The sequence below is a fragment of the Bacillus cereus group sp. MYBK108-1 genome, assembly GCF_051917185.1.
GTDB classification, from domain to species: domain Bacteria; phylum Bacillota; class Bacilli; order Bacillales; family Bacillaceae_G; genus Bacillus_A; species Bacillus_A cereus.
Window position 1 is genome coordinate 229,689 of the sequence record NZ_JBQAHZ010000001.1, and the last position, 461,373, is coordinate 691,061.

Sequence of the window (461,373 nt, forward strand, 5' to 3'; positions counted from 1 at the left end):
AATGACTAATGTTAGGATGTTTCGGCAATTGATCCCACTTTTCAACTCGCTCACGAACCATTTGTCTTGAATATGCTCCTTTAGGACGATCTCCCTCTAATCCATCAAAAATAGTGCGTGGCTGAAACCCAATAACGAGAGAATTCCCTAAATGTCTAGTTTTTCGTTGTTTATAAGCTGGCGCATTTCCAAATGCGAATATTGGCTCACCACCAAATGAAAATTCCCATAAATAATGGTCTGGATCTTCAGGAATTTGCTTTGGCCATGCTTGATTATCGTTTTCATGTAAATACTGTAACACTTTCCAAAAGGAATAACGGTAATATTCGAGTGGCTGTTCTTCACATTCCGGTTCTACAAAAAGGAAAAAGCCCCTTCTTACAATCGGCCTCTCTTTCATTAACTCTAAAAAAGATAACATTGTATGTGGTAAATGACTCCAATCATTATGAGAAAGAAATGAATAACGAAGTTCATTCTTTTTCAAAGCTGTTAAACCGAAATAACATGGAAAAGTTGGTTCTAACACAACATTTGAAAAAATCTCAAATTCTTTTGCAACCCAATCCGGTATGTCGGTTCTCGTTCTCATTCCTTCATTATCTAATAAGTAAGACTTATTCATTCTTTCACCTCATTATGTATAGCATTCAATTAAGAATATTACATACTCGGCCTGTCCTATACCTATTTAAAAATTTGACTGAAAAATTATTTAAAAATACAAAAAAATAAAATCGCTTACTTGACTAAATTCTCCCAATTCGTGTATATTTAAATTAATCATTTAGCAGAATATTCAAGAATATAGCATTTTTAGTTTATATTATTTTTTTAAAATGAATTTCACTAAATGAAAATAGTAAACGCTTTTAGGAGGAATTGTAACATGCAAGGAAAAGTAAAATGGTTTAACAACGAAAAAGGTTTTGGATTTATCGAAATGGAAGGCGCTGACGATGTATTCGTACATTTCTCTGCTATTCAAGGCGACGGCTACAAAGCTTTAGAAGAAGGTCAAGAAGTATCTTTCGACATTACTGAAGGTAACCGCGGACCTCAAGCTGCTAACGTAGTAAAACTTTAATCCAACATATAACAGGAGGTTACCTTACTTGGTAACCTCCTTTGTTATTCCTTTGTATATTTCCGTTTTACAGAGCAAAAACTATGTGAAATGCGCACTATACAAAGGAGGAATTATTAATGGGATCAGAAGTAAATGATTTTGAAGAAGTGAAATTCCGTGTAGAAACAGCACAAAAAATGGTAGGATCAGCAACAATTTCAATGGATCCAGATACATTAGAGCATGCTACTACTGCTGTAGAAGCAGCTCGCTCTCAGCTTGAAATTATGAAATCTGTTGCAACTGATTTAGATGAACCATTTTTAATGAATGAGGAAAAGAAATTAAATAAATGTGAGCATCAACTAAACGAAGCAAGACACTAAAAAACATCCAGAGAATTTTCTCTGGATGTTTTTCATGACAACTGGTCCCCATACTTTTTCAATGTTTCTCCAACTGTACATTGCCTTATACAAAATGAATGAGCATAATATTTACTATTTGTCTTTCGATTATGTTCTCGCAAAAAACAGCCTTCACAATACGTTTCTAATAAGTCATTTACCTCTGTAATGAGTTGCTTTTTATCCACCTTTGCACCTCTCTATTCAGTTATTTCTTTATGACTATCAATAACTGTTCCTTCCAATGCTTGCGTAGCTAATTGATGTGCTTCTTTATTTTGTTTTCTAGATATCGGCTCACATATAAGTTTTAATTTCATTTGCTTCGCCTTTTGCTCAATTTGGTCTAAATAATGATTTAAATGTTCATCATAACAAGGCCATTCTCCGGCTAATTGCTGCAGTACCACTTGTGAGTCTCCGCGAAGTGTAACTGCTTCATACTTAATCCCTAGTTCCTCGAGTATATTCATACCGTATAATAATGATGCATATTCCGCTTCATTATTATCATATATACCTTCTATATATGCATTGCGGCGAATGCGGTAGTTTGTATTTCCTTTTTTATAATACACACATATACCAATGCCAGCTTCTTTCGTTTGCACATCATACCCACCATCAAAATAAACGAGTATTTCTTGGGGCTCTTCCTCTACTTGCTTACTTAACTTTTTCATCTCTTTTAATGACCATTCTGCGTCCATTTCATCATAAAATGAAAATTCTTTTACTCTTCCTGTTTTCTCAAAATCCTCTGCAAATTGAAGTACTTCTTCTATGTTCATATACCCTGTCGTTAATTCCGTCTGCAATCCGCGCTTCGTTTTATACAACCAATGAATTTTATATTTCATACTACATTCCCCTTATGTAAGACTTCTTATTTATCCGGCTAATTGAAGCCTCACTTTATTTTATTATATTTTATCAAGAGTCACAGTATTATATTCAATATAATCACATACAAAAAGAGCCATCCTATATAAGGAATGGCTCTTTCATCTATTACATAAATCTTTCAAATTGTACTCGCTTATTAATCCAGTACATTACAGGCATACCAATCGCCATTACTACGAATTCACCTGCTGCACATGTTAACCAAGTCCACATAAATGGTAGATCAAATGCAAGATGAAGTTCAATTGCAATCATAAACATTGTAATCGTAAAGATAACTGTATTAAAAATCATACGAGCCCAAACACCTTTAATAAACCGCATAGAAATAATCGTTGCAACTAATGCAAGAATAGATTGACCTACTCCAAATACTAAATCATAAGCGATCATAGGTGAGAAAAAGAGATTCGTTAAAAATACACCTAATACAATTCCGTAAATTGCTTTCTTGTTAAATACAACGAGATGATTAAACATCTCTGAAATACGAAACTGTACATTCGTAAAGCCAAATGGCTGAATAAGCATAGAAACAGCAATATATAATGCCGCTAAAATACCATTACCGACTAATGTTCTAATATTCATGACAAAATCTCCTTAGTTTTTTTACGTGGGATGGTTTCGAACCACGTTATTCGTTTTTTAAGCAACAAGATTATATTTTACGTGGTAGCCCCTCTTTCGTCAATAGATTCCTATCGTGAACTACCTTTTTTCTTTTAGACAACGTATAATAAAGCATATGAAAGATTTAGGAGGTTTCACTTCATGACAGCAACAATTCAAAATAAAAAAGTGATCGTTTCCATTTCTGACAAAGGTGCAGAATTACAGAGCGTTCGCTTAAAAGAAGACAACATAGAATATTTATGGCAAGGTGATTCTACTTATTGGGGACGCCGTGCACCAATTTTGTTCCCAATTGTCGGTCGATTAGTAGATAATACATACTACGTAGACGGTAAACCATATTCATTAACACAACACGGTTTCGCTCGTGATCTTACTTTCTCCGTGAAAGAACAAAGCGAAACAAAGATCACTTATATCGTTACTAGTAATGAAGAAACATTAAAAAAATACCCATACGAATTCGAATTACTCGTTTCTTATGAGCTAGATGGACAAAGTGTTCATGTAACATATGAAGTAAACAATCCTACTTCTAAAGAAATGTTCTTCTCAATCGGAGCACATCCTGGATTCAACTTCCCTTTATTGGACGGTGAATCATTTACAGATTATCACTTATCGTTTAATGGTTCGGAACGCTTAGAAACAAGCGTATTAGAAGGACCTTATCTTTCAAACAAAAAGCAATTAATCGCTGAAAATACGACTGAATTGCCACTTACATATGATTTATTCAAAAATGATGCACTTATTTTTGAACATATGAATACGAATGAAATTTCGATTCGTTCTCATAAACATAATAAATTTGTAAAAGTGGAATTTGATGGATTCCCATTTGTTGGCGTATGGACACCAGGGGATAACGCACCTTTCTTATGTATTGAACCTTGGTATGGAATCGCTGATGAAGTAAATCCAGCAAAAGATTTCAAGGACAAAAAGGGAATTCAATCTTTACAAGCGAATGAAACATTTACATGTCGTTACAGCATCACAATCGGATAACTACTCTATCCCCTACTTCAAAAAGCATTTAAGTAGGGGATAATCTTATAATTTGGAGGTTTCTCATTTTGATTGAAGTATATATTGATGGTGCATCAAAAGGAAATCCTGGTCCTTCTGGTGCAGGAGTGTTTATTAAAGGCGTTCAGCCGCCTGTACAATTATCAGTACCACTTGGAACAATGTCCAATCATGAAGCAGAATACCGCGCTTTACTTCTAGCATTAAAATATTGCATCGAGCATAATTATAGCACTGTCTCTTTTCGTACAGATTCCCAGCTTGTCGAACGGGCTGTTGAAAAGGAATACGCAAAAAATAAAATATTTGCACCTCTTTTAGATGAAGCGCTGCAGTACATAAAAAACTTCGATCTCTTTTTTATTAAGTGGATTCCAAGTAGTCAAAATAAAGTAGCTGATGAATTAGCTAGAAAAGCTATCTTACAAAATTAACGGGGGTATGAGTGTGAAAAAAGAGTGGATTGCTCCTCTTGCTTTATTATTTGTCTCTTTCATTTGGGGAGCTACGTTTGTTGTCGTTCAAAACGCTATGTCTTTCGTTGGTCCATTTACGTTTAATGGTATTCGCTTTTTATTCGCTGGAATTATTTTATTATTCGTTCAAATTATTTTCTCACAGAAAACTTCAAAACAAGAATTAAAACATAGTAGTTTAGCTGGATTAATGGTTGGGTTCTTCTTATTTGTCGGCTATTTATTACAAACATTTGGCTTACTCTATACAACTTCTTCAAAAGCAGGTTTCTTAACTGGGCTAAGCATTGTTATGGTCCCAATCTTATCATTTATCTTTTTAAAACAAAAAGCCACCATTTTCATCATACTTGGTATTGCTGTAGCTACAACAGGTTTGTACTTATTAACAGCTGCTGATTCTTTCCAATTAAATATAGGAGATATACTTGTTCTTGGTTGTGCAGTCGCTTTCGCTGCCCATATTCTTATTAACGGCTTCTTTTCTAAAAAAATATCACCTTTATTATTAAGCACATCTCAAGTATTAGCTGTTGGTATATTTTCTTCTATTTGCGCTTTCTTGTTTGAAGATTGGGAAAAGTTATTTTCAGTATCACTATGGACGAATCAATCCTTTTTATTCGCACTCTTTCTAACTGCCCTGTTTGCAACATCTATTGCTTTTTTCATTCAAACATCGGCACAAAAACACACTTCTCCAACGAGAGTAGCAATTATTTTCGCAATGGAGCCCGTTTTTGCTGCATTAACAGGCGTTCTCGTTGCAAATGAACAACTTTCTATTTCTGCTATTATCGGATGTCTATGTATTTTTCTAGGCATGATTTTTGTTGAATTACCTTCCAAAACAAAAAAAGAAGCGCAGGCTGCGTGAAGTTACGCTTGTAACTTCCGCATAAAAGCCTTAGCGCTTTTTTTATCTGTAATTTCTTCCTCTTTCAATCGTTCTAATAACGCAACGAAATAACTACCATCAAACTGCAATTGATGTTTAATTGTGGCTTCTATTGCTGCGTTCACAATCCCATCAGACGCACCAGTATATCCTTGTCCAAACATAATAAACCCTTGTGCTTCCTCTGATAATTTAAATCCTTTCGTATGTAAGAATGAAAGATAATCTTCTACTGTTTGCATGTTATTCCCACCTACTCAAAAATTCTCCATCTCCTATCATACATGTTTTTACACGCTATGAGAATGAAATTTCTTTGACAACTTTGTAAATCAATCTTCTACTTCGCTTACAATGGAGGATTTTCTAACAATCTGAAGGAATATGTACAGTGGAACTTATTTCATATTAAAGGGGAGACACGATGAAACAAGCACTATTAATTATCGACGCTCAGCAAGAATTAATTGATGGAAATGAGCAAGAAAATGAAGTTTTTCGTAAAACTGAGCTATTATCTACACTAAATATAGCCCTGCAGAAAGCAATAGATTCAAATGCTCTTATTGTTTTCATAAGAGATATCGATGTTGCTTCTGGTAGTGGCGAAGGATTTGAAGTACATAATCAAATTCAAGTACCCCAGTCTGCAATCTTTATTAATAAAGCAGCAACCAATTCATTCTACGGCACTTCTTTACTTGAACTTTTAAAAGAAGAAAACATTAATCATATTGTTATAGGCGGATGTAAAACAGAACATTGCATTGACACTGCAGTTAGAGCAGCAACTGTACAAGGATTTGACGTTACATTAATTAAAAACGGTCATTCAACAACTGATTCTAACGTATTGTCTGCAGAACAAATTATTGGTCATCACAATAAAACTTTACACGGTCATTATAACGTTGATCATTTTTCTATGGTGAGAGATATCGAGGAAGACCTCTTTCAGCCGACTCATGATCAATATCGTGATTAGCGAAAAAGAATCCTTCATTCAGAAGGATTCTTTTTCACCCAAAAATTTGTGCTGCAATGCTATATAACTCATTATTCCTTTTTAATAATTGACCGCTATTTTTCATCATAATTGGTGGTGTATTCACCTTTTTAAAACCAGCAATCTCTAATTCTTTCGTGAAATCTTTCTTTCCTTCTGGTACATCCATTCTTAATCTCCCATTATGCCCTCTTGCTAAATTATGTACTATTCTCATTGCCATCGCATTATTTTTAGCAACGACTGGTCCTATTATTTTATTTTCTGGCGTTTGTATGCTTAAACCGTAACCTAATACATTTTGTTCCTTGTCCTTTACAACGATACACTGTTCACTTTGCATAATTCTTTTCTTTAAAAACTCTTTTCTATTTGTTCCAAACGCATATTCATCTATTTTTATTATTTTTTCTAAATCACCCTCTTCATAATTCATCACATAATCTTCATTTCTTACACAATAATGTTTCGCATTGTATGAGTTACATATGTATTTAGAAACATAACTTACTGCCCTAAATCCTAACTTTTCATATAAAGGTTTCCCTTCATCCGTAGCAATAAGCATAATTGGAGTATGAGCTGATACGCTTTTAACGCACGCTTCCGTTATTATCTTTCCAATCCCTCTCCCCTTATAATCTGGATGTACAATCACCATTCCGATAGATGCTAATTTCTCCCCATATAATATTATTGCCGCGCTAGCAATTAGTTCCTCTTTCTCATTCCAAACACCGTATACAATCCCTGCGTTAAAAATAGTCTCAATTTCTTCTCTGTTATAATCCCAACCAATATAAGAAGATAATGATACAATATCGCCTATTTGTTCTTCCCTAAGACGCTCCAACCTAATTTCTAATTCACTCATACTCCATCCCCTTATCTAGACATTTAAATCATTATTACGAAATCAACTTGTACATGTTTCCCTTTATTTGTCACACACATATGTTATTTTGACCAAGACTATATTGTAAATGAGGTGACAACATGCCCATTACGAATCGATTTTCTACCACCACTAACGGCGCACTCGCTATTACAGGTAATACTTTAGGCTTAAGTAAAATCAGCAATCAAAACCGTGCTGGTACAATCGGGGCAATTGGTGCATTCGCAACTACGAATACTGCTTTACAAGTAACTACTTTTCCTGCTGGTACAACATTAAACTATACACAAAATAGTTCTACCGCTATTTTAAATATCCCTGCTGGTAGTGCTATTCTTTACGCAGAACTCGTTTGGGGTGGAAACTATTTATCTCGTGATCAAAACATTACGAGTGTATTAGGAAACCCAGTTTCTTTTACAACACCTATTTCAACATACTCGATTACTCCTTCAGCTGTTACGGCTTCAAATCAAACTTTCGTTTCAAACTCTATTACATTTGGCTTTTACACTCGTTCAGCAGACGTAACAACTCTTATTCAAGCGGGAGGTGCTGGTTCCTATACTACAGGAGCGGTTCCTGGACTTGTAGATCCTATAGATGCTTCTAATGGAACAATTAATTCGGCTGGATGGACACTTATCGTCGCTTATCAAAACGGGACATTGCCAGCAAGAAACTTAACCATTTATGTAGCTGGTAACCGTGTTTCTGCTGATACTGGTAGTGCAGATGTAGCTGTTTCTGGATTTTTAACACCTTCAGGAGGACCTGTAAGTGGACGATTATTTTTAAGTTCTATTGAAGGAGATGCAGATATAACAGGGGATCAAGCATTATTTGGACCAAATTTCAGTTCATTAAATGCTTTATCTGGGCCAAATAATGCTGGAAATAATTTCTTCGGTTCTCAAGTTAACAATGCTGCTGGAAATTTAGATACAACTGGAACATTTGGAACGCGAAATCAAAGTGCTTCTACAGGCACAAACATCTCCGCTGGAAGACAGGGCTGGGACATTACTTCCATTGATATTTCTCCTTATTTAACAAATTCTCAAGTGTCCGCCGCAATCCGTTTAACGACTAACGGAGACGCTTATATGTTGAATACAGTCGGTTTACAAATCAACATAAATTCACCTAATATTCAAGCAACGAAAAGCGTAAATAAAAGTGTTGCGGCAATTGGAGACGTTCTCACTTATACAGTTACTATCCCTAACACCGGACTTCTTCCTGCCAATAACGTTATTTTTACAGACATCCTCCCTAACGGTACTTCCTTTATACCTGGCACTGTAACAATAGATAATGTCCCACAAACGAACGCAAATCCGGCCGCTGGTATATCTCTCGGAACCATTAATAATGGTGCTTCTCGTACAGTAACTTTCCAAGCTACCGTCGTTTCTCTTCCAAGTCAAAATCCTATCTCTAACACTGCTAATATTACATTTCAATATACACCAATTGCCGGAGGAACAACCTTTAACGGTCTTGCAACAAGCAACTCTGCTGGAACACAAGTTAACCTTGCAGATATTAATGGCACAAAATCAGTTAACAAACTTTTTACAGATATTGGTGAAACGTTAACATACAGTATTGCCTTAGCTAATATAGGAAATATCGTTGCAACGAATGTGATATATACGGATCCGATTCCTAGCGGGACTACTTTCATTCCAGGAAGTGTAACTGTGAACGGAGTTACTCAAGCTGGCGCAAATCCCGCTAATGGTATACCAATTGGTTCAATTGCCGCAAATTCCATTACTACTATTTCATTCCAAGTGCTCGTTCCTTCTATCCCTCAAACAAACCCAATATTAAATAGTGGAACAACAACATATCAATACATTCCTGTACCTAATCAACCTGCAGTAAGCGGGACTGATACGACGAATATTGTCTCCACTCAAGTGAATAACGCCACTGTAACAATGGCAAAAGCAGTAGATAAAAATTTCGCAGATATTGGTGATACACTAACGTACACCGTTTCCTTTACAGGTACAGGTAATACAAATGCGAACAATGTTATTTTTACAGATATCATTCCTACTGGTACAACTTTTGTTCTCAACAGTTTAACAATAGATGGCACGACACAAGTTGGAGCAAATCCCGCTACTGGTGTGAATATAGGATCTATTCCAACTGGTACAACAAAAAATGTTGCATTTCAAGTAGTTGTAAATACAATACCCGCGTCAAATATCGTATCTAATAGTTCAAGCGCTTCTTATCAATATACCGTCAACCCTAGTCAATCACCCGTTACCAAAAACATTTCTTCTAATCTCGTTTCCACTCAAATTAACAATGCGAATGTAACATTAACAAAATCAACAAATAAACAATTTGCTACAATTGGCGAAACAATCAGTTATACAATTCTTATTACAAACAGTGGAAATACAGCTGCTACTAACGTGCAACTAACAGATCCACTTCCAAACGGAACGATATTGACTCCTGGTTCTGTAACACTAAACGGAGTTTTACAAAATGTAGATTCTCTCGTTGCTTTACCTATCGGCACAATTCCTGGTGGGGCTACTGTTACCCTTTCTTTCCAAGTAACAGTCATCAATATTACGACCCAAAATCCTATCATTAATAATGCTTTCGCCTCTTATCTATATACTGTAAATCCAAATTTGCCACCAACTTCAAAAACAGCAAATTCTAATTCTGTTACATCAACAATTAGACTAGCAAACCTTCAAGCTACTAAATCTGTAGATAAAACGTTCGCAGAAGTTGGCGATGTATTAACTTATACCTTCGCTCTTACAAACAATGGAAATGTTACGGCGAACAATGTATTACTATTCGATTCAATAGCAAACGGTACTTCCTTTGTATCGAACAGTGTTATAGTTAACGGCGTTACTCAGCCGGGCGCAACACCAGCTAGCATTAATATTGGTAGCATTAATGCTAATACTACGATTACAGCTTCATTCCAAGTAGTAATAACTAGCATTCCAAACCCAAATCCTATTTCAAATAGCGCTTCTATTTCTTATAACTTTATCGTTGATCCAAACGCTCCCCCTATAAGTAAGAACACAACTTCAACCACTACATTTACTCAAGTAAATGACGCAAATGTCATTTCAGCAAAAACAGTGGATCGAGCGTTCGCTACTGTTGGGGATGTATTAACTTATACCATTCTTTTAACAAATGCAGGAAGCGTTACTGCTGATAACCCAACTTTCGTAGATACAAATCCAGATGGCACTACCTTTATCCCAAACACTTTCCTTATTAATGGTGTACTCCAAAATAACGCAGATCCGAACATTGGTGTTCCATTGCCTTCCATTCCTGCTAACGGTGAAATTACTGTTTCTTACCAAGTAACTATCACCTCTTTACCAGCTCAAAATCCAACAATAAATTCATCTAGTACACAATATAGCTTTACTTTAAATCCGGACGATCCACCAACTATAGAAACATCTGTAAGTAATACCGTAAGTACACAAATTAATTTAGCAAATGTAGTGATTGTCAAAGAAGTAGATTTGACTATCGCCGATGTCCGGCAACCAATCACATATACAATTTCTTTAGCTAATCTTGGCAATACTACAGCAAATAATGTTATTGTTACTGATATAATCCCAAATGGCACCACTATCGTACCAAATAGTATTTTTATAGGTGGTGCTTTACAACTAGGTGCAGACCCTAGTACCGGTCTTCAAGTAGGCTCCATTCCTTCAGGTGGTTTTACAACGATTGTTTTTCAAATAAGTGCAAATGGGCTACCTTCACCAAACCCAATTCAAAACAGCGCTTCACTGCAATATAGCTTTATCGCTGATCCAAATTTACCTGCTCTTGTTAGAAACGCTGCTAGCAATATAGTAACTACACAAATTAATACTGCTAATATCGTTGCTACAAAACTAACGAGTACAAACTTCGCTGATGTCGGTGATGTCATACTATATGCAACCATTTTAACAAATAACGGGAATACCCCTGCTGCTAATGTAACGTTTACAGATATCATTCCAGCGGGTACCCTCTTCATTCCTAATACTGTAACGATTAATAATTTCCCTATAGCTAATGCAAATCCTGCTAACGGCATTTCGATTGGTACGATAGGAGCGAATTCATCACGCACCGTTGCATTCCAAGTTTTTGTACCAACTATCCCTGCTGTAAACCCAATTACAAATCAATCAAGCACAACATTCCAATATACGTATGATCCATCCAAACCTGCTGTGATGCAGATGGTTGCTTCTAACACTGTACAGACAACTATTAATAACGCCTCAATTGCCGCTACTAAATCTGCAGATAAACAGTTTGCTAACGTAAATGATATTATTACGTACACGACTACTTTAACGAATAACGGGAACACACTTGCATCAAATGTAATATTTACAGATGTAATTCCAAACGGAACATCGTTTATTCCTAATAGTGTTACTGTAAACGGGAATACACTGCCTAATGTCAATCCAGCAAGCGGAATTGCAATCGACCCAATAAATCCGAATGCAAATACAATCATCTCATTCCAAGTACAAGTAAATTCTATCCCGAATCCAAATCCAATCCCGAACCAAAACAATACAACGTACCAGTATGTCGTAGATCCTAACTTACCTCCAGCATCCGCCAATGCATTAAGTAACGTAATAACAACTCAAATTAATAACGCTACGATTGTCGCTACAAAATCAGTAAATACGCCAACAGCTGCAATCGGAGACATTGTCACCTATACAATTACGTTGACAAATACAGGTAACATCCCTGCTAGTGCAACTCTTTTAACAGATGGACTTGGACCAGGTGCATCCTTTATTCCAAATTCCATTACGATAAATAACGTATCCCAGCCTGGATTAGATCCTTCATTAGGTATTCATTTAGAAGATATTTCACCCGGCGGCATTACTTTCATTACATTCCAAGTGAAAATCCTCGCCATTCCACCGAGTGGAACTTTAACAAATAATGCTCTTGTAAACTACGAATATGCGGTGAATCCAACTGAAACACCAGCTGTTGGCAGTACTGTTACAAACACGACAGTTACACCAATTGTTGACGCTACTTTAGTAATAAATAAAAATGCTAGTACAACTTTCGCTACAATAGGAGATACGATTACATTCACCTCAGTTGTTACAAACACAGGAAATACTACTGCGAACAACATTATTTTTACAGATTCAATTCCAAGTGGTACTACCTTTGTTCCAAATAGTTTTAAAATAAACGGTGTAACGGTCCCGAATACAAATCCACAAAACAGTATCCATATTGGTAACTTAAATGCAAATGCATCGGTTACACTTAGTTTTCAAGTAAACATTACAACTCTTCCAAACCCTAATCCAATTCCGAACCAATCATCGCTTCAATATAGCTTTATTGTTGATATAAATGAACCGCCTGTTTCACGAACCGTTCAATCCAATAAAACTTTTACACAAGTAAACTCTGCTTCCGTTATCGCCACAAAAACTGCTAGCAATGCATTTGCTGCTGTTGGAGATACAATTACGTATACAACTACTCTCACTAATAGCGGAAATACTACTGCAAACACACCTGTTTTTATCGATATATTACCAGCTGAACTCTCATTCGTTCCTGATAGCGTACAAATTAATACCATCCCACAACTTGGATTTAGGCCTGATAATGGTGTTCCTTTAGATTCAATTCCAGTTGGAGGAACGACAACAATTAGCTTTCAAGCTATCGTTGGTTCAATACCAGCTACAAATCCAACATTGAACCAATCTAGCACAACATACTCTATCATCGTTAATCCTACCCAGCCGCCGGTGACAGAAACAGCTACAAGCAATCCAACTTTAGTTCAAATTAACGAAGCAATTATTCAAGCAACGAAAAGTGTGGATCGACTATTCTCTGACATCGCACCTGGAAATTCATTTTTAACGTATACTGTTTTATTGGAAAATATAGGGAATGTAACTGCTACGAATATCCTTTTTACAGATTCGATTCCAAATAATACAGTATTTATAGAAGATAGCGTTCGAGTAGGCGGGGTTTTATTATCTGGAGTAAATCCAGCAAATGGAATACCAATTGGGGATATTATTGCAGGAGATTTTATAAACGTTACCTTCCGCGTGCAAGTAGTTAGCATTCCAAATCCAATTTTCACAATTGGACCTGGGGGGCCAAACTCACCGGTTGTAAATGGAGCTTCCATTGATTATCAATTTATGACAGGACCTAATTTACCACTCGTTTCAAGAAGTACGACATCCAATCCTGTTTCGACACAAATAAATTCTGGGGAAATCGCACTTGTTAAATCTGTAGATAAAGCTTTCGCTACGATTGGGGATACACTTTCTTATACAATTACATTAAGTAATCCTGGAAATGTTACTTCACAAAATATAATTTTCACGGATGTTTTACCTGAAGGAACAACTTTTATTTCCGGATCACTTACAAACGATTCTGGTACACAGCAAATTGGAAATCCAGCTACTGGGATTCAAATTGGAAATATAAATCCCGGTAGTACGGCTAATATTACGATAAATGCGCTTGTAACAAACATTCCAAGTATAAATCCTATTTCTAATTTTAGTTCCACACAATTTGAACATGTAGTTGATCCTAGTCAACCTTCTGCGTTACAAACAACGATATCAAATACAGTTTCAACGACCATTAATAGTGTAATATTAACTACAACAAAAACTGTTGATAAATCTATTATTTCTATCGGTGATACCATTACGTATACAACGACTATTACGAATACAGGAAATACACCAGCTACAAATGTAACTTTTACGAGCACCATTCCAGCTAGTACTACATTTATACCAAATTCAGTCACAATAAATGGAATTCAGCAGCCTAGTGTGCAACCAGCACTTGGAGTAAACATACCAAATATCGCTCCTGGTGAAACAGTAACCGTTACTTTCCAAGTAAATGTTCTTTCTGTTCCCCCTTCAAGTTCAATTATGGGGAATGATACCATTTTATATTCTTATACTGTCGATCCAAACGGAACTCCTGTTACAACTTCTACTTCAACGAATATCGTTACAACCCCTGTATTAGATGCTATCATTACGATGGTGAAATCCGTCGATCAAACACTTGTAACGCTAGGTGATACCATTACCTATACGACCATTTTAACGAATAGTGGTAATACAAACGCTACAGATATTGCTTTCATTGACCTTATACCAGATGGAACAACGTTTATTACTGATAGCGTTACAATAGATGACATCACACAAATTGGACTCAATCCTAATACCGGTATAACGATTGGATCAATTGCTCCTAACAGCTCAATATCTATAGCATTTCAAGTTACCGTTACTTCTACACCAGCCCAAAATCCTATTGCCAATTCCGCTACTGCTTCTTACACATTTATCGCTGAACCAAATGCACCGATTGTTTCAAGGACCGTTACTTCAAACACAGTGTTCACTACGATTAATACAGCTACCATTCTTTCATTAAAACAAGTCGATAAGTCTTTTAGTCGTATCGGAGACACACTCACTTATACTGTCGCTTTAACAAACAATGGAAACTCATCCGCACAAAATGTTATATTCACAGATACCGTGCCAAGTGGAACTACATTTATTGCAAACACATTTTCTATTAATGGTGTTCTTCAAAGTGGGGCGGACCCATCAAACGGTGTGAATATTGGGATAATAACAGCCGGGACTACAGTAACAGTTTCGTTCCAAGTTACTGTAACATCATTACCAACCCAAAACCCAATTGTAAATTTCTCATCAACATCGTATCAATTAGTCTCACCGCCTGATGCAGAAACTTCAATTAGTAATCCTGTTTCAACCCAAATTAACGAAGCCATATTGTCTATGACGAAAAATGAAAGTGTATCCTTTGCAGATATCGGGCAAACTGCTTTTTATACTACTTCTATTACCAATGTAGGCAATACCGATGCAACTAATATTGTATTCACAGATGCATTACCAAGTGGACTCACATTTGTTCCTAACACATTAACTGTCGATGGCGTTTTACAACCTAACGCGGATCCAAATACAGGTGTATTACTTGCAACACTTCCACCAAATGAAATATATAGTATCGTCTTTCAAGTTACAGTAAACAATATTCCCCCTAGTAACCCAGCACCAAATACAGCATCAACGACGTATGAATTTACTGTTGATTCTGTTAATCCTCCCGTTTCAAGTGCAACTACTTCCAACACTACACTCCTTCAAATAAACAACGCAACTATTATTAGTACCAAAACAGCAGATCTTACTTTTGCGGATGTTGGTACTACAATAACATTTACACTTAACCTTCCTAATACCGGAAATGTGACCGCAACTGATGTAACTATTATCGATATTCTTGATAGCAATTTAAGTTTCGTTCCAAATAGTTTCACAGCTAATGGGCAAACCATTCCAAACGCCGATTTATCAACTGGTGTAAATATTGGTTCCATTAATGGTGGTAATACGGCAATCGTTACATTCCAAGCAACTGTTATTACACTTCCAACACTTAATCCCATTTCTAACTCTGCTTCTACCACATATCATTATGTCGTTGATCCTAGCCAGCCACTTATTACAACTTCCAATCAATCTAATACAACGACAACACAAATTAATAGCGCTATCCTTACTGCACAAAAAAATTCAAATGTATCTACGGTAGATATCGGGCAGGATATTACCTACACCGTTACAATTACAAATAGCGGAAATGTGAGTGCAACGAATGTTATTTTTACCGACCTTATTCCAGACGGAACTTCCTTTGAACCGAATAGCTTTACACTGAACGGAACTAGCATCCCAAATGCAGATATCATTACAGGCGTTCCAATCGGTGATATCGCGCCAAACGAATCTGTCATCGTAGCATTTAACATTATCGCCAATGAAATTCCGCCTATAAATCCAATTACTAATCAAGCTAGCGTTAGCTTTCAACATATCGTTAATCCAGCTAATCCCCCAGTTTCAAAAAATATTATTTCTAACAACGTTACAACAAAAATTGAAAGTGCTATTTTAAATACTATTAAAATAGGAGATAAAACTTTTGCAACGATTGGTGATACGATTACGTATACAACGACTATTACGAACACAGGCAATATTCCTGCTAACAACGCTATATTCTCAGACCCTTTACCATCGTGGACACAATTTGTTGCAGGATCAGTTATTGTTGATGGCACTCCATTACCATCCGCTTCGATTATTAACGGTGTTGGCATAAATACAATCAATCCAAATCAAACTGTTACAATCATATTCCAAGTACAAATCGTAAGTAATCCAACAACGTTCACACCTGAACTCCAAAACTTAGGATTTGTTAACTTCCAATATAACGTAGGCAATGCATTACTGGCTCAACCTGGCAATGTGGAAACGAATGTCTTGGTTACTTCTATTAATACAGCAATACTTTCAGCTGTAAAAACTGCTAATACAGCCTTTGCAAATATTGGAGATACGATCACTTATACAGTTTTGATTCAAAATAGCGGCAATACAAACGCTACGAATGTAAATTTCTCAGACCCAGTTCCAGCAGGAACAACCTTTGTTGAAAATAGTTTTGCTGTAAATGGAAGTACAATTCCAGGTGCAAATCCAAATAACGGAGTGAATATCGGAACAATTAGCTCGGATAGTTCCTTAACCGTTACTTTCCAAGTCATAGTTACATCAACTCCACCTTCAAATCCGATTACAAACGTAGCATCTATTCAATACACATTCATCGTTGATCCGGCCTCTCCTCCTGTTACAGGCACGATAAATTCTAATAGCGCTTCAACACAAATTAATAACGCGACTGTTACAACTGTTTTACAAGCAAATCGTTCAATTGTGTCTATCGGGGATGTAATTACGTATACAGCAACATTAACGAATACTGGAAACTTCCCTGCAAACTCTGTATTACTCATTAACGGAGTTCCTGAAGGAGCATTATTTGTTCCAAATAGTGTTACGCTCAACGGGATTTCACTTCCAGATGCAAGTCCAACTCTCGGTATTCCCGTTGGTATTATCGCACCAAGTGATTCCGCTACTATTACGTTCCAATTTCTTGCAAGTTCTATTCCACCACAAGGAGCAATTATAAATCAAGCGCTTACAAGTTACACGTATATTGTCGATCCAAGTCAACCTCCTGTTACAGCAACATCCTCGTCTAATACGGTTAATACAGCTGTTGTTGATGCATCGTTATCCGTAATTAAAAGTACAGATTCTCTCGTACAATCTACTGACGGTACAATCACTTACACAGTAGTCGTTCAAAATAACGGAAATACTACTGCAAATACAGTTACTTTAACAGATTTGGTCCCCGAAGGAACTGCCTTTATTCCGAATAGCGTAACTATTAATAGCGTTTCCGTTCCAGATGCTGATCCTAACGTAGGAATACCATTAAACTCCATCACACCGTCAGAAATCGTCACTGTAGCATTCCAGGTTATCGTTCAAGCTATTCCAAGCGTAAACCCAATTTCTAATACAGCCCGTATTGACTATACTTTTATCGCCGATCCAACTGCTCCTATCATCTCTCGAACAATTACGTCTAATCCTGCTTTCACACAAATTTCGGATGCGACTATCCTTTCTTTAAAAGCAGTCAATGCACCGCAAGCAACAACAGGTGATATTTTGACTTACACAATAACACTAGAAAATACCGGAAATATTCCAGCTACTAATCTCATATTTTCAGATACGATCCCCCAAGATACTACATTCGTAGAAAATAGTTTTACACTTAACGGAACAACTATACTTGATGCCAATCCAAATGTAGGTGTTACTTTACCTACTTTAGCAGCAAACGATACTCACCTTATTTCGTTCCAAATTCTTATTAACGATTCATTCTCCCAAGAATCGATTACAAATCAATCCAATACAACATATACAATCCAACCAGACCCAGGGCAACCGCCTATTACTGAAACATCTACTAGTAATATCGTTATTACAAATTTCGTGCAAGCACAATTGACAATTACAAAAACATCCAATCCAACAACTGTAGATATCGGTGGAACTATACTTTATATTTCTGAAGTGAAAAATATCAGTAATGTTGACGCAATAAATATTAATTTTACAGATTCTATCCCTGCTGGGACTACATTCGTTCCCGATAGTGTCACAATTAATGGTGTCCTTCAGCCAGGTGTAAATCCTGAAAACGGAATACCGATTGGAACAATTCCGGCAAACAGTTCCAAAACGATACTATTTCAAGTGCAAACAAATAATCCACCGAATGAAACTGAAATTGTAAATCAATCTTCAGCAACTTACCAATATGTAAGTATTCCTACAGCCCCACCAGTAAATCGCTCTGCAAATTCTAACATTGTTACAACATCACTTCAAAATGCAAATATTATTTCTGTTAAAAGCGCGGATGTAAATTTCGTATCAATCGGGCAAATGATTACCTACACAAATACACTTCAAAATATAGGAACCGTTCCGGCTAACAATATCGTGTTCATTGATAACATTCCAGAAGGTACTATATTCATTGAAGATAGCTTAGCAATAAATAATGTAATTCAGCCTGGCGTGAATCCTGAAAACGGAGTAACTCTCGGCACGATACAACCAAATGAAACAGTCACTATTTCATTCCAAGTACAACTTACAAATATACCAGAGGGCAATACAGTCATTAATATTTCAGACGCTTCGTACGAATACCAAATTGACCCTAGTTCTCCAATTATTCAGCGTAGATCGTTATCAAATGCAGTAAATACTGAAGTGCGAACGGCAAATGTTAGCGCAATTAAATCCGCTAACAGATCCATTACACGTATCGGTCAAATCATCACATATACAGTCGCAGTTACAAACGCCGGTACAATACCTATTACAAATACTCTCCTACTTGACGCAATTGCTTCTGGCACCACATTCGTTCCAAATAGCATTCTTGTAGATGGCGTACCAAGACCTAACGAAAATCCAATTACCGGTATCAATCTTGATATAATTCTTCCAAATAATACGATTATTGTTACGTTCCAAGTAAGCGTAGTTTCTATACCGCCACAAAATAACATTAATAATATCGCCGTCATTCACTATGAGTATCGACCAGACCCAAGCACACCACCAATTTCAGAAACGACCTCTTCCAATGCTACAAACATACAATTTATTGATGCTATTCTTATTGCTACAAAATCTGCTAATACTGTATTAGCTACTATTGATGAAACCATTGAATATACAGTATTCATTCAAAATAATGGATCGGCTACAACTAACTCCATCTTTTTTACAGATACTATAGCAGATGGAACAGTATTTATTCCAGGAAGTGTAATAGTTAATAATACTGTACTTCCTGCAGCAGATCCGAATATCGGCTTTTCCATTCCTAATGTCGCAGCAGGTCAAATGGCTACAATAACATTCCAAGTTTCCGTTACGAATTTACCTACTGTAAATCCAACACCTAATACTGCAAACATCGCCTACGACTTTATTTTCAATCCTGACTTTGCACCAATTCAAAAATCTACTACTTCCAATACTACTTTCGTTCAAATTAATGATGCTGATATCGTTTCACTTAAAACCGTTGATTTAACCTCTGTAACGATTGGTGACATTTTAACTTATACAACAACTTTAACGAATACAGGGAATACGGATGCCACTGCTGTTGTATTTACAGACAATATACCTGATGGAACAACCTTTATTGACGGTAGCGTTTTAGTAAATAACATTCCTCAGCTTAACGCCAATCCAAGTGTAGGTATACTTGTAGGAACGATTGCTCCTAACATTTCTATCCCAGTCACATTTTCTGTTACCGTCGTAGCTCTTCCTGCTAGCGGTCATGTTCAAAATCAATCAACTTCTCGTTATACAATTAACGTGGAAGAACAAATATCGACTAGCAATATTACCTTCACTGAAGTTATTTCCGCTAATGTAATTGCGACAAAAACAACACCTATCCAATATGCTGACTTACAAACTATCATCCCTTATACAATTTCCATCATAAATAACGGAAATATACAAGTCGAAAACATTATTGTTACAGATATTATCCCGGCAAATACGAGCTTTATAGAGAATAGTGTTATCGTGAACGGCAACGCTCGGCCAAATGACAACCCTCTTAACGGTATACAAATTGATACCATTCCACCTAATACGACAGCAACTATTCTATTCCAAGTACGGGTTACTTCGATTCCACAAACAAATCCAATCTCTAACACGAGTACAATTGAATATGAATACACGGTACCAGATCGACCACCTATTACCGAAACTATTATTTCATCAGCTGCCGCAACAGAAATTAATCACGCGAATTTGAATAGTAATAAAGCTGTTGATCTTGCATTTGCAACGGTTGGTGATACGTTAACGTATACGATTACACTAAATCAAACCGGTAATGTTGCAGTAAATGATGTAATCATTCAAGATATTATTCCTCAAGGTACTACGTTTATAGAAAATAGCGTCATTGTAAACGGAGAAACTCTTCCAGGAGTGAATCCAGTAAGCGGCATACCAATTGGTACTATAACTATTGGTGAAGATGCTATCGTTTCATTCCAAGTAACTGTGACTTCTATTCCAACACCAAATGAACTAAACAACAACGCAATTACTACTTTTAACTATATAGTCAACCCAAATAACGTACCTGTTACAAATACGACTACAACAAACACCGTCACAACTACTGTCCAAAATGATAATGTCATTGCAATAAAAGCTGTTGATTTCACAAGTGCCTTACCCGGTCAAACTTTAACGTATACCATCACGATTACTAATAATGGTAATATCATTATCGAAGACCTTCTTTTAGTAGACACAGCACCAGCAGATACGACATTTGTTATTGGTAGTGTTACGATTAACGGAATCAATCAACCTAATGCGAATCCGGAAAATGGTATTACGTTAGGAAATCTTGCTCCAAATGAATCTGTTATTATTACATTCCAAGTGACAATTTCTTCTTCTACTCTTCAATCTACAATCAATAACGATGCTACTATTTCCTATACGCCTATTGTCGGTCCAATCCAACCACCTATTACGATTACAAAGCAAATAAATACAGTTACAAAACAAACAAATACCGTTACAACGACAGTCATTGATCCAATGGTTCGTATTGAAAAAACAACTGACAAATCTATTGTCGTTATAGGAGATATCATTACATTCACATTAGCGGTATTTAATCACTCCCCAATTCCGACAATCAGTACTTCTGTTATAGACAGCATTCCAGCTGGTACAACATTTATAGAAAACAGCGTAACAATTAACGGTACTCCCGTTCCAAATGTTCGTCCAGACACTGGTATTAATATCGGCTCTTTACCTGCAGATTCAGTAGCAACTATAACATTTCAAGTTCTCGTAACTTCTATTCCTTCAAACAGTACAATTATAAATTCTGCAACAGTTACCGCTGCCTTTCAATTGACACCACAGGATCCAATTATTACTTTCATTGTTAATTCAAATATCGTTCGTATACCAATTCAATTTATAACTGTAACAGTCACGAAAAATGCTTCCGTCAGCTCAGCTTATTTAAATCAATATTTTGATTACACGGTACGCATTACAAATACTTCCAAAATTTCACTCTCAAATATTTCTTTACAAGATACCATTCCAGCAGGTTTACAATTTATAAACGGCACTGTCTTTATTAACGGTGAACGCTCTCCACTAGCGAATCCGAATATCGGTTTCCTAGTTGCCACTAATTTGGAACCAAACGAAACAATTATCGTATTATTCACAGTACAAGTAATAAGTCCACCTGTTAATAATGAATTTAAAAATACGGCCAATATTTCGTTACAACTTCAAGTCTCGCCTACCGACCCACCAATTACAGTAACCGTTACAAGTAACGAAAACATCGTCACTTTTGTTCCAGAAAATCCAGATGAAACACTTCCAAATTTAAATTGCTTCTTTGACGGTGAACGCTTCATTCGCATTACTCCTCGAAATGTACGAAATTACCTTTGGACTTGGATTTGGTGGAAGTAATTGAAACAAAAAAGAGATTGTAGTTTGGTTGAAACCAAATTACAATCTCTTTTTCATTACCTATATCCCACTACGTTGTAACTCGTCCAAGGATATACAATTAAACAACATCTCAAGTTATCTTAGTCGTAATAAGTTGGCCAGCTTCATTAATAGTAACTTTCCATTTCACTCCACTAGCAGTCTTCATGATTATACCTTTACTTGCCTCTATTTCAATATCTCCAAACATTCTTCCGCCAGTTGTCGCTAACCAAGCGTTCCCGTTTTCCATAGAAGACCTTGCAAAAATACGATTAATTCGAAAACGCTTATGATCTTGAGAATAACCACTTAATGTAATTCTAACTTTATATAACTGACTCGCCTTCATATTCGATATAATTGTATCGCCAACATTTAATGGAACATCCAACGCGATAACCCAACTTCCAGTTGCGCTTAATGCATATTCAATTTTAATTTTCTTTGGGCTCTCTCCCCACCCAAAATACATTCCAAAACAATTTAACATTTGTATTGGTTTTTTCGTAAAATCCAGTTCAATTACAACTGGATTACTATCTGGAACGTCAATATAGTTTACACTTTGTTCATCTATTAAATTAAAGCAATTTGCGAGATTCCCCCCGTAAGGCACTTTCCCACTTACTTGCTTAATCGTATACTTCTGCTGAGCATTTACTAAAATATCATCTTGATTCCCTATTAAATGTGGTTTATTTAACGTAATCGGTAACTGAATTCGAAGAGATTCTTCATAGGTAGACTTACAAACATTGTATTGTCCTTTATCTACAATAGTTGTAGAAAGTAAATTTGAAAAAAGGTAGTTACGATGCGAATTAGAAGAAAATTCAATGACAATTTGTTCACTACTCATCCGGTACGTATCCCAAATCATACAATCAAATGTATTATACGCACCTGAGCAACGAATTGCTTTTTTCGTTTGTTGTCTACATTGCACTTGAATATCATGAAACGTATTTCCTGAACTTTCATTTGGCAAATCACTATTTCCATCTACTTCAATCCCATACACACATCCATCAATAAATATTGATTGAAATACATTGGCATTAATCCAGCAAGGTGTATTGATATCATCTATATACTCTGTTTTCAAATATATTGCAGTTTGAAAGTTTTTAATTTGAATAAATTTGACTTGAAAGAAACTAATATAATCCCATGCCTTTTGACAATAAAAATGTATAGCTTTTCCTTTATACGATGGAGTTGTATTTATTATATTTATATTTGATATAACAGATTGATTAGGTACTTCGATTTGTTGTGAACCAGAAACATAAATGACAGCCGATTGAAACAACGGATTTATAACTTGAATAGTACCACCAACTATCGAAGCGTTACTTTGTAGCTCAAATGCATTAAAATCCCCATCAATTTGCAGCGTTACGGTAGGATCTAACTCTAATCTTACGTTTGATTTAATAACAATCGGCTTTACAATTTTGTACGTATTTACCCCTGTAATTCTAACCGTCGAAATTCGATTCGCTACACAATAATCAATAGCTTGCTGAATTGCTAATGAGCTATCATTTCCCGAGTTTGGAACTGCGCCAAAACAATCAATGTGAACGCTACTTTCTGGCGCACAATCTTCTTGGGAAGAAATATATTCTGACAAAATAAATTCACTCCTCATATTACCTTTTTTCATATAATATGTGAGTTCTCTCTTAAAAGTTTCTATAATAAAAAAAACAAACGACCTACCCGGTCATTTGTTTAACTCATATATATTTTTCGTTTCTTCTATCATTTTAGCTAACGAGAAATACCTCACTGCTTTCTCTCGTGCTTTCAATCTAATATCATTTACCCTTTGTTCATCCCCTTGTAGTTCTTCAAGTGCACTTGCGAATTCAGATTCGCAATATTCAGATATTAAAACACCTGATTCTCCATCTATTACCGCTTCATGTATTCCACCAACATCTATTGAAACAATTGGTGTCCCTGTAGCCATCGCTTCAATTACTACCATTGGAAACACTTCACGAAAAGATAATAAAAGTAAAGCATCCATATTCCCTATAAACTCATGCGGCTCTGAAATATTCCCTAGCATCTTCACCCTTTGCTGTAATCCATATTTTTCTATTTCTTTCATAATCGATTCTTTCTCTGGTCCATCACCAGCAATATAAAACATAAAATCATTTCTCTTTTTCAACACATTTGCAATTTTGACAAATAGTTGATGGTTTTTCTCTTTGGATAATCTAGCTAATATCCCTATTTTATATGTAGATTCTTTCTTTTTCTGCTGGAATAAAAACTTTTCAATATCGACACCGTTATAAATTGTATTTATTTTTTCTTCTGCTACATGAATTGAAATTAAATTATTCTTCTCAAACTCACTTACTGTAATAATATTGTTCACATATTTATTCATGAAATAACGAAAAAGCGTTGGCATTTTCTTTTCTAATATCGTTACATTATGTTTCGTATAAACAATTTTCATCTTTTTTTTAATAAACTTTTGAATTAGAAAAGCATATAATACCATTCGCAAACTATTTGCATGAATAAGCTCTATCTTTCGTTTACAAATTTCGTTTCGTAAATAATAAATATTTCTCAAATGATTCCATCGACTAAGTAATATAAAATTTTCTTTTCTAGTAAGAGATTCATATAGTTCTCCATCACCTGCAGCTGTATAAATCTTAAAATCCTCATAACGCAAATTACTTTCCAATTTACAAAAATAGCTCTCGGCTCCGCCAGTTATCAATTTATCTGTCATCAACAGTATATTCATAATTGCGTCTTCCCAACTACATTGATTTTATTTTTTTTATAAGCATGATAAGCATACTTACTAAAATAGTAAAAAATTTGCACCGAATTCAGTCGTTCTTGTTCCCTTAACAATTTCCAATACCGGAAAGCTGCTCTAATTTTATTTCTAGAAACAGAATTTGTAACAATTCTATATTTTGCTAACACTTGCTGTATCCCTTTTGCTTCATACCCTTCATGTAATAAGTTCAGCCATAACGCTGTATCTTCCGGCTGTATACTAGGCATTTCGACATATGGAATTTTTTCACGATCAATCATCACTGTTAAACAACCGATAATTGTATTTCCTACTAAATAATGATAGTCAACAGATTTTGGTGCACTCACTTCACGATTTAATTCATTACCGTTTTCATCAATTAAACTATACGACGCATATGAAAAAGCAATATTCATTTCTTCCATAAATAACAATTGTGTCTTCAATTTATGCGGCAACCATATATCATCGCTATCTAAAAAGGCAATGTACCTTCCTCTCGCCTCTTGGATCGCTAAATTCCGAGCTTTAGCAGCACCAACATTTTGTTTTAATGATAATAACCTAATACGGGAGTCTCCTTCTATTATATCTTTAATTTTTGTGGCAGATTGGTCGGTTGAACCGTCATCAACGATAAGCATTTCCCAGTTTTCATACGATTGATTCTGTACAGATAAAATTGTCTCACCTATAAATCGTATACTATTATAAGAAGGTGTTATTACAGAAACATAAGGCGGCTCGTTATGTGCTGATAGACATTTTACCATCTATCTTTCCCCTTCCTTCATATATTGAAATATACTTCACAACAACTGCTAAAAATAAAAAGAATGCTTCGTTAATAATGAGTGACAATGACATCATCTGAAATATAAATGCAATCATAGTCAATAGAAGATATGGTTTTTCACGAAACAAAGTATGCTGCGCTAGCTTGAACATTAATATGAATAAAAACGCGCTATATAGAAGAAAACCAATTGTACCCGATTCAGACAAGATTTCTAAAAATGTATTGTGTACATATAATTTTTCATTAAATTGATACTCATAATAATTCGAAAAGTTAAAAGCACCGATTCCGATATATGGATTGGATAAATAATATTTAAAAGCAGCTTCCCATAATGTAAATCTACCACTTCCATTATCATGGGAAAAATCAGAAATTCGTTTATTTAATATGTCATCTAATTGCCCCCCCATTACACTATTCGATAAACTAAAAATAACTACACTAAACAATACTAAACTTATAATTATTTTTATTTTTTTAGCGAAACTAGACATACATATATATACAAAAACGACAAGCACAAGCGCTAGTATACCACCCCTTGAAAAAGTTAATAAACTCGTCGTAACACATAAAATTAACCCTAGAATGTTAGTGATATTTTGTAAATTCGTCATATAGTACATAAAAAATATTGTATTATAGAAAATAAAGATGTTAGGATCATCTAGCAATCCAATTAACCGTGGATATCCTCTATCCACTAATAAACCAGCAAAAATTTCTCTCTCTTCTCCACCGTATAAACTAAAGTATTGTAAACCGATTATATAGAGTATTAGACTTACAACATTAAATACTACTCCTACATAAGCAATAGATGATTCAAGTACCACTATTTCAGTATTCCCCAATAAATTCCTCATTATAAAATAGCATCCTAAAACGAGTAGCACGCCAAAAATCATACGAATACTAGCATTTAAATACATAGAAAGAATTCCACTTAAACAATAAATGAAATAAAACAGTAAAAATATAACTTCATGAAAATATAATTTTTGAATATGAAAGTCTTTAATTGTTAAACAAAAATATATGACTAAAAAAATCATATATATCTTCAATGAAAATCCAATATATAAATTGTATTTACTTAACATAACAAATAATATTAGAAGAATAATCCATCCCATCGATACTTTCATATTATTTTCCATAGGCTATATCCCCTGTTTCGTAATATAATCCTTTTTGCGTATTTTTCTTATAAAAGAAAGAAGAAGTTTTTTTAGCTCATAATCATATAGGAATATGGCAGCTAGTACAATTAATATATTAAGAACAAGCGCAATTAAATGATATGTATGCAATATATATTGCACTCCAATAAAGGTTACACCAAAATAAATTGTATACGGTATTACAATTTGGAATACAATTTTTTTCTTCACTACACTCACTGCTATATATCCCACTAAAGCGACTATTTCAAATAAAACCATAGCGTATGCTGCTCCTATCACTCCACCAAGACTACTAAAGCTATACAGCATAACCCCACCTATCACCAATGCTACACACTGCACAACAGTTCTCTTATTTTGACATCCACTCGTCGTTAAACCGTCAGCAATAGCAATATTTAAACTTTGTAGCACAATAAGAAATGATAATATTCGGAGTGGTTCTACTGCATTGCTCCATTCCTCATGAAAAAATATAGAAATAAAGTATGGTGCTAAATGATATAAACCGATCGTCATACATATTCCTACAATCGCCATTGATTTAATTTGAAGCAAATTTAATTTCGTATGCTCTTCTAAATTATTCTGGTTATAATGCTTAAAGAGCACCGGAAAAAACGCACCTGCAATTACCCCTGGTACTTGATATAAAGCTGCCGGCATCCGGTACGCCACTGCAAAAACACCTACCATACTTAATGGCAATGTATAGTTAAGTAAGATAGGTGCTAATTGTGGCGTACTCATTATTAAAAAACCGCTAATAATAAAGGGAGTTAATTGCCAGAATAACGCTTTATGAATTACGACTTTCATATTCATTTTCGTCTTTCTTCTCATGATATATATACTAAATAAACCACCGATCATATACCCAAAAGCATATAAACGAGCCGTTACATACACCGGTAACTCTCCGAAAATACAAAAACATGTAATTATAATGACAACTGATGCTGATACAACTTTTATGAGCGCTATATACTTCATACGTTCCGTCAGTTGAAAATAGGCAATCCCTATGTTTTGCCAAGTTAATCCTATTAACATGAAAAACATTACGTTTATCATCATATAAATTAAATTTTTATCCGCATACATATAATGAATAGCAATATAACCGATGATAGAAATAAAAATAAGTAGAATCATCCTTATTTTTATATACGATGATAAAATCTGCTCTAAATCTGCTCCATCCTTTGCCCCTTCTCGAAGAAACGTATTACTAAGTCCTAAGTCTGTAAAGAATAACATAACAAACGTCACTGCTATGGCAACACTAAACATCCCATAATGTTGTGCGTTAAAAAAGTTTGCTAAAACAATTAAACTGACGGCCTGAAGAAGGTTAGCTAAAATTGTACTATAAAATAGATGGATAATATTGTTTAGAATAGATCTACCCATACAAGTTCTCCTTTGCAAGTAACCTACTTACATATGTTGTTTGTTTACATATTTATCTTGCACCATTACCGTTCAATACAATTAAAACGGTTTTACATAAAATACGGATGTCCATCCGAAATGTTTTCATTTCAATATACTCCATGTCAAGCCTCAACTTTTCCTTTGGATCAAGATTATACCCTCCATTTATTTGTGCCCATCCTGTTAATCCTGGTTTTACTATTAAACGTTCCTTAAATTCTGGAATATACGCATCAAATTCATTATAAAAAAACTCTCTCTCTGGTCTAGGACCTACAAAAGACATATCTCCTCTTAAAATATTTAAAAGTTGTGGTAATTCATCAATTCTCGTTTTTCGTATAAACAATCCAACTTTTGTAATTCTTGAATCATGTTCTTTTGCCCATTGTGGGCCATTTATTTCAGCATCCTTTACCATTGATCTTAATTTAAATACATTAAACTTCTTCCCGTTTATACCTAAACGTTCTTGAAAGTAAATTGGAGCCCCTGATGTTTCTAAAGTAATCATAATACAAAAGAACAACATAATTGGTATCGTTAATAGTAACAATATGAGTGAAAATATAATATCAAACAAGCGTTTTACACTTCGATTCAATATGCTAGGCTTTTCTTGAGCCGGAATCGTATACAACTTGGCTTGATTGGTTTCACGAATCATGGATCGTTACCCCCACATTCAAGAATATAAAATTATACCTATTAATTCACATTCTTTCCTATTTATATCCGCTATTACTTTTTGCACTGTACGTAGTGAATCTTTTCGCTTTTTAACTGCTAAGACCACTCCATCGCATTTCTCTGCAATAATGTGCGTAGCAGGAAGATCAAATACTTCAGAAGAATAAAAGAAAATGTAATCAAAATCTTCTTTCCACTTAGCAATCGCATTATCAAATTCATCCATAGCAACTAAGGGCGTCCCTGTGTGTACTGTTTTTTTTGCAGGAATACAATATAAGTATTTAGACAAATTACTAGAAAAAGATTCATAATTGTAGGGGGAAGAGCTTATTATATCGTTTACTGTTATCATGTGATCACTTTGTAATAATACATGTAATTTAGGGTCAGAAAAATTCACATCAATAAGTAACACCTTTTTCTTCATTTCCGCAAACACTAGACCCATATTTACTATAAGCGAGGCAACAACCCCTCTGTCCTTCGTTGAACTAACTGTGAACAGTTGTTTTCCAGTTTTTTTCAGATCGTGATACACCGTATAAAACTGCTCCTTCATCAGATCATCATGCAGATCGAATGGCAGCTGTTTCTTTGTCCTAAACATCGACATGTTCACCTCGATATATAGATGATTGTTTATCAACCTCTGTAGGTTTCTTTTTTCTATTCGATTTCATATTTATGTGACCAATAACAGAGACTGTTGTTATTTTCTCTAAATCTTGTTCCGTGTATATACGTTCATCAAAATAATCTCGAAATACAGCTAAACCTATCCCAACAAAAAAACTAACAATTAAGGAAATAGGAATGATCAGTTGAAATTTTGGAAACAATTTTTCAGCCTGTTCCTGTAACTCAGGATCCGTCAACACTTTCACACCTTGTACATTTGTGTACTGTTGAAAACTTTGTTGTGATTGCTCTGCCAATGTCTTTACAATGTCTTTCACGACTTTCGGATTGGAATCTTTTACTGTAACAGTTACAATTTGTGAGTTGTCCATATTCACCACCGAAATTTTTTGTGCTAATTCATAACTTGATTGCTCTAATCCCAAAGTTTTTTTGACTGTTGAAATAATTAATGGGCTTTTTAAAATATCAACATACGATGTTACTAGCTGCTTATTTTCTTGTGTTTTATTTGTTGAATTTTCCTTATTAAACTCATCTAAATTCCCAACAAGAATTTGCATTGAATATTGATATGACGGCTTTAAAACATACATAGAGATAAGAACTAAAGAAGCGGTTAAACAACACATCGTTAAAATAATCGTTACGAATCTTCTTTTCAATAATTGTTGAAAATCTTTTATACTCATTTCTTGCTTCAATTATTTCACCGCCCTTTTCTGAATAACATCCTGCAAGTCACCCTTTACAGATAACCCTCTCTTCTTTCTATCCACTTGTTTTGTTACATAGTTTCCGACTCTGAATGCAAATTTTTCTACATATATATACGAAAGTATTGCAAGTATAAACGAAAAAATAAGGGAAAAAATTAAAATAATAGGCAACGGTAATATTTCATGGAGCATGTATATAAGGGAAAACAACGATATAATATGGTATAAATAAAGACTGTAAGAAATCTTCCCTAAATATAACAAGTATTTATTGCGTAGCAAGGACGACAAAGTTGATATTGACAAGCTTAATATGACAAATAGACTTGCACTTATCGCCACTACGTAGTCTCGAAATATAAAATTATTGAGCACTTTTATTTCTCCAATAAGCCCTTCATACATAAAAAGTAAAATCGCAAATAAAAACCATGCAATTTTCGTGTTTTTAGTACAATTACTATAAAAAACTATTAATTTATTTTTATACTTCGCAATTAGTGCCCCTAGTAAAAACAGCACCGTATAATGCAACGTTAATGCATAGCTTGTTAATGTTAAGCCCGAGCGAAACAAAAATAATATTACGACAGAACATATACTAAAACTAAACAATAATAGTAATGAACACCTCAACGTTTTTCGTAAGCAAATCATCAAAATTAGCGGAAAAATTATTGATATTCGCATTTCATGGACAAGTGACCAAATCACACCGTTATATGCATCTGTATTATATTTCCCAACCAATAAAATATGTTGCGCTATTAAACTTGAAGAACTTTCAATCGTCCACGAGCGATTAAACCATTCACTTAAATAAGAAATACCATATCCACTAATTGTAGTCTGGCATATAATAGCTATAATTAGTGCTACAATATAGGGAATGTATATTCTGCATATACGTTTTAAAAGGTATGATCCATAACTACTATAGGTTTTTTGAATAGATTCATACAAAACAAATCCGCTCAAAACAAAAAAGATAATAACAGATTCATTACCACTACTAAAAATTAGACGAGCAGGCGTTTCTTTTAATAGATACACAACAAATGGTTTATTATCTTCATAACTGTAATTTTGAAATGCTGAAAAAATCATTAAATGATGACCGATCATTACTATTAATGAAGAAATCCCTCTTATAGAATCCAATTCCTCGTATCTCTTCATCTTTTTACATCAACTCCTAATGAAATGATAATAATCATTTCAAAGCGACATCTTTATTCATATTCCTCTCCTTTCTTTTCATTCCAATTTTTCATATTAAAATGATTTTATAGTATAAATTTGAGTGTATTGTAACATTTTTTGTAATATTATGAATAGCGAATCTCAAAAATTGGTATATACCAATTTCAACCTCGAAAAATGAGTAATATTGATAGAAAAACGCTATAAAAATATCTTGCAAATTTACATAAATTAAAGAGATGAATAGAGTTTTTTCAATATAAAATAAAAAAGATAGCCTGCATAGGCTATCTTTTTTATTTTATTTAATTACTAGCACCACTATATGCTACATGTCGTTTCTCAATTCTCTCTTCAATTTCTTTCATATTTTCTTTATTATTTAATAGTGATTGTTTATTTTCAATTAATAATTGTTTAAAAGATTTTCTCACTTTTTTTCTCATTTTCATTGTCCTCCTTGGGGGATGGTTTATATAAAAGATAAAGAATTATCTGTGTGTCCTTATAATAATTGATTGTTGTGAATTCTATTTGAACTTCATATGAAAATTCCGTTTATTTTCTGACAACTTTGTGAACACGAAAAAAAGACTCTCTAAAACTATGTTGAAATTAATTCACTTCATTATAAAAATTACTATTTTCATCAACTTTTATCATTATATCTTATCGAAACATTTATATATTTAAAATTGAGTTCGACATAATTTTATTTACTATAATACTGTTTACAAAAACAAAAAGAAGGTGTCACCAAGTCAAAGTTCGACTTATGCAACATCCCTCTTTCCAAACTATTTATAGCATATTTATTAATATTTCAGGTCTTCCCCAATTCATTTCTTCACAAACAAATCTAAGTTTTTCTTCATCCATTGTGTGTAATCCCTCTTCTAGTAAACATGAAATTGGAACTTCACAGTGAATTTGTGCTAATTGCAACGAAATATTTAAGTTCTCTAAATCACTTTCAATCTTCGTACGCTGCGCTTTTGTTAATGATTCTACATTTTCTAGTACAGCGGATACTGTTCCGTGCTCTTGAATAAGCTTATACGCTGTTTTTTCACCGATACCTTTTACACCTGGATAATTATCACTTGTATCTCCCATGAAAGCTTTTGCATGGACGATTTGCCACGGCTCTACACCTTTTTCTTCCATGATTCTCTCCGGTGTGTAATATTCGTAATTTCCAATTCCTTTACGCAGAAGCATAACTGTAACGTTCTTATCAACAAGTTGAAGTAAATCTGTATCACCAGTTAAAATATAAACTTCAGCTTCATTGCAGTATTGTTTTGCAAGCGTACCGATACAATCGTCCGCTTCGTAGCCTTTCATACCGATAACTGGAATGGATAATTTCGCAGTCATTTCTTGCACTAAATCAAATTGAGGAATTAATTCTTCTGGTGGCGCTGCACGATTTGCTTTATAATTCGAGAACGATTCTGTTCTAAATGTCGTACTTCCCATATCCCAGCATGTAACGATATGTGTTGGTTCGATCGCTTGCGTAGCTGTTAACAAGTGTTTCATATAACCATGAATCCCGTTCGTAGGGGTTCCATCTTGTCGTTTCATAAATTGTCCGTAGACACTTGTTGCGTAAAAAGCACGAAATAATAGTGCCATACCATCAACTAATAATACTTTTTTCATAATTCCTCTCCTATTAAAAAAATAATAACCTCACGTTATCACGTAAGGTTATATAAATAGATTACCATTCTACGTTTTTGCTCAACTTTGTCTATTATACATTGTTTTTGTATATTTAGCACCATTAACACATTAAGACGTTCTACTACAACAAGTATGCAATATGCCTGAATACGTATTTTTTCCAGTAGAAACAACGATAGCTTTTGCATTTCCACTAACGATATGCGAACCTTTAAAACATACATTTTCAAGCTCAAGTGGATTATAATCTTTCATCCGTTTTAATGGAATAAATCGTTTACGTTCAAGGTGATAGCAGCTCTCAAACTTCTCTATATTCGCTTCGTTTCCCGTTAACACAGACTCATTCACTAATAAATCATCTGCATAAATAATACGTACATCAGCTGGCACAGCATCTCCAGCCGAAAGAAAAATCATATCTCCAGGTACAAGTTCTTGCACTGGTATCTCCATCATTTTCAGTTTACTATTTAGCCCTGTACTACTAGAACATTCTACTCTAGATACAGTAATCGTTTCACGTTGTAATTCATCACACACACGTTGTTTTGAAAAACCTGGAATCATGCCACCAAGCTTCATCATTACTTCTGCGAGAAGTGCTCTTTTTGAAGTTAGTTCATTTCGGCCATATACTTGAATACGTTTTTGTGCCTCTTTCATTGATAGTCCGTCTCTTGTTGTTTTAAAATATGCAAATACAGATTTTACATCTCTTGTTGCAATTTCAATTAATAAATCTTTATTTTTTTGGAGCATTGTTTGTTCTTTTATTGATTTTTTACTCAGTTTATATGACGTGTTACCCACAGTTTTGTTTGCATATAACATATTATCGTCTCCTCCTTTACAACATAGGAAGAAACGCTTTGTTTCTCAATTTATCCACTTTACTGTGAAAGTTTCTCGCGTTTTATAAACGCTACATTGTGATAAATATAGAGGGAGGAACAAATCGTTTCCTGCCTACATCATATATTTTTGATTTGAAGTATATGGGTAACGGAACCGAGTCAGAATTTGACATGCTCCTCACCTCCTCGTTTAATTTTATAGTTTATACTATGAAATTACTCATAGCTTGGTAACAAAAAAGACCCCTACCCTTAAGAGAGTAGCGGCCATTACATACACAAATAAACGATTTCTAATATAATTAGAAATCTACGGACCTCTCCCTCACCGAGTTTTAGCACTGTATAGCATAGGTACATTACCAGCTACGTTAAGAAAAACCTTAATTCGATCATTCCTGTTGACCCATTGGCGTCTCTCGACATTTTTGGGCAGTAGCATTTCTCTATACAGGAGCCTCACCTAACAGAGACTTATTTTCATTACATTGAAAATGTTACTCTTATTTAAAATAGATGTCAACCGTAGCCTACAATTTTTTCAAAAGGTATGGCAAACTAACGTATATAAAGTGTAACTTTAATCAGTGGGGGTTTTGTTCATCCCCCACTGATTATTAGCCCTCACCAATCGGGCTTTTACGGAATAAAATAAAAAACTTTACGTTTAAACGTAAAGTTTTTAATAAGTTATACAACCAGCAATTACAATCCCAATTGAAAGCGATAAAAACATAAGAAAAAGACCGACTGCTTGATTATCTTCTTCGAGACTTTTGTTTATATTAAAGCGTGGTGTAAGCCACTCAGCTAAATAAAAGACGATAATTTGAGCCAAAACCCCAACTGCTCCCCACGAAATCATATCAAGAAGTGAAATTGAATTAGCTGCTGTCGAATATAAAACAACAGCTAACCCAAGTAATCGTCCTCCAAGCACATAGCTTACCGCCTTATTTCCTTGAGCCATTAACTTAAATTCCTTTACTTTCGTTGTCACTTCCATCAAGAACAGACCTATACATAAAAGGCCGAGTGTTACTACTAAATATAATAAAAAATTAATCATTTTTCCCCCTCCTTTTTATACCTACCGGTAAATAGTACGATTCATTTCCTGTAATCTTTTCTCCCGCACGAATACCGATACTACTCGCTTTTCCAGCAATTAAAAACGAACCAAACACATATGACAGTTTCTCGATCCCTTTTTCTGTTTCCAAGGATACGACTGGCAGTTCGATATACTTTTGAAATATCGGCAGTGACGCTTTATATGTTTGGTGTGCATTTTGAAGCATAATATTTTCGTCTTTATCGCGAATCGTAATTGTATCTCCTTCTCTCCCAAATGAAGGTTTTTGAACGAAAGAACCTTTTCCTAAAAATAAATCTGGTTCTAAATATGTAGGTAACATATATTCTTTAATCCACTGTTGTTCCTCATTTGTATAAAAGGCCTCTTCTTCTGCTAACCCCCAAATAAGACACTGAATTGATTTTGGCTGAAGTAAAAATGCTGACAAAGGATTTATTATAAAAAGCTTTCCGGCTTTTACAAGTTGTAACAATTCCACACCTACCAAATCTCCTGTTTCAGGATCTTGATCCTCAATTAAATCTTCTATCGGATATGTTTGGCGATATAAAACATCAATCTTCGCCCCATCTTTATCGACTAGAGCATCCTTTGTAATTCTAAGTTCTGACATTGGCACTACTTTATTTTCAACATGGCATAGCTGACTTAAATACATAGTGGTATTCCAATCCTCGATATGTTCATGATGTGCTGTAAAAACAACATTTGGATTATCTAATCCCTTTGTCGCTTCCATTACTGCTTTCGTTACACCAGAAGATAGCAATCGTTCTTGATCCGAGTTTGGATCATCATAGCCTAGATTTCCACATACTTTCCCATTCATTTGAAAACATTCCACAATAAAAGTTGGTGTATCACTATTAAACTCAAGCATTTTGATTTTGTTATCCTCTGTTACAGCAAAATCAAATCGCGAAATTACAGATTCAGGATAGAGCCTTTTCATTCTAATGAAAGATAAACTCGCGGATGGAAAGCCAAGATCTAGAAGCTGTTCGTCACTTAAATTACGCAGCAGTCTAGCAGTCTTAAAAAATATTTTCCCCATTCGTTCAGTCGCTAAGTGTAATTGATCCAAAGTCTGATTTGTTATAGAAAAAACATGAAACAAACTATACTCACATTCATATAAATCCGACCAAAAATCCGGATATTTTAAATAAAATTCTTTTCGATCCCTTATGTATTGCGACATATTTTAGCCCCCAAATCCTCCCTTTGAACCGCTTCCAATTCCACCTTTAAATTCAGCAGACGATTGATACGATTTAAACGCCGATGAATTTTTAAAAGTGGATTTATTTTGATAGTATCGCCCACCATAGAAATAATGCCCACGATAACCTGAACTACTATCATCACACTGCCATACCCCAAGTTCATCATCCCAATCCCAATCAGAACAACTATTATCATTCGGTTTTGGGGGAAGATCTTGTGCGCAACCAAATAAAGTGCCAGTCATTAAAGACGTTACGACACCACCTACTAGCCATTTCGTTTTTGTCACCTTCGCACTCCCCTTTTTAAATTCTATTCCTATTATATAGGATGGCATGATAAAGTAGAAGAAAAAGGAAGAAGAGGGATTAAATGCGCTTAGAATATCGACTTAATGATGAAACGAAAGGGTATCCTGCTTTATGGAACTACGCCAATATTTCTAATTCTGAAATTATCGCACGCATGACTTGTGAATATTTTATTAAAGAGAAAAATACTTATGTTGTTACTGCAACTTCGGTTGATCCAGACGGAACAGCAGTTATTTATATTCAAAAAGAAGTTTTCGCAAATGACCCTTCAGACCCTACATACTCCTACATCGGTTTTGAAATTAGAGAACTAAGTGAAACGAGTTCAAACATAGTAGATAGTCAAGATGTATGGAACTATGAAGAAATTTTACCATCTCTTCATTCAGATATTATATATATTCAGCGAGACGGCATGTCTATGGAGTTCTCCTTAGATTCAAGAGAGATTGATGAAGACAGAAAGTGCTACATTTATTACGGAAACTTCACAGGTGAATCAAGATAATATTGATATATCTATGCAACAAAAAAACCTTACGTATAAAACGTAAGGTTTTTATATAGCCCCACATATGCCGTTCTCTCTAGATGTCCATAAACCTGCTCTCACAGGTGGATGCTCTCACAAATGTTTGTAACTTCCTTCTTAAAAAGATGGCATGTTAGCTACATTTAAATATTGAACTTCCATATTAAACTTATTGGTTTAAGACATGCATAAGCTACGTACACCGTAGGAATTTTATATAAGGTTAGTTGAAATAAGACCCCCGCACGTGCCGCTCCTCGTAAATGTCCAAAAACCCGCTACTCGCAGGTGGATGCCCTCACAGTTACCGTACATCTTCCTCCACAAGGAAGGCTTGATGATGGTCGCTAAATATTGAGCTTCCGTATAACTAACATCGGTTTTAGACATAAATAAGTTACGCACACCGCAGGATGTATTATTTACTTGTCGTTATATTATCACATTGTTTCCAATGTGTAAAATACAAAGTTTTTCGAGCAATCTCTTGCTTGTGACCTTATTTTAATACAAATTATTTTTGCATGCAAGTGATTAATCTTCTTCTTTTGCAATTTGATTTTCTGGATAAGAAATCCAATCACTCCAGCTACCTGCATACAATTTTACATTTTGGAATCCAGCCAATTTTAATGCAACGATATTTGGACATGCCGTAACACCAGAACCACAATATACAATTGTTTCCTTATCTTTCGACAGATTTTGGAATCGTTCTTGTTGCCCAGCTTCATTCTTAAATTGTCCTGATTGCAACATTCCATCCTTCCAGAAATGGTTTACCGCTGTTGGAATATGTCCTGCTTTATGATCGACAAGTTCCTCTACACCAGCATAACGTTTCGGCTCTCTTGAATCAATTAATGTAACATCCGCACCTGCACGGATATTCTCTCTGACCGTTTCCATCGTTACAAGCATATGATCTTGTATATTAGCTTTGAATGTTTTTCGTATAGCAACAGGAATTTCCGCTGTTGTCGGTAGTCCATTCTCTTTCCAAGCCGGGAAACCACCATCTAATATATATACTTTCTCATGTCCTACATAGTTACATAACCACCATAAACGAGCAGCATTTGCACCGGCTTGACTGTCATACGCAATTACTGTCGTATGCTCATCAATACCAGCCTCCGAAAGCTTGTCTGCAAACTCCTCAATATTTGGTAAAGGATGGCGGCCACCATGTTCTGCTATAGGACTTGATAAATCTAAATTCAAATCAAAATATAACGCATGAGGAATATGTCCTTCTTCATACTTTTCTCTACCCCAATTAGGATTCGCTAAATCAAAACGACAATCGATTATACGGACATTCTCATCTTCTATATGCTCACGTAACCATTCGACTGTAACTATCATCTTTAAAGACCTTCTTTCTCTTTCAAACGACTTACATACTCCATAACCATTTCTTCTGTAACATATTTACGCTGCAAGGTAACACCATTTTTTGCAAGATCATTAATTTGCTTCGTTACAACATTAATGACATCAACCGAAAATTCTTTCCCATTTGACGCAAGAGATACGGCAGCTTCAATAGCTGCTTCACGCTGTGCATCTAATTGTAAACATGCTTTTACACTTTCATTTTGTTTACGAGAATGTGCTGTAATTGCTTTATGTACTTCCATCTTCTCTTCCCCCTAAATAGTTATACGTTTTTATTCAATTCCATTGCAAGCCGGATCATATCACGACATACAATCCCATTTTCAATAATCTCTTCTTCATAATGCTTCGAAAAGTAATCAAAATCAATAGAAAAAATACGAAATCCACATTTTTGATATAAAGCAAGTTGTGAAACACTAGAATTGCCTGTACCAACTTCAAGTTTTGACATACCGTATCCTTTAGCAGTTTCTACAGCATGCCTTAATAGCTTCTTCCCAATCCCTTTTCCTTGCAAATGCTCTGCAACCGCAATATTCATGATTTCCATCGTCTTTGGCCTTGTTTCCAAAAGAACATATACACCGATAACGCTCCCCCCCTGCTTAGCTACGTATGTTAATCCTCTTTGTACATACGTAGCTATTTGCCGTTCACTTGGATCAGCAAGTAGCAATAAAGACTTCGGTATAGCCTCTTTTGGAATACGTTCTATTACAGCAGACATAAAAAATTCCCCCTTCTCTATTGTTCTAAACCCTCCTTGTCTACCATAAGTAATAGAAAGGAGGGATTCACCATGGACAACAATGAGAAAAAATGCAACGTCATCTCTATTGATGGAAAGAAGAAGAAAAGCGACACGTATTCCTATCCAAAATTAGTAGTTGAAAACAAAACATATGAATTTTCTTCATTCGTCTTATGCGGTGAAACACCAGATGGCAGACGACTCGTTCTTACTCATATGATTTCTACCGATGAATTTGCTGGATTTGTAAAATCTTTAGATACTGTACTGCAAAAGAAAATTGAACGAATCTTTTTCTCATAACGACTATATAACATAAATTTCTTTTTCAATCTCTACTAACTGCTTTTGCAATTGTTCTTTACTTTGTTCATATAGAGATACATCGATCGTTTCAGCCAATGCAAACAATATACTTTCATAATAGTTCATCACATCTTGCTGCATCACTTTTTGGAATAAGTTCCACTTCATATCCCACTCTTGCTTATAATGATGAACAAATAAATCTTTTTCATCAGCTACATAGTTTGATACGAACGGTTCTAATACAGATTTAGCGTCTTCTTGCATAAAAGCTTTGTCATTCTTTTCAAAAAAGCTTTTCTCATTTTTAAAATGTGCCAGTGCTTTTTTGAAATCTTTTATTTCAACTGAAGGGAACGGTTCTTTATGTGTAATATCTTTATATTCATACTCCACTGTTCCATTCATAGAAATTGATTCATTTTCTACTTTACAGTTCACTACAATTTCGTCCTTTGCACGCTTCATCGCTTCGTCTATCCATTTTTCAAGGCGTAATGATGTCGCACGCATTTCTTGCAATAAATCATGCTGAATAAATGCTACTAATTCCATAACACACTGTTGCAATTGTGTTTTCACATTTCCATCCGTTCGAAGTGACGCCGGATTAATAAATTCAGTAAACACATCGTTATAGCGTAGGAATAGACGCTGTTGCACGTAATAAAGCAACTCTTTCACTTCATTTTGCATCGCCTGTTCTTCAGCAAGTACACTATATGATGAAATGATATGAAGTAGTTGATCACGCTCTGCTTCATATTTTTTCGTTTGCTTCTCTTTCTCTTCATTCCCCTGTTTTGCACCCTTTATCATGTTTACTAAAAGCTGATCTGCCCCTTGCAAAGCACCATATAGAGCATGCACAGAAACAAGCATTAAATCTCTCATCATAAAGGACGTAAATGATTCCTCAAACTTCGTAATCCCAGAGTTTTGTAAAATACCATACTTCTCTTTTTCAACATTCTTTCCTTGTTTCTCTTCAAGCGCACATAAACTTGAAATTGCAAATAAACGCGGATTTCTAATACCGTATTGCAGCAGCTGATCTGCGATATAACCTTTTACCATTTCAAGTTCTTCTTCAGACTCTGCTAAATCCGCCGCATTAATTAAGAAGAACATTTTATCAAGGGCAAAAGTATCCTTTACACGACCAAGCTGAATTAAAAATTCACGGTCAGCACGAGAGAATACATGATTATAATATGTTACAAATAAAATAGCATCTGCGTTTTTAATATACTGGAATGCAACATCCGTATGGCGAGCATTAATAGAATCCGCTCCAGGTGTGTCTACAAGCGCTACTCCCTGCCTTGTTAAAGCACAATCATAATAAAGTTCCATATACTCAACGAAGCATGATTTCTCTTCATTCGCTACATAATCAGAGAACTCTTCTAATGTAACTTGTACTTGTTCTCCTAAATAAGTAGAAACTGCATCATATCCTTTTTGTACCGCTCGTAAAAAGCTAAATGTTGTTTTTTGCTTCCCAGTTGGTGAAGGATATTTCATAACTTTATCAATTTGTGCTAACGCTTCATCTAACGTAGCAATCTCATAATGAAACAGCTTATAAACAGCTTTCATATCTTCTAATAACGCTTGCTTTGATTTAAACTGAACAATTACTGTTCCGTGTGGTTTTTCCTCTGTAACCGGCAAAATTTGATTAATCGTTGCCGTCGTCGGGTTTGGTGATACAGGAAGTACTTTCTCACCGAGTAAGGCATTGGCAAATGATGATTTTCCAGCACTAAATGCCCCGAATAACGCTACTGTAAATTGTTTTGTTTCCACACGTCTTCTTTTCTCTATTACCTCTTGCTGTACATGTTTCAGCGCTGGCAATGGCTCTAATATCGTTTCAGCTTTTTTCACTTTCTCTAATATCCGCTGAATATTTAAAGCCGCCGTTCCTTTCAGCTCTTCTTCATGAACCGCTACGTTATCGCTTACGATTTCCTGCTCTTGTAGTGTAAATTTCTCACTAACAATTTGCTTTTCCCTTTGCAATATCTCATCTATTTGCAGCCCTTCAGGCGTAGCAACATGATCGTGCCAAACATTTCGTAAATAGTCTTCATATGCCTCCAAATTGTTACTGTATTGTAATTGTGTTTCTTTCGCCGTTTGCAGCATCGTATATGTTTCAATCTCTTCTTCAATACGAGCAACTGCTTCTCTCACCTTTTGCTTTAAAACGACCGCACTTTTATCAAAAATTTGCTGCGCTTTTATAAAATAACGTTTCTTCAGTTCATTCGCTACATCCGCTGTATAAAGAAGTAAGTAATCACCTGTGAAACCTGCGCCTTGTTTAATTACTTCAGCCAACATTTCTGGTCCGAAAGCAATTTCTAACCCATATATGTCTTTCCCAATTTCCTCCGTGAACAATCCTTCTTCTTTTAAGAAGGCTACAATAAATTCCTTCACATGAAAATCAAGCTGCGTTTCAACAGTCTTTTGAAGGGCAGAATAAAACGCCTCTACACGTCTTTGTTTTTCTTGCTCCGTCTTTCCTTTCGCAAATAGCAAACCGACCTTAAATTTTGTTAATTTCGTTTCTAAATATGCATTTGCCAATTCTCTCATTTCAAACGGCATTAAATATGCGTTATCTAATATAGCTTGTAAACCTTTTATAAATTCATTTCTCACATAAGATTCTTTACTTGCCTCACGATTTTTCGCTTCCGTTAACTCTTCCTTCTTTTCAACTACCTCTGAAATAGAAAGTGGTGATGCTAACTCTTCCTCATATTTCAAGAGAGCTTTTTCATTTTCAGAAACAATAAACGAGAAATGTTCCCCCATTAAATATTCTGTTTCTCGCTCCATTCCATTCCTTACATACTGCTCTTTTTCTTTCATAATAGAAGTAATTAACGCTTCTAAGCTTCTAATTTCATTATGTGGATGGTTCATCATTCGTAATGACGTATAATAAACACCATCTACTTCAATATCCCAGTTAGAGAATGATTGTTTTACACTATCTTTATAATTCTCAAACGATAATTCATTTTCTTTATGTTTATCTATTTGATTTACAACGAGATAAACCGTTTTATTACGTTGTTTCAATTCTTTAACAAATTGTAAATTCACTTCCGATTGGACGTGATTATAATCCATCATATAAAAAATGACATCTGCCAGATGAAGTGTCGACTCTGTCGCTAATTGATGGGCATCATCTGTTGAATCAATCCCTGGTGTATCAACTAACATAACCCCTTCAGGAATCGGCGCGTCGTTTCGATAAATATGAACACCAATTACTTCATCGCCGTCTTTACAAATTTGTTTTAATTCTTCTGCTGAATATGCACCGTCATATTCGTACTGCTCTCCAGATTTAACCGTTACAACAACACGATCCATTCCTTTTTCAATTTTGACAACGTTAGCGCTTGTCGGAATTGGACTTGTCGGTAACAACTGCGCTTTATATAGATGATTCATCATCGTTGATTTCCCTGCAGAGAAGTGACCGCAGAACGCTATCATAAGCTGTTCTTGTTTATATTTTTGAATTACCTCAAACAACTTTAAACTATTCTCTGCATCGCCGTGTTTTTGCCACTCTTCATAAAAACAAACAAGTTTTTTCATACCGTTTGTCTGTACTATGTTTGTCATCCCCTTGTTCCCCTTTATCCAAGATGTATATACTTTTCCCCGCTATTTGCGAGCTCATAACCAGTGAGAGTTACACCTACCCATTGATTACAGTTTCACTTTACTATCATACTAAATTTTCAGCATATTCTCATTAAAAATAAAAAATCCCTTTCATTCTTTTTACAAATGAAAGGGATTTTATGTCATATCACTCATTTTGCTGTTCCTACTCCATTTAAAACATACTTCGCAATAACTGCATATACAGCGACTGTACCTGCTACTAATGCATATACCATACTTACGCACCAACCTTTTTTTGATAATGATTATCACTTTTGAATACAGTTTATCATTAAAGAGAATCATTATCAACACTTTTCATAAAGAAAGCTCCTTATAAGAAGGAGCTTTACTGCCTGTTTTGAAAAAGGTTAAAACTTGTTGTGCACTCTTATTATATCTCATCCTACATAACTTAACAGTTTAAAAAAATGGAAATATCCCCTATCCCCTCCACCTTACATTTCGTATAATAAAAGGGAATTACTTAACAAGGAGGAAAAAAATGACACAAAATCTCACACAAGGCGAGAGGATACACTCCATTGATATTATTAGAGGAATAGCTGTACTAGGTATTTTTCTTGTGAATTGGCCTGTTATCGCCGGGGTTGACTCACGTGATCTTTCAGGAATTTACGAAGGGATAGACAGCTACATTCGCCTATTTTACGATATGTTTATTCAAACGAAATTTTATACAATTTTTTCGTTTTTATTCGGATTAGGTTTTTATATTTTTATGAGTCGTGCTGAAGCGAAAACAGATCATCCAAAAATTTTATTTGTTCGCCGCTTACTTATTTTATTATTATTCGGTTTCTTACATTACGTTCTTTTATGGGACGGAGACATTTTACATACTTATGCGATTGCTGGATTTTTCTTATTTTTATTTTATAAGAGAGAACCTCGTACTATTTTAATATGGGCTATCGTTTTATTGAGTATTTTTCAATTCATTATGCTAATGGCTGGTATTACGGTTGCATTGGTACCAAAGGAAGAGCTAGGTTTTTCCTTACCTATCATGCCATTAGAAGACTGGCTGTCACAAATACAAAATCGTTTCCATGCATTTTACGCTGATGGAATTGGATTAAATTTACTTATGCTCCCAGAAACAGTTGGGCTGTTTTTACTTGGTTTATACGCCGGCAAAAAGGATATTTTCCGCCGCGCGAAAGAGTTAGATCCAAAGCTTAAAAAATGGCAAATTATTATGTTCTTTTTTACATTACCAATGTGGTTCTTCATGGTTCGTTACTTCTTATCAAAACCATTTTATGAACCAATTTATATGCAGGTCTTTACAATGTTTAGCGGAAAAACGTTATTCATATTCTACATTTTCACACTAATGCGTTTATTACAAAAAGAAAAATGGCAAACGTTATTACGTCCATTCCAATACGTTGGACGAATGGCATTAACAAATTACATCTCGCATACAATTGTTACATTACTTGTATTTGGTCTATTTCTTAAAAATTATTATCCTGCTCCATTATGGGTTGGACCAATATTCTGCATTAGTTTCTACACGTTACAAATCTTTATTAGCCGCTGGTGGCTTTCACATTACCAATACGGGCCACTTGAGTACATTTGGCGTCTTGGTACTTACGGGAAAATGATGCCACTTAAAAAGAAAAGCAAGGTCTCATAACGAGACCTTGCTTTTTTACGCTTCTCTTACTGCATTTTGCATAGATACTGGCTCTTCTTCTACTTTCACTTTGCGCTGCGGCACCATATTAAATACGATATTTAAAAGTACTGCTGACGCACTTCCAAGTACAATTCCGTTATCTGTTAAAATACGAATGCTTTCTGGAAGTTGTGAAAATAATGTAGGAACGACTGTTACGCCAAGCCCAATTCCGACAGAACATGCAACGATTAATAAGTTTTCTTGTCTTCCGAAGTCAACGCTACTTAACATTTTAATACCATATGCCATAACCATACCGAACATCGCTAACATCGCACCGCCCAGTACTGATTTCGGAATAATTGTTGTAATAGCTGCGATTTTAGGAATGAAACCAAGTGCGATTAACATACCACCGCAAGTATAAATAATAACGCGATTTCTTACTCCAGTTAATTGAACAAGTCCTACGTTTTGAGAGTATGTTGTATATGGGAACGCGTTGAAAATGCCACCTAACACCATCGCTAATCCTTCTGCGCGATAACCTTTTGTTAATTCTTTTTCACCGATTTTTTTATTGCAAATATCAGATAATGCAAAGTATACACCCGTTGCTTCTACAATCCCTACACAAGCAACGAGAATCATCGTAATAATTGGTGTTAATTCAAATGTTGGTGTACCAAAGTAAAATGGTTGAATACCGTGGAACCAATCCGCCTCTCCAACCGCTTGCAAACTTACTTTCCCCATAAACGCTGCAACGATAGTACCGAACAATAGACCTAGTAAAATAGAGATTGAACGAATAAATCCATCAAAGAAACGATACATAATGATGATAAATAATAACACACCAAATGCTAATGCTAAATTTTCAAGACTACCGAAATCCTTACTTCCTACTCCTCCAGCCATATCATTAATTGCTGCTGGAACAAGTGTAACTCCAATTACAGTAACAACAGATCCTGTTACAACAGGTGGAAACAGTTTTACAAGTTTTCCAAATAATTTCGCAAAAATAACAACGAATAACCCAGCAGCAATAATTGCTCCATAAATTGAAGACACACCGTATTGTTTTCCAATCGCAATCATCGGTCCAACGGCTGTAAATGTACAACCAAGTACAACGGGAAGTCCTATACCGAAAAAGCGATTTGATAATGCTTGTAAAATTGTCGCAACGCCGCACATTAATAAATCAATTGAGACTAAATATGTTAATTCTTTTTGATTTAAACCAAGTCCACCGCCCACAATAAGCGGAACGATAATTGCTCCAGCATACATTGCCAGCATATGCTGCATACCAAGCGATGCAATTTTAAATGGATGCTGCTTCATCGTTTATTTCACCTCCGCAGTTTCTTGCTGTACAAATGTAACTGTGCCGTTATCAAGTGATGCAATTTCTGCTAGTGATTCAACACGAACGCCTTGTTCACGAAGCTTCTTTCCTCCGTCTTGAAATGCTTTTTCAATAACAATTCCAATTCCTGCAATACTTGCTCCTGCTTGCTCTACTAAACTCATTAAACCTAAAGCAGCCTGACCGTTTGCTAAAAAGTCATCGATGATTAGCACGCGATCATTTTCATCGATATGATTTCGAGATAATGAAATTTCATTTGTTTCTTGTTTTGTAAATGAATATACGTTTGCAACGTACATATTATCTTGTAACGTTAACGATTTACGTTTTCGTGCAAAAATTACTTTTACACCAAGCTCTAATGCAGCCATAACTGCTGGTGCAATGCCTGAAGATTCAATCGTCACGATTTTTGTAATGTTCTCTTCTTTAAAACGTTTGGCAAATTCTTTTCCGATTTCTTGCATAAGTACTGGATCAATTTGATGATTTAAAAAAGCATCTACCTTTAATACGTCACCAGATAAAACCTTTCCTTCGTTCAAAATCTTTTCTTGTAATACTTTCATGTTTGTTCCCCCTCTTATGCAATAAAAAAACTCCAAAAGCCGCCACCACTCGTTACAAGTGAGAGACGCGCTTTTGGAGTTTCGCAAAAAAAGAATGCTAAACAAGCAATTATATTCGTCCTCACTCATAGTCAAAGTATTTACGGTACTTCGGTAGAAACTTGCAGGCCATATCCCCGCGATTATATGAGTGTAGCTAACTATTTATTTTATAGAAGGATTATAACGTACTTTTTATGCTTTGAAAAGCATTTATCGAAAAAACACGTACAAATTTTTAAAAACTACTATTTTCGTTCGAGTTTTGCAAACTCTTTCATTCCCAATTACAACTTCGTTAAAATGATTGGCCCATCTTTTGTAATCGCAATTGTATGCTCATATTGAGCTGATAATTTCCCGTCCATCGTTCGTGCAGTCCACCCATTTAAATCTACTTTAGAATATCGCATACCTATATTTACAATCGGTTCAATTGTAATTACCATTCCTTCTTGTAACTGAGGTCCTTGTCCTTGTTTCCCAAAATGAAAAATTGCTGGTTCTTCATGAATCTCTTTACCGATTCCATGTCCCGTAAAGTCTCTTGCAACAGAAAAACCTTCATTTGTTACATAACTTTCAATTGCATAGCCAATATCTCCTACATGGTTATCGATTATCGCCTGGTCAATTCCTTTATACAAAGCATTCTCAGCTACTAACAACAACTTTTCTGCTTCATCAGAAACTTTTCCAACCCTATACGTCCAAGCAGAATCTGAAAGACCCCCATTTAAGTTTACTACCGTGTCAATTGTTACAATATCACCCTCAGTTAAAGGAACATCGGCCGGAAACGCATGACACATTTCATCGTTTACAGATGCACATATCGCATATGGATATCCGTTGTACCCTTTCTGCTCAGACGTTGCACCATGCTGTTCTAAATATGCTTCAACAAACGTATTAATTTCTTTTGTAGTAATACCTGGTTTCATCATCTTCGCAATTTCTCTATGACATGAAGCAAGTAATTTTCCAGATTCATGCATTAACTCTATTTCATTTTTCGTTTTAATTATACTCATGCTGTCTCTCCTTACTAAACTTGCTATTTACTATTAAACTTCAATCATACACATCCTCTTCCAAAATTTCAAAACTTCCAATTACAAAAAGTATGATTTATTTCTGCATAAAAAAACAGAAGGAGATTCTTCTGTTTTTTAATCATTTTTACATATATAATTCATTTTCAAAAACTCAAAACAACTACCATTTGTTTTCTGTATAAACGTTCCAACTACTTCAAACCCTGCCCTTTTATACACTTTAATCGCTCTCTCATTAAATATAGCTACTGATAGTGTTATATACTTGCATCCATATTTTTCTTTACTAAAAGCTAGTATAGCGTTTAAGAACTGTAAACCAAATCCGTTCCCAGTTATATTAGGTCTCATTCCAAGACCAATATCAACCGTTCCGTCATTTATTTTACAAACAGTAAAATAACCAATGAGAGTGCCATTTTCCTTCACAGAAAATGTATGATTCCCTCTACTTTCATCATGTAAAAATTCAGCTAAATCTTCTTCATCTGCCTCTATATCGTAAAAGGAATATTTCCCTTCATGATGCCAGTTGTATGCAATTTCTTCTGCTTCTTCTTGCGTCATTACTGTATATGTATAGTCCATTCTCCCATCCCCCTTTAAAAAAGAGCTGCAATTAAGCAGCTCTTTTTTTACAACTCATAAATCTCTTTATATTTCGCTTCTAAATAATCGGCTAAGTAGTTTGCATTTAAGCCTTCACCTGTTACATCTTCTAAAATTTCAAGCGGCTTTTTCGTTTTACCATATTGGTGAATATGTTCTGTTAACCATCCACGAATCGGTGTTACGTTTCCTTCTTCTAATAATGCATCAAAGTTCGGAATGTCTTTTAACATTCTTTGCTTAAATTGCGCTGCATACATGTAACCAAGCGCATAAGATGGGAAGTATCCAAATGAGCCACCAGCCCAGTGAACATCTTGCAATACACCTTGTGCATCATTTTCCGGACGAATTCCTAAATATGCTTCCATCTTATCATTCCAAGCTGCTGGTAAGTCCTTCACTTGTAATGTACCATCAAATAATTCTTTCTCTAATTCATAACGCACCATAACATGAAGCGGGTATGTAAGCTCATCTGCTTCTATACGAATGAATGACGGCTTCGATTCGTTAATTGCATCATAAAACTCATCGACTGACATATCATCAAATTGACCATCGCTATACTCTTTTAATAAATCATAATTTTTCTTCCAGAATGATTTATTACGGCCGATAAAGTTCTCAAAGAATAATGATTGTGATTCGTGAATACCCATAGATGTACCACTGCAAAGTGGTGTACCTTCAAATTGTTCTGCAATGTTTTGTTCATATACTGCATGACCACATTCATGAATTGTTCCAAATACAGCCATACGGAAATCTTTTTCATCATAGCGTGTCGTAATACGAACATCCCCTCTATTTAATGTAATTTCGAAAGGATGCACTGTTTCATCAAGACGACCTGCTTCAAAGTCATAATTCAATTGCTTTAATAGTTCTAATGTAAAGTTCTTTTGTTTTTCTTTTGAAAATTGTTCCGATAAAGCACTTGTTTTTAATCCTTTTTTAGACTCAGAGATTTCTTTTACAAGCGGCACGATGCGCTCACGAAGTTGACCAAATACGTGATCTAAAACTTCTACTGTAATACCTGGCTCATACATGTCTAATAATGTATTATATTTATATGTTTCATAACCCCAATATGTAATAAATTTCTTTTTAAATTCAACAATTTTTTCTAAGTATGGGCGGAACATTTCGAAATCAGATTTTTCACGAGCTTCTTCCCACACACTCTCTGCTTTCGCTTCTAATTTCACATAAGCCTCATATTCAGCTTGTGGAATTTTTTTATTTCTATCATATTCTTTCCGACACTCTTCAACCATTTTCTTCGTTGTTTCAGAAAGTTTATCTTCACGTATTAAAGCTTCAAGCTCTGTTAAATAGTTTCCCATCTCATCTGAAGTCGACATAGCAAACACTTCTGACGAAAGCATACCAATTACTTCTGAACGCTGATCTACACCTTTTTTTGGTGCACCTGTTCTTAAATCCCAAAACATTAAACTTAATGCTTCTCCGTAATTCTGTATCTTCTTCACGTATGTTAAAAATTGTTTTTCTACTTCATATGTAGCAACTGTCATCGTATAAAAGCCTCCTTTTTCTACCTCAAGTTTAATTCGACACAGAAACATAAATTCCTTTTATAATAGAAAAAAAGCTTGGCAAGCGCCAAGCTTTCTCCTTATAATTCTTTACCTTCTACTGGCAGTACATTTTTCACAGCTGCAACTACTTTCTCATCTTCTGAATCAGATAAGAAAATTGATATAGCACCTTTATCTTCACTTGTACGAATTAAACGCCCAATTCCTTGACGAAGTCGTAAAATCATATATGGTACATCTACATCCCAGAATGGATCATTTACGTGCTTACGTTTCGCTTCAAACACAGGATCGTTTGGAGGGAATGGTAAAGACCAAATAATAACGTGCGATAATGATGAACCAGGAATATCTAAACCTTCCCATAAATGAACCGCACAAAGTACAGTCTCTTCTTCATTTTGGAAACGAGAAACGAGCTGGCTAATTTCCTGATCTCCTTCATATAAGAACGGAACCGACATTTGCTCTTTACTTACATACTCTTTGAACGCTGCAAGCTCTTGCGTTGTACGGAATAATACAAGCGTACGTCCATTTGTTTTTTGTATATTTTCAAGTGTATATTGACACTTTCTTTCCCATTCATTTTCTTTCGTATGTGATAGTAAGTTTACTGTCATTTGCTCTTCGTAATCAAACGGTGAAGCAACTGAGAATGACAAGTAATCTTTTACCCCTAGGCTATTAGCTGTGAAAGCGAATGAATCGTTGTTCGATAATGTCGCAGAAGAGAAAATATACGGTATTTTCTTCGAGAATACTTTCTCTTGTAACACTTCTTCAACTGCACGCGGCATAATAACTAACGTGAAGGCACCATCACCTTCTTCACCCCAAGTAATTACATTTTTCTCGTGCATGAACAGACGAAGTGAATGTTCTAATACATCTAAATGCTCATCAACAATATTTAAATCATACGTGTTTACTGTATGCATTTCACTTTCGAATACTAATGCATCTCCAACTTCACCGATTTTTGCATAAAGTCGTTTCGCTTCAGCTGTTACTTTTTCTGTCACAGTAATTTCTAGACGATCAGAACCGGCAATTTCCTTTTTATTCTCTTGTAACACATCAAAGAATCGTTCAGTTTGCCAAATTGTTTCTTCTACTAAATGTGCAAACTCCTCACGAATATCGTTTTGTAGCAATCTCGTTAATAGTTGCTCCATCATCGTTTGCTTTAAACGGTATGTTAAAGCTTTTTGAGCTGCATATTCTACAAGATGTCCTTCATCGAATACAACGCAGCTACTTTCTGGTAATAATGGAATTTGCCCTTCACGCTTACGAGCATCGTACGTCCAAATATGATCCATATAGAAATCTTGAGAACAAATAATTAAATCTGCTGCTTTACGATAATGTTCACGAGAAAGAGTTTGTCCACAACGATGACGAGAATCACAAGTAAAGCAATCTTGGAAGTAATCCCAATTTACTTTTGACCATTCTTCGTCATTTAAAAGTGGAAATTCTTTTCTGTCACCATAGTGAGTAAAGTTTTGCATCGTACCATGATCGAATACAAACTGTGGTAACTCGTAATATACGTCTTCAATTACTTCTGGAGCTCGTCCACTCATAACATCTTCAAGTTTACGTAAGCATAAATAATTATCCATTGATTTTGCAAGCCTTACATCAACAGATAGCCCTAATGCTTCAGATAACTTAGCGATGTCCCCTTCTTCTTTCACAAGCTGCTCAATTAACGTTTCATCTGCACAAGCAATAATAGCTGGTTTTCCAGTATAACGCGCGTAACAAATTGCATATAGAAGATATACAATTGTTTTCCCTGTTCCTACACCAGCTTCTGCGAACATAACTTTCTTTTCTTGGAAAGCGCGTTCTAACTGAAACGCCATAAAAATTTGTTCATCACGCTCTTCAAATCCTTTTTCCGGAAGGATGTCGTAAAACACATCTCCAATCCACTCATTCAACTTATCATAAAAATTATCTTGTTTTCCTACTTCAAATGGTAATCTCTTCTCAGTAAACATCCTTAGCCTCCAACCAAAAAGTTTTTCTATAAAAAGATAATAGCAACTGCTACGCATATGTGTGCAGCCACTTTCCCCTGTTGCAATACATAGAAATTCACGAAAAAAAATTTTCCTTTCGAAAAAGGAAAATTTTCTTCTATATTAATGACTTTAAGTACCGTTTATCAATCGCTGTTTCATGTGAAAGAGCTGACAAATATTCTTCTTGTGCTTTTTGTATTTCATCTACAATCGCACCTTGACTATCCACTTCTTTTCCGAGCTCATCATACGTACGGTGAATAGCTTTTTGAATCATTGATAATTGAAAATTATCCATATGACTTCCTCCTTTACGCATTACATAATAGCCAGTATATGCGCGCTAGAGGAGTTTTATACTATGAATTACGTGGTGGACGTTTTCCGAAGTATTGGTAGTAATCTGTACGGATAAATCCGTTAAACAGCTTACGCTTCTTCGACGCATCTTTTCCGTAACACTTCTCAAATGCTTCGTAGCTTGTTAATACATACGCTGACCATGTATCTAATGGGCGGAATACTTGTCCCATTTCTTTATACAGTTGTTCAACGAGTGCTTTTTCACTTAAACGTTCTCCGTATGGAGGATTCGTTACAACGTAGCCATAATCCTCTTTTGTTGTGAAATCTTTTACTTGCATTTGTTTAAATGTAATTAAATCGCCTAAGCCTACTTCTTCTGCGTTATCTTGAGCAACTCGAATCATACGATGATCAATATCTGATCCAATGATTTGTAATCGTTGATCATAGTTCGCTAAATCTTCAGCTTCTTGACGAGCTTCACGCCAGTTTTGTTTACCTACCCAGCCCCACTCGTCAGATGCGAAACCACGGTTAAATCCTGGTGCAATGTTTTGTCCAATTAATGCTGCTTCAATCGGAATTGTACCTGATCCACAGAATGGATCAACAAATGGACGATCTGGCTTCCAGTTTGTTAATTTAATTAAAGACGCAGCTAATGTTTCTTTTAACGGAGCTTCCCCTTGATCCATACGGTATCCACGTTTATGAAGCCCAACACCGCTCGCATCAATTGTTAATGTTGCAATATCCTTGAGCATTGCAATCTCGATACGGAATAACGGACCATCTTCTTCAAACCAAGTTGTACGTTTATATGTTGTTTTTAATTTTTCAACGACAGCTTTTTTAACGATACGTTGGCAATCCGAAACACTGAATAATTCAGATTTTAAAGATTTACCGATAACAGGGAATTCACCATTCTCTGGAATATAATCTCCCCAGTTTAATGCTTTTGTTTTTTCAAATAGCTCATCAAATGTCGTTGCTTTAAATTCGCCAACTTTAATTTTTACACGGTCCGCAGTACGTAACCATAAGTTCGTACGACAAATCGCCTTTTCATCTGCTTCAAATGTTACTTTGCTGTTTTCTACTTGACATTCATAACCAAGATCGCGAACTTCTCGGGCAACTAACGCTTCAATACCCATTGCCGCTGTTGCAATTAAAGTAACTTTTCCCATTTGCATTCACCTCTTATGTATATTCAAACAATAATTAATAGCAATTGGTCCTATTAATTATTACATTTTACGAAAAATTTTCTCATTAACCATTTTAACTCATACTTTATAACTTCATACAAATAAAAAGCCCTCCTCTAACAAAGGAGAGCTGAGTTATTTCATAGTTGGTTCATAACGTTCTGTAAGCCATGTTCTGTTCCTTTGTACTACAAACGGCCCACGCCTCGTACTCCGGTGGCAATCATCTATCTACAGGTTATAAAACCTGTCCTTTCCCGTCGTTCATTTCCTTGGAAAAGATTCCCCTACCATTATTTGGGTTTCTCGCTCGTGGGGTTTACCTCGTTCCACTCCTATCATTTCTTCAAGGACTTCGTCACTGTGGCACTTTAAAGGTAGTCAAACCATATCCGAAAGGACTTAGGTTTTTTCCCTGCCGTTAAACCAGCCTTACAGCCAGAATACCCTAGCTTATGAATTGGCTAGGCACGAACACTACAGCCATCTCAGGCCGTGCGAGCATGGACTTTCCTCTACAACGTTGGCGTTGCAGCGATTACCCAAACGTTATGACATCCATTAGTATAGTGGAAACAAAAAGATTTTGCAACGTTTTTTTCTATGTAAAATGCTTAAACCTTTTCCCACCTTACATCATTCGTATAACTTACTTCCAAATACAGCTTTTTCTAAGTTAGATAAGCGTTTTAAAATATCCGTATTCGTGTTGTTATAAACCGGTTGTGCAACTGGTGTTTGTACAGGTTGTTGTGGAACTTGCGTTACTGCTAGTTTTTGTTCCTCTAATTCACGCTTTAAACGAGCATTTTGTTGCTTTAATTGCTCAAACTCTTTGTGGAAAGCTTCATAGTCTTTAATGATCATATCAAGAAACTTGTCTACTTCTTCTTGCTGATAACCTCTCATACCTGTTTTAAATTCTTTTTCTAAAATATCTTTCGCTGTTAATTTAATTTTATCCGAAATCATTTTCTTCACCTCAAATTTTTACCAAAACTTTCATTAACTAAATTTTTTCAGAAACAATGCTTTTTGTCAATCATATATACGAGTACTATATTACATATTACTCTGCATTATTCCACTGTTCCTCTTCTATTATATCTTGTAAATCAGAAAAAAGAATGAAATAACTGTGATAATTTTCTATTTCTCCTTTTTTCTTTGCTGATTCTACAATATATTTGGGACTTCCTGGTTTTTCTTCATCGTATACCGCTAAAAGCGCATCACTTTTTTCAATAAAAAATTGATTTTTTAATTTAAATTGCTCTGGGCTTTCATACTTCCGTTTCGTGATACTATCAACATGGTCTGCTTGAGAAAGAATAAATTCGTAATATTCACGATTATCTTCTTTCCAATTTTCTTCTTGTTCTAAAAACGGAGTGAATACCGCTAATTTTAAATCAGGATATTCTACTTGCATTTCAAAAACAACTTCAGCAGCCCATAATTCTACACCTAATTGGCCGCTTATTATAACCCATTCTAAACCATCTTCTACAAAAGTGATTAATTTACGGTGTAATGCTTTCTTTATACACTCCACTCCTGGATGATCATTTTTAAATATTCCAAGTTCAAATGGCTTATATCCTGTTACTGCAATAACTTTCATATCAACACTCCAATTACAAAAAAAGAACTAGCATTTCGCTAGTTCTAACATATCATTTACTTTTTAAATATTCCACCAACGTTTGGTCCGATATTTGGACCTACTGGTGATACATTGTTTGGTAAAAACGGTGATACATTTGGTCCTGGTCCAAACGGTGATACATTCGGTCCTGGCCCAAATGGAGATATTTGATGACCGTGGTGATGATGATGATGACCATGGCCACACGGTCCACATCCGCCACCGAATCCTGGGTCGATTGGGTCCACAACATTTACATTTGAATTTGTTTGCGGGAAGAAGTTTTGGTTTTTAATTTGTTGATGATGTACATGTGTTGTATGTGTTGGGAAAATGTGTGGCACCACCGTTGTTGAAAAAGAGTGTGTTACGCATTGTTTCGTCGGATGAATGACAGGAGCAGTCGTACAAATAGGTCCTGTAGGCTTATGCCCTCCAAAGCAAGGATGACAATGATGCATAGTTTTTTCTCTCCTCTCTCGTTAAAAAAATCTGATTACACTTTACAGTATGAGAAAAGAGAGAAAGCCGTTTGTTATATATACCCATTTATTACAAGGAAATTTGTCTAGTCCTTTATTTCATTTACATTGTTTTTATAGACAATCCTTCAACATCACTTACCAAAAAAGCCTCCAACTTGCTTTACAATACCTGTCACTTGATTCATCGCATTCATCATTTGTCCAGCTGTATTCATCATTTTATTTACATCATAGTTACCATCTGATGTTTTAAATTGAGAAACAAAACTAGAAAACTGACTTGGCTGTTGTTGCTTTTGCTTACCCTGCGTCGGGTACGGTTGTTTTGGTGGATAAAACATCGCTTGTTGATTAGCATACGGAGATGGTGGTGGCATATAATATTGCGAATTCATATAAGGCTGCTGCTGTGGTTGATTCATGTATGGTTGCTGAGCTTGTGATTGTTGAGCTTGATTCACATAAGGTTGCTGCTGCTGTTGTGGTTGTTGAGCTTGATTCACATAAGGTTGCTGCTGTTGTGGTTGTTGAGCTTGATTCATAAAGGACACTTCAAACGGTTGATAATAATTTTGATTTCCATAATAAGGCTCGAAAGGATACATATTATACCGTAAATATGTATCCGTATTATATTGGTACATATTTTGCTGTGCATATGGATTCGTTTGCTGATATAAGTTAGGTTGTTGAAACATGCATTCTCTCCTCCTTCACATAAGTTTCTACATATATAATATGTACCTATAAAATAATATGTGTGATGGAGTATCTGTCTATTTTTGTCGGAAGTTTAAATTTTTAAAAAATTAAAAAAGAAAACCCTTCCATGCTATGATAATGAAGAAGAAGATTCTCATGGGGGAGGAATCAACATGGTATTAGGGGATTTAAAACAAGCGTTTTCTCAAAAAAAGGGGTATTGCACAGAGAATGCAAATGAATTATTAGACTTTGCGAGACATTGGTATCTCGAAGGAAAAATATGCATTTCAGATTATCGAACATTAATAAAAGAATTAGAAATAAACGGCGCAACAAAACCTACAACAATGACAGAAGCATAAAAATAACAAGAGGGCTCTCCCTCTTGTTATTTACATTGCTCAACTATATTTTGCAAAGTATACGAAATGGCTTGGTGTGTTTCAAAGAATCGTTTACCTTTACCTTTATTTACAAAGCATTGCAACACATTCGTTTGTAAATTATCATATACTTGATCAATTTGCTGTACATGTATATATTTTGGCTTTTCTTCTTTAATCCACTTATAAGCTAATTCTTTCCACTTCTTTAATTCCTCATCTACCCTATCTACAAACGGTTTCATATCCTTATAAAAGTCGTATTCGGTTAGTTCTCTTTTTTTTACATTCGCTTCATTATTATACTGCATGAGTTTTTCTGAAGACTGTATTAATGCTTCATTCTTCATTTCTTTCCCACCTTATTATGCACTCACTACGACGTTTTGAAATGTCTTTACCCAATTCCCTTTCTCTTCGTGATGCACTAATTTATTTTCCATATGTTCAATATGCATTTCTGTTATTTCTATCTTATTGCATATTTTTTCACTCGCATCCTTTAATGCATGATTCATTCTAATCCCTATATTCATTTCCAGCAAATCGAGAGAACTTAACATTTGATCCATTTTTTTCATTACATCTTCCTTCTGAACCATCGCCATATACAAAACGCCTCCTTCTTTGCTTTTCCTTTGTCATGTAATTTCGCCGAATGATTCACCACTCCTGCCCACATGACAAAACTAGTTGTTATTCGTCAAAGAAATCATTTCGTATGTCATTTATAGAAATGGTAACAATACAAAAAGGAGGTGTATTACAATGGCAAAGAACAAAAATGAAAAAAAGAAAAACCAAAACAAACAACAAAATAAACCCGAGACTGGCAATCCAAAGCTAGATGGTCCAAACTTCCCTGCTACATAAAGCGAGACTTTATTACGAACAGTTAAATTTCAAGTCACCCTTAATCTCCTACTAGCATTACGTTTTGAGATTAAAGTTGTAGCACACATAGCAGGATTGTTTCAAATTAAGAAGTCCCGTCTTCAAAATGGAAGACGGGACTTCTTTTTTATTATATCATGAACTCATCCATCCTTTTAGCAAAACGATTTGCGATAGATAGCCTATAGATTTGTTCTCTCTTTCTTCTATACCATTCTGTTATATTAACTTCCCCTTTAGGTTCTTCAGGTACAAATAGCACATTCATTTTCATATTTGCACAAAACCAATCTCTCATTTTTATTTCTTCATGTAAAATAACAGGATAAATATCTCTAAGTGTTGGCGTATAAGACTTTCGAGTTTCCTTTGCGTAAACTTCATAATCTTCCCTAGACCCAGTATGTGTAGTTTGCAATGCAAACTTATAAAACGAACCATTATAAATTGGATGAAACAATAACCATGCTAATTTTTTTCCTAGTTCTATGCGCTGTTGTAACGTTTCAAATTGATAAACCGAAAATCCATACATTCTCCCTTCAATTGTTGGGAAGATAACTGCACTAATATGAAGTCTTTCTTGTACTTTAAAAAGTGCAGTATGGAATACATGTTTTTTAAAATATGTGTTCTCAATGACTGGTTTTTGAATTTTATTTTGTTCATTTATAATAAGCGCTGTCATAAGCCTATTCATATCCCTTCTTTCCCAGAAAAGTAACCATTCTTTTTCCATAAAAATTGATACGTTGAAATATTGCAACAAATGAAAGAGAGGTGCACGTCTCTTCTTACTTTCCTCATACAATAATAGCTGAGGAAATGCATCTAAAAAAATAATCCAATTAGCCTGTTCGTACAGAATAAATAAATGTTTTTTTACCGTTCTAGGTAAAACAGTAGCATAATATCTCCCTTCTAAATCAGTCATATTCCAGCCCGCATTTCTCGAAACCATACTCGCTAAAAAGGCCCACCTGATTTCACTATTTCTTAAATAATATTCTTGATAAGATTGTGTCCGAGAAATATTGTCCACATTAGCTATTTCTGTTTTCTTTTTAATATTGTGAATAATTGCTTTTTCTTCCTCTGTACAAAAATTTTTTTCTCGATTTTGTTTCATTTTCATATAATCATTCCATGTAAACATAAATAAGTCATCATACCTTTCATCAAAAAGGTCACATCTTTTTTCATTTTTTGATATAATCACCTTTGTAAGTAATTCTTAGCAAGTTGGGGGTGGACACACTATGACCATTCGTTACCCAAATGGAAAAAGGTATAATCAAGCTTCACAACCTCAAAAAACACCTATAAAAACACATACTTATAGTAATAGAGGTATGTCCCTTGAAGAGGAATTGAATGAAACAAATCAATATTACTTAACCCATAATATTGCATGTGTACATAAAAAGCCTACACCTCTTCAAATTGTAAAAGTAGATTACCCCGCTCGAAGTGCTGCAGTGGTAAAAGAAGCGTATTTTAAACAACCTTCTACAACAGATTACAACGGTGTATACAAAGGGAAATACATCGATTTTGAAGCAAAGGAAACAAAAAATAAAACTAGTTTCCCACTTCAAAACTTCCACCTTCATCAAATTGAACATATGAAGCAAGTGGTTGCTCATAATGGAATTGCATTTGTTATTATTAAATTTACACTTTTTGATGAATTTTATTTACTAGATGCAAAACATATTATTGCATTTTGGAATCGTCAAAATACTGGTGGACGCAAGTCGATTACGAAAGAAGAAATAGAAGAGCATGGATCCTTATTATCATGCGGTTATCACCCTCGGATTGACTATATCCGTGTACTAGACATGGTTTATTTTTCGTGATAGAGTCATCACTAAGGCTCTTTTTTCGACTTTTGGGGGAGAGAATGAAAGGTAGGAGAAAGTATAATGTCAGATAATTATCGTTCTCGTACAGAACGAAATCATGTGAAAAATCAAGAGAAAAAAACACATAAAGAAGAAAAACCAAAGAAAAAAGGCTCCTTTTTCAAGAAATTTCTTATAGGTTGTCTACTTCTTGGTATCGTTGGTCTTGTAGCCGGCGTTTCCGCTTTCTTTGTTATGGTAAAGGATGCTCCAAAATTAGACAAAGCCAAACTTGTTAATCCTTTATCAACAAAGTTTCTTGATAAAAACGGGAATTTCTTCTATGAATACGGTGCTGAAAAACGAACACACGTTACTTATGATCAAATTCCAAAAGTAGTTGAAAATGCATTCCTTGCAACTGAGGATTCGCGTTTCTATGATCATAATGGAATTGATTTTAAACGAACTACAAAAGCAGTTATGGAAAATGTCACTGGTGGTTTCGGTTCCCAAGGTGGTAGTACGATTACACAGCAAGTCGTTAAAAACTACTTTCTAACGATGGACAAAACTGCTAAAAGAAAAGTACAAGAATGGTACTTATCTTACAAATTAGAGCAACAATACTCTAAACATGAGATTTTAGAAATGTACTTAAATAAGATTAATTTAGGTAACCGTTCATACGGTATTGCGACAGCAGCGCAAAAATATTATGGTAAAGATTTAAAAGACTTGCAATTACATGAAGCTGCTATGCTCGCTGGTTTACCCCAAGGTCCAAACATTTATGATCCAACAAAAAAGGAAAATGTTGAACGAGCAACAAATCGTCGTAATGTCGTATTATCATTAATGAATCGACATGGTTATATAACAAAAGAAGAAATGAATAACGCCGTTAAGATCCCAGTAACTGAGGGCCTTCAACCGTCTTCAGAAGTAACTGAGATGAAGTATCAAGCATTTTTAGATGCGGTTGTAAAAGAAGTTGAAAAAGAATATCCTGATGTAAATATCGGTTCAGATGGTTTAACGATTCATACAACACTTGATCAAGATGCTCAAGATTACGCTGAAAAAATTATGGATGGTAATCTTATTAAGTATCCAAACGATCAATTCCAAGGATCATTCGTATTTATGGATACACAATCTGGAGAAGTTCGAGCAATTGGTGCTGGACGTAAAGAAAATAAGTCCACTTTCAAAGGTCATAATATGGCAACTGATTTAAAACGCCAAGTTGGTTCAACAATGAAACCAATTTTCGACTACGGTCCAGCGATTGAGAATCTTCAATGGTCTACTTACCATCAATTAAATGACTCTGAATATACTTATTCGGATGGCACAAAGATTAAAAATGCTACAGGGAGTTTTAAAGGTGACGTTTCACTTCGTGAAGCATTGAAGAAGTCATTAAACATCCCGGCTTTAAAGACAGCTCAAACAGTTGGACTTAATAAATCAAAAGAGTTTGCTGAAGGTTTAGGCATGACATTTGAAAATGGAGTACATGAATCTACTGCAATTGGTAGTAACGATAGTTCTCCATTAGCAGTAGCAGGTGCATATGCAACCTTCGGTAATAGTGGTAACTATAATAAACCACACTTCGTAAAAGAAGTAACCTTCCCGGACGGGAAAAAGAAAAGCTTTAAACCGAAAGAACAACGCGCTATGCAAGACTATACAGCTTACATGGTAACTGACGTTCTTCGTGACGTAGTAAAACCTGGTTCTGGTGGTACAGGACCAACAGCATATGTTTCAGGTGTTGACGTAGCGGGTAAAACTGGAACGCAAAACTTTGATGCAAAAGATTTAAAGAAATACGGCATTCCAGCTGATGCAAACAGGGATAGCTGGTTCGCTGGATATACACCACAATATACGATGGCTGTATGGACTGGTTACGTAAAGAATGGTCCAGAAAACTACATTAGTGATCGTTATACTAAAATTGCACAGCAAATGTTCCAAGTAATGATGAGCAAATTCGCTACAGATAAATCTCGCTTTGAACGTCCTTCTTCTGTACAAGAAATAAACGGAGAATTATACGTAAAAGGTGCGAAAAAAGATGCAATTAAACAAATTAAAGTAGATGCCCCTAGTGGTCTGAATGTCACTTTTGATGGCGCTAGCACAGTTACACTAAACTGGTCTGGACCAGCAGAAGTCGATGCATATGCAGCCAGCTATAAAGCAACTGATGGTTCAAGTGGTAGCCTATCAATAAGTGGTACGACAGCTACTCTTGGTGGTATTAAACCAGGTGTTACTTACAGCTTCTCTGTAGTAGCAAAAAAAGGCACTGGAACAAGCCCAGCAGTTGGTGCATCCTTCACTGCGCCTGGCGGAACTCCAGATGCGAAAAAAGCTGAAGAAGAGGCTAAGAAAAAGGCCGATGAAGAAGCTAAGAAAAAAGCTGATGAAGAAGCCCAGAAAAAGGCTAATGAAGATAAAGTAAAACAAGACGAAGCTAAGAAAAAGGCTGAAGAAGAGGCTAAGAAACAACAAGAACAACAGCAAGAACAACAACGTAAACAGCAAGAAGAAGCTCAAAAGAAAGCTGATGAGGAAGCTAGAAGAAAAGCTGATGAAGAAGCTAAGAAAAAAGCTGATGAAGAAGCTAAGAAGAAAGCTGATGAAGAGGCCAAGAAAAAAGCTGAAGAAGAGGCTAAGAAACAACAAGAACAGCAACACCAAAATACCGGAGGAGATACACCTCACGCAGACGGTGCTGTTGTTACAACAGAGTCCTAATATACAAAAAAAGAAGTCCGTTTCTCTTAACGAGAAGCGGACTTCTTTTTTGTTATCATTTTCTTTACATACAGCTTTTCTATTTCGATATACAACTGCGCTAATTGAATATAAGAATGATAATTACTCGGTTTCTTTATAATGAATGAATATCTTTCCATAAAATTAACAGGTTGCACTTTTAATTTATTCGTATTTATTTGCATTTCATTCAAACTATGAACAGGTTGTTCATTTAGCCAGTAGACAACCGATAACAAGTGAGCTGCAAAAAGAATCATTGGTCCCTCAGCCTCTTGCTTATTTCTATTTCGAAACAGTATAGCAATGTCTTCATGCTTATTTTTCCATACATTCAACATCGCTGGAATGCTGTTTTCAATTTCCTTCCACGGCTCATACTGTCTTTCAATATCAAATATAAAGTAAGTATTTTGTATTATCTCTTCAAAAGAATTGTCTGTATGATACTTAATTAAATTTACACTTTCTTTAAAAAATGGTAAACAGTGAAATTCTTTCGGTATTTCTATAACTCGCTCCATCCTTTATTTCACCTTCATTCGCTTCTTTCCTTCACGACATACTTCTAACAGTCTGCACTCCTCACATTGCGGTCGTTGTGCTTTGCAGTGATAACGTCCAAAGAAAATCATACGATGATGTGTAACTCCCCACTCGTCCATCGGTACTTTCTTCATTAATGTTTTTTCTACTTCTAACACCGAATCTTTCCATCTACAAATCGCTAACCGTTTACTCACTCTTTCTACATGCGTATCAACAGCAATTGCCGGGATGCCATACGCTACCGAAACAACTACATTTGCTGTTTTTCTCCCTACTCCTGGTAATTTCGTCAACTCGTCACGGTCTTCTGGAACTTTTCCATTGTAATCATCCAGCAACATCTGACACAATTTTTGAATGTTTTTTGCTTTATTTCTATACAACCCAATAGAACGTATATCTTGTTGTAACTCTTCCAAAGATACACTTAAATAATCTTCTGGTGTTTTATATTTTTGAAATAAATTTTTCGTCACTTTATTTACAAGTGCATCTGTACATTGTGCAGATAGTGCCACCGCGATTACTAATTCAAAAGGATTCTCATGAATTAATTCACAATGTGCTTCTGGATACATATCCGCCATTGTGTCTAAACAATAGCGAATTTGCGTTTTATTTAACATATACTTCCTCCTATATTACTGCTCCAACCAATTATAAAAAGGCACTTTTCCAGTAAATTTCGTCTCTTGTTTTGTCATTTGTTGTGCTCTTTGTTGATTCGCTCTAAATTTTTGACCTTGATTTTGAGCCTGATCTACCGTTTTAATTCCATTCTTTTTCCACTCAAATAAAATACGATCAATATATCGGAAATTTAGTTTTCCACTCATTACAGCTTCTCTAAGAGCCGCTTGAATTAAATTTGGATGATGTTGATCTTGGTCCTCCCACATTCCTAACGTTTCACATTCGAACGGCGAAAGTGGTCTTCCAAATTCTTTTTCAAATACTGTATATAAATTTACTTGCAGCTGTTTTTTTTCTTTTTGCTCTTCCTCTATTGATTCATCCATTAAGAAATGTAATATTTTTTCCCATAACGGTTGTAAAGAATAACTTTCGCACATCATCGCTTCTGATCTTTGTCCACCTTCTAGTGATAAAAACCCTTTTTGAATCAATGCTTGAATTACTTCCATACATTTCATTTCCGTTATCGTCATCCGTTCAGAAATCTCTGATGGAGTCGGAAACGAATTACCTGATTCTAAAAATGTGTGTACATGAAGTACGACCATAAATTCCGTCTCATTTAAACCTAATTTTTTATAATGCATCATAAGTAATTTTGGAATTGCAATGCTTCCCTGCTCAAACCACTGTAACATCATTTTCTTTTTCATCACCAAACACCTCGCTCTCTAGTATAACACACCTTTAGCTATTTCTTTTTGCCACAATTCGTCAAAAAAACCTCCCTATTAATGGGGAGGTTTTTTATATTACATGAATGAAATATAAAATTAAGCTTGCACTTTACTTTTCATAAATGTATGGATACGCTCTAATGCTTTCTCTACTTGTTCAAGAGATGTCGCATATGATAAGCGAACATTATTTGGAGCACCAAATCCTGTACCTGGTACAAGAGCCACTTTTTCCTCTTCTAGTAGAGCTTTTGCCCAATCATCAACTGTTGCATATCCTGATAAAGCTACAGCTTCTTTTACGTTAGGGAATAAGTAAAATGCACCTTGCGGTTTAATGCAAGTAAAGCCAGGGATTTGAATTAATTTATCATAAATGATGTTTAATCTCTCTTCAAAGGCTTGACGCATTGTTTCCACAGGTTCTTGTGAGCCTGCATATGCCGCAATTGCGCCGTATTGAGCGATTGAAGTAGGGTTTGACGTACTATGACTCGCTAAGTTCGTCATCGCTTTAATAAGCTGCTTATTTCCTGCAGCATATCCAATACGCCATCCTGTCATAGAATGAGATTTAGATACACCATTAATAATAAGTGTTTGTTCTTTTAATGCATTAGAAAGCTGGGCAATTGAAGTATATTCTACGCCACCATAAATTAATTTTTCATAAATCTCATCAGAAACGATTAAAATATCATGTTCTAAACATACTTCTCCAAGCTGTTGTAATTCTTCTTTGCTATAAATCATTCCTGTTGGATTGCTCGGTGAATTAATAATAACTGCTTTCGTTTTCTCTGTAATTGCCTCACGCAGCTGCTTTGCTGTAATTTTGTACTCATTGTCTTCTAAACCTTCTACATAAACCGGCTTACCGCCAGCAAGCTTTACTTGCTCTGGATAGCTTACCCAGTAAGGAGTTGGGATGATAACTTCATCTCCCTCATCAAGTAATACTTGGAATAATGTATACAATGCATGCTTTGCACCATTACATACAATAATTTCAGATGGATCATACGCAATACCTTGATCGCGAGTAAATTTCTTCACAATTTCTTGTTTTAACGATTGTAATCCACCTGTTGGTGTATACTTCGTATGCCCTTCTAACATCGCTTTATGTGCAGCATCCATAATATGCTCTGGTGTATTAAAGTCAGGTTCCCCTGCCCCTAATGCAATTACATCATGACCCTCTGCTTTTAATGCTTGTGCCTTTGCTGTAATTTCTAAAGTTGAAGACGGTGTTAAAGCAGCTACTCGCTTTGCTAATTTCATTTGTAGTTCCCCCTACATCTATTTTTCAATGCTATATCGTCTTAAAAATTTTCCATCTTTAAATTCAAGATAGTAATAACTATAACGATTGTCATCATCAATATATGTAACTTCCCATAGTGGTACATCATTTTCAAAGCCTAATTTCACTTTCATAATCTCTTTCGGCTTACTTTTTGATTCCTTACTTTCATTGCCGACTTGCTCTATTGTTCTTTGTATAGCCTCTTTTTCAGAAATACCTTCGCTCTTTTTCCTTACTACAGTATCCCCTTTTTTCTCAGGCACCCAAACGATAAGTTGTTCTCCCTTTTCATCTGTACCTTGCACGACTATATATGCAGATTTTCCGTTGTAATAATCAACAGATTTCACCTTTGTAAGCTTTGCTTTTTCTTTAGCAATTTCTACAAATTTCGACTCTTTTGGAATTTTCTTTCCCATCGCTTTATTATAAACATACGCCCCATATATTCCGCTAGCAACGATAACAATAATGATTGCAAAGATCCACTTTTTCATTGTATCACTACGTTCTGTAAATCGTAAATACAGCTGTTTCTTTATCTTTTTCGTCTAATGCTAGTCCGAACATGAGGTCCTGCTCTTTTAACGTACGATTTAAACTATCAACAATTTTATACAAATCCGACGAATATTTAATACGCGTCGTTGATAGTACTTCGATTTTCTTCTCCATGAAAAAACTCCTCCGTTACACAAAAATTTCTAATTATAGAAGAACGCAATGCGGTTACAATAAGAGTACATTCTTTACAACCCCTGCTTCATCACCCATCTATTATAGCAGGACATGTACAGCAAAAAAAGGTTTCAAGTCGAAAACCAACACATTTTGTATACAAGAAGTAAGAAAAATAAAATTCCTCCTACCCACATTTTTTACGCCTGAAGTTTATAAGTACTTCAGGCGTATTTTTCTTCCATTTTTATTCATTTGGTGGTTCTTCTAATTGTACTAACAATTCTTCTAATGGCCCTTCATAAAGAGGTACGTTAGGAATCGATTGTAGAAATCGTTTTCCATAGGAAGAACTCGTCAAACGACGATCTAACACTACTACCGTTCCTGTATCTGTATTCGTTCGAATTAAGCGGCCGAATCCTTGTTTGAAACGTAATATTGCTTGTGGAAGCGCTAATTTAGCAAATACATCTTCACCTTGATTTTTTAGCCACTCACCTTTCGCTTCCATCATCGGCTGATGAGGAGGTGTAAATGGTAGACGGACTATAACAAGACAACTTAAGGCATCTCCTGGAATATCTATTCCTTCCCAGAAACTGCTCGTCCCTAATAAAATTGATTTGTCGAATTCTTGAAACTTTCGAATTAAGCGGCTTCGACTTCTATTATTCACACTTTGGGTCAGTAATAAATACCCCTCTAATTCATCATTATTTTTTAAATTCGCATACGCTTCTTTTAACATTTCATACGAAGTGAATAAAACGAGCATTCTGCCTTTTGTGGCTTTCGCTATCTTTGCAATATGTTCCGATACAGATTCAATATATCGCTCATTACTTACTTGCTTAATAAAAGGTACATCCGTTGACACCATTAATTTCATCTGTTCATCATAACGAAATGGCGACGGAACCTTTAAAGTATTTGGAGCGAAATCATGTAAACCAAGTTCCTCTTTTATATAATCAAACGTATCGTTAACTGTTAGTGTTGCGGATGTAAAAATAACACTCTTTTTTTCTGTTAAAAATTCATCAGCAAATCTTTCACCAATATGAACAGGCTGTGCATATAGAACTGTTGAATGAATCGTCCCTTTCGTTTCAGTCTCCATCCAAGTTACATACGAATTCTTTTCTAATACGAGTAACTGTAATGATTCTGCCATCTTTCTCAGCAACTCAATTAAATGCATAAATTCACCTGTTACAACATGCATCTCCCATTCTAACTTACTTTGCAATATATCCACTTGCTTCTCAAGAGCAGTTACTACCCTTCTTAATTCATATATAAGACGATTTGTTAATTCGACGATACTATCCCACAACTTACCTTTTTCTAGTTCTGCGTTATACCTATAGATGAGCGGCATATTATTCGTTCCTTGCTCTTGCTTTGTTTGTTTAAATATAAAAGTACGTAACATTTGGAAGAGTTCATCCGCATCAAACTTAAGTTCCTTCAAACTATAACTTATCATACGGAAAGTTGAACGAGATGCTTGCTCTGATTTTTTCATCATTTTATATACTTTGGAGAGTACATCTTCTGTTTCTAGTGTCCCAAGACGAGATATAACCAATTGAAAATACATACAAGAGAACTGTTCACCCAATGTTCTACTCGCGGCTTCTTCAATATGGTGAGCTTCATCAAAAATAATATGTTCGCATGAAGCAAACAACGGTTCTTCACTTGAAAAATCTTGAAATAATAACGCATGATTTGTAATAACGATATCTGCAAATAAAGCTTTATTCTTCGCTCGCTGGTAAAAACAACGACTAAACCAATTACTTTGCATACCGCCTGGACTATACGCATCGCTACAAATACGATTCCAAAGTAACTTTCCGCCCTCAGGAATATTTAATTCGTCTCGATCACCTGTTTCAGTTTGCAATAGCCAAACTAAAATCTTCGCCTTTGTAAGTGCCATATCATAATTTTTTTCTTCCTCTTGCAAAGCATACTCAAATTTATGTAAGCATAAATAATGCTTTCTTCCTTTTAGAAGAGCTACCTCAAATGAAAATGGCATTATTTTTTGTAATAACGGAATTTCTTTTTCTAATATTTGTTGTTGGAGTTGTACCGTTTGTGTACTTATAATGACAGGTTCTTCTTTTCTCTTTGCAAAATAAAGACTAGGAAGCAAATAAGCGAGAGTCTTTCCTGTTCCTGTACCGGCTTCAATTAGTGAAAAACGAGAATCTCTTAACGCCGTATATATCTCTTTCATCATCAGTTGTTGACTTTCTCTTCTTTCAAACTTTGGCATATGTGATTCCAATTTATCCATCGTTTTATTCAAGAAAGCATCAAACTTTGATGAACACGTTTCTCCAAGGTTTAAGGAATAGTTCCGCTTTTTCAGCGCAATATTTCGATGTATTTCATACTCCGCTATATCTTCTTTACCGTGCATTACTTTCTTTAAAATATTTTCAGAAAGCACATCAGCTATATCGCTTTGGAACACATCACTTAATTCATAAAGCGATTGCAACGTGACAAGTGGTAACTTTTCAATTTCATTTAAAAATTGTAAAAATAATTCCGCTGTTGCAAGAGCATCACTATCCGCACGATGTGGTTGATCGTGCTCTAGTTCATGCTTCTTAGCTAAATCACGTAATTTATAACTATCGGCTGTCGGCAAAAGAATTTGAGCCAATTCAACCGTGTCGATTTTCGGACAATGTATTTCTGTATATCCAGCTTGCCTTAATTCTTCATTTAAAAAATTCCAATCAAAGTGAACATTATGCGCAACGAAAGCCGCACCTTGTAATAGCTCAACAATCATCGGGGCTACATCTTGAAATAACGGGGCTTGTTTTACAAGACTTTCATCAATCCCTGTTAATTCTGTAATAAATGGTGGGATCTCTCTCTTTGGATTAACAAAAGACGAAAAAATCTCCAATATCTCTCCATCTTCTACTACAACAGCTGCAATTTGGGTAATTTTATCCTTCCCATCTTTCCAGGAGTTCCCTGTCGTCTCTAAATCAACAACGACATAACGCTTACTCATATATGTAACACCTCAATTTCTTACCTTTCAAACAACAATAATTTATATAATGTTACTATACCACGTTTTATCTCATCTTAATGAAAAGATGCACAAAAAAGCTATCTCCGCAATGGAGATAGCCTTTCTACTTATAATATCGTACCCGCTTTTTCAGCACCTAACATTTCAATAATTTGATTATTATCGTCTAGTACTGCAATTTTTGGTTCTTGTGTATGAATCTCTTCTTCCGTAACTAGCCCATAACAAATAATAATTACTTTGTCCCCTGGTTGTACAAGTCTTGCCGCCGCACCGTTTAAACAAACAACACCACTACCGCGTTCCCCTTTAATAACGTATGTCTCTAAGCGAGCACCATTATTATTATTTACAATTTGGACTTTTTCGTTTTCTACAATATTTACTGCATCCATTAAGTCTTCATCAATTGTAATACTACCTACATAATTTAAATTTGCCTCCGTTACAGTTGCACGATGTAACTTTGCTCTCATCATTGTGCGAAACATAGATGCTCCCCCTTATTTAACCGTTAATGTTATATTGTCAATTAATCTTACATTTTCAAACTTAACTGCAATAGCTAAAATGATTCTTCCTTCGACTTTCTCTACCATTGTTAATGACGGATATGCATATAAATCCGCATAATCTACAGTGCCTTTCGTATGCGTCTCAATATAATCTTTCACAAGATTTGTAATGATTTCCGGATTACGTTCACCTGCCTCAATTCTTTCTTTCGCTATACATAGGCTGCGGTATAAATGAAGAGCTTCTTCACGTTCATCTTGTGATAGGTACACGTTACGAGAACTTTTCGCTAAACCATCTTCTTCCCTTACAATATCAACTGGTACGATTGTAACTGGAATATTGAAATCAGTTACAAATCCTTCAATTACTGCAACTTGTTGAGCATCTTTCATACCGAAATAAGCACGCGTTGGCACCGTAATATTAAATAGTTTCATCAGTACAGTTGCAACACCAGCGAAATGACCAGGTCTTTGTTGACCGCATAATACGTCCGTGCGCTTCACAACTTCTACTGTTGTTGTTTGTTCTGCTGGATACATTTCTTCTACACTCGGATAAAATAAATAATCTACACCGTTTTCTTTTGCTACATTTTCATCTCTATCAATATCACGAGGATATCTATCTAAATCTTCATTTGGGCCAAATTGTAGTGGGTTTACAAATACACTTAAAACTACAATTTCATTTTCTTCTCTTGCCTTACGTAATAAAGTAGCATGGCCTTCATGTAAATAACCCATTGTTGGAACAAAACCAATACTCTTTCCACTTGCACGAAGTTCGCTCGTAATTTGCTGCATCTCTTGCACTGTAGTTACGATTTTCATTATTGTTTTCCTCCGTATAACGCTAAGCATTCTTCCTCTTTCATTGTGAACGAATGTTTTTCTTCAGGAAATTGCCTTGTCTTTACTTCAGTAACATATTGTGAAATCCCACGCACAATCTCCTCTTGAACAGACGTATATTGCTTCACAAATTTCGGAACACGATTTACGCCGTATGAGATAAGATCATGATAAACAAGCACTTGCCCATCTACTTTTTGTCCTGCACCAATCCCAATTGTTGGTATTGTTAGTTGCTCTGAAATAAGTTCTGCTAACTGCATTGGTACACATTCTAACACAAGCGCTATTGCACCAGCTTCTTCACATTTCTTTGCATCTTCTATTAATTTTTTTGCACTCTCCGCATCTTTTCCTTGCACTTTATATCCACCCAACACTCCTACAGATTGAGGGGTTAAACCTAAATGCGCTACAACCGGAATTCCTGCGTTCGTCAAATATTGAATCGTCGATATAACTTCTCCAGCACCTTCTACCTTCAGTGCGTGTGCCCCGCTCTCTTGAACGATGCGACGTGCATTCACCATCGTTTCTTGTAATGATACGTGATACGACATAAATGGCATATCAGTTACAATAAACGTCTCTTTCGCTCCACGGCGTACAGCTTTCGTATGATGAATCATATCCTCTACTGTTACAGGTACTGTTGAATCGTATCCGAGTACAACCATTCCAAGAGAATCTCCAACTAGAATCATATCAACTTCAGCTTCTTCTGCTAATTTAGCAGATGGATAATCATACGCCGTTAGCATTGTAATCGGCTCACCTTGCTCTTTCATCTTCAAAAAATCTGTTTTTGTTTTCAAAAACTACTCCTCCTTTATGCAGGAGAGAGGAGATGGCCGAAATCATATAAAAAACCCCTCTGACCATAAAAGGGCAGAAGGGTTGTGTGTTAGTCGGCATTATTCATCCCTCTGTCCCAGTCCGTTATTGGATCAAGGCAGAATCCAAGTTATTATTTTTCGTATGACTTCGAATCATGGTGCAGTTCGCTCTGATACTGCCCACATTCGAACTAATTATAGCAAACTACAAAAAGGAATTACTACATTTTTTTGAAAAAATAATTTTTTATTCTTATTACGGTATATGAAATTTAACACGAGCGTATATATACTATACAGTTTTTATGGATAATTCAATCCTGAAAAGATACATGTTTTTTTAACGCATGCTAAAAAAGTCCAAGTTAATTTTTTCTGTAATCCATTTAACTGTATAGTATAACTCTTAAACTAATGATGCAGGTTAATTGAGGAAAGTACTTAACAAAGGAGAATTGCAGATGTCTATGAACAGGTGGTTATTTCGATTCAGCAGTTTGCTTGTAATGATTGTATGGTGGATGTCTTTAGGATCCTCCCATGTATTTGCCTCAGTTACTGTCGTAACACCCCCCACCGATTTAACGAAAGTGATTGAGGTTGAACTAAATGATGATTACTTTAATCCAAATGTTATCACGATTCCGCTTGCAGGATCAACAACATTACTATTGAAAAATAAAGGTAAAAACGAGCACACCTTTACAGTGAAAAAACTCGGCATTGACGTCGTAATCGAGTCAGGAAAAGAAAAGCATATTACCGTGAAACCTAAAAATACTGGTACATATGAATTAATATGTCGATACCATCTTCTTAAAGGAATGGCAGGCAAAGTAATCGTCAAATAACATGCCCTGCCAACTAGGCGGAAGATATTTTGAAATGAACTTTAAATATGAAAAAAATTTATTATCATGTTACAAATTCAACTCAAAACTATTGAAATAAAAAGAAGTTCCAAAAGAGGAACTTCTTTTACTTAATTTCAATATCTGCAGAATGAATATGATGTACTTTCCCCTCATGATCCTCCAGAAGTAATACACCATCCTCTGTGATTCCTTTTGCTAACCCCGTAATTGTCTCTCTCATCGTTCGAGCGGTAATTTCTTTCCCGATGCTCACAGCGTAACTTTCCCAAAGAATTTTAATGACAGAGAAACCATTTTGTAAATACTCTTCATATAATTTTTCTAGTTGTAAATAGATTTGTTGCATAAGTTCTGCACGAACAATCGGCTTACCTGATTCAATCGCTAATGAAGTAGCAATGTGCTGAATTTCTTCATCAAAATGTTCTTGCTTTTGATTCGCATTAATACCGATGCCCATAATGACAGCATTAATTTTATCAGGATCCGCTTGCATTTCTGTTAATATACCTACAGCCTTTTTACCTTGAATTAAAATATCATTTGGCCATTTTATTCCTACGTTTACACCCGTGCATTTTTCAATTGCCTGTGCAACACTAACGGCCGCTAACAAAGTAAGTTGCGGTGCATGATGAACTGGGATTGATGGGCGTAAAATAATACTCATCCAAATCCCTGTTCCTTTTGGTGAATGCCATTTTCTGCTTAAACGACCTCTTCCCGCTGTTTGTTCTTCTGCTACAACGACTGTTCCTTCTTCTGCACCTTCATAAGCAAGTTTTGCTGCAATGTGCTGCGTTGATTCAACAGTTTCTTCAAAATACACTGTTCTACCAATCCGCTTCGTTTGTAGCCCTAACTGAATTTCATTAGCGGTCACTTTGTCTGGCTTACTTGCAATTCGGTAACCTAATCGACGCACAGCTTCAAGTTCATATCCCTCACTCCGCAGATCCTCCATATGTTTCCACACAGCAGTTCTTGAACAACCAAGTTTATCACTAATTGTTTGGCCGGATACAAACTCGCCATCCGCTTCAGAAAAAACTTGCAATAACTGCTTTCTTATAGTAGATTGCATCCTTGTAGCCACTCCCTTATACGCTCTTTCTCATTAACTACGTTTCCTTGTACGATTGCTTCTTCGATTTTCTGAAGCATCTCAGCAACCCACGGACCAGGCTTTTTGTTTGCCCAGTTTAATAAATCATTACCAGTCACATTCATTTCTTGACGCTCCTGGATTGGCAATGCATGAAACATTGATTGTACTCGTTCAACAGATGTAGGGTCATAGCGTTCAATCATCGCTTCATATACTCTCTCTGCCATTTCAGCGATATGAATTCCCGTTTTATAAAGAAGGACTGTATCCCAATCCTTCTCCTTTCTAGTACGGATTGTCAATAAAACTGCAACAATATCTTTTATTTTTTTATTCGAAAACTTCCATTGACGTAAAAAAACAGATGGATGTTCTTCTCCGATACAATATAAGAAAAATGCCCACGCCTCAATATCCGTTTCGAAAGAATCCCATTTATACTGCGTAGCTTTTAACAGTCTCTCTTCTGACATTTGTAAATATGGCAAATGAGAAAATAGCTTCGTCTCTACTAATTCTTTGAGACCTTTCACACAATATGTACCAGTTAACAGTTTCTCAAACTCTACTGTAATACGCTCAATTGCTATATGTTCTAGCAAATGCCCATACGTTTCAATCGCTTGCTTCGTTTTCATTTCTAATGAAAAACCTAACGTGCTTACAAACCGAATACCACGCATCATTCGCAGGGCATCTTCTTGAAAACGATCCGCAGCATTTCCAACTGTCACAATTTCTCTCTGTTGAATGGCTTCCTGTCCAGCAAATAAATCGACCATTTTGCCTTCTTCTGTCATAGCAATTGCATTCATCGTGAAATCACGACGTTTTAAATCCTCTTCTAATGAACGAACAAATTGAACACTACTAGGTCTTCGAAAATCTTCATATTCGCTTTCTGTTCGAAAAGTAGTTACCTCATAGGGCTCACCATTTTCTACAACAATTACAGTTCCATGCTCAAGACCAACAGGAACATTTCTTGGGAATATAGCCATCACTTCTTCTGGTAGAGCAGATGTCGCAATATCAATATCTCCAATCGGCCTATCGATAATAAGATCTCGTACGCTCCCACCAACAAAGTAAGCCTCATGTCCTTGTTGCTTTAATGTCTCAATAATAGAACTAGCTTTTTTAAATCTTTCCATTTTTGTCATCCCTTAGTACGTCATAGTAAATCGTTTCATATTGTGAAACAATTTTTTCTGAGCGAAATTGCTCATAAACACTTTCTCTTGCTCGTTCTCCCATATTACGGTGAAGTTCCTCGTCCTTTAATAGCTGAATAGCTTGATTTGCCACTCCTGTTGTATCGCCAACTTCACATAAATATCCTGTTTCCCCGTGTTGAATAACCTCTGGAATACCTCCAACCCGTGTTCCGATACAAGGTACACCACACGCCATTGCTTCTAATAAAACAAGACCAAAACTTTCCTTCTCTGATAGAAGCAACATTAAATCACTCATCGCAAGTAGTTCTGCAACATTATCTTGCTTCCCTAGGAATAAAACGCGATCTTCAATATGTAAATTCTTCACTATCTGTAAAATCGTACAGAATTCTGGTCCGTCTCCAACAAGAAGCAACTTCGCATCTACTTCTTTAACAATTTTAGCAAATGCCTGAACAACATCCTGCACACGTTTCACTTTACGGAAATTCGAAATATGAATAAGTACTTTTTCACTCTCACTTATACCATATTCTTTCTTTAATTGAGACATATTACGCTTGAAATATACACGTTCGTCTATAAAGTTATATACCGTTTGAATTTCTTTACTTGGTTTTACAAGCTCATGTGTTTCGTTAATTAATGAATGCGAGACAGCAGTAACAACATCCGATTGCTCAATACCAAAACGAATTAAATTATTTAACGAAGGGTCGGAACCTAACACAGTAATATCTGTTCCATGTAAGGTTGTAACAATTTTAATACGCTCTCCGATCATTTGTTTTGCTAAATATGCACAAATTGCATGTGGTATTGCGTAATGCACATGTAAAATGTCTAAGTTTTCTCTTTGTGCAACCTCGGCCATTTTACTTGCTAACGCTAAATCGTATGGTGGATATTGAAATACAGAGTATTGATTTACCGTCACTTCATGAAAATAAATGTTTGGATATACTTTATTTAACCGGAATGGTAAACCCGATGTAATAAAGTGAATTTCATGCCCACGTTCCGCCAATTGCTTTCCTAATTCTGTTCCAACAACTCCAGAACCACCTACAGAAGGATAACATGTAATACCTATTTTTAATTTCATTTACATCCCCCTAATAAATCAGCATGTAATAAAACCGGTTTCTTACTCATAAATCCCTCGGCATACAAGACTCCAACTTCTTTTCCAAACATCTTCTCACGAGCAATCACAGTTTCAACGTAACCTTCTGTTAACGGTGTCTTAACACCATCACTACCTGTTGAAAACTGACTTTCATACGCTTCTAATGCTTCCACCTTTATAGAGAGGTACTCACTTATATCTATACAAAAATTAGGTTTATGAAAACCATTAATCATATAATTATAAAAAGACTCCACACGATGTGGTGAAAGTTCCGGCATATATTTACGGATTCCTGCTGAAAAAATAGCCTCTTCCACAAGCTTTGCACAATTTGCATGATCTGGATGGCGATCTTCATAGTACGGCGCAAAAACTAGTTTTGGTTTATATGTACGGATCACCTTGACAATTTCACGTATATACTCTTCTTTCATATACAAACCACGGTCTGGCATCGCTAAATTCAGCCTCGTTTTTACTCCCATTATACGAGCTGCGACCTTCGCTTCTTCTTTTCTCAACTCTATCGTTCCATTTGAAGAAAGATCAGCTTCTGTTAAATCACAAATACCTACTTCATACCCTTGCTTTGTATATTTAGCGATGGTACCAGCCATGCCGATTTCAACATCATCGGCATGAGCACCAAACGCTAATATATGTAATCCACTCATAATTGTTCCCCTCATTTTCTTAACTTACGATAATCTAAATCTCCTCGCTCTAATGCGTGCATTAACATTTCAGCACTTGCCATATTCGTTGCAAGTGGAATCGCATATACATCACATAAACGAAGTAATGCATTCACATCCGGTTCATGCGGCTGTGCTGTTAATGGATCGCGGAAGAAAATCACCATATCTAAATCGTTCTTTGCAATCATTGCACCAATTTCTTGATCTCCACCAAGAGGGCCAGATTGATATCTTGTTACAACTAATCCAGTCGCTTCCATAATGCGAAGCCCTGTCGTTCCTGTTGCAAATAATTCATGTTGTTCAAAAATTGGTTTATATGCGTATGCAAACGAAACCATATCATTTTTCTTTTTGTCATGTGCGATTAAGGCAATTTTCATCCGTTGTCTCCCCTTTAGTCGATAATATTTTCTAAACCGTACACAAGATGATCAAGGTTCATTACTGTCTCAATTGATAGTTTTACACCTGACATAAATGATGCACGATTGAATGAATCATGACGAACTGTTAACATTTGTCCATCTCCACCAAACATTACTTCTTGGTGTGCAATAAGCCCTGGCAAACGTACACTATGAATGTGAATACCGTCTACATTTGCACCTCGTGCACCTGCTAGTTGCTCTACTTCATTTGGATGACCTTGCTGCTTTGATTCACGATTTTGGCGAATTAACTCTACCGTTTTTACAGCTGTACCAGATGGTGCGTCTAATTTTTGATCATGATGTAATTCAATTACCTCAACATCTTGGAAATATTTCGCTGCCATTTGTGAGAATTTCATCATAAGGACTGCACCAATTGCAAAGTTTGGAGCAATAATTGTTCCTACTGCTTTTTCTTTTGCATTCTCTGTTAAACGTGTCAATTCTTCTTCTGTAAATCCAGTTGTACCAATAACCGAACGAAGTCCACGCTCAACTGCAAGTGTAACGTGTTGTTTCCCCACTTCTGGTGTTGTTAAATCTAACAACACATCTGCTTCTACTTCATCTAAACAAGTATGTAAATCAGCGTAAATCGGCGCATGTAATGCTGGCATGCCAGGTAAATCAGAAATCTTCTCACCACCATGCTTATAATCCACCGCTGCTACTAAATTAAAATGTTCCGTTCTTTCCATAAGAAGGACTGCTTCATGTCCCATACGTCCTCTTGGTCCGGCGATAATTACTTTAATTTCTTTCATTATTCTTTCTCTCCCTCATCAATACGTGTCCAGCGATCTTTATCACGTGTATTAAATTTATTCATTACAATGTTATGTGCTGTCTCTAAATCAATATTTAAACTATTTGCCATACAAATCATAACAAATAATACATCTCCAAGCTCTTCTTCAATACTTCTTTCTTTTTCAGTTGTTTTCTTCGGTTTCTCACCATAATAATGATTTACCTCTCTTGCAAGCTCTCCCATTTCTTCCGTTAAACGAGCCATCATTGCAAGCGGACTGAAATAACCTTCTTTAAACTGACCAATATATGCATCTACTTCTTTCTGCATATCTTTCATCGTTTTTGCTTCCATACTATTCACCTCTAATCCTTCCTCTTTCATGTTAGCCAATTCATCGCGATTTGACAAATATTATTCCCCGCCAAACACCTATTTGCGACCCATTTTTGGATAGACTATAATAAAGTGAAACTTCTTTTGCGATTTTTTTGCAAAAGATTAGTTGAACCAATCGGGTTCCTACGGCTGGTTTGCCTTTCTTCAGAGCTTTATCTCCTACCAGCCGTTGGTACGGGGTAAGGTGAAACTTCTTTTGCGATTTTTGCAAAAGATCAGCCCACACCAACCGGGTTCCTACGGCTGGTTTGCCCCTCTTCTTTGCTTCATCTCCTATCAGCCTTTAGAGCGGGATAAAGTGAAACTTTCTTTTGCACTTTTCACAAAAAATCAGCCCACATCAATCAGGTTCTTACTATTTTCACTAGCAACTAGAAATTACTTATTATTATGTTTTACCGTTTCAGCGGAGCAATGCAATCATTACATATTTAGGGGGATTTCTATATGACATCAAAATTGAAGATGCGAAATATTATTTTTATTTTAATTGGTTCCGCTATATTTTCTTTCGGTATTGTCAATATCAATATTGAAAACCACCTTGCAGAGGGTGGGTTTACTGGTATTACACTATTATTGTATTTTTTATTTAAGTTTGATCCTTCCTACTCAAACTTAATTTTAAATATCCCTATATTTTTTATTGGCTGGAGGTTACTTGGCAGAACGACATTTTTATATACATTAATTGGAACCTTTAGCGTATCTTTATTTCTATGGATTTTCCAGCGTTACGAAGTACTCAACTTACATTTAAACTTGCAAAATGATATGACACTCGCAGCTTTATTCGCCGGGGCATTTATCGGTATCGGCCTTGGAATAATATTTAAATATGGCGGGACTACTGGCGGTGTAGATATTATCGCACGACTAGCGCACAAATATGTTGGCTGGAGTATGGGGAAAACAATGTTTATGTTTGATGCTGTCGTTATCGTCGTCTCTATTCTTACCTATTTATCATACCGCGAGGGCATGTATACGCTAGTTGCTGTTTTTATCGGTGCTAAAGTCATTGATTTTATGCAAGAAGGAGCTTATGCTGCCAAAGGAGCGACTATTATCTCAGAGAAAAACGATGAAATTGCTGCCAAAATTTTATCTGAAATGGAGCGCGGAGCAACCTTTTTAAAAGCTGTTGGATCGTATACAAAAGTGGAACGTAATGTATTGTATTGCGTTGTTGCTAAAAATGAAATCGTGAAATTAAAGAATATCATTACTTCTGTAGATCCTCATGCTTTTGTCGCTGTAAGTGATGTACATGATGTAGTTGGTGAAGGGTTTACGTTAGATGAAAATAAAAACCCTTTACATAATTAAATATAACTAGAAAAGCGCCTTAGCTTTTCTAGTTTTTTATTACAAGTCTTTTAAGCTTCTCAAAATCCTCATGAATAAGCTCCAATAAACTCCGATTATAAAAAATGGAAGCTGGATGAAAAGTCGGAAAAACATGATATTCTTTCTCTGACCATGTAAACTCTGCACTTTGCATATCCTTTAATTTTTGAATGGGCTGTTTTAATAATTGCCCGTGTACATCTGTGATTTTTTTATTTTTTCCTGTTAAACGTTGAAGACCGATATTTCCAAGCGTGACGATAAGCTTCGGATGTATTTTCTCTAATTCATAATCTAACAAAGGCGCATGGGCAACTATTTCTCCCTGATTTGGCGTTCTATTATACTTTTTTTGTATGATTTCACCATTTCGTTCTTTTTTCTCTCGCCATTTATAAGGTCTACTCCGAACAGCGCTCGTAATATATACTTCTTCCCTTGTAACGTGGATACGCTCTAAAAAAACCATTAATTGTTTTCCCGCCCTCCCGCTAAACGGAATCCCATTATGAATTTCTGTTTCACCAGGTGCTTCTCCTAACAACATAAATTTGGGATTTTCAGGACCTTGTCCACTTAAAAAACCTTCTAGTTGATAAGGAGCACTACGCTCTTGTACTTGTTTTACTAAATGGTCTGGATATTTCATTTCCCCCACCACCTTTCCGCATTACTTCTATTATTTCTATTTGCAATACATTATATAATTCAATCCACACAACAAAAAAAGACTATCAAAATTGATAGTCTTTAGTCGTCGCTACGCTGCATACCAGTATACATTAATACGAGACGTAATAATTCAAATACCGCTACAGCTGCAGCTGCTACATATGTTAATGCTGCCGCATTTAATACTTTACGAGCTTGCCCATATTCATCTGTTGATACAATACCTAACGCTTCAATTTGTTGCATTGCGCGCTTTGACGCATCAAACTCAACTGGCAATGTAACGAGCTGGAACACAACACCTGCTGCCATTAAAATGATACCTAATAACAATAGTTTTGACATTGTCGCAAATATACCAATCATAATAAATACCCATGATATATTCGATCCAAAATTAGCCACAGGAACTAACGAATGACGAATACGCATAAAGTTATAATCTTGTGCATCTTGAATTGCGTGTCCTACTTCGTGTGCTGCAACTGCTGTACCAGCAACTGAATGTCCATAATAGTTATCTGTTGATAATCGAACCGTCTTAGCGGTTGGATCATAATGGTCTGATAAATGACCTGGTGTTTCTTCTACAGCTACGTTGTATAATCCATTTTCATCTAAAATTTTTCGAGCCACTTCCGCTCCTGTCATACCTGATGTTGAATAAACTTGTGAATACTTGCTATAGGCACTACGTACTCTTGACTGTGCATACAACGGTATGATCATTATGATCGCGAAGTAAATTAAATAAAACATCATGAACCTCCATTGAAGTTTTAATTATAGTACTTCTCATTCTATTTTCTTCTGCCACTATTGTCAATGAATAAACCTTACAATCCATATCTTTATTTATTGCATTATCTATTTTTAGAATGTACATTACTTTTTCTTTTTTCTCTCTCTCCTTTATACTTTCTCCATCCAACATAAGTTAATGTGAATAAAATAAGTCCCCCAGTAATTGTCATAAACCAAATGAGAGAGGGTGCAATTTCATCTTTTTTTACTGTTTGAAATATCTTTTGCAAATCCCCTTTAATAATCCCTAATTGCATTTGGCCGCCTTTCGTTTTTAACATAACGTTACGAAATTCATCTAAATAAGATAAATGAACATTTACACGCTGGACCTCGTTTTCTGGCAAAACAATCATTAAGCTTGGATAAATAATATTGAATTCATTTAAAAACGTATTTAACGTTTGTTGAAACTGCCCAGCATCTTCTTTTTCCATCGCTTTTTCCATTTGAGAAAAGGCATCCATTACTTTCCTTTCTCTTTCCATCCAAAGTGGTTGATATTTCGATACTTGTGCATCAACAGCAAGTTGTAATGCCAGCACATTATCAATTTTAGCTTGCTTACCTAAACCTTCTTCAGAGAGCGATTGTTGCGCCTTATCGTAAGCTAAAGAAATAACTCTAACTTGATCTGGTGTTACTTCCTGCTTCTTTTCATTCCCCTTTATTAAAAACTGCTCCGAGAAATGTTGTAATACTTGTACCGCTTTTTCATCTTCATTACGCTTCACTAACTGTAACGAGTCGTCTAACAACCCTGTTAGCTCATTCCACTCTTCAGCATATATACGTAACGGAAACATTATAATTAGAAATGTTATCAATCCAATTAATGTTCTCTTCATCCCGGTCCCCCCTTAACTACTAGTACAAAATATGTTAATTTGGACAAGAATAGAACAGAACTAGACCGAAAAATATATTATCGTTTTACAAAGAAAAAAATTCTCTTTAAGCAGAGAATTTTTTCTGTGACATCCTTTTCTTTTTTACGAGATATCTATATAAGCTGTAACAAAGTATACTCCCACCTAAAATGAATAATAAAATAGCACACGCAGCATGCATAAAGAACTCTTCTGGTAACATTAATATAATTGGATCCTTTTCAGGATCAAAAACCCAATAATCATTACTAAATAAAAGTTTATGGAATAATACAAAACTCTTTTCAAAATTAATAGCAATTGGTAACATAAGCGCTATCGGAAAAATGATTGTTAAAATCGATCCGTGCAGTAAAAACTTTTCATTTTTCTTTTTTAATAAATAAATTCCGCCTATCACTGCAATCATAATTGTCGCATACATCACATATTGAATCTTTACTAAAATATTTTTAACATCTACAAAATGAATACGGCCATTTGTGGACATATCTAATGTGGGCAAATGTAATGCTCCGTCATAAAACGGGGATAAATATGTAATAAGCACATCGTAATTTCTTTTAATTTCATCCTTCGTCATATCCGCTAAATCAGGAATATTTAAAAAATCAATTTCAAAATAATACAACCATTTTCCATATACAACTGCCGTTGTTGCGAGTGCAAAAATAGAAAATGCTATGCTATATGAAACAACTAAAGTAATCAATCGATCCAATATTTTTGTACCACTCTTATTTTTCTCCATGTTCTCCCCCTAAATGTTCTAACCATCATAAAGAAAATTGTTTTCTTTGCTCACGTAAGCAACAATAATATGTAATACATAGTACAGCAATACTTAACCAAAACGTAAAATAACCAATTTCCTCTACAAACAAATGCATAATTCCATATCGCGGCATTTGCCAAAATAAATAATCAATTGCATCGTTATGCAACGTCCACACAGCTGCTACTATAAAATGCCATTTTTTTATACGATAGAATGGAGCATATAAAAATCCTTGTATTGCCATCGCGAAGTGCGAAAGCATTAACATGTAGCCCATAAGGCCTATAGGCCCTTTTACGTAAATCATAATCGCGTTTACAACAACAGCCCAAATACCATATTTTATTAAAGTTACAATCGCTAACGCTTCTATTAATCCCCAGTTTCTCTTTGCCAAAAAAGCAATTAAAACAAAGACAAAAAAGAGAGTCGCCATAGGACTATCTGGTACAAACGGCCAAAATATAGGTGACGTTTCTTTCAATTGATTTCCGTACCATATAAATCCATAAATTGTACCTAATAAGTTAACAATTAATAAAAATAATAATACCGAGCGTTGTCTTAACATTGCATACAAGTACACCAATCCGTATGTCCAACACCTTTCAAGCAAAGTAATTCATTCACTAAATCCTACTCTATTATAACAAACTTCATCCAACTAAATAGAAAAGCTGACTACAAATTTTGTAGTCAGCTTTTTTATTATTTTTTATTATACTTTGCAACGAATTCCGAAAGCTTCTTCAGTTCCTCATCCGTACCTTTAAATACACCTTTAGGCATTGAACCTTTTCCCTCTTTCGCAATTTTAGCAATTTCTTCTGGCTTTAAAGTTAAGTTTTGCAGTGCCGGTGCTGCTGCCCCGCCTTGTAAATTGTCACCATGACATGTTAAACAAGTATTTTTTTGCATTAATTTATAGCCATCATCATTTTTATCAACTGGCGCTGTTTTTACAATTGCTCCTTGTTTTTTTGCAGCTTCCCAGTCGTGGTGTGCTACAGATTCCCAAGTTAAAAAGATAATCGATGCAATTGCTAAAAGCATAAATCCAGTTGCCACAGGACGCTTCAATGGACGTCTTTCTGGACCTCGATCAAGAAATGGAGCTAACAGTAATGCTCCAAACGCAATCCCTGGCATAATAAATGCTCCAATTACAGTAAATGAACCGGAAGCATACGAATACTTTAATAACTGATACAAGAATAAGAAATACCAATCTGGAAGTGGTATATATCCAGCATCTGTTGGGTCCGCCATTCTCTCAAGCGGCGACGGATGCGCCACTGTTAAACATAAATAACCGATTAAAAAAACTGCACCAACCATCCATTCTTTTAACAAGAAGTTCGGCCAAAATGCTTCTGTTTTCCCTGGGTATTCAGAATAGTCTTTTGGAATATTTGGTTTCCGAGCTACTGGTACCCGAGAATCTCCTACAAACTTCATCCCTTTGCCGCGATGCATAATCTCCCTCCTTTAGTTCTTTCCCCTTTAATTTAGCAATCTCTTATAGTGGACCGGAAATACCTTGTTTGCGAATCATGATGAAGTGGAAGGCCATTAAACCTAGAAGTGCTGCTGGTAAGAAGAAGACGTGAATAGCAAAGAAGCGAGTTAATGTTTGAGCGCCAACAATTTCGGAATGACCAGCGAGTAATGTTTTAATATAAGGACCAATGAGCGGTGTTTGCTCTGCAATTTGAATCCCTACTTTTGTAGCAAATAAAGCTTTCATATCCCACGGTAATAAATATCCGGTAAAACCAAGACCTAACATAACAAAGAAAATAAGAACACCAACAATCCAGTTTAACTCACGGGGCTTTTTATACGCACCTTGGAAGAAAACTCTGAGTGTATGTAAAAACATCATTACAATTACGAGACTAGCACCCCAGTGGTGCATACCACGAACAATTTGCCCATAAGCAACTTCATTTTGTAAATAGTAAACTGATTCCCAAGCATTTTTAATATCAGGCACATAATACATCGTCAAAAACATTCCAGATAAAATTTGAATTACAGTAACGAAAAAGGTAAGTCCTCCAAAGCAATAGACGAATGCAGAAAAGTGATGTGCCGGGTTTACATGTTCAGGTACTTCATGATCAGCGATATCACGCCATATTGGTGTAATATCTAATCTTTCATCCACCCAATCATAAATTTTATTTAACATCTACTTTGCACCCCCTCTTGGCTTCGCTTTTCCTAGATACAGCGTTCCATCTTTCACTTTAGACTCGTACACATCAAGCGGAGCAAGGGGTGGCGTACCTTTAATGTTAATCCCATCTTTTGTATAACGCCCCCCGTGACATGGGCAAAAGAATTGATTCGGATGTGCTTTGTCCGAATTCCAGTTAACTGTACATCCTAAATGTTTACATACTGGAGAGAACGCAACAATGTCTCCGCTTTCATCTTTATGAACCCAAGCTGATTTTGGTTCTTCAGACTTGTACCAACCATCAACCTGCTTCACTTTAAAATCGAAACGCTTCGGCTCTGTTGTAATATCCTTTACTTGCGCAACAGCAACCATATCCGTTCCCGCTTCTTTTCTTAACACCGGATCAAGCGCAAATCGCGTCATCGGCATTAAAATACCGGCAGCCATAAAGCCTCCTACCCCTGTGAGTGTGTAATTTAAAAATTGTCTTCTTGACACGCGATGTTCTTTCTCGCTCACGAAAATTTCCCCCCTCTATCAGAAATTGTCCCCTCGTGATAAATTATATAAAAAATAAAAACTAGGACACTATCATGATATAATACGCTCATGCACAGGTCAATATCATACTACTCATAATAATAAGAACTTTCTGTTTATTATGAGTTTCCCCATTTCTCTTCCAACATCACCATTATATTTTTTATATGTGCATGAATAATTTCTCTTTTTGCTTGATCACTAAATTGTTCTAATGCTAATGAAGGAAACCAAAACAAATCTCCCTGTAACTCTTGCATATCCTCTTTCCATGAAAAATCACTTGTAACATAAGCAATATGCTTAAAACCTTCACTTCGTAAATGATTTGTCCATTCTTGCAAACGACCTTTTTCATTCTTTTGACTTTCTACCAAATACGTAAACGCAGGCAGTAAAAGCACTCTTCCCTTATACTCTCTTTCCAATTCCGTGCTCAACAATTCGATAAATTCACCTTGTTCTACAACCATTTTCATTTCTTTTGCTGCCGAAATTGATAACAGCGGTATTACTCCTGTATCAACATACTCTCTTGCTTGCTCAAACTGTTCCACATCTTTTACAATCCACTTCAAATTCCTTCCCTCCTTCACTTACAAATGACAGAACTTTCACTTTATATATATTAAACCATACTAAAAGAGGTAAAAAAAGAAAAACTACCCAATATAGGTAGTTTTTCTTGATGAAAGTCTGAAATTTGTAAAAATTTATTAATCCAAATAAATTCTATAAAGTTTTTAACTCTGCCGTTAATCTATGAAACGCTTCCTTATCTTGCTTATCTAATGCTTCATCAATTTGTTTCAAAAGGCGTTCTCTCCTAAACGAAAATACACTTTCTTCCAAAAACCTTTCTGCAAGTAAACGATCTTTTTCATTTACTTCAATATGCTTTGGTAGATATGGGTTTTCTTCTAATACAGCTACATAATTCGCATTTTGAAACGATGATTTAAAGTTGAGTTGAATATAAATATCCTCATCTCGATTTAAACGAATATCATGAAACGATTTTTCAGCATCTGTTGTCATAACATTTTGTTTAAAAAAGTGAAACGGTGTGTCTTTCACACAATTCGCTGACATCACTAAGCCACGCGGACAATATTTTGCATGCTCTACGAAGTGGACTTTATGCATCAATTGGTCGTGACTCATTAAATAATTCAGAATCCATACACATTCACGCTGTTTCAGTTGGTAATTATTCAAAAACCATTTTACAAAATCCTTCTTCTCGTTTACAGAAACAGGGGTATTCATAGCAATTAAGTCCCTCCTCTGTCTTTCTCTTTTCTTTTTAGATTCAAGAAGCGGCATTCAGTTTCCTTCCAACTTATGAAAAATCCTCTAAATTATATAACAACTCTTCAATATGAATTTGTGTCGGGTCTAGTTGTAATAACTGGGTAAATACCTCTTTCGCCTCTTTTCGTTTTCCTTCTTCCAATAAGAAATAACCGTACTCTTCTAAGAAGTCTGGATGATTCTTAAAAGAAGTATATGCACTTTCATAGTGTTTTAATGCATCCGAATACATTTCTAATTGTTTTTTTGCATACGCAAGATCCCAAAGTAGTTGTGTATCTGGTTCTCCACTATCAATAGCACGCTCTACAATTGCAATTAACTCTTCGTACTTTTCTTGTTCTTTTAAGATATATGCATATTTTAATGTTGCACCTAAATGCCCTGGATCTAACTCAAGCGCTTTTTGAAGAACTTCCTCTGCTTCTACTATTTTTCCTAATTTCGCCGCAATGTTCGCTAACTCTACATAAAATGGAACTGAAAGCTCATCTACTTTAATTCCTTCATAAAGCGTTTCATAGCTTTCTTGAAGCATTCCTTCTTTTTCATAGCTTTTCGCTAAATACATGTACAGTGATGCGTACTCAGGGTCTAATTCTTTTAGTTCTTGCCAAGCACCAATTGCTCTCTGATATTCTTCACCTTGGTATAATGTAAAGGCATATCCAAATAATGAGTGAATATCTTTTTGTTCCTCTAGGCCTGCTTCATAATAAGAAATCGCTTCTTCCCAGTTTCCGATCGCGCTTAACGTTTCTGCGAGGCGAAGTGCGATCACAACACCACCCATTACTTTATGTTCCGCTAATAGCGATTCATAATAAGTAATTGCCTTTTGTTCTTCACCTTTACTACTATATAATTCTGCTAACCCAAACGTAATAACAGGTTCATCAGGCATCATTTCTTTCGCCTTTAATAGTTTTTGCTCTGCTACATCATCAAAACCTTGCATTTGGAATAAATCTGCAACAAGTAATAACGATTGAACATATAAATCGTCATTTTCTGGAATATCATGAAGCACTTCAATCGCTTCATCTTCTTTATCTAGATCAATATATAATTCTGCTAAAAATACAGTGAATTCACTTTCTTCTGGATACAGTAAACGTAAGTCTTCAGTAATTGCTAATGCCTCATCTGTAAATCCAAGTGTATGATAGTAACGAGCGATATCATACTTCTCTTCATCATTCGCAATTTTTAATTGTTCTTTTAATAATTGTAATCCTTTTTCTGCTTCACCATTTTCAATATATGAAACAGCTTGTTCAAACTTTTGCATAAACGTCTCCTTTAATTCTAAAAAATATTCTCTTCTGTTCATTTATCATAAGCAACTCACTGTTAGAACGCAACCTTTAGAATGAGCATGCTTCTTCTTATACTTCTTCCTACAGAGTAGTTAATTGTTCAAAAGGTTCGGATATGACACCGATACCTTATCATCATCTTCTATTGTACCGCTTTCTTTTATGACCGTGCAAATAACTTCTCTCACTAATTATCAAGCCATACAAACCGTGGTTTACAGAATAACTTAATTAGCAGTCTTCAACCTTTATTTTGAATGCGATAAAAAAGGCTCCTATAATAGGAGCCTTCACAATCTCTTAAGAATATGTTTCTTCTTTCTGTACTTGCTCATTTACAAGCTCTTTCAGTAACTCTATAATTTCATCATTTTCTTCCTTCAAACCGACAGTAATACGAATACCATCATCGATACCAAATGCAGCACCAGAACGAACGATATATCCTTTTTTCATCAATCGTTCGAAAGCTTCATTACCTGGTATACCGAGTTTTAAGAAAATGAAATTTGTTTGAGATGGATAATAGAATACGTTATATTCTTTACAAAATGCATAATACTGATTTAAACCTTCAGCATTCTTTTGCACACAATCTTGTAAAAAAGCTTGATCTTCTAATGCAGCGAGTGCTACAGATTGGGCTACAGTTGATGTATTGAATGGTAACCTAGCTACTTCTAGCTGTCCGATTAACTTCGCATCCCCAATCGCATATCCGATACGAAAAGCAGCTAAACCATATGCTTTTGAAAACGTGCGTAAAACCATAAGATTTTCATACTTTTCAAGAAGTGGTAATGTTTGCGGATAGTCTTCTGCTTCCGCGTATTCATAATATGCTTCGTCCATAATAACGAGAGCCGACTTAGGAACTGATTCTAAAAATGAAAGTAATTTTTGTTTCTCAACATATGTACCTGTTGGATTATTCGGATTACAAATCCATACAATTTTCGTTTTCTCATCTACTTGCTCTAGCATTGCATCTAAATCGTGAATACCATCTTTAAGTGATACTTCACGAACTTCTGCTCCTTCAATAACAGCATGGTGATGATATTGTGAAAACGTAGGATTCGCCATTACAACGTTTGTTCCTTCATGTAGTAACGCTCGGCTAATCATTTGAATGACTTCATCTAATCCACTACCAAATAGTAGTTGTTCTGCTTTTACACCTAAATGTTCCGCTACTTTTGTCCGAAGTTCAAAGGCATATCCATCTGGATAAAGGGCATATTGGCTCGCTAAAGAAGTTAATGCTTCTGTCACACGTGCTGAGCAACCGAATGGATTTTCATTGGATGCTAATTTCACAATTTTTGATAAACCATATTCTCTTTTTACTTCTTCAATGTTTTTCCCAGGCACATACGCTCTCAAAGTTAACAATTGTTCTTTCACTCTCATTTTTCTTCCCCCAGTCATTTCATTCAATTTGATTACAATACGGTTATAGCCCCTTACTGTAATCTTTTGTCATAACCGTCACTATTACGAGAATACCTCTAAATGAGCACTTCACAGCACTTCGCTATCATTTTAAACCATATCTTTTTGAAATGCCTCTAACGCAATATGAACAGTCTCATCTGAAATAGATACGACATTCACTACCCCATATTCCTGCATAAGCACCATATGAATTGCTCCTGCATTTGCTTTCTTATCTTGTTTCATCAATTGAACGAGGCGCTCTACATTCAAATCTCCTGGCATTTTTGGATAGCCGTATTTCAAGAACCACTGCTTCATATCTTCATAAGCAAGATCAACCTTGTACACTTGCTCACTTAAAAATATGGCGAATAACATTCCAACCGCTACACCGTCACCGTGAGTAATATTTCCATACCCTAGCTCTTTTTCAAGAGCATGTCCTAACGTATGTCCAAAATTCAAATGAGCACGTACACCCTTCTCTGTTTCATCTTGTGACACAACATTTGCCTTTACAGGAATCGCCTTCGTTAATATATGGATTAACTTCTCATCATGAAGATCCGCTAATGTTTGCACTTCTTCTTTTAACCAATGGTATAGCTCCACATCACCGATAAGAGCATGCTTTATCACCTCTGCATAACCTGAACGCCACTCTTTTTCAGGAAGAGACTGTAAAAACGGTGTATGATATACAACTGCTTCTGGCTGATGGAATGCACCAATCATATTTTTACCTAACGGATGGTTAATCGCTACTTTCCCACCCACTGCGCTATCGTGCGCTAATAAAGTTGTCGGAACCTGCACAAAGCGAATACCACGCATAAACGATGCAGCAACAAAACCAGCTAAATCTCCAATCATTCCGCCTCCAAGTGCAAGAATTAAAGAATTTCTATCTAATTTATTTTCAAGAGCTGACGTATGAGCCGCATAGAAATTTTCGAAAGACTTCTCTTTTTCGCCACTTGGTACAACAAACGAAAACACGTGCTGCTCTACTTGTAATGCATCGATAACTGTCTGTAAATGTAGTGATGCAACAGCTTCATCTGAAATAATCATTACGTTAGATACCGCTGGCTGCATATTTTGAACGATCGTTGTTAAGTTTGACAACACTTCTTTACCAACATGTACATCATATTCTTTTGATTTCGTTTGAATATGTATGTTTCCCATTAAAATCCCCTCGCATATTCATTATGTTTCTCAATATTTTCACGAATTAGTTCCATACGATCTAATCCGAATTGTTCTATTAAAGCTGTCGCTAATTCCCAAGCCACAACCGCTTCTGCAACGACACTAGCTGCTGGCACTGCACAACTATCTGAACGTTCAATGCTCGCTGTAAAAGGCTCTTTCGTATCAATATCTACACTTTGAAGAGGTTTATAAAGTGTAGGTATCGGTTTCATCACACCGCGCACAACAATTGGCATTCCAGTCGTCATACCGCCTTCTAATCCACCTGCATTATTTGTTCTTCGTGTATATCCATGCTCCTCATTCCACAGAATTTCATCATGAACTTCACTTCCTGGTCTATGCGCTGCTTCAAAACCAATTCCAATCTCGACACCTTTAAAAGCATTAATACTCATAATTGCAGCTGCTAATTTCGCATCCAGTTTTCGATCATAATGCACGTAGCTACCTACTCCAATTGGCATCCCTTCCACAATTACTTCAACGATTCCACCAATTGAATCACCATTTGCTTTCGCATCATCAATCGCTTTCATCATTTGGTTACCAGCTTCGTCATCTAAGCAACGTACAGGAGATGCTTCGGTAATACTCTTTAATTCTTCAATTGAACTATACGTAATCTCCTTAGCTTGTACACCGCCAATTTCAATTACATGGCCCGCTACTTTAATACCAAGTTCTGCTAACACCTTTTTAGCAACCGCACCAGCAGCAACACGCACCGTCGTTTCGCGCGCTGACGAACGTTCCAGTACATTCCTCATATCTCTATGACCATATTTAATCGCACCATTTAAATCAGCATGCCCAGGCCTTGGTTTTGTCACTTTCCTTTTCATCTCTTTTTCTTCTTGCTCAGTTAAAGGCTCCGCCCCCATAATTTTTGTCCAGTGTGCAAAATCACGATTTTCAACAACAAGTGCAATAGGGGAACCTAATGTTTCTCCATGTCTAACACCACTTAAAATTTGCACTTGATCCGTTTCAATTTGCATGCGTCTACCGCGCCCATATCCCTTTTGCCTTCTAGCTAACTCTTCGTTTATATCATCTGCTACTAAAGACAATCCTGCCGGAACACCTTCTATAATCGTTGTAAGTTGTGGACCATGAGATTCACCAGCTGTAATATATCGCATACGTTATTCCTCTTTTCGTATATGTATTTATCTCACTATATTAACTTTTATCATTCTAAAAATATTAAAGAAATTATATCATAAATCGACCATTTTCTTATTCTATATTTCCGATAGTCCTAATTTAAATATCAACATATCATAACAGTTCAAACTTCGTAACTAACTGAAAATAAAAAAAGTGCAAGAAGAATACCCCTATTCTCCTTGCACTTTTTACTATTATCACAGTGATTAAAGCGTTTACAAATTATTTCAAAATAATTAGTAAATCCATTCATTCATTAATTTTGAGTAGTCAACTAATTCTTCTTCTTTAAAGAAAATAGCAATCTCGCGCTCTGCGCTTTCTAAAGAATCAGAACCATGGATAATGTTTTTCGCAACAGTTACACCGAAATCTCCACGAATTGTTCCAGGAGCTGCTTCATGTGGTCTTGTTTTCCCCATCATGTTACGAGCTGTATCTACTACACCTTCACCTTGCCATACCATTGCGAATACAGGTCCAGATGTAATAAAGTCTACTAACTCACCAAAGAAAGGTTTTTCCTTATGCTCAGCGTAGTGTTGTCCAGCAATTTCTGGAGTGACTTGCATTAATTTTGCACCAACTAATTGAAAGCCTTTTTTCTCAAAACGAGCTACAATTTCCCCAATGAAGGCACGTTGTACACCGTCTGGTTTTACCATTAGAAATGTTTTTTCCATAAAAAATCTCTCCACTTCTGAATTATGTATGTAATTGTATATCCCCACACACATATTATCACCCTTATCACAATTGTGCAATAGTTTTGAAATAGAGAGATTATTTTATTTTTTAGAATAAACCTTAAAATTTTCGTTTTCCAATATACTTTGCAACATTTTGTAATGCGTACTTTGCTTTTCCACGTGGGAGTGGTTTTATTATTTCTAAAGCTTTATGTAAATAACGTTCACTAAACGCAAATGCTTGATCAATTGCTGTACTATTTTTTACAGCATCAATAATTTCTTGCATTTCACTTGCTGTTGAATTTTCATGTACAGATGTGATTTTCTGACGAAGTACGGGATCTTCCATCGCATATAAAGCAGGAAGTGTAATATTCCCTTGTAGTAAATCCCCACCAGCAGGTTTTCCAAGTTTCTCTTCTGTAGAAACGAAGTCTAAAATGTCATCAATAATTTGATAAGACATTCCTACAAAATACCCATACCAAAATAGACGATTTACCGTATCACGATTAGCACCAGCAGCAATCGCTCCCAATTGACAACTCGCGGCAATTAATAATGCTGTTTTTCGCTTTATTCTTCTTAAATACGTTCTTAAATTTTGGTCATAATTGTATTTATCTTTAATTTGTTCAATTTCACCTTTACAGACTTCTAAAATAGTATGTGATAACGCTTGATGTGCCTCTGGAATTTCGATATTGGTTATACATTCAAGAGACTTAGCGAACAGATAGTCCCCTGTATACATCGCAATACGATCTCCCCATTTCGCATTCACAGTCGCACTGCCGCGTCGTAAAAATGCAGCATCAATAACATCATCGTGAACAAGAGAAGCCATATGAATAAGTTCTAACGCAACAGCAACATGCTTAATCGCATCTAACTTATAATCTCCAAATTTCCCTGCAAGCAACACAAATACAGGACGAATTCGTTTCCCACCAGCTTCAATAAGCTGTAATGCTGCCTCTTCTACTAATGGCTGTTCAGAAGCGACTGTCTTTTTTAATTCTTTTTCTATCACATTAATATCCGATCGTAAAAAAGAGTACATAAGTTGTAACTTCATATTGTTCACCTTAACCTAAAACTTCTTTTTTCTATTTTGATTCTGGTTTAATTCCTAAATGCATTGCTGCTACCCCAAAAGTAAATGGTTTCACTTGCACACGTTCAAGTCCAGCTTGCTCAAACATTTGAGCCAATTCTTTCATCCCTGGGAACGTACTAGCAGATTCTTGAAGCCATGAATATTCTTTATAACTTTTCGCAAACATCTTTCCAAATAACGGCATGATATATTTAAAGTATAAAATATACCCTTGTCGAAAACCAATCATTGTTGGTTGAGATGTTTCTAAACAGATTACTTTTCCACCTGGTTTTACTACACGCGTCATTTCTTTTAATACGTGCATATAATCCGGTACGTTACGTAAACCAAACCCAATCGTCACATAATCAAACGTATTATCTTCAAACGGAAGTTCCATTGCATTCCCATGTAGAAGTTCTACTTGTTTTAATTGTAACGCCTCTACCTTTTGCTTACCAACAGATAACATATTTTCACTGAAGTCTAAGCCAACAACCTTTCCTTGCTCACCTACGGCTCCAGCTAGCGCAATTGTCCAATCTGCGGTTCCACAGCATACATCAAGCGCTTGACTGCCTGGTTGTACATCCATAATTCGCATCGTTTCTTTCCGCCACGCTTTATGTCTTTGAAAACTAATTACAGAATTCATCACATCGTATTTATCAGAAATCTTTTCAAATACGTCATGTACTCTTTCTTCTTTTGATTGTTGCATGCTCGTACCTTCTTCCAATGTAAAATTGCTTATGTCTTCTATTTATTCCTTAACACAGAATTTATTTCATTTATGTCTGTGTGATTTTCTAAAAATTGTTTTTCTTTCTTTCTCAATTCCTTCATCCAACCATTAATCACTACTTCTGCTTTATCCCCTAAAGCATCTTGCATAGCTTGAAAAACAGGTGAATGTTGCTTATCAGCATACAATTGAATTTCTTTTTGAAGGCGATTTCCACCTAATACGTATGTGATAAATGGCTTCCAATGTGATAACTGAAAATGATCACATGTTTTTTGAAGGAGCGCAGACTCAATCGTTACTATGCTTTTCATTACGTCATCCGTCGTTTCATGCGCTTTTTGGTATAACATAATTTTGTGTTCATTTATCTCTTTAATTCCTTCAGCAAGTGCACGAATTAAAACAATATCACGATTCATAGACAATAAATAATAATATAGTCCACTATAGTAATCGCCTGCAAGTACTGTTAATTGACGACATTTATGGAATTCAATCTCTTCCTCGCCTACTTTATTTGATACCCTTTCATGCGTATCAAGCGCAATTTGTACAAGCATAATTGTTACTACGTAATGCTCAATTTGTTCTATATGTAAGTTTGCACTCTTTAAAGCACCATATAACAATGCTATCTTTTCTTCATCAATAAATGGTTCTTCAATATAGTTTATAAAATAAGGATGGCGTAATTTCTCCATCAATTTTTCTTTTATACCCGCATACCCTCCGTAGATGTCACACACAAAAAATCACCCTTGTTTTCTAATTCATAAAACTTATTATAACACATACACTCTATTTTCTATAACCAAAACTTGGCTACACCTACCATTCATGTAAGCAATCTTTCTAATCTCACTCTGTCTAGTTAAAACTATATCATTTATTTACTAAAAAAAAAAAAGAAAAGCAGTTTCCCGCTTTTCTTTACTTCGTTTTAATAAACGATAAAATTTCACTGCGCGCTGCAGCATCATTTTCAAGCACACCACGCACTGCTGTCGTTACTGTTTTCGCACCTGGTTTTTTCACACCACGCATCGTCATACACATATGTTCTGCTTCTACTACTACCATTACACCATGAGGCTCTAGTACTTCCATAATAGAGTTCGCTACTGTTGATGTAATACGTTCTTGCAGTTGTGGGCGACGTGCAATTGTATCTACGGTACGAGCTAATTTACTTAACCCTGTTACCTTTCCACCTTGCGGAATATATGCAACGTGAGCAACTCCATAGAATGGTACTAAATGATGCTCACACATCGAATAAAATGGTATATCTTTTACTAGTACAAGCTCTTCGTGATCTTCTCCGAATACTTTATGCAAATGCTCTTTCGGATCTTCATGCATACCTGAGAACACTTCTGCGTACATTTTTGCAACACGCTTTGGTGTATCAAGTACTCCCTCACGATTTGGGTCATCCCCAATCGCCTCTAAAATAAGGCGTACTGCATGTTCAATTTGTTCTAAATTAACTTTTGCCATCCGCTAGCCCTCCCGAAAACCTAAAAGTGATACGAACACATTCTAGCATATTTATGTTTTTAAAAGCAAAAAGAAGAGTTCCCAAAAAGGAAACTCTTCTTCCCTGTTAATATGTAAGGATTATTTAACCGCATCTTTTAACGCTTTACCAGGTTTGAATGCAGGTACTTTACTTGCAGCGATTTCAATCTCCTCACCTGTTTGTGGGTTACGACCTTTACGAGCCGCACGCTCACGAACTTCGAAGTTACCGAATCCGATCAGTTGTACTTTATCACCTTGTTTTAAAGCTTCTAAGATAGAATCAAAAACAGCGTCTACTGCTTTTGTTGCGTCCTTTTTAGAAAGGGAACTTGCTTCTGCAACAGCATTGATTAAATCTGTCTTGTTCATGCCATTCACCTCCTCCCAAAGATAAGACTGTATAATGATCATAAAATGAGTCTTACTTTCATTTGTAGGCAATTTTTGCAAATTCTATACTACAAAGATGTAGATAAATCATTATCAACGCCTATATTATACGATTCTCCTTTATAATTCAATATTTTTAAGGAAATTGTTACTCTTAAAATGTGAAAATCTGATGAAACTTGACAATTTACAACAATGTATTAGATAATGACTGTTTATTTTTCTATTTTATAATCAAAAAAAACAAAAAATCCCTCTACAATGAGAGGGATTTTTTCTTATAGTATAATCGCAATTAATCCGCCAGATCCTTCATTAATAATTCTTTCTAGCGTTTCTTTTAATTTATATCTAGCATTTTCTGGCATTAAAGATAATTTCGCCTGAATTCCTTCTCGAACAATCGAGCTAAGTGAACGTCCAAATATATCAGAATTCCAAATTGATAACGGGTCATCTTCAAAATCTTGCATTAAATAACGAACTAATTCTTCACTTTGCTTTTCAGTACCAATAATCGGCTCAAACGTTGACTCTACATCTACTTTAATCATATGAATAGATGGCGCTACCGCTTTTAACTTCACACCAAACCTTGAACCGTGACGAATAATTTCTGGCTCATCTAAGCTCATATCCGCTAATGCAGGTGCTGCTACACCATATCCTGTTTGCTTAACCATACGCAGTGCATCCGCCACTTGATCGTACTCTATTTTCGCATGAGATAAATCGAGCATAAGCTTTAACAAATGATCTTTCCCTCGAATTTCTACTCCTACTACTTCTTTTAAAATCTGATCATATAATTCATCTGGCGCATATAAATCAATCTCCGCCACACCTTGCCCCATATCAATGCCAGCTAGGCTCGCTCGATCAATAAATTCATATTGACTAAACTGCCAAACAACGCGATCCACATCACGAAGACGTTTTATATCCTTCACAGTTTCTTGAACTGCTTCTTGATAACTTTGACGCAACCAATGCCCTTCATTTAGCACCATTACCCAACTCGGAAGGTTCACATTCACTTCTAATACAGGGAATTCAAATAGCGCTTCACGAAGTACATTATATACATCTGTTTCTCTTAAACTCTCCACACTCATTGCAATAACCGGGATATCATATTCTTCTGATAAACTTTGGCGTAATTGCTCTGTATCTGGATGATACGGCTGTACCGTATTAATTATCATAATGAAAGGTTTTCCTACTTCTTTCAACTCATTTACAACGCGTTCTTCTGCCTCTATATAATCTCTTCTTGGAATTTCACCAATTGTTCCATCTGTTGTAATTACAACACCAATTGTTGAATGTTCTTGAATTACTTTACGCGTGCCGATTTCTGCAGCTTCATGGAATGGAATAGGTTCTTCATACCAAGGGGTATTAATCATACGCGGGCCATTCTCATCTTCATAGCCCTTCGCTCCAGGAACCGTATATCCAACACAATCTACTAATCGAATATTCACTTCAAGTCCTTCATCTACTTCGATAGAAACCGCTTGGTTTGGAACAAACTTCGGTTCCGTCGTCATAATTGTACGACCAGCAGCACTTTGAGGCAATTCATCCTGCGCTCTTTGACGGTCAGACTCATTCTCAATATTTGGAATAACTACAAGTTCCATAAATTTTTTAATGAATGTTGATTTCCCTGTTCGAACAGCTCCTACAACTCCAAAATAAATATCACCGCCTGTTCGTTCTGCAATATCTTTAAAAATATCTACCTTTTCCAAGTGATTCCCTCCCTCAAAATTTTTGGGAATAATTCCGCGTTTATAGTCAACTAATACCTTCTCTAACGTTGCCTATAATATCTGATATAATATAATGGTATTCTAGAAGTTCGGACAATATATCATATAATTTTGTCCAATTTCATATGACTATTAAAAAATATCTTTTGTTTGCATCGTAAGTTGTATAACATAAAAAACCTTTCTTCTAGAACTTATTCACTAAAAGAAAGGTTCATGACTTATCATTTTAAAAAAATTGGTTCTCCGTCCTTTACTGTGTACGGTAAAGAATAAGCTGGTACAAACGGGGAACCTTTCGAAAGTATATTTCGAATATCTTCTCCCTCTGTAAACTGCCCTTCATTTTTTTTCAAAGCGTCATATAGGTCGATTCTATAATCAACAAAAACTTCTCCTTTTTCATTAATTACAAAAGGAAGTCCTTTACCAGAATATGGACTTGTCACTTGTGGCACATCTTTATATCCTAGTTTTTTGAAATCCAATTCATATACACCATCTGAAATTACTTTTTTAAAAGGTGGATATTGATGTTCATCACGATACATCCTAAGCTTTAAAGATAGTTCCTGAATTTGTTCAGCCATCCTAACATCAATTAACTTTACTGTCGGATTTGTTTCAACGTCTATTAATACGTATTGATATACTCCTCCACTTTCATACGCATTCCCTGGCGCTTCTTGTATGTAACGCGGGGCAATCTGTTGAAAATCGATTGGATACTTTTGATAAATAGGTGTACTCATATCCCTCGTCTTAATTGGCAATATCCCATCATTTTGCTCCTTAAATGTCACAACAGCTTTTTGAACAACCTGTAGCTGATCTTCATAAGGAACCGCATTTTGCTTCATATTTTCTTTCGGATACAGACACCCCGTTAAAAGGCTCATACAACAAAATATTAAAATAATATGGAATTTTTTCACTAGCATCACCTTTTCATACTAATCTAATTTGCTCCGTATGTAGTATTTTCGAGACCATTCCATTTACTGCTGTACAGGTCCACTAAATACAACAAGAAAAATAACAATTCCTGACACAATCATAAGGGTGTACGCTACTAACGCTGTAATCCCTTTCAAAAATTTATTCTTTATTCTATGTCTACTTAATAAAATAAAACTTACTGCAAAAAACATAAATCCAATTGCCCCTAAAGCCAGCCACATTTTCATAAGCCCTTCTGACATATACACACCCCTTTTTATTAATCTATTTTTATACTATTTTAACAAATTAAAATCTTTAAACAAATACAAAAAGAACATTTTACTACAAATCGCGAGTATGTAACTTTAATCAATAGGTTTTCCAGCATTTCTCACCAATCTAGGCAAAAATAAAACCGAAGCGATTGTATCTCTCGCTTCGGTTGACCAAATATGCCCAAAAACAGCTCTATTCCCATTCTTTCATGGCTATCATATGCAATCTCCAAACTCTTTGTTTCTCATAATTTATTTTTTAAACATTTTGCTTAACGAACCAAAATCTGTTGGCATATTATTATTAATAATCGCTTTTACAATTTGATCCTCTTGCTCTTTCGGCACTTCACGTCCCGCCATAAGAGCCACTTGATGAATTAATTGACGAAGTACAGTTTCATCACGTAAATTCGCATTTTGCACGGATGATGCTAATTTAAAAATATCCTCTTTATTTACTTTCGCTTCCTTCTCAATATTATTAAAAATATTATTATCCATTCTTTTCACCCTCTCCTCAAGTTACTCTTCATCCTATGCAAAAATGAAAAAATGGTGAAAAGACCCAAAAAATAAAAAAGCGACAGAAGTACAAATGTACTTCTGTCGCTTTTCTTTACAGTAAATCAGGTATAGCTTCCACTTCATGTTTTCGAACACGTCCCATCAATGAGCCTACTGCATCTTTTACGTTATTCCCATTGAACAGCACGTCATATAAAGCAGCTGTAATCGGCATTTCAACTTCCATTTTCTCTGCCAATTCATGAGCAGCTTTCGTTGTTCTTACACCTTCCACAACCATACCCATGCTTTCTAACACTTCTTCTAAAGAGTGTCCTTTTCCAAGCATATTTCCAGCGCGCCAATTTCGGCTATGAACACTTGTACAAGTTACAATTAAGTCTCCCATACCAGTTAGACCAGCAAACGTTAACGGATTCCCGCCCATTTTTCTTCCTAAACGAGCAATCTCTGTTAAACCACGTGTCATCAATGCCGCCTTTGCATTATCACCTAATCCAAGACCATCAGTTATACCAGCAGCTAATGCGATAATATTTTTTAACGCACCACCAAGTTCAACTCCAACGATATCTGGATTTGTGTATACACGAAAATAACTATTCATAAATAAATCTTGTACTTCCTCAGCCGCTTCCATACGCTTTGCTGCAGACGTAACTGTTGTCGCTTGTCGTAAACCGACTTCTTCAGCATGACTCGGTCCAGACAGTACAACAACATCTTTAATTAAGTGCTCTGGAATTTCTTCCTCAATCACTTCCGAAATACGTTTTGACGTACCAGGTTCAATTCCTTTGCTCGCATGAATCCAAGTAATTGGTTCAGTAACAATTTCTTTCATCTCTTGTAATACATCTCTGTACGCTTTCGTTGGTACTACTAGCAGTACTGTATTTACATCTACTAATGCTTCTTCTAAAGAAGAGTAGGCTACGATTGTGCTTGGCAATGCAATGCCTGGGAGATATCGACTATTCTCATGTTTCGTATTAATTTCATCCATAAGTTCTGGGCGATTTCCCCAAATACGTACATCATGTCCATTGTCAGCTAATACCATCGCTAACGCTGTTCCCCAGCTACCTGCTCCTACTACTGTGATTTTTGTCATAAAATCACATCCTCTCCATTAGTCTCTTGCTCTAGCGATAATGTGAATCGGCGTTCCTACGAAGCCAAATGATTCACGTAAGCGATTCTTTAAGAAACGCTCATATGAGAAGTGCAATAATTCTGGATCGTTTACAAACACAACAAATGTCGGTGGTTTTACCGCAACTTGTGTTGCATAGAAAATTTTCAGACGGCTACCATTATGAGTTGGTGTCGGATTCATCGCTACCGCATCCATAATTACATCGTTTAATACGTTCGTTTGAATACGGATACTATGACTTTCATTTACCTCATCGATAACCGGTATTAATGTTTGTGTACGTTTTCTCGTTTTTGCAGATAAGAAAACAATTGGTGCGTATTCTAAGAATTGGAAATGAGCACGGATATTTTCTTCAAATGCTTTCATTGTTTTTTCGTCTTTTTTCACTGCATCCCATTTATTTACAACGATAACAACAGCTCGCCCTGAATCATGAGCATATCCAGCGATTTTTTTATCTTGCTCAATAATTCCTTCTTCACCATCTAAAACAACTAAAACAACGTCAGAACGTTCAATCGCTCTTAGCGCACGAAGTACACTATATTTTTCTGTACTTTCATACACTTTTCCTTTTTTACGCATACCAGCTGTATCAATAATTACATAATCTTTTCCATCTTTACTATATGGTGTATCGACAGCATCACGAGTTGTTCCTGCTACATTACTAACAATTACACGCTCTTGACCAAGAAGAGCATTTACAAGTGATGATTTCCCTACGTTTGGACGTCCAATTAAAGAGAAACGAATTGTGTCTTCATCATATCCGTCTTCTTCAATCTTTGGAAAATGTTGTGCAGCTTCGTCTAGTAAGTCGCCTAACCCTAATCCGTGTGTACCTGAAATTGGGAATGGTTCGCCAAATCCTAATGCATAAAAGTCATAAATGTCACTGCGCATTTCCGGATTGTCCACTTTATTTACTGCAAGTACAACCGGTTTATTTGAACGATATAAAATTTTTGCAACTTCTTCATCAGCTGCTGTTACACCGTCACGACCGTTTGTCATAAAAATGATAACATCCGCTTCATCAATTGCTACTTCAGCTTGTTGACGAATTTGTGTCAAAAACGGCTCGTCTCCAATATCAATTCCGCCCGTATCAATAATGTTAAATTCATGATTTAACCATTCTCCAGCGCTATAAATACGATCGCGCGTTACACCTGGAATATCTTCTACGATTGAAACTCTTTCTCCAACAATTCTATTGAAAATAGTAGATTTCCCTACGTTCGGGCGACCTACTATCGCTATTACTGGTTTCGGCATATACTTTCATCCTTTCAACTTGCTTCTGTTTATTATGTAAAAAACCCTTCTTTGTGCAAGAAGGGATTTGCATTCCAGAATATTTCTCAACGTATCAAAACACCTCACATTATAACACACGTTGCTAATGTTTCACAATAATATATACATTCTCTTGTAAGCGATGTGCAATACCATCTAAAATTGCTTCTAAATTATTTGCAACAAATTCTAGTTCCTCCGTCGATTCGCAAACGAATAAAGGAGCACCACCTGCAAATTTTTCTGGAGTCGTTGTTATAACTGCCAGAATAACACTTTCTAACATCATCTCTTATCTCCCCTTCCTTTTGGGGCTTCCGATGACATATGGACAGCACTTTCTAACGTTGGTACATTTCCTATGACACCTATCGCTTTCTCTGCATCTTGATCTTGCGGCAGGACAAAAATCCCAACCCTGCCATCCTCTAAATCACGCTTTGCTAACGGTACAAGCGCTGGTGTACCAGAATCTCTATAAATCCCTAACGCTACTGAAACATCGTGTAAAATAGCTTGTCGTTGCCCTAAATTTGAGATTGTAACCATCGCATCAATTGATTTCGGCTTTAAAATAAAACCCATACCATATTTCATAATTTCTTCTTGTCTTGCAGGCAATCCAATATTCATAATGTAAATATTGTCAATATAAAGCCCTGCTCCTTCAAAACGAAGCGGAACGTGCTCAATTTCAACAAGATCATGTAGCCTTTTACCAGACATTAATTTTTTCGCGATAAAAAATGCGATTATAGCCATAATTACTCCTGCAATCCATGAACGGAATCCTATATACGCAAACGTCGTTGCAAACGACGTTAACATTGCCAAATAGTTACGACTTTCAAAAACTAATGCAATTCCTTCAATGTATGTATTTCCACGCGGTACGAGCTCATACCCATCTAATTGTTGAAGCGTATTTCTTTCCATATTACGTACATCACGAAATTGTGTCGCTGCTAACGTAAGAAATGTAATGGCAGAAAAATCTTTTTTCAAAATAGACGGGATTGCAATCGCTCCTAAAGCAGCTGCAATTAACCCCATTGCAATATGAATAATTTTCCCATGCAGCCTCGTCGGATATTGCCGCGTATCCGTCCGAAGCATTAGCACCCTTGTAACTGTCCCCGCTATTACGCCGCATAAAATGGCTGGTGTATATTCAGTCATGTATTACCCTCGCCTTTCTTTTACGTGTTTTTCTCTTAAACCGTTCCATGTATACTGATGCTTTTGCAACCCAAAACAATATTGCCATGAATAATGTAGAAACGGCGACGATATCAAAAAATGCTAAACTACCGTAATCATATGGAAAATTCAATTTCCTAAAAATAAATGTCACTAGCAGCTCTCCTTGTAACATCCCTACATATAGAGAGCATAATCGTAATATGCGATCCCCATGCAATAACACCGATGCATACACAAGAGCACTACTTAGCAGAAACACTCTATCCACCACAATCCAAATCGGATCATATATTTCTAACAGATGAAAACTTGTATATAACATTGCAATAATAAGTGCCGAAAGTAAGCTATATAATTTTTCCCAGACAGAATATAGCGCGATCCCTATAAAAGAAATAATACAAAGTAAAAGAGCATTTACTGATACCATGAATGAGGCAATCGTTACATGTAACGGAGAGCAAATTATAAAAATCAGTATACAAGCGCCTAACTTCCACCGGATAGGGTCCTTTTTCATAAAAAAGGTTACAATGATCCACCCTATCCAAGCTACAAAATAAAAAGTACTTCCATCCATCAACTTCACCTCCTATGTTTTCCATTATGGGAACTTTTTATGAAAGTTAATCCACTTTATTTACGCATAGTTTTTTCTTATAACAGCAACACTTTTAACAAGGAGGTGTTATTCATTATGGGTAAAGATCGCCAAGAACGAAAACTACGAGAATCACGCCGCGTTGAATCCGATCGTGATCAATCACTACAATATCCAGGTGCAACTGGACTTGATACACCAGAACAGGCTCGAAAACAAAACCAGCACTAATTAATACAAAAAGACGGTTTCTATATTGTACGAAACCGTCTTTTACATAATCAGTTTAATGATTTCTATTTATATCGAAATAATATTTCGCATACTATATCCTCCCATTACTTCTTTTTACCTTCACCTATTCCCATTAAAAATTAAGTTCTCTCCAGTAATTCGACAACACACCATCTACATTTTTCAACCCTTTTTCAATTACAATTTTTACGAAATGATATTTTTATATAATACTAATTCCATTCTCCACTTTATATTACGAAAAAGAATAGAACAAAAAAAAAATCAACCGAATGGTTGATTTTTTATCTCCTACTATAATGCGCAGTATCAATACCACGCTGCATTAACCAATGATATGTTTCACCCTTTACAACAAGAGGTACAGATTGCAACTCTTCTATCGTCTTCGCACCAAGAGCTGTCATTATAAATTTCAAATCTGTATGTAGAAGCTCAATTTCATCTACTAACTTCTCGATACCATCTTGCATTAAAATACGTAAAAAATAACCAGCAAACGCAGTTGTATTCGCCCCTAATGCGATTGCTTTCGCTACGTCAAGCGCTGTTTGTATACCCCCAGATGCAATAAAAGAGAGGTTATTATTTGTAGAGGTTGCTTCAATAATCGAGGTTGCTGTTTGTATGCCCCAGTTATTAAAATAAGAAAGCATTCGCTGTCTTCTTTCGTTTTCAACAGCAGCAAAATTCGTACCACCTTGCCCACCAATATCAATTGCTGTTACACCTACGTTCACTAACTGTTGCATTGTTTCCTTACTCATCCCAAATCCAACTTCTTTTACAATGATAGGAACTTTACTATTTAAAACAATTTTCTCAATGCGCTGAAGTACTCCAGTAAAATCACGGTCTCCTTCTGGCATCGTTAACTCTTGTATGACATTTAAATGAATTTGTAATGCATTCGCTTCAATCATATCAACGGCGCGCTCTGCCTGCTCGATAGTTGCCTCACTACCTAAATTAGCAAAGAAAATACCATTTGGGTTTACCTTTCTAATCACCTTATAAGAAGCAGCTTCACTTTCATCTTTTAACGCCGCCATTTGCGAACCTACAGCCATAGCAAGGTTATGATGTTTCGCTACATATGCTAATTGCTCATTAATATGTAACGTTTTCTCTCCTCCACCACCAGTCATCGCATTGATAAAAATCGGCGAACTTAGTGAAAGTTCGCCGATTTTTGTTTCACATGTTATTGTGTCATAATTTGAATTTGGCAAGCTTTGATGCACAAAATCAATATCATGAAAGCCATGCGTACGAGACTGACCAGTAGAAAGAGCGTATTCAATATGATCTAATTTACGTTTTGCCCTTACCACTTGTACCCCTCATTATTTCTTTAATTTTTTCAGTTGTTCACCAATAATATCACTTAATTGGAAAGTAGCAGAATCAGCATTTGGCTCATACTGACTATAATCTTCAGTTACATTATTTTCCTCAAGCGCTTCTTTTATACTTAAAGAAATACGTTTCTCTGCTACGTGAACTTCAAGTACTTTCACTTTTACTTCTTGTCCCATTTCCAATACTTCATTCGGATTTTTCACGTGACGATTTGCAATTTGAGATACGTGTACAAGCCCTTCAACGCCCGGTAAAATCTCAACGAATGCACCAAATGTAACAAGGCGTTTTACTACTCCCTCACGAATATCTCCAGCTTTTATTTCGCCAGCAACGTTTTCCCAAGGTCCTGGTTGAGCTGCTTTAATTGATAAAGAAATACGTTGTGTATCAGCATCAACAGATAACACCTTTACCTTAACCTTTTGACCTTGCTCTAACACTTCAGAAGGTTGCTCTACACGTTCGTGTGAAATTTGTGAAATGTGAACTAAACCGTCCACTCCACCAACGTTAACGAATGCGCCAAAGTCAGTTAATCGTTGTACTGTTCCTTCAACAACGTCCCCTTCTTTTAATGAAGAAATTGCTTCTTTTTTCTTAGAATCTAGTTCTAATTCTACTACCGCTTTATGCGAAAGGATTACACGATTTTTTTCACGGTCTAATTCAACAATTTTCACCGCTAATGTTTTACCTTTATAGTCAGTAAAGTCTTCTACATAATGTACTTCTACAAGTGAAGCTGGAATAAAACCGCGAACACCAAGGTCCACAACTAATCCGCCATTCACAATATCTTTTACAGTAACATCAAATACATGACCAGAAGTAAATTTCTCTTGTAGTTCTACCCATGCTTTTTCTGCATCAACAGCACGTTTAGATAAGACAAGATCATCTTCTTCTAATTTAATAATTTTCAACTCTAGTGTTTGATCTAATTCTACAACATCGCTTGCTTTTTCAATATGAACGTTAGCTAATTCACTAATTGGAATTACGCCATCTGTTTTGTATCCAACATTTACAAGCACTTGTTTCTCTTCAACCTTCGTTACAGAACCTGTAACAACGTCACCAACTTGTAATTCTTTTGAATCCATAACTTCTTCATTCATTTTCTCTACCATGGAAATACCTCCCTACAGAATTGACAAAGCATTTTTTATGTATATACGAAATGAAAACAAAGTTTTCATTTGCATGTTTAAGAATTTCTCATCACATACTCTTTTTCAATAACATTCACAAGAAAATATATTAAACCTATATAAATAGTATACAGCAAAACCAGCTTGAAAAAAGTATGTTTTGAAATATAATAGCGAATATATTCTGACAGTTTTATTCCTCTTTAACTAACTTCTTACAAATCAGCTCATTTGTCAAGGAAAGAGACTCACAATTCACGTATCCTTTACATTTCTATTTAAACAAAAAAAGAAAGAGGACTATCCCCTTTCTTTATTTCGCAAACACTCCAGAAACAATGCTCATAATTTTTTGGACAACTTCTTCAATTGATAAAGAAGTCGTATCTAATTCCAATGCATCATCAGCCTTTTTTAGTGGAGAAACTTCACGTTCTGAATCTAATTTATCACGCTGAGCAATTTCTTCTTTTAGCTGCTCTAAATTAGAATCGAAACCTTTATTTAAATTTTCTAAATGTCTTCTTTCCGCTCTTTCTTCAACAGAAGCAAGCATAAAGATTTTCACTTCAGCATCCGGTAATACATGTGTACCAATATCACGGCCGTCCATTACAACGCCGCCTTTTTTCGCTAACTCTTGCTGACGACGTACCATTTCTTCACGAACAAGGCGATGTTTCGCTACAATAGATACTCGATTCGTCACATCAGGTGTACGAATTACTTCAGAAACATCTTGTCCATTTAAAAATACAAGCTGTGTATTTTCTCCTTGCTGAAACTCAATATTTACATTCTTTACAACTTCCATTAACTGCTCTTCATTTTCAATGTCTACTTTTTGTTCAAGGGCTGCATATGTAAGCGTACGGTACATTGCGCCTGTATCAATATAAACGTAAGAAAGTTCCTTCGCAACAACTTTTGCCACTGTACTTTTCCCAGCAGCTGCTGGACCATCTATAGCAATTGAAATTCGTTTATCCATTGTAACACCTCATTTTTTCACTTATAAAACAAAACGAAAAGCAGGTGTTCACCCTGCTTCTTCTCATTTGCTTCACGTCATTAAATCCTCAATTATTGTAGCATAATCCTTCATAGAAGAAAATGAAAACTACCTATTCACCTGCAAGATTTCCACTTTGTTTTTTACCATGACACCCTCATAATAAACAATTTTAGATAAATATTTCACTGATGACTTATGTATAAATAACAATTGCACAACAGAAAGACAAATGAATTGTATTATTAATATACGAATAAAAATTCTCTCCATCTTTTTCACCGGAATTCTTCCCTCCTATACTATATTTGCACATTTCGTTTCATGATTTTATACATCGTACATATAGCAGTTAATTTTATTGTCATTTTCGAGGCATACTTTTATACATTTCCATTGTCGAATTTACTCAAAACATGTTATGTTCTAAATGTATTTTTTTACTTGAAAGGGGTATAAGCATTGAAAAGAATCCTAGTTTTACACACAGGTGGAACAATTGCAATGGAGGAAGATAAAGAAACTGGGGTCGTACAACCAGGTGAAAAAAATCCTCTTTTAAAATTCATTCCTGATTTAGAAGGCGATGTTGATTTAATCGTTGAAGATGTGTTCCACCTACCATCTCCTCATATGACACCGAGCGAAATGTTACAATTACAAGTCATCATTGATGAAAGAGTAAAACAAGACAACATTCATGGCGTAGTCATTACGCATGGCACGGATACATTAGAAGAAACAGCTTATTTCTTAGATTTAACAGTACAAGCAACTATTCCGATCGTAGTGACAGGTGCAATGCGCTCTAGCAATGAGTTAGGTGCTGATGGTCTATATAACTTCTTATCAGCTGTAAAAGTTGCTAGTTGTGATGAAGCTGCAGAAAAAGGTGTTTTAGTCGTATTAAACGACGAAATTCATTGCGCTACAAATGTAACGAAAACACATACAAGTAATGTTGCAACATTCCAAAGCCCACAATACGGACCAATTGGAATGGTAACAAAACGCGGCGTTGTCTTCCATCACGCTTTAGTACATCACGAAACATATACGATAAACAAAGTGTCTAAAAATGTAGTTGTTCTAAAAGCATATGCTGGCATGGATGATACATTATTAGCAGCAATCGAAAATCTTCCTGTAGACGGCATTGTTATCGAAGCTCTTGGACAAGGTAATCTCCCTCCAAGAACACTACCTAGTCTAGAAAGATTATTAAATAGAGGTATTCCTGTCGTATTAGTTTCTCGCTGTTTCAACGGTATCGTTCAAGACGTATATTCGTATGAAGGTGGCGGTAAACACTTAAAAGATATGGGCATTGTATTCACATACGGCTTAAATGCACAAAAAGCACGCATTAAATTACTTGTTGCATTAGAGAATACAAATTCTCATGAATCCATTCAAAATATGTTTATGCACGAATAAAAAGGAGCTGTCGAGGTTTTCCCGACAGCTCCTTTTTATTTTTCTCTTGATGCAATGGTTTGCGCAATCGCATCTCCATGAAATCTTCCGTTCTCGATAAATATTTCATTTGCATTATTTCCAGCAGCAATGACACCTGCAATGAAAATATTTTCAGCATTCGTTTCCATTCTATCCTCTGTATAAATTGGACGTCCTGTTTCTTCATCAATCTGAACACCCATCTTCGTTAAGAAGCTATGATCAGGATGATAACCAGTCATCGCAAATACAAAATCGTTTTTGATTGTAAGAGCTTCACCATCAACTGTAAACGTTAATGTATGCTCAGTAATTTCTTTCACATGAGCCCCAAAATGCATTTGAATTGTACCATTTCGTACTAACGCCTCAAATTCCGGCAAAATCCAAGGCTTTATGCTTGGTGAATACTCACTTCCACGATACAGTACCGTTACACGTGCACCAGATTTAACAAGTTCTAACGCGGCATCTACACTCGAGTTTTTCCCACCTATAACTACTACATCTCGATCAAAATAAGGATGCCCCTCTTTAAAATAGTGAGCTACTTTCTTCAATTCCTCACCTGGAACATTCATATAATTTGGATTATCATAATATCCAGTTGCTACAACAATATATTTCGCTATATATATTTCCTTACTTCCGTCACGCTTTGTCGTCTCAACCTGAAAAGCTTCTCCATCTTTTTGAACTTTCTCCACTCGCTCAAAAGCATTTACACGTACAGATTTACGTCTTACTACTTCACGATAATACGCAAGCGCTTGATTTCGAACTGGCTTACGATTTTCTGTAATAAAAGCTACATCACCAATTTCTAATTTTTCACTAGAAGAGAAAAATGTTTGATGAGTTGGATAATTATAAATGGCATTTACAATGTTTCCTTTTTCAATTACTAACGGATTTATCCCTACCTTTTGCAACGAAATTGCAGCCGCTAATCCGCACGGACCGCCTCCGATTATAATAACTGTTTCTTTCTGCATACTCGTCCACTCCTAGTCTTCTACCAATACACTATTTATAAAAACAAGAAAAAACCTACTTACAGCAGTAGGCACCTATCTTTATTGTATTCATTTTTCATATATTTGTCATCTAAACGAAACGTACATCCGATAGACATCTGCTAAAAACTGCTGAAATTTAATACCTTGTTTCCCTAATACATTCTCAGGATCAATCTTTCTAGCTGGATCAAGCGTTTTATGTGACACGATATCTTTTTTCGGATTTAAGCCAAAGTTTTGGCATAAATACGCATGATACCATGTAAAACGATTATATGCTTCCCAAAAGTTAACATCACCACCATAACAAAGTTCCACTCCAATGGCCGCCTTATTCGCGTCATAGCCATATAAGTCATTATCCGTCGGCACACCATATCGAACATGATACGCAACTTCATTTATAGGAATAATCTCCAATATTGTTTTATCATCTATAAATGTATGCGCCGAAGCTTTCGGTTGTAATTCATTAAAGTAATCTCGATTCCCTATCGCATTGCTTCCAGGATTCCCCGTATCATGGCTTACAATAAATCTCACTTTAGTCAGAGGAATCCCCGGTCGTGAACTTCCATATCCAATATAGTTGCGCTCTATAGGAAACATCGCCATTGCTACCAACTCCCGCTCTAGAAGATTACCTTACTTCCTTATATATGTATTCGGTAGCAATGTCCTTATCGCATATTTCTTACGCGAAGAGAAAATCGAAAATATTTGAAGTGAACACCATAAACAACAAGATACTTACAGCCACTCCATAAAAACCGTAAAACCAAACACAATCTTCTTTCGTATCTAAACCGAAAAATTTATTTACCGATTGTAATAATGTGCCACGCTTGCTTTGTTTGTTTCGTAATACTTCCACTCGCTCTACAACATCTGCTGGCATCATAAATCTTTGGTCTACTGTCATTTTCATCATTTATCTCTCCTTAAAATCATTTCCGTTTTGTTTATCTAAGGAGAGTATAGCACGTTTGTTCGTATAGAACAAGCGTTCTTTTTATTTTTATTTTATTTTTCAGCAAGCCAAGTAAAAATCGAGATTACAACGGCAATAATCGGCCCTACTACAACCACACCAAATACCAAAAACAGTAACCCTTCCCCGAACATCCGAACGGTACTTATTTTTCGAGCTTTCATCGTTCTTGCAAGTTCTCCCTCTAACCTCTTAACCTTCTCTTCTAATTGTTCTACTCGTTCCAGCATTTCATTCTCCATATACAACACCTCATTTAATACTTCAACAAAAAAACGTGATTCCCTCGAAAGGAAATCACGTTTTCTCAAGATATAATATTTTATACCCAACCTCTGAAGCGGCTTGCTTCAGCCATTTTACGAACACCAACCATGTACGCCGCTAAGCGCATGTTCACTTTACGAACTTGTGCTGTTTCATAAATAGAATCAAATGATCTTACCATTACTTTTTCTAAACGTTGTTCTACTTCTTCTTCAGTCCAGTAGTAACCTTGGTTGTTTTGTACCCACTCAAAGTAAGATACTGTTACACCACCAGCACTTGCTAACACGTCTGGAACAAGCAAAATTCCGCGATCTGTTAAAATTTTAGTCGCTTCTAATGTTGTTGGACCATTTGCAGCTTCAACAACGATTTTTGCTTTAATATCATTAGCATTTTCTTCTGTAATTTGGTTCTCAATTGCCGCTGGTACTAAAATATCGCAATCAAGTTCTAACAATTCTTTGTTTGAAATTGTATTGTTAAATAGCTTTGTTACTGTACCGAAGCTATCACGACGGTCTAATAAATAATCAATATCTAATCCGTTTGGATCATGTAACGCGCCGTAAGCATCTGAGATTGCAATAACTTTCGCACCTGCATCATGCATAAATTTAGCTAAGAAGCTACCAGCATTACCGAATCCTTGAACAACAACGCGTGCACCCTTAATATCAATGCCACGTTTTTTAGCAGCTTCGCGAATACAAATTGTTACACCTTTCGCTGTTGCTGTTTCACGTCCATGTGATCCACCTAATACAAGCGGTTTACCTGTAATAAATCCTGGTGAATTAAATTCATCAATACGGCTATACTCATCCATCATCCACGCCATAATTTGAGAGTTTGTGAATACATCTGGAGCTGGAATATCTTTCGTCGGACCTACGATTTGGCTAATTGCTCGTACATAACCGCGGCTTAATCTTTCTAACTCACGGAATGACATTTCACGTGGATCACAGATAATTCCACCCTTACCTCCACCATATGGTAAATCAACAATACCACATTTTAAACTCATCCAGATTGAAAGTGCTTTCACTTCATTTTCTGTTACATTCGGATGGAAGCGAATTCCACCTTTCGTTGGACCAACAGCATCATTATGTTGCGCACGATATCCTGTAAATATTTTAACAGTCCCGTCATCCATACGAACTGGTATTTTCACTGTCATCATACGAATTGGTTCTTTTAATAATTCATATACTTCGTTTGGATAACCCAATTTTTCTAACGCTTCACTAATAACAATTTGTGTTGAATTCAATAGTTCAAAATGTTGTTCCCTTTGTTGTTGTGTTTTTGTTTGAGTTCCCTTTTCGGCTACCATAGTAAGTAAACCCCCTGTAATTTCACTTGTTTAGTAAACCTTCATTGCCTAGTATACACCCTTAAATTTGGAATGCAATAGAAAACGCTAACAAATATATACAAACTATTTTCTGTTGCAAGCGTTTTCACTATTATTATAGTCCTTTTATTACTTTTAGAAAAGTAAAATACTTAAATATTTAAATATTTTTTATTTTCATCAACCACACTCCCATAAAACTGCATATTTTATTTTCAAAAAGTATGTTCGAGTATTTACAATCATCCCTTCCCTTCTCCAAATAAAAACAAAACCTCAGCTATGTTGTATTAGCTGAGGTTTTGTTTTTTCACAAAGTAATTGTGTATTTGTTCTATCGCGTTAACATCCATTAATTCTTTACCGTACTCCATGATGCGATAAATGGTTGCTGTAGACGGATTACCGTATTCCGCTAAAATAGCTATAAAATCCGCCTTTAACAATTGAATTTGTTCCTCTTCTTCCACCCAAAGATAGAAGCGCTCATCCCACGTATATAGCTTTCCGCCAGTTACACCAAGGTTATATAAGCGATTCGACAGGTTAATTACGTCATCTAGCGTAGCAAACTCATATAATATATGCTCACTTTCATCTAGAGTCACTTGCATTTCAATAAACTCGTCACGGAACTCATCATCTGTATCCATTTCTTGATTTTCTTTCGTTACAATTACAACCATCCCTTGTGCTTGTAGAGAAAACACTTCAACTGCAATCGGACCATCTGCTTCAAACCCTAATTCCTTATTTGCTTCTTGCATCATATCACGAAATAATTGCTGTACTTTCGGTGCATTTCTCCATAAATCTTCTTTCGTTAATCCTCGTTCAGATAAATCATCAAATGTTAGAAAAATTTTTATCTTATTGTAATTTAATCGTTCCAGCCTCATCTCATACCCTCCCTACGTAACCAATGCATCTAATTTTTATTATATGAAATAGAAAATAGATGGTTCTTTTCGAACAACTATTCCGACATTTTTAACCATCCATCCCATTCTTCTTTCGTATCACCAATTAAGATTGTTTCAATGTCCAACTGGTTTAGAACGCCTAGCTTTCCGATAAATCCAACAGAAAGAGATTCCCTTTTTTCTTGTAATAAATTTATAAAGTTCATCGTCTTTTTCATTTCTTGTTCGTCAGCAAAAGATATAAATACATATTTCGGCTGTATTTCCTCTACCGCTGATAACATACCATCTTCAGCTAAGCTTGTCCTAATATATATCGCCTCATATCCTTTTAAGCGTAAATAAGTTGAAAAAATAAATCCTTTCAATGAATCCTTTTCTAACACAATAACTTTGTGTAAAGAGGAAAACATTGAGGCATTGTGATACACCATCCCTAGACGCGTTTGTAAAAATGATAGTGCATATTGAAATTGCACCATTGAAATCTCATTATTATTTTTTGACGTTAATAATTTGTCTGTCACTCGAAGAACGATACTGGCAACAACCTTTTCTGTTGAATATATACTAAAAGCTTCGTTTAATAATGCAGCAATTGTAATTTCATCAAATTTTAACAAAGCTTGTAGCAAATCGTCCACTAAAACAACTTCTTTATCGAAATGTATCTCTTTTTGAACTGTACTCTGCAAACGATTCTCTTCTAATAACTGAACTGCTTGTCCAATCATCATACCGGAAGAAACTTTTTCCATTAACCATTTTAAAATTTGAATATGCTCTTCTGTATATAAGCGATGCCCAGCTTGATTCCGCTTTGGGGCAATAATTTGATATCGTCTTTCCCATGCACGAAGCGTACTCGGCTGAACTCCAATTATATTCGAAACGGCTTTTATATTATATTTCCCACTAAGAGTTGGCATCATTTCCCTCCGCACAATGTAATGATATGTGTTTGAGCAGGTGCTCGGAAACGAAGTGGTATCAATGTTGTTCCATACCCATTACTAACAAAGAGAATCGTATTCAAATGGTTATATACGCCACCTTTTAAATATTTTTTAGATGGGAATAATCGGATTTGTCCTCCATGCGTATGTCCACTTAACACAAGTGAAATCTGTTCATTTCCAGACATTTTTTTTATTATATCAGGGTTGTGACTAACTAGGATACGAAAACCATCTTCTTTACAATCCGCCAATGCCAAATCTAGACGATCACGGTGCAATCCAACATCATCTATACCGAGCAAACAAATTTTCTCTCCTAATTCAGACTCAAATACCACTCTTGTATTATCTAAAACTTTTACGTTATTTTCTAATAATAACGCATCTAATTCATGATATTCTATCTCATAATCATTGTTTCCCCACACAAAATATACAGGACCTATCTCTCTTAACTTTTGAATATTCGCAGAGATTTTTGATAAAGAGACACCTTTCTCTGCTAAATCTCCTCCGATAATTACGAGATCTACTTTTCCTTTTACTTGTTCAATTAACAAATTCGAAATGACCCTTCTATGAATATCAGAAATAAAAAACACATTTACTTTTTGAAAACTTTTCGGAAATTTTTTAAATACTAAAGTATGTTCCAACACCGTATTACGCATCGCTTCTTTATACATCACAAAAAGTAATAAAATCCCCATGCCTATGAGAGTACTGAATAATATAATCCATATCATATTTTTGACTCCCTCCTCATAAAGATAATCCTAGGCTTTTATAACAAACTGTGATCGCTTAACTCGCTAGCTTTCTTGCTTTGTGGACTTATCTTTTATCGGAATTTTTAATTCTTGACCTGCACTCACTTCATCTTCCTGCAAGTTATTATACTTTTTAATTACTTCAATTCCATTTCCATCTGAAAAATATTGCTTCGCTATACTTTCTAAAGTTTCTCCCTCTTTCACAGTATGCGTTATTACTTTTTCAGAATGTTTCTGCGACTCAGATTTAGCTGAATCAAAGAAGATTACTTCAAACGCACTTTTTCCAGCATTATTACTATCACCCTTCACCTGAATATATTTATCCGTGTACCACAAAATACTAATCGGCAGAAGAATGAATAGAAATGTTAAAACCCGGACGAAAATGTGATTTATTTTAAACTTTTGTTTTTTCTCTTTATTTCTATGAATTTCACTACGCGGCGGTAAACTTTCTTTTTCTTCCACTCGCTCAACTTCTAATTCCTCTTCAAAATCAGGAATTCGTTTCCTCATGTTGTTCACCACCACCTTCCATTTATTTTCTTAATTGGAGTCCCATTATAAAATCAACAAGAAAGTGTGCAAAGATTGTTATAAACAAATTTCCTGTCCATTCAAATACATAACCAAAGACAAAACTAATAAAACAGACGAAACAAAATAAAAATGGCTTTGTTATATAACGAATATGTAACACTGCAAATACGAAGCTCGCAATTACAATTCCAAAATGAGTCTGTACTACACCTCTAAATAAAAATTCTTCTGCAAAACCAATCAAGAACGTAATAACGAGTAAGTGTAGAACGGACATTCCTCGAAACATCTTATCGTTAATACCACCATCATCAAACCATGACTCCGGAAACACTCGCATTGCAACATAATCTAATAACACAATACCAATCGCTAACAAACCACCTATAATAAGTATAGATACTGGTTCCCATTTCCATAAATTAAAGACTTCTTTTACATCTTGAAATAATATATATGCCAGTAAACAGCCAATACCGATAATAATTAACTGTGTTATATATAGATTCAGCCTTATTTCCTGCGGACTCATATCTTCAACATTATGCCTTTGAATGTTCATCATTCCTCCATCTTTTCTAGGCCGAAAAGCTTTTGTAACTCTGTTTCCCAATTATAGTCGAAATCCGATTGTTGCGCTCGTCTTTTTTTATAATCTTCTTTGGTAATACCGCAATAATCGCAGCAATTAATTAACTCTTGCTCTTTCCTATAACCGAACTGTTGCAGCACATATTCACGTCTACACCCTTTAACTTGTATCCATGACTTCATATTTTCTAGCTCACTATATTTATTACGCAACCTTATTTCTACTTCAGCTATTAATCGGTTCATGATTTCATCTGACAAACCTTCTAATAATAATCTTCGTTGTTGTATAATTCCAACCTGTTCGAGATGATAACGAACGAAACGCCAATATTGCTCATTAAATCTTGCTGCATTATAACAAATTTCTTCTACATCTTCTATTGGTAATTCCTTCGTTTGAAATATTCTTTCTTGTAGTAAAGAAAATAAAAATTTTATTTGTGACTTACTTGGCAATTCATCCTCAATGATTGAAATTGGTAAATCATGATCCAACGGACTACATAATAAAATAGCTATACTCGGTTCGCCATCTCTTCCAGCTCTTCCGATTTCTTGTAAGTAAGAGGCTATATTAGTTGGATAATGAAAATGAATAATATATCGCGTATTCGCCTTATTTACCCCCATACCAAATGCACTTGTGCATATTACAAGTTGCAATTGATCGTTCATAAACTGCTGTTGAATTAACATACGCTCTTCATGTTCCATACCACCATGATAAAAAGCTACACCAGTAACACCTTTCCCTCTCAAGTATTCCGTTAACCTTTCTGTCCACGCTCTACTTGAGCAATATACAATCCCCGGCCCTTGTAAATACATCACCTGCTCTAAAAGCGCCTCTTTCTTTTCTTCTATCGTCTCTACAAATTGCACATCCATTGCAATATTAGGACGATCAATAGAGTATACATGTTCCGCGGCACCCTTTAAATTTAAACTATCTGCGATATCCTGCAGTACCCCTTTTGTCGCTGTGGCTGTCAATGCTAATACTGTAGGAGAACCAATATTTTCAATAACTACATTTAGTTTTTTATAGTCCGGTCTAAAATCATAACCCCATTGAGAAATACAATGAGCCTCATCAACAACAAATAATGAAATATGAATTTTCTTCAATTCCCTAATTAATAACTCCGACTGCAACATCTCTGGTGAAACAAAAATAAATTTATATGAAGATAATTTTTTCATCGCTTCTCTTTTTTCATTTAATGTCCGAAAACTATTAAATGCTATCACTCGGTTTTTCACAACATACTTTAATTGTGTCACTTGATCTTCCATTAAAGATAATAACGGTGATACAACAAGCACTGTTCCTTCTCGCATAAGCCCCGGAAACTGATAGCACATAGATTTCCCTCTTCCAGTCGGAAGCATTGCTATCACATCTTTTCCTTCTAATAAATCTGTAATTACTCCTTTTTGACCTGGACGAAATTCAGAATATCCAAACCACTTATATAAATATTCTTCAAGTTTCATTTACACCCTCCATCCGCGCTAATACAAGACGAACTTCAAAATAAGAGATATCTTCTCCAACCGCTTGTTTCAAAACACGTAACTTCCGCGTTTGCAATGCTTCAATTACTTTTATTACTTTGTCTATCTTTTCTTTTTCCATAAACATTTCAATAGAAAAATCTTTTTCTCGCAAAGCAATTTCAACAAAATGATCTTCTATCGTTGCAACCTTTAAATTCCGAATCGTCGCTATTTCTTCTAAAGAACGTCCTTGTCTCCAAAAATTATATGTTTTTTTCGTGGATAAACTAAATAATTCAGCTCTCTCATTTGGATAAGATATAATTTCAGCTAATAGTGGAAATTCATTTTCTTTATCACGAACTTCTTGTATAAAGAAATGTATTGTACCCCAAAATAAAAAATACACCCTGAATATATCTTGTTTCGTAATTTCTGCTAATTGTTGCAATGTACAACCAATGCGTTCATAACCCGTTAATCGATATGTTACAATCGTCGCTTCTATCGCATTACTCTTTTCTAAAAGATTATGTACTTCCGTCCATAGTCTTCTCGCCAACTCACTTCTCTTATATGGCCTTCCTGTTAGAAAACGTTTCACCCACATCATTATTTCTGTATCTTGCTGAATTGGAATAAATCTCGTATTATTCTGTTGTAAATTTGATATGGTTTGAATAATTAATGATAATCTTTTCCAAAATGTTTCACCTAATTCACCATAATGTAAACCATGCAAATGCGCCGGAAAAGCATAAACTTCCTCCCATTTATGTAACTGCATTTTACCCGTAGGTGTTAACACATATGTATTTTCATGTATTTCTTGAATAAAATCCGCTTGCAACAACTTTGCAACTTCACCATCATAGTCATTTCTATTTAATGATTTATATATTCCGAACAAAAAAGAAATTCGGAACATATTTCCATCTTGTAAAGTTTGCGAAGAACGTTTGCCCTTTAGTAAATAATAAATAGAAGAAACGGTTCTTTCACCATTCAATTGTTTTAAACAATGCAACAAAGTATATTGTATTTGCATGACCGCTTCCACCTTCCAATCTTAACTTCATTCTTTTCAGTACAATTACACTATCTACTGTCGCTCATTAAACTTATCATATAAGAACTATATACTTGTATATATTCTATTGTATCAAACGAAATCATATTTACGTATTTTGAAAATCTTATGACATAATTAAAAAATAAGTTGACACTCTAATTGATAAGCATTATCATTATAATTTTATGTTGAAAAGTTTTACAAACCGTTTTACAATAAGGTTATAATTTTTATGGCGAGCTTTTCACATACATATTATCAGGAGGGAAAAAAGATGGCAAAATATACAATCGTTGATAAAGATACTTGTATTGCATGTGGTGCTTGTGGCGCTGCTGCACCAGACATTTATGACTATGATGATGAAGGTATTGCATTTGTAACATTAGATGATAACCAAGGTATCGTTGAAATTCCAGATGTATTAATTGAAGATATGATGGATGCATTCGAAGGCTGTCCAACTGACTCAATTAAAGTTGCTGACGAATCATTCGACGGAGACGCTTTAAAATTCGAATAGTCTTTTATTAACTTCAAAAAACGCCCCTCCTATTGATGAGGGGCGTTTTTTGTATCTAAATTTTATTTTCCTTAATAAAAAACCATTAGTAGTTTCACACTACTAATGGTTTTAGTATATATTATGCATTTTTCATTTTTGCAAACACCCATACTTTCAGGCGTGAGAATAATGCTACAAATACAATTGTTACAACAATCCCTTTAATTAAATTAAATGGTAAGATTGCCGTTACAACCGTTGTTTTTATAGCTTCGCTAGACATAGCTGGTGAATTTAAAAACCAAGTGTACGCCGGGAATATGATGATGTAGTTTAATACACTCATAATAAGTGCCATTGTAATTGTCCCTAGCATTAATCCTGTAGTTAAACTCTTCACAGTACGATACTTTCTAAATAAGAAAGCTGCTGGCCCAATAAATAAACATCCTGCAATAAAGTTTGCAATTTCTCCAACTGGTACTCCCGTTAAACTTCCTTGAATCCCGTAATGTAAAATGTTCTTTATCGCCTCTACAATCACTCCTGCTACTGGTCCAAAGATAATTGCCGCAATTAGAGCTGGTACATCACTAAAATCAATTTTTAAAAATGGCGGAAGCCCTGGGAACGGGAAATCCAACATCATTAGTAAATATGCAATACTACTTAGCATCGCTACACTCACCATCTGCACTACACTGTTTTTTTGTTTCATCTTTCTCTCTCCTTTTCCATCGATCATCTCATGGAAAGTGGAAAGGTTCTGCTATGCCTATTTTTTCATAGAACGAAAAAACCCTTTGTGTTTTACACAAAGGGAGAATTTAAGGCACATCAAACAGACGTTCAAATCCATATCTTTTTTGAACGCTTGAACCTCCATCTTCTCCCATCCAGACTATACTGTCGGCTTTGGAATCACACCAAATCCTGCCTTAACGGCTCGCGGGCTTAGAACAAAATCATAAATAGTTCATCACCGCCGGTCGGGATTTTCACCCTGCCCCGAAGATAGACCGATATTCTATTTTCCCCTTCATTATACAACAACCTCATAACATTGTGAACTAAAAAATTGTAACTTATTTAAAATTAGTTATTTATTTTTCGTAACAACAAATAAATTGCGAGATATTTTACAATACAATCCATATTTTTTATTATTCGGCATTTCTCTTTTGAATTACCTAGTCATATATAATTAAAAGTGATAAGATATTGAATTGTTAAGATAAGAACATTTTCTGAGTTATGGAGGAAATGTCATGAAAAAAGACAAGAGACATTCTATTCGAGAAGCAATGAAAAAAAACTTAAGAAAAGAATACTTTTACTTAAAAAAAGAATTACTTTTCTACTGCCCAATTGATTTAGGCACATTCTCAAACGAGACATACTATGCTACTTTCGATGAAGATGGCATCAGTATTTATCAGTATGATAAAAAAACAGAAAGTAAATTAAAATTGTGTGAGCGTCATCCGTGGAAGAGTTGGAATAAAGTGAAGATTGATCACTATTTGACAACTTCTCAATTTATTTTTCAGGGTGAGCGAAATTGGATCTTATCTCTTTTTCAAAAAGGAAAAGAAGCTCAAAAAATTATTGAAGAGCATACATCTTTACAAACAGAAGTTGTTTCCCGCTCTTTCTTAAAAAAACTTCCTGGTTTTCGTTCTAATACACCACTGAATAAATACATCGGTAGTATTTGTTACACTGCACTTATTGCATTTTTATTAAAATGGATGATTCCATTTCAAGCACCACAAATCGCCCTGTATTCTATCTCGATTGGTTGTATGCTTCTTGGCCTACTTTGTTTGACAATCGGTTTAATTGAACCGACTATCGTACTGTTTCGAACAAAAGAGAAAACAAGAACAAAAGTTTTTTACTTATATAGCTATTTAGCTATTTCTGGATTTATATGTGTCTTTATTTTTTGGTAAAAGAAGCCGTCCCAAAATAAATTTTGGGACGGTTTTCTTTTAGATATAGATGCTCTGATTCACTCAATAGTTCTAGCAAAAGCGCCCATATAATTTCATTTACATTGAATCTTATTTAAGAAGAACATAAATTTGTTCAAAGTTTAATTTTTGAAGCGTTTCCTTTACTTAACATATAATTGTTGATTAGGATAAATTAGCTCTTGCTGCAATCCATTTTTTTCTTTAATTTCCTTAAGTGTCATACTAAATTTCCGTGCAATACTAACTAAAGTATCCCCTTTTTGTACGACATATAATGACGAAGAAACAACTTCATTTCTTTGTTCACTTAAAACAAGCAATGGGTTCATCGCATTCTTTTTCGCCATCGTCCATCTTCCTTGATGAAGTTCTAGATGTAAGTGCGCACCTCGCGATTCTCCCGTGTTCCCTACTTCTCCAATTTTTTCTCCTTTGGAAATATAATCTCCTTGATCCACATATCTCTTATTTAAATGTGCATATACAGCCTCATATTCTCCGTGTTTAATAAATACAACATTTCCATAACTACTTGAATAATAAGACCTCGTTACCTTACCATCTTGGATAGCTGCCACAGGCGTTCCAATCGGCGCAGCTACATCAATACCATAGTGTTTTCCATGCCTTGTCCCAAAATAATCACTTATCTGACCTTCAACAGGCCATGTCCATCGATTTTCTTCTGCATAAACATGTAATTGAGATACAAACAGTATACTCAATAACATGACACCGCATTTTAAAACTTTCATATACATCCTCCGTTTTCTAATTACCACCATACCTTCTCTATTTTGGTATATTACAGAAAAAAGTATACAAAAAAAGAAAGTGAATTACTCCACTTCCTTCTCTTTCTTATCACGAAAAACTAATGCACTACGGTTATACTCCACATCTTTCACTTGTAATCGGGCATTTATTACTCGAGCTATCGCAAACAAATAATCAGATAATCTATTTACATACTTTAATACAACTTCATTTATTTTCACTTCTTTTTGCAATGATACTATAGAGCGTTCTGCTCTCCTTACAACAGTACGTGCAATATGAATAGTAGCCGCTGCCTCGCTACCACCTGGCAAAATAAAGCGTTCTAGTGGCGGGGCTTCTTCTATATATAAATCAATCTTTCTTTCTAAACTTTCAACCATCACAATTGTCACTTTATAAGGAATTTTTTGTTCCACTATTGCCAAGTCTCCTCCGCAATCAAATAGTTCATGTTGAATATTTTCGAGCTCATTGTAAATATCTATAAAAGCCCCGCCTTGAAGCTTAGTCATTGCATATCCAATATGAGAATTTGCCTCGTCTATTGTTCCATACGCTTCCACACGGATATCATCTTTATCAACCCTGCCACCTATTACACTTGTCGTTCCTTTATCTCCTGTTTTTGTATATAATTTCATTTCTTCACAGCACCTCTCTTGTTATTCTTTATTCGAGCAACATAGAAAAAAGTTCTACCATTCTTTATTTAATTGAGTTTACAAAAAAATAAAAAACAGCAGAACTTTATTCATTATCAACTTTAAAAACGCATATCTAAATTATACGATTCGGTAAATATACAGAGAATGTAGTTCCTTCTCCAACAACACTTGATACAGAAATTTTACCATCATGGCCTTGAACAATATTTTTCGCAATCGCAAGCCCGAGTCCTGTTCCACCCTTTTTCCCACGTGTTCTTGCTTTATCAGCTTTATAGAAACGATCAAATAAAAATGGAATATCTTCTTCTGGAATGCCTGCACCCGAATCTTGTACTTCAAAAATAAGACCGTTATTTTTCGTATCAATTACAAGCGTTACATGTCCGCCTGCATTCGTATGACGTATTGCGTTATCAATTAAATTCGTCAATACTTGTTCCATACGATCTGCATCAAACGGGTATTGTTCAATTGGACCTTTGAAATCAACCGTTAACGCGACCTCTTTATCCTTTGCAATCCCTTGGAATTTACGACCAATTTTTTCAACAAACGGATGTATATCCACTTCACCAATATGTAACTCTACATGACCGCTTTCCATACGAGCTAAATCTAACAATTCATTTACAAGTTTACCTAAACGAACAGATTCATCATAAATAATTTGAACAAACTCATCTATTTCCTCTTTCGTTTGCACAATATCATCTAAAATCGCTTCACTATACCCTTGCAGCATGACCATTGGTGTACGAAGTTCATGTGATACATTCGCAATAAAATCTTGACGCATCTTTTCAAGACGACGTTCTTCCGTCATATCTCGCAGCACTGCTACAGCTCCACGAATTTTCGTTTGATTGTAAAGCGGCGTCATAAGAACTACATAGTTTCCTTTTTGTAAATTAATTTCAACAACTTGTTGTTGTTCGCTTTCTACAACGAGATGGAATAATTCCACAAGTTCAGAAGGTAGTTTTTTACTGAGCTCTATCTCTTTTTCTTCTTGCCAAACTTGTAAGAAATGTTCGGCCGGCGGATTGATTACAACGACTTCACCTTCTTGATTTAACGTAATAACCCCATCTGCCATACTACTCAAAATACTTGCTAACTGCTCTTTTTCTTGTTGCAAGGCGTTCATATTAAACTTCAACTGTTTTCCCATTTGATTTAAGGCCGTTGCAAGCTCACCAATCTCATCCTGAGATACCATAGGAGCCTTTGCATCAAACTTCCCACGTGACACTTCAAAAGCAACCTCACGCATTTTACGAAGCGGTGCTGTAATCCGAGTAGATAAGAAGAACGCAAAGAAAGTTGTTAATATAATCGCAATTCCAGCCGATAAGAAAATAAAATCAGTTGTTCTTTCCATACCTTGTATCGGTACTTGTAAAGATTCATATACGAACACTGCACTTTGATTTTTTGATTGCACTGGTTTTCCGACGATCATAATATCATTTTCGGTGTTTTTATTCTTCCTACTATTAGACGCTTTTCTAATATTATTCTTAATTTCTTTTTTGTCTGTAAACACAGCCGCTAATTCTTTATCTTCTTTTAAGTCATCCATTGTAAGAGTGACTAACCCTTCTTGTTTCGGTGAAGAAGAGATTTCTTTACCATCTTCTACAATAATAATCCTTGAAAGTGGGTCAGAGAATTTGTAAGCGATATTCTCAATCGTTTTTACATCGGCACCTTCTTCAATTAACTCTGAAACACTTGTTGCAACTTTTTGAAGCCTAGCTTCACTCATATCAACATAATACGTTCTAAAAAACTGTGAAAGTAAAATTGCAACAAATCCAAGAACAAACGAAACGAGAAGTAATATGGTCATCCATAACTTCCCTACTACACTTCTCCAAAGCATCAGTCGTTCACAACCTCAAATTTGTAACCTACACCCCAAACAGTAACGATCATTTTCGCTGCATCTGGTGATTTTTTGCTTAACTTCTCACGTAAACGCTTTACATGTGTATCAACTGTACGTAAATCTCCGAAGAATTCATATTGCCATACTTCTTTTAACAGTTGCTCACGATCGAATACTTTATCAGGAGCTTTCGCTAAAAATAATAGTAACTCATATTCTTTCGGCGTTAAGTTTACTTCATTACCATCTGCAGTAACACGGTGTGCATCGTTATCAATTGTTAAGTGCGGGAATACAGTAACATCTTTTGTCGTTGTATCTTGTGTAAAGAATGTTGTTGGTACAGCACGACGTAATACCGCTTTCACACGTAGTACGACCTCACGTGGACTAAATGGCTTTACAATATAATCATCTGTTCCAACTTCAAATCCTTGTACTCTATTTACTTCTTCACCTTTTGCTGTCAGCATAATAATTGGTGTCGCTTTCTTCTCACGAACCCCTTTACATACTTCAATGCCATCTTTACCAGGCATCATAAGATCTAATAAGATTAAATCGTAATCATTTTGCAACGCCATTTCTAAAGCTGTATCACCATTATCTGCTTCTTCAATCGTATATTGTTCTCTTTCTAAGTACATTTTCAATAAACGACGAATACGATCCTCATCATCTACAATTAAAATTCTTGATTCATTTTCCATCTCTACCCGCTGCGCACTCTCACCTCAGCGGTTCACACCTACCCTTCTTTAACTATTATGTTGCGCTATTCTCGTTTATTTAAGCAATCTTCTAAATGTTTCACTTCCCATATTATGCTTCACAAGAATAATAAATTTTGTTCAATTTTTTTCCAAAACTATGTATTTTTTTTGAACAGCATATAATGTCCTCGACATCATTTTACAAAATCAACCGCTACTTTGTCATGTTTTTCTCAAAAAAGAAGAAAAGTTGACAAAAATAAAATAGGAAAGTGACATGCACTCCCCTATTTTATTTCTCTATGCATATGAATGTAAACCGGCAATAATTAAGTTTACTACAATAAAGTTAAACATAATGATTGCAAAACCAATTACTGCAAGCCAAGCTGACTTCTCTCCATGCCATCCTTTTGATAGGCGTAAATGTAATACTGCCGCATAAAAGAGCCAAGTGATAAGTGCCCAAACCTCTTTTGGATCCCAGCCCCAAAAACGTGTCCACGCTATTTGTGCCCAAATCATCGCAAAAATTAATGCACCTAATGTGAACACTGGGAATCCAATTGCAATAGATCGATATCCGATTTCATCTAGTAAATCACTATTCGTATTCTTTACTAACGGCTGAAGTGCCGCCGATACTCGCTTCCGTAAAACAAGTCTTAATACAATATACAGTAATGTTCCAACTAACACTGACCAAATAACAGTATTTAATTTTTTCGCATTTACAATCGCTGGAACTTCAACTGCCGGTTCTAATTTATTTTCTGTCAGTAACTTCCCTTCGTGCGGTCCAACTAAAGCCGGAAGATTGTATTTCATTTCCACTTGTTGTTCATTTTTATCAATCCATTGAAACTTCGCTTCATATTTCATACTAGAAAATACCGTTGTTACTCCAATAAATCCAACTGTACAAACAAGTGTAAATACTACCGTCTCTAGCCAAAATGTACGTTTACTTCTCGTCGATTGATCTACATTTTTCAATAAATACATAACACCTGTAATAAAACTAATCGCTAAAATGGCTTGTCCTGCTGCTGCCGTCGTCACGTGAATATGTAACCAATTACTTTTTAAAGATGGAATAAGCGGAGATATTTCCCTCGGAAACATACTTGCATAGGCAATTAATAAAAGCGCAACTGGTAATGCAAATAGTCCGATTATGCTTACACGGTACATAAAATACATGACAATAAATGCTCCTACAAGCATCATGCCGAAAAATGTACCGAATTCAAAAAAGTTACTAACTGGCGCATGTCCTGATGCAATCCACCTTGTAACAAAATATACTGTTTGTGCAATAAACCCTAAAATTGTAATCGTTATTCCTACATTTGCCCATTTATGACCCTTTTCTTTAATTGCTCCCCCGAAAAATAGAGTGGCAATTAAATATAAAATAAATGCGGTAAAGAGAAAGTTACTACTTATTTGCACCATATCGTTTCCCCACCTTAACTAATTTTTTTATCAATTACTTTATCATTTGGCTGTGGAATTGCTGTACCTTCTAGTACTCTTTCAATATCTTTCTTTAAACCGAACCAATTTTTATTTGTATGCCCTGCAATCCACCATTCATCATTAACACGTTGTATCCAAATACGGCGATGATTCCAATACATACCTTGAATGACACCAACCATAAATATAAATCCTCCAATGCCGAGAATCCAAAGCGTTAAATCTTTTCTTACAGTAAGTGCTGTTGCATTTTGCATTTCAACACCTGCAAACGACATTTTATATTTGTTGTTTCCATCTGGTTCTATATTTTGCTGAATACCAACAAAACTCACTTCACCATCTGGTGTTTCAGGTGTAAACATTTTAAATACAAATGCAGGATTGTTTGGTAATTTCGTTTTTGTATTTGGTTTTCCATTCTCATCAAAATAAAAATCAGGAAAATAGCTTAATAGTTCTAGAGAATAACCATTTCCTAAATCATATTTTTCCTTAGGATTCGTTAAATCTACTTTAATTGGTCCCCACTTTTGATTATTTTCTTTATTTTGCAAGTTAAAGGACATACTTTTAAATTCACTTTCTTTATAATCCACTTGATACACTGCAAATTGATCAAATTTCAGTGGTTCATTCACTCGAATTTCCGCTTCTTTTACTTTTTCTAATTTCGGTTTTTGTCCTGCTATATTTTCTCCTACTGCTTTATATAATACGGCATTCGTTTGGAAGTTTTTCGCAATCATTTTATCGCCTACACGATCAATCGCTTCATCAAAAACTTCCTTGTCCTTACTTTTATCATAAACTTCTTTTATAAATTTCTCGTTTTTTAAGTAGTATTGTCCATCCGTCCCTGGTATTTCTTTCGTTTCACCGTCACGTAACCAAAGTGCTTCGTCTACGTACATACTCGGTAAAAAACGAAGCATCGCACCGAATAAAAAGATAATAAGACCGATATGATTTACATATGGACCCCAACGCGAGAAGCGTCCCTTTTCTGCTAAAACGTTTCCGTCTTCCACTTTCACGTTATAGTTTCTTTTCTTTAAATTCTCTTGCACTCTTTCCAGGTCACCTTCTTGCGGTGTACCAGTCCCATATAATCTCTGTCTCTTTAAAAAACTAGGATGTCTTTTTACGCCTTGCTTTTTTAAAGCTTTATAAAGTGGAATAACGCGGTCTAAACTACATATCACAAGTGAAATACCGATAGAAGCAATCAAAATCATATACCACCATGAACCGTATAAATTATTAAACCCTAATTGATAGTATAATTGTCCTAAAAATCCATATTCTTGTTTATAATATTCAGCTGGTGCAATACCTGGAGTTATGTACATTTCTTGCGGAAATATAGTTCCTATCGCTGATGCAGCTAAAGTTATTACGATTAGCCATACACCTACTTTTACAGAAGAGAAAAAGCTCCAAATTTTATCGACTATCGTTTTTGTCTGCGTGAGAGATCTCCGTGCACTCCCCTCATAGCGCATATCCAATAGTTTTGCATTTTCATTGCTTTCAAATGGTTTCCCGCAAGCTTCACAAAAAACGGTTCCTATCGGATTAACATGTCCACATTCACATTTAATTTCTTTCAACACTCTCACCGCCCCTGTATCTATATGTACTATTGTATATTCTAACCTCAAGTTACCGCAATACTCAGAATTTTTAAACCAGAGGCACTATAAACACGCACCCCTTATGTAAAGGCTTTCTTTATTACGGAGTAATTTTCTTTAAATACCCTTCTAACTGTTCTTTCGTTTGTTCCCCTATAATTTGCTCCACTACTTTTCCATCTTTATCAATCAAAAAGCTTGTCGGTAAAGGACCTACTCCATATGTTCCTATAATCTTTTGTCCTTTATCAATGGCAACTGGGAATTTCAAACCATATTGGTTCACAAAGTTCTTTACTGCAATATCCGTTTCATCTGCATCTAACGCTATGATTTCAACGCCTTTTTCTTTATACTTTGGATATAATTCATTCATATAAGGCATTTCTTTTTCACAAGGTTTACACCACGTGCCCCAAAAGTTTAAAAATACACCTTTTCCCTTTAAATCTTTTAGTTCAATTTTCTTTCCTTCTAAATCCGTCACAATAAAGTTAGGTGCTTCTTTTCCGATTTGCATTTTCTCTTTATTAGCAAAGAATCCTTGATAAAGGGTAAATCCTACAGCACCACATAAAATGAGTAGAATAATAACGCGAAATAATAAGCGATTTTTCTTCATATTACCTCTCCTCTCCTCGGTAAATGTTATGTATTATCTTCTGTAAATGTTGTATTGAATAAATCACCAGCAGAGCACTCCACTGGTGAATTTTTAACTCTATAGCTTATCTTGGCTTTGTAGAAGCAAGCGCGCGTAATTGTTTCACCTCATGTGGTGTCAATTCTCTCGCATCACCAGGTCGCAGGCTTCCTACTTCTAAGAAAGCATAACGTTCACGTTTTAATTTCACTACTTTACAGTCTAACGCTTCAAACATACGACGTACTTGACGATTACGTCCTTCATGAATTGTTAATTGTACAATAGCCATCTCTTTACGCTTGTCCCAAGAAATAATTTTCACACGTGCTGGTGCTGTTTTACCGTCTTCTAACGTAACACCGCGTTCTAACATGCGAATTTTCTCACCTGTTAATGGCCCTTTTATTTTTGCAACATATGTTTTTTCAACTTTATATCTAGGATGCATTAATACGTTTGCGAAGTCCCCATCGTTTGTCATTAATAATACGCCAGACGTATCATAATCTAAGCGTCCGATTGGGAATAAACGTTGTGTAATTTCCGGGAAAAAGTCCGTTACAACACTTCTTCCTTTATCGTCTGATACACTTGAAATTACGCCAGTTGGTTTATATAGTAAAAAATAAACAGGTTCTTCTTTTTCAAGAGGGATATTATTTACTTCTACTTTATCTTGAGGAGTTACTTTTGTCCCTAACTCTTTCACTATTTTTCCATTAACTTTCACTTTTCCTTGCTGAATTAATTCCTCAGCCTTTCTTCTCGATGCAATACCTGCTTGCGCAATCACTTTTTGTAATCGTTCCATTTCTTTTTTTCACCTCGAATTTATCTTACCTTACATTAGAAAGACTTGGCAACCGCATACGCTTTACGGCTATTCGCTTCATCTTACTTAAACAACATAGCGATGATAATAAACATATAAAGGTCAAATCATGTTTTTACCCTTTATTATTGTCCATATTTTTCATATTTCTCACAATAAAAGTTCATCATTTTGTCAAAAATACCACATAAAAAAACCACTATTAAGCTACACCTTAATAGTGGTCGTATACGTATTATAAGCGAAATAGCGTAAAAAATGAATAGTATTACTGAAACAATAAAGAAACGAACACAATTGAGCATATAATCCCGATTAAATCTGCAAAAAGTCCTACTTTTAGTGCATCCCCCATTTTTCTAATCCCAACCGCTCCAAAATATACAGTTAAAATATAGAAAGTCGTATCTGTGCTCCCTTGCATCGTAGAAGCCAATCTCCCAATAAACGAATCTGGCCCATATGTTGCAATTAAATCGGTCGTAATACTTAAACCAGCAGAGCCTGAAATAGGGCGTATAAGTGCTAAGGGTACAATTTCTGCTGGAACATGGATCAAATCTAACATTGGCTTCATTACCGATATCATTGCATCTAACGCACCTGAAGACCGGAATATAGAAATAGACACAAGCATTCCAACCATAAACGGTAAGATGGAAATTGCAATTTGAATCCCTTCTTTTCCTCCCTCAACGAACGATTCATACGTCGGCACTTTCTTTATTGTGCCATATAAAAGGATAAAACCAATTACACAAGGGATTACCCATAAGGAAATTGTATTTACAATGCTCATTTTTTCCGCCCCTTTCTACTCCTTCTTCGGTAAAAATAGCGGTCAATCCAAATTGCCCCAATCATAGAAAGTACTTGTGCAATAAATGTTACCCCAACAATTTCAGTAGGATTCGCTGATTCATACGTCATTCGAATGGAAATGACTGTCGTAGGAATTAATGTAATAGCTGATGTATTTAATGCTAGAAACGTCACCATAGAACGGCTCGCCGAATCCTTTCCTCCATTTAACTCTTTCAGTTGTTCCATCGCTTTAATACCAAGAGGGGTCGCTGCATTACCTAGACCAAAAAAGTTTGCCATCATATTTGATAGAATAAATCCCATAGACGGATGATCCTTTGGTATTTCTGGAAACAACCTTTTTACTATCGGCATAAAAAGTGTAACTAATTTTTTTAACAATCCGGCTTCCTCTGCAATTTTCATTAAACCGAGCCAAAATACTAAAACACTAATAAGTCCTATACAAATCGTTACCGCATCTTTTGCTCCGTCAAATACAGCTTTATTCACTTCTTCCATCGTTCCATTTATCATGGCGTATACAATCCCAATGACAGCCATCGCTACCCATACGAGATTAACCATCGTTCCCAACACCTATCATGTAAGAAAAAATTTCTTTCACATTATTCCAGTAAAGTCCCGTTGTAGCTACTAACTTTCGTTTACTATAAAATAAATTCCGTTCTCCAACTTTTTCATTACCAACATAAATGTCTGTCTTCCCAACCTTTACTCCATCCGTAAGTTTTGTACTTTTATCGAGTTCAACTTTTAATACTACGTTCTTTTTTTCTTCTTCAGTTAACGGTACCGAAAAACTATTTTTCGTATAAACATGGTTGGCATACTTCTTTTCATTTATTTCAGCAATTGCTCCTTGTCCTAAAACTTTCGTTTGTTTGAAACGGTCAAAACCTTTATCAAACAAATTCATATGATCATCCCAATCACTAGAGGCACTCAAAGTTACGACAATTAAATCTAGTCCACCTTTTGATGCCGTTGTAACAAGCGTTCGCCCAGCTTTCTTCGTAAAGCCTGTTTTTCCCCCTGTTGCAAATTCATAATAAGACGTTACCAGCTTATGTTTATTTTTCCACGGGTAATCCCAAGAATCTGATTTATATGTTTTGGTTCCAAAGATTTTCTTAAATGTCTCGTTTCCCATTGCATATTTCGTTAATAATGCCATATCGTAAGCCGACGAATAATGTGATCCATCTCCATCTAAGCCATGAGGGTTTGAGAAGTGCGTATCTTTCATTCCAATTTCTTTCGCTTTTTGATTCATTAAATATACGAATCCATCTATACTCCCACCCACACTTTCAGCAATTACTTGCGCTGCGTCATTACCAGATCTAAGCATGAGTCCGTATACTAAATCTTCTAACTTCACTTTTTGTCCAGGCTTTAAATAGATTGCCGATCCTTCCACCCTCACCGCTTCATTACTAACTGATACCATTTCTTTCATCTTCCCTGATTCAGCAGCTAATAAGGCGGTCATAATTTTTGTTATACTAGCAATTTTTTGAGGCTCATGTTCTGCCTTTCCGTATAATACACGACCAGACTGTTGCTCCATTAATACAGCATTTCGAGCACTAACATTGCTGTTCATCTTTGCATATGTAGGAATCGGCATAACGCTTGCATACATCATAAGAAGCGTAATGATTACACAAATTCGTCTCATATTTCCCCCCACGTCCTTTTGGCACTTTTTGTACAAGTGTATGCTTGGCCTTTTAAAATATGAACGAAATCTTCCTTCTACTTCCATTAAAAAAGACGCAGAGAATTTGCGTCTAATATGGTTTCCATTCAATTTGTTTCGCAGTTTCAAACCTTTTTTCTACATCAGGCCAATTTACAACATTCCACCAGTTTTTAATATATTCATCTTTTCGATTTTGGTATTGTAAATAATACGCATGTTCCCAGACATCTAGTACAAGGAGCGGTATCGTATCCCATTGTGTAAATAATTGATGAAGTGTACTTTGCAAAATTTCTAACCTTCCAGACCGGGGTACCCAAACGAGAATTGCCCAGCCTGAACCTTCTACTTTAGAGGCTGCTTCTGTAAAATGTTTTTGGAAACGTAAAAAGCTCCCAAAATCTTGTTCAATTTGTTGTGAAAAAGTTCCTCTTGGACTTCCACCACCGTCTTTTTTCATGTTATTCCAAAATATCGTGTGTAAGTAATGACCTGACCCATGAAAAGCCGCTTCCCTTTCCCAATGCTTAATTAAATCAAATTTATTTGTTTTTCTCGCTTCTTCCATCATCTTCTCTGCTTTATTTAATCCTTCCACGTAACTCCGATGATGTTTATCATGATGTAACATCATAATTTCTTTAGAAATATACGGTTCTAACGCATTATATGGATAAGGTAATGGCGGGAGTGTATGTCCTCCAATTGGGACAGCTCGTTCACTATCCCCTCTTTCATATAATTCATATTCCTCTTCTTCTTGCATAAATACTTCCTGCAAGTGATGCTGAATATGTTCTACATCATCGCTTATTTCATACATAAACTCTGCATCTGTTTCATACTCATGCTCTTTCATACGCTCTAATAACGTCTGAATTTTATAAGCAAGCATATGGACATCATACACTTCCATTGCGCGACTATCTAATACGTGAAGAACACTTTCACACCAATTTTCTACTTCATGAAAGTAATCTGTAAATACACCTTGCTGATTCATGTTGCACCTCCCTAATGCTATCCACTTAACTATATTCAATGAAAATCCCTTATATAACTGTACAAAAGGAAAAGAAGCTAAGTCACCTTAGCTTCTTTTCCTCAATCAATATTTGTGTAACATCTTTGTCTGATAATCCGTCTCATAATATTCTAGTTCTTCACGCATCAATTGAAATTTACCTTCTAAACTCTTCATCACTTGCTCTAAAGATGCAGGTGGTGTTTGTTGAAAAACGATAGAATTTTTCCCTGTATATGCAGACCGACTATTTTCATACCAATGATCACTCTTCGGTGAAAAAAACTCTGCAATTACTTGATGGTAAATCTTATATAAAATTTTTTCAGCTGCTGTTTTTCGAAATGGCTGGCTATTCAACAAAACAAAACATGCATCCTGTCCTTCTTCGCAAAAAACGAGAAGTCGTCTCATTGATGCTAATAACCCTTTATAATATCGCTCATTCCCTGCTGGTGTTTCCTCTAATAAAGAAGGTAACGTATGATAATTTACATAATTGGTTATCAAATTAATAGCATCTTCTAAAAATATAGAAACTTGTTCTGTTTGATTTTCAACCATAAAATTAGACATTTTTTCTCTCTCCTTTGCCATTTCACGCTATTTCTACTCTTTTATTTTTATGTAATTCAGCCAATATTTCTTGTACTTTCGACACCGTTCCCTCATCAAAATATTGTTGAAATTCTTCCATATTATTTAAATACAAACGTTTTTGCGCACGAAGCTCCTTATCTTTCATTAAACAACATATCGCTACAATATCGCGCAAATATATGTTTTGTTCTTCTACTTTATACACTGGATTTCCTTCAAAAGGAGTAATTTCTTGTAAAACTTCTTCAAAATATCGAACGTATAAAACCGAAAAAGTTTTCTCTTTACCATTTAATATATGTCACTTCAGATCTGTTAAAAAAATCTTCTGATGTATTAGGTTTCTCTTTTTCTAACTCATATCCTACGTAACCTTTTATAATCATATACTCCCCCCTCACCCTTCTTTCACCTTATTCTAACTTAATTTTCTGATAAACAAAATATTCTTTTAAATATACCTATATAAAAAATAGCTCCCCTATACAGGAAATTACCTTTTTATTTTTCTTGAAGTTTGTCATAATAATATTATTGTCTCAGTTTTCTTATACAAGGAGAGTTGTATTTATGTCGTTTTCATGGAAACGTTTCTTACAAATCGGGAAAATTATCTTCCCATTTGTTGTATTAACAATTGTATTCTTTCAAGCAAAAAAAGAATTAGCGGGCATTTCTTTTTTAGAAGCGATTGATACAATTAAAAACATTCCAACTGGAGGAGTCTTTTTAGCAATTACACTTGGTGCATTCGCTGTATCAACAATGTTCTTTTATGACTATGTTATGCTTCGTTACTTAAAAGCTGATATTCCTGTCCAAAAGATTTTCCGTATCTCGTGGATTGCTAATACTTTAAATGGATTTATCGGGTTTGGTGGTCTTGTTGGAGCCGGCGTACGCACAATGCTTTATCGTCCATATATAAAAGAAAATGGAAAACTTATTAAAAGTATCGCTTGGATGACAACTGCCTTTATTAATGGATTAGCCATTCTTTCATTTCTTGGTCTTATCGGAATATTAGACACGAGATTTATTTTGCATGAAAAACCATGGCTATGGCCTGTTCTTATCTTCTTCGCTCTTTTCGTCCCTATATATATCGGATTTTCTAAATTAAAAAATAGAAAAGCGACGCAAACAGAGGAACAAGAAGAAGAGGAGAAAAACCCAACTGTTTTATACTCATTAGTTTCATTAGTCGAATGGGTATCTGCTGGTATTGTTATGTACGTCATATTACTATTATTTGGCATTGAAATCGAATTCCAAAAGTTTTTAGGCGTATATGTTATTGCTGCTTTAGCTGGTGTCGTTAGTCTTGTTCCTGGTGGCCTTGGATCATTTGATCTTGTCTTCTTAACTGGGCTTGGGCAATACGGCATCGATACAGGTGTTTTACTCCCTGCTATGTTATTATATCGTCTCGTCTATTACATCTTGCCCTTCTGCCTTGGTCTCATTTTTGCAGCTTTTGAAATGACAGGAGTAGCCATTAAAAAGTTTGAAGATAAACCTTTTATTGCGCCTGCATTAGAGACAACTGGTGTTATATGGACTTTGCAGCGTGACTTTCTAGGAAAGTTAGGTTCTTGGGCATCTGCTGCTTTAACAGTATTTGCTGGCTTAATGGTTATTTTATCAACCATTCTACCGACAAGTATAAATCGGGCACACGCCTTACATATTCTAGCTCCAAAACATCTTATTCAATTTTCTTTTAGCTTATCGCTAACATTCGGTATTCTCCTCCTCATTCTTTCGCGGGGGATATATTACGGAACAAAACGTTCTTATTATATGACGATTGTTTCTTTAATTGGAGCGGCTATTTTTAACACACTAAAAGGAATTGATGTTGAAGAAACTTTTATTTTATTAATCGTACTCGCTGTATTGTATATGCTTCGTAAAAGGTTTGTACGTGAGAAAATGGAAGTCTCACTTTCCGATATCGTAAAAGTTTTTATATTCCTACTTGTAACGTTATATTTATATAAAAACTTAGGTATTTTATTTGCAGGTGCAAAAGAAGCTTTCAAACCTGATTTTGTCGTTCGTAATATTACACAAGTAAAACGAAGTGCATTAGCAGCTGCCTTTTTTGTTCCTACTTTTTTACTAATTGGTTCACTCATTGCAAATCGTTATCGAAATGAATTTCCCGGGCAACCAGCTAATGATAAACGATTACAAAACTTCTTAGATGAACATGGTGGAAATGTACTTAGTCATTTAGGTTTTTTAGGAGATAAACAGTTCTTTTTCAGTAGTGATGGAAAAGCACTCATTCTCTTCTCAATAACTGGAAAACGACTTATTGTACTAGGTGATCCAATTGGGGCCCCTTCCTCCTATCGTACTGTATTGCAAGAGTTTTTAGCTGAGGCTGATCGATTTGGATACATTTGTGTATTCTATCAAATTGAAAGTAAATGGATGAGTTTATACCACGATTTTGGTTATAACTTCTTTAAGCTTGGTGAAGAAGCTGTTGTTGATTTAAATACCTTTACAATAACAGGAAAGAAACGCGCTGGCATGCGAGCTACTTTCAACCGTTTTGAAAGAGAAGGCTATACATTCTCTATTCATGAGCCACCTTTCTCCGACGAATTATATGAAGAGTTAAGAAAAGTTTCAGATGCATGGCTTGGTGGAAAAAAAGAGAAAGGTTTTTCACTCGGATACTTCGATCGTGAATATATTAGTCGCGCTCCTATCGCAACATTATCTGATGCGGATGGAAAAATTATTGCATTCACAACATTCATGCCTGTATATCAAAACGGATCATTATCTGTCGATTTAATGCGATATTATCCAGATGCGCCTAGCGGCATTATGGACGCAATTTTCATCCACTTATTCCAGTGGGCAAAAGAAAATGAATACCACTCCTTTAATATCGGTATGGCACCACTTTCAAATGTTGGTTTATCCACACAGTCTTTCTGGTCTGAACGAGTGGCTGCTGCAATCTTTAATAACGTTCGTTATACGTATAGTTTCAGCGGATTACGACATTTTAAAGAAAAATATAAACCAGCATGGAGCGGTAAATATTTAGCATTTAGGAAGAATCATTCTTTACCAATTACAATGCTCTCTGTAACAAAATTAATAGGAAAAAGAAAAAACAGCTAAATTCTTAGCTGTTTTTTCTTTTTTGAACTTGTACAATAAATTCTTTTTCATACTTCTTACCATTTATATAGAAATTCCCCCACATTTTATACGTGCCCTCGGCAGGAAATGTAATTCGGTATTGTAATTGCTCATCCGTATCTACAGGCATAGCGTATAAAAAATTCTCCTTCGTTTCATCCACTATATAGAGTGACTCTACTTCTCCTCTCTCTGAATGCAATTTCAATTTTTCACCCTTTTTCGCTTGAAACTGAAATGTTAACGTAACTGGTTCATTCGGATGTAATGCGCCAAATAAAAGAGAAACTTCATACTCTCCTATTTTTTTTGTAAGTACACTGTCGATTGGAAATTTCACTTTTTTCTTATTGTTCTCCTCTTTCGTTCTACCAAAATTCTTCCTAGCGAATGACTCTACGGACTTATTTTTGTCTTCGTATAAAAATATTGTATATTCTTCGTCTTTCGCTATTTTGGAAGATAACTTATATGACCCGTTCCCTGCAAATGTGGGTTTAATTTGTTGTATGTTTTTTAACTGTCCATCTACAATCACTGCCCGCATTTGATCATTTACACCACGAATTTCATTATTCTTGTTGTTTAACAACTGAAATACAATATCTACTTTCTCATTTCCCTTTCCATTTGAAACATCCCACTTTACTTCCTGAACATCTCCTACAGTCTCTTCGTTTTCTTGATATTTTTTTATGTAAAATCCTCCTGCCACAATAAGTACTAACGCAATAAGCCCAATGACAAGATTTTTCAAAACATCACCTACCATTTTTATTGTCTCTATTCATACAAAACTTCTTAAGATATATATTCTAGATTATGATTTATGAAATCCTCCTATTTTGCACATATTACAAATAATAAAAAGATTTTAATTGAAAGGATTCGTAGTGTATAATGCAAATGATATTGATTTCTATCAATACATTATAAGGAGGACTTTTTTATGAGTGTACATATCGAAGCAAAACAAGGCGAAATCGCTGAATCTATTCTATTACCTGGTGATCCATTACGTGCAAAATATATCGCTGAAACATTTCTAGAGGACGTTACTTGCTATAATAATGTGCGTGGTATGTTAGGTTTCACTGGAACTTATAAAGGAAAACGTGTATCTGTTCAAGGTACAGGTATGGGTGTTCCTTCTATTTCTATTTATGTAAACGAATTAATCCAAAGCTACGGAGTTAAAAATTTAATTCGCGTTGGAACTTGCGGTGCAATTCAAAAAGATGTAAAAGTTCGTGATGTTATTATCGCAATGACGGCTTGTACTGATTCTAATATGAACCGTTTAACATTCCCAGGATTTGATTTTGCACCAGCTGCAAACTTTGACCTTTTAAAGAAAGCTTATGATGCTGGAACTGAAAAAGGATTACACGTTCGTGTCGGTAACGTTTTAACAGCAGATGTGTTTTATCGTGAAAGCATGGACATAGTTAAAAAACTTGGAGATTACGGTGTATTAGCAGTAGAAATGGAAACAACTGCTCTTTACACATTAGCAGCGAAATACGGTGTAAATGCATTATCTGTATTAACAGTTAGCGATCACATCTTCACTGGCGAAGAAACAACATCTGAAGAGCGTCAAACTACATTTAACGAAATGATTGAAATCGCTTTAGATGCAGCAATTCAACAATAATACACTAAAGAACTTGTCATACGTCTGGCGAGTTCTTTTTATGTGACTTTTTATAAATAACTACTTTATAAAGAGACAGATTTCTCCCCTCTACTTTCTTGTAACGTTTGTTATAATGAAGTGAAACTTTAATCAGTGGAGGTTTTTTCCATCCCCCACTGATTATTAGTTGAACCAATCGGATTTAACGGGATAAAGAAATCATTTACAGTATTTCTCATAAGAGGTGACGCAGTGAAAAACAGAAGTATTGTCTTTAAACTATTTTTATTAACATCCACTTTATTTACAATCATATTCCTACTTTTTTTCCTAGGACAATCTCTATTTTTAGAGAAATTTTATATTAATAAGAAAGTAAAAACAGTCCAAACTGCTTTTGAAAAATTCGTAGATAATTATGATAAAAGTGATAAAAGTTATGAGCAGGTTAGAAAACTAAAACAAGAATTTCATGATAAAACAAATGCCGATATGCAGTTTTTGGATTCTAACGGTATTATTAAAAGTGATAACAATTACTATATCGATGTATTTAATCCCAACAATAATAAACAGTATTCCATTCCACTCAACAATCTTTTAACACCAGAAGAATATAATAAATTCGAAAATTTAGGTTTAAAAAAAGATGTAATAATCAATGTTGATGGAGTCGTACAAGAGAATAATATAATCACACCACAAAAATTAGGAACGAATTATAATCAATGGCAGAACGAACATTTCTATTCGGATTTTCAGTCAATTAATGGTAACCCTTCTAAGAACAGACTTGCAAGCCGATACAAATCTACAACTCGAATCGTCTTTACAGGTGTTATAACTAAGTTACAGCTCCCATCCAAAGCGGAGGTTCGTCTTGCAAATGATATTGAAACATTACAAGCCGTTCAATATTTTGCAGATATGATTAGAGAGGGAACTTCTAACTCGAACCAATTAAGTACTTTCATATTAGATGGCGGAGAAAATATAAAAAATAGTATCTTTGTAAAACCGATTATAGAAAATGGAAGGATTACAGAATACGCTTTTGCGATAGCATCTTTGCAGCCTGTTAATGAAGCGATGCTCGTTTTAAAAGATTATTATGTCTATGCCTTAATCATCGTGTTTCTCGTAATTATTTTGTTATCCTTCTACTACTCAAAAATCATTGTTAAGCCATTAATTAAAATAAATCGTGTTACAAAAAAAATGGCTAATTTTGATTTCAGCGAGAAATTACCTGTTACAGCTGACGATGAAATTGGCGGGCTTTCTGGCAGTATCAATACATTATCTGTAAATTTAAAAGATCGAATCGATCGATTAAATGTTGCTAATACAAAGTTACAACAAGATATTGAACGTGAACGTCAATTAGAAAAAACAAGAAAAGAATTCATTTCTGGCGTATCACACGAATTAAAAACACCGCTAAGTGTAATTAGAAGTTTTGCAGAAGGAATTAAAGATGGTGTTAGTAAGGATACTTCGTATTATACTGATGTTATTTTAGAAGAAACAGAAAATATGAACAGGCTGATTGTTGAAATGTTAGAATTAGCAAAGTTGGAATCTGGTACTTACAAACTAGATATGACGACGTTCTCAATCGGTGAATTAACGCAACAAGTCTACACAAAATTATTATTTAGCATGGAAGAAAAACATTTACAAGTGAACATCGATGCAGACCCTTCTATCCTTGTTAAAGCAAATCGCAGTCGCATTGAGCAAGTAGTTGTGAACTTACTAAGTAATGCAATCCGTTATACGCCAGAGGGAGAAAAAATACAAGTCTCCATTATAGAAGCAGAAGATACCGTAAAAGTCGAAATCGAGAATACAGGAAACCCTATCCCTGAAGAAAGTCTTGAAAAAATTTGGGATCGCTTCTATCGTCTAGATGCATCACGTAGCCGTCACACTGGAGGTACCGGTCTCGGATTATCTATTGTAAAAAACATTTTAGACCTCCATCATGCCGAATACGGTGTGTATAATACGACTAACAGTGTTGTATTCTATTTCAATTTACAAAAAGTAAAAGAAGTCAAATAATTTGTCTTAATTTCACTAGGAGTTCACATGAAATTCACACTCTCCCTTTATAGTAAGAAACAAGTTAATCCTTTCCTTTACACATATAAAAGAGGAGAGTGCGTGAAATGAAACAAGCAGGACAACCTATTCAAAATGAAAAACAATTAGAAACTATCAAAAATATACTTTTACAATCTTCGAAACGTGATGGCTTATTATTCGTATTAGCTGTAAATTCTGGCTTAAAAGTAAGTGAAATCTTACAATTAAAAGTTAGTGATGTAATCGATGAAAATGAAAATGTTCGCCATTCCATTTTATTTTACAATGAAAAAGTGAAGAAACATAAATGGTTTGCTGTAAATGAAGACTTACAGCACGCAATCGAAGACTACATGAAAGAACGTAAAACTTGGAAACGTAATGAACCATTGTTAAAATCTCAAAAAGGAACAAAATCTATTACGAGACAACATGCATGGTACATTTTAAACAAAGCTGCAAAAGAAGTTGGATTAGAAGGGATTAGCTCACATACACTTCGAAAAACTTGGGGTTATTGTGCATACAAATCAGGTGTTGATATTGCATTTTTACAACACTTCTTTGATCACAGTACTCCATCAAAAACTTTAAAGTATATCGGTATTGCTTAATAACTCTTATACATAAAAAAGGTTACCATTTGAAAATTTGGTAACCTTTTTTATATTTCATATTCTCTTTTCTTGTCTCTCCTATACTGTAGTGGTACTCTAATAATAAGGGGGAGAAATTATGAACACACTTACAATTGAATTACCAAAAGAAACGGCTGAAAAACTTGATTTATTAAAACAAGCTTATGAAAAGAAAACAGGTGCTTCTATCTCTGAGAGCACTCTCGTTCAAACACTTATCTCAAAAGAATTTATCCAGGCGATAACTCCTTTTGATTTACAACAATTCGTCAACGGAAAAGAACAGCATTAATGCTGTTCTTTTTTTATCTCTATTTAAAATATACAAAGTTTTTTATATATTTTTAGAAAAACCATTGACAATGATAATGATAACCATTATCATTTATTATGAAGCCAACAATTGATGAATCAACCAAACGCTCAGTAACATTGTTACCCCTCTTTTTCATATAGAAAGGCACTGTACATTCCCCCTGTTTGTACAGTGCCTTTCTTGTTTATTATCATTCAAAAAAATTTAATTGCTCCGGCTTCGGCTCACCATATGTAATGTTCATCATTTTCATAAGCTGTTTCGCATTATCTGCTGCATCCCCACCTGAATTGTTGTTAAACAGTACGTATATATCCTTTGTTTTCTTTTTTAATTGCTCTAATCGTTCAACCCATTCTTCCAGTTCTTTATTGTTGTAGCGATATAAACAGCGAACTGCTCTCCAGTTTTCCCCTTTATCAAGCCAACCATGAACATTTCGACCGTGAAAACGTATTAATGCCATGTCTGAATTCGTAACCTCTAACACGAGTGGCACAGAACCTATCCCAGCCTGTGGTTCATCACAAATTGTATGAATCCATTTCTCTTGTTCTAGAAACTGTAACGTCCTATCTCTCATTTCTGGATAAAACCATGTTTGATTTCGAAATTCTATTGCACATGGTAAACCTTCCATTTTTTCTTTCGTATATCGAAGAAAATCTACATTTTTCTTTTTACAATCAAACCATGGTGGATATTGAAATAAAATCGTTTTTAATTTACCAGCTTCAATTAAAGGAAGAATAGATTGTTTATATACATCAAACATCTCATCGAACGTAGAAAAAGGAATTTCACCTTTCATATGTCCTGTCATTCCTTGATATGCTTTTACGATAAAAGAAAAATCTTTCGGTGTTTCCATTGCCCATTTTGTATAGTTTCGTGCAGGTTGCATCGCATAAAATGAGCTATCCACTTCTACTATAGGAAAATACTCGCTGTATGTTCGTAATTTATTTCTATTTTCATAGGGATTTATGTATAAAGAATCATGATCTCCCCATCCTGTCACTCCAATAAACAGCACATATACCCCTCCCTTTTTAACTTCATCTTCTATTCACTTTCCAAACACTTTGCATCATGTAGCCTTTTCTTTAAGAGTATCCTTATAAAAATATGATATACTATATGGAAGAATTTTTAAAATGAGGGGTTATTTATTTATGCTTCCAAACGATGCTACTGTATCTCATGAAAAACGAATTGAAGAACTAGAAAATAAAGTACGTTTTTATGAAGAACTTGTGAATCAATTACCACATCATTTCACATACAAAAATCCACATATTGGTTTACGAATAAAGAAAACTAGAACAACCCATTCCATTCAAGAAATACCAAAAGAGAATAAAGAGGCTCATTTTCAACTTACTTGTGATTCATTATTTTTATTTGAACAACTCGAAAAACACTTTGTACATATTTTTGATGCCTTTTCACATCATGTAACTTTTGTCGATAATAAAGGGAATATTACTTTATGTAATCAAGTTGCTGCAGATGATTTCGGTGTAATACGAAATGATATTATCGGAAAACCGATTCAACAATTACTAAACTTGCCGGAAGAAAAAATTAAAGCGATTGAAACATTAAAAACGGGAACAGAAATATATAATGAAGAAGTTTTAGACAAAAACTATGGCATTATAAATAACCGAATTATTCGTGATTATAACGGGGAGATTTTTAGAGTTATTAGTGTCTTTCATTATTTAAATACAGAACGTGATGCAGAGAAGTTTTCGTTAGCAGGGCGAATCGCAGCTGGAATTGCACACGAAGTACGAAATCCTCTTACAACAGTACGAGGATACTTACAATTTTTACAAGAAAGTGTTTCTCCATCTAATAAAGAACTATTTAAAAATTTACTTATTCCTGAATTAGATCGAGCAAATAGTATCATTACAAAATTTTTATCTCTTTCAAAAACACGTGAATTTAAAAGAGAACCCTTTCCCATTAATACATTTTTACGTGAGTATATTCAACAGTTACTAGCTAGCGAAGTCTTTTTACATAACATTTCAATTGATTATAATTTTTCTACCGAATTAGATGATATATTAGTTCATATTGATCGTCATGAACTTGTGCAAGTTTTTTTAAACTTATTCCAGAACGCTGTCGATGCTCAAGGAGAAAAAAAACTTTCTATCCAAATCACTAGTTACCGCCTAGATAATTTTGTTCGTATTACTTTCACTGATAATGGGACTGGTATTCCACCAGCGATTCAAGACTATATCTTTGATCCATTCTTCTCAACAAAAGATTCCGGCACAGGTTTGGGCTTGTCAGTAACGAAAAAAATTATTCAAAATCATAACGGTACATTAAAAATGACTAGTAATGAAGATGGTACTACTTTTACTATTTCAATTCCAATCTTACCTAAAACAGCCCTTGAAAGATTAAATCAATACAAATAAAATCCAATCCACGAACTGCATGTCAATTGTTACATCCTTCAACAATTGACATGCAGTTTTTATGTTGAACTTTTCTTCTTTACATTATATAAAACCTTCTCTATATTTTACTTATTTTTTGCTAGCTGGCCGATTTCTTATTTTTTTAGAAATGGTAGTTTGTCCAGCACGGATTTAGTAGAAATTTCATTTTAATATATAGTAATGACTATTGATTCTATGAAAGAAAGGAATGAAAAGATGAACAATAAAAATAAAGGAAAAGTATTTTATGGTAATGATTGTTGTGAAGTCAGAACTTGCAGTCACATTAACATCTCTAAGTCCGAACTTACAGAATTCGTTAGACTTCTTCAAGCTCTTGGCCAAGCTATTCAAGCTGTCTTTCAAAACCCTTCTCAAAATAATATCAATAACTTGATCGCTGCCCTAAATAACTTACAAAAATTCCTCAATTGCTTAGATTTATCTCCAGCACAAAAACAAATTGGAAATTCTATTATTGCTAATCTATTAACTATTTTAAGAACAACACCTTTCTCGTGCGGAGCATTGTACGTTGAGCTACAAAGCTTGCTTAATTATTTATTGTATATCGCTAAGTTATTCAAAGTAGATTGTTGTACGATCGACAAACTAGTTAGACTCATAACAGAGATCCAAACTATCCTAGTTCAATACGGATCAGGTTGTCTTGGAGGTGGAGGAGCAACAGGCGCTACTGGTGCTACTGGTGCTACTGGGCCTCAAGGACCGGCGGGTGCTACTGGTGCTACCGGGCCTCAAGGACCGGCGGGTGCGCAAGGTGCTACTGGACCTCAAGGGCCTCAAGGTATTCAAGGACCAGCGGGTGCTACTGGCGCTACTGGTGCGCAAGGTGCTCAAGGACCAGCAGGTGCTACTGGTGCTACTGGACCTCAAGGACCTCAAGGTATCCAAGGACCAGCGGGTGCTACTGGACCTCAAGGGCCTCAAGGTATTCAAGGACCAGCGGGTGCTACTGGCGCTACTGGTGCGCAAGGTGCTCAAGGACCAGCGGGTGCTACTGGCGCTACTGGTGCGCAAGGTGCTCAAGGACCAGCGGGTGCTACTGGCGCTACTGGACTTCAAGGTATCCAAGGACCAGCAGGTGCTACTGGCGCTACTGGACCTCAAGGTATTCAAGGACCAGCGGGTGCTACTGGCGCTACTGGACCTCAAGGACCTCAAGGTATTCAAGGACCAGCGGGTGCTACTGGCGCTACTGGACCTCAAGGACCTCAAGGTATCCAAGGACCAGCAGGTGCTACTGGTGCTACTGGTGCGCAAGGTGCTCAAGGACCAGCAGGTGCTACTGGCGCTACTGGTGCGCAAGGTGCTACTGGTGCTACTGGACCTCAAGGTATCCAAGGACCAGCAGGTGCTACTGGACCAGCGGGTACGCCAATTCCTGTAACGATCGCAGCAATCGGAAACTCCAATGCTCAAACAATATCACCTGGAATGAATATCCAATTTAACCAAGTTTTCGAAATAAATAATATCGATTTCAATGACACTACAGATACTCTAACAGTTTTAGAAACAGGCGTATATGATATTAGTTTCTCAGCATCTACAACTTTCCCAGGATCTTCACCGTTTGGATTCGGTATTTCATTCAACGGCCAACCACCTACTCGTAATTTCTCAACTAACGTTATCGGTAGTGCTGTATCGTTCTCTACAATCGTTACTTTACAAGCTGGTACAACAATTTCTGTACAACCTACAGCAAACACTATTTCTATTCCAAACACGGGCGATACAACTGCAACACTATCTGTATTCCGAATTTACTAATTTTCACTTGAAAAATATATTTATAATAATATGTATCGTTTAACCGTGCATTAAATCTCTCTTTATATAGAAAGGAGCACTTATTTGGGAGGATAAGTGCTCCTTCTTTACGTTTCTTTACCTCAAATTTACTCTATCTTAATCCTCTTTTTGTATGATAAATAATGAAGTCAAAGATATGAAAGAGGGATGAAAATGAGAGTTATGTCACTAATACGCATTTGGTTTGCTCTTATGGTATGCATTATTTTATGTGTAGGATTTTTTTTAACTCTAAAATATTCCACTATATCAAAAGCAGAGAGAAAAACTGTTCCATACAAACTTTTGTATACAAAACAAAGCAACATCCCTTATTCCAATGCAACAAATAATGAAAAAAAAGTTATAAAAGGAATGCTTATTACGAAAGCTTCTAGTTCCGAGGCGTTACTCCAAATTGCTGAAACGATTAAAGATCAGTATACAAATAAAAAAATCGATGAAATTACACTTTCTATCCACAATGAAAATAATGGTAATTACGAAGAAGAATTGCCTTACGAACCTATTAGTAAAGGCAAAATAATCGTCACATACGATTCCGAATCCTTTGGCAGTACGAATATTGTACTTAATGAGTAATATCATGTATCTCAACGGATATGGATTAATAGCTAATTAAGATAGACAAAAATCTCTACCGATTAAAATTTTATTTTGTTTTCATACAAAAAAAGAGGCGAATTTTTTTATTCGCCTCTTTCTTTTACCAAAATGAAGGAATCCATTCTTTCACTTTATCAAGCCACTCTTGTTGCTCTTGTTTTCGTTGTTGTTCCTCTTCTTTCCTTCTCTTCTCTTCTTCTTTCCTTCGTTTTTCCTCTTCTATTGTAGTCAATTGTTTTTTATAATCAGCCTCAGATATGAGCGATAACTGGAATGCTTTTTGAGCTGGATTTGCGTTTGCTTTTTTCATAATATCCCGGAACATTGTCGTCGTAATTTGACTACCACCCGGAACATAATGATCGCTATCTGTTTTATCATATCCTACCCAAATCGCACCTACCAAATCTGGCGTGTATCCAACAAACCATGAATCCTTTGCACCGGTGCTCGGGCCATTTACAATTTGAGTAGTTCCTGTCTTACCTGCCGTATCAACATTATTAACTTTCGCCTTTTCGCCCGTTCCCTTTTCGACAACACCTTTTAATAAATATGTCATCTTTTGAGAAATTTTCTCGCTCGTCACTCGTGTCTCTTTCTTATACCACTTTCCAAGCGTTTCACCTTCAGCATTTTGTACCTCCCTAATTGCATGAGCTTCCACTTGGACTCCATCATTTGCAAATGTACTGTATGCTTGAGCCATTACAAATGGAGATGTCCCCACATGCATACCGCCTAAAGCAATCGGATACGTACGATCTTCTGGCACTAATGGGATACCAAATCGCTCTAAAGATTTCAATCCTTTATCTAATCCAATTTGTTCTAATAGCCACACAGCTGAAACATTGTACGACTTTGCCACAGCTTCATACATTGTCACATCACCGTGAAAAGTATGATCGCTATTTTGTGGTTTATATTCTTTAATGTTAAATGGTTCATCTTTTAATATATCGTATACTTCATATCCTTGTTCTAACGCTGGTACATATACAGCCAAAGGCTTTAACGTTGAGCCAGGTTGTCTTTTTAATTGGGTTGCATGGTTAAACTGTAAAAACTGATACGGCCCTCTGCCTCCAACTAGAGCTGGTACACCACCTGTTTTTGGGTTCATAAGAACTACACCCGTTTGCATAAGTTGGTCTGAGCCACTATCTTTGAAATAACTATCATTATTCACAACGTCTTCTACAGCCTGTTGTTTTTTCGGGTCAAGCTCTGTATAAATACGATAACCACCCGCTAAAATTTCATTTTGTGTTAATTCGTACTTTTCCATCGCCTCTCTAACAATATAGTCTACATATTGAGAGTATTTTCCCTTGTATTTATCATCAACGCCACGTTTTAACACAAGTCCGCTCTCTTTTTCTTTATTATACTGTTCGTCAGAAATATACCCTTGCTCTTTCATTAAACTTAATACGACATTACGTCTTTCAATTGACTTGTTAAAGTTTTTATAAGGTGAATACGCAGATGGTGCTTTAATCAAGCCCGCAATCGTTGCAGCTTCTGAAATTGTTAAATCTTTTACATCTTTATCAAAATAAGATTTAGCTGCCCTTTTTATACCCCAAGCACCTTCACCAAAATAAATTTGGTTCATATACATTTCAATGATTTCATCTTTCGTATACGTGCGCTCTATTTTTTTCGTTAAAAAATATTCCTTTATTTTTCGGGAGTATGTGCGGTCTTGTGTCAGAAATACATTTTTCGCAAGTTGTTGTGTTATTGTACTTCCCCCTGCTACAACTTCTCCTGCTGTAATATTTTTAAAAACCGCACTTATAATTCCACTATAATAAATACCATGATGGTTAAAAAATTCCTTATCTTCTACTGCAACAATTGCCTGAACCATAATATCAGGAATATCTTTTCTTTTAACGCCTTCTGTTTTCGAAGAAGCTAATTTAGTTGCGACCTCATTATTTGCATCATAAATTAAAGTCGGTTGTGGAACAGCTTGTTTTAATTCAGATATGTCTTGAATGGAAATTATTATATTTACAGCAATAAATAGAGTAACGAATACACTTCCCAATACAATTAATGAATTACGAAGTTTCTTCCTCTTATTGAACCACTCAAGCATTTTTTTAAAATGAGTGTTCTTCAATTTCATTCGTTCACTTCCTTCATTTATTTACACTCTTCTTTTTAAAAGGAAGAATATACCGCCTTTTAAATTTATTATAATAACGTAGTCATTCCTATAGTGTAAAGCTTTTCTTTTGCATTCATACTTTTTGCAAGAAAAGGACATTCTACAAGTAAGATATTCACTATTGGATATTAATATTATTAATAGAACAACGAGAGTTATGTTAAGTTTTTGTAAACTTTTCGATAAAATGTTTTAAAAAACGACAGTTTTTTGTTAGAATTGATTAGCCAATATATTTTACATATATTACTTTTGTGGGGGTAACAATAATGGTCTTTAAATCAAAAAAAGATAAATTTTCTGAAATGTTAATGAATGTTTCCGAAAATTTAAAAGAAGGCGCGCAGTTTTTCGTGGAGTATAAAATTAAAAATGCTAGCGATTTAAAAGAGTTTTCTATGCGCATGAAAGAGTATGAGTCAAAAGGTGACTCATTTATTCACGAAATCATTATGGAGTTAAACAAAGCGTTTATCACTCCGATTGAGCGTGAGGACATCCTACAACTTGCAATGAGTATGGATGATGTATTAGACGGATTAGATCACAGTGCTGGTCTGTTCGAAATGTATTCTATTACAGAAGCTGATGAATACATGATTAAATTCGTAGAAGCAATTAATCAATGTGCGATTGAGATTGCAAACTCTGTTGAATTAATGTCTAACAAAAAATTAGTCGACATTCGTACAAATGCGATTAAAATTAAGGATTATGAATCACAGTGTGATGATATTCGCCGTCATGCGATTAAGAACTTATTCTCTCGTGAAAAAGATCCGATTAAGATTATTCAATTTAAAGAGATTTACGAAGAGCTTGAAGAAGTAGCTGATAGCTGTCAAAGCGTTGCAAACGTATTAGAAACAATTATTATGAAGAACGCGTAAGGAGTTTGATCATGGATACACTCTTGATACTGACCGTTTTAGTAGTCATTTGCGCTTTAGCTTTTGACTTTATCAATGGATTTCACGATACAGCAAACGCTATTGCAACGGCTGTTTCAACGAAAGCTCTAAAGCCTAGACATGCCATTATTATGGCGGCTATTATGAACTTTTTAGGCGCAATGACATTTACAGGTGTAGCAAAAACGATTACAAAAGATATCGTTGATCCATTCGCCTTACAAAATGGTTCTCTTGTAATTTTAGCTGCTTTGCTTGCGGCGATAGCTTGGAACTTAATTACTTGGTACTACGGTATTCCAAGTAGTTCTTCGCATGCAATTATCGGCTCAATCGCAGGTGCAGCAATTGCGGCCGCTGGGATTAGCTCGCTAAATCTTAAAGGATTTATTAAAATTATTGAAGCTTTAATCATTTCACCGATTATCGCTTTCGTTATTGGTTATATCGTATACAGTATTTTTAAAGTAGTATTTAAAAACTTTAACTTAACAAAAACGAATAAGAACTTCCGTATATTCCAGATTTTCACTGCAGCATTACAAGCCTACACACACGGTACGAATGATGCACAAAAAGCAATGGGAATCATTACGATGGCTCTTATGGCTAATAACTATCATACTTCTAGCGATATCCCGTTCTGGGTACAATTATCTTGTGCTATCGCAATGGGGCTTGGTACTTCTGTCGGTGGATGGAAAATTATTAAAACTGTCGGTGGACAAATTATGAAAATTCGTCCTGTAAATGGTGTAGCTGCCGATTTATCATCATCACTTGTTATTTTCGGTGCAACATTCATTCACTTACCGGTTAGTACAACGCACGTTATCTCTTCTTCTATTTTAGGGGTTGGTGCTTCTCACCGTGTGAAAGGGGTAAAATGGGGAACTGCAAAACGTATGTTAATTACATGGGTTATTACACTTCCTATTTCAGCTTCTTTAGCTGCTCTGTTTTACTACCTATTACATTTTGTTTTCTAATCAAAAGTCGTCTTCCTTATTTTTCTAGGAAGACGACTTTTTTGTGAACAAGCCTATTTCTCATTAAAAAGCGTGTATAATAATTGATGGATAAGTTATTTAGAGGAGTTGGCAATTTTGGAATACATCATGTTACTTTTCATCGGACTAATCGCCGGAACAGTCGGCAGCCTAGTTGGGCTTGGAGGCGGAATTATTATTGTTCCGTTATTAATTGGATTACACAGTTTATCACCACAACTTGCAGTAGGGACTTCTATGGTAACAGTCGTTTTCACAGGACTATCTTCCACCCTTACTTACATGAAGCATAAGCGAGTAGATTATAAAAGTGGACTTATTTTATTTATCGGTAGCGGCCCTGGTGGTATTATCGGATCATGGGCAAATAAATTTTTAAACCAAGACACATTTTCTTTATACTTTGGGATTTTCCTTATATTCGTCTCAATTCTACTTATGCTTCGAGACAAATTAAAACCTCTTTCCCTCTCAAATACGTCTGTAATTAAGCGTTCTTTTACAGATAATGATGGAAATACTGTACACTACCAATTCCCACCGTTTCTTGCTATCTTTATCGCTTTTATAGTTGGGTTTATATCTGGATTATTTGGAATTGGTGGCGGTGCCTTACTTGTTCCAGCAATGATGCTTCTTTTTGCATTCCCAGCACATATTGCAGTAGCAACTTCAATGTTCATCGTATTTCTATCAGCAATTGTAAGTTCTGCAACTCACATCTCACTTGGAAATGTCAGCTGGATTTATGCATTAATCCTGATTCCGGGTGCATGGATTGGCGGAAAAATCGGGGCTTACATTAATACAAAACTAAGTGGTAACGCCGTAATTAATTTATTGCGTATTACGTTAATTATTCTTGGAACTAGATTAATCATTATTTCCCTTTTATAACGTATTCTTTTTAGAATGCGTTTTTCTTATACACATGAATATAAAAATCCTCCGAGGAGAACAAATAAAATTAAACAAACACATAATAACATATAATTTGAAATATGTACTTTCTTCAAGTTGACCACTCCTATAACTGCGACTGTTATCTTTATGATAGCGAAAAAATAGTTCACTTGCAGTTACAGAGTGCTAACAATGCAAAATCAATTATTACAAATTTTATCCTTATATTTCATTTCTTTGTATATTCTATCGATTTAATAAAAAAAGATGTCATATTGACATCTTTTTTAGTGAAGAAGTGACCATCCCATGAAGTCTTCATGTACTTGACACGCCCTCTTATCCTTTCGATCATATAATTCAGCATAACTATCTGTTTCTTCATCATAAGCCATCGTATAAATAATTTGGCCGTCTACTTCAACGGATAAAACGACTCCACCTTTCATCTCTTCTACATGAATGATAGCATTCGCCGGAATTCTCATATCCGTCATTCTCATCGCATCTAACAATATACTAAACCCCCTACAGCGTATTCATTGCTAGTACTATTACACACTAAATAGTATACTACTGTAATAGCATACATTTCGTCAATGAAATTGCTGTTGAAATAGCATATTGTCTATATACATATACGCTAAAATAGAAGAAATAGAAACATATTAATGGGGGGCTAACATTGATTCTACACAAAGGAGATGTACTATTCCGTCAAGGCGAGGACGGTCCTTTATACTTTATAAAAACAGGCTTATTAAAAGTAGTTCGGCTAGAAGAAAACGGAACACCATTTTTATTCAACATTATCGTTCCAGGTGAAACGATACCTCATCATTCTTTAATTTCACCGAAAGAATATCACGGTACAGCTATCGCTTTAATAAAAACAGAAGTGGAACCGATCACTAGTAGTGAATGGTATGAGAGACTTCAAGCAAATCCCGAATCGTATGCTAACATTGCTATGCAATTGCAATCTAAATTAAGAATGATGCAACAACGAATTGATCAATTGACAACCGTCTCTCCGAAAGAACGTCTTCATCGTTTACAAGAATGGTTCACCCTATATTTAGGTGACATTCCTATATATGAAATATTAACACAAACCGAAATTGGCCAACTGATAGGTATACGCCGTGAAACAGTAAACCGTTTATTACGAGAACAAATAAAAAACGAGGTAAAATAAATACCTCGTTTTTTTGCTTATTGTAAGCTTGTTGCTGGGCCGAAAAATTCATAATGAATACGCTCTTGTTTCACACTTAAATCAGTTAGTGCAGCATTTATATGCTTCATAAATGCTACTGGACCACAGAAATAGAACTCTGCTTCAGTTGTCGGAATAATAGTTTTTAACCATTCACTTTCAATGAAACCTTCTTTATCAAAGTTCTTCATTTCTAAATCTTTTTCAGTCGGTGCAGAATAACAAGTATATGCTTTAACTTGTTCATATTCATTTTCTACTGCCTTAACGTGTTCTTTCATTGCATGTGTATTACTATTTATTGCTGCATGAACAAAATATACATTCCGTTTTGAATCTTGTTCAATTAACGTATTTAACATACTCATCATCGGCGTAATCCCTACTCCACCACTAATTAGTACAACTGGTAATGTTGAATCCATATTTAACACGAAATCTCCCGCTGGTGCACTTACTGGTAAAACATCTCCTTCTTTTACATGTCCATGTAAGTAATTAGACACTTTACCGTCTGGTGTATCTACACCTTTTTCTTTTTTTACACTAATACGATAATATTCTTTCCCAGGAGCATCGGATAAACTGTATTGACGATTATGTGTATATGTCTCACCTTCAATATTGATTTGAATCGTTACATATTGACCTGGGATGAATGAAGAAACTTTCCCTCCATCTTCAGGTTTCAAATAAAATGACGTAATAACATCGCTTTCCTTCACTTTTTTTACAATCACAAAGTTGCGGAAGTCTTTCCATCCACCTTCTTTATGTGCAGCTTCTTCATACATCTCTGCTTCAATGCTAATGAATGCATCAGCAATTACACCATATGCTTCTCCCCATGCATTTAAAACTTCATCAGGTGCACCTGCGACCTCTTTAATGGCACGTAGTAAACATGTACCTACAATCGGATAATGCTCAGCTTTAATCCCTAAACTTCTATGCTTATGACCAATTTGTTTTACAACTGGAATAATTGCTTCTAAATTATCAATGTACGTTGCAGCTGCATAAACAGCATTCGCTAACGCTTGTTGTTGTCTTCCCTTTTTCTGATTCGTATGGTTGAAAATATTCAACAATTCCGGATGTTCCGAAAATAAAATTTGATAGAATCTCGTTGTAATTTCAACACCTTTTTCTTGTAATAATGGTACTGTTGACTTTACGATTTCAATTGTTTTTGCACTTAACATTGTATCCCACTCCTCTATTTCCTTAACTGTTTTTAGTTTAACTGAATCTTATAATGCAGATTGTGATTTTAATCACTATTAACACGGTGTTTTTGTGAATAATATATGAACATTGCATTTACAAAAGAAAATAAGCTAACTAGAATTCTAGCTAGCTTATTATTTTGTTTGTATAGCTTGTTCGATTACTTTTATATCTTTCCCATCGCCAAACTCCGTATACCCCCAGATATTCGTTTCACCTCTATATTTATTTACAATAATATCCAAGTCATGATATACACGGTGGGCATACACTACATACTCAATATTTTGAAGTTCCACACCTTTTTTTACAATTTCATAGCTTCTATTTACATCGCGTTTTATTTTTTCATTCTTTATTTCCGTATGTATATTTTTTAAAGATTGTTCTTGTTGTTGAAACCATTGCTTAAATTGATTCCAATCCCCGTCTGTATAATTCTCTGCTTTACCATAATTTAAGAAATTATTATAGCTTTCATGTGTCATTCGAATAAAATCTAGCACTTTTGTCTCTTCTTGCACATCTTCTATTTGAGCTATTGTATTTACCTCAGCAGGCTTATTCGCATAATGTAACAGCACTTTCATAAGACTATAACTCGCAATGATCATCACGATAATAATACCTAATACATTTAACAATTTCTTCATACACAGAACTCCTTCTCTACTAAAAATATTACAACGTATGACTATACTTGTAACATTCTCTCGTAGAAATATAATTCCTGTATTAATTCTTCCTATCATTTCGACAATATTTTTCTATACATTTCTCGTTGGCAAATGTTCTTGTAAAACAATATATCCTTCATAAGCTGTGTAACCGAGTATAACCATTAATCCGATATAACAAGCAAATACTGTCCATTTCGTTTTCGCATCCACTTTATAATAGTTTTCTTGTTGTTCCTTTTCTGTTTTCCATTCATTTAATTTTCTTTCTGACGCTTCAAATGCTTCCCTTATGTGAATTGTATACTCATCTTTTTCATCTTCATATGGAACATAATCTAACGGTTCGAACTTCGGTAAAAGATACTCTAACACTTCCATTTTTTGAAGTTCACCTATTTGTAACTCTTTTTCCCGTTCTCTTTGTCTTAATGCATTCATCTCATGATGCATCACGTATATAGTCCGATGTACAGCACCCGTTTCTTTTAATTCCTCTTCAAGCCTAGTAACATATTCTTTCATCCCATCAATTTTATGCCCTAATTCCTTAATCGGCTCATCTCTCTTTATTACTCTATATAACTCCATACAACCGATAATAACAATAAATCCTCCCAAAATACTTTTAAAGTAAATTGAATAGCCAAGTAATAAAATAAGGCCTGCTCCCCAAATTTTAGTACTGACAACTGAAATAATTCTCCCACCATCTAGCGGCGAAACGGGAATTAAATTAAAGAAATTAATCATACTTCCAAGCAAAATAACAAGCGCCCAAAATGGCTCTTTCGTCATTATATAAAGCGGTATCGCCGGTAAAAATGACAGAAGTCCGAAAAGCGGCCCCATATAGGCAATGTAAGCTTCATCTTTCGCATTTTTCGGCATCTCTTTCATTCCAATAAGGGCCCCCATAAATGGAATAAAGATTGCTGGCGATGTCGGGATCCCCTTTCTTTTCGCAGCCCATAAATGGCCCATTTCATGAACAAACAACAAATAAATGAGCGCTACTCCAAATTTCCAACCATATAGAACTGCGTATGCGCCAAGCGATAGAAACATACTAAATACCGTTGAAAACTTTGCTAATTTAAAAATTGCAAATACCCACTTTAACTTAGACAGTAAAAATAGACCTACCGCAACAATAATTCCCCATAATCCTTTTTTATTATTTTTCATATTCCTCTCCTTTATCTCTCATTAATGAATCATATTCATTCATCAAAGCTTGTTCTTTTCTCTATTATGACATATTTTTTTCTATTGTTAGAAATAATGTTTATATAATCCATTTTCAGCCAAAAATATAAATAAAAGGAGGTGTACACAAATGAATTTACAATCTCTTATAATAGGTGCTCTATCGTTTTTAGCTTCAACTCTTATTTTTTATACCGTTAGTTACGTATTATTATTAGATTTGTTGCCCAATCACGTATTTATTGCCCTTGTCATCCTTTCCGCTCTTATGATTTCTTTTCTTATTACACGAAAATCAATGAATGAGCCATCTGCAAAAGCAAAGTAATAGAGAGGGGTGCTTTCCCCTCTCTATTATCATTTCCTAGGAAAGGCCATATAGATTTGACGAGTTTACATTCATTCCAATCCGTAAGGGCTAATTAAAGGCTCACTTTATCTTTGAAAATTCATTTTTTCACCATAATCTTTAACAATCTGAATTATATTTTGAAACACACCTATTTTTTCTTTTTCACTGTTTAATATTTTCAAATCATAATTTTCGTAATATGTTTCTAATGATTTTAATTGTGATTGTGAAGCGCTTTTTATCAGAACAGTAGCATGCAATTCATATTGCTTATACCCTTCCTTTACTTTTTCACCTAAAATTATTTCACTCTCTTTTGCTCCAATTAATTTTTGAACTTTTTCTGGAAAATTGAGTTGCAAATAATATTCTTGCTCCTTCACTAACTTATTGTATAGTGATTGTGAAATCGTATACCGTACCGTATAATTCACGTTTTGATCGCCTGTTTTAATATGAAATGCGGTAATCTGTAAATCTTTTTTTGTTACTTCTGTTAAAGGGCTTACCTGCATCTCATCTTCTTTTTGTTCTGAGACATTTGGAAATATATCCAAAAGCTTTTCCGTATCTTTTTCATTCAACATATACATAGCTTTCTTATATTGCACCCATCCTCGTCTATCTTCTCCCCTTAACCATGCATAATAAGTTTCTTTTTTCCCATCTCTACTAATTTGTATTTCATATTCAGGTTCACCGAAGCTTCCTGTTATTTCTTGTTTCTCAGCTTTATTCAAAATGTCTATTACTAACTTCGCTTCTGATTCCTGCAACTTTTTCTCTTTATGTTTTTTTTGTATAACGGTTACCCCTATTGTTTCTTTCACTTCATTCACCGTCTCTTCTACTTTTTTTGTTTCTTTTTTCGGCTCAACTTGACCACAAGCTGCTAGTAACATAACAAACAACAACACCAATACATATTTCCCTTTCAAATTAATCCTCCTCTTACGATAAGAAATCCTTATAATCTTCATACATAAAACAAAAACGTGACATCCTATTAAATACGCTATACTAATCATTGAAAGGAGGTCTTTATCATGTCCATTAATTTTCATGATGAAAATAATAAGTACACATATGCAACAAGAAACGCTCATATTTCTTGGGCTGAAATGGTAAAAAACATTACAGAAATACAAAACAAGCAAATAATTGATATCGGCTGTGGTGGTGGGATTTATACGAAAGAACTCGCTCTTATGGGAGCCAAAAATGTTGTGGGACTTGATTTTTCAAAAGAAATATTACAAGCTGCAAAAGAAAATTGTAACAACTTTTCAAACATTTCATTCATCCACGGTGATGCACATAATATCCCATACCCTAATGAAACATTCGACATAGTTATTTCGCGTGCAGTTATTCATCATTTACAAGACATTCCTACATTTTTACGTGAAGCTTCTCGTATATTAAATAAAAACGGTGTACTTATTTTACAAGATCGAACAATTGAAGATTGTACAATTCCAGGAAGTCCCGAACACATTCGCGGATATTTTTTCTCTCTATTTCCAAAACTTATTGAAATAGAGTCAAAAAGACGTCCAAAAACCAACACTATACAGACAGAATTACAAAAACATTCTCTTCATGTACTTCCCGCACAAACACAATGGGAAATACGAAAAATACATGATTCTGTAGAAGCATTATTGCAAGATTTATCTCCTCGAACAGGTCGATCCATTCTATATGAGTTAACAGATGATGAACTTTCTCAACTTCTACAACATATACAGACCGCATTACAAAACGTCTCTCCTATTATTGAAAGAGATCGATGGACAATTTGGAGCGCCATGAAGTTGTAAGGAAGGAAGCCTCACAAAATAATGTGAGGCTTCCTTCCTTTCATAATCTAATTTTGCAACACTCTTGATATCCTCCACTTCTGGCCTGTGCACTTCCACACTTCGGACATACTAAATATCTAGACTGATTTGTCAATAAACTACCTTTTTGAAAGAGTAAAACTTCTGCTTGTTTAAACGAACGCGAATAATATAACCACATAAAACCAATTATAGCAATAATGCCAAATAATACTCCCATCGCAAGCATTTCAGTCACCTCTTTTGGTTTGTTCTTTCCAGCAAGTGGATTGTTGTATTATTCTCTGTAAATTCAAACAATCCCTTCTTTACTCCTATAAATATCAACTTTCTCTATAAATTTTACAATTCTCCGCAAATTTTTACTCCTATTTTACAATTCATTATTCCTTTTGCAACAACGAATATCACTTTCGATATTTCTATATATAAATATATCTTTCAAAAAACATATTGACTTTCTAAAAAAAACATGCAACAATACTGTCAGAATACTTGAATAAAAATTCATTGACGAGAACGAGTACGTTATAGAACTGTTCCCCAGAGAGTTGGCGATTTGCTGAAAGCCAATGTTCAGTGCGTAACCGAAAATCATCTCCGAGAAGTAGAACCGAATGTTACAGTAAGTTCTTACCGGCCGTCCCCCGTTACAAGGAACACGTATCATGTTGTACGTTGCAAAGCCGTATACATATAGATTTATTTCTACATGTGTAAATTAGGGTGGTATCGCGGGTAAATATAACTCGTCCCTTTCTTTAGGGACGAGTTTTTTGTGTTCTTACAAATGAATGAAAAAGGAGGAAAAACAATGAACACTGTATCAAAAAAACATATTTTTTTCACGGGTCTTATGCTATTTTCTTTATTTTTTGGGGCAGGTAATTTAATTTTCCCTCCCATGCTTGGGCAAAACGCAGGTGAAAACTTTTGGCCAGCAATGATTGGATTTTTACTAACAGGAGTTGGCTTACCTCTACTTACTGTTATCGCAATTTCTCTATCAGGAAATGGAATGCAGCAACTTGCAAGTCATGTCCATCCATTATTCGGAATTTTCTTTACAGTAGTTGTATACATTGCCATCGGTCCATCCATGGGCATCCCACGTGTTGCAAATGTCGCTTATGAAATGGGGGTTAGTTCTTTCTTGCCAGAAACAATCCGCTCTAGCAGCCTAGTGCTATTTGTATATACAATCATCTTCTTTACTATCGTATTTTGGCTGAGTTTGAATCCATCTAAACTTGTTGATCGTATTGGGAATGTATTAACACCTATTTTATTACTCTCTATTTTCTTATTATTTGTTAAAAGTGTATTTACACCACTTGGGCAATCAGGACCAGCGATGCAAGAGTATCAAACTTCTCCAATCTTCAAAGGCTTTATGGAAGGCTACTTAACAATGGACACTATTTCAGCACTTGCATTCGGAATTATCGTTGTAAATGCAATTCGCTCTAAAGGTGTGAATGATCGTAATTCCATTGCCATCGCCACAGCAAAAGCAGGGCTTATTGCCGCTACAGGGCTCGTACTTGTATACGGTGCACTCGGCTGGCTTGGGGCAACTAGCGTCTCGCTCGGATATGCAAAAAATGGCGGACAGCTACTTACTGTTATCGTACAACAATTATTCGGTCCATACGGTTTGCTCCTATTATCTCTTATCGTTACACTCGCTTGTTTAACGACATGTGTTGGACTCGTATCTGCGTGCAGCCAATATTTTTCAACATTATTGACTACATTTTCATACAAAACGTTCGCGAGTATCATTTGCGCATTAGGATTACTAGTTGCCAACTTAGGTTTAACGAAGATTATCGCAATCTCTGTTCCAATTCTACTTGTTGTGTATCCAATTGCGATTGTACTCGTACTACTATCATTACTTCATAAATACTTCGGTGGATATCGCTCTGTTTATGTAGGTGCTTTAATTGGAGCAGCTGTAGTGAGCGTATTTGATGGATTAAAACAAGGTGGTATTTCAGTTTCATTTATCACACCATATTTTGAATTTATCCCTTTATATAATGAAGGAATCGGCTGGCTAATACCAGCATTAGTAGGAGGTCTTATTGGTCTTGCAACGGCTAGGTTAATCGGTACGAAAAAAGTTCCATTAGTAACCGAATCTCACGAAGTAAAAGCCTCCTAAAAAAACTCCCAAAAGGGAGTTTTTTTACATTTGATACGCAGCATGATTAAAACTGCTTATTTTATAAGCCTTCGTATAATATTCAATATTTGTATCAACTGTTTCTACCTTGACAACATCATAGCGCTCTTCTTGCTTTACTAAAAATAAATAGTATTCCTCTGTTGCCTCAATAATCGCAATTTTATCTGTTTCAACATTATATTGTTCACAAAGCGCTTGTAATGCGTTCACATAATCCCCTAATTTTTTAGACTTATCCATTCCGAATATAGTTTGAACTAACATATACATTCTCCCCTTTATATGTACTGTTAACACCTCAATGATAACGCTTACATTATTTATCGTCAATAAAAACATTCAATTGTTTTAACGCCAAATCTATATTGTATCGAGCCAATAATCAGCGAGGAATTCCCCTCCAATTAAAGCTTCGCATTAACTGCCCGTAAAAGCCCGATTGGTGAGGGCTGATAATCAGTGGGAGAGGAACAACCTCCCCACTGATTAAAGTTTCACTTTATCACTTCGTTAATTGATGCCTAAATGCATAAATAACCGCCTGAGTACGGTCACTTACATTCAATTTATTTAATATATTACTCACATGTGTCTTTACCGTTTTCAGTGCAATAAATAACTCGTCCGCAATCTCTTGATTACTTTTTCCCTCTGCAATTAATAACAAAATCTCAAACTCTCTTTCCGTTAAATCATCATGCAAAGGTTGCTCTTTCTTTTGACGCATACGGGACATCATTTTCCCGGTAACTTTCGGCTCTAATACTGTTTCTCCATCATAAGTAGCTCGTACAGCATCAGCAATATCACTTGCTCTTGATGTTTTTAATAAGTAACTGGTCGCCCCAGCCTCAATAACAGGATACAATTTTTCGTCATCTAAAAAGCTTGTTACAACTACAATTTTTGCTTCTGGCCATTCTTGAATAATAGCACGTGTTGCTTCGACACCATCCATCTCATCCATAACAAGGTCCATTAAAATAATATCCGGCCTTAATTGCAATGCTAATTCTGATCCTTTTCTTCCATTCTCAGCTTCCCCTACTACTTCAATATCTGGCTGTGTAGATAAATATGCCGATACACCCATACGAACCATTTCATGATCATCGACAAGCAATACTTTTATCATACTTCTCCCCCTCTCTCAATCATAATCGGTACTTTTACTTCTATTTGTGTACCTTTGGCCGGGAAACTAAGTACCTTAAGTGTCCCACCAATTTCATGAACACGCTCTTGCATCGATCTTAGGCCATATGAACCAGCCTTATTAACCCCTACTTCAAACCCAACGCCGTCATCAATGATTTTTAAAATCGCATATTGATCAATTTTTCGAAGGCGCACTTCTGTTTTCTTTGCCTTCGCGTGTCGCAACGTGTTTGATAGCGCTTCTTGCACAATACGGAATAAATGATCTTCTACACCTTTTTTTAATTCTATTGGCTCAATAAGCCATTCAATTTTCATATGTTGTTTTCGCGATAATTCCGTTAATAATTCCTCTATACCTTCTGTCAGTTTCTTACCTTCCAATTGTACAGGACGTAAATGAAGGAGCAATGCTCTCATTTCTGATTGAGCATTTACAACCATATTTTCAACAAGTTGCAATTGTTTTTTTGTCACCTCTGGAAATTCAGTTATTTGTTCATTAATCGCTGACATCATCATCGACATTGCGAAAAGCTGCTGACTTACTGAATCATGCAACTCCCTTGCTAAACGATGCCTTTCTTGAGAAATCGCTTCTTGTCTCATCTCTTCATTCCAATGAGCTCGTTCATTCGTTACTTTTTGAAAGAGTCCAGCTTGCTCCTCTAATCGACGAGCCAGAACGATTACTTTTCGTTCCACTTCATGAAATTCATCATCTGCAGTAAACGAAACATCGCTCGGAAAATTCCCTCGCTCTACTTCAAATAGAAAAGTATTTAATCCTTGTATACGCTGCTCTATATAATAACCGATTGCATATCCTACAATTCCCCCGATAAGTAAACTTGTAGTCATAATAAACAAGCCAATTGGAACAGAAGCGATGGATTCCTTCCATAATAAATCATACACTTGTTGCTCGCTTTTCCATACATATACAATTGTACAAATGAGTGCGATACTAACTGAGGACAACATAGAATAACGAATATACATCCACGAAATATTTTTTTGTTTCTTCATTATACTTTCCTCACTTCCGTGTCGCCTACGACAAGCGAAGAAATAATTTTAATACGACGAGGAGCCTCTTTATACTGCTCTGTTCTAAATGTAACATTGCGGTTAAACCCTGTCTCTTCATGACCTGGCAAGAGCACACGTCCGACAATAACAGAATGATTTAAAGAAAGTTCAATATCATATGGCACATATAAACGAATATTACCAACGACACCCCGAATAACAATTACCGTTTCCCCTTCTGGAATCATAGCAGTTGTTAAATCTATTTCCACATCACAAGCACCATATTGAACATTAATATCCTCAAGTTCATAAATATGATCCATCATTCGTACATTGCCTACAAACATATTTTTCAAATATGTTTCTGTACGATATATTTGCTTCTCTTCGTCTATAATCCCTTTTTCTTTAATTTCAACCTTCATTGCTTTTTGCTGATGCCCTTGTTGAATCAATTGATAACCAATTAAAGCTAAACAAGCAAATACGACAAGAACAAATGCTGCTGATGAAAATAAGAAAAATAAAAATACGATACCACCAACAAATAAAAATACATTTCCCCGTACATAACGATTCTTTTTACGATAATGCCTTCCAAACATAAGCATAATAAATGCAAAAATGAGACCACCTGGTTCAAAATGTCCAAGTATCATATCAAGAAAAAGACCGAATCCAAATATGATGAGGAGCATCCCCATTAATTGTGTCTTTGAAAAATGTTTCTTCATTTCAGCTCCCCCCTTCTTGTCACATATACATAGAAGAAAAGGCATTGCTTTCCAACACCTTTTCTCCTATCACTATATCATAAGCCTGTTTTATAATATACTACTATTATTTTGTTAACTCTTTCGTTAACGATACATCATTCTTTTCTTTCATTTCACGCTCAAGTTTTGCAATTTTCATATCAAACGTGTCACGCTCATGCTCTTCATTCATACGAGTTTCTAAGTCACGAATATGATCTTCAATCTCTTCAAATCGTAAGAACGGATTATTTTCATCCATTTTATGCATCGCAGTATTCATACGACGATTTGCATGTGCCATATTTTCACGTGCCATTAGTTCCATGCGCTTTGCGTGCATTTCTTTTAATTTATTTTTCATTTCAGAAAGACGACGCTCTAACTCATCAATTTGCTCTACAACACCTGCATACATTTCTTCTAATCGAGTTACTTGCCCTTCATAATAAGCTACCTCTTCTAACGCACGTTCGTGCAATTGTAATTCGTCTGCTTCTTGAGCAATGATAGCTTGCTTTGATCTTTTATTAACGAAATAACGTGCTTGCTCAAGCTCACGAGCAAAATTAGATTTTAATGTTTTATGACGCTCAATTAACTTCTCAATTTTTGTTATTTCACGCTCACTATCACGTAAATATTGGTTTAACATCGCAATTGGATTTTTTCTTTCCTTCTCATCTAACACGTTATGAAAATCAGCTAAAATTGCATCGCGTACACGTCCGAATAAAGATTGTTTCATTATAAATCTTCCTCTCTTCTACTTTATTTATAATTTGATTTATTGTTTTAGTTTTTCATTAATTTGTTCCACTCATCTTCAAAGTTACTATATGGTTTAGAACTTTCTGGAGCAGATTCAACAACTACATCTTTTTCTTTTTTCCACTCACGGTATCCGTAGTATAAAACCACTAAAGCAGCGATACCGATTAATGCTGGCGAATGAGAAAGTGCAATGGATAAACCGATTAAACCAACAATACCCCAAGCTAACTTTCCAAAAAATGATTTAGCTCGCACAAATGATTTATAGCTCCAATATACAACTCCTGCTCCGATTGCGAATCCTACAATACCAGCAAGACTACCAAGAGCAATTAAAGCCAAAATACCGGCTGCGATAAACGCTAGAAATTGTTTCATCTTGTGCTTGCCTCCCTTCGATTTGATACTCTTATCTTAACTATTTTTTCATCTTTCCATAACGAGCTTAAGAACCGTTTTTAACTCAGACTTAAGACCGAGTCATATTCAGCCCTTTACGCAAAAAAACGTGCAGAGTCTATTCTCTGCACGTTTTTTAATTACTAACATTCATATTAAATTAAGCTGTTTTATGATACTCTTTTTTCTCAGCTACTTTCGAAAACCTTGGAAACCCAATTAAAATAGAAACAATCCCACATACTCCAACTAAGATTGGATAAAATGCATATGGCAACAATTCAACCGGAGATAACGCTGCAAATCCTGCTGCCGTTAACATTTGGGCACCGTACGGAATTAATCCTTGCACACAACATGAGAAAAGATCTAATACACTCGCTGATTTACGAGGATCTATTTCATATTGATCTGCAATATTTTTTGCAAGCGGGCCTGTAAAGATAATTGAAATCGTATTATTCGCTGTACACATATTCGTCATACTCACTAAACCAGCAATACCAAATTCCGCTCCTTTTTTCGAACGAATATTACGTGTTAATACATTCATTAAATATTGAATACCACCATTATATTGGATTAATTCAACCATACCGCCAATTAATATAGCAAGTAATACTAACTCCATCATACCGCCCATTCCAGTCGTTACACTTTTAAAGAAACTTTCTAACGTGTAACTTCCATCTATAAGGCCGATAACACCAGATAGTACAGTTCCACCAGTTAATACAATAAGTACATTCCAGCCAAGTAGCGCTGTAATAAGTACTCCTGCGTACGGTAAAATCTTTATCCAATCAAAGCTATGTGCTTTAATCTGCGTGTCACTTCCTGAAGTAACTATTACTAATAGTACAATTGTAATAATAGCCGCTGGTAACACAATTAAAAAGTTCGTTTTAAACTTATCTTTCATTTCTGTTCCTTGTGAACGAACAGCTGCGATTGTTGTATCTGAAATAAATGATAAATTATCACCAAACATCGCTCCGCCAACAACAGTAGCCATTGCAAGCGCAATTGAGATATCAGTTTGACCACTAATACCTACAGCAATCGGCGCTAATGCTGCAATTGTTCCCATTGAAGTTCCCATCGCTAATGAAATAAATGCACCAATAACAAAGATTCCAGCTACGATAAATCCTGGCGGTAAAATAGTTAACGCTAAATTAACAGTTGAGTCTACTCCGCCCATTCCTTTAGCAGTTTCAGAAAACGCACCTGCAAGCACAAAAATTAATACCATAATCATAATATCCGGATTTCCTGCACCTTTAGCGAACCGCTCTACTTTCACATTAAAACTTTCTTTACGATTCATCACTAAAGCGACTCCTACAGCAATTGAAATCGCTACAAGTATCGGCAATTTATAGAAATCACCTGTAATAATTCCAGAACCAATAAATAGCGCCAAAAATATCCCAAGTGGTAATAAAGCTAAACCATTTCCTCTCGTTTCTTTCAAAGTACCATCTCTCCCTAGTTTCAACCTTTTTCTAATGAATAACAAAAGACCTCTTCCGATGAGAAGAGGTCTTATACATCTATAAGAAACACTCTTCTCATCTTTCAAGCACACGCTTGCTGGATTTGGCACAGCACTCTGAAATCGAGTCCGCTGCCGAGGCATCGTAGGGCCAGTCCCTCCGCCTCTCTTTATAAGAAGGTTTCATATTTATTTTTTAATAATAATTTCTTCCCTAACTTTACTCGCTTACAAAACAAAAGTCAATTATTTTTTGTATAGATTTTTTTGGTAATTATACAAAAATTTGAATACAACAATCATTTTAACTTTTCGATTTCTTCTTCCAATATTGAAATCCAATAAAATTCACTATTTTTTATTGTTGCTAATATCCATTTCGTAGTGTGCCAAGCTAGCTCATACTCTTCCTTCGTGACATCACCACTTTTATAAGCATCCTCTAGCTCCTCTTCATCTAATACATACACCTTACCGCTAGATAATAATACTACATCTAAATATAAATCATCAAAATACGGTAAACCACGATCGTCTATTTTATATTCTTTCGCCACATCGATATAATATTGCACTAATTTTTTCTGATCATCTAACATAGCGGTAATCGCAAAGTTTTTCCCGTCTATGAAATATTGAATCCACGTATACTGATCTGCTGCAATACAAAGTTCTTCACCATCATATTCTTTACAACTAGGCTCTCTCACCTTTTTTATATCCAGTATTCCGAGCATTCCCTCTTCCATTTGCTTAACCGTATAACTCTTTTCTATTAGTCTCTTCCACGAAGAACCGTCACCATATTTACGTTTCATTATGTCTACTCCTCTTCTATATACAGAAAAGCTCCCACATATTATGTGAGAGCTTGTTCATATTATAATTAAGCCGCTTGACCCTTTTCAGAAATCTCTTTTAAATAAGCTTGTCCTTTTTCAGCGTCATATTGACCTTCCCACTTAGACATAACTACAGCTGCTAAAGAGTTTCCTACAACGTTAACTGCTGTACGAGCCATATCTAAAATACGGTCAATACCAGCAATGAACGCTAAGCCTTCAGGTGGAATACCTACTGTACCAAGTGTCGCTAATAATACAACGAATGATACGCCCGGTACACCTGCGATCCCTTTTGATGTAACCATTAATACAAGCAACAATGTAATTTGTTGTGTAATAGATAAATCAATACCGTACATTTGCGCTAAGAAAATAGCCGCAATTGCTTGATATAAAGTTGATCCATCTAAGTTAAATGAATAACCTGTCGGAATAACGAAAGATGTAATTGCTTTCGGACAACCGAATTTCTCCATTTTCTCCATGATTTTTGGTAAAACTGTTTCTGAGCTTGCTGTAGAATACGCTAAAATCAGCTCGTCTTTTAAAATCTTAAAGAATTGGAAAATGTTAATTCCAAATATTTTCGCTGTAAGTCCTAAGACAACTACGACGAAGAAGATCATTGCTCCATATACGACAATTAGTAATTTCCCTAATGGAATTAATGAAGCAAGACCAAATGTAGAAACTGTAACACCAATTAGTGCAAATACACCAAATGGTGCAAATTTCATAACTTGGTTTGTTACGTAAAACATTGCGTCAGCCACACCTTGGAAAAATTGAAGAACTGGTCTTCCTCTTTCACCAATTGCTGCTACACCTAAACCAAATAGTACAGAGAAGAAGATAATAGCTAGCATATCTCCGTCAGCTAACGACTTCATAATGTTCGTTGGAACAATATTTACAAATGTATCTGCAAATGAATGACTTTGTACTTGCTCTGTCGTATGTGTATATTTCGAAATATCTGTCTTTGTTAACTGCTCCATATTTACGCCTTTTCCTGGTTGGAAAATATTCGCTATTAATAGACCGACAATAATTGCAATTGTTGTAATGATTTCAAAGTAAATAATTGTTTTTCCGCCTAGTCGACCTAATTTTTTAACATCGCCAACACCAGCAACCCCAACAACAATACTTGCTACAACAATTGGCACAACGATCATTTTAATTAATCGGATGAAAATATCACCAATTGGTTGTAAATAACTCACCACTGCTGGATTGCCAAAGAAAATCGCCCCAACCGCAATACCAAGCGCAAGTCCTATTAATATTTGCCATGCTAGTCCTATTCTTTTCATATTTGTTGTAACCCCCTCTTCGATGTGTCACTCTATCTCTCATTCTATCTCTATAAAACTAAGAAATTAAGAGTATTACATATTATTCGACAATTCACTACATTTTGTCCCTGTTAAAAATCATAAATCAAAAATTTAAATCTGACAACAAAATAACTTTGCCCGAACGCAAATAATTTTCTTGACAAAAAGTAGACCCATGTCAGAAAACCTCACATGAGAACGATTCCTCACTAGTGTTTTATTAGCTTTCCAAGTAATATTTCACCTCATAAAAACGATTACTTTCCTCCTTCATTTTACAGGAAAATCCCAAAATATACCTTTGTTACACATATGAATAAAATGTAAGCACTATGACAATTACAGTTGAAAAATGATAAATCCCGACAAAACTTAGCAATTTTATAAAATTTTCTTTACATTATGATTACAACGATAGACACCCTTCTTCTTATGATATATAACATTCATAGGGAAAGGAGTCAGACAACAATGAAAAAGAAATTTGCAGCGTTTAGTGTTTTAGCAGCAGGAACGATTTTTGCTTCCCCGTTACTTTCACCCGTATACGCTGAAACGAATCAAGATAAATTATCTAACATTCAATCTGAATTAGAAGGCAAACAAAGTGACTTACAAAATAAATCAGTCGAGAAAGAACAAATAGAAAAAGAAATTCAAGAATTACAGAAGAAAATCGATGAATTAACTACTTCCATTAATAAAAATGAGACTGAATTAAACGATACAAAAAAAGAAATTAGCAAAACACAACAAGTAATTACTGACAAAAAGAAACATATAGAACAATTACAAACAAACATAGATACACGTCAGGAAGTTATTAAACAACGATTACAATCTATGCAAGAAAAACCGCGTACAAATATCATTACAGAAGTATTAACAAACTCTACAAACATTGCTGATCTTGTTGATAATATGTACTCCGTAAGTTTAATATTAAACAACGATACAGATATTGTAAAAAAACAAACATCTGATCAAAATGCTGTAACGACAGAAAAAGAGGCTGTTGAGAAAAAAGAACAACAACTGAAAGACTCTGAACAAAAACTAGAACAAAAACAACAAGAATTACAAAATAACCAACAGCAGCAACAAACTCTTATTAACGATTTACATACGAAAGTAGCAAAAGTAGATTCAGAGATTGAAGGATTAGAAGAATCCAAGGGCATTTTAGAAAATCAACGTCAAGCTGTTCAAAAAGCAATTGAAGAAGAAAAACGGGCGGAAGAAGCTCGTAAAGCGGAAGAAGCCCGCCAGGCAGAAGAGGCTCGCAAACAACAAGCTACTAAATCTGCTCAAGCGGTCCCAACACCACATGATACAAATATCGGTGGTTTTATCAAACCAGCAGCTGGATCAAAAACTTCCGGATTTGGTGTACGTTCTTTAGATAACCATAAAGGAATTGACATCGCTGCTTCGGGAACGGTTCCAATTATCGCTGCTGCAGATGGCGTTGTTATTCGCTCAGAATTATCATCTAGTTACGGAAACGTAGTGTATTTATCTCACCGTATAAACGGAAAAACATATACGACAGTATATGCTCATATGAATAGTCGTTCTGTATCGAATGGACAAACTGTAAAACAAGGCGATCAGCTTGGATTTATGGGGAATACGGGCCAATCATACGGACAACATTTACACTTCGAACTTCATCTTGGAGAATGGAATGTCGGCAAGACAAACGCAGTTGACCCATCTCCTTATATCGGATTATAAAAAACCTCGGTGCCTACCGAGGTTTTTCATTTACACTTCACACAATATAGGCATTCTACATAGACTATAACTAAATGCCTATAGTTTACGAGGTGATCCATATGAATACGCAATTACAACAAAAAATAGAAGAAGCTAGAGAAACGTATATTGGCCGGATATTTACATTTGGCGGCTCAGTTTTATTTTTAATCGGTTCATTCCTCGCAGTCACCACAGCCGATAAAGCGTATAATCGTCTATTACATTCATCAACATAAAAAAAGACGGGAGATCCCCGCCTTTTTTTATGCAAACATTTTAAATACACCTATCGCATTTAAAAATACAATTATTACAGTTACCGGAATAACATAACGAAGTAAGAAGAACCAAATGTTAAATAACGTTTTCCCTTTCGTTTCCGTCACTTCTAATTCTTTCATCAACAACTCTTTACTCATTTTATTTGGTACAAATAATGAAATAGCTAGTACTCCTAACGGCAGCAATACGTTACTTACCGAAAAGTCGACTAAATCAAAGAATGTTTTCCCAAATATTTTCACGTCACTCATAATCCCAAATGATAACGCTGATGGAATACCGACTGCAAAAATAAGAATACCAATTAATAATGATGCTGACGGACGCTTCTTCTCATTACCTTTCGCAACAGATGCTACTACAATTTCAAGCATTGAAATTGCTGATGTTAAAGTCGCAAAGAAGAATAAAATTAAAAACATAATAAAGAAAAATTGACCAAATGGTATTTTTGCAAATACTGCTGGAAGGACAATAAACAGTAATCCCGGTCCTTCAGTCGGTTTAACTCCTAATGCGAAAATCGCTGGGAAAATTGCTAATCCTGCAAGTACTGTAACAAAAACAGTTAAACTTACAATAGATGTTGCCGATTTCGCTAAATGTTCCTCTTTCTTTAAATACGAACTATACGTTACCATTACCGAGGCACCTACAGTTAGCGAGAAGAAAGATTGTCCCATCGCATATAAAATTGTATCTGCTGTAAGCTTTGAAAAATCTGGTTTTAAGAAGAACTCTACTCCAGCAAAAGCACCATCGAGTGTTAACGCACGAACAATAATCGCAATAAATAAAATAAATAATAGCGGCATCATGTACTTACTTGCCTTTTCTATACCTTTCTCTACACCTTTACTTACAACAAAAATCGTACAAAGCATAAAGATAAATTGTGCTCCAATCGCACTTAATGGATTTGAAATCGTTTCACCGAACAATTGTCCATAATCAGCTGCACCATTCCAGAAACTTCCTGTCACACTATAATATAAATAAAGTAAAATCCATCCACCTACAACACTATAAAAAGATAGTACACTAAAACAAGTAACAACTCCCATACGACCAATCCAAGGATATAATTTGCTATTTGGCACTAGTACTTTATAAGCTGTAACCGCCTCTTTTTGCGTGCTACGTCCAATAACAAACTCCGCTATTAGAAGAGGCATACCTATAAATAAAGTTAATAGTAAAAATACAAGGAAGAATGCGCCTCCCCCGCCATTACCTGCAACATATGGAAATTTCCATATCGCACCAAGACCTACTGCGGCTCCGGCTGCTGCGAGTACAAAGCCTATTTTCGACGTCCATTGCTGTGTTTCTTTCATCATAATTTCTCCTTTTCTGAATATTTAAACTTTTGTTAATTATACACTTTCATTTCATACTCGCACACCTCCTTTAGAAAATAAAAAAGTCCCCTACACGCAAATATGCATGTAGAGGACGATATATGTAATGTAAATACCGTGGTACCACCTCAATTGGATTGATAAATCCCACTTGTTCAAGTACAGGAATAATTCCGATACTCTATCCTTTTAACGGCGGAACCCGGGTTGCCTACTACAATGTTCAACATACCTCTCGCAAGCCCATTCTGTATATTTTATCGTACCGGGCTCCCACCTAACCCCAGCTCTCTGAACGCATCAAATATACGTACTCTTCTTGCTCATCGATTTCATCTATTGAAGTTACTTGTGATTATAAATTATATTTTTATATTTGTAAAGCGCACTTTATCTTTTATTATTTTAAAACCTTTTCCTCTAACTCACGTAAAAAACTTTCTCTTTTCCCCTCATTTTGCACATATACTGATTTCAACACTTCTTGGAGCAATATATTTCGTTCCCTCTTTTCTAACTGTAAATCTTTTAACTTCAACCTTACTTCATATAAAAAATCTAAATACGATTCATATGTCTCATCATATTTATTTGCAATATCATCTCGAATTTTTTTTGCGAGCTTCGGGCTCGCTCCCCCAGTAGAAACTGCTATATTAAGTAAACCACGATGAATCGCTGCCGGAAAATGAACATTACCACTTTCCGGATTTGTAATAACATTTACTAATTGATTCTCAGCGGCATCTTCAGCAACTTGTTCATTTAATATTGAATCACTACTCGCTGCAACAACTAAAAAAGCACTTTTAATATCACTTTTTTCATATTCTCTTTGATACCAACGAATTTTCTTTTCTTCCACAAGTTTTACTAAATTCGCATCTAATTCTGGACTTATCACAACTATATCCGCACCCTGTTTGAGTAAAGGAATAATTTTAAATCCTGCAACTTTTCCCCCGCCAATAACAACAACGCGTTTCTCATTAACTCGCACTGTAAGTGGATACATACTGATCTCCTTTCAATAACTCCGTCGTTTTCTGAATTAACATATCTTGAAACGCTTCATTCTTCCCTAAATATGGACTAATTTTTATCTCTTCCACTTCATATTGGCGCACTTCTTTCTCAATATGTTTCATAAGTAAACCTGTAAATAACAAGTAAGGCAGTACAACGATGTTCTTTTCTTTTCGTTCTACAACTTCCTTTAACTTCTCCTCAAATTTTGGCTCTGCAGCCGCTAAATAACAAACTTCTACTTTTTTAACCTTCTCTTTTGTTTGAAATAAAGAAGCAATCCAGTTTATATCTCTTAATACTTCAGGATCACTGCTCCCTCTTGCAACAAGAAGTAACGTCACTTCATTTTTATCTTCCTGTTCGATGCCACTTCCGCTATACACCGATTTAACAAGTGTTTCTGATACACCAAACGGATTACCATAGGTCACTTTAACATCCGAAAATTGATTAGTTAACTTTTCCAATTCAAAAGGGATATCTTTTTTTACATGACCTGCCGCTAATAAAAAAACAGGGATAGCAATAATCTCAGTGGCTCCACGCTTCACACATGTACGAAAACTATCTTCAATAGAAGGATTCGCTAACTCTAAAAAACAAACTTCTTGAATAGTCGCTTCTATACGGCTCATGCACGATGTAATAAATTGAATCGCCTCTTCTTTCGCTGTCTTCAAACGACTTCCATGACATATATATAAGACGGCTTTCATTTTACAACACTCCACTTACTTGATAAGCATTTTCTGTCTGCTTCTCAAACCAATGAATTTTTTCTCTAAAACGGACAACCTCTCCAATTACAATCATACTCGGATTTTGAATTTGCTCTTTTTTCGCAACATCTACAATTGTCCCTAACGTTCCAACAACTGTGCGTTGCATAGACGTCGTCCCCTGCTCAATAATAGCAGCTGGCGTACTTTTATCTTTTCCATGCTTCATAAGTTGCTCACATATGTAGGGCAAATTACTAACCCCCATATATACCGCTAAAGTCTCTACACCTTTCGCTAAACTTTCCCATTTCACTTCTTCTTCAGCACCTTCTTTCCTATGCCCAGTCACAATAGCAAAACTTGCACTTGCATCACGGTGCGTCACTGGAATGCCCGCATAAGCAGGAGCAGCTATTCCAGCTGAAATACCAGGAATGATTTCAAATGGTACCCCTTGCTTTGCTAATGCTTCAGCTTCTTCCCCCCCTCTACCAAACACAAATGGATCGCCACCCTTAAGCCTCGTTACAACTTTTCCTTTTTTCGCATACTTAATAAGAAACGTGTTAATTGTCTCTTGCTTCATCGTGTGATAATTCGGGAGTTTTCCACAATAAATTAAATCCGCGTCAGGCTTTGCGTATGAAAGCAGCTCTTTATTCACAAGTCGGTCGTATAAAATAACATCTGCCTTCTCAATACATTTCACCCCTTTAACAGTAATTAAATCTGGATCGCCAGGACCCGCTCCAACAATATAAACCTTCCCCATCATCTCTCCTCATTTCTTCTATTAAAATGAAACTTCCATTCGTATATAAGAATGGAAGTTTTTATTTTTTCGTATTACTGATCTCTACTCATGGATAACAAATGCCCCACCTTTTCGAATCTTCTTTTTTTCAAACAAAGAAATCTCTTTTACCTCTGGCAACGGTAAAAAATGCTTTTCAAGCTCAATCTCCGCAAGCTTAAATGCCTGTTCTTCACTTTGAGCAACAACAACAATCGGAACAATACTATTTACTAACACAGCTTCAAATCGATATAAATCCATATCGTCCCTCCTAAGACGCTATTACTTCTTCTAGCACGTTATTTAACGCTATTTGTAATGTATCTACACCAACACGACCTACAAAATCATAAAATGTTTCGGCTGGTAATTTATTCTCTTTGAAATAACTTATAAATGATGCGAGTACATCAGGTAGATCCTCGCCATCTATTTTTCCTTTTAACTTTTGATTGTAGGCACCGCCATCTAACAATGTTCCACCTACGTATATTTCAAACGCTTCAACAATACCTTTTTCCTTCGTTTTCATTTTCACCCCTTGTAGCCCAATGTCAGCAATTTGACGTTGACCACATGAATTCGGGCAGCCTACCATATGAATTCGAACTGGAACATCGAGTGCAATTTGTGTATCTAAGTATTCTGCAATTTTTCGTAATCTTTCTTTCGTTTCTACTAGTGCAAGATTACAATATTCAATACCGGTACATGAAACCGCATGACCAATAAATGATTTCGGGCTAGCAGATATCGCTTCAAACAACGGTTCACTAAGTAATCCTTTTACATTTTCTGGAGGAACGTTCGGAATAATGAAGTTTTGCGAGTTACATGTACGAATTTGTCCATTTCCATATTGCTTTGCGATTCTTGCAATCTCAAACATTTCTTCTGCATGTAAACGACCTACCGGTACATTAAAACCTACATATTTTAATCCCTTTTGTTTTTGGTCTTGAACACCATAAAAATAGCCTGCATTCCATCCTTTGAGTGCACTTTCCCCTTTACTTTGTAAAGGCCCTGTATACTCTATTAGTTTCTCTTTAAATTTCTCTGCTCCCCAGTCCGCAACAAGAAATTTCAACCGAGCTAAATGACGTTTTTCACGATATCCAAAATCACGGAATATAGTAGCAATCGCAATCGCCACCGCCTTCACTTCTTCTGGTAAAACGAATACATCTAATTCATCAGCTAAATACGGTCGAGCTGATAATCCTCCACCTACTTTTATATGAAAACCAACTTTTTTCTCACCATCTATTTCTTTCGTTGCAGGCGTAAATGCAACACAGTTAATTTCTGCGTTTGCTGAATTATAAATATTAGAACTAATAGACATTTTAAATTTACGTGGCAAGTTAGAAAACTCTTCATTATGTTGGAAGTAATCATATACTTCTTTTACAATATGCGTTGTATCGAATAGTTCATTTGCATCAATGCCAGCAAGCGGATTACCTGTAATATTCCGCGTTATATCACCACAAGCCCCCGCTGAAGATAACCCAACTCTTGCTAATCTTTTAAAAATATCTGGAATTTGCTGAATTTCTAACCAGTGAAACTGAATCGCCTGTCTCGTCGTAATATCTATTACATTACGTCCATAATCTTCAGCGATAGAAGCAAGTACTTCTGCCTGTGCATTTGTAATAATCCCTGACGGAATATTTACCCGCATCATAAAATAACCAGCTTCTTTCGGTCTTTGTAAATACAAGCCTGCCCATTTAAAGGCATCCCACTCTTCTTTCGGAATAGATTCGAAACCATTTTCCGCATAGTAAGGAATATCATTAAAAATTTCTAAGCCATCTTTTTCTAATTTATTTTTCTCGGTCTGATTTAATTTTTCATTGTTAGCCCATACTTTTTCATAACTCATTGTTTATCCCCCTATATAAAACTACGCTCTTGTAAGTACTTCACGATTTGTTCTGCACATTCTTCAATAGAATATTTGTGCGTTTCTACAATTAATTCCGCTTGCTCTGGCTCTTCATAAGGCGAATCAATACCTGTGAAATCCTTAATATCACCTTTTCTTGCCTTTTTATAAAGTCCTTTCGGATCACGTTTCTCACACTCTTCAATCGGACACTTCACAAAAATTTCAATAAATTCATCTGCCGCTAATAAATCTCTTACTTGTTTGCGGTCTACTCGAAATGGTGAAATAAATGCTGTAAGGACAACTGCTCCTTGGTCTACAAATAACTTTGCCACTTCGCCAATACGTCTTATATTTTCCATGCGATCACTTTCAGAAAATCCTAAGTCTTTATTTAAACCGTGGCGAATGTTATCCCCATCCAGCACATAATTTCCAATATTCTTTTCAAACAGTTTACGAGCGACCGCATTCGCTACTGTAGATTTACCCGAAGCTGATAAACCAGTAAACCAAATTACAAAACTATGATGTCCATTCTTCACTCTTCTCTCATCTTTTGAAACCGAAGCTGTATGCCAAGTAATATTCGTATCCATCTCGTTCTCTCCCTATTCTGTTACTACTTCTTTTTTCAAGCCTTTAATTAGCACTTCCACTACTTCTTTACGACTAAATGTACTTGGCGGAATCTCACCGTTTCTTAATAATTCTCTTACTTTCGTACCCGATAAAATAACATGATCTTCTTTTCCGTGCGGACATGTTTTCGTTGAAGCCATCGCTTCACATTTCGTGCAGTAAAAACTATGCTCAAAGAATAGTGGTGTAATTCCTAACTCTTCTATCGTAAAATTTGTGAAGATTTCTTGCGCTTCATACGTTCCGTAATAATCTCCTACTCCAGCATGATCACGCCCTACTATAAAGTGGGTACATCCAAAATTCTTTCTTACTAACGCATGAAATATCGCTTCCCTTGGTCCTGCGTAACGCATGGCAGCAGGAAATACACTTAAAAAGACACGATTTTTCGGATAATAGTTTTGAAGAAGTACTTCATAGCTTTCCATTCTTACATCAGCAGGAATATCATCCGATTTCGTTTCTCCAACGAGCGGATTTAAAAAGAGACCATCTACAATTTCAAGAGCAGATTTTTGAATATACTCATGGGCACGATGTACCGGGTTTCTCGTTTGAAATCCGACCACTGTTTTCCACCCACGTTTTTTAAATGCTTCCCTCGTTTCAATTGGGTCTAAATGATAAGAAGGAAATTGATTATTTTCAAAGCGTTTTGTTAGAATAATAGTTCCTCCAACGTAAACGTTTGGTCGTTCATATAATTTTTTCACTCCTGGATGAGCCTCATCCGTTGTTTTATATACAAGTAACGCTTCTTTTTCTTTATCTGGTACAAAAATATCTTCTATTTGAATGACACCGTATATATTTCCATTGTTGACAAGCTTTACTTCCTCTCCAGCCTTCAGGCTTTCTGCGACTTTTTCTGTTACCGGTAATGTAATCGGTATACTCCACACACTACCATTTGCTAAACGAAGCGTTTCTACAACAGAATCATAATCTTCTTTCCCTAAAAAACCAGTAAGGGGGCTATATCCACCTGTCGCCAATAGTTCTAAATCACTTAACGCAATATTGTCTAATTTAATTTCTTTTTCAATTTGTGATACGTCATATGTCTCATCTATACGGTTTACTAATTCGTTTACTATGCTCATTTTTCTATATCCTCTCTTAGCTTTATTTCAAGATTCATCTTATTGGTAATGAAGACCACATTCAGTTTTCACTTTTCCAGCCCATCTACCATCTCTTGAATCGCCACCATCCCCTACAGGTAACGTACATTTCTCACACCCAATACTTGGATAGCCAACATCATGCAACGGGTTATACGGCAAGCTATGTTTGTATACATATCGCCAAACTTCTTTCCACGTCCAATGAATGAGTGGACAAACTTTAATAGATTGAAAACGATGATCTTGATTTATAAACTTTGTATGCTTACGTGTTTCTGATTGTTCCCTTCTTAAGCCCGATATCCATGCTTTTTCCACGACTAATGATTTTTCTAAAGGTAAAATTTTTCTAATCTTACAACAAAGATTCGGATTGCTCTCCCACAGTTTTTCACCATGCAACTTCGCCTGTTCATCAAGTGTAAGTTCTGGCTGTTTTTCTATAATATTCAATGAAGGAAATCGTTCCCGCACTTTTTGAATTAATTCATACGTTTCTTGAAAATGAACATTTGTATCCAAAAATACAACTTTAGCAGATGGATTTACTTGGTTTATAATGTGCAGCAATACCATACCTTCCACCCCAAAGCTACATGCGTAGACAACCTCATCTTTATATTCTTTATAAGCCCAATTTAATACTGATAACGCACCTTTTGTTTCATCTTCTTCCGAAAACGAAACAACATTTTCTTCCCACGTTTCATACGTCAACATGTTTTTTCCCCCTGTAAAAGCAAAAAGACGGTTTTAACCTAATGAAAATAGGTTAAAACCGCCTCTAGTTTTTCTAGTCAGCGCTTTTCACTTTAAACGTACTTTTTCACTTTTCTCTAACTGAATTACTTTTCCATCTTGCACAACAATTGTAATTGAACCATATTTCATATCAGCAAGCATCGCTTCAATCTTCTCGGATACTTCATCAAAATGTTCCCGTACACTCACGCGAACAGCCCCCCTTTTTATTCATAAAAAAAATCTTTCCCATTTCGAAAAGACTGTTCGGTAATATATTTTACCTTATCTTTCAAAATGGATCCCATTTTGCTGGATTTAGCACCTTGCTTTCTATAAGCAGGTTGCCGAGCTTCTTCGGGCCAGTTCCCTCCGCTTCTCTTGATAAGCTTTGTATTTGTATTTTATCACAATTCTGATTTTTTTCAATCCTAGTTTTCCGATATATTTTAATTATTTTATTTTATAAAAAAGGAATTGCCCATTCGAACAACTCCTTTTCCTATTTAGACAAGCTCTTTAATACGTATGCGATCGTTCCCAATAATATTTTCATATGTTTCGCGTTCCACAACTACTTGCGATGTTCCGCCTTTTGCAAAGACAACGGCTGGTCTTCGAATCCGATTGTAATTATTCGCCATCGAGTACCCGTATGCTCCTGTACAGGAAACTGCTAGTAAATCAGAAGCAGCGACTTTCGGTAAATGAATATCCCAAATCAACATGTCTCCACTCTCACAGCATTTCCCGGCAATCGAAACGAGTTCCTCATTCTCATCATTCGCTCGATTCGCTAACATCGCTTCATAACGCGCATTATATAAAGCAGGTCTTAAATTATCTGTCATTCCACCATCGACTGATACATATTTCCGAATACCAGGAATATCTTTCACAGATCCAACTGTATAAATTGTTGTCCCAGCATCACCTACAATGCTACGGCCTGGCTCAATCCATATTTCTGGCAATGGATATTCACATACAGTAAATTGTTCTCTCACTGCACTTGTTACAGCTCGCACATATGTCTCAAGAGTTAATGGTGTATCTGACTCTGTGTAACGTATTCCAAATCCCCCGCCTACATTTAACACTTTTACTACATAGTTTGTTTGCTCTCTCACTTCTTCTAAAAATTGGCGAAGAACTTCAATTGCTCGAACAAAACCAGCTGTTTCAAATATTTGCGACCCAATATGTGAATGGATCCCTAGCACATTATAATTGGATTTTTGTAAAGCAAATCCAATTGCCTGCATTGCTTGACCGTTTGAAACACCAAATCCAAATTTCGAATCATCTTGACCTGTTGTAATATATTCATGTGTGTGCGCCTCTACTCCAGGCGTTACACGAATTAATATGTTCACAAATTTCCCATGTTGCATCGCTAAATCGTGTAAAACTTCTAATTCAAAGAAATTATCTACGACAAAACAACCGATATTCGCCTGAAGAGCCATCACTATTTCTTCTTCTGTTTTATTATTTCCATGAAAATGAATACGTGATGCCGGAAATCCTGCTTGGAGCGCAGTATATAATTCTCCCCCAGAAACAACGTCTAATGACATATTCTCTTCACGAGCTACTCGGCACATCTCCATGCACAAGAACGCCTTGCTTGCATATGCTACTTGATAAGAGAAACCACTTTCTTTAAAAGCACGATGAAATGCTCGGCATTTTCCTCGAATAGACTCTTCATCGTATACATAAAGTGGTGTTCCGTATTGCTTTGCTAGCTGCGTCGTATCGCACCCTCCAATTTCTAAGTGTCCTTGCCCATTAATTCGGCTTGTGCCGTGTAAATACATTTAAATTCCTCCCTTATTTCCTCTAAAACTCATAACCCCAATCTTCTATTCATTGCAGCACGCTTTTAGATAGACAAAAAACGCGCGGAACAATGTTCACACGCGTTTCTTATTAGGAAAAATATATATTGAAAAAATAAACGAGTTGTTATCTCCTCAAAATAAGAAACCGCATCAACATCTCCAAATAGCTCTCCATAAAATAAATCTTATGACAGTACTACATTTATTCAATGCAGTCCCAATATATGAATAAGATGGTTATTCTTATATTTCGGCAATAGTCCCTTTCAACCTATGATCACAGATTCCATTAAATCTCCCATAGCTTACTCTTTCCTATCGCGGCCTCTACCTTTGAGAGTAGATGAGGTAAGTCTATTTAATTTTCAAACATCTAATTGTTGCTATTAACAATACCAAAGGACCATTTTATTTGTCAAACAATTTTTTATATTGTTTTTTTACAGTTTAGTTTCGTATCATTCGGTAAGCGCTTTACTGAAATCTTTGTCACTTCCCATTCGCCTTCTTCGTTATTAAATGTAATCGTTACCTTCTCAAATGGTGGAGCAATTTTCCCAGCAACACGTTCATACTTTGTCACTTCAATACTTGCTTGAAATAAATATGTACCGCTATACACTTTTTTTAAACTAATAATTTTAGGACATTGATAAGGTTTCAAACTTCCATATTGTTTTTCAATTGCTTTATTTATTTTTGGAAATAAAACAGAATAAAGTGCATCTTCCATAAGAGGTGCATCATATTGGGCTACCGACACACTCGGTGAAGTAAAAAGTATAACACTACTGCATGCTATAAAATATAATAATTTTCGCATTATAACCTCCGTATTATCACGCGATTCTTTCTGCGTACGATAATTATCATACATAGAAATTCTGTTTTATTGTCTCCCACCACTCTTTTTCTACTCGATTATTATAAAAAAGCCCACAACCTTCTTTTATTTTCGTATAATGATACTCATAGTATAATAATCATAATAACAAAGGACTGTTCGTATATATAAAATGAGTCGTTAAGCAAACTGATTCACAAGAACTGTCATGCTTTTTAGGAGAGGAGTATATTATGCTACAACATCTGTTTCCAAAACTGCGATTTGCACTCGTTGCAGTCGTTTTACTATGGATTAAAACATATATTGTGTACAAGCTAGCATTTGATATTAAAATTGATAATTTCTTTGAAGAATTCATGCTTTTTATCAATCCACTAGCTGCGTTACTTTTATTTTTCGGCTTAGCTTTACTTGCATCTAAGCACCGAAACCGAATTATAATTGGAATCAGTTTTATACTGTCATTTATTTTATTTGGAAACGCAATGTTTTATGGGTTCTATAACGATTTCGTTACTTTCCCGGTTTTATTCCAAACAAACAATATGGCTGATTTAGGGACAAGTATAAAAGAACTCTTTACGTACAAAACATTACTTTTATTTGCAGATGCAATTATTTTAATGTTTATTTCACGTAAATTCCCATCATTTGGCGACAAAACACCACTTTCCCGCTCAGAGAAGCGAACTTTCTTTAGCGGTGTAACAGCTTTATTAGCACTACAAATTGTTGTATCAGTTATTTATAAACCACAAATGTTCTCGCGCTCATTTGACCGTCAAACTGTCGTGAAGAATTTAGGTTTATACACATACCATCTATTTGATATTACGCTTCAATCCAAGTCTTCAGCTGAGCGTGTATTTGCAAGTGGGGATGGGTTTTCTGAAATTAAAAACTATACAGACTCAAAAGACAAACAAGTTGATAAAAACTTATTTGGAGCTGCAAAAGGTAAAAATGTAATTTTAATTTCAATGGAATCTACACAAAACTTTGTTATTAATAAAAAAATAAATGGAAAAGAAATTACACCATTTTTAAATGAATTTATTAAGGATAGTTTCTATTTCGATAACTTCTATCATCAAACTGGACAAGGCAAAACTTCTGATGCTGAATTTATCGTTGAAAACTCACTTTATCCGCTAGATCGTGGTTCTGTATTCTTTACTCATGCAACAAATGAATACACAGCGACACCAGAACAATTAAAGAAATACGGATATTCTTCTGCCGTCTTCCATTCAAACGATAAAACGTTTTGGAATCGGGATGTAATGTATCCTGCGCTTGGATATGATCGTTATTTTAATTTAAATGATTACGCAGGAACGGAGCAAATGTCTGTCGGTTGGGGATTAAAAGATAAAGAGTTCTTTGAACAATCTATTCCAAAGTTAAAATCTTTACCGCAACCGTTCTATACAAAATTTATTACATTAACAAATCATTTTCCGTTTCTTCTAAATCCGGAAGATCAATATGTTGATGAATTCAACTCGGAAAGTGGTGTTGTAAACCGCTACTTCCCAACTGTTCGTTACACAGATGAAGCTCTTAAATTATTTATTCAACAATTAAAAGAAGAAGGATTATATGATAATTCCGTTATTGTCATTTATGGTGATCATTACGGTATTTCCGAAAACCATAACGCAGCTATGGCACAGTTCCTAGGAAAAGATACTATTACACCATTCGATTCTATGCAATTACAACGAGTCCCTCTTATTATTCATGTGCCTGGCCAAGAAGGAAAAGTTGTTTCTAAAGTATCCGGTCAAATTGATATTAAGCCAACGCTCCTTCATTTACTTGGTATTAAAACAAATAAATCCGTTGAATTTGGAACTGACTTATTTATTAAAGAGAAAGACCCGCTTATGGTAATGCGTGATGGTAGCTTTGTTTCTGAAGAGTATGTTTATACAAAAAATATGTGCTACAAAAGAAGTACGGGTGAAGAAGCTGACATGACGTTATGTCAGCCGTATATTGAAAAAGCAAAAACAGAATTAAAACTCTCCGATAAATTAATTTATGGAGATTTATTACGCTTCGATCCTAATAATCGATATAAAACCGGAACGATGACAACGAAATTTGAATAGTAAAGGAAGCAACTTTATACAAGTTGCTTCCTCTTTTTATTTCCACTTAATTTTCGAACCATCCTTCTATGAAATCTTTCACAAATTGGTAATTTCTTTCGTATGAGGAATAAATTTATGGTATGATAAAATAAGTAAACTTTCATACACTAATTAAGAATTTATTACAGAAAGCAAGGGATCAGATTTTGTATAGAGCAGCTATTCCAAACTTATTTACGCTCGGAAATTTATATAGCGGATTTTTATCAATCGGCTATGCATCTTTAGGATATTATAAATCAGCTGCTATTTTAGTACTTATCGGGATGATGTTAGATAGTCTTGATGGTCGTGTTGCTCGTTTATTACGTGTTGATTCACAAATGGGAAAAGAGCTCGACTCGCTTGCAGATGTCGTAACATTTGGTGCAGCACCAGCTGTTTTAATGTATTACACATCTTTCTCAAACTACGGAATCATCGGATTATACATAGCGGGATTATTCCCTCTTTTCGGAGCATATCGTTTAGCACGATTTAATGTAACACCATCTTCTACTTCAATGAAATATTTCACTGGAGTACCGATTACAGCAGCGGGAGGGCTTGTTGCTTTCTTAACATTATTTTCACATACCATTCCAAAAATCGTTCTTATTACCGTATTTGTAACGTTCGCATTTTTAATGGTGAGCCGCATTCGTATCCCAAGTTTAAAAGATGTACCAATTCCACGATATAGCATCATTATTACACTATTTTTAGTTGGAATCATTATTACAATGTATCAAACAGGATTTGGAAATTTTTCTGTTTTCTTATTCATTGCCATTCCACTATATATTTTGTACATGTTATCTCAATTCATTAGACAAAGACCGTCTAAAAAAGCCAATAAAGAAAAATAAGAAAACCTTCCGAGTCCGGAAGGTTTCTTTTTATTTTGTAACTAATACCTTTTGATTTACAGGTGTTACTGGCTCTTCGCCGTTTAATACAGCTAAAATATTTCTGACAGCCATTTCAGCCATCGCATCACGAGTTTCAAATGTTGCATTCCCTACGTGTGGAGCAAGTACTACATTCTTTAATTCTTTTAGCTCTTCTGTAATTTTCGGTTCAAATTCAAACACGTCAAGAGCTGCTCCTTCAATTTCATTCGTTTTTAATGCATGAGCAAGTGCTGCTTCATTCATAATTGGTCCACGTGAAGCATTTACAATATACGCTGTTTTCTTCATCATTTTAAACTGCTCTTCATCAATCATATGATGTAATTTTGGATTATAAGCACAGTTAATTGTAATAAAGTCTGCTGTTTGTAATAATTCTTCCAACGTCACATACGTTGCTCCCAGTTCACTTTCAGCTTCAAGCTTACGATTTGGCCCTGTATATAAAACATCCATTCCAAATGCTTTCGCACGTTTTGCAACAGCCTTCCCAATTTCTCCAAGACCTATAATTCCGATTGTCTTACCATGGACTTCTCGTCCTAAGAAAAATAACGGTGCCCATCCGTTAAATCCAGTCGTACGACATAACGTATCCCCTTCAGGAATTCTACGCGCCGCTGCTAAAAGAAGTGCAAATGTTAATTCTGCAGTCGCTTCCGTTGATACTTTCGGTGTATTCGTAACTGCAATTCCTTTTTCGCCCGCATACGTGTAATCAATATTGTCGTAACCAGCACCATAGTTTGCAACAATCTTTAAATGAGGCGCTGCATCAATAACTTCTTTTGGCACCTTTGTCGAAAGTAAACTTAACAATGCATCTTTATCTTTTACACGCTCTGTTAATTCATCTATAGAAATTAACTCCTCTTTATTGTACATTTCTACATTATGATCTTTTAATAGTTCTAATCCAATTTCCGGAATTTTTCCCGCTACTAATATTTTTGCCACTACTAACACCTCTTCTATAGAAAATAAGACATCTCTTATATTTCATTGTAAGAAATCCACATATAAAAACCAAGGAATTTGATTATAGTTTTGAAAATCGACACTTTTCCATGAAAAAAGAGGAGATGCAACTCTCCCCTCTTCTTACGCTTTTTCCTGCGATTCTTTTCCAAGCTTCACATCAATAGTTCCTTCTGCAACCGTATCGCTAATTTGCTCCTCAATAACCGATTGAGATGCAGCATTCGTTTCAGAAGTATAAGCTTGTTGCTGTGCACCTTGTACATTTTGTTTGTTTTGTTGTTTCGCCATTTCTTACCCTCCTTTTCATTCTTTCTTATTTTGAACAAAAAGGACAGTTTTCATCAAAAAATTGCGTTTCATTTTGAATTTGTTACTTCTTCTTCAAGCGACCTCATTACTCTTGCTCGCTTCGTAAATGTTGCAACCTGAGTAACACCGTGAGCTCGTAATGTTTGTATATTTTCTTGTACATAATTCCCTAAATCATTTGGGTAATGGGCATCCGAAGAAATCGTAATTGGAACACCATACTTAGCTAATACTTGTAAATATAGTGGACTTGGGCACATTTCACGAACAGGATAACGATAGTATAATCCTGCATTTATTTCTGTTGCCGTATTCGTTTCTACTAATGCACAGGCAATTTCCTCATAATAAGAAAGCTGTTCATTCTCATCCAATCGATAATTAAATACCTTTATATTATCAAGATGAGCGATAATATCAAATAACTCGGTACGAATCGCACTCTCAACTGTTTTAAAAAACATATCATATAACGCGCGTAGGTCATGTACCTCAAAATATTCTTTCGTATCTGGATTATCAAATCCCCAGCCGTTTAGAAAATGAACGGAACCAATTACATAATCAAAGTCTCCTAGCGCTAATAATTCTTTTAACTCTCCTTCACAACCAATAAAATAATCCGCTTCAATTCCAAGTTTAAGTGTGACACCTCTTTTCCCCCATCGTTCTTTCGCCTCTTCAATTGCCTTTGTAAAATCATACAGTGAAACTACCCTTACTTGATCTAACCATTCTTTCTGTATACGACCGAGCTTAGAATCACTAATATCTACATATTTTTCATAATATCCTTTTGCTTCATGAAAACGATATAGATGATCAACAATTCCCACTTCTTTTATTCCTTTTCGCACAGCTTCTTCTAAATATAGATCTATCCATTCTGTTGTAAATGGCCCTTCCTTCACACGCTTTTGCAAACGCTCTTGTGTTTTCATAAGCCAATCAATAGAATGTCTTTCTTGAAGCGGTTCATAACATTCCAACGCTTCATTTATTTTAGCAAGCCATCCTATTGAATACGGTCCTTCTTCTAAGTGAAGATGATAATCTACTTTCATATACATTCCCCCTTATAATGTATCTATTTCCCTTCTATCCCCAACTCTCGAAAGCTTTCCATTTCGTTCTTTCACCTCTCGCATCACATCTTCCAATGCAATATTTTTTTCAGCTAATAAAACGAAACAGTGATAAAATACATCAACCATTTCTTTCACTACTTCTTCTTTATCATTATTTTTACATGCGATAATTACTTCAGCACACTCTTCACCAATCTTCTTTAAAATTTTATCTTCTCCTTTTGAAAATAAATAATTTGTATACGATTCAGGAAGTGGGCTTCCCTTTCGTTCTTCAATTGTTTTATACAGCAACTTAAAGGCATTTTCCATATGTATCCCCCTATATAATTTGATAGTGAAAACATGTCTTCTCTCCCGTATGACAAGCAGGTCCTACTTGTTTCACATTCACAACAATTGAATCTTGATCACAATCTAAATATAAAGATTGCACATATTGAACATTCCCTGATGTTTCCCCCTTATTCCATAACGACTGCCTCGAACGAGAATAAAACCATGTTCTTTTCGTCTCTAACGTTTTTTTATATGCTTCTTCATTCATATAAGCTAGCATTAAAACGTCTTTCGTACCTTCTTCGATGACAATTGCCGGTATTAATCCTTTTGAAAAATTAGGTTTCATAACCGCACCTCAATATTTGCATCTCTTAATTTTCGCTTTACACTCTGCACTGTCGCCTCACCATAATGAAAGATGGATGCCGCTAACGCTGCATCAACCGTTGTCTTTTGAAAAACTTCTATAATATGATCCGTATGACCACAGCCTCCTGATGCGATGACTGGAATAGAAACACTTTTTGAAATTTCTTCTGTTAAACGAAGGTCATATCCGCTTTTCGTTCCATCTGCATCCATACTCGTTAACAAAATTTCACCTGCCCCAAGTTTAACAACACGCTTCGCCCATTCTATGGCATCCATTCCTGTGTCAACTCTTCCGCCGTTGACATATACGTTCCATTTATCTTCTGCTACTTTTCTAGCATCAATTGCCACGACAATACATTGTGATCCAAAGTGTTCTGCCCCTTCTTCTATTAACTTCGGGTTTCGCACTGCCGCTGAGTTTATTGAAACTTTGTCTGCCCCAGCTCTTAGTAAATTGTACATATCTTTCACACTTGATATCCCCCCGCCAACCGTAAGAGGAATAAATACTTTTGCTGCTGTTTTTTCTACAACATCTATAATCGTTTTTCTTCCTTCATGAGTCGCCGTAATATCTAAAAATACGATTTCATCTGCCCCTGCCTCGTTATATGCTTCAGCTATTTCAACCGGATCACCGACATCTTGTAATCCTATAAAATTTACACCCTTTACGACTCGCCCTTCTTTCACATCTAGACATGGAATAATTCGTTTCGCTAACATAACTTCGTTACCTGTAATACTTCTTCTAAATCAATTGTTTTCTCGTAAAGCGCCTTTCCAATTATGACACCATATATATTCATATCATTTAACTTTTTCACATCTTGAATAGATGCCACTCCTCCAGAGGCGATGAGACGAATGCCCACACTTTTTTGAAGTATCGCTAATTGTTCAAAATTTGGACCTGCAAGCGTCCCGTCTTTCGAAATGTCTGTAAACACAATCGTTTGAACACCTAAACTTTCCATTTGTTTCGCTAAACTAACGTAAGAAATTTCAGATAGATCAAGCCAACCTCTCGTTGCTACGAAACCATTTTTCGCATCAATTCCAACAATGATTTTCTCTTTATATAGACGAACTGCTTCCTCTAAAAATGACTTATCATAAAGAGCTGCTGTTCCTAAAATCACTTTTTCTACACCTGCTGACAATAACTTCTCCACCGTTACAAGTGAACGAATTCCTCCTCCCACTTGCACAGGAATACGTACCGCCTTGCAGATTTTTTCAATGACGGGCAAATTTAAAGACTCGCCAGCAATTGCACCGTCTAAATCAACAATGTGTAGTATTTCCGCTCCAAGCTTTTCAAATATGATCGCCTGCGCTACTGGATCTTCATTCATCACCGTTTCTTTACTAAACTCTCCTTGATAAAGTCTAACGCATCGTCCTTCTTTTAAATCGATAGCTGGGAAGATTTCCATGCTTCTACCACCCCTTGAAAATTTTTTAATATTTGCATGCCAATTTCGCCACTTTTTTCTGGATGAAACTGTGCACCAAATACATTTCCTTTCGCGACAAACCCTGGTACTTGCATTCCATAATCACTTACTCCGCATACAATTTCATCTGGACAATCCGCGTAATATGAGTGAACATAATACACGAAAGAACCATCCACTAATCCATTCCAAAGCGGAAATTCTCTTTCCTTCCTTAATTCATTCCATCCCATATGAGGAATTTTATACGAAACTTTTAACTTACGAATTTCCCCTGGTAGTAAACCTAACCCGCTACAATCTTTTAGTTCCTCACTTCGTTCAAATAAAAGCTGCATGCCCAAACATATACCGAGGAGTGGTTTTCCTATATCACAAACCTCTTTTAGTACACACACTAAATCTCTTTCTTCTAATACGTCCATCGCTTTCGGAAATGCACCTACTCCCGGTAAAATCACGCCATCGCTTCTCAATATCTCTTTTTTATCACTCGTTACAATGTACTCTGCGCCAATATATTTTAATGCTTGCTCTACACTGCGAATATTCCCCATTCCATAATCTATAATGGCAATCAATTACAACATTCCTTTCGTTGAATTTACACCAGTAATGTTGGCATTTTTTTCGACCGCTTCTCTAAGCGCTCTACCAAAAGCTTTAAATAATGCTTCAATTTTGTGATGTGTATTACTTCCGTATAGAACGCGCGCATGTAATGTAATATTGGCAGCATGTGCAACTGCTCTAAAAAATTCTTCCGTCAATTCTGTATCAAAATCCCCGAGCTTCGGATTTGTTAATTCCCCTTGAAATACACAATATGAGCGTCCACTTATATCAATTGCGACAAATCCTAAAGATTCATCCATCGGTACATACGCAGAACCGTAACGATTAATTCCCTCTTTGTTTTGCAATGCTTCTTTCAAGCAATTTCCGAGTACAATTCCAACATCTTCAACGGTGTGATGTGCATCAACAAATACATCACCTTCTGCTTCAACCTGCAATCCAAATCTTCCATGTCTAGCAAATAAAGTAAGCATATGATCGAAAAAACCAACTCCTGTTTGAATAGATACATTTGTACTTTCATCAAGCTGCAAATTTAATTTAATTTTTGTTTCTGTCGTCTCACGTGCTTGACTGGACTGACGCATTATTTTTCCTCCTCAAACCTTATTTGGATTGCTCTCGCATGTGCATGTAACCCTTCTTTATTTGCAAGCTCTACAATATGATGCTGTACATTTTTTAATGCTTCCTCCGTATAAGAAATAAAACTTGATTTTTTCACGAAATCATCGACTGATAACGGAGAAAAAAATCTTGCCGTTCCGCTCGTTGGTAATACATGATTCGGTCCCGCTAAATAATCCCCGAGCGGTTCAGGTGAATATGGCCCAAGGAAAATAGAGCCTGCATGTTTCACATAATCTAGAGCATTCATTGGTTCTTTTATATGTAACTCTAAATGTTCTGGAGCAATTTCATTTGATAACTTTAGCGCCTCCTCTAAAGAAGGAACGATAAAGATGGCTCCATTTCTATTTATTGATTCACGTGCAATTTCACTTCTTGGTAACGTTTCTAACTGTCTTTCTACCTCTTTTTCTACTTCTTTAGCTAGTTCCATATTCGTTGTAATACAAATCGCCGTTGCTCTCTCATCATGCTCTGCTTGCGATAATAAATCCGCTGCGATATATTTTGCATTACCTGTTTCATCCGCGACAACTACAATTTCTGATGGACCAGCAATCATATCGATATTTACTATTCCGTATACTTCTCGTTTCGCTAGAGCGACGTACAAATTTCCCGGTCCAACTATTTTATCCACTTTCGGAATCGATTCCGTCCCGTATGCTAAAGCAGCAATTGCTTGTGCGCCACCTATCGTATAAATTTCATCTACTCCCGCAAGATCTGCAGCAGCTAATATATGCGGATCAATTCCTCCTTTCCTCGGCGGTGTTACCATTACAATCTTTTTCACACCTGCGAGTTTCGCTGGCAATACATTCATTAATACTGAAGAAGGATATGAGGCTGTCCCACCCGGTACATATACACCTACATTTTCTAACGGCCGAATGAGTTGCCCTCTAATTATCCCTTTACTTTCACAATCGAATATTGAGTGCTTCTTTTGCTTTTCGTGATACGAAACAACGTTTTTCTTCGCCTCTTTTAAAGCTTCTAAAAATGAATTCTCTACAAACATACTCGCTTGCTGTATTTCTTCTTCACTTACACGAAAATTTTTCATCTCTACACCATCAAACTTTTTTGTATAGAAAGATAAAGCCTCATCTTTCCCTTCCCTTACATGTCTAATGATTTCTCTTACACTTCTTTGAACAGTTTCTTCTATTATATTAGCGTTTTCTCTTAGCACTTTTATTTTAGATAATGCCTCCTTAAATTCTTCATAAATGATTTCCATTTTAAATCCTCCTATTTCCCTGATAAGATTTCTTGCTCCATCATATTTATAATGCTGAATATTTCGTCTTTTTTAGTTTTTAAGGCTGCCTTATTTACAATCATCCGAGCCGATATAAAGTACATTTCCTCAAATACAATGAGTCCATTCTCTTGTAATGTTTTTCCTGTTTCAACAATATCTACAATCGCATCTGCCAATCCAAGAAGAGGAGCGATTTCTACAGAACCTTCTATCTTAATAATTTCTACATCCTCTCCCTTATCATGAAAATAAGTAGAAGTAATATGGGGGTATTTCGTAGCGATTCTTTTCTTCCGGTAACTCTTCGGATTATACGTAGGAATAGAAGCAACACAAAACTTACAAATCCCCACTCCTAAATCCAGCATTTCATAAATATCTTTCTCGTTTTCCATTAAAATATCTTTTCCAACGATGCCAATATCAGCTACCCCATGTTCTACATAAGTAGCAACATCAACCGCTTTTACTAAAATAAATGAAACATTTGTATTTTTACTTTGAAATACAAGCTTCCGACCTTTATTTTTGAGCTCGGAACAATCAATTCCAATCTGCTCAAAAAGTGGAATGACATGTTTTTCTAATCTTCCTTTCGTTAACGCAATTTGAATGTTACGCATGAAGCCTCTCCTTCTTTCTGGACTACCCATTTCTCATTCCATACATATTCCACTAAGTATTCATTCTTTGCCTCAACGACCGTTCCTATTTTATTTTTTCTTGCAAATTGAAAGGTATCGCTTAAATTAGAGAATAGAGATAACCAAGCATTTTTCCCATCCTTTCGAAGTAAATTTCGTAACCTTTCTGCTTCCGCTAATCTATTTAACTCATAATGAATCACAATATCAATTTGATTTCGTTCATATGGTTCTTGCTGCTCTTGCAGCGCCTTCACAATTTGATTTACTTGTACCGCGAGTCCAACAGCTGGCAGCATTTCTCCAAAATTCCCAATTAGCTCATCGTATCTTCCGCCACTAACGATTTCTTCTCCAATTTCATATATATATCCTTTGAAAATAACACCCGTATAGTAATCTAAGTGTTGAATCATGCCCAAATCAATTGATATGTAAGAACCATATCCTAACGTTTCAATTGTTTCATACATTTCTTTTACTCTTGCAATTGCCATTTTCATTTCATTACTTGAAGCAAGCTTTTCTGCTTCCTCAATAACTTCTAAATTTCCAAATAGCCTTGGCAATTTCTCAAGTAATCTTACTGTCTCATCGCATCGATCTAATTTCTTTTCTCCGATAAAATTTGAGAGGGCTGCATAATTTTTACTTTCTATATACGTTCTAAGTACCCTTTCTTCTTCATCCTGGATGGAGAGTTTTTTTACAATACATTTATATAACTGTACTTGCCCAATCTCAATTGTAAAAGATTGCACCTTCAACTTTTGAAGTGCTTGAATGACACTTATTACACATTCAATTTCAGCTCTTACATTATCAATCCCGATAACTTCAATACCACTTTGTACGATTTCATTATATTTTCCAGAATGGGATTCATTCGCTCGAAATACATTCCCGCTATACGTCACTTTAAGTGGCGTATCCCATCTCTGTGTTCCAATAACTCTCGCTAAAGGAATTGTCATATCTGGACGTAAAACGATAATCCTTCCCTTTTCATCAAAAAATTTATACATCTTCTCTTCATCTATCGGTCTATTTTGAAATGCAAAAACATCATAAAATTCAATTGTAGGTGTTCTTATTTCCTCATAACCTCTCTCTAAAAAAGTAAGCCTTAATTTTTGTTCTACTTCTTCAATTAACGTACATTCTTCGAATAAATAATCTCTCGTTCCATTCGGGTTTGCTCGTTTCCATTTTGTCATCTAAATTTTCACACCTTTCCCCTTCTAATGTATGCCTATTTCATTCCCCTAAGCCGAAAATAAAAAGAGCCTTGTAGACAAAATACCTACAAGGCTCTTCAGTAGAGTGTAGGTACAACGGGAATAACCCTTGTACCTACACGTTTTCACGCTAGGTTCAAGGGTTTCATGTATGATGATGTAGTTGTGTAAGCATTGTAATAGATTGCACGATATTCATAATACTTACTCCCTTTCTCCTCTGATTTTCACATAGTATATAACAGTTAATTTTGAATGTAAATACATTTTTAATATTCCGTCATTTTTTAATGTAAAGCCACTTTTCTTTCATACTCTTTTATTTCTTGTTCATATTGCATTGTAATACTAATTTCATCTAAACCATTTAATAACTTCTCTTTCCACATTTTCTCGATCGTAAAATGGAATCTATGCGTATTCGTTGTCATTATTTCATTTTCTAAATCAACTGTAATTTGTTCCCTCGCATCTGTTTTAGCAAGTTGTTCACGCATATCTTTATCCATTACAATCGGTAACATGCCATTCTTCATACAATTCATATAAAAGATATCGGCAAATCCTCCAGCGATAATAACGCGGAAACCATAATCAGCAAGTGCCCATGGAGCATGTTCTCTTGACGAGCCACATCCAAAATTATCACCTGTGATTAATATGCTGGCTCCTTTTCTTTCTTGTGCATTAAGCGGGAAATTAGGGTTTTCTTGGCGATTATTATCATATCGCCACTCATCAAATAAAAACTTCCCAAACCCAGTTCTTTCAATTCTCTTTAAATATTGCTTCGGAATAATTTGATCTGTATCAATGTTATCATTCATCAGTACTGCGGCAGTACCTTTATGAATACGAAATGGCTCCATCATAACTCTCCTTTCTAATATCAACAAAATGACCATATAACGCAGCCGCTGCCGCCATTGCCGGGCTAACTAAATGCGTTCGTGCTCCCTTTCCTTGTCTTCCTTCAAAATTACGATTGGACGTAGAGGCACAATGTTCTCCTTCAGGCACTTGATCTGGATTCATACCTAGACACATTGAGCATCCGGGCTCTCTCCATTCAAATCCAGCTTCTTCAAATATGCGATGTAATCCTTTATGCATCGCTGCTTCTCTTACCCTTTGAGATCCAGGTACAACAAGTGCTCGCACACCTTCTTTTACTTTTTTACCTTTCACGACAGATGCAGCAATTTCTAAGTCAGAAAGCCTGGAATTTGTACAGGATCCAATGAAAACATGTTGAACTGGAATGTCATACGTACTTTGTCCGGGACTCAATCCCATATAAGAAAACGCTCTTTCGTCATTTGCATCATGCTTTTCTGGCAATTTCTCATCAATCCGAACACCCATACTAGGATTTGTTCCCCACGTAACGTACGGCGCTAAATCTGTAACATCTACTAGAATATGCAAATCATAAATTGCATCTAAATCTGTATAAAGTTCTGACCATTTTTCCTTAATAGATTCATAGTCTTTCGGCGCATATTTACGCCCTTTTACGTAAGCAACCGTTTTTTCATCTGGTGCAATAATGCCAGCCTTTGCTCCCCCTTCAATTGCCATATTGCAAAGCGTCATCCTCTCTTCCATATCCATAGCATGAATGGCCTCTCCGTAAAATTCCATTACGTAACCTGTTCCAACTGCTACTCCGTACTTTGAAAGAAGGTGTAAAATAATATCTTTCGCATAGACACCTTGCGGTAACTTTCCTTTTAACTCAATGCCCATCGCTTTCGGCTTTCGTTGCCATAACGTTTGCGTTGCCAATACATGTTCCACTTCACTCGTACCAATACCAAACGCTAGTGCGCCAAAAGCACCGTGCGTTGCTGTATGACTATCACCACAAACAATCGTTTTTCCTGGCTGTGTGAGTCCAAGTTCTGGTCCTATTACATGAACGATCCCTTGCTCTTCATCTCCGATATCCGCTAATGGCACCTGAAATTGTTTACAGTTTTGCCGAAGTGTATCTAGTTGCTGCTTCGCAATGCGGTCGGTAATATTCCAAACATCTTTCGTTGGAATATTATGATCCATCGTTGCAAATGTTAAATCTGGTCTGCGGACTGTTCGATTTGTAAGCCGCAAGCCTTCAAAGGCTTGCGGTGACGTTACTTCATGAACAAGATGTAGATCGATATATAATAAATCCAATCCATTTTCATTAGTCGCAACTACATGTCTTTCCCAAAGCTTATCTAGTAACCTTTTTCCCATTATCTTCCTCTCCCTACTAACGCTTGCTCTTCCATTTCTTGAATAACTGCCTTTGTAAATGAAGTTGTCGTTTCAGTCCCCCCGATATCTGCTGTACATTTCCCTGATTTAAGGACTGCAGAAACTGCTTCTTCAATTGCATATCCTTCTCTCGTTAATCCGAAAGATTGCCCAAGCATCATTGCAACAGAACGCATCATCGCAATTGGATTCGCCTTATTTTTCCCCGCAATATCCGGTGCTGATCCGTGAATAGGCTCATATAATGAAGGTCCCTTTTCAGCGTGACTTGCTGATGGAAGCATTCCTAATGATCCAGCTAATACTGAAGCCTCATCACTTAAAATATCACCAAATAAATTTTCCGTTACAATAACGTCAAATCTTCCTGGATTCCGAATTAATTCCATAGCTGCTGCATCTACTAAAATGTGTTCTACTTCCACATTTGGGTAGCGAAGTGCTACTTCTTCTGTCACAGTTCTCCATAATTTACTAGACTCTAAAACATTCGCTTTATCAATAGATGTTACTTTTTTCTTCCGCTTATTTGCTAATTGAAAAGCATACGAAACGATACGTTCAATTTCATGGCGATGATACGTAAGTGTATCTGTCGCCACTTCTTCCGTTCGCTCTTTCGGATAAGAAAAATAAATTCCGCCTGTTAATTCACGAACGACAACGAAATCAATTTCATCAGCGTTTTTTAATGGTGATAAATGTGCAGTTGCACTTTCTACCGTTACAGGGCGAACATTCGCAAATACACCGAGTCCTTTTCTTAATGCTAATAATCCTTTCTCAGGCCTTTCTTTCGCACTATCCCACCTTGGTCCACCTACTGCTCCAAGTAAAACCGCATCACTCGCTAAACAGGCGGCAAGTGTTCGCTGTGGTAATGGTTGCCCAGTTAAATCGATAGCAATACCACCAAAGTACTCATCTTGCAAATGAAAATGATGTCCATATAGCCTTTCTACCATATGCAATACTTCCTTCGCACTCTCCATTACTTCTGGACCGACACCATCACCAGCTAAACAAACGATACGTTTTTCCATTTTTAACACTCCTTTTAACTGAATTTTCAGAACTTTAATTTGATAGGTGAGGAAAGCTTCTCTCACCTATCAATTATTTATTTCACAAGCGCTATAAGAGATTTTAATTTCCCTGCTGCATGGACATAAGCCCTCGCCGACGCTTCCAATACGTCTTGCGCAACTCCGAAACCTGATATTTGGTGACTACCTTCTTTTAATTCAACATGAACGTGAGCAAGTGCATCTTGACCTTGTGTAATAGATTGTATGCGATAATCTGCCAATTCACATTCTAATCCTAAAATTCTTTGAATCGCATTGTATATCGCTTCAATACTACCAGAACCAGTGGCTGCATCTTCATATACATTTCCTTCCTCATCCTTCAGCACAACTGTTGCGCATTGTGTACTATTTGATACGAAATGCACTTGTAATTGCGTAATGTTATATTGCTGGGCTGCAAATGCTGCTTCACCAAGCATAATTGCGCGTAAATCTTCCTTAGTAATTTCCTTTTTACGATCCGCCAATTTTTTAAATGCTTCGAATGCCGCATCTCGCTCTTCATTTGTAAATTCATAACCAAGCTCTTTCATTTTTTCCGTAAACGCATGACGGCCAGAATGTTTCCCAAGTACAAAGAGATTTTGAGATTCTCCTATAAGCGCTGGTTCGATAATTTCATAAGTTGTTACTTCTTTTAAAACCCCATCTTGGTGGATGCCCGATTCATGAGCAAATGCATTCGCTCCAACGATTGCTTTATTTTTCGGTACAACCATACCCGTTAACCTGCTTACTAATGTACTCGTCGCCTTAATTTCTTTTAAAGTCATCGAAGGCTCTGCTTTATAAAAATCTTTTCTAATATGAAGAGCTACTGCAACTTCTTCTAACGCTGCATTCCCTGCTCTTTCTCCAATGCCATTAATCGTTCCTTCTACTTGCAATGCTCCCCCTTCAACCGCAGCTAACGAATTTGCTACTGCCATACCAAGATCATCGTGACAATGACAAGAAAAAATCGCTTTTTCATATGATGGAACGGATTCTTGTAAGTATTTAAAAAGAGAATAATACTCTTCCGGATTTGTATATCCAACTGTATCCGGAATATTAATTACATTCGCTCCTGCTCGAATCGCAATTTCTACTGCTTCAGCTAAAAATGCTCTCGATGTTCTTGTCGCATCTTCTGCAGAAAATTGTACTGTCGGAAATAATGATTTTCCGAGCGTAACCGAGCGATGAATACTATTTAACACATCTTCTTTTGACATACAAAGTTTATATTTCATATGAATATCACTCGTAGCTAGAAATACGTGTAGACGAGGAGATACAGCGCCTCTCACAGCTTCATATGCTCTTCGAATGTCACTTTCTTTCGCTCTAGCTAAACTCATAACCGTAGCGTTTTGAATTGTATTCGCGATGCGTTTTACCGATTGGAAGTCACCTTCGGAAGCTGCCGCGAATCCAGCTTCCATTACATGAATACCAAGCCTCTCTAATTGCCTAGCAATTTGTAACTTCTCTTGTTCATTTAAATTTACTCCTGGTGATTGTTCGCCATCACGAAGCGTTGTATCCATGAACAAAATCTGCTTCATATTATTTAATCCCTACCTTTACTCGCGGCTGTACGAAAGGCATCATTTCACGTAATTTACGTCCTACTACTTCGATTTCATGTTCATTCTCTTTCTCATTTGTCGCGTGGAAATTTGGTCTTCCTGCTTTATGCTCTGCAATCCAGCCTCTTGCAAATGTACCATCTTGAATTTCTGCTAATACTGCCCCCATCGCTTTCTTCGTATCTTCAGTAACAACGCGTGGTCCTGATACGAAGTCTCCCCACTGCGCTGTATCTGAAACTGAATATCTCATATTTTCAAGTCCACCTTCATACATAAGGTCAACGATTAGCTTCAGTTCATGTAAACATTCAAAATATGCAAGTTCAGGCTGGTATCCCGCATCAACTAACGTTTCAAATCCTGCTTTTACAAGTGCAGTCACTCCGCCGCAGAGTACAGCTTGCTCTCCAAATAAATCTGTTTCTGTTTCTTCTTTAAACGTCGTTTCTAATACACCAGCTCTCGTTGCTCCAATTCCGTCAGCATAAGAAAGTGCTTTTTCAGTCGCAACTCCTGTTGCATCTTGATATACTGCAAATAATGCAGGAACAGCCCCTCCCTCGGCGAACGTACGGCGTACGAGATGCCCCGGTCCTTTTGGCGCTACTAGAAATACATCTACATTCGCTGGTGGTTTTACTTGATCAAAGTGAACATTAAATCCATGTGCGAACACGAGAGAGTTTCCAGCCTGTAAATTTGGTGCAATTTCAGCTTCATATACTTCTGGTTGTAATTCATCAGGTAATAGAATCATTACTACATCAGCTTTTTCCGCTGCTTCTGCTACTGTATATACAGAAAACCCATCTTCATTCGCTTTATCCCAAGACTTACCTTTTCTTAAACCTACTACTACATCAAATCCGTTATCACGTAAATTTTGCGCATGCGCATGACCTTGCGAGCCATATCCGATGATTGCTACTTTCTTTTCCTTTAATACATTTACTGTTACATCTTTCTCATAATAAACTTTTGCCATTTTCATTTCCCCCTATATTTAAATGATTATTGAATTAACATAACTTGCTTATCTTGTTTTTTCATACTACGTGTAAATGCTGTTACACCTGTTCTAGCAATTTCTTTTAAACCGTACGGACGAAGTAATTCAATTAACGCTTCTACTTTATCTTGCGTACCTGTTACTTGCACAACTATGGAATCCTTCCCAACATCTATTACAGCGGCTCGAAATGGTTCAATTAAACTATATAATTCTGCCCTCGCTACAGAAGTTGCTACTTTAATAAGAGCAAGCTCTCTAGCAATCATTGCTTCTTCTGTAATATCTGATACTTTCAGAACATCGATTTGCTTATGAAGTTGTTTAATTAACTGCTCAACTTGCTGTTCACTTTCAACGTGTACAACAATCGTCATTCGCGATATATCTGATGATTCTGTATGACCTACTGAAATACTTTCAATATTAAAATGTCTTCGTGTCATAACCCCTGTAATTCGGTTTAACACACCACTTTGATTTCGAACTGTCGCTGTAACAATTCTCTTCACCCTTTTTCCACTCCCTCCATTTGGTGAACACCTTTTCCTGGTGCAACCATCGGCATAACCTTCTCTGATTGAAGTACACGACAATCGATTACGACTGGCTCTTGTAATTCGATCGCATGCTGGATTTGCTTCTTTGCAAGAAGTGGATCGTCAATACGAACACCTTTTATACCATACGCATTCGCAAGAGCGACGAAATCTGGTTGGCATGGCAATAAAGAATGTGAATATCTTTGATTGTAAAATTCATCTTGCCATTGTCTTACCATTCCTAAAGCTTCATTATTTAAAATAAATACTTTAACGGGTAAAGCGTGTTCTTTTAATACACTTAATTCTTGCAGAGTCATTTGAAACCCAGCATCACCAACAATTGCAATAACTAGTTCATCTCTCTTTGCAATTTGCGCACCGATTGCTGCTGGAAATCCGAACCCCATCGTTCCTAATCCGCCAGAAGTTACCCATTTATCTGGATTTTTCAACGGATAGTATTGTGCTGCCCACATTTGATGTTGCCCAACGTCTGTTGTTACAATCGCTTCTCCTTTCGTGATTTCATATAGCATATCAATCGCGTATTGAGGTTTAATACTTTCAGAATTTCGTTTATAAGAGAATGGATACTTTTCTTTTCTACTCTTTAATAAAGAGAGCCATTCATGATGATTTTCTTTCTTTCCTTCTGATTGAAGCAATACTTCTAACGCCCGCTTAGCACTTGCAACAATAGGAATCTCTGTTGGCACATTTTTCCCAATTTCTGCTGGATCAATATCGATATGTGCAACAGTCGCCCCTTTAGCAAAAAAAGCTAAATTCCCAGTAAGACGATCGTCAAATCTCGCACCTATATTAATGAGTAAGTCGCATTCATATAACGCCATATTGGCTGTGTAAGAACCGTGCATTCCCCCCATCCCTAGAAATAGCCCATCATCTGGCGGAAAACCACCAAGTCCAAGTAACGTATGCACAACAGGGATTTCATATTTACGGGCAAAACTTGTCAATTCTTTCGAAGCTTTCGCATGCAGTATACCTGCTCCAGCTAAAATTAACGGTTTTTTTGCGGTTTCAATTGCTTGTAGTAATTTGTTTATTTGAAGTAGATTCGGTTCATAATTAGGGTTATATCCTGGTAAATCCATTTGTACATTGCTACATCGCTCACCTTTCTCGACTACCATATCTTTCGGAAGGTCAATAACGACTGGTCCTGGTCTTCCTGTTTTAGCAATATGAAATGCTTCTTTAATAATTCGAGGTAAATCTGAGGCCTTTCGCACTTGATAGTTATGTTTTGTCACTGGCATCGTAAGTCCCATAATATCCGCCTCTTGAAAAGCATCGCTCCCAATTAACGTTGTTGCTACTTGGCCTGTAAATACAACAAGTGGCAATGAATCAATCATCGCATCCGCTAGACCCGTAATTACATTTGTAGCACCTGGGCCACTCGTTGCAATTACAACCCCTGGGTTCCCTGTAATTCTGGCATACCCTTCAGCAGCGTGAATTGCCCCTTGCTCATGCCTTGTTAAAATATGCGGAATTTCACAATCATACAGTGCATCATAGAGAGGTAAAACGGCACCACCCGGATAACCGAAAATCACTTTTACGCCTTCCTTTTCTAGCGCTTCTAACAATAGCTGTGCACCAGTTGCCAGTTTCTCTTCCGTTTTTGAAGACATTGTTCTTATAAGCCCCCTTTTTCAAACTTTTATACAATAAAAAAATCCTACGTCCACACTCCAGCTATGTGCTGAAGGGACGAAAGATTTCGCGGTACCACCCTTCTTTGCAAGAATACTCTTGCCTCAGTGATCCATAAATGGATCTAGCTAATAACGGAGCTACCGTCTAAGCCTAGACAAATGCTTTAGCTTAGCACTCAAGGGCGATGTTCGTCGACGTGAACCATCGGTTTTCAGCAACCACCGACTCTCTGTGAGGCTTCACAATCAACTACTCCTCCCTATCAACGCTTTCTTATGTTAAAAAAGTTGTTATCCAACTTTATTTTCTTCGTAAATTTTCTCTCCATCTTCTACAACTAACTTACGAAACTCTTCTAATAAACGGTTCGTATGTGGACCTGTTTGCCCTAAGCCAATCGTTCTACCATCTACTGTCGTAACAGCAATAACTTCAGCAGCTGTTCCTGTTAAAAACACTTCATCAGCTACATATACATCATGTCTTGTAAATAACTCTTCTCTTACGTCATATCCAAGTTTTTCGCCGATTTCTAAAATGGCGTTTCGTGTAATACCTTCTAACGCTCCAGCAGAACTTGGTGGTGTAATTAATTTATTTCCTTTAACAATAAACACGTTATCTCCTGAGCCTTCAGCTACATATCCTTGATCATTTAACATAAGTGCTTCTTGTACTCCAGCTAATTTCGCTTCAATACGAACTAAAATATTGTTTAAGTAATTTAAAGATTTTACTTGAGGGGATAAAACATCGGGACGATTTCGGCGCGTTGCAACTGTTACAACTGGAATCCCTTTCTCATAATATTCTTGTGGGAATAAAGATAATTGTTCTGCAATTACTACTACATTCGGCTTCTTACATGAATCGGGATCCAATCCAAGATTTCCTGCTCCTCTTGATACAACAAGGCGAATGTATCCATTAGATAATTTATTTTGTCGAATCGTCTCAACAACAATATTTGTTACTTCATCTAATGAATATGGAATTTCTAAAAGGATTGATTTTGCTGATTCATACAACCGGACAAGGTGCTCTCTCAAACGGAAAACATTACCGCTATAAACTCTAATTCCTTCAAACACTCCATCGCCATATAAATAGCCATGATCATATACTGAAACTTTTGCCTCATCTTTTGGAACAAATTCTCCATTTAAGAAAATCCATTGCTCATTCACTAGAAGCGCCTCCTATGTTCTATGAATTTTTTATTGTTTCCTAGTTTACTCTCCTTTCTAAATAAATCAAGTGAATTTTTAGAAAATTTATAATTTTTAATCGTACGTACTTCTTTACTTATATTGATTTAACAACATTGTTAACGTTTACAAAAAGTCAAAAAATTTTTTTCGCCAATTTCCACTAAAAAAATATTTGTTTAAAAGAAGGATTTTCATCAATTGATGCGAATCTATTGTATTCAATAAACGGACGTCCGATTTTATAAATCCGGGAATATATAACGACTTTTGCTGAAAAAGGGGGAAAATAACAAAAATAGCGCTGTCTAAAAATAACATTCATATTTTTCATTTCGTAATCATAATCCTATTTTTAAAAAACAATTTGTCAAAATGAAGGAGGAAATAAATATGGCGTGTGTACAAATTAAAGGAACGAGACAAGAGGTAGTAGAAATGCTGCAATTATTTGATCTAATGGATACGAAAGGTTTTTGTAAATTCGATAATTACGTAGAGGTAGAACCAAATACGCAAGAACATAATCATTTTATTGCTTCAATCGACATCCATTCAAATACTTCTTCTGCCCAAGATACATTAAACGATCAATTCGTTAGTCAAATGCTTACTGGCGTATATAACGACTAAACAAAGATTTACTTCCTACCGTCTTTTCATAAATGCAGTGAACTTGAGCATACTAGCAATTAGATGGTAGGAGGTGAGAATTATGGCTAGAATTGGCGTTGAAAACTCATTAACAGACGTTCAACAAGCTCTTCAGCAACAAGGTCATGAAGTTGTTACACTTAACTCAGAACAGGATGCACAAGGGTGTGATTGTTGCGTTGTAACTGGGCAAGATTCTAATGTGATGGGCATTGCAGATGCATCAATTAAAGGATCAGTCATTACAGCTCACGGTTTAACAACGGATGAAATTTGTCAACAAGTTGAAAGTCGCACTTGAAAAATGAAAGAGGACTCCTTTTAAAAGGAGTCCTCTTTTTTATATTCACCTAACGGGAAAGTAACATATACTGGATGAAAGCCCTACCTCTCTCTCATCATTACGGTTCCACTGACCGCTCCTTGATTCACTAGTATACATATATAGCTTACAAATACAATTTATAGGGTTTGTTCACAAAAGTTGTTGATAAAATTACCCGATCTTTCGCAAACTTTTCGTATTGCATTCATAAGAGATATTTACTTTACACTAGCTGTAACCGAGACACGAATTAAAATTCTAACACCAATACAATAACTTGTCAACTTTTTTCCGCAAATTAAAAACAGACATTAACGGTTTGTCTGTTTTAGAATGGAGCTTTTTCTTTTATTACATATACAACAAAGCCGCTTACTAACATAAATAAGCCAACTACTAAGTTTTTGATATTAATCATAAATTCCTCTCCCTTATTCCACACATCATATATATTTACATTTCAATTATTCCGATCATCCTAAAGCGCACTTTTTCTAATATATCATAATTCCTAAAAAATGCAAGTTCACTTTTGACGACCATTCACAAATTTATCTACAGTGCTTGGTACAGTATTTAAAGCCTTTTCAATTAAATGTGTACTGCTGTTGAGATGTAATACTTGCACCCCATTAGAACCAACTACTAAAAAAGCTACTGGACTAATGGAAACCCCAGCCCCGCTTCCTCCTCCAAATGGATGCCCTTGTTTGTTCTCTTTATGCTGATTTTGCCCACCGCTATGTTTTTCAGTAATGAAATCCCCTTTAAAATCACTTCCACCAGCTCCAAAACCAAAAGCCACTTGAGATACTGTTAATACTACATTTCCGTCAGCTGTTGAAACCGGGCTCCCAACAATTGTATTTACATCTACCATCTCTTTTAAATTTGTCATTGCCGTTTTCATTAAATTTTCAATTGGATGTTCCATTATGTATTGCACCCTTTCCTCATTATTCCTTTTTATATTTTCCAAAATAGAGGAAGTCATACTAACTTTTCCTATTTCAAGAAAACATTTTCCTCCTTTTAAAAGATACTACTCCCTGTACATGCTCCGGTATAGTGAAACTTTAATCAGTGGGATGTGTACATTGCTCGACTCCCACAAATAGCGGGATAAAAAAGAAAAAGAGATACATACTACTATTGAACCTTGTTATGAAAGGAGTCATGACTTTGACTGAGAAATTTGATGATTATAAAAGAAAAGATAGAATAGATAGTGATTATAGTGACTATAAAGAAGAGTACGCCGCTGAGGTTGCACCACAACGCATTGATTATGATTACAATGATAAAGACGATAAAGATGTTGTAAAATCGTCCGCTGCTGGATCAACTGCTGGTTTTATTGCTCTTGCGCTATCTATCTTATCGCTATTTACATTTCCAACACTATTTGGTCTTGTTTCTGTTTTACTCGGTATTTACGCTTATAATCGCGGAGCTACTGTAACTGGCGGTATCGCTGCAGTTGTCGGTGGAATTGCTGCACTTATCGCAATTTTATTCCGAGTAGCACTTATTGGTCTATTGTTCTCCCTGTTCTAAAAAAGAAAAAGGTATCTCGCTTAACGCGGGATACCTTATCCTGTAAACACATCTTCCGATGGATATTTTATTTTTTGTTTTGCTGGTCGCGCTAAAGAGAACACAAGTGTTAATGGTCCAATTAATCCGCAGAACATAACAAACATAATAATACATTTTCCGAATGCCGATAGCTTTGCAGTAATTCCCATCGTTAATCCGACTGTGCCAAACGCTGATATTGTCTCAAATAATAATTGAATAAAGCTGAAGTTTTCTGTAAGCATTAATATGAATACCGCTGCTAAAATAAGTATTTGACTGGCAACAGCAATCGCTAAGGCCCTCGTTACTGTCGACATTTTAATTGTACGCTGAAATAAAACAATTTCCTCCTTTTTTCTAAAGAAAGAAAGGACAGATGTAATTAAGATAACAAACGTCGTTAATTTAATTCCTCCACCTGTCGATACACTTCCTGCACCAATAAACATTAAAATCATCGTAAATAATATAGATGATTCTTCCATACCTCCATAGTCAACCGTATTAAATCCAGCTGTCCGCGGAGTAATACCTTGAAAGAAGGAAGCCCATAGTTTTTCATTTAAAGATAAATTCCCTAACGTCTTCACATTATTATATTCCAATACAAAAATCACAATCATTGCTATAATATTTAGCACTACTGTTCCAATAATCATTATTTTTGAGTGAAGTGATAATTTTCGAAAACTGCGGCTATACCATATATCAATTAATACGGTAAAACCGAGTCCCCCAATTACAATTAAAGAGCAAATCCCAATATTAATAATGGGATCCCCTACATATCTTGTTAAATTATCTGGCCATAAAGCAAATCCCGCATTATTATAAGATGCAATTACATGAAAAATACTATAGTATAAACCTTTTCCAAAACCAAACTCTGGAATAAAGCGAAACGATAAAAAGATGACCCCAATAAGTTCAATACAAATCGAAAATATAAAGACACGCTTTACTAATTTTACAAGACCACCTATATTTGTTTGATTAAATGCTTCTCCAATTAATAAACGATGGCGTAATCCGATTTTTTTACCTAGTACCCAAACAATTAAAATGGCAATTGTCATAAGGCCTAGACCACCTGTTTGAATTAAAAACATAATAACAATTTCGCCAAACATCGTAAATGTACTTGCTGTATCCACTACTCCCAAACCAGTTACGGTCGCTGCTGACGTTGCTGTAAAGAAAGCATCTACCCAACTAATATGTACTTTCGTTGCGAATGGTAATTTTAATAACAAACCGCCAACCACAATTAAGCAGAAAAAGCCTAATGCTAATATTTGTGGTGGGTTTAATCGTATAAGACGATTATACAGCCCTTGTTTTTTTGTTACGTCCATATCACTAACTCCCTTATTAAAGTGAAGCTTTCCCCTCATACAATAAAAAGCTTTTTAAAAGCCCTTAAATAATTGGGACAAACCTTATATTCTCATAATATAGTTGAGCATAATCCTTTTTTTCATAGATTACAACTTTTATTTATATTCAGATTCCTTTTCGTTTTATGCTGGAAAACTCTATATCCTAACTCAATATTGCTAGCAATAACAATTTCATATGTACTATTTTTCAAATCCCCATATCTTTCACTCTATGTTCACATAGAGGTCACATCCACCTTTTATAGTATATGTATCGAAGCTGTTCCTCCCTAATTTATAAGACATTCCCCAGTGTCTTTGAATAGCTTCCATCCCTAATTAAATTGACATAAATTGTCCCCTTCCTTGACCATCTTATATATGATGGTCTTATTTTTTTGTCTTTCTATCTTTTATCTAAAACTCCCTCTCTCTTTCACTCTATATTCACACAGAGGTCACATCTACCTTTTATAGTATATGTATCGAAGTTGTTCCTCCCTAATTTATAAGACATTCCCCAGTGTCTTAAAGCAGCTTCCATCCCTAATTAAATTGACATAAATTGTCCCCTTCCTTGACCATCTTATATACGATGGTCTTATTTTTTTGTCTTTCTATCTTTTATTTAAAACTCCCTCTCTCTTTCACTCTATGTTCACACAGAGGTCACATCTACCTTTTATAGTATATGTATCGAAGTTGTTCCTCCCTAATTTATAAGACATTCCCCAGTGTCTTTGAACAGCTTCCATCCCTAATTAAATTGACATAAATTGTCCCCTTCCTTGACCATCTTATATATGATGGTCTTATTTTTTTGTCTTTCTATCTTTTATTTAAAACTCCCCCTCTCTTTCACCCTATGTTCACATGAGAGTCACACCTACCTTTTATAGTATATGTATCGAAGTTGTTCCTCCCTAATTTATAAGACATTCCCCAGTGTCTTAAAGCAACTTCCATCCCTAATTAAATTGACATAAATTGTCCCCTTCCCTTGACCATCCTATGTGATGGTCTATTTTATTTTCCAAACACAAAATCAGTCTATCTACACTTAAACAAAAACGAAAAATTCAGAAAATATTGTCAAATTAGGTATTTTTTCGGTATAATTACTTTAGAAAGAAATTTCGCAAAAACAAAAGGGGGGATTTTATTGAAACAAACAAAAGCAATCTTAATCGCATTATTTCTAGGTCTAGTTGTTGGACTCACTCTAAATTTAGCTGCTCCATCTATCTTTGAGCCACTAAATCAATTTGTGTTCAACCCAATTGGTCAATTGTTTATTCGACTTATTAAAATGCTAGTTGTTCCTGTTGTGTTCATTTCTATCGTACTTGGTGCTGCCGGCCTTGGAGATCCGAAACAACTTGGAAGAATCGGTTTAAAATCAATTTCATTCTTTCTCGTAACAACTGCGGTTGCCATCTCTATAGCGGTTACATTTGCACTTATTATAAAACCAGGAGCTGGCGGTAATTTTAAAACAGAAGGTCTTAAGTATGAAGGTGCAAAAACTGAAACATCTTTCGTCGACACATTGCTAAATATCGTACCAGATAACCCAGCAAAAGCGATGGCTGACGGAAACATGTTACAAATCATTGCCTTTGCCGTATTGATTGGACTCGGTATAGCTATTTTAGGAAAACGAGTTCAAGGTATCCATTCATTACTTGAACAGGGCAACGAATTAATGATGTATCTTGTTAATCTCGTTATGAAATTAGCTCCAATTGGAACATTCGGTTTGCTCGCTTCATCCGTTGGTAAAATGGGGCTTGCAGGCGTCGCTGCGATGTTCAAGTATATGATTGTCGTTATGTTAGTACTCATTATTCACGGGGTCTTTGTATATGGCGGCTTATTAAAGGTATTAGCAAAAGAAAGTATTGTTCGTTTCTTTAAACATTTCGGACCAGTAATGGCAATTGGATTTAGTACATCTAGCTCTAATGCATCGCTTCCATTTGCAATGAAAACAGCACAAGATAAGCTTGGCGTTCCAAAAGCGATAAGCTCATTTGTACAACCACTAGGGGCAACTATTAATATGGATGGTACTGCCATTATGCAAGGGGTAGCCACTGTATTTATCGCTCAAGTATACGGAGTTGAACTTACATTACCGCAATTAGCTATGGTCGTATTAACTGCTGTACTAGCTAGTATCGGTACTGCTGGTGTACCTGGTGTTGGACTTGTAATGCTTACAATGGTTTTAAATCAAGTAAATCTACCAGTAGAAGGTATCGCTTTAATTATCGGTATTGACCGTATTTTAGATATGTCTAGAACAGCTGTAAACATTTCTGGTGATGCAATTTGCGCAATGATTGTCGCAAAATCAGAAGAAAAATATAATACGGATCAATCGGCAGCATCTTAAATCAAAAAAGGAGTGATGAATTTCACTCCTTTTTTGATTTACTCCCTTTTTTAGAACGATATTCTTTCCCTTTATTATCATTACCAGTTTCAAATTCAGTGCTAAATTCCTGATTAAACTGGCCGGACTTTGGTGATCCTTGATTACCGCTCCCTTTACTACCGTTACGATTCGTCATATTTCTCCCTCCCTTCCTTGTATTAGTAGTATGGCGCTCTATCTTTTTTCATACACATTTTATTTTTTAACATCTATTACACATGAAAGAAGACCTTCCATATATAAGGAAGATCTTCTCTTTCATCACGTAAGCGTTTTCTTGTTTATAATCACTTAAATAAGTTTTTTGGAAATCGAAATCATTACATTCATTTCATCTTCTGAAAGTGTAGAGAATCTTTCTTGTAAATATTGTTTTTTCGCATCTTCCATTTTCGCAACTAAATCTTTCCCTTGTTCTGTAATCTCTAAATACACAACTCGGCGATCTGATGTAGAACGTGAACGAGTTACAAAACCTTTATTAATTAATTTTTCTGTAACAGCTGTAATATGACTATTCGACACATTTAATTCATTTGCTACACGCGATACCATTTCTTTATTCGTACGATTTAATATTCTCAGGACGATGAATTCATTCCACGGTATGTAACCACCGAATATTTTTCCGATATCATTACGCAATGTGCGAAACATAGCAAACACATTTGTCGATAGTTCTTCCATTAATTGCTCTCGATTTTGAGACAACTTTGACAGCTCCTTTTATTTCATTTAGTTAAATAAAAACCTTATTAATAATTTTACATGAAATCTTACTTTTTGTCACCTTATTTTCCCATAATTCGTAGTTTTTTAATATGTATTTCATGATAAAATGAAGTTAACTTCCAGAAAAAGGGGGTATCTTAATGCATGAGGAGGAGAAATTCTCAAATCTCAGCCTAAAAGATAAAACGATTATCATTAGTATTATTGCTCTTTTCTCATTATAATTTTTGCATTTATATTTTTTGTATATGTAGGAATCTTTCAATTTACAGGTATAGAGTATAGTTCACGTATTGCGTTACTTCTCTTTTTTTATTAATCACTTTCTTAGACAGTATTACATTTTTCATCTTCAGTTTCTTCAAAGCGCTGCTATATCCACTGACACAAAACATGCCAAATTGGATTTCTATTACTCTTTTCTCATTCATTGAAATTACACTAGATTGGTTCGTCATTCATACTGCTGATGATTGGATAGAAAGCGTACAAATGTCCAACATAGCTGAATTATGTGTCGTACTATTCTTTTTCCTCTTAAATAAATTATTAAGTGACGAGAAAGAGTAAGAATACAAGCTTTTCTATATAAAAATTGGTACAATGAAAGCAAATCTTACTAAAGAGGTGTTAATTATGAACTTACAACAATGGGCTGATAAAGGTATGTCCTTTGATACATATGTGAATGAAATGCAAGTAAACCAATACGAGCTACTACACATTTACAATAACTTTTTAATTCCAAATGAATTACTTCCTGTATTAGAAGAACGTCAAAATGACGGCTGGCGTGTTATCGTATTAACTGCTGATTGGTGTGGCGATGCTCTTTTATGCGTACCTGTTATGAAACGAATTTCTGAAGTTGCAAATATTGAAATGAGTTTATTAATTCGCGACGAAAACTTAGAATTAATGGATCAATATTTAACAAATGGAACAGCACGTGCGATTCCAATCTTTATTTTCATTGATAAAGATGGAAATGAACAAGCCGTCTTTGGACCACGCGCTCCAAAAGTACAAGAATTAGTAACTTCAATGCGCGCTACATTACCCGAAAAAGAAGATCCAACATTCGAAGAAAAACAAAAAGAAATGTATGCTAATTTCCGTGCTACATTAGCTGATGATACTTCTCTTTGGGAGCATGTAATGGAAAATATGGTGGAAAAAATAGTAAAATAAAAAAACCTGCCGAGCTCGGCAGGTTTTTTTATTACATAATGAAGAAATAGAATACCGCAGCTAAAATAAAACGATAATAAGCGAACGGTGTTAGTTTCACACGAGATAATAATTTCAAGAATGAAACAATTGCAAGCATCGCAACAACGAATGCAGTTACAAATCCTGTTACAAATAGCGTTATATCTGCTGAGCTTAATACATCCCAGCTTTTAATTAAATCTAATCCACTTGCAGCTACCATCATCGGTACCGCTAAAATGAACGTATATTCAGCTGCCGCTGTATGCGACACGCGAGCTAATAAACCACCACTGATTGTAGAACCAGAACGAGAAAATCCTGGCCAAAGAGCTAAACATTGAAACATTCCAATTGTAAATGCCTGTTTATATGTGATTTCATCTAACGTTCTTGCTGTACTTGGTTTCGAAAACTTCTCAGCAACAATCATTAAAATACCACCGGCTACTAAGCTAATAACAACTGGTCCTGGACCAAATAAAACCTCTTTAATAGTGCTATGGAATAACACGCCAAGTATCCCAGCAGGAATCATCCCGATAATAATATGTAATAAATTTAACGATGGTCCGTCTGTTACTTTACCTATTCCAACTAACGACCATAGACGCTTCCAAAATATAACAACAACTGCTAAAATCGATCCCAATTGGATAACAACTTCAAAAACTTTCGCTCTCTCATCGTCAAATCCAATTAAATGTCCTGTTAAAATCATATGTCCTGTTGATGATACTGGTAGAAACTCTGTTAACCCTTCAACAGCACCCATGATTAAACCAATTAACCAATCAGCCACAAGTAGTGCCTCCTTAATAACAAATAATATGTAATTTTTTCACACCTTATCATAATACCTTATCCCTTTTCAAAGTGCATCCTTTTTTTATTGGTTTTATATGTTGTAGGCGCGTATTTCTTTTCTAATCTTTGATTAAATTGTATGATAGTAAGAGTTTGTTTTTTTATATGGAAAGGGGATTTTATGAAAGAAACTACTTCATTTTCACAAAAGTTAAAGCAATTTGTATTACTATTTTTTCCGATTTTCGTAACGCAAATGTCATTATTTGCGATGAGTTTTTTTGATACAACAATGTCAGGACATGCAAGTCCAACTGATTTAGCAGGTGTTGCAATTGGAACAAGTATATGGATTCCAGTTAGTACGGGGTTAACAGGAATTTTAATGGCTACTACTCCCATTGTTGCACAGCTCGTTGGATCCAAGAAAAAAGAGGACGTTCCCCACGTTGTCATACAAGCAGTTTATTTAGCAATTTGTGCTAGCTTCGTTGTTATCCTCATCGGTTTTTTCGTCGTTTCACCTATTTTAAATGGCATGCGCTTAGAAGAACCTGTGGAACGTATTGCAGCGCAATTTTTAAGTATTATCGCAATAGGAATTATACCTTTATTCACTTACACTGTTTTACGTGGATTTATTGATGCATTAGGAAAAACTCGAACAACGATGATTATTACATTATTATCATTACCAATTAACGTAATATTAAATTACCTATTAATTTTTGGTAACTTCGGTTTCCCAAAGCTTGGTGGTGTCGGAGCAGCAATTGCTTCCACTGCAACATATTGGTGCATTTTAATTATTACAGTCATTATTATTCAGACGAAAGAGCCTTTTGCCTCTTTCAACATTTTCAAACAATTATACCGACCTTCTCTTTCAAGTTGGAAAGCATTCTTAAAACTTGGCGTCCCTATCGGATTTGCTATCTTTTTTGAAACGAGTATTTTCGCTGCGGTAACGCTCATGATGAGTAATTTTAGTACGACAACTATTGCAGCTCACCAAGCAGCTATGAACTTTGCTTCCTTGTTATATATGACTCCGCTAAGTTTAGCAATGGCAATGACTATTGCGGTCGGATTCGAAGTTGGAGCAAAACGTTACGATAATGCAAAACAATACGGATTGATTGGAATTGGATTAGCCCTTGCCTTTGCTGTATTATATTCGATTCTTCTCTACTTCTTTGATGATCAAATTGCTTCTATTTATACGACAGATGCAAAAGTTCATCATTTAGCAAAAGAATTTCTTATCTTTGCAATTTTATTTCAAATTTCAGATGCAATTGCAACCCCTGTACAAGGAGCTTTGCGTGGTTATAAAGATGTAAATGTTGCTCTAATTATGACTTTAATTGCTTATTGGATAATAGGTCTACCACTAGGTTACATATTAGCGACGTATACAGAATGGGCCGCGAAAGGCTATTGGATCGGTCTTATTATCGGTCTAGCATTTGGCGCTGCCTTCCTACTTATCCGTCTCTTTCAAGTACAACGAAAATATACAACACAAAACAGCCGCTAATAATAAAGCGGCTGTTTTCTTTATGCATATTTTTTCTTGTAACGTATAATATAATGAAAAAGAAAGGTGGGTACATATGGACGACAAAGAAAAAAAGCAATCATTCGATGAAGAATTTGCCCCTGAAATTTCACCTGGATATCGGCAAGATGTACATAAGCCACCTAAATATAAAAACACTTCGTTTTTAATGGGCATTACCATTTTCGCTGCTGTATTACTCATACTTATCATTTTCGTTTATTTTTGATGAAAGGTGGCCTATTATATGAAGAAACAAGATTCCAATCGTTCAAAAAGAACTGTTAAAACACAAAAAGGATATGCAGGAGATTCTGTTCATACTCTTAAACAAGTCGAGCAAGGGAATTTATATATTGCTCAAAAAGAACTTGGTCAACAAAATGAAAATCTGTAAAGGCCCTTTATTCCTTGAGGGCCTTTTTATTCCGCATTAAGTAATACAAGCAATGAATTTCCTTTATTGTACGCGCTGCTTTTGTTCTAGCACCATAAATATATTATTAACCTTTACAATTTTCACTTCATAATTCAATTTCATTTCGCTTCTCTTACCATTTTCAGTACCCGCAACGTACGCTACAGCTTGATAAAGAAAACTCTCATCGGTCTCTTCACGTATCTCCTCGCTTGTAAATTTATACTCTAAATCTTGAAAACGATTTGGATAATAATTTTCCATTAATGGTTCATACCCTCTATTTAAAAATATTTCTTCACCTTTTCGTTTCACATCTTCTTTATTATTAAACTCAAACACTGATAGTTGTTCAGTCACAAAATGCTCTCCTACCTTTTTCATTTCATTATGAGTTAAATTTTCTATACTTTTGTTCTTTAACTCCTTATTTAACTCGTACTGATCAATCGGTTTAAAGGTAGCAAAAACCTCCTCTTTATATGACCAAAACAATACAAAAGCGATACATAGAGAAATGATTAACAGTCTTTTTTTCGTAATACTCCCGCCCTTCTTCATAATAATAGATATATGTTAACATATAGAAAGAAAATTCTGATATCATAAAATAGAATAACTTAACTCAGAAACGAGGAACAATTATGGACTCTTACAAACATTATATAAAAGAAGCTTTGCCTAATCTTTCTATACATTCATATAAACAAAATGAAGAAGGATGGGATAATGTAGCAGTTATAGTAAATGATGAGCTACTGTTTCGTTTCCCGCGAAAACAGGAATATGCGATGCGAATTCCGTTAGAAAAAGAACTATGCGCAATTCTCACTCAATCACTACAAGAAATCGAAGTTCCACAATATCACCTAATTTATAAAAATGAATCTGATGAGGTTCCTCTTTGTAGTTACTATACTCTCATTCATGGTGAACCATTAAAAACAGAAACAGTTGCCACGCTGGAGGATACAGAGCTGAAAGCAATTATTACACAATTAGCTACTTTCCTTGCGGTACTACATAGTATTCCTTTACACCAAGTTACAACGCTATGTTTCCCTATTGAAAAAACATGTACCTACTGGAAAGAGCTACAAACAAAATTAAACCAATATCTCACTACTAGCCTTACTTCATTACAGAAACTAGCCTTAAATCGCTTATTTGAAAATTTCTTTGCATGTTTAGCTACATCCACTTTTCAAAACACAATCATTCACGCTGATTTTACTCATCATCACATTTTATTTAACAAGCATAACAAAAGCATTTCAGGTGTTATCGATTTTGGTGATGCGCAAATTGGCGATCCTGCTTTTGATTTTGCAGGACTATATTATGATTTCGGAGATGAGTTTACTACATCTGTATATGAACAGTACAGTACACTTATTTCTCATCATGATCCATTACTCATTCATCGTATTACTACCTTTTATCAATACAGTCCTTTACTACATAATATTATTTATAACTTTGAGTCAGAGAATGAACTCGAATTCATTACAGGCACAGAACAGCTAAAAACGATATTACAGGGATGAGATTACATTCTCTCCCTATATACTCTCTCCTCATACATCATTAACTTTTTATCCATTTCAACAATAACTTTATACAATTGAAACGCCTGTAAAATTTGCAGTTGAATTTCAAAAGGAGCATTTTGTTCTTTTAACCATTGAAATACTTTTGTTTCATCTTTCATTGATTATTCCTCCCTTTATTCTGCTATTTGTGGGTAGCCCGATTAATGAGGGCTGATAATCAGTGGTTGCTTGACAAAACCCCCACTGATTAAAGTTTCACTTTATTAAAATCTGCTACAAATATACCGTAAATGATGAAAAGCTTTTCATGTCAATAACAAAAAAGGATGCAAAGTTGCATCCTTTAATGAACTATATTTTTCTTCTGTTTCGCTTCTGTCTTTACTTCTTCCCCTTGGCATTCACTACGAAACGCACAACTTATACACTCAGAACGAAAATGACGCTCTGTATAATGCTCAGGTTGCTCTAACATTTCTTTCATTCTAGATAAATCAGCCATTCCAGTTATAATATCTTCCTGTTTCGGAATGTACTCATACTTAGTTCCTTCTATTAAATTAATAACTTCAATTTTTCCTGGAAAAACTCCGAAAGCTTTATAACTGAATACTGTCATTAGCTTCTGACAAAGAGCAAGCATTTCCTCATCTGCATCGACAACATACTTTTTAATTACAAACGACTCAGCACTCCACTCACCAACTTCAAATGTCAATGACATGTGGACACCTAACTCTTCCATATATGTTTGAAACTTCTCGTATAAAAACAATGGTGGTGTCTGACTATCATCCTTTTCAACGAACTGTAATAAGTGATCCGTTAGCTTCGCTAATACAATATAGTACTCCGTCTTCGAAGCAAACATATTAATCCTTACTTTTTTCCAATACTTTTCTATTAATATTAAAAGTACAATTTTCGTTTGTTGACCCGCAGGTAGCGTGTAATACTCGTTAATAATTTGATTGACAATCATTTGTGCTATTTGTTGCCATTCAAATGAAGAAGGTTCTCTTCTTTTTATGTGACGAAAATAAAATTTATGCGGACAACGCATAAAATCATACAAATGATAATCTGTCATCGTTTTGATTGAGATTTTCTCATGCACTTGCTCTTCATCTCCCTTCTGCCATTAAGAAAGGTGTTTTACAAATTCAGCTCCAAACTGTAAACATTTTTCTACATCTTCATCTTCTGGCGTTAATTCTACTTTTAGTCCTTCTAACACAACTGCTGCCCCGCGCTCTTGTAGCTTTTCTATTAAAATGTCAACTGCCACTCCGTATTTCGGATAAGCCGAATCACATGATCCGAATACTGCCGCTTTTTTCCCAGTTAAATCAATAGAATCCATTGCATCATAAAAATCTAAGAAATCATCAGGAAGATCGCCATCTCCCCAAGTGTATGCACCTAAAATAATTCCATCATACTGTTCTAATATAGAAGCTTCTGGTGAATCCATAATATCAATAACTTCAATTTCATTTTCTGTTTCACGAATTACGCCGGCAATATGGTCAGCCATTTCCTCTGTATTTCCACTCATACTTGCAAAAATCATTACTAACTTACTCAACTGAACCTCTCCCTTTACTTTGTATCTCTTTTTCTGTTTGAATGCTCTTCTTCTCATCTACATATTCAGACCGAATTACATTTCTTTGCCATTCCATATGCTGATCAACATCTTTATTTTTATCTTTTAATCCCCTCCGCAGAAGGTGAAAATTCTTTCTCATTAACATGTCGCATCCATCCTATTGATAATAATTATCAATTCCAACTATATTTAGATTAATTGATATTGATTATCAATGTCAATAACTATTTTTAAAAAAATGATTAAAATGTACAAGCTTGTCCGTTAGCTATTCATATACTATGAATGAGCATAGTTCTTTCTCAGCCCTCTCTGACGGAAAGAAATAAAAGCAACTGCAATAGAGTGCAGTTGCCTTTTTTTGTTTTTCTATGATTTTAGTAATCTTATAGTCGTCTCTAAAAATAGCTCCACTCCACAAATTAATGCTGATTCATCCAAGTCAAATTTCGGATGATGATGTGGATAACAAGTATATATATTTTCATTACCTGTTCCTAATTTAATGAAACAACCAGGTGCTTTTCTTAAATATGCTGAAAAATCTTCTCCACCCATAGAAGGTTCAAGCTTCACAACACGCTCATTCCCAAACAAATGTAGTGCACTTTCTTCTACTATTTTCGTAATATATTCATCATTAATAACCGGATCATATCCATATCGATACGTATATGTATACGATCCTCCATGTGCTTCTGTAATTCCTTTCACAATTTTCTCGATTTTCCCTTCTGCTTCCACCCTCAATGCTTGATTAAATGAACGAACAGTTCCCATTAAAGTTGCTGTACTAGGAATAATATTGTCAGCCGTTCCCCCATGAAATTGTGTAACTGAAACAACCCTTTGCATAAAAGCACTTGTATTTCTTGATACGATATGTTGTAGATTTGTAATAATCTGTGCTCCGATAGCAATAGGATCTATCGTTTCTTCTGGTCGCGCCGCATGTCCTCCTTTGCCTTGAATCTCAACTGTAAATACGTCTGGAGCTGCCATCATCGGTCCATATGCAATTCCTATCTTTCCACTCTCAAGTCCTGACATAACATGTAAACCTATTACATAATCAACACCGTCCATTACACCTGCCTCAACCATTTCTTGTCCCCCGCCTGGATACACCTCTTCTGCGTGCTGAAAGAATAGACGAATCTCACCTGCAAAATCTTCCTTTATATTTGATAACACCTCTGCTGTGCTTAATAAAATAGCTGCGTGAGCATCGTGCCCACATGCATGCATCATTCCTTTATTCACAGATGTATAAGATTTACTTGTCTCCTCTTGAATTGGCAAAGCGTCTATATCAGCTCGAATCGCAATTACTTTCCCTTGCTTCACACCTCTTTTAATTGCTAGTACACTATATTTCGTCGGTCTCGTTACTTCAAAAGAAGAAAATGAGCATAATGTATCATATATAAATTGCGAAGTTTCTTTTTCATGAAATGATAATTCCGGATACTTATGGAAATGCCTTCTCCATTTCACGATATTTTCTTCCGAAATTAGATTCTTCCACACTCTATTCATGATAATTTCCTCCTTTTCAAAAGAACTAGAAATTTAAAAGTTTACTCCGTCTTAAATGATTAATAAAAACAAACACTGTATTTTTACGTATTCTTATAGTCCACTTTTATGTATTCACACAATCCACTTTCTATTTACATGTCAAACCCATTACAAATTCATGCTGAATGTAATATAATTGCTAAGTTAGGGATTTTCTTTTTTAGTATTTAGTGCTAATATCAGAAAAGAGCCTTTTGACTTATTTTTACCTAAAATGTGGGATTTTGTTTTTTTCACAATAATGTAGGACATGATACCTACAAAGAGCTATTATTTCATTAAGAGAGGGAAAGACATGGAAAGATTAAAAGAGATATGGTCTCGACCACTCACACAATGGGTTGCAAAGACGGTTTATTATCTTGCAATTTTATTTGCATTACTTTGGTTGTATGGATTCCATGATACAAACACAAGTACATTTATTTACAATGAATTCTAGGGTGGGAACGTTATGAAGTTATTAGAACAAATTGAAAAGTGGGCTGCAGAAACGCCTGATCAAACCGCTTTTGTTTGGCGAGATGCGAAAATTACGTACAAACAATTAAAGGAAGATTCTGATGCGTTAGCACATTGGATTTCTTCTGAGTATCCAGACGATCGTTCACCAATTATGGTGTATGGCCATATGCAACCTGAAATGATTATTAACTTTTTAGGATGTGTAAAAGCTGGACATGCTTACATTCCTGTAGATTTATCTATCCCAGCTGATCGTGTACAACGTATTGCTGAAAATTCTGGTGCGAAATTACTTTTATCGGCAACAGCAGTAACTGTAACTGATTTACCAGTTCGCATCGTAAGTGAAGACAACTTAAAAGATATTTTCTTTACTCATAAAGGGAACACTCCAAATCCTGAACATGCGGTAAAAGGTGATGAAAATTTCTACATTATTTACACATCAGGAAGCACAGGTAATCCGAAAGGGGTTCAGATTACTTATAACTGCCTTGTTAGCTTTACAAAATGGGCTGTAGAAGATTTCAACTTACAAACAGGGCAAGTATTCTTAAACCAAGCACCTTTCTCATTCGATTTATCTGTAATGGATATTTACCCATCATTAGTAACAGGTGGTACACTTTGGGCAATCGATAAAGATATGATTGCGCGTCCAAAAGACTTGTTTGCTTCTTTAGAGCAATCGGATATTCAAGTATGGACTTCCACACCTTCTTTCGCTGAAATGTGTTTAATGGAAGCATCTTTCTCTGAGAGTATGCTACCGAACATGAAAACATTCTTATTCTGCGGTGAAGTGTTACCAAATGAAGTGGCTAGAAAATTAATTGAACGTTTCCCTAAAGCAACAATTATGAATACGTATGGTCCAACAGAAGCTACTGTCGCTGTAACAGGTATTCACGTTACAGAAGAAGTGCTTGATCAATACAAATCACTTCCAGTTGGCTATTGTAAATCAGACTGTCGCCTTCTTATTATGAAAGAAGATGGCACGATCGCACCTGATGGTGAAAAAGGTGAAATCGTAATTGTCGGTCCAAGCGTAAGCGTTGGATATTTAGGAAGCCCTGAATTAACAGAAAAAGCATTTACTATGATTGACGGTGAGCGCGCCTATAAAACAGGCGATGCTGGCTATGTTGAAAATGGTCTTCTATTCTATAATGGTCGTCTTGATTTCCAAATTAAGCTGCATGGTTATCGAATGGAATTAGAAGAAATTGAGCATCACCTTCGTGCGTGTTCTTACGTAGAAGGAGCAGTTATCGTTCCAATTAAAAAAGGTGAGAAATACGATTATTTATTAGCGGTTGTTGTTCCTGGAGAACATTCATTTGAAAAAGAATTCAAATTAACATCTGCAATCAAAAAAGAACTCAATGAGCGATTACCAAACTACATGATTCCACGTAAATTCATGTATCAATCTTCTATTCCAATGACACCAAATGGAAAGGTAGATCGCAAAAAATTATTGAGTGAGGTTACAGCATGACCGCATATGGATCATTTTATTTTTTCGCTATAGTGGGCATTTTATTAATACCTACTATCATAGCTGGATTAAAAGGTAAAATGTTGCGCAAATATAATGCCGTTTTAACATTAGTCATGATTGCTATTATCTTCTCAGATAAACCAAAGCAAGCAATGATGCTAGCTGCATTTATTATTTGGCAATATGTCCTTATTAAAGGCTATTTAATTTTAAGAAAACAAAATAATAGTACATTCATGTTTTGTATAGCTGTTATTTTATCGATTTTGCCACTTATTTTGGCAAAAGTCGCGCCGTTTGTACCTGAATTGCATTTTATTGTTTTCGCAGGTATGTCTTACGTAACATTTAGAGCTGTACAAATGGTCTTTGAAGTTCGTGATAATTTAATTAAAGAACTTTCCTTCTTTAATTTCTGGGAATTCGTTTTATTCTTCCCTGCGATTTCAAGTGGACCTATCGATCGTTACCGTAGATTCCAAAAAGATATTCAAAAGCCACCTAGTGCTGAGGAGTATCAAAATTTACTATATACAGGACTTAACCGTATTTTCCAAGGTTTCCTGTATAAATTTATAATCGCGCACTTGATAACAACATATCTTGTAAAGGCTGTATTCGCCAATCAAGATACACTTTTATCTAATGTGATTTTTATGTACGCTACTAGCATGCAATTATTCTTTGATTTTGCAGGTTATAGTGCGTTCGTAATTGGTATCAGTTATATGATGGGAATTAAAACGCCAGAAAACTTCAATAAGCCATTCCTTAGTCGTAATATTAAAGACTTCTGGAACCGCTGGCACATGAGTTTATCATTCTGGTTCCGTGATTTTATTTACATGCGTTTCGTCTTTTTTGCAACGAAGAAAAAGTTAATTAAGAACCGTTACACTATTTCGTATATCGGTGCATTTTTAAACTTCTTCATTATGGGAATTTGGCACATCCAAGGAAGCGCTGTTGCGCAGTATGTTATTTATGGTCTATACCATGCCGCACTGTTTATTTTATTCGATATTTTTGAAAGAAAAAACAAGAAGCATAAGTTTTGGCCAAACAATAAATTTACACACATCCTTGCGATTGTAATTACGTTCCACGTTGTATGTTTCGGTTTCCTAATCTTCTCTGGACACCTTAACAGATACTTTTAATGCACCCTTCTTATTCCATTAAGAAGTTGCACATATAATATATTTCGGATATAAAGGAGATTTTAAAAATGGCAGAATTCAAAGAGCAAGTATTAGATATTTTAGAAGAAGTATGTGAAAACGATATTGTGAAAGAAAACTTAGATGTTCAATTGTTTGAAGAAGGTATCCTTGATTCTTTCGCTGTAGTATCTTTATTAGTTGAATTCCAAGAGCGTTTAGATATTGAAGTTTCTATTTCTGATTTTGACCGTGACGAGTGGGCTACACCAAACATGGTTATTAAAAAGTTGGAAGAAATCCGATGAACAAAGCAAAATTTGGTCCGATGCTTTTAGCATTGGCCCTTTTTGCTGTATTCTTACTTATTCCAACGCGCTTCCTACTTCCACTTTTAAGTGATGAAAAAGTAGAACAAGCTGCTACTTCTTTAAAAGAAGAAAAAATTCAAAGTATGATTTTACAGCAAAAGATGTTAGCAGATCCAAAATATCTTCCGATGTACGGTTCATCGGAATTCGCACGTATGGATGCTTTCCATCCATCTAATTATTTTAAAGTAAAGCCTGAAGGATTTACGCCATTCCTTCTTGGACGCGGCGGAACACAAGACCTTGTACATGTATTAAACTTCGCATCTACAATGGATCAATTGAAAGATAAGAAAATGGTATTCGTTCTTTCTCCGCAATGGTTTGTACCACAAGGTATTGACGAAACGCACTTTGCACCTAACTTTTCAAAACAACAAGGTTACCACTTCATTTTCAACAATGATTTAAAACCTGAAATGAAAAAACAAATTGCAAAGCGTTTATTAAACTTTGAGATTGTAAAAAAAGAAACTTTATTAAAAATTTCGCTTGAAGGTATCGCTTATGATGATACGAAGTATAAAGTAAAAGCACTTGCTGCTAAACCTTTCGCTTATATTTATCGTAACATTTTAGATCGTAAAGATTTATTTACAGCTATGTTTAATATTAAACCGCACAAAGAGAAGCTCGATCCTTCATTAAAACAAATGAACTGGGAAGAGGCTCGTAAACATGCGGATCAAACAGGTGCAGCAGAATCTGGATCTAATGAATATGGTATCGAAGATGGTTACTTCAATAGCAAAATTAAGAAAAAATTAAAGCAACGTGAAGGTTACTTAAAAAATGATGCTTATGACCAATCGCCAGAATATGAAGATTTACAAATTGTACTTGATTTATTAAAACAATCTGGTGCAAAACCACTCTTCATTTCTGTTCCTGTCAAAGGTCCTTGGTACGACTACGCTGGCTTCCCGAAAGAACGCCGCGAAGCATACTATAAGAAAGTTCATGAGCAAATTGAAAAAGCTGGTTATCCAATTGCCGACTTCTCAAATCATGAATACGATAAATACTTCTTAAAAGATCATATGCACTTAGGTTGGAAAGGCTGGGTTTACATCGACGAAGCCATCCAACAATTTTATAAAGCAAACTAACGAAAAGACCGCTTGAATTACTCAAGTGGTCTTTTTGTATATATTTTGTAATTGCTCGATTGCATTCGCCGCTTCTTTCATAACTCGCTCCACTACATGCTGAGCTGATTCGATTCGTGCCAATGATGCTGCCTGTCCTGCCCAAAGTGACATATATTCTTCCTTATTTTGCTTCGCTGCCTCTTGGCGTATTTTAGAAGTTAATACGTTTTGCACTGGATATACCGGAAGCCCTTCTTCTTTTCCTTCATGTCTCTCTATAAATTCATTCCGAATACCGCGTGCATATTTCCCGGAAAACGCACGAGTTACAGTTGTGCTCGTATCTGTACTATGTAAAACCGCTTCTTTATACACATCGTGCGTAATACTCTCTTCACTTGTTAAAAAGGCTGATCCCATTTGAACACCTTCTGCTCCTAGTGCCAATGCCGCAACAAGCCCTTGTCCGTTCATTACACCACCTGCTGCGACAATTGGGATATGCGGAATAACCCCTACTAACTGAGGTATTAACGCAAACGTACCAATCATAGCATCTCGTTCTTTCCCAATAAACGTTCCTCTATGCCCTCCTGCTTCGCTACCTTGCCCAATAATAATATCTACTCCTAGCTCAGCAAGTACTTTCGCTTCCTTCACATGGGTAGCTGTTCCGATAACTTTTATTCCACTTCTTTTTAAATCATTTATTTCTTCTTTTTCTAACGTTTGAAATGCAAAGCTAACGACCGGTACTTTTTCATCTAATAGCACTTGTAATTGTTCCTTATAGCTTTTTGGAAGCTTTAACGTTCCTTCTACTTCTATACCTAATTCTCTATTCACTCCGCTTAGTAATACTTTCGCCTCATTTACCTTCTCTTCTTCTATTTCTATCTCTTTCGTTACAAGTAAATTAACACCGAAAGGTTTATCTGTTAGTTCTCTTATTCTATAAATCGCTTCACGAATTTGTTCTGGGCTCATATAGCCGGCTCCAAGCGTCCCTAATCCTCCACTATTACTTACTGCTGCAACAAGTTCTGGCGTCGTAATCGCGCCTGCCATACCGGCTTGAACAACGGGATACTCAATTTTTAATATGTCTGTTACTCGACTTGTAAACATCATTTTCCCTCCTATTTCCTTTATATCTTCTTTATTTGATAAGCTTTCCCCTGCTTTTGCAAGGGTTGCACTTCATATGAAGCGAATATATTGAAAGAGAAGGAGGCTGAGCTTAATGATTTATCCAAATGTATTAAAACAAGGTGATACAGTAATGATTATTGCACCATCTGGTCCACCTACAATTGAAAATGTATTAAAAGGTGTGAATGTATTACAAGAGATGGGGTTATCCGTAATAATCGGGAAGAGTGTTTACGAGAAATATGGATTTTTAGCCGGAAGTGATCAAGTTCGGCTTGACGATATACATGAAGCATTTATAAATAATGAAGTGAAGGCAATTTTTTGTGCACGAGGTGGTTATGGAAGTGCTCGTCTTCTTCCTCACATTCAATATGAAGTTATTAGGCAGCATCCAAAAATCTTTTGGGGATATAGCGATATTACAGCTTTACATACTGCTGTTTCACGTTATGCAAAGCTTATAACATTTCATGGTCCGATGATTGAAGAACTAGGAAAAGGCATTGATTCCCTATCTTTATCCTCTTTTAATCAGCTATTCCATCCGTATTCAACCATTTTATCTGCATCAGAATGTATCGTACCTAGCTCTCACAGTACAGTTACAGGTACGTTAGTTGGAGGAAATTTAGCTGTGTTAACAAGTATAATTGGCTCGCCCTACGAGATAATTACGAACAATACACTTTTATTACTTGAAGACATTGGTGAAGAACCGTACCGCATTGACCGTATGTTAAATCAGCTACTTTTATCTGGAAAGTTTAATGAATGCAGGGGCGTTATTTTCACAAGTTGTCACGACTGCACTCCTTCAAAGCCCTCTCAATCATTGCAAACAATATTATATGAATATTTCGCGCCATATCATATACCTGTCCTATTCGATTTACCAATTGGACATATAAGTCCAAACATCGGTATTCCACTTGGAGCTACAGCAACAATAAACACGAATAATAAAACAGTCTCTATTTCTTCTGGTATAGCCACTCCATATTCAAATTAAAAAGGAAAAGCGATTACGCTTTTCCTTTTACTTATAATAATTAAAAATTCGTCCAGATGCGATATCTGCAATTTCTTCTGGAATAAATGTTTTACTTATATCAGTGCCAACATTTAATACAGCTGTAGCATCTTTCTCAATGCTACCAAATAACTCTTTCCCACGTATCGTAATAAGGGGCGTTCCTTCTGGCAACACATCTTTTACAAATTCCATTTGTGTAAAGAACGGAACGATCCATCTACCTTCTCCTTGGAAATGACGCAAACGAAGTATTCCTTCTGTTGCCCCGTCCTCTGCTTCTAGTGAACCAGCAACATAAAACTCAGTAGATAAGAGCAATTCATAAAATTCCTTTTGCTTCTGTTTATCATCCCCTGCTACAACAAGTACCTCTTCTAATTTCTTTACTGAAATTTGCTCCATATGATGCCACCCCTATTTTCAAAATGATTGTACTTAGATTATACGAAATATTCTTATTTTTTTCTACATAATTCGCAATTATTTTCTTAAAATAATTTTAACACTTCTTTTGTCGTCACAATCGTAGCAAACTCTTCATGTAAATTTACAAGTGTCATATTGTGAATATCTTCTGCACTATACTCCTTACCATCTAAACCTTTACGGTTAAACGTAGCCGTTGCATCACTCACTAAATATGTTGTAAATCCTAAATTCCCTGCCATTCGTGTCGTAGTTTCCACGCAATGATTTGTCGTTAATCCTACAACCACTACTGCATTACATTTGTTCTTTCTTAATTGCTCTTCTAAATTTGTCCCAATGAACGCGCTGTTAACGAATTTCTGAATAACCACTTCATCAAGTAGTGGTTGCACTTCTTCTTTAAAGTTTACCGTTTCCGCTCTCTCATAAAACATTGACTGAGCATTTTCTTTATTTACATGTTGAATATGAAAAACTGGTCGTTCCCTTTTTCTCCATTCTTCTAACAAAATTCTCATGTTTTCTTCAGCAAAAATATTATTTCTCTCGCCCCAATCTGGTAATTGAAATGCCTTTTGTACATCGATTATGATAAGTGCTATTTGATTTGTCATCATTTCCCCCTTAATTTGGCTGTAATTGAAATAGAAAACCAAGTTGTTGTGACGCAGTAATAAAGCAAACATAGGCGCAAAGCTCTACAATTTCTTTTTCTGTCCAATATTGTTTTAATACGTGAAACATATTATCATCTATTGCTTTTCGGTCATGAACAAATGTATGCGCAAAAGTAACAGCTACACCAATCTCCTCTGCCTTTTGCACATCATCAGGTCTTCCCTTTGCCATACAGTACGGACATTCATTCCCATACGCTAATGTTCTTCTCACTTGCTCCTTCAACTCTGCTGAAAGAGTTCCTTTATTGTACAGTGTATCTTCTAACTTACTCCACGAGTGTAATATATCCGAATTATGCCCTAATAACTTTTGAAACTTTGTATCTCCTACATTTGATAATGAAATTCTCTCCATCATTTCCCCTCCTATTTCCTTCTGTTTTATTGTAAAATAAATAACGTTCACTTTACATTTCATATGAATCTTAATTTATATTTTTCCTTTACAAAAATCATTATTTTACTGGAGGTATATTTACAAATGCAACTAGACCGTGTTGATCGAAAAATTTTAAATGAATTATATAATGATAGTCGCCTTTCTATGCGTGAATTGGCGAAACGAGTAAACTTATCTGCTCCGTCTACTGCAGAACGTGTTCGTAAACTTGAAAGTGAAGGCGTTATTCAAAAATATACAATCGATATCGACTATAAAAAAGCAGGACTAGTTTTAGATTGTATTTTAGAAATCACTTTAAAAAATGGTGATACAACACGTATGCAACAGTTTATTCAGTCTTATCCATCTGCAAGTTTTTGTTACCGAGTAACAGGAAGCTTATGCTACATTGTAAAAATTTCTGTTCCTTCACTCGTTGAACTTGAAGAATTTATCAATGATGTTTCTTCATATGCAACGACAGTTTCTCATATCGTATTATCAGAAGTATCTCTTACTCCTGATATTGAACATATCTTCCCAGAAGATTAATTTATTTTTATTCATAAATTATAAAAAAACCCCTTACAATAAGAATAAAAATAATATATCATGTATTAAAATACATAATATTCGAGAAAGGGGCTTTACATTGAAAATCTGGTTTTATGAAAAAACGGCACAATTAGATGACTTACTTGGTATTTGGGACAATGTTCCGACCATCCCGCGAATTGGTGAAAAAGTGGAGATTTTAAAGACAGTCCGCACTGTTACAGATATTAAATATGTAAAGAACGGTAATAATTTTCGTGTAGAAATTATTACAAATTAAAAAGTAGCTCCTAAGAGCTACTTTTTAATTATCTATTATGTGCTTTCTTTATAACGATTTTATCTTCTTCTACAGCTACTGTTACATAATCATTTTCTTCTAACCGAAGCTTATTTACAGCCTCATCTGGTAACTCTATGGCCATCAATCTATCGGTTACGATCACTTGACTATACACTTCATTTTCTTGTGATGAATTCACTACTTTTTGCTCATTTATAAAACGTACTGGTGGCACGCCAACTTCTTTTACTGTACGCCATTGTTTCCAAACATACGGAATTAACCATAGTAATCCAACAACTGTAAGACCGATACCAATCCATAAATTACTTTGCGCTTGTAATTCAGTAATTGAGATTGTACCACTTTCTTCTCCACCGAAAAATTGCATACTTGTTGCAATCAAATTATTTAGAGCGTGCACAGCTATATTCGTCCATATATTTTTTGTCTTTATGTATAAAAGACACATAACGACACCAAACATGAACGCACCAATAACATCAAAATGTCCTAAGCCAAAAATAATGGAAGATATAATTACAGCTTTTTTAATTCCCCATTTATGAGCCATTCGCTGTAAGAAAAATCCCCTAAAAATAACCTCTTCCATAATAGGTGCTAACACACATGCTGAAATGAAAGTAAATATCGTCATATATACGTTACTCGTATTAATAACATTTCCGTCTTCTAGCATAGTAACTAAGAAATTCGGTAACGTATGTGCTAATATGTAAAATTGAATCTGAGATATGCCAACTGAAAAAATCATCCCCATTATCGTTGCTAATACAATTAATCCCCAAGATAAACGTCCTGGCTTATCAAAAAAACTGTTAAATACAATATTATTTTTATTTGTTTTTACGTATAGCCAAAGTAACGGAAATACAAAAAATACAGTTATTTGTGAAATAACCTCCATCGTATTCTCAGAAACATTTGCTAGACCTAATGGTATCATTATAAGGAACACCCCTATAATCATCCATCCAAAAAAGCTACGTAGCCTTATACGTGAAAATGCATAGTGCATATAGAACACCTCCAAAGATAGTAAAAGTAAATGGTCGGATAACTACATTATAATATGAATATAGTTGAAACTCTTCCTATTTTTCTCAATTACTTTCAAACAACATAGCTCTTAAAATACCATATCGCTGTTCTTCAAGTTGCAATCCAAGTGAAATTTATGTAATAAAAATCCCCGTTTTTACAAGCGGGGATTTCTTTTATTATAATACGTCACGTTTGTGGAATAATGCACTTGATGCTACAAGTAACACAACAAAGTATGCAGCTACAAGTAATAATGAAGTTGTAAACGTAAATTCTGTAAATGTTGGTTCCATTCCACCATTGATTAATTTATTACTATCGTAAGCTCTTAAATCCAAATGGTTGAATACTACAAACTTCGCTACACCTTTTGCAAACATTATTAATACCATATTAATTGCACCTTGTAAGAAGAATAGGAACATCGTAATAATTAATGGTAATACAGATTTTCTAAAGACATTTGCTAGGAAAAATGCAAGTGTTGCAAAAAAGAACGGTGAAAGTAGTTGATATAAAGTGGACTTCATAACGATTCCTAATGTTAATTCTGTTTTACTACCATCCATTACAATACCGCCAATAATCATTGCAATTAGCATACCAGCTAATACGATAAATAACATTGCTAATAACACTGTAATATATTTAGAAAATAAAACTGCAAGTCTTTTTCTTGGACGGATTAACAATTGTTTAATTGTACCTTTTTGGAACTCATCAGTAAGAGTACGGGCAGCAAGTGTAATCCCAAAAATCGTTGTAAATAAAACAATTAAGCCAATCTCTGAGTTTGCATAATCTAAATATGATCCCTTAAACTCATCACCTTTTCCCCACTTCAACATTGCTAAAGTACCTAAAATTTCGAGTGCCGCAATGACACCCATTAAAATATACATACCTTTTTTCGCATGCAACTTTAAAAATTCATTTTGAATTAATTTAAACATTACGCTTTCACTCCCCCAGTAATCGCTAAGAACTCATCCTCTAACGTTTTATTTTGAACAGTAACTCCGTATACAAGCACATCAGCATGAACAAGTTTTTTTACAAGTTGCGGAATGTTGTCTTTTGTTACAGATGCTACAATTACATTCCCTTTTGCTTTACCTTTAATGATTTCATTTGCTTTCTGAACTTCATCTACTTCAAACGCTACAACGACTGCCTCATCATGTTTCACTTTTTCATGTAAGTTGTACTCTTGTACAAACTCACCTTGTTTAATAATAACGACGCGATCACACATTAATTCAATTTCACTCAATAAGTGACTTGATACGATTACAGCAATATTCTCTTCTTTCGCTAAACGTTGTAAATAATCACGAATTTGGCGAATACCAGCTGGATCTAATCCATTTGTCGGTTCATCTAAAATTAAGATTTTCGGCTGATGCAGTAATGCCTGTGCAATTCCTAAACGTTGTTTCATACCAAGTGAATATGTTTTCACCTTTTTATGAATCGCATGCTCTAACTCAACAAGCTTTACAATCTCAGCAATGCGCTCTTTACTAATTGGTGTAATGGCCATGTTCGCAAAATGCTTTAAGTTTTGCATTCCTGTCATATAATCATATAGTTCAGGATTTTCTACAATCGCTCCAATTTGCTCTAGTGCCTTTTCACGCTCCGAGCGAATACTATGTCCACAAATTGTAATATCGCCCTCTGTCATTGAAATAAGACCTGTCATCATACGGATTGTCGTCGTCTTACCGCTACCGTTCGGTCCAAGGAATCCGTATACTTCTCCTTCACGAACCTCAAATGATAAACCACGAATAATTTCCGTTCCACCAATCTTTTTTCGAACATTCTCTAACTTTACTACTACGTTTCCCAATGGTGATTCCTCCTTTAGACTTCTAGTTTTTTATCGATAATATAAGCAATTACATATATTATTAGAGCACTAACCATTACCATGAAACTTATATTAAAAATGTTAAATCCATTTTCTTGAAACATATTAATAAACAGACTCTTGCTTTCACCATGATATTCTACTCTTCGCAATACTTGGAAAGCTGGAGCTAATTTTCCTAGCAAGGTTGTCGCTAAAGTAATCGCTATATTTATTACTAGGAAAATAATAACGATTAGTATATTTTGCGCCTTTTTCTTTTTCGTAAGTAACTTTACTAGAGTAATTACTAATATGATTTGTAAAACACTAAACAAAAACTCAAATAAATCGCTTATCGTATATATTAAATTATTAATTATGCCTACTTGCATAATCTCTTTTGCTTCTACATATACAGAAGTCGTAGGAAAAGCTAATACATAACTTACGTAGAAAAGAATTCCACATATCCCATACCATATAGCCATTGCGATAAATGAGAAAATAAGCATAGAAATTACATATTGTTTCCCAGATATTGCTGTAAGTCGTAACATTGGATTAGTTAGTAAGCGTGAATATGATTTCATTGTTTGTATAAACATATAAACAATATAAAAGAAAAATATAATCATAATGATTCCAAATATACCCTCTTGTCTACTGATAGCCGCATCACTTTTTCTTACAATCATTTGTGAAAATAACACAGCTTCAATTAGCACAAAGAATAAAAAAGTAACAATATATCTTTTCTTATTTACATTCCATAAATAGGAAAGTACTGAATTCACTTACTAAACACCTCCTTAAACAATTCATGAACTGCTTTTCCTCTCTGACAACGAATTTCTTCTACATTTTCATATAGAACCATTTCTCCATCTTTTAAAAAGATCACTTCATCAAAAATATTTTCAATTTCATTTATTAAGTGAGTGGAAATTAATATCGTACAATCTTCCCTATAGAACTGTAGAATTAAATCCAATACATGTTCTCTAGAAAGAGGATCAATCCCGCCCAATGGCTCATCCAATACATATAGCTTCGCTTTTCGAGAAAACGTTAAAATAATCTGCAGCTTCTCAACCATACCTTTTGACAATGCTGTAATTTTTTCTTCTAACGGTATTTTAAATTCTGCAATCGTATCTACCGCTTTTTGAATATCGAAGTCTTTATAAAAATCTCGATAGAAAAATAAAGCGTTTTTTACAGTCATCCAATCATCAAAGATTGGCTTATCGGACATAAATGAAACAATTTCTTTCGTCTGTAACCCTACCTTTTTACCGTCTATTGTAATACTACCTTCAGAAGGGTGTTGCAAGCCTGCAATCATTTTCAATAACGTCGTTTTCCCGCTCCCGTTATCTCCAACAAGCCCAACGATTTTCCCTTCCGTAATCTCTATGTTTAATTCACGGATCACTGCTTTTAATCCGTATCTCTTCCATAAGTTTTCTATTTTCAATAGCTCTGTCATTGGCTCTCCTCCCTCTTATCATGTAATGAAGAACGAAGAATTGTAAGAATTTCTTCTTCTGAAAAACCTAAATTGTCCATTCCATCTATAAAAGAATGAAGTAATTCTTTCGCCATCTCTTTTCGCAGCTCCATAATTTTCTCCCCTTCATTCGTTACATACCGTCCCATTCCTCTACGTGTGACAACAACTCCATCCCGTTCTAGCTCTTGAAATGTACGCTGAATCGTATTTGGATTCACTTGTAATTCACTCGCTAATTCACGGACAGAGGGAATTTTATCACCAGGTAATAAATGTCCTGTTACGATCTCTTTTTTTATGTATTCCATTACCTGAATGTAAATTGGTGTATTTGGAGAAAACTCTATTTTCATTTCTTCCCTCCTTTTGTATTAGTGTACTAGTTAAATAATACACCGATACAAAAAGTTTGTAAATACCCATTTAATTACAAAAAAGTTCTATCCGTTAAACGAATAGAACTTCCCAAATATAAATCGCTATACAAAAATAATAGTGTTATGTAAACAAAATTATAAAGAAAAACTGTCTTATCAATGAATAAGACAGTTTTTCTTTATACTCCTATATTAAAAGTTAAACACGAAGTCATCGTCAGCTAACTTTTCAACGTTCGTTGCTTTTACGTAACCATTTCCTTTTACAGAGAAGAAATCATGGTTTTTCGTATCTGTACGTAAACCATTTAAAACGATTGGGTTAATTTCTTCTTCTTCAAACTTCGGCTCAAGTCCTAAGTTCATAAGCCCTTTATTCGCATTGTAACGAACGAAACGATTTACATCTTCTACAAGACCGATAGAAGTGTAAATTTCTTCTGTATAGGCCATTTCAATTTCATATAGTTCCATTAATAACTCTTGTGTTTCTTTTTGCACTTCTTGTTGCTCTTCTGCAGAAAGTTCTGCGAAGATTTGTTGTGCTAAAATACCGACGAATACGCCGTGAATTGACTCATCCTTTACCTTCACATAAGTTCGCTACTCCTATGCCGTTTATACAGCTTACAGTTTCCTGTAAGAAGAGACTATATCATCTACCTTCTCAGGTAGCCCTCCATTTCGATTTAAGGGATTCTCACCCACCGCTTGGCCCTACTCCTCTTGCGGAATTTCACCGCCATTGGGATAGTCGTTGAACGTTCCTTTATCTACGTATCGCACCCACCACTGTTTATACAGTTTTCGATGTCTGATACGGCTTCCTGTGCCGCTCGATAACCCATGTTTTCTTTCAATGGATGCATTAGATTCACCGGCTTGTAGCATCTGAACGATATCCAAAAACATTTCAAGAGTCACACGTCCCCTTGTTTTCAGTTGGTGTTCAGATTTAACCGGCATATAATTTTGCACTTTTCCCCAAAGATATTTATAACGTTTCTTATGTCGAATTAAAGATACATAATTAGGATGAAGATTATACATATCAGCAATTTCTGGATTTGTCTTTCCGCACTTTAGTAGTTCTACAATCTCAAAAAATTGTGCATCTGTAATTTTTGATTGTGGATTTTTTTCACCTATAACACGTTGCCTTTTCTTCTCTAATTGTTCTTCAGTGAATTTAATTCCACCCAATCCTTCTCCGCCTAACGTCAAGTTATAGCCATTATTATAAGAATCATACAGCCAAATATACTGTTGCTCAATCTCACTCAATTCTTCCAATGAACATTCTATTTCCTCTAGAATTCCATATTCTAAAGTGGATTCATATTTACAGTATACTGCTTGTAAATACCTATTATAATGTGTACCACTCTTTAACATCCACATATGTTCCCTAATTCGTTTTAAATTTGAAACGTTCACATCTTTACCAATATAATACTTCCCATTGATTTTTAAATAGTAAATTCCGTACATGTTATCGCTAGATAAAGGCTTCGCTGCTGATTGCCCTATCAGCTATTCTCCTTTCCATCTATTGATAGTTAGAGAATAACCTGAATGCATATATTCATCAATAATAATACAGATAAATTTACAATAGGGGGTCCCAGCAATTAAAAGGGTTTTTCAATTGGTATCTCTACCAAAAGCCGCCATAAGTTAACGGATAATAAGGTTAATAATTTCACCACTTGCCGTCAGTTTACCTTGACCAGCTAAGTAAAGTGGATAGAAAAATCCACTATAGAATAAGTAACTTTCTAAGAACACACTTGCTACCATTGCCATGTATAACTCTTTTTTCGTTACTTCAGGCTTTAATAAACGACGATAGTAACTAGTAATAATACCAGCTTTTTTCTCAAGTAACGGATGATTGTCTACCCAGTCAAAAATATCATCAATTTCTTCTTCTGTAGCTAATGTTGTGAAAATGTGACTATAACTTTTCGCATGTACTTCTTCCATAGCTCCCATGAAAGCTAATACACTTTTCGCTTGTAAATTTTCAAGATGAACAAGTACAAGTGGCATTCCTTCGCCACCTTGTTTCGTATCTAAAAGTGTTAAACCACCTAATACACGCTTATAAGCAATTTGCTCTTCTTTCGATAATTGCACCCAAGTATTTTTGTCAGAAGAAACCGCGATTTCTTCTTCTGTCCAAAACTGAGCGATGTTTTGCTTCCAAAACATTAAACTGAAATCATCTTCCTTTTTATTCCAGTTAACAGCGCGCATTGAATCACCCCTATATCTATTATTGTTCTACTGAACGGTTAAATTTCCATCTAACAATGAAAAGCTAACCGTTTAGTAGAACAAACCAAGTATGAGCAGGGTTCATAACCCTGCTCATACTATTAGGTTATTCATTTAGTATGGCAATATGCCATTAAACGGTACAAGCCACACACTCTTCCACGCTTAATTTACGTGTTCTCGTATAATACAGACTCTTTAAGCCTTTTTTATGTGCATAGATGTAGTAACGTGCTAATTCACGTGTTGAAATATCACTATTAACGTAAAGAATTGTACTAATTCCTTGGTCAATATGTTCTTGAATTTCTGCGATTAAATCAATTAATTTAAACTGATTCATATCGTAAGAAGATTTATAGTACCAGAACGTATCTTTTGATAAATACGGCATTGGATAATATGTTGTCGCATTCGCATATGTTCTTGATTCGATTTGACTTACGATCGGCATTACGCTTGAAGTTGCATTTTGAACGTAACTGATTGATTGTGTTGGAGCAATGGCAAGACGATATGAGTTGTATAAACCATTCTTCTGCACTTGCTCTTTTAAACTTGTCCAATCTTCTTTTGTTGGAATATGAATTCCTTCAAATAGTTGCTGAACTTTTTCAGTTACTGGGCTGTAATCTGTCGTTTCATACTTTTCGAAGTATGTGCCATTCGCATAATCAGATTTATCGAAGTCCTTAAATGTCTCGCCTTTTTCTGTAGCGATTTCCATACTTTTCTCAATAGAGTAGTAATTTAACATCATAAAGAATGTACGAGCGAATTCTTTCGCTTCTGCACTTTCATAAGCGATTTTATTTTTTGCTAAATATCCGTGTAAGTTCATTGCTCCAAGTCCAACTGAATGAAGCTCGTCATTTGCTTTTTTCACAGTTGGTGCATTCGGAATAATCGTCATATCAGAAACAGCTGTTAAAGCTTCCATTCCCGCATGAACTGCTTCACGAATTTCTTTATTTTCCATTACGTTTACGATATTTAACGATCCTAAGTTACAGTTAATATCACGACGGATAATGTCATCTGTACCGTAATCATTTATTTCTGAAGTTTCTTGAAGCTGGAAGATTTCTGTACATAAGTTCGACATCTTCACAGTTCCAATATCCTTCAATGGATGTTGATTATTTGCATTTGATTTAAACATTAAGTATGGGTAACCAGACTCAAGCTGAATCATAGCGATTTTAATAAGCATATCACGTGCACTAATATCTAGTGGCTTCTTCTTCACTTTCGGATTGCTCATTAATTCATCGTACATTTCATCGATATCAATGTCATCTAAATGCTTTCCGTATTCTTTATACACCGTGTAAGGCGCGAAAACATGGAAAGGTTCGTTTTTCTCAGCAAGCTCAAAGAACTTACTTGGAACGATAATTCCGATTGATAGAGACTGAATACGGCTCTTCTCATCGGCATTTATTTTTTTGGTCAACTCGTCTTCATATTTCTATGAAGGTTGGACTATATCATCAACCTGTAACTGGTTGCCTTGCACTTCGACTGGTACCTATTTCCAGCCTACTCTACTAGCTTTCGTCTAATGACGCGCGTTCGATAGTCTCTACACCTTCTTGAAAGTATTGATAATTAGGAAAGTTATTGGATAGTACTCTATATTTTATCGTATTAGCAGGTACATTAAACACTCGTCCAGCTTCTGCTAAAGACTCATAGTAAATGTCATTTATAACAATTGGCTTTTTTTGTTTTTCTCTACCTGAATTATATTGATTTTTTTGAGCTTTACTTATCTTCATACATGTTTCTTTTGTATGCTTTTTACCTTTACGAGATCTAGACATTTTTTCTTTTGTTTCATCAGTATGTTTTCTACCATGAAATCGTTTAGTAATCTTAGATCTCATATTCTCCATATGTTGAGGTTTATCATACCAATAATTATTAGGCCCAGTATTAATTTCAGAAAGAAACTTTTTTACTTCCTTTGAGTGGGTTTTCCCATACATATGGTTCTTTTCCCCACTCAACGCCCCACCTCTAGCGATAGGATGTCCGTTGTAGCAATACTGTTTCCCATAATATTGACTTAATAAACTTTGCTCTATCTTATGAAGAATGTCCTTATCATCTGGTAATTCAATTATCCCTTTAAACTCAAATTTATTCTCACCATATAAATTCCAGGCTGCTTGTAAATGTTTACTATGATGCCGATTAGCATTCAATTGATTTCTATGAGTTTTAAATCGTACTTTAAAATTATTAGAACTACCAATATAAAACTTCCTGTTTTCCTTATTAATTATCAAATAAATTCCACAGTTCATGGAATCTCGCCTCCGGTGAATATAAGATTCCACTTCACCCAAGTAATATTTCTTTCAAGCTTGGCACGGTATTACCTGCTATCCACTTGCATGGACCGTAGGCTCTCTTAGTCAGCTTCTTCGCGGGTTCTTTTTCTTTTACCCCTTATTCAACTGATACCGTTAGCCGCTAATGCGACACCCTATTGGTTAGGTTCACAAGGTTTTCTCATACACATTACTGTGTAGAGGGACTACCAATTAATCCAGGAATTCAATAATATCCCAATGGAAAATGTTTAAATATACTGCACCGGCACCTTTTCGTTGGCCAAGCTGATTCGCATATGAAAACGAATCTTCAAGCAATTTCATAACAGGTACTACGCCACTTGCAGCGTTGTCGATACCTTTAATTTGCTCACCGCGTGCGCGTAGCTTAGATAAGTTTAAAGCTACTCCCCCGCCGATTTTCGATAATTGCATCGCAGTATTAATGTTAAAGCCGATCGAATTTAAGCTATCGTCCATCTCTAACAAGAAACAAGACACCATTTCTCCTCTTCTGCTTCTTCCCGCATTTAAAAAGGTTGGTGTCGCTGGTTGGTAGTTTTGTTTTACAATCATGCTTGCGAATTGTCTTGCCTTCGAAACATCACCGCGTCCTAAGTATAATGAAACAATTGCTACACGATCTTCATAGCTTTCTAAGTATTGTTTTTGATCATTCGTTTTTAACGCATAATCTTTGTAGAACTTAGATGCTGCCATATAAGATTGGAACTCGAAGTTTTCACCATAAGCGATGTTATATACTTCCTCTACTTCCTCCAAGCTATACTCGTCCAGAACGTTGTAATAGTAATCATGTTCTTTCATATACTCCATTCGCTCTGCCACGCTATTAAAAGGAACGGTATTCTCTCTAGCTTCTTCCATAAAGACTTCTAATGCCTCTTTATCTTTATGAAGCTGATAAAAACCGTCCTGCATTTGCGTGATTTCATTATTCAGTTCAATGTGTCGCAATCTCCCGCACCCTTTCCTTAAAATATTCTACATCGTTATTTGTTCCAGATAACTCAAATTTTGATACAATAGGCACTTCATATTTAGTAGAAATCTTGTCAGCACTTGCACCGAACATGTCTCCCCAGTTACGATTGCCGCTTGCAGATACGCCTTTTAATTTTTCATTATTGCGCTCTAAAAAGTCTAAAACACGTTCTGGTACATTGCCAAAACCTGTTGTATACGTAATAAGAATAAAGTCTTCATCTATTACTAGATCTTCATCAATTTGAACGGCCGGCATATTTAATTTGTGAATGAAACGCTTCACGTTTCCTGTCATAGAATCATATGCAACTAACATTTCCGACCCTCCCTCTCAAATCTATATTCTCTATATGTTGTTCTTGATTTCTCTATATATTGTATTACGTTTCAAAATAAGACACAAGATATATGTATAAATTCTTTCTTTTTTTAACTTTTACTTTTCGACATGATAGCCGTTTTTTTTCAATACAATGACTATGAAACAACATTCTAAAACTCATGTCAATAAAGTGCTTTTCAAAAAAGTTGTCAACGAATTTAACCTTATTTTTAAAAAAGTTAACAATATATTTTGTCATAAAACGTTAGATGCTGAAGAAATATATTTCTCCAGCATCACGCAAAAAAGAACAGATATGAAACTATAATCTGCTCTAAAAAACGATTACATTTATCAAATTTACCTTATTAAATATATTATACATATACTTTCGTTTCTCGTTACATACTAAAAGATAACTATTATAGAAAAAGATTATTATTATGGAACTTCAATTTATTTATGAAAAGTTTATTCAGAGTGCTCAATGCGCAAAATATCTTTTACAAATATATGATGCGGATTTTCATCTTTATCAATCATTGTACATACCGGAGCCTCTTCATCAAAGTATACAATCATTCCTTCTACGTACTGATATGTATGTCGAACTTGTACAGTTACTTTAATTTCTACTGCTTCTTCATATGCTCTTTTTATTTTCTGAAGCATTTTTGCTGAACATTTTCGTTTCTCTGGATACATAACCATTCCCATAAATCGATTGCCGGCTCTATCTTTCCACATATAATCCCAATGTGGTAAAATGCCTTGTTTAAAATCGCCCATAATTCCCCTCTCCTTTATCTTTTATTTATCCCGCATTAAACGTCCGATTGGTGAAAGGCTACTAATCAGTGAGAGATGCCCTGCTGATCAAAATTCCTCTTTATGAACGTGGCGTTTCTGAATATGTATAAATCACTTGCCCGCCTCGCTGTGCGTTACCAATGAAATGCTTAAAGTCTTCTCTATTTACAACAACTTCTCTGAACGTATAAAATACATCTTTCGTAACAACATACTCCTTTATTTCACCATTTTTTAGCTGATCTAAAATTGTATTTGCTAATTCTTTATCCATGTATTTCACCTCTCTGCAATATTTTATTTTATCGTATATTCTATAGGTCAACAACTGTAAATTTATCCCGCTATTTGCAGGTAGTGCGATTGGTGTTGACTACTAATCAGTCATGGAATGAACAAAAAATCTTACTGATTAACGTTTCACTTTATCTCGTTGTTATGTCATGATTTTATTTTCGTTATTTCGCAAACAATATCGTTTTACTATATGTCCACTAAATATCATATACTAACATAGCTACTTCTCTATATCAAACATTTCGGCATTCAATTATGCAAAGTTCCATACCACTATGCTACAATATACAAATAGAACTAGGAGGGATACTATGATTCGGAAAGCAAAAAAGACAGATGCAATGGCAATAGCTCCTTTATTGTATAATGCTCTGCATGAAATTGCTGAAAAAATCACAGGTAGCACAGATGAAGCAGAAGTATTACTAGGACTTGAGACATGGTTCTCAAAAGAAAATAACCGTCTGAGCTACGAAAACTGTTTTGTCTATGAACAAGACGAGAGTGCAGTTGGAGTTATTGTCGCTTATCACGGTAGTGAAGCAACACAGCTTGACGCACCAATTGTACATCACTTAAGAGAATTACATAAAGATGAATCAATTACGTTAGAAAAAGAAGCTGAGCTTGATGAGTATTACATTGATACACTATCAGTTTCAAGTGCACACGGCGGAAAAGGTATCGGTTCTAAATTAATTGAAGCTGCCGAAATCTATGCAACTGAAAAAGGGCATGAAAAAATCGCTTTACTTGTTAATTTAGAAAACACACGCGCCTATTCACTATACGAAAAGTTAGGTTATAAAAAAGATGAAATTGTTATGCTAGTAGGCGAACCTTATGCTCATCTCGTAAAACCATTAAACGTCAAAATTTCTGTATCTTAAAAAGAAAGCACACGATTTATATAAATCGTGTGCTTTTATGTTAAATTCGTATTTAATATATTTCCATCCATCGCCTCGTGAAACGTATATGTTGTACATCCCCATGGCTTTCTATGCAAAATAGGCGAACCAGACCATCCCATTGCCCTCAGCTCCGTTCCAATCATCGAATTAAAATAATTATGACCTACAAGAGCAATACTTCCATGTACGAGAGCATAACGATGTAATACGTAAGCTGCTTGCCTTGCCCTCTCTCTTACTTCCTTATAAGATTCAACATTTTTATGGTAACCAAGTATCCATAATGCTCGTCCAATACACATCCATACGTTAAGTTTACACTTCAACCATTTTGGCGCATAAAAGCTCGCCGGAACTGCCGCTTCCCTAAAAAGAGAATTTTGTATAAAACATAAAGAATCCATTAATTCAGCTGCTGACTGTACAGCACACTTTTGATCACTCGTTACAATCAATTTCGCTACTTCAACCGCTTCTCTTGTTTCCAATGGTATAGGTTGTTTTTCTGTTATAGTATGTAAGTCATATCCTTTTATCCATTCATGAAAGGATGTAACCGTCATTGGTTCTATAGTACAATCTAAGCGACCATGACGAATAAAAGAAATCTTCATTCTTTTCACTCTCCATTCATCACTTATGAACTCTATTATGCACTAGTTCTAAACATCATACCACGCAAGAAAATAAAGTTATATACCTTTACATCTCCCCACCACTATCATGTGTTATCGAAGCATGGATACCATCCATCCCATCAAAATATGTACTCGTATCATATTGACGAATCTTTTTTAAATGCATATAAGAAAATAAAAATAAAATTAAAGCTATAACACTCCCCACAAATTCAAACATCATTTTACCGCCTCTAATTTCTCCCACTTCAGCAGGTTATTCTACTTTTTCATTATACCTCGATATAAAGATTCTCGCATTTTTGCTATTTTTTTCAAAAAACATGGATTTTCTACATATTTTCTTACAAAAAGTGAATATTTTTCGAATTTTTACTTTGGAAACATTTACAAAGTAGGAAATATGGTTCAAAATAGGAGGAAATAAAAAAACCCAAATTTATTCTTTTTTTGGGAAAACTGTAACAAGGAGAGTTGCTTATGCAGATCGCAGAAACTGGAGATATCATCGAATTTAAAGGTGGAATGCAAGGCCGTGTTCAAAAAGTAAATCAAAACTCTGTTATTGTTGATATAACAATTATGAAGAATTTTAGAGAACTAGATATGGAACCTCTTACAGTTGTAAGTCATAAAAACTATACTGTCATTAATCAAAATGCATAATATAATAGAAAGAAAGGGCCTGTATAGTATACAGGCCCTTTCTTTCTATTAACGATTATCAATTGTTTCCGGATATAGATCGTGGTTCATCATGCGGTAATCAGCCATTTGTTCATACTTCGTCCCTGGGCGCCCGTAGTTGCAGTATGGATCAATTGAAATACCACCACGTGGTGTGAATTTCCCCCATACCTCAATATAACGTGGATCCATTAATTTAATTAAATCGTTCATAATAACGTTCATGCAATCTTCATGGAAATCACCATGATTGCGGAAACTAAATAAATACAACTTTAAAGATTTACTCTCTACCATTTTTTGCTCTGGAATATAGCTAATATAAATTGTTGCAAAATCTGGTTGTCCTGTTTTCGGGCATAAACTTGTAAATTCAGGACAATTGAATTTTACAAAATAATCACGGTTTGGATGATTATTATCAAATACCTCTAATATTTCTGGGCTATATTCAAATAAATATTTTGTATTTTGATTCCCTAGTAATGTTACATCTTTTAAATCTTCATCTAATCTTCCTGTCATTTTAAACATCCCTTCTCGTTATACGCCGCGCTTATTTCCCCATACTAACGCATGAAGCTGAGGCAATACTTTTGCATCATTCATCTCTTTACAATTTACAGCTTTATCAATCAGCCATTCATACTTATCTAATAATTTTTTTATAAGCATCGTATCATCCACTGTTTTTGTATCATCGTTTCCTACTTGTAAGAAAAATGGTACCTTTGGATAACGTTCGTGCATCTTAACTGCATATTCAAAATCATGATCATCGAATACTACTACTTTTAAACTAATATCTTTTCCTGCTAGTTTCTGAATAATAGCATCTAACCTCTGAAAATCTGTTTTCATCGTTGAACTTGGTGGTTTTGGAGAAATTGTTATCTCATCAATTTGAAGTAACCAATCTTGCCATTTACTCCCTTGCGTTTCAATTGCCGTTCGCATTCCATTTTCTTTTAATATAGAAAGAAGAAACTCAATATTTTTCAATAATGCCGGATTTCCACCTGAAATCGTAACATGAGAAAAATTTTCTCCTCCAATTGCAACAAGCTCATCCCAAATATCTTCTGGTGTCATCTGTCTAATTTGATCTTTAGCTGATCCATCCCACGTAAAAGCAGAATCACACCAAGCACAGCTATAATCACAACCAGCTGTACGGATAAACATTGTCTTTTGCCCTACAACCATTCCTTCACCTTGAATAGTCGGACCGAATATTTCTAAGACAGGGATTTTACTCATCAAGCATCCACTCCCGTCTTACTTCCGCATAACTAGTCGGCGTCTCAAATAGACGAACAAATTCAACGCGAGCTCCTTTATATTCGTTCACTCGATTCTCTTTTGTTAGTGCTTCTGCCATCTTTTCATAAATCCAAACGACCATATTTTCAGCAGTCGTATTCATTGCAGGTAACGTTTCGTTTAAATAGCGATGATCTAGATAAATTTCTATTTCATTCTTCCAAATTTCTTTTATATCTCCAAAGTCAATTGCAAGACCTATTTCATTTACATATCCACTAATTCCAAATACAACTTTATATGTGTGACCATGTAAGTTTTTACATTTCCCTTCATAACAGTGTAAATGGTGTGCTGCATCAAATGTAAATTCCTTGCTGACCATTACTCTTTTATTATGGTATTTGAGTTGTTTACGCTGAATATCCTTGTCCATTTTTTGCAAATTCTCTACGATGCGAAATCCAAAAAAGTTATCCATTAGTTGTTCGCTCCTTCGCGTTCTTGTAGGTACGTATCTAATCCTGCTTTACGAAGTTGACATGCTGGACATTCACCGCAACCATCACCAATGATTCCGTTATAACACGTTAATGTTTTTTCTCGAACAAACTCAAATGCTCCAAGTTCATCTGATAATTTCCATGTTTCAGCCTTATCAATCCACATAAGTGGCGTGTGAATGACAAACGGGTAATCCATAGATAAATTTAAAGTAACATTTAACGATTTCACAAACACGTCACGGCAGTCTGGATAACCACTGAAATCAGTTTCACATACACCCGTTACAATATGACGTGCTCCAACTTGTTTTGCTAATACAGCAGCAAATGATAAGAAGAGTAAATTTCGTCCATCTACAAATGTCGATGGCAATTCACCTTCTTCATGTGTAATCTCCATATCCGTTCTCGTTAACGCATTTGGAGCAAGTTGATTTAATAGACTCATATCTAGTACCGTATGCTTTATTCCTAGTTCTTTTGCAATTTCCGCTGCACAATCAATTTCTAGCTTATGACGTTGATTGTAATTAAACGTTACAGCTTCTACCTCTGCAAACTGCTCTATTGCCCAAAATAAACATGTCGTACTATCTTGTCCTCCACTAAAAACAACAACTGCTTTTTCTTTTTTCATTTCACTCATTCTCCTTCTCTACTATAAATAAGAAGAAAGAACGTTCTTGAACTGTCACAATAAAAAAACAAAACAATACCTAAGGATATTGTTGTTTCCATAGTTTTTTATAGAGGGAGTTCGCGAACCTCTCCCGCGCGGTGCACGGAATTTCTTCTTTCATTGACACAGCTTATTGTAACATATTGTATACTAGCGTAAAAATTTCTGATTTTTCAGCTATTTATTATTTCATTTCTTTCATTTTATAGTATGATTAATTTAATATAAGAAGAGAGGAGGCATCCCACTGAAATCCTTTATTATTTATCTCTTTTTAAATATATTATTCATCCTGATTACAATGCTCGTATATCATTTATTTTGGAATCAAAAAGGGAAACGCTCTCCTAAATTAAATTCAGCTATATTCATTGTACTCTGTTGCCTTGCTACCGTACTCTGTATTACATTTGCAGCAAAAACAAATAATGGTTTTCAATTTGATATGCGCCATATTGTATTAATTGTCGGTACATTAACGGGAGGGCCTATTGCTGGTGGTTCTATCTTAGTTGTATTAAACATATATCGCTTATTATTAGGTGGGGTAGGTGTTTTCCCATCTCTTATCGGTTCTGTTCTTCTATTTATTGTTCTATTATTAACATATAAATTTTTCAATCGAACTTCTAATCGTATAAAAATAACACTTGCTATTATCTACAGTCTCACATACGGATTTAGTTGGATACCCTTCTTCCTTTCAAAGGTTACAAATAAGACTGATTATATACCGCATATTATTGTGTATGAATTATGTTCAATGCTTGGTACGATTCTAATTTTATATTTACTACACATATTACAAACTCAAGTTCGTCTCCAAAATGAACTTATAAATGCTGAAAAGTTTCATTTAATTGGTGAAATGGCAGCGTCTATCTCTCATGAAATTCGCAATCCATTAACTTCAACGAAAGGTTTTTTACAACTGTTACAATCAGATACATGCACTGAGCAGGAACGGAAATTATATATCGACATTGCCATTAATGGCATCGAACAAGCAAATCATGTTCTTACAGATTATTTAACCTTTGCTAAACCAAGCATTGAAAAAGAACAAATATTACAGTTAGAAGAAGAATTACTACATGCATTGTCGTTAATTACACCGCTTGCTAATTTAACAAATGTACGTACTCATTATATAAAGCAAAGCACTTCTTTTTTTATCGCTGGAGAAAAGCAAAAACTAAATCAATGTTTATTAAATATTTTAAAAAATTGCATTGAGGCTATGCCAAAAGGCGGTGATCTTTATTTCACATTAGTTCCTGATCATAAGCATATTCAGTTATATATAAAAGATACAGGAGTCGGTATGGATTCAGAACAAGTAAAACGTCTTGGTTCGCCCTTTTATTCAACGAAAGAAAAAGGTACTGGACTTGGAATGATGGTCGTATTCAGTGTTGTTCAAGCTATGAATGGAAAAATTGATATTATAAGTGAAAAAGGAATCGGTACAACCTTTTTATTAACTTTTCCACTCATACAAAAAACGTGATGAAATACTCATCACGTTTTTTCTGTTCCTTCAACTAATTCAGCAAAAGCTTTCACTTTTCCGTGCGGTTGTTGATTTTCTTTACGTGCTTTCCAGGCGCGCTCTTCTTCTCGCTTCTTCTTAGACATGTTTTTTCAACTCCTTCTTTTCTTTCTTATTTCTCCATGTAGTATTCCAAAATAAGAAAGAAAACTATGCACGTATCAAAAAAGAAGTGGTTTCCCACTTCTTCCACTTTAGCGTTGCAAAATTGCATATTTCGCCTCTTTTAACTGCGTAAGATGTCTTTGTTCATGCAAATCAAGAAATTGAACCCATTGATACAAATTCAGATCATTAAAAACAGGATGCTTTAATCCATTTTCAAATAGATCTTTTTCATCTATAACACTATGAAGCGCGTGTAATAGTTCTTGGCGTGAATGTTCTAGCAATTGAATTCCTTGCTGTTTTTTCATTAAAGTTTCTGTTGGTTGCATTTGCTGAGGAGCTTCTCGTTTATGTGTGCGATCAAGCGTAAGTTGGAGGTCTTTAAATGGAGTCATGTTTCTTTCATTTTTTTGTAAAGCATATACAAGGGCAGACGTGACAGATTGTTCAACTAAATGCAAGTGGTGTAAAATTTGAATAATACTCCATTTATCACGGCGTGGCTTTACATTCACTTCTGTGTCATTTAACATTTCAATTTCTGATAATAGCGTGCTTCGAGTAGCCTGTAATGAGTTTACTAAACTTTCTAAACTTACATCCATATTAGATTGAAGCATACTTGTTCCCCCCTTTTGTTGGTGAAAAGAGGTGCTCCTTATTAGAAACACCCCTTTAGTATTCTGAATTTTCTTTTATTATCTCATCATTTTCCCATTATGTCGATGTTAAACATGTGAAAAAAAGCGCATGTTTTTTACAATTTTGTGTCGTCAATCGCATGTAACCATGCTTCAATTTCTGTAATAACACTTTTCACACAGCCTTCAGCAAATGGTGATGTTAAATTTGCAACCTCTACTAATTCTAAGAACGATTTACTTCCACCTTGTTGGCACAGATTCACATAATCTTCCCACGCCTCTTGTCTATTATCTCTTGCACGTTTCCAAAATTGTAGCGCACAAATTTGAGCAAGCGTGTAATCAATATAATAGAACGGTGAGCTATAAATATGCCCTTGACGTTGCCAAAAACCACCGCGCTCTAAATAATCATTCTCCTCATAATCACGATGTGGTAAATATTTCTTCTCTATGTTACGCCATGCTGTCTTACGCTCTTCAGGTGATGCTTCAGGATTTTCATATACATAATGTTGATATTCATCAACAGATACACCATAAGGTAAAAACAGAAGTGCTGAACTTAAGTGAGAGAAGTAATATTTATCTGCATCTTCTTCAAAGAATAGCTTCATCCATGGCCATGTAAAGAATTCCATACTCATAGAGTGGATTTCACACGCCTCATATGTTGGCCAATTATATTCTGGAATTTCAAATTTACGACTTTCATATACTTGGAAAGCATGACCTGCTTCATGTGTTAATACATCAATGTCACCAGATGTTCCATTGAAGTTTGAGAAAATAAATGGCGCTTTATAATTCTCAATATATGTACAATATCCGCCACCAGCTTTTCCTTTTTTCGCAACTAAATCTAATAAATCATTATCTAGCATGAAATTGAAAAATTCATCTGTTTCAGCCGATAACTCTTTATACATTGTCTTTCCATGATCAACAATCCAATCCGCATCTCCTTTTGGAGTTGGGTTACCTGTAGCAAACTCAAAGTTTTCGTCGTAATAAGCTAACTTCTCTACACCGATACGTGCTTGTTGTCGCTTTCTTAATTCCGTTGTAACGGGAACGATATAATCTAGCACTTGCTGACGGTAATTAGCCACCATCTCCGCATTATAATCTGTACGGTACATTCTTGCATATCCAAGTTCAACAAAGTTTTTGAAACCTAAAGATTTTGCGATTTTCGTTCTCACTTTAACAAGCTCATCATACATACGATCTAGTTCTTCCTCATTTCCAGCTAAAAATCCGTAGTATGCTTCACTTGCTGCTTTACGTTCGCTTCTTTCTTTTCCTTGCATAAACGGAATCAGTTGCGATAACGTTCTTTCTTCTCCAGCAAAGTCAATTTTTGCAGATGCTAATAACTGTGTATATTGCGATGATAATTTATTTTCTAATTGTAAATCTTTCACGACTTCATCTGAATATGTTTTTAAATCACATTCTGCTAGAGCAAATAATTGTTTTCCATAATACGCCTCTAATTCTTCACGAAATGGAGAATTAATGAGTGCCTTATAATATTTTGTACCATATCCTTGTACAACTGGAGAGAATTCATCAAAGAAATCCTGCTCCTCCTTATAAAAAGTATCCGTCGTATCAACAGAATGGCGAATGTAACAAAGGTTTCCCATTGTACCAAAATCGTTGCGAATCTCATTAATTGAATGAATGACTTGTTTTTGTTCTTCTACAGTTTTTGCGTTATCAAACTTCTCTAAAGCAACAGTAAATTTCTCTTTTAACTCTTCAATATTTGGGCGTTTATATTCATAGTCTTTAAATGACATGAACGAGCCTCCTCTCCATTACATACCTTTATTATAATTCAATACGTATTCTTGAATTCCCTCTTAATTTTCAACAAATTTCGGCAGTGATTGCCCTGAGCTCATTACAAATAAAAAAGCCTTGGATTTATTTATCCAAAGCTCCTTTGGAACATATTATTTTTCATACTTCCCAATTTTTTTTAATAAATCAAGTAATTCATCTTTTTCATCTTTCGTTAACATTTCAAAAGACTGATGTATAACTTTCTCATGCCCCGGAAAAATAGAAGCAATAAAGTTCTCGCCAGACTCAGTTAATTGCGCGTAAATAACACGTCTGTCATTCGGACATGGAATTCTCTTTACTAATCCCTTTTTCTCCAGCTTATCTACAACATATGTAATGCTGCCACTAGCTATCAAAATACGCTCACCAATTTGCTGAAGTGGTTGACCGCCTTTATGATATAGCAGTTCTAATACAGCAAATTCAGTTGGATTTAACCCGTTACTTTGTATAGATTTATTTGTAGTATCCATAACAGAACGATGTACACGAGATAATGCAATAAATACTTTTAAAGATTGAGAAATATCTTCTCGTTCATTATTTGATGTCATACAACTTTCAACCCTTCACTTAAATTCTCAGCAATAAAAAGAAAATGCCAGTTCATACTTCCTGTGAATTCCGAATGAGCATTCACTCATCCATTTCCTCTCCCCTAATATATTAAGAATCATTCTTGAATAAAAACATGACAATTTTAACATAGTTTATATATAATGATAATAAAAAAAGAAGGAGTACCACATTTGAAAGTCAAATTCCAAAGCATAATTGTATATATATTGCTTGTTATCCTACCGACAATAGGGATTGGTGCTACATTTTATTCGTATCATACATATAAAATGAAACAGGAAAACAAATTATCTGCTCATACAGTTCTCTTTTTATATAGAGATTATTTGGATCATCATCTTGGTGAAGCAATTTCTGCTTTAGACATGCTTGCAAAAGTTGTAGGCACCGAGACTGGTAATATAAATGGTATTAAACAAATTGTACATGATACAGATGGAAACGATGCACGCTTTTCTGGTCTATATTACGCTACACCAGAAGGAGTCATTACAATCGCATCTGAAGATGAATCAAAGCCTATAGATGTTTCAGACCGTAAATATATTCAAGACGCGCTCCAAACTAAAAAAACCACTGTATCATCAGTCATTACTGATCGCGTTCTTGGACATAAAGCTATTATGATTGCTGCCCCCATATTTAATAAACAGAAGGAGCTCTCAGGATTATTATTAGCTAGTTTACGCTTTGATTACATTTCATCTTCTTTAAATGCCATTAAACCACAATACCATTTTGAGGTAACTGATAAACATGATGTAGTTTTTCTAACCGATGATAATAACGACACAAGTGATACGCATTCTAATATGCTTACTACCCCACTCCAAAGATTAAATTGGAAGGTCTCTGTTTCTCCATTACCTATTCATCAAAAAACCTTATACCAGTGGGTTGCAATAGAGTGTATAGCTACTTTATTTTTAATGTCTATTTTATTTTTACTTGCTCAATATATGTTGTTAAAACGTCAAACAAAAATTGAAAGGCAACAAAATGAACTACAAAAAATTGAATTAGTTGGAACTTTTGCAGCGAGTACAGCACACGAAATTCGTAATCCTCTTACTGGAATTAAAGGACTCGTCGCTCTATTAAAAGAGAAATATAAAGATGAGCAAGATCAGTTCTACTTTTCCGTAATTGAACAAGAAATAGAGCGAATCAATGAAATTGTAAGTGAATTTCTTATTCTCGGAAAGCCAACCGCCATCATCGAACAAACGTATGATGTAAGAAAAATTCTAAATGAGGTAGCATTAATTATTCAATCTGAGGCGAATTTACATAACATTGTATTCCATTTACATTTGCCAGACCATCCTGTTCATATCCGTTGTTCGAAAGACCATATGAAACAAGTGGTTTTAAACATTACAAAAAATGCAATTGAGGCCATGACTTCTAGTGATACACTAACCATTGTAGTAAAAAACAATGAAACACACGCACAATTGCAGATTATAGATACTGGAAAAGGGATTCCGCAACATATTCAAAAACACCTCTTTCATCCGTTCTTTACTAATAAAGATACTGGAACAGGTCTTGGACTTGTCATATGTAAACGAATTGTAGAGATGTATAATGGGCATATTTTTATTGACAGTACAGAAAACGAAGGAACAACAGTTCATATCGAAATTCCGTTACACATAGTATAATTATCCTTATCCTATAAGGGTAATTATACTTATTTCATAAAACCAGCCACAAGCATTCGCCAAAAATTATTTGATTTTCCTTCATACCCGATTTGGAAAATAGGTATTTTTATAATTGAAAACCATTTCGGTGTTTGTTTTTCTTTATAACATTGATATTGTAAAATAAGCTTGTCCAATTCTTGACTAACTTGAATTGTCTCCCTACTATTTAGCCCACTTGTTAATCCTAGTTGAATCATTTCTTCACGTTTCATATGAATATCACGTGAAAGCTTTTCTAATGTGTACTTCCTTTTTACAGTAAACATCCATATCCCCCTTATTATACTTCCATGCTCTTAACTTCACTTCTCCATTGACTTTTTTAACTACTTAATCATATGCAAATTTGAAGAATCAGAAATTTTAACATTTTCTCCCTGTAATTTACAAATCTTTACCCTCACTTTGAGAATTATTACAAATTATTCTATCTTTGTAAATACATTCGCAATAATAGACATTTTTTTCATCTTGTTTTTTTATAAATGCTACGTAAACCGTGGATTCTTAATTTTCCACCTACTTTTCTTCGACATTTTTTGTTTAATTTATATAAAAAAGCAAAACATAATGATGATTGATAAAGTGAAACTTTAATCAGTGTTTTTTGTTCAGCCCCCACTGATTATTAGCATTCACCAATCGGGTAGGCAGTGAATCTCCCACCTATCCAGCCCAATGTTGAGGTGGGAGTCTTACTCCCCACAAATAGCGGGATAACAATAGAAAGGAAATATTTATATGCGAAAATATACGATTGCATTATTCATCATTGTTTTGTTTTTACCGTCCTTCTTATTTCCTATTCAAGCAAATGCTCATACGAATAAAGTTGCTATTGTCATTGATGATTTCGGAAATAATATGAAGGGGACTAATCAAATGTTATCACTTCCCATTCCACTCACTGTTGCTGTTATGCCTTTTCTTCCTTCCACAAAAGAAGATGCAATAGCTGCCCATAAGAAAGGCCATGAAGTTATTATACATATGCCAATGGAACCTATAAAAGGTAAAAAAGAATGGCTTGGGCCGAAAGCAATTACAACTGATTTAAGCGATGAAGAAATAAACAACCGACTTGAACAAGCGATTCAAGAAGTACCGCATGCAATTGGAATGAACAATCATATGGGGTCAAAAGTAACAGCGGATGAAAGAATTGTTCGCCTTATACTTGCTGCTTGTAAAAAACACGGTTTATTTTACTTAGATAGTAAAACGAATCCTAATAGTGTCGTCCCAAAAATCGGAAAAGAATTAGGAGTTCCTATTATTGAAAACCAACTATTTTTTGATGATGTGTATACAGCAGGACATATTTCAAAACAAGCCCAATTACTCATCAAAAAAATTCAAGAAAAACCTATTATGGTAGCTATCGGGCATGTGGGCCCTCCAGGTGAAATTACATCACGCGTTATTGAAACTTCTATCCCTAAAATTCGTGAGCATGCAGACTTTATTTTCTTATCTGATCTAGCATTATCCCCGCCTCCTGTTTCAAAATAAAGTTCATTACTCACATAAAGTGAAACTTTAATCAGCCCTCACCAATTGGGCTTTTATGGGCAATCCGTCCCCCCACTTAACTTCTTTACTTGCGCTGAATTTTGAGGCTCGGATTTTACTGCCCACAAATGGCGGGACAAAAAAGTACCTATCTATATATAACAGATAGGTACTTTTTTTAACTTAAATATAATCTACATGACTCACTCTGAATCCTTTTTTCTCTATTTTTCCGATTAATTGCTTTAATCTTGTTTCATCTAACTCATCTGATATATTTACAATAACGCGGCGGATATATTGATCACCGTTATCTAACGTAAATAGGCCACCTATATTATATGCTTTTAACAATGTCCCAAGCTCTTTAATCGTTCCCTTACAATCTTGTGTTGCAATTGTTAATATATAACCACCTGTTCGCATACCAAATGAATCTTCAATAACATCAAATATATTCGAATGCGTTAACATACCGACAAATTCATTATAATCATTTAGCACGGCTAAAAACGGAAGCCGACGAATTACATAAAAAGCTCTGAAGAATGAATCCTTTTCAAAAATAAATGCATTGGAATCATCAAGCATATCCCCTGCACTTACATGCTCTAATCCGCTATTGCATTTTTTTTCTAATAAATCTACTTTATAAATAATCCCCGTGAATTTCTTCTCATCTTCTGCTAATACCGGGATGGCTCGAAATCCCGTTTCGTTCATCATTTGCAGTGCCTCTTCACCAGAATCATTTATCTTGCAAAATGTTACTTGCTGCTTTGGCAGAAAATGATATTTAACTCGCAAAATATGTTCCTCCTTACATGTCAACATGTAATCTATATATAATAAGGAGACCTATATTTTATGAGTGAAATTATTTTTAAAACGCTTTCATTTGTTTATTAACTTGTAGCCATATCACATCCATTTTTATATAACAGAGCTCCTTGCACCCTTAATCATTAATAACTTTACATGATAGTTCATTAAATATTCTATACCCTCTAGCCATTTTTTCGCTTCTTCTGGCGTTTTTCCCCACACAATCATGCCGTAATTATGAACAAGAACTACTCCTCCACCTTCAATGAAATTCGGAACATTGCTTTCTAATAAATCAGCGAATTTTTTTTCATCTTCTACAATTGGAATTGTCATTTCTGTTATACCTTCTTTTCCGAAAACACGCTCCACACTGCGTTTATCGAACGTTACTTCTCCTTCTTCCCCATATAACTCTGATATTAAATGACTATCTACAGTCTGCACTTGTAAAATACATCCTGCACTACTTTTTTTATAAATATCCGCATGCATAAATGACTCTGCAGCTGGTTTTTCTTCATTTTCAAATACTGACTCGCACATGCAATTTACGACAATAAAATCTTCTTCCGAAAATAGCCCTTTATCTCTTCCCTCAACATTTACTAAAAATGTTAACGGCTCTTTTGACGTACATAGCGATAAGCTAATTTTAGTACCATAAAACCAATCACGAAGTGCCAATTCAGATTTCACATCTTTTAATTCATTCCATTTCTTCAGAAAAAATAACATTTCGTCACCCCCGGCATAATATTCATATAAGGTTCGAATCCTTTCTATGTAAAAGGAATATTTTTTGATTATTCTAAAAATTTAATTGAATTATCACATGAGAACGCTTTTTTGTCAATATAGTTTCGTGGTTCTTCTTTAAAATAGGCTATTCATATGTCTATACTCCTATCTATTTCATTTTGCACATAAAAAATACGCTATTCTTTAATTAAAGAATAGCGTATTTTCCTCATTTTTTATTCCGCATTAACGGGCAGCCCGATTGGTGAGGGCTACTAATCAGTAGGGAATGAACAAAACCCCCACTGAATAAAGTTTCACTTTATTTCTTTATTGCATTATACAAAAACTGTGCGTATTGTTCACGTGTTACGAAATTATCTCCTAAAAAATTCCCTTCCCCGTCGCCTTTTGATATTTTATTATCCACTAAAGCTTTCACATATCCTTTCGCCCAATGGCCATTTGGTACATCTTTAAAATTCTCTGCACTATTTTCATTTTCTTTTAACTGAAATACTCTTTGTAGTACTACTGACATTTCATATCGAGTTAATACTCCATCCGGACGGAACATACCATTTCCATAGCCTGTCATAATTCCAGCTTGAACCACTGCATCAATAGCCGTTTCATACATATTTCCTTTCGTATCTGTAAATGCCGTTTTTTGTTCTAGATTATTTTCTAATTTTAAATACCTTTGTATTAGAAGTGCTACTTGTCCACGAGTAATGTTATCACCAAATCCAAATTCACCATTTCCATAGCCTATAAATAATTTTTCTTTCGCTAAGTAATTAATTGCTTCTTCTGACCAATGTCCCTTTGGTACATCTTTAAATTCTACCACTTCTGTTTTCTCATCTTCTTTAGATGTATTACCGTCTTTACTTTCTACTACATTTTGAATAACAGATCCTGTAAAGAAGATTCCTGTATCCGCGAATGGATCTTTCACACCAAATTCATATACTTTCTCACCTGGTGTACTCCATTTCACTACACCATTACTATACGTACCATTATCGCTCTTCAGACGGATTTTCGTAGAAATCTCACCATCTTTTTCATATATAGGTACTTTTACTTCTTTATTTACTTCTGTTTCCTCTAAAAATACTTTTTGATTTTGGACATTAATATAAGCCGTCTTACTTAGTTCTATAACTGGTCGGACATCACGGATTTCATTTGCAACAAAACTTAGAAATACTAATTTTTTTAAATTACTAACTGGTGATAAGTCTGAAATATAATTCGCTTCTAAATCAAGCTTTTGTAAGTTTACTAAACTTGATAATGGAGTAATATCCTTTAACTCATTGTTAGGTAAGTGTAATTGTTTTAACTGTGTCATCTTACTTAGAGGAGTAACATCTTTTATTTCATTTTTCCCGATCCACAATTCTTCTAATTGCTTCATTTGCTCAATGCCGGATAAATCTTTAACTTTATTACGTGTTAATACTAAGTCTGTTAAAGGTAATGAATATAACGCTTTAATATCTTCAATTTGATTACCTGCTAAAGTTAAGTATGTTACATTTTTCAAAGCGCTTAATGGAGCAACGTTCGTAATTTTATTATTTGCTAAATTCAAGTAATCTAGTTGTTCCATTTTCGCTAATGCTGTTACATCTTCTATTTGGTTGCCTGATAGATATAAACTTTTTACATTTTTCATTTCAGTTAGTGGTGCAACGTTTGTAATTTTATTATTACTTAAATCAAGAGATTCTAAATTATCCATCTTAACAAGTGGCGTTACATCTGCAAATTCATTACCACGCAAAGCTAAATGATTTAATTGCTTTAAGTTCGCAAAGAACGACGGGTCTTTTATCTTCGCATTCGCAACTGTTAAAGATTTTAAATTTGGCATATATTTTAATGCACTATAATCAAGTATCTCATTTGTATTTAAAAATAAATCCTTTACTTGTAATAACTCTTCTTTCGTAATTGGTGTATTTAAATCTTTTCTATTAAATACTTTTTTATTCACAAGTTCTCTTAATTTGTTATCTGTTATCATATTTTGATTATCAACTGGATTATCCGTTTCCGTATTTCCTGAATTAGAGTTATCATCTGGTTTCTCTGTTTCTTTGTTACCTACAGTTGGATCTTTAATTTCAAATTGAACTTGATATTTGTGATCATATCCAATAGCTGGAATAAGTATATGCATTTGCATATTGTGCTTCTTCTCAAACTCGCCAATTTCAAATTGAACTACCTTCGTTCCATTCTTCCTCTTATCTTCTGACAAAACCTTCACATCATGAAATACACCAGGCTGGTTTTTATCTTCTATTCTAAGATATTGAAAATAATCGCTATCTTGCATTGTTACAGTGACAATTTTTTTGCCAGCTGCAATCGTTACTTTAGGATCTTTTATATATTGAGAAACCATAGATGGCTCATCTTTTTGGTCCTTATATATTTTAATCTCAGTATCATACGTGCGATCACTCGCTGCTGCTACCGATTGATTTGCTTCAACTTTTAATGCCGCTAATGCTGGAGTAGAATACGTAGCAAATGGAATTGCTAATGTTGTCGCTACTACTAGCGCCTTCATATAATTTTTTTTCAAAATAATATCCCCTATCATATACAATTTTTACAATTGATAACCCTTATCAATTACCTACGAATAAATGATAATGAATATCATTATCATTGTCAATGAGAATATTACATTAAATTTATATTTTTAAAGATAAAAAATATAAAGCCCTTTATTCAAAGGGCTTTTTTACCTATCGTATGAAGAATTTCACTTTTTTCCTTCTCATTGATGACACCAATTTTTTGCAAAATATTCGCGTACAATACAAGTTTATTATATATTCGTTCTGACATGTTCTCCCTTCTTTCCCTCGACCAACTTTTTTTGTATTGGTAAATTATATGAAAGAGATGAGAAAATGTGTCCACTTTTTGCATAAATGCAAATCTTTTATTTTACGATTTGCAGACAATAAAACTCCCTCCTAAAAATTAGGCGGGAGTTTAGGTACTTTCACTTTATTTAACAAACTGTCCACTGAATATTATGCTTCATAAGTTCTTCTTCAAAACTATATGGCATTTTTTTATCACAAATTACATGTTGAATACGTGAAAATGCTGCTATACGATAATTCCCTTTCACGCCTACCTTCGTATGATCACATAAAATATATGTTTTCTCAGCTAATTTCATCATCGCCTCTGACAATTTCGCTTTCTCTAATTCAAAGCTGGAAACTCCAAAACTAGGTAATAACCCATCAATCGAAACGAACGCTTTATGAAAATGGAATTGCTGTATTACTTGCTGAGAAATAGACCCTGATACACGCGAATGCTTTGGAGATACTTTTCCACCTATAAATAAAACTTCACCGTGAAACATCTTTTTATTAATAGAAGAAATTAATTGTGTTGCGACTGGAAATGAACTTGTTACAATCGTTAAGTTTTTACGATGAACAAGGTATGGAACCATTTGAAGCGGTGTACTTCCATCATCAATTGCAATGACATCACCATCTTCTACAAATGTCGCTGCTTTATAACCAATTCTTTTCTTCTCTTCTATATGTAGCATTTCTCTTTCTAACATTGGCGCCTCTACCCCAGCGCCTGGAAGTTGAACAGCTCCACCATACACTTTTTTCAGCTTCTTTTCACGATCTAATTCTTCTAAATATCGACGAATCGTTTCTGTTGATACAGCAAATTCTCTCGCTAATTCTGAAACCTTTACTTTTCCTTTAAATTCTACCTTTTCAAGAATGGTTCGCTTTCTTTCTTCTCCTACTACAGACATAGATTCACCTCATTTATATCTCCCTCATAAGCTTCCTTGCTTATACAAAGTTATAATTTTCTTTATAAGTAGAAACTTCTTCATGAATATGAATACCGCGCTTTGCTAGTTCATCAAAAATTAATTGTGGATTTTCAAAAGCTTCTTCAGGCGTAACAACACCCACCCTACTTACATTTCCAGTTGCAATTAACTCTGCAGCAATCCCAAATGGAATACCGACGTTTCTCGTATACGCCCTTAATTTTTCCCATCCTACAACAGAACCATCAGATAACGGATGTGTATGATATAACACATGTCTTTGCTTCTCATTATTTTTCATACCTATTACTTCTACATGAAGTGCATAACCATAAAGCTCTGTTTCTTGTCCTTCTTTCGATTGCAATAAATACTGCGAAATACAATCCATAATGCCTATTTCTTTCCCGTTTATTTCAATCTGATCATTACGCAATATGCCGTAATCATATAAAGCACGTACAAGTTGCATATTTTGCTTCGGCCAAGTTCCTCTCGTCTCTATCAGTTTGACACCTTTATTTTCTAGTGCCTTTGCTAACGTAATCGTTTCAGAATGCGGAATGATATACTGCGTTTCCTTACCATAAGGCGCTGGCAATTCTATTTCTCTCGGACGCGCAAACGGAAGTACTTGTTTAAATTCACCATCTTCATACACTGTACGCGATGGTAAATGTGGATCATATTCATATGTCGTTGTCTCTGTAATTGAAGCAGAAAAAGCAATCGGACGATACGAACCGTGACTTACGCGGACAGACTCTACAGTATCCAGTTGATTTGCTGCATGCATTGCCATCATTTGCGTTACACCTGGCGTCATGCCAAACCCAGGCAAACATGTTTTTTCATTTTGAACAAATATAGCATGCGATTCATTTTCTTCACCAAATCCATTTAAGTTCACACCGTGGCAGCCTGCTTCTGCAATACAGCGAGTCGACAATCCGTTTAGCTTTATCGTCGTACCATCCAATACAATGTCATAACCTTTCATTTTTGCAACCGTATCCTCTTGATTCGTTACATCTACTTTTACAAAATCAACACGAGGATCGTTGAGCCATTCTACTACTTTACGGCCTTCTTCCTCGTTAAAATCGGCTACAGTAATCGTCTCAAAAGATGAAAATTGAATTAAATCCAAAATAGCTTCACGACAAATTTTACCTGCTCCACCTAAACAAAATACTTTCACCCAATAACAGCTCCTTTAGCAATACTATCAACTAAGCGATTAATATCTTCTTCATGTACATCACCTATATTTCCAATCCGGAACGTATCTACTTTCGAAATTTTCCCAGGGTAAATAACAAATCCATAGCATTTTAATTCGTTATATAACTGTTGAAACTCGAACTCCCCTTTTGGATAAATGAAAGATGTAATAATAGGAGATTGATATTTCTCATCTACTAGTGGCTTAAATCCGATTTCTCCCATTCTATTCACTAGTAGTTTTTGATTGTTGTAATATCGATTGTAACGCGCTCTTACTCCACCCTCTTTTTCTAGTTCAAGTAGTGCTTGATAAAAAGCATGTACAACATGTGTAGGTGAAGTAAAACGCCATTTCCCATTTTGTTTTTCCATCGTTTCCCATTGATCATATAAATTAAGAGATAAAGAGCGTCCTTGCCCTTTACACTTCAATAATTCATCACGTTTTGCGATTACAAATCCGAATCCAGGAACCCCTTGAATACACTTATTCGCACTACTAATTAAAAAATCAATTTGTAAATCAGCAATGTCTATTTCAATCCCGCCGAAACTACTCATCGCATCAACAATTGTAACCTTTCCATACTGCTTTCCTAATTTACATACATCTACAATTGGATTTATAATGCCTGTCGTTGTTTCACAATGAACAACTGCAATATGCGTAATCTCTTTATCTTCTTCCAATAACTTTTCTACTTCTACAATATTAGTAGGTTCCCACTCTTCTGTTTGGCTGACCACTACATCAATCTGTAACATCTCTGCCATTTGTACAATGCGCTTACCGTACGCACCATTTGTACAAACGAGAAGCTTCCCATTTCCCTGAATAACAGAGCCAATTACTGCTTCAACTGAAAACGTACCGCTTCCTTGCATTAACACTGTTGTATATTTCTCTTCTTCCTTCGTCGCTAACGATACAAGTTTAGCTCTTACTTCTTGCACCATCGTATTATATTCAACATCCCACGTACACCAATCGTATAGCATAACTTCTTTTACTGATTTTGTTGTCGTTAATGGTCCTGGTGTTAATAATAAGTAGTGATTTTCATTCATGATCCCGTACCCCTTTTATGAAATAATAAGTTCTTGTTTCTCGATATGTTCCATTACGTTTTCGAGCTCCTGCATCGTTTCAATCGTAAAATGAGCCCCATTTTCAACAAACCGATTACGAACTATTTCTATTTTTTCACGAAGCTCTACCGAATTCATACTCTCCACTTCCTCTTCCGTTAAACCGAGCTCACTACTACCAAGAATCACACCAACTGTCCACATTCCAGCATTTCTACCTTCTTTCATATCTGATACTGTGTCCCCTACTTTTATCATATGGTTCATCGGATACACACCAAGTTCCATTGCATTTTTATAGCACATCCATGGGTATGGGCGGCCTGCTGGAACATCATCTGGCGTAACAAGAAAATCAGGTTTATATCCTTGTAACGCTGCTTCCTTTGCTACAATTTCCATCATTTCTCTCGTATAGCCCGTTGTTGAACCGATTTTAATGCCTCTCTCACGTAAAGAAGCGATTACTTCTTTTACCTCATCAATCGGCGTAGCATAACTTGGTAAAATAGAAAAGAGAATTTCTTCAAACTCTTCATACATCTCATGAATGTCTGCTTCTGTTGGTAATTGACCGAAGACACGCTTCCACTCATCCGCAATACGAGGCATTTCTGTTAGTGCCCTTACATGATCTATTTTTAATAATCCCATTGGCTTACGTGCTTCTTCTGCTGTAATTTCAACGCCACGTTTTTGAAAAATCTTCATGAATACTTCTAGCGGTGCAAAACATCCGTAATCAACCGTCGTACCTGCCCAATCAAAAATAACTGCTTCAATTTTCATTCTGTCCATCACCCTTCTTACTTATCTTTTTTGCCATTGTGAAGTTCGGTTACGAAGTGCTTTCGTTCCCCATTCATATACAACTCTCACTACAATATTTGTAACAACAATAAGTACACTCATTGCAGCTGCTGGTGCTACATTTCCTGCATCATCCATATTTACGATTGATACGGCAGCTAGTTTAAAATCAGCTGCATATAGGAATACAACTGCCGATACAGTTACCATTGAATTTACGAAGTAGTACATTACCATTTCTAAAATTGCTGGTAAACACATTGGTACTGTTACTCGGAAGAATGTTTTATAAAACGGAATACCCATCGACTGCGAAACAAGCTCAAACTCTCGGTCTAATTTCTTTAAGGCAGTCGTTGCCGTGACAAATGTTACAGAATAAAAATGAATGATATTTACTAGTACTAATACAGCGATTGTTCCGTATAAAGAATGAAACGGATTCGTTACTGATAGTCCAAGAATTTGAATCGTTGGTTGACTAAAGAAAAAGACATATCCTAATCCGAGTACTAAACCTGGTATCGCTAACGGCACTATAGAGAAAAAGTAACCTGTTTTTCTGAAAAATTGTAGCTGGTCTATTTTCTCAATTGCATATGCGAATACAAATGTTAAAATCGCCCCAATAACTGCTGTAACTGCTGAAACAATTACGCTATTTTTAAATGCTTCAAGTCCATCTCCTGTTAAACTTGAAAAATTAAAATGCTCAAATGTAAAACTCATATTATATGGCCATACTTTCACACTTGCAGCAATACCAACTGCAACAAATAATAGAATGATCATAAGTGTAATCACACTACAATATATGAATGAGATTACATCTCTTTTCTTATTAGCTATTATTCTGTATGGTACTGCTTTTGAAGATAAGAAATTCGCCTGCTTTCTTTGCGTAATACGATCAACTACAAATGCGAATATAGCTGGGATTAATAAAATCATTCCGACAGTTGCACCCATCGGCATATTTTGCTGTCCAATTACTTGTTTGTATACGTCAGTAGCAAGCACATTATATTGACCACCAACAATTTTTGGTGCCCCAAAATCAGTAAAACTAAGTGTAAACACAACAAACATTGCACTAATTAATCCGTACTTTACACTAGGTAAAGTAACCGTGAAAAATTGCTTTGTTTTACTCGCCCCTAACATATTAGAAGCTTCATATAAACGATAATCAGATCCTTGGAAGGCAATTAGCAATATAAGAAAGGCTTGTGGAAATGTATACATAACTTCAGCTATTACAATTCCTACTGGTCCATATAAAGGGATTTGTATACCTTCAAATAAACCAAACATTCCTTTCGTTACTAGCCCTTGATTACCAAATAAATATGTAAGTGCTATACCGTGCATCATCGTTGGTGCGAACAATGGTAATAACGCTACATACTGAAATACACGCTTTCCAAAAACATTCGTACGGGCAATTGCATATGCGTAAACGAATGCGATTGCAACTGAAATAATTGTTGTTGCGCCAGAAATCCATACTGTATTTTGTAAAGACTGAACTAAAGTTGGTGTTGTGAAATATTTACTGAAATTCGCTAAACCAACGAAAACTCCATCTTTATTATAAAAAGCTTGTGTAAATAGTTGTAATAGCGGTAATACAAGTATGATAAGGAAAGAAAAAATCATAACGATAATTACGAGCCTTTGGATCCATTCCTCTTTCCCTATACTTCTCTTAATCTTTTTTTTCGTACTTTCTACCTTATAGTTTTCTAACATCTCCATCTATACAACAACCTTCTTTCCATATGACAACATATGATTTTCTGAGAAAGAGATTTGAATTGGCTTCCCTTTCCTAATGGCTGTTTTTTCTACTTCTGATGCCAATATATCTACAACGATTTTCTCATTATATAGGTGTGTTTTCTCATCTATAACTCTCACTTCTGTCCGGTATACAGATCCACGAAACTCCATGCTTTCTACCATTGTTTTAATGCCATTATTTTGTACGACTGTTACATGCTCCGGACGAATTGCATGTTCTTCATTATTTTTTGAAAAGAAATTAATAGAACCAATAAAATCTGCCACAAACGGATTGGCTGGTCTTTGATAAATCTCCTCTGGTGTTCCAATCTGCATAATTTCCGCATGATTCATTACAACAATTTTATCAGCCATTGTTAATGCCTCTTCTTGATCATGCGTTACCATAATCGTCGTTACTCCTATTTTCTCTTGCAAATCACGCATTTCCCTACGTAATTTTTCACGCACTTTTGCATCTAAAGCTGATAACGGCTCATCGAGTAACAAAATATCTGGAGACAGAGCGAGCGCACGTGCAAGTGCTACTCGCTGCTGTTGTCCACCAGACATTTGAGCAGGATATTTATCTTTTACATTCAGCAAATCTACAAGTTTTAACGCATCTAGCGCTTTCTCTTTCACTTCTGCTTTCCCATATTTTTTTGTCTTTAAGCCGTATTCAATATTTTCAAGTGCTGTTAAATTCGGAAATAAAGCATACGATTGGAAAACCATTCCGAAGTTTCTCTTTCCAGGAGGCAATGCTGTAATATCTTTTCCATTCACAGCTATACTGCCAGTCGTTGGTTCCTCTAGTCCCGCTAAAATGCGAAGCAACGTCGTTTTCCCACAGCCACTCGGGCCTAATAAACAAACAAACTCATTTTTGTTCACAGTAAAAGAAATATCTTTTAACGCTGTAAATGCATCAAACTGTTTTTGAATGTGTTGAATTGATAAATATTCGCTCATTTTTCTCTCTCCCACTCACTTACTTTTTCGGTTCTGCTTTTTGGCCAAACTCTTTTTCCCATTTTTCTAAAATTTTGTCACGATTTTCTGCTGCCCATTTAAAGTCATTCTTTTTATATAATTTTTCAGTAACATCTTTCGGGAATCCCTCTGGAAGTTTATAATCATTTTTAATTGTCGCAAATCCATTTTTCTCAAAGTATAACTTCATTACATCATCAGTAATTGCCCAATCTAAAAATGCTTGTGCTAATTTATCATTTTTCGTATTATCTTTCTTAATAAGTGCGTTCGCTTCTACTTCCCACCCCAATCCTTCTTTCGGCAGTACAACTTCAACTGGTGCACCTTTTTGTTTCTCTTTTAAAGCACTATAAACCATTGATACACCGACTGGATATTCACCTGCTCCTGCTAATTTCGCTGGTTTTGATCCTGAATGCGTATAACTTGCCATATTATCATGAAGTTTCTTCATGTAATCCCAGCCTTTATCTTCACCCATGATTTGTAGCCATGCAGAAACTGTTAAAAATCCTGTTCCAGATGATGCTGGATGTGGCATAACAAGTGTTCCTTTATACTCTGGTTTCGTTAAATCTTCATATGATTCTGGCATCGGTAAATTTTTCTTCTTTAACTCTTCTTTATTTACAGCAATCCCCGTCATAAATGCAGTATTTCCTACCCATTTTTCAGGTTGCTTATCATCTTTAAATTGCGGAAGAACACGATCTGCTCCTTTTGGAGAGTATCCTTTTAACATATCTTTTTTATCTAAAGCTAATAGACTTGATGCCGCAGTTCCCCATACAACATCTGCTTGTGTATTTTTCCCTTCAGCTAGCAATTTCGCAGTAATAACTCCTGTTGAATCACGTACAATGTTCAATTTCACATCAGGATATTTCTTTTTAAAGGAATCAAGATAAATTGGTACAAGCTCTTCTTCAATTGCTGTGTAAACAGTTAATGATCCAGATAATTTGTCATCTTTCACTTTCGCTCCAGCACTTTCTTCCTTCTTTGCACCACACCCCATTAATAACGAAAATACCATTCCAGTCGCTACAGCTTTAAAGATTGTTTTTTTCACTGTTTCTCTCTCCTTTTACAAATCTTATGTACAACTCAAATATAAACAACTAGTGTAAAAGCAGTATTAAACCAACATTAATCTTTTGTTTGTTGTTTGTTTTTGTGTAATACGTTGCTACTTCTATGTTTTTTCGCATTTTTCTGCTAATAGAAAACACTAAATTTACAAATAATTAAAAAAACCTTTATAATCCCACAAAAAAATGAGGCGTTTGTAAAAAACGCCTCATTTTTGTTTCCCTTTTTTTGAATTACGATTAGCATACTTTGCGCTATTTTCTCCTTCATACTCTAATGCAAATTCTGCATCTGGTAAGCTTTCTTTCGGAGTTTTATTATTATTGATTGCCGCATTTTGTTTCACTTTTCTTTTTACCAATACATTCACCTGCTCTCAAGAAATCACTTTCTACTCTAGTTTGAAACAACTTAAAATAATTATTACTGGCAAGTGTTAACAAGTACATAAGAGGCGTTAGATGGAAATACTACGTATGAAGAAATCATTATAAAAAGGAGCGATAATTTTGAAGAAAAAAGAAAAGATTCAATCACCAATTTTAGACGAAACGCTCCCGCATCAAATGAATTTTCCATCTTTTAAAGGAACAGGAAAAACGATGCAACAACCTTTTGTGAATCAATATGATGTTGTAATTGGAGACAGTAAATATAATTCCGAGAACAGTCCACTTAACAATTGGAGTGATAAAATAGATCCTGCCATTATGGCTGGCGATGAGTGGATCCATCCGACAAATGATATTGGGTGGATTTCAGAAGAAAATCAAGAGTTACTAAAAAACGAAGTGGATAATAAAAATGAAGCTTTTATGCATCCACAATTTGGAATTAACGACTAAAAAACCATTCTACCTAACGTAGGTAGAATGGTTTCATACTATCCAATAATAATCCGCTCTTTCGGGTATTTATAGCGAGGTGGTTGTTCCCTTCCACCACTAGCTAAAATAAATGTTAAAATACCAACGCGTCCGATAAACATAAGCACAATAAGTACAAGTTTCCCAACAGTTGTTAAATCAGGCGTAACACCTGTTGATAGTCCCGTCGTTCCGAAAGCAGAACAAACTTCAACAATTAAGCTCATAAGCGGTACATTTTCCGTAATAGATAAAATGAATAGCGCAGTAGCACATAACAAAATCCCCATCGTCATAACGACAGATGCTTTCAGTACATCCTCTTCATGTAGCTGACGTTTGAAGACTCTAACTGTTCTACCGCCCCTTGCAAAGGTATATAGTGACAATATACTAACAGCAAATGTTGTTGTACGTATTCCGCCCCCAACCGAACTTGGAGATGCCCCTATAAACATTAATATACTCATAAATAAAAGCGTCGGTTGTGACAATTCACGTATATCCATCGTAGCAAGTCCACCACTTCGCGTCGTCACAGATTGGAATAATGTATAAAATACAGTTTCATGCCATGACTTTCCTACTAAAAAATGATTTCTCTCCAGTAAAAAAATCATAATTGTACCAACAACAACGAGTGCAAAAAATGTTGTTGTCGTCAATTTTGTAAATAATGAAAAACGGAATAATTGTTGTCTCCTTTTACTAAGGAATTGTTTCACTTCCATTAGCACAGGGAAACCAATCGCTCCTAAAATAATTAGTAACATATGAATCATTTGAACAATATAATCTTTTTTATAAGGAATTAATGATTGTCCTGTTAAATCAAATCCGCCGTTCGTAGTCGCACTAACAGCTGCAAAGAAACCGTGAAAATAAGCTTCTTGCCAAGTCGGAAAGTAAAGTAAAAATCTTGTACCTAATAGGATTGCTCCAATAAGTTCTATTGAAATAATTACAATCAAAATAGAACGCATCAATTCTACAAGACCCGATAAATTCCCTTGATTATGGTCTGCCATAATTAATCTTCTTCTTTGCAAACCAATCTTTTTCCCCGTAATGATCCAAACAAATGTACCAAGCGCCATAATTCCTAAGCCGCCTAATTGTAGAATAAGGGCTAAAACAATAATTCCTGCTGTAGTAAACGTATCTGAAATCGTAATAACAGACAGTCCCGTAACGCTTACCGCACTAACCGATGTAAAAAGCGCATCTATAAATGTCCATTTCACACCAGGCTTCGTAACAAACGGTAAACTAAGCAATATCACCGATACAACTACTGCTAACAAATAAAACAAAACGATGAGTTGTACAGGACGTAATTTTTGTAAAAACTTTTTTATATCTCTCATTCCATCACTTCGCTACCTTTTTTCTATCGATTAAATAAAGAAAAATCTTTACTTTCTTTATTTGTAAATAACTGCTCAAATAATTTGGCAAAGACCATTCCATATACAGTTCCATTACCTCCATACGGCAATGCGTAAAACAAATTATGTATCTTTTCGTCTTCTTTTAAAATGGGGAGACCATCATGAGTACCACCAAACGCGGCTGCCCAATAGTAGTCTGCCTGTATATTTTTATACTGCGGGAACATCTCTTTTACAATATTAATAAGGATATCACGCTTATGCAATAATTTCGTATCACCAATTGTTTGAATTTGCAGCGCTTCATCTAATCCGCCTACAATAATGCGGTTTCGATACGTTCGAAAATATAAGTAGGGCCGTGCCGTTTCCCAAATTAACGATCGCTCATGCCAGCCTTCAAACTGATCTATTTCATTTGTTACAATTGCATAAGAGGTGTCTACTGTTGTATTTTTTCTTTCTTTCTTTCCAAAAAGCGCTTCATAACCTGTCGCCATAATAATATTCTTTGCTACAATTTGATTTCCTGTTTTCGTGTAACAAATTAAATCATTTTTACGTTTTTTTATATGTATTGCCTCTGTATGTTCATATATATTAGCTCCCATTTGATTTGCTTTATGCAAAAGACTGTGCGCTAATAAATACGGATTCACCTCGGCATCACCGTGTGTATATATTGCCGCTTGTTTTATGAAAGGATAACGTTTCTTAATATCAGATTCTGTAAAATACTCAACAGGAAATCCATAATTCTGTAACGTATTGTACTCCTCTTGTAAAAATGAGACATCCTCACTTTTACTTGCATAATATAAACTACTTCTCGGAATAAAATAGGGATCAATATCGAGAGTAGGTACCACTTTCTCCATTGTCCGTAACGCTTCGTAACACAGTTTATATGCTCGTACCCCTTTTTCTTCACCAAATGTATGGATAAGTGAGGTTAACGATTTATCATGAAGAAACTGTAATACACCTACATTTGCAAATGTACTACCACATGCAATTTCTCTTTTTTCAATAAGCATTACACTCATACCTATTTTCGCTAAAGAATACGCTATATGGGCACCTGCTTCGCCACTTCCGACTACAAGCACATCACATATCATATCATTTCCTAACGGTGGATAACAAGGTACTGAAACTCCTGTATTCCAAAACAACTTACCTGTCATAAGTTTCATAATTATACTCCTAAAATATAAATTTCTCCTTTCTATGTTTTGTTATTTTTCATAAAAAAATCCAACTAACATAGGCTAGTTGGATTTTTTATTTTTAATTAGAACGCTCTTCAAGCCAATTTCCAATCGTCGGATATGTTTGTTTTACAGCTGTTCCACCGTAAACGATAGACATATGCCCTGTTGGTAAACATACATATTGTTTATCTGTGCTAGAAATATGGTCTAGTAATGCTTCTACTTGACATGGCAAAGCGATATGATCACGTTTCCCGGAAATATTTAAGACATTCGCCTTAATATTTGCAAGATCTACCTTTTGTCCGCGAATAACGAGTTCACCCTTAACCAATTTATTATTTTGATAAAAATCACGAATCCACTGTCTGTATGATTCACCTGGGAACGGAATACCATCACCAACCCACTTTTGAACCAATCTCCAGCTTTCGACGAAGCGTTCATTCTCTGAACGATCTACTAGAGCAACATATGGACCAACAAAGTTCGTAATTGGCTTTAACATTTTGTTTCCGAAATCAATCATTTCTGGCGGAATATTTCCAAATGTATCAACCGCTTTATCTAAATTGAAGTATTTCTCATCTAATAAAGGACCATACAATCCTGTTTCAGAGAAATCAAAAGGACTTGTCATGAAAATTAAATTACGAATTGGCATGTGCGGATGAAGCGCTGCATAAATAGAAGTTAGCGTTCCACCCATGCAATAACCAAGTAAAGAAATCTCGTCCGATTTTGCAGTTCGCATTACTTTTTTTACTGCTTTTGCAATATAATCAAACACGAAATCATCAAATTTCAAATGACTATCTTCTAAACCAAATGTGCCCCAATCAAGCATATATACATCAAAACCACGATCCACTAGATATTCCACTAAACTATTTCCAGGAGTTAAATCCATAATATATGGTTTATTAATAAGAGCATATATTAACAGAATTGGAACTCTTTGTGTTTTTTCTTGTTTTGGAATGTAGCGATAAAGCTTCGTCTTATTCTTCGTCCAAATAACCTCTTTCGGCGTTAATCCGACTTGCGGCTCTGGTTCACGTAATAAAATTTCACTCGCCCTTTTCACTCGGCGGTATGCTTTTCGGTACTCTTCTGGGTATAGCTCTAATTGCTTTTCCCATTCTGTTGCGAATGTAGTCATTTTTCTATCTCCTTTTTGGTCGATTTCCTTCTTAAAAAAAAGAAGTGCATTCCTGCTATGGATATGCACTTTTTTCTTACTTCATTACATATATAATCCGCCGTTAATGTTTAATTGTTGACCTGTGATATACGCACCGTCACGGCATAGGTATACTACACCTTTTGCAATTTCATCAGCTTGACCAAAACGTTTTTTCGGGATTTTTGCAACGATTTTTTGACGTACTTCTTCTGGTACTTCTGCTACCATTTCAGTATCAATAAATCCTGGACAAATAGCATTTACAGTGACATTTGTTTTTGCAAGTTCTAACGCTAATGATTTTGTAAATCCTAACATACCCGCTTTTGCTGCTGAGTAGTTTGTTTGGCCAAATCCACCTGCTTGACCAATAATAGAAGAAATGCTAATAATTCTTCCTTCTTCTGCTTCCGTTATGTATGGAAGAACCGCACTTGTCGTATTAAATACGCTGCTTAAATTCACGTCAATTACGCGCTCCCAATCTTCACGATTTAACTTTTTGAATGTACGGTCTCTTGTAATACCAGCATTATTAACAAGAATATCAACTTTACCAAAATGATTCACAGTTTCTTCTACAAGTCGGTTTGCATCTTCTACTTTAGAAACATCCGCTTGCACTGCATAAACGTCATGTCCGTCTTTTCCTAATTCATTTACTAAATTTTCAGCTGCTTCTTTACTGCTATTATAGTTAATAACTACTTTCGCTCCCTCTTGTGCTAATGCTACTGTAATTGCTTTTCCAATTCCTTTTGCTCCACCTGTTACGATTGCTACTTTTCCATTTAATTGAACCATTTCTTTTCCCCCTTAAATGAATTTGTGAACGATTGTTATGAATCATTTTGGTACTCATACTATAGAGTCCATATATAATTATGTTTCGCTGTTTATACGTGAAAAGAGATTCTCCCTCTCTCTTTTATCTGTTATAAACAAGCGCTTTTATCATTTTTTATTTTCTGGTTTATTCGCAGGCTTTACCTCTTCTTTTACAGGTACTTGTAGTTTAGCTAGTACTGCATTTTGCTTTTCTAGCAATTCTAAAATTTGATCTACTTTTGTTTCAAGCGTACGAATATCTTGTTTTACTTTCGTTACATCACGCTTTAATGTAGGAGCTTGCCCTAAAGAATCTACTTTCTCCTCTAGAAACTCCTCAATGTTATCTACTTTATTTTCTAAGTTAATAACAAGCGTAGCCACTCTTGCGATATCCTCTTTCGTCGGCACATTTACTTGTTCTAAATAGTTTTTTGTCGTATCATTTAATGCTTTTTGATAAAACAAATTCAAATCTAGAACGCTGCCCATCCAAGCAGAATATTCTTCTGTTTTAATTGTTTCATTGAGCGCTTTTCCCCAAAATGTTTCGGTTTGTTCATAAGCATTTTTCCATGCTTGTAGTGGATCGAATTTTTGATCAATCACTTTACCTACACTCCCTTTTTCGTTTTTGAAACAATTCAACCTATTCACTATTTTCTAATATTCTGAATAAAACTTCAAGTCTATATTTTATTTTTTTCTATTTTCTAACAAATGTGTTGACTTTAAAAACAGATAGGTGTAAATTGCACTTATAAGCAAAAAATTCCATCTAACTGATTCATGAGGTGATGCACAATCATGCTACAAAATGAACCAGAACAACGCGAAAGTTTGGAGAGCAACCAAGCGAAACAACCAAACTCCATGCCAAAAAACTTCTTAGTTCCCTTCTTACTTCTCTGTCTAAAAGACTGGAGTCTTCATGGTTACAAACTTATTCAAATGCTAATGGATATCGGCTTTTCTTCTGTTGACCAAGGTAATGTTTATAGAACACTACGCAAATTAGAAAAAGAAAACCTTATTTCTTCTACTTGGGATACAAGCGATGGAGGGCCGGCAAAAAGAATTTATTCTTTAACTGAATATGGAGAGCAATATTTAACAACATGTGCGACTTCTTTTGAACATTATCAAAATATGTTGCGAACGTTTTTCACGTTATACACCAATGCATTCTTTCCATTTTCTACTTCTCCAGAAAAGGATGAAAAGGATTCTTCATCTTCACCTGGTGGTACAGCAGAGTAATCTGCGTTCACAATATGCAAAAAAACATTTGGGGGTCAAACAATGGAAACTAAACCATACGAATTAGTCGATGCATTTTGGAAAAACTGGTCTCAATCACTTTCCCTTTTCTCTTCAGCTGGGAAGCAATTAGAGCAACTTACTTTAGAAACATTAAAACAACAACAAGACGCTTTGCATAAATTAACATCAGGAGTAGATGAACTAGAAAAAGAACTACAACAACTCACTGCTCAGTTCAATAACCAATATACAGATTACGTGAAACAATTAACTGGAAACTCCTTAAATGATCAAATTAACGAGTGGCAGGACAAATGGAAGGAACTTTCTGCTCATATGCATCAGCTTACTGTTTCTCCTACAAAAACATCATTGTCAATTCTTACCCAAACAAGCGGCCAATTTGAAGAAACAACAAAACAATTTATTGAGCAACAACAATTACAACGTGAAGAGGCTCAAAAACAGTTAGAGGGTTTTTTGGAAGAGTTCAAGTCAAAACAGTTGGAACTCGCAAAAAAGTTCGAGGAAAACTCAAAAAATCTATTTACTTCCATCAAGTAAGAAAAATGTGGGAGCTAACCGCAGCACAAACAAAACTCTTTCTTCCTCCTACTACATCAAGATGGCTAACATTTTTCGATATGGAAAAGAAGGAGGACAAAATGAATCCATTTCAAGAAGCACAAACTGTTCCGGAGCTTCGCTATGATGAGATTCAAGTCGGTGATCAAGCATCCCTTACAAAAACAATTACAGATGAAGATGTTATCAATTTTGCAAAATTGACTGGGGATGTGAATCCTATTCACATTTTAGATTCTTTTGCAAAAACGACAATGTTTAAAGAACGTATTGCTCACGGTATGCTCGTTTCGAGTTTTATTTCTACCATCCTTGGAACGAAACTCCCAGGCAAAAATACGATTTATTTATCCCAAAATGTTTCATTCCGTGCCCCTGTCAAAATCGGTGATACACTTCGCGTTGTGGCAGAGGTTATTAAGAAGCGTGATGATAAAAAAATCATTACGCTGCAAACAAACATATATAATCAATCAGATGATATTGTCGTGGAAGGAACAGCGACAATACTAAAAAAAGAGTAGCAAATTTGCTACTCTTTTTTCTATCCAAGAACTTCTAATCGCACCGATTACTTCCGCGTATGAGTACGTCGTTTCCACATAAAATAACGTTACCAGTTTAGATAAGAACTTAGCTGAACTGGACTACTCATAAGGATGTGTATCAACATGGTAAAAACAAACAAATTATTAGTTCCAGGTGCAGAACAAGCACTTGAACAATTTAAATATGAAATCGCACAAGAATTTGGTGTAAGCTTAGGATCTAATACAGCATCTCGTTCTAACGGTTCAGTTGGCGGTGAAGTAACAAAACGTCTTGTTGCTTTAGCTCAACAACAATTACGTGGATAATAATATAACATATGGCTTAGAGGCAGATATTCTCTGCCTCTTTCTATTTTCAACATACATAATGGTGCTTTTTCGCATACTAATCAAAACGAAAGGAGCGATCTGTAAAATGAAACGGATTAATATTAGCATGAGCCCTCCCCGCGTTCTTACTTTGTCTTTTCTTGTATTATCAGTTGTCGGCACATGTTTATTAAAACTACCCATTGCTACGACAACGTCCATTTCATGGCTCGATGCCTTATTTACAACCGTTTCCGCTTGTACTGTTACTGGGCTTGGTGTTGTAGATACTGGAAAAGTATTTACTTTGTTTGGACAATGTGTCATTTTAACGCTTATACAAGTTGGCGGGCTTGGCATTATGAGCTTTGCTGTCTTAATTGCGATTATGCTCGGAAGAAAAATCGGTCTTCAAAATCGGATTTTACTGCAACAAGCATTAAATCAAACGAATATCGGCGGCATCATCCGTCTTGCCAAAGCATTATTTTTATTCTCTTTTACAGTCGAATGTATCGCTACTATAATTCTTTCTTTTGAATGGGTACCAAAATATGGGGTTATGAAAGGGATCTATTATAGTTTTTTCCATTCAATCTCAGCCTTTAACAATGCTGGCTTTTCTGTGTGGAGCGATAATTTAATGTCCCATTCTCATAGCATTCTTGTCAATCTCGTCATTTCCTCTCTCATCATTTTAGGTGGAATTGGTTTTACAGTAATCGTAGACATAAAAAGAAAGAAAAACTTTAAAAACCTTACACTACATTCAAAACTTATGCTCTCTTCTACTCTAATCGTCAACATTATTGCTACCCTTTTTATTTTTATATTCGAGTTCCATAACTCCCTTTCTATGAGAGGTTTTACCCCATTTGAAGAAGGATTGGCCTCTTATTTTCAAGCAATTTCAACGCGAACTGCCGGGTTTAATACAGTTGATATTTCTACATTCTCAAAACCTTCTCTCCTATTAATGATGCTCCTTATGTTTATTGGTGCTGGTAGCGCTTCAACTGGTGGTGGGATTAAGTTAACAACATTTTTAATCATATTTTTTGGCGTATTTAAATTTTTACAACAACAAGAGGATATTGTCGTATTTAAAAAATCCATTAAAGATACTCTCATTGTCAAATCATTAACCATTACTATTATTTCAATTTCATTTATCTTTTTTGCTATTTTAATTTTGAGTATTACTGAGCGAGTTCCTCTATTGATGAGTGCTTTCGAAGTATTTTCAGCATTTGGGACTGTTGGCCTCAGTATGAATTTAACACCCCACTTAACTATAATCGGAAAAGCTATTATTATCTTTATGATGTTTTTCGGGAAAATGGGTCCTTTAACATTGGCTTTTTCATTTGCTCGTAAAAAGAACCTGAAAATAAAATATCCGAATGAAGATATTTTAACAGGTTGACAACCGTATAAATTATCCATATAATGAGAATACAATAACATATCTCCAAAGGGGAGTAGCGTCCAAGAATATTTCTTGGAAACAAAGTCGTCATTACGTAGAACTTAGTTCTTCCGGCTTTGTTGGCATTTTTTATTACATATGTCTAGCAAGACCTTTGCCTATTAACGGCAGAGGTCTTTTTTGCATTCACTTCCAGATTTTTCCAAAGTTAATAGGCAGGAGTATGGGGAAACTAAATAGTGGGGAAATTCTTCACTTATTTAGAACTTATAGAAATGAGAGGAGAATGTACATGGATGTATCATTATTATTGGAGTATGGTTGGGTATTACTCATCCTAATTGCACTTGAAGGGATTTTAGCGGCTGATAACGCTCTTGTTCTTGCAATTATGGTAAAACATTTACCAGAAGAAAAACGAAAGAAAGCACTATTTTATGGATTAGCGGGGGCATTTGTTTTCCGATTTGGATCGTTATTTATGATTTCGTTCTTAGTCGATGTATGGCAAGTGCAAGCAATCGGTGCCATCTACCTTATGTTTATCGCTGGTAATCACTTATTTAAAACATATGTTAAAAAGAATACAGATGAAGAAACAGAAGAAAAAGAAGCAAAGAAAAAACAAGAGAACTTTTGGTGGACTGTATTTAAAGTTGAGGTTGCTGATATCGCCTTCGCAGTTGATTCAATTTTAGCTGCTGTTGCACTAGCAATGACTTTACCAAAAACAGGATTAGGTACAATTGGTAGTCTTGATACTGGGCAATTCGCTGTTATCTTTGTAGGTGGACTTATCGGATTAATCATTATGCGATTTGCAGCAACTGCTTTCGTACAAATCTTAAAACGTAAACCAGGACTTGAAACCGCAGCATTCTTAATTGTAGGTTGGGTTGGTGTGAAGCTAGCAGTTTATACATTAGCACACCCTGCATTAAATGTAATTCCACATTCATTCCCAGAATCCACTCCGTGGAAGCTTACATTCTGGATTGTATTAGTCGGAATCGCAGTTGGTGGTTGGTTCTTCTCAAAAGAAGTAGAAGTAAAAGTAGAAAAGAATTTAGACGAAAAAGCGCTGTAATTACAGCGCTTTTTCTTTTTTCTTTCTTCCTCTCAATGTCCAGAAAAAATTCCATTATACTACCCTTTGTAAACGTTTTCTTGATGTATGTATGTCCTTTTTGTGAAACATTGCACAAACTTATTGAAAGTGAGAACAATTCCATGTACTTTATTCATATAAGGAGTATTTATAGAAGATTTACTAAAGGAGCGTATTACTCATGCTAGAACAAGGACTAGATTATGTTGTCAAACTGGCTAAAAGCAAAAAGAAAATACTAGATACAAACCCAATGCAATATTTCATTCGTGCTGCACTTGCGGGTATTTATATCGGTTTTATTATTGTACTATGTTTTAAATTAGGTAACTTTTTTCACATTGCAGATTCACCAGCAACTTATTTAGCCGCTTCTATGTTTTTCGGGATTGCTCTCGTACTTATTATATATGGCGGTGCTGAATTGTTTACTGGGAACACAATGTACTTTACTGTAGCAACTTTAAGAAAAGAAACAACGATTTCTGATACACTACGTAACTGGGTTGCTTGTTATGCAGGTAACTTAGCCGGCGCGTTATTCTTTGCCTTACTATTTTACGCAACTGGAATTTTTGAAGCAATTGATCACGGTCACTTAATGAGTAAAGTCGTTGAAGGAAAGATGAACACACCTACAATGCAGTTATTCTTTAAAGCCATTTTATGTAACTGGCTCGTATGTCTTGCTTGTTTCTTACCTTCTCAGGTTAAAGGTGACACAGCAAAAATAATAGTCATGATGCTACTTGTTTTCACATTCTTCTTATCTGGTTACGAACATAGTATTGCAAACTTATCACTCTTTGCTTTATCTTTAGTTTCACCGCATCCTGAGACAATTTCTTTTTCAGGTGCTATTCATAACTTAATTCCTGTTACAATCGGTAACATTATTGGCGGATCAGTATTTGTTGGTATGGTATACCACTACTTAACAAAGAAAACACCTGAAGTTCAACAGGAAGAAACTGAAATCGCAGCAGCTCAACAAGAAGAGATTATTCCTTTACAAGCACATATGAAACATTAAAAACTCCAAAGTTTTACTTTGGAGTTTTTAGCTTCCCACGTATTTAACAACAAGGTGAGGATTAATTTCTCCTTCTTCTTTTCCCTTATCCATTCTCTGTTTCATCTTGTGCATACCGATGACATCATTCGTATGAAGGTGAATTTCATTCACATATAATCCCTCTGTACAAAAAGCTTCTACAAAATCTAGTCCATTTTTTGCTTTCCACCCCATATTAAAATCAAGGGAAAGAATATTCACATCATAATTCCGAACCATTTGCAAGGCACATTCTACCGTAGTTGCGGACACATACCCGAACGGGCAACTTCTTTGATCATCCATATATACGTTCATTTTCGATTCCCTCTCTAATTTGAATAAACAGCTAATACATAGCACATTGCCCCAAGACTAATAAAAGGACCAAATGGAATTGGCTTTCGTACTTCTATACGTTTTAATCCGATACCAATCCCGAAAAAACAAAGACTAAAACAAGATGCTAAAAATAAAACGATAAAAACTCCCTTCACTCCTACTATAAAACCAAGTAACGAAAGTAGTTTTATATCTCCTCCGCCAAGCCCTTCTGGATATATCTTTTGCATGCAATATAACAAAAGGAATATAACACCACTACCAACTATACTATCTGTCCAAGTAACTAATTGTACAAAAACACTTTCGAGAATGAGTAAAACCGCAAACGAAATTAAAATACAATCAGGAATTAACATATATAAGTAATCTGTAACTGAAATAATAAGAAGTAGCGAAAAAAGGGATAAAATGATAATAAGTTCTCGTTCTATTCCAATCATATACACGGTAAGAAGAAATATACTTCCTGTTATACATTCAAATGCTACATATATAATTGGAATTTTCCTCTTACAATTCGTACAACAGCCTCTTTGTATATAAAATGAAATGATGGGGATTAGTTCTTTTGGCCTTAGCACATATTTGCAATAATAACAATGTGAACGCGGGGTAATAATAGACGCACCTAATGGAACCCTCACCGCAACTAACATAAAAAAAGAACCAAACACCATCCCTGCTAACAGTGCATATAAATAAGTGAACATCCCTTCCTCTCCTTTCCCAAAAAACATAGCAAAAAAAGGAGAGAACTTCTACTTCATATTATCCTTTATTCTACTAAAAAAGCAGGCCATTTTCCGGCCTGCTTTCCCCTCTTTTATACGATGAAATATACTGCTTTTAATGGTCCATGTACTCCGACAACAAGATTCATCTCAATGTCAGCCGAGTTACTTGGCCCTGTAATAAAGTTAATACAAGATGCCGCTGTCTCCCCATTTTCTACGCGTGAGTTCATATCCTGAACTGCTTGTGTAATACGAGGCACAAGTGTTTCACGTGGAATAATAGCAAAATATACAGTCGGTAAAAAGTGTAAAGAACGTCCCTGCCCTTTATGACTTTGTACAACAATTGTACCAGATTCGGCTAATGTATAATCACTAAATGCAATACCAATATTCGCTTTTTCAGCTAAACGCATATTTTCGTCTTTTCTCTCTGGATCCCATACGTTTACTTCAACGTCTCGCTTTGGAAGTTCTTCTTTAAATAAAGATGTTAAACCATATGCATCAAAACGATCATCTGCTGATAATAAAATAGGTCCCCCGCCGTTTTCCATGATTACTTTTTGAAGGTCTTCACCTAAACGGTCATTTGTCGTTTCTACTACAGTTGTATGAATGTTTGTACATTGCTTTTTAAACACTTCTAGTAATTCTTCTTGTGAATAATCTTTTAACGTTTCTATATTCACATTACTTTTCCATACTGGACGCTCTACACCTTCTGTTTTACGTGCGCGCCCAAGTTCTTTTGCAATGTTATCTAGAAAGGCATCACGGTTTTGAATTAATCCTGTCATTATTTATCCCCGCCTTTCTTATGATCTTTATACCAATCACGGAATCGTTCTTTACTTGGAGCTGGGAATTCACGAATATCCGTCCAGTTTTTAAGTGGTCCAACACCTTTTGATACACGATTACCAGATGTAAATGGACTCATTGCCGCTGGTGCCATTTTTGAACCCATTTTATATAAAGCAGCTGAAGAAGCACCCATACTAAACATTTTCATCGCTAGTTTTTCTGCAAGTGGTGCACGACCTTCTTGCTCAACGATGACTTGACGATGTTTTAATAATAAATCATGCAATGGAATTTTTACTGGACAAGCTTCTGTACATGCTCCGCATAAACTAGATGCATAAGGAAGCTCTTTGTAATCATCATATCCACCTAGAAGCGGTGTTAATACCGCACCGATTGGTCCTGAGTAAATCGATCCATATGAATGTCCACCAACGTGACGATATACAGGACATACGTTAACACAAGCAGCGCAACGAATACATTGTAATACGGAACGGAATTCAGATCCAAGAATTTGAGAGCGACCATTATCAACAACCACTAAATGGAATTCTTCAGGTCCATCAACTTCCTCTTCTTGAATTGGTCCTGCTACTGTTACATAACTTGTTAATTTTTGACCTACTGCACTACGACATAGTAAACCAACTAAAACATCTAATTCTTCCATTGTCGGAACCATACGTTCCATACCCATTACCGCAATTTGTGTTTTAGGAATTGACATAACAAGATCTGCATTACCTTCATTCGTTACTAAACAAAGAGATCCAGTATTGGCAACAGCAAAGTTACAACCAGTTACACCAATTTCTGCATCCATAAATTTCTCACGAAGTTGTTTACGAACAAACTTTGTCATTTCATATGGGTCATCAGAATTTTCATAGCCTAGCTTTTCTTTAAATACATCGCGAATTTGCGTTCTATTTTTATGAAGTGCAGGTGCAATAATATGTGAAGGTGGATCATTATCTACTTGCAAGATATACTCTCCTAAGTCACTCTCTAATACTTCACAGCCAATCTCTTCAAGCGCATGGTTCATACTAATTTCTTCTGTTACCATCGACTTTGATTTTACTACTTTTTTCGCTTGTTTCTTTTTGGCAACGTCTTGAATATACTTTGCAGCTTCCTCTTTCGTCTTCGCAAAGTACACGTGTCCGCCTCTTTTTGATACATTTTCACTTAACTGCATTAAGTAATAATCCAGATTTTCTAACGTATGTTGACGAATTTGTTCACCTAGTTCACGCCACTCTTCCCAGTTTCCTAATTCATCTGCAGCTTTTAAGCGATTCGTATATAAACGCGTTTGTGCAGAAGATACTGCTCCGCGCATAAACGAATCTTGAATTCCATCACCAACGCGATCATTAAATTTTTTCTCACTGATTTTCATAGACATAGCTTACGTTCCCCCTTCATGAGCGACTATTCAGTACCTCAGCAATATGCATTACTTTTACTTCTTTTCCTAAACGCTCAATACGTCCGCCAATGTTTAACAAACACCCACAATCTGCACCGATTAAATAATCTGCACCTGTTTCCATGACACTATCTACTTTTTCGTCTACCATTTGCTCAGAAATTGGAGTCATCTTAACTGAAAACGTTCCCCCAAACCCGCAACAATTTTGCACGTTTGGCAAATCTCTCACAGTTAATCCTTTTACATTTGATAATAAAATTCCTGGTGCTTCTTTTACTCCAAGCATACGCGTCATATGACATGATTTATGAATAGTAGCTATCCCTGGTAAACTTGCACCAACATCTGTAACTTTTAAAACATCTACAATAAACTGTGTAAATTCATAAGTTTTATCAGCAACTTTTTGTGCACGTTTAGCCCACTTTGGATCATCTTTGAAAACATGCGGATACTCATGAAACATTGTCGCACAAGAACCAGATGGCGTAACAATATATTCTGCATCTTCGAAAGTTTCAATCATATGTTTCATCGCTTCTTTTGCTGCTTCTACATGGCCGCTATTATAAGCAGGCTGCCCACAACAAACTTGTGCTTCTGGAAATTCAATTTCACAACCTAAACGCTCCAACACTTCAACTGTTGCTTTGCCGACATTTGTTTCAAACATATCGACTAAACAAGTAACAAATAAAGTAACTTTCATAACTATTACTCCCCCTTTTTACAACTTCACCAACAAACATATGGTCATCAGATGACTTAGTAGAGAAGAAATAGGCTCAACCATGGCCTATCCTCTCCCTCTTCTAAAGAAAACGCTTACTTAATCTTTCTCTATTTTATCAGAAAATTAAATTTTTAAAAGATTAAATTACGAATTTATATCGTTTTTACCTGTGACAATATGTTCTACATTTGTTAAATGATCTAGCATTGCTTGCTGCGCTAATTCTACATCTTGTTTTAACACCGCATCATATATAACTTGATGCTCTTCTATAAGTCGTTCTGATGTCGTTTGTTCACCATATAAAATAATGCGTCTTGATTCACCAATTGTTTCAGCAATCATCTCTGAAACATGATTCATGAGTTCAAGCAAAATGTTATTATGCGAAGACTCTGCAATTCCCATATGAAATTGAAAATCGGCTTTTTCGCCAGCCTTTTCATCTCCAATGCTCTTTGCCATTTCATCTAACCAATGTTTCATATTTTGTAAATTATCTTCCGTACGTTTTGCCGCCGCTACTCGAACTGCCCCCACTTCAAGCACCTTTCGTACTTCTAATAAATTCAAAATATCTTCTTTCTTCATTAATAATCTATTGTTTAATGATTTCGTTAATGAAGAAGAATCGAAGTTCTTCACATATGTACCTTCTCCTTGTTTCATCTCAATTAAGCCCATCGCTCTTAGCGCACTTAGCGCTTCACGAACAGCAGATCTGCCAACTTGAAACTGCTCAGCTAATTGATGCACAGGGAGTAGTTTGTCACCAGGTTTTAACGTACCATTTTTAATCATTGTTAAAATAGCTTCAGATACTTCTTCGTAAATTTTTTTCGGTTTAATAGATTTGTACTCCAGTTAAATCACCTCAGTATCTTCCAAACAACAATTGAAACGATTTATAAGAACTTTGCATCATAACTATTTTAGACCGAATTGATAAGAAGTACAAATGTTTTGTTCATAAAATAGTCAAATTTTCGATATTTATTACATATTAATTTATATTTTACGTGTAAAGTGAAACTTTAATCAGTGGGGTTTTGTTCATCGCCCACTGATTATTAGCTCTCACCAATCGGGCTTTTACGGGCAGCAGGGCCTCCACCTAACTTCTTTGCTTCCGTTGAATTTTGAGGTGAGTATCTTACTGCCCGGCGAATAGCGGGATAAATATTTTCTTCAATAAAAAGAACATGTCCTAAAAATTAGAACATGCTCCCCTCATCCTGTACATTCAGTTTAATAATAACCGTTGTTCCCTTATCTTTTTCACTTTCAATTTTCCACTGTCCACCATGTATATGAACAATTTGTTTCACAATAGCAAGGCCTAAACCTGTTCCACCGTGTTGACGACTTCTCGCTTTATCAACTCGGTAAAAGCGTTCTCCAAGATTCTCCAAATGTTCTATATCAATACCAATTCCTGTATCTTTTATTTTTAATTCACAGTAATCATCGATTTGCTCTAAAGTTATAACGATATTTCCTTTTTGATTTGTATACCGTATCGCATTATCTAACACATTATGAAGCACTTGTTGCATACGATCCTCATCAATCATGACAATGACCTCTGGATTTAAATTGGTTGAAATATGAATTTCCTTTTCTATAAACTTAATCTCATACGTATCTAATACGTCTTCAATCAGCTGTGAAAAAACGATAGGTTGCTTCTTTAACGGAAAGTGCTCACCTTCTAATTGTGCTAAGTCTAACAAGTCATGAACGAGACGCTGCATACGACCTGCTTCTTTATGAATTAGCTGCGTTACTTTTTCCTGCTGCGGTCCCTTTGCAACACCATCTAAAATAGCCTCGCTATACCCTTTTATATAACTAAGTGGTGTTCTAAGTTCATGCGAAACATTTGCTAAAAATTCCTTACGCTTTACATCTTCTGTTTCTAATGAATTTGCCATTTTATTAAATGCTTTTCCTAATCGTCCAATTTCATCCTCTGAAGAAACTGTAATCCGCTCCGAAAAATCTCCCGTAGCCAAATGATTTGCAACCCGCTCCATTTGCGAAAGTGGCTTCGTAATTGCAATTATAATTTTCCTTCCAACCCATATCGTAATTAAAATCATAGCAATTGCTAACGGTGCTAAAATAAGACCCATATCATAGATTAAATCTTTTATACTTTTTAAAGGAATATAAGAATAGACAATTCCGACTAATTTTTTATTTTCCAATACAGGGATGACAACCCCCATAATATTACGGTCAAAATGTTCTTCATATCCTATTTTTGTCACAGTTTTCCCGTCTAATAGCGTTTGCCTATCTCCTTCACTTATAAGAGAATGATGATGCACATCAAAAGGCAAACATGCACTTAAATCACGCGGATTAGACACGAAAATAACGTCTGAACTAGATATTTGATCAAACGATCTTACTTTCTCTTCAAAAGTTGATATTCCTTCACGCTTATCATATTGAGCAGCAAGACTTTTTCCTTCCATTACTAACGAAGCTTTTAAATTATCAACGTATAATTTTTCATACGAGTATAAAGATACGAAATAAAGAAAGGACACTGTTACACATACTGCACATACTACTGTAAGCCAAAGTTTTTGTACCATCGTAAACATACGTTACACCTCAAATTTATAGCCTACACCCCAAACAGTTTGAATGTAGTTTCCACTTTCTCCAAGCTTCAAGCGCATCGTTTTCACATGCGTATCTACCGTTCTTGTACTTCCGGCATAATCATATCCCCATACCTTTTCAAGTAATTGCTCCCGGCTAAATACTTGTCCTGTATGTTGGCAAAGAAAATATAATAAATCAAACTCTTTTACAGTAAGAGAAATCGGCTCACCACCCGCCTCTATTCGTCTACTTTTTTCATTGATAAGAATTGGTCCAAATTGAATCTCTTCTTGCTGTTCTTGCTTTGTATATCTTCTTAGCACAGCTTCCATACGGGCAACCAATTCACCAGGACTAAACGGTTTTACAATATAGTCATCTGCTCCCATACGTAAGCCGTTCACCCTATTCCACTCTTCACCTTTTGCCGTTAAAAATATAATCGGCACATCTGACGTTTTTCTAATTTCTTTACAAACTGAAAGTCCATCCATTTCTGGCATCATTATATCTAATACAACGAAATCATAATGATCCGTTTCTAGTTTTTTAAGAGCCTCTTTTCCATTCTCAGCTTCTCCCCACTCATATCCAAAGTTATCCAAATACATTCCAACAAGCTGTCTCATATCACTTTCATCATCTACAACTAGCACTCTATATTTATTCATTGTCCTTCCCTTCCCTCTCTATGAGTTGAAACGGTCCTTTTCCGACTTTAATTGTTTGTTTTATTTTCAAATTCTTCATATCTATAACGCACACTTCATCACTATCATAACTGGCTACATACCCTTCTGCTCCGCTCTCAAAAAATGCAAATGGATTCGACCCTACTTCTACAGAAGCTATTTCTTTATATGTGCTAATATCAAACTTTCTAAGTGTATTCGATCCATGACTGAGTGCATATACGTACTTACTATCCTTCGTTATATTCACAGGCATAAATGGAGCGTGTAAAGAACGCACCATTTCTCCACTCTGTAAAGAATACACTAACACTTTCTCATTTACTTGATTTCCATCACCATGTCCGCCAATCCATATTTCTTTCCCATCAGGACTAATCGTCGCTCCTGTTGATGCTGGCGGAATCATAAAGGATTGAATAACTTCTTTTTTCTTCGTATCAATTGTCGTTAGTTTCATATCATAAAAGTTTAGTACAGATAACCGATTCTGATACTCTACCATCGTTATAGGCCCTTTTCCTGTTGAAACACTTCCTGTCTCTTTCCCATTTATCGTAAAGAACCTTACCTTTTGAACATTTTGATCAGCAGCAAATAATTGTTTTTTATCTGCTGATACCACCACATTTACAATGCCCTTTCCAGTTTTATATTTTCCCACTTGCCTTCCTTCCGCTAGTGAATATACATACATATATTCTAATTGCTTACCGTATACAAGTATTTCATCGCCATTTGGAAGCAGTGTGATTCCGGCCATTGGCTCATTTAGTTCCCATGTCGTAATTAACTTTTTATCTTTTTTATCAATAAAACTAATGCTGCCTTCTTTTATATTCGTAGTTATAATAACATTTTTATCTTTAGCAATTGGTGTATATGAACTTCCTTGACACCCTACTAGTAGAAATAAAAAACAGAGAAGAAAAACATACTTTCTCAAAAGATTCCCTCCATCTTCGGATGATTTCGTTATAATTGTAAAATAACAAATAAATGTGTGGAAAGTGTGAAATTTCCCTTTCTTACTCAATTTACATATATAATGTACAACAAATAGAATTTGAGGTGTGTCAATTATGCTATTTCCTGATTTAGCGAATAAAATTGTACGAGAAGTACGCAGACTAATTACAGAAAATATTATTATCATTAATATAGAAGGCGTTATTATCGCAAGTACAGATACAGAAAGAATTGGTCAATTTCATGAAGGTGCACTCCGCTGCGCCAAACAAAAGAAAACCGTCATCATTACAAAAGAAGATGAAAGGCGATTGCAAGGTGTAAAGGCTGGGATGAATCTTCCTTTATTATTTCATGATGAAGTAATTGGTGTCATTGGGATTACAGGAGAACCTGAAAATATTTCACGCTACGGAGAAATATTGCGTAAGATGACCGAATTATTAATTCATGAAAACTACTTTTTAGAGCAACTAGAACTTGAGCACCGTTCTTATGAAGCTTTTGTCTTTGATTGGCTTCAAAATACAGAGTGGTCCCCGAGTTTTCTTGATCGCGCCAAAACACTTGGCATTGATTTATATAAGAAAAAACAACTTATTTTGTTTTCTATTGGCAAAAATGACACGATGCTCCAGCGTAAAATATGGCAACACATACGTAATATTTTAACAAAAGAGCATCTATTTGTTCGTTGGGGAAATGATCGTTTTATTTTATTTACAGCAACGAGCTCAAAAGAGCAAACTTATCAATTTTTAAAACGGTTAAAACAAGACTGCGAAACTTTATTTTCTATTTCTTTATATATCGGGATTGGACAAACAGTTACCTCAAACAATATGAACATATGTTACGAACAAGCATTACGCGCTCTTTCTGTATCATTGGAAACGAAAAAAATTGTATTTAATGAAGATTTACGTTTAGAAATGTGTTTACAAGATATTTCTGTCGAAACGCGTGAACAATTTCTAGAGCGTACCATCGAAAACTTATTATCATTTCCTGAGCTTATGCAAACTTTACGCTTATTTATCGATTATAACCAATCTTATAAACAGACGGCTAAACAATTACATATACACATTAACACATTACATTACAGGCTAAAAAAGATTGAAGAACATACAGGACTTGATCCAAAACAATTCAAAGACTTAAACGTTTTGTACTTCGCACTTCTCCTATTAGATAATTATACAAAAAAGAATGATAAAACAGATTAATCTTTAGATGATCATACATAGAAAGAATCTCTCGACTTTTTTATCATTATAATGAAAGCACTGTTACCACGTTGTTTATTATAACTAAACACGTTAACAGTTTGAGGGGGATTTCCAATGTTAGAAAAACAAATTATTCATTCATTCGTATCTATTGTTGGCGAAGATAATGTAGATACATCCAATATGGGGCGTTTAACTTATAGTTATGATGCCACTCCAAACTTCCAAGCAATGCCTGATGCAGTCATTGCTCCTCGTAATACAAATGAAGTAGCTGAAGTGTTAAAAGTATGTAACACTCACAAAATCCCTGTGTATGTGCGCGGGTCTGGAACAAACCTTTGCGCAGGAACATGTCCACTTGAAGGCGGTATCGTCCTTATTTTCCGCCATATGAACAATATTTTAGAAATTGATGAAGAAAACTTAACAATTACTGTACAAGCTGGTGTCATTACACTTGATATTATTAAAGCGGTAGAAGAAAAAGGTTTATTTTATCCACCAGATCCAAGTTCGATGAAAATTTCTACAATCGGCGGTAATATTAATGAAAACTCAGGTGGATTACGCGGTTTGAAATATGGCGTAACACGTGATTATGTAATGGGGCTTGAACTTGTCTTACCAAATGGCGATATTATTCGCACTGGTGGTAAATTAGCAAAAGATGTAGCTGGTTACGATTTAACTCGTTTATTTATCGGTTCTGAAGGAACACTTGGCGTGGTAACAGAAGCTATATTAAAACTTGTTCCTATGCCTGAAACAAAGAAAACAATGCTTGCACTATATGAAGATATTAATGAAGCTGCACGTGCTGTTTCTTCTATTATTGCAAATAAAATCATTCCAGCAACACTGGAGTTTTTAGACCAACCGACAATTGAAGTAGTAGAAGAGTTTGCACAAATCGGTTTACCTACAGATGTAAAAGCAATTTTATTAATCGAACAAGACGGTCCGCCCGAGGTAGTCAATCGAGATATTGAAAAAATGGCTAACGTTTGTCACTCTATGAATGCGGTTGATGTTCGCGTTGCAAAAGATGAAACAGAAGCAGATGCGCTTCGTACCGCTCGCCGTAGTGCTCTATCAGCGCTCGCACGATTAAAACCTACTACAATATTAGAAGATGCGACTGTACCACGTTCACAAATCGCTCCGATGGTTGAAGCTATTAATGCCATTGCAAAAAAATATAATATTCCTATTTGTACGTTTGGACACGCTGGTGATGGGAATTTACATCCAACTTGTATGACAGACGCTCGTAATGCAGAAGAAATGCACCGAGCTGAGCAAGCTTTTGCTGAAATATTTGCGAAAGCAATTGAACTTGGTGGCACAATTACTGGTGAGCATGGTGTTGGTGCAATGAAAGCTCCATATTTAGAAATGAAATTAGGTAAAGAAGGTATTGCAGCTATGCAAGGAATAAAGCAAGCTTTCGATCCAAATAACATTATGAATCCTGGAAAAATGTTCGCGAAAGACACTCGAAAAAGAGTGGTGGTTGAGCGATGACCACATTAAATAAAGAAAATATTCAAAAAGAATTTAAAGAACGATTAAGTGAAGATGAATTATTAAACTGTATGCGATGCGGTTTTTGTTTACCTACTTGTCCTACCTACATTCAATCTGGATATAAAGAGTCACATTCACCGCGCGGACGTATCGCATTAATGAAAGCAGTCGTTGATGGTTTAATCGAACCAGATGAAGATGTTGAAAATACATTAAACGTTTGTCTTGGTTGCCGTGCTTGTGAGCCTGTTTGTCCATCTGGTGTAAATTATGGACATTTATTAGAAGAAGCTCGTGATATTATTAATCAAAATAAAAAATTCTCAGTGCCAGTGAAAGCTGTTCGAAAAGTCGTTTTTGAAGGATTATTCCCCCATCAAAATCGAATGAGAACATTAACTGGACTAATCGGATTTTATCAACGTTCTGGTTTACAAACGCTAACACATAAAACAGGGATTATGAAGTTATTCCCTGAAACACTTGCAACGATGGATCTCGTTTTACCAAAAGTCCCTAAAATGAAAGCGATGAAAGATCGTCCTTCATTTTTATCTGCAGAAAGTACAAAGAAAAAACAAGTTGCATTCTTCACAGGCTGCTTAATGGATACGATGTTTTTAGAAACAAATAACGCAACGATGAAACTTCTTCAATTAGCTGGTTGTGATATCGTTATTCCGAAAACACAAAGTTGCTGCGGTGCATTACATGGACATGCTGGTGAAAAGAGTGGAGCAAAAGAATTAGCAAAGCGAAATATAAAAGCATTCGAAAATTTAAACATCGACTACATTATTACGAATGCAGGTGGTTGCGGGGCTTATCTTGTAGACTATGATTATCTTTTAAAGGATGATCCGGATTGGGCTGAACGTGCTAAGCAGTTTGTTTCTAAAATTAAAGATATTACTGCTATACTAGTAGAACTAGACTTCCATAAGCGAACTGACTTACGACTCACGCCGCAGGTTATTACGTATCAAGACTCTTGTCATTTACGCAATGTTATGCGCACATCTTCTGAACCTCGTATGTTACTAGAGGCTATCCAAGGTGCAACATATCGAGAAATGAAAGATGCCGACCGCTGCTGTGGCTCTGCTGGTATTTACAATATTGTTCATTCAGAGTTATCAATGGAATTTCTAGATTACAAAATGGACCGTGTGCATGAAACAGAAGCAGCAACCATTGTTACTGCAAATCCAGGTTGTTTATTACAAATGAAATTGGGCATTGAGCGAGAAGGGCTTTCTCATAAAATGAGAGGAATTCACATTGTGGATTTATTATTAGAAGCAATTGAAACTAACTCGTAATAACTCGTAACATACGTAATAATAGGAAAACGGCTATCTCCTTCGTCTATGTAAAGAGATAGCCGCTTTTTTGTCTGCTACAACATTAAAAATATGTTACTTTATTATAAAAAAGAACAACAGAAACATTACAGTTTTGTAAAAATCAATCCATTATATTCCTCAAAAAATCGTTCAAACCATTGATACAATAGGATTCTTCATTTTCTATTTAGGTAACTTTATCCAAAAACCCCCTCTTAAAACCAAGTATAAAAACACTATAAATTCCTTTTATACTCTATATTTCTCTTATTTTTGCTCCCTTCTTCTCTTAGGATAAATTAGGTAATTTTAAAGTCTATGAATTTTTTTCCATCTTTTTTCTCGCAAATTGTATGCTACGATGAATTTGTCAGTCAGACAGGCTGTCAAAAACAAATCGTGTGAAAACAAATTAAAACTTTATATAGGGGGACACACATCATGAAAAAGCGTGTTTTATTATCTGTAGCTGCTGCAACAGCTCTTACTTTAGGAGTATCTTCTTTAGATGCACAAGCTGCAACAGTACAACCATCTAACGTAAAGGTTCAAAATATTCAGCATTCAAAAGTAATGATGAAACAAATGAGCCAACAAGAATTACAAGCATTCTTACAATCTATGGGAGTTGAATCATTAGCACAATGGCAACAAGGAAACTTCCAACCAAACTGCTTCATTCCTGGTCAACAACCTACTGAAAATGTTGTAACTGAGCAACCAACAGCTAAGCCAGAAACTCAAAAGCCAGTTGAGCAAAAACCTGCCGAGCAAAAGCCTGCTGAAGAAGTTCAAAAACCAGAAGCTCAAAAGCCTGCTGAAAACAACAATACTCAAAAACCTGCTGAACAAAAACCAGCTGAGCAAAAGCCTGCTGAAGAAGCAAAATCTTTAAGCGAGTTTGAACAACGTGTTGTTGAATTAACAAACGCTGAGCGTGCAAAACAAGGCTTACCAGCACTAAAAATCGATACTGAATTAAGCAAAGTAGCACGTATTAAGTCTGAAGATATGCAAAAAAACAACTACTTTGATCATAACAGCCCTACATACGGGTCTCCGTTTGACATGATGAAGAAATTTGGCATTTCTTATACATCTGCAGGTGAAAACATCGCTCAAGGCCAACGTACACCTGAAGAAGTAGTACAAGCTTGGATGAACAGCGCTGGACACCGTGCAAACATCTTAAATAACGGCTTCACTCACATCGGTGTTGGTTATGTAGAAAGCGGCAACTACTGGACACAACAATTTATTACGAAGTAAATAGATTAAAAGAGTCTTCTCATAATGAGAAGGCTCTTTTTTAAGTTTCATAGCTTTCTATTATGTATGAATAGAAAATATATAACATAAACAACATAGATCCACAGCTTACTACACTAAGCAATACATAAAATCCCCACTCTAAGTTCAAAAACAATGAAAACAATATGCCACATGCCATCACTTGAAAAATCCGTCTACTCACTAAACGAATTTTTTGTAATTTAATTGGGTCTTTTTCTTTTTCTTTGCCTTTTATTTTCTTAAATTCTTTACTCAGCATAAAAAGAAACATACTAATCCCAATCGTTAATCCTGTTTGAAAGGATATCAAATCCCCAAAATTAATAAAGAGGATAAGCATATGAATAAACAATATAAATAATGTAATTTTCTTTATAAATCCGCCTATAATACCATGCTCTCTTTCATTAAACTTAAATATATTATGTGAAATAATATACAAAAATCCATATGAAAAAATAATAAAACAGGGAATAAATGCTACAACAATTTGTTTACTCATAAACTCGTTTGGCTCACCATTTACATTCCAATGTACTGCCATACGATTTGGTAAATAGGGATAAAAACATAGTGTAAGTAAAAGACAAGCGAAAAATATTCCAAGTACATACTTATATTTGATCAAGCGATTCTCACCTCTCTTTTCTCTTAACGGCTTCGCTTCTTTTAGAGAAATCCCTGCAAAAATCTACTTTTTTCAAGTTAAAACTTATACTTTACGCATTTTCTTTTTGAAATTCTTTTATTTTATTATTTAACTTTGTAGGAAACGGCACATCAACTTCAATCGCTTCTTTCGTAATTGGATGCAAGAAATTTATCTTCATTGCATGCAATGCTTGACTGGACATATATTTTGTTTGTCCACCATATAATACATCCCCAACTAGTGGATTACCATTATGACTCATATGAACACGAATTTGATGTGTTCTACCCGTTTCTAATTGTAATGTTACGAAAGTCGTGTTTTGCTTCTTAAAATACTTTTCTACTTTATAATATGTGATAGCTTGGTCACCTTTTGGAGAAATACGACGCCTTGTAGCATGATGGCGATCCCTTCCAATAGCAGCATCAATCTTTCCTTGTTTCTTCTTTACTTTCCCTTCAACGAGCGCTGCGTACGTCCTTTTAATTTTTCTTTCCATTAATAGACGATCCATAATTGCACCAGCAATTCTATGCTTAGCAAACACGACACCACCTGTCGTATCTTTATCTAAACGATGAATATGACGCACCTTCGTCTCTAAACCTTGCATTTGAAAATGAAAAGCAACAAGATTTGCAAGCGTCCCGGTTCCACCTTTTTCAGCAGGGTGTGTGTCCATTTGCTCTGGTTTATTTACGATGAGTACGTGATCATCTTCGTATACTACATGTAATTCGCCATATTCTGGATCTACACCGTACTCTTCCTCCGCAAACATATGGACTTGTAACTTATCGTTCTCTTTTAAAAGCTCATTCCATCTTCTTTGTTCCCCGTTAACCGTAACACCTTTTTCCATACGAAGCTGATGTAATAGCTTTTTCGGTATTTCCCATTCTACTTTTAATACCGATTCAATACTTATACCATTCCATTTAGCTGGAACAGTAATTTCACACCATTCGCCCTTTTTCTTTGTTTCCATACTGTTTATCACCTTATTTCTATTGATTCTCTCATTGTAACGGAAAACATGCTTGGATGCACTGTCAAAAATAGAGGACAGTCTTATAATAGACTGCCCCTCAAGCTCTAAGTCTTTTCATTTCTAACAATACTTCTTCAGCTTTTTGTTCATACGATAAATCTTTAAAGAAATCCGCCAACCTTTTATAGTCATTGTAAGCATCTAATAAATCGTCCATCTTTTCTATTTTCATTACTTGTTGTTTTTGTTTCATTTTTACTGGATAGCGATAACCTGATACTTCTTGTATTTTGTAATACTCATCCTCTACTTGAACGACCTTTACAAGTTCTTCCTCTTCTGCATCCATCGTATACCCGTCAAATTCTCTAAGTAGTTCATAAATGATATGAGTCCATTCATCTTTTGGATAAAATCCTTTTTCTAACCGATAACCGACAATGCGATACATATGCCCATCGTTCTCGGCAAACTGTACTGTATCATTTAACTTAAACTTAAAATAACGAAACATTGCCTTCACCTACTTATTATGTAATGTTCTTATCACATACTATTTGCAAAATGTAGGCTTTGCTATTCATAAAAAATGCTCATCAATATGATGAGCATTTTTTACAATGATTTTTCTCGTTTTTTTCGAAATGGTAACCACCAGTTCCAGTCTCCAAATAACTTCATTAAGCTTGGTACGAGCATAAGACGAATAATTGTTGCATCAAGAAATATTGCTAATGCAACGCCAAGACCCATCTGCTTTACTGGTAAAATATCAGTAAATGCGAATGCACCAGTTACAACAATCATTATTAAAGCAGCTGATGTAATAATTCTACTTGTTGAAACGAGCCCTTCTAACGTTGCTTGATCGTTATCTCCTGTTTCTTCATAGAGCTCATGAATACGTGAAATAAGAAATACTTCATAATCCATACTAAGCCCAAATACGAGGCCAAAAATGAAGATTGGTAAGACAAACAGAACCGGACTCGCTTCTAAACCGAAATGACCACCTTCAAATAACCAAACAACAATTCCAATAGTTGCACTTAAACTAAGTATATTCATAACAATTGCCTTAATTGGAATGAGTATAGATCGGAATGCAAATAATAATATAACAAAGGTCGATCCAAATATAACAGACATACCAATTACTACTTTATCTTTAATTTCATCTTCTAATTCTTGTTGAAACGTCGTCATTCCGCCTAGATAATAAGTAACATCCGTTTCTTTATAGTTCTTTTTAAAGTCACGCACCCACTGTTTTGCAGTCTCTGTACGTGGTTTTGTTTTCAAAAAGATTTCTATCGTCGTCTTATTCCCTTGCGTGTATGCTTCAAATACAGGAGTTAGTTTCGCTGATTCTGGCGACTGCAACATTCCAACAACTTGATCTGCTTTCATTCCAGTTAACCCGTCGTATAAACTTCTTACTTCATGTACTTTCTTATCATCTTTTAACTTTTGAACGACTTCTTCTATCTTTTGTAGACTTTCTTTTTCTTTCATATCTTTTTTCGTCTCTACAACTAACGTAACATCAGCGTGTGTTTTGACAGTTTCATTAAATACTTCTTCATACTTTTCATATGCAATCCTTGTATCACTCTTTTCAGGTAAAGCTTCAACACCAGGGAACTGCAAATTAGCTGTACGTAACGGTAATAAGCAAATAACAATAAATGTTGTAACAACAATAATCATTGCAATTGGATGTTTCATCACAAATTTTGCAAATTTACGCCATGCTTTTGCCGGCGTATGTGCTACTTGATTCTTTTTTAATATTCTTTTACCGATTAACGATAATAGTGCTGGAAGAAGTGTGAGTGAGAATAAAATACTCATAATGACAACAATCATTCCGCTAATCGCGACAGATTGAATATAATCTATCTTAAAGAAAAACAAACCGGATAACCCAACAAATACGCATAATCCTGAAAATACAATCGCACGTCCTGCCGTTTGATATGTAATTGCTATCGCTTCTTTTACCGTTCGTTTAGCAACTTCCTCTCGAAAACGGTTCACAAATAATAGCGCAAAATCAATAGATAATGCAAGTCCAATCATCGGTGCAACGTTTAACACGAAAATAGATAGTTCTTTATCAACACCGATGAAATACAATATCCCCATCGTACTAATAACACTAAGCGCCCCATTCAAAATCGGTAAAATTGATGCCAAAAGACTACCAAACGAAAATAGTAATACAAGAAACGCAATTGGTAATCCAATCATTTCTGCTACTTTTAAATCATTTTGCGTTCTTTCATTAATCTCTTGATTAATTTTCGGAAATCCTGTAGGTGTTACTTTTAATGCTACATTACTTTCTTTCTCAATCTCATCAGCAAATTGTAATGTCTTTTCCATTCTTTCTTTATTTGTTTTCCCGGAAAATAAAATTGTCGCATAACCGATGTCATCTTGTAGCATTTCTTTATTTTGGATTGGGTGATGGAAAGATTCATAGTTCTCTTTCTCTTGAACATTCTTTACAATTTCATCTATTCGCTTTTTAAATTCCTCATGCGAAGCATCTTTATTTTTCTCAAAAACGAGCAGAAGCGTATCTTGAGACTTCTTAAAATCTTTATCTAAAATTTCTTTCGTTTTTTGATAGTCGCCTTCCGTTTGGAAACCATCACCACCTAATACTCCCGGTAGCTTTGGAGCAAAAATCCCAAGTGCGATTGCGAGCAACAGTAACGCTACAATTACTGTATAACGGAACTGATACAAAAAGGCTCCTAACTTCCCCCACTTATCAACTTTATGTACATTTGTCTTCACACATTTTCACCTACTTTACATGATTCAATTGTCACTTATACTGTATCACATCTTGATATAAACAAAAAACGTCTGGAAAACTATAATGATAGTTTTTCCAGACGTCTTTCTTTCTATCTCTCTTTATTAAGCCCTAATCTCTCAGTAAGTAAACGATGGTAGTAAATCGCCATAATTAACAAAATACCACCTACGCAGTAACCAGCTAAAATATCAGTTGGGTAATGTACATTTAAAATGACTCTACTTAATCCAATCGATACAATTACTATACCCATCAAAATCGTTGTGGCACATTTGCCAGCTACGCTTTTCAAATTAGCAGCAATGATATAAGTAAGAAATCCAAATGTCATAATCGATAACATTGCATGTCCACTAGGAAAACTATATCCAAGTGCATCTAGCGCTTCATTTAATGACGGACGTTCTCTCTTTACAATCTCTTTTATCCCTTTATTCACAAGATGTGTTATTAAAATTCCCATTGGATATACAATCATCGCAGCATAATAACGCTTCTTCCAAAAAACAAGCAAACTTATAACGAGCGTAGCGACTATCCCAATTGCTGATCCCAATTTTGTAAAGTACGAGAAAAATGTAAGAGAACTTTCCGTTTGCAGCCCTCTTACTAATCCACGGACATATGTATCCATCACTGTAACGCCACCTGCATGTACGCGCCAAGCAACAATACCAAATACAGCAAATAACAAACCGATACACATTAGCTCATACTGATGTAACTTCTTCTTCAAACGATTTCCTCCTACTATGAAAAAATGCGATTTCTACTTTAGAAACCGCATTTCCTTACTTATTTACCTTTTGTTTTTAGCTCTGTCCAGTAACGATCATAGTCTTTTAACTTATCGTCCACATCAACAAGCCATTCTGTACGATCTAACTCTTCTTTCGTTAAGAAAATCATGTGATTATCACGGTATTCTTTACTATGAAGAGGATGAGCTTTTTCATTTGGATTACTGTAACCAATTGATTCGTAGTTTTTCACACTTACTTTTTCATCTAGTAAGTAGTTCATAAATTTCTCAGCAAGCTCTTTATGTTTTGCACCTTTTGGAATTGCTAACGTATCAGCCCAAATTGTGCCGCCTTCTTTTGGTACAACATATTCTACATCTTTATTATCTTTTGCGATAAATGCTGCATCTCCAGACCAAACTGTTCCGATCCAAGCATCTTCTGTAATGAATTTTTGTTTAATGTTATCTGTATCAAACGCTAACAAGTTTGGAAGCAGCTTCTTTAAATCATCTGCTGCTGTCTTTAATTGTGCATCGTCTTTCGTACTGTTTGAGAACCCGTGCTTCTTAAGACCCATTCCTAATACTTCACGAGAATCGTTTAGTAACGTTACATGTCCTTTATATTTCTCATTCCATAAGTCAGCCCAGCTTGTAGGTGCTTCTTTCACATACTTTTTATTGTATGCAATCCCTGTTACACCCCAAGTGTACACTAAAGAATATTTATTCTCTGGATCAAACGCAGGTGTTTTAAAATTAGAAACCATGTTTTCGATATTCGGGATATTCTTTTTATCTAACGGTGCTAATAAGTCCATTTTCGCCATTGTTTTAACCATGTAATCAGACGGCTGGATTAAGTCATACTTTGCGCCACCAGCTTGTAATTTCGCAAGCATTTCTTCATTACTTGCGTACTTGTCATAGTTAATTTTCACATTATATTTCTTTTCAAAATCTTTTAGCACCTGCTCATCAAAATTGTCAGCCCAGCTATAAATATTTAATTCTTCTTTCTTTTCACCACAACCAGCAAGCACACCAGCAACAAGGCTAAAGCTAATTGCTACGCCAGCTATTCTTTTCATTAATTTCATCTGTTTATTACCCCCTTGTACTTTCTATATCGTTCGTATTATAAAGGAAGGTGTCCTCCAGAGTTTTCTTCACCATCTGCACCTTTGTTCCGGAAGATTTCAGATAGAACCATTAATCCTACGATAGCCACAATTAAAATTGTAGAAAGAGCATTAATTTCTGGTGATACTCCGCGCTTAACCATACTGTAAATGTATAGTGGCAATGTTGTTGATCCTGGTCCTGATACGAAGAAACTAATTACAAAATCATCAATTGATAATGTGAATGTTAATAATGCTGCTGAAATAACTCCCGGTGCAATTGCTGGGAACGTTACATAACGAAACGTTTGCCAAGGTGTTGCTCCTAAATCATTTGCAGCTTCTTCTAAGTCACGTCCCATACTTGAAAGACGCGCAGCTAAAATAACAACAACAAACGAAATGCTAAATGTAATATGTGCAATAATAATCGTTGTTTGTCCAAGTTCCATTCCTAACTGACTGAAAAGAATTAGTAAAGATAATCCCATTAAAATATCAGGAATTAAAATTGGTAAATATACAAGGCCATTAATAGCCCCTTGGAAACGATATTTATAACGATGTAAAGCAATTGCAAAGAATACACCAAGTACCGTTGTCACAATCGTTGTTATAACTGCAATCGTAATACTATTTACAAATGCATCAATAACATCTTGTTTTTGAAATAAATCTGTATACCAATGGAATGTAAAACCTTCCCACTCCGCATTAATGCGAGAGTCGTTGAAAGAATAGACCATTAAAACCATCATTGGAAAATACAAGAATAACAAAATTAACCAAGAATAAGAAACTAAAAACTTCTTCATCTTTGCCTATTCCCCTCCGTTCTCATTATATTTATATACTTTCGTTGCACGATAATATAAGTAAATTAACAGAACAGAGAATAGAACAACGATAATCGATAACGCAGATCCAAACGGCCAGTCACGTGCACCTAAGAATTGATTTTGAATAACGTTTCCGATTAATGCTACTTTCGATCCGCCCATCACGTCTGATACAACAAACATTCCGATAGAAGAAACGAATACTAAAATAGAACCAGTCGCAATTCCTGACATCGTCATCGGCACTGTTATATTCCAAAATGCCTTTATTGGTGTTGCTCCTAAATCATAAGCCGCTTCTAGCTTACGCTTATCCAGCTGCTCAATTGCTGCATACACTGGTAAAATCATAAATGGTAATAAAGAATAGACCATTCCGAGTATTACAGAAGGAGTATTATATAATAAATTTAACGGTTCACTAATAATGCCAAGCTTTAATAACAACGTATTCACAAGACCTTGTGAACGTAAAATAACAATCCATGCGTATGAACGAACAAGAAAGTTAATCCAAAACGGGATCGTTGCCAATAATAAAAGAATAGAGCGGTATTTGCGGTCAACAATTGTAATTGTATAAGCAAACGGATAACCAATTAATAAACATATTACTGTCGTAATAACTGCGATTTTAACAGTTTCCCATAACGTTCCTAAGTACAATGGATCAAATACACGGGATATATTCTCCAGCGTAAATTGCATTTCTACTGTCCCGTAAGCTCCGCGCTGCATGAAGGCGAATCCTAATACGAATACGAGCGGGATTAGGAAGAAAATTAACAGCCACGCGACTGTAGGTAGTGCGAGTAATTTCCCTTTTTTCAATTTAAGGTCACCTCGTCCTCTTGCTCCCAGCCTACATATACATTATCTCCAATGCTCCACTGCGCTGCCTCTTCAGCAGTTTGATATGCCATTAGTAATTCTGATGTTTTCTCATCACGTACATAAAGCTTCTCCATATTTCCGACAAACTCAATATCTTCAATATGTCCAAGATGGTATTCTTTTAAAATTGGTTCTTCAACCGAACGTACTTTTACATTTTCAGGGCGAATTGCTACATAGCCTTCCCCGTTCTTCACAATATTATTTTCACCGATGAATGTCGCAACGAACAATGTTTTCGGCTTATTATAAATTTCTTTCGGCGTTCCGATTTGTTCGATATGTCCTTTATTCATAACGACAATACGATCGCTCATGCTCATTGCTTCTTCTTGATCGTGCGTTACGTATATGAACGTAATTCCTAAATTACGTTGTAAGTTTTTCAATTCACGTTGCAAGTCTTTTCGTAACTTAAAGTCAAGCGCTCCAAGTGGCTCATCTAATAGTAATACACGCGGATTATTTACAATCGCTCTTGCAATTGCAACACGCTGCTGTTGTCCACCAGAAAGCTTCGCAGGTTTACGATTACGGAACTCAAGTAACTGCGTTAAACGCATTGCCTCTTCAGCACGCTCTTTCTGCTCTGCTGCTGATACTTTCTGCATTTTCATACCAAAACAAATATTCTTCTCTACTGTCATATGTGGGAATAGTGCGTAATGTTGGAACACTAGGTTCATATGACGTTTATATGGCGGCAAATCGTTAATTCTTTCATCATCTAATAAAAGATTCCCTTTAGTTGGAGTTTCAAATCCTGCGATCATACGAAGTAAAGTCGTTTTCCCGCAGCCACTCGGCCCTAAAATTGTTAAAAACTCTCCCTCTTTAATATCTAAAGAAAGAGGTGGGATAATCACTTGATTTCCAAAATGTTTTTCAACTGCTTCAACTTTAATAATCTTTTTCATTTTCCCGTCCTATCTACCTTAAATTTTAAATTTTTATATTCATGAATAAATATTTATGTTCTATAGACTATTTTTTGTTTCGATCCAAACAAAAATGGTTATTTAACAAGCGTTCGTTTCTATTCTTTATGTAGTATGTTTGATTCATTTTCGCATGATACATAACGTCGAACAGAAAAACCCCTTCCATTGCGAAGGGGCTATTATCATACGGCTACGCCTACTGATAAACACCATCATCATTTTAACAACTTTCGTATGAATTTTAAAGCACTTTTTGTAGAAGAGTAACGAATTTTCATGTCGAATGCTGTAGATTGGGCTAAAATGCTTTTATAATGTGAAAAAGTCCGAAAACTTTCTTTCCCATGATAACCCCCTAATCCACTACTTCCAACACCCCCAAAAGGTAAATATGGCGTGGCAAGATGATAGACAACATCATTAATACAGCCTCCACCATATGAAATATTACTCGTCACTTTCTTTTGTACTTCTTTATCTTCAGAAAATACATATAACGCTAACGGCTTCGGATGTTGCTGGATTGTGCCAATTACATCTTCTATGTTGTCGTACTCTATGATTGGTAAAATCGGACCAAAAATTTCATCTTCCATAACAGTATCTTTCCATGTAATATCCGCTAGTACTGTCGGTTCAATATGTAATGTATCTTTCTTATAGTTTCCACCAATTACGACTTGACCATCTTGTAAAAATCCACATAATCTTTCAAAATGACGCTCACTTACAATACGCACATAATTTTCATTTTGCAAAGGTTCTTTACTATACTGCTCTATAATTTCATGTCGCAGTGCCTCAATTAGCTTTTCTTTCACGGAAGAATGCACATACATATAATCAGGCGCTACACACGTCTGCCCTGCATTTAAAAACTTACCCCAAACAATTCTTCTTGCTGTCATCTCTATCTTTGCATCTTTATGTACAATACAAGGACTTTTCCCGCCAAGTTCTAAAGTGAGCGGCGTCAACTGTTTCGCTGCTGCTTCCATTACAACTTTTCCAACGCCAACACTACCAGTAAAGAAAATATAATCAAATGGTTCCCTCAGCAAAGATGTACTCTCTTCAACGCCACCTTCTACTACCGCTACAAGCTCTTCTGGGAATAATTCATCTAACATCCTCTTAAGCACTTTTGAAACGCTTGGTGTTAACTCTGACGGCTTTAAAACGATTGTATTTCCAGCTGCCAGTGCTCCTACAAGTGGTGCAATTGCTAATTGAAAAGGATAGTTCCACGGTGCAATAATAAGTGTCACACCATACGGTTCTGGCACTACTTTTCCTTTTGATCCAAAATGAGTAAGTGCTGTTCGAACTCGTTTCGGTTTACTCCACGATGACATATGTTTCAATTGAAAGGAAATTTCTTTTAATACATATCCAACTTCCGTTGTAAACGACTCGTGAACTGACTTATTTAAATCTAATTTCAATGCCTGAAATATTTCTTCTTCAAAATGCTGAATGCCTTCATAAAGCTTCTTCAAATTATTCTTTCGCATTTCGATGCTTCTCGTATGCCCTTTTAAAAAATATTCCTTTTGCCTACTTACAATAGAGGAAATACTCATTCACTCACCTTCTCCCACTATTTTTATCCAATTCTTTCATTATTTATATAGACTTCATATATAACAAATTTCTATTCTTAAAGTTACATTATATATGACTTTTTCAACTATATAAAATTCATTGCTCACAAAAAAACTACCGAAAGAAAATCTCTCGGTAGTTTTACAGTATTAACGATATAAACGAACAGCACCTGCAGAATTATCATCAGCTTGTCCTACTACTTCAAACTTCAGACCAAGCTTCGGTAAAATACGTCCTGCATCTGGAATCTGTTGATTAATATACGTTTTAGAATCATCAAACTTCGGTACACCTGCTAAACCATCATACGTATACGTTCCACGCGTTGGAGATACAACTTTCCAAGCTGGCGTTTTATCGAATGAGAACGCCGCATCTGCGATTTGGAATCGCGTACTACTTTCCACTGTCGGTTTACCATTTAAAGTTCCTACAATTGCTTCTGGATGAGAATCAACTACACCTAGGAAACCGTGTCCTGGATGTACACCTACCCAGTTATCTGTGTAAGCTGAATCTGCATACCATACAACCATACCAGCGTTATATACTGGACCACGTGCAAATTTTAACGCGTTATCTGAACCAGCATAGTTTCTCCACTCAACATAGTAGTTATGGCTTTTCTTCTCTGTTCCGTTAGAAACAGCAAAACCATCTAATTTGAATTGTGGCGTACCTTCTGCGCCATCAGAGAATACTACTTTATCATCTACTGTTAATGAAGCATTATCAAGTAAGAAACCATTTAATGCTAAACCACCATCAGTAATGTAATCAAATGTTAATTTTACTTTCTTACCTTTGAACTGGCTTAAATCATATGATTTGTCAATCCATTTTCCATTTGTCGAATCTGCATTTCCACTATTTGCTTTCTCACCAAGTCTTTCAATTAACGTTTGTTGACCATCTTCCGTTACAGCGTGTACTTCAAGGAAATCATACTCTGCTTCAATTTCATATAATGATTTGAAGTCAAATTTTGCAGTCGTTGCATTTGTTAAATCGAACAGTGGTGTTTCCATCTTCGTATGAAGATCATCACCTTTTGTGCTGTAGTAATACTGTTTTCCGAATGCCGGCTCAATTGTTTTTATATCTTTGTCTGGTAAGTTAACACGAATCATACCTGGACGGTTAGATTTCGTAACACTTTGGTCTAAATATGTTGCTAGGCCGATACCTTTATTTAATTTCTCGTAATCTACTTCTACGATATTTGCCCAGTTACCACCGATTGTTTTTTGGAAAAACTCTTTATTTTGTGGTGATAAGCTCGTTGGTGTTGTACCTGCAATTTTACCAGCCCAGCTTCCGCCACTCATGATAGACCAAGCTTGAATTGGCTCACCAGCACCGCTATATTGTGTATCATACTCATCTGGTAAACCTAAATCATGACCATATTCATGCGCGAATACACCAACTGCTCCATCTTCTGGTTCAATTGTGTAGTCGAACGCTGCCATCTTTCCACCCCAATATGGAACTTTCGCTTGTGTACCTTCAATTGCGAATGGTTTTGGTCCAACTGTCCAGCGATGTGACCAAATTGCATCATCACCTAATTTACCACCACCTGCTTCTTGTCCAACACCTGCATGAATAATCATTAAGTGATCAATTAAACCATCCGGTTGATTTTTATTTCCATCACCATTTACATCATATTGATCAAATTGATCAAACTCTGATAGATCAAGACCGCTATCTACAGCTGCTTTTAATGCATCTTTTACTAAATCACGTGGGCCTTTTGGTCCTTTATTATCATGACCGCCGCTAGCAGCATCTGCACCGTAATCAGCAGCTTTACCAGGAACTGTTAACCATTTTGTAACTGTTCCGTCCACTGTGTAACTACCACCAGATTGCTCTTCGTAATATTGTTTAAACGTTTCAATTTTACTTCCATCATCTAATGTAAACGGCTCGTCACCGAATAGCATTTTTTCATAGTGTTCTTTGTTAAAGTCTTCCGAATACATATAACCAGGCTCTTTATCGATATTGTTATGTTTAAAGTCAGCGTACTCTACAAGTAAAACGAGTACTTTATCTTTACGCACATCACCGTTATACGCTTTTTGCTTTGCTGGAGATGTTGGTACTTTACCATTTAATCCGCCTTTAACTGGTCCTGTCGCTGCAGGTGTTCCTGTTGCAGGGTTATCTAATTTTTCTTTCGTGTCTGCTTTCGCATCTTTCACTTTCTTTAAAAAGTCAGATGCTTCTTTTGTAAGTTGATCCCCATTTGGTACTTCTTTCCCAGGATTTTCACCCTTTTTGTTCTCTACATACTTTTCGACAGCTTTCTTTGTTTCTTTCTCTGAAGCTGACGAATCAATTACCCCACGTTTTTTTAGCGCATCTGCTAAACGTTCTTCCGGAATTAAGTGATCATCAACTGGGCTCGTAGCTGTTTTATTCGCAGGCGTTTCAGCATATGCAGATTGAGTGCCAGCTCCGAATGAAAGGCCTAATACAGCTGTTAAAGCGATTGATGACAAAACTTTGAACGGTTTCTTGTTCATCCCTTATTTCCTCCCCTAATAAATAATATGTATTACAAATTGAATTTTATTAAAAATTCAATATTTTTTCAATATTTAGTCATATTATGTAATATTTTTAATATATTTGTAAAAATTTCATAGTTAGCATACGAATATATCACAATTCAACAATGTTTTCTGAAAATATTGAAAGTTTTTATCGAACAATTTATAATTTCCATAGAGGGAGTTTAATGGGGATTTTATCTTTGTTTCATCTACACAATATTTGATAATTCACTATATAAAACACAAAATCCGATTGCATTATCATGTATTCTGTAGCAGCAATTATGACCGATAATTAGGGAGGAATTACATTTGTACAAAGATAAGACAGACGCACTGGATCAAGAATGGATTGATTTAATACTTGAAGCTCTAGATGCTGGTATCGCCATGCAAGACATCGAGCAATTTTTCCAACGTATGAAGCCATCCAGTCAGGCTCAATAGGTTTGTTCTTTTTAACGAAGTTTATGTTATAATAATGACATCATAAGACAACTACATATTGATAGAAAGGTGCGCAAATATGATTGGAGAACGTATAAAACGCCTTCGTTTACAAAAAGGGATTTCATTAACTGAACTTGCCGAAAAAGCTGGCGTTGCTAAATCTTACATTAGTTCTATAGAACGAAATTTACAAAAAAACCCTTCCATTCAGTTTCTTGAAAAGATCGCAGCAGTTCTACAAATTCCAGTTGATACTTTACTTCATGATGAAACAACAAAGAAAACTAACCTAGACTCCGAATGGACACAACTCGTTAAAGATGCAATGAACTCTGGTGTCTCCAAAGAACAATTTCGTGAATTTCTTGAATTTACAAAGTGGAAGCAAAATCAAAAATAACAATAGAAAGAAGTGCTTACAACCAGCACTTCTTTTTCTTTATAAAAAAAAGCGGGAATACCCGCTTTTTTATTATTTTTCTTCCCCAGCTTCTTGGTTAGCATTGAATGTCCATTCTAAATTCAATGTATCACCTTGGAAGATATTTTGGTCTTTTCCATCATCTACGAATTCAAATTGTACCCATAGATAATCCTCTGTACCAGCTGCTAATCCACCCTTTTCTCCCCACTCAGGAGCAAAGATATCTTTAGCTAAAAGATCTGGATCAACTTTTTGTAAGTCTGCTAAAGTTGTTTCATATACAGGCTCACTTTGTTTATCCCAGTTCCAAAGGAATTTTACTTTAACGTGCTTACCAAAGTCTTCACCAGCATTATCACCTTTTGCATCTTTAACAGTATACTTTGTTGCTAATTTAACATCTTTAATAGTTAACGAACCGCTGTTTTGTAATAAGAACTCTTTCTTAACAGAATCCCCTGGTTTTAAATCTTTAATATCTACAAGCGTCTTAGGGTTTAATGTAAGGTCTAACGTCCCAGCTGCAAATGTATTGTTTGATACTTCTTTATCGCTAAAGAATGCAAATGTTCCTCCACCAATTAAAGCTAACCCCAATGCTGCTGATGCAACTCCCATACCTAATTTCTTTTTCAGACTCACAATCAATTCCCCCTAGCTTTTTTTTTATATTTTTATCACTTATTTTTCAATAAGAGATGTAAAGAAAACTGTATTAGCTTAGCTAATATGTGTTCTTTTTTAAAAACCTTACGTTCATTATAACGAACAACTCTATATAAACACAACACATATTTATTAATATTTTCAGTTATTTTTATTTCTCAATATTTTTTAGACTTTTCGGAAAAAATATTGATAATTTATAACTTTTTTCACACTCAAATCACTTAATACTATAAGAAAAAAGAAAAACAAAGAGGTGAGGGCTAACGTTCCCTCACACTCGTATAAATATTACTAGTCTTGCTTATTCGTTCACTCTCTCTTACACCACATTCTTGTTTTCTGGCTGTTTCACTAAAGCAGTTACTCCGCTTTCTTCTGCTCTTCTAGCTTTTTCTGTTCTTCCACTTTCTTTTGCTCTTCTACTTTTTTCTGTTCTTCTACTTTCTTCTGTTCTTCTACTTCCTTCTGTTCTTCGGCTTTCTTCTGTTCTTCTACTTTCTTTTGTTCTTCGGCTTTCTTTTGTTCTTCTACTTTCTTTTGTTCTTCGGCTTTCTTTTGTTCTTCTACTTTCTTCTGTTCCTCTGCTTTCTTTTGTTCTTCTACTTTCTTTTGTCCTTCCGCTTCAATTGCAACGTTTAATTGTTGCTGAAGAGCCTGAATTTGCTCATCAATAGCTTTCAAGCTAATTTCTTTCTCAATATAGTCACGCTTCTCTTTGATACTGCGAAAGCCTTCATTTACATATATGGACACTTGCTGCATCGACTCATCTTTATTTACCTTTAATTCTTCTTGTATTTGATTGTAAGGAGCTTCTATTTCAGTATATACATTTTGCAGAGCTTCCTTCTCAGCAACAATTTTCTCACGCCCTTGTTGCCATACAGAAATCGCCTGTTTTATTTCTTCAATAGAAGTTGCTTTCAATTTCCCCTTCATCGTTCCATACTCACGCTCAATAAACTGTTTATGTTTCTCAGATTGCTCTTTTAACGTATTAACTGTTTTCGGAAATATAATTGCTGTAGAAAGCGTCGCTTCTACTTTCGTTTCATGAATGAACGCCGCTTCTGTATGCGTCATAATTTGAGATCCTAAATAAAACGTAATAGAACACATACACGGCAATATAAGCATCTTTTTAAAATTACGCGGTCTTTTCAGCATCTTAATCTCTCCCATCGAACATTACGTTCTTTATACAGAACATTATCTATATTATAGTAAAGAACTATTAAAATTGATAGACAAATACTAGAAAAATAGAAAAAGGGCTATCCATGTGATAGCCCTTTTTATTATTATCTTTCTTCACCTGCTGTTTGTTGTGCATCAAACGTCCAATTTAATTGTAACTTATCGCCTTGGAATTGATTTTGATCTTTTCCATTATCAACGAACTCAAATTTCACTTTGAATTTATCAGATTTACCTGCTGAAATACCTTTTTCATCCCAGAACCAAGCCGATAAATCATTATCTACAGCTGTAAGTGTGTCACCTTTTAATTTATCTAAAGTAGTTTGTTTCACAATTGTCTCATGCTTATCTACATTTTTTAAGAATGTTACTTTAATATGTTTACCAAAATCATCTTTATTATCTTTCTTTACATCTTCTACATTATAATCTGTTTTCAGTAGAACCTTTTTAATATCTAAAGAACCTTTATTTTCTAGTTTAAATTCTTTTTCAATTGTATCCCCAGGTTTTAAATTCGATACGTTAACAACTGTTGATGGATTTAATGCTAAATCCAGTGTTCCAGCCGCAAATGTATTGTTTGACACTTCTTTATCACTGAAAAATGCAAATGTTCCTCCACCAACTAAAGCTGCTCCTAATACTGCTGATGTAATACCCATTCCTAATTTTTTCTTTAAAGTCATGTCCATATCCCCTTAATATATATTTGTTAACTTCCTAAACGGAAAGTATAACCAAACGAACTAGACGGATTGTTCTACTTTTTTATCTTTCTTTTCTCCGTCAATGCTACGAATAGCACCAAAAATAGAAATAGCGGAATAACCAAGCAAAAAGACTCCTGGAATAATAAGAAGCAATGCTGCTCCCGCTTTTGAATTCGCATAATTCAGTAAATAACCAACATACGGAACTGTAATATCTGCATACTTTCCAACTACATTTTCTGCAAGTACTGGCTCTAAATCTGGTCCGTTGTTGTTATCCCCTTTTGTTTCATACATTACTTTTCCATTTGTATCTTTCACACCGATAATACGGTGAGTGATAATTTTTTGATCTTTCTCTTTAAAGGTAATAACATCACCTTTTTGATATTTAGAACCATCTTTGTTTGGTTCTATTGCAATGATTGATCCTGTTAAAAACGTCGGCTCCATTGATCCTGAAAGAACGCTCTTAAATTGATATCCCATCACTGTCGGATCACCACCGCTTGCTTTTGAAGAAATAACTACAAAAGCTAAAAAAACCATCAATGCAAATAAAACAAATGAGATCGCGTTGCTAATTATCTTCCATATTAATTTCATCGTCTCTCTCCCTCTCCGTTGTTTTATATTATTTGAAGTATGCAATATCCACTTTGTTCTTTAACAAGAACACAAGTAAATGATATAACGAACTTTAAGTTATTGCAATAAGAAAATTTACAATTATTAGTTATTTAAAATATAGAAAAAAGACTGCGCCAAAATTTTACACAGTCTTTTTATTAGTAATTTATTTACCTTCTGATTTCATTCCTTTTGTATTTCGGCGCAACACTACATATAAAATTGCTCCAAATAATATAATCGCACCTATCCCAACACTTATTACTTTCACATTTGAGTCTTTTACTTCAGGCATAGTTGTATCTTTTTTAGGCATCGTAAAAGTGACATCTTCTGTTGAAAGAACATTTACCGTCGCAATTGTTTGATTATTTTTCGTAATATCAACTGCACCAACTACCTCACCACGATGTATTCCTTTATGATATAAAGATTCTTTATCTAATGAAGCCGCCCGGAAAATCGTTTTCACATTTTTCCCTTCATCTTTCTTAAGCATAAGCTCCGCACTTTGTTCCAACTCAGAATTAACATCTTTATTTAAATATGTTGTTTTTTGATGCCAATTATGTTTATCAAGCACCATTTGCTTCGTAAATTGACCGAAAGAATATTCCGCCATCTGCTTCAAATCTTCATAAATTTCAGGTCTTTGAGAAGCCATTACTACGCTTATAATACGATTTCCATCTTTCTCATTTAATAAAACAAGTGTATTACGTGCTTCATTCGTAAACCCTGTCTTACCGCCAATGCTATATGGATTTTCAAAAAAATTAGATTTATTAAAAATAGACACCGTCTGCCTAGACGTCGTAACTGTCGTTCTTTTCGTATTCATCGCTTGTAAAATTTCAGGATACTTTTGCACACCCTTCGTAATCATAGCCATATCATACGGCGTCGTATAATGGTTCGGATCATGCAATCCATTCGGTGTTACAAAGTGGCTATCTTTCGCTCCTAATTGCTTCGCTTTCTCATTCATCATATTAGCGAAATTCTCAACACTCCCGCCAATCCGCTCCGCAATCGCATACGACACATCATTCGCACTCAGCACCATTAAAATCATAAGCGCAGTATTTCTATTAATTGTCTCTCCAGGTTGAAACTCAATTTGATAATTACTCTTCTCTTGATCTAATGCTAATTGTGAAAATGTAAATTGATCCTCTGGCTTTGTATGCTCCATGAGTAAAATCGCTGTTAACACCTTCGTCGTACTAGCAGGATATGCTCGGTGATATGCGTTTTTATCATACAAAACATCTCCTGTTTTCGCATCAATTGTCGTTGCAAACTGACTAAAAACATTCGGTCCTTCCGCAGGTGGTGGTGCAACTTGTTCTGGATTTACTCCAATATTCGTCTCAGCACGCAATGTTATGGGCGTCAAAAAAAACGAACAAATAACTGTAATAAAAACCAAAATTTTCTTAAAATTTACCATATGACTCTCCCTTTTCCATTTACTCCTTAACAAAATAATAAATCTACCAATCATATGTAATTTGTATTATATTGGAAGAAATTTCACTATTTTTTACTATATCATACTTTTACGATAAAGAACATAAATATACAATAAAAATAAGAAGGAATTACTCTTTCTTATCCTTCTCATCAATCAACGAATCTATTAACTTTTGACTAGCTTCCTCGGGCGTAATCTCATCTGTTATTCCCATAAACGACCAACCTTTAGAATCAACCCACTCAACAAACTCTTGTAAAAATTCATCATGTGTAACATCCACATCAAGAATCGATCCATTAATCGAAATCGTTCTATTTTTAGACACGCGCATCTTGAACGTTTTTCTTACCATTACAACTTTTCTCCCTCTACTTCTGAATATTTATAAAGTGAAACTTTCATCAACCCTCACGAATCGGACTTTTACGGGCATTCCGACCCGAACCTAACTTCTTTACTTTTGCTGAATTTCGAGGTAAGGGATCTTACTGCCCGCAAATAGCGAGATAAAATAATCATGTATCTCTGTTATACATGATTTTCAGTAAATTGTAAAAAGGATATATTGGCCAATTTAAATAGCAAAAATAAAAATCTCTTACCTACGTAAACGTAATACGACATACAATCGCTCATAAATTATTAAATAAATCCATAAAAATATACACTTTAAAACATAATTGAGTAAGCCATTCTAGTCTTTTGGAAGATATTATCTAAAATAGTATACTAAACGGATAAAGGATATTTGAATAAAGAAACTGAGGCCCTCTATTTAGCTGGATTCTTAAGTTGTAGACTTAAAGACTGATGCCTGAATTCATATTTAATTTCTATTTCTGTACATCATATCGTAAGAAAGAAGGTAGTACTGTGAAAACAACAGAAAATTTTACTGACAGGGCCGATATATATGCAAAATATCGCCCTAGTTATCCTAATGAATATATTGATTACTTGCTTTCAGCTAACCAACTGAAAGGGAATCGGATTGTGGCTGATATTGGTTCAGGTACGGGGATATTTAGCCACCAGCTGCTTGAAAGTGGTTTACATGTTATTGGAGTTGAGCCAAATGATGATATGAGAAAGATGGCTGAGCAATCATTAAAACTATATTCTCGTTTTCAATCCATAAAAGCAACTGCTGAAAATACCACTTTAAAAGAAAATAGTGTAGATTTAGTAACTGTTGCCCAAGCATTTCATTGGTTTGATAAAGAGGCTTTCAAAATCGAATGCCAACGAATTTTAAAACAAAAAGCAAATGTTGCACTTGTTTGGAATAGTAGAGATTTAACTAGTCCACTTATTAAAGAGAATGCAGAAATTTGCCAGAAAACCTGTCCAAACTTTAAAGGCTTAGCGGTGGAATAGATGAAACTCCAGAAGTATTTAACAACTTTTTTAAAGATGGAAAGTATGATTTTAAAGAATATCAAAATGATTTACTTTTTGATTATGAAGGGTTTTTGGGAAGGAATTTATCAGCATCTTATGCTCCGAAAGAAAATGACGAACAGTATAAAAACTTTATTTTTCTCCTATCAGAGCTATTCGAAAAATACAGTAAAGATGGAAAAATTATTCTCCCGAATTTAACACGAAGCTATCTAGGCAATGTATAAACAGCCTGATACAAAGAGACATTGAACGGAATTAAAACAAGCTTAACCCCTCCCTGAATGTAGAACGAGGTTAGGCTTGTTTTGCATTTTACCACATCAAATTCAAATGACTTTCGTACAATAAAGTAGAATATATTAGAAAACACCTTAAACTAAGGAGGAACTCAATGGCGCGTTGTACGTATTGTAAAACGAAGTGGAAAGTAAAAGATGTATGGTCAATACTCGTGGCATTTGAAAAAGATTGTCCGTATTGTTTTGGGAGGCAATATCTATCAAAGAAAACAGTGAACGCTATGCCAGAACTTATAAGCTTACCTTTACACTTCTTGTTCCCTTTTCTTGTTGATTTGAGTGATGAAGGCCCTTTGGATTGGTATCGGAAATAATATAACCTCTACATCCAAAGACTACTTTCTACTAAATTCGCTTCTCATCATTATCCCTTCATACATTACTCTCATAATCGCTTATACTTTCCCTTTTAAAGATCCCATAGCTCAACAGGAAGAGCGTCCCCTGAACAAATTTTATCAATTATGACTAAAAAAACAGTGATATATGTATACTGTTAAACATAAAAAATTAGCATTAGGTTCCAATTAAATATTAATTGAAACCCAACACTACTTGTATTCTGTAATTCAGAATACAAGTAGTGTTTTTTATTATGCATTTTTGCATACAGTATTGTTTTCTCTTGTAAATAGATAATAATGGTATATAATAAAACCAACGTTTTACCAATAAAAGGTAATAAAGAGTAGTGGGATAAGCAAATAACCAAAACGTATTAACAGATTTGTTCTATGTAAATCATGATACATATATGAAATCAAAACTATGAAATTTTATGTAGAGGTTAGATTACTACAAGATGAAAGATTCATAGCGAATACACTCGAGGAAAAAAGTGTTCGATTAGATTAATGTTATAAAACTACTTAATGTGATATCTATCGAACGAATTGAGAATATACTTAGGGGGAATTTCAAGTGAAGGCATTTAGTAAAGTATTATTAACAGGAGCTTTAGCTTTAGGGGGTTTAACGGTTATGAACATTGAAACACCAAAAGCACATGCTGACGCAGCAAGCGAGTTCTGTCGTTATATTTGTGGTCCTAGCGAAACGTTGAACGGTGTTACAGTTCAAGTACACGCTACAGAATATAGCTTTGGTCAAAACGTAATTGCAAGAATTACAAATGAACGAGCTGAAGATATTCATTACAATGTCAGCATCGAGAAAAAATATGGCGATAACTGGGGAGAATATGATACTTTCTTCCATTGGCAAAATCAATGGGTTCCAGCTGGAAGTAACGATGAAATTTCTACTTTCACAGGATATGGCGAAAACATTTCAGACAATGGAACATATCGCTATAAAGTTGAAGTTGTAAGTGCTGACGGTTCTGTAGATACAATTTACACAGCAGGAATGACAGTTACAGGACGATAGCTCATGAACGGGCTCTATTATTTATGCTTGTATTTTTGATAATATCATTGATAATTGCGGTGATATTATTATTATTGAAATAAGCTCTTCGGGGCTTATTTTTTATATACAAATTGGAATAATAATATTCAGAAAATTACATCTTTACACTATTAAATTTTGTTGCTATTATAGGAATACATCAAATGTTACAATATTCAACAAATTATATAAATCCTCCGATTACACGAATGAAATGAAAACACATTGCTGGTCGTAATATTTATAGTTGGGATCCCGTAGCTCAGCAGGGAGAGCGCCACCTTGACAGGGTGGAGGTCGTGAGTTCGAGCCTCTCCGGGGTCATATAAAAAAGAGACACCATATCAACCTTCTACGTGATATAGTGTCTCTTTTTTATCTAATTCAATTACTTCCCACCAAACATCTTCTCCAAAGATTTCGCATTTGCAAACAATACTTCTTTCAAGTTATCGTCAGCAACGATTTTATAGTCGCCATCTTTGTCTTTCTTTAAGTTCAATGTAACTTCGCGAGTTGCCATTGCTGCATCTTTATCCGTTAAGTTTTTGATGATAGTTGAGGTCATTGTTTTTTCGATTGCTTTTTCAGATTGTTCTTTGTCTTCACTAAATGCGCTAGCGAAGGCCATTGGCATAACTTCTCCCACTGCTTTTGTTACAGCAACGGATAGATCAGCAGATGTAATTTTCACTTTCACTTCTGCTTTGTCATCCTTTTTCGATACTTCTTCTAGCTTTTCAAATTTAAAGTTCTTTGTAATTGCACTTAGCATTGCTTTTGCCTCAGCATCATCTGTTTTTTCATTTAGCTTATTAAATTCCTTGTCACTCTCAACAAATGTACGAGCCTTTTCTACATCACCTTTTTGTATCGCTGTTAAAAATTCTTCTGTAGTATCTTTCGGATTTGCACACCCTGCTAAAACACCTGCTGTTAATCCTACTACCATCATTAATAGCAATAATCTCTTTATCTTTTGCACGCTCATTCTCCTCTTATCTTTTCTAGTAAGTCAGCATCATACAATATTATGAAACTGACATTACAAACATTTTTTAGTATAGCATTTATATGATTCGTTTTCTATTAATTCCCAAAAGATAAAGGGCCTTGCAGCATTCCTACAAGGTCCCTCTTCTATCAATCTGTATCCGTAGCACAAATGAACCACATTTTCTGTTCCCTACTATCTAACACCATCCAAGTAACATCCCACGCAACATCGTAAAACCAATCTGTCCAAGGGCGATAGCTTTCGAACACTTTAATATCTTCGTATCGATTTTGGAACATATATTGACATACATTGACTGCTAATTGTTTTGCGATAACTGGTCGTTCCTTAAACCCTTCATATGCTCCGCCCCACAAAATTTGCGCAGCAATGCTACCATCAAGCATAACTGCCAGCTGCTCTTTAAAACGAAACTTATATTTGTCTGATGTATGTATTTTTAACTCTTCTAAGTTATTGATTATGTCTAAAGAGTTGAAGATTCTTCTAAAGAAGTGCTCATGTCCATCTTTCGAATGTGGTATTTCTTTAAAAAAATTTTCTTTATGCACTTTAAAACAGCTTATTATTGCTCCACCAATTAAGTTTTGTTCCTTAAACGTGTTTATAAGTTGCTCAACAGATGAGTCATTCGTGTCTATTTTTTCAAACGTTCCCTCTTTCCATCTCATAACGCCCACTACTCTCTATTAAAAATTTGTTTCTTCATTATAAATAGCAAAATAAAAACCAGCAACTTTAAGGTTGCTGGCTTAGCTCTTATTCATATTCGAAAAAACAATAACAACTGCTCCAAACAAATAATGCCCTACTACCATCCACACACTCCAATCAAAAATCATAAGCAATAACCAAAGTGATATATTAATAGCAGCAAATAATAAATATAAAATGAAATCTCTCTTTTGCATTGCTCCTCTATTCATCAAAATGCAAGCGGCACCGATAGGGGACAAAATAAAACAAAGGAAAAAGTTTTTCTTAACACCCACGGATACGAAATTACTGTCTGCATATGAATCTCCTTTTCATCATAATACTTGCTTCAACATCGGCCTCACTACCCTATATTTATCACTATAAGCTTCCTTTATGATTAAAGGTGGATATTCACTTTTTTCTTCCTCAATCATTGTGAATACTTCTGTTTTCTCTTGTAATGTATTAGATTCTCTATTTTTAGTAGGTTTTTTACTTGTTTTAATTTTCTTTGTTACTTCGCCAAGTTTTCGCCCAACTTCTTCTACTTTGACAGATTCATTCGTAACATAGTATTCTTGTTCGTCCCATACTAACATAGGTGGCACTTGTTCTCGTTTGTAACATATTATATAAGTAGTACTAGCTACAAGTAGTAGACAAGTTAATAAATAGAAGATAGTTTTTTTATTCATATACTACACTCCTTATCTATCATTTCATTGGATTATATAATACAAGTCATTTATAGTAAATGGATTTAGTGGTAATTTTTAGGTTGAACAATAAAGAAAAAACCTTACCGAAGTAAGGTTCCGTTTTTACATTCTATAGTGACCGACTTATTAAAACAATCATTACAATAATCGCTATAAACATAACAACTAAACAGCCGATCATTTTATAAAATCCTCGTTTCGTTAACGTCCCGCCTTGAACGTCTTTACGAATAAATAAGAATACTGCTAAAAATAATACAAGCCCAATGCCAAAAGCATACATCATTTGCATATGTTAATCTTCCTTTCTCTCTTCCATCTTAATATCTTTTTGCCAAAACAACAAATGAGATAAAGACGGTACTCATCGTAAGTGCCATAAGTATATTCAATAATTCAGTAGCAGATAGTGTAAGTATTTTTAAGTTTAAGCTGATAGAGAAAAGAAGATAATATGCCGTTAACGCAAAAAAGCTGAAGAACATTCCTTTATAACGAATGAGTTTCATTCGCTCATCTTTTTCTTTAAATTGCGGGTGTAAGTAACTAAGGCAGAAACACATAACCATCATTGCAAGTAACGTATAAGTAGGACTTGGCGGTGCAGAATGCGTCATTATACCTGTTAATATCATAAATCCACTCATAAATAGAAAAATAATCCCCATAATTACAAAGTACTTTTGTGAATAGTTCATTCTTATTCCCCCTCTTCTTTTCCTTCATAAATAAATACATGTTCTATTGTTGTCTGAAATGTTTTCGCTATTTCAAATGCTAACGGAAGTGATGGATCGTATTTCCCTTTTTCAATTGAAATGATGGTTTGTCTGGAAACTCCAAGTTTCTCAGCCAACTTTTCTTGAGATAGTCCAAATTTTTTTCGGTATTCGACCATTTTATTTTCCAAGGAAATTTCTCCCTCCTTCCATATATCGAGTATATATGTAAAGTAAACTTTACGTCAAGGTTCCTTTACATTTATTCCAATCATTTTTCACTCTATTTATATAGAAGAAACTTGTTCGATTTGAGCACGTCTATTTTGTAATAAAACATGGAACACTGTATGTAATCGTTACTATATTTCCTCCTCACCTTTTTTAAAATTTAATATCTTCATATTTGTTTTATCCTTTTAAAATATTTCATTCTCTTCTTTATTAGATGAAATGTGTTATTGGTTTTACGGTGTTTTTCGTCATATTTATAGAAACTAACTGTTTATGGAGCATTTTTTATGTTTAGCAACTTTTTTTGTAGAAATCCTTCACTTTCCTTTCAATATTTAACACTATCTAAATAAAGTTTACGATAAATTCATAATTTTTTATTTTTTATACTATATTCCGTTATATTGTTGTATAATATCTATGAAAGCGCTTATTATTTCAATATACATAATTCAAACTAATTTTATCGAAACATTCTAACTATTATACCTATATTTAAATGCAACAATTATAGCTATTAGTATAGGCATACCAAATATATCCACCCCATTTTTCTGTAAAATTACTTTATAACATGAAAGATTAACTTGGGTGATAAGTTATTGTGAATGTTTTTTTACAAAACAGATAAGTAATAGTGTTTGGTATTATGTAAATTATTGTAATAACATAAGAGTAAAGAAAACATTTACATTGATTATTGATTTATTACTTATTGAAAAAGAGCAAAATGCACCTTTGTATGGAAAAGGATTATATGCATTGGGAGGTTTAAACAAATGACGAGGAAGAATACAACGACAAACCCTTGGGCCAAGTTCCACGGTCCGAACCTTGGTTATGTTATTGAACAGTATGATCTTTACGTAACTGGAGCAGGTTCTGTTGATCCGGAATTACAAGAGCTTTTTGAAATTTTTGGAGCTCCTTCGTTTCAAGATGATGTCGTAACAGGGGACAACACAGCAACACATTTTTCTCCTCAAAACACAGGTAACATTGAAAAAATTCTTAAAGTCGTTCAACTTGTTGAGCAGATTCGTTCTTTCGGGCACACGTTGGCTCACATCAACCCGATGGAAGATGCTGCAAATGGACAATCTCTTCTTGAGAAAGCATTGAACGAACTGAGCGATGCTGACTTGAAAGCGATTCCAGCGAAAACAGTATGGCCAGATGCACCAGAAGGTATTCACACTGCACTTGATGTAATTCATAGATTAAAAGACGTTTATACAAAATCTTTAGCTTATGAATTTTCTCATATACAAGATAGTGAAGAACGCGCGTGGTTGCATCAAATGGTGGAATCAAATTCATTGCGTCAACCACTATCAAATAAAAAACGAACTGCTCTTTTAAAACGTTTAACAGCTGTTGAAGGTTTCGAGCAATTCTTGCATAAAACATTCGTTGGGCAAAAACGTTTCTCTATCGAGGGCGTTGATATGCTTGTACCTGTTTTAGATGAAATTGTTCTAGAAGGTGCTAAAAACGGCGTTGAGGATGTCATGATTGGTATGGCTCACCGCGGTCGCCTAAGCGTACTTGCTCACGTATTAGAAAAACCATATAGCCACATGTTTGCTGAGTTCAAACATGCAAAAATAGAAGGCGCAGTGGCTAATTCTGGCTGGACTGGCGATGTGAAATACCACCTAGGTAGAGAACAAGTCGTTAGTAACGAAGAAGTTAGCACTCGCGTGACATTAGCAAATAACCCGAGTCATCTTGAGTTCGTGAATCCTGTAGTAGAAGGTTTCGCACGTGCTGCTCAAGAGAATCGTAAAAAATCTGGTCTTCCAGATCAAGATACTTCAAAATCATTCGTAATTTTAGTTCATGGTGATGCTGCATTCCCTGGTCAAGGTATTGTATCTGAGACACTCAACTTAAGCAGATTGAACGCGTATCAAACAGGCGGAACGATTCATGTTATAGCAAACAATGCAGTTGGTTTTACAACTGATAGCTATGATTCTCGTTCTACGAAATATTCTAGTGACCTTGCAAAAGGTTTCGATATTCCGATTGTTCACGTGAACGCTGATGATCCGGAAGCTTGTCTTGCAGCTGCTAACCTTGCGATTCAATATCGCATGTTGTTCAAAAAAGATTTCTTAATCGATTTAATTGGTTACCGCCGCTACGGTCATAACGAAATGGATGATCCAGCAGTTACGCAACCACAAGTGTACAAAAAAATTAAAAACCATCCAACTGTAAGGGCAATTTATGCAGATCAATTACAAGCTGCTGGTGTTCTAAATGCAGATGAGGTTGAAACAATTACACAGTTTACACAAGAGCAATTAAAATCCGACTATGCACAAGTACCACCAGCTGATACGAGCGACGCAACAATTCACGTTAAAGTACCAGATGTTGTTGCAAAAGGTATTCAACCAATTGATACTGGTGTTGAGATTGACTCACTTCGTGCAATTAATGAAGGTCTACTATCTTGGCCAGAAGGATTTAACGTATATCCGAAAGTGAAGAAAATTCTTGAGCGCCGTAAAGATGCTCTTGAAGAGAACGGTAAAATTGAATGGGCACTTGCTGAATCGTTAGCATTCGCTTCTATTTTACAAGAAGGTACGCCAATTCGTTTAACTGGTCAAGATTCACAGCGTGGTACATTCGCACACCGTCATATCGTATTACACGATACTGATACAAATGAAACATATTCACCGTTACATCGCTTACCAAACATTAATGCATCGTTCTCTGTTCATAACAGTCCGTTATCAGAGGCTGCTGTTGTTGGTTACGAATATGGTTATAACGTATTCGCTCCAGAAACTCTTGTTATGTGGGAAGCGCAATATGGTGACTTCTCAAATACTGCGCAAGCATTATTTGATCAATATGTTTCAGCTGGAAGAGCAAAATGGGGTCAAAAGTCTGGCTTAGTTCTTCTATTACCACACGGTTATGAAGGTCAAGGACCAGAGCACTCTAGTGCACGTCCAGAGCGTTTCTTACAGTTAGCTGCTGAGAATAACTGGACAGTTGCAAACTTAACGAGCGCGGCTCAATACTTCCATATCCTGCGTCGTCAAGCATCTATCTTAGGAACAGAAGCTGTTCGACCATTAGTATTGATGACGCCGAAGAGTTTATTACGTCACCCACTTACGCTTTCAACTGCTAGTCAGTTAAGCGAAGGACGTTTCCAACCTGCTTTAGAACAAGAAAACCTTGGCATGAAACCAAATAAAGTAAAACGTCTTGTTTTAAGCACAGGTAAAATGGCGATTGACTTAGCAGCAGAAATCGAGTCGGGTAAACATGAGTACAACTTAGACGAAGTTCATGTCGTTCGTATTGAGCAATTGTACCCATTCCCTGCTGAGAAAGTTCAATCTATTATTAAACGCTTTAAAAACTTAGAAGAAATCATTTGGGTTCAAGAAGAACCTCGTAATATGGGCGCATGGCATTACATGGCTCCAATTCTGTTCGAACTTGCTGGAGATAAAGTGAAAACAGGCTACATTGGACGTCCTGATCGTTCTAGTCCATCTGGCGGCGATCCATTCGCTCACAAAGCTGAGCAAGAGCTAATTGTTGCACATGCTTTAGATGTGAAGTATAACTTCCGTCAAGATAAACAAGAAATTGAAGTTTACAGCAACTAAAAAGTAACAATGAAGGTTTCTAGCTTGTTCCTTGGGCAGAATATCTGCCCAAGGCCAGGCTAACAAATGGAGATTACCGAAGACAAAAGAAGAAAAAACACACCGTTAGGCAAATAAGGGGAGGACATTTAAAATGATCGAAATTAAAGTACCTGAGCTTGCAGAATCTATTACTGAAGGAACTATTTCACAATGGCTTATCAACGTAGGCGACAAAGTTGAGAAAGGTGGCAGCGTTGTTGAGCTTGAAACTGATAAAGTCAATGTAGAAATCATTGCAGAAGATTCAGGTATTGTATCGAAGTTACTAGGCGAACCTGGGGATACAGTTGAAGTTGGCGCAACTATCGCAATTTTAGATGCTAATGGAGCACCAGTTGCAGTAAGTACACCTGCACCGGCTGCTGAGCAACCAAAACAAGAAACAGCTGAAGCACCGAAAGCTGCGGCACCAAGTGCTGAGCAAACTGCAACACTACAAGGGTTACCAAATACAAACCGTCCTATCGCATCACCAGCTGCTAGAAAGATGGCTCGTGAATTAGGAATCGACTTAAACGACGTACGTAGTACAGATCCACTTGGACGCGTGAGACCACATGATGTACAAGCTCATGCTGCAGCACCAAAAGAAGCACCAGCTGCTCCAAAGAGTCCAGCTCCTGCTCCAGTTGCAAAAACGGAATTCGAAAAACCAGTTGAGCGCGTGAAAATGTCCCGCCGCCGTCAAACAATTGCAAAACGTCTTGTAGAAGTTCAACAAACATCTGCAATGTTAACAACATTTAACGAAGTTGATATGAGTGCGATCATGGAATTACGTAAAGAACGCAAAGATGCTTTCGAGAAAAAACATGATGTACGTCTTGGCTTCATGTCATTCTTCACAAAAGCAGTTGTTGCAGCATTAAAACAATTCCCATTATTAAATGCTGAAATTCAAGGTGACGAGCTTATCATTAAAAAATTCTATGATATCGGTATTGCAGTAGCAGCTCCAGATGGATTAGTTGTTCCAGTTGTACGCGATGCTAACCAATTAAACTTCGCTGAAATCGAAAGCGAAATTCGTGAATTAGGTAAAAAAGCACGCGATAACAAACTTTCATTAAAAGAACTACAAGGTGGTACATTTACAATTACAAACGGTGGTGTATTCGGTTCTCTAATGTCAACACCGATCCTAAATAGCCCTCAAGTTGGTATTTTAGGAATGCATAAAATCCAAGTACGCCCAGTTGCAATTGATAACGAGCGTATGGAAAACCGCCCAATGATGTACATTGCTTTATCTTACGATCACCGTATTGTTGATGGTAAAGAAGCAGTTAGCTTCCTTGTTGCTGTTAAAGATATGCTTGAAGATCCAAAATCATTATTATTAGAAGGTTGATGGATTAATAATCTAATATATAAAGGCTGTAGAATACATCATTCTACAGCCTTTTTTTGCGTTCATACGGGACAAATGTCATGACATAAGCTAATAATGTACGCCTAAACGTAAGGAGGATTAAAATGAATAACCTTCCAATTCATGCAAAACTTAAAGTAAATAAGGATACTTTCTTCCTCCCCGATTCAAACGGGGGTGTCTATTTTCGAAATAACGCCAGTTCATTTCGCATGGACGGTGATGGAATTTATGACTGGATTGAAAAATTAATGCCAATGTTTAACGGAAATTATTCTTTAGCAGAAATAACCGATGGCCTCCCTCTCCCCTATCAAAATCGGGTATTTGAAATTGGAGAGATTTTATATGAAAATGGTTTCGTTCGCGATGCAAATCAAGATGCACCCCATGAATTAAACAGTATATTACTCGACAGATATGCTTCACAAATTGAATTTTTAGAGGCTGATTCTCATTCAGGTGCTTTAAAATTTGAAACGTACCGCGGAGCAAATGTCCTTGTACTTGGCTCTGGGGATATGCTTACTTCTTTAGTTTCTTCTTTATTAGAATCTGGTTTACCTACATTTCATTACCTCGTTACAGATCGAGATGAAACAAACTATGACAGAATACATGAGCTAATAGAACGTGCATATGAAGTTGATAACAGTGTACTCCTTCAAGAAATCGATACTACAATTGACCGTCCCTTGCATGAAGTATTCGAACCTTTTGATTGGATTTTATATGTTTCTCAAAATGGAGACATTGACGGTTTAAAAACAGTTCACACTATTTGTAGAGAAACGAAAAAGAATTTTATACCAGCTATTTGTTTATCAACACTCGGTATAGCTGGACCTGTCGTAACGGAAAATCGTGATGAATGCTGGGAATCCGCATGGCATCGGCTACATGAAACGACTTTGCAAAATGAAAATTCATCAGATTCCTTCTCACCAATTACATCTGCCATGTTAGCAAATGTAATCGTTTTTGAAATGTTTAAACATGTCGCGGATGATTCATATCGTGAAAAAGAATCACAATTCTTTTTATTAAACTATGAAACACTTGAAGGAACGTGGCATCCTTTTATAAAACACCCTCTTGCAACTGATGAAAGTTTTACAATTGATACGATAGAAAATCTTTCTGAAAAACTTGAGCATCGGTATGGCCAACATACTTCAACTGATGTATTCCGCTTTTTCGACTCATTAACTTCTAAAGAAGCCGGTATATTCCATGTATGGGATGAACAAGATTCATATCAATTACCGTTATCACAGTGCTATATTCAAGTAGCCACTCCACTATCAGATGGCCCAGCTCACCTTCTGCCTCTTATGACTCGCAGTGGATTAACTCATAATGAAGCACGCCGAGAAGCTGGTTTAACAGGAATTGAAACATATGTAGCAGAAATCATTCACCGCCTTATTCCTGAACATAACGATATCGGTATCGGTGCTGGAGAAACGATGACAGAAGGATTTTACCGGGCACTACAACAACATTTAAACAATAAACTGTATGAGCGGCAGTCACATATGCTAGAAGAACTTACAACGATTGATTTAACTGATATTCACGATAAACATTGTAGATTTTATTACGATGCTCTTGCTACAATTCATGAAACACCTAAAATTGCAATGAGTGAAGAGATTCTCAGTTTTCCAGTCATTTGGGTTGGTATAAATGATAGATGGTACGGTGCATCTAATATTAATATGACGTTAGCCTTACGGAACGCACTACAACTATCACTGCTCCACATTCAAAGTGAAGAGACTCCTTACAGAGCTAATATCTTGCCTGAATCATCTATTATTTTATATGACACGGATTCTTTTAGAGTGGAAATACAAGCGGAAGAAGAAATTCCAAGTGTGCAATCTTTACAGCTTGCCTTACAGCATTTAGAAGAACATAATTTTTATCCCTTCGTGTTTGATTTAGCAATCGAACCATTTTTGAAAGAAAACTTAGACGGTGTGTATGGGGTATTAATTGCAAAGGAGGACGGTCTATGACTCAAAATATATTGCTTATAGGAGATGGCCTTCTTGCAGACTATGCACATGATCAATTATGCAAACAATATTCCATCATTCGTCAGCATACCCTTCCAGAAGTACTTCCTGAAAATATTCATCTCGCTCTCGTATTACATGACGGATCTCCTTCTACTATTCATCATGACGCTGAGCTAATTTTTCGGTCAAATCATATTCCATGGCTACGTGGTTTTACTTCATTTGGCGAAGGTATTATCGGTCCTTACATTCATCCTCTTACGCCCGGATGTTCCCATTGTTCTGATGGACGCCGTTTTATCGCTGGCTTTGACCAAAAAGAAATGTGGGAACTACAGCGGAAATATGCCTTTAAAGCAGATGATGTAACGAGGCGTGATGTACGTGCCACCCAAAATGGAATGTTACAAATGTGCCATCTTATTTGCGCAGAAACAGAAAAAATATTAACTCATAACCATTCTTCTTTAGAAAATGAACTTATTTTACTAAACTTACAAACATTACAATGTACGCGGCATTCTTTTCTTCCAGATCCTCTCTGTCCTGTATGTAGTAATTTACCTAATGATACTGCGGATGCGGCGGAAATTTCTTTACAACCGAGTTTAAAAGTAAGCACCGAAACGTATCGCTGCCGTTCCATTCATGAATTAAACACATTTTTAACGAGAGACTATTTAGATTATCGGGTCGGTATGTTGAACGGCAAAATGCAGCATTCATTATTACCATTCGCTGACGTCATTATAAACATGCCATTAATGTTCGGAAATGAAGGTGTTGCAGGCCGAACTCATTCATTTGCAGTGAGTGAAGCAACTGCTATTTTAGAAGGTTTAGAACGATATTGCGGGATGTCGCCTCGCGGGAAAAAGACAAATGTGCATGGTAGTTTTCATGATTTAGAAGAACACGCACTAAATCCCCTCTCGCTCGGTGTACATACAAATGAACATTACAATCGTGATAATTTTCCATTTAAACCGTTTGATCCTGATTATGAGCAAAACTGGGTATGGGGATATTCTTTATCACAAAACAGACCGCTTTTAGTTCCTGAATCAATTGCTTATTATAGCCTCGGTCATCGAGACGCTTTCGTGTATGAAACATCAAATGGATGTGCAATTGGCGGTAGTTTAGAAGAAGCGATTTTTCACGGCATTTTAGAAATTGTAGAGCGTGATGCCTTCTTACTCACTTGGTATGCCGAATTACCTCTTCCCCGCCTTGATCTTAATTCAGCAAATGATACAGAATTACAATTAATGATCCAGCGGTTACGTACGATTACCGGATATGAATTACACGCTTTTAACGCGACGATGGAACACGGCATCCCGAGCTTATGGGTAATTGCAAAAAATACGCGTGAAAATGGAATGAACGTTGTTTGTGCGGGAGGCGCTCATTTAGATCCTATTCGAGCCTTAAAAAGCGCCATTCAAGAAATAGCAGGCATGTTACTTATAACAGACGATGAGCTCGAGCACAAAAGAGAATACTACGAAAAATGCTTACAAGATCCTTATTTCGTTAATAAAATGGAAGACCATAGTATGCTGTATGGATTGAAAGAAACGGATGAACGTCTTCACTTCCTTTTACGAGAAGATGCACCGGTGCAAATGTTCCAAGAAATGAATGTATCACAATCATTTGATATGGATTTAACATCCGATCTCCACCAACTTTTAAATCGTTTGCATCAATCTGACCTTGAAGTAATCGTTGTAGATCAAACCGTTCCCCTTATAGAAAAGAACGGACTACACTGTGTAAAAGTTATTATTCCAGGTATGTTACCGATGACGTTCGGACACCATCTTACTCGGGTTACAGGACTGGACCGGATATATACCGTACCGATGACACTTGGATATACAGACGAACCTTTAACAAATGAAAGATTAAATCCACATCCACATCCGTTTCCATAGTAAAGGAGGGATTTCATGCAGCTAAATACTTTTTTACATCATCTCCATTTCTCTATCGATGAAATTATGCCAAATCATGAGGTGGACTGGAAAGACGCACCGCTTCCTTATAAATTATATCGAAATGTACCTACCATCCCGCTCTCCTTAGAAATCCCGTTATCTTTATCGAACTCTTCTACTACACCTACTCTAAATGAGATTGGTCACTACCTTTGGTATTCATTTGGTGTAACACAATTATGTCAGCTAAATAGCGGGAGAAATGTATTACGTAGATCCATTCCTTCAGGCGGCGCCTTATACCCTAATGAATTGTATATCTATTTAAAGATTGACGATTATCCAGACGGCATTTACCATTATGACGCCGCGCATCACCGGCTTATTTTACTTCGCGAAGGAAATTTCGATTCTTATTTAGCAAACGCACTCGGTAACCGCTGTAACATACAGGATTGTTTCGGTGCCGCATTCGTATCCACTATGTTTTGGAAAAACTTCTTTAAATACAATAACTTTTCATATCGCCTTCAAGGATTAGATAGCGGGGTTCTCATTGGACAATTACTTGAATGTGCCAAACAGTTCGGTTATACGAACGGCGTATACTTTCAATTTCTAGACCGTGCACTGAACCATTTACTCGGATTGTCAGAAGGTGAAGAAAGTGTGTATGCCGTTATTCCTTTAAGTACAGAGCTAGAAACTAATTGGTTTCACAATGATTACCATGAAAATAAAACAGTTACTTCTCATGAGTTGTTGCAACAAATTCCGCCGCTCGCACATGAACATTTCGTTCGCTCAAAACATGTAGATGAATATCCGATGATAACAAAAATAAATGAAGCTTCTATGATCGAATCGACAGCACACTTCCAAACACTAGCTCATGAAGAGCACTATCAATATCATGAGCATGCTGTACAACTGCCGAAAGTAGAGCGTTTATCTTATGATTTCTTGCAACTTTGCAGAAAACGGTATTCCCCTGATGCTGACTTTACTTTAACGAAATGGGATGCAGCCGAGCTCGCTACTTTACTACAAGAAGCGAGCCTCTCCCTCCCTTATTCCAACGACCTTGATGGTAAGTATATAAATGAAAATGCGCGCGTCTCATTATATGGATGTTTCTATAATGTAAAAGATATAAAAAACGGCGCTTACACTTATAACAGTAAAACGCATTCCATACAACCACTTCGATATGGGGACCTTCGTTATCCTCTTCAATCTAGTATGACGATGGATAACGTAAACCTTTTTCAAGTATCACTTTGCCTACATGTAGTCGGAAAGAAAGATTATTATACAAATGCATTAGGCTATAGAGGGTACCGTATTCATCAAATGGAAGCAGGTATACTTGTTCATAAACTCGTTTTTGCAGCGACCGCGATGGGGATGGGCGGGCATCCTTTACTTAGTTTTGATACAAATTCATGTGATCAATTGTACGGAATAGATGCTGGGAATGAAACATCTCTTATTCAAGTTCCAGTTGGGGCATATCGGGCGCGGAATTGGTTAAAAGGGGCTTTGCATTGTTAGAAGCACGCCGTCTATCGGCGTGCTTTTTTACTAGATTAACTTAAAAATACTCTTAATTTGTCTAGCAAATAACCAATTTTTCGTACCGTAGTTATCATTTAAACTATCTAAGTTGATAGATTGTCCGTTAGCAAACTTTAATTCTAACGTAGTATTTTTGTCATTTGTTTTTAAGTTACTATTTGTAATGGCATCATACTTTAATTTTTCAATCTCAACATATTCGTCTTTTTCTTGTCCAATCACGACATGGTCTTGGAAGAAGAAAAATACTTCTACTTTTTTACCGAAACAAAATACATTTTTCGTATAAATTAATGTCGCGTTATCAAGTCCGACACATACTTCTTTCATTTCTTCCACAACGTGTCCAAAGTCTTCTTCATGTCTTGCATTTGATTCAGCAATCCATTCTTCGATTGTTTTCATGTTAATTGCCATACTGCGCCCCCTGGTTCGTTCATTGCTTCGTTTAAAAAATAAATACTATATGAAAATATAAGCGATACTTAATATGTTTTCAAGGGGAAACGGTATATTCAAAATAAAGTGAAACTTTAATCAGTGGGAGCTTACTGCCCGCAAATAGCGGGATAAAGTTAAATTTCAAATTAATATAAAAGGAACACCAATTTCATTAAATTTTAAACGTTTGAACGAGACATTCTTCATCATCAATTAGCTGCGCTCTCTCATCAAATTCAATGTTTAGTTCTTTATACACTTTCTTCCAAAACGACAATGCTGGTACATTTTTTACAAGTTCGATAACGAAATATTGTCCTCTTTTCTCTTCTAGTAAATTCTCAACAGCTTGTTTACCGATTCCTTTTCCTTTATATTGATTCAATATGAAAATATCATTAATACCAAAATCATTTTCCTTCTTCAAAAACGGACGTTCCAGTAGTAATAAGAATCCTACAATACTATGATCAACTTTTATAAAATACGGCGTGATTCCGTCATTTTTCCAAAACATATGCAAATCTTCGTATTCAAAAAATCCGTTCGCTCCGATAGTTATATTCATAGTGAACTTAGAAAGGTCATGAAGATATAAAGCGTACAAATTACGTAATATTTCTTTTTCTGATTCTTGAACTTTTTGAAGTGCTACAATCATAAAAAAACTCCCCTTCCACATATGTAACTATTTCCCGATCCTCTTCATTCGACAAAAATGATAATTCCCCTTTAACAAAAAAATAGCACTTTAAAAAGTGCTATTCCGCTCTCCTTGCCGCTTGCTGAATTGGATCCCAAACGCTGTTATATGGTGGGGCATAACTTAAGTCGACATCTTCTAAATCGTGAATGCTCATTTTATTGAAGAGTGCCATTGCGATTACATCAATCCGTTTATCTACACCTTCTTCTCCAATTACTTGTCCGCCTAATAATTGTTTCGTGTCGGAACGGTATAGTAATTTCAAGTAAAGTGGTTTCGCATTTGGATAATAGCCCGCCATATTAGTCGAATCTATTTTGACTGTTTTATACGGGATGTGTAGCCCTTTCGCTTCTTTTTCATTTAATCCTGTTCTTGCAAGCGTCAAATCCATAAATTTAATAATGCCTGTACCTAACGTACCTTTAAATGCTCTTCGTTTATCAAGCATATTCAGTCCAGCAAGTCGCCCTTGTTTATTGGCAGTCGTTCCGAGCGGGATATGATCATGAATTTCCTTTATAACGTGGTAATGTGTTGCGCAATCACCAGCTGCATATACGTCTTGCACATTCGTTTGCATATATGCATTTACTTCAATTGCCCCTTTATGATTCTTACGTATATTTGTTCCTTCAAGAAAATCAGTATTTGGCTTCACTCCGACAGATACTAAAACAAGATCCGCTTTATACGTACCTTTATCCGTTTCAACTGCTTCTACTCGTTCATTCCCTTTGAATGCTTTTACATTTTCATTCGTTAAAATTTCAATATGATGTTTATCTGCTTCTTTATGTATGTACTCTGCCATATCTGCATCATAAATCGTACCGATATGATCATTTCGCTCAATCATTCTTACTTTCTTACCAAGTTCGACGAATGTTTCTGCCATCTCAAGTCCAATGGCACCACCGCCAATAATCGTTACATCTTCAACTTTATTCGTTTCTAGCGTTTTTAATATGCGCTCAGCATCAGGAATTGTTTTTAAAAGATGAACGCCTTGTAATTCCCGTCCTTCCCATTCTGGCATAACAGGACGCACTCCAGTCGCAATTAATAATCGATCGTACGGTAATTCAAAGACATCTTTCGTCTTCGTATGCTCTGCGTACACCATTTTCTTTTCCGTATCTACTTTCGTTACTTCATGACGCACTTTCGCATCAATTCCATATTTCTCACGAAACGTCTTTACGTTACGCGCGATTAACTTTTCAGTTGAAGCGATAGCACCACTAATGACGTACGGTAATCCACACTGAGCGTACGAATAAATTTCACCTTTTTCTAAAGTTACAACATTTGCATTTTCATCGTTTCTAACAATTTGCATCGCTGCACTCATACCAGCTGCATCTCCGCCAATAATGACATAGTTCACTTTACCACTCCTTCTTTTTTACATACTCTTTACGTTTTCCATATTTTATAGAAATAACACCTACTTCCATTGTAAAGAAAGAGAATTTTATCTTCAAATTTGTTGCACAAACTTATACGTGAATAGGTAACTGTCGTGTCTTATAAACAATATGTTTAATATGCTATAACAGTTACTATTGAAAGTAGGTGAAATATATGTGCGCCGGCCTTCTCGCCCAGCTTCCAGATGAACCGCAAGAACCAAAAGAACCGAAACCCGCCGTCTCACTTGACCAAGAATTTTCCATTAATGCAACAATATATAGCGCTCGTGCTTGGTTATCTAACGATGATACGTTTGCGCAAGATATTTGGAAAGCTACCCAATTCGCTTCAGCATCACATGCTGGCAAGTCCATCTTTCCAGTCGGTTCTGTTAAAATTATAAACTTCTCTGATGATACAATTACTGTTACTGCTTCACCAGAATCAGATCATGCGCTCAAAATAGTCGTACCACCCCATTCCGAGGCTGCCCTAACGTCTGGTCCTTTATCACATATACAAGCTAGTACATCAGGAGGATCAAGTAAAGTCACATTTCTCTTTCATATCTTTTTCTCAAGGGATCCTGGTCCAGCTAAATAACGATAGAAAAGGTACAGCAATATACACTGTACCTTTTTCAAGTGCCTATTCTCTTGATTTGATTAGTTCAATATTATAAGTTTCGATATCTGTTAACTTTCCTTTAAAATAAGGATTTTCTCTATACCAAGACTGTTTTGCAAAATACGCTTGCATATCTTTCGTTTGAAAAATATGTCCATGCCTTGCATATATTTCATTTCTAGCAATTTTCAACTGCTCTTTCGATAAATATGTTAAATCTGCGCTCGTTAATTTTCGAATATCACTATCAGGAAAGATGAAACCATTATATACATACCCAGTCGCGGGCGTTGGAGTAACATTATAAACAACTGTTTTTTCTGTATTTTTCTTTTGGAACGGAAGATTATAAGACAAAAGTGCCGTTACCGTCTCTACTTGTGTCGTTTCCCGTCCACTTTCTCCATTTCGTTCTAAATAAATCGTCGCACTTCCATCAGTCGCTACAGGCCCCCATGTAATTTCTTCTCCTGCCAGCGCTGTAACCGGTTTTTGATTTACGTACAATGTTGCACCAGGCGCGTTCGTTTGAACTGTAATATATTGACCTTGCAACGTTAAATCTATCGTTACGTTATTTTGGCTTTGTTTCATAAGTACAACCTTTTCCTCACGAGATAATTTTACATAGTCATTTTTATAATCTGATTGAAACACTTGATTTCCCGGAAGAAATGGCCCATATTGCTTCTCAAACTTTTTGTCATCTGTCTTATCAATTTCTTTTCCGTTCATTTTTAACGATACGCCTTTTTCATTTGTAAGCAAAGTTGTATAGTACGTCTTCGCTTTCAATTTATATCGATCAAATATAAAGAAATACTTTCCGTCTTTCGTTAATGAAAAATCAGCTCTTTCTATTCCATCCCGTTGTTTTTCACCTTGTCTCAAATATCCTTTTAATTCATTTACGTAAGATGGATTTTCTTTTATATATGAAAATAGAGGTGTTAAACTCTCTCTCGTTATCATAACCGATGGATCATCTGCCGTAACGATCTCAGCTAATTTCTCTCCGTCCCTCTCTTGTAAAATCGTAATCATCCGGTCTACTTGTGCCACCTGCGTATAATACGATGCTCCGTACAAATACAATCCAATAATCGCTATAACAAATAGTGCTAACAGTGTAATGCCAACTTTTGTACCACCGCTCATGTTCTTCTTTACTACAGGACGTCCCCTCTTCGACCCGCAGTTTTGACAAAATTGCACACCATCTTCAAACTGAGCTCCGCACTTTGTACATACATTCATCCAGTCAACCACCTTTTCATTAGAAGCCAGTTATTCCCTTTGTTAAGGCTTGAATTATCGTACTAATGTAAGACCAAAGTACAATGAACGTTGCAATTCCAATTAAAACATTTGCAATAATAAGTGTGTAAACGAGATCTAATCCGCCATTGTCTAGCTTTAATACGGCTACAGTTATACTAATCCCTATATAAGTTGCAGCTACGGATAATAATATAGGTAAGAAAAAGATTAATAAGAAACTAAAAAGAAAAGAAAGGACTAATATGACAATAGTCGGCGTCGCTATCGTTCCCCATATACCAAATACTTCAAGAAACGAAAAAGACGATTTCATCATCTTACCACTTACAAAAATAATAAATCCGACAAATAAAGTTAAAATTAATAAAAAGAAAAAGACCGTTATAGATTCTCCAAAAAACGTGGGAGTAGATATATCTGGTGCAAATGTTCTCGTAACTGCTGATGCTGCACTCATCATTCTATAAAAAATACATGCTCCTAAAAAACAAATAAGAACAAGACTTACAATTCCATTTCGCACTTCAATAGCGCCGCTTTTCATAATCGCTGTCGGTGCTTGTAATGCATGTTTAAAAAATTGAAAATAGCCGCTCGCGAACCGCTTCGCTTGCTCTACCGTTTCATTTGGCCGAGCTTCCTTTGCTTGTGCCGCACGTACTTGTTCCGGCCCTTCTTCTTGGCCACTACTTGCCACTACTTCTTCCGTTAACGAATGTCCACAATTCCCGCAAAACTTTGCCTCCGCTGCATTTTCTGTATGACATGACGGACATTTCATTCTCTTATCCCTCCTTAAGCATATACCTTATAGGGTGTTACAAGTTCAATATATGACTTTGGACATAAAACATGACTACAAGAAAAAGATTCTGAAATCCTTCTTCCGAAAGAAAATATATGTGCTAGTAATCTTGAAAAAAAATGCTATTATGAAACAGAATAAATAATATTTTTAACAGATTGGATGACTGGCAATGGAATTGGTAAACTCAATTTTTCAAATACTCCTTACAAGCGTAATCCAATTATTATCTTTAATTGGCGTTATCATTGTAATTGGATTTCTATTAGGCTATTTAGAATCTCTCACACGGATGTATTGGTCGAGAGCTTTTGGAAGAAAAGGATTCCTATTAACGGCTTGGATCGGTGTTCCGATTCATGAACTTGGACATGCCATTATGTGCGTACTGTTCCGTCATAAAATTGTGGCGACTCAGTTCTTCCCAACAGATACAAGTCAAGGGGCTTTAGGTTACGTACAACATCAATACAATCAAAAAAGTGTGTATCAACGAATTGGGAATTTCTTCATCGGCATTGGGCCTATTATTTCTGGTATTACTGCACTAATCCTTTTAATGCGCTATTTCGTACCAGAATCATATTTTTTATTTAATACAACTCTCGAAAAAACGATTGCTTCTACTTCTATTAATATAGAAATGATCCAAAACATGCTCTTGTCGACGTTTGTATTATTGAAAAGCTTATTTACAATCGGTAATTTATTGAATCCTTCCTTTTGGTTATTTTTATTTATCGCCATTTGCATTTCCGCACATATCGCTTTAAGTAAACCAGACATTAAAGGATCAATAGACGGAGTTATCGTCATGTTTATCGTTTTATTTTTATTCAACATCATAGCGGGACTGTTCCAATACGACAGTAACCAGCTAATTGGACAGGTTATGAAATATAATATGTATCTCATTGCGTTTTCTAGTGTAGCACTGCTTTTCTCTTGTATTTCTACACTTGTTAGTTTTTCGTTTTATAAAATAAGAAGAGGGCGTTCTTTTTGAACTCCCTCTTCTTATTTTATATTCCCCTTATAATCACAATGCTCAACAGGCACACGAGCATGCCCTTCTTCATCGGTACACCATGACTGTGATTGGAATGCCAGAAAGATACCAATCCATTCTTCTTCCTTTTCAAAGTGAATGAGTATTCCTCCGTCTTGCCATATGCCATCATCACCTTGCCATTTTTCTACATTCCCTTGATTCATATGAATATCATGTATACCGTTTCCTGGTTTGAAATGAAAATAGGAATCTGGTGTATTTTCTTCTGGTCCCCATCTTTCACCAAATGCGTAAATAATTGCTTTTTCTTCTATCGCTCGTTTTATATAACGTTCTATTTTTTCATTTAAATCATTATCTGCTCCTGCTTTTTCAGGAGGTAAAGGAATCATTTGATTTGAGTCAAATAGATTTCCTCTTATATAATCTAAAGCTACTTTCGGTTCATTGTTTTTTATTTCTGTAAAACCGAATGGTAATGTCGGTAAAATATGAATCGCCTCTGACTTAATATTGTTACTCGCAAAATATAAAACTTCTGATGGATAACTTTGTGACTTTACGTTAATTGCAATACGATAATCTACTCCTGTCTCGCCCTGTAAATGAACTTGATAATGAGGTGTTTTCCCTTTTCCAATCTCTGATTGTATAACTGTACCTTTTAACACACCGTAGTTTTTTAGGGTCATACATTTCATCTCCTATTCATCTAGTAGAAGCTATTCATATTTAAATCATTATCCACTCATAAAAAAAATCCTCCTATATTAGGAGGATTTTTAATTTCTCAACATATACCAAACAATAACCTCTACCACTACAAGCAAAACCGCACCAAAAATCATTAACGTCGTCTTCTTTAATAGTTCATTTTCACGGTAAGGGATATTACATAAGTAAGCACCTAGTGTAATCCGTGATGGACAAGCGATTGTCGCTACTGATGATGCGGTGTTTTGAAGTGTTGTGACATATTGCCACGGGAGTGCTACGTTTTGTGCGGTTTGCATTTGTAGTTTTATAAACATTGCATTTGATCCTGCGTTACTACCTGTTAAAAATCCACCAATAGCGCCAATAAACGGCGCAACGAAAACGAAAAATGTTCCAAATGTATCACCAGCTGTCTTTGCGAGTAATGAATGCATGCCTGATGCACCCATTAGTTCTGAAATGGCGATAAACATTGTCGTCGTAATCGCAAAAGGAATCCATTGTTTGATCGTTTGTGAGAGTGATTGTTTAATAATATTAGACGGGATGCGGAAGAAAATAATAGTAAATAAGCAAGTCATACCGAGCCAAAATCCTGGTGAATATAGTAACTCTAGTTTGTAAGAGTATGATTTCAAATCAAGAACCGCATATGATCTGAACAAATCATGTAATGCTGGAACGAGGCGAGAAAGTAAAATACAAACTGTTAGAAATATATAAGGGCTAATAATTTTTATAATGGATACTTCTCTCTCCGTTGCAGCCGCATGCTCTGTTATAAGATTTTGCCCACTTTTTCCTTTTAATTTAATGATAAGAAAGCCAAAGGTAATCGTAACGATAGAACTTAATATCCCGGCTAGTTCAACACTTACGTATGCATTAGAAAGATAGATTCCGAGAGAAAATAATAGAAAGAATCCTACTCCTTCTTTCCACTTTTCTATAACCGCTTGCCAGCCGCCAACAACGTGTAAAGAAAGAATAACGAAGTAAGCAAACATCGGAATACTTAATAGCGCTGTATTTGTGCCAAGTGTTGTAAGAGGCATATTTATTAGCTGCGAACCGATAATCGTACCAGTTGCCATTGCGCCCCATGAACTAGCTAGTAAGCCGATGAATGAGAGTAGTACAGCTTGAAATGGTTTATATCCTAGTGAAAGAAAAATAGGGGCTGCAACCATGAAGCCGATACCGAATCCACTTACTGATTCAATAAGCGGGCAAATGCCAAAACACATAAGCAGCATTTGTAATAAGCGATCCTGAGTAACTTCTTCTAGAAAACGTGCTACTTGATCGATGTACCCCATTTTGTTCATGAGGTGAAATAAAAAAATACCGAAAAATAAAACGTACCCGACAATAAAACAAATTAACCATCCTTTAATCGTTGCGTGTACAGTTTCACTTATCCCTAATTGAAACGTTGGCGAGAGTAAAACGATTCCAACACATACAGCATAAGAAATTAACGAAGACCTTAATGACGTTTGTTTAAATAAAAATAAACAAATGAAAATCATCATAATTGGGATAAGTGCCAACAATATGGCCATGTTATCATCTCATTTCGTTTAAAATACAATTTTTAACTATTATATAACAGATGCTATAATTTTCAATTGTTTTTAAAACAGATTCAAAAAAGGAACCAAACGGCTCCTTTTCATTCACTCCCATTTTCTATTATCCTGAAAAACTGTCTGCTTTCCGACTATTTCTTTCAACACAACAAACACAATGTAAGTACATATTGCTTGCAATATAATATTCCAAAATTTCATTAATGTAAATGAATGAATCCGTAGAAATAGTTCGTTTAATAATACAATCGAAACGATACTAAATAATTCTATACTAATCGAAAATAGACATATTTCTAAAATAGACTGTTCTTGAATGCGATTTAAGTTGGAAAAGATGAATACATACCCTAAAAATAGAGCCATTAACTCTATTTTCGTCATGCTAATGAGCCAAGCGTATAACGGTACAGTTAAAAATAGATATAGTAATTTACGTCTTAGCATGCCTTCTCCCCCTCTGAATTATATGTATTTTCTGTATATTTTAACATTTATTACACAAAACAAAAAGAAGAGACTACGCCTCTTCTTTTTGTTTTGTTGCATATATTAATTCACATATTTCTTCTCGCTTTTCATTTTCTAAAAGCTCAATGACCTTACTTCCAACGACAACTCCGTCGCATATTGTAACCATTTCTTCTACATGTTCTTTTGTTGAGATGCCGAATCCAGCGACTACTGGTAAGTTGACGTGTGATTTTACTTTTTCTAAGTAACTATGAATCTCCTCTTTAAAGTTTTGACGTACTCCCGTTACGCCCGCTACTGTAACAGCATAAACGAACCCTTCTGATTCACTCGTAATTTTTTCAATTCTTTCAATAGGACTCGTTACGGTAACCAGTGGGATGAGCGCAATGTTTACCTCTCGAAGTAACGGCGCAATAATATTTTGTTCTTCATACGGTAAGTCTGGAACGATGATGCCGTCTACACCTGCTTCTATACAGTTCTCAATGAATCTCTCTTTTCCGAATGCAAGTACCGGATTTAAATATGTCATAAGAACAAAAGGCATTTGTACTTCTTTCCTTACCTCTGCTAACGCTTGAAAAATGCCTTTTAATGTTACGCCGCTATCTAGCGCTCGTTTCCCTGCTCTTTGAATCGTTGGGCCATCTGCAACTGGATCTGAAAACGGAATACCAATTTCAACGATGCTTGCTCCTGCTTCATCAAGAAAACGAATTCTTTCTTTTAATTTTTCAAGGCCACCATCTCCGCCCATTACGTACGGAATAAATGCTTTCTTGCCATTTTCAAACGCTGCTTTAATTTTTTCTACTCCCATTTTTTACACCTCTTCCATATAACGTTTTATACTCTCTACATCTTTATCACCGCGGCCAGATAAACAAATGACAAGCCCTTCATCTTTCTTCATTTGCGGCGCTAATTTTAATGCGTATGCGACAGCATGCGAGCTTTCTAACGCCGGGATAATGCCTTCTTTTTTCGTTAATAATTGAAATGCTTCTAATGCTTCTTCGTCTGTTATCGAATGATAGGAAACGCGGCCAATATCTTTTAGCAAGCTATGTTCTGGACCAACACCTGGATAATCAAGTCCTGCTGAAATAGAGTGTGCTTCTTGAATTTGTCCTTCTTCGTTTTGCAGAAGATACATCATTGATCCGTGGAGAACGCCAACGCTTCCTTTCGTTAAAGTTGCTGCATGCTTTTCTGTATGAACGCCTTTTCCAGCTGCTTCTACGCCGTAAAGAGCAACTTCTTCATCGTGTACGAACGGATAAAACATCCCCATCGCATTACTACCACCGCCAATACAAGCAACGACTGCTTCTGGTAACTTTCCTTCTAACGCCTCATATTGTTTTTTCGTTTCATTTCCAATTACACTTTGGAAATCACGGACAATTTGCGGGAATGGATGTGGTCCGAGAACAGATCCCATAATGTAGTGCGTATCATGCACATGTGAAACCCAGTAACGAAGCGCCTCGTTTACCGCATCTTTTAATGTACCGCTACCTGCCGCTACACTTTCTACTTTCGCTCCGAGTAATTCCATTCGGAACACATTTAATTTTTGACGTCTTACATCTTCTTCTCCCATAAAAATGACGCATTCTAATCCGAGAAGAGCACATACAGTAGCTGTTGCAACTCCGTGTTGTCCAGCTCCTGTTTCAGCGACAACTTTTTCCTTGCCCATTCGCACTGCAAGTAGTGCCTGACCGATTGTATTGTTAATTTTATGAGCTCCTGTATGGTTCAAATCTTCACGTTTTAAATAAATCTTTGCACCACCGCAATACTTCGTCATATTTTCAGCATAATATAGCGGTGTTTCTCTTCCGACGTACGTTTTTAAATAATGATTTAATTCCTTTTGAAATGCTTCATCTTGCATCGCTTCTTTATATGCTTCTTCTAGTTCTAGTACAGATTGCATTAACGTTTCTGGAACATATCGTCCTCCGTATATACCGTAATGTCCTTTTTCATCTGGATATGCGTAGTTCATTTGGAACACTCCTTCGCTTTTATAATAAATTGTTTTATTTTCTCTACATCTTTCTTTCCTTCTGTCTCTACTCCGCTGCTCACATCGACCATGTATGGCCGAACAGTTCGAATTGCTTCTTCTATATTAAGAGCGTTTAATCCACCAGCTAATATCGTTTTCTTTCGCAATTCTTTTGGCATATGCCCAAGTAGTTCCCATGAAAATGTCTTTCCATTTCCTCCATGAAACTTTTCTTTCGGGCTATCAAATAATATATAATCCGTTTCATACCTTTGAGCGTTTTTCATATCACTCTCTGAAGTTACTCCTAGCGATTTTATAGACGGAATATTCAATCTTCTAATTTGATGATTGTCTTCATCCCCATGTAGTTGTACATGTGTTAACCCGCACTCATCTGCAATTTTCTGGATCACTTCTACTGATTCATTTACGAAAACACCGATTTTTAACACGTTGGCTGGAAGCTCCTGAATGATTTCTTCCGCTCTCCTTGGAGTGATTTTCCGTTTACTTTCTGCAAAAACAAATCCGAGTGCATCTGCTCCGTATTCGCACGCACTTTTCGCTGTTTCCACATCAGTGATGCCGCAAATTTTCACTTTCATATATTCACCTTACAATCTTCAAAAAAACTACTAATAGAAGATGATGTCATAAGCGCCTCTCCAACTAATACACCTTTGGCTCCTGCTTTTTTAACACGAATAATATCCTCTTTTGAATGAATCCCGCTTTCGCTAATCCAAAGTAATTTCTCCTCATTTAATCGTTTTCCAAGCTTTTCTGTTTGGCCTAAATCGACTTCGAATGTTTTTAAATTACGGTTGTTAATACCGATAACGTGCGGATTTAATTCGATTGCAATTTCTAATTCCTCTTCATCATGAACTTCAACAATTGCTTCTAATCTTTTTTCTCGTACATAGCTATATAGCTCTTTTAATTTCTCTTTCGTTAAAGCTGCTACAATTAATAAAATAATATCTGCGCCAGCTTCATATGCTCTATCAATTTGAATCTTATCGATTATGAAATCTTTACATAAAAGCGGAATGTTACTTTCTTCTCTTGCTGTTTGTAAATCGTGAAACGATCCTTTAAAAAATTGACCATCTGTTAAAACAGATACTGCTCCTGCACCACATTTCTCATATGTTCCCACTTGTTTTCGTACGTCAACGTGTAAATTGATATCTCCTTTTGATGGTGATGCTCGCTTTACTTCTGCAATGACAGTAAACTGCTGTAACGCTTCTACAAGTGACTGTGTCTTTCTTTTTGTTTTTACTGGTGTATATATTTCATATAACTCCGCAACTTCCTTTTTCTTCTGTTCTACAATTTTATCTAAAATCGTCCCCACTTTAGTTCACCCTTTCTAATTTTTCGTTGCTTGCTACAATTAATAAGTTTAATTTGGCTAATGCTTTTCCAGAGTCAATGCTATGTGCCGCGAGTTTAATTCCTTCTTCAATCGTTTCCGTTTTTCCATTTGCGAAAAGAGCTAGACCTGCATTTAATAAAACGGTATCGCGATAAACACTCTTTTCTCCGCTCAATACTTCAAGCGTAATCTTTGCATTTTCTTTTGAATTCCCTCCTCTAATCTCTTCATTTTTCACTCTTGAAAAACCATACTTTTCTGGATCAATACTCATTTCTACTATTTCATTATCTTTTAAAATGACAACATGATTCTCTCCTTGTAATGATGCTTCATCTAAAAATCCACTTCCGTTTACGACAAGCGCTTGTTTTCTTCCCAGCTTCTGTAATACTTGCGCAACTGGTAGTAACATATCTCGTTTATAAATGCCGACAAATTGTGTTTCTAAATTTACCGGATTTGTTAAAGGACCAATTAAATTAAAGATCGTCGGCACGTTTAACTCTTTTCTTATTTTCATAATGCGCGTTAGTGCTGGATGCATCGCTGGTGCAAATAAAAATGCAATGCCCACATGCTCTAGTAAATAATCAATTTCGCTTGGCGTACTGCTAATATTTACACCTAATTCTTCTAATAAGTCCGCACTTCCTGTTTTACTAGAAACAGCACGATTACCATGTTTTGCAACCTTTACGCCAGCTCCTGCCAGTACAAATGCCGATGTTGTACTAATATTAAACGTTTGAGCACCGTCACCACCCGTTCCGCAATTGTCCATCGCTCCTTGTATATGGTTCGAAAATGGTAGTGCCTTTTCGCGAAGAGCTCGAACAAGGCCGTATATTTCTTCTGCAGTTTCACCTTTCGCTTTCAGTAAGACTAAAAAAGCTGCAATTTCACTTTCCAATATGTTTTCATTTAATAAAAGAAGCCCTGCTCTATACATTTCCTCTTCTGTTAAATGTTTCCCCTCCACTAATTTACGAAGATAGCTATTCATACACTTTCCTCCTCCTTCACTTCTGTTAAAAAGGCACGTATTAACTTTCCGCCTTCTTCTGTCGCGATTGATTCCGGATGAAACTGTAATCCGAATAGCGGATAATAATTGTGACGAACTGCCATAATTTCTCCATCGTCCATCGCTGTCGCTAATATGTCAAAACACTCTGGCAAGCTCGTTTGCGCTGCAACAAGGGAATGATAGCGCATTGCCGTTAGCGGCTGTGTAGCGTATGAAAAGATTGACGTTCCGTTATGTTTCACACGCGATGTTTTTCCATGTTTAATACATTCTGCTCTAACAATGTCTCCTCCAAATGCAGCTATGATCGCTTGGTGGCCAAGACAAATCCCTAATATGGGAACGTTCTTATAAAAATGACGGATGACGTCGATACAAATGCCAGCATCCTCTGGTTTTCCTGGTCCTGGTGAAAGTACAATTCCTCTTGGATTCACCTCTTCTAACTGTTCTATCGTTATTTCATCATTTCTTACAACTACAATTTCTTCTTCATATTCGCCTAACAGTTGATACAAGTTATATGTGAACGAATCGTAATTATCGATAAGTACAATCATTTCATTACCTCCAAAAGCGCTCTCGCTTTATTTAATGTTTCTTCATATTCAGCTACTGGATCTGAATCGTAAACGACTCCTGCTCCTGCCTGAACGTATGCTTTTTCATCCTTTACGACCATCGTTCGAATGGCGAGCGCCATATCAAGATTTCCTGAAAAACTAACGTATCCAACTGCACCAGCGTATACATTTCTTTTTTCATTCTCTAGTTCATTTATAATTTCCATCGCTCTAATTTTCGGAGCTCCAGAAACCGTCCCTGCTGGTAAGCAATACGCTAACGCATCAAATCCTCCCATTTGTTTTTGCAATGTTCCGTAAACTTCGGATACAATGTGCATAACGTGAGAATATTTTTCTACTTTCATATATTTATCTATCGTAACCGAGCCGATTTCACTCACTCTACCAATATCGTTTCGCCCAAGATCTACAAGCATCATATGCTCTGCTCGCTCTTTCTCATTGCCTAACAGTTCTTTTGCGATTTCCTCATCTTCCCTCTTCGTTTTCCCCCTCGGCCTTGTACCAGCAATTGGATTCGTCATCACTTTATCCTCCCTTACTGATAGTAAACTTTCCGGCGAAGAACCGAGTACAACATAATCTTGAAAATCGATATAGAACATATATGGTGATGGATTTGCAATTCGAAGTTTTCGATATAACGCGAATGGATCACCAATACATTCACTTTGTAAACGCTGTGACAGTACAACTTGGAATATGTCTCCCGCTCTTATATATTCTTTCGCCATTTCTACCATCTCACAAAACTCTTTTTCCGTTATAGAAGAAGTAAATGATAATGGGGATTGTATTGTATTTACTTCAGCTTCTTCTCCTTGTAGCACTTCCTCTTTGTATACTCGTAGCCTTTCGTATACTTCTTCATAATCTGCTGAATCATCTTGCCTGCATACATATACAAACGACAACTTTTGGCGTAAATGATCGTAAACGATAAACTCACGATATAGTAAAAGGTGTACTTCCGGAATATTTAATAGGTCGTGTAAATCCGCTCCAATGTTTTCATACTGCCGAATGACATCATATCCAATATAACCAACTGCTCCTCCGCAAAATGGAAATGGACTGTCTACTTGTGATGGTGCGATTACTTCTTCTAACACTTGCAGTACATTACCTTGTAACTTTTCTGCCCGGCCGTAAATCGTTCGTTCCACTTCCGTACCAACGCTTTTCACTTCTCCATAAGGATTACATCCCAAGTAAGAATAACGCCCTTTATCTTGATGAAGCTGTGAACTTTCTAATAAGAATTTCTGCTTCCCTTTCATACGTCTATATAAAGAAATTGGCGTAATGCTATCTCCTTCTTCTTCAGTGATTACTAAAAATGTCTTTCTCTCTCTTTTTTGTTTTATAAATTCTTCTTTCGTCATCATGTCCTTCACCTCGCCCTGAAAAATAAAAAAATCCTCTACATATCGAAAATATGTAGAGGACGATAAATATACCGCGGTACCACCTCGTGTTGGATGCAAAAGCATCCCGCTTTGTTCAGGTACAAAATTTATACCTTATCCTTGTAACGGCGGAACCCGGGTTGCCTACTGAAAATAATTGTTCAGCATACCTCTCGTAAGCCCATTCCGTATATGGCACCGTACCGGGCTCCCACCTATTCCCGGCTCTCTGTAACGTCTCCAATATACGTACTCTTCTTACTTAAACGATTTCATTTATTTAATTTTTTATACACAAAAAGGGAGTACTCATCCTATAGAAAGGACGGGTACTCCCGTGGTGCCACCTTAATTCGTTACAAATGTAACGCACTTTACCGTATCAAAAACAATACGTGTCTCTTGTATCGATGAGATCATGTCGCCAAAGCCTACTTCTTTCGTTTCGGTTTGGAAGCTCCGAAGCCCATTCCACATCAATTCCATACTGATTCGCACCAACCATCAGCTCTCTGACATGTTCATCATGTGTACTCTTCTTCATCAACGCTTGCATTTTTTTAAGTTGCACTCATTATAGACCTGACTTTTTTCACAAGTCAATACTTTTTTAAAAATTTTATTTTTCTTTCCTTTCAATATTATATTGACAAAACAACCTCTTTTTATGTAAATATAATAAATACTCTATTAAAAATAAGGTTTTTTGTATGAATATTATATATTAAAAAAGTAAAATGACATCAAAAAACGCTTACATTTCTGAAAATTCATATTTCTATATGGATTTTTCAGAATAATCATGATAGATTATAAATATGCATAACGCATCAAAAGACATGACAAAAGGAAGGGGAACTACATGAGTACGCAGATGTTAACTTTAACTTCGATCTCTATCTACATGCTCGGGATGTTAGTAATTGGCTATTTCGCCTACAAACGAACGTCCAACTTAACAGATTATATGCTTGGCGGGCGTACACTAGGCCCCGCAGTAACAGCATTAAGTGCTGGAGCATCCGATATGAGTGGTTGGCTTTTAATGGGATTACCCGGTGCAATGTTTAGCGTTGGATTAAGTAGTAGTTGGATTGCGATCGGCCTAACACTAGGCGCATACGCAAACTGGCTTTATGTCGCTCCTCGCTTACGTACCTACTCAGAAATTGCAAATAACTCTATTACTATCCCAGAATTTTTGGAACACCGTTTCCACGACAAATCTCATATGCTACGTTTAGTATCTGGACTTGTTATTATGATTTTCTTTACTTTCTATGTAGCTTCAGGATTAGTTTCAGGCGCTGTATTATTTGAAAATTCATTTGGCATGAACTATCATGTTGGATTATTCATTGTAGCAGGCGTTGTTGTAGCTTACACATTATTTGGTGGTTTCTTAGCAGTAAGTTGGACAGACTTCGTGCAAGGAATCATTATGGTAGTTGCTCTTATTCTTGTTCCTATCGTAACAATTATGAATTCGAACGGACTTGGACCTGCATTTGATACAATTCGATCTGTAGATTCAACACGTCTAGATATTTTTAAAGGTGCCTCTACTTTAGGAATGATTTCTCTATTCGCATGGGGCCTTGGTTATGTCGGACAACCTCATATTATCGTACGCTTTATGGCAATCGCTTCTGTAAAAGAACTTAAAAGCGCACGAAGAATTGGTATGAGCTGGATGATTTTCTCTGTTGTCGGAGCTATGTTTACTGGTCTTATTGGTATTGCTTACTATTCACAACAAGAGTTAACATTATCTAACCCAGAAACAATTTTCCTTGAACTTGGGAAAATTTTATTCCACCCACTTATTACTGGATTTTTATTAGCCGCAATTTTAGCAGCGATTATGAGTACAATCTCATCTCAGTTACTCGTTACTTCTAGTGCCGTAACGGAAGACTTATATCGTACATTCTTCAAACGTTCTGCATCTGATAAAGAACTTGTATTTGTCGGTCGTATGGCTGTACTTGTTATTGCATTAGTTGGGTGCGCTTTAGCGTTTAAACAAAATGATACGATTTTAGCTCTTGTTGGATACGCTTGGGCTGGTTTTGGTTCTTCATTCGGACCTGCTATTTTATTAAGCTTATATTGGAAGCGTATGACGAAATGGGGCGCGCTTGCTGGTATGATTTCTGGTGCCGCTACTGTTATTATCTGGACTCAATTCAAATTCTTAAAAGATTTCTTATATGAAATGATTCCAGGTTTCGCTATTAGTTTACTAGCCATCGTAATTGTTAGTTTACTAACACAACCTTCAAAAGAAGTTGAAGAGCAATTTGAGGATTTCGAAAAACAACATCGTCATAATTTATAAAAAAATCTCTGCTGTTATCGTAACAGCAGAGATTTTTTACAGTTCGACAATCTTCTTATCAAATTTAACAAATTCTTTATGTTTCGTTAAATTTAACATAACACTACTCCTTTATAGTATGAGTATCAGCACTTATACAGAAAGGGGACTCCAACATGTTAGCAGCTTTCCAGCAACAACAAACACGAAAATTTTCACCTATCACAAATACTTCTGCGTCTTGTTTAAACATGCAACCTAACCCGCCTAAAATTTCAATTGCTCCTTCTGTTATTTCAGTCATCGGTGTTCATATGGAAAAACATAAATTAAAAATAAAAACGGGACAAAACATTGTGTTAGCAGCTTCTACTTTGCCAATACAAGCAACGAATAAAGAGCTTATTTGGTCAAATATGAATTCTGATATCATCACCATATATCCAAAAGGTGACACCGTGACGATTACTGGAAAAAGTGCAGGTAAAGCAGTCGTAATTGTCACAACTGCTGAAGGCAAATTCCGTGACCTATGTGTCATTCACGTACAACCTTATATGACAAACCCAAAGTAAAAGAGTGGCTTCGTAGCCACTCTTTTACTTTGTTTCAATATTTGAGTTTTTACTTTTTACAAGGTTAATAAATTGTTCTTTATTTCTTGGAGAAATAATTTCTGTTTTTATGTGTATCGTAAACAATTTCAAGTCGGTCAAATGATAATGCATGAGCTGCTATTGGATTTTTCGTATTTGAAATTTGTTTTATATCTCGTATAAATATACGTTTTGTAACGAGACCCGATCTAATCGTAATTGTTTCTTTCCCGGCAATATATTTTGCCAAAAATCAACTCCAACTAAACAACATTGCTAATGGAATTGTAAAAAGCAAAAGAAAATATTCTCTCCCTGCAAATATAGGAGCAAAACAGGCGCCTACAACAATAAAAAAAATTGGATGTAACCATACATCTTTTTTTGATGGAAATTCCATTTTCCTCCCCCTTCTACACCCGTATTTCTATAAAACAAAAAGAGAAGTATCACAACTTCTCTTTTCTCCCCTAACACTATAATTCCTGTGTATACACCGGCTCGTTTACGACATTTTTTGCTGTACGTTTTTGTTGCTGCAGTAAGAAAACAGATACACCAAACAATACGAGCATGCTACCGATAATTTGCATTGCATTTAATTTTTCTCCAAGTAAGAAGAACGCAAGTATAGATGCTCCAACAGGTTCTCCTAAAATACTCATTGAAATTGTCGTTGCATTTACATAATTTAATAGCCAGTTATTAATTACATGTGACACTGTTGGCACAATTGCAAGTAAAAGAAAAACAGTCCAATCCCACCTCGTATAACCTGTAAAGGGAACTTGTAATATGACATTATAAATCCCCATAAAAAGACCTGCGAACGCAAAGACTGTAAAGCTATAAATCCAGTGCGATACTTTCTTCACTGTCGTTTGCCCGATAAATAAATAACCGACAACTGCTATTACACTTAGAAAGGATAATATGTCACCATAAATTGCTTGCTTACTTAAACCTAAATCTCCCCAACCAATGCACATTACTCCTAAAATAGCGATTCCCATCGTTGCAATGGCTGAATATGTTGTTCTTTCTTTAAATAGAAAAAAACCTCCAACTAAAGATACGATTGGTTGAAGTGCCAAAATAATTGTTGAACTAGCAACTGTTGTATGCTTTAAAGATTCAAACCATAAAAGAAAATGAAGTGCTAAAAAGAAACCAGATCCAATTAAAAAGCCCCAATCTTTCATTTGAATCCTATTAAATTCCTCTCTTTTTTTCCATACGATAGGCAGCATAATAAGTACGATAATCCATAAGCGGTACATACTTAATATTGAAGATGGTGCTGAGGACATCTTTACAAAAACTGCTGCAAAGGAAATGGCAATTATAGAAATAGCCAATGGTAGTGCGATTGATTTTTCTTGTTTCAAATCCTGTCTCCCCTCTCACCTGTCAAAAATCCCACTTCATTATATCCGTTTTCTTTCGTAACTTAAATACTAATTTTTTAGATTCTTCGTACCATTATGGTAAAATAGAAATTAAGGCACCAATTAGTGAATATTTCTTTCCTTTTCACTACAAGCGTCGCTCTTACAATCGTTACAGTAAATTTTTATTTAGGGGGATCTACATGAGTCAAACAATAGGGAGAATTGAAGAAATTTCATTTTATAGCGCATCACTTCAAGAAGATGTTACACTTCTCGTTTATTTACCAGTAAATTACACACCACTGCACAAACATACAGTTGTAATTGCACAAGATGGTAGAGATTATTTTCAGCTCGGTAAAGCGCACCGTGTCATTGAGCGCCTTCGTGAAACCGAAGAAATTGACCGTACAATTATTGTCGGTATTCCATATAAAAATGTACATGATCGTAAAGAAAAATATTTCCCAAATGAAGTGAAAAATGCTGCATATATTCGTTTCCTTGCTCATGAACTTGCACCATATATTGATGAAAATTATCCAACGTACCAAATGGGAAAAGGTCGTGTTTTAATTGGTGATTCTCTTGGCGGAACAGTTTCCTTTATGACTGCACTTATGTATCCGCATACATTCGGTAAAGTCGTTATGCAATCACCATTTGTGGATGAGACAGTGATGAACTTAGCAAAAGAATTCAAAGATCCACAGGCGTTAGAACTGTATCACGTCATCGGTACAGAAGAAACGGCTGTAAAGCGTACTGATGGACAAGTATCTGATTTCGTAGGGCCGAACCGTGAGTTAAATACGCTTCTTACAGATAGAAACTTCATCACGCATTACGAGGAATTTGAAGGCAATCATACTTGGAAATATTGGCAGACTGATTTACCGAAAGCCTTCTCTCATATTCTATCAATGAAATAATAGAGAGCAGTATTCAGAATAATTTGATATAATAGATAAAGAGATTTATTTATCTCAAAATCTAACTAGACTTACAAAGGGAGGAATTGGAACATGAAATTAGGCATTGTAATTTTTCCATCTAAAATGATTCAAGATAAAGCGAACGGATTGCGTAAACGTTATGACCCGCACTACGCATTAGTTCCGCCACATATTACATTGAAAACACCCTTTGAGGCCCAAGATGAACAATTAGAGTCGATTGTAAACGAGTTACATACAATCGCAAGTAAAACGAACCCTTTCACCCTTCATGTTGGGAAAGTTGGTTCTTTCGCACCTGTTAATAACGTCCTTTACTTTAAAGTAGAAAAAACACCTGAACTTACTTTCTTAAATGAAGAAATGCATAGCGGGTTATTCACGCAAGAACGCGAATATGCTTTCGTACCTCATTTAACAATCGGACAAGGCTTATCAGATGCAGAGCATGCTGATGTGTTGGGCCGATTACGTATGAAAGATTTCTATTACGAACAACCAATTGATCGTTTCCATCTTCTATATCAATTAGAAAATGGAACATGGACTGTACACGAAACATTCCGTCTTGGAAAGGGGAACAACTAATTTGCACGCACAGATTGTACAAACGGACGAACAACTAAGAGATGCATTCTCTGTACGTAAACAAGTGTTTGTAAATGAACAACGTGTCTCTGCTGAAGAAGAGTACGATGAGTTTGAAGAAACTTCAACACACGTTGTTATATATGACAATGATGTTCCAGTTGGTGCTGGACGTTTTCGCATACTTGATGGTATAGGAAAAATGGAACGCATTTGCGTGCTAAATTCCCATCGCAAAAAAGGGATTGGAAAAATTGTTATGGATTCTCTTGAAGCGTATGCAAAAGAAAATTCGCTACCAAAATTGAAACTTCACGCTCAAACACATGCTGAAGATTTCTATAAAAAACTTGGATATGTAACAAGTTCTGATGTATTTATGGAAGCAAATATCCCGCACGTCGTAATGATAAAAAAATTGTAATTTGAAAACAGGAGGTAACCCCTCCTGTTTTTTTACATTGCTATTTTCTTTTTCTTCCGCTAAAGTTAAATGTTGATGCTATAGTTTTGAAGGTGAACATATGACACAAGAAAAATTTTCACAAAAATCGTTAACACACGCTGATATTCCGCGTGCGACATATCATATTCCGAAAACATCTACCCATTTAATTATGGAAGAAGATGTAGATGCGGCTTATTTCCGCGCTCTTGAACAACAAAATGTTTTTTTAAACGAAAAACAATTAGAAGCCGTGCGCACAACAGAAGGTCCTGTTCTTACACTAGCTGGTGCTGGAAGCGGGAAAACATCTGTTTTAACAACTCGCGTTGGTTATTTAGTAAATGTAAAACAAGTTCATCCACGAAATATTTTATTACTTACATTTACACAAAAAGCAGCTGAAGAAATCCGAAGTCGTGTTGCGAAGTTACCAGGTATGAATCATGCAGCAAGTAGCTACGTTGTTGCTGGTACATTCCACTCTGTTTTCTTAAAATTGCTTCGTAGTCAAGGTTATAATCAGCAAATTTTAGCAAATGAAAAACATAAACAAATTATGATAAAGAAAATCTTAAAAGAATTGCGTTTAAAAGACGATTATGATGCGGAAACGATGCTCGCGATGATTTCACTTGAAAAAAACAAATTAAATCGTCCGAAAGATGTAAAAGCGAAAACACCAGTGGAACAAGAATTTAAAGAAGTATATGAACGTTTTGAAGAGGTAAAACAACGATACAATTATATTGATTTCGATGACATCTTATTGGAAACATATTATATGTTAGAAAATAATGCTCCTTTACTAACTCAATTACAACAACGTTTTCACTACATTGAAGTAGATGAGTTTCAAGATACATCCTATGCACAATATGAAATTGTAAAATTGTTAGCCACGCCAAGAAATAATTTGTTCATCGCAGGTGATGATGATCAAGCAATTTATGGCTGGCGAGGGGCAAGTCACCAAATTATTTTATCTTTTCCAAAAGAATTTGATAACACAACAATTATTGCACTAAATACGAATTATCGATCCAATCCCTTTATCGTCGGGCTTGGAAATGAAGTTATAAAATTAAATCAAGAACGTTTTGATAAAGAGCTATACTCCGTTCGTGAGGAAGGTGTACAACCTTTTTATGCAAGACCTGCTACGACTCTTGATGAAGCAAATCAAATTTTACAGCTCATTCAAGAAAAAGTAGATAGCGGTGAACGAAACTATAAAGATTTTTGTTTACTGTATCGCACACATTCTGTAAGTCGTTCGTTACTTGATCAGCTTACCATTCATAAAATCCCGTTTATTAAACACGGGGCGAGCCAATCATTTTATGAACATTCTTTAATTAAGCCTGTATTAGATCATTTAAGACTCGTGATTGAGCCGTTTCGACTAGAATCACTTTCAAACATATTGCCGACGATGTATATCGGACGTGATGATTGTATTTCATTTATTGAACGTGAACAATGGAAATATGGTGAGGGACGCTTCCCTTCTCTTCTTCATTTCTTACTATTAAATCCAAGCTTAAAACCTTTTCAAGTGAAAAAGGTAAATGAGCGCATCGATTTTATTAAGTTTATTAAAGAATTAGAACCGAAAAAAGCATTAAAAGAAATCATTCATGGTAAAGGAAAATATTTAGAGTACTTACAAAGTAACGATCGTTCTTCCTTTACGATGCATAAAGACATACAAGAAGAAATGTTGGAAGAATTAATGGAGTCTGCAACTCGTTTCACCGATATTCCAGCTTATTTACAATTTATCGACGAGGCGATTCAAGGTCAAAAAGAAATGGAAGCATTAAAAACAATGCCGCAAAAAGATGCCGTTTCACTTATGTCAATCCATAACGCAAAAGGCCTTGAATTTCCATGTGTCTTTTTACTTGGAGCGAGTGATGGAATCCTGCCCCATACTTCTTCTTTAAAAGATGCAAATGATCGTATTACGGAAACTTCTGAAGCGCTAGAAGAAGAACGCCGATTACTGTATGTCGCCATTACACGTGCGAAAGAAGAACTTTACATTTCTTCTCCGCAATTTTTCAGAGGAAAGAAATTAGACATATCTCGTTTTTTATATACTGTGCGAAAAGATTTACCTGAAAAGACATCCACTAAATAAGGATGTCTTTTTTTATATCACGTTATGTACATCCCTCCTATATAAATTCCTTGTTTTTATCGTGAGAATTAACGTAATATCAGCCATATCCCACTCATATTGTAATAGTGTATGTCAGAACTCACGAGAAGGAGTGAACATAATGAGCTGCAATTGTAACGAAGACCATCATGAACATGATTGTGATTTCAACTGTGTATCTAATGTCGTTCGCTTTATACATGAACTGCAAGAATGTGCAACGACAACATGTGGATCTGGTTGCGAAGTTCCATTTTTAGGAGCACATAACACTGCATCAGTAGCGAATACACGTCCTTTTATTTTATACACAAAAGCCGGAGCACCTTTTGAAGCATTTGCACCATCTTCAAGCCTTACTAGTTGCCGATCTCCAATTTTCCGCGTAGAAAGTATAGATGATGATGACTGTGCTGTATTACGTGTATTAACTGTAGTATTAGGTGATAACTCACCCGTACCACCTACTGATGACCCAATTTGTACATTTTTAGCTGTACCAAATGCAAGATTAGTATCAACCTCCACTTGCATTACTGTTGATTTAAGTTGCTTCTGTGCTATTCAATGCTTACGCGATGTTACAATTTAAAACTAAATAATGAGTTAAGTATGGATTGGGTGGCAGAGTATTCTGCCACCCAATCCATGCTTAAAGAGTATTCTTATGTAAATTTCTTAAAATTGGGAACTTGTCTAGAACATAGAACCTGTCCTTTTCATTAACTGAAAGTAGAAACAGATAAAGGAGTGAAAAACATGTTCTCTTCTGATTGCGAATTTACTAAAATTGATTGCGAGGCAAAACCAGCTAGTACACTACCTGCCTTCGGTTTTGCTTTCAACGCGTCTGCACCTCAGTTCGCTTCACTATTTACACCACTATTATTACCTAGCGTAAGTCCAAACCCAAATATTACTGTTCCTGTAATAAATGATACAGTAAGTGTTGGAGATGGCATTCGAATTCTACGAGCTGGTATTTATCAAATCAGTTATACATTAACGATTAGTCTTGATAACGCACCTGTAGCACCAGAAGCTGGTCGTTTCTTCTTATCATTAAATGCGCCAGCTAACATTATTCCTGGATCAGGTACAGCGGTTCGTTCTAACGTTATTGGTACTGGTGAAGTAGACGTATCCAGCGGTGTTATTCTTATTAACTTAAACCCTGGTGACTTAATTCGAATTGTACCAGTTGAGTTAATTGGAACTGTAGACATCCGTGCAGCAGCATTAACAGTTGCACAAATTAGCTAGTAAAAAGCGGTATTTCTAATACAGAAATACCGCTTTTTATATATAATAAAAACACTCACAGTAACATGAGTGTTTCATTCTTCATAGTGTTTTATTGTGTTCTTCTTTTTTCCACAATTACATCCCTTTTTCTTCACAAATCCTTGTTGTTGCAATTGTTCTTGATATGCCTGTTGTTGTGCATGGTGCTGTTGCTGTATTTGATACCACTGCTGCAGGTCATATGAATTTTGCCTTGGATTATTGCTCACAGCAAACATCTCCTCTACTGTCAATTCTGTCTATTTACTATATGAACAACTCTTTATTTCCGTTCCCTCATTCTTTTAAACTCCGCTTTTTCTCTTATTATGAAAATATATTATTCTCCCATAAAATATCCTGTAATCGTTTCAATGATTGCTGCTGCTCCTGCAATAGCTAATAATGCAAGTAACGGCTCCGCAACAATAGGAATCCAATTATATAAAACTAATAAAAAAGCACTAACCCATACACCTGTACACCAATAACAGCTTAATAATTCGCCAATCCACTTTCTTAATCCTTTACCTTTCACTTTTGTAAACGTTGATACACTTCCATCTGGCTCCGTAATCTCTAATTCATCAATAAATGGTCTTCGCAAAAAGGCTGTAATTTTATCATAAACAATTAAACGAGTGAGCCTAAAGGCTGCTAACGCGAAAATAAAAAATAAAAGCCAGCTTGTAAACAGCATAATTCCACCTTCCCTTATCCTCTTTCGCCTATTTAAAAAAAAAGGTCTTGAGATTGTGACCAAATCTCCTCGACTCCAATATCTTATTAATGTAAATACAAACAAGAAGATAAGGAGTGACATTAATGAGTTGTAACGAAAATAAACACCATGGCTCTTCTCATTGTGTAGTTGACGTTGTTAAATTCATCAATGAATTACAAGATTGTTCTACAACAACGTGTGGATCTGGTTGTGAAATCCCATTTTTAGGTGCACATAATACTGCATCAGTAGCAAATACACGTCCTTTTATTTTATACACAAAAGCTGGAGCACCATTTGAAGCATTTGCGCCATCTGCAAGCCTTGTTGGCTGCCGATCTCCAATTTTCCGTGTGGAAAGTGTAGATGATGATAGCTGTGCTGTACTACGTGTATTAAGTGTAGTATTAGGTGATAGCTCTCCTGTACCACCTACTGATGACCCAATTTGTACGTTTTTAGCTGTACCAAATGCAAGACTAGTATCGACATCTACTTGCATTACTGTTGATTTAAGCTGTTTCTGTGCGATTCAGTGCTTACGCGACGTTACTATCTAATAAGTGAAGTAAACTAAAAAACTATTGGGGTGGTAGAAGCTTTCTACCACCTTTACATATTTAAAAGCCGGCCATACTAATTGATTGGATATCATCTATAGACAACCTAATATCTCTCATACTATTTTGCGGCATAATAGATACGATGCCATTACGATACGATATGATTGATCCAACATAAGAAACTGTAGCTGTTTTTATTCTGCACCTTACTTTCGGAATATAATGAGGGCGGTTTAATAAAAAATGAATTTTTTCATCATTATTCATATCCTTAAATGATTTATTATGTGGGACAGTTCTTACTGGTTCTGGTTCTTGCTCTTCTTGTTCTGCATGCTCTTCTTTTTCCTCTTCTTCTATTTTCCCTTCCACTTGCTGTTCTTCTTGTTGTTCTATTACCTCTTCCACAGCACTACTTACAACATTTTCCTGTATGTTACTTTTTTCTTTTGGATCTTCATTTTCAAAGTTTGTCAGGATAATCCTTTTTATTTTCGGTGCAGCAAGTTCTAAACTTACTTGCGCAATATATAACAACGGTTTTCCAACTGTTGAACTTTTATTTTTATTCTTCACACTCGTCCCTCCCACTTCCATACGTAGCTGAATAAATCGTGTACTATTATAGTTATATTCATCACGTGGCAAGAACTTTCGTTAAAAATCGTTCTTTCTCAGAACAAATAAAAGGACAATCTCAGCATTTAGAGATTGTCCTTTAAAAATTAATATTATATTTATCCTAGGATATGATACCCTGAATCAACATGAATGTTTTCTCCTGTTACACCGCGTGCTAAATCACTGAATAGGAATACTGCTGTATCGCCAACTTCTTCTTGCGTTGTTGTACGACGAAGTGGTGCGCGCTCCTCAATTTCTCTTAAGATTGAGTTGAAATCGCCTACACCTTTTGCAGATAACGTACGAATTGGTCCTGCAGAAATAGCGTTAACACGAATACCGTGTTGACCTAAATCGTTCGCTAAATATTTCACGCTCGCTTCTAATGAAGCTTTCGCAACCCCCATAACGTTATAATTTTTCACAACGCGCTCGCCGCCAAGGTATGTTAACGTTAAAATATTTCCGCCTTCTGTCATTACTTTTTTTGCTTCTCTTGCTACAGCTGTTAAAGAGAATGCACTAATATTTTGTGCAAGTAAAAATCCATCGCGAGAAGTATCTACAAATTCACCTTTTAAGTCATCGCGATTTGCAAAAGCAATACAATGTGCTACACCGTGAATAGTACCTACTTCTTGTTTAATTGTTTCAAAGCAAGCTGTAAGTTCCTCATCATTCGTTACATCACAAGGTAATACAAGTGATTCTTGTCCTTCTAATGTGTCCGCTAATTCACGAACGTTTCTTTCTAAACGTTCTCCTGCATATGTGAATATTAATTTTGCACCTGCATTATGCAAAGAGCGAGCTATTCCCCATGCAATACTTCTTTGGTTCGCAACGCCCATAACAACAAATGTTTTCCCTTGTAATAGTTCCATGATATATCCTCCCAGAAATACTTATACTTGTTATTAGTACCTGATACTATAATTATAGTACCATAAAACCGCTTAAAGGCAAACAAAAAAGTCATTAACAGAAATTTGTTAATGACTTTTGGTTTCTATAAAAAACCGCTCTAATCCTTCTTCCCAAGACGGCATTTGTGAAAAACCATTTAATCTTAGCATGTTATGTTGAAAAATAGAATATTTGGGCCTCGCAGCCGCAGCCCCGAATTCTTCCGTTGAAACAGGTAATACATTCACTTTCATATTGGCGTACGAAAATATCTTTTGTGCAAATTCAAACCAAGAGCATGAGCCTCTGTTTGATACGTGGTATGTACCGTATAAAGAAGTATGAATGAGCTTATTAATAACCATATTCAAATCCGCCACATACGTAGGAGAGCCAACTTGATCCGCTACAACAGATATTTCATCTCTTTCTTTTCCTAATCGCATCATCGTTTTCACGAAATTATTCCCATATTTACCATATAGCCACGATGTGCGAACGATAAAATATTTATTATGTAACTCTTTGACGAACTGCTCCCCCGTATACTTAGAGGCCCCATATATATTTATCGGCGCTGGACTATGAAATTCGTCGTATCCATCTGGTCTGGCGCCTTGAAATACATAATCAGTACTAATATAAACTAGCTTCGCCCCTACTAATTGTGAAGCGACTGCTACATTTCGAGCTCCGATTGCATTTATTCTATACGCAAGATCCTGTTCTTTCTCCGCATGATCTACTTTCGTATAGGCAGCACAATGAATAATTATATGTGGTTTTATTTCTTGTACCACTTGTTGTATTCGGGATATATTTGTCACATCTAATAACTTTTTATCAAATGGATATATATCATATTCTTCAGAGTCTAACTCTTCAAATAGTTGCTTTCCTAATTGACCGTTTGCTCCTGTTATGATAACCCTCTCTTTCATTTAACATGCCCCTTACTGGTCTTTTAGTGGTTTCCACCATTCCTTATTCTTTTCATACCATTTCACCGTCTCTTGTAATCCTTGTTCAAACGTATATTTCGGTTCCCAATCAAATTCATTCTTCATTTTCTCTGCATCAATCGCATAACGACGATCGTGCCCTAAACGATCTGTAACATATTTAATTTCTTTTTTTGTTTTTCCTAAAAGATTAATAATTTGTTCCACAACTTCTACATTTGTTTTTTCATTATTTCCACCTATATTATATACTTCTCCTACACGTCCCTTATGCAAAACAACGTCAATCGCACCGCAATGATCCGTTACATGTAACCAATCTCTTACATTTAAACCATCACCATATAACGGTAATTTTTTTCCTTCCAGTGCATTCGTAATCATTAATGGAATTAATTTCTCGGGATACTGGTACGGCCCATAATTGTTAGAACAACGCGTTACTATAACCGGTAATTGATATGTTTTATAGTAAGATAGAGCTATCATGTCCGCGCTCGCCTTACTTGAAGAATATGGACTATTTGGAGCTAACGGTGTTTTCTCTGTAAACTTCCCTGTTTTTCCTAAAGAGCCATACACTTCATCTGTTGACACTTGCACAAGTTTTATATGCGAATATTTTTTAACTAGTTCTAATAAAGTGACCGTCCCAATTACATTTGTATCATAAAAAGGGATCGGATTTTCAATACTACGGTCCACATGTGATTCAGCTGCAAAATTTACAATCACTTGTACGTCTCGCTCTTTTATAACATGTTCTAATAGCTCTCCATTTTGAATTTCTCCTTTTACAAAAGAGTAATTCGGGTGATTCTGAAGAGATTTTACGTTATTTAAATTCCCGCTATATGTTAGCGCATCGTAATTAATAATTTTATAAGTTTCATAACTTTGTAGCATGTAATGAACGAAATTACTTCCAATAAATCCAGCCCCACCTGTTACTAATATATTCATAAACAACGCTCCTACTTAAAAACTATCTTCATATTCCTCTAGTAATGGTAATAACTGATCCTTATCAGACAATATAGGATCAGTTACTGGCCAAGGAATTGCTAAATCTTTATCTTCCCAAAGTAATCCTGAGTCATGCTCTGCGCTATAATATTCATCTACTTTATACATAACGATAGTATGCGGAACAAGCGTGCAAAATCCATGCGCAAACCCTTTTGGCACTAGTAATTGCCGATGGTTATCTGCACTTAAAATATATCCTTTCCATTGTTTAAATGTTGGTGATTTTTTTCGTAAATCAACGATAACATCATAAATTGCCCCTTGCATAACTTGAATGAGTTTCGTTTGTGCTTTCGGTTTTTTTTGAAAGTGTAGTCCCCGAATCGTTCCTGCCTTAGCCGAATAAGATACGTTATCCTGTACAAATGAATACGTTATCCCTAATGTTTCTAGCACCTGCTTATTATAACTCTCTGAAAAAAAGCCACGCTCGTCTCCAAACAACCTCGGTTCTAACAATTTTGCATCGGTAAAATTTGTTTCTACAACTTTCATATTCTCACCTATTCTCCGTTAAACTGTTTCCCAAAATTAATATCACGCGCTAACGTATTCGCCTTTTGAAGCGAAGCATGAGTTCCCGCATCAGTCCACCAACCGCTCATTTCATTATAAGTAAGTACCCCTCGTTTTAAATACCAATTATTTATATCTGTAATTTCAAGTTCTCCCCGCGCAGAAGGTTTTAATTCTTTAATATAAGAAAAGACTTTCGAATCATACAAATAAATTCCCGTAACCGCATAAGAACTCTTCGGCTCTTTCGGCTTTTCTTCAATTTCAACTATTTTTCGGTTTTGAATATGTGCCACGCCAAATCTTTCGGGATCTTCTACAGATTGCAATAGCACTTTCGCACCTTCTTCTTGATTTGCAAACTCTTCAACATACGGAAGAATATCATCTGAAAAAATATTATCCCCTAATATAACTACCATACGATCATTCCCGACGAAATCTTCACAAAGCCCTAACGCCTGTGCGATCCCGCCCGCTTTATCTTGCACACGATACGTAAAGGATACTCCAAATTCATGACCACTTCCTAAAAAGCTAACAACATCCCCCATATGCTCTTTACCTGTAATAATCATAATATCTGTAATATCACATTGTTTTAACTTATATACCGCATGATAAATCATCGGATACCGACCAACAGGAAGTAAATGTTTATTCGTTACTTTCGTTATTGGATATAATCTCGATCCAGTACCACCTGCTAAAATAATCCCTTTCACTTTGCATCTCTCCTTTATGATGGAGATAATATATCTTTGTAATGTTCTACAAACACTTTCCGGTACTTCTCATATGTATCCGCATCAAACTCATCCCCGTTGTAATGAATACACCATAAATTTGCTTGATTTGGGATACCAATTAAATAACCAGCCCTTTGAAACTCTAAAGACTGTGACACATCATAAAAGTGAAACCCTTGAAACAAATCTTCTCGCCACGGAATATCATACTGCGTTGCCATGAATAAGCCATCAATTGCCTGAACTGACAAAAATGGTTGATTACCATAAAAAACCTGATCTAAATTTAATAATTGATAATTCCGTCTTCTATACTCAATCACTTTCCCTACTAAATTTTTTCCTTCCCACCATATCCCGTTATTCGGTAAAAACTGAGCCCCAGCGACTCCTATTAAACCAAGCTTTTCATTTTCTTTAAAAAGAGATATAAGTGTAGAAAACATGTCTCGATTAATAAGATATGTATCTTGATGTATATATACTTTGTATTTCGCTGGATATGAAAGGGCTCGGTTGTATGCACTTGCCATACTTTGTGCATCTCGTATCGGAAAAATTTGCACGACATAACCTGGGGGAACAAAAATGTTTCTTATTTGGCTCTCACATTGTTTGAAAAGCTCCTCATTATTTACACAAACAACGACTAATATTGTATGATCTTTCATTTTTGTCCCCCCTTTTATTCTTCCTTATTTACATCTGACATATAGTGTTCCACAAATATTTTCCGATACTTTTCATAGTTCGTCATATTCACATCAAAATGATAATGGATACACCAAGCATCGCGCTGTACAGGTACACCGACTGTATATCCTGCTTTTCTAAATTCAAATGATTGAGATACATCATAAAAATCAAATCCGTCAAATAAGTCTTCTCGCCACGGAACATCATATTGTGTCGCCATTAATAAACCATCAATACATTCTACAGGAATAAATGTTTTTGATTCATGATACGGTTGTTCTAAACTTGCCATATAAAACAAATCATTCATATAACCAATGACTTTTCCTACAATGCCACGCCCTTCGTTCCATACACCAGTCGGAGGAACATATTGCGCTCCAACCATCCCGATCATCCCAAGGTGTTCATGTTCCTCAAATAATTGAAGTAATCCATATAAAAAAGCCCTATTTATAATAAAAACATCTTGATGTAAATAAACTTTATACTTCGCTGGATGCGAAATGGCTTGATTGTATCCACTCGTCATACTTTTCGCATTTCGAATCGGCATGAATTGGACAATATACCCTGGCGGTACTAACAATTGCAATATATGTCGCACGCAGTTTGCATACAATTTCCGATCATTTATACATGTAACAAATAATATTGTTTTGTCTGCAGCACTCATAATTGTGATTTTTCAGCTTCAATAATATACTGAAATACAACTGTCTCAGCCATGAAGCCACTTCCAAGACGATATTTTTTACAAATTCCATATAGCTCCTCAATAAGCGGTTCATACATTTTATGATCAACATATACACGATCTACTTTACTAATAACATATCCTGCTTTTAAAAACATTCTTAGCATTTCATTAAATGTAAAGAAACGAATATGTGTTTTATCTAATAAACCATATTCTGTATACGTCCAATTTCCCGCAAGTAAAGGCGCTAATACTGAAATATGAGCAACATTCGGTATACTTGCTAAAATTACACCATTTTGCTTTATATATGGCTTAATCTTTTCAATCACAGCCCACGGATCAAATAAATGCTCTAATACATCTCCAAATATGACGCAATCAAATTGCCCCTCCTCATAAGGAAGTTCTATTTTTTCTATATCCCCTAAAATAACATGATCAAGTCTTTCTTTCGCTTGTTCTGCTGCCTCTGGAAATGCCTCAATTCCTGATACACGTGTGCCGTTTTCTTTAATAGCTGCTCCCAATGCACCGCTCGAGCAACCAATATCAAGAACTTCTTTCCATTCCTTTTTTATATGCTTCAATAAATTCGGATTTGCTGCATTATAATAATGTTCGGATTTTTCTTCATATAAAGAGCTTTTTTTACGATTCATTTCACACACTCCTTATGCAATTTGAATTTGAAATATAAATCTCATATGAATTCTATAAAGTGCAGATTTTGTTCATCCCCTACTGATTATTAGCCCACAAATAGCAGTATAAAATCTTTTATTTATATTGGTTACGTTACTGATACTCTAATATATAACCAATCTATTAGAGTTAGAATAAAGATACATCATTTCTAAAAAACGAAACCCATTACTCTTTATATGGTTTATCAAAAACCCCCCGAAAATATTTACGGTTATATTCAATTGCAGCATTATTCGGAACATAAGAAGCTGCTAATTCATTGTAATAATACGCTTTATCTTGCTCTCCTAACCTGCTATAACAAATACACATTTGTAAATAGGGTAGCCATGTGTAGCTAGCTGGACTATGGAAAGGACTTTCCGTTGCCATCGGTACTTCTGTTGCAAGTTTAAACCAAAATATCGCTTCATTATATTTTTCTTGTTCCATATATATATATCCTATTCTTGTACAATTTTCTCCTCTAGGGACGTCATACCGAAACGACTTCACACAAGATTCGATTGCCTTCTCCCACATTCCGAGCTTCGCATAGCAATCTCCTAACTTACCACATGCATAAATTTTTTCTTCATACCATCCTTCGTCTTGATTAAGAAATGTTTCATAAAGAAGAACTGCATCATCATATTTTTGGTTATCCGTAGATTCATTTGCGTAATAAAATAAATCTCTCGGACTTAATTCTTCACCTGCAGCTACAGTATTTTGAAAAATTTTCAAATTACGATCTGTTACTTTTTTTTCTTTTTTATGTGTAATAGCAACATTACTACTAAAAACCTCACCAGAAATAGCTAAATACTCATGAACCTTTCCAAACCATTGAAATTGTTTTTCACGCTTTACAAGTCGATTTCTTTTTGTACAATATAAAGGTTTCCCGTTAGAATCCATTGCAAGGTGATAAGGCATCGAAACAGCATCAATTTTAGGATCTAATTCTCTTTTTAAAAGTTTCAATGCTTCTTGAGCATCTTCTAATAATACGTCATCTGCATCTAGCCACAATATATACTCTTGCGTCGCTTTTGAAAAAGAATAATTTCTTGCTGCTGCAAAATCATCGATCCACTGGAAATCATATATGTTAGAAGTGTATTTCTCTACGATTTCTTTCGTTCGATCGACGGAACCTGTATCAACTACTATAATTTCATCCACAATTTTTTCAACTGTGTCTAAACAACGTGCTATTGTCTCCTCCTCATCTCGAACAATCATACATAAACTAATTGTAATTCCTTGCTTGTTCAACATAATCACCCTCTTCCAAATCAATCATATGTTATACATATACTAAACTTTCCATTTTTTTAAATTGTTCAAGTAGTTTTAGATTTCTTTTCAATAATTCAAATGTCCGTGTCATTTTCTTTCGGTTTTGCATCTACTATATAATGAACGCTTTATGGAGGTGAATTTATGTCAAATAATAATTATTCAAATGGATTAAATCCCGATGAATCTTTATCAGCTAGTGCATTTGACCCTAATCTTGTAGGACCAACATTACCACCGATACCACCGTTTACCCTTCCAACTGGGCCGACCGGACCTACGGGACCTACGGGACCGACTGGGCCGACTGTACCTACGGGGCCAACTGGACCTACGGGACCGACTGGACCGACTGGACCGACTGGACCGACTGGGCCGACTGGTGACACTGGGGCTACTGGACCTACGGGGCCGACTGGTGACACTGGGGCTACTGGACCTACGGGGCCAACTGGTGACACTGGGGCTACTGGACCTACGGGACCGACTGGTGACACTGGGGCTACTGGACCTACGGGACCGACTGGTGACACTGGGGCTACTGGACCTACGGGGCCAACTGGTGACACTGGGGCTACTGGACCTACGGGGCCGACTGGGGCTACTGGGGCTACTGGACCTACGGGACCGACTGGACCATCCGGACTAGGACTTCCAGCAGGACTATACGCATTTAACTCCGGTGGGATTTCTTTAGATCTAGGAATTAATGATCCAGTACCATTTAATACTGTTGGATCTCAGTTTGGTACAGCAATTTCTCAATTAGATGCTGATACTTTCGTAATTAGTGAAACTGGATTCTATAAAATTACCGTTATCGCTAATACTGCAACAGCAAGTCTATTAGGAGGTCTTACAATCCAAGTGAATGGAGTACCTGTACCAGGTACTGGATCAAGTTTAATCTCACTCGGAGCACCTATCGTTATTCAAGCAATTACGCAAATTACGACAACTCCATCATTAGTTGAAGTAATTGTTACAGGGCTTGGGCTATCATTAGCTCTTGGCACGAGTGCATCCATTATTATTGAAAAAGTTGCTTAATTTTTTACTTAGCAGTAAAACTGATATCAGTTTTACTGCTTTTTCAATTTCAAATTCAATCATGAAACATTCAGTACCTACATAATCATATTGTTGTATGACATTTTGCAGGAGGCACAAATATGGAAAGTAAATCTGCTGTTCAGCTTTATCTCGAATTGCTAAAGAAGACAATTTTATTTGAAATATGGTTAGAATATGAGGCATACTTACCCGCATCTCTACATATTTCGAAAGAACTAGAATTCGAACCAGTTACAGTCCCTCTCCCTTTATTCATTAAGCAATATGCCGAAAACCATAACTTAAAAATTGTAAAACCAAATGTCTCAAAAAGTGAACGTCATGATGGAATGGATTGGCCAAGAGCAGCACATAGCATGATTGGTCGAGAACGTATGAACCAATTACAAGAGGCGATGGAAACCGTTGTTCGTGAAAATATAGAAGGTGATTTTATTGAAACAGGTGTATGGCGCGGAGGATCATGCATTTTTATGAATGGGTTTTTACAAGCAAACAACATTACGGATCGTAATGTGTGGGTCGCAGATTCATTTGAAGGTTTGCCAGCACCGAATCTAGAACAATATCCAAAAGATTACGGTGATTATTTACACACATTCGATTACTTACGCGTCTCTTTAGAACAAGTACAAGAGAATTTCAAAAAATATGATTTACTAAATGATCAAGTGAAATTTTTAAAAGGTTGGTTTAAAGATACTTTACCAACAGCACCAATTGAAAAAATAGCAATTGCACGGCTTGATGGTGATATGTATGAATCCACCATGGATGGTCTCGTGAACTTATATGATAAAGTTTCTAAAGGTGGCTATATAATTATCGATGACTACGGGCTACCACCATGCGCTGAGGCTGTGACAGACTTTAGAAATCAACGGAATTTAAAAGCCCCTATTACTAAAATTGATGTATTTGGCGTTTATTGGAGAAAAGAATAAAAAAGATTTAATCTATAGGAGATTCCATTTTCACTCATTCTTCTCTTACTTTTAATCCAATTAAGTATTCTTTTTCGGAATCTCCTTACATATAACAATTGTTTTCCTGTGTTCTCTCACTACAAATTGAAAATTTCATTAATAGAGTTACTGCATATTCTCACATAAGAAAGGGGTATACTCATGAGCGAATTTAACAAAGAAATGACTTTACTCCCCCCTCCTGAACTCGTCCAATATGTAGGTGGCGACTTTAAAAAGGTTGGAAAAGAGTTCCTAAAGCATTTCATTCAAATTGGCGCTTTAAAATCAAATGAAAAAGTATTAGATGTAGGCTGCGGCGTCGGCCGAATGGCTGTACCATTAATGAATTACTTAAATGATGATGGAGCGTATTATGGATTTGATTTGTTTAAAGATGGAATTACTTGGTGTCAAAATAACATTTCAACTATGCGTAATAATTTTCACTTTGAACATGTTGACATATACAATCAATTCTATAATCCGGAAGGAAAAGAAGATGCCTCTCAATATCGTTTTCCCTATGAAGACGGAACATTCGATTTTATCTTTTTAACTTCTGTATTTACGCATCTTCTCCCAAAAGAATTAGAACATTACGTATCTGAAATTGTACGTGTATTAAAAAAAGACGGGAGATGTTTCATTACATTCTTTCTTATAAACCCTGAATCGTCTTATTATTTAAATGCAGGACAAAGTACATTAGGTTTTTATCATCGAATCGAAAATTGCTACGTTGTAAATAAAGATATTCCGAATTTCGCAGTTGCTTATCCTGAGACAGATATTTGCAATCTATTGAATAAGTACGGCCTAGAAATAATCAATAAGCCGCATTACGGTTTATGGTGCGGCAGACAGGAATATACAAGTTACCAAGATATTGTTCTTACAAAAAAAAGCTTCTGAAAGGAAGTTATGTATGATGAATGAAAAAAATCCACCTCTCGTTTCCATCCTTATTCCCACTTATAATCGGCCCCATTATTTCAAAATTGCTCTAGAAAGTGCATTGGCACAAACTTATTCAAATATTGAAATCATCATCGGAGATGATAGTACAAATGATGAAACAGCAACTTTAATACGCGAACAATACTTACCAAATTATAAAAATATAACATACATTCGAAATATCCCTACTCTAGGACAATTTTACAATGACCTTATGCTCATAGAAAAATCAAATGGTGAGTATATAAATTTTTTAATGGACGATGACGTGTTTTATAAGCATAAAATACAAAAAATGATGGCCTATTTTGAGCAAGATTCCAATAAAAATCTTGCTCTTGTTACTTCTTATCGAGTACGTATTGATGATCATGGAAATCTAATAGGTGATTCCCATCCAACACAAAGGTTATATAGTGAAGACACCCCATTAAACGGGATATTTTTAGGTAATTGGATGTTAAAGGGCGGGCACAACATTATCGGTGAGCCTACGACTACTTTGTTTCGAAAAGAATTGCTCACTGAGCCCTTTGGTACCCTTAAAGAGCGACATTATTCTTGTAGTGTTGATATGGCCTCATGGATTTCTTTACTTTCTAAAGGAAATGCAATATACATTTCTGAGCCTTTAAGTCAATTTCGCTACCATGCTGGACAACAAATACACAATAAGCTCCTTCAAGGTTGTGAAGATTTCACACACCTTGTTATAACAGCAAAAGAATATGGCTTTTTACAAAATCCTTTGGATTATAGAGCAGCTCTACTTAGCGCTTACCAATGGTGTAAAAGTTCCTTAAAATACTATCTTCATCAACTAGATATTTTTCCTGACGCACATGTACGTCTTTCCCATTGTTTGGATATAATTATTAAAGAGTTAAACAATTAAACTACTCTGCAAAATTAAAAGTGTATGGACTATATGTGAATCATTCGTATAGTTCATACATTCTTTCTCATACTATAAAGTGAAACTTTAATCAGCCCTCACCAATCGGGCTTTTACGGGCAGTTGATCCCCCACCTAACTTCTTCGCTTTTCCTGAATTTTGAGGTGGGGGTCTTACTGCCCATTAATGCGGGATAAAATCCATTACTATAAAGAGCAGTAGAAAGGAATACCTACATTGAAAGATCCAAATTCTCAATATCAAATAGACTACGTATTACTATTTATTTTATTTGCCATTGGGATTGTTAGTTGTTGTGCTATTGCAAGTGCACAAGCCTCTTTACCACCATTTTTACAAAACGTCAATTTTGTACTAAAGCAAATCCAATGGTATTTCATTGGATTTATAGCCATTGGTGTTATTATGATTATCGACTTCGATCGTTATCAAAAAATTGCTTGGTATTTGTACAGCTTTGCAATGGTACTACTTATTGGACTAGAACTTCAAGTACCAGGTGCCGTTACAATTAAAGGCGCTACCGCTTGGTACAGGCTCCCAGGCATCGGAAATTTTCAGCCTTCTGAAATTATGAAATTGTTTTTAATTATCGTCATTGGACGAATTATAGCAAATCATAATGAGAAATATTTTTCCCAAACGATACATGACGATTTTTTACTACTTGGAAAAATATTTGCGACAAGCTTGCCACCACTACTACTTATTGCAAAAGAACCAGATTTAGGAAACACAATGGTCATTTCAGCGATGCTTGCAGCAATGATACTAGTTTCTGGCATCCGATGGCGTTTTATTTTCGGATTAGTTTCAGGTACTTTCGTTGCTGGATTTACATTAATATATATTTTTTTTACTCACACAGATTTCTTTAAAGCACACATTTTAAAAGAATATCAATTAAATCGCTTCTACGGATGGTTAGCACCTTACAAATATGATGCACAAGGCTATCAATTAAGACAAGCATTCTTAGCGACTGGATCCGGAGAAATGCAAGGAAAAGGGTGGGAAAATGGACAAGTATATTTTCCAGAACCACATACAGATTTTATTTTCACTAATGTCGCTGAACAATTTGGATTTCTAGGCGCAAGTGTCATTATTTCTCTTTTTTTCTTACTCATTTTTCGAATGATTCATATTGCTTTAGAAAGTAATGACCCTTTCGGTAGTTACATTTGCGCTGGTACAATCGGAATGTTTACTTTCCAAGTATTCCAAAATATCGGGATGACAATCGGATTACTCCCCATTACAGGGATAACATTACCTCTTATGAGTTACGGAGGAAGTTCACTGCTTACATACATGATTGCGATTGGATTCATTTTAAATGTTCGCTCAAGAACGAAAATCTTTATGTTTAAATGAACAACACAAAAACGCTATATTTTTATCTCTATCCTTTTTTAGATATACTAATGAAAAATACGATGGAGGTTTAAATATGAAATATGACATTATAGGAGATATTCATGGATGCTTCCAAGAGTTTCAAAATTTAACAGAGAAGCTAGGATATAACTGGAGTAGCGGTCTACCGGTTCACCCTGACCAACGTAAACTTGCATTCGTTGGCGATATTACAGACCGTGGTCCTCATTCATTACGTATGATCGAAATTGTATGGGAACTTGTCATACATAAAAAAGAAGCTTATTACGCTCCTGGAAATCACTGTAATAAACTATATCGATTTTTCCTTGGGCGTAATGTAACAGTCGCTCACGGACTTGAAACAACTGTTGCTGAATATGAGGCACTTCCTTCTCATAAGCAAAACATTATAAAAGAAAAGTTTATCACTCTTTATGAACAATCACCGCTCTACCACATACTAGATGAAAAAAGAGTAATCGTATGTCACGCTGGAATTCGGCAAGATTACATAGGAAGACGAGATAAAAAAGTACAAACCTTTGTATTATATGGCGATATTACAGGAGAAAAGCATGCCGATGGCTCACCTGTCCGTCGCGATTGGGCACAAGAATACAAGGGACAAGCTTGGATTGTATATGGACATACACCAGTGGCAGAACCTCGATTCGTCAATCAGACAGTCAATATTGATACTGGCGCTGTATTTGGTGGCAAATTAACCGGATTACGTTATCCTGAAATGGAGACTATCTCTGTCCCTTCTTCTTTACCTTTTGTCGCTGAGAAATTCCGTCCAATTTCATAACTACCTTACTTAGCGAAAGATTATCGTATTATTTAACCAGATTTCATATAAAACTAGGTAAAGTAATTAAAAAAAGATGCAATAAAGTGCATCTTTTTTTAATTACCCTACATATAATGTCGCAGGAGGTGACAGAATGAAGAAAAAATCTTCTAAACAAAAAAGAAAATTTCCCCCTTTATATCTGCCCATGTACGGAATTAACAACTGGTGTAGTATTCGGGCTGCAGCGATAGAAGAACTGGAAGAACAAGAGTCATCAAAAAAAAGCAAAGTAAAACCAACATATGTCTCTTTAGAAAATGCTGTGATGAGCCGCATAATCGATCGCAGAAAAATAAAGATGCAACAAAAAAATAAACAGCTCTCAAATCAAGATGAACAGGTAATACATTCTAATCAAACAGAAGAAAAGACGGAAGAAAATATTTCTGTAGCAATAAATAAAAAAGTGGAACCAGAAATTCCAGCTGCTATTATAAACAAAGTAAAAAAAATAAAAGAGGCATTGGCTTCATCGAATGATATACAAACTGAAAAACCACTCATAATTGAGACACCTACACCTGAAAATACAAAAGTTAAAAGGGGCGGCCGATATGCATATGCGGAAGGGCTTCACTCTCATGCGGAGGGCATGGCAGCACATGCGGAAGGCTTATTAACACACGCAAAAGGTTCTTTCTCTCATGCAGAGGGATCAAACTCAAAAGCAACTGGACATAGTTCGCATAGTGAGGGAAGTGAAACGACAGCAGGCGGAGCTTATTCTCATGCAGAGGGTAAACAGACGATTGCTTTAGGCGAAGCTGCACACGCAGAAGGAACCGCAACTATCGCTAACGGATCCTCTTCTCATGCGGAAGGTCATCATACATCAACAGCTCATTTTGCAGGTAGCCATATTATGGGGCGCTTCGGCACTGCAGAAGAAGCTTATTCTTGGTTTATTGCAAATGGTGTAAGCGACACCGACCATAATATCGGGGCTAAATGGCTTGCCCATAATGGAGAAATGTACATTGAGGGTGCGTCTTACAATGCAAGTGGAACGGATTTTGCACAAATGTTTGAAACCGAAGATCATAAACCTATTGATGTCGGTTATTTCGTTACATTTAGTAGCGAAGAAAAAATTCGGATAGCTACTTCACACGACTCGTTCATTTTAGGAATATCTAGTGCAACCCCTGCCCTTATAGGAAATAGCGGGGCTTTAAGTTGGGAAAAACGTTATAAAACAGATAACTTTGGAAAACGCCAATATGTATGGACGGAAACCGAAGAAATACAACCTCTTTTAAATACAGAATGGGATCCAACTCGCAAATATGTAGCAAGAAAAGATCGCGCCGAGTGGCTTCCTGTCGGATTAATTGGACAAATGTTAGTACGTGATGACGGAACTTGCGAAGCACATGGATTTTGTCTTCCAAATGACAATGGCATTGCTACAAAAGCCGAAAGTGGATTTTTCGTTATAAAGCGTACGGGTGAAAACCAAATTTTAATATTATTCCGCTAAGAAAAAAGGGAACAAAATTCTTTATAATATAAGAATTTTGTTCCCTTTTTAAGTATACCGCAACACTTCTTGCATATCGCTTGGAAGCTTTATAGTGAAAGACATCTCTTTCTCTAAAATAGGATGATAAAAAGTCAAAGATTTACTATGAAGTGCTTGCCGTTTCATTTCATCCCTTCTCCCTCCATATAAGCTATCACCAAGTAATGGATGTCCTATATGAGCCATATGCACACGAATTTGATGCGTTCTTCCTGTCTCAAGCTCAAGCGCTACATGTGTCTTATGATATGTACTATCAATTACTTTAAAATGAGTAACTGCCCTTTGTCCATCCTCACAAACCATTCGCTCAATAATGCTATCAGATTTTCGACCAATTGGTGCATCAATCATTCCTTCTCGTTCTACAATCTTTCCGTGAACAATTGCTTCATACGTTCGTTTCACAGCTTTTTGTTGATGCTGCTTCGATAAAAGATGATGCACGAAACGATTTTTTGCAATAAGCATAAGCCCCGAAGTATCACGATCTAAACGTGTTACGATGTGCACTGTACTTGCAAGATGCTGCTTATCATAATGAGATAACAGCGCATTGGCAACACTTCCTGCCGGATGTTCTCTAGACGGAATCGTTGACATATTCGCCTCTTTATTAATGATAAGAACCGCGTCATCTTCATATATAATGCATAAAGGAATATCTTCTGCCATCATCCCTTCACTTCTTTCCTCCACTGGAAAAAAGACACGTAATTCTTCACCAGCACGCAACTGATGACGAACACTCGCATGTTGACCATTTACTTCAATTGCTCCGCCATGAAACTTTATATCCGTTAAAGCGGCTTTAGAAATACCTTTCGTTTTCAAAAATTCCCTAACTAAAGCTCCCTCTTCAGCCGGCCCTATATCCCATTTCAATGTAAATCTGTTCAAATATATAACCCTTTCTATTTATCTGCAACAAACGAGTCACGAACTCGTTTCCAGAACGGGAATGGGCGGAAACGAACAAATCGCACTTTCTCGTTTGCGACGCGATACTGGATTGATTTCACATCTTGATGAACCATCGTTAAATGATCCACTGTAATTTGTAAGTTCATTCCTGCAGCTGGCTTTAACACACATGTATGATGCTTCGGCAATACGAGTGGCGATCCTACAGTACGAAATACACGATTGTTAATGGACGCCATTTCTGCAATTTGAATCGCTTCAATAGATGGGTGAATAATTGCTCCGCCAAGCGCTTTATTATACGCGGTACTTCCTGAAGGAGTAGAGATACAAAGGCCATCTCCGCGGAATGTTTCAAAATATTCTCCGCGTATTTCTACTTCTGTTACTAATGTACCTTCTGCACTTTTTACAGTCGCCTCATTCATCGCTAAATACTGTGACTCTTTACTTCCATTCACATAGCGAATAATAACTTCTAAAAGCGGATATTCCACCACTTGGAATGGTGTTTTCGCAATCGCAATTACTAATTTCTCTACTTCTGTTGGTAACCAATCTGCATAGAAACCTAGATGTCCTGTATGTACACCAACAAATGCTGTTTCATCCAATCGATTATAATAACGATGAAACGCATATAAAAGCGTTCCATCTCCCCCAACAGAAATTACAATATCGGGTTCCTTTTCATCCATTATAAATCCAAAATCTAGCAAGTACTCTTTCATCGTGCTTGCCAGTGTATCTGATGATTGATCTCCCTTTGACATAATTGTAAATTTCATCGCCCAACACCCTTTAGTTTATGATTCGGAATCTTTCGTTTCTTGCTTTCTTGAAAAAGCCTTTTGCGCTTCTTGAATTTCAAGACGAATAGAAGACATTTCTTCATCTAATAAAAACGCCGCTTCAGCTGCACGTTGCAATCGTATTTTAATATCTTCAGGAAAACGTCCACTATATTTATAATTTAAAGAATGCTCAATTGTTGCCCAAAAGTTCATTGCTAGCGTGCGTATTTGGATTTCTACCAATACTTTTTGTTCACCTTGAATCGTTTGAACAGGATAACTAATGACAACATGATAAGAACGATAACCGCTATCTTTCTTTTGCGTGACATAATCACGTTCTTCCACGATTTCAAAGTCATTTCGTTTTCGAAGATATTCTACAACAGGCTTAATCTCATCAACAAATTGACACATCATTCTAAGCCCAGCAATATCCTGCATATCTTCTCTCAATCGGTCTAGCGGTACATTTCTCTTCTCCGCTTTATCAATAATACTTGCAACCGACTTTACCCTTCCTGTTACAAACTCAATTGGAGAATGCTCTGTTAACATTGCAAATTGAGTACGCATTCCTTTTAGTTTCACTTTTAGCTCTGCCACCGCTTGGTGGTAAGGTGCTAAAAATTCTTCCCAATTTCGATTCATTTCAACCACCACCAAAATCAATCCATTTGCTTATAGAAATACTTTTTCTACAGCAGTTACTAATTCTTCTCCGTAATTTGCATTACCTTCAATATTTTCAACTAAATATTCTACTTCTTCTTTTAATCCTTCTAATTCCATTTCAATGTCATTCACGCGAACGAACATAACCACATCGTTATTCATCGCTTCATGCATTGCTTCCCAGCATGTGTGCGGAATACTTACATAAATGAAAGATGATTCATTTTCTAAGATATATAAAAATGATAAATTGTCTGAGTCTACAAGTACGTGATTACGCGCACTTAACTCCTTTACCTCTATTTCACTATTTTCCGCACAAAAAATAAGAGCATTCTCTCTCTTTTCTACGCTCTTAACTTGGATTTTATTTTGCATGCTCTAACTCCTCCATCTCAACTTCCTGTCTTACTTAACAGTATTATTGTATCATAACATGGACGCAAACAAATAAAACATTGAACCAAATTTATGAAAAAGCGATAATGTGTAAAGAATTATTTTTCAAAAGGAGATTATACAATGACACAAGAAATTGAAATTGAATTCAAAAATATCGTTACAAAAGAAGAATTCGATACATTATGTAAATCTTTTTCTATTGAAGCATTTACAAAACAAGTGAATCACTACTTTGAAACACCTGACTTCTCGTTAAAAGAAGCTGGCTCTGCACTTCGTATTCGTCATAAAGGAGCAACTTATACGTTAACGTTGAAACAACCTGCAGAAATCGGTTTATTAGAAACGCATCAAGTCGTAACAGAAGACGAAGCAAAAATGATGATGGAAACAAACACAATCATTCAAGGAGCAGTAGTAGATCAATTACACAAATTACAAATTCCTGTTTCTGCTTTAACATATATGGGTAGTTTAACAACAGAAAGAGCAGAAACATTATTTAAAGGCGGAACACTTGTCTTTGATCATAGTTTCTATTACAATCACGATGATTATGAAATTGAATTTGAAGTACAAGATGAAGAAACAGGAAAAGCTGCATTTATTCATTTATTAACGCAACATAACATACCTGTTCGCCATACAAATAACAAAGTAAAACGCTTTTTCCTTGCCAAACAAAAAAAAGCACGCTAAAGTGAAAATTCCACTAGTGAATATGTTTCACTAGTGGATACATCTCACTAAAAAAGTTTACACCCGTAGAATAAGCAAAGAATCTTTGAGAAAGCTGTTTATTTGCCCTCTCGAACATTCCATTGCTACAATAGATATACATTTCATGGAAAAAGGAGTTTATAAAGGATGAGCAAGCAACCGATGACACCATTTGAAGGAATTGGCGGTGAACAATGCATTGCAATATTAGTAGATACATTTTATTCCTATGTCAGTAAACACCCTGACTTATCTCCCATCTTCCCGGAAGATTTAACAGAAACCGCTAGGAAGCAGAAGCAATTTTTAACACAATATTTAGGTGGTCCTAATTTGTACACTGAAGAACATGGTCATCCTATGTTAAGGGCACGCCATCTTCCGTTTGAGATTACTCCAAAACGAGCAGAGGCTTGGCTATCATGTATGGAGCAAGCAATGGATGATACTGGAGTTCATGGTCATATAAGAGAGTTTGTTTTTGAACGTTTAGCATTAACCGCTCAGCATATGGTTAATACTCCAAACGAAACAGGTGAAGTGTAATGGATAAGCAGGAAGCAAAGCATATAAATATCCCATCTCCTTCCGCATGCGAGCATAAGTCTGTAGAAGCATATTTATTTATTGATCCACTTTGTAAAGATTGCTGGGAAATTGAGCCTTTTATTATTAAACTATGGCTTGAATACGGGAAATACTTCTCTATTCGTCATATCGTAACAGGAAAAGTGGATGGAACGAACGCTTCCTCACACAAATGGAATAAACCTGCTAATATTCGATTTGTGTGGGAAAAGACAACCAGTTTACAAGGTTTTTCATGTGATGGAAAGGTACATATGCAAGAAGCATCATCAACACCATATTTAGTTTCGATGGCAATTAAGGCAGCGGAGTTGCAAGGCCGAAAAGCAGGTTCGAAGTTTTTGCGAAAACTCCAAGAATACATTTTCCTTGAAAATGTATCAAACCCTGACTGCGAACTATTACTTGCATGTGCGAAAGATAGCAATATTGATGTAGAAGAATTTAAAAAAGATCTACATTCTGCTAGTGCAAAAAAAGCTTTCCAGTGTGACTTGAAATTCACGAATGAAATGCATATTACAGAAATACCTTCCCTCGTCTTTTTTCATGCGAACTCAGATGAAGAAGGTATTAAAATCGCTGGAAATTATTCCTACGATGTATACGTACAATTATTGAAAGAACTTGTAAAATGTGAAATTGAGCCAGAACCATTACCACCTTTAGAAGTGTTACTAGAAGCAACACAATTTATATCTTCAAAAGAAGTAGCATTTATTTATGATTGTCCGCAACAAGAAATTGAACGCGAACTAAAAAAATTACAACTGAAACGAAAAGTACAAATGATAGAAGTAAAATGCGAACGTTATTGGAAATGGATAGCAAAAGAAAAAGACCTGGTGTAAACACCAGGTCTTCTTCTTTACGGCTTATAAAAATATTAAAGGGGATGGGAGAAATTTTCACGTTCAAACAAAGGGGTATATGTTTGTATGTGAATTCGTTCACGCTTATTATATTACAAGATTCGACGTCAGATGACAACCCCTTTTGTCGAATTTCACACTTTTGTCACATTCTAAACGTTTTCATTTTTGAATAAGCTATAAAAAAGGTCATTTAGGGGGTTTATTTATGAAAAAATCTTATATTGCTCTTCTCTTTCTAGCTGTCATCGTTTCTTTTTTCTTGTACATCCTCTCTCTACTACAAGCTTTTCCTAAAATTATTGCCTTACCTCTTTTATTCGGAATCATCGTTATCACTCTCTCTTATTTCAATTATAAGAAACGATTCAAAGGGTTTTAATTTTAAAAATCAGTCGTAAAACTATCCTTTCAGTTAGAAAAACAAAGAAATTCACCTTTTTCTCCGACAAATATCGACATTGAATCTATTCAACAAAAAGACGAGGATACAATCCCTCGTCTTTTTTCATTACTTTTCTTCAAATAATAATGCTTCTAATTCATTTAATTTCTCTTCAAATACTTGTAGCGCCTCTTTTACTGGTTCAGGAGATGCCATATCTACTCCTGCTTTTTTCAGCACTTCAATTGGATAATCAGAGCTTCCTGCTTTTAAGAACTCATTAATATAACGTTCTACTGCTGGTTGTCCTTCTTCTAAAATCTGTTTAGATAGAGCTGTCGCTGCACTAAATCCTGTTGCGTATTGATATACGTAATAGTTGTAGTAGAAGTGTGGGATACGAGACCATTCTAAACCAATCTCTTCGTCGATTACTAAAGCGTCACCGAAATATTTCTTATTTAAATCATAGTAAATTTCCGTTAACATGTCTGGCGTAACAGCATGTCCTTCTTGTACTTTCTTATGAATAATATGTTCAAACTCTGCAAACATCGTTTGACGGAATACAGTACCACGGAACCCTTCTAAATAATGATTTAATAAATATAGACGCTCTTTCTTATCTTCTGTCGTTTTTAATAAATAATCATTTAGAAGTGCTTCATTACAAGTAGATGCCACTTCTGCTACGAAGATGGAATAATCACCATATACGTGCGGTTGTGTTTTTCTTGTATAGTAACTATGCACCGAATGACCAAACTCATGAGCAAGTGTAAATAAATTATTTACATTATCATGCCAGTTCATTAAAATATACGGATTTGTTCCATATGCACCAGATGAATATGCCCCGCTTCGTTTTCCTTTATTCTCATACACATCTACCCAGCGATTTTCATATGCCTCTTTCAAAATATCAACATATTCATCACCAAGTACGTTTAAAGATTTTAATAAAAGGTCTTGCGCTTCTTCGTATTTCACATTCATTTTCACTTCTGGTACAAGTGGTGTATATAAATCATACATATGAAGCTCATCAAGTCCTAGTGCACGCTTACGAATATCGATGTAACGGTGTAATAAATGTAAGTTGTCATTTACTGTTTCAACGAGTTGATCGTATACTGCTTCCGGAATATTATTATTGCTCAGTGCAGCTTGGCGAGCAGAATCATATTTACGAACACGCGCATTGAAATTATTACGTTTTACTGCTCCGCTTAACGTACTTGCGAATGTGTTTTTAAATTTTCCGTACGTTTCATATACAGCTTTAAATGCATCTTTGCGAACACGAGGATCATCACTTTCTAAAAACTGAATGTAACGGCCATGTGTAATTTCTATTTCTTCTCCGTCTTCCCCTTTAATAGATGGGAATTTTAAATCCGCGTTATTCAACATACCGAATGTATTGCTTGATGAACTCATTACTTCAGATGCTTCCGCTAATAAAGCTTCCTCAGCTTCTGATAATACGTGCGGGCGTTGACGTGTAATTTCTTCTAATGCATGTTCATATACACTTAAATCTCTATTTTCCTTCAAGAATGTTTGCAGTGTATCTTCTGAAATCGATAAAATTTCAGGCACAATATACGCTGTGCTACTAGATACTTGTGAATATAAATTTGTTGCACGATCATTTAATGCTTGATATACAGAGTTTGTTGTATCTTGATCGTAACGCATATGAGCATATGTATATAACTTACCTAATCGCATTGATATTTCATCTTCATATTGCAATGCCTCAAGTAAATTGTCCGCAGAGTCACCAAGTTTCCCTTTAAATTCAGTTAACTTCGGTAATAGCTCTTTAATAGCTTGGAATTCTTTTTCCCATTCTGCATCCGTTTGGAAAATATCTTCTAATCGCCACGTACTTGCTTCTTCAATCTCGTTGCGATCTGGTAATGCTTTCGCTTTGTTTTGTTCAGACATTCTTTAAGCCCTCCTTTAAATATCTCTACTTAAGTACAATTCGTTTTTTTCTTATGTAATTCCTTCACAATCATTCTTTATTATATCCGCTTTTCCTCCTCTCATGTTAAAATTTGCCTCAAATAAAGATAGCGCATGTATTAAGCAAATCTCATCATGTTTCATAATTTCCTCCTCTGTTTTTAACATCACGGCATCCCTTATTTTTCGGTACGTATAAGTTCCCACTTTACGTAAAACACCTATATAGCATAAAAATGTCATATATTCAGTAACTGCCATTTTCCATATGTGCTGCGAAAAGTACGGAAGTATCCGCCTTTTCGTATACCTTTTTACATAACTACACACGTATTGAAGAGAAATACACTCTCCCACTGCAAGCTCCCCTATACACTTCATATATAGAAAAGCTTGCCATATAAATGGGTTTGTTTGAAAAGCAAATGCAGAAGGGAGTGGAACACCAATTTCAGAAGGAAAGCTCGCTGGGGTACATTTAAATTGATATAAGAGGCGTAATAATGACTTATAATTATAATTCCAAATCGGTAAGGCATTTTGGCGAAAGTTTTTCTTTCTCTTCTTCCACTCTTCACCCAATCTTTCTTTCCCGAAAGGAACAGGAGAAAAAAGCATTTCAAAAGTAGACGCATCAGTTGGTAAATATATAGTATGTGAGAAAAAAACATTTGTAGAAAAGGGAGTGACAAATGCACATTTCATAAATGATTTTTGTTTCGGACAGAAGAAAATAAGAAGTGGCTGAGGATAAGATTGTAAGGAGAAAGCCATAAGTGAGGAAAATTTCATCCAATATGCAGATTGCTTTTTCAATTGATTTCCACCAACGATCCAAATGACCTGTATACCAGCTTGCCAATACGAATATGTTCTTTTGTACAGCTGCTCTATAGCGAGGTTTGCACATTGGTATTCAATTGCAATTTTTCTACCCGCCCTCTCTACAAAAACATCTGGTCGTTGCTTAATTTCTGGGAGGTAGTACTCTATATCCACCTGAAAGTTTTGACGTTTGAACCATCTATATAACAATTCTTTACCATGCATATGATACTTTGATTCCGCTTCATAAAAGGCAAGACATGAATCCACTTTTTTATGAGCAAAATGCCAACTTTTTTGTTTCCCTAATTTCATTTGCACTTCCTTTCCGCAAGCTACACAAAAGAATCGTTCTTGTTGACGCATACGGCGCAAAAGCTCTTCATTACAATTATAGAGTAAATGAATTTTTTCACCGTTTTCTCTTTTAGCGATAAATATCGTAATCACACCCTTTCAGCTCCTTATATTCTACAATTTGTTACAAATTCCTTTTAAAAAAGAGATGTCCCAATTTCGGACATCTCTTTTTATAATAAAGGTGATAATAATCGGTACGTTGATTCAACAATTCGTCTATGAAGACGTCTTTTATGAAAATGATCACCATGAATTTCACTTGATTCTTCTAAATCATCTTTAAAGTCTTGAACAAGTTTTCGAATGCTATCTGTATCATATAAAAAGGCATTTACTTCAAAATTCAAATGAAAACTTCTCATATCCATATTAGCTGTCCCAATTGAAGCTAAATCAGAATCAACGATGACAATTTTACTATGAAGAAAACCTTTTTCGTATTCATATATCTTTACTCCTGCATCTAAAAGCTCTGGGAAGTACGATCTCGATGCGTAAAAGACAGTACGCTTATCCGGTTTACTCGGCATTAATAAACGAACATCAATACCAGCAAGTGCAGCAACCTTTAATGCGGATAAAATATCATCATCCGGAATAAAATACGGCGTTGCAATCCAAATAGATTTCCGAGCAGAAGCGATCATTGCGAAATATAAATGCTTAATCGTTTCCCACTTATTATCGGGGCCACCTGCAACTAGCTGCACTCCTCCCCAATGATCACCCTCAACTGCTTTTGCTTGTAAATATTCAGGGGCTAGCACAGCCTCTCCAGTCATATAAAACCAGTCTTGAAGGAAAATAAGTTGTAAACTTTGAACCGCTTCACCACGTAAATACAAATGCGTATCTCGCCAAAAGCCAAAATATTTATTTTTCCCTAAATACTCATCACCGATATTTAATCCGCCTACAAACCCTTCGTTCCCATCAATCACAACAATTTTCCTATGATTTCGATAATTAATCTTATCGTTTAAAATCGGAAAGCGCACAGGAAAGAATGGAATCATTTCTACACCTGCATCGTTTAATTCTTCAATATACGATTTCGATAACTTAAAACTTCCAACCGCATCATATAAAAAGCGAACAACAACGCCTTCTTTCGATTTTTGTATTAAAATATCTTTAATTTCTGTTCCTAATTTATCATCACGCACAATGTAATATTCCATATGAATGTGATGTTTCGCTCGTTTTAACCCATTTAAAATAGCCCGAAACGTTTCATCTCCATTTGTTAATGTCCTCGTTTCAGTTTGAAATGAAATATTTAAAGCTCCTAATCGATCCGCTAAACGAAATAACAGTTCTTGATGCTTATGATTGCGTAAAATTCGTTCTTCGTAATCTTCATGCCCTTTATATTGTAAAAACGCCTGTTCATCAAGTAACGCCTTCTTTTGGAACATTCTTTTTCTTCGAAAATTTTGTCCAAATAATAAATAAGCAAAGAAACCAAATACCGGAAAAATTCCTAAAACAATTAACCATGTAAGTGTTTTAGATGGATGTCGATTTTCTAAGAAAATAACGCAACCAATTAAAAACGCAGATACTGTAAATAAAATACTAATAATACCTAAAATCGAAACATCTTTTATCCCAATCACATCTGAATAAAATGCTACATCAATAAACATACGTAACGAAACAAATAATGCGAACAATAGCAGTATAAAGAAAATCAGCTTTAACGTATTTTTCATCTCTTACCTCCTAACTAAGAAAGCTTTCCTATTCTTCATATAAAAAGCCGATTTCATACTACAGAAATCGGCCTACGTTTTAGCAGGAAAATTATTGCGAATCGTTTCAAGCGCATGCTCTTTCACAATTTGTTTTCCATACTCACTTACACGATGAATTGTTAAAGTTGATTCTTCTCCATATTCTAAAATAATACTTAAAATACGATCGATTTCTTCTTCATCATGTAGCACTTCATCGAATTCCACATATACATAATAGCGGTCCTCAAATGAATACAGCTCATCTTTTATATCTTCAAAGATAAGACGATGACTTAATGAAATGACATCTTCAAAATCATTAAATTTAATTAAAAAGCCAAACGTACCATCTTCATTAAAGTTTGTTCCTGTTTGTTCTTCTACCTCTTCGACTAATTCTTGTTGGAATAATGATTCGATGCCTTCATCTAGAGGAATATCTATAATTTTGTCTACCCCTATCGGTAGTTCCAGCTTTTGTCCGTCCTTTGAAAGCTCTGCTTTCGTGACAAGTACTTCAATCCCTTTATCGACTGCTTGCACTTGAATCCATAACGGTCCATCAATAAAGAAATCGTCATGATCACGAGCTTCGTCCATCATCTCCCAAAAGAGCTCTTCACTTCGTTCGCGATCATACCAAATTTCTTCACGATTAAATCCTCTATCCTCTATATCAATGTACGTAATAAAAAATTTCATCGTATGATCATTAATTCTTTCAATATCCAAAATACAACTCTCCCTTCCTGCTTAGAATTGTTATGAAGGGATTCCCCACTCATATGACAAATCAATAGATTCTTGTACTCTCATTTTATGATAAGATTCTCCAGAATGGAAATAAAATCGATTTATTTTACAAAAATAGTTATATGCCTATCTTTACTCGATAAACTACATAAATATATTATTATAGCGATTTCTTACTTACAAAAAATTTGGACATACATTTCCACATTCCCCCGTACACTGTAATAAAGTGAAACTTCTATTAGAAGAGATTATTTAACAACAACTTTCTTCATCACATACATATAGTTCGCTTATTAAAACATCATAAATGGAGGCAGACGAATGGACTTAGAGTTTTTAACATCCGTACTAATGATTGTCGGTATCGATGTTGTATTAGGTGGTGACAATGCAATCGTCATCGCACTAGCTAGCCGAAATTTACCTGAATCGAAACGAAATAAGGCTATTTTGATCGGTACTCTTTTAGCGATTGTACTAAGAATCATCCTTACTATACTAGCTGTCTATTTACTCGACATTCCATTTCTACAATTGATTGGCGGGGTTTTACTTACATTAATTGCAGTCAATTTATTAACCGATAATAGCAACGATCTTTCTTCTATTCAAGGAAAAACAACTTTATTTCAAGCTGTGCGGACAATTGTTTTCGCGGATCTCGTTATGGGGTTTGATAATGTTATTGCCATTGCAGGTGCAGCTCACGGGAGATTTTTACTCGTCATAATCGGCTTACTCATTTCTATCCCGATTATTATTTGGGGCAGCAAACTTATTTTAATACTTATGGAACGATTTCCATTCCTCATTTATTGCGGTGCAGCGATTCTTGCCTATACTGCAGGAAAAATGGTTACACATGAAGACAGACTTGCAACCTTTTTTCATAACAATCCAAGTTTCACTACAAGCATTCCTTATTTGTTCATTTTCACTATTTTATGCATCGGCTTTATCGTACAACAAGTTCGATTACGCAATGTGAAACATTAAAAAAAACCTTCTACTATATAATAGGTAGAAGGTTTTCATATTATTATAATTAATTTACAAGACGTTGTGCTTCACGTAATTGGAACGTTCTTACTGTACGTGGTAAGAAACGACGAATTTCGTCTTCGTTGTAACCAACTTGAAGGCGTTTCTCGTCAATCATAATTGGACGACGTAAAATCCCTGGATAGTCACGAATCATCTTATATAAATCTTGAAGTGGTAAAGACTCTAAGTTTACATTCAATTCTTGGAAAACTTTCGAACGAGTAGAAATAATCTCATCCGTTCCGCTTTCTGTCATACGTAAAATCTCTTTAATTTCCTCAATCGTTAATGGATCTGAGAAAATATTACGTTCTGTATAGGGAATATGATTTTCCTCTAGCCATAATTTCGCCTTTCTACAAGACGTACAGCTTGGAGAACTATATAATGTTACCATACAAAGCTCACTCTCCTTAAAGAGTACAAATTCTGTACTAAATACAGTTTTAATTTCTAACTTCAGCAATTTTTCGCGATAACTTGTCTTATTGAAAAGTACAAAAATCGCATTTCATGTAAGCAACAACTTATAATAAACAACAATTACTTTTAATAAGTAACTTCTATAATCATTATACAATAGATTTTGCAAGAAATATACAGTAAATTTCCTGCTAGTTGAGAAAACTCTTCCGTGTATTTCACTGCTATGTAACATGATTACGCTCACTTCAGCTGTACTTTAACAATAACTTTCAATCCTTTTACTACTCACTTCTCATGGATTTTTCATATAATATATAGTTATTTATCTATAATCTTCCCTATGAAAAAGAGAACGTTTTCTTACTTTTTCTTGATAAATCAATTAAGAAATGTAAGACTATACAAATGAGAATGAAAAGGAACATTTGTTCTTATTTTAACAAATATCCTCCCTCCTGTCTACACGATTTCTAAAGTAAATTAAATATTTTTCTGACATTTCTTTCTTTTTCATTTTTTATCTCATACAATAAACATACAGACAGGCAAAGGGGGAGTTTTCAAATGATTGCTTTTTTTATTGATTTTATTACGGTTGCTGCCCTCATCATCGGAATAACAGCATTGATTGGTGTCATTACAAATAGCATCGGCGAAAAGCTCTTTGGTGGAAAAGAAAAAATGAAGTTTGTTAACAAAAGTTTGGATGTACAATCTGGCTGGAACCAAGTTGGCGGAAAAGGCATTTATAAGAAACGAACGTATTAAAAAAAAAGCAGGCGATCACCTGCTTTTTTTTTATTTCTCTACTGACGCCCATTTAAAGCTTAAATCGCCGCCATATTTATGGTTATACATATTTTTAATTGAATCTCTTTGTAAATATGCTCTACCACGTTGATATACTGGAACGATCGCAGCATCATCAAGTAACATTTTTTCTGCTTCTAATAAGTTCTTCCAACGAGCATTTACATCGCTTCCATCTTTTTTCGCCTTCATAATGATTTCATCGTATTTTGGATTAGAGTACTTCATCTTATTTTGTGACCCATCTGTTACAAACATATCAAGATATGTAATTGGATCTGGGAAGTCCGCACTCCATCCAGAGAATGACATGACATAATCGCCCGCATCTTCTAATTTTAGTTTTTGTGCGAATGGTTGTTGTTTAATTTTTACTGTTAAACCTGGTAAATTCTTTTCTAATTCACCTTTTAAATATTCACCAGTTTTCTTTGATAACTCTACATCTTCATTTAATAATTCTAATTCGATTTCATTTTTACCAAGTTCTTTTTTACCAGCTTCCCAATATTTCTTCGCTTCTTTCACGTTTGGTTTTACAATATCCCCGTTTACAGCACGGAAATCTTTTTTATCTGGTCCTTTAATGAAGTTATCAGGAATTAATCCTGTTGCTGGCTTAGAACCGTTATTTAATAATGTATCCACGAATGGCTTACGGTCAAAAGCAAGTGAAATTGCTTTACGAATATTTTTATTTGCTAAAGCTGGATCTTTTTGATTTAAACGAAGGAAGAATACAGATGTATCTTCTACTGTTTGGAAATCTGGTTTTCCTTTATATTTATCAATAAACTCCGCTAATAACGACGCTCGATCAATTGCATTTGTTTCATATAAGTTAATTGGCGTAGATGTATCTTTTACAATATTAAAGTTTACTTCTTCAATCTTCACTTCTTTATTGTCCCAATATGACGCGCTCTTTGTCATTTTAAAGCTACGTTCATGTTGCCAATCACTTAATGTAAATGGTCCGTTATAAAGCGTTGTATTCGCTTCCAAACCAAACTTCGTACCTTGCTCTTTCACAAACTTTTCATTCACAGGATAGAAGATTGGATATACCATTAAATCTACAAGGTATGGAATTGAATTATCTAATTCCACTTCTAATGTATAATCATCAATCGCCTTTACCCCTAATTGATCCGGACTCATCTCTTTTTTATTAATTTTCTCTGCATTTTTTATATCATACATAATGTACGCTGATTTCGCAGCTGTATCTGGGTTAATCGCTCTTTGCCATGCGTATACGAAATCTTTTGCCGTCACAGGATCACCATTTGACCATTTTGCGTCTTCACGTAATTTAAATGTATATTTTTTACCATCTTCTGATTTTTGGAATTCCTTCGCTACACCAGGAACTAGCTTATCATCTTTTCCTAAACTGTATAAGCCTTCCATCGTATTACCCATTACTCTTGAAGAAACTGCATCAGCTGATAACGCTGGATCCATCGTTGGAATTTCTTGCGTTTCAATTAAGTTAATAACTTGCTTCGCACCGCTTTTCCCGCTATCCCCTTTTGCGTTCGCTTGCGGTTCATCTTTTTGGTAGCTACATGCCCCTAACATCATGCTCATTGCTACTGTTGATACTACAAAAACTGGCATCTTTTTTTTCATACTTCCACCCTCCATAAAAATGTTAGCCCTTTCATTTTCAAACAGAAAGAAATATATATATGTTCTAATAATTCATATTATACACACAAATATATTTTTTGTATATTTATATTTCTATTTCATTAAAATTTCCTGTTAAAAAAATAAATCTTTGTAAACGTTTCATATTGCTGATTATTCTTACTAAAGTGTTAAAAACAATATCTTTTATACTTTTCTAAATTATCAGAGAAAAATGAATTTTATATCTCATAATACTTTATGTATAATTATCCTTTTGTTTTCATCATAAAATAGCACTCTCTTCATAATAAAAATATGTAGGCTAAAATGAGTGCAAAGGTTAAGAAAGTATGTTACGATACATTTTGCTAAAAATAGATATCGGTAAAGAGGGGACGGACATGGCAGCAATTCAGGCAAAAAACGGGCCTACTGAGAAATTAAGTTTATTCTTATTAACATGGCCTATTTTTCTAGAAGTTTTTCTTTTTATGTTAATGGGGATCGCTGATACTTTCATGTTAAGTGCATTATCAGACGATGCTGTATCTGGGGTTGGTGCAGCGAATCAATACCTCCATATCGCTATTTTGGTACTAGAAGTCATCGGGAACGGCGCAGCTATCGTCGTATCTCAATACCTCGGTTCCAAACGCTTTATGGAAGCATCTAAAATATCAGCATTAGCCGTCACATTAAATTTAATAGTTGGGCTCGTTATAAGCGCTGGTTTTCTTTTATTTTCGAAACATATGATGCTCGCAATGAACTTACAAGGCGATGTACTAACGTATGCGCAAAACTACTTATCTATCGTCGGAGGAGCCATCTTCCTACAAGCTATTATTAACTCATTAGCCGCAATTATCCGTGTACACGGTTTCACAAAGCAAGCGATGTTTATTTCACTCGGAATGAATATGATTCATATCGCTGGAAACTACGTACTCATTTTCGGGAAATTTGGTTTCCCTGAGCTCGGTGTACAAGGGGCTGCCATTTCTTCTGCTGTCAGCCGACTTATAGCGCTTATTGTTTTCTTCTGGTTACTATACCGCGTTATGGAATATCGTGTAAAATTACAATATTATTTCACCTTATCAAAAGAATATATCGGGAAAATTTTAAAAATCGGGATTCCATCTGCTTTTGAGCAAGTTATGTATCAAGCTTGTCAAATTGTCTTCTTATACTATGCAACATATTTAGGAACGGAATCGTTAGCGGCTAGACAATACGCTACGAACATTTCTATGTTCACTTATTTATTCGCTATTGCAATTGGTATGGGAACAGCCATTATTATTGGCCGCCTCGTTGGTGGTGGCGAAAAAGATGAAGCATACGAACGCTTGTGGAAAAGTGTAAAATGGGCGATTGGTGTAACTTTATGTATGGTCGCTCTCGTTATTACATTCCGTACACAATTAATGGGACTGTTTACAGATAATCCGTACATTATCGGGTTAGGCGCAAGTGTTCTTTTACTAAGTGTACTACTTGAAACGGGACGTACGATGAATATCGTCATCATTAATTCGCTTCGTGCAGCTGGTGATGCAAAATATCCTGTTTTAATCGGTGCATTCTCTATGGTGTTAATGAGTTTACCACTAGGTTACTTTTTCGCCTTTCATTTAGATATGGGGCTCGTTGGTATTTGGCTAGCAATCGCCATCGACGAATGGACACGTGCCATTATTATGTTCTTCCGCTGGAAAAGTAGAGCATGGGAGCGTTATGCACTTGTTAAACCTGAAGAACAAGAGGAGAATGTTTCTGTTCAAGTTCAGTAATTTTGCATATGGATATCACTAATGATACATGAGATTTATATCGGCGATTCTTTAAATACATCGACTGACCGACAAATGTATACAATTCTTTTATATAGTAGAAAAAGAGCCATCCTTCCTGAACTGCACCCCAATTGTTAGACACAGTCTAACAATTGGGGGTGCAGTTTTTCTATGGCTAAATTTACAGCTGATGAAAAAATACAAATCGTTCTACGTTATTTGAACGGAAATGAAAGTTATCGAGAAATGGGTAGATCGCTCGGTATAAGTGACACAATCATTTTGAATTGGGTAAACCAATATAAACAGAATGGTCTGGAAGCTTTTCTAAAACGATGTACAAATTACACACAACAATTTAAACTAGACGTACTAAACTTTATGATTGAAAACGGTATGTCCTTATTTGAGACGGCAGCTATCTTTAATATTCCTGCCCCTTCAACGATTTCTGTTTGGAAAAAACAGCTCGAAACACAAGGAATTGATGCCCTTCAATCTAAGAAAAAGGGGCGTCCATCCATGAAAAAAGATTCAAATAAACAAGTAAAACAACCTTTAGCTGAAGGATCAGTCGAAGCACTTGAAGCACGCATTAAACAGCTTGAGATGGAAAATGAGTACTTAAAAAAGTTAAATGCCTTAGTTCAAAACAAGGAAAAATCACAAAACAAGACAAAGCGCAAGTAGTCTATGAATTAAGGCATAAATATTCGGTGAAGGCACTCGTGGAGCTAGCTACTATTCCTCGAAGCACGTATTATGATTTAGTAAAGAAAATGAATCGTCCAGATGTAGATGCCGATTTGAAAGCTGAGATTAAAGCGATTTATGAGGAAAATGAAGGTCGTTATGGTTATCGTCGCATTCGTGATGAATTAACGAATCGTGGCCAGAAAGTGAACCACAAGAAGGTTCAGCGCATTATGAAAGAGCTTGGGTTAAAGTGTGTTGTGCGTATGAAGAAATATAAATCCTATAAAGGAAAAGTCGGTAGAATTGCACCTAATATTTTAGAGCGTAAATTTCATACAGATGCACCGAATCAAAAGTGGGTAACAGACATCACAGAGTTTAAATTGTTTGGAGAAAAACTGTATGTATCACCTGTATTAGATTTGTATAATGGTGAAATTATTACCTATACAATTGGTTCTAGACCGACGTATTCGCTTGTTTCAGACATGTTAGAGAAAGCATTGGAACGTTTACCTGAAACCCACCAGCTACTGATGCATTCGGATCAAGGATGGCATTATCAAATGAGACAGTACGTCCGGACACTTGAATCAAGAGCTATCGTCCAGAGTATGTCTCGAAAAGGCAACTGTTACGACAACGCAGTAATAGAAAATTTCTTTGGGATTATGAAGTCGGAGTTCCTCTACATAAAAGAATTTGAAAATGTAGAGCACTTTAAAATAGAATTAGAAAAATATATAGATTATTATAATACGAAACGGATTAAGGCAAAATTAAAAATGAGCCCGGTACAATACCGGACTCACTTTTATCAAGCTGCCTAATGAAATAACCGTGTCTAACTTTTAGGGGTCACTTCATCCATAACAGAAGAATGGCTCTTTTTCTTATTGATAAATCTCTTTATATTTCTTGTACTCCGCTTCCGAACATAGTACGAAATGTCCCGGGCGAATTTCACGCATTGTTGGTGCTTCACTACCATAATTATGCTGTGATGGATCATATACGATACGTTTACGATTGCGCTCATAATCTGGATCTGGAAGTGGAATCGCTGATAATAGTGATTTCGTATATGGATGAATTGGATTCGCATATAATTCATCACTTGTTGTTAACTCAACGATTTGGCCACGGTACATTACACCAATACGATCACTAATGTATTTTACCATTGATAAATCATGGGCGATGAATAAGTATGTTAAACCTTTTTCTTTTTGTAACTTTTTCAGTAAGTTTACAACTTGCGCCTGAATCGATACGTCAAGTGCTGAGATCGGCTCATCGGCAATGATAAATTCTGGGTCTACAGCAAGCGCTCGAGCGATACCGATACGCTGACGTTGTCCACCTGAGAATTCGTGTGGGAAACGGTTTGCGTGCTCTTTATTTAAACCAACTGTGTTTAATAGTTCATGAACACGGTCCATGCGCTCTTTTTTACTTTTCGCTAATCCGTGAATATCAATACCTTCTGCGATAATATCCCCTACTGTCATACGAGGATTTAATGATGCGTATGGATCTTGGAAAATCATTTGCATTTTACGGTTGAATTTCTTCAGTTCTGCGCGTGATTTCTTACCATGTACGTTTTCACCATCGAACAATACTTCACCAGCAGTTGCATCATATAAACGAATAATCGTTCTTCCAGTTGTCGATTTACCACAACCTGATTCTCCTACAAGACCAAATGTTTCTCCGCGGTAAATATCAAATGAAATATCATTAACCGCTTTGACAACACCACCACTCACGTCGAAGTGCTGCTTTACATTTTTTACTTCAATTAATTTCTCACGTTGTTTAGTCATGTTGTTCACCTGCTTTCATTTGAAGAATGCGTTTTTCAACGACTGCTGGCGGTTTTACTTCTGGAGCTTGCTCGTGAAGTAACCAAGTTGCCGCATAGTGCGTATCACTTACTTTAAATAAAGGTGGGTCCATTTCAAAATCAATTTTCAGTGCCTGTGGGTTACGTGGTGCAAAAGCATCTCCCTTTGGTGGCTTCAATAAATCTGGAGGCGTTCCAGGGATTGCATATAACTCTTCTTCTGAACCATCTAAACTTGGCATAGATGCGATTAAACCCCAAGTATATGGATGTTTCGGATTGTAGAAAATTTCATCTACAGTTCCAATTTCAACAACTTTACCAGCGTACATAACTGCCACTCGGTCCGCAACGTTTGCTACTACACCTAAGTCATGCGTAATGAAAATGATTGCTGCTTCTGTTTTTTGCTGAATGTCTTTCATAAGTTCTAAAATTTGCGCCTGAATCGTAACGTCTAGCGCTGTTGTCGGCTCATCGGCAATTAATAATTTCGGGTTACAAGCTAACGCCATCGCAATAACTACACGCTGTCTCATACCACCTGAGAATTGGTGAGGATATTGTTTTAAACGAGCTTCTGGATTTGGAATACCTACAAGGTCAATTAATTCTAAAGCAACTTTACGTGCATCTGCTTTACTCATCCCTTGGTGTTTAATTAGACCTTCCATAATTTGATTTCCAATTGTCATCGTTGGGTTTAATGATGTCATTGGATCTTGGAAAATCATCGCGATATCTTTACCGCGTACTTGCTGCATTTCTTTTTCTGTTAATTTCGTTAAGTCACGACCTTCAAATACGATTTCACCATTTTTAATGCGTCCAGGAGGATTCGGAATTAATCCCATTAACGCTTTAGAAGTAACTGATTTCCCTGAACCAGATTCTCCTACAATCGCCAATGTTTCTCCTTTTTTCAAATCAAAAGTAACGCCGCGTACAGCTTGTACTTCACCTGCATGTGTATCAAAGGAGACTTGTAAATCTTTTACCTCTAACAATGTTTTCATCTTTGCCTCTCCCCTCTTTTACTTACGCATTTTTGGATCTAACGCGTCGCGTAATCCGTCTGCCATTAAGTTAAACGCTAAAATTAATATACTGATGACAACCGCAGGGATGAACATCATATGCGGATACGTTTGAATAGATTTATAACCATCATTTACAAGAGAACCTAGTGACGCAAATGGCGGCTGAATTCCTAAACCGATGAAACTTAAGAACGCTTCACCAAACACCGCTGATGGAATTGTAAACATTGTCATTACGATAATAGGTCCCATTACGTTTGGAATTAAATGTTTCACAATTAATTGTGTATTTGTTGCACCTAATGTACGAGATGCTAATACATATTCTTGGTTTTTTAACTTTAAGATTTGTCCACGAACAATACGCGACATCCCTATCCAACCTGTAATCGCCATCGCGAGTGTAATTGACCAAATACCAGATCCCATAATGATTACCATTAAAATAACGATGATTAAGTATGGAATACCGTTAATAATCTCCATAATACGTTGCATAATGTTATCTACTCTACCGCCGTAGAATGCTGAAATACCTCCGTATGCAACCCCAATTACTAAGTCAATTGCTGCTGCTAAAAGAGCGATATATAATGATACGCGTGTACCTTCCCATGTTCTTGTCCATAAGTCACGGCCAAGATCATCTGTACCAAACCAGAAGTACTCTTTAATATCACGTTTTTCATATTGGTCAACACCATATTGATCTGTACCGTCAAATGGTAACCAATGAACATTTTCAATAACTGGAATTTTTGGTGGTAATTTCGCTCGACCTAAATCTTGCTCTTTATACGAGTGTTTACTTACCATCGGTCCAAAAATCGCTAATAGTGCAATGATAACTAATAATACAAGGCCAAGCATCGCACCTTTATGTTGGAATAAACGTCTTCTTACATCTTGCCAAAACGTTAGGCTTGGACGGGCAATGACTTCATTATCAACATTATTTTGATTGGCTTGTTGAAATAAATCTGGAGATAATTTTTGTACATCTTTCATCATTTTTTCCCTCCCGCTAAACGAATACGAGGATCAATAATTCCGTATAAAATATCGACAATGAAAATAACTAAAATGAAGATTGCACTATAGAAAATCGTAGTTCCCATAATAACTGTATAGTCATTTAAAGTAATCGATTTAACGAATTGTTCCCCAAGTCCTGGTACAGCATAAATTTGCTCGATAACAAGTGTTCCTGTAATTAATGCCGCCACCATTGGTCCTAAAATTGTTACAACTGGAATTAACGCATTACGAAGTGCATGTTTGACAATAATAACGCCTTGGCTAATTCCTTTCGCTTTCGCTGTTAAAATGTAATCGGCTTGCATAACTTCAATTAATTCTGCACGAGAGAAACGTGCGATTGTTGCGATAACTCCCATCGATAATGCAATTGTAGGCATTACAGTAAACTCTGGTCCTTTCCAGAATGCTACTGGGAACCAGCCAAGTTTTACCCCTACGAAATATTGCAGTAATGCGGCGAATACGAATGATGGTACCGACATTCCGAGTACCGAAATAACTGTTGCACTATAATCTACCCACGTATTATTACGAAGTGCGGCAACAATACCTAAAATTAAACCGATAAATGTTCCTAATATAATCGCTTGTAAACCTAATTGGGCTGATGGTCCAATACGATCCACAATCATGTCTGTTACTGGGCGGTTATCATATTGGAATGATACCCCTAAATCACCTTTTGCTAGGTTACCTAAGTAACGTGCGTATTGAACTGGTACCGGATCATTCAATCCGTATTTTTCAAGAATGATTTCTTTTTGTGCCGGTGATAGCTTCTCCTGGTTTTTAAGCGGAGAACCCGGAAGTAATTTCATCAAAAAGAAAGTCAGTGTAGTAATTAAAAATAATGTCAAAGCCATGTACACGAAACGTTTTAATACATAACGTCCCATATCAAGCACCTCCCCGTTTTTCTCAAAAGCAATAAGATAGTTTAAAATATTCTTACTTTTATTTTTTTAAAATAAGAGCATATGCCCATCATAGGCATATACCCTTGTAAACGATGGAAAAAAAGATTATTTTTGTTCAACAGATGCCCATTTGTAAGTTAATTTACCACCATAGTTAATTGGGATAATATCTTTTACGGCACCTTTTACTACATACGCTGAACCTTTTTGGAAGATTGGAGTGATAACTGCATCCTCTTTAATTAACATCTTCTCTACTTCTAGAAGGTTGTCCCAGCGAGCTTGTAAATCTTTTGTATCTGTTTTAGCTTTTAGGATTAACTCATCATATTTCTGATTAGAATACCCTGTTTTATTTTGAGAACCATTCGTAACAAACATATCTAAATATGAGATTGGATCTGGGAAATCTGGTCCCCAAATACCAAACGCAATATCATATTGCTGAGAATCTTCTAATTTATTTTTTTGTGCGAATGGTTGCTGTTTAATTTTAATTGATAAACCTGGTAAGTTCTTTTCCATCTCACCTTTTAAGAATTCCCCAACTTTTTTAGCATCTTCATTATCAAAGTTTAAGAATTCTAGTTCGATTTTATCAGTTCCAAGCTCTTTCTTCGCTGTTTCCCAAAGCTTTTTCGCTTCTTTTGGATTTGTTTCAACTAGCTTTCCATTTTCAGCTCGGAAATCTTTTTTATTCGGACCTTCAGCGAAATCTTTTCCAACAAATCCGTAAGCTCCAATTGCACCGTTATTTAAAATAACTTTTGCAATGTTATCACGGTCAAAGGACATTGAAATTGCTTTTCTTAAGTTTTTATTACTTAAGTACTGATTACTTTGATTAAATCTTAAGTAAGCAACCCCTGCTTCTTTTCTTGTTTGGAACTCTGGGCTTTTTCTAAACTTATCAACAAATTCAGACGTTAAAGCCGCTCGATCAATCGCGTTTGTCTCATATAAATTTACATCAGTTGCTGTATTTTTTACAATATTAAAGTTGATTTCTTCGATTTTAACCGTTTTATTATCCCAATATGAAGGATTCTTCTTGAATTGGAAACTTTGTTCATGTTTCCAATCACTCATAACGAATGGACCGTTATATAATGTTGTATTTGCCTCTAAACCAAATTTATCCCCTTGTGCTTTTACAAAGTTTTCATTTAGTGGGTAAAATACTGGATAAACTGTTAAATCGATAAAGTAAGGAACGGGATTGTCTAATTCTACTTCTAATGTATAATCATCAATCGCTTTTACACCTAATTGGTCAGCAGGTAATTCTTTTTTATGAATTTTCTCTGCATTTTTAATATCGAACATAATGTACGAATACGTTGCTTTTGTATCTGGATTTACTGCTCTTTTCCATGAATACACAAAATCTTTAGCTGTTACAGGTTCCCCATTCGACCATTTCGCATCTTTTCTTAATTTAAATATGTATTTCTTCCCATCATCTAGCTTTTCGACATCTTCTGCAACTCCAGGCATTCTCTTTTGATCTTTGCCAATACGATATAAACCTTCCATCGTATTATTTAATGCTGTAGAAGATGAAGAATCAGATGCCAATGATGCATCCATTGACGGAATTTCAGATAACTCTGTTAAATTAAGAATCTGTTTTCCGTTACTACTACTCGTAGCGTTCTCTTTCCCTTTTGCTTTTGCGTCATCTTTTTGGTAGCTACACGCGCTAAGCAACATACTTGCAGTTAAAGTTGATGCAAGTAATAACGGTATCTTTTTCTTCATGTTGTGTTGCCTCCCCTAATTGCACTTCCTGTACCCTCACTTGTTAAAAAGTAGAATTGAAAGAATAATCTCCAAGTTTCTACAATTTTCATTATACATATAATATAACAATTGTGAATATAGTTTTTTGTTTTTTTGTTAAAATTTTTAATAAAATATTTATATTTTAAATTTTTCGTAAAGGGATACATTAACATTGCTACCATCATCTTAAAATCAGACCTTTAATTGCGTATAATTTTCAAAAAATTAATCCTAGTACTTATTATAGCTTTTATAGTATAATAATTCTAGTAATATTTTGACGGAGGGGAATATTTTGAATAAAGTTTTTTTTCATACTTGTATACTAATTTTTATAGCGATGATTGCTTCTAGTATTGGTGCATTCCTCATTTCATCTCAATTTTTGTTGAACTTTGTCAACATTTTGTTTTATATTGCACTGTTTTTTATTCTTATCGGCGGTTTTTTATACATATTTCAAAATGGTTTTTTCAATGTAACCATTTACGCATTCCAAAGAGTATTTGGTACGAACAAAAAGATTGACTCTTTAATTGAAGAAGTCGAGGAACCTACAGATAAGAAAGAACGTATTTATAAAACATATTCATTCAAATGGACATATCCAATTTGTATTACAGGTATCTTCCTTGGGTTGTTCTCGACCCTCATTAGCTTTACTATTTTGATGTAGTTTGCAAACACTATCCCATATGATATAATAATCAGCAAAACATTTTGTTATAAAACTTTAGTTCTTTCATATTAAAAGAGCTCAAGTAACAATAAATAAATTTATATGTATGCGATGATAAAGAAGAGTACATATTGAGGCAATTTCAGAGAGCTTGTGGTTGGTGTGAACAAGTAATTGTACAGTATGGAATGGGCTTTTGAGCACCAAACCGAAAGTAGTAGGCTTTGGCGTTATATCCAAACGTTATTATGGATTAGAGAGATTTCACAGTAGTGAAATAATTAGGGTGGTACCACGGTCCATTCGTCCCTATAGTTTTTGGGATGAATGGGCTTTTTTGTTTGCCTTCTCTTCCCCACATCACGCATTCTATTTTAGGAGGAATTACTTATGTCAGTTATCTTTTCTGGTATTCAACCAAGTGGAACGATTACACTTGGAAACTATTTAGGAGCAATGAAGCAGTTTACAGAGCTTCAAAATGAACACGACTGTTATTTCTGTATTGTAAACCAACATGCGATTACAGTACCTCAAGATCCCGTCGGGCTTCGTAAAAACATCCGCAGTCTTGCTGCACTTTATGTAGCATGCGGCATCGATCCTGAAAAAGCTACTTTATTTGTACAATCAGAAGTACCAGCACACGCTCAACTAGGATGGATCATGCAATCTGTTGCTTACGTTGGAGAATTAGAACGTATGACGCAATATAAAGATAAAGCTTCTGGTAGAGATTCAGTTCCAGCTGGATTACTTACGTATCCACCATTAATGGCTGCTGATATTTTACTTTACAACACTGAAATCGTGCCGGTTGGTGATGACCAAAAGCAACATATCGAATTAACACGTGACTTAGCAGAGCGTTTCAACAAACGTTACCGCGAAATCTTCACAATGCCTGAAATTCGCATTCCAAAAGTAGGAGCTCGCGTTATGTCATTAACAGAGCCTACGAAAAAAATGAGTAAATCTGATCCGAATCCAAAATCAATGATTAGTATGCTTGATGAGCCAAAAACAATTGAAAAGAAAATTAAGAGTGCTGTAACTGACTCTGAAGGTATTGTGAAATTTGATAAGGAAAACAAACCTGGTATCTCTAATTTATTAACAATCTACTCTTCATTCTCTGGAAAAACAGTTGAAGAAATCGAAGCAATGTACGAAGGAAAAGGATACGGCGACTTCAAAGGCGACCTAGCGCAAGTAGTCGTAGAAGCTATTCGTCCAATCCAAGACAAATATAACGAACTAATCAACTCACCAGAACTAGACGAAATCCTAGACAAAGGTGCAGAAAAAGCAAACCGCGTTGCATTCAAACAACTACGCAAAGTAGAAAACGCAATGGGACTAAGCAGAAAACGTAGGTAACATATAAAGCGGAGGCAGCTCGTTCAGCTCTGACTGGATAAGGTTCTTTCGCATAGAAGACGCTTTTTGTCTTCTTATGCGGAAGGTTCTTAGACACGAAGAGCTCGCTGCCGGAGCTGGATTTCTACAAAAAGCGGAGGCGACTGCTTAGCCCTGACGGCTAAGGTTCTTTCCCACAGAAGGTGCTTTTTACCTTCTTGTGGGGAAGGTTCTTAGACGCGAAGGGTTAGGAGCCAGAGCTGGATTTCTACAAAAAGCGGAGGCGGCTCGTTTAGAATGTGAGGGGGATGGAGCTCCTGACGTAGAGGCGCTTTTTGCCTCGCAGGAAGGCGCGAAGCCACCGAACATTCTTGCCGCTGGAACTAGATTTCTACAAAATTAAAAAACCGCCAATTGGCGGTTTTTTAATTTACCTTTTGCTCATTTTCCATTTCCCATAACTTTTCAAAAAATGGCTGTCCTTTTACGAGACGCTCGCATAATTGTTCGTGCTTATCAGACCAGCCAGCTTTCGCTTCATCATACAGCTTAGCCCAAATATCTTCAAATTCCATATGTTGAACCATTCCATATGCTGATGGATCCCACTCTGTGAACCAATAGCGAATTTCTGCTGTGTTTTTCGTTGTATGTAATTGATCTAACGCCATAAATAATAATTGTTTTAGCTGTCTTTCTTTACGAGTCAAGCCATTCATAATGAAAGGCGATGGTGATAAAATATGATGTTCTTTTTCTGTTTCTTCTACTTGGAACTCATACTTTTCTGCTTGTACGTTTTCTACCATCTCATATACCATCTGCTCTTGGCGTGGTATAAGTCTACTTTTGCGAATTGGTACATTATAACCAATTGTGTCAATCGCAATAATTCCTTTTCCATCTGTAACAACAAAGCAATACTCTTGCTGCAAACGTTCATGATTTTTACGAATATAAGCCTTATGATGTACGTCTTCCAGCATTTTTTGCGGAAGCTCTAACAATTCGTTCTCGATGTAATGATATAATGTGGCATCTACTTTTAATAATGGCACTTGATCTAATAGCTCAATCGTATCATCTTTCCGCCATTCGTAAAAATGACAAACGTTATACCCATTTTCTTCACCTTCAAACCAATTTACCCATACATCATGTAGATATAACATTCACTACCCCTCACTTCACTACTGTTTGTACCAATCATTATGTTCATTTTTGCTTAACTTTATTCCACTTGAGGAAATATATTCTAATTATTATTTTTTCTTCTATTAATACTAAAAAAACAGGAAATAGAATTCCTGTTTTTTTATATATGAAATGTATTTGCTTTATTCAATATTTCTTTTGCATCTATAGATAATAAAGAAAGTGTATCTTCTCCTTCCAAAGTTACACAATCTTTGACAATATGAAATCCAAGCGCATAGCCAAGCATCTTCGGATAAGAGTGAAAGCCATTTAATAAGATGTCATGTTCCCTTGTTCCTCGTTTTATACTTATTCTTTCATGTACAACATTTTTCCAATAATAAACAGCCTCTTCTTGTGAAAGATACGCCGTCCACGGTGCATTGTTTTTTTCTGTATACCTTTCTGTTACTGCTTGTTCCGCTAGCCCTTCCATAATCATCGTATCAAGTAATGTATATTCTGTTTCTTTCGTCTCAATTTGATGTAACCTGCATATGTGATGATATTCATGCGCCAATAACACTTTTAATTCTTCTACCGAATTCCGCCCACATACGAATAAGAAAATAACATGACGCATAGATAATCCAGCCCTACCGTTATACTCTTCTTGTACAGTTCGATTATAGGAATCTGATAATAAAATAAAGACAGGGACATCTGGACCTTTTAACCAATTTTTCAGTTTATCATACTCCAGGCTCAATTCTTTCCAAATTTCCTTTTCCTCTAATTCTTTAATTTCCTTTTCTCCGCGCATGATCGGGCGATACATCCCTTTTGAAATTAAAAAGCGATACAACCTTTCTTTTGGCAACGGAATATACTTCGTAAATTTCTCACAAAGTTTTTCTGGCCGTCCATAATATAAATGTAGCCATTCAGCTGTTTCAACAATCCCCATCTTTATCCCTCCTTTTTCTTATGTATATGCTACAGGAGAAAAAGGCGTAAAAATAAATAAGGAGTTTTTTCGCAATCTATTGCGAAAAAACTCCTTATTTCATCGATTATTTATACGATTTAAATACTAACACTGCGTTATGACCACCAAATCCTAATGAGTTACTTAATACTGCATTTACTTCTTGGTGTCTCGCTTGATTTGGTACGTAATCTAAGTCACATTCTGGATCTGGTGTCTCATAGTTAATTGTTGGAGGAATTACTCCGTCTGTAATTGATTTAATAGAGAAAATCGCTTCAACAGCACCAGCTGCTCCTAATAAGTGACCTGTCATTGATTTCGTTGAGCTAATCGCTACTTTATACGCGTGCTCGCCGAAAGTTTCTTTAATTGCCATCGTTTCATATTTTTCATTCGCATCAGTACTTGTACCGTGCGCATTAATGTAATCAATATCTTCTGGCTGTAGGCCTGCATCAGCTAAAGCTTGACGCATTGCACGCACTCCGCCTTCCCCACCAGGAGCAGGCATTGTAATATGGAACGCATCTCCAGTTGCACCATAACCAGCAATTTCCGCGTAAATGTGAGCACCGCGTGCTAATGCGTGCTCTAATTCTTCAAGAATTAGAATACCTGAACCTTCACCCATTACGAAACCGCTACGGTTTTTATCAAATGGACGGCAAGCCGTTGCTGGGTCTTCATTAAATGTTAATGCTTTCGCTGAGCTAAATCCTGCGAATGCCATACTTGTTAGCGGCGCTTCTGCTCCGCCTGTAATCATTGCATCAGCATCACCACGCTGAATTGCTTTAAATGCATCACCAATTGAGTTTGCACCAGATGCACAAGCCGTTACAGAACAAGTGTTAATTCCTTTTGCTCCTGTTGCGATTGATACTTGACCTGCTGCCATATCTGGAATCATCATCGGCACGAAGAATGGGCTCACGCGGCGTGGGCCTTTCTCAGTAAAAATCTTAAATTGTTCTTCGTATGTTTCCATACCGCCAATACCAGATCCAATCCATACACCAATTCGAGGTCCGTTTTCTTCTGTAATTTCAAGCTTTGCATCTGCAACTGCCATTTTCGCTGCTGCTACTGCATATTGTGTAAAGCGATCCATACGGCGCGCTTCTTTTTTATCAATATATTTCTCGACTTCAAAGTCGTTAATTTCCGCTGCTACTTTTGCTGGAAATAGTTCTGGATCAATTCTTGTAAGTCGCCCGATTCCAGATACACCCTTTTTAATGTTTTCCCACGCTGTTTCAACATCTGTTCCGACCGGTGTAACAGCTCCTAGTCCTGTAATTACGACCCTCTTTTTTTCCATACAAAATACACTCCTTTTTTTCTCTCAGTCCTTATTTACCCCAACGAAGAGCGACTGCTCCCCATGTTAATCCGCCGCCAAAACCAACAAGTATAATTAAATCACCGTCTTGAATACGTCCGTTTTGCAATTCCTCTACCATTGCAATCGGAATTGAAGAAGCTGATGTATTACCGAACTTCTCAATCGTCATACTCATTTTTTCTTGTGGTAAATTTAACCTCTCTCTTGCAGATTCCATAATACGAATGTTTGCTTGATGCGGTACTAAGAAATCCACATCTTCTTTCGTAAGACCAGCTTTATCTAAAACGCGAAGACAAGAATCACCAAGTTGACGAACGGCAAATTTAAACACTTCTCTGCCATTCATCATAACATACTCGTCTTGATAAAGGTGCTTGCCGCCACTTCCGTCTGCTCCTAATTCAAAAGATAGAACGCCTTTACCTTCTGAAACAGCTCCCATTACGACAGCACCGGCTCCGTCTCCAAATAGTACTGCTGTATTTCGATCGTTCCAGTCTACAATTTTAGATAGTTTATCACTACCAACTACTAATACATTTTTATACGTTCCTGTTTGAATAAATTGCTGCGCTGTAATCATTCCGTACATAAAACCAGCACATGCTGCACTTAAATCCATTGCGGCTGCATGTTTCGCTCCTATTGCTTCTTGAATTACACAAGCAACTGCTGGAAAAGCACGATCTGGTGTTACTGTTGCTACTAAAATAAGATCGATATCCTCTCCGCTAATTCCTGCATCTTCAAGTGCTTTTTTAGAAGCCTCTACGGCCATATATGAAGTATCTATTGTATCATCGGCAATGCGTCTTTCTGCAATTCCCGTTCTCGTACGAATCCATTCATCGGATGTTTCCATTATTTTCTCTAAATCGTGATTTGTGACTACTTTTTCTGGCACATATCTTCCGATCCCTAAAATGCCCACGTTCACATCGCAGCCCTCCGTTTTATATCAATTATTATGACTTGGTACTAATTTTAAAACATAAATGTATTTTTGTCTAGAATATATTTCGCATAAAACAGAAAGCTAACGCATTATTCACGTTATTTTTCATTAAAAGAAATAGAAACATACCTCTCAAATATAAAAAGACTCAAACCGCTTCTATTTACAGTTCGATCCTCTCTTTCATCTAAAAAGATGCTTTTTATTCTTTATCTGCTTTCCTTCTAAACTAGAGAGTTCTCCTCACTACTTTTCCTTTATCCTCTTCATATCTCTGGTTTTCCCCCAGGCGAGAATAAAAAAGGCCCTGACCGCTTCTATCCACGGTTCGGGCCTCTCTTCCATCTTAAAAAGATGCTTTTTATTCTTTTTATTCTTTATCTGCTTTCCCGAGCTCATAGGCCTCGTTCATAACTTTCATTAACAACTCTAACACCGGCTGTGCCTTCTCCATATCAAGTGCAATTCCATTATCATCTAAAATTGCCTTTGCTTCCGGTAAATGCTTCATTGCGATTTGTAAAAACTGCATGCTTTTTTCGTTCATATTATGCTCTTCCTCTCCATTAAAACTTTCACATACAATAGTGTAACACGCGTACTACCCTTCGTATAACTCTTTATATTTTTTCATGTGTGCCAGTTGCTTATTTAAACCGTATTCTAACGGAGTATTTCTTTTTATTGAAATTACCTCGATAGCCTCATCTCTTACTTCGTTATTATTTTTATTTACTTTATCATCCGCGCGTAAAAGATTCATACCTTTTTCCCATAATGACTGTTTACCACTAAGTAAATTGTATATACCAAGATGCGCCCCGTTCGTTCCATTTTCCCATAAGTATTCACATACATCTTCAACGTAAAGTAAATCATTCCCCTTTTCCTCAATCGTACAACGGCACTCTTTTTCACCTAATTCTGATAAAATAAGCTGATGAAACATCATAAAGGACGGTTGCCACGGTCCATATAATGTTGGAACTCGAAATACACTATATTGTAAATTCCCTTTTTTCAATCCTTCTTCTACTTTCAAAAATAGTCGCTTATTTTCGGATTCATCTGTACTGCCTACTTCAATAGAAGAAATTAAGTTTAACTTCACTTTTTGTTCTTCACACATTCTTATAATTCGCTTTAAATATTGTAATATGACTCTTTCATTCCGAAATCCACTTTGCTGATTTGGCTCATATAAGCAAAAGTAAACAGTATCGAATCTCTCTTCCTCAACCGATCTCCATCCATCTTCATCTCTTATCGAATAATACGTAAATAATTCATTTCGCCCAATTAATAATAACTTCTCTTCATTAATTTTCGTCATACTATCGAATTCATCAAAATCAAGACCATACACTTCCACTTCTTCTTCAATCATTTTATTTACAAGGTGATAACCTACAAACGTAAGTGCACCTACAATTAGCACGCGTTCCATACCACCAACCCTTTCCCTCTGAAACAAATAGCTCCTCATTTATGTATATGGGAGCTTCATAATTCTTCTTCATATTTTTTAAAGAAATCGGTCGTTTGCCTAACCATTTTATATTTCACATCTTGCAGATGGAACAAGACAGAAGTATCACATTGATTTAGTTGCCTCATTTTCTCATATCTACGCAACTGCTGTTTTCTTCCTCTTTTTTCTTGTGTTGATACGAAAATTTTAACAGGTACACAAGATGGAAGAAGCGTAAATGATTTCTTATTTATTTTTGATTCTAATTCTTCTTCTTTGGCATCATACGCCAAACTTAATTCCTTCACGAGTCTCTTGTAAAAAAACTTATGCTCTTTCTCAAACTCCACATATTCTGGTAAATCTAAACACGGATTTAACATAATGACAGAGCGTATACACTCAGGGTATTTGTTCATCATTTCGAGTGCTACAAGTGCTCCCATACCATCTGCCATAATGTGCATTTTCGCATTCAATGTCTCTTTTCTCAACACAACGTCATATAAACGTTTCGCTAGACGAACAGATTGGTCGTTTCCCCAATGTCTTCCGTATAAATTAGAAGAAAAGACTGTGTAGCCTTGCTCAATAAGGCCATGTAAAAAATAAGATCTACCCGCATGCTGTGTCCATAAACTTGTACCATTCTCAATAAAGTAGTTATAATCACCGAGGAGCATAACAGAAAATCCATTTGGCTTCTCCGGTAAATAAATGACACATGGTTCTTTTTCTAAGTAAAAAAAACGTTCCGTAATACTCATTTTTCCCCCGCCTTATTTTCTAAACATATAAAACCACTCTTTTATAATGTATGAACGGAATGCAAATTTGCGTTGAAAAATCTACAAATATTTTTCTATATTCTTTTTTCAATTGTGTTACAATAAGGACAGATTGAACGAATAGAGGTGTAAAATATGCGTTTCATTTGGGCATTAATTTGGTCGTTCTTACTTGTACATATGATGAGCTATGTAATCGGCTCTATGACTGGCGGTACATACGACTTTAACCAAGCGTCTATTTTCTCAGTTGTTCTTGCTGTGTTAGTACTAGCAATTTCAGCTGCAATTCCAAACGAGCCAGTAGAACAACACTAAAAAAAGAGTCCGGATTTTATCCGAACTCTTTTTTATTTTTATTTCACATGAACGACTAATTCGTTATTTTCTACATCAACAACTACGTGACTATTATCAGTAATTGTTCCTGCAATTAATTCTCGCGCTAATTTCGTTTCCACTTGACGCTGTACGTATCGTTTTAATGGACGAGCTCCGTACATTGGGTCGAAACCGGCTTCCACAACAAATTCTTTTGCTGCATCTGTTAATTCTACTGTAATGTGACGATCAGCTAGACGACCTTGTAGTTCTTTTACAATTTTATCAACAATGCCTTTAATTTCATTCGTTGTAAGAGGTTTGAATAAAATAATTTCATCCACACGGTTTAAAAATTCAGGGCGGAAATGTCCTCTTAATTGCCCCATTACAAGGTCTCTTGATTCCTCTTTAATCGAACCATCTTCTTCTAATCCATCTAGTAAATGAGCAGATCCAATATTTGAAGTCATAATAATAACTGTATTTTTAAAGTCCACTGTACGGCCCTGTGAATCTGTAATGCGTCCATCATCTAACATTTGTAATAAAATGTTGAATACTTCTGGATGTGCTTTTTCAATTTCATCTAATAAAACAACGGAATATGGTTTACGTCTTACCGCTTCTGTTAATTGACCGCCTTCTTCATATCCTACATATCCAGGAGGTGCACCAATTAAGCGTGACACGGCGTGTTTTTCCATATACTCAGACATGTCAATGCGAATCATTTGCTCTTCACTATCGAATAAAGACTGGGCTAACGTTTTTGCAAGTTCTGTTTTACCAACACCTGTTGGTCCTAAGAAGATGAAAGAACCAATCGGGCGGTTCGGATCTTTAATACCAGCGCGAGCACGAAGAACCGCGTCTGACACTAAGCTTACTGCTTCCTCTTGTCCGATGACACGCTCTGATAAGATTTGCTCTAAGCGTAATAATTTCTCGCGTTCACCTTCCACGAGTTTCGCAACAGGAATACCAGTCCAGCGTGAAACAATATCTGCAATTTCTTCTTCACTTACTTCCTCACGTAATAAACGATTTTCTTGTTTATTATGCGCGCCCATTTCTTCCGCTTCTTTTAACTCTTTTTCAATTGCGGGAATTTTCCCGTGACGAAGTTCGGCTGCTTTATTTAAATCGTAATTGCCTTCTGCTTCTTCTAATTCACGACGCAAACGTTCTAAATGTTCACGTAAGTCACGAACTTTGTGAATGTCTTCTTTTTCTTTCTCCCATTTCGCTCTCATGCCACTTGCAACTTCTTTTAAATCCGATAATTCACGTTGCAATGTTTTTAGACGCTCTTGGCTACCACGATCCGTTTCTTTCCCAAGAGCTGCTTCTTCAATTTCCAGCTGCATAATGCGGCGCGTTACTTCATCTAATTCTGTTGGCATAGAATCAATTTCTGTACGAATTGTTGCACACGCTTCATCAACAAGGTCAATTGCTTTATCAGGTAAGAAGCGATCTGAAATATATCGATCTGATAAAACTGACGCTGCTACAATCGCACGGTCATGAATATTTACACCGTGATAAATTTCAAAGCGTTCTTTTAATCCACGTAAAATTGAAATTGTATCTTCAACAGTTGGTTCTTCTGCTAATACTTGTTGGAAACGTCTTTCTAGCGCTGGATCTTTCTCAATATATTTGCGATATTCATCGAGCGTCGTCGCCCCGATACAATGCAGTTCACCGCGCGCAAGCATCGGTTTTAACATATTTCCTGCATCCATGGCTCCCTCTGTTTTACCAGCTCCAACTATTGTATGAAGTTCATCAATGAATAATAAAATGCGTCCTTCACTCTTTTTAATTTCATTTAATACAGCTTGCAGACGCTCTTCGAACTCACCACGGAATTTCGCACCAGCTACGAGTGCACTCATATCTAACGCAAAAATCGTTCTATCTTTCAATCCTTCAGGTACATCCTTTTTCACGATACGCTGTGCTAGCCCTTCAACGATTGCTGTTTTACCAACACCTGGCTCCCCAATTAAAACAGGATTGTTTTTCGTTTTACGTGAAAGAATACGGATTACACGTCGTATTTCACTATCACGGCCGATTACAGGATCAATTTTCCCTGCTCTCACTTCCGCCACTAAATCACGACCATATTTTTCTAACGCTTCATAAGTTGCTTCTGGATTTTGACTCGTCACTCTTTGATTCCCCCGAACTGTCATTAAAGACTGTAATAAGTTATCTTTCGTAATATGCAATCTTGTAAATAATTGATTTATATCGCCTTTTTCTTCAGAAAAAGCAAGCAATACATGTTCTACTGAAATGTAATCATCCTGCAGTTTTTCTGCTTCTTTTCCTGCTCTTACAAGAAGTTGTTGCAGAGCGCTCGTTACATACAATTTTCCAACTTCTGCACCGCTCCCCGTTACAGAAGGTTTCTTTTTAATTAAACTTTCAGCACCTTGCTTTAATGCTTCTATATCAACATTCATTTTTTGAAATATACGTACTGCTAATCCATCTTGCTCTTCTAATAATGCAAGTAATAGATGAACAGTATCCACCTCTTGGTGATGATGAGATACCGCTAAAGATTGGGCACTCATAATCGCCTCTTGTGTTTTTGTTGTCATTTGATTTAAGTCCATCTTTACAGCCCTCCAAAAGTTTGACTTTCTTTGACCTTTAATTTGATTATACGCCAACTGACTTTTTTATACAATAATTTTGCCTATGTATTTTCAAACTTATTATTTGAAAAAGAAAAAGAGAGCATTCATTATACTGCTAAAAAATACGGTAAATGAAATTACAATGTGTAACGACAAAAAAGCCGCAATAACGATTGCGGCTCCTGTTACGGTTTTCTTTTATATGTCCACTGGCGGTTATGATTCGTGTTATCCGGAAACTTTTCACCGGCAGTTAATTTCACCATTTGCGGATCTTTCACCATACTTCCCGTTTCACCAATTTCTACGTAAATGCCATCATTCGGCGCTTTTTGTCCAGAACGAAACCTGCGATTTTGTCCCATCTTCATTCTCCTTCCATGACGTCTTGCCTCATTAGTATATCCATTTTAAAAGAAAGCTTTTCTGTCATGTTTAGGAAACAGTACTACATCTCATTCTTGTACATATATATGAATGACACGAGCGTAAGCAGGGATTTCTTTCCTACTTGTAGAAAAAAAAGAAACCAACCTACTCTAGGCTAGTTTCAAAGGAGAGTCAAACATATACGAGAAGATTACATGTTCATTATAGGCCTCATCATACGAGCAATGTAACCCTTTTCACAATTTGTACATAATGAAAGAAACATTGTTTGAACTTTCTAAAAAGATGTTGACTTTTCTTAATTTCCAACGATAAATACTAGACATCACAGCACTTTGAGACGTAAGATGGATATATAGTGAAATTTCCATCTATGGTGATTTCACCAAGTCTAACCTCTTATTTCTGCATATTAAAAACGGAAATACAGATAGATACAAAAAAATTATTATAAGAGGTGAAATTATGAACAAACAACATTTAATCGCATTAGACTTAGACGGTACTCTATTAACAGACAACAAAATAATTTCCACTCGAACGAAACATACAATTGCAAAAGCAAAGGAACAAGGACATATTGTTGTTATTTCAACAGGACGTCCATTCCGTGCTAGTTATGATTACTATAAAGAACTTGGTCTTAACACACCTATCGTAAACTTTAACGGTGCTTACGTACATCATCCTCTTGATTCAAACTGGGAAACACATCACTCTCCTCTTGAGCTAGCAACAGCGCAAGAAATTGTCCGAGCTTGCTTTGATTTTGGCGTAAAAAATATATACGCGGAAGTAATGGACGATGTGTATGTTCGTGAAATTGATGAAGATAAAAAACATATTTTCGAATTCGGATCTCCTAAGATTTTTACCGGAGACTTATTAAATATTTTAAACGATCATCCAACTTGCTTATTAATTGACGCACATGACGAGCATTCTACTGCAATTCGTCAACATTTAACGGATATGCATGCGGAAGTAATCGACCATAGAAAATGGGGCGCACCTTGGCCGATTATTGAAATTGTGAAAAGCGGATTAAATAAAGCAGTTGGATTACAAAAAATTTCTAGTCATTACAACATTCCACAAGAGCGAATTATCGCTTTCGGTGATGAAGATAATGATTTTGAAATGATTGAATTTGCTGGTCACGGCATTGCAATGGGAAATGCCATCCCTGAATTAAAATCACTCGCAAACCATACGACGTTAACGAACGAAGAAGATGGTATTGCTTTATATTTAGAAGAGGTTCTTGGATTGTAATCTAAAAATTCCCTACTTATAGTTTCCTGCCAAATGTCCATACTATAAGTAGACGCATGAGACATCGCGTCGATTGTTTTCAGCTAAATAAAGGGGGTTTTTCGAATGGGTAAAAAGAACAAATCAAAACGTTTTATCCAACAAGGAGCCGATGCTGTTATGAAGCATGATGCAAGATTCCCGTACAGAGGTACATTAGCTGAGGCAGAAAAAGCAAGAAGTAACTCTTCTTTTGGAGGGGTTTAAATGGGGAACTTACTATTCCAACAAGCTAGAGATGCTGTTGAAAATGCCGTATCTTGTTCAAGCGGTACTGAGCAACAAGATCTCGTGTATAGAGCAAAAAATGCTTTGCAATCCGCTTACGCAAACTCTTCAACTGCTGAAAAAGTTCAGCTCCGTGAAATGCAAGAGCAATTGCAAAACATTACGAATTTACATTAAAAAAGAGGACCAACTTTGGTCCTCTTTAATCTTTCCGAAACAATCCGAACACCCCAACTGTTTGCAGTATATTTGTAAATGCACCTGGGTCCACTTGTTTAATAACCCTCTCTAATTCGTATAACTCATAACGGGTAATAACCATCATTAACATTTCTTTATTTTCATTCGTATAAGCACCTGTTGCTGGTATCGTTGTAATCCCTCTTACTAATCGCGAGTGAATCGCCTTTCTTACGTCTGCCCCATTCTTCGTAACAATTAATGCTGTAATCTTTACATGACGAGTATGAATTGCATCAATAATTCTCGTTGATACATATAAAGTCACTAGCGTATATAACGCTTTTTCCCATCCATATACATAGCCAGCAGCGATAATGATAATTGCATTAAAAAAGAAAAAGTATGTACCGACAGGCTTATCTTTTATTTTTGATAAAATCATGGCGATAATATCTAATCCACCTGTAGAAGCACCCCACTTTAAAGCAATCCCTACTCCAATTGCCGAAATAATCCCGCCAAAAATCGCATTTAATATGATATCATTCGAAACCGCTCTAACAGGGATGATTTCTAGAAACAGAGTCATAAATATAACACAAAGAAAACTAAAAAAGGTGAAGGCCTTTCCAACCTTTTTCCACGCTAAAATAACGACAGGAATATTAAATAAGCTAAACAATACTCCCGTAGATATGTGAATCGATAAAAAATCACCTAATATTTGTGATAATAATTGAGACAATCCAGCAAAGCCGCTCGCATACACTTTTGCTGGCGTTAAAAATAAATTCATCCCAATCGCGTTTAATAAACCTGCGATGATTACAACGATTAACTTCTTTATAAGTTCAGTATAATTCAACTTCAAATCCATTTCGAATCCACCTTTACCCTTCATAAATGCACCGCTATACATAGTCTTTACGAAAAAGGAAATGATAAACGTACAACGTTTAGAAATGGAGTTGATACATATGCCACATACGAGTGATAACGACAAAAAAGCACGCGATAATAACGCAAAACGCACACAAAAAAATGAGCAAGAGCAAAAAAATATTCAGCAAGGTAAACGTGCATACTCTAAAAAGACCGATCACCTTTGATTCCATCGTACATCAACAATTATGTTGATGTACTTTTTTACATTTTAAAGGAAAAAAACATTAAAAATTCACTTCATGTTCACTTCTATATTCTACAATAGCGATAACATATTCGGATGAGGTGTTGGCATGAGAGGGAAACATATTTTCATTATTACTGCACTAATAAGTATATTGATGCTATCTGCTTGCGGACAAAAGAATGGCTCAGCTACAGTCGCTACAGCAACAGACTCCACCATTACAAAGGATAACTTCGAAAAACAATTGAAAGATCGTTACGGAAAAGACATGCTATACGAAATGATGGCACAAGACGTCATCACAAAAAAATATAAAGTACCTGATGAAGAGGTAAATAAAGAAGTAGAAAAAGTAAAAAAACAATATGGAGATCAATTCAAAAAAGTATTAGAAAATAATGGTTTAAAAGATGAAGAGGATTTCAAAAATCAAATTAAGTTCAAACTTGCTATGAATGAAGCGATTAAGAAAAGTATTACAGAAAAAGACGTAAAAGACCACTATAAGCCAGAAATTAAAGCGAGTCACATATTAGTAAGTGACGAAAATGAAGCGAAAGAAATAAAGAGTAAACTAGATGCTGGTGCTTCATTTGAAGAATTAGCAAAACAAGAATCACAAGATCTGCTATCAAAAGATAAAGGTGGAGACCTTGGATACTTCAATTCAGGTACAATGGCTCCTGAATTCGAAACCGCTGCCTACAAACTAAATGTTGGACAAATTAGCAATCCCGTAAAATCATCAAACGGTTATCACGTTATTAAATTAACTGATAAAAAAGATTTAAAACCTTACGATGAGGTAAAAAACTCTATTCGCAAAAACTTAGAGGAAGAACGTACTGCTGATCGTGTATTCAGCAAAAAATTGTTACAAGAGGAATTAAAAAAGGCAAATATTAAAATAAATGATAGTGATTTGAAAGATACATTTACTCTTGTTTCTCCTCAAGAAAATTAAAAAAAGCACAACCTTATCTTTTTAAATAAGGTTGTGCTTTTTAATCTTCTATCTTATTTCTTAAAGTAAGTCCAACCTTCTTCTTGGTAAACCTTTTCTTCTTTCATCAACTTACCAAGTGCGCGCTTAAATGCAGCTTTACTCATGTTAAAGCGTTCTTTAATATCTTCTGGATGGCTCTTATCCCAAAACGGCATTGCTCCGCCTCGTTCTTCCATATATGCATAAATTACTGCAGCATCGTCTTCCATTCCTTCTTCTTTACGAGGAAGAAGTGAAATGTTAATTGTACCGTCATCTTTTACGTCAATAATACGTCCTGTTACACGCTGACCGATGCGAACTTGTTCTTTTCTTTCTGTATGGTGTAAGAAAGCACGGAAATGCTCATCAGTTAGTACGAATGAACCGACTTGAAGCGAACGATATACACGTCCATTTACGTTTTTATTACGCATAGATGGCGTTGCATCTACGATAATTTCTTGCATATCACTGTCTCTTGCCGGAAGAGCAATTAAACGATCACGATTCGTTAATTTTAACGTACAATATAATTCGTCGCCTACTTCTGGCCATACTGGCATATAAATCGGGAACTCATCAGCTGGAATTAGTATATCTTTTGACACACCAATATCAACAAACACACCTAAACTCGGAATAACTTCTACAACCTTTACCCAGTTCCAATCATAAGTTGTAATAATCGGTTCCTTCATTGTTGCTGAAATACGATTTTGGTGATCAAGGTATAAGAATACATCAATCGTATCGCCTTCTTCAATTTCTCCAGCTACTTCGTTTTTATGTAGGAAAATTTCCTCTTCTTCATTCCCAACCATATATCCGATTTCCGTTTCGCGTAAAACAGTTACCTGTTCAATCGATCCTATTTGCAAATACATATTTTTTAATTCCCTTCTATATATATAAAATTATCTTTTTTATCATTCCAAACAAAAGTTAATTATAACATGATTTTTCCTGTATTTGTCCAACTGCCCAAAATTCACTATAATAAAATGAGGTTACATGAATATAAGTACGAAAACACTTAAGTCTAGACTCGTTTTCAGCTATACTTTAGTATGTACAGTACATAACAAGATTAGAAATTTATTTGGAGGTGCTAACTATGGCAAAAGATAGTTCTTTTGACATCGTTTCGAAAGTAGAATTACCTGAAGTAACAAACGCAATTAATATCGCATTAAAAGAAATACAAAACCGATATGACTTTAAAGGAAGTAAAAGTGATATTAAATTAGAAAAAGAAGTACTTGTTTTAACTTCTGATGACGAGTTTAAATTAGAGCAAGTAAAAGACGTTCTTATCTCTAAACTTGTAAAACGTAACGTTCCAATTAAGAACTTAGATTACGGAAAAGTTGAAGCTGCAACTGGCAACACTGTTCGCCAACGCGCAACACTTCAACAAGGTATCGATAAAGATAACGCGAAAAAAATTAACAACATCATTAAAGAAATGAAATTAAAAGTAAAAACACAAGTACAAGATGATCAAGTACGTGTTACAGCGAAAAGCCGTGATGACTTACAAGCAGTAATCGCAGCTGTTCGTAGCGCTGATTTACCAATCGACGTACAGTTCATTAACTACCGCTAAAAAGAAAACTCCTCTTAATTAGAGGAGTTTTTTGTTTTGTAGAGACAATATTCCGAGAACAAACCATAGAAAAATGGTATATGCGGTGAAAATCACTAAGTGAACAGAGTCTAACCATACGAATACTTTACAAGTGAGCGCATGATTAAACTAGGCCTTATTGTAGAATTTGTTTTATACATGTATTTAGCAGACCTTATTGAAAATAAGAAAAATATACCTTAAGACGTTTCCCCTTCAATTTGAATTACTTTTCTTAATAACCACATCCTGGGCCAAAGTCATCTTAAAAATCGCTGTAACTCATAATTCCTCTCCCCGCCAAAACGTAACAATTTATGAGTATAAGAATATTTCCCAATCTTTAATGTAATGTAAAATTAGTAAGGATCTAAAAAATGTTAATTAAAAAAGAGTTAGAAGTGGTTTTTTGAAGAAATTAATATTATGGTTTTTATTAGCCACATTCTCCCTAAATACTGTAGGATGTTCTAATAATACGAATACACTAACGGATAAATCTAACTGTATCAACAAAGCTTGGTACAAAAAAAATATGTCATGTAATCATTTAAAAAACATTAAGTAGTTAATGATAAAGATCTAAAGAAAAGACACCCCAAAGTACCTTCCTCCGACTTGAACCAATAATATTCGGATGGATTTAAAAAGAAGCATACATCTTTAATAAAGATGCAGGCTTCAAAATAAAAAAGTACGCTAAAGCGCTAAGTAAACTCTTATTCAAAAATTTATATTAAGCACTAATATTTTAGAAGCAAGTTTATAAGTATAAAACCTACAGAGATTTCCCCTGTAGGTTTTATTATATTTCAAGTGATTTCCAAATGAATTATGAGTGACTTTTTTCAGTTTGGTTTTCAAAATATTTTTCTTTAACCATTTTTATCAGATTTTCTTTTTCTGTTAGTTCAAATATAAATAATGCTTTTTTCATGTTATTTGCAACATCTTCTTCATTAGGTTGTTTAAGTTTCAATAAATTCCAAGCTTTTCCATAGTATAATTCACCTAGTAAATATAAAGTATTTAGATTAATAGCTAGTTTGATACCCATATCATTGTATTTTACTGCCTCTTCATGTTGATTTGCATGACCTAAAATTTTTGCTAAATTAAAAATAATTTTCAATTTAATTTCTTTATCTCTAGGAAAATCTAACTTATTAAAATTAGTTAAACACCTTCTTAATATATTAATACTTTTTTCATATTCTTTATTTTCCCCATGGAATATAGCAATTGTCTGCATAATATCTATTTCTCTTTCTGATAAAAAATCAGAATTAGTTACAGTTAATTTTAATGCATTATTTAAAAAATCTAAAGCAGTTTTTATTGATTTATCCACCATAAATATAGCAATCGCTTCATGCCATATTAAAAATTGTTTATCTTCTGTTGATTGGAAGTTATTTTCGTTTTTCTCTTTTTTCACTATTTCATAAAGTTCTTTGTATTGTTTTTGCTTTAAGCAATCTTTTATTACGCATTTTACATTTTCTACATATTTTAATTTTTTGTTTTGAGTTAATGCAAATATATTATTTGGGTCAATACCAAGTCTTTCTGATAATTGATATAACAATATACTAGATGGATAAATCACACCTTTTTCTATTTTGCTAATTTGACTTTGCGAACATATTCCATGACATAATTCGGATTGTGATATATTTTTTTTAATTCTAAGCTCTTTAATGGTAATACCCAAATCGTAAAACTCCATTTTCCCACCTACTATTTAGCACTGTATTAGTATAAGAGTATTCTCTAACTTTTAATGTAATGTAAAATTAATATAGTTGCAATTATTGATTGCTTCAAAGATTCTTCCCTATCGGTGCTAACACAAAAAACAGGTTAGGAAGAAAATCCTCTTCCTAACCTGGCCCTCCTCTCACTAGGGACGTTTTCATTCTCACATCGTTTCTCTTAAGAAATTTCATATCAACAGAATAACACTATTGCCCCACCGAACAAACTTACAAATACAATAAGAAGACATGAACATAGAGCGAGTAATTTCTCATCTCATCTACGCTTCCTTTTAACTGCAATTAGAAACGCAATAAATAATACATTCACACCGATTATTAAGGAGATAAATAACCAATTCACACCTGTTTCTCCGTTAACTTTATACACATTTGATTCTTCACGTTTTAAAACGAGATAAAACTTTCCGTTTTCCTCTCTTATAATTTCATCCTGTAACAATCCTCTTAACTCTTGTTTTTCACCAATTGCACTTGCAGGTAAGGAGACTTTTTGTGTTTCTTTCGTATTATTAATTGCTACTAAAGTTACTTCATCTTTATATTTTCGTTTTAGTATGCTCATCCCGCTCTTATCATACAGAAGCTCAAACGTACCGCGTCGTAAAGACGGTCTCGCCTGCCTAATTTCACCTAGTTTTGTTATGTGCTGCATAAATTTTTCGTCTGACTTAAAATCCATTAATCGTCTATTATCGGGTACACTTCCTCCATCTAATGCAATTTCCGTTCCGTAATAAAAATTCGGAATCCCAGGTGATGTTAACAAATAAGTAAGCGCCAGTTTTAAACGTGATGGCGGATAATACATATTTTCTTTTGCAATACGCGCATATCTTTTTGTTTCTTGATCATCTAAAAACGTAACAAATTCCCCTTCTTTTTTACTCACATCGTATAACGATTTCACCGATACATCCGCTTCGGAAAACGATTCTACGATTTTTTCGTTGTATTCGCTATCCTCCTTTGTCATAATACGAAAATCTTTCTTTATCACTTGCATATCTTTTTGCGCGTTATCCCAAAAGGAACGCGGCTTTTTTTCACTATGTATAACATAACTTCCGTCTAAATCAACTTCTTTTATCCACCATTTCATTGCGTCAATTACCTGTCGTTCGTTTTCTCCAAGCGGAAATTGAAATACAACTTTCATTCCTTTTGCATGAGCTTCTTTTACAAGTTCTTTCACATCATTGTCTGTCCCGAAATGTTCATTTACCTTTTTAAAATTTCGCACGTCTAATCCATCGTACTTTCCACTTTCAAAAAGCGGCGAAAGCATAACGGTAGTAAAACCCATTTCTTTTATGTAATCCAACCTTTTTATAATTCCTCTTATATCCCCGCCTTGATACCCTTCTAAATTACCAACTTCTAATTGTTTGTCATTTTTCGGTTCTCCATTATTGAAGCGATCAATCATAATGGAGTATATAACTTCATCTTTCCACTCTCTTTTTTCGTCTGCAAAAGTATGTATTGGTACAAACAAAACAAAAGCTAAGCAAAAACAAATGAATAGTTTCCTAGTCCGTATTTTTCCCACACGCATCCCCCAAGTTTTTAATTGTAAGAATATTATACCAATTATCCGAGAGAAACGCATATGTCGATTTCAATCCTCACAAAATAATCTATGTTATATTTTCTAACATCATGTATATATTTTTCTGAATTTTTAGTTGATTTTTAGTTCTTTTTCGAATATGATATGAAACATAACAAAACGATGTTATTTTTTCTAACATTATAGGAGGAGAGCTCATGAATATGGGAGATACAGTTTTTATGTTTGTGACGACAGTAATGGTCATGTTGATGACACCAGGATTGGCACTTTTTTATGGAGGTATGGTTCGCAGCAAAAATGTACTCAGTACAACGATGCATAGTTATAGTGCAATGGCTATCGTTTCGATTCAATGGATTGTTATCGGCTATTCTTTATCATTCGGACCAGATTGGCACGGGCTTATCGGTACACTTGATTGGTTCGGTCTAAACGGAGTTACCTACGCACCAAATCCAGACTACTCATCTACTATTCCTCACAATTTATTCATGATGTTTCAACTCATGTTCGCCATTTTAACTCCAGCTTTAATTTCAGGTGCATTTGCTGAAAGAATGCGATTTTCTGCCTTTCTTATTTTTATCCTTTTATGGACAACGATTGTTTACAATCCTGTCGCTCATTGGGTATGGGGCGTCGGCGGGTGGCTAAGGGAACTTGGTGCACTAGACTTCGCTGGCGGAAACGTCGTTCACATCACTTCCGGAGTTGCTGGTCTTGTATTAGCTATTTTCCTCGGAAAACGAAAAAACATAAATGGTTCTTCTCCTCACCATTTGCCATTTACAATGTTAGGCGCAGGCTTATTATGGTTTGGCTGGTTCGGTTTTAACGTCGGCAGCGCATTATCCTTAAACGACGTAGCTTTAACTGCATTTATTAATACAAATATAGCCGCTGCTGCCTCAGCATTAACTTGGATGCTTTCAGAGTGGTTCTTCCAATCAAAACCGACTGCGATGGGAGCTGCTTGTGGCGCCGTTTCCGGTCTAGTCGCTATTACACCAGCTTGCGGGTTCGTTACACCTTTCTCAGCTCTTCTTATCGGAGCAATTGGCGGCGTATTATGCTTCGGAGCGGTCTTTTTCTTAAAAACAAAATTCGGATACGACGATACACTCGATGCATTCGGATGTCACGGCATCGGTGGAACTTGGGGCGGTATTGCGACAGGATTATTTGCAACTACTGCCGTAAACGGCGATGGCGCTAACGGATTATTTTACGGAAACGCCTCGCTGCTGTTGAAACAACTTGTAGCGATCGGCGCAACATATGCGTTCACAATTATAATGACGTATGCCATTATTAAAGCAATCAACTTCTTCCTCCCTGTCCGGGTAGATGAGCACGAGGAACATATGGGACTTGATATTTCGATGCATGGGGAGAAAGCTTATGAGTATACTGAGCGAGTGAACTAAAAAAGAGATGCAATCTATTAGTAATAGATTGCATCTCTTTTTTGCGCACCGGGCAACATACCCCACCTAGTATAACTGGAAATATATTAACGGTTTTTTGGATATATCAACGATTTTTCAAATATATCGATTGTTCCTTTCAATATATCAACGTTTCGACACAAGATATCGATTTACCAACAAATTCCGACATAACGAAACTGAAGAATACCCGCGTGTAACTTTACACATAAAAAAGACGACCGAAACCCAGTCGTCTTTTCCGATTTATTTCGGAGCATTTCCTACATATTGCGTAATATCAACATTTAATGCCTGCGCTAAACGCATACCGTATTCTTGATCTGCACGGAAGAAGTTACAAACAGCTAGTAATTTCGTGCGTTCATTTACGTCTTTCAAGTCATTTGTTAAGTTTGCAATTAAGTTATCTTGCTCTTCTTTAGAGAATGAACGGTAACGCTCACCTGCTTGTTTAAAGTCATTTGGTTTCTCAATTTTTTCACGAGATACATAGCCTTCTACTTTCATAGTTGAATCGCGGTAAGCTGGGTCTTCAACTGGATTTTCAGCATGACGGCTCGGTTCGTAGTTGATTGTAGATGGGTTTTGATTTACTTGCATCGCACCATCACGTTGTTGATTATGAACAGCTGCGTATGGGCAGTTTACAGGAATTTGTAAGTAATTTGCACCAAGACGATAACGTTGTGTATCTGGGTAAGAGAATAAACGACCTTGTAATAATTTATCTTCCGATGGCTCAATACCATTTACAGTTGCACTTGGAGAGAACGCTACTTGTTCTACTTCTGCAAAGAAGTTTTTCGGATTACGATTTAACGTCATTGTCCCTACTTCCATTAATGGGAAGCGATCTTCTGGCCATACTTTCGTTGGATCTAGTGGATCAAAGTCTAAAGAGTCCATTTCATCTAATTGCATAACTTGTACGTGTAAATCCCATTTCGGGTGATTTCCTTTTTCGATTGCATCGAACAAGTCACGAGTTGCATGATTGAAGTCTTTCCCTTGTACTTCTTGCACTTCTTTCGCATTTAGGTTACGTACACCTTGCTGTGGTTTCCAGTGGTATTTAATATAAACAATTTTACCTTCTTCATTAATCCATTTAAATGAATGGACGCCGAAACCCTCCATTTCACGATAGCTTGCTGGTGTACCGTAATCAGAAAATACCCATGTCATCATATGTGTAGATTCTGGACTTAACGTCATGAAATCCCAATAACGATCTGGCGTTTGAATATTCGTATCAGGTGCTGGTTTTAAGGAATGTACCATATCTGGGAATTTAATTGCATCACGAATGAAGAAAACTGGTAAATGGTTACCTACGATATCGTAGTTTCCTTCTTCTGTATAAAATTTAACAGCGAACCCACGTGGGTCACGTGCTGTTTCAGGAGAACCTTGACCATGAATAACCGTTGAAAAACGAACAAATACAGGCGTTTCAGTTCCTTCATTTTGTAAAAATGCAGCTTTCGTATATTGCTTCATACTATTTTTCGTTACGAATACACCGTGAGCACCTGCACCACGTGCATGCACAACACGCTCCGGAATACGTTCACGATCAAAGTGCGCAAGTTTTTCTACTAAATGATAGTCTTCTAATAATACTGGTCCACGACGACCGGCTGTACGAGAATTTTGGTTGTCTCCAACTGGAGCACCTTGGTTTGTTGTTAAGCGATTATTTGGATTCATCTAGGGGGATCCTCCTCTTTATTTCGTAGTAATTATTATTTATTTAAAATTATTATAAATTAATTATTATTCAAAACTAAATCTTTGTCAACTATTTCCTTCACTTTTTTGGAAACAATTTCAGCCAAACAGTCGATAAATGCTGATTGTGCATTCGGCATATTTGGTCTAAAATATTTGGCATTTAATTCATCAGTTACAACTTTACATTCATAATCGTTGTCATATAAAACTTCTAAATGCTCCGCTACAAAACCAACTGGGCAATATATGAAAGATTCGTACCCATGCTCTTCATATAAATCTTTCGTTAAATCTTGCACATCTGGACCAATCCACGGATCTGGAGTATTCCCAGCACTTTGCCAACCGATTGTATAGTTTTGAATATTTGCAGCTTCTGCAATTAAATCTGCCGTATGCTTTAGTTGTTCTACATAAGGGTCTCCTGCTGCAATAATTTTTTCTGGCAAACTATGCGCTGAAAAAATTACGACTGCTTTCTCTTTATTTATAATATTAGTAAACGTCTCTTTTATTTGGTCTGCCCAATACGAAATAAACTTCGGTTCATCGTACCATTGTTCAATTGGTTCAATAACAGGACCACCGATTTCTTTTGAAAGACGAATAGCACGGTCATTATACGCTTTAATGCTAAATGTAGAGTAATGTGGCGCTAATACGATACTAATCGCTTGCTCGATCCCATCACGCTTCATTTCTTCTACCGCATCTTCTATAAATGGTGCAATATGTTTTAAACCTAAGTAACAAGTAAATTGATACTCTGTAAATATGTTATTCATTGAATCTGTTAATTTATGCGCCTGTTCTTTCGTAATTTTTGCAAGCGGCGAAATTCCACCAATCGCTTTATAGCGGCCAATTAAATCTTCAAGCGCTTCTTCTGATGGCGTACGCCCGTGACGGATATGTGTATAATATGCCTCTACATCGTCTAATGATTCTGGTGTTCCATACGCCATTACGAGTAAACCTATTTTTTTCTTTGTCATCTATATAACACCTCAATTTTATAAATGAGAATACTTTTCAGAACATTTGTTTCCAATTATAACAAACAATAATAAATACGTCAAAATAATAATTCTAATTAAATATTGTTTATAAGGTGATTTTGAATTTTATATGAAAACTTCTTTAATAAAAAGCGACTTACATAATTGTAAGCCGCTTTTCCCTTATTCCTTAATATTTACCCCATATTCTTTAAACCAAACGTGAATTTGTGCTAAATGAGCTAAAAGCTGTGGCCCAGTCATTAATTGACCAAACCATGGTGTTTGAAATGCACTGCCGCCAGACTGAATCAATCCGCTCAACTGCTCTTTATCAAACAGTTCGTGTAAAATTGAACCTTTATCCGTTAATAGATTTTGAAGCCATACTGTTATTGCTTTTGTATAGTGTGGATTGTGTGTTTTCGGATAAGGACTCTTCTTTCTATATAAGATGTCATGTGGAAGTACACCTTCTAACGCTTTACGTAATAGACCTTTTTCGCGGTTTTTATACATTTTCATTTCCCAAGGAATATTCCACGCATATTCGACAAGACGATGATCTGCAAATGGAACACGTACTTCTAAGCTCGCTCCCATACTCATGCGGTCTTTTCTGTCTAATAATGTTGTCATAAACCATACCATATTTAAATAAAATAATTGGCGTCTTTTTGCTTCTAGCGGACTTTCCCCCTCTAAAATAGGAACTTCTTGAATCGACTCTTCATAGCGCCTTTGTACATATTGTTGTAAATTTAATTTATTTCTCCATTCTTTTTTTAGAAGTTGTTCACGTGCCTCTGTAGAACGCATCCACGGAAATGCACTCGATTGTAAATCATCTTCTCTATAAAACCACGGATATCCACCAAATATTTCATCTGCACATTCTCCAGATAAGCCAACGACAAAATCTTGTTTAATTTCTCGGCAAAACCATAATAATGACGAATCGATATCTGCCATACCAGGCAAATCACGAACGAGTACTGCTTCAGTTAAATACTCTGCTAATTTTTCATTCGAAATGACGCAGCGATGATGAGTTGTTTGAAATGTCTCAGTCATTAAATTAATAAACGGAGCATCTGAATTTGGCTGGAATGCATTCGCTTTAAAGTATTTGTCATTATCTTCGTAATCAATAGAATACGTGTGTAATTGCCCTTTTCCCGATCTCTCATATTCTTTCGCTGCAATAGCTGTAATAGCGCTCGAATCTACACCACCGGATAAAAAAGTACATAGTGGTACATCAGAAACAAGCTGTCTTGTAATAGCATCTTGTAATAAAAAGCGCGTTTTCTCTACTGTTTCTTCAAAAGAGTCTTCATGTTTTTTACTTTCTACATTCCAATATCTCCATATGCATAAACCGTTCTTTGAAAATGTCATCGCATGACCTGGACGTAATTCTTTTATACCAGCATAAATACCGTGGCCAGGCGTTCTTGACGGTCCGAGCCCGAATATTTCTGATAATCCTTCTAACGTTACTTCCGCCTTCACATCTGGATGCGACAATATCGCTTTTAACTCCGAACCAAATAGTAAGCGTCCGCTATCATATTTATAAAAAAGTGGCTTTACACCTAATCGATCTCTCGCAATAAATACTTGTTCTTTCTGTTCGTCCCATACTGCAAACGCATATATACCGTTTAAATGATCGACACATTCTTCTTTCCATTCAATATAAGAAGCTAATAATACTTCTGTATCAGAATGACCTTTGAACGTATATCCTCTTCTTAATAATTCCTTTCGAATGTCTTCTGTGTTATAAAGTTCACCGTTATAGCAAATGGCGTAATTCGTTTCATCTTTTAAACAAGTCATCGGCTGTTTACCGCCCTCAGGATCCACAACGATTAACCGCTTATGCCCAAATGCGACATTTCCTTTAATCCAAACTTTATTATCATCCGGCCCCCGTTTTGCTAACGTCTCCGCCATCTTCGTAACGACATCTCTTTCTCCTTCTAATGAGCGTTTATAATCCACCCATCCTGTAATCCCGCACATATAAATCATCCTTCCATCTTATTTCTTTTCTTGAACGTGCAGTAATCCCCACCCTAAGAGTGCGGATCAAAAAAATGAAAAACTTGACGATAACCTACTATCCACATATGGAATAGCATTTTCACTCAGTAAAACGTGTTTTATTGTATGCCCACCTATGTCTATATGTGTCTAGTTATAAAGAATGCACGAACTGTCTATAACAGGAATAACTACTTTTCATAAAGGAGAAATCGTGTATGATACAACGTAAACATATTTTATATAATCAGCCCCGTGCTCATACAGTCGGTAATGTAGAATATATAAACAATGAGTGGGTATTCTTTGATGATGAAAATGATGAAGCGTTTTTATTAGAAGATATTGCCGAAGATGGGTTTGAAATTTTGTATAATAACAATTGGCTACCAGCCCGTTTCTATGAACAAGATGTATTACAAATCGCCAACGAGCAACACCATTTGCAAAATGGTGAAATGATACGTATTCGAAAAAAGTTACTTCTTAGCTATAATGAATGGCTGGAGGAATTACCTGACTCTGTCTTCACATTATTAACCGAATCATTGCAATCACTTCACTACTCTTTATATGATTGCATGTATTGTCATAATTATTTATCTTTCTTACCGCAAGAGGAGTCACGCGAAGGAGTAAATATTCTTTTGTTTGATAACGAAGAAATGATCTGTACACTGCAGCACCATTTCGTCCGTCACACTACGTCAAATAAAAATATGTTCCGTTTTACGAAAGTAAATGGAGAAGAGTTGCATATCGATGCGACATAAAGTGAAACTTTAATCAGTGGGGGAGCCCACTGATTATTAGCCTTCACCAATCTGATGTTTACGGGATAAAGTAAAAAACCACCTTATAATCTCCCAAGTCTTTGAGATTATAAGGTGGCTTTATTTTTTATTAGAATACTTTCCAGCCAATCGGTAATTTCAGCCCAAGGTAAAATACTGCTACTAGCGCAACAATAAATAAGCCCCAAACCGCCCCTGTTGGTTTGTTTTTGCTCATTTTCACAAGAACCATTTCCATTCCACCGATAACTAAAATACCAGCTAACATTTTCAAGCCATACCACATGTGCATGCTACCTGTTGCTGTCTTCACAATACTCATGTACAACATGAAGCCTGTCACAATAATAATGATATACATTAGGCGAAGCCCCATATGTACACCTTTCCCTTTTCTTCCTGCTGAATAAAGTGAATACGCAACGAAGAATAAAATTAAACCTAACGCCCATGCTGTAATATGCATATGTACCATCGTATCCCTTACCTCCTCTTTTCACACTTTTTCACTCTATATGATAACATGTTCATTTATTTTCAGGAAATGTTTCGCTTTTTTACATTTAAATGATATAATATTTAGAGTATTTACAAACTTCTTGTAATAACAAAAGGGGGAACAATCATGATTCAAACTAAGGATATTATCGAACTTACAGACACATACGGAGCAAATAACTATCACCCACTTCCAATCGTTATTTCTAAAGCAGAAGGTGTTTGGGTAGAAGATCCTGAAGGAAACCGCTATATGGACTTATTAAGTGCATATTCTGCAGTAAACCAAGGTCATCGTCACCCGAAAATTATTAACGCTTTAATTGACCAAGCTAATCGTGTTACGTTAACTTCTCGTGCTTTCCATAGCGATCAATTAGGTCCTTGGTACGAAAAAGTTGCGAAACTAACTAATAAAGAAATGGTACTTCCAATGAATACAGGTGCTGAAGCTGTTGAAACTGCAATTAAAACAGTTCGTCGCTGGGCTTATGATGTGAAGAAAGTGGAAGCAAACCGTGCTGAAATCATCGTTTGTGAAGATAACTTCCACGGACGTACAATGGGTTCTGTTTCTATGTCTTCAAATGAAGAGTACAAGCGTGGATTCGGTCCAATGCTTCCTGGCATCGTTGTAATTCCTTACGGTGATTTAGAAGCATTAAAAGCCGCAATTACACCAAACACAGCAGCATTCATTTTAGAGCCAATTCAAGGTGAAGCAGGAATTAATATCCCACCAGCTGGTTACTTAAAAGAAGCTTTTGAAGTATGTAAAAAAGAAAACGTTTTATTTGTAGCAGATGAAATCCAAACTGGCTTAGGCCGTACTGGTAAAGTATTTGCTTGTGACTGGGACAATGTAACTCCTGACATGTACATACTTGGTAAAGCACTTGGCGGCGGTGTGTTCCCAATCTCTTGCGTAGCAGCAAACCGCGACATTTTAGGTGTATTTGAGCCAGGTTCTCACGGTTCTACATTCGGTGGTAATCCACTTGCATGTGCTGTTTCTATCGCGGCTCTTGAAGTGTTAGAAGAAGAAAAATTAACAGAGCGTTCTCTTCAATTAGGTGAAAAATTAGTTGGGCAATTAAAAGAGATTGATAACCCAATGATCACTGAAGTTCGTGGTAAAGGTTTATTCATCGGTATCGAATTAAACGAGCCAGCTCGTCCTTACTGTGAACAACTAAAAGCAGCTGGTCTATTATGTAAAGAAACACACGAAAATGTAATTCGTATCGCACCACCTCTAGTAATCTCTGAAGAAGATTTAGAGTGGGCATTCCAAAAAATTAAAGCTGTATTATCGTAATGATAGAGAGGTTGTCCGACATGTTGGGACAACCTCTTTCTTTTTATATTCATTTATATTAAGATAAAATTGTAATTTTCTGTATTTTAAAATCATAAAGGAGGTGCGACATGCTATTAAGATATGGTAAACATATTAACTATTTAGCTACAGCTTTTATTTTAGTTACATTCTTTGGTTTCCTACTTTCCACAACATGGCTTCATTACTCAACTCCTACTACACTCACACTACTGAAAGCATCATTTTGGACTGCTGTTATTCTTACTATCATTGGTTTTGGACGAGAAAAAAGCGCACTTACGGTTATACTATTTGGCATTTGTACACTTGCATTCATTGGTCTTTACACTTTTGCCGTTATCGATTACCTCTATAACCCAAGGCCATAAAAAAAGAGCTATCTTTTAACAAGATAGCTCTTTTCTTTATTTCACTACATTTCGTAAAGTACCAATTCCTTCTACTGTAATGACCACTTCATCACCAGCATGTAAAAACTTCGGTGGTGTAAAACCTTTTCCGACACCAGCCGGCGTTCCTGTTGCGATAATATCACCTGGTTCTAAAGTCATTCCTTTACTTATCGTTGAAATAATTTCTTCTATTGAAAAAATCATTTTATTTGTGTTAGAAGTTTGCCTTACTTCTCCATTTACTACCGTTTCAATGTGTAATGCATTCGGCGCATTAACCACCGATTTATGAATTAAATACGGTCCCATCGGACAAAATGTATCGAAGCTTTTCCCAAGGAAAAACTGTTTATGTTTTCTTTGAATGTCTCGAGCTGTTACATCATTGATAATCGTATAACCAAAAACATGCTCAAGCGCTTTTTCTTTTTTTATTTGCTTCCCTCGCTTACCAATAATGATAGCTAATTCTCCTTCATAATCTAGTTCGTCCGTTGCATGAGGGTGACCATTAATTTGCTCATTTATGCCAATAACTGTTGTTGGCGCTTTCGTAAAGATCATTATATTTTCTGGAATAGACTCTACTCCGCCCATTTCTACCGCATGCTCACGATAGTTTTTTCCAACGCACAAAATATTCTTTCTTGGCCTTGGAATCGGCGCTAATATTTTCACCTCTGTTAACGGATAATACGCCGCTTCCCCGTTCTCTTTTGCCCAATTTACAATTTCACATACTTTCTCAAAGCATTCAGTCCCTCTTTCAATACACTCTAACATTGTAATAGGGATTGTAACCTTTTCCCCTTTTTGTCTTTGCGCTTCTCTTAAGTGTAATACCTTTTCTTCTTCTTCATCTACAATACCTACAAATACCTTTTCTTCTTTCTTCGCCGTTACAAAACGCAATATTTCCACTCTCCATCCTAAAACTCATACCCTTTAATTGTATTCGCATCCGCAAGAAAAAAACCTTCTCATGCACGCTAATTTTTACAATATTCTTCTCATCCCCTATTCGTTACCCCTTTATCATTTGGCATAAAATGTAGAAATTTTACTTTTTTTAGCGAATGCATTTCTTTTTTATGAAGTTTTTGTATAATATGTACTACATATATACTAAAAATTTCATTTAGAGATGGAGCCGATTTCAATGTTTGAGCAAGCGATTGAAAAAAAACGTGAAAAAATGATTTATTTTGCTGAACGCTATGGAATGACTTCTCAAAAAACAGTGGATTGTAGCCAAGAACTGGACAGGCTCTTAAATGTAATTTGTCATGTACATACGGATTTACACCCTAATCAAACGTTCAAAACACACACGCAATAATGCGTGTGTTTCTTTTATTTCAAAAAAATACACATTTTATTGGAAACGCCCATACAATAGTAGAAAAGAAAATTTTAAAAACGAAGGGTGTTTTGTATGCCAGCTATGGTCGGACATATTCGTATCGTCAATATTGGATCAAGTGGTATTTTTCATATTGGAGATGTATTTGCGATTAGGCCTATTAGTTACTCACGTGCTTTCGCCGGGGCCGGCTCTTTCAACGTTGGAGATAATGTTTCTGTCTACAATTATCAAAGTGCAACGACTGTCAACGATTCAGATGTAATCGATCAAGCGATAATTGGCTCAACTTAAAGGAGGCAATTGCATTGAATTTTTATGTAAACCAAAGTATCATCATCAACAGTATTAAAATTGATAGCATTACAACCTCTTCTGTGTTCCAAATTGGTACTGCCGGAAGTATTAAAGCCCTATCTAAATTTTCAAATACGGGCGGATTTACGGAACCGCTTCGCCCATTACAGGCAAAAGGACAAATTATTTCTATCAAACCATCAACTAGTTCTTCTTAAGACATCCTTGTCATAAATATATAGCAGGAATATTTTTACCCTCCCTATTGAAAAGGAGGTTTCACAAATGAATCAAGATATATATACTTACTTACACCAACTTCAACAAGCTCTTCAAACACAACAAGCAGCCATCCTAAATTTAGAAGATCAAGTGCGCCAACTCCAAGAAGAGCTTAACGAATTAAAAAATCGCCCCTCCTCTTCTGTAGGAAAAGTGGAATACAAATTCGATCAATTAAAAGTCGAAAATTTAAATGGTACTTTAAATATTGGTTTAAACCCATTTTCAGCAAAAGGACAACAAATTGAAGATTTTCAAGTGGATACAGAAACATTGAAGGTAAACCCTGAAACCGAAACAAACCCAGACTTTTATCAAGGTATCCTCCAAGAAATGCATCGATACTTAGATGAAGAAGCATATAATCGTATTCTCCATTTTGAACAAGAAGAGAGAACACCGCTTGATGAAATGTATCGACAAATGATGGTGGATGACATAAAAAAACAGATGGAGCATCGACTCCCTTATTATTTATCACAAGCGCAATCATATGAAGGTATTTCAACAGATCCAGATTATTTACGAGATATCATTATTCAGGCAATGAAACAAGATATTGACAAAGCCTTTCTCTCCTTTATTCAGCACATACCGGGAAATTTCCGAAAGGAGTAAGTATGTATGAACCTTAACGTTGTAAACCGTGAGTTAAAAGTCGGACAGATTAAAATGAACGGTGTATCGTCGTCCGCACTCTTTTTAATTGGAGATGCAAATCTCCTCATTCTATCTTCTATTCTCGATACACCATTTGAAACAGTTACAGAGGGTCCATTTGTACCATTAGTAACAGATGTCCCCCCTACTCCAGGTTAAGGAGACTGAAAAATTATGTTGCATCATGTGTCCATTGTCCAAAATGTTTCTATTATTTCTTTAGGGATTACTGCCGTATTTCAAGTTGGAGATGCAAACCAAATGGAATTAAAAAGTAGAGCTATTGCCGTCCACCGTGAAATTCCTTTTTATATACGGGGAGAAGGTCGCTTTGATGCTTTTGAAATCTTTACAGATGAACACATTACAATTCCAAAACGAACGACAGATGTAAAATTAAATATTGTAAATGAATGCCCTTTTATTGAAGTGAATAACGTTGAATTGCGGACACTTTTAAATTCTGGTTGCTTTCAAATTGGAAATGTTGATTATGGTTTTAATAACTCTCGTATTATACAAATCCGCCAATATATTACGGATGAACCTTCCGCACAATAATTCATATAGTAATTAAAAAGCTTAGTAAAGTAGGTGGATGGTATGCCTTCAGTTGTAGGAAATCTCGTCGTGCAAAACAGTAACGGCTCTTTCAACTTAGGAGATTTTTATAACGTATCTCCGAAAGAAAACACGAAAGCCTATAACGGATCTGGAGCTTCCAATGTTGGGTTTGTCGTGAATACGTTTAACGGTGTTAGTGCAACGAATACATTTGATTCTGATGTGGCAGATCAAGATCAGATTGGAACAGCGTAAAAAAAGTAGGAGATATTCTCCTACTTTTTTCTTTTATGTAATTCAAAATTATTAAAATGAAATTTTAATAAGCAAGAGCTTCACTTTCCACAAATAGTGGTATAAACACGTAAGTAGTGAAGAGGCACTATTTCATTTTATTTAAATGATAACCCACTCTCCTCCAAAGCCTTCCTAAGCTTCGGCAAAGACGCAGGTCCCATACCATGCAGTTTTAAAATTTCTTTTTCACTATATTTTGAGAGTTCTTCTACAGTTTGAATTCCACGGTGCTCTAATGCCCTTCTTGCTGGCGCTGAAAGAAGAGAGAGAAAACCTTCTTTTGGTTTTCTCTCCTTCTCACAGACTGGGCAAGTTGGACAATCGCTACTTTTATAGTACTCGTGTCCCTGTTCACAAGTTCTTAACGTTTTTTCTGTTACCATTTTCAAGCCCCTCTATTCTTCAATATTTACAACGTGATTCCCATCAAAGAAGTATAAACATTTCTCTTTTACAGGATGTTGTAAGCTTTTCTCCAGTGCTTTTGCATATAACGAAAGCTGCACTTTATATCGATCTTCTAAAATTGGTTTCGCTTGTTCGAATCCGCCTGGGAATTTCCCTTCAATCGTATCTGTTTTAAAGTCGATTAACGTAATGCCATCTTCCTCTTCAATCATGCAGTCGATAACCCCTTGGACAAGAATCGTTTCTTCACTCTTCCCTTGCCAATCTTGATATGCTTCTTCTGCTGCAAGCATCATCGTAAATGGTACTTCACGCTCAACACTTTTCGCCGCTAATACCCTTTTACCTAAGTCACTGTCAAAGAATGAAATTACTTTTTCAATCGCTATTTCTTCCGCCTGCTCGAATGTTAATAATTCCTTATTTACCATTCCAGCAATTTGCTCTTGAAGAACTTCAACCGTAATCGGCTTCTTCAAATCAACATGCTGCATAACGGCATGGACTGCTGTTCCGCGCTCTGCGTACGTTAACCCTTTTTTCTCCATAAAGCGCGGGCGTGTTTTAATTGGTGCACGTAGTTTTTTAATAAAGGCGTTATCGCTACCTTCTTCAGATTGATAATTTCTCTTTATTTCTGTAACAGATTGCTTCGCACGATGAGATGTCGCATCCTCATATCCGTACTTCCACATTAATCTGTCGTACACTTCTTCTTTCCGTTCACTTTGCAGGGGAACAGCCTTTTTCTCACGAAGTGCTTCTAACAATTCTTGTTTCTCTTCTTGAACTGGCTCTGGTGCAAGTAGTGTGTTACCGTCCACAACTTCTACTTTCCAGCTAGTGTCATATCCGTAAATTTCATCTGGAATACTTCCTTGTCCTAATTCAAGAAGCATTTCACTATCACGGTGTCTATATAATGAAGGTGCAATCCAGTCTAAATAACAAGACGCTCCGGCACGTATGTGATCTGGTAATAACCATTCACTATGTTCCCTCGCATCAAGCCATTTTTCCATTTCCTTATTTGCATCCTTAACTGTTCCGATTAAAATTAACTTCTCTTTCGCACGCGTCAATGCTACGTATAGTACGCGCATTTCTTCCGCAATTAATTCCATTTTCATTTTACGCTTAATCGCAAGCTGTGATAATGTTGTATATTTAATTCGTTTACGCGGATCGATAAATTGCGAACCGAAACCGAAATCTTTATGCAGTAAGAAACGCTTCATTAAGTCTTGTGTATTAAAACGACGACCGAGTCCAGCTACAAATACGACCGGGAACTCTAGCCCTTTACTTTTATGAATCGTCATAATGCGAACAACGTCTTCTTGTTCACCTAGGGCTCTCGCCGTACCCATATCATCACCGCGTTCTAAAATACGTTCAATAAAACGTAAGAAGCGGAATAATCCTCTAAATGATGTTGCTTCATATTGTCTTGCGCGGTCATATAGTACGCGTAAGTTTGCCTGCCTTTGCTTTCCAGCTGGTAAACCGCCAACGAAGTCGTAATAACCTGTCTCACCGTACACTTTCCAAATTAAATCAGAAAGTGATTGTTGACGGGCGAATTCACGCCATCCTTGCAATAAGTTATAAAACCACTCTAATTTATCATGAAGTTCTTGCTCCTCTTCAAGCGGTGCCCCTTTTAAGAATGAGCTCATTACTTCATAAAACGAGCCTTTCTTTCCATGAGCACGAAGCGTTGCAAGTTCTTCATCGCTCAATCCAACGATTGGGGAACGAAGTACAGCGGCAAGCGGAATATCTTGCATCGGATTATCAATAACGCGGAATACGTTCATCATAATATTTACTTCCGTCGCTTCAAAATAACCAGTCGCGAGGTCAGCGTATACTGGAATTCCTTGTAATTTTAACTCTTCCATAATTTGCGGGGCCCACGGCATGGAGCGAAGTAAAATAACGAAATCGCGATATTGCACCGGACGCATACTATCATTTTTACGGTCATACACTTCATAACCGGAATCAACCATCGCTTTAATGCGCTGCGCCATAAGGCGAGCTTCAAGCTGTGCTTTTTCGACTTCTGCACCTTCTTCACCGTCTATTACTTCTTCTTCCGTTTGCTGAATACATAATAATTCTGCTGCTACATCTTCACCTTCTGGATAGGTAGCACCTAGCTTTAGTTCAGCGTCAGCATCGTAGTCAATTTCCCCAACTTCTTCGCCCATAATTTGTTTAAAAATAAAGTTCGTACCTGCTAGTACTTCATGACGACTACGGAAGTTTTTCGCTAAGTCAATCTTCATTCCGCCGCCCAATCCTTCTTGTGTGAAACGTTTATACTTTCCTAGGAATAAGCCTGGCTCGGCTAGTCGGAAACGATAAATCGACTGCTTTACGTCACCAACCATGAACAAGTTTCCTTCACTCTCAGAATCTTTCGTTACGAATTTAATAATGGATTCCTGTACAAAGTTCGTGTCTTGATATTCATCGACTAATACTTCAGCAAATTTATTACGATATTGGAGCGCCACTGCTGACGGATTCATTTCACCATTTTCACTTTGTTCACTTAAAATTTGTAAACAGAAATGCTCTAAATCTGTGAAATCGACCATTCCTTTATCTCGCTTCATCGCTTGGAAACGCTCTGTAAATACTTTTACAAGTTGAACAAGCTTTTCTAATACTGGGTGCATATCTTGAAAATCTCGTAAGAAACTTTCAGGTTTGCGGCTAAATAACTCTTCTTGTAATTTCTTCACTTCATCTTTCGCTTTATTACGAAGAGAGTCTACTTGTTTTACAACATCTTCATTGTAATCACTTTTCTTAATACGCTTTAACGTTTGCCACGATACGTTTTGCATCGCTTCATACACACTTGTCCACGACTCACGAGCAGCTGATGATAGCGTTCCAAGTAATGCTACATCTGCTTGCAGGGTTTCAATGCGAGGCGCTGGACCGTCAGGAAGCATTGCGAGTTCAGTTGCCTTACGAATATGCTGTTCCGCTGTTTCAAGCTGGAATTTCACATCTTCTAATAAATAAGAAGCATATACTAAATCTTCAATTGTCTTTCCTTCTACGTCATATGCTTCTACTAATTTATCAAGCCATTTTTCCGGATTTGGATGCGCTCTTGACTCTGTATGAAGCGCTAAAATCATACGTTGCAAGTCATCATCACTACGGTCACTCGTATAACGATCAACAAGTTCAAAGAAGATTGTATTATCTTCGATTCCGTACTCTTCTTCTAATATGTCATCTAGCACTTCTTCTTTTAACAATTCATTTTCTGTTTGATTCGCAATACGGAAACGAGGATCAACATCAAGCATGTAGTAATATCCTCTAATTACTTGTAAACAGAATGAGTGAATTGTTGAAATGGAAGCTTTATTTAATAGGCTCAGCTGCTTTCTTACGTGTTGAGAGCCTGGTTCATCAATTAATACCTTTTCTAACGCTTCCCCGATTCGGTTTTTCATCTCTTGCGCTGCTGCATTCGTAAATGTTACAACGAGCAGGCGGTCGACATCGACTGGGTTCTCTTCATTAATAATCTTTTTAATAATACGTTCAACTAATACTGCTGTTTTACCTGATCCAGCTGCAGCAGCAACTAAAATATCACGTCCGTTAGCTACAACAGCTTTCCACTGGTCATCTGTCCATTGACTACCTTCTGGTTTTTTAGGCCAATTTTCTATCATTCTCCGCCAACCTCCTCTCTTATTTTCTCCATCGCTTCGCTATCTTTCATATCTTTTAACGATCGGAACTGATTATCTTCCAGTGACTCATCAAATTGACAAACAGATTTGAAGTTACAGAACGTACATGCTGCTTTATTCCCCATTTTATAAGGAGCAATATCGATAACACCTTCTGTAATATCTTTTCCGATATTTTCAAACGTATGGTGTACATATTTTTGCAGTACGTTAAACTCTTGCTCATTTGCAATACTTGAACGCGCACTAAAGCTACCGTCTTTTTTCAGGCCAGCAGAAATAATATCTGAGCTTCCTGTTGAAAGTTTGTTATCCATTAAACGAACAACGTCAGCATCTCCTAATACGAGTCCTTTCATTTTAAATTTCTTTAAAATTTCTTTTTCAATTTCAGCTTCCGTTGCGTCACCTTTCATCTCAACGATTGGGTTATGAATATGGAAATACAATACACCAGCTGGTGATGCTGCGTGGCCTTTTTTCATCCACGTCTGTGCATTCGAAGTAACAACATCTAAATACGTTAACATTTGAAGTGCTAATCCGTAATACACTTCCGTTAAATCTAACGCTTTTGAACTTGATTTATAATCAATAATACGTAAGAACGTCCCGTTTTCATCTTCTGCCTTATCAACACGGTCAATACGGCCGACTACTTCCATCTTTACACCATTTGGTAATGAGAATTCCATCGGCGGAAGTGACCCTGTACCTCCCATACCGAACGGCACCTCTAAATCAACTGGTACGAATCCGCTTGACTTCGCATGTTCACGAAGAATGATTGACGTACGGAAAATGATTTGTTGTAGTTTTTGTTTTAAATAGAAATGACGGTTTGAACTTAATAAAATTTGTCGTTGTAATAACGGCGCAATTTCTTCTATTACTAAAACAGAAAGATGCTCACACTCTTTTATGGATAAATCCGCCCAAGTGCGGTTTTCACGCAATAACTTGTCCGCAATTTTCTTTAATGCCGCATGGAATAATTCGCCGATGTCTGGCGCATCAAGCTTGAAAATATCACGCTCTCTAAGCGATAAACCGTGCTGCGCAAAATGAGCGTATGCACAACGATTAAATAGTTCCATACGAGAGACGCTTCCTTTAATTATATCTCCGTATAAATCTCTACTTACTGCTGTACTTAGTTTCTTCGCACGATTTCGATAGAATAAACTTGATAAGACGCGGCTACTTTTTTGTTTCCATTCATCTGAAGTTACGTAGAAATTATATACGTCCCACCAAAAGTCTAAATTCCCTTCAAATCCGTATCGCTTCCACGTTTGTAGTTGCTGCATAACGTAAGATAACGTTACTTCTGGCGTTGCTACATATGAAATTTGTTCTGAACGTGATAAATCATTTACGTCATTCGTAATAAATGAATCTTTCACATTAGGGAACATTCTTTTTATTTTCTTAATAAAGCTAGATGCAAGTAACGTCTTTCCTTCTTCATCTGCAAGCGGGCATGAAATGTATAACTTCTCAGATGCTCTCGTTACCATTTGATACATAACGAACTGTTCTTCTAACAAAGTTTGTCTCGTCGTTGGCGCTAATTCAATCCCTGCCGCACCAAGAACTTCTCTTTCCTCATCAGAAAGCATACCTTCATCCATAGGTACTGCTGGAATGACACCCTCATTTACACCTATAATAAACGTTGCTCTCACATCAGATAATCTGGAGTGATCAATATTAGCAATTAACACTTGGTCTAATGACGGCGGAATGTTAGCAAATTGAAGTGCCTCAAGACCAGTCGACATAACGTCAGTAAACATAGAAAGAGACATTTTCTCTTCCCCAAGCATCTCTACAAATGTATCAAGAAGGCTCATTACTTCTTCCCATACTTGTTCATGATCTGTCGCAAATAAGAAATCTCCACTTTCTTCTGCACGTATACGTAATTCTTCTAGTTTTTTCGGAACATCCAGTTCTTCTAAAAACAAGTAAACTGCTTCACACATTTGCATAACTGTTCCTGCACGCTTTAACCTTTTTTGCATGCGAATAACAGGTGTTCTTACAACGTCACGTAGCCTATTTATTTTCTCTTCCATTTCACGTTCACTGTCTGTAATCATCCCGTTCGTATCATCAAGAGAACGATAACGGCGATACATCCATGGATCTTCAGCAGTCCATCTCTTTCCTTGTACACCGTACGCTAAACAGTAATTTTCAAATTCATCCATTTCTTCACGCATCGCTTCTTTTCTTACGTCTAATGGATATAAAAGCTCTGTTTTCACGCAGCGGAACACCGCATCATAACGCCAATTCCCACTAATAATCTCGAGTGCAGAACGAATACATTCTACCAATGGGTGGTGTGACATTGGGCGCTTTTCATCGATGAAGTGCGGGATATTGTAATCTGTAAATAACGTTCGCATCACATCGTAATAACTTTCCCCATTACGAAGAAGCACTGCAATATCTCGGTAACGATATTTTTCATCCGCAACAAGTTTACGAATTTCACGAGCAACACCTTCTACCTCCGCTCGTAAATTCGCAGCTGTACTAATCGTTACACTCGCTTCACCGTTAAATTTTTCATTCGGACGCGCTTCATAATGAGCTTCTAAATGCGCTAATGCCGGAGAATGAAAACGCGGCTGTTCCATAAGTGGAATTGTTTTTTCAATTTCTATTTTCTCTTCACGCGCTACTTGTTTTATTTTTTCATACGTTAACGTCGTTTCATAAAATAAATCGAGTTCATTTACTGGCTGCGCTAACGTTTTTTCATCTATCGTTAACGTGATCGTAACTCTCGCTCCGCAAATCATAAGCTGTCTTACAATCTCTAACTCTTGCGGGGAGAATGAATGAAATCCGTCTATATAAATTTCCGCACCATTTACATATTCAGACTGCGGAAGCTTTTCCACTAGCAATTGCAGGTAGTCTTCTGAATCTAAATATTTTCCAATTAAAGCACGTTCAAAATCATCGTATAACAGCTGTAAATCATACACTTTATTCGCTAGTAACTTTTGTTCGGCACTGCTACTATGCGCATCTAATTGTTGCCACATTTCATATACGTTAGATGGCGTTACATTGTAACGTTTAAACTCTGCAATCATACTACCAAGATGTTCAAAGAAACCGTTTTGCTCCGCTGCTTTTTGGAACACCGATAATCCATCTTTACGAGACTCTACAATTTTACGGAGTAACATATGTACACCAGCTTCATCAATATGAAGACGACTCGCTCCGCCAACTTCTTGCAGTACCTTCCACGCTAATCGTGAAAAACTAAAAACTTGTGCCCGAATAGAACCTCTTACATCCTCACTTCCAATTAACGCCTGCTGCGTCTGGAATGTCATCTGTTCTGGCACAAGATATAATATTGTTTTCCCTCTCGGGCGTTGTTTTAACTCTTCTTGCACTTCGCGTAAACAAAGTGTACTTTTTCCACTTCCCGCTCTACCAATCACAAATCGAAGTGACATGTAACCCCACCTTTCACTTACATAACGAACGTTAGTTTGCTACTATAATTGTATTATAGGACACGAAAAAAGACAAACTGAGTTGTTTGCCTTTTTCTATACTTCTATCTATTATATCAACCTTTTGAAAAATTCGTTTGCACCTCTTGAATTGGCCAATATCGCAAATCAACTTTACCGACGACTGTATCAGCTTTTACAAAGCCAAAGTGTCTACTATCCCAGCTCCCGAGCCGGTTATCACCTACTACAAAAATAAACCCAGGTGGCACCAGTTTTTCTTTCGTTAACTCTTCTAATGTAAAGTCGCCTGTTAGTTGCCTTCCGTTTATCTCTTTCTTATACTTCTCTAAATACGGCTCATCAATAAATTGACCGTTTATATATAACTTATCCTGCTTATATTCAATATGATCTCCAGGTAAACCGATAATCCGCTTTACATAGTCCTCTTTTTTATTCGCATGAAATACCACAACGTCAAATCTGTTCAAGTCCCCAACTTGATAACTCACCTTATTTACAACTAGCATATTGCCATCTTGCAATGTCGGCATCATTGACTTCCCCTCTACAACATACGTTGAAAAGAAAAACGTTCGAAAAAATACAGCTAATAATACACCAATTAAAATTGTTCGTATCCACTCCATGCCTTCTTTTTTCAAAGTTTTCTTCATCTGCTTCTCCCCTTATCCTTTAATACTGAAGCTTTCCTTTACAAAGAAGACTATTCTTAATGTAGTTCTAACTTTACTTCGATTTTCTTACCGACATACCATAAAATAAAAATACCAATCGCTACAATAACTGATTTCACCGGATTATGAATAAATGACATTAAATCATGACCGATATACGTTAAAATAAAAATCATCACAAGTTTTCCGAATGCTAACGCTAGACCAAACTGTTTTACACTAATTCGGGATAAACCAGCGACAACATTTATGAGCGCTGACGGTGTAAACGGAAAACAAAATATAACAAAAATCGGTGCGAATCCTTTCCTTTCAATCCACCCCATTGCTTTTCGTACTCTCTCATGCTTATTTACAAACGAAAAGAAACGACTGCGACCAAAATGGCGGATGATGAAAAAGACAAGTAATGCACCCATTACTGATCCAAGCCATGAATAAAGAAAACCGAGCCAAAAGCCAAATGCAACAGCATTCGCCAGTACAAATACGATAAGCGGTAATGCTGGAATCAACGCCTCTATCATCGGTAAACCAATACCAAGAAGTGGTCCGAACGCTTTATAACTCTCAACAATATGATCCATATTTTCTGGTGAAAAATACTCTTTGATTGTCTGAAAATCCATTCTACACTTTACCCCTTTACTCTAAATACTATCCCTACTGTATCATTGCTTATATGAAAGAGGAAATGGTAGATACGACATATGGAGATGTATTTATTAAAGTTTCCATATCTTTCATAAGAATTCCTTCATTATTTAGCTATGATAATCTATCAATATTCGACAGGACGTGTCATTCGTTTTGTTATTTAGATTGTTTTTTTGATTTTTTCGGTAAATGAAATTACAATGGTGATTTTCTAAATATAACAATTACAACTCGGTTTTGCTAATATATCGCCTTACCTACAAAGATTGACTGACAAACAAAAAAAGAATGGGGATTCCCCCATCCTTTCACACTTCGCCTTCCTTTACAAAATACACATTCTCATAAGCGGGTCTTAATGTTGATTCCTCTTTTTTATCAACCTCTTTAAAACAAGGATTCCCTTGTTTTTTCCTACGATCTTCATATTCAGTACGTAATTTCGCTGTACGATTTTGTTGATTTTCAAAACTAGTTTTTGATATCTCTAATTTCACAGCAAAGCCATTTATAAATCTAATAATAAGATTTCCATCTTTTAATTCTTTATTACTTTCAATATAAAAATGAGACAACCAAGCGCACTCTTTTCTAGAGTAAGAATAGGTAGGGAAAAAATAAAGTTGATCTGCTGGACTAATCGCAATCGGTGCTTTATGTGTAATATGAGTTAACTCTTTCGTTCCTTCTTTTCTGCCTAAGAAACTAGAGCCATGCTTGCGGCAACTTCTTTCTATAATATCTAGAGGTTTTTGAAATACGAAAAAAGAATCATTCATTTCAACGACTCGCGTAACAATTTTCTTTTCACTTAGAATAACAGGAAGTAAGGCCATCGTATTTTTCGTTACAACATAATTTTCGACATAGCGTTCCACTTTACTTTCCATACTCCATTATCTCCTTTTTTCCATTTATATTAGCAGCTGCATATATAATTTTAGCATCTATGAAAAGGAAATAGCTTACAAGTTCCGATTTTTTACAATTTTTTATCATTTATCAAACATTTGTTAAATAAAAAAATCACGATATGGTAATGTTTTAATTTTAAAGTTATAAAAACAGCATTTATAATACCTATAAATATTTATTATCCCTTTCTATTTTCACATCATGAAAACAATTAACTTTGCTATAATTAAAATGTAAATCCAATATATGGAGGGCCACTATGGAGGAAAAAGAGATCCAACCATCGATTCAAATGAAAAATAGTAGCGTCATTATCGTGAAAAACTCAGCTAGTATTATATTTGGTTTATTCTTCATTCTGCTATTCTTTGCTAAACCGTTTCGTAAATCAAAATGTCCAGAATGTAAAAAACGTGAGAAGAAAAAATCAGGACAAGAACAATAAAAGACCTTCCTTTATGGAATGCCTTTTTACATTTGTAGTATCATTTTATTTATTCTTCTTCTCCCTAAAAAAACAACTATATTTTCTCCCAAGGTTCCCTACATCTTTTTTGATTTGTAATATGGTCCTTATATAAAACATGAGAAAGAGTATTGGTACTTGTTACCCGCTTTTAATTTTTATTAAACACTTCAAATTTGTACATCTTTATCCATCACTAACAATTCGTTAATTAGTTAACTTTGTAATATAAGTTTTGTATATAATGTCATTCAAAAACACAATATATATAAGTAGCTATTTATAATTACATTGCTTTTTATCGAATTCCAAAAAGGAGCTGTATACTATGGACAAAGAAAATCTCTTAAGCCAGCAGGTTAATAGCATCCCCTCAGATGCTCTGAATACCCCTAGTAAGGAACAAGAACAACTGTTAGAAACATCATCTCAAAACGTACAAAATTCCAACAACAACACTAACAAAAAAGATGTTACTCAAGGTCTATCTGGAAAAGATTTCCCCATTTCAACAGAGAATACAAATTTATAGTTATTTACTATCATACGCAGCAAATACTCTTGCTGAACTAATTCTTCTACAGAAACTAATACGCATTCCAGATAATTTTTCACCCGTTGTAACATAGAAAAAGAGATTTAGATATAAAAACAGGCTCTGAAAAAACTTTCCCCACAACAAAAAAAGGATGGCATTAGCCATCCTTTTTTCCATCATCAACTATAAAATTATAGTTTGATTACGTTTTTAGCTTGAGGTCCACGGTTACCTTCTTCGATTTCGAAGCTAACTTTTTGGCCTTCTTCTAGAGATTTGAAACCTTCAGTTTCGATTGCAGAGAAGTGTACGAATACGTCGTTTTCGCCTGGAACTTCGATGAAACCGAAGCCTTTTTCGTTGTTAAACCATTTTACTTGTCCTGTTACTGCCATGATTATTTCCTCCTAAGAAAATACAAATTTTTAATTTTTTAGTCTTCCTGTCTAAAAAAAGAATCCACACATTATCAAATACGAAACATAAACTAGTTCTCACATACTTTTTCTCGTTCGTTTCCAGCACTTGATAACATATGGATTGCTTAATTTAACTATTCAACTGACATCATCATAGCACATTAAAATAAAATGTACAATCTTTTTCGAAAATAGAATTTCTAATTTTTAGTATTTCTTATAAAATATAATTATCTCTATTCTAAATAAGGAGGAGTTTATGACCAATAAAATTCCTAGAAAAACATTAAAAAGAATTGAAGAGGATATTGAAAATAATAATCTTGGAAAAGCAAGGGATAGATTGCATGGCCTCATCTTTACATACCCAAATGAATTACATCTTCGAAAACAACTCGGAGATATTTATTATAAATTACAATATCCAGAAATGGCTGGACGTTACTGGTATCTAGAGGAGCATAAAGTGAAACTTTAATCAGTGGGGGTTTTGTTTATTCCCCACTGATTATTAGTTGAACCAATCGGGCTTTTACGGGCAGTTGATCCCTCACCTAACTTCTTCGCTTTCGCTAAATTTTGAGGTGGGGGTCTTACTGCCCGTTAATGCGGGATAAAACAGACATTATGCATGAATCATGTTTATTATTTGAAAAATCAATGGGAAATAGTCCTCATCATATTGCACGTGCTTTAAAGTTTAAAGGCGATTCTAACCATATAAAAGGTTTGTATAAAGATCAACCTTTATCTTCAGTGCAGAAGAAAGTAGCAGAGGAGTTAATTTATGAGTATAAAGAAACATGGCAAGATAAGCTAGTTCCTTTTTGCTGTCTAGCATTGCTTGCTTCCCTTCTCTTTTCTGCCGTTGTTGGTTTATTCACTATTTGGAATTGGATTTTTTAATCACAGGGGGAATTTTCACATGTCAAACTACGCTAAAGAAGAAAGGCTAACAGGGGGAAACGTCTCAAGCGTATATCGTTCTGAAAATACTGTTCGGCGAGAGTTAAAGCCAGGCAATGAAAAGATTCATAAGTTATTGCAACATTTAGAGAACAAAAGATTTCATTATGCTCCAAAGTTTTTAGGTGTAGATGAAAAGGATAGAGAGATTTTATCCTTTATTGAAGGAGAAGCTGGCAATTATCCTTTAAAAGAATATATGCGATCTAATAATGTATTAAAAGAAATAGCAAAGATGCTCCGCCTTTACCATGATGCTGTAAGTGATTTTCTGTTATTAGATGATTGGAAACCGATGGATCACACTCCAAATAACATTGAGGTTTTATGTCACAATGATTTTGCCATATATAACATTATTTTTAATAATGAGAAGCCAGTAGGGATTATTGATTTCGATGTTGCTGCTCCTGGTCCAAGACTATGGGATATCGCTTATACACTCTATACTTGTGTGCCTTTAAGTAGAGTGTATTATACAGAATCCGGTGAAGCCGTTCATTATGAATCATCGCAACATGCAGATCGCATTAAAGAGAGAATGAATTTGTTCGTTCAGTCCTATGATAAAAATATGGATGAAGATTACTTAGGAATGGTGTTGCTTCGATTAGAAGGATTATGTACATATATGAAACGAAAAGCGCAAGAAGGCGACTTGAATTTCCAAAGAATGATTGATGAAGGACATCTAGAGCATTATGAGAAAGATATGAAGTTTATTCGTGATCATAGGGCTGAGTGGAGTTGATTTAGTAATAAAGAAAAGGAAGTATCGTTTTTTGCCGACAACTCACTCTCTCTTTTCGAATCGTTTAGAAAATAACAAGGGGCACCCTTCAAAAAGGTGCCCTTCCTTTTATTTCGTAAACTGTGCTTCTTCTGTAGATCCTTTTAACGCTGTCGTTGATGAAGTTCCGCCTGTAATCACTTGTGCTACTTCATCAAAGTAACCTGTTCCTACTTCGCGTTGATGACGTGTTGCAGAGTAGCCATGTTTTTCAGCTGCGAATTCTGCTTGTTGTAGTTCAGAGTATGCTGCCATGCCGCGCTCTTTATAGCCACGTGCTAGTTCAAACATACCGTAATTTAATGAATGGAATCCAGCAAGTGTTACGAATTGGAACTTGTAACCATAAGATGCGATTTCCTTTTGGAAGCTTGCAATTGTTTTTTCATCTAGTTTTTGTTTCCAGTTGAATGAAGGTGAGCAGTTATATGCAAGTAGCTTTCCTGGATGCTCCTTATGAATTGCGTCCGCAAATCGTTTTGCATCTTCTAAATTTGGTTCCGACGTTTCACACCAAACGAGGTCTGCATACGGTGCATACGCTAAACCGCGCGCAATTGCTTGATCAAGACCTGCATTTGTACGGTAAAATCCTTCTGGTGTTCTTTCTCCTGTAATAAATGCTTTATCAACAGGATCGATATCGCTCGTAATTAAATCAGCTGCATCCGCATCTGTTCTTGCAACGATAATTGTCGGCACTCCCATTACATCTGCTGCAAGACGTGCAGAAATTAAATTGCGTACTGCTGTTTGCGTTGGTAGTAGTACTTTTCCGCCTAAATGGCCACATTTTTTCTCTGAAGATAATTGATCTTCAAAATGCACACCTGATGCACCTGCTTCAATCATACCTTTCATCAGTTCGAATACGTTTAATTGTCCGCCAAATCCAGCTTCTGCATCTGCTACAATCGGTACGAAATAGTCTGTATCATCACTTCCTTCCATATGCTGAATTTGATCCGCACGTTGAAGCGTTTGATTAATTCGTTTTACTACAGCAGGTACGCTGTTCGCTGGATATAAACTTTGGTCTGGATACATATGTCCAGAAAGGTTTGCATCTGCTGCTACTTGCCAACCACTTAAGTAAATCGCTTTTAACCCAGCTTTTACTTGTTGCATCGCTTGGTTTCCTGTTAATGCGCCAAGTGCGTTAATATAGTCTTCTGTATGAAGCGATGTCCAAAGCTTCTCAGCACCGCGACGCGCTAACGTATGTTCAATATCAATTGACCCGCGCAGGCGAATTACATCTTCTGCCGAATATGGACGTGTTATCCCTTTCCAACGCTCATCTAATTCCCAGCTTTCTTGTAACTTCTCGATTCTTTCATTTTTCATTTGTTCCATCCCCTTTTCATTTTTTATAAAATTTCATAACCCGGTAATGTTAAAAATGGTACGAATTCATCATTTCGAACGAGATTTGTAAACAACGTTGTCGCCTCTTGGAATCTCCCTTTCTTAAAGGCTTCCTTACCAATCTCTCTTTCTATTTTTGCTAATTCTTCTTCTTTTAGCTCTTCCATTAATTCAAGCGTAATATTACGACCATCATTTAGTTTTCCACCTTCATGACGAATCCATTGCCATACTTGTGCTCTTGAAATTTCAGCTGTTGCCGCATCTTCCATTAAGTTATAAATGGGTGCTGCTCCCCGTCCGCTTAACCAAGATGCAATATATTGAATACCTACGCTAATATTCATGCGAAGGCCCTCTTCTGTAATCGTTCCCACCGGTACCTCTAGTAAATCGTTTTCTGTTACACATATTTCTTCACGTTTTCTAAAAATTTGATTTGGTGTTTTCATAATGTGATTAAACACTTCCATTGCAACCGGTACAAGTCCAGGGTGGGCGACCCAAGTCCCGTCATGACCGTCTAAAGCTTCGCGTTCCTTATCAGCACGCACTTTTTCAAAAGCTGCTTCATTTGCTTCTGGATTATTTTTAATCGGAATTTGTGCCGCCATTCCTCCAATTGCTGGTGCATTACGGCGGTGGCATGTTTGAATTACTTTCAAAGAATACGAACGCATAAATGGCGCCGTCATCGTGACTTGTGCTCTATCTGGTAGTAAGAATTTATTATGATTACGGAAACTCTTTAAAAAGCTAAAAATATAATCCCATCTTCCGCAATTTAAGCCAGCAGAATGATCTTTTAGCTCATATAAAATTTCATCCATTTCAAACGAAGCGTGAATCGTTTCTAGTAACACAGTTGCTTTAATCGTTCCGTTTGGAATGCCGATATATTTTTGAGCAAATACGAATACATCATTCCATAATCTCGCTTCTAAATAACTTTCCATTTTCGGTAAGTAAAAGTATGGGCCGCTCCCTTTTGCTAAAAGAGCTTTCGCATTATGGAAAAAATACAAGCCGAAATCTACTAAACTACCCGACATATTTTTCCCATCAACTTGCATATGCTTTTCCTCTAAATGCCATCCTCTTGGACGTACAATGAGTACAGCTGTTTTCTCATTTAATCTATATTCTTTCCCTTTATCATTTTCATGTGAAATCGTTCCCTTTACTGCATCTCGTAAATTGATTTGCCCTTCAACTGCGTTTTCCCAAGTTGGTGCATTCGAATCTTCAAAATCCGCCATAAAAAGATGCGCTCCTGAATTTAAAGCGTTAATGACCATCTTTCTATCTACCGGTCCAGTAATCTCTACGCGGCGATCCTCTAAGTCTTTTGGCAGCTTGGCAATTGTCCAATCCGCTTCACGTATGTGTTTTGTTTCTTCTAGAAACTTTGGAAACTCCCCTGCATCAATTCTCTTTTGTTTTTCTACACGTTTTTGTAAAAGTTCTATGCGGCGCTCATTAAAATTCTCATGTAGTTCCTTCAAAAAACTAAGCACCTCAGGTGTCAATATTTCGTTGTACGCTGGTAACATTTCTCCAACGAGTGTAACCCGTGAAGTTTGCGTCGACATATTAGCATCCCCTTCTTAAACTGTTTTATAACAGATTTGATTTCATGTTTTATATTATATAACAAATCTTCAGAAAAGGAAGTTTTTTTTGAAAATTCATTTCATTTTTTTTCAAAACGCCATTCTTTCGCGCTTTATTTCATACAAAAAAGGCCGCTGTTATACAACAACGACCTTTTTGTATTATTTTTAAATTTCACTTTGACTAGTTAAACTTTATTACTGCCCTTGTTCCATATCATGCAATATTGCTCTATGTAAAAACTGTGCGTATTGTTCTCTCGTTACCTTCATAGACGGACCGAATTTACCTTCTCCGATTCCCATTGTAATACCATTTGTTTGTACTGCACTAATTGCATTCGTTGCCCATGAATTTGCTGAAACATCATTAAAGTTATGAGATCCCTTCGCCTGTAAGTCAAAAGCATTCGTAAGAACTTGTGCCATTTCCGCACGCGTTAACGTCGCCTTCGGTCTAAAGTTTCCATTCTCGTCTCCCTGGAAAATTCCCATTTCCGTTAAAGCCAATATCTCCTCGATAAAGCTTGTTGAATTTTCATCAATATCTCCATATGGGTTTTCATATTCATCTTGTTCTTCCATATCAAACACACGGTAAATTAAAGCTGCAACTTGCTCACGTGTTACATTATCCCCAAAACCGAATATTCCATCGCCATATCCCAAAATAATTTCTTGTTCCGCTAATTCATGAATTGCCTCATATGCCCAATGTCCTTTTGGTACATCTTTAAATACAATTGTATTTGTTTTTTGCAACGGTGCACTTTCCGCTTTTACACTGTTACTCTCTGCTGAGAATAACACCCCACCCATAATTGTTAATGCTGTAGCTGTTTTTAATAATTTTTTGCTCATCAAATTATCTCCCCAATATGTATATGTTTTTTTAAAAATATACAGAATAAATGGTATAGTGACAATATATTTTTCGACACATTTCGTGACGGTTTTGTGAATCATATTACACATCATGTCTTTTTCATCGGGTTGATTATAAAGCTTGTGTATAACCATAAAAAATACATAAATTCGAATAATAATTCTTTTTAAACAAACAAAAAAGCACAAATATTTCTATTTGTGCTTTCATATTTCACTCTACTTCCAATCCTCTTTCAAATGATAATTAATAATCGCATTATTAATAAACTGAGCATATTGTTCTCTAGGTACAGGGCGATTTAATTCATACATGTCATTCCCAGTTCCTCTCACAACATTATTAGATTGTAACGCACTAATTGCATCTTCTGCCCAGTGGCCTTTTGGAATATCTTTAAATGTATGTTTTTGTTTCGTTTCAAAATGAAATGCTCGTTTTAAAATGACAGCCATTTCCGCTCTAGAGATTGGTGCTTTCGGCCTAAAATCCCCTTGGCCATCCCCTGAAAAAACACCACGTTTTGTTAACGCCAAAATTTCCTTTTTAAAAGTTGTTGTACTATCAGAAACATCTTTATATGGATTCGCTACTGGCCCTTCTTCTTTTATCTCAAGTGTTCTGTAAATAGTCCCAGCTACTTGTTCACGTGTTATAAGATCGCCAACACCATACTTCCCGTTTCCATACCCTAATATAATTTTATGATATGCTAAGTCCATAATAGCATCATATGCCCAAAATCCGTATGGAACATCTTCAAACACAATCATTTGTGGATACTCTTCCGCTTTTACAGGCGTCACATTCGTCCCTGCAAATATACCTCCTGCCATTGTCGCAATCATCATTACACCCAATATTTTTTTCTTCATTGTCCTCTCTCCCTATTTCATTCAAATAAAATGAACTTCATTGTTTCAGGAGTATTATTTTTTGGTGAATGTAAGATAAAATGTAAATCTTCTAGAAGAAATATTTCCACTACCTTTCTGCTTTATACTCCCTTCTTTCTTTTTCAAAAAGGAAGTTGTCACATCTAAGGTGTTATATACTAAAACATTCTACAATCTCTTTATAAACTCCTTTTCACTTTACAACTTCCCTTTATTGGCACCTAAAGGAGATAGGCTACTATATTCATGGTTTATATTTCAGGGGTAGCATTTTTCGCTGAATTTTGAGGTGGGGGTCTTACTGCCCAGCAAATAACGAGATAAAAAAATCATCCTTTTTTCTTAAAAGAGGATGATTTTTTATCTTTATTAACACTCAAATATGCTACTACTTTTGAAGAGTAAATTGGGCAACTATTTGTTTTAGTTTTCCTGCTGCGTTATGCATATGTTCAATTGAAACCGAAATCTCTTGAACAGATTTTTCCTGCTGTTGAATAGACTCTTTTACCCTATCAGTTCGGTCAGATGATCTTTGGGAAATTTGAGCCATGTCTTCTGCAGAAGCCGAGATTTCCTCACTACTCGCTGCAATTTCATCTGTAGACATAGATACCGTTTGAATTTGCTCAGATACTTGCTGTACTTTTTCTGTAATTGTTCCAAATACTTTTTCTGTATGCATTACTACTTGTGTACCTGCCTGTACCTCATTATCTACTTTCCCCATCATATGTACCGTATGGTTCGTTGTTCCCATAACTTGAGTAATAAGATTCTCAATTTGTTTTGCAGAATCACTAGATTGTTCTGCTAATTTCCGCACTTCATCTGCCACAATTGCAAATCCTCTACCACTTTCACCAGCACGTGCAGCCTCAATTGCGGCGTTTAATGCTAATAAGTTAATCTGGGAGGTAATACCTTGCATAACATCAATGATTTTAACAATTTCTTCTGATTGTTCTTTCATAGTCTCTACTTGTTTCACACCGCTATGTACCGAATTTTGGATTGTATCCATCTGTTGAATCATTTGTTTCATTAATTTGTTACCACTCTCTGCATCTAATGCTGATTGAGCAGATAATTCATTTACAGAGGATGATGTATTGACTATACTCTGCATTCCTTGTGTCAACTCTTCCATCGCACCCGCAGTTTGTTCCATTGCTTGCATTTGACTCTCTGCGCCATTTGCGACTTCTTCAATATCCATAGTGATTTTTTTGGCTGCACTACTAGATACTTCTGACGCAGATGCTACTCCGTCTGCATGTTGAAATAGAAGCTGAATATTATTCTCTACTTCTTGCATATTTGTTCTTAGCCCTGCAATCATCTCATTAAAATTACTTACTAATACACCTAATTCATCCTTAGCAGTATAATCACCATGTACAGTTAAATCTCCTTCTTTCGCTCTTTCCATCATACGACTAACCGTTTGTAAAGGAGCAACTATAAGCTTGCTAATAATATAACTTACTATACATATAACGATTGTAGTAACTACTACAAGAATGATAAAGGTAATAACGGAACGATCAATCATTTTTTGCGAATCTTTAAATACTTGGTCAGCTAAATTTGAAACATACGATTCTAGATCCACTGCATAACCAGCTAACTCTATTCCCTTCGGTTTTAATTCCTTCTGAAATTCATTTACCATTTGCGGCTCGTTTGTTGCCTTCGCCTTTTCAAATAATTTCTTATATGTATCTTTATAACTTGGTAAAGATTTCTTCATCTTCTGAAACAGTTCATCCTCTTGCTTACTTAAATTAAAACCATCATCATATTCTTTTAATAAAGAATCATATTTTTTAAGATCCTTTTCAATATTATCAATTATTCCCTCTTTATTTGCCACTTCATTTTGTGATGCCGTAATTAACTCTAATAAGTTATATTCTAGTGAATTTTGTGTGCGAAGCATTCCTTCTAATAAAATTGCAGAATATTGATAATCATCTACTACAACCTCTGTATCGTGCTTAATCTTATTAATAGAATGAATTGCTACACTGCTTATAATTACCATACCTAAAACTGCTAATGAAATAAGCGCTAATAATTTATATTTCACTTTTAAATTTTGTAAAAAATACATTTTTTCACCTTTATTCCTTTATATATAGATTTTTAGAATTTTATAGCTTATTATTTACAAAATCGCAATAAAAAGCAATGATAAATATTCCCAATATGAAACTTATATCTCTATAAAAAAAAGTAGCATAATAGCTACTCCTTTTTTCTTTGTTTCTCATATTGTTCAAACGTATGAATTCTTTCAAAAATTGGTGGATGCGTGTATAAGAAAAATTTCACTAACGCAGGCGGATTTACTTGGCTTAAACTTGTTTTTGATAAATATTGAAAAGTTTTCACACCAGATTTTCCGTCCTTCGTCATATTTAAAGCATATTGATCTGCCGCTCTTTCTTCTATACGTGAAACATAGTTTGTTGCTGGTTGTGCTGCAAAAGAGAGTATAGAAGAAATTAAGAAAAATAAAGGTAAAATGGAGAAACATGCCACTTTTGAAATTTGCAATGTATCTCCCCATTTGCGAATACACATATTTATAATACGACTAATTAAAAACATACCTATAAACGATAGCAATACATAACTTGCAACGCCAAAATATATATGTTTCATAACATAATGCCCCATTTCATGGGCCATGATAAATAAAATCTCTTTATCTTTTAACTGCTTAAGCGTTGTATCCCACATTACAATACGGGCGTTAGGGCCAATTCCTGTTACGTAAGCATTTAATGCATTCGTTTTTTCTGACATATTTACTTCATATACGTGTTTAGCAGGAATGTCCGCTTTGTCTGCTATCGCTAAAATTTTCGTTTCTAATTCTTTATTTTTCAGCGTCGAGAAGTCGTTATAAAGCGGATCAATAACGACAGGCTGTATGAATGTTAAAAAGATTGTAAATGGAACAGAGAGCGCCCATCCTGCGAGCCACCATCTCTTCGGAAATTTACGGATAAGCCATAATAGAACGGTAACTACGATTAACATAGTCGCATAACTTTCCCAAAAACCGATAACATGATCTTTTATCCAGCTTTGTGTACTTTGCGTTGAAATGCCGTAATCAACGGACACTTTCCGGCCAATCCATTGCATCGGTAAGGCAAGCACTGTTGTCAGTAATGATAAATAAAAGAAATAAATCGCAACTTGCAAAACACTTATTTTAGTCGTTTCCTTCGACCATTTCTCAAACTTTCTTGAAATACCTAGCACAAGTACAAACAATAAAATAATCCATTCAAGAGGCGTCGCTAAAAAGTATAGTAAATTTTTCACGCGCGAATAATCTTGGCTTAGCGTAAGCTCTCTCGCACTCATAAACGTTTCTGGATCTGCACTCGTTCCCTTATACATGTCCGGAATAAGTTCATGATTCCATCCAAATAAATACCAATATATAAGTAACGCAAATCCAACGTACAAAAAAAGCGACCAACCGATAACCTTCCTCACGCTATTCCCTCCTCTATGCTGCCTGTCTATTATTATTGTAAGTTCATACACGCTAAATTAGAACAAGCTTATTATGTGAATTGCTCTGGATCTTTTTATTTACATAAAAAAACTCTTCTACATAAGAAGAGTTTTACCTATCTTTAAACACTTTCTTCGGTTCATAATCCGGAATAAGAATCGCACTTACAAACCAGCACGTACCCTACTTGCTTTTTAGATAACATAAAAAGCCTCTTTAAGGAAGTACATCTATTAATAAACTAAAATCTTGTAAAGAGAAAGAACTATATTTCATAATACCCTGTACAGCTAAAAGTAAAACAAGACCGATCACACACATATAGTTAACGCTTTCTTCATTCTTTTTTTCAGTAACGACTCCACCACTTATACATAAAATCCCCAACAAATGGAGCGCTAAATACATGAAAAAATAAGCTTCCTCCCAGCGCAAAATAACATTCACTGTCGTTATTAACACTAGACTAAGTAAAATCAAATAAAAAAACTTATTTGATGATATCGTTTCATTCATATAATTTTATACATCCCTTTCAAATTTCGAATTAATGATGTTTCAAAGCTATAAAGTAAATGATTGTTTTTATACCATAAAACAAAAGGAAAGCCACCATTACTTTCTCGAATACTTTATGAATCCACATATACTTCTCTTCATTCTTTTTGAAGATGCGCTTCATCATTTCTTCTACAATTAGATCAAATATTAGTAAAACCCCGAACACAATAAGAAGAGAAATAATATTTTCTTTTAAATGAGTACTAGAAAATACGTAATACTCTGGAAACACAATCGTATCTACTACAGGTTGAAGCCAATGACAAACGCTTTTATCACACATATCTGTAATAGACGTAGAATCTATAATGTCTTTTAATATTTTTTCAACCGTCTTCTTCATCTTATTTACTCCCGACTACATCTGAAAAGCTCTTTTTCTGCTCTGCATATATAACTGGCACTTCTTTACTCCAATATTTGCGATTAACAAATAAAAAGATAAGTACTAAGTTTAATCCTGTTATAAAAATAATAAGTCCAGGAAAGAATGTCGTATAACTTGAGAAATCGGCAAAACTCATAATTTTTTCTCTACTTATTAGAAAAGACGCACCTATTACAAATGCATTGTTTAACATATGTATTGCAATTGGCATGAGTAAACTTTTCGTACGAATATATACGATTGACAATACGATGCTGAATATGGCTGCACCGAGGAAATCAACATGTAACAACGCAAACAATATTGCTACAACGATGGTCGCTATGCTCGTTCCCCATTTTGTTGCAAAACGTTGAAGTAAAAATCCGCGAAAAACAAATTCCCCGATAATTGGTGCGATGAATACGACCCTAATGACTTGAGATACATATCCCCCAGTACTATCTACAATTGGTTCATGCAGGGCGTTCATAATAAAGTCCGGTGTAATCCATGCAAAACTATACATATACAAAATAAGATACCCGTAACTAAACATGCATAACATAACCGTAATGTATAAAACTTGTACCAAGTTAAATGTTTCATTTTTATTAACAAATAATGAAAATGAAATGTGGTGCTTTCTATACTCATAAGAAATCCATACCATCGGAAGGATATAGAATATAAGGATATTTATAAAAGAAGAATTTTGTATATGAAATATACTTGTTAGCAAATCGCCACTACTTCTCGCTATTAAAATTAATAGTGCAAATACAATTAAAAAATATCTAGCTCGCATCACTTGAAACGGGTTCACACTCATCTCCTCCCCTATGTTACTTTTATCATATCATTTGATTCTTAATTTTTTGCGAAAGAAAACCTTAAAATTTCCTTAAAAATTCCATAAGTTACAAAATGATGATATGATATTCGAGAAAATTAGGAGGGATGTTTATGTACCAAGCAAATATTTTACTCGTTGATGATGAAACAGCAATTTTACAATTACTAACTACCATTCTTGAAAAAGAAGGCTTTTCTCATATTACAACTGCAACATCAGCTGAAATGGCTTTATCTCTAACTAAGCAAAACAATTACGATTTAATTATTTTAGATGTAATGCTTCCTGGACAATCTGGTTTTGATATTTGTCCAATCATTCGCCAACAAACAGATTGTCCAATTTTCTTCCTATCAGCAAAAGCATCTGATTTAGATAAAATATCCGGATTTTCATACGGTGCAGATGATTATATTACGAAACCATTTAATCCATTAGAAGTAGTAGCACGCATGAAAGCACAGCTTCGGAGACATATGAAACAAACCGTACCACACGAACAAAAATCACACTCGATTTCATTTGGAAGATTTGAAATTGATCAGCACTCTGCAGAACTAACAGTAGATGGGCACATTGTCGAATGCTCCGCTCAACTCTTTCAACTACTACTCTTCTTTTGCGAGAATCCGAACTACGTATTTTCGAAAGAGGAAATATACGAAAAAGTTTGGGGAGCACCTGCCTATAATGGCGATGACAACACTGTTATGGTCCACATTCGAAAACTACGTGAAAAAATTGAACATGATCCAAGTAAACCAGAATATATAAAAACCGTTCGCGGGCTTGGTTATAAGTTCGTTACAAAATAGGGTGACGATATGAATTTTAATAAACGACTTATTATTCAATTTATCATGCAACACGTTTTTGTTTTAGTTACATTACTTATCGCTGTAGTTGCTGCTTTTACTTATTTAATTTTTCTTCTTACTAGTACTTTATACGAACCTAACATTCCAGATTCTGATAGTTTTACAATTTCAAGATACATCTCTTCAGAAGATGGGCATATTTCGTTACAATCTGAAGTGCAAGATTTAATAAAGGAGAAAAATGATTGGCTCCAAGTTGTAGATGAAAACGGAAAAATCCTCTACCACTTTAATACACCAAATGATGTTCCGAATGCTTATACGAAGACATCTTTAGTCGCATATATACAACATCATATCGAAAGTAATTATAAATTTACATATTGGGAAATTGAATTAGAAGAAAAGAAAGTACTTGTTATTTATGGTGGTATGTTAAAAAGCAATGCGTTACTGACAGCAATTCAAAAGGATCACTCCTCTTTAACGATGGATTCGTTCACATTAACAGATCAAGAAAAACAGTTACTGTCTAAAGAAAAAGCAGCACTTCAAATATTTAATCAAAATGGCGAAGAGTTTTTTGCCTATCCAGCTGGAAAGAAAAAAACATTTTCAGCAATACAAATCGCCCTTAATGAAAAAGAACCGTGGAATCATAAAGAAAATACGTCTAGCTTTTACGATGCAAATAGTGGCAACCTTCTCGTTGTAACTGCAAAAAATGAGCACTACTATCCAGGTGACGAAATTGAAGATGTATTTACTAAGAAGTTTCTCATCGGATGCGGATTAATCCTTCTTATCGTATTTGTTTATTTAGTCATTCTTTCTATTTGGTACGGTAATAAATTCGGGAAACCGTTATTACATGCGATGCGCTGGCTTAAAAATATCGCTGGTGGAAAGTATGAAGAACCTATTAGTAAAAAAGGAAAACCCGTCAGGTTCCGGCGATCTGGTAAAGAAAAATGGTCATTTCGTTTGTTTAGAGATGTAACAAGTTCACTAGAACACCTTTCTATTACACTCAAAAAAAATGATGCGATGAGGCAAGTACTCCAGCAAACACGAGAAGAATGGATTACCGGTCTAACGCATGATTTAAAAACACCACTTAGCTCTATATATGGCTACGCATTATTACTCGAATCGAATCAATATAACTGGACTGATCGTGATATTCAGCAATTTGGTAGTGTTATGAAAGAGAAATCTCAATATATGACGACATTAATTGATGATTTAAGCTTAACGTATCAATTAAAAAATAACAGCCTTCCTGCCCAACACGTAAACGTTGAAATCAATCAGTTCGTTCAAAAAGTGTTATTGCAATTTATTAACAATCCAACACTCCAAAATCAAAATATTGAATTCGTACCGAGCTCAAATAAAATTCAATATTTCATTGAAGAAAAATGGTTCCAGCGTATTATCGAAAACTTACTCGTAAATGCTGTAAAACATAATAACGAAACAACTACTGTCATCGTAAAATTATCACAAAACGCTAATTCCTTTACACTCTCCATTTCAGATGACGGAAAAGGAATGGATGAAAAAACGAAAGAACTTCTATTTGAACGATATTACCGCGGAACAAACACAGAAGAAAGCAACATCGGAACTGGACTTGGCCTAGCCATTACAAAACAGCTCGTTCATGCTCATAACGGAACAATTTCCGTTGATAGTGCACTCGGAAAAGGAACGACGATTATTCTTGTATTTCCGTTTCGTTCGTAGGAAAGACGCTATGTGGCGTCTTTTTTCTTCCCTGGAATAATTTTACTGTAATTGAAATTATGTGGATCGTTTTTTTTGAGGTGTTTTAGAGGTATATGAAATTATATCGGCGATTTTTTGAATATATCAGCGCAACTCGAATTATATCAGCGATTTTCTAGATATATCGACTTACCGACAAAAACCGACAATACTAACATGCTTCCCTACTATACAAAGTAAAAATAAAACTATTAACAAATACATTTCTAAACTGTTATACTATAAATAGAAGTATAAACTAACTAAGTTTTGCATAAAATGAAGTAGACGAGGTGCTTCCAACACCCCGTCACTGCAACTAATTACCGCAAGGTGGAAGGTTGCAACTAAAGCTTATTTGCGCTTAGAAGACTTCCCACGCTTCGCAGGCAGACGGGTGGTCTTCTTTTTGCGCTTTTTTGCCGTTAATTTCTTAAATCCAAAAACTATACCTTCTCTAGCTATAGTTTTTGTAATTTCCAACAAAATTTGCAAAAGAAATTCCATACGATTACACCTCCTTTCTTCACAAAATGAAGAAAGGGCATAACCTTCCACCCGCAATATTTAATTGCTATTTTATTTTACCATTTTCATATGTATTACAGATAAAACAATACAAATTTAACAATCCACTTATAAAAAAAGCGAACCATCTCCCAATGATTCGCTCTTACCCTATTATTTTTTCTTCACCGGTATCCAAAGCTCTACTTGTGCAAACTCACTCTTATCTTCGTGGCAACGCTCATCGTATAATTCAAACTCTGTAACGCCGCAATGTTCATAGCCTGAATGCGGAAACCATTCTGAGAATACTGCATTCCAAGTTTGGTGGATAGACGATACCATTTCTTCATGAGGAACTTTCGGCGTTGTAAATACTGCATATGTTGCTGCCGGGAAAGTACGCTTTGCAATTTCATTTGGTACATTTTCAAAGTCTGTAACTTCCATTCCGATAATATAAGTGAAGTCTCCTGTTTCTAAATTAAAATCAGTACATAATCCAAGCTCTACCCATTGGCTCGTATCTTTACGATTCGGAATCGTTGTCCCAAGATTTTTTTGTAAATATTCTTGCCAAAATGCTGGAATGTCTTGATGGTTTTTCCCTTCTTTACTTGTCGTCTTCAGTTCATAACCCGCCACTAAAAATTCTGGTTTATTTACAATACGATATTCCATTTGTATGCCTCCTAAATACGGATTTAATTTTCTTTGCTTTACATTTACTCTGTAATACATCGGTGTTTCGATTTCTTGTTTTCGATATTCACTCGGTGTCATTTGAAATAATTTTTTAAAGGCTCTCGTGAACGTTTCGTGAGATTGAAAGCCATGTTCAAACGCGATATCAATAACTTTTTCATCCGTATGAGAAAGTTGATAAGCTGCCCGGGCTAACCTCCTCTTTCGAACATACTCCATTACCGTATCACCTACTAACGCCTGAAATACACGATGAAAATGAGACTCAGAAAAACCTGCAACCCGCGCTAAATTACGCAGCGTTTGTTTTTCCATTACATCTTCCTCAATATAATCAATTGACCTTTGAATTTGTGTTTCATAGCTTTCCATCTCTGTTCACCCGCCTTATATGTATTATGATAAAAGAGAACGCAATCCAATTCTTGACGTTTTTTACTATAATTCCATAAAAAATTGTAACTTTTTTATATGTATTTCGTTGTTATGTATGAAGGGAGGGAAATGTAGTGAAACGTAAACAATCATTAGAAGAAATTTACTCAGAGCATATGCAAGATTTATTTCGCTATCTTCTCTCCCTAACCGGAGATTCCCACTATGCGGAAGATCTCATGCAAGAAACATTTTACCGAATGCTCGTCCATATTGACTATTATAAAGGAGAAGAAATTAGAGAGGTTCCTTCGCTTGCACTTGAAGCAACGATCCCAAATAGCCGTGTTATGGGAGGCGGAACAAGTGTAGAAGCTTTTTTCCGTACGAATAGCCAATTTGATTTAGTACGAACCGTCGGTAAAAAAGAAATGCCCCTCGGTACAATAGAAACAAAAAGCTTCTTATCATCTGTAGATGTTACGAAGCGAACTTGGATGAATCCGTTCTATCAACCAAAACTCTTCTTTGTTCATCCAAAAACAGAGCAGGGTGATTATTTAAAGGATTCATCAAAAAAAGTATGGGATACACTTGCAAAAGTACATGATGGAACCGTTGCAGAAGTAGCAATTTCTTTTGATAAAGCTTACACTTTAAAAGAATTAGAACCGCTTTTATATAGCACATTCGAGGCACAAGAACTCCCTCCAACTCCTTTATGGTACGCTTTAGATACAGGACAAGAAAGAAAAAATGTAGATGACTATATCCTACATGGCGGAGAAGCTATAGGGTTTCCAGAACATGTAAGATTCCTCGATAATGAAACTGACGGGCAGAAAACGCAAGAAGACAAAGTAACCGAAATGATGCGCGTCCTTTCTATCCATAAAAAAACGGTAAGCAAAATAGCAGCGCTTTCTGAGAAAGAACTAAACTTAGATAAACGTTATCAATATGTAAAAGATAACGGTGTAAAAGTATACGGAATTGTTATTACGGGCCCGTCGAAAGAGTTATTAAAATTACAAAACTCCCCGCACGTACGTTGTGCGACTCTTGGAGATATTGAGATTTGGAATTGGTTTGATAATTAATAAAAAAGAAGTAGCGCTCTAAAAAAGATGCGCTACTTCTTTTTTAATTCGAAATCACTTTCACATACATCCCTCTCACCGCTTTTTCATAAGCAATATCACTCATCTGTCTTATGTTTTTTGACACAACAGATGCTGGAATAACTTCCTCTTCACGAAGTAACAGCGGATCAATAAGACGCACTTTATTTTTCTGATGTAAATCATAATCGTTTCTATCTTCTTTTACTTTTATATTTGGATGAATTTTGCTTAATAAAGCTTCTACTTCGGGGTCATTACATTGCTGCAATTTCGAAATAAGCTCATCATCTTCAAGAAGAAAATCATCTACATGAATAATCCTTTTATGAAGAGCTACCTTTAACGTTTTCGCTAACATATCATTTCCGTAAATATTCATTGGTTCCATAAAGAAATCGATTACTTCTTTGTAATACGTTTCTGTAAACCATTCCGCTATTTGGATATTTTGCAGAACCATTTTCCCCTCTACTGCGATCACATCCTCTAAAAAACTGTGAACTTCTTCTAAAGAAATATACCCATATGTATGCATATCTCGTAACGTATAATCCACTCGGTCTGCGCATAATTCTGGTGCTGACCTTTCTAGTAATGTCCACTTCGAATCATCTAATAAAATATCTTCATAGTTATAACCATGCTTCGCAAGGATCGCTGGAATTTCTGAGTTTTTCACAACAGAACTAAATATCTCTTCATGGTAACTTTCATCTTCATTATCAAAAACGTAATCAATCACGTGGGAAAAAGCAGTATGCGATACGTCATGCAGTAAACTAGCGATCTGTTCTTCTACTGAACCACCTAGTTTTTTAACTAATAACATAACACCAACTGAATGATCAAAGCGCGTTACATTCCATTTCTCGTTCATTAAGTAACTTGCGCCATTTTGATGAATGCCTTTTAGCCTTTGCATAGACTTACTTGAAATTAATTCTTCTACTACTTGATCCACTTCAAATTCTCCGTATAGTACATCTGATATGATCACTTACAATCCCCCTTTATTTTAATCGAGTCTTATAATCGTATCTCTTTTATGAAATTAGCACCAACATAAATATTTATTGTTATTTGTTTTTATTGAAAAAAATAGAGAGCCATCAGCTCTCTATTTCATAACCCCTATTCAAACGTAACTTCTACCTGCACAATCTCCGACCTACTACCAAGTCTAAGCGGTGGTCCCCAAAATCCAAATCCAGAAGAAACAATTGCGTGGAACGCGCCTTTTTGTGCGTATCCCCAGTCTAGCTCGTACATTCTTCTCGTTACAATATGATTGGGCGCCATTTGTCCGCGGTGCGTATGACCGGATAATAATAAATCTACACCCGCCGCTGCTGCTTGTTTCAACTCAAATGGCTGGTGATCCATTGCGATAACAGGCATCGATTTATCTACCGTACTCATTAATTGTTCAAAGCTTCGGCGATCTCGCTCTGTTTTATCTCTTCTTCCAACGAGATAAAAGTCATCTTCAATTGTAATTACTTCATCTAAAAGAATACGAATATCAATCTTATCCATCTCTTGTAAAAACTCTGGAACCGCTCTGCCGTAGTATTCATGGTTTCCTAATACGCCATATACACCTAATGGTGCTTTCATTTGTTTCATGATTGGTCCCATATTCTTTTGAATGAACACACCTGGATGATCATCGATAATATCACCTGGCAGCAAAATAATATCAGGTTCCATCTCATTTACATGACGAACAAGTCTTTTTAAATGTGAAACGCCAGACAGTTTACCGAAATGCATATCAGAAGCCATCGCAATGCGTAAACTTTTACGCCCCTCTACTTTTTTCGGTATGTGCACTTCGTACTTTCTTACTACCGGACTATACGCATTAAATACTCCATACGCAAAGATAAAGATAAATGCAGCTATCACAGCCGCTCCTGTCCAAATAATTGCCGCTTCTTTCTCTACTAAAAACTGTAAAAGAAAGACCATAATATCAGCTAATGGCAAAAACATAAGTGCATATTGTATAACCGCAAACCAAATCGAACCTATCGTTCGCAGAAATGGCAAAAACTTAAACACTTGCACGAGAATGTACGCATATGAAATAAATGCGACTATGAAAGCATAATATCCCCAAGATTCCCAGCCAAATACCGCATGAAGCCAAACCCATCCGTTCCAGCCGATGTAAAACATAAGTAGTGTGTATATAATTAATATGGTAAATATATTGAGATAACGAAGATTCTTCACAGCCAGCCTCCTTATTGATTTCTTTTATTATAACTTGTTATGCACTTATAACGTAAATATTAAGCGCTTCGCTCATCATAGTAAAAACCTATAGTTGTTAGACTTGTATCTAACAACTATAGGCACCATTTATATCAACATTGTTTTTACAAATGCTCTTTATAAAAACTTGTTAATTTTTCAACTGCAATTCTTACTGGTTCTGGTTGGTCGTATAAATCGTAATGACTCGCACCTTCCACAACAAGTAAATCCTTTTTCTCTGAAGCTGCTTTCTCATAAAGCTCATGACCATCTTTATAAGAACCAAATGCACCTTGCTTACTGCCGACAATAATTTGCAGCGGCTGCGTTAATAACGTATCTGCTAAATGGAACGCATCAAAACCAATTACCGATCCCATACTCGTAAAGTTTAACTTATTTGGCGAGTTCACACTTTGACCTCGCGGCGTTGTGTAATACTCAACTGCTTCTACAATATCTATATCCGTCATACCTGCTGCCGCTAACTCTTCCTGATTTTTAGGAATCCAATTTGTAATCATTTTCTCTGCTCCGCGTGCTTCAGCAGTACGTTGTTTACCAATTGCCTCTAACACACCAATCGGGTTAGACTCACGATTTAAACGACCGATATTTGCACCAACAACTGTACCAACCGCTTTAATGCGGCGCTCTGTCATCGCAGCATTTACCGCATAACCACCGCCTGCACAAACCCCTAAGACACCGATACGTTCTTCATCTATATAAGGAAGAGTAGTTAAATAATCTACTGCTGAGCGAATATCCTCAACTCGCACAGCTGGCTCTTCAATATATCTCGGTGTACCTTCACTTTCACCTTGATATGACGCATCAAACGCAAGCGTGACATATCCTTGTTCCGCTAACTTCTCAGCATACAATCCTGCTGTCTGATCTTTACAGCTACTACCTGGATGCACACAAACAATCGCTGGATTTTGTTTCTTTTCCTCAGCACCTTCGGGAATGTTCAAAATACCTGCAACTTGTAAACCTCTTGCATAAAATCTTATATTTTCCTTCGTAACTGCCATATATAAAACCACCCTTATCTTATTATTAATTTTACACTTGCGAGAGTTATTACTCACGTGTATATTTATAATAAAATGAGTAGAACCTTGTTTCAATGACCACATTTACGCATTTGGGTGATAATACACACATAAAGAAATATGTGTATCAACAACGGAGGAACACGATATGGAGAAAATCGATAGAAGAATTATAAAATCACAAAACGCCATTCAATCGGCATTTATAGAAATGTTAATTACAGATGGATTTGATGAAATTACAGTTAAAAACATTACCGAAAAAGCAAACATCGGAAGAAAAACGTTTTACTTACACTATCTAGATAAGTACAATTTATTAGATAAAATTGTGGACGATCATTTAGACCAATTAAAAGAAATATGCTACGAGAAGCAAAACAAAGAATTTATAGAAGGAACAATCATATGGTTTGAATACTTCAAAGAACACAAACCATTTTTCGCGGCACTATTTAGAAGTAACAGCACCTTATCATTTCAAAAAAAATTACTAACTTTCATCATGGGTGAAATAGAGAAAAAATTAAATACAGACACATCAGTAAATAAAAACATCGATAAACATATCGTCTTAAAATTTTTAGGAACAGCTGTAATGGGCATTTTAGAGTCTTACGTGTTGGATGAAATTGATAATGATGTTGCGTTTGTTGCGACGCAAGTTGGAGAGTTGATTAGGAGGAATATATGAAATGAAACTTTAATCAGTGGGGATTTATTCATCCCCCACCTAACTTCTTTGCTTTCGCTGCATTTTGAGGTGGGGGTCATACTACCCAGCAAATAGGGGGATAAAATAAAACCGCATCAATTTTCTTAATAAGGATTGATAAAATGCTATTATCGTTATCCTTCAAAACTCATCTATGCAATTATGCATAACCATCCATTACGTTTTATTTTCATGTTACGATATAAATGTAATACGACATATATCGACAAAGATAAAAGGAAGTGATTGTATGAAACGTTCTAAAACCTACTTAAAATGTTTAGCATTATCCGCTGTTTTTGCTAGTAGTGCTGTAACTCTTTCAACACCTGCTACTTACGCTCAAACGACGTCACAAGTTGTAACAGATATCGGGCAAAATGCAAAAACACATACGAGCTATAATACATTTAATAATGATCAAGCTGATAATATGACAATGTCTTTAAAGGTAACTTTTATCGATGATCCAAGCGCTGATAAACAGATTGCCGTTATTAATACAACTGGTAGTTTTCTAAAAGCAAATCCTACTATAAGTGATGCACCTATTGATAACTACCCAATCCCTGGCGCTAGTGCAACATTACGTTATCCTTCACAATATGATGTTGCATTTAACCTTCAAGATAACAGCGCTCGTTTCTTTAACGTAGCGCCTACAAATGCTGTAGAAGAAACGACTGTAACATCTAGCGTATCTTATCAACTTGGTGGCTCTGTTAAAGCTTCTGTAACGCCTAATGGCCCTAGCGGTGAAGCTGGTGCAACTGGTCAAGTCACTTGGTCTGACTCTGTAAGCTATAAACAAACTAGTTATAAAACAAATTTAATTGACCAAACAAACAAAAACGTAAAGTGGAACGTATTCTTTAACGGATATAACAATCAAAACTGGGGTATTTACACACGTGACTCCTATCATTCTTTATATGGAAACCAACTTTTCATGTACTCTCGCACATACCTATATGAATCTGATGCAAAAGGTAATTTAATACCGATGGATCAACTTCCAGCATTAACAAATAGCGGTTTCTCTCCTGGTATGATTGCTGTTGTTATCTCTGAAAAAAATACAGATCAATCTAACTTACAAGTCGCTTATACAAAACACGCCGACGACTACCAACTTCGTCCAGGCTACACATTCGGAACTGCAAACTGGGTTGGAAACAACGTAAAAGACGTTGATCAAAAAACATTTAATAAATTGTTCACACTAGATTGGAAGAATAAGAAATTAGTAGAGAAAAAATAAAGTAAAAAAAAACGAAGGGACTATTTAGACTCTTCGTTTTTTACTTATTCATAATAAGATCCCGCGAGTAATATCGTCGCTATGAAATTCTATGATATATTTTTAGGCATCTCTTCACCTTTATTTTGAAAAGCATCCATTAAAATATCAATGCTTTCATCACTTATAATCAATTTATCCCCTTTTATTTCCTCTTTATAAAAAGACATATTTTCTCTCCTT

The 461,373-nt window shown here is 35.6% G+C and carries 470 protein-coding genes, 1 tRNA gene, 3 other RNA genes, 14 pseudogenes, 8 riboswitches and 6 other annotated features (1 of these 502 cut by a window edge); of the genes and pseudogenes, 143 read left to right on the forward strand and 345 right to left on the reverse strand.

Annotated features, from left to right (window positions below; all coding sequences use genetic code 11):
• Window positions 1–628, reverse strand: the 5' portion of a protein-coding gene (locus ACTFSL_RS01165; RefSeq protein WP_119683166.1) for a YqcI/YcgG family protein. 101 nt of this gene lie to the left of the window's left edge; the window shows 628 of its 729 coding nt (coding positions 1–628); its start codon is at window positions 626–628; its stop codon lies beyond the left edge, outside the window.
• A 264-nt stretch (window positions 629–892) separates the two neighbouring features.
• Here ACTFSL_RS01165 and cspB point away from each other — a divergent pair, with 264 nt between their 5' ends.
• Together cspB and ACTFSL_RS01175 are read left to right on the forward strand one after the other, a co-directional pair.
• Window positions 893–1,090 (forward strand): cold shock-like protein CspB, encoded by a 198-nt coding sequence (cspB, locus tag ACTFSL_RS01170; RefSeq protein WP_001161731.1) that lies wholly within the window; start codon window positions 893–895, stop codon window positions 1,088–1,090.
• Window positions 1,091–1,209: 119 nt separating this feature from the next.
• Window positions 1,210–1,458 carry a DUF2564 family protein gene (locus tag ACTFSL_RS01175; protein WP_000534392.1) on the forward strand — a complete coding sequence of 83 codons (249 nt, stop codon included), beginning with the start codon at window positions 1,210–1,212 and terminating at the stop codon, window positions 1,456–1,458.
• Window positions 1,459–1,490: 32 nt separating this feature from the next.
• Here the strand turns inward: ACTFSL_RS01175 and ACTFSL_RS01180 are convergent, their stop codons facing one another.
• The 3 genes from ACTFSL_RS01180 to ACTFSL_RS01190 form a co-directional block, all read right to left on the reverse strand.
• The gene (locus tag ACTFSL_RS01180; protein ID WP_002023738.1) at window positions 1,491–1,667 is read right to left on the reverse strand and encodes a zinc-finger domain-containing protein; all 177 of its coding nucleotides are present in this window, start codon (window positions 1,665–1,667) and stop codon (window positions 1,491–1,493) included.
• 12 nt (window positions 1,668–1,679) lie between these two features.
• Window positions 1,680–2,339, reverse strand: coding sequence for a ribonuclease H family protein (locus ACTFSL_RS01185; protein ID WP_000875559.1), 660 nt, complete (start codon window positions 2,337–2,339; stop codon window positions 1,680–1,682).
• A 151-nt stretch (window positions 2,340–2,490) separates the two neighbouring features.
• Window positions 2,491–2,976: a QueT transporter family protein gene (locus tag ACTFSL_RS01190; RefSeq protein WP_001026471.1), complete on the reverse strand. Its 486-nt coding sequence runs from the start codon at window positions 2,974–2,976 to the stop codon at window positions 2,491–2,493.
• Between the two features lie 6 nt (window positions 2,977–2,982).
• A riboswitch (PreQ1 riboswitch) is annotated at window positions 2,983–3,027 on the reverse strand.
• A gap of 132 nt (window positions 3,028–3,159) precedes the next feature.
• Here ACTFSL_RS01190 and ACTFSL_RS01195 point away from each other — a divergent pair.
• From ACTFSL_RS01195 to ACTFSL_RS01205, 3 genes are all read left to right on the forward strand, one after another.
• Window positions 3,160–4,032: an aldose 1-epimerase family protein gene (locus tag ACTFSL_RS01195; protein ID WP_063536023.1), complete on the forward strand. Its 873-nt coding sequence runs from the start codon at window positions 3,160–3,162 to the stop codon at window positions 4,030–4,032.
• A gap of 68 nt (window positions 4,033–4,100) precedes the next feature.
• A complete protein-coding gene (locus ACTFSL_RS01200; RefSeq protein ID WP_000573880.1) occupies window positions 4,101–4,487 on the forward strand; it encodes a reverse transcriptase-like protein in 387 nt (128 codons plus the stop codon).
• 13 nt (window positions 4,488–4,500) lie between these two features.
• Entirely contained in the window at window positions 4,501–5,406 is a 906-nt protein-coding gene (locus ACTFSL_RS01205; protein ID WP_000712605.1) for a DMT family transporter, read from the forward strand.
• A gap of 2 nt (window positions 5,407–5,408) precedes the next feature.
• Here ACTFSL_RS01205 and ACTFSL_RS01210 read toward each other — a convergent pair whose 3' ends face one another.
• Entirely contained in the window at window positions 5,409–5,669 is a 261-nt protein-coding gene (locus ACTFSL_RS01210) for a DUF6123 family protein (protein WP_001195212.1), read from the reverse strand.
• Window positions 5,670–5,851: 182 nt separating this feature from the next.
• Between ACTFSL_RS01210 and ACTFSL_RS01215 the strand changes: the two genes are divergently transcribed.
• The gene (locus ACTFSL_RS01215; protein WP_088338375.1) at window positions 5,852–6,412 is read left to right on the forward strand and encodes a cysteine hydrolase family protein; all 561 of its coding nucleotides are present in this window, start codon (window positions 5,852–5,854) and stop codon (window positions 6,410–6,412) included.
• Between the two features lie 34 nt (window positions 6,413–6,446).
• Here the strand turns inward: ACTFSL_RS01215 and ACTFSL_RS01220 are convergent, their stop codons facing one another.
• Window positions 6,447–7,307, reverse strand: a complete 861-nt coding sequence (locus ACTFSL_RS01220) for a GNAT family N-acetyltransferase (RefSeq protein ID WP_088338374.1) — start codon at window positions 7,305–7,307, stop codon at window positions 6,447–6,449.
• Window positions 7,308–7,429: 122 nt separating this feature from the next.
• On the opposite strand from ACTFSL_RS01220, the gene ACTFSL_RS01225 reads away from it, so the two are divergent.
• Window positions 7,430–22,483, forward strand: coding sequence for a DUF7507 domain-containing protein (locus ACTFSL_RS01225; protein WP_440041095.1), 15,054 nt, complete (start codon window positions 7,430–7,432; stop codon window positions 22,481–22,483).
• 112 nt (window positions 22,484–22,595) lie between these two features.
• On the opposite strand, the gene ACTFSL_RS01230 is transcribed toward ACTFSL_RS01225, so the two are convergent.
• The 15 genes from ACTFSL_RS01230 to ACTFSL_RS01300 all read right to left on the reverse strand — a co-directional run bounded on the left by ACTFSL_RS01230 (window position 22,596) and on the right by ACTFSL_RS01300 (window position 37,157).
• Window positions 22,596–24,143, reverse strand: coding sequence for a hypothetical protein (locus ACTFSL_RS01230; protein WP_000006056.1), 1,548 nt, complete (start codon window positions 24,141–24,143; stop codon window positions 22,596–22,598).
• A gap of 93 nt (window positions 24,144–24,236) precedes the next feature.
• Window positions 24,237–25,289 (reverse strand): glycosyltransferase family 4 protein, encoded by a 1,053-nt coding sequence (locus ACTFSL_RS01235; protein WP_088338372.1) that lies wholly within the window; start codon window positions 25,287–25,289, stop codon window positions 24,237–24,239.
• Window positions 25,286–26,086, reverse strand: a complete 801-nt coding sequence (locus ACTFSL_RS01240) for a glycosyltransferase family 2 protein (RefSeq protein ID WP_000237682.1) — start codon at window positions 26,084–26,086, stop codon at window positions 25,286–25,288. The genes ACTFSL_RS01235 and ACTFSL_RS01240 overlap by 4 nt, the downstream gene beginning before the upstream one ends.
• Window positions 26,061–27,275 carry an O-antigen ligase family protein gene (locus tag ACTFSL_RS01245; RefSeq protein WP_000429874.1) on the reverse strand — a complete coding sequence of 405 codons (1,215 nt, stop codon included), beginning with the start codon at window positions 27,273–27,275 and terminating at the stop codon, window positions 26,061–26,063. The genes ACTFSL_RS01240 and ACTFSL_RS01245 overlap by 26 nt, the downstream gene beginning before the upstream one ends.
• Window positions 27,276–27,278: 3 nt before the next feature.
• On the reverse strand, window positions 27,279–28,715 hold the full coding sequence (locus ACTFSL_RS01250; RefSeq protein WP_006928695.1) for an oligosaccharide flippase family protein: 1,437 nt from the start codon (window positions 28,713–28,715) through the stop codon (window positions 27,279–27,281).
• Between the two features lie 52 nt (window positions 28,716–28,767).
• Window positions 28,768–29,406 carry a sugar transferase gene (locus ACTFSL_RS01255; RefSeq protein WP_000617653.1) on the reverse strand — a complete coding sequence of 213 codons (639 nt, stop codon included), beginning with the start codon at window positions 29,404–29,406 and terminating at the stop codon, window positions 28,768–28,770.
• A gap of 18 nt (window positions 29,407–29,424) precedes the next feature.
• Window positions 29,425–30,045, reverse strand: a complete 621-nt coding sequence (locus ACTFSL_RS01260) for a CpsD/CapB family tyrosine-protein kinase (protein ID WP_119683163.1) — start codon at window positions 30,043–30,045, stop codon at window positions 29,425–29,427.
• Window positions 30,032–30,775, reverse strand: coding sequence for a YveK family protein (locus ACTFSL_RS01265; protein ID WP_065382081.1), 744 nt, complete (start codon window positions 30,773–30,775; stop codon window positions 30,032–30,034). The genes ACTFSL_RS01260 and ACTFSL_RS01265 overlap by 14 nt, the downstream gene beginning before the upstream one ends.
• Window positions 30,776–31,969 (reverse strand): acyltransferase family protein, encoded by a 1,194-nt coding sequence (locus tag ACTFSL_RS01270; RefSeq protein WP_088338370.1) that lies wholly within the window; start codon window positions 31,967–31,969, stop codon window positions 30,776–30,778.
• Between the two features lie 329 nt (window positions 31,970–32,298).
• A complete protein-coding gene (locus tag ACTFSL_RS01275) occupies window positions 32,299–32,439 on the reverse strand; it encodes an FbpB family small basic protein (RefSeq protein ID WP_001228048.1) in 141 nt (46 codons plus the stop codon).
• 355 nt (window positions 32,440–32,794) lie between these two features.
• Window positions 32,795–33,661 carry a 5'-3' exonuclease gene (locus ACTFSL_RS01280; RefSeq protein ID WP_000757073.1) on the reverse strand — a complete coding sequence of 289 codons (867 nt, stop codon included), beginning with the start codon at window positions 33,659–33,661 and terminating at the stop codon, window positions 32,795–32,797.
• 132 nt (window positions 33,662–33,793) lie between these two features.
• Entirely contained in the window at window positions 33,794–34,519 is a 726-nt protein-coding gene (locus tag ACTFSL_RS01285; protein ID WP_088338529.1) for a P-type ATPase, read from the reverse strand.
• 335 nt (window positions 34,520–34,854) lie between these two features.
• Window positions 34,855–35,020, reverse strand: a riboswitch (M-box (ykoK) riboswitch).
• A gap of 204 nt (window positions 35,021–35,224) precedes the next feature.
• On the reverse strand, window positions 35,225–35,611 hold the full coding sequence (locus ACTFSL_RS01290) for a DUF350 domain-containing protein (RefSeq protein WP_088338530.1): 387 nt from the start codon (window positions 35,609–35,611) through the stop codon (window positions 35,225–35,227).
• Complete coding sequence (locus tag ACTFSL_RS01295) at window positions 35,604–36,842, reverse strand: glutathionylspermidine synthase family protein (protein WP_088338531.1); 1,239 nt, start codon at window positions 36,840–36,842, stop codon at window positions 35,604–35,606. Before ACTFSL_RS01295 ends, ACTFSL_RS01290 begins: the two co-directional genes overlap by 8 nt.
• A 3-nt stretch (window positions 36,843–36,845) precedes the next feature.
• Window positions 36,846–37,157 (reverse strand): hypothetical protein, encoded by a 312-nt coding sequence (locus ACTFSL_RS01300; RefSeq protein WP_000169030.1) that lies wholly within the window; start codon window positions 37,155–37,157, stop codon window positions 36,846–36,848.
• A gap of 83 nt (window positions 37,158–37,240) precedes the next feature.
• Here ACTFSL_RS01300 and ACTFSL_RS01305 point away from each other — a divergent pair, with 83 nt between their 5' ends.
• Entirely contained in the window at window positions 37,241–37,690 is a 450-nt protein-coding gene (locus tag ACTFSL_RS01305; protein WP_001235523.1) for a hypothetical protein, read from the forward strand.
• A 54-nt stretch (window positions 37,691–37,744) separates the two neighbouring features.
• Here the strand turns inward: ACTFSL_RS01305 and ssrS (ACTFSL_RS01310) are convergent.
• The 5 genes from ssrS (ACTFSL_RS01310) to ACTFSL_RS01330 all read right to left on the reverse strand — a co-directional run bounded on the left by ssrS (ACTFSL_RS01310) (window position 37,745) and on the right by ACTFSL_RS01330 (window position 39,845).
• A non-coding RNA gene (gene ssrS / locus ACTFSL_RS01310) (6S RNA) lies at window positions 37,745–37,928 on the reverse strand.
• 21 nt (window positions 37,929–37,949) lie between these two features.
• Window positions 37,950–38,132, reverse strand: a non-coding RNA gene (gene ssrS, locus ACTFSL_RS01315) — 6S RNA.
• Between the two features lie 116 nt (window positions 38,133–38,248).
• Window positions 38,249–39,082: a sulfurtransferase gene (locus ACTFSL_RS01320; RefSeq protein ID WP_000637556.1), complete on the reverse strand. Its 834-nt coding sequence runs from the start codon at window positions 39,080–39,082 to the stop codon at window positions 38,249–38,251.
• Between the two features lie 2 nt (window positions 39,083–39,084).
• Window positions 39,085–39,357, reverse strand: a complete 273-nt coding sequence (locus tag ACTFSL_RS01325; protein WP_000451817.1) for a YpbS family protein — start codon at window positions 39,355–39,357, stop codon at window positions 39,085–39,087.
• Between the two features lie 20 nt (window positions 39,358–39,377).
• Complete coding sequence (locus ACTFSL_RS01330) at window positions 39,378–39,845, reverse strand: GNAT family N-acetyltransferase (RefSeq protein ID WP_088338533.1); 468 nt, start codon at window positions 39,843–39,845, stop codon at window positions 39,378–39,380.
• 72 nt (window positions 39,846–39,917) lie between these two features.
• Here ACTFSL_RS01330 and ACTFSL_RS01335 point away from each other — a divergent pair, with 72 nt between their 5' ends.
• Complete coding sequence (locus ACTFSL_RS01335; protein ID WP_000369740.1) at window positions 39,918–40,172, forward strand: DUF3931 domain-containing protein; 255 nt, start codon at window positions 39,918–39,920, stop codon at window positions 40,170–40,172.
• A gap of 3 nt (window positions 40,173–40,175) precedes the next feature.
• On the opposite strand, the gene ACTFSL_RS01340 is transcribed toward ACTFSL_RS01335, so the two are convergent.
• Complete coding sequence (locus ACTFSL_RS01340) at window positions 40,176–43,835, reverse strand: dynamin family protein (protein ID WP_119683162.1); 3,660 nt, start codon at window positions 43,833–43,835, stop codon at window positions 40,176–40,178.
• Window positions 43,836–44,385: 550 nt separating this feature from the next.
• On the opposite strand from ACTFSL_RS01340, the gene ACTFSL_RS01345 reads away from it, so the two are divergent.
• Window positions 44,386–45,549 (forward strand): DUF418 domain-containing protein, encoded by a 1,164-nt coding sequence (locus ACTFSL_RS01345; RefSeq protein ID WP_088338535.1) that lies wholly within the window; start codon window positions 44,386–44,388, stop codon window positions 45,547–45,549.
• Between the two features lie 15 nt (window positions 45,550–45,564).
• Here the strand turns inward: ACTFSL_RS01345 and pbuX are convergent, their stop codons facing one another.
• The 13 genes from pbuX to ACTFSL_RS01410 all read right to left on the reverse strand — a co-directional run bounded on the left by pbuX (window position 45,565) and on the right by ACTFSL_RS01410 (window position 57,148).
• Window positions 45,565–46,887, reverse strand: coding sequence for a xanthine permease PbuX (pbuX, locus tag ACTFSL_RS01350; protein WP_048538184.1), 1,323 nt, complete (start codon window positions 46,885–46,887; stop codon window positions 45,565–45,567).
• A gap of 3 nt (window positions 46,888–46,890) precedes the next feature.
• Complete coding sequence (locus ACTFSL_RS01355) at window positions 46,891–47,484, reverse strand: xanthine phosphoribosyltransferase (RefSeq protein WP_000866483.1); 594 nt, start codon at window positions 47,482–47,484, stop codon at window positions 46,891–46,893.
• A 108-nt stretch (window positions 47,485–47,592) separates the two neighbouring features.
• A riboswitch (purine riboswitch) is annotated at window positions 47,593–47,694 on the reverse strand.
• A gap of 116 nt (window positions 47,695–47,810) precedes the next feature.
• On the reverse strand, window positions 47,811–48,557 hold the full coding sequence (locus tag ACTFSL_RS01360) for a type I methionyl aminopeptidase (RefSeq protein ID WP_000022484.1): 747 nt from the start codon (window positions 48,555–48,557) through the stop codon (window positions 47,811–47,813).
• Between the two features lie 138 nt (window positions 48,558–48,695).
• Window positions 48,696–49,169, reverse strand: a complete 474-nt coding sequence (locus ACTFSL_RS01365) for a GNAT family N-acetyltransferase (RefSeq protein WP_088338536.1) — start codon at window positions 49,167–49,169, stop codon at window positions 48,696–48,698.
• A gap of 47 nt (window positions 49,170–49,216) precedes the next feature.
• Complete coding sequence (gene ypwA / locus ACTFSL_RS01370) at window positions 49,217–50,734, reverse strand: carboxypeptidase (RefSeq protein WP_088338537.1); 1,518 nt, start codon at window positions 50,732–50,734, stop codon at window positions 49,217–49,219.
• Window positions 50,735–50,835: 101 nt separating this feature from the next.
• Complete coding sequence (locus ACTFSL_RS01375) at window positions 50,836–52,773, reverse strand: ATP-dependent DNA helicase (RefSeq protein WP_000493709.1); 1,938 nt, start codon at window positions 52,771–52,773, stop codon at window positions 50,836–50,838.
• 139 nt (window positions 52,774–52,912) lie between these two features.
• Window positions 52,913–53,095, reverse strand: coding sequence for a DUF3921 domain-containing protein (locus ACTFSL_RS01380; protein WP_000368570.1), 183 nt, complete (start codon window positions 53,093–53,095; stop codon window positions 52,913–52,915).
• A gap of 61 nt (window positions 53,096–53,156) precedes the next feature.
• Window positions 53,157–54,296 (reverse strand): THUMP domain-containing class I SAM-dependent RNA methyltransferase, encoded by a 1,140-nt coding sequence (locus tag ACTFSL_RS01385; RefSeq protein WP_000521224.1) that lies wholly within the window; start codon window positions 54,294–54,296, stop codon window positions 53,157–53,159.
• A 180-nt stretch (window positions 54,297–54,476) separates the two neighbouring features.
• An RNA gene (gene rnpB / locus ACTFSL_RS01390) (RNase P RNA component class B) lies at window positions 54,477–54,867 on the reverse strand.
• 86 nt (window positions 54,868–54,953) lie between these two features.
• Window positions 54,954–55,289 carry a cell division regulator GpsB gene (gene gpsB, locus ACTFSL_RS01395; RefSeq protein WP_000622431.1) on the reverse strand — a complete coding sequence of 112 codons (336 nt, stop codon included), beginning with the start codon at window positions 55,287–55,289 and terminating at the stop codon, window positions 54,954–54,956.
• Between the two features lie 97 nt (window positions 55,290–55,386).
• Complete coding sequence (locus ACTFSL_RS01400) at window positions 55,387–55,941, reverse strand: DUF1273 domain-containing protein (protein WP_000862908.1); 555 nt, start codon at window positions 55,939–55,941, stop codon at window positions 55,387–55,389.
• A gap of 56 nt (window positions 55,942–55,997) precedes the next feature.
• Window positions 55,998–56,426 carry a CotD family spore coat protein gene (locus ACTFSL_RS01405; protein WP_000546270.1) on the reverse strand — a complete coding sequence of 143 codons (429 nt, stop codon included), beginning with the start codon at window positions 56,424–56,426 and terminating at the stop codon, window positions 55,998–56,000.
• Window positions 56,427–56,581: 155 nt separating this feature from the next.
• Window positions 56,582–57,148, reverse strand: coding sequence for a YppG family protein (locus ACTFSL_RS01410; protein WP_000487608.1), 567 nt, complete (start codon window positions 57,146–57,148; stop codon window positions 56,582–56,584).
• 177 nt (window positions 57,149–57,325) lie between these two features.
• Here ACTFSL_RS01410 and ACTFSL_RS01415 point away from each other — a divergent pair, with 177 nt between their 5' ends.
• Window positions 57,326–57,517, forward strand: a complete 192-nt coding sequence (locus ACTFSL_RS01415; protein WP_000242652.1) for a YppF family protein — start codon at window positions 57,326–57,328, stop codon at window positions 57,515–57,517.
• A 26-nt stretch (window positions 57,518–57,543) separates the two neighbouring features.
• Here the strand turns inward: ACTFSL_RS01415 and ACTFSL_RS01420 are convergent, their stop codons facing one another.
• Window positions 57,544–57,888, reverse strand: a complete 345-nt coding sequence (locus ACTFSL_RS01420; RefSeq protein ID WP_017673007.1) for a YppE family protein — start codon at window positions 57,886–57,888, stop codon at window positions 57,544–57,546.
• A gap of 15 nt (window positions 57,889–57,903) precedes the next feature.
• Window positions 57,904–58,146 carry a hypothetical protein gene (locus tag ACTFSL_RS01425; protein WP_001252036.1) on the reverse strand — a complete coding sequence of 81 codons (243 nt, stop codon included), beginning with the start codon at window positions 58,144–58,146 and terminating at the stop codon, window positions 57,904–57,906.
• A gap of 85 nt (window positions 58,147–58,231) precedes the next feature.
• On the opposite strand from ACTFSL_RS01425, the gene ACTFSL_RS01430 reads away from it, so the two are divergent.
• Window positions 58,232–58,411 (forward strand): hypothetical protein, encoded by a 180-nt coding sequence (locus ACTFSL_RS01430; protein ID WP_001987054.1) that lies wholly within the window; start codon window positions 58,232–58,234, stop codon window positions 58,409–58,411.
• A gap of 151 nt (window positions 58,412–58,562) precedes the next feature.
• Here ACTFSL_RS01430 and ACTFSL_RS01435 read toward each other — a convergent pair whose 3' ends face one another.
• On the reverse strand, window positions 58,563–59,588 hold the full coding sequence (locus ACTFSL_RS01435) for a DUF2515 domain-containing protein (RefSeq protein WP_000495658.1): 1,026 nt from the start codon (window positions 59,586–59,588) through the stop codon (window positions 58,563–58,565).
• Between the two features lie 103 nt (window positions 59,589–59,691).
• Between ACTFSL_RS01435 and recU the strand changes: the two genes are divergently transcribed.
• Together recU and ACTFSL_RS01445 are read left to right on the forward strand one after the other, a co-directional pair.
• A complete protein-coding gene (recU, locus tag ACTFSL_RS01440; protein ID WP_000155598.1) occupies window positions 59,692–60,294 on the forward strand; it encodes a Holliday junction resolvase RecU in 603 nt (200 codons plus the stop codon).
• 66 nt (window positions 60,295–60,360) lie between these two features.
• Entirely contained in the window at window positions 60,361–63,054 is a 2,694-nt protein-coding gene (locus ACTFSL_RS01445; protein WP_119683161.1) for a PBP1A family penicillin-binding protein, read from the forward strand.
• A 26-nt stretch (window positions 63,055–63,080) separates the two neighbouring features.
• Here the strand turns inward: ACTFSL_RS01445 and ACTFSL_RS01450 are convergent, their stop codons facing one another.
• From ACTFSL_RS01450 to panB, 10 genes are all read right to left on the reverse strand, one after another.
• Entirely contained in the window at window positions 63,081–63,599 is a 519-nt protein-coding gene (locus tag ACTFSL_RS01450) for a YpoC family protein (RefSeq protein WP_000442650.1), read from the reverse strand.
• A gap of 3 nt (window positions 63,600–63,602) precedes the next feature.
• Window positions 63,603–64,250 (reverse strand): endonuclease III, encoded by a 648-nt coding sequence (nth, locus tag ACTFSL_RS01455; protein ID WP_000933030.1) that lies wholly within the window; start codon window positions 64,248–64,250, stop codon window positions 63,603–63,605.
• Between the two features lie 15 nt (window positions 64,251–64,265).
• Window positions 64,266–64,973, reverse strand: coding sequence for a DNA replication protein DnaD (gene dnaD, locus ACTFSL_RS01460; RefSeq protein ID WP_000728542.1), 708 nt, complete (start codon window positions 64,971–64,973; stop codon window positions 64,266–64,268).
• A 120-nt stretch (window positions 64,974–65,093) separates the two neighbouring features.
• Entirely contained in the window at window positions 65,094–66,281 is a 1,188-nt protein-coding gene (gene aspB / locus ACTFSL_RS01465) for an aspartate transaminase AspB (RefSeq protein WP_000761560.1), read from the reverse strand.
• An 18-nt stretch (window positions 66,282–66,299) separates the two neighbouring features.
• Window positions 66,300–66,803, reverse strand: a complete 504-nt coding sequence (locus tag ACTFSL_RS01470) for a cell wall elongation regulator TseB-like domain-containing protein (RefSeq protein WP_000758739.1) — start codon at window positions 66,801–66,803, stop codon at window positions 66,300–66,302.
• Window positions 66,804–66,810: 7 nt separating this feature from the next.
• Complete coding sequence (locus tag ACTFSL_RS01475; protein ID WP_000412179.1) at window positions 66,811–66,981, reverse strand: YpmA family protein; 171 nt, start codon at window positions 66,979–66,981, stop codon at window positions 66,811–66,813.
• A 250-nt stretch (window positions 66,982–67,231) separates the two neighbouring features.
• The gene (dinG, locus tag ACTFSL_RS01480) at window positions 67,232–70,036 is read right to left on the reverse strand and encodes an ATP-dependent DNA helicase DinG (RefSeq protein ID WP_119683160.1); all 2,805 of its coding nucleotides are present in this window, start codon (window positions 70,034–70,036) and stop codon (window positions 67,232–67,234) included.
• 131 nt (window positions 70,037–70,167) lie between these two features.
• A complete protein-coding gene (gene panD / locus ACTFSL_RS01485; protein ID WP_000490184.1) occupies window positions 70,168–70,551 on the reverse strand; it encodes an aspartate 1-decarboxylase in 384 nt (127 codons plus the stop codon).
• 12 nt (window positions 70,552–70,563) lie between these two features.
• Window positions 70,564–71,412 carry a pantoate--beta-alanine ligase gene (gene panC, locus ACTFSL_RS01490; RefSeq protein WP_000707025.1) on the reverse strand — a complete coding sequence of 283 codons (849 nt, stop codon included), beginning with the start codon at window positions 71,410–71,412 and terminating at the stop codon, window positions 70,564–70,566.
• Window positions 71,412–72,248 (reverse strand): 3-methyl-2-oxobutanoate hydroxymethyltransferase, encoded by an 837-nt coding sequence (panB, locus tag ACTFSL_RS01495; protein ID WP_000851108.1) that lies wholly within the window; start codon window positions 72,246–72,248, stop codon window positions 71,412–71,414. The genes panC and panB overlap by 1 nt, the downstream gene beginning before the upstream one ends.
• Before the next feature lie 482 nt (window positions 72,249–72,730).
• Here panB and ACTFSL_RS01500 point away from each other — a divergent pair, with 482 nt between their 5' ends.
• Window positions 72,731–73,120: a cupredoxin domain-containing protein gene (locus ACTFSL_RS01500; RefSeq protein WP_119683159.1), complete on the forward strand. Its 390-nt coding sequence runs from the start codon at window positions 72,731–72,733 to the stop codon at window positions 73,118–73,120.
• Window positions 73,121–73,247: 127 nt separating this feature from the next.
• Here ACTFSL_RS01500 and ACTFSL_RS01505 read toward each other — a convergent pair whose 3' ends face one another.
• The 7 genes from ACTFSL_RS01505 to ACTFSL_RS01535 are packed head-to-tail and all read right to left on the reverse strand — an operon-like array spanning window position 73,248 to window position 78,802.
• The gene (locus ACTFSL_RS01505) at window positions 73,248–74,228 is read right to left on the reverse strand and encodes a biotin--[acetyl-CoA-carboxylase] ligase (RefSeq protein WP_001192063.1); all 981 of its coding nucleotides are present in this window, start codon (window positions 74,226–74,228) and stop codon (window positions 73,248–73,250) included.
• Entirely contained in the window at window positions 74,213–75,406 is a 1,194-nt protein-coding gene (locus ACTFSL_RS01510) for a CCA tRNA nucleotidyltransferase (protein ID WP_000439321.1), read from the reverse strand. Before ACTFSL_RS01510 ends, ACTFSL_RS01505 begins: the two co-directional genes overlap by 16 nt.
• Window positions 75,393–76,538, reverse strand: coding sequence for an N-acetyl-alpha-D-glucosaminyl L-malate synthase BshA (gene bshA, locus ACTFSL_RS01515; protein ID WP_000768305.1), 1,146 nt, complete (start codon window positions 76,536–76,538; stop codon window positions 75,393–75,395). The genes ACTFSL_RS01510 and bshA overlap by 14 nt, the downstream gene beginning before the upstream one ends.
• Window positions 76,535–77,239, reverse strand: a complete 705-nt coding sequence (gene bshB1 / locus ACTFSL_RS01520) for a bacillithiol biosynthesis deacetylase BshB1 (RefSeq protein ID WP_000015673.1) — start codon at window positions 77,237–77,239, stop codon at window positions 76,535–76,537. The genes bshA and bshB1 overlap by 4 nt, the downstream gene beginning before the upstream one ends.
• 11 nt (window positions 77,240–77,250) lie before the next feature.
• Complete coding sequence (gene mgsA, locus ACTFSL_RS01525) at window positions 77,251–77,646, reverse strand: methylglyoxal synthase (protein ID WP_000684765.1); 396 nt, start codon at window positions 77,644–77,646, stop codon at window positions 77,251–77,253.
• 14 nt (window positions 77,647–77,660) lie between these two features.
• Window positions 77,661–78,461: a dihydrodipicolinate reductase gene (dapB, locus tag ACTFSL_RS01530; protein ID WP_000658813.1), complete on the reverse strand. Its 801-nt coding sequence runs from the start codon at window positions 78,459–78,461 to the stop codon at window positions 77,661–77,663.
• A complete protein-coding gene (locus ACTFSL_RS01535) occupies window positions 78,461–78,802 on the reverse strand; it encodes a nucleotide pyrophosphohydrolase (protein WP_002108639.1) in 342 nt (113 codons plus the stop codon). The genes dapB and ACTFSL_RS01535 overlap by 1 nt, the downstream gene beginning before the upstream one ends.
• 492 nt (window positions 78,803–79,294) lie before the next feature.
• On the opposite strand from ACTFSL_RS01535, the gene ACTFSL_RS01540 reads away from it, so the two are divergent.
• Window positions 79,295–80,176, forward strand: a complete 882-nt coding sequence (locus ACTFSL_RS01540; protein ID WP_000202121.1) for a YitT family protein — start codon at window positions 79,295–79,297, stop codon at window positions 80,174–80,176.
• A 28-nt stretch (window positions 80,177–80,204) separates the two neighbouring features.
• Here the strand turns inward: ACTFSL_RS01540 and ACTFSL_RS01545 are convergent, their stop codons facing one another.
• From ACTFSL_RS01545 to ACTFSL_RS01685, 29 genes are all read right to left on the reverse strand, one after another.
• Window positions 80,205–80,846 (reverse strand): uracil-DNA glycosylase, encoded by a 642-nt coding sequence (locus tag ACTFSL_RS01545; RefSeq protein ID WP_000876873.1) that lies wholly within the window; start codon window positions 80,844–80,846, stop codon window positions 80,205–80,207.
• 101 nt (window positions 80,847–80,947) lie between these two features.
• On the reverse strand, window positions 80,948–81,631 hold the full coding sequence (locus tag ACTFSL_RS01550) for a zinc metallopeptidase (RefSeq protein ID WP_011109966.1): 684 nt from the start codon (window positions 81,629–81,631) through the stop codon (window positions 80,948–80,950).
• Window positions 81,632–81,732: 101 nt separating this feature from the next.
• Window positions 81,733–82,521 carry a sporulation protein YpjB gene (ypjB, locus tag ACTFSL_RS01555; protein ID WP_119683158.1) on the reverse strand — a complete coding sequence of 263 codons (789 nt, stop codon included), beginning with the start codon at window positions 82,519–82,521 and terminating at the stop codon, window positions 81,733–81,735.
• Between the two features lie 106 nt (window positions 82,522–82,627).
• Entirely contained in the window at window positions 82,628–83,314 is a 687-nt protein-coding gene (gene lit / locus ACTFSL_RS01560; protein ID WP_000414378.1) for a lipoprotein intramolecular transacylase Lit, read from the reverse strand.
• Window positions 83,315–83,339: 25 nt separating this feature from the next.
• On the reverse strand, window positions 83,340–83,930 hold the full coding sequence (locus ACTFSL_RS01565; protein WP_025709269.1) for a DUF1405 domain-containing protein: 591 nt from the start codon (window positions 83,928–83,930) through the stop codon (window positions 83,340–83,342).
• A gap of 119 nt (window positions 83,931–84,049) precedes the next feature.
• Window positions 84,050–84,817, reverse strand: coding sequence for a menaquinol-cytochrome c reductase cytochrome b/c subunit (gene qcrC, locus ACTFSL_RS01570; protein ID WP_000554603.1), 768 nt, complete (start codon window positions 84,815–84,817; stop codon window positions 84,050–84,052).
• A 43-nt stretch (window positions 84,818–84,860) separates the two neighbouring features.
• Entirely contained in the window at window positions 84,861–85,535 is a 675-nt protein-coding gene (gene qcrB, locus ACTFSL_RS01575; protein WP_000932700.1) for a menaquinol-cytochrome c reductase cytochrome b subunit, read from the reverse strand.
• Window positions 85,536–86,048, reverse strand: a complete 513-nt coding sequence (qcrA, locus tag ACTFSL_RS01580; RefSeq protein WP_001290418.1) for a menaquinol-cytochrome c reductase iron-sulfur subunit — start codon at window positions 86,046–86,048, stop codon at window positions 85,536–85,538. It abuts the gene before it with no gap.
• Window positions 86,049–86,188: 140 nt separating this feature from the next.
• On the reverse strand, window positions 86,189–86,647 hold the full coding sequence (locus ACTFSL_RS01585) for a YpiF family protein (protein ID WP_119683157.1): 459 nt from the start codon (window positions 86,645–86,647) through the stop codon (window positions 86,189–86,191).
• A gap of 154 nt (window positions 86,648–86,801) precedes the next feature.
• Window positions 86,802–87,338 (reverse strand): ReoY family proteolytic degradation factor, encoded by a 537-nt coding sequence (locus tag ACTFSL_RS01590; protein ID WP_001095925.1) that lies wholly within the window; start codon window positions 87,336–87,338, stop codon window positions 86,802–86,804.
• Between the two features lie 73 nt (window positions 87,339–87,411).
• Window positions 87,412–88,674 (reverse strand): tetratricopeptide repeat protein, encoded by a 1,263-nt coding sequence (locus tag ACTFSL_RS01595; protein ID WP_119683156.1) that lies wholly within the window; start codon window positions 88,672–88,674, stop codon window positions 87,412–87,414.
• Window positions 88,675–89,002: 328 nt separating this feature from the next.
• Complete coding sequence (gene hisC / locus ACTFSL_RS01600; RefSeq protein ID WP_001264023.1) at window positions 89,003–90,115, reverse strand: histidinol-phosphate transaminase; 1,113 nt, start codon at window positions 90,113–90,115, stop codon at window positions 89,003–89,005.
• 132 nt (window positions 90,116–90,247) lie between these two features.
• On the reverse strand, window positions 90,248–91,333 hold the full coding sequence (aroB, locus tag ACTFSL_RS01605) for a 3-dehydroquinate synthase (protein ID WP_000526819.1): 1,086 nt from the start codon (window positions 91,331–91,333) through the stop codon (window positions 90,248–90,250).
• Complete coding sequence (gene aroC / locus ACTFSL_RS01610; protein ID WP_001269384.1) at window positions 91,333–92,505, reverse strand: chorismate synthase; 1,173 nt, start codon at window positions 92,503–92,505, stop codon at window positions 91,333–91,335. The genes aroB and aroC overlap by 1 nt, the downstream gene beginning before the upstream one ends.
• Before the next feature lie 264 nt (window positions 92,506–92,769).
• Entirely contained in the window at window positions 92,770–93,216 is a 447-nt protein-coding gene (gene ndk / locus ACTFSL_RS01615) for a nucleoside-diphosphate kinase (protein WP_000415883.1), read from the reverse strand.
• A 124-nt stretch (window positions 93,217–93,340) separates the two neighbouring features.
• Window positions 93,341–94,303 (reverse strand): heptaprenyl diphosphate synthase component II, encoded by a 963-nt coding sequence (gene hepT, locus ACTFSL_RS01620; protein WP_000776077.1) that lies wholly within the window; start codon window positions 94,301–94,303, stop codon window positions 93,341–93,343.
• Between the two features lie 31 nt (window positions 94,304–94,334).
• The gene (menG, locus tag ACTFSL_RS01625) at window positions 94,335–95,048 is read right to left on the reverse strand and encodes a 2-heptaprenyl-1,4-naphthoquinone methyltransferase (protein ID WP_001187674.1); all 714 of its coding nucleotides are present in this window, start codon (window positions 95,046–95,048) and stop codon (window positions 94,335–94,337) included.
• 38 nt (window positions 95,049–95,086) lie between these two features.
• The gene (locus ACTFSL_RS01630; RefSeq protein WP_119683154.1) at window positions 95,087–95,821 is read right to left on the reverse strand and encodes a heptaprenyl diphosphate synthase component 1; all 735 of its coding nucleotides are present in this window, start codon (window positions 95,819–95,821) and stop codon (window positions 95,087–95,089) included.
• 184 nt (window positions 95,822–96,005) lie between these two features.
• Window positions 96,006–96,575 (reverse strand): GTP cyclohydrolase I FolE, encoded by a 570-nt coding sequence (folE, locus tag ACTFSL_RS01635; protein ID WP_001151482.1) that lies wholly within the window; start codon window positions 96,573–96,575, stop codon window positions 96,006–96,008.
• A gap of 120 nt (window positions 96,576–96,695) precedes the next feature.
• A complete protein-coding gene (locus ACTFSL_RS01640) occupies window positions 96,696–96,968 on the reverse strand; it encodes an HU family DNA-binding protein (protein WP_001043860.1) in 273 nt (90 codons plus the stop codon).
• A gap of 299 nt (window positions 96,969–97,267) precedes the next feature.
• Complete coding sequence (gene spoIVA / locus ACTFSL_RS01645; RefSeq protein ID WP_000416519.1) at window positions 97,268–98,746, reverse strand: stage IV sporulation protein A; 1,479 nt, start codon at window positions 98,744–98,746, stop codon at window positions 97,268–97,270.
• Window positions 98,747–98,991: 245 nt separating this feature from the next.
• A complete protein-coding gene (locus tag ACTFSL_RS01650; RefSeq protein ID WP_000713407.1) occupies window positions 98,992–99,702 on the reverse strand; it encodes a hypothetical protein in 711 nt (236 codons plus the stop codon).
• A 63-nt stretch (window positions 99,703–99,765) separates the two neighbouring features.
• On the reverse strand, window positions 99,766–99,969 hold the full coding sequence (locus ACTFSL_RS01655) for a DUF2768 domain-containing protein (protein WP_001289008.1): 204 nt from the start codon (window positions 99,967–99,969) through the stop codon (window positions 99,766–99,768).
• A 267-nt stretch (window positions 99,970–100,236) separates the two neighbouring features.
• On the reverse strand, window positions 100,237–100,488 hold the full coding sequence (locus tag ACTFSL_RS01660) for a stage VI sporulation protein F (protein ID WP_000369754.1): 252 nt from the start codon (window positions 100,486–100,488) through the stop codon (window positions 100,237–100,239).
• A gap of 115 nt (window positions 100,489–100,603) precedes the next feature.
• Window positions 100,604–101,626 carry an NAD(P)H-dependent glycerol-3-phosphate dehydrogenase gene (locus ACTFSL_RS01665; protein ID WP_119683153.1) on the reverse strand — a complete coding sequence of 341 codons (1,023 nt, stop codon included), beginning with the start codon at window positions 101,624–101,626 and terminating at the stop codon, window positions 100,604–100,606.
• An 18-nt stretch (window positions 101,627–101,644) separates the two neighbouring features.
• Window positions 101,645–102,955, reverse strand: a complete 1,311-nt coding sequence (der, locus tag ACTFSL_RS01670; protein WP_001125893.1) for a ribosome biogenesis GTPase Der — start codon at window positions 102,953–102,955, stop codon at window positions 101,645–101,647.
• A gap of 124 nt (window positions 102,956–103,079) precedes the next feature.
• On the reverse strand, window positions 103,080–103,265 hold the full coding sequence (locus ACTFSL_RS01675; protein WP_000979059.1) for a capping complex subunit for YIEGIA: 186 nt from the start codon (window positions 103,263–103,265) through the stop codon (window positions 103,080–103,082).
• Window positions 103,262–104,155: a YIEGIA family protein gene (locus ACTFSL_RS01680; RefSeq protein WP_000141596.1), complete on the reverse strand. Its 894-nt coding sequence runs from the start codon at window positions 104,153–104,155 to the stop codon at window positions 103,262–103,264. Before ACTFSL_RS01680 ends, ACTFSL_RS01675 begins: the two co-directional genes overlap by 4 nt.
• On the reverse strand, window positions 104,148–104,759 hold the full coding sequence (locus tag ACTFSL_RS01685; protein WP_088338547.1) for a YphA family membrane protein: 612 nt from the start codon (window positions 104,757–104,759) through the stop codon (window positions 104,148–104,150). The genes ACTFSL_RS01680 and ACTFSL_RS01685 overlap by 8 nt, the downstream gene beginning before the upstream one ends.
• A 117-nt stretch (window positions 104,760–104,876) precedes the next feature.
• Here ACTFSL_RS01685 and ACTFSL_RS01690 point away from each other — a divergent pair, with 117 nt between their 5' ends.
• A complete protein-coding gene (locus ACTFSL_RS01690) occupies window positions 104,877–105,011 on the forward strand; it encodes a YpzI family protein (protein ID WP_000513900.1) in 135 nt (44 codons plus the stop codon).
• Window positions 105,012–105,319: 308 nt separating this feature from the next.
• Here ACTFSL_RS01690 and ACTFSL_RS01695 read toward each other — a convergent pair whose 3' ends face one another.
• From ACTFSL_RS01695 to ACTFSL_RS01710, 4 genes are all read right to left on the reverse strand, one after another.
• Window positions 105,320–106,369 carry a type 2 isopentenyl-diphosphate Delta-isomerase gene (locus tag ACTFSL_RS01695; protein WP_000251036.1) on the reverse strand — a complete coding sequence of 350 codons (1,050 nt, stop codon included), beginning with the start codon at window positions 106,367–106,369 and terminating at the stop codon, window positions 105,320–105,322.
• Window positions 106,370–106,381: 12 nt separating this feature from the next.
• Window positions 106,382–107,530 (reverse strand): 30S ribosomal protein S1, encoded by a 1,149-nt coding sequence (gene rpsA / locus ACTFSL_RS01700; protein WP_000229559.1) that lies wholly within the window; start codon window positions 107,528–107,530, stop codon window positions 106,382–106,384.
• A gap of 334 nt (window positions 107,531–107,864) precedes the next feature.
• The gene (gene cmk, locus ACTFSL_RS01705; protein WP_000361252.1) at window positions 107,865–108,542 is read right to left on the reverse strand and encodes a (d)CMP kinase; all 678 of its coding nucleotides are present in this window, start codon (window positions 108,540–108,542) and stop codon (window positions 107,865–107,867) included.
• Window positions 108,543–108,671: 129 nt separating this feature from the next.
• Window positions 108,672–108,845, reverse strand: a complete 174-nt coding sequence (locus ACTFSL_RS01710) for a YpfB family protein (protein ID WP_000738057.1) — start codon at window positions 108,843–108,845, stop codon at window positions 108,672–108,674.
• A gap of 180 nt (window positions 108,846–109,025) precedes the next feature.
• On the opposite strand from ACTFSL_RS01710, the gene ansA reads away from it, so the two are divergent.
• Window positions 109,026–110,000, forward strand: a complete 975-nt coding sequence (gene ansA / locus ACTFSL_RS01715; RefSeq protein ID WP_000822010.1) for an asparaginase — start codon at window positions 109,026–109,028, stop codon at window positions 109,998–110,000.
• A gap of 35 nt (window positions 110,001–110,035) precedes the next feature.
• On the opposite strand, the gene ACTFSL_RS01720 is transcribed toward ansA, so the two are convergent.
• The 12 genes from ACTFSL_RS01720 to ACTFSL_RS01775 form a co-directional block, all read right to left on the reverse strand.
• Window positions 110,036–111,016: a YpdA family putative bacillithiol disulfide reductase gene (locus ACTFSL_RS01720; protein WP_001168522.1), complete on the reverse strand. Its 981-nt coding sequence runs from the start codon at window positions 111,014–111,016 to the stop codon at window positions 110,036–110,038.
• 108 nt (window positions 111,017–111,124) lie between these two features.
• A complete protein-coding gene (locus ACTFSL_RS01725) occupies window positions 111,125–111,655 on the reverse strand; it encodes a peptidoglycan recognition protein family protein (protein ID WP_001240655.1) in 531 nt (176 codons plus the stop codon).
• A gap of 79 nt (window positions 111,656–111,734) precedes the next feature.
• Window positions 111,735–111,971 carry a DUF3961 domain-containing protein gene (locus ACTFSL_RS01730; RefSeq protein WP_001983018.1) on the reverse strand — a complete coding sequence of 79 codons (237 nt, stop codon included), beginning with the start codon at window positions 111,969–111,971 and terminating at the stop codon, window positions 111,735–111,737.
• Between the two features lie 92 nt (window positions 111,972–112,063).
• Window positions 112,064–112,273, reverse strand: a complete 210-nt coding sequence (locus tag ACTFSL_RS01735; RefSeq protein ID WP_000426763.1) for a hypothetical protein — start codon at window positions 112,271–112,273, stop codon at window positions 112,064–112,066.
• 80 nt (window positions 112,274–112,353) lie between these two features.
• The gene (gene gudB / locus ACTFSL_RS01740; RefSeq protein ID WP_000225173.1) at window positions 112,354–113,640 is read right to left on the reverse strand and encodes an NAD-specific glutamate dehydrogenase; all 1,287 of its coding nucleotides are present in this window, start codon (window positions 113,638–113,640) and stop codon (window positions 112,354–112,356) included.
• A gap of 311 nt (window positions 113,641–113,951) precedes the next feature.
• Complete coding sequence (locus ACTFSL_RS01745; RefSeq protein WP_001235402.1) at window positions 113,952–114,560, reverse strand: genetic competence negative regulator; 609 nt, start codon at window positions 114,558–114,560, stop codon at window positions 113,952–113,954.
• A gap of 77 nt (window positions 114,561–114,637) precedes the next feature.
• Window positions 114,638–115,513 (reverse strand): MerR family transcriptional regulator, encoded by an 876-nt coding sequence (locus ACTFSL_RS01750; protein ID WP_119683152.1) that lies wholly within the window; start codon window positions 115,511–115,513, stop codon window positions 114,638–114,640.
• Entirely contained in the window at window positions 115,513–116,289 is a 777-nt protein-coding gene (locus tag ACTFSL_RS01755; RefSeq protein ID WP_119683151.1) for a metallophosphoesterase, read from the reverse strand. Before ACTFSL_RS01755 ends, ACTFSL_RS01750 begins: the two co-directional genes overlap by 1 nt.
• Before the next feature lie 66 nt (window positions 116,290–116,355).
• A complete protein-coding gene (locus ACTFSL_RS01760) occupies window positions 116,356–116,835 on the reverse strand; it encodes a LysM peptidoglycan-binding domain-containing protein (protein WP_001231553.1) in 480 nt (159 codons plus the stop codon).
• A gap of 22 nt (window positions 116,836–116,857) precedes the next feature.
• Entirely contained in the window at window positions 116,858–117,421 is a 564-nt protein-coding gene (locus tag ACTFSL_RS01765; protein WP_001025780.1) for a CPBP family intramembrane glutamic endopeptidase, read from the reverse strand.
• Window positions 117,421–118,950, reverse strand: coding sequence for an ATP-dependent DNA helicase RecQ (recQ, locus tag ACTFSL_RS01770; RefSeq protein ID WP_000762973.1), 1,530 nt, complete (start codon window positions 118,948–118,950; stop codon window positions 117,421–117,423). The genes ACTFSL_RS01765 and recQ overlap by 1 nt, the downstream gene beginning before the upstream one ends.
• Window positions 118,940–120,001 carry a helix-turn-helix domain-containing protein gene (locus tag ACTFSL_RS01775; RefSeq protein ID WP_119683150.1) on the reverse strand — a complete coding sequence of 354 codons (1,062 nt, stop codon included), beginning with the start codon at window positions 119,999–120,001 and terminating at the stop codon, window positions 118,940–118,942. Before ACTFSL_RS01775 ends, recQ begins: the two co-directional genes overlap by 11 nt.
• Window positions 120,002–120,299: 298 nt before the next feature.
• On the opposite strand from ACTFSL_RS01775, the gene ACTFSL_RS01780 reads away from it, so the two are divergent.
• A complete protein-coding gene (locus ACTFSL_RS01780; RefSeq protein ID WP_001151993.1) occupies window positions 120,300–120,548 on the forward strand; it encodes a ferredoxin in 249 nt (82 codons plus the stop codon).
• Window positions 120,549–120,669: 121 nt separating this feature from the next.
• Here the strand turns inward: ACTFSL_RS01780 and ACTFSL_RS01785 are convergent, their stop codons facing one another.
• Complete coding sequence (locus ACTFSL_RS01785) at window positions 120,670–121,248, reverse strand: ECF transporter S component (protein ID WP_000810855.1); 579 nt, start codon at window positions 121,246–121,248, stop codon at window positions 120,670–120,672.
• A gap of 162 nt (window positions 121,249–121,410) precedes the next feature.
• Window positions 121,411–121,550: riboswitch (FMN riboswitch) on the reverse strand.
• A gap of 248 nt (window positions 121,551–121,798) precedes the next feature.
• On the opposite strand from ACTFSL_RS01785, the gene ACTFSL_RS01790 reads away from it, so the two are divergent.
• Complete coding sequence (locus ACTFSL_RS01790) at window positions 121,799–122,485, forward strand: hypothetical protein (RefSeq protein WP_000710837.1); 687 nt, start codon at window positions 121,799–121,801, stop codon at window positions 122,483–122,485.
• A 164-nt stretch (window positions 122,486–122,649) separates the two neighbouring features.
• Here ACTFSL_RS01790 and ACTFSL_RS01795 read toward each other — a convergent pair whose 3' ends face one another.
• From ACTFSL_RS01795 to ACTFSL_RS01860, 14 genes and pseudogenes are all read right to left on the reverse strand, one after another.
• Window positions 122,650–123,264, reverse strand: a complete 615-nt coding sequence (locus tag ACTFSL_RS01795) for a peptidoglycan DD-metalloendopeptidase family protein (RefSeq protein WP_000866117.1) — start codon at window positions 123,262–123,264, stop codon at window positions 122,650–122,652.
• A gap of 84 nt (window positions 123,265–123,348) precedes the next feature.
• The gene (locus tag ACTFSL_RS01800) at window positions 123,349–123,930 is read right to left on the reverse strand and encodes a cob(I)yrinic acid a,c-diamide adenosyltransferase (protein WP_000781268.1); all 582 of its coding nucleotides are present in this window, start codon (window positions 123,928–123,930) and stop codon (window positions 123,349–123,351) included.
• A gap of 136 nt (window positions 123,931–124,066) precedes the next feature.
• Window positions 124,067–125,842 carry a sensor histidine kinase ResE gene (gene resE / locus ACTFSL_RS01805; RefSeq protein ID WP_000964677.1) on the reverse strand — a complete coding sequence of 592 codons (1,776 nt, stop codon included), beginning with the start codon at window positions 125,840–125,842 and terminating at the stop codon, window positions 124,067–124,069.
• A complete protein-coding gene (resD, locus tag ACTFSL_RS01810) occupies window positions 125,842–126,558 on the reverse strand; it encodes a DNA-binding response regulator ResD (RefSeq protein WP_000426861.1) in 717 nt (238 codons plus the stop codon). The genes resE and resD overlap by 1 nt, the downstream gene beginning before the upstream one ends.
• A gap of 303 nt (window positions 126,559–126,861) precedes the next feature.
• The gene (gene resC / locus ACTFSL_RS01815) at window positions 126,862–128,019 is read right to left on the reverse strand and encodes a cytochrome c biogenesis protein ResC (protein ID WP_000250083.1); all 1,158 of its coding nucleotides are present in this window, start codon (window positions 128,017–128,019) and stop codon (window positions 126,862–126,864) included.
• Window positions 128,020–128,033: 14 nt separating this feature from the next.
• Window positions 128,034–129,659 carry a cytochrome c biogenesis protein ResB gene (gene resB, locus ACTFSL_RS01820; protein WP_000910522.1) on the reverse strand — a complete coding sequence of 542 codons (1,626 nt, stop codon included), beginning with the start codon at window positions 129,657–129,659 and terminating at the stop codon, window positions 128,034–128,036.
• 121 nt (window positions 129,660–129,780) lie between these two features.
• Window positions 129,781–130,302 (reverse strand): thiol-disulfide oxidoreductase ResA, encoded by a 522-nt coding sequence (gene resA / locus ACTFSL_RS01825; RefSeq protein WP_000742192.1) that lies wholly within the window; start codon window positions 130,300–130,302, stop codon window positions 129,781–129,783.
• Between the two features lie 106 nt (window positions 130,303–130,408).
• On the reverse strand, window positions 130,409–131,137 hold the full coding sequence (gene rluB / locus ACTFSL_RS01830; protein WP_000440556.1) for a 23S rRNA pseudouridine(2605) synthase RluB: 729 nt from the start codon (window positions 131,135–131,137) through the stop codon (window positions 130,409–130,411).
• A 289-nt stretch (window positions 131,138–131,426) separates the two neighbouring features.
• Complete coding sequence (gene spmB / locus ACTFSL_RS01835; protein WP_000029514.1) at window positions 131,427–131,957, reverse strand: spore maturation protein SpmB; 531 nt, start codon at window positions 131,955–131,957, stop codon at window positions 131,427–131,429.
• Window positions 131,954–132,550: a spore maturation protein SpmA gene (gene spmA, locus ACTFSL_RS01840; protein WP_000247811.1), complete on the reverse strand. Its 597-nt coding sequence runs from the start codon at window positions 132,548–132,550 to the stop codon at window positions 131,954–131,956. The genes spmB and spmA overlap by 4 nt, the downstream gene beginning before the upstream one ends.
• Window positions 132,543–133,667, reverse strand: coding sequence for a D-alanyl-D-alanine carboxypeptidase DacB (gene dacB / locus ACTFSL_RS01845; protein WP_001252638.1), 1,125 nt, complete (start codon window positions 133,665–133,667; stop codon window positions 132,543–132,545). The genes spmA and dacB overlap by 8 nt, the downstream gene beginning before the upstream one ends.
• A gap of 112 nt (window positions 133,668–133,779) precedes the next feature.
• Window positions 133,780–134,694: a superoxide dismutase gene (locus ACTFSL_RS01850; RefSeq protein WP_119683149.1), complete on the reverse strand. Its 915-nt coding sequence runs from the start codon at window positions 134,692–134,694 to the stop codon at window positions 133,780–133,782.
• A 105-nt stretch (window positions 134,695–134,799) separates the two neighbouring features.
• On the reverse strand, window positions 134,800–135,291 hold the full coding sequence (locus ACTFSL_RS01855) for a YpuI family protein (RefSeq protein WP_000064519.1): 492 nt from the start codon (window positions 135,289–135,291) through the stop codon (window positions 134,800–134,802).
• Between the two features lie 22 nt (window positions 135,292–135,313).
• Window positions 135,314–135,701, reverse strand: a pseudogene (locus tag ACTFSL_RS01860) (hypothetical protein).
• Window positions 135,702–135,885: 184 nt separating this feature from the next.
• Here ACTFSL_RS01860 and mprF point away from each other — a divergent pair.
• The gene (gene mprF / locus ACTFSL_RS01865; protein WP_000010845.1) at window positions 135,886–138,465 is read left to right on the forward strand and encodes a bifunctional lysylphosphatidylglycerol flippase/synthetase MprF; all 2,580 of its coding nucleotides are present in this window, start codon (window positions 135,886–135,888) and stop codon (window positions 138,463–138,465) included.
• A 4-nt stretch (window positions 138,466–138,469) separates the two neighbouring features.
• Here mprF and ACTFSL_RS01870 read toward each other — a convergent pair whose 3' ends face one another.
• A complete protein-coding gene (locus ACTFSL_RS01870) occupies window positions 138,470–139,258 on the reverse strand; it encodes a hypothetical protein (RefSeq protein WP_000232610.1) in 789 nt (262 codons plus the stop codon).
• Between the two features lie 177 nt (window positions 139,259–139,435).
• Here ACTFSL_RS01870 and deoD point away from each other — a divergent pair, with 177 nt between their 5' ends.
• From deoD to ACTFSL_RS01890, 4 genes are all read left to right on the forward strand, one after another.
• Window positions 139,436–140,143 carry a purine-nucleoside phosphorylase gene (gene deoD / locus ACTFSL_RS01875; RefSeq protein WP_000110703.1) on the forward strand — a complete coding sequence of 236 codons (708 nt, stop codon included), beginning with the start codon at window positions 139,436–139,438 and terminating at the stop codon, window positions 140,141–140,143.
• Window positions 140,144–140,377: 234 nt separating this feature from the next.
• Window positions 140,378–142,192, forward strand: coding sequence for a sensor histidine kinase (locus ACTFSL_RS01880; protein ID WP_000797516.1), 1,815 nt, complete (start codon window positions 140,378–140,380; stop codon window positions 142,190–142,192).
• Window positions 142,193–142,299: 107 nt separating this feature from the next.
• Window positions 142,300–142,830: a tyrosine-type recombinase/integrase gene (locus tag ACTFSL_RS01885; RefSeq protein ID WP_000806236.1), complete on the forward strand. Its 531-nt coding sequence runs from the start codon at window positions 142,300–142,302 to the stop codon at window positions 142,828–142,830.
• Window positions 142,831–142,951: 121 nt separating this feature from the next.
• The gene (locus ACTFSL_RS01890) at window positions 142,952–143,146 is read left to right on the forward strand and encodes a DUF3924 domain-containing protein (RefSeq protein WP_001094860.1); all 195 of its coding nucleotides are present in this window, start codon (window positions 142,952–142,954) and stop codon (window positions 143,144–143,146) included.
• 214 nt (window positions 143,147–143,360) lie between these two features.
• Here the strand turns inward: ACTFSL_RS01890 and ACTFSL_RS01895 are convergent, their stop codons facing one another.
• On the reverse strand, window positions 143,361–144,206 hold the full coding sequence (locus ACTFSL_RS01895) for a DUF72 domain-containing protein (protein ID WP_000897361.1): 846 nt from the start codon (window positions 144,204–144,206) through the stop codon (window positions 143,361–143,363).
• A gap of 139 nt (window positions 144,207–144,345) precedes the next feature.
• On the opposite strand from ACTFSL_RS01895, the gene ACTFSL_RS01900 reads away from it, so the two are divergent.
• The 3 genes from ACTFSL_RS01900 (at window position 144,346) to ACTFSL_RS01910 (ending at window position 148,062) form a co-directional block, all read left to right on the forward strand.
• Entirely contained in the window at window positions 144,346–145,617 is a 1,272-nt protein-coding gene (locus tag ACTFSL_RS01900) for an ATP-binding protein (RefSeq protein ID WP_000937244.1), read from the forward strand.
• A 240-nt stretch (window positions 145,618–145,857) separates the two neighbouring features.
• Complete coding sequence (locus ACTFSL_RS01905; RefSeq protein WP_440041100.1) at window positions 145,858–147,438, forward strand: Gly-Xaa-Xaa repeat protein; 1,581 nt, start codon at window positions 145,858–145,860, stop codon at window positions 147,436–147,438.
• A 195-nt stretch (window positions 147,439–147,633) separates the two neighbouring features.
• On the forward strand, window positions 147,634–148,062 hold the full coding sequence (locus ACTFSL_RS01910; RefSeq protein ID WP_001265569.1) for a hypothetical protein: 429 nt from the start codon (window positions 147,634–147,636) through the stop codon (window positions 148,060–148,062).
• A gap of 124 nt (window positions 148,063–148,186) precedes the next feature.
• Here ACTFSL_RS01910 and ACTFSL_RS01915 read toward each other — a convergent pair whose 3' ends face one another.
• On the reverse strand, window positions 148,187–150,229 hold the full coding sequence (locus ACTFSL_RS01915) for a transglycosylase domain-containing protein (RefSeq protein ID WP_000769242.1): 2,043 nt from the start codon (window positions 150,227–150,229) through the stop codon (window positions 148,187–148,189).
• Between the two features lie 311 nt (window positions 150,230–150,540).
• Between ACTFSL_RS01915 and ACTFSL_RS01920 the strand changes: the two genes are divergently transcribed.
• The 3 genes from ACTFSL_RS01920 (at window position 150,541) to ACTFSL_RS01930 (ending at window position 153,089) form a co-directional block, all read left to right on the forward strand.
• Window positions 150,541–151,161 (forward strand): DUF47 domain-containing protein, encoded by a 621-nt coding sequence (locus tag ACTFSL_RS01920; protein WP_000231449.1) that lies wholly within the window; start codon window positions 150,541–150,543, stop codon window positions 151,159–151,161.
• An 11-nt stretch (window positions 151,162–151,172) separates the two neighbouring features.
• A complete protein-coding gene (locus ACTFSL_RS01925; RefSeq protein WP_000380272.1) occupies window positions 151,173–152,171 on the forward strand; it encodes an inorganic phosphate transporter in 999 nt (332 codons plus the stop codon).
• Window positions 152,172–152,288: 117 nt separating this feature from the next.
• Window positions 152,289–153,089 (forward strand): sulfite exporter TauE/SafE family protein, encoded by an 801-nt coding sequence (locus ACTFSL_RS01930; protein WP_000455762.1) that lies wholly within the window; start codon window positions 152,289–152,291, stop codon window positions 153,087–153,089.
• Between the two features lie 293 nt (window positions 153,090–153,382).
• On the opposite strand, the gene ACTFSL_RS01935 is transcribed toward ACTFSL_RS01930, so the two are convergent.
• The gene (locus ACTFSL_RS01935) at window positions 153,383–153,610 is read right to left on the reverse strand and encodes a hypothetical protein (protein ID WP_000883008.1); all 228 of its coding nucleotides are present in this window, start codon (window positions 153,608–153,610) and stop codon (window positions 153,383–153,385) included.
• Window positions 153,611–153,780: 170 nt separating this feature from the next.
• Between ACTFSL_RS01935 and ACTFSL_RS01940 the strand changes: the two genes are divergently transcribed.
• Window positions 153,781–154,293 carry a Crp/Fnr family transcriptional regulator gene (locus ACTFSL_RS01940; protein WP_000600589.1) on the forward strand — a complete coding sequence of 171 codons (513 nt, stop codon included), beginning with the start codon at window positions 153,781–153,783 and terminating at the stop codon, window positions 154,291–154,293.
• A gap of 17 nt (window positions 154,294–154,310) precedes the next feature.
• Here ACTFSL_RS01940 and hmpA read toward each other — a convergent pair whose 3' ends face one another.
• The 3 genes from hmpA to ACTFSL_RS01955 all read right to left on the reverse strand — a co-directional run bounded on the left by hmpA (window position 154,311) and on the right by ACTFSL_RS01955 (window position 157,409).
• On the reverse strand, window positions 154,311–155,519 hold the full coding sequence (hmpA, locus tag ACTFSL_RS01945) for an NO-inducible flavohemoprotein (protein ID WP_088338245.1): 1,209 nt from the start codon (window positions 155,517–155,519) through the stop codon (window positions 154,311–154,313).
• A 159-nt stretch (window positions 155,520–155,678) separates the two neighbouring features.
• Complete coding sequence (locus tag ACTFSL_RS01950; RefSeq protein WP_000735227.1) at window positions 155,679–156,197, reverse strand: hypothetical protein; 519 nt, start codon at window positions 156,195–156,197, stop codon at window positions 155,679–155,681.
• Between the two features lie 114 nt (window positions 156,198–156,311).
• Window positions 156,312–157,409, reverse strand: coding sequence for a site-2 protease family protein (locus tag ACTFSL_RS01955; protein ID WP_000794503.1), 1,098 nt, complete (start codon window positions 157,407–157,409; stop codon window positions 156,312–156,314).
• Between the two features lie 151 nt (window positions 157,410–157,560).
• On the opposite strand from ACTFSL_RS01955, the gene ACTFSL_RS01960 reads away from it, so the two are divergent.
• Window positions 157,561–157,758, forward strand: coding sequence for a hypothetical protein (locus ACTFSL_RS01960; protein WP_001053356.1), 198 nt, complete (start codon window positions 157,561–157,563; stop codon window positions 157,756–157,758).
• A gap of 107 nt (window positions 157,759–157,865) precedes the next feature.
• On the opposite strand, the gene ACTFSL_RS01965 is transcribed toward ACTFSL_RS01960, so the two are convergent.
• Window positions 157,866–158,720, reverse strand: a complete 855-nt coding sequence (locus ACTFSL_RS01965; RefSeq protein WP_000677061.1) for a hypothetical protein — start codon at window positions 158,718–158,720, stop codon at window positions 157,866–157,868.
• Between the two features lie 108 nt (window positions 158,721–158,828).
• Between ACTFSL_RS01965 and ACTFSL_RS01970 the strand changes: the two genes are divergently transcribed.
• Window positions 158,829–159,605: a class I SAM-dependent methyltransferase gene (locus ACTFSL_RS01970; protein ID WP_000026281.1), complete on the forward strand. Its 777-nt coding sequence runs from the start codon at window positions 158,829–158,831 to the stop codon at window positions 159,603–159,605.
• 40 nt (window positions 159,606–159,645) lie between these two features.
• On the opposite strand, the gene ACTFSL_RS01975 is transcribed toward ACTFSL_RS01970, so the two are convergent.
• Window positions 159,646–159,855 carry a hypothetical protein gene (locus tag ACTFSL_RS01975; protein ID WP_000880630.1) on the reverse strand — a complete coding sequence of 70 codons (210 nt, stop codon included), beginning with the start codon at window positions 159,853–159,855 and terminating at the stop codon, window positions 159,646–159,648.
• Between the two features lie 272 nt (window positions 159,856–160,127).
• Window positions 160,128–160,386 (forward strand) — a binding site (T-box leader).
• Window positions 160,387–160,440: 54 nt separating this feature from the next.
• Here ACTFSL_RS01975 and brnQ3 point away from each other — a divergent pair.
• The gene (gene brnQ3, locus ACTFSL_RS01980; protein ID WP_400155263.1) at window positions 160,441–161,796 is read left to right on the forward strand and encodes a branched-chain amino acid transport system II carrier protein BrnQ3; all 1,356 of its coding nucleotides are present in this window, start codon (window positions 160,441–160,443) and stop codon (window positions 161,794–161,796) included.
• Window positions 161,797–161,820: 24 nt separating this feature from the next.
• Here brnQ3 and ACTFSL_RS01985 read toward each other — a convergent pair whose 3' ends face one another.
• The 9 genes from ACTFSL_RS01985 to gltP all read right to left on the reverse strand — a co-directional run bounded on the left by ACTFSL_RS01985 (window position 161,821) and on the right by gltP (window position 169,600).
• On the reverse strand, window positions 161,821–162,159 hold the full coding sequence (locus tag ACTFSL_RS01985) for a DUF3922 domain-containing protein (RefSeq protein WP_119683145.1): 339 nt from the start codon (window positions 162,157–162,159) through the stop codon (window positions 161,821–161,823).
• A gap of 163 nt (window positions 162,160–162,322) precedes the next feature.
• Window positions 162,323–162,955, reverse strand: a complete 633-nt coding sequence (locus ACTFSL_RS01990) for a response regulator (RefSeq protein WP_000598707.1) — start codon at window positions 162,953–162,955, stop codon at window positions 162,323–162,325.
• Complete coding sequence (locus tag ACTFSL_RS01995) at window positions 162,952–164,007, reverse strand: sensor histidine kinase (protein WP_000744329.1); 1,056 nt, start codon at window positions 164,005–164,007, stop codon at window positions 162,952–162,954. Before ACTFSL_RS01995 ends, ACTFSL_RS01990 begins: the two co-directional genes overlap by 4 nt.
• Entirely contained in the window at window positions 164,007–164,747 is a 741-nt protein-coding gene (gene liaF / locus ACTFSL_RS02000) for a cell wall-active antibiotics response protein LiaF (RefSeq protein WP_000716095.1), read from the reverse strand. Before liaF ends, ACTFSL_RS01995 begins: the two co-directional genes overlap by 1 nt.
• A 106-nt stretch (window positions 164,748–164,853) precedes the next feature.
• A complete protein-coding gene (locus tag ACTFSL_RS02005; protein ID WP_000814124.1) occupies window positions 164,854–165,516 on the reverse strand; it encodes a PspA/IM30 family protein in 663 nt (220 codons plus the stop codon).
• A 47-nt stretch (window positions 165,517–165,563) separates the two neighbouring features.
• Window positions 165,564–165,920, reverse strand: a complete 357-nt coding sequence (locus tag ACTFSL_RS02010; protein ID WP_000808640.1) for a lmo0954 family membrane protein — start codon at window positions 165,918–165,920, stop codon at window positions 165,564–165,566.
• A 181-nt stretch (window positions 165,921–166,101) separates the two neighbouring features.
• Window positions 166,102–167,418: a Na+/H+ antiporter NhaC family protein gene (locus tag ACTFSL_RS02015; protein WP_000665496.1), complete on the reverse strand. Its 1,317-nt coding sequence runs from the start codon at window positions 167,416–167,418 to the stop codon at window positions 166,102–166,104.
• 94 nt (window positions 167,419–167,512) lie between these two features.
• A riboswitch (SAM riboswitch) is annotated at window positions 167,513–167,618 on the reverse strand.
• A gap of 120 nt (window positions 167,619–167,738) precedes the next feature.
• Window positions 167,739–168,257, reverse strand: coding sequence for a DUF402 domain-containing protein (locus ACTFSL_RS02020; RefSeq protein WP_000824657.1), 519 nt, complete (start codon window positions 168,255–168,257; stop codon window positions 167,739–167,741).
• Window positions 168,258–168,325: 68 nt separating this feature from the next.
• On the reverse strand, window positions 168,326–169,600 hold the full coding sequence (gene gltP / locus ACTFSL_RS02025) for a glutamate/aspartate:proton symporter GltP (RefSeq protein WP_000821134.1): 1,275 nt from the start codon (window positions 169,598–169,600) through the stop codon (window positions 168,326–168,328).
• 495 nt (window positions 169,601–170,095) lie between these two features.
• On the opposite strand from gltP, the gene ACTFSL_RS02030 reads away from it, so the two are divergent.
• Window positions 170,096–171,361 carry a murein hydrolase activator EnvC family protein gene (locus ACTFSL_RS02030; RefSeq protein ID WP_078386018.1) on the forward strand — a complete coding sequence of 422 codons (1,266 nt, stop codon included), beginning with the start codon at window positions 170,096–170,098 and terminating at the stop codon, window positions 171,359–171,361.
• Window positions 171,362–171,462: 101 nt separating this feature from the next.
• Window positions 171,463–171,621 (forward strand): hypothetical protein, encoded by a 159-nt coding sequence (locus ACTFSL_RS02035; RefSeq protein WP_162900583.1) that lies wholly within the window; start codon window positions 171,463–171,465, stop codon window positions 171,619–171,621.
• A 27-nt stretch (window positions 171,622–171,648) separates the two neighbouring features.
• Here ACTFSL_RS02035 and ACTFSL_RS02040 read toward each other — a convergent pair whose 3' ends face one another.
• The 12 genes from ACTFSL_RS02040 to ACTFSL_RS02095 form a co-directional block, all read right to left on the reverse strand.
• Entirely contained in the window at window positions 171,649–173,004 is a 1,356-nt protein-coding gene (locus ACTFSL_RS02040) for a sodium-dependent transporter (protein WP_000665430.1), read from the reverse strand.
• Between the two features lie 111 nt (window positions 173,005–173,115).
• Window positions 173,116–173,364, reverse strand: a binding site (T-box leader).
• A 64-nt stretch (window positions 173,365–173,428) separates the two neighbouring features.
• Window positions 173,429–174,043, reverse strand: a complete 615-nt coding sequence (locus tag ACTFSL_RS02045; protein WP_000283356.1) for an NAD(P)-binding protein — start codon at window positions 174,041–174,043, stop codon at window positions 173,429–173,431.
• A complete protein-coding gene (locus tag ACTFSL_RS02050) occupies window positions 174,018–174,773 on the reverse strand; it encodes a sirohydrochlorin chelatase (protein WP_000648892.1) in 756 nt (251 codons plus the stop codon). The genes ACTFSL_RS02045 and ACTFSL_RS02050 overlap by 26 nt, the downstream gene beginning before the upstream one ends.
• A 1-nt stretch (window position 174,774) precedes the next feature.
• Window positions 174,775–175,551: a uroporphyrinogen-III C-methyltransferase gene (gene cobA, locus ACTFSL_RS02055; RefSeq protein ID WP_400155265.1), complete on the reverse strand. Its 777-nt coding sequence runs from the start codon at window positions 175,549–175,551 to the stop codon at window positions 174,775–174,777.
• Window positions 175,552–175,635: 84 nt separating this feature from the next.
• Window positions 175,636–175,836 (reverse strand): DUF3906 family protein, encoded by a 201-nt coding sequence (locus ACTFSL_RS02060; RefSeq protein WP_000366914.1) that lies wholly within the window; start codon window positions 175,834–175,836, stop codon window positions 175,636–175,638.
• A 10-nt stretch (window positions 175,837–175,846) separates the two neighbouring features.
• The gene (locus tag ACTFSL_RS02065) at window positions 175,847–177,469 is read right to left on the reverse strand and encodes a nitrite/sulfite reductase (RefSeq protein WP_000119621.1); all 1,623 of its coding nucleotides are present in this window, start codon (window positions 177,467–177,469) and stop codon (window positions 175,847–175,849) included.
• Between the two features lie 11 nt (window positions 177,470–177,480).
• Window positions 177,481–178,074 carry an adenylyl-sulfate kinase gene (gene cysC, locus ACTFSL_RS02070; RefSeq protein WP_000380499.1) on the reverse strand — a complete coding sequence of 198 codons (594 nt, stop codon included), beginning with the start codon at window positions 178,072–178,074 and terminating at the stop codon, window positions 177,481–177,483.
• Window positions 178,075–178,086: 12 nt separating this feature from the next.
• Window positions 178,087–179,223 carry a sulfate adenylyltransferase gene (sat, locus tag ACTFSL_RS02075; protein ID WP_000029491.1) on the reverse strand — a complete coding sequence of 379 codons (1,137 nt, stop codon included), beginning with the start codon at window positions 179,221–179,223 and terminating at the stop codon, window positions 178,087–178,089.
• Between the two features lie 39 nt (window positions 179,224–179,262).
• Window positions 179,263–179,967: a phosphoadenylyl-sulfate reductase gene (locus tag ACTFSL_RS02080; RefSeq protein WP_000959020.1), complete on the reverse strand. Its 705-nt coding sequence runs from the start codon at window positions 179,965–179,967 to the stop codon at window positions 179,263–179,265.
• A gap of 87 nt (window positions 179,968–180,054) precedes the next feature.
• Window positions 180,055–180,198, reverse strand: a complete 144-nt coding sequence (locus tag ACTFSL_RS02085; protein ID WP_000116158.1) for a YezD family protein — start codon at window positions 180,196–180,198, stop codon at window positions 180,055–180,057.
• 72 nt (window positions 180,199–180,270) lie between these two features.
• A riboswitch (SAM riboswitch) is annotated at window positions 180,271–180,379 on the reverse strand.
• Between the two features lie 115 nt (window positions 180,380–180,494).
• Window positions 180,495–181,811: a diaminopimelate decarboxylase gene (lysA, locus tag ACTFSL_RS02090; protein WP_000280642.1), complete on the reverse strand. Its 1,317-nt coding sequence runs from the start codon at window positions 181,809–181,811 to the stop codon at window positions 180,495–180,497.
• A 180-nt stretch (window positions 181,812–181,991) separates the two neighbouring features.
• A riboswitch (Lysine riboswitch) is annotated at window positions 181,992–182,173 on the reverse strand.
• Between the two features lie 89 nt (window positions 182,174–182,262).
• Complete coding sequence (locus tag ACTFSL_RS02095; protein WP_001228823.1) at window positions 182,263–182,658, reverse strand: DUF3888 domain-containing protein; 396 nt, start codon at window positions 182,656–182,658, stop codon at window positions 182,263–182,265.
• A gap of 254 nt (window positions 182,659–182,912) precedes the next feature.
• On the opposite strand from ACTFSL_RS02095, the gene ACTFSL_RS02100 reads away from it, so the two are divergent.
• Both ACTFSL_RS02100 and pssA read left to right on the forward strand, forming a co-directional pair.
• Window positions 182,913–184,799, forward strand: a complete 1,887-nt coding sequence (locus tag ACTFSL_RS02100) for an LTA synthase family protein (protein WP_000939078.1) — start codon at window positions 182,913–182,915, stop codon at window positions 184,797–184,799.
• A 188-nt stretch (window positions 184,800–184,987) separates the two neighbouring features.
• Window positions 184,988–185,689, forward strand: a complete 702-nt coding sequence (pssA, locus tag ACTFSL_RS02105; protein WP_000285417.1) for a CDP-diacylglycerol--serine O-phosphatidyltransferase — start codon at window positions 184,988–184,990, stop codon at window positions 185,687–185,689.
• Between the two features lie 30 nt (window positions 185,690–185,719).
• Here pssA and ACTFSL_RS02110 read toward each other — a convergent pair whose 3' ends face one another.
• From ACTFSL_RS02110 to ilvE, 20 genes are all read right to left on the reverse strand, one after another.
• On the reverse strand, window positions 185,720–186,691 hold the full coding sequence (locus tag ACTFSL_RS02110; RefSeq protein ID WP_001062858.1) for an NAD(P)-dependent oxidoreductase: 972 nt from the start codon (window positions 186,689–186,691) through the stop codon (window positions 185,720–185,722).
• Between the two features lie 144 nt (window positions 186,692–186,835).
• Window positions 186,836–187,003, reverse strand: coding sequence for a YozQ family protein (locus ACTFSL_RS02115; RefSeq protein WP_001118878.1), 168 nt, complete (start codon window positions 187,001–187,003; stop codon window positions 186,836–186,838).
• Between the two features lie 68 nt (window positions 187,004–187,071).
• Window positions 187,072–188,088, reverse strand: a complete 1,017-nt coding sequence (locus tag ACTFSL_RS02120; protein ID WP_000861836.1) for a histidinol phosphate phosphatase domain-containing protein — start codon at window positions 188,086–188,088, stop codon at window positions 187,072–187,074.
• A 12-nt stretch (window positions 188,089–188,100) separates the two neighbouring features.
• On the reverse strand, window positions 188,101–188,424 hold the full coding sequence (hisE, locus tag ACTFSL_RS02125; protein WP_000426358.1) for a phosphoribosyl-ATP diphosphatase: 324 nt from the start codon (window positions 188,422–188,424) through the stop codon (window positions 188,101–188,103).
• 10 nt (window positions 188,425–188,434) lie between these two features.
• On the reverse strand, window positions 188,435–188,740 hold the full coding sequence (gene hisI / locus ACTFSL_RS02130) for a phosphoribosyl-AMP cyclohydrolase (protein WP_000803956.1): 306 nt from the start codon (window positions 188,738–188,740) through the stop codon (window positions 188,435–188,437).
• Entirely contained in the window at window positions 188,737–189,495 is a 759-nt protein-coding gene (gene hisF, locus ACTFSL_RS02135; protein WP_400155267.1) for an imidazoleglycerol phosphate synthase cyclase subunit, read from the reverse strand. Before hisF ends, hisI begins: the two co-directional genes overlap by 4 nt.
• A complete protein-coding gene (gene hisA / locus ACTFSL_RS02140) occupies window positions 189,489–190,208 on the reverse strand; it encodes a 1-(5-phosphoribosyl)-5-[(5-phosphoribosylamino)methylideneamino]imidazole-4-carboxamide isomerase (RefSeq protein ID WP_000402298.1) in 720 nt (239 codons plus the stop codon). Before hisA ends, hisF begins: the two co-directional genes overlap by 7 nt.
• Window positions 190,181–190,810, reverse strand: coding sequence for an imidazole glycerol phosphate synthase subunit HisH (gene hisH, locus ACTFSL_RS02145; RefSeq protein ID WP_000560360.1), 630 nt, complete (start codon window positions 190,808–190,810; stop codon window positions 190,181–190,183). The genes hisA and hisH overlap by 28 nt, the downstream gene beginning before the upstream one ends.
• A complete protein-coding gene (hisB, locus tag ACTFSL_RS02150) occupies window positions 190,811–191,395 on the reverse strand; it encodes an imidazoleglycerol-phosphate dehydratase HisB (protein ID WP_001249949.1) in 585 nt (194 codons plus the stop codon).
• Window positions 191,395–192,684 (reverse strand): histidinol dehydrogenase, encoded by a 1,290-nt coding sequence (gene hisD, locus ACTFSL_RS02155; RefSeq protein ID WP_000402933.1) that lies wholly within the window; start codon window positions 192,682–192,684, stop codon window positions 191,395–191,397. The genes hisB and hisD overlap by 1 nt, the downstream gene beginning before the upstream one ends.
• Window positions 192,685–192,695: 11 nt before the next feature.
• On the reverse strand, window positions 192,696–193,331 hold the full coding sequence (gene hisG, locus ACTFSL_RS02160; RefSeq protein ID WP_001244493.1) for an ATP phosphoribosyltransferase: 636 nt from the start codon (window positions 193,329–193,331) through the stop codon (window positions 192,696–192,698).
• The gene (locus tag ACTFSL_RS02165) at window positions 193,307–194,569 is read right to left on the reverse strand and encodes an ATP phosphoribosyltransferase regulatory subunit (protein WP_000170298.1); all 1,263 of its coding nucleotides are present in this window, start codon (window positions 194,567–194,569) and stop codon (window positions 193,307–193,309) included. The genes hisG and ACTFSL_RS02165 overlap by 25 nt, the downstream gene beginning before the upstream one ends.
• Window positions 194,570–194,877: 308 nt before the next feature.
• Window positions 194,878–195,459, reverse strand: coding sequence for a 3-isopropylmalate dehydratase small subunit (leuD, locus tag ACTFSL_RS02170; protein WP_000433189.1), 582 nt, complete (start codon window positions 195,457–195,459; stop codon window positions 194,878–194,880).
• Window positions 195,437–196,831: a 3-isopropylmalate dehydratase large subunit gene (leuC, locus tag ACTFSL_RS02175; protein WP_326263545.1), complete on the reverse strand. Its 1,395-nt coding sequence runs from the start codon at window positions 196,829–196,831 to the stop codon at window positions 195,437–195,439. Before leuC ends, leuD begins: the two co-directional genes overlap by 23 nt.
• Entirely contained in the window at window positions 196,831–197,895 is a 1,065-nt protein-coding gene (leuB, locus tag ACTFSL_RS02180) for a 3-isopropylmalate dehydrogenase (protein WP_000415365.1), read from the reverse strand. The genes leuC and leuB overlap by 1 nt, the downstream gene beginning before the upstream one ends.
• Window positions 197,896–197,972: 77 nt before the next feature.
• The gene (gene leuA / locus ACTFSL_RS02185) at window positions 197,973–199,493 is read right to left on the reverse strand and encodes a 2-isopropylmalate synthase (RefSeq protein WP_440041104.1); all 1,521 of its coding nucleotides are present in this window, start codon (window positions 199,491–199,493) and stop codon (window positions 197,973–197,975) included.
• A 1-nt stretch (window position 199,494) separates the two neighbouring features.
• A complete protein-coding gene (ilvC, locus tag ACTFSL_RS02190; protein ID WP_001151740.1) occupies window positions 199,495–200,505 on the reverse strand; it encodes a ketol-acid reductoisomerase in 1,011 nt (336 codons plus the stop codon).
• 26 nt (window positions 200,506–200,531) lie between these two features.
• Window positions 200,532–201,041, reverse strand: coding sequence for an acetolactate synthase small subunit (gene ilvN, locus ACTFSL_RS02195; protein ID WP_000822952.1), 510 nt, complete (start codon window positions 201,039–201,041; stop codon window positions 200,532–200,534).
• Window positions 201,038–202,738, reverse strand: coding sequence for an acetolactate synthase large subunit (gene ilvB, locus ACTFSL_RS02200; protein WP_000095868.1), 1,701 nt, complete (start codon window positions 202,736–202,738; stop codon window positions 201,038–201,040). Before ilvB ends, ilvN begins: the two co-directional genes overlap by 4 nt.
• 72 nt (window positions 202,739–202,810) lie before the next feature.
• Window positions 202,811–203,038: a binding site (T-box leader), on the reverse strand.
• A 15-nt stretch (window positions 203,039–203,053) separates the two neighbouring features.
• Window positions 203,054–203,950 carry a branched-chain-amino-acid transaminase gene (gene ilvE, locus ACTFSL_RS02205; protein ID WP_001005486.1) on the reverse strand — a complete coding sequence of 299 codons (897 nt, stop codon included), beginning with the start codon at window positions 203,948–203,950 and terminating at the stop codon, window positions 203,054–203,056.
• A gap of 414 nt (window positions 203,951–204,364) precedes the next feature.
• Here ilvE and ACTFSL_RS02210 point away from each other — a divergent pair, with 414 nt between their 5' ends.
• Both ACTFSL_RS02210 and ACTFSL_RS02215 read left to right on the forward strand, forming a co-directional pair.
• The gene (locus ACTFSL_RS02210) at window positions 204,365–204,604 is read left to right on the forward strand and encodes a DUF3911 family protein (RefSeq protein ID WP_000752514.1); all 240 of its coding nucleotides are present in this window, start codon (window positions 204,365–204,367) and stop codon (window positions 204,602–204,604) included.
• Between the two features lie 82 nt (window positions 204,605–204,686).
• Complete coding sequence (locus ACTFSL_RS02215; RefSeq protein WP_000101021.1) at window positions 204,687–204,926, forward strand: YkuS family protein; 240 nt, start codon at window positions 204,687–204,689, stop codon at window positions 204,924–204,926.
• A 352-nt stretch (window positions 204,927–205,278) separates the two neighbouring features.
• Here the strand turns inward: ACTFSL_RS02215 and ACTFSL_RS02220 are convergent, their stop codons facing one another.
• Together ACTFSL_RS02220 and ytfJ are read right to left on the reverse strand one after the other, a co-directional pair.
• Window positions 205,279–205,368, reverse strand: a complete 90-nt coding sequence (locus tag ACTFSL_RS02220) for a hypothetical protein (protein ID WP_000608227.1) — start codon at window positions 205,366–205,368, stop codon at window positions 205,279–205,281.
• A gap of 108 nt (window positions 205,369–205,476) precedes the next feature.
• Complete coding sequence (gene ytfJ, locus ACTFSL_RS02225; protein ID WP_400155269.1) at window positions 205,477–205,944, reverse strand: GerW family sporulation protein; 468 nt, start codon at window positions 205,942–205,944, stop codon at window positions 205,477–205,479.
• A gap of 188 nt (window positions 205,945–206,132) precedes the next feature.
• Between ytfJ and ACTFSL_RS02230 the strand changes: the two genes are divergently transcribed.
• Window positions 206,133–206,507: a hypothetical protein gene (locus tag ACTFSL_RS02230; protein ID WP_000136542.1), complete on the forward strand. Its 375-nt coding sequence runs from the start codon at window positions 206,133–206,135 to the stop codon at window positions 206,505–206,507.
• 35 nt (window positions 206,508–206,542) lie between these two features.
• On the opposite strand, the gene ACTFSL_RS02235 is transcribed toward ACTFSL_RS02230, so the two are convergent.
• Complete coding sequence (locus ACTFSL_RS02235; RefSeq protein ID WP_000383524.1) at window positions 206,543–207,886, reverse strand: TrkH family potassium uptake protein; 1,344 nt, start codon at window positions 207,884–207,886, stop codon at window positions 206,543–206,545.
• A gap of 1,186 nt (window positions 207,887–209,072) precedes the next feature.
• Here ACTFSL_RS02235 and ACTFSL_RS02240 point away from each other — a divergent pair.
• Window positions 209,073–210,308, forward strand: a complete 1,236-nt coding sequence (locus tag ACTFSL_RS02240) for a dicarboxylate/amino acid:cation symporter (protein ID WP_000814802.1) — start codon at window positions 209,073–209,075, stop codon at window positions 210,306–210,308.
• Window positions 210,309–210,330: 22 nt separating this feature from the next.
• Here ACTFSL_RS02240 and ACTFSL_RS02245 read toward each other — a convergent pair whose 3' ends face one another.
• A complete protein-coding gene (locus ACTFSL_RS02245) occupies window positions 210,331–210,486 on the reverse strand; it encodes a hypothetical protein (protein ID WP_000184928.1) in 156 nt (51 codons plus the stop codon).
• A gap of 155 nt (window positions 210,487–210,641) precedes the next feature.
• Window positions 210,642–211,061: a MarR family winged helix-turn-helix transcriptional regulator gene (locus ACTFSL_RS02250; RefSeq protein WP_000081434.1), complete on the reverse strand. Its 420-nt coding sequence runs from the start codon at window positions 211,059–211,061 to the stop codon at window positions 210,642–210,644.
• Window positions 211,062–211,222: 161 nt separating this feature from the next.
• Between ACTFSL_RS02250 and ACTFSL_RS02255 the strand changes: the two are divergent.
• Window positions 211,223–211,652: pseudogene (locus ACTFSL_RS02255) on the forward strand (YrvL family regulatory protein).
• Between the two features lie 33 nt (window positions 211,653–211,685).
• The gene (locus ACTFSL_RS02260) at window positions 211,686–212,273 is read left to right on the forward strand and encodes a thioredoxin family protein (RefSeq protein ID WP_002040836.1); all 588 of its coding nucleotides are present in this window, start codon (window positions 211,686–211,688) and stop codon (window positions 212,271–212,273) included.
• Between the two features lie 31 nt (window positions 212,274–212,304).
• Here the strand turns inward: ACTFSL_RS02260 and uppP are convergent, their stop codons facing one another.
• Complete coding sequence (gene uppP, locus ACTFSL_RS02265; protein ID WP_000796253.1) at window positions 212,305–213,096, reverse strand: bacitracin resistance undecaprenyl-diphosphatase; 792 nt, start codon at window positions 213,094–213,096, stop codon at window positions 212,305–212,307.
• 186 nt (window positions 213,097–213,282) lie between these two features.
• Here uppP and ACTFSL_RS02270 point away from each other — a divergent pair, with 186 nt between their 5' ends.
• The 3 genes from ACTFSL_RS02270 to ACTFSL_RS02280 all read left to right on the forward strand — a co-directional run bounded on the left by ACTFSL_RS02270 (window position 213,283) and on the right by ACTFSL_RS02280 (window position 215,059).
• Window positions 213,283–214,641 carry an MATE family efflux transporter gene (locus tag ACTFSL_RS02270; RefSeq protein ID WP_440041108.1) on the forward strand — a complete coding sequence of 453 codons (1,359 nt, stop codon included), beginning with the start codon at window positions 213,283–213,285 and terminating at the stop codon, window positions 214,639–214,641.
• A 76-nt stretch (window positions 214,642–214,717) separates the two neighbouring features.
• Complete coding sequence (locus tag ACTFSL_RS02275) at window positions 214,718–214,891, forward strand: hypothetical protein (protein ID WP_000341062.1); 174 nt, start codon at window positions 214,718–214,720, stop codon at window positions 214,889–214,891.
• 18 nt (window positions 214,892–214,909) lie between these two features.
• Complete coding sequence (locus ACTFSL_RS02280; protein WP_000743742.1) at window positions 214,910–215,059, forward strand: hypothetical protein; 150 nt, start codon at window positions 214,910–214,912, stop codon at window positions 215,057–215,059.
• A 63-nt stretch (window positions 215,060–215,122) separates the two neighbouring features.
• Here ACTFSL_RS02280 and ACTFSL_RS02285 read toward each other — a convergent pair whose 3' ends face one another.
• A complete protein-coding gene (locus tag ACTFSL_RS02285) occupies window positions 215,123–215,641 on the reverse strand; it encodes a biotin transporter BioY (RefSeq protein WP_121868153.1) in 519 nt (172 codons plus the stop codon).
• Window positions 215,642–215,724: 83 nt separating this feature from the next.
• On the opposite strand from ACTFSL_RS02285, the gene ACTFSL_RS02290 reads away from it, so the two are divergent.
• Window positions 215,725–216,627 (forward strand): aminoglycoside phosphotransferase family protein, encoded by a 903-nt coding sequence (locus ACTFSL_RS02290; protein WP_000378985.1) that lies wholly within the window; start codon window positions 215,725–215,727, stop codon window positions 216,625–216,627.
• 2 nt (window positions 216,628–216,629) lie between these two features.
• Here ACTFSL_RS02290 and ACTFSL_RS02295 read toward each other — a convergent pair whose 3' ends face one another.
• From ACTFSL_RS02295 to amaA, 5 genes are all read right to left on the reverse strand, one after another.
• Window positions 216,630–216,791, reverse strand: coding sequence for a hypothetical protein (locus ACTFSL_RS02295; protein WP_000651086.1), 162 nt, complete (start codon window positions 216,789–216,791; stop codon window positions 216,630–216,632).
• Between the two features lie 185 nt (window positions 216,792–216,976).
• The gene (locus ACTFSL_RS02300; RefSeq protein WP_119683135.1) at window positions 216,977–217,750 is read right to left on the reverse strand and encodes a hypothetical protein; all 774 of its coding nucleotides are present in this window, start codon (window positions 217,748–217,750) and stop codon (window positions 216,977–216,979) included.
• Window positions 217,751–217,774: 24 nt separating this feature from the next.
• Complete coding sequence (locus tag ACTFSL_RS02305) at window positions 217,775–218,221, reverse strand: flavodoxin (RefSeq protein WP_000041153.1); 447 nt, start codon at window positions 218,219–218,221, stop codon at window positions 217,775–217,777.
• Entirely contained in the window at window positions 218,214–218,390 is a 177-nt protein-coding gene (locus ACTFSL_RS02310) for a hypothetical protein (RefSeq protein WP_000929023.1), read from the reverse strand. The genes ACTFSL_RS02305 and ACTFSL_RS02310 overlap by 8 nt, the downstream gene beginning before the upstream one ends.
• Window positions 218,391–218,614: 224 nt before the next feature.
• On the reverse strand, window positions 218,615–219,784 hold the full coding sequence (gene amaA / locus ACTFSL_RS02315; RefSeq protein ID WP_001082783.1) for an N-acyl-aliphatic-L-amino acid amidohydrolase: 1,170 nt from the start codon (window positions 219,782–219,784) through the stop codon (window positions 218,615–218,617).
• A 337-nt stretch (window positions 219,785–220,121) separates the two neighbouring features.
• Between amaA and ACTFSL_RS02320 the strand changes: the two genes are divergently transcribed.
• The 5 genes from ACTFSL_RS02320 (at window position 220,122) to dltD (ending at window position 224,438) form a co-directional block, all read left to right on the forward strand.
• Window positions 220,122–220,268, forward strand: a complete 147-nt coding sequence (locus ACTFSL_RS02320; RefSeq protein WP_000440293.1) for a teichoic acid D-Ala incorporation-associated protein DltX — start codon at window positions 220,122–220,124, stop codon at window positions 220,266–220,268.
• A gap of 12 nt (window positions 220,269–220,280) precedes the next feature.
• Window positions 220,281–221,795 (forward strand): D-alanine--poly(phosphoribitol) ligase subunit DltA, encoded by a 1,515-nt coding sequence (dltA, locus tag ACTFSL_RS02325; protein WP_000770505.1) that lies wholly within the window; start codon window positions 220,281–220,283, stop codon window positions 221,793–221,795.
• Entirely contained in the window at window positions 221,792–222,958 is a 1,167-nt protein-coding gene (gene dltB / locus ACTFSL_RS02330) for a D-alanyl-lipoteichoic acid biosynthesis protein DltB (protein ID WP_017673707.1), read from the forward strand. Before dltA ends, dltB begins: the two co-directional genes overlap by 4 nt.
• Before the next feature lie 68 nt (window positions 222,959–223,026).
• A complete protein-coding gene (gene dltC / locus ACTFSL_RS02335; protein ID WP_000807310.1) occupies window positions 223,027–223,266 on the forward strand; it encodes a D-alanine--poly(phosphoribitol) ligase subunit DltC in 240 nt (79 codons plus the stop codon).
• Window positions 223,263–224,438, forward strand: coding sequence for a D-alanyl-lipoteichoic acid biosynthesis protein DltD (gene dltD / locus ACTFSL_RS02340; RefSeq protein ID WP_001030268.1), 1,176 nt, complete (start codon window positions 223,263–223,265; stop codon window positions 224,436–224,438). The genes dltC and dltD overlap by 4 nt, the downstream gene beginning before the upstream one ends.
• Before the next feature lie 21 nt (window positions 224,439–224,459).
• Here the strand turns inward: dltD and ACTFSL_RS02345 are convergent, their stop codons facing one another.
• Window positions 224,460–225,548 (reverse strand): NAD(P)H-dependent flavin oxidoreductase, encoded by a 1,089-nt coding sequence (locus ACTFSL_RS02345; RefSeq protein ID WP_000495279.1) that lies wholly within the window; start codon window positions 225,546–225,548, stop codon window positions 224,460–224,462.
• A gap of 115 nt (window positions 225,549–225,663) precedes the next feature.
• Here ACTFSL_RS02345 and ACTFSL_RS02350 point away from each other — a divergent pair, with 115 nt between their 5' ends.
• Window positions 225,664–226,584 (forward strand): S66 peptidase family protein, encoded by a 921-nt coding sequence (locus tag ACTFSL_RS02350; RefSeq protein WP_440041110.1) that lies wholly within the window; start codon window positions 225,664–225,666, stop codon window positions 226,582–226,584.
• A gap of 27 nt (window positions 226,585–226,611) precedes the next feature.
• Here ACTFSL_RS02350 and ACTFSL_RS02355 read toward each other — a convergent pair whose 3' ends face one another.
• From ACTFSL_RS02355 to ACTFSL_RS02365, 3 genes are all read right to left on the reverse strand, one after another.
• On the reverse strand, window positions 226,612–227,010 hold the full coding sequence (locus tag ACTFSL_RS02355; protein WP_000435265.1) for an SseB family protein: 399 nt from the start codon (window positions 227,008–227,010) through the stop codon (window positions 226,612–226,614).
• Between the two features lie 86 nt (window positions 227,011–227,096).
• On the reverse strand, window positions 227,097–227,651 hold the full coding sequence (locus ACTFSL_RS02360) for a cysteine hydrolase family protein (protein WP_000184427.1): 555 nt from the start codon (window positions 227,649–227,651) through the stop codon (window positions 227,097–227,099).
• A 10-nt stretch (window positions 227,652–227,661) separates the two neighbouring features.
• Complete coding sequence (locus ACTFSL_RS02365; protein WP_128809297.1) at window positions 227,662–228,075, reverse strand: carboxymuconolactone decarboxylase family protein; 414 nt, start codon at window positions 228,073–228,075, stop codon at window positions 227,662–227,664.
• Between the two features lie 123 nt (window positions 228,076–228,198).
• Between ACTFSL_RS02365 and ACTFSL_RS02370 the strand changes: the two genes are divergently transcribed.
• A complete protein-coding gene (locus tag ACTFSL_RS02370; protein ID WP_001175498.1) occupies window positions 228,199–228,651 on the forward strand; it encodes an Lrp/AsnC family transcriptional regulator in 453 nt (150 codons plus the stop codon).
• Window positions 228,652–228,751: 100 nt separating this feature from the next.
• The gene (locus ACTFSL_RS02375; RefSeq protein ID WP_000707107.1) at window positions 228,752–228,934 is read left to right on the forward strand and encodes a DUF3913 family protein; all 183 of its coding nucleotides are present in this window, start codon (window positions 228,752–228,754) and stop codon (window positions 228,932–228,934) included.
• A gap of 28 nt (window positions 228,935–228,962) precedes the next feature.
• Here ACTFSL_RS02375 and ACTFSL_RS02380 read toward each other — a convergent pair whose 3' ends face one another.
• The 15 genes and pseudogenes from ACTFSL_RS02380 to ACTFSL_RS02450 all read right to left on the reverse strand — a co-directional run bounded on the left by ACTFSL_RS02380 (window position 228,963) and on the right by ACTFSL_RS02450 (window position 240,786).
• Complete coding sequence (locus ACTFSL_RS02380; RefSeq protein ID WP_000558808.1) at window positions 228,963–229,976, reverse strand: CPBP family intramembrane glutamic endopeptidase; 1,014 nt, start codon at window positions 229,974–229,976, stop codon at window positions 228,963–228,965.
• 202 nt (window positions 229,977–230,178) lie between these two features.
• Complete coding sequence (locus ACTFSL_RS02385; protein ID WP_440041113.1) at window positions 230,179–230,955, reverse strand: ABC transporter permease; 777 nt, start codon at window positions 230,953–230,955, stop codon at window positions 230,179–230,181.
• Window positions 230,955–231,857 (reverse strand): ABC transporter ATP-binding protein, encoded by a 903-nt coding sequence (locus tag ACTFSL_RS02390; protein WP_000528788.1) that lies wholly within the window; start codon window positions 231,855–231,857, stop codon window positions 230,955–230,957. Before ACTFSL_RS02390 ends, ACTFSL_RS02385 begins: the two co-directional genes overlap by 1 nt.
• Window positions 231,858–231,871: 14 nt before the next feature.
• On the reverse strand, window positions 231,872–232,654 hold the full coding sequence (locus ACTFSL_RS02395) for a hypothetical protein (RefSeq protein ID WP_048538168.1): 783 nt from the start codon (window positions 232,652–232,654) through the stop codon (window positions 231,872–231,874).
• Window positions 232,651–233,349: an ABC transporter ATP-binding protein gene (locus tag ACTFSL_RS02400; protein WP_440041115.1), complete on the reverse strand. Its 699-nt coding sequence runs from the start codon at window positions 233,347–233,349 to the stop codon at window positions 232,651–232,653. Before ACTFSL_RS02400 ends, ACTFSL_RS02395 begins: the two co-directional genes overlap by 4 nt.
• Entirely contained in the window at window positions 233,346–233,726 is a 381-nt protein-coding gene (locus ACTFSL_RS02405) for a GntR family transcriptional regulator (protein ID WP_000687512.1), read from the reverse strand. The genes ACTFSL_RS02400 and ACTFSL_RS02405 overlap by 4 nt, the downstream gene beginning before the upstream one ends.
• 216 nt (window positions 233,727–233,942) lie before the next feature.
• Window positions 233,943–234,338 (reverse strand): annotated as a pseudogene (locus tag ACTFSL_RS02410) (ribonucleotide-diphosphate reductase subunit beta); the annotation flags it as partial.
• A gap of 129 nt (window positions 234,339–234,467) precedes the next feature.
• Window positions 234,468–235,241: a GIY-YIG nuclease family protein gene (locus tag ACTFSL_RS02415; protein WP_000274263.1), complete on the reverse strand. Its 774-nt coding sequence runs from the start codon at window positions 235,239–235,241 to the stop codon at window positions 234,468–234,470.
• Window positions 235,242–235,430: 189 nt separating this feature from the next.
• Window positions 235,431–236,009 (reverse strand): annotated as a pseudogene (locus ACTFSL_RS02420) (ribonucleotide-diphosphate reductase subunit beta); the annotation flags it as partial.
• A 154-nt stretch (window positions 236,010–236,163) separates the two neighbouring features.
• Window positions 236,164–237,483: pseudogene (locus tag ACTFSL_RS02425) on the reverse strand (ribonucleoside-diphosphate reductase subunit alpha); the annotation flags it as partial.
• A 97-nt stretch (window positions 237,484–237,580) separates the two neighbouring features.
• Window positions 237,581–238,342, reverse strand: coding sequence for a group I intron GIY-YIG endonuclease (locus ACTFSL_RS02430; RefSeq protein ID WP_000995587.1), 762 nt, complete (start codon window positions 238,340–238,342; stop codon window positions 237,581–237,583).
• 243 nt (window positions 238,343–238,585) lie between these two features.
• Window positions 238,586–239,350: pseudogene (locus ACTFSL_RS02435) on the reverse strand (ribonucleotide reductase N-terminal alpha domain-containing protein); the annotation flags it as partial.
• Window positions 239,337–239,696, reverse strand: coding sequence for a class Ib ribonucleoside-diphosphate reductase assembly flavoprotein NrdI (gene nrdI / locus ACTFSL_RS02440; protein WP_000959447.1), 360 nt, complete (start codon window positions 239,694–239,696; stop codon window positions 239,337–239,339). The pseudogene ACTFSL_RS02435 and the gene nrdI, both read right to left, overlap by 14 nt.
• Before the next feature lie 477 nt (window positions 239,697–240,173).
• On the reverse strand, window positions 240,174–240,491 hold the full coding sequence (locus ACTFSL_RS02445) for a hypothetical protein (RefSeq protein ID WP_000502205.1): 318 nt from the start codon (window positions 240,489–240,491) through the stop codon (window positions 240,174–240,176).
• Between the two features lie 100 nt (window positions 240,492–240,591).
• A complete protein-coding gene (locus ACTFSL_RS02450) occupies window positions 240,592–240,786 on the reverse strand; it encodes a hypothetical protein (RefSeq protein WP_000356684.1) in 195 nt (64 codons plus the stop codon).
• A gap of 334 nt (window positions 240,787–241,120) precedes the next feature.
• Here ACTFSL_RS02450 and ACTFSL_RS02455 point away from each other — a divergent pair, with 334 nt between their 5' ends.
• On the forward strand, window positions 241,121–241,699 hold the full coding sequence (locus tag ACTFSL_RS02455) for a GNAT family N-acetyltransferase (RefSeq protein WP_000619542.1): 579 nt from the start codon (window positions 241,121–241,123) through the stop codon (window positions 241,697–241,699).
• A 35-nt stretch (window positions 241,700–241,734) separates the two neighbouring features.
• Here the strand turns inward: ACTFSL_RS02455 and ACTFSL_RS02460 are convergent, their stop codons facing one another.
• Complete coding sequence (locus tag ACTFSL_RS02460) at window positions 241,735–242,337, reverse strand: hypothetical protein (protein WP_000703101.1); 603 nt, start codon at window positions 242,335–242,337, stop codon at window positions 241,735–241,737.
• Window positions 242,338–242,425: 88 nt separating this feature from the next.
• Window positions 242,426–242,581, reverse strand: coding sequence for a hypothetical protein (locus ACTFSL_RS02465; RefSeq protein ID WP_000461432.1), 156 nt, complete (start codon window positions 242,579–242,581; stop codon window positions 242,426–242,428).
• A 260-nt stretch (window positions 242,582–242,841) separates the two neighbouring features.
• Here ACTFSL_RS02465 and ACTFSL_RS02470 point away from each other — a divergent pair, with 260 nt between their 5' ends.
• Window positions 242,842–243,027 (forward strand): YkvS family protein, encoded by a 186-nt coding sequence (locus tag ACTFSL_RS02470; protein ID WP_001165082.1) that lies wholly within the window; start codon window positions 242,842–242,844, stop codon window positions 243,025–243,027.
• A gap of 48 nt (window positions 243,028–243,075) precedes the next feature.
• Here ACTFSL_RS02470 and queF read toward each other — a convergent pair whose 3' ends face one another.
• From queF to queC, 4 genes are read right to left on the reverse strand one after another with little or no spacing between them, the layout of a single operon-like run.
• Window positions 243,076–243,573 (reverse strand): preQ(1) synthase, encoded by a 498-nt coding sequence (queF, locus tag ACTFSL_RS02475; protein ID WP_001986050.1) that lies wholly within the window; start codon window positions 243,571–243,573, stop codon window positions 243,076–243,078.
• A gap of 18 nt (window positions 243,574–243,591) precedes the next feature.
• On the reverse strand, window positions 243,592–244,308 hold the full coding sequence (queE, locus tag ACTFSL_RS02480; protein WP_119683131.1) for a 7-carboxy-7-deazaguanine synthase QueE: 717 nt from the start codon (window positions 244,306–244,308) through the stop codon (window positions 243,592–243,594).
• Window positions 244,301–244,792, reverse strand: coding sequence for a 6-carboxytetrahydropterin synthase QueD (queD, locus tag ACTFSL_RS02485; protein WP_000368414.1), 492 nt, complete (start codon window positions 244,790–244,792; stop codon window positions 244,301–244,303). Before queD ends, queE begins: the two co-directional genes overlap by 8 nt.
• A complete protein-coding gene (gene queC, locus ACTFSL_RS02490) occupies window positions 244,792–245,454 on the reverse strand; it encodes a 7-cyano-7-deazaguanine synthase QueC (protein ID WP_000711595.1) in 663 nt (220 codons plus the stop codon). Before queC ends, queD begins: the two co-directional genes overlap by 1 nt.
• A gap of 93 nt (window positions 245,455–245,547) precedes the next feature.
• Window positions 245,548–245,591: riboswitch (PreQ1 riboswitch) on the reverse strand.
• 206 nt (window positions 245,592–245,797) lie between these two features.
• Here queC and kinB point away from each other — a divergent pair.
• Complete coding sequence (kinB, locus tag ACTFSL_RS02495) at window positions 245,798–247,006, forward strand: sporulation sensor histidine kinase KinB (RefSeq protein WP_000964154.1); 1,209 nt, start codon at window positions 245,798–245,800, stop codon at window positions 247,004–247,006.
• 11 nt (window positions 247,007–247,017) lie between these two features.
• Here the strand turns inward: kinB and ACTFSL_RS02500 are convergent, their stop codons facing one another.
• From ACTFSL_RS02500 to ACTFSL_RS02515, 4 genes are all read right to left on the reverse strand, one after another.
• A complete protein-coding gene (locus ACTFSL_RS02500) occupies window positions 247,018–247,134 on the reverse strand; it encodes a DUF6254 family protein (RefSeq protein ID WP_000038355.1) in 117 nt (38 codons plus the stop codon).
• Between the two features lie 108 nt (window positions 247,135–247,242).
• Complete coding sequence (locus tag ACTFSL_RS02505) at window positions 247,243–247,776, reverse strand: DinB family protein (RefSeq protein WP_119683130.1); 534 nt, start codon at window positions 247,774–247,776, stop codon at window positions 247,243–247,245.
• Window positions 247,777–247,913: 137 nt separating this feature from the next.
• A complete protein-coding gene (locus ACTFSL_RS02510; protein WP_119683129.1) occupies window positions 247,914–249,608 on the reverse strand; it encodes a M3 family oligoendopeptidase in 1,695 nt (564 codons plus the stop codon).
• 156 nt (window positions 249,609–249,764) lie between these two features.
• Window positions 249,765–250,211, reverse strand: a complete 447-nt coding sequence (locus tag ACTFSL_RS02515; RefSeq protein WP_000203336.1) for a MarR family winged helix-turn-helix transcriptional regulator — start codon at window positions 250,209–250,211, stop codon at window positions 249,765–249,767.
• Window positions 250,212–250,406: 195 nt separating this feature from the next.
• Between ACTFSL_RS02515 and ACTFSL_RS02520 the strand changes: the two genes are divergently transcribed.
• Window positions 250,407–251,903: a DUF3149 domain-containing protein gene (locus tag ACTFSL_RS02520; protein ID WP_000865068.1), complete on the forward strand. Its 1,497-nt coding sequence runs from the start codon at window positions 250,407–250,409 to the stop codon at window positions 251,901–251,903.
• A 29-nt stretch (window positions 251,904–251,932) separates the two neighbouring features.
• Here ACTFSL_RS02520 and ACTFSL_RS02525 read toward each other — a convergent pair whose 3' ends face one another.
• Entirely contained in the window at window positions 251,933–252,214 is a 282-nt protein-coding gene (locus ACTFSL_RS02525) for an aspartyl-phosphate phosphatase Spo0E family protein (protein ID WP_000495536.1), read from the reverse strand.
• Between the two features lie 475 nt (window positions 252,215–252,689).
• Here ACTFSL_RS02525 and ACTFSL_RS02530 point away from each other — a divergent pair, with 475 nt between their 5' ends.
• Complete coding sequence (locus tag ACTFSL_RS02530; RefSeq protein ID WP_001234107.1) at window positions 252,690–253,460, forward strand: divergent polysaccharide deacetylase family protein; 771 nt, start codon at window positions 252,690–252,692, stop codon at window positions 253,458–253,460.
• Between the two features lie 183 nt (window positions 253,461–253,643).
• Here the strand turns inward: ACTFSL_RS02530 and cbpA are convergent, their stop codons facing one another.
• The 11 genes from cbpA to ACTFSL_RS02585 all read right to left on the reverse strand — a co-directional run bounded on the left by cbpA (window position 253,644) and on the right by ACTFSL_RS02585 (window position 266,239).
• On the reverse strand, window positions 253,644–254,267 hold the full coding sequence (gene cbpA, locus ACTFSL_RS02535) for a cyclic di-AMP binding protein CbpA (protein ID WP_001264208.1): 624 nt from the start codon (window positions 254,265–254,267) through the stop codon (window positions 253,644–253,646).
• A gap of 126 nt (window positions 254,268–254,393) precedes the next feature.
• The gene (locus tag ACTFSL_RS02540) at window positions 254,394–255,023 is read right to left on the reverse strand and encodes a class II aldolase/adducin family protein (protein WP_000896006.1); all 630 of its coding nucleotides are present in this window, start codon (window positions 255,021–255,023) and stop codon (window positions 254,394–254,396) included.
• 325 nt (window positions 255,024–255,348) lie between these two features.
• Window positions 255,349–257,649, reverse strand: coding sequence for an NEAT domain-containing leucine-rich repeat protein (locus ACTFSL_RS02545; RefSeq protein ID WP_119683128.1), 2,301 nt, complete (start codon window positions 257,647–257,649; stop codon window positions 255,349–255,351).
• 420 nt (window positions 257,650–258,069) lie between these two features.
• Window positions 258,070–258,852, reverse strand: coding sequence for a DeoR/GlpR family DNA-binding transcription regulator (locus ACTFSL_RS02550; protein WP_000117666.1), 783 nt, complete (start codon window positions 258,850–258,852; stop codon window positions 258,070–258,072).
• A gap of 40 nt (window positions 258,853–258,892) precedes the next feature.
• Window positions 258,893–260,077: a saccharopine dehydrogenase family protein gene (locus ACTFSL_RS02555; protein ID WP_119683127.1), complete on the reverse strand. Its 1,185-nt coding sequence runs from the start codon at window positions 260,075–260,077 to the stop codon at window positions 258,893–258,895.
• On the reverse strand, window positions 260,074–261,171 hold the full coding sequence (gene phnW / locus ACTFSL_RS02560) for a 2-aminoethylphosphonate--pyruvate transaminase (RefSeq protein WP_119683126.1): 1,098 nt from the start codon (window positions 261,169–261,171) through the stop codon (window positions 260,074–260,076). Before phnW ends, ACTFSL_RS02555 begins: the two co-directional genes overlap by 4 nt.
• Before the next feature lie 15 nt (window positions 261,172–261,186).
• Window positions 261,187–261,981 carry a phosphonoacetaldehyde hydrolase gene (gene phnX, locus ACTFSL_RS02565; RefSeq protein WP_119683125.1) on the reverse strand — a complete coding sequence of 265 codons (795 nt, stop codon included), beginning with the start codon at window positions 261,979–261,981 and terminating at the stop codon, window positions 261,187–261,189.
• 21 nt (window positions 261,982–262,002) lie between these two features.
• Window positions 262,003–263,760 (reverse strand): putative 2-aminoethylphosphonate ABC transporter permease subunit, encoded by a 1,758-nt coding sequence (locus tag ACTFSL_RS02570; RefSeq protein ID WP_000425532.1) that lies wholly within the window; start codon window positions 263,758–263,760, stop codon window positions 262,003–262,005.
• Entirely contained in the window at window positions 263,761–264,762 is a 1,002-nt protein-coding gene (locus ACTFSL_RS02575) for a putative 2-aminoethylphosphonate ABC transporter ATP-binding protein (RefSeq protein ID WP_061456940.1), read from the reverse strand.
• A gap of 19 nt (window positions 264,763–264,781) precedes the next feature.
• Window positions 264,782–265,858, reverse strand: a complete 1,077-nt coding sequence (locus ACTFSL_RS02580; RefSeq protein ID WP_119683124.1) for a putative 2-aminoethylphosphonate ABC transporter substrate-binding protein — start codon at window positions 265,856–265,858, stop codon at window positions 264,782–264,784.
• Between the two features lie 228 nt (window positions 265,859–266,086).
• Complete coding sequence (locus tag ACTFSL_RS02585; protein ID WP_000240799.1) at window positions 266,087–266,239, reverse strand: hypothetical protein; 153 nt, start codon at window positions 266,237–266,239, stop codon at window positions 266,087–266,089.
• Between the two features lie 148 nt (window positions 266,240–266,387).
• Here ACTFSL_RS02585 and ACTFSL_RS02590 point away from each other — a divergent pair, with 148 nt between their 5' ends.
• Entirely contained in the window at window positions 266,388–266,723 is a 336-nt protein-coding gene (locus ACTFSL_RS02590; protein ID WP_119683123.1) for a DUF3905 domain-containing protein, read from the forward strand.
• A gap of 38 nt (window positions 266,724–266,761) precedes the next feature.
• On the opposite strand, the gene ACTFSL_RS02595 is transcribed toward ACTFSL_RS02590, so the two are convergent.
• The 5 genes from ACTFSL_RS02595 to phaR form a co-directional block, all read right to left on the reverse strand.
• Window positions 266,762–268,111, reverse strand: coding sequence for a TrkH family potassium uptake protein (locus ACTFSL_RS02595; RefSeq protein WP_001204707.1), 1,350 nt, complete (start codon window positions 268,109–268,111; stop codon window positions 266,762–266,764).
• 23 nt (window positions 268,112–268,134) lie between these two features.
• Window positions 268,135–269,331, reverse strand: coding sequence for an NAD(P)/FAD-dependent oxidoreductase (locus tag ACTFSL_RS02600; protein ID WP_071741067.1), 1,197 nt, complete (start codon window positions 269,329–269,331; stop codon window positions 268,135–268,137).
• A 94-nt stretch (window positions 269,332–269,425) separates the two neighbouring features.
• On the reverse strand, window positions 269,426–270,511 hold the full coding sequence (gene phaC, locus ACTFSL_RS02605) for a class III poly(R)-hydroxyalkanoic acid synthase subunit PhaC (RefSeq protein WP_000206336.1): 1,086 nt from the start codon (window positions 270,509–270,511) through the stop codon (window positions 269,426–269,428).
• A gap of 84 nt (window positions 270,512–270,595) precedes the next feature.
• Window positions 270,596–271,339, reverse strand: a complete 744-nt coding sequence (locus ACTFSL_RS02610) for an acetoacetyl-CoA reductase (RefSeq protein ID WP_000250409.1) — start codon at window positions 271,337–271,339, stop codon at window positions 270,596–270,598.
• A gap of 150 nt (window positions 271,340–271,489) precedes the next feature.
• Entirely contained in the window at window positions 271,490–271,972 is a 483-nt protein-coding gene (phaR, locus tag ACTFSL_RS02615; protein WP_000566942.1) for a polyhydroxyalkanoic acid synthase subunit PhaR, read from the reverse strand.
• Window positions 271,973–272,170: 198 nt separating this feature from the next.
• Here phaR and phaQ point away from each other — a divergent pair, with 198 nt between their 5' ends.
• From phaQ to ACTFSL_RS02650, 7 genes are all read left to right on the forward strand, one after another.
• Window positions 272,171–272,623, forward strand: a complete 453-nt coding sequence (phaQ, locus tag ACTFSL_RS02620; RefSeq protein WP_000939955.1) for a poly-beta-hydroxybutyrate-responsive repressor — start codon at window positions 272,171–272,173, stop codon at window positions 272,621–272,623.
• 42 nt (window positions 272,624–272,665) lie between these two features.
• Window positions 272,666–273,190 carry a polyhydroxyalkanoic acid inclusion protein PhaP gene (phaP, locus tag ACTFSL_RS02625; protein ID WP_000448594.1) on the forward strand — a complete coding sequence of 175 codons (525 nt, stop codon included), beginning with the start codon at window positions 272,666–272,668 and terminating at the stop codon, window positions 273,188–273,190.
• Between the two features lie 101 nt (window positions 273,191–273,291).
• Complete coding sequence (locus ACTFSL_RS02630) at window positions 273,292–273,735, forward strand: MaoC family dehydratase (RefSeq protein ID WP_001067916.1); 444 nt, start codon at window positions 273,292–273,294, stop codon at window positions 273,733–273,735.
• 147 nt (window positions 273,736–273,882) lie between these two features.
• Window positions 273,883–274,068, forward strand: coding sequence for an alpha/beta-type small acid-soluble spore protein (locus ACTFSL_RS02635; RefSeq protein WP_000241212.1), 186 nt, complete (start codon window positions 273,883–273,885; stop codon window positions 274,066–274,068).
• Between the two features lie 109 nt (window positions 274,069–274,177).
• The gene (locus ACTFSL_RS02640) at window positions 274,178–275,497 is read left to right on the forward strand and encodes a TrkH family potassium uptake protein (RefSeq protein WP_119683122.1); all 1,320 of its coding nucleotides are present in this window, start codon (window positions 274,178–274,180) and stop codon (window positions 275,495–275,497) included.
• A 295-nt stretch (window positions 275,498–275,792) separates the two neighbouring features.
• Window positions 275,793–276,587, forward strand: a complete 795-nt coding sequence (locus ACTFSL_RS02645; protein WP_000383314.1) for a TerC family protein — start codon at window positions 275,793–275,795, stop codon at window positions 276,585–276,587.
• Window positions 276,588–276,789: 202 nt separating this feature from the next.
• Entirely contained in the window at window positions 276,790–277,641 is an 852-nt protein-coding gene (locus ACTFSL_RS02650) for a formate/nitrite transporter family protein (protein ID WP_000893026.1), read from the forward strand.
• 27 nt (window positions 277,642–277,668) lie between these two features.
• Here ACTFSL_RS02650 and ACTFSL_RS02655 read toward each other — a convergent pair whose 3' ends face one another.
• The 9 genes from ACTFSL_RS02655 to ACTFSL_RS02695 form a co-directional block, all read right to left on the reverse strand.
• A complete protein-coding gene (locus ACTFSL_RS02655; protein ID WP_119683121.1) occupies window positions 277,669–277,980 on the reverse strand; it encodes a cyclic-phosphate processing receiver domain-containing protein in 312 nt (103 codons plus the stop codon).
• Between the two features lie 14 nt (window positions 277,981–277,994).
• Window positions 277,995–278,717, reverse strand: a complete 723-nt coding sequence (locus ACTFSL_RS02660; RefSeq protein WP_000495726.1) for a prepilin peptidase — start codon at window positions 278,715–278,717, stop codon at window positions 277,995–277,997.
• Window positions 278,718–278,830: 113 nt separating this feature from the next.
• Window positions 278,831–279,541, reverse strand: a complete 711-nt coding sequence (locus ACTFSL_RS02665) for a LutC/YkgG family protein (protein WP_000147187.1) — start codon at window positions 279,539–279,541, stop codon at window positions 278,831–278,833.
• Window positions 279,541–280,962: a LutB/LldF family L-lactate oxidation iron-sulfur protein gene (locus tag ACTFSL_RS02670; protein ID WP_000061930.1), complete on the reverse strand. Its 1,422-nt coding sequence runs from the start codon at window positions 280,960–280,962 to the stop codon at window positions 279,541–279,543. Before ACTFSL_RS02670 ends, ACTFSL_RS02665 begins: the two co-directional genes overlap by 1 nt.
• Before the next feature lie 16 nt (window positions 280,963–280,978).
• Window positions 280,979–281,698 carry a (Fe-S)-binding protein gene (locus ACTFSL_RS02675; RefSeq protein ID WP_000869148.1) on the reverse strand — a complete coding sequence of 240 codons (720 nt, stop codon included), beginning with the start codon at window positions 281,696–281,698 and terminating at the stop codon, window positions 280,979–280,981.
• Window positions 281,699–281,866: 168 nt separating this feature from the next.
• On the reverse strand, window positions 281,867–282,556 hold the full coding sequence (locus tag ACTFSL_RS02680) for a FadR/GntR family transcriptional regulator (protein WP_254904515.1): 690 nt from the start codon (window positions 282,554–282,556) through the stop codon (window positions 281,867–281,869).
• 380 nt (window positions 282,557–282,936) lie between these two features.
• Window positions 282,937–284,337, reverse strand: coding sequence for a sensor histidine kinase (locus tag ACTFSL_RS02685; RefSeq protein ID WP_000494796.1), 1,401 nt, complete (start codon window positions 284,335–284,337; stop codon window positions 282,937–282,939).
• 3 nt (window positions 284,338–284,340) lie between these two features.
• Complete coding sequence (locus tag ACTFSL_RS02690; protein WP_001046398.1) at window positions 284,341–285,012, reverse strand: response regulator transcription factor; 672 nt, start codon at window positions 285,010–285,012, stop codon at window positions 284,341–284,343.
• On the reverse strand, window positions 285,005–285,979 hold the full coding sequence (locus tag ACTFSL_RS02695; protein WP_440041119.1) for a YncE family protein: 975 nt from the start codon (window positions 285,977–285,979) through the stop codon (window positions 285,005–285,007). The genes ACTFSL_RS02690 and ACTFSL_RS02695 overlap by 8 nt, the downstream gene beginning before the upstream one ends.
• Window positions 285,980–286,115: 136 nt before the next feature.
• Between ACTFSL_RS02695 and ACTFSL_RS02700 the strand changes: the two genes are divergently transcribed.
• The 4 genes from ACTFSL_RS02700 to ACTFSL_RS02715 all read left to right on the forward strand — a co-directional run bounded on the left by ACTFSL_RS02700 (window position 286,116) and on the right by ACTFSL_RS02715 (window position 291,379).
• On the forward strand, window positions 286,116–287,231 hold the full coding sequence (locus ACTFSL_RS02700; RefSeq protein WP_440041120.1) for a CdaR family transcriptional regulator: 1,116 nt from the start codon (window positions 286,116–286,118) through the stop codon (window positions 287,229–287,231).
• A gap of 117 nt (window positions 287,232–287,348) precedes the next feature.
• Window positions 287,349–288,761 carry a glycolate oxidase subunit GlcD gene (gene glcD, locus ACTFSL_RS02705; RefSeq protein ID WP_065223904.1) on the forward strand — a complete coding sequence of 471 codons (1,413 nt, stop codon included), beginning with the start codon at window positions 287,349–287,351 and terminating at the stop codon, window positions 288,759–288,761.
• On the forward strand, window positions 288,758–290,086 hold the full coding sequence (locus ACTFSL_RS02710) for a (Fe-S)-binding protein (protein WP_065223903.1): 1,329 nt from the start codon (window positions 288,758–288,760) through the stop codon (window positions 290,084–290,086). Before glcD ends, ACTFSL_RS02710 begins: the two co-directional genes overlap by 4 nt.
• A 465-nt stretch (window positions 290,087–290,551) precedes the next feature.
• Entirely contained in the window at window positions 290,552–291,379 is an 828-nt protein-coding gene (locus ACTFSL_RS02715) for a CAP domain-containing protein (protein ID WP_000747596.1), read from the forward strand.
• Window positions 291,380–291,419: 40 nt separating this feature from the next.
• Here the strand turns inward: ACTFSL_RS02715 and ACTFSL_RS02720 are convergent, their stop codons facing one another.
• The 11 genes from ACTFSL_RS02720 to inhA1 form a co-directional block, all read right to left on the reverse strand.
• A complete protein-coding gene (locus ACTFSL_RS02720) occupies window positions 291,420–292,031 on the reverse strand; it encodes a DUF1648 domain-containing protein (RefSeq protein WP_078384965.1) in 612 nt (203 codons plus the stop codon).
• Window positions 292,032–292,122: 91 nt separating this feature from the next.
• On the reverse strand, window positions 292,123–293,046 hold the full coding sequence (locus ACTFSL_RS02725) for an RluA family pseudouridine synthase (protein ID WP_000448348.1): 924 nt from the start codon (window positions 293,044–293,046) through the stop codon (window positions 292,123–292,125).
• A 100-nt stretch (window positions 293,047–293,146) separates the two neighbouring features.
• Complete coding sequence (locus ACTFSL_RS02730) at window positions 293,147–293,563, reverse strand: hypothetical protein (protein WP_000490301.1); 417 nt, start codon at window positions 293,561–293,563, stop codon at window positions 293,147–293,149.
• 101 nt (window positions 293,564–293,664) lie between these two features.
• Window positions 293,665–295,857: an MMPL family transporter gene (locus tag ACTFSL_RS02735; protein ID WP_078420616.1), complete on the reverse strand. Its 2,193-nt coding sequence runs from the start codon at window positions 295,855–295,857 to the stop codon at window positions 293,665–293,667.
• A 113-nt stretch (window positions 295,858–295,970) separates the two neighbouring features.
• The gene (locus ACTFSL_RS02740) at window positions 295,971–296,618 is read right to left on the reverse strand and encodes a phosphatase PAP2 family protein (RefSeq protein WP_000727782.1); all 648 of its coding nucleotides are present in this window, start codon (window positions 296,616–296,618) and stop codon (window positions 295,971–295,973) included.
• A 59-nt stretch (window positions 296,619–296,677) separates the two neighbouring features.
• Window positions 296,678–297,727: a spermidine/putrescine ABC transporter substrate-binding protein PotD gene (gene potD / locus ACTFSL_RS02745; protein ID WP_000772493.1), complete on the reverse strand. Its 1,050-nt coding sequence runs from the start codon at window positions 297,725–297,727 to the stop codon at window positions 296,678–296,680.
• A 38-nt stretch (window positions 297,728–297,765) separates the two neighbouring features.
• Window positions 297,766–298,566, reverse strand: coding sequence for a spermidine/putrescine ABC transporter permease PotC (potC, locus tag ACTFSL_RS02750; protein ID WP_440041121.1), 801 nt, complete (start codon window positions 298,564–298,566; stop codon window positions 297,766–297,768).
• A 6-nt stretch (window positions 298,567–298,572) separates the two neighbouring features.
• Window positions 298,573–299,421 carry a spermidine/putrescine ABC transporter permease PotB gene (potB, locus tag ACTFSL_RS02755; protein ID WP_000715500.1) on the reverse strand — a complete coding sequence of 283 codons (849 nt, stop codon included), beginning with the start codon at window positions 299,419–299,421 and terminating at the stop codon, window positions 298,573–298,575.
• Window positions 299,418–300,401 carry a spermidine/putrescine ABC transporter ATP-binding protein PotA gene (gene potA / locus ACTFSL_RS02760; protein ID WP_000720333.1) on the reverse strand — a complete coding sequence of 328 codons (984 nt, stop codon included), beginning with the start codon at window positions 300,399–300,401 and terminating at the stop codon, window positions 299,418–299,420. Before potA ends, potB begins: the two co-directional genes overlap by 4 nt.
• A 239-nt stretch (window positions 300,402–300,640) precedes the next feature.
• Window positions 300,641–302,008, reverse strand: a complete 1,368-nt coding sequence (locus ACTFSL_RS02765; protein ID WP_000028375.1) for an aldehyde dehydrogenase — start codon at window positions 302,006–302,008, stop codon at window positions 300,641–300,643.
• 171 nt (window positions 302,009–302,179) lie between these two features.
• A complete protein-coding gene (inhA1, locus tag ACTFSL_RS02770; protein ID WP_440041122.1) occupies window positions 302,180–304,570 on the reverse strand; it encodes a M6 family metalloprotease immune inhibitor InhA1 in 2,391 nt (796 codons plus the stop codon).
• Window positions 304,571–304,912: 342 nt separating this feature from the next.
• Here inhA1 and ACTFSL_RS02775 point away from each other — a divergent pair, with 342 nt between their 5' ends.
• The gene (locus ACTFSL_RS02775) at window positions 304,913–305,047 is read left to right on the forward strand and encodes an anti-repressor SinI family protein (protein WP_000276219.1); all 135 of its coding nucleotides are present in this window, start codon (window positions 304,913–304,915) and stop codon (window positions 305,045–305,047) included.
• A 79-nt stretch (window positions 305,048–305,126) separates the two neighbouring features.
• Window positions 305,127–305,450 carry a helix-turn-helix domain-containing protein gene (locus tag ACTFSL_RS02780; protein WP_440041124.1) on the forward strand — a complete coding sequence of 108 codons (324 nt, stop codon included), beginning with the start codon at window positions 305,127–305,129 and terminating at the stop codon, window positions 305,448–305,450.
• Between the two features lie 72 nt (window positions 305,451–305,522).
• On the opposite strand, the gene calY is transcribed toward ACTFSL_RS02780, so the two are convergent.
• The 6 genes from calY to ACTFSL_RS02810 form a co-directional block, all read right to left on the reverse strand.
• Window positions 305,523–306,116: a biofilm matrix protein CalY gene (calY, locus tag ACTFSL_RS02785; protein ID WP_000053713.1), complete on the reverse strand. Its 594-nt coding sequence runs from the start codon at window positions 306,114–306,116 to the stop codon at window positions 305,523–305,525.
• A 387-nt stretch (window positions 306,117–306,503) separates the two neighbouring features.
• A complete protein-coding gene (locus ACTFSL_RS02790) occupies window positions 306,504–307,310 on the reverse strand; it encodes a DUF4047 domain-containing protein (protein WP_440041125.1) in 807 nt (268 codons plus the stop codon).
• A gap of 134 nt (window positions 307,311–307,444) precedes the next feature.
• Window positions 307,445–308,032 (reverse strand): CalY family protein, encoded by a 588-nt coding sequence (locus ACTFSL_RS02795; protein ID WP_000172852.1) that lies wholly within the window; start codon window positions 308,030–308,032, stop codon window positions 307,445–307,447.
• 60 nt (window positions 308,033–308,092) lie between these two features.
• Window positions 308,093–308,662, reverse strand: a complete 570-nt coding sequence (sipW, locus tag ACTFSL_RS02800; RefSeq protein WP_000767792.1) for a signal peptidase I SipW — start codon at window positions 308,660–308,662, stop codon at window positions 308,093–308,095.
• Between the two features lie 190 nt (window positions 308,663–308,852).
• The gene (locus ACTFSL_RS02805; protein ID WP_000247031.1) at window positions 308,853–310,139 is read right to left on the reverse strand and encodes a D-alanyl-D-alanine carboxypeptidase family protein; all 1,287 of its coding nucleotides are present in this window, start codon (window positions 310,137–310,139) and stop codon (window positions 308,853–308,855) included.
• A gap of 151 nt (window positions 310,140–310,290) precedes the next feature.
• A complete protein-coding gene (locus ACTFSL_RS02810; RefSeq protein ID WP_000251856.1) occupies window positions 310,291–310,518 on the reverse strand; it encodes a hypothetical protein in 228 nt (75 codons plus the stop codon).
• A gap of 521 nt (window positions 310,519–311,039) precedes the next feature.
• Between ACTFSL_RS02810 and ACTFSL_RS02815 the strand changes: the two are divergent.
• The 4 genes and pseudogenes from ACTFSL_RS02815 to ACTFSL_RS02830 all read left to right on the forward strand — a co-directional run bounded on the left by ACTFSL_RS02815 (window position 311,040) and on the right by ACTFSL_RS02830 (window position 313,603).
• Window positions 311,040–311,794 (forward strand): annotated as a pseudogene (locus tag ACTFSL_RS02815) (class I SAM-dependent methyltransferase).
• Window positions 311,795–311,961: 167 nt separating this feature from the next.
• A complete protein-coding gene (locus ACTFSL_RS02820) occupies window positions 311,962–312,183 on the forward strand; it encodes a hypothetical protein (protein WP_000090217.1) in 222 nt (73 codons plus the stop codon).
• A gap of 607 nt (window positions 312,184–312,790) precedes the next feature.
• Window positions 312,791–313,258, forward strand: coding sequence for a hypothetical protein (locus ACTFSL_RS02825; RefSeq protein WP_440041126.1), 468 nt, complete (start codon window positions 312,791–312,793; stop codon window positions 313,256–313,258).
• A 272-nt stretch (window positions 313,259–313,530) separates the two neighbouring features.
• Window positions 313,531–313,603 (forward strand) — tRNA-Val (locus tag ACTFSL_RS02830).
• A gap of 64 nt (window positions 313,604–313,667) precedes the next feature.
• On the opposite strand, the gene ACTFSL_RS02835 is transcribed toward ACTFSL_RS02830, so the two are convergent.
• From ACTFSL_RS02835 to ACTFSL_RS02865, 7 genes and pseudogenes are all read right to left on the reverse strand, one after another.
• Window positions 313,668–314,264, reverse strand: a complete 597-nt coding sequence (locus ACTFSL_RS02835; RefSeq protein WP_001169495.1) for a DUF4878 domain-containing protein — start codon at window positions 314,262–314,264, stop codon at window positions 313,668–313,670.
• A 158-nt stretch (window positions 314,265–314,422) separates the two neighbouring features.
• Entirely contained in the window at window positions 314,423–314,968 is a 546-nt protein-coding gene (locus tag ACTFSL_RS02840; protein WP_440041127.1) for a hypothetical protein, read from the reverse strand.
• Window positions 314,969–315,049: 81 nt separating this feature from the next.
• Window positions 315,050–315,312, reverse strand: a pseudogene (locus ACTFSL_RS02845) (hypothetical protein).
• Window positions 315,313–315,328: 16 nt separating this feature from the next.
• Window positions 315,329–315,691: a hypothetical protein gene (locus ACTFSL_RS02850; protein WP_440041128.1), complete on the reverse strand. Its 363-nt coding sequence runs from the start codon at window positions 315,689–315,691 to the stop codon at window positions 315,329–315,331.
• Window positions 315,692–315,824: 133 nt separating this feature from the next.
• A complete protein-coding gene (locus ACTFSL_RS02855) occupies window positions 315,825–316,007 on the reverse strand; it encodes a DUF3976 domain-containing protein (RefSeq protein ID WP_001178303.1) in 183 nt (60 codons plus the stop codon).
• Between the two features lie 28 nt (window positions 316,008–316,035).
• Window positions 316,036–316,413: a hypothetical protein gene (locus tag ACTFSL_RS02860; RefSeq protein ID WP_001109913.1), complete on the reverse strand. Its 378-nt coding sequence runs from the start codon at window positions 316,411–316,413 to the stop codon at window positions 316,036–316,038.
• A gap of 2 nt (window positions 316,414–316,415) precedes the next feature.
• Complete coding sequence (locus ACTFSL_RS02865; protein ID WP_000428506.1) at window positions 316,416–316,625, reverse strand: helix-turn-helix transcriptional regulator; 210 nt, start codon at window positions 316,623–316,625, stop codon at window positions 316,416–316,418.
• A gap of 822 nt (window positions 316,626–317,447) precedes the next feature.
• Between ACTFSL_RS02865 and odhA the strand changes: the two genes are divergently transcribed.
• From odhA to ACTFSL_RS02890, 5 genes are all read left to right on the forward strand, one after another.
• The gene (gene odhA, locus ACTFSL_RS02870; RefSeq protein WP_000197120.1) at window positions 317,448–320,315 is read left to right on the forward strand and encodes a 2-oxoglutarate dehydrogenase E1 component; all 2,868 of its coding nucleotides are present in this window, start codon (window positions 317,448–317,450) and stop codon (window positions 320,313–320,315) included.
• Window positions 320,316–320,448: 133 nt separating this feature from the next.
• Complete coding sequence (gene odhB / locus ACTFSL_RS02875; RefSeq protein ID WP_000569896.1) at window positions 320,449–321,708, forward strand: 2-oxoglutarate dehydrogenase complex dihydrolipoyllysine-residue succinyltransferase; 1,260 nt, start codon at window positions 320,449–320,451, stop codon at window positions 321,706–321,708.
• 125 nt (window positions 321,709–321,833) lie between these two features.
• A complete protein-coding gene (locus ACTFSL_RS02880) occupies window positions 321,834–323,753 on the forward strand; it encodes a putative thiazole-containing bacteriocin maturation protein (RefSeq protein WP_440041130.1) in 1,920 nt (639 codons plus the stop codon).
• Complete coding sequence (locus ACTFSL_RS02885) at window positions 323,750–325,699, forward strand: TOMM precursor leader peptide-binding protein (RefSeq protein WP_440041132.1); 1,950 nt, start codon at window positions 323,750–323,752, stop codon at window positions 325,697–325,699. The genes ACTFSL_RS02880 and ACTFSL_RS02885 overlap by 4 nt, the downstream gene beginning before the upstream one ends.
• 15 nt (window positions 325,700–325,714) lie before the next feature.
• On the forward strand, window positions 325,715–327,256 hold the full coding sequence (locus tag ACTFSL_RS02890; protein WP_440041133.1) for a SagB family peptide dehydrogenase: 1,542 nt from the start codon (window positions 325,715–325,717) through the stop codon (window positions 327,254–327,256).
• A gap of 30 nt (window positions 327,257–327,286) precedes the next feature.
• Here the strand turns inward: ACTFSL_RS02890 and ACTFSL_RS02895 are convergent, their stop codons facing one another.
• From ACTFSL_RS02895 to ACTFSL_RS02905, 3 genes are all read right to left on the reverse strand, one after another.
• Complete coding sequence (locus ACTFSL_RS02895; protein WP_000996782.1) at window positions 327,287–327,697, reverse strand: DUF3908 family protein; 411 nt, start codon at window positions 327,695–327,697, stop codon at window positions 327,287–327,289.
• A 196-nt stretch (window positions 327,698–327,893) separates the two neighbouring features.
• Window positions 327,894–328,382, reverse strand: coding sequence for a GNAT family N-acetyltransferase (locus tag ACTFSL_RS02900; protein ID WP_440041134.1), 489 nt, complete (start codon window positions 328,380–328,382; stop codon window positions 327,894–327,896).
• A 100-nt stretch (window positions 328,383–328,482) separates the two neighbouring features.
• Window positions 328,483–329,817, reverse strand: a complete 1,335-nt coding sequence (locus ACTFSL_RS02905; protein ID WP_440041135.1) for a CoA-disulfide reductase — start codon at window positions 329,815–329,817, stop codon at window positions 328,483–328,485.
• Between the two features lie 197 nt (window positions 329,818–330,014).
• On the opposite strand from ACTFSL_RS02905, the gene ACTFSL_RS02910 reads away from it, so the two are divergent.
• Window positions 330,015–330,446 carry a hypothetical protein gene (locus ACTFSL_RS02910; RefSeq protein ID WP_000332407.1) on the forward strand — a complete coding sequence of 144 codons (432 nt, stop codon included), beginning with the start codon at window positions 330,015–330,017 and terminating at the stop codon, window positions 330,444–330,446.
• Window positions 330,447–330,491: 45 nt separating this feature from the next.
• On the opposite strand, the gene ACTFSL_RS02915 is transcribed toward ACTFSL_RS02910, so the two are convergent.
• Window positions 330,492–331,727 (reverse strand): TcaA 3rd/4th domain-containing protein, encoded by a 1,236-nt coding sequence (locus ACTFSL_RS02915; RefSeq protein ID WP_078420623.1) that lies wholly within the window; start codon window positions 331,725–331,727, stop codon window positions 330,492–330,494.
• A gap of 19 nt (window positions 331,728–331,746) precedes the next feature.
• Window positions 331,747–332,532, reverse strand: a complete 786-nt coding sequence (locus tag ACTFSL_RS02920; protein WP_000650098.1) for a zinc ribbon domain-containing protein — start codon at window positions 332,530–332,532, stop codon at window positions 331,747–331,749.
• 196 nt (window positions 332,533–332,728) lie between these two features.
• Here ACTFSL_RS02920 and ACTFSL_RS02925 point away from each other — a divergent pair, with 196 nt between their 5' ends.
• Window positions 332,729–333,562 carry a hypothetical protein gene (locus tag ACTFSL_RS02925; protein WP_033695718.1) on the forward strand — a complete coding sequence of 278 codons (834 nt, stop codon included), beginning with the start codon at window positions 332,729–332,731 and terminating at the stop codon, window positions 333,560–333,562.
• Between the two features lie 11 nt (window positions 333,563–333,573).
• Here the strand turns inward: ACTFSL_RS02925 and ACTFSL_RS02930 are convergent, their stop codons facing one another.
• The 10 genes from ACTFSL_RS02930 to trpE form a co-directional block, all read right to left on the reverse strand.
• The gene (locus ACTFSL_RS02930) at window positions 333,574–334,260 is read right to left on the reverse strand and encodes a DUF2278 family protein (protein WP_000172949.1); all 687 of its coding nucleotides are present in this window, start codon (window positions 334,258–334,260) and stop codon (window positions 333,574–333,576) included.
• 90 nt (window positions 334,261–334,350) lie between these two features.
• A complete protein-coding gene (locus ACTFSL_RS02935; protein WP_327946537.1) occupies window positions 334,351–335,850 on the reverse strand; it encodes an L-lactate permease in 1,500 nt (499 codons plus the stop codon).
• A 114-nt stretch (window positions 335,851–335,964) separates the two neighbouring features.
• The gene (locus ACTFSL_RS02940; RefSeq protein WP_000946131.1) at window positions 335,965–336,324 is read right to left on the reverse strand and encodes a DUF4029 domain-containing protein; all 360 of its coding nucleotides are present in this window, start codon (window positions 336,322–336,324) and stop codon (window positions 335,965–335,967) included.
• A 73-nt stretch (window positions 336,325–336,397) separates the two neighbouring features.
• Entirely contained in the window at window positions 336,398–337,174 is a 777-nt protein-coding gene (gene trpA, locus ACTFSL_RS02945; RefSeq protein ID WP_000537825.1) for a tryptophan synthase subunit alpha, read from the reverse strand.
• A gap of 3 nt (window positions 337,175–337,177) precedes the next feature.
• On the reverse strand, window positions 337,178–338,371 hold the full coding sequence (gene trpB, locus ACTFSL_RS02950; protein WP_440041138.1) for a tryptophan synthase subunit beta: 1,194 nt from the start codon (window positions 338,369–338,371) through the stop codon (window positions 337,178–337,180).
• Window positions 338,368–338,982, reverse strand: coding sequence for a phosphoribosylanthranilate isomerase (locus tag ACTFSL_RS02955; RefSeq protein WP_440041140.1), 615 nt, complete (start codon window positions 338,980–338,982; stop codon window positions 338,368–338,370). The genes trpB and ACTFSL_RS02955 overlap by 4 nt, the downstream gene beginning before the upstream one ends.
• Window positions 338,979–339,740, reverse strand: coding sequence for an indole-3-glycerol phosphate synthase TrpC (gene trpC, locus ACTFSL_RS02960; RefSeq protein WP_440041141.1), 762 nt, complete (start codon window positions 339,738–339,740; stop codon window positions 338,979–338,981). Before trpC ends, ACTFSL_RS02955 begins: the two co-directional genes overlap by 4 nt.
• A gap of 1 nt (window position 339,741) precedes the next feature.
• Complete coding sequence (trpD, locus tag ACTFSL_RS02965) at window positions 339,742–340,767, reverse strand: anthranilate phosphoribosyltransferase (protein WP_001089853.1); 1,026 nt, start codon at window positions 340,765–340,767, stop codon at window positions 339,742–339,744.
• Complete coding sequence (locus ACTFSL_RS02970) at window positions 340,764–341,351, reverse strand: aminodeoxychorismate/anthranilate synthase component II (RefSeq protein ID WP_440041144.1); 588 nt, start codon at window positions 341,349–341,351, stop codon at window positions 340,764–340,766. The genes trpD and ACTFSL_RS02970 overlap by 4 nt, the downstream gene beginning before the upstream one ends.
• Entirely contained in the window at window positions 341,348–342,766 is a 1,419-nt protein-coding gene (gene trpE, locus ACTFSL_RS02975) for an anthranilate synthase component I (RefSeq protein WP_071740061.1), read from the reverse strand. Before trpE ends, ACTFSL_RS02970 begins: the two co-directional genes overlap by 4 nt.
• Window positions 342,767–342,818: 52 nt before the next feature.
• Window positions 342,819–343,063, reverse strand: a binding site (T-box leader).
• A gap of 42 nt (window positions 343,064–343,105) precedes the next feature.
• Window positions 343,106–343,343, reverse strand: a binding site (T-box leader).
• Window positions 343,344–343,649: 306 nt separating this feature from the next.
• Between trpE and putP the strand changes: the two genes are divergently transcribed.
• Entirely contained in the window at window positions 343,650–345,128 is a 1,479-nt protein-coding gene (gene putP / locus ACTFSL_RS02980) for a sodium/proline symporter PutP (RefSeq protein ID WP_440041145.1), read from the forward strand.
• Between the two features lie 155 nt (window positions 345,129–345,283).
• On the forward strand, window positions 345,284–345,682 hold the full coding sequence (locus tag ACTFSL_RS02985; RefSeq protein WP_000878731.1) for an Ig-like domain-containing protein: 399 nt from the start codon (window positions 345,284–345,286) through the stop codon (window positions 345,680–345,682).
• A 24-nt stretch (window positions 345,683–345,706) separates the two neighbouring features.
• Here ACTFSL_RS02985 and ACTFSL_RS02990 read toward each other — a convergent pair.
• Together ACTFSL_RS02990 and ACTFSL_RS02995 are read right to left on the reverse strand one after the other, a co-directional pair.
• Window positions 345,707–346,103, reverse strand: a pseudogene (locus tag ACTFSL_RS02990) (PH domain-containing protein).
• Between the two features lie 76 nt (window positions 346,104–346,179).
• Window positions 346,180–347,091 (reverse strand): DMT family transporter, encoded by a 912-nt coding sequence (locus ACTFSL_RS02995; RefSeq protein ID WP_000806943.1) that lies wholly within the window; start codon window positions 347,089–347,091, stop codon window positions 346,180–346,182.
• A 203-nt stretch (window positions 347,092–347,294) separates the two neighbouring features.
• Here ACTFSL_RS02995 and ACTFSL_RS03000 point away from each other — a divergent pair, with 203 nt between their 5' ends.
• From ACTFSL_RS03000 to exsF, 6 genes are all read left to right on the forward strand, one after another.
• On the forward strand, window positions 347,295–348,026 hold the full coding sequence (locus tag ACTFSL_RS03000; RefSeq protein WP_000084013.1) for an alpha/beta hydrolase: 732 nt from the start codon (window positions 347,295–347,297) through the stop codon (window positions 348,024–348,026).
• A 93-nt stretch (window positions 348,027–348,119) separates the two neighbouring features.
• Window positions 348,120–348,638, forward strand: coding sequence for a YjcG family protein (locus tag ACTFSL_RS03005; protein WP_000765863.1), 519 nt, complete (start codon window positions 348,120–348,122; stop codon window positions 348,636–348,638).
• Window position 348,639: 1 nt separating this feature from the next.
• A complete protein-coding gene (locus ACTFSL_RS03010) occupies window positions 348,640–349,062 on the forward strand; it encodes a GNAT family N-acetyltransferase (protein ID WP_000543296.1) in 423 nt (140 codons plus the stop codon).
• A gap of 100 nt (window positions 349,063–349,162) precedes the next feature.
• On the forward strand, window positions 349,163–351,229 hold the full coding sequence (locus ACTFSL_RS03015; RefSeq protein WP_000191201.1) for an ATP-dependent helicase: 2,067 nt from the start codon (window positions 349,163–349,165) through the stop codon (window positions 351,227–351,229).
• A 142-nt stretch (window positions 351,230–351,371) separates the two neighbouring features.
• Complete coding sequence (gene cotY / locus ACTFSL_RS03020; protein ID WP_001277698.1) at window positions 351,372–351,842, forward strand: spore coat protein CotY; 471 nt, start codon at window positions 351,372–351,374, stop codon at window positions 351,840–351,842.
• 167 nt (window positions 351,843–352,009) lie between these two features.
• Window positions 352,010–352,513, forward strand: a complete 504-nt coding sequence (gene exsF, locus ACTFSL_RS03025; RefSeq protein ID WP_440041146.1) for an exosporium protein ExsF — start codon at window positions 352,010–352,012, stop codon at window positions 352,511–352,513.
• A gap of 74 nt (window positions 352,514–352,587) precedes the next feature.
• Here exsF and ACTFSL_RS03030 read toward each other — a convergent pair whose 3' ends face one another.
• Together ACTFSL_RS03030 and ACTFSL_RS03035 are read right to left on the reverse strand one after the other, a co-directional pair.
• Window positions 352,588–352,773, reverse strand: a complete 186-nt coding sequence (locus ACTFSL_RS03030; protein WP_014894818.1) for a hypothetical protein — start codon at window positions 352,771–352,773, stop codon at window positions 352,588–352,590.
• 101 nt (window positions 352,774–352,874) lie between these two features.
• Window positions 352,875–353,234 (reverse strand): DUF1360 domain-containing protein, encoded by a 360-nt coding sequence (locus tag ACTFSL_RS03035; RefSeq protein ID WP_000899662.1) that lies wholly within the window; start codon window positions 353,232–353,234, stop codon window positions 352,875–352,877.
• A gap of 125 nt (window positions 353,235–353,359) precedes the next feature.
• Here ACTFSL_RS03035 and exsY point away from each other — a divergent pair, with 125 nt between their 5' ends.
• Window positions 353,360–353,818 carry an exosporium assembly protein ExsY gene (gene exsY, locus ACTFSL_RS03040; protein WP_001277735.1) on the forward strand — a complete coding sequence of 153 codons (459 nt, stop codon included), beginning with the start codon at window positions 353,360–353,362 and terminating at the stop codon, window positions 353,816–353,818.
• Window positions 353,819–353,878: 60 nt separating this feature from the next.
• On the opposite strand, the gene ACTFSL_RS03045 is transcribed toward exsY, so the two are convergent.
• The 10 genes from ACTFSL_RS03045 to ACTFSL_RS03090 all read right to left on the reverse strand — a co-directional run bounded on the left by ACTFSL_RS03045 (window position 353,879) and on the right by ACTFSL_RS03090 (window position 361,974).
• Window positions 353,879–354,418, reverse strand: a complete 540-nt coding sequence (locus ACTFSL_RS03045) for a spore coat CotO family protein (RefSeq protein ID WP_440041235.1) — start codon at window positions 354,416–354,418, stop codon at window positions 353,879–353,881.
• Window positions 354,419–354,558: 140 nt separating this feature from the next.
• Entirely contained in the window at window positions 354,559–355,329 is a 771-nt protein-coding gene (gene fabI, locus ACTFSL_RS03050; protein WP_000421886.1) for an enoyl-ACP reductase FabI, read from the reverse strand.
• 108 nt (window positions 355,330–355,437) lie between these two features.
• Window positions 355,438–356,292 carry a dTDP-4-dehydrorhamnose reductase gene (gene rfbD, locus ACTFSL_RS03055; RefSeq protein ID WP_000664657.1) on the reverse strand — a complete coding sequence of 285 codons (855 nt, stop codon included), beginning with the start codon at window positions 356,290–356,292 and terminating at the stop codon, window positions 355,438–355,440.
• A gap of 12 nt (window positions 356,293–356,304) precedes the next feature.
• Window positions 356,305–357,276 (reverse strand): dTDP-glucose 4,6-dehydratase, encoded by a 972-nt coding sequence (gene rfbB / locus ACTFSL_RS03060; protein ID WP_440041147.1) that lies wholly within the window; start codon window positions 357,274–357,276, stop codon window positions 356,305–356,307.
• 15 nt (window positions 357,277–357,291) lie between these two features.
• Window positions 357,292–357,837, reverse strand: a complete 546-nt coding sequence (gene rfbC, locus ACTFSL_RS03065) for a dTDP-4-dehydrorhamnose 3,5-epimerase (RefSeq protein WP_440041148.1) — start codon at window positions 357,835–357,837, stop codon at window positions 357,292–357,294.
• Window positions 357,838–357,845: 8 nt separating this feature from the next.
• Complete coding sequence (locus tag ACTFSL_RS03070; RefSeq protein WP_000676156.1) at window positions 357,846–358,583, reverse strand: sugar phosphate nucleotidyltransferase; 738 nt, start codon at window positions 358,581–358,583, stop codon at window positions 357,846–357,848.
• Between the two features lie 14 nt (window positions 358,584–358,597).
• The gene (locus ACTFSL_RS03075; protein WP_000651527.1) at window positions 358,598–359,278 is read right to left on the reverse strand and encodes a glycosyltransferase family protein; all 681 of its coding nucleotides are present in this window, start codon (window positions 359,276–359,278) and stop codon (window positions 358,598–358,600) included.
• Window positions 359,279–359,292: 14 nt separating this feature from the next.
• Window positions 359,293–359,979 (reverse strand): glycosyltransferase family protein, encoded by a 687-nt coding sequence (locus ACTFSL_RS03080; protein WP_001271184.1) that lies wholly within the window; start codon window positions 359,977–359,979, stop codon window positions 359,293–359,295.
• The gene (locus ACTFSL_RS03085) at window positions 359,976–360,665 is read right to left on the reverse strand and encodes a class I SAM-dependent methyltransferase (RefSeq protein ID WP_440041150.1); all 690 of its coding nucleotides are present in this window, start codon (window positions 360,663–360,665) and stop codon (window positions 359,976–359,978) included. Before ACTFSL_RS03085 ends, ACTFSL_RS03080 begins: the two co-directional genes overlap by 4 nt.
• Window positions 360,666–360,876: 211 nt before the next feature.
• Window positions 360,877–361,974 carry a glycosyltransferase gene (locus ACTFSL_RS03090; RefSeq protein WP_000932909.1) on the reverse strand — a complete coding sequence of 366 codons (1,098 nt, stop codon included), beginning with the start codon at window positions 361,972–361,974 and terminating at the stop codon, window positions 360,877–360,879.
• A 165-nt stretch (window positions 361,975–362,139) separates the two neighbouring features.
• On the opposite strand from ACTFSL_RS03090, the gene ACTFSL_RS03095 reads away from it, so the two are divergent.
• From ACTFSL_RS03095 to ACTFSL_RS03125, 7 genes are all read left to right on the forward strand, one after another.
• On the forward strand, window positions 362,140–363,045 hold the full coding sequence (locus ACTFSL_RS03095) for a BclA C-terminal domain-containing protein (RefSeq protein ID WP_440041151.1): 906 nt from the start codon (window positions 362,140–362,142) through the stop codon (window positions 363,043–363,045).
• 122 nt (window positions 363,046–363,167) lie between these two features.
• Window positions 363,168–364,013, forward strand: a complete 846-nt coding sequence (locus ACTFSL_RS03100; RefSeq protein WP_000444381.1) for a TylF/MycF family methyltransferase — start codon at window positions 363,168–363,170, stop codon at window positions 364,011–364,013.
• Window positions 364,014–364,196: 183 nt separating this feature from the next.
• The gene (locus tag ACTFSL_RS03105) at window positions 364,197–364,949 is read left to right on the forward strand and encodes a class I SAM-dependent methyltransferase (protein ID WP_001288766.1); all 753 of its coding nucleotides are present in this window, start codon (window positions 364,197–364,199) and stop codon (window positions 364,947–364,949) included.
• 13 nt (window positions 364,950–364,962) lie between these two features.
• On the forward strand, window positions 364,963–365,889 hold the full coding sequence (locus ACTFSL_RS03110) for a glycosyltransferase family 2 protein (protein WP_440041152.1): 927 nt from the start codon (window positions 364,963–364,965) through the stop codon (window positions 365,887–365,889).
• A 238-nt stretch (window positions 365,890–366,127) separates the two neighbouring features.
• The gene (locus tag ACTFSL_RS03115) at window positions 366,128–367,288 is read left to right on the forward strand and encodes an FtsW/RodA/SpoVE family cell cycle protein (RefSeq protein WP_000654701.1); all 1,161 of its coding nucleotides are present in this window, start codon (window positions 366,128–366,130) and stop codon (window positions 367,286–367,288) included.
• A gap of 76 nt (window positions 367,289–367,364) precedes the next feature.
• Window positions 367,365–368,105 carry a bis(5'-nucleosyl)-tetraphosphatase PrpE gene (prpE, locus tag ACTFSL_RS03120; RefSeq protein WP_000872698.1) on the forward strand — a complete coding sequence of 247 codons (741 nt, stop codon included), beginning with the start codon at window positions 367,365–367,367 and terminating at the stop codon, window positions 368,103–368,105.
• A 136-nt stretch (window positions 368,106–368,241) separates the two neighbouring features.
• On the forward strand, window positions 368,242–369,630 hold the full coding sequence (locus ACTFSL_RS03125; RefSeq protein WP_000730518.1) for a peptidase G2 autoproteolytic cleavage domain-containing protein: 1,389 nt from the start codon (window positions 368,242–368,244) through the stop codon (window positions 369,628–369,630).
• Window positions 369,631–369,678: 48 nt separating this feature from the next.
• On the opposite strand, the gene ACTFSL_RS03130 is transcribed toward ACTFSL_RS03125, so the two are convergent.
• Genes ACTFSL_RS03130 through ACTFSL_RS03145 form a run of 4 tightly spaced genes read right to left on the reverse strand, consistent with a single transcriptional unit; the run spans window position 369,679 to window position 372,443 of the window.
• Window positions 369,679–370,572 carry an RluA family pseudouridine synthase gene (locus ACTFSL_RS03130; protein WP_440041153.1) on the reverse strand — a complete coding sequence of 298 codons (894 nt, stop codon included), beginning with the start codon at window positions 370,570–370,572 and terminating at the stop codon, window positions 369,679–369,681.
• A gap of 14 nt (window positions 370,573–370,586) precedes the next feature.
• Window positions 370,587–371,384, reverse strand: coding sequence for an NAD kinase (locus ACTFSL_RS03135; protein WP_000673190.1), 798 nt, complete (start codon window positions 371,382–371,384; stop codon window positions 370,587–370,589).
• A gap of 18 nt (window positions 371,385–371,402) precedes the next feature.
• The gene (locus tag ACTFSL_RS03140; RefSeq protein WP_001081482.1) at window positions 371,403–372,041 is read right to left on the reverse strand and encodes a GTP pyrophosphokinase; all 639 of its coding nucleotides are present in this window, start codon (window positions 372,039–372,041) and stop codon (window positions 371,403–371,405) included.
• A 30-nt stretch (window positions 372,042–372,071) separates the two neighbouring features.
• Entirely contained in the window at window positions 372,072–372,443 is a 372-nt protein-coding gene (locus tag ACTFSL_RS03145; RefSeq protein WP_001180003.1) for a hypothetical protein, read from the reverse strand.
• Window positions 372,444–372,587: 144 nt separating this feature from the next.
• On the opposite strand from ACTFSL_RS03145, the gene ACTFSL_RS03150 reads away from it, so the two are divergent.
• The 4 genes from ACTFSL_RS03150 (at window position 372,588) to ACTFSL_RS03165 (ending at window position 375,029) form a co-directional block, all read left to right on the forward strand.
• Window positions 372,588–373,166, forward strand: coding sequence for a CYTH domain-containing protein (locus ACTFSL_RS03150; RefSeq protein WP_000191116.1), 579 nt, complete (start codon window positions 372,588–372,590; stop codon window positions 373,164–373,166).
• 168 nt (window positions 373,167–373,334) lie between these two features.
• Window positions 373,335–373,733 (forward strand): globin domain-containing protein, encoded by a 399-nt coding sequence (locus ACTFSL_RS03155; RefSeq protein WP_000043390.1) that lies wholly within the window; start codon window positions 373,335–373,337, stop codon window positions 373,731–373,733.
• The gene (locus ACTFSL_RS03160) at window positions 373,733–374,626 is read left to right on the forward strand and encodes a ClpXP adapter SpxH family protein (protein ID WP_440041155.1); all 894 of its coding nucleotides are present in this window, start codon (window positions 373,733–373,735) and stop codon (window positions 374,624–374,626) included. Before ACTFSL_RS03155 ends, ACTFSL_RS03160 begins: the two co-directional genes overlap by 1 nt.
• Before the next feature lie 229 nt (window positions 374,627–374,855).
• Window positions 374,856–375,029 carry a hypothetical protein gene (locus ACTFSL_RS03165; RefSeq protein ID WP_000750355.1) on the forward strand — a complete coding sequence of 58 codons (174 nt, stop codon included), beginning with the start codon at window positions 374,856–374,858 and terminating at the stop codon, window positions 375,027–375,029.
• A 129-nt stretch (window positions 375,030–375,158) separates the two neighbouring features.
• Here ACTFSL_RS03165 and pepF read toward each other — a convergent pair whose 3' ends face one another.
• From pepF to mecA, 4 genes are all read right to left on the reverse strand, one after another.
• Window positions 375,159–376,985 (reverse strand): oligoendopeptidase F, encoded by a 1,827-nt coding sequence (pepF, locus tag ACTFSL_RS03170; RefSeq protein ID WP_000003348.1) that lies wholly within the window; start codon window positions 376,983–376,985, stop codon window positions 375,159–375,161.
• A gap of 51 nt (window positions 376,986–377,036) precedes the next feature.
• The gene (locus ACTFSL_RS03175; RefSeq protein ID WP_000628313.1) at window positions 377,037–378,281 is read right to left on the reverse strand and encodes a competence protein CoiA; all 1,245 of its coding nucleotides are present in this window, start codon (window positions 378,279–378,281) and stop codon (window positions 377,037–377,039) included.
• A gap of 80 nt (window positions 378,282–378,361) precedes the next feature.
• Window positions 378,362–379,906 (reverse strand): cardiolipin synthase, encoded by a 1,545-nt coding sequence (locus ACTFSL_RS03180; RefSeq protein ID WP_000799194.1) that lies wholly within the window; start codon window positions 379,904–379,906, stop codon window positions 378,362–378,364.
• A gap of 72 nt (window positions 379,907–379,978) precedes the next feature.
• Complete coding sequence (gene mecA, locus ACTFSL_RS03185; protein ID WP_000350713.1) at window positions 379,979–380,662, reverse strand: adaptor protein MecA; 684 nt, start codon at window positions 380,660–380,662, stop codon at window positions 379,979–379,981.
• A gap of 345 nt (window positions 380,663–381,007) precedes the next feature.
• Here mecA and ACTFSL_RS03190 point away from each other — a divergent pair, with 345 nt between their 5' ends.
• A complete protein-coding gene (locus ACTFSL_RS03190) occupies window positions 381,008–381,682 on the forward strand; it encodes a TerC family protein (protein ID WP_000362607.1) in 675 nt (224 codons plus the stop codon).
• Between the two features lie 49 nt (window positions 381,683–381,731).
• On the opposite strand, the gene spx is transcribed toward ACTFSL_RS03190, so the two are convergent.
• Window positions 381,732–382,127 (reverse strand): transcriptional regulator Spx, encoded by a 396-nt coding sequence (spx, locus tag ACTFSL_RS03195; protein ID WP_000258267.1) that lies wholly within the window; start codon window positions 382,125–382,127, stop codon window positions 381,732–381,734.
• A 593-nt stretch (window positions 382,128–382,720) separates the two neighbouring features.
• Here spx and ACTFSL_RS03200 point away from each other — a divergent pair.
• Window positions 382,721–382,924: a hypothetical protein gene (locus ACTFSL_RS03200; RefSeq protein WP_000559971.1), complete on the forward strand. Its 204-nt coding sequence runs from the start codon at window positions 382,721–382,723 to the stop codon at window positions 382,922–382,924.
• Window positions 382,925–382,954: 30 nt separating this feature from the next.
• Here ACTFSL_RS03200 and ACTFSL_RS03205 read toward each other — a convergent pair whose 3' ends face one another.
• Window positions 382,955–384,601 carry a peptide ABC transporter substrate-binding protein gene (locus ACTFSL_RS03205; RefSeq protein ID WP_000728609.1) on the reverse strand — a complete coding sequence of 549 codons (1,647 nt, stop codon included), beginning with the start codon at window positions 384,599–384,601 and terminating at the stop codon, window positions 382,955–382,957.
• Between the two features lie 353 nt (window positions 384,602–384,954).
• Between ACTFSL_RS03205 and ACTFSL_RS03210 the strand changes: the two genes are divergently transcribed.
• Both ACTFSL_RS03210 and ACTFSL_RS03215 read left to right on the forward strand, forming a co-directional pair.
• Window positions 384,955–386,400 carry an MATE family efflux transporter gene (locus ACTFSL_RS03210; RefSeq protein ID WP_002164600.1) on the forward strand — a complete coding sequence of 482 codons (1,446 nt, stop codon included), beginning with the start codon at window positions 384,955–384,957 and terminating at the stop codon, window positions 386,398–386,400.
• Window positions 386,401–386,574: 174 nt separating this feature from the next.
• Window positions 386,575–387,929 (forward strand): IS3 family transposase gene (locus ACTFSL_RS03215; protein ID WP_440041156.1). Its coding sequence is split into 2 segments (ribosomal slippage): window positions 386,575–387,028 and window positions 387,028–387,929, totalling 1,356 coding nucleotides; the frame shifts between segments, so codons are not numbered across the junction.
• A 63-nt stretch (window positions 387,930–387,992) separates the two neighbouring features.
• On the opposite strand, the gene ACTFSL_RS03220 is transcribed toward ACTFSL_RS03215, so the two are convergent.
• The 5 genes from ACTFSL_RS03220 to ACTFSL_RS03240 all read right to left on the reverse strand — a co-directional run bounded on the left by ACTFSL_RS03220 (window position 387,993) and on the right by ACTFSL_RS03240 (window position 393,707).
• On the reverse strand, window positions 387,993–388,928 hold the full coding sequence (locus tag ACTFSL_RS03220; protein WP_000166348.1) for an ABC transporter ATP-binding protein: 936 nt from the start codon (window positions 388,926–388,928) through the stop codon (window positions 387,993–387,995).
• Window positions 388,921–389,964, reverse strand: a complete 1,044-nt coding sequence (locus ACTFSL_RS03225; RefSeq protein WP_000854346.1) for an ABC transporter ATP-binding protein — start codon at window positions 389,962–389,964, stop codon at window positions 388,921–388,923. The genes ACTFSL_RS03220 and ACTFSL_RS03225 overlap by 8 nt, the downstream gene beginning before the upstream one ends.
• 18 nt (window positions 389,965–389,982) lie before the next feature.
• Window positions 389,983–390,999: an oligopeptide ABC transporter permease gene (gene opp3C, locus ACTFSL_RS03230; RefSeq protein ID WP_000974106.1), complete on the reverse strand. Its 1,017-nt coding sequence runs from the start codon at window positions 390,997–390,999 to the stop codon at window positions 389,983–389,985.
• Window positions 390,996–391,925 carry an oligopeptide ABC transporter permease gene (gene opp3b, locus ACTFSL_RS03235; RefSeq protein WP_000534167.1) on the reverse strand — a complete coding sequence of 310 codons (930 nt, stop codon included), beginning with the start codon at window positions 391,923–391,925 and terminating at the stop codon, window positions 390,996–390,998. Before opp3b ends, opp3C begins: the two co-directional genes overlap by 4 nt.
• Before the next feature lie 126 nt (window positions 391,926–392,051).
• Window positions 392,052–393,707, reverse strand: a complete 1,656-nt coding sequence (locus ACTFSL_RS03240; protein ID WP_000727217.1) for a peptide ABC transporter substrate-binding protein — start codon at window positions 393,705–393,707, stop codon at window positions 392,052–392,054.
• A gap of 319 nt (window positions 393,708–394,026) precedes the next feature.
• Between ACTFSL_RS03240 and ACTFSL_RS03245 the strand changes: the two genes are divergently transcribed.
• From ACTFSL_RS03245 to ACTFSL_RS03255, 3 genes are all read left to right on the forward strand, one after another.
• On the forward strand, window positions 394,027–394,407 hold the full coding sequence (locus ACTFSL_RS03245; protein ID WP_001044997.1) for a DUF3899 domain-containing protein: 381 nt from the start codon (window positions 394,027–394,029) through the stop codon (window positions 394,405–394,407).
• Between the two features lie 105 nt (window positions 394,408–394,512).
• Window positions 394,513–394,724, forward strand: a binding site (T-box leader).
• 76 nt (window positions 394,725–394,800) lie between these two features.
• On the forward strand, window positions 394,801–395,790 hold the full coding sequence (trpS, locus tag ACTFSL_RS03250; RefSeq protein ID WP_000110982.1) for a tryptophan--tRNA ligase: 990 nt from the start codon (window positions 394,801–394,803) through the stop codon (window positions 395,788–395,790).
• A 199-nt stretch (window positions 395,791–395,989) separates the two neighbouring features.
• Complete coding sequence (locus ACTFSL_RS03255; protein WP_440041157.1) at window positions 395,990–396,172, forward strand: hypothetical protein; 183 nt, start codon at window positions 395,990–395,992, stop codon at window positions 396,170–396,172.
• 22 nt (window positions 396,173–396,194) lie between these two features.
• Here the strand turns inward: ACTFSL_RS03255 and ACTFSL_RS03260 are convergent, their stop codons facing one another.
• The 7 genes from ACTFSL_RS03260 to ACTFSL_RS03290 all read right to left on the reverse strand — a co-directional run bounded on the left by ACTFSL_RS03260 (window position 396,195) and on the right by ACTFSL_RS03290 (window position 402,438).
• Window positions 396,195–396,941 carry a YjbA family protein gene (locus ACTFSL_RS03260; RefSeq protein ID WP_050252206.1) on the reverse strand — a complete coding sequence of 249 codons (747 nt, stop codon included), beginning with the start codon at window positions 396,939–396,941 and terminating at the stop codon, window positions 396,195–396,197.
• A 143-nt stretch (window positions 396,942–397,084) separates the two neighbouring features.
• Window positions 397,085–397,873 carry a DUF2268 domain-containing protein gene (locus tag ACTFSL_RS03265; protein ID WP_000513279.1) on the reverse strand — a complete coding sequence of 263 codons (789 nt, stop codon included), beginning with the start codon at window positions 397,871–397,873 and terminating at the stop codon, window positions 397,085–397,087.
• A 106-nt stretch (window positions 397,874–397,979) separates the two neighbouring features.
• Entirely contained in the window at window positions 397,980–399,218 is a 1,239-nt protein-coding gene (gene fabF / locus ACTFSL_RS03270; protein WP_000412656.1) for a beta-ketoacyl-ACP synthase II, read from the reverse strand.
• Window positions 399,219–399,249: 31 nt separating this feature from the next.
• Window positions 399,250–400,182 carry a beta-ketoacyl-ACP synthase III gene (gene fabH / locus ACTFSL_RS03275; RefSeq protein WP_001100547.1) on the reverse strand — a complete coding sequence of 311 codons (933 nt, stop codon included), beginning with the start codon at window positions 400,180–400,182 and terminating at the stop codon, window positions 399,250–399,252.
• A gap of 388 nt (window positions 400,183–400,570) precedes the next feature.
• A complete protein-coding gene (locus tag ACTFSL_RS03280) occupies window positions 400,571–400,747 on the reverse strand; it encodes a ComZ family protein (protein WP_001986215.1) in 177 nt (58 codons plus the stop codon).
• 54 nt (window positions 400,748–400,801) lie between these two features.
• Window positions 400,802–401,674: an NAD-dependent epimerase/dehydratase family protein gene (locus tag ACTFSL_RS03285; RefSeq protein WP_440041158.1), complete on the reverse strand. Its 873-nt coding sequence runs from the start codon at window positions 401,672–401,674 to the stop codon at window positions 400,802–400,804.
• A 29-nt stretch (window positions 401,675–401,703) separates the two neighbouring features.
• Window positions 401,704–402,438 (reverse strand): hydrolase, encoded by a 735-nt coding sequence (locus ACTFSL_RS03290; protein WP_000028712.1) that lies wholly within the window; start codon window positions 402,436–402,438, stop codon window positions 401,704–401,706.
• 156 nt (window positions 402,439–402,594) lie between these two features.
• Between ACTFSL_RS03290 and ACTFSL_RS03295 the strand changes: the two genes are divergently transcribed.
• Window positions 402,595–402,777 carry a YjzD family protein gene (locus tag ACTFSL_RS03295; protein ID WP_001211116.1) on the forward strand — a complete coding sequence of 61 codons (183 nt, stop codon included), beginning with the start codon at window positions 402,595–402,597 and terminating at the stop codon, window positions 402,775–402,777.
• Window positions 402,778–402,815: 38 nt separating this feature from the next.
• Here the strand turns inward: ACTFSL_RS03295 and clpB are convergent, their stop codons facing one another.
• Together clpB and ACTFSL_RS03305 are read right to left on the reverse strand one after the other, a co-directional pair.
• Window positions 402,816–405,416 carry an ATP-dependent chaperone ClpB gene (gene clpB / locus ACTFSL_RS03300; RefSeq protein ID WP_000365401.1) on the reverse strand — a complete coding sequence of 867 codons (2,601 nt, stop codon included), beginning with the start codon at window positions 405,414–405,416 and terminating at the stop codon, window positions 402,816–402,818.
• A 209-nt stretch (window positions 405,417–405,625) separates the two neighbouring features.
• Window positions 405,626–405,805, reverse strand: coding sequence for a YjzC family protein (locus tag ACTFSL_RS03305; protein WP_000531421.1), 180 nt, complete (start codon window positions 405,803–405,805; stop codon window positions 405,626–405,628).
• A gap of 490 nt (window positions 405,806–406,295) precedes the next feature.
• Between ACTFSL_RS03305 and ACTFSL_RS03310 the strand changes: the two genes are divergently transcribed.
• From ACTFSL_RS03310 to ACTFSL_RS03320, 3 genes are all read left to right on the forward strand, one after another.
• Entirely contained in the window at window positions 406,296–407,105 is an 810-nt protein-coding gene (locus ACTFSL_RS03310; protein WP_153582176.1) for a Cof-type HAD-IIB family hydrolase, read from the forward strand.
• Window positions 407,106–407,210: 105 nt separating this feature from the next.
• On the forward strand, window positions 407,211–407,351 hold the full coding sequence (locus ACTFSL_RS03315) for a hypothetical protein (protein WP_000516816.1): 141 nt from the start codon (window positions 407,211–407,213) through the stop codon (window positions 407,349–407,351).
• Window positions 407,352–407,549, forward strand: coding sequence for a DUF3813 domain-containing protein (locus tag ACTFSL_RS03320; RefSeq protein ID WP_000527407.1), 198 nt, complete (start codon window positions 407,352–407,354; stop codon window positions 407,547–407,549).
• Between the two features lie 25 nt (window positions 407,550–407,574).
• On the opposite strand, the gene ACTFSL_RS03325 is transcribed toward ACTFSL_RS03320, so the two are convergent.
• On the reverse strand, window positions 407,575–408,432 hold the full coding sequence (locus ACTFSL_RS03325) for a YitT family protein (protein ID WP_000364433.1): 858 nt from the start codon (window positions 408,430–408,432) through the stop codon (window positions 407,575–407,577).
• A 100-nt stretch (window positions 408,433–408,532) separates the two neighbouring features.
• On the opposite strand from ACTFSL_RS03325, the gene ACTFSL_RS03330 reads away from it, so the two are divergent.
• Complete coding sequence (locus ACTFSL_RS03330; RefSeq protein WP_001120851.1) at window positions 408,533–408,664, forward strand: DUF3941 domain-containing protein; 132 nt, start codon at window positions 408,533–408,535, stop codon at window positions 408,662–408,664.
• A 129-nt stretch (window positions 408,665–408,793) separates the two neighbouring features.
• Window positions 408,794–409,651: a peptidylprolyl isomerase PrsA gene (gene prsA, locus ACTFSL_RS03335; protein ID WP_440041160.1), complete on the forward strand. Its 858-nt coding sequence runs from the start codon at window positions 408,794–408,796 to the stop codon at window positions 409,649–409,651.
• 53 nt (window positions 409,652–409,704) lie between these two features.
• Here the strand turns inward: prsA and ACTFSL_RS03340 are convergent, their stop codons facing one another.
• Window positions 409,705–410,559, reverse strand: coding sequence for a CvfB family protein (locus tag ACTFSL_RS03340; protein WP_000281262.1), 855 nt, complete (start codon window positions 410,557–410,559; stop codon window positions 409,705–409,707).
• Between the two features lie 230 nt (window positions 410,560–410,789).
• On the opposite strand from ACTFSL_RS03340, the gene ACTFSL_RS03345 reads away from it, so the two are divergent.
• Complete coding sequence (locus ACTFSL_RS03345; RefSeq protein ID WP_001040149.1) at window positions 410,790–411,281, forward strand: YajQ family cyclic di-GMP-binding protein; 492 nt, start codon at window positions 410,790–410,792, stop codon at window positions 411,279–411,281.
• An 853-nt stretch (window positions 411,282–412,134) separates the two neighbouring features.
• On the opposite strand, the gene ACTFSL_RS03350 is transcribed toward ACTFSL_RS03345, so the two are convergent.
• Both ACTFSL_RS03350 and ACTFSL_RS03355 read right to left on the reverse strand, forming a co-directional pair.
• Window positions 412,135–413,031: a helix-turn-helix domain-containing protein gene (locus tag ACTFSL_RS03350; protein WP_000397889.1), complete on the reverse strand. Its 897-nt coding sequence runs from the start codon at window positions 413,029–413,031 to the stop codon at window positions 412,135–412,137.
• Window positions 413,032–413,336: 305 nt separating this feature from the next.
• Window positions 413,337–414,692 (reverse strand): alpha-amylase family glycosyl hydrolase, encoded by a 1,356-nt coding sequence (locus tag ACTFSL_RS03355; protein ID WP_002182543.1) that lies wholly within the window; start codon window positions 414,690–414,692, stop codon window positions 413,337–413,339.
• A 158-nt stretch (window positions 414,693–414,850) separates the two neighbouring features.
• On the opposite strand from ACTFSL_RS03355, the gene ACTFSL_RS03360 reads away from it, so the two are divergent.
• Entirely contained in the window at window positions 414,851–416,083 is a 1,233-nt protein-coding gene (locus ACTFSL_RS03360) for an ammonium transporter (RefSeq protein ID WP_001055855.1), read from the forward strand.
• Window positions 416,084–416,350: 267 nt separating this feature from the next.
• On the opposite strand, the gene katB is transcribed toward ACTFSL_RS03360, so the two are convergent.
• The 3 genes from katB to asnB all read right to left on the reverse strand — a co-directional run bounded on the left by katB (window position 416,351) and on the right by asnB (window position 420,870).
• Window positions 416,351–417,817: a catalase KatB gene (gene katB / locus ACTFSL_RS03365; RefSeq protein ID WP_001069179.1), complete on the reverse strand. Its 1,467-nt coding sequence runs from the start codon at window positions 417,815–417,817 to the stop codon at window positions 416,351–416,353.
• A gap of 59 nt (window positions 417,818–417,876) precedes the next feature.
• A complete protein-coding gene (gene hemH, locus ACTFSL_RS03370) occupies window positions 417,877–418,836 on the reverse strand; it encodes a ferrochelatase (RefSeq protein ID WP_000162629.1) in 960 nt (319 codons plus the stop codon).
• Between the two features lie 186 nt (window positions 418,837–419,022).
• On the reverse strand, window positions 419,023–420,870 hold the full coding sequence (gene asnB / locus ACTFSL_RS03375) for an asparagine synthase (glutamine-hydrolyzing) (protein WP_000334005.1): 1,848 nt from the start codon (window positions 420,868–420,870) through the stop codon (window positions 419,023–419,025).
• 239 nt (window positions 420,871–421,109) lie between these two features.
• Here asnB and ACTFSL_RS03380 point away from each other — a divergent pair, with 239 nt between their 5' ends.
• Window positions 421,110–421,664, forward strand: a complete 555-nt coding sequence (locus tag ACTFSL_RS03380; RefSeq protein ID WP_000616046.1) for a DUF2777 domain-containing protein — start codon at window positions 421,110–421,112, stop codon at window positions 421,662–421,664.
• A 130-nt stretch (window positions 421,665–421,794) separates the two neighbouring features.
• On the opposite strand, the gene ACTFSL_RS03385 is transcribed toward ACTFSL_RS03380, so the two are convergent.
• The gene (locus tag ACTFSL_RS03385; protein ID WP_000233494.1) at window positions 421,795–422,160 is read right to left on the reverse strand and encodes a YisL family protein; all 366 of its coding nucleotides are present in this window, start codon (window positions 422,158–422,160) and stop codon (window positions 421,795–421,797) included.
• 150 nt (window positions 422,161–422,310) lie between these two features.
• Here ACTFSL_RS03385 and rocD point away from each other — a divergent pair, with 150 nt between their 5' ends.
• Both rocD and ACTFSL_RS03395 read left to right on the forward strand, forming a co-directional pair.
• Window positions 422,311–423,501 carry an ornithine aminotransferase gene (rocD, locus tag ACTFSL_RS03390; protein ID WP_000616658.1) on the forward strand — a complete coding sequence of 397 codons (1,191 nt, stop codon included), beginning with the start codon at window positions 422,311–422,313 and terminating at the stop codon, window positions 423,499–423,501.
• 110 nt (window positions 423,502–423,611) lie between these two features.
• Window positions 423,612–423,893 (forward strand): hypothetical protein, encoded by a 282-nt coding sequence (locus ACTFSL_RS03395; RefSeq protein WP_000926857.1) that lies wholly within the window; start codon window positions 423,612–423,614, stop codon window positions 423,891–423,893.
• A gap of 36 nt (window positions 423,894–423,929) precedes the next feature.
• Here the strand turns inward: ACTFSL_RS03395 and ACTFSL_RS03400 are convergent, their stop codons facing one another.
• A complete protein-coding gene (locus ACTFSL_RS03400) occupies window positions 423,930–424,829 on the reverse strand; it encodes a fumarylacetoacetate hydrolase family protein (protein ID WP_001213071.1) in 900 nt (299 codons plus the stop codon).
• 247 nt (window positions 424,830–425,076) lie between these two features.
• Between ACTFSL_RS03400 and ACTFSL_RS03405 the strand changes: the two genes are divergently transcribed.
• From ACTFSL_RS03405 to gerPF, 7 genes are all read left to right on the forward strand, one after another.
• Window positions 425,077–425,256: an aspartyl-phosphate phosphatase Spo0E family protein gene (locus tag ACTFSL_RS03405; RefSeq protein WP_000462841.1), complete on the forward strand. Its 180-nt coding sequence runs from the start codon at window positions 425,077–425,079 to the stop codon at window positions 425,254–425,256.
• A gap of 96 nt (window positions 425,257–425,352) precedes the next feature.
• On the forward strand, window positions 425,353–425,574 hold the full coding sequence (gene gerPA, locus ACTFSL_RS03410; protein WP_001111187.1) for a spore germination protein GerPA: 222 nt from the start codon (window positions 425,353–425,355) through the stop codon (window positions 425,572–425,574).
• A gap of 14 nt (window positions 425,575–425,588) precedes the next feature.
• Window positions 425,589–425,795 (forward strand): spore germination protein GerPB, encoded by a 207-nt coding sequence (gene gerPB / locus ACTFSL_RS03415; protein WP_001012508.1) that lies wholly within the window; start codon window positions 425,589–425,591, stop codon window positions 425,793–425,795.
• Window positions 425,796–425,862: 67 nt separating this feature from the next.
• On the forward strand, window positions 425,863–426,477 hold the full coding sequence (gene gerPC / locus ACTFSL_RS03420; RefSeq protein WP_001070760.1) for a spore germination protein GerPC: 615 nt from the start codon (window positions 425,863–425,865) through the stop codon (window positions 426,475–426,477).
• Between the two features lie 6 nt (window positions 426,478–426,483).
• Window positions 426,484–426,678 carry a spore germination protein GerPD gene (gene gerPD / locus ACTFSL_RS03425; RefSeq protein WP_001052807.1) on the forward strand — a complete coding sequence of 65 codons (195 nt, stop codon included), beginning with the start codon at window positions 426,484–426,486 and terminating at the stop codon, window positions 426,676–426,678.
• A 15-nt stretch (window positions 426,679–426,693) separates the two neighbouring features.
• Window positions 426,694–427,080, forward strand: coding sequence for a spore germination protein GerPE (locus tag ACTFSL_RS03430; RefSeq protein WP_000902324.1), 387 nt, complete (start codon window positions 426,694–426,696; stop codon window positions 427,078–427,080).
• A gap of 42 nt (window positions 427,081–427,122) precedes the next feature.
• Entirely contained in the window at window positions 427,123–427,338 is a 216-nt protein-coding gene (gene gerPF / locus ACTFSL_RS03435) for a spore germination protein GerPF (protein ID WP_001141566.1), read from the forward strand.
• Window positions 427,339–427,475: 137 nt separating this feature from the next.
• Here the strand turns inward: gerPF and ACTFSL_RS03440 are convergent, their stop codons facing one another.
• The 6 genes from ACTFSL_RS03440 to ACTFSL_RS03465 form a co-directional block, all read right to left on the reverse strand.
• The gene (locus ACTFSL_RS03440; RefSeq protein WP_000255728.1) at window positions 427,476–427,763 is read right to left on the reverse strand and encodes an RNA polymerase alpha subunit C-terminal domain-containing protein; all 288 of its coding nucleotides are present in this window, start codon (window positions 427,761–427,763) and stop codon (window positions 427,476–427,478) included.
• Between the two features lie 12 nt (window positions 427,764–427,775).
• Window positions 427,776–431,501: a helicase-exonuclease AddAB subunit AddA gene (gene addA, locus ACTFSL_RS03445; protein WP_000572298.1), complete on the reverse strand. Its 3,726-nt coding sequence runs from the start codon at window positions 431,499–431,501 to the stop codon at window positions 427,776–427,778.
• A complete protein-coding gene (gene addB / locus ACTFSL_RS03450; RefSeq protein ID WP_440041163.1) occupies window positions 431,498–435,013 on the reverse strand; it encodes a helicase-exonuclease AddAB subunit AddB in 3,516 nt (1,171 codons plus the stop codon). The genes addA and addB overlap by 4 nt, the downstream gene beginning before the upstream one ends.
• Window positions 435,014–435,129: 116 nt before the next feature.
• Window positions 435,130–435,693 carry a signal peptidase I gene (gene lepB / locus ACTFSL_RS03455; RefSeq protein ID WP_000751919.1) on the reverse strand — a complete coding sequence of 188 codons (564 nt, stop codon included), beginning with the start codon at window positions 435,691–435,693 and terminating at the stop codon, window positions 435,130–435,132.
• Between the two features lie 56 nt (window positions 435,694–435,749).
• The gene (locus ACTFSL_RS03460; protein WP_000347517.1) at window positions 435,750–436,343 is read right to left on the reverse strand and encodes a TVP38/TMEM64 family protein; all 594 of its coding nucleotides are present in this window, start codon (window positions 436,341–436,343) and stop codon (window positions 435,750–435,752) included.
• 336 nt (window positions 436,344–436,679) lie between these two features.
• Window positions 436,680–437,261, reverse strand: coding sequence for a competence protein ComK (locus tag ACTFSL_RS03465; protein WP_440041164.1), 582 nt, complete (start codon window positions 437,259–437,261; stop codon window positions 436,680–436,682).
• Between the two features lie 284 nt (window positions 437,262–437,545).
• On the opposite strand from ACTFSL_RS03465, the gene ACTFSL_RS03470 reads away from it, so the two are divergent.
• Both ACTFSL_RS03470 and ACTFSL_RS03475 read left to right on the forward strand, forming a co-directional pair.
• Window positions 437,546–437,731: a hypothetical protein gene (locus ACTFSL_RS03470; RefSeq protein WP_000391373.1), complete on the forward strand. Its 186-nt coding sequence runs from the start codon at window positions 437,546–437,548 to the stop codon at window positions 437,729–437,731.
• Window positions 437,732–438,080: 349 nt separating this feature from the next.
• Window positions 438,081–438,284, forward strand: a complete 204-nt coding sequence (locus ACTFSL_RS03475) for a hypothetical protein (RefSeq protein WP_000356916.1) — start codon at window positions 438,081–438,083, stop codon at window positions 438,282–438,284.
• A 197-nt stretch (window positions 438,285–438,481) separates the two neighbouring features.
• On the opposite strand, the gene cspA is transcribed toward ACTFSL_RS03475, so the two are convergent.
• The gene (gene cspA, locus ACTFSL_RS03480; protein ID WP_000301522.1) at window positions 438,482–438,685 is read right to left on the reverse strand and encodes an RNA chaperone/antiterminator CspA; all 204 of its coding nucleotides are present in this window, start codon (window positions 438,683–438,685) and stop codon (window positions 438,482–438,484) included.
• Window positions 438,686–438,968: 283 nt separating this feature from the next.
• Between cspA and ACTFSL_RS03485 the strand changes: the two are divergent.
• The 3 genes and pseudogenes from ACTFSL_RS03485 to ACTFSL_RS03495 all read left to right on the forward strand — a co-directional run.
• Window positions 438,969–439,172, forward strand: a pseudogene (locus ACTFSL_RS03485) (DUF6584 family protein); the annotation flags it as partial.
• Between the two features lie 152 nt (window positions 439,173–439,324).
• Window positions 439,325–439,615, forward strand: a pseudogene (locus ACTFSL_RS03490) (DUF6584 family protein); the annotation flags it as partial.
• 19 nt (window positions 439,616–439,634) lie between these two features.
• A complete protein-coding gene (locus ACTFSL_RS03495; RefSeq protein WP_440041166.1) occupies window positions 439,635–440,426 on the forward strand; it encodes a phosphotransferase in 792 nt (263 codons plus the stop codon).
• A 108-nt stretch (window positions 440,427–440,534) separates the two neighbouring features.
• On the opposite strand, the gene aceA is transcribed toward ACTFSL_RS03495, so the two are convergent.
• The 10 genes and pseudogenes from aceA to ACTFSL_RS03545 form a co-directional block, all read right to left on the reverse strand.
• Window positions 440,535–441,812, reverse strand: a complete 1,278-nt coding sequence (gene aceA / locus ACTFSL_RS03500) for an isocitrate lyase (RefSeq protein ID WP_000787346.1) — start codon at window positions 441,810–441,812, stop codon at window positions 440,535–440,537.
• A 23-nt stretch (window positions 441,813–441,835) separates the two neighbouring features.
• Window positions 441,836–443,425, reverse strand: coding sequence for a malate synthase A (gene aceB, locus ACTFSL_RS03505; RefSeq protein WP_000107337.1), 1,590 nt, complete (start codon window positions 443,423–443,425; stop codon window positions 441,836–441,838).
• A gap of 219 nt (window positions 443,426–443,644) precedes the next feature.
• Window positions 443,645–444,412, reverse strand: a complete 768-nt coding sequence (locus tag ACTFSL_RS03510) for an S-layer homology domain-containing protein (RefSeq protein WP_113304420.1) — start codon at window positions 444,410–444,412, stop codon at window positions 443,645–443,647.
• A 138-nt stretch (window positions 444,413–444,550) separates the two neighbouring features.
• On the reverse strand, window positions 444,551–445,207 hold the full coding sequence (locus tag ACTFSL_RS03515; RefSeq protein WP_000727101.1) for an S-layer homology domain-containing protein: 657 nt from the start codon (window positions 445,205–445,207) through the stop codon (window positions 444,551–444,553).
• 409 nt (window positions 445,208–445,616) lie between these two features.
• Window positions 445,617–446,570 (reverse strand): methyl-accepting chemotaxis protein, encoded by a 954-nt coding sequence (locus tag ACTFSL_RS03520; protein ID WP_409193940.1) that lies wholly within the window; start codon window positions 446,568–446,570, stop codon window positions 445,617–445,619.
• Window positions 446,565–447,344 (reverse strand): annotated as a pseudogene (locus ACTFSL_RS03525) (MCP four helix bundle domain-containing protein); the annotation flags it as partial. The pseudogene ACTFSL_RS03525 and the gene ACTFSL_RS03520, both read right to left, overlap by 6 nt.
• A gap of 134 nt (window positions 447,345–447,478) precedes the next feature.
• Window positions 447,479–448,747 carry a M48 family metallopeptidase gene (locus ACTFSL_RS03530; protein WP_440041169.1) on the reverse strand — a complete coding sequence of 423 codons (1,269 nt, stop codon included), beginning with the start codon at window positions 448,745–448,747 and terminating at the stop codon, window positions 447,479–447,481.
• Window positions 448,748–448,985: 238 nt separating this feature from the next.
• The gene (locus ACTFSL_RS03535) at window positions 448,986–449,285 is read right to left on the reverse strand and encodes a DUF2101 family protein (RefSeq protein ID WP_001006050.1); all 300 of its coding nucleotides are present in this window, start codon (window positions 449,283–449,285) and stop codon (window positions 448,986–448,988) included.
• Window positions 449,286–449,316: 31 nt separating this feature from the next.
• Window positions 449,317–449,673: a hypothetical protein gene (locus tag ACTFSL_RS03540; RefSeq protein ID WP_000754336.1), complete on the reverse strand. Its 357-nt coding sequence runs from the start codon at window positions 449,671–449,673 to the stop codon at window positions 449,317–449,319.
• Between the two features lies 1 nt (window position 449,674).
• Entirely contained in the window at window positions 449,675–450,523 is an 849-nt protein-coding gene (locus tag ACTFSL_RS03545) for a CPBP family intramembrane glutamic endopeptidase (RefSeq protein ID WP_001067988.1), read from the reverse strand.
• A gap of 140 nt (window positions 450,524–450,663) precedes the next feature.
• Between ACTFSL_RS03545 and ACTFSL_RS03550 the strand changes: the two genes are divergently transcribed.
• On the forward strand, window positions 450,664–451,368 hold the full coding sequence (locus ACTFSL_RS03550; protein ID WP_000283871.1) for a response regulator transcription factor: 705 nt from the start codon (window positions 450,664–450,666) through the stop codon (window positions 451,366–451,368).
• 9 nt (window positions 451,369–451,377) lie between these two features.
• Entirely contained in the window at window positions 451,378–453,120 is a 1,743-nt protein-coding gene (locus ACTFSL_RS03555) for a sensor histidine kinase (protein WP_001010444.1), read from the forward strand.
• Window positions 453,121–453,495: 375 nt separating this feature from the next.
• Here the strand turns inward: ACTFSL_RS03555 and ACTFSL_RS03560 are convergent, their stop codons facing one another.
• Together ACTFSL_RS03560 and ACTFSL_RS03565 are read right to left on the reverse strand one after the other, a co-directional pair.
• Window positions 453,496–453,648, reverse strand: coding sequence for a hypothetical protein (locus ACTFSL_RS03560; RefSeq protein ID WP_000394943.1), 153 nt, complete (start codon window positions 453,646–453,648; stop codon window positions 453,496–453,498).
• Between the two features lie 174 nt (window positions 453,649–453,822).
• Window positions 453,823–454,725, reverse strand: a complete 903-nt coding sequence (locus ACTFSL_RS03565) for an AraC family transcriptional regulator (RefSeq protein WP_440041172.1) — start codon at window positions 454,723–454,725, stop codon at window positions 453,823–453,825.
• A gap of 137 nt (window positions 454,726–454,862) precedes the next feature.
• Between ACTFSL_RS03565 and ACTFSL_RS03570 the strand changes: the two are divergent.
• Both ACTFSL_RS03570 and ACTFSL_RS03575 read left to right on the forward strand, forming a co-directional pair.
• Window positions 454,863–455,030, forward strand: a pseudogene (locus tag ACTFSL_RS03570) (sigma factor); the annotation flags it as partial.
• Window positions 455,019–455,828: pseudogene (locus ACTFSL_RS03575) on the forward strand (anti sigma factor C-terminal domain-containing protein); the annotation flags it as partial. The pseudogenes ACTFSL_RS03570 and ACTFSL_RS03575, both read left to right, overlap by 12 nt.
• A 43-nt stretch (window positions 455,829–455,871) precedes the next feature.
• On the opposite strand, the gene ACTFSL_RS03580 reads toward ACTFSL_RS03575, so the two are convergent.
• The 3 genes from ACTFSL_RS03580 to ACTFSL_RS03590 form a co-directional block, all read right to left on the reverse strand.
• Entirely contained in the window at window positions 455,872–456,849 is a 978-nt protein-coding gene (locus ACTFSL_RS03580; RefSeq protein ID WP_440041174.1) for an HD domain-containing protein, read from the reverse strand.
• 134 nt (window positions 456,850–456,983) lie between these two features.
• Complete coding sequence (locus ACTFSL_RS03585; RefSeq protein ID WP_440041175.1) at window positions 456,984–458,090, reverse strand: metallophosphoesterase; 1,107 nt, start codon at window positions 458,088–458,090, stop codon at window positions 456,984–456,986.
• 146 nt (window positions 458,091–458,236) lie between these two features.
• Window positions 458,237–459,154, reverse strand: coding sequence for an alpha/beta hydrolase (locus ACTFSL_RS03590; RefSeq protein WP_100249587.1), 918 nt, complete (start codon window positions 459,152–459,154; stop codon window positions 458,237–458,239).
• Between the two features lie 169 nt (window positions 459,155–459,323).
• Between ACTFSL_RS03590 and ACTFSL_RS03595 the strand changes: the two genes are divergently transcribed.
• Entirely contained in the window at window positions 459,324–459,869 is a 546-nt protein-coding gene (locus tag ACTFSL_RS03595) for a TetR/AcrR family transcriptional regulator (protein ID WP_440041176.1), read from the forward strand.
• A 271-nt stretch (window positions 459,870–460,140) separates the two neighbouring features.
• Window positions 460,141–461,151, forward strand: a complete 1,011-nt coding sequence (gene cytK2, locus ACTFSL_RS03600) for a beta-channel forming cytolysin CytK2 (RefSeq protein ID WP_000830633.1) — start codon at window positions 460,141–460,143, stop codon at window positions 461,149–461,151.
• Window positions 461,152–461,373 lie beyond the last annotated feature (222 nt).

What these genes read in the sequence shown, in the direction of transcription:
- ACTFSL_RS03515 (WP_000727101.1), bottom strand. Translation starts at nt 445,207, where the DNA reads ATGAAGAAAAAAATATTGGGTGTAATGATGATTGCGACAATGGCAGGA.
- ACTFSL_RS03380 (WP_000616046.1), top strand. Translation starts at nt 421,110, where the DNA reads ATGATACAACGTAAACATATTTTATATAATCAGCCCCGTGCTCATACA.
- ACTFSL_RS03555 (WP_001010444.1), top strand. Translation starts at nt 451,378, where the DNA reads ATGAATTTTAATAAACGACTTATTATTCAATTTATCATGCAACACGTT.
- ACTFSL_RS03360 (WP_001055855.1), top strand. Translation starts at nt 414,851, where the DNA reads ATGAATATGGGAGATACAGTTTTTATGTTTGTGACGACAGTAATGGTC.
- ACTFSL_RS01800 (WP_000781268.1), bottom strand. Translation starts at nt 123,930, where the DNA reads ATGAAATTATATACAAAAACAGGAGATAAAGGAACGACAAGTGTAATA.
- ACTFSL_RS01920 (WP_000231449.1), top strand. Translation starts at nt 150,541, where the DNA reads ATGGTCTTTAAATCAAAAAAAGATAAATTTTCTGAAATGTTAATGAAT.
- ACTFSL_RS03095 (WP_440041151.1), top strand. Translation starts at nt 362,140, where the DNA reads ATGTCAAATAATAATTATTCAAATGGATTAAATCCCGATGAATCTTTA.
- exsF (WP_440041146.1), top strand. Translation starts at nt 352,010, where the DNA reads ATGTTCTCTTCTGATTGCGAATTTACTAAAATTGATTGCGAGGCAAAA.
- ACTFSL_RS02275 (WP_000341062.1), top strand. Translation starts at nt 214,718, where the DNA reads ATGGACGACAAAGAAAAAAAGCAATCATTCGATGAAGAATTTGCCCCT.
- ACTFSL_RS02685 (WP_000494796.1), bottom strand. Translation starts at nt 284,337, where the DNA reads ATGTTTACGATGGTACAAAAACTTTGGCTTACAGTAGTATGTGCAGTA.
- opp3C (WP_000974106.1), bottom strand. Translation starts at nt 390,999, where the DNA reads ATGATGAAAGATGTACAAAAATTATCTCCAGATTTATTTCAACAAGCC.
- ACTFSL_RS01410 (WP_000487608.1), bottom strand. Translation starts at nt 57,148, where the DNA reads ATGTTTCAACAACCTAACTTATATCAGCAAACGAATCCATATGCACAG.
- ACTFSL_RS01400 (WP_000862908.1), bottom strand. Translation starts at nt 55,941, where the DNA reads ATGAAAGTTATTGCAGTAACAGGATATAAGCCATTTGAACTTGGAATA.
- ACTFSL_RS02115 (WP_001118878.1), bottom strand. Translation starts at nt 187,003, where the DNA reads ATGGCGAAACAACAAAACAAACAAAATGTACAAGGTGCACAGCAACAA.
- trpB (WP_440041138.1), bottom strand. Translation starts at nt 338,371, where the DNA reads ATGAACTACGCATATCCAGATGAAAAAGGACATTACGGTATATACGGA.
- potC (WP_440041121.1), bottom strand. Translation starts at nt 298,566, where the DNA reads ATGAAGAAGTTTTTAGTTTCTTATTCTTGGTTAATTTTGTTATTCTTG.
- ACTFSL_RS01955 (WP_000794503.1), bottom strand. Translation starts at nt 157,409, where the DNA reads ATGAAAAATAATAAAAAAGGATTATGGGGAATTATTGTTGCGGTAGGT.
- ACTFSL_RS01905 (WP_440041100.1), top strand. Translation starts at nt 145,858, where the DNA reads ATGAACAATAAAAATAAAGGAAAAGTATTTTATGGTAATGATTGTTGT.
- dltD (WP_001030268.1), top strand. Translation starts at nt 223,263, where the DNA reads ATGAACAAAGCAAAATTTGGTCCGATGCTTTTAGCATTGGCCCTTTTT.
- rfbB (WP_440041147.1), bottom strand. Translation starts at nt 357,276, where the DNA reads ATGAATATATTAGTAACAGGTGGGGCTGGATTTATTGGAAGTAATTTC.
- ypjB (WP_119683158.1), bottom strand. Translation starts at nt 82,521, where the DNA reads ATGAAGAGAACATTAATTGGATTGATAACATTTCTAATTATAATGTTT.
- gerPF (WP_001141566.1), top strand. Translation starts at nt 427,123, where the DNA reads ATGCCTTCAGTTGTAGGAAATCTCGTCGTGCAAAACAGTAACGGCTCT.
- ACTFSL_RS02525 (WP_000495536.1), bottom strand. Translation starts at nt 252,214, where the DNA reads ATGTTTACTGTAAAAAGGAAGTACACATTAGAAAAGCTTTCACGTGAT.
- ilvB (WP_000095868.1), bottom strand. Translation starts at nt 202,738, where the DNA reads ATGTCTTCAAAAACGGAAGAGAAACTGGCAACTGGTGCACAGCTATTG.
- ACTFSL_RS03535 (WP_001006050.1), bottom strand. Translation starts at nt 449,285, where the DNA reads ATGAATGAAACGATATCATCAAATAAGTTTTTTTATTTGATTTTACTT.
- ACTFSL_RS02460 (WP_000703101.1), bottom strand. Translation starts at nt 242,337, where the DNA reads ATGAAGATTTCTTTTATTCGTCATGGTCGCTTAGATTGTACTATAGAA.
- ACTFSL_RS01755 (WP_119683151.1), bottom strand. Translation starts at nt 116,289, where the DNA reads ATGATATGGATTATATTATTCAGTACTCTCATAGGCATGGGGATTTTA.
- mgsA (WP_000684765.1), bottom strand. Translation starts at nt 77,646, where the DNA reads ATGAAAATTGCCTTAATCGCACATGACAAAAAGAAAAATGATATGGTT.
- ACTFSL_RS02550 (WP_000117666.1), bottom strand. Translation starts at nt 258,852, where the DNA reads ATGTCTGTAGTAGGAGAAGAAAGAAAGCGAACCATTCTTGAAAAGGTA.
- ACTFSL_RS01735 (WP_000426763.1), bottom strand. Translation starts at nt 112,273, where the DNA reads ATGGAGAATGAAATGCTGGAACGAGTAGAACAATTAGAAGAGAAGGTT.
- phaP (WP_000448594.1), top strand. Translation starts at nt 272,666, where the DNA reads ATGGAAACTAAACCATACGAATTAGTCGATGCATTTTGGAAAAACTGG.
- ACTFSL_RS01985 (WP_119683145.1), bottom strand. Translation starts at nt 162,159, where the DNA reads ATGTTTTTATTGACGATAAATAATGTAAGCGTTATCATTGAGGTGTTA.
- resC (WP_000250083.1), bottom strand. Translation starts at nt 128,019, where the DNA reads ATGGTGCAAATAAGTAGTAACTTTCTCTTTACCGCATTTATTTTATAT.
- aceA (WP_000787346.1), bottom strand. Translation starts at nt 441,812, where the DNA reads ATGAAAAATGAAAGAATCGAGAAGTTACAAGAAAGCTGGGAATTAGAT.
- ACTFSL_RS02360 (WP_000184427.1), bottom strand. Translation starts at nt 227,651, where the DNA reads ATGACAAATCAAATAGCACTTATCATAATCGATGTACAAAAGGCATTT.
- resE (WP_000964677.1), bottom strand. Translation starts at nt 125,842, where the DNA reads ATGCTTTGGAGAAGTGTAGTAGGGAAGTTATGGATGACCATATTACTT.
- trpA (WP_000537825.1), bottom strand. Translation starts at nt 337,174, where the DNA reads ATGGGAGTAGAAAAAATTAAAGCAGCGTTTGAAAATGGCAAGAAAGCA.
- ACTFSL_RS01305 (WP_001235523.1), top strand. Translation starts at nt 37,241, where the DNA reads ATGCGCTTAGAATATCGACTTAATGATGAAACGAAAGGGTATCCTGCT.
- hisA (WP_000402298.1), bottom strand. Translation starts at nt 190,208, where the DNA reads ATGGAAATCTTCCCAGCTATCGATTTAAAAGAAGGACGATGCGTTAGA.
- ACTFSL_RS03385 (WP_000233494.1), bottom strand. Translation starts at nt 422,160, where the DNA reads ATGGTACATATGCATATTACAGCATGGGCGTTAGGTTTAATTTTATTC.
- ACTFSL_RS02600 (WP_071741067.1), bottom strand. Translation starts at nt 269,331, where the DNA reads ATGAAACTTATGACAGGTAAGTTGTTTTGGAATACAGGAGTTTCAGTA.
- ACTFSL_RS01240 (WP_000237682.1), bottom strand. Translation starts at nt 26,086, where the DNA reads ATGGTAAAATGTCTATCAGCACATAACGAGCCGCCTTATGTTTCTGTA.
- ACTFSL_RS03190 (WP_000362607.1), top strand. Translation starts at nt 381,008, where the DNA reads ATGGACTTAGAGTTTTTAACATCCGTACTAATGATTGTCGGTATCGAT.
- ypwA (WP_088338537.1), bottom strand. Translation starts at nt 50,734, where the DNA reads ATGACAGTTGCTACATATGAAGTAGAAAAACAATTTTTAACATACGTG.
- ndk (WP_000415883.1), bottom strand. Translation starts at nt 93,216, where the DNA reads ATGGAAAAAACATTTCTAATGGTAAAACCAGACGGTGTACAACGTGCC.
- ACTFSL_RS02295 (WP_000651086.1), bottom strand. Translation starts at nt 216,791, where the DNA reads ATGAAAGATGAAACAAAAGTATTTCAATGGTTAAAAGAACAAAATGCT.
- ACTFSL_RS02595 (WP_001204707.1), bottom strand. Translation starts at nt 268,111, where the DNA reads ATGAGAGATATAAAAAAGTTTTTACAAAAATTACGTCCTGTACAACTC.
- ACTFSL_RS02570 (WP_000425532.1), bottom strand. Translation starts at nt 263,760, where the DNA reads ATGGAGATGTTAGAAAACTATAAGGTAGAAAGTACGAAAAAAAAGATT.
- ACTFSL_RS02540 (WP_000896006.1), bottom strand. Translation starts at nt 255,023, where the DNA reads ATGTTATTTTTTCTGAAGAAATGGAATGAATTAAAAGATGTGAAATCT.
- aroC (WP_001269384.1), bottom strand. Translation starts at nt 92,505, where the DNA reads ATGCGATATATTACAGCTGGTGAATCTCATGGTCCACAACTTACAACG.
- ACTFSL_RS01415 (WP_000242652.1), top strand. Translation starts at nt 57,326, where the DNA reads ATGGTATTAGGGGATTTAAAACAAGCGTTTTCTCAAAAAAAGGGGTAT.
- ACTFSL_RS01760 (WP_001231553.1), bottom strand. Translation starts at nt 116,835, where the DNA reads ATGAGGAAACGAATTCCTGATTTTGAAGAGGAATTAGAAGTTGAGCGA.
- trpD (WP_001089853.1), bottom strand. Translation starts at nt 340,767, where the DNA reads ATGAATAGCTATCTTCGTAAATTAGTGGAGGGGAAACATTTAACAGAA.
- ACTFSL_RS01235 (WP_088338372.1), bottom strand. Translation starts at nt 25,289, where the DNA reads ATGAATATACTGTTGATGACAGATAAATTGATAACTGGCGGAGCCGAG.
- ACTFSL_RS02365 (WP_128809297.1), bottom strand. Translation starts at nt 228,075, where the DNA reads ATGATGGAGAGAATTTCATTATCAAATGTAGGAGATACAAAGTTTCAA.
- ACTFSL_RS02795 (WP_000172852.1), bottom strand. Translation starts at nt 308,032, where the DNA reads ATGACTTTAAAGAAAAAATTAGGAATGGGTATTACATCAGCAGTATTA.
- ACTFSL_RS01545 (WP_000876873.1), bottom strand. Translation starts at nt 80,846, where the DNA reads ATGAAATATCCAGACCATTTAGTAAAACAAGTACAAGAGCGTAGTGCT.
- ACTFSL_RS01360 (WP_000022484.1), bottom strand. Translation starts at nt 48,557, where the DNA reads ATGAGTATAATTAAAACGAAAAATGAAATAGAGTTAATGCATGAATCT.
- clpB (WP_000365401.1), bottom strand. Translation starts at nt 405,416, where the DNA reads ATGGACTTAAATCAAATGACAACAAAAACACAAGAGGCGATTATGAGT.
- lysA (WP_000280642.1), bottom strand. Translation starts at nt 181,811, where the DNA reads ATGTATTTACACGGCACAAGCCGAATTAATGGGCAAGGACACTTAGAA.
- ACTFSL_RS03565 (WP_440041172.1), bottom strand. Translation starts at nt 454,725, where the DNA reads ATGGAAAGCTATGAAACACAAATTCAAAGGTCAATTGATTATATTGAG.
- ACTFSL_RS01640 (WP_001043860.1), bottom strand. Translation starts at nt 96,968, where the DNA reads ATGAACAAGACAGATTTAATCAATGCTGTTGCAGAAGCAAGTTCCCTT.
- ACTFSL_RS02505 (WP_119683130.1), bottom strand. Translation starts at nt 247,776, where the DNA reads ATGCTTCAATCTAATATGGATGTAAGTTTAGAAAGTTTAGTAAACTCA.
- ACTFSL_RS03260 (WP_050252206.1), bottom strand. Translation starts at nt 396,941, where the DNA reads ATGTTATATCTACATGATGTATGGGTAAATTGGTTTGAAGGTGAAGAA.
- ACTFSL_RS01445 (WP_119683161.1), top strand. Translation starts at nt 60,361, where the DNA reads ATGTCAGATAATTATCGTTCTCGTACAGAACGAAATCATGTGAAAAAT.
- prsA (WP_440041160.1), top strand. Translation starts at nt 408,794, where the DNA reads ATGAGAGGGAAACATATTTTCATTATTACTGCACTAATAAGTATATTG.
- ACTFSL_RS02415 (WP_000274263.1), bottom strand. Translation starts at nt 235,241, where the DNA reads ATGTACGGAATTTACTATTTAAAAATCAATGGGAAGTATTATATTGGT.
- ACTFSL_RS02500 (WP_000038355.1), bottom strand. Translation starts at nt 247,134, where the DNA reads ATGTCTAAGAAGAAGCGAGAAGAAGAGCGCGCCTGGAAAGCACGTAAA.
- ACTFSL_RS01785 (WP_000810855.1), bottom strand. Translation starts at nt 121,248, where the DNA reads ATGAAACAAAAAAACAGTGTAGTGCAGATGGTGAGTGTAGCGATGCTA.
- ACTFSL_RS02235 (WP_000383524.1), bottom strand. Translation starts at nt 207,886, where the DNA reads ATGGACGTAACAAAAAAACAAGGGCTGTATAATCGTCTTATACGATTA.
- ACTFSL_RS03090 (WP_000932909.1), bottom strand. Translation starts at nt 361,974, where the DNA reads ATGTTGAACAAGCAAGGAATTACAATTAGTTTATGTATGATTGTTCGA.
- ACTFSL_RS02530 (WP_001234107.1), top strand. Translation starts at nt 252,690, where the DNA reads ATGCGAAAATATACGATTGCATTATTCATCATTGTTTTGTTTTTACCG.
- ACTFSL_RS02860 (WP_001109913.1), bottom strand. Translation starts at nt 316,413, where the DNA reads ATGAACTATTCACAAAAGTACTTTGTAATTATGGGGATTATTTTTCTA.
- ytfJ (WP_400155269.1), bottom strand. Translation starts at nt 205,944, where the DNA reads ATGACTTCCTCTATTTTGGAAAATATAAAAAGGAATAATGAGGAAAGG.
- addB (WP_440041163.1), bottom strand. Translation starts at nt 435,013, where the DNA reads ATGTCACTTCGATTTGTGATTGGTAGAGCGGGAAGTGGAAAAAGTACA.
- leuD (WP_000433189.1), bottom strand. Translation starts at nt 195,459, where the DNA reads ATGGAGCCATTTCGTATTCATAAAGGTACTGCCGCAGTACTGATGAAT.
- ACTFSL_RS02260 (WP_002040836.1), top strand. Translation starts at nt 211,686, where the DNA reads ATGAAAGCAAATCTTACTAAAGAGGTGTTAATTATGAACTTACAACAA.
- ACTFSL_RS01255 (WP_000617653.1), bottom strand. Translation starts at nt 29,406, where the DNA reads ATGATTCGTGAAACCAATCAAGCCAAGTTGTATACGATTCCGGCTCAA.
- ACTFSL_RS02350 (WP_440041110.1), top strand. Translation starts at nt 225,664, where the DNA reads ATGATTTATCCAAATGTATTAAAACAAGGTGATACAGTAATGATTATT.
- ACTFSL_RS01990 (WP_000598707.1), bottom strand. Translation starts at nt 162,955, where the DNA reads ATGATAAAAGTATTGCTTGTCGATGATCATGAAATGGTTCGTATGGGT.
- phnW (WP_119683126.1), bottom strand. Translation starts at nt 261,171, where the DNA reads ATGAATGAAAATCACTACTTATTATTAACACCAGGACCATTAACGACA.
- cmk (WP_000361252.1), bottom strand. Translation starts at nt 108,542, where the DNA reads ATGGATAAACGAATTTCAATTGCTATAGATGGTCCAGCAGCTGCTGGG.
- ACTFSL_RS01225 (WP_440041095.1), top strand. Translation starts at nt 7,430, where the DNA reads ATGCCCATTACGAATCGATTTTCTACCACCACTAACGGCGCACTCGCT.
- ACTFSL_RS03000 (WP_000084013.1), top strand. Translation starts at nt 347,295, where the DNA reads ATGAGTCAAACAATAGGGAGAATTGAAGAAATTTCATTTTATAGCGCA.
- ACTFSL_RS02510 (WP_119683129.1), bottom strand. Translation starts at nt 249,608, where the DNA reads ATGTCATTTAAAGACTATGAATATAAACGCCCAAATATTGAAGAGTTA.
- ACTFSL_RS02670 (WP_000061930.1), bottom strand. Translation starts at nt 280,962, where the DNA reads ATGTCTATGAAAATCAGTGAGAAAAAATTTAATGATCGCGTTGGTGAT.
- glcD (WP_065223904.1), top strand. Translation starts at nt 287,349, where the DNA reads ATGTTAGAAAAACAAATTATTCATTCATTCGTATCTATTGTTGGCGAA.
- ACTFSL_RS02065 (WP_000119621.1), bottom strand. Translation starts at nt 177,469, where the DNA reads ATGAGTTATGAAAAAGTATGGGCTAACAATGAAAAATTAAATCAGACC.
- panD (WP_000490184.1), bottom strand. Translation starts at nt 70,551, where the DNA reads ATGTTTCGCACAATGATGAGAGCAAAGTTACATCGTGCAACTGTAACG.
- ACTFSL_RS02660 (WP_000495726.1), bottom strand. Translation starts at nt 278,717, where the DNA reads ATGTTCACTTATTTATATGCACTGTTAGCAGGGATGGTGTTTGGTTCT.
- leuB (WP_000415365.1), bottom strand. Translation starts at nt 197,895, where the DNA reads ATGGAAAAACGTATCGTTTGTTTAGCTGGTGATGGTGTCGGTCCAGAA.
- ACTFSL_RS02290 (WP_000378985.1), top strand. Translation starts at nt 215,725, where the DNA reads ATGGACTCTTACAAACATTATATAAAAGAAGCTTTGCCTAATCTTTCT.
- ACTFSL_RS02650 (WP_000893026.1), top strand. Translation starts at nt 276,790, where the DNA reads ATGCTAGAACAAGGACTAGATTATGTTGTCAAACTGGCTAAAAGCAAA.
- ACTFSL_RS02710 (WP_065223903.1), top strand. Translation starts at nt 288,758, where the DNA reads ATGACCACATTAAATAAAGAAAATATTCAAAAAGAATTTAAAGAACGA.
- ACTFSL_RS02935 (WP_327946537.1), bottom strand. Translation starts at nt 335,850, where the DNA reads ATGGCCATATTGTTGGCACTTATCCCAATTATGATGATTTTCATTTGT.
- ACTFSL_RS02040 (WP_000665430.1), bottom strand. Translation starts at nt 173,004, where the DNA reads ATGAAAGAAACACAGCAATGGACGTCGAAAATAGGCTTTGTACTCGCA.
- exsY (WP_001277735.1), top strand. Translation starts at nt 353,360, where the DNA reads ATGAGTTGTAACGAAAATAAACACCATGGCTCTTCTCATTGTGTAGTT.
- resA (WP_000742192.1), bottom strand. Translation starts at nt 130,302, where the DNA reads ATGAAGAAAAATCGCTTATTATTTCGCGTTATTATTCTACTCATTTTA.
- ACTFSL_RS01220 (WP_088338374.1), bottom strand. Translation starts at nt 7,307, where the DNA reads ATGAGTGAATTAGAAATTAGGTTGGAGCGTCTTAGGGAAGAACAAATA.
- ACTFSL_RS01795 (WP_000866117.1), bottom strand. Translation starts at nt 123,264, where the DNA reads ATGAAAGTTTTAAAATGCGGTGTCATGTTATTGAGTATACTGTTTGTA.
- ACTFSL_RS02515 (WP_000203336.1), bottom strand. Translation starts at nt 250,211, where the DNA reads ATGACATCAAATAATGAACGAGAAGATATTTCTCAATCTTTAAAAGTA.
- cysC (WP_000380499.1), bottom strand. Translation starts at nt 178,074, where the DNA reads ATGGATACGAATATTACTTGGCATACAGCTTCGGTTTCAAAAGATGAG.
- lepB (WP_000751919.1), bottom strand. Translation starts at nt 435,693, where the DNA reads ATGAAGAAAACTTTGAAAAAAGAAGGCATGGAGTGGATACGAACAATT.
- ACTFSL_RS01175 (WP_000534392.1), top strand. Translation starts at nt 1,210, where the DNA reads ATGGGATCAGAAGTAAATGATTTTGAAGAAGTGAAATTCCGTGTAGAA.
- ACTFSL_RS02430 (WP_000995587.1), bottom strand. Translation starts at nt 238,342, where the DNA reads ATGAACTGTGGAATTTATTTGATAATTAATAAGGAAAACAGGAAGTTT.
- odhB (WP_000569896.1), top strand. Translation starts at nt 320,449, where the DNA reads ATGATCGAAATTAAAGTACCTGAGCTTGCAGAATCTATTACTGAAGGA.
- ACTFSL_RS03035 (WP_000899662.1), bottom strand. Translation starts at nt 353,234, where the DNA reads ATGCTGTTTACAAGCTGGCTTTTATTTTTTATTTTCGCGTTAGCAGCC.
- ACTFSL_RS02450 (WP_000356684.1), bottom strand. Translation starts at nt 240,786, where the DNA reads ATGGATAAAGAATTAGCAAATACAATTTTAGATCAGCTAAAAAATGGT.
- ACTFSL_RS03165 (WP_000750355.1), top strand. Translation starts at nt 374,856, where the DNA reads ATGAAAAAATCTTATATTGCTCTTCTCTTTCTAGCTGTCATCGTTTCT.
- ACTFSL_RS02725 (WP_000448348.1), bottom strand. Translation starts at nt 293,046, where the DNA reads ATGGAAACAAAGAAAAAGGGCGAATGGTGTGAAATTACTGTTCCAGCT.
- dinG (WP_119683160.1), bottom strand. Translation starts at nt 70,036, where the DNA reads ATGAGTAAGCGTTATGTCGTTGTTGATTTAGAGACGACAGGGAACTCC.
- ACTFSL_RS03550 (WP_000283871.1), top strand. Translation starts at nt 450,664, where the DNA reads ATGTACCAAGCAAATATTTTACTCGTTGATGATGAAACAGCAATTTTA.
- folE (WP_001151482.1), bottom strand. Translation starts at nt 96,575, where the DNA reads ATGGCAAAAGTTAATTTAGAACAAATTGAACATGCAGTACGCCTTATT.
- ACTFSL_RS02855 (WP_001178303.1), bottom strand. Translation starts at nt 316,007, where the DNA reads ATGCAAATGATGTATGCTTTTGGCATTGGGCTTGTATTATTTTTAGCA.
- ACTFSL_RS02005 (WP_000814124.1), bottom strand. Translation starts at nt 165,516, where the DNA reads ATGAAACAATCTTTATTCGGACGTGTACGCGATGCAATTTTAGCTGAT.
- ACTFSL_RS01510 (WP_000439321.1), bottom strand. Translation starts at nt 75,406, where the DNA reads ATGGAAAGATTTAAAAAAGCTAGTTCTATTATTGAGACATTAAAGCAA.
- ACTFSL_RS02610 (WP_000250409.1), bottom strand. Translation starts at nt 271,339, where the DNA reads ATGGTTCAATTAAATGGAAAAGTAGCAATCGTAACAGGTGGAGCAAAA.
- hisF (WP_400155267.1), bottom strand. Translation starts at nt 189,495, where the DNA reads ATGTTAGCGAAACGAATTATTCCATGTCTAGATGTGAAAGAAGGGCGA.
- trpS (WP_000110982.1), top strand. Translation starts at nt 394,801, where the DNA reads ATGTCAGTTATCTTTTCTGGTATTCAACCAAGTGGAACGATTACACTT.
- dltC (WP_000807310.1), top strand. Translation starts at nt 223,027, where the DNA reads ATGGCAGAATTCAAAGAGCAAGTATTAGATATTTTAGAAGAAGTATGT.
- aroB (WP_000526819.1), bottom strand. Translation starts at nt 91,333, where the DNA reads ATGGGAAACATACATATTCAAACGAAATCAAAAGAATATGATGTACAT.
- ACTFSL_RS03310 (WP_153582176.1), top strand. Translation starts at nt 406,296, where the DNA reads ATGAACAAACAACATTTAATCGCATTAGACTTAGACGGTACTCTATTA.
- ACTFSL_RS01280 (WP_000757073.1), bottom strand. Translation starts at nt 33,661, where the DNA reads ATGAAAAAAGTATTATTAGTTGATGGTATGGCACTATTATTTCGTGCT.
- ACTFSL_RS03030 (WP_014894818.1), bottom strand. Translation starts at nt 352,773, where the DNA reads ATGTTTGCTGTGAGCAATAATCCAAGGCAAAATTCATATGACCTGCAG.
- nrdI (WP_000959447.1), bottom strand. Translation starts at nt 239,696, where the DNA reads ATGTTAGTTGCATATGATTCTATGACAGGAAACGTGAAGCGTTTCATT.
- lit (WP_000414378.1), bottom strand. Translation starts at nt 83,314, where the DNA reads ATGGAGAAAAATAAGAGTGGTACAAAAATATTGGATCGATTGATTACT.
- ilvC (WP_001151740.1), bottom strand. Translation starts at nt 200,505, where the DNA reads ATGGCAAAAGTTTATTATGAGAAAGATGTAACAGTAAATGTATTAAAG.
- asnB (WP_000334005.1), bottom strand. Translation starts at nt 420,870, where the DNA reads ATGTGCGGGATTACAGGATGGGTGGATTATAAACGCTCATTAGAAGGA.
- ACTFSL_RS01590 (WP_001095925.1), bottom strand. Translation starts at nt 87,338, where the DNA reads ATGAATACCCCTGTTTCTGTAAACGAGAAGAAGGATTTTGTAAAATGG.
- resD (WP_000426861.1), bottom strand. Translation starts at nt 126,558, where the DNA reads ATGGAAAATGAATCAAGAATTTTAATTGTAGATGATGAGGATCGTATT.
- queC (WP_000711595.1), bottom strand. Translation starts at nt 245,454, where the DNA reads ATGAAAAAAGAAAAAGCAGTTGTTGTTTTTAGTGGAGGACAAGATAGT.
- rocD (WP_000616658.1), top strand. Translation starts at nt 422,311, where the DNA reads ATGATTCAAACTAAGGATATTATCGAACTTACAGACACATACGGAGCA.
- ACTFSL_RS01775 (WP_119683150.1), bottom strand. Translation starts at nt 120,001, where the DNA reads ATGCAAATACAATATACTTTGTTGCATTGTTTAAAACAATTGAATGGT.
- cspB (WP_001161731.1), top strand. Translation starts at nt 893, where the DNA reads ATGCAAGGAAAAGTAAAATGGTTTAACAACGAAAAAGGTTTTGGATTT.
- ACTFSL_RS02035 (WP_162900583.1), top strand. Translation starts at nt 171,463, where the DNA reads ATGAATACGCAATTACAACAAAAAATAGAAGAAGCTAGAGAAACGTAT.
- ACTFSL_RS03470 (WP_000391373.1), top strand. Translation starts at nt 437,546, where the DNA reads ATGGAGGAAAAAGAGATCCAACCATCGATTCAAATGAAAAATAGTAGC.
- ACTFSL_RS03295 (WP_001211116.1), top strand. Translation starts at nt 402,595, where the DNA reads ATGCGTTTCATTTGGGCATTAATTTGGTCGTTCTTACTTGTACATATG.
- ACTFSL_RS03015 (WP_000191201.1), top strand. Translation starts at nt 349,163, where the DNA reads ATGACACAAGAAAAATTTTCACAAAAATCGTTAACACACGCTGATATT.
- aceB (WP_000107337.1), bottom strand. Translation starts at nt 443,425, where the DNA reads ATGTCGACGCAAACTTCACGGGTTACACTCGTTGGAGAAATGTTACCA.
- ACTFSL_RS01210 (WP_001195212.1), bottom strand. Translation starts at nt 5,669, where the DNA reads ATGCAAACAGTAGAAGATTATCTTTCATTCTTACATACGAAAGGATTT.
- ACTFSL_RS02045 (WP_000283356.1), bottom strand. Translation starts at nt 174,043, where the DNA reads ATGTATCCACTTACAGTGCGAGTTAATGAGAAACGCGTTGTTGTTATT.
- rfbD (WP_000664657.1), bottom strand. Translation starts at nt 356,292, where the DNA reads ATGAAAGAGAGGGTTATCATAACAGGAGCAAACGGTCAATTAGGAAAG.
- qcrC (WP_000554603.1), bottom strand. Translation starts at nt 84,817, where the DNA reads ATGCATCGCGGCAAAGGGATGAAGTTTGTAGGAGATTCTCGGGTACCA.
- dacB (WP_001252638.1), bottom strand. Translation starts at nt 133,667, where the DNA reads ATGAGACGAATTTGTGTAATCATTACGCTTCTTATGATGTATGCAAGC.
- ACTFSL_RS01245 (WP_000429874.1), bottom strand. Translation starts at nt 27,275, where the DNA reads ATGGAAAATAATATGAAAGTATCGATGGGATGGATTATTCTTCTAATA.
- ACTFSL_RS03510 (WP_113304420.1), bottom strand. Translation starts at nt 444,412, where the DNA reads ATGATTCACAAAACCGTCACGAAATGTGTCGAAAAATATATTGTCACT.
- ACTFSL_RS03085 (WP_440041150.1), bottom strand. Translation starts at nt 360,665, where the DNA reads ATGAATCGTAAAAAAAGCTCTTTATATGAAGAAAAATCCGAACATTAT.
- ACTFSL_RS02080 (WP_000959020.1), bottom strand. Translation starts at nt 179,967, where the DNA reads ATGTTGACGTATGAAACGTGGGAAGAAAATGTTGTTTCGTTTTCGGAA.
- ACTFSL_RS02635 (WP_000241212.1), top strand. Translation starts at nt 273,883, where the DNA reads ATGGTAAAAACAAACAAATTATTAGTTCCAGGTGCAGAACAAGCACTT.
- ACTFSL_RS01385 (WP_000521224.1), bottom strand. Translation starts at nt 54,296, where the DNA reads ATGGGAAAAGTTACTTTAATTGCAACAGCGGCAATGGGTATTGAAGCG.
- ACTFSL_RS02900 (WP_440041134.1), bottom strand. Translation starts at nt 328,382, where the DNA reads ATGATTGTAGCACTTCAAAAAGTTCAAGAATCAGAAAAAGAAATATTA.
- ACTFSL_RS01550 (WP_011109966.1), bottom strand. Translation starts at nt 81,631, where the DNA reads ATGATGTTTTATTTAATTTACTTCGCGATCATAATGATCATACCGTTG.
- ACTFSL_RS01690 (WP_000513900.1), top strand. Translation starts at nt 104,877, where the DNA reads ATGGGTAAAGATCGCCAAGAACGAAAACTACGAGAATCACGCCGCGTT.
- ACTFSL_RS01890 (WP_001094860.1), top strand. Translation starts at nt 142,952, where the DNA reads ATGAACACACTTACAATTGAATTACCAAAAGAAACGGCTGAAAAACTT.
- ACTFSL_RS03145 (WP_001180003.1), bottom strand. Translation starts at nt 372,443, where the DNA reads ATGCAAAATAAAATCCAAGTTAAGAGCGTAGAAAAGAGAGAGAATGCT.
- ACTFSL_RS02165 (WP_000170298.1), bottom strand. Translation starts at nt 194,569, where the DNA reads ATGACAAAATGGAAACGAGCAAACCCGAATGGAACGAGAGATTATTTA.
- ACTFSL_RS03430 (WP_000902324.1), top strand. Translation starts at nt 426,694, where the DNA reads ATGTTGCATCATGTGTCCATTGTCCAAAATGTTTCTATTATTTCTTTA.
- ACTFSL_RS01780 (WP_001151993.1), top strand. Translation starts at nt 120,300, where the DNA reads ATGGCAAAATATACAATCGTTGATAAAGATACTTGTATTGCATGTGGT.
- ACTFSL_RS02715 (WP_000747596.1), top strand. Translation starts at nt 290,552, where the DNA reads ATGAAAAAGCGTGTTTTATTATCTGTAGCTGCTGCAACAGCTCTTACT.
- ACTFSL_RS01790 (WP_000710837.1), top strand. Translation starts at nt 121,799, where the DNA reads ATGAAAAAAGACAAGAGACATTCTATTCGAGAAGCAATGAAAAAAAAC.
- ACTFSL_RS01535 (WP_002108639.1), bottom strand. Translation starts at nt 78,802, where the DNA reads ATGGAAGCAAAAACGATGAAAGATATGCAGAAAGAAGTAGATGCATAT.
- ACTFSL_RS02310 (WP_000929023.1), bottom strand. Translation starts at nt 218,390, where the DNA reads ATGTTAATGAGAAAGAATTTTCACCTTCTGCGGAGGGGATTAAAAGAT.
- ACTFSL_RS01870 (WP_000232610.1), bottom strand. Translation starts at nt 139,258, where the DNA reads ATGGTAGGTGATGTTTTGAAAAATCTTGTCATTGGGCTTATTGCGTTA.
- ACTFSL_RS01745 (WP_001235402.1), bottom strand. Translation starts at nt 114,560, where the DNA reads ATGAGGCTGGAACGATTAAATTACAATAAGATAAAAATTTTTCTAACA.
- hmpA (WP_088338245.1), bottom strand. Translation starts at nt 155,519, where the DNA reads ATGTTAAGTGCAAAAACAATTGAAATCGTAAAGTCAACAGTACCATTA.
- ACTFSL_RS03560 (WP_000394943.1), bottom strand. Translation starts at nt 453,648, where the DNA reads ATGGAATTTCTTTTGCAAATTTTGTTGGAAATTACAAAAACTATAGCT.
- ACTFSL_RS01190 (WP_001026471.1), bottom strand. Translation starts at nt 2,976, where the DNA reads ATGAATATTAGAACATTAGTCGGTAATGGTATTTTAGCGGCATTATAT.
- ACTFSL_RS02270 (WP_440041108.1), top strand. Translation starts at nt 213,283, where the DNA reads ATGAAAGAAACTACTTCATTTTCACAAAAGTTAAAGCAATTTGTATTA.
- ACTFSL_RS02400 (WP_440041115.1), bottom strand. Translation starts at nt 233,349, where the DNA reads ATGACAGAGCTATTGAAAATAGAAAACTTATGGAAGAGATACGGATTA.
- ACTFSL_RS02930 (WP_000172949.1), bottom strand. Translation starts at nt 334,260, where the DNA reads ATGACCCTAAAAAACTACGGTGTGTTAAAAGGTACAGTTATACAATCA.
- ACTFSL_RS03045 (WP_440041235.1), bottom strand. Translation starts at nt 354,418, where the DNA reads ATGGAAGTGGGAGGGACGAGTGTGAAGAATAAAAATAAAAGTTCAACA.
- rluB (WP_000440556.1), bottom strand. Translation starts at nt 131,137, where the DNA reads ATGGAACGATTACAAAAAGTGATTGCGCAAGCAGGTATTGCATCGAGA.
- ACTFSL_RS01595 (WP_119683156.1), bottom strand. Translation starts at nt 88,674, where the DNA reads ATGCAAAAGTTTGAACAAGCTGTTTCATATATTGAAAATGGTGAAGCA.
- der (WP_001125893.1), bottom strand. Translation starts at nt 102,955, where the DNA reads ATGCCGAAACCAGTAATAGCGATAGTAGGTCGCCCGAACGTAGGGAAA.
- ACTFSL_RS03105 (WP_001288766.1), top strand. Translation starts at nt 364,197, where the DNA reads ATGAGCGAATTTAACAAAGAAATGACTTTACTCCCCCCTCCTGAACTC.
- amaA (WP_001082783.1), bottom strand. Translation starts at nt 219,784, where the DNA reads ATGAATAGAGTGTGGAAGAATCTAATTTCGGAAGAAAATATCGTGAAA.
- ACTFSL_RS03290 (WP_000028712.1), bottom strand. Translation starts at nt 402,438, where the DNA reads ATGAGTATTACGGAACGTTTTTTTTACTTAGAAAAAGAACCATGTGTC.
- ACTFSL_RS01660 (WP_000369754.1), bottom strand. Translation starts at nt 100,488, where the DNA reads ATGGATAATAATATTTTTAATAATATTGAGAAGGAAGCGAAAGTAAAT.
- ACTFSL_RS01730 (WP_001983018.1), bottom strand. Translation starts at nt 111,971, where the DNA reads ATGATGAAAATGACAGTAGACCAAAGATTTATGATGCCAGCAGATGTT.
- ACTFSL_RS02630 (WP_001067916.1), top strand. Translation starts at nt 273,292, where the DNA reads ATGAATCCATTTCAAGAAGCACAAACTGTTCCGGAGCTTCGCTATGAT.
- recQ (WP_000762973.1), bottom strand. Translation starts at nt 118,950, where the DNA reads ATGAAACTTGAAGAATATTTATATAAGTGGTTTGGATATTCTGAATTT.
- ACTFSL_RS02925 (WP_033695718.1), top strand. Translation starts at nt 332,729, where the DNA reads ATGGAATTGGTAAACTCAATTTTTCAAATACTCCTTACAAGCGTAATC.
- ACTFSL_RS01345 (WP_088338535.1), top strand. Translation starts at nt 44,386, where the DNA reads ATGACACAAAATCTCACACAAGGCGAGAGGATACACTCCATTGATATT.
- ACTFSL_RS01295 (WP_088338531.1), bottom strand. Translation starts at nt 36,842, where the DNA reads ATGTCGCAATACATAAGGGATCGAAAAGAATTTTATTTAAAATATCCG.
- ACTFSL_RS01910 (WP_001265569.1), top strand. Translation starts at nt 147,634, where the DNA reads ATGAGAGTTATGTCACTAATACGCATTTGGTTTGCTCTTATGGTATGC.
- ACTFSL_RS03330 (WP_001120851.1), top strand. Translation starts at nt 408,533, where the DNA reads ATGCCACATACGAGTGATAACGACAAAAAAGCACGCGATAATAACGCA.
- ACTFSL_RS02215 (WP_000101021.1), top strand. Translation starts at nt 204,687, where the DNA reads ATGGCTAGAATTGGCGTTGAAAACTCATTAACAGACGTTCAACAAGCT.
- ACTFSL_RS01925 (WP_000380272.1), top strand. Translation starts at nt 151,173, where the DNA reads ATGGATACACTCTTGATACTGACCGTTTTAGTAGTCATTTGCGCTTTA.
- hisD (WP_000402933.1), bottom strand. Translation starts at nt 192,684, where the DNA reads ATGGAAATCATTTATGAAGAATTTAAGGAGGCATTATCTAAAATAAAA.
- ACTFSL_RS03395 (WP_000926857.1), top strand. Translation starts at nt 423,612, where the DNA reads ATGCTATTAAGATATGGTAAACATATTAACTATTTAGCTACAGCTTTT.
- ACTFSL_RS03495 (WP_440041166.1), top strand. Translation starts at nt 439,635, where the DNA reads ATGTCAAACTACGCTAAAGAAGAAAGGCTAACAGGGGGAAACGTCTCA.
- ACTFSL_RS01470 (WP_000758739.1), bottom strand. Translation starts at nt 66,803, where the DNA reads ATGAAAAAGTGGATCTTTGCAATCATTATTGTTATCGTTGCTAGCGGA.
- ACTFSL_RS01750 (WP_119683152.1), bottom strand. Translation starts at nt 115,513, where the DNA reads ATGCCAACTCTTAGTGGGAAATATAATATAAAAGCCGTTTCGAATATA.
- ACTFSL_RS02285 (WP_121868153.1), bottom strand. Translation starts at nt 215,641, where the DNA reads ATGAAGAAGGGCGGGAGTATTACGAAAAAAAGACTGTTAATCATTTCT.
- ACTFSL_RS01500 (WP_119683159.1), top strand. Translation starts at nt 72,731, where the DNA reads ATGTCTATGAACAGGTGGTTATTTCGATTCAGCAGTTTGCTTGTAATG.
- ACTFSL_RS01215 (WP_088338375.1), top strand. Translation starts at nt 5,852, where the DNA reads ATGAAACAAGCACTATTAATTATCGACGCTCAGCAAGAATTAATTGAT.
- hisI (WP_000803956.1), bottom strand. Translation starts at nt 188,740, where the DNA reads ATGAAACCTAATTTTTCAAAAGGATTAATACCGGCAATTGTCATCGAA.
- hisC (WP_001264023.1), bottom strand. Translation starts at nt 90,115, where the DNA reads ATGAGAGTGAAAGAACAATTGTTAACTTTGAGAGCGTATGTGCCTGGG.
- ACTFSL_RS03225 (WP_000854346.1), bottom strand. Translation starts at nt 389,964, where the DNA reads ATGAAAACATTGTTAGAGGTAAAAGATTTACAAGTCTCCTTTGATACA.
- ACTFSL_RS03475 (WP_000356916.1), top strand. Translation starts at nt 438,081, where the DNA reads ATGGACAAAGAAAATCTCTTAAGCCAGCAGGTTAATAGCATCCCCTCA.
- hisB (WP_001249949.1), bottom strand. Translation starts at nt 191,395, where the DNA reads ATGCGTCAGTCCAGTCAAGCACGTGAGACGACAGAAACAAAAATTAAA.
- gerPD (WP_001052807.1), top strand. Translation starts at nt 426,484, where the DNA reads ATGAACCTTAACGTTGTAAACCGTGAGTTAAAAGTCGGACAGATTAAA.
- ACTFSL_RS01275 (WP_001228048.1), bottom strand. Translation starts at nt 32,439, where the DNA reads ATGAGAAAAAAAGTGAGAAAATCTTTTAAACAATTATTAATTGAAAAT.
- ACTFSL_RS03140 (WP_001081482.1), bottom strand. Translation starts at nt 372,041, where the DNA reads ATGAATCGAAATTGGGAAGAATTTTTAGCACCTTACCACCAAGCGGTG.
- ACTFSL_RS01405 (WP_000546270.1), bottom strand. Translation starts at nt 56,426, where the DNA reads ATGCATCATTGTCATCCTTGCTTTGGAGGGCATAAGCCTACAGGACCT.
- ACTFSL_RS02320 (WP_000440293.1), top strand. Translation starts at nt 220,122, where the DNA reads ATGGAAAGATTAAAAGAGATATGGTCTCGACCACTCACACAATGGGTT.
- ACTFSL_RS02345 (WP_000495279.1), bottom strand. Translation starts at nt 225,548, where the DNA reads ATGTTTACAAGTCGAGTAACAGACATATTAAAAATTGAGTATCCCGTT.
- pepF (WP_000003348.1), bottom strand. Translation starts at nt 376,985, where the DNA reads ATGTCTGAACAAAACAAAGCGAAAGCATTACCAGATCGCAACGAGATT.
- bshA (WP_000768305.1), bottom strand. Translation starts at nt 76,538, where the DNA reads ATGAAATTAAAAATAGGTATTACATGTTATCCTTCTGTAGGTGGTTCT.
- ACTFSL_RS01885 (WP_000806236.1), top strand. Translation starts at nt 142,300, where the DNA reads ATGAAACAAGCAGGACAACCTATTCAAAATGAAAAACAATTAGAAACT.
- ACTFSL_RS02545 (WP_119683128.1), bottom strand. Translation starts at nt 257,649, where the DNA reads ATGATAGGGGATATTATTTTGAAAAAAAATTATATGAAGGCGCTAGTA.
- spmA (WP_000247811.1), bottom strand. Translation starts at nt 132,550, where the DNA reads ATGGTTAATCTCGTATGGGTAGCGATGGCTGTCATTGGGATTGTATAC.
- ACTFSL_RS02955 (WP_440041140.1), bottom strand. Translation starts at nt 338,982, where the DNA reads ATGAAAGTGAAAATTTGCGGCATCACTGATGTGGAAACAGCGAAAAGT.
- ACTFSL_RS03315 (WP_000516816.1), top strand. Translation starts at nt 407,211, where the DNA reads ATGGGTAAAAAGAACAAATCAAAACGTTTTATCCAACAAGGAGCCGAT.
- ACTFSL_RS01320 (WP_000637556.1), bottom strand. Translation starts at nt 39,082, where the DNA reads ATGATAGTTACAGTCGAATGGTTACGTGAGCATATAGAAGATGAGAAT.
- nth (WP_000933030.1), bottom strand. Translation starts at nt 64,250, where the DNA reads ATGTTAAATAAAACGCAAATTCGCTATTGTTTAGACACAATGGCGGAT.
- ACTFSL_RS03150 (WP_000191116.1), top strand. Translation starts at nt 372,588, where the DNA reads ATGACACAAGAAATTGAAATTGAATTCAAAAATATCGTTACAAAAGAA.
- ACTFSL_RS03325 (WP_000364433.1), bottom strand. Translation starts at nt 408,432, where the DNA reads ATGGATTTGAAGTTGAATTATACTGAACTTATAAAGAAGTTAATCGTT.
- odhA (WP_000197120.1), top strand. Translation starts at nt 317,448, where the DNA reads ATGACGAGGAAGAATACAACGACAAACCCTTGGGCCAAGTTCCACGGT.
- ACTFSL_RS02700 (WP_440041120.1), top strand. Translation starts at nt 286,116, where the DNA reads ATGCTATTTCCTGATTTAGCGAATAAAATTGTACGAGAAGTACGCAGA.
- ACTFSL_RS01850 (WP_119683149.1), bottom strand. Translation starts at nt 134,694, where the DNA reads ATGAATCAGCAAGGTGTATTTACAGATTACTTTCATGAAGTAGAAAAT.
- ACTFSL_RS03345 (WP_001040149.1), top strand. Translation starts at nt 410,790, where the DNA reads ATGGCAAAAGATAGTTCTTTTGACATCGTTTCGAAAGTAGAATTACCT.
- aspB (WP_000761560.1), bottom strand. Translation starts at nt 66,281, where the DNA reads ATGAAATTAGCAAAGCGAGTAGCTGCTTTAACACCGTCTTCAACTTTA.
- ACTFSL_RS03350 (WP_000397889.1), bottom strand. Translation starts at nt 413,031, where the DNA reads ATGGAGTTTTACGATTTGGGTATTACCATTAAAGAGCTTAGAATTAAA.
- ACTFSL_RS02970 (WP_440041144.1), bottom strand. Translation starts at nt 341,351, where the DNA reads ATGATTGTACTTATCGATAATTACGATTCGTTCACATATAACTTGTAT.
- hemH (WP_000162629.1), bottom strand. Translation starts at nt 418,836, where the DNA reads ATGACAAAGAAAAAAATAGGTTTACTCGTAATGGCGTATGGAACACCA.
- hepT (WP_000776077.1), bottom strand. Translation starts at nt 94,303, where the DNA reads ATGAAGTTACAACTTATGTACTCTTTTTTACGATCGGATATTAATGTG.
- ACTFSL_RS02765 (WP_000028375.1), bottom strand. Translation starts at nt 302,008, where the DNA reads ATGAGTATTTCCTCTATTGTAAGTAGGCAAAAGGAATATTTTTTAAAA.
- ACTFSL_RS03125 (WP_000730518.1), top strand. Translation starts at nt 368,242, where the DNA reads ATGAAGAAAAAATCTTCTAAACAAAAAAGAAAATTTCCCCCTTTATAT.
- ACTFSL_RS01725 (WP_001240655.1), bottom strand. Translation starts at nt 111,655, where the DNA reads ATGGCGATGTTTCCTATAGAGCGCAACTATATTGGATATGGAAGTTCA.
- ACTFSL_RS01950 (WP_000735227.1), bottom strand. Translation starts at nt 156,197, where the DNA reads ATGAAGAAATTGTTAAATGTATTAGGTATTATTATCGTGATGATCATT.
- ACTFSL_RS03460 (WP_000347517.1), bottom strand. Translation starts at nt 436,343, where the DNA reads ATGGATTTTCAGACAATCAAAGAGTATTTTTCACCAGAAAATATGGAT.
- ACTFSL_RS02370 (WP_001175498.1), top strand. Translation starts at nt 228,199, where the DNA reads ATGCAACTAGACCGTGTTGATCGAAAAATTTTAAATGAATTATATAAT.
- ACTFSL_RS03210 (WP_002164600.1), top strand. Translation starts at nt 384,955, where the DNA reads ATGTTACGATACATTTTGCTAAAAATAGATATCGGTAAAGAGGGGACG.
- ACTFSL_RS02455 (WP_000619542.1), top strand. Translation starts at nt 241,121, where the DNA reads ATGATTCGGAAAGCAAAAAAGACAGATGCAATGGCAATAGCTCCTTTA.
- ACTFSL_RS03340 (WP_000281262.1), bottom strand. Translation starts at nt 410,559, where the DNA reads ATGTATTTGCAAATAGGATCGATTGAACAGGTAACTGTTTTACGCGAA.
- ACTFSL_RS02060 (WP_000366914.1), bottom strand. Translation starts at nt 175,836, where the DNA reads ATGGATTTATATCGATTTGAAGCTGTGTTAGTAAATAGTATTGTTCCG.
- ACTFSL_RS02470 (WP_001165082.1), top strand. Translation starts at nt 242,842, where the DNA reads ATGCAGATCGCAGAAACTGGAGATATCATCGAATTTAAAGGTGGAATG.
- fabF (WP_000412656.1), bottom strand. Translation starts at nt 399,218, where the DNA reads ATGGAAAAAAAGAGGGTCGTAATTACAGGACTAGGAGCTGTTACACCG.
- ACTFSL_RS03355 (WP_002182543.1), bottom strand. Translation starts at nt 414,692, where the DNA reads ATGCGTTTCTCTCGGATAATTGGTATAATATTCTTACAATTAAAAACT.
- dapB (WP_000658813.1), bottom strand. Translation starts at nt 78,461, where the DNA reads ATGAAAGAAATTAAAGTAATTATCGCCGGACCAAGAGGACGTATGGGA.
- ACTFSL_RS01655 (WP_001289008.1), bottom strand. Translation starts at nt 99,969, where the DNA reads ATGTCAGAAGGGCTTATGAAAATGTGGCTGGCTTTAGGGGCAATTGGA.
- ACTFSL_RS02805 (WP_000247031.1), bottom strand. Translation starts at nt 310,139, where the DNA reads ATGGTAAATTTTAAGAAAATTTTGGTTTTTATTACAGTTATTTGTTCG.
- ACTFSL_RS03520 (WP_409193940.1), bottom strand. Translation starts at nt 446,570, where the DNA reads ATGATTGCAGGGCTAAGAACAAATATGCAAGAAGTAGAGAATAATATT.
- ACTFSL_RS03180 (WP_000799194.1), bottom strand. Translation starts at nt 379,906, where the DNA reads ATGAAAAATACGTTAAAGCTGATTTTCTTTATACTGCTATTGTTCGCA.
- ACTFSL_RS02850 (WP_440041128.1), bottom strand. Translation starts at nt 315,691, where the DNA reads ATGAATAAAAAAACTATCTTCTATTTATTAACTTGTCTACTACTTGTA.
- leuC (WP_326263545.1), bottom strand. Translation starts at nt 196,831, where the DNA reads ATGGGAAAAAGGTTACTAGATAAGCTTTGGGAAAGACATGTAGTTGCG.
- hisG (WP_001244493.1), bottom strand. Translation starts at nt 193,331, where the DNA reads ATGCGTAACATTCAAATTGCGTTAACGAAAGGAAGATTAGAAAAACAT.
- ACTFSL_RS02890 (WP_440041133.1), top strand. Translation starts at nt 325,715, where the DNA reads ATGCAGCTAAATACTTTTTTACATCATCTCCATTTCTCTATCGATGAA.
- pbuX (WP_048538184.1), bottom strand. Translation starts at nt 46,887, where the DNA reads ATGAAGCAGCATCCATTTAAAATTGCATCGCTTGGTATGCAGCATATG.
- kinB (WP_000964154.1), top strand. Translation starts at nt 245,798, where the DNA reads ATGCTCGTATATCATTTATTTTGGAATCAAAAAGGGAAACGCTCTCCT.
- ACTFSL_RS02280 (WP_000743742.1), top strand. Translation starts at nt 214,910, where the DNA reads ATGAAGAAACAAGATTCCAATCGTTCAAAAAGAACTGTTAAAACACAA.
- ACTFSL_RS02880 (WP_440041130.1), top strand. Translation starts at nt 321,834, where the DNA reads ATGAATAACCTTCCAATTCATGCAAAACTTAAAGTAAATAAGGATACT.
- mprF (WP_000010845.1), top strand. Translation starts at nt 135,886, where the DNA reads ATGTCGTTTTCATGGAAACGTTTCTTACAAATCGGGAAAATTATCTTC.
- ACTFSL_RS01680 (WP_000141596.1), bottom strand. Translation starts at nt 104,155, where the DNA reads ATGACTGAATATACACCAGCCATTTTATGCGGCGTAATAGCGGGGACA.
- ACTFSL_RS01915 (WP_000769242.1), bottom strand. Translation starts at nt 150,229, where the DNA reads ATGAAATTGAAGAACACTCATTTTAAAAAAATGCTTGAGTGGTTCAAT.
- queE (WP_119683131.1), bottom strand. Translation starts at nt 244,308, where the DNA reads ATGAGTAAAATCCCTGTCTTAGAAATATTCGGTCCGACTATTCAAGGT.
- ACTFSL_RS01765 (WP_001025780.1), bottom strand. Translation starts at nt 117,421, where the DNA reads ATGAACATTCAAAGGCATAATGTTGAAGATATGAGTCCGCAGGAAATA.
- ACTFSL_RS02640 (WP_119683122.1), top strand. Translation starts at nt 274,178, where the DNA reads ATGAAACGGATTAATATTAGCATGAGCCCTCCCCGCGTTCTTACTTTG.
- ACTFSL_RS01900 (WP_000937244.1), top strand. Translation starts at nt 144,346, where the DNA reads ATGCTTCCAAACGATGCTACTGTATCTCATGAAAAACGAATTGAAGAA.
- ACTFSL_RS01420 (WP_017673007.1), bottom strand. Translation starts at nt 57,888, where the DNA reads ATGAAGAATGAAGCATTAATACAGTCTTCAGAAAAACTCATGCAGTAT.
- leuA (WP_440041104.1), bottom strand. Translation starts at nt 199,493, where the DNA reads ATGAAGCAGATTTTGTTCATGGATACAACGCTTCGTGATGGCGAACAA.
- dltA (WP_000770505.1), top strand. Translation starts at nt 220,281, where the DNA reads ATGAAGTTATTAGAACAAATTGAAAAGTGGGCTGCAGAAACGCCTGAT.
- cspA (WP_000301522.1), bottom strand. Translation starts at nt 438,685, where the DNA reads ATGGCAGTAACAGGACAAGTAAAATGGTTTAACAACGAAAAAGGCTTC.
- ACTFSL_RS03075 (WP_000651527.1), bottom strand. Translation starts at nt 359,278, where the DNA reads ATGAAAGATCATACAATATTAGTCGTTGTTTGTGTAAATAATGAGGAG.
- ACTFSL_RS01355 (WP_000866483.1), bottom strand. Translation starts at nt 47,484, where the DNA reads ATGAAAGTATTACAAGAAAAGATTTTGAACGAAGGAAAGGTTTTATCT.
- ACTFSL_RS01335 (WP_000369740.1), top strand. Translation starts at nt 39,918, where the DNA reads ATGGACAACAATGAGAAAAAATGCAACGTCATCTCTATTGATGGAAAG.
- ACTFSL_RS02730 (WP_000490301.1), bottom strand. Translation starts at nt 293,563, where the DNA reads ATGTTTCGTTATTTTAAGTTTAAGTTAAATGATACAGTACAGTTTGCC.
- ACTFSL_RS01425 (WP_001252036.1), bottom strand. Translation starts at nt 58,146, where the DNA reads ATGGCGATGGTTCAGAAGGAAGATGTAATGAAAAAAATGGATCAAATG.
- ACTFSL_RS03100 (WP_000444381.1), top strand. Translation starts at nt 363,168, where the DNA reads ATGGAAAGTAAATCTGCTGTTCAGCTTTATCTCGAATTGCTAAAGAAG.
- ACTFSL_RS02910 (WP_000332407.1), top strand. Translation starts at nt 330,015, where the DNA reads ATGTGCGCCGGCCTTCTCGCCCAGCTTCCAGATGAACCGCAAGAACCA.
- ACTFSL_RS01960 (WP_001053356.1), top strand. Translation starts at nt 157,561, where the DNA reads ATGAATTTACAATCTCTTATAATAGGTGCTCTATCGTTTTTAGCTTCA.
- ACTFSL_RS01270 (WP_088338370.1), bottom strand. Translation starts at nt 31,969, where the DNA reads ATGAAGAGATACGAGGAATTGGATTCTATAAGAGGGATTTCTTCATTA.
- ACTFSL_RS02050 (WP_000648892.1), bottom strand. Translation starts at nt 174,773, where the DNA reads ATGAAAGCCGTCTTATATATATGTCATGGAAGTCGTTTGAAGACAGCG.
- ACTFSL_RS02895 (WP_000996782.1), bottom strand. Translation starts at nt 327,697, where the DNA reads ATGGCAATTAACATGAAAACAATCGAAGAATGGATTGCTGAATCAAAT.
- dltB (WP_017673707.1), top strand. Translation starts at nt 221,792, where the DNA reads ATGACCGCATATGGATCATTTTATTTTTTCGCTATAGTGGGCATTTTA.
- ACTFSL_RS02675 (WP_000869148.1), bottom strand. Translation starts at nt 281,698, where the DNA reads ATGAAAGTTACTTTATTTGTTACTTGTTTAGTCGATATGTTTGAAACA.
- potD (WP_000772493.1), bottom strand. Translation starts at nt 297,727, where the DNA reads ATGAAATTAATGAAAAGAATAGCTGGCGTAGCAATTAGCTTTAGCCTT.
- ACTFSL_RS01435 (WP_000495658.1), bottom strand. Translation starts at nt 59,588, where the DNA reads ATGTTTACATGGAATGATTATATGAAAATGAAACAAAATCGAGAAAAA.
- recU (WP_000155598.1), top strand. Translation starts at nt 59,692, where the DNA reads ATGACCATTCGTTACCCAAATGGAAAAAGGTATAATCAAGCTTCACAA.
- ACTFSL_RS03220 (WP_000166348.1), bottom strand. Translation starts at nt 388,928, where the DNA reads ATGACTAAACAACGTGAGAAATTAATTGAAGTAAAAAATGTAAAGCAG.
- ACTFSL_RS01720 (WP_001168522.1), bottom strand. Translation starts at nt 111,016, where the DNA reads ATGCAGAAAGAAACAGTTATTATAATCGGAGGCGGTCCGTGCGGATTA.
- phnX (WP_119683125.1), bottom strand. Translation starts at nt 261,981, where the DNA reads ATGAAAATTGAAGCAGTTATTTTTGATTGGGCAGGTACGACGGTTGAT.
- ACTFSL_RS02020 (WP_000824657.1), bottom strand. Translation starts at nt 168,257, where the DNA reads ATGAAACGTAAATATGGTGACGGTTCTTCGTGGAAGAGACTAATAGAA.
- menG (WP_001187674.1), bottom strand. Translation starts at nt 95,048, where the DNA reads ATGCAACAATCAAAAGAAGAAAGAGTACATGACGTATTTGAAAAGATT.
- ACTFSL_RS02655 (WP_119683121.1), bottom strand. Translation starts at nt 277,980, where the DNA reads ATGAACGTATATATGGATGATCAAAGAAGTTGCCCGTTCGGGTATGTG.
- sipW (WP_000767792.1), bottom strand. Translation starts at nt 308,662, where the DNA reads ATGAAATTAATATGGAAGATAATTAGCAACGCGATCTCATTTGTTTTA.
- ACTFSL_RS02985 (WP_000878731.1), top strand. Translation starts at nt 345,284, where the DNA reads ATGTTAGCAGCTTTCCAGCAACAACAAACACGAAAATTTTCACCTATC.
- ACTFSL_RS02645 (WP_000383314.1), top strand. Translation starts at nt 275,793, where the DNA reads ATGGATGTATCATTATTATTGGAGTATGGTTGGGTATTACTCATCCTA.
- ACTFSL_RS01290 (WP_088338530.1), bottom strand. Translation starts at nt 35,611, where the DNA reads ATGATTAATTTTTTATTATATTTAGTAGTAACACTCGGCCTTTTATGT.
- dnaD (WP_000728542.1), bottom strand. Translation starts at nt 64,973, where the DNA reads ATGAAAAAGAAAATGATGTTACAGTGGTTTGAGCAGGGAAGCATTGCA.
- phaQ (WP_000939955.1), top strand. Translation starts at nt 272,171, where the DNA reads ATGCTACAAAATGAACCAGAACAACGCGAAAGTTTGGAGAGCAACCAA.
- fabI (WP_000421886.1), bottom strand. Translation starts at nt 355,329, where the DNA reads ATGGAACTATTACAAGGGAAAACATTTGTTGTTATGGGCGTTGCGAAC.
- brnQ3 (WP_400155263.1), top strand. Translation starts at nt 160,441, where the DNA reads ATGAACACTGTATCAAAAAAACATATTTTTTTCACGGGTCTTATGCTA.
- ACTFSL_RS01995 (WP_000744329.1), bottom strand. Translation starts at nt 164,007, where the DNA reads ATGAAGAAACAAAAAAATATTTCGTGGATGTATATTCGTTATTCTATG.
- inhA1 (WP_440041122.1), bottom strand. Translation starts at nt 304,570, where the DNA reads ATGAACAAGAAACCGTTCAAAGTTTTGTCATCAATCGCTTTAACAGCT.
- gltP (WP_000821134.1), bottom strand. Translation starts at nt 169,600, where the DNA reads ATGAAAAGAATAGGACTAGCATGGCAAATATTAATAGGACTTGCGCTT.
- ACTFSL_RS02780 (WP_440041124.1), top strand. Translation starts at nt 305,127, where the DNA reads ATGATTGGAGAACGTATAAAACGCCTTCGTTTACAAAAAGGGATTTCA.
- ACTFSL_RS02385 (WP_440041113.1), bottom strand. Translation starts at nt 230,955, where the DNA reads ATGTTTAAATTAATTCAAAATGAATTTTTAAAGTTGCATGCGAAAAAA.
- ACTFSL_RS03265 (WP_000513279.1), bottom strand. Translation starts at nt 397,873, where the DNA reads ATGGGGATTGTTGAAACAGCTGAATGGCTACATTTATATTATGGACGG.
- panC (WP_000707025.1), bottom strand. Translation starts at nt 71,412, where the DNA reads ATGAAAATCGTAACTACAGTGCAAGAGATGCAGCAAATTACGAGCGAA.
- ACTFSL_RS03200 (WP_000559971.1), top strand. Translation starts at nt 382,721, where the DNA reads ATGATTGCTTTTTTTATTGATTTTATTACGGTTGCTGCCCTCATCATC.
- gerPC (WP_001070760.1), top strand. Translation starts at nt 425,863, where the DNA reads ATGAATCAAGATATATATACTTACTTACACCAACTTCAACAAGCTCTT.
- cobA (WP_400155265.1), bottom strand. Translation starts at nt 175,551, where the DNA reads ATGGGGAAGGTTTATATTGTTGGAGCGGGTCCTGGCGATCCAGATTTA.
- gerPA (WP_001111187.1), top strand. Translation starts at nt 425,353, where the DNA reads ATGCCAGCTATGGTCGGACATATTCGTATCGTCAATATTGGATCAAGT.
- ACTFSL_RS01540 (WP_000202121.1), top strand. Translation starts at nt 79,295, where the DNA reads ATGACATCAAAATTGAAGATGCGAAATATTATTTTTATTTTAATTGGT.
- spx (WP_000258267.1), bottom strand. Translation starts at nt 382,127, where the DNA reads ATGGTAACATTATATAGTTCTCCAAGCTGTACGTCTTGTAGAAAGGCG.
- ACTFSL_RS03305 (WP_000531421.1), bottom strand. Translation starts at nt 405,805, where the DNA reads ATGGGACAAAATCGCAGGTTTCGTTCTGGACAAAAAGCGCCGAATGAT.
- deoD (WP_000110703.1), top strand. Translation starts at nt 139,436, where the DNA reads ATGAGTGTACATATCGAAGCAAAACAAGGCGAAATCGCTGAATCTATT.
- ACTFSL_RS02940 (WP_000946131.1), bottom strand. Translation starts at nt 336,324, where the DNA reads ATGCTAAGACGTAAATTACTATATCTATTTTTAACTGTACCGTTATAC.
- ACTFSL_RS03590 (WP_100249587.1), bottom strand. Translation starts at nt 459,154, where the DNA reads ATGGCAGTTACGAAGGAAAATATAAGATTTTATGCAAGAGGTTTACAA.
- ACTFSL_RS03405 (WP_000462841.1), top strand. Translation starts at nt 425,077, where the DNA reads ATGTTTGAGCAAGCGATTGAAAAAAAACGTGAAAAAATGATTTATTTT.
- ACTFSL_RS02575 (WP_061456940.1), bottom strand. Translation starts at nt 264,762, where the DNA reads ATGAGCGAATATTTATCAATTCAACACATTCAAAAACAGTTTGATGCA.
- ACTFSL_RS01285 (WP_088338529.1), bottom strand. Translation starts at nt 34,519, where the DNA reads ATGTTATATGCAAACAAAACTGTGGGTAACACGTCATATAAACTGAGT.
- ACTFSL_RS01260 (WP_119683163.1), bottom strand. Translation starts at nt 30,045, where the DNA reads ATGTCGATGTTTAGGACAAAGAAACAGCTGCCATTCGATCTGCATGAT.
- ACTFSL_RS01330 (WP_088338533.1), bottom strand. Translation starts at nt 39,845, where the DNA reads ATGTCTGCTGTAATAGAACGTATTCCAAAAGAGGCTATACCGAAGTCT.
- ACTFSL_RS03205 (WP_000728609.1), bottom strand. Translation starts at nt 384,601, where the DNA reads ATGAAAAAAAAGATGCCAGTTTTTGTAGTATCAACAGTAGCAATGAGC.
- ACTFSL_RS01475 (WP_000412179.1), bottom strand. Translation starts at nt 66,981, where the DNA reads ATGGAGAAGAAAATCGAAGTACTATCAACGACGCGTATTAAATATTCG.
- ACTFSL_RS02220 (WP_000608227.1), bottom strand. Translation starts at nt 205,368, where the DNA reads ATGATTAATATCAAAAACTTAGTAGTTGGCTTATTTATGTTAGTAAGC.
- ACTFSL_RS03320 (WP_000527407.1), top strand. Translation starts at nt 407,352, where the DNA reads ATGGGGAACTTACTATTCCAACAAGCTAGAGATGCTGTTGAAAATGCC.
- ACTFSL_RS01970 (WP_000026281.1), top strand. Translation starts at nt 158,829, where the DNA reads ATGTCCATTAATTTTCATGATGAAAATAATAAGTACACATATGCAACA.
- ACTFSL_RS03160 (WP_440041155.1), top strand. Translation starts at nt 373,733, where the DNA reads ATGGATAAGCAGGAAGCAAAGCATATAAATATCCCATCTCCTTCCGCA.
- ACTFSL_RS02665 (WP_000147187.1), bottom strand. Translation starts at nt 279,541, where the DNA reads ATGACAGGATTAATTCAAAACCGTGATGCCTTTCTAGATAACATTGCA.
- trpE (WP_071740061.1), bottom strand. Translation starts at nt 342,766, where the DNA reads ATGATGACGAAAGAAGAATTTATAAAACAAAAAAGAGAGAGAAAGACA.
- ACTFSL_RS03005 (WP_000765863.1), top strand. Translation starts at nt 348,120, where the DNA reads ATGAAATTAGGCATTGTAATTTTTCCATCTAAAATGATTCAAGATAAA.
- cytK2 (WP_000830633.1), top strand. Translation starts at nt 460,141, where the DNA reads ATGAAACGTTCTAAAACCTACTTAAAATGTTTAGCATTATCCGCTGTT.
- potA (WP_000720333.1), bottom strand. Translation starts at nt 300,401, where the DNA reads ATGAAAAAGATTATTAAAGTTGAAGCAGTTGAAAAACATTTTGGAAAT.
- ACTFSL_RS03135 (WP_000673190.1), bottom strand. Translation starts at nt 371,384, where the DNA reads ATGAAATTTACAATTATGTCAAAGGGAGATCAATCATCAGATACACTG.
- ACTFSL_RS02690 (WP_001046398.1), bottom strand. Translation starts at nt 285,012, where the DNA reads ATGAATAAATATAGAGTGCTAGTTGTAGATGATGAAAGTGATATGAGA.
- gpsB (WP_000622431.1), bottom strand. Translation starts at nt 55,289, where the DNA reads ATGATTTCGGATAAAATTAAATTAACAGCGAAAGATATTTTAGAAAAA.
- ACTFSL_RS03540 (WP_000754336.1), bottom strand. Translation starts at nt 449,673, where the DNA reads ATGAAGAAGACGGTTGAAAAAATATTAAAAGACATTATAGATTCTACG.
- ACTFSL_RS01250 (WP_006928695.1), bottom strand. Translation starts at nt 28,715, where the DNA reads ATGGGTAGATCTATTCTAAACAATATTATCCATCTATTTTATAGTACA.
- ACTFSL_RS01380 (WP_000368570.1), bottom strand. Translation starts at nt 53,095, where the DNA reads ATGGATAATTTTCAATTATCAATGATTCAAAAAGCTATTCACCGTACG.
- ACTFSL_RS02790 (WP_440041125.1), bottom strand. Translation starts at nt 307,310, where the DNA reads ATGCTGAAAAGACCGCGTAATTTTAAAAAGATGCTTATATTGCCGTGT.
- ACTFSL_RS03110 (WP_440041152.1), top strand. Translation starts at nt 364,963, where the DNA reads ATGATGAATGAAAAAAATCCACCTCTCGTTTCCATCCTTATTCCCACT.
- ACTFSL_RS01855 (WP_000064519.1), bottom strand. Translation starts at nt 135,291, where the DNA reads ATGTCTAATTTTATGGTTGAAAATCAAACAGAACAAGTTTCTATATTT.
- ACTFSL_RS01675 (WP_000979059.1), bottom strand. Translation starts at nt 103,265, where the DNA reads ATGATGTTAGAAAGTGTTATTCTGGCAGTTATAACAACGACTCCAGAA.
- ACTFSL_RS01375 (WP_000493709.1), bottom strand. Translation starts at nt 52,773, where the DNA reads ATGTTTACTGAGAAGAGATTACCATTTGAAGTAGGAAAACAAGATAAT.
- ACTFSL_RS03440 (WP_000255728.1), bottom strand. Translation starts at nt 427,763, where the DNA reads ATGGTAACAGAAAAAACGTTAAGAACTTGTGAACAGGGACACGAGTAC.
- ACTFSL_RS02245 (WP_000184928.1), bottom strand. Translation starts at nt 210,486, where the DNA reads ATGACGAATCGTAACGGTAGTAAAGGGAGCGGTAATCAAGGATCACCA.
- rpsA (WP_000229559.1), bottom strand. Translation starts at nt 107,530, where the DNA reads ATGGTAGAGAAAATGAATGAAGAAGTTATGGATTCAAAAGAATTACAA.
- spmB (WP_000029514.1), bottom strand. Translation starts at nt 131,957, where the DNA reads ATGAGCATTGTAAATACAATTTCCTTATGGGTAATCCCTTGTGTAATT.
- ACTFSL_RS01505 (WP_001192063.1), bottom strand. Translation starts at nt 74,228, where the DNA reads ATGCAATCTACTATAAGAAAGCAGTTATTGCAAGTTTTTTCTGAAGCG.
- ACTFSL_RS02010 (WP_000808640.1), bottom strand. Translation starts at nt 165,920, where the DNA reads ATGAAACAATTTCTAGCGTTTATCGCAGCCGGTATTTTGGCTTTAATT.
- ACTFSL_RS02100 (WP_000939078.1), top strand. Translation starts at nt 182,913, where the DNA reads ATGCTACAACATCTGTTTCCAAAACTGCGATTTGCACTCGTTGCAGTC.
- katB (WP_001069179.1), bottom strand. Translation starts at nt 417,817, where the DNA reads ATGAATCCAAATAATCGCTTAACAACAAACCAAGGTGCTCCAGTTGGA.
- ACTFSL_RS02885 (WP_440041132.1), top strand. Translation starts at nt 323,750, where the DNA reads ATGACTCAAAATATATTGCTTATAGGAGATGGCCTTCTTGCAGACTAT.
- ACTFSL_RS03280 (WP_001986215.1), bottom strand. Translation starts at nt 400,747, where the DNA reads ATGAACGAAAAAAGCATGCAGTTTTTACAAATCGCAATGAAGCATTTA.
- ACTFSL_RS01975 (WP_000880630.1), bottom strand. Translation starts at nt 159,855, where the DNA reads ATGCTTGCGATGGGAGTATTATTTGGCATTATTGCTATAATTGGTTTT.
- ACTFSL_RS01185 (WP_000875559.1), bottom strand. Translation starts at nt 2,339, where the DNA reads ATGAAATATAAAATTCATTGGTTGTATAAAACGAAGCGCGGATTGCAG.
- queF (WP_001986050.1), bottom strand. Translation starts at nt 243,573, where the DNA reads ATGACAGGAAGATTAGATGAAGATTTAAAAGATGTAACATTACTAGGG.
- ACTFSL_RS03080 (WP_001271184.1), bottom strand. Translation starts at nt 359,979, where the DNA reads ATGAGTGCTGCAGACAAAACAATATTATTTGTTACATGTATAAATGAT.
- phaC (WP_000206336.1), bottom strand. Translation starts at nt 270,511, where the DNA reads ATGACTACATTCGCAACAGAATGGGAAAAGCAATTAGAGCTATACCCA.
- ACTFSL_RS02095 (WP_001228823.1), bottom strand. Translation starts at nt 182,658, where the DNA reads ATGCGAAAATTATTATATTTTATAGCATGCAGTAGTGTTATACTTTTT.
- ACTFSL_RS01195 (WP_063536023.1), top strand. Translation starts at nt 3,160, where the DNA reads ATGACAGCAACAATTCAAAATAAAAAAGTGATCGTTTCCATTTCTGAC.
- ACTFSL_RS02810 (WP_000251856.1), bottom strand. Translation starts at nt 310,518, where the DNA reads ATGGTAAGAAAAACGTTCAAGATGCGCGTGTCTAAAAATAGAACGATT.
- qcrB (WP_000932700.1), bottom strand. Translation starts at nt 85,535, where the DNA reads ATGTTAAATAAAATTTATGATTGGGTGGATGAAAGATTAGATATTACA.
- opp3b (WP_000534167.1), bottom strand. Translation starts at nt 391,925, where the DNA reads ATGGGACGTTATGTATTAAAACGTTTCGTGTACATGGCTTTGACATTA.
- ACTFSL_RS03155 (WP_000043390.1), top strand. Translation starts at nt 373,335, where the DNA reads ATGAGCAAGCAACCGATGACACCATTTGAAGGAATTGGCGGTGAACAA.
- ACTFSL_RS02920 (WP_000650098.1), bottom strand. Translation starts at nt 332,532, where the DNA reads ATGAAATGTCCGTCATGTCATACAGAAAATGCAGCGGAGGCAAAGTTT.
- ACTFSL_RS01665 (WP_119683153.1), bottom strand. Translation starts at nt 101,626, where the DNA reads ATGACAAAAATCACAGTAGTAGGAGCAGGTAGCTGGGGAACAGCGTTA.
- ACTFSL_RS03465 (WP_440041164.1), bottom strand. Translation starts at nt 437,261, where the DNA reads ATGGAAAGTAAAGTGGAACGCTATGTCGAAAATTATGTTGTAACGAAA.
- ACTFSL_RS02405 (WP_000687512.1), bottom strand. Translation starts at nt 233,726, where the DNA reads ATGAAAATAGAGTTTTCTCCAAATACACCAATTTACATTCAGGTAATG.
- bshB1 (WP_000015673.1), bottom strand. Translation starts at nt 77,239, where the DNA reads ATGAGTGGATTACATATATTAGCGTTTGGTGCTCATGCCGATGATGTT.
- ACTFSL_RS01365 (WP_088338536.1), bottom strand. Translation starts at nt 49,169, where the DNA reads ATGGACTATACATATACAGTAATGACGCAAGAAGAAGCAGAAGAAATT.
- ACTFSL_RS01340 (WP_119683162.1), bottom strand. Translation starts at nt 43,835, where the DNA reads ATGACAAACATAGTACAGACAAACGGTATGAAAAAACTTGTTTGTTTT.
- ACTFSL_RS02120 (WP_000861836.1), bottom strand. Translation starts at nt 188,088, where the DNA reads ATGAAAGTAGATTATCATCTTCACTTAGAAGAAGGACCGTATTCAATA.
- ACTFSL_RS02355 (WP_000435265.1), bottom strand. Translation starts at nt 227,010, where the DNA reads ATGGAGCAAATTTCAGTAAAGAAATTAGAAGAGGTACTTGTTGTAGCA.
- ACTFSL_RS02030 (WP_078386018.1), top strand. Translation starts at nt 170,096, where the DNA reads ATGAAAAAGAAATTTGCAGCGTTTAGTGTTTTAGCAGCAGGAACGATT.
- ACTFSL_RS02465 (WP_000461432.1), bottom strand. Translation starts at nt 242,581, where the DNA reads ATGTTTGAATTTGTGGGGAGTGTTATAGCTTTAATTTTATTTTTATTT.
- prpE (WP_000872698.1), top strand. Translation starts at nt 367,365, where the DNA reads ATGAAATATGACATTATAGGAGATATTCATGGATGCTTCCAAGAGTTT.
- hisE (WP_000426358.1), bottom strand. Translation starts at nt 188,424, where the DNA reads ATGGAAAATGCCTTTAAGTTGCTGTATAAAACAATTGAAGAACGAAAG.
- putP (WP_440041145.1), top strand. Translation starts at nt 343,650, where the DNA reads ATGAGTACGCAGATGTTAACTTTAACTTCGATCTCTATCTACATGCTC.
- ACTFSL_RS02210 (WP_000752514.1), top strand. Translation starts at nt 204,365, where the DNA reads ATGGCGTGTGTACAAATTAAAGGAACGAGACAAGAGGTAGTAGAAATG.
- ACTFSL_RS02840 (WP_440041127.1), bottom strand. Translation starts at nt 314,968, where the DNA reads ATGAGATGGAAAGAGGGAACGTTTGAAAAAATAGACACGAATGACTCA.
- addA (WP_000572298.1), bottom strand. Translation starts at nt 431,501, where the DNA reads ATGATAGAAAATTGGCCTAAAAAACCAGAAGGTAGTCAATGGACAGAT.
- queD (WP_000368414.1), bottom strand. Translation starts at nt 244,792, where the DNA reads ATGGATAACTTTTTTGGATTTCGCATCGTAGAGAATTTGCAAAAAATG.
- ACTFSL_RS01450 (WP_000442650.1), bottom strand. Translation starts at nt 63,599, where the DNA reads ATGGAGCGAGTTATAGAAATACCGAAAGAATTTCACTGTTTACCATTT.
- liaF (WP_000716095.1), bottom strand. Translation starts at nt 164,747, where the DNA reads ATGAAGAAACATTTTTCAAAGACACAATTAATGGGGATGCTCCTCATC.
- ACTFSL_RS02820 (WP_000090217.1), top strand. Translation starts at nt 311,962, where the DNA reads ATGGCGCGTTGTACGTATTGTAAAACGAAGTGGAAAGTAAAAGATGTA.
- ACTFSL_RS02915 (WP_078420623.1), bottom strand. Translation starts at nt 331,727, where the DNA reads ATGAATGTATGTACAAAGTGCGGAGCTCAGTTTGAAGATGGTGTGCAA.
- ACTFSL_RS02445 (WP_000502205.1), bottom strand. Translation starts at nt 240,491, where the DNA reads ATGGGCGATTTTAAACAAGGCATTTTACCACATTGGGATTATATGTGG.
- ACTFSL_RS02380 (WP_000558808.1), bottom strand. Translation starts at nt 229,976, where the DNA reads ATGCACTATGCATTTTCACGTATAAGGCTACGTAGCTTTTTTGGATGG.
- sat (WP_000029491.1), bottom strand. Translation starts at nt 179,223, where the DNA reads ATGAGCATAGTAAACGAATTAGTAAACCGTATAGATGAGACATATGAC.
- gudB (WP_000225173.1), bottom strand. Translation starts at nt 113,640, where the DNA reads ATGGTAGCCGAAAAGGGAACTCAAACAAAAACACAACAACAAAGGGAA.
- ACTFSL_RS03240 (WP_000727217.1), bottom strand. Translation starts at nt 393,707, where the DNA reads ATGAAGAAAAAGATACCGTTATTACTTGCATCAACTTTAACTGCAAGT.
- ACTFSL_RS01325 (WP_000451817.1), bottom strand. Translation starts at nt 39,357, where the DNA reads ATGGAAGTACATAAAGCAATTACAGCACATTCTCGTAAACAAAATGAA.
- ACTFSL_RS03595 (WP_440041176.1), top strand. Translation starts at nt 459,324, where the DNA reads ATGGAGAAAATCGATAGAAGAATTATAAAATCACAAAACGCCATTCAA.
- ACTFSL_RS01685 (WP_088338547.1), bottom strand. Translation starts at nt 104,759, where the DNA reads ATGGATGGAAGTACTTTTTATTTTGTAGCTTGGATAGGGTGGATCATT.
- cotY (WP_001277698.1), top strand. Translation starts at nt 351,372, where the DNA reads ATGAGCTGCAATTGTAACGAAGACCATCATGAACATGATTGTGATTTC.
- rfbC (WP_440041148.1), bottom strand. Translation starts at nt 357,837, where the DNA reads ATGAAAGTTGTAGAAACAAATTTTACCGATGCAAAATTGTTAGAACCG.